A 461,373-nucleotide genomic window follows, 5' to 3' on the forward strand; every position below is an offset into this window, starting at 1 on the left:
GCGCCGCGCGGGCGGCGCTCGATCTCACTGGCGCTAAACATCCCACGTCAACCACCCTCAGAACCACGGGAAATAAATCGCCACAAAAATCAGGCAAATCCGGCACAACGGGTCAATACTGGCCATTTACCGCCTGCCTTGAATGAAGATGTTTTTAATCACTGAACTTCCAAGGCGAAACCCGCTCTTATGCCGGTAGCCATTGGTCATGGCCGCCTGCTAAGCTCGCGGCTTTACCCTGATTGCCCCTATGGCGCATGAACAAGGAAATAGCATGAAACAGCATCGTTTGGCGGCTGCGGTTGCCCTGGTAGGCCTGGTACTGGCTGGCTGCGACCAGCAGGCCAGCACTCCCGAGCTGAAAACTCCGGCACAGAAAGCCTCCTACGGTATCGGCCTGAACATGGGCAAGAGCCTGGCTCAGGAAGGCATGGAAGACCTTGATTCGAAAGCGGTCGCCCTCGGCATCGAAGACGCCGTCAGCAAGAAAGAACAGCGCATCAAGGACGAAGAGCTGGTAGAAGCCTTCACCGCGCTGCAGAAGCGTGCCGAAGAGCGTCTGGCCAAGGCCAGCGAAGAAGCGGCCTCCGCCGGCAAGAAATTCCTCGAAGAAAACGGCAAGAAGCCAGGTGTGGTCACTACCGCTTCCGGCCTGCAGTATGAAGTGGTCAAGAAGGCCGACGGCCCACAGCCCAAGCCAACTGACGTGGTCACTGTCCACTACGAAGGCAAGCTGATCGACGGCAAGGTGTTCGACAGCTCCGTCGAGCGCGGCAGCCCGATCGACCTGCCTGTCAGCGGCGTCATTCCAGGCTGGGTCGAAGGCCTGCAACTGATGCACGTCGGCGAGAAGTACAAGCTGTTCATCCCGGCTGAGCTGGCCTATGGCGCCCAGAGCCCAAGCCCGTTGATCCCGGCCAACTCGGTGCTGGTGTTCGACCTGGAGCTGCTCGGCATCAAGGACCAGAGCCAGCCACAAGGCGAGGCGCCTGAAGCGCCGGCTGAAGAGCCTGCCAAGTAATAGCCTTTGCGCTGCGAACAACGCCCCGTCCTTACGGGGCGTTTTCGTTTGTGCCCGGGCGAACCTCGTGGCGCGTGAACGGTCCGAGCAAAGGCAGTGCGACAATGTAGGAGGCGTCCGACGCAAATCGTTTGCGAATCTGAAACGACTGTGTAAAAAACGGCCGATCTGAGTGGCGCCCTTGCCTCATGGGCACCTGACGTCGGAAACTTCGCCCTGTTCACAAGGTTATCCACAATAAATGTGGATAACCCTTTCGCTGTTGGAGGCTCCATGAGCGCACCTTGGAATTTCGCCCGTTTCCTGCCCCTGGCCGAACGTTTGCTGAGTCGTGGCCGTTTGCCGGCACTGCTGTTCGCCGTGGCTCGAAAAGGCCCGCGCCTGGGACAGTTACGCGAAGACGTAAAGTTGTTGCAGGCGCTGTGCCTGGCCTGGTGGCGCGGTGAGTACCGGGCCATCAGCCCCAAGGCCCTGGTCACCGTTGTGGCGGGCTTGCTGTACTTCGTCAGCCCAATCGATGCCATTCCTGACTGGCTGCTGGGCGTGGGTTTTCTCGATGACATCGCCGTACTTGGCTGGGTACTCAAGACCGTGGCCGATGAGCTGGCGCGCTTCAAGGCCTGGCGTGACAGCCAGGCGCCCGAGCGTCTGCGGGTGGTCGAACGCTTGCCGGACACCCCGGAGGCGCTGCGTCTTGAGCGTAATACGCACTGAAAGCGACCCTGACCTGCACAGACTCCCAAGCTTGGTAATATAATTGGCATAAGGATTATGCCTACGGATTACATGCCGTAATCCTACGTGAGGGGGTTGTAATGGGTATTCAGGTTATCAGCCGGGACGGTCAGCCCGAGTACGCAGTCGTTCCTTGGGAGCAGTACCAGGCGCTGCTCAAGGCCGCCGGGCAGGCGCCCGCGGTTGCCAGCGTCGCGGCCAGCGAAGACAACGCACCTGCCGCCAGGCTGCCGGATTTCAGTGAAGTTGCCCAGTTACGTCAGGCCAAGGGCCTGGCGCCTGAGCAGTTGGCCCGTAATGTCGGCGTCAGCCCGGCGTATCTGGCCATGATCGAGTCGGGAGAGCGCCAACCGGACGCCGCGATCCGCCGCGCCCTGGCATGGCATCTGGGCGTGGCTGGCTGGAGCGAACCGTCATGAGCCAGGTCAGGATCAGCCGCCAGAATTGGGATAACCTGCTGTGCGAGCTTGACCTGGCCCGACGACAACGCCATCTGCTCACCTACCGCGCCCTGATCGAGCGCCTGCAGTTGCCCAGCCCGGCCATGCAGACGCTGACCGCCGCACTCGAATACCTGGCCGTGCTGGATGCCCGCGCCGAGCAGCCGCTGCGCAGCTCGCTGGTGATCAGCCAGGGCGCGAGCCGCCTGCCACGCACCGGGTTCTTTGAATGCGTCGAACGACTGGGACGGTTTTCCGGGCCGGTCGATGGCATGGAGGCGGCCTCCTGGCATGCTTCGGAGGTGGTGCGGGTGTTCGAGTATGCGTATCCAGAAGAGGCTTGAGGTGTTGGTGCTGGCCTCATCGCCGGCAAGCCGGCTCCCACAGGGATCGCGCAGCTTAGTTAGAAACTGAGCAAGACAGTTGCTCCTACAGGTAATGCGGTGATCTCAAGGTCATCGCAGTCACTGTGGGAGCCGGCTTGTCGTGGCGACGAACCGCGGCGATGGGGCCGTTACTGACAACGCATCGCGATGGATCTCACCACAAGGCTTGCCATCGCCATCGAGCACTGTCAGCGTCTCCAGGTGAGCCTGGCGGCGGAACGCTTCGAGCATTTGCCCAACGGTCGCACTTAGGCTCACGCTCGGGCGTTCGCTTGGGCGGGCGTGCAATGGCATCGACAGACTGTCCCGTATTCCCAGCTCCTGCGGTCTCCCCAGCAGATACCCTTGCACCAGGTCCACCCCCATCTCTGTCAGCACCGCCAGCTCTTCGGCCAATTCGATACCTTCGGCAATCACCTGCGCCTTCGACGCGCGAGCAATCTGCAGAATCGAGCCGACGAACTCGCGCTTGAGCGGGTCGCAGTGGATACCGTCGATGAAGTGGCGGTCGATCTTGACGTAGTCAGGGCGCAGCTCCGACCACAGCCGCAGGCTCGAATAGCCGGCCCCAAGGTCGTCCAGGGCAATGGAAAAACCCATGTCGCGGTAATGGTGCAACGCATTGAACAGCAACTGAAAGTCATCGGTGGGCGTTTGCTCGGTCAACTCGATCACCACCCGGCTGGGTGACAGGCCCACCTGTTCCAGCAGCTTTAGTGTGCGGCCGGACGGGTAGTGCGGTTCAAGCAGCGACTCTGGCGAGATGTTCAGGAACAACTTGCCTTCAAGGTTCTGTTCGCTGAAGCGGCGGCAGGCACTTTCCCGGCACGTCGCTTCCAGCTCGGTCAGGCGGCCGGCCTGACGGGCAATGGTGAACAGGTTCAGTGGCGAATGCAGCGGGCTGTTGGACGGGCCACGGCTCAAGGCCTCGTGACCGAAAATGCGTCCGTCTTCGGGGCAGATGATCGGCTGGAACAGACTGTGAATACTGCGATGAGCCAGGATGGCGCTCAAGGCACTGAGCTGTTCGGCGACGGTCATGACGGTTTCCTGAAAATGAAAGGGCCGGGCGTCTGCACGCCCGGCCCTTCTATTTCACGACAAGCCGATGACTGTTTAATGACAGGTCACATTAATCTGCCATCATCCAATCGCGTCCTCAGTGCTTGGCCACCGCCGAGCTCAGGCTCAGGTAGTCGAGCAGGATGCGACCGGTCTCGGACAGGTAGGCGTCATCTTCCGGCTTGGTATCTTCTTCCTCGGCCGGCAGTGCGTCTTCGTCCTCTTTCTTCAGCTCCTTGAGTGGTTCTTCACCCTTGGCCTTGCGGCGGATGTTCTCCAGTGCCAGCTGCTTGCCCTCGATGTCGTCATGGCGGGCACGGCGTGTCTGCTCGTTGAGGCTGACGGTCTTCTCGTTCATCAGCTTCTGGGTCAGAGCCAGGCGGTCACGGATGTAGGTGAACTCCGCATCCTTGGCGCTGCGCGCTTCATGCTGGGCCTTGAGCTGCGACAGGAACGGCTTGAACGGGTCGGCAGCAGGTTTGACCACCGGGCGGATGGTGTCCCACGGCATGGCTTCGGGCAGGGCGCTTTCGCCGATTTCCTTGGTGTCGATGATCGACGGGTAATCGATGTCCGGCAGTACGCCCTGATGCTGGGTGCTCTGCCCGGAAACCCGGTAGAACTTGGCCAGGGTCAGCTTCAGCTCGCCATGGTTGAGTGGCTGAATGGTCTGCACGGTGCCTTTGCCGAAGGTCTGGCCGCCGATGATCAGCGCACGGTGGTAGTCCTGCATGGCACCGGCGAAAATCTCCGAGGCCGAGGCCGACAGGCGGTTGACCAGCAGGGCCAGCGGGCCTTTGTAGAAGGCGCCAGGGTTCTCGTCTTCGAGCACGTCGACGCGTCCGTCGCTGTTGCGCACCAGCACGGTCGGGCCTTTCTCGATGAACAGGCTGGTCAGCTCGGTGGCTTCCTGCAGCGAACCACCGCCGTTGTTGCGCAGGTCGATGACCACGCCGTCGACTTTCTCTTTCTGCAGTTCGGTGAGCAGTTTCTTCACATCGCGCGTGGTGCTCTTGTACTCGGGGTCGCCTGCGCGGTAGGCCTTGAAGTCCAGGTAGAACGCCGGGATCTCGATGATGCCGAGCTTGTAGTCACGACCGTCCTGCTTGAGCTTGAGCACCGACTTCTTCGCTGCCTGCTCCTCGAGCTTGACTGCCTCGCGGGTGATCGAAACGATCTTGCTGGTCTGGTCGTTCGGCGCATTGCTGGCCGGGATGATTTCCAGGCGCACCACCGAGCCTTTCGGGCCACGGATCAGTTTGACCACTTCGTCCAGGCGCCAGCCGACCACGTCGACCATTTCCTTGTTGCCCTGGGCCACACCGATGATCTTGTCGGCCGGGGCCACCTGCTTGGTCTTGGCGGCAGGGCCTGCCGGTACCAGGCGCACGATCTTGACCTGGTCGTTGTCGCTTTGCAGCACCGCACCGATGCCTTCGAGCGACAGGCTCATGTTGATGTCGAAGTTCTCTGCGTTATCCGGCGACAGGTAGTTGGTGTGCGGGTCGTAGGACTGGGCAAAGGTGTTGATGTAGGCCTGGAAGATATCTTCGGCACGGGTCTGGTCCAGGCGCGACAGCTGGTTCTTGTAACGCTTGGTCAGGGTTTCCTGGATCTGCTTGGGATCCTTGCCGGCAATCTTCTGGCGCAGCACTTCGTCTTTCACACGCTTGCGCCACAGGTCATCGAGTTCAGCCTGGCTCTTCAGCCACGGCGCGTCCTTGCGGTCGACCAGCAAGGATTCGTTGGCGGTGAAGTCCATCTTGTCGACACCCTTGGCCAGTTCGGCCAGGGCGAAGTCCAGACGCTGCTTCACGCGGTTCAGGTAGCGCTTGTAGATGGTGAAGCCTGGGTCGAGGTTGCCGCTCTTGAGGAAATCGTCGAATTGCGTTTTCCATTTGTCGAATTCGGCGATGTCGGAAGCGGTGAAGTAGCTGCGCGCTGGGTCGAGCAGCTTGATGTAGCTGTCATAGATGATGGCCGAGCGCGCATCGTCCAGCGGAGGTTTGCTGTAATGGTGGCGCTTGAGCAGCTCCACCACGTTGAGGCTGGCAACGATTTCGTCGCGGTCCGGCTGCAGGCTGTCCCACTTGTTGGCGGCCGTTGCATTGCCGCCGAGCGTAAGGCTGCCCAGGCCAACGATGAGGGCGAGGGCGGTGCTTGGGAGGAAATGCTTCATGCTGATTCGACGTGGAGGCAATTGATCACGCATAGTAGGCCGTCTTTTCCGTTGCCGGTTCCCTAAGAACCGGACGCATACTGCAAAAAGCCTGGGACGTGCTGTTCCCAGGCTCAGTCATATGATTCAACTATGGAGGCACTGTGAAGGCATTGCAAGGCGTTGACGGACATGTGGCCTGGGTCGAGGCGGAGCGCCCGGCCTGTGACGCCGGTCAGGTACGTATTCGCGTGGCGGCTGCCGGGCTGAATCGAGCCGACCTGTTGCAGATGAAGGGCCTTTATCCACCACCGCCAGGCGCCAGCCCTTATATGGGCCTGGAATGCGCCGGGGTGATCGAGGAAGTGGGCGCCGGCGCCGACTGGCGCGTGGGTGACCGGGTCTGCGCGCTGTTGGCCAGTGGCGCGATGGCCGAGGAAGTGGTGGTGGATGCCCGCCATGTGCTGCCGGTGCCTGAGGGCCTGAGCCTGCAGGAAGCGGCTGCGATTCCGGAGGTCTACGCCACGGCCTGGCTGAATATCTTCCAGCTGGGTGGCGTCAAGGCCGGCGAGAAAGTGCTGGTGCATGCGGGGGCCAGTGGTGTGGGCTCGGCGGCCATTCAGCTGGGCAAGGCCTTCGGCAACCCTGTCTGGGTCAGTGTCGGCTCGCAGGACCGCCTGGCCTATTGCGTGGCGCTGGGCGCCGCTGGCGGCGTGGTGCGGAACGAGAACCTGGATGAGCTGGAAGGTTTCGGGCCGTTCGATGTGATTCTCGACCCGGTGGGCGCCAGTTATGGGCAGTTGAACCTCAAGCTGCTGGCCCGTGACGGCCGTTGGGTGATCATCGGTTTGATGGGCGGGCGCAAGGTCGAGCTGGATCTGGCCCTGGTGCTGGGCAAGCGCCTGCAGGTCACCGGTTCCACGCTGCGCAACCGTGACGACAGCTTCAAGGGTGAGTTGCTGCGCGAGCTGCAGCAGCAGGTGTGGCCGCTGTTTGCCGAAGGGCGGTTGTCGCCGCAACTGGTCGATACCTACCCGGTGGAGTTTGCCCAGGCGGCGTATGCCGAGCTTGAGAGCAACCAGGTGTCGGGCAAGCTGGTGATGGTGATCGATCCGAAGCTGGTGTAACCCATTACGGCCTCATCGCCGGCAAGCCGGCTCCCACAGGTGATGCAGTGATCTCAAGATTGTTGCGGTACATGTGGGAGCCGGCTTGCCGGCGATTAGGCCGGAACAATCAACATGAAACTTCAGCTCCAGCTCAAAATAGGCCAGCCATTGATCTCGGCATGTTCACGCAACACCGAATCCGGGTTGACCACATGCGGGAAGTCCACCTTCAGCAACAACGGCAGGTCGTTGCGTGAATCGGAATAGAAACTCGCCCCTTCCAGATTCTCCTGTTCCTGGTCCAGCCACTCCAGCAGCCGCGTGATCTTGCCCTCGCGGTAGGTCAGCACCCCATGGGTCTTGCCGGTATACACCCCGTTCACCGCTTCCAGCTCGATCGCCAGGTATTCGTCCACGCCGAGGCGCGCCGCAATCGGCCCGACCAGATGGGTACCCGAGGCGGAGATGATCAGAATCCGGTCACCGCGCTTGCGGTGCTCGGCGATGCAGCGGCAGGCATCGCCAAAGATGATCGGCTCGATCACGTCCTCGACCCACGGCTCGACCAGGTGTTCGACCTCTTCCAGGGTGCGCCCGGCAATCGGCTCCAGGCTGAACGCCATGTAGTCCTCCATCGCCAGGTGGCCTTTGCCATAGGCCTCCATCAGTTCATGGTCGCGGCGCAGGAAAGCCTTGCCATCGACCCAGCCCAGCCGGGCCATCTGCTCGCTCCACAACGATGCACAGTCGCCGTGGATGAGGGTTTCGTCCAGATCGAAAATTGCCAATGCCATTTCGCTTATCTCCTAGGCCACTTCGCGCAGCGCGGTGGGGTCGATCGACAACGATACCCGCTGGCCGTCGGCGTGCAGGTCTGCCGACGAGCGATTGAGCACGTCTACTACCAGCTCCACATCGCGTATCCGCACGCGGTAGCGAATCACATTGCCCAGCAGGCTGTGGCTGCGTACTTCGCCGTCGAGCTCACCATTGACGCCCAGGGTGATCGACTCCGGGCGAATCGCCAGGCGGCTGTTCACCGGGCGTTGCAGCAGGCGGCTGGCACTGTCGGCGTCCAGCAGGTTGTAGTTGCCGATGAAGCCGGCGGCGAACAGGTCTACCGGTGCGGTGTAGAGGGTTTCGGCATCGCCGCTCTGGACGATGCGCCCCTGGTTCATCAGGAAGATGCGGTCAGACATTGTCAGCGCTTCTTCCTGATCGTGGGTGACGAAAATCGTCGTCAGCCCCAGTTCCCGCTGAATGGCGCGAATCTGCTCGCGCAGGTGCTTGCGGATGCGCGCATCCAGCGCCGACAGCGGTTCGTCCAGCAGCAACAGGCGTGGCCGGGTCACCAGCGAGCGGGCCAGGGCCACACGCTGGCACTGGCCGCCGGACAGCTGGTGCGGGTAGCGCCCGGCGAAATTGCCTAGCTCGACCAGCTCCAGGGCCTCGCGTACCCGCGCCTGGCTTTCTTCGGTTCGGACCTTCTGGATGCGCAGGCCGAAGGCGACGTTCTGCTCCACGGTCATGTTGGGGAACAGCGCATAGCTCTGGAACACCATGCCGATCCCGCGTTTTTGCGGGCTCAGTGGCACCAGGTCCTGGCCATCGAGCAGGATCTTGCCGCTGTCCACCGGGGTCAGCCCGGCGATGCAGCGCAGCAGGGTGGATTTACCACAGCCGGACGGGCCGAGCAGGGTGACGAACTCGCCGCGTTCGATCTGGCAGTCGATATCGTGGAACACCGGGCTGCCGGCATAGCTTTTGTGCAGTTTCTGTACGCTGACGAAGCTCATGTCAGGTTTTGTCCTTGTTCAAGCGGTTGGCGACCCAGGTCAGCACCAGCACGAAGGCGAAGTACGAGATCACCAGTGCGCTGTTGAAGTGGCCGCTGCTGTTGCGCATGTTGTTCAGGTACACCTGCAGGGTCTCGTAGCGGGTGCCAACCAGCAGGTTGGCGAACACGAATTCGCCGAACAGGAACGAGAACGACAGCAGCAGCGCCACCATCAGGCCTTTGCGCAGGTTTGGCAGCACCACCATGAACGCCGCCTGCCAGGTACTGGCCCCCAGCAGTTGCGCGGCGTCCATCAGGTCGCGCAGGTTGATCGCCTGCAAGTTGTTGGTGATGGCGCGGTACATGAAGGGCAGGGCGATGGTCAAGTAGCAGCCGATCAGGATCCACGGCGTGCCGACCATCGCCATCGGCCCGCTGCCGTACAGTTGCAGCAGCCCCACCGAGGACACCACCGGCGGTACCGCGAACGGCAGCAGGATGAGAATGTTCATCAGCGCGTCGAGTTTGGGGAAGTGGTAATGCACCACGAACAGCAGCGGCAGAATCAGCACCACCGACAGCACCAGAGCGCCGATGCACACCAGCAGCGATTGGCCGAAGGCTGCCAGGAAGCGCGGTTCGCTCCACAGTGCCACGTACCATTTCAAGGTCAGGCCGCTGGGTAGCAGGCTGGCCGACCAACTGGTGGCCAGGGAATAGAGCAGGGTGCCAGCCAGCGGCAGCAGCAGAATGAGAAACAGCAGGTACACCACCACGCGGTGGTAGAGGCTGCCGCGGGCAGTTTCAGCGCGCATGGTAGCTCCTCTTCAGCAGCCATTGATGAACCACGGTCACCAGGGTCATCAGCCCCACCAGCACCATCGCCAGGGCGCTGGCCAGGTTCGGGTCGAGGGTGATGTCGCCTGCTACCAGGGCCGCGATGCGGATCGGCAGCACGTTGAAGTTGCCGGTGGTCAGGGCGTAGACCGTGGCGTAGGCGCCCAGGGCGTTGGCCAGCAGGATGACGAAGGTACCCAGCAGGGCCGGGGTCAGCACCGGCAGGCCAATGTGCCGCCAGTATTGCCAGTGGTTGGCGCCGAGCAGCGCAGCTGATTCGCGCCAGTCTTCGCGCAGGGCGTCGAAGGCGGGGTAGAGCAGCAGTACGCCGAGGGGGATCTGGAAGTAGGTGTACACCAGAATCAGGCCGGTCTTGGAGTAGATGCTGAAATCCTCCAGCAGCCCGACCTGTTTAAGCAGCAGGGTCAGCGCACCATTGAAGCCGAGCAGAATGATGAAGGCAAAGGCCAGTGGCACCCCGGCGAAGTTGCTGGTCATGTTGGCGAACGCGCTGACGAAGTCGCGCAGGCGTGAGTCCACCTGACGCAGCGAGTAGGCGCCGAGAGTGGCGATCAGGATGCCGAACAGGCTCGACCAGAAGCTGATCTCCAGGCTGCGCTGCAGTGCCTGCAGGTAGAACTTCGAAGCGAACACCTTGCTGAAGTTTTCCAGCCCCCAGCCCGCGTCCGATTGCACGCTGTTGAGGGCGACCCAGGCCAGCGGGGCGATCTGGAACACGATGAAGAACGCGGCGAACGGCAGCAGGCAGAGCAGGGCCAGGTAGCGGCCGCGGTGGCTGCTGCTCTTGGGTGTAGTCACTTGAGCAGCTCCCGGCACACGGTCTTGTCGTGGGGCGCGCCCAACAACTCGCAAATGGTCCCGCACAGCTCGGTCTGCAGCGGCTTGGCCGCAGGGTCGAGGCTGAAGGCTTCGCCGAACACGAACAACGGCACCTCACGTTCCTCGGCCAGCAGGCCATTGTGCGAGCGGTCGTTGTTCATGCCGTGGTCGGCGGTGACCAGCACCTGGTAACCCTCTTCGAGCCAGCGTGGCAGGTAGTCGGCCAAGAGGATATCGGCCGAGCGAGCGGCGTTGCGGTACTGGCTGCTGTCCAGGCCATGGCGGTGGCCGGTGTCGTCGATGTTCATCGGGTGCACCAGCAGGAAGTTCGGCGCATGGCGGCGGCGCAGGTATTCGGCGTCGGCCAGCAGGTGTGAGTCAGGGTAATGGTCGGCCCAGTAGAACAGGCCGTGCTGGATCGGCAGCTTCGGCGCATGGGTATGGCGGTCGCGCAGCGGGTCGAACGGCGAGCGGTTGTACAGCTCGCTCATCCAGTGGTAGGCCGCTGCAGCAGTGCCCAGGCCGGCCTCGCGGGCGTAGTGGAACACGCTGCGCTGGTTGGAAAGGCGGTTGACGTTGTTGTGCACGATGCCGCTTTCGATCGGCGGCACACCGGTGAGAATGCACTCGTACAACGGGCGCGACAGCGAGGGCAGTTCGCATTCCACGCGGTACAGCGCGGCGCGGTCGGCTTCGACGTAGGCGTGCAGATGGCCCATGGCATGGTGGGCCACCTGATGGTTGAGACCGTCGAGCAGGACCAGGATGACGTTGTGTTGCATGATTGCTCCAATCATTACCGGGTTGGCCTCATCGCCGGCAAGCCAGCTCCCACAGGGATAATGGCGACCCCTGTGGGAGTCGGCTTGCCGGCGATGAGGCCGGTTCAGGCGCTAAAGAAACCCGCCCTTTATTCCATCTCGATAATCACTTGCTCCTGCCACATCTGCGGCAGTTGCTTCGAGGTAGCTTCCCATGCCTCGGCATTCTTGATCGGTTGGGCAGCCTTGTACTGTTCATTAGGCAGCAACTTGGCCTGCACGTCCTCCGGCAGCTTCAGGTGCTCGGCACGAATCGGCCGGGCATGCCCCTTGGCCAGGTTGATCTGCCCGGCATCGCTGAAGATGTATTCACGCGCAAGCTTCGCGGCGTTCGGGTTCTTGGCGTATTTGTTGATGACCGTGGTGTAGCCGGAAATCACCGACCCGTCGGACGGAATCAGCACGTCGAAACGCTTGGGGTCGATCTGCTCGCGGTAGCTCAAACCATTGAAGTCCCATACCACGCCGACTTCCACCTCGCCCTTTTCCAGGGTCTGGATGGTCGGGTTGGCCAGCGACAGGCGCTTTTGCTGGGCCAGTTTGGTGAACAACTGCAGGCCAGGAGCCAGGTTGCTCTCATCGCCCTTGTAGGCGATGGCCGCAGCCAGCACGCCGTTGGCGGCCTGGGCGGCGGTGCCGACGTCACCGATGGCGACCTTGTACTTGCCTTTTTCCAGGTCATGCCAGGAGCTTGGCCGTTCGCCCTCCTTCACCAGGTCCTTGTTGATGATGAACGCGATGGTGCCGGTATAGGCCAGGGCCCAGTGGCCGTCCTTGTCCTTGGCCCACTCCGGTACCTGGTCCCAGGTGCTTGGCTTGTACGGCTGAGTCACGCCCTTGGCCGCAGCAATCGGGCCGAAGGCGGCACCCACGTCGCCAATGTCGGCACTGGCGTTGTCCTTCTCGGCTTCGAACTTGGCGATTTCCTGGGCCGAGCTCATGTCGGTGTCACTGTGCTTGAGGCCGTACTTGCTGGCCAGGTCTTCCCAGGTGCCTTTCCAGTTGGCCCAGGCATCGGGCATGCCCACGCTGTTGACGGTGCCTTCCTTGCGGGCGGCCTCTTCCAGGGCCTTGAGGTCCGCGGCCATGGCCGAGGTGCACAAAGCGATGGCCGAACCGAGCAGTGACGCCATGAAGAACTTTTTCATCCGAAGCTCCTTGGGTGGGTGCCTTAAGCGATCGTTGTTATGAATGAAACCTGTGCTTGGGAACTGTTGGTCTAGGTCAGCAAACCTTGAGCCAAGGTAGGCCGCTTGCGTGACAGTTTGATGTAGGGGAAGGCCTTGGTCGGGCGGAGCGGCTTCCTGGAAGTACAGCGTAGACCACATGGCGCCCCTGAATTTGCTGGCTTGGCCCGGATCTGGCAGCACACGGCCAAAGCCTTTGTCACAGGATGTTCATCAGCCCTGCCTAGGCTTGCACTATTCTCCAGATGCCCTGTTATGGGGCTGGACTAGTCCAGATAGGTAACCTTTGATGCAGTCGACGCCACCGAGAGCGGTAACAGCCATCTGCCACGCCCTGCAGGAGCAGATCGAGCACGGCCTGCTGGCGCCGGGTGGCAAGCTGCCAGCAGAACGCAAGCTCAGTGAAGTGTTCGATACCACGCGCATCACCCTGCGTGAGGCGCTGGTGCAGCTCGAGGCCCAGGGTTTGATCTACCGGGAGGAACGGCGGGGCTGGTTCGTGGCGCCGGAGCGCCTGACCTACGACCTGATCGAACGCAGCCACTTCCACGCCATGGTGCGAGACCAGGGCCGACTGCCGAGCACCGAGCTGCTGTCGGCACGCTTGCAGCCAGCCTCGGCGGCCATCTGCGCCCGTCTGCGTTTGCCTGCATTGTCCAGTGTGGTGCGTATCTGCCGTTTGCGGCGTATCGATGGGCGTGCGGTGCTGTATGCCGAGCACTACCTCAACCCGAAGTATTTTCCGGACATTCTCGAGCAGGACCTGGCGCAGTCACTGACTGAGATCTACGCCCGGGTTTATGGCATTCGTTATGGCCAGGTGTGTTTCGAGATCCTGCCGACGGCGCTGCCGGCGGACGCGGCCAGTGCCCTGAAGGTGTCGGCGGGTAGCCCGGGGTTGCATATCACCCGGGTCAACAGCGACCAGCATGGGCATCTGATCGACTGCGACCTGGAGTATTGGCGCCATGATGCGATTCGTATCCGGGCGCAGGCGGGGTAGGGGGCCGCTTCGCGCCCCATCGCAGGCTTCGCCAGCTCCCACGGAAAACTCCCCAAAAAAGTTGGACACAAATCCAACCCTTGGAGTCTGCCTACTTCGTGGGAGCTGGCGAAGCCTGCGATGGGGCGCAAAGCGCCCCTAGGAAGCAGCCCCGCCGCCGGCCGTCACCACCTGCACCGACAACCGCGGCGTCGCCAGGTCCAGCCCCGCCTCATCCAGTTGCCGCTTCAACGCTAGGTTGAACGCCCGCGACACTTCCCATTGCTTGATCGGCGCAGTCTTGAACCGCGCCCGTAGAATCGCCGAGCCCGACTCAAAGCTTTCTACCCCCTGCAACTCCAGCGGTGACCAGATGTTGCGGCGCATCAGCGGGTCGTTGCGCAGCTTCTGACCCACCTCGCGGATGAGGGTGATGGCCTGGTCGATATTCATGCTGTGGGGAATCGCCACGCGGAAAATCGCATAGCCGAACTCACGCGAGTAGTTCTTGATGCTCTTGATTTCACTGAACGGAATGGTGTGCACGATGCCGTCGATGTCGCGCAGGCGCACGGTGCGGATGGTCAGGCCTTCCACGGTGCCCAGGTGCCCGCCGACGTCCACGTAGTCGTCGATGGCCAGCGAGTCCTCGATGATGATGAACAACCCGGTGATCAGGTCGGCCACCAGCGACTGCGCACCAAAACCGATGGCCAGGCCGATCACACCGGCACCGGCCAGCAGCGGGGTGACGTTCATGCCCATGTTGGCCAGGGCCACGATCACCGCGATGATGAAAATGGCCACGAACATCACGTTGCGGATCAGCGGCATCATGGTCTGCGCACGGGCGTTGGCCAGGCCCCGGCGCGAGCGGACCAGTGCGTGGTGCACGGCGGTGTCGGCCAGAATCCACACCAGCCAGGCGGCAATCAGGGTGCCGGCCAGGCCCAGCAGGCGCAGGCTCACCTCATGGCCTTCGCCCTCGGCGAAACCGATCATCGACAGGCCCCACACGCGCAGGCCCAGTTCGATGAACGCCAGCCAGATGAACAGGTGCACTAGCGCATAGCCGAAGTTGCGCAGGCGCTCGGTGTATACCGCCTGGCGCTTGTTGGCGCGTTTCGGGTTGGCTGCGTGACGGCGCACCAGGCCGTTGAGCACCATGCAGACCACCACCAGCACAGTGCACATCAGCGACTGGCGCAAGGCGGTGCTGGTATCACCGGCCGAGACGAAGGTGGCGAACAGTGAGATGGCCACCAGGATCAGCGCTGGCAGGTACCAGAAGCTGCCGAGGATCTCGATGGTGTCGCTCAACGTGCGTCGGGTCAGGCGCCGCGACAACGGCTGGTTGCGGATCAAATGCGCGATCGGGCGGCGGAAGCGCAGAATGAACAGCCCGGTGCACACCGCAGCGACGACGTTGGCCAGGGTCGCCAGGGTATGGGCCAGGTGGCCGCCCAGGGCCGCGGTCATGCGTGGGTCACTCATCGCCTCGCCGAACGCGGCGAAGCTGCCGATCAGCCATAGCGGGCGAAACGCCTGGTGGCGCAGGATGTGCAGCGCGCGGTGGCGATGCGGGCCATCGAGCAACGAGAAGGCGATGACGCAGATGGCCGAGAAGCAAGTACCCACCACCAGTGCGTAGGCCAGGACCATGGCCAGCGACTTGCCCAGCGAAGGGGGCAGGGCGAAGCTCAGGTACACGGTGAAGACCAGCGCTACCAGCCACGGCCCCAGCTTGCGCAGGGCAAACCGCACCAGGTCCCAGGTGCGAGGATGCTGGGGCAGTTCCTCGGTCAGCCCGAAGCGCACTCGAACCCGGTGGCCGACCCAGTTGAAGGCATAGGCCAGCAAGCTCCAGACCGCGATGACGGCGGCAAAGCCGAACAGAATCGCTGGCCATTGGTGCACCGGAACCATCAGTGCGCTGAGTTCGGTCTGGGCTTGCTCGATTTCCTGGGACCAGCGGTTGAACGGGCTGGCATCGCCGCTGAATTGCTTTTCCAGGTCATGCAGCGCACCGCCGATCAGCCCGAGCACCCCCTGTTCCACGGTGGGTTGCGACTGCTTGGTGGCATCGCGCAGCTTCTTCAGGTCGGCCAGCAGCTTGGCGCGTTGCTGGTCGTTCTCAAGGTTCTTGATCACCTCGTCCAGCGACTTGCCCAGTGGTTCGCTGGCTTCAGGTTGTGCCGGTGCGCTCGAACCCAGCAAGCCGGGGAGGCCCGCAGCCTGGACCGGGGTGATGAACAGAAGCAGCAGAAGGGTCAGGCAACGCAGGAGGGCAGGCACCGGTAAATCTACCTCAGGTCAAACGATTGACCGAGTGTAGAGGTTTATGACGGCAGTTGCTCCAGGATCTTCCAGCAGGTGAGGCCGAAGATGCCCAGGGTGCCGATCCACATCATCAGCACGCCGACGTTGCGATCACGCAGGCTGAAGCCGATGGTCAGCAGCATCAGGAACAGGAAGACGGGGATGAACAGGGACAAGAAGGGGGACATGGACAGCAATCCTTGTGCTTTGGGGCATGTCTGAAGCATAGCGGGTCGAGCGGGGAAGGGCTTGATCTTGAGCAGGTCCGGCCTTATCGCCGGCAAGCCGGCTCCCACATGGGCCGCGACGATCCTGAGATCACTGCAGTACCTGTGGAAGCCGGCTTGCCGGCGATAAGGCCGGACCTGCTTGCATCAAGGCAATTCGCGGCTGCGGTAGAACGCCGTCAGCACTTTCACCAGGTGCGCCAGGTCATGGCTGCCGCACAGCTCGCGGATCGAGTGCATGGCGAAGGTCGGCAGGCCAATGTCGACCGTGCGCACGCCCAGGTGGCTGGCGGTGATCGGGCCGATGGTCGAGCCACAGCCCATGTCGCTGCGCACCACGAAGCTCTGCACCGGCACTTCCTCGGCCATGCACAGGTGGCGGAAGAACCCGGCGGTTTCGCTGTTGGTGGCGTAGCGCTGGTTGTTGTTGACCTTGATCACCGGCCCGGCATTGAGTTTCGGGCCGTGGTTGCCGTCGTGCTTGTCGGCGTAGTTGGGGTGTACGCCGTGGGCGTTGTCGGCCGAGACCATCAGCGAGCGCTGGATGGTGCGCACATAGTCGTCGCCCTCGGGCAGCAGGCGTTGCAGGGTCTGCTCGAGCATCGGGCCGTCGGCGCCGCAGGCCGAGCATGAACCGACTTCCTCATGGTCGTTGCACACCAGCACACAGGTTTCGTCACTGTCGGCGGTCAGCAGCGCCTGCAGGCCGGCGTAGCACGACAGCAGGTTGTCCAGGCGGGCACCAGCGATGAAGTCGCCGTTCAGGCCGATCAGCGCGGCGTCCTGGGTGTCGTAGAAGCTCAGTTCGTAATCCAGCACCACGTCTGCGTTGAGGTCGTGCTCACGGGCCAGCTGTTCGGTGAGCAGGGCGCGGAAGTCGATGCGCTCGTCGCCCGCCACCTGCGCCAGAATCGGCGGCAGTTCGTTCTGCGGGTTGATCGCCCAGCCTTCGTTGGCGGTACGGTTCAGGTGGATCGCCAGGTTGGGGATGATCGCGATCGGCAGCTTGAAGTCGATCATCTGGCTCTCGACCTTGCCGTCACGACGGAAGGTGACCCGGCCGGCCAGCGACAGGTCGCGGTCGAACCACGGGGCCAGCAGGGCGCCGCCGTACACTTCGACGCCCAGTTGCAGGAAACCCTGGCGTTGCAGCTCGGGCTGCGGCTTGACCCGCAGGCAGGGGCTGTCGGTATGGGCACCGACCATGCGGATACCGCCCAGCAGCGGCGATTGCTTGCCCAGCTTGATGGCGATGATCGAGGAGTCGTTGCGGGTTACGTAGTAGCGACCACCAGGCACGGTGGCCCAGCTGTCGCGCTCGTCCAGGCGCTGGTAACCGGCAGCCTCGAGGCGCTGGGCCAGGCTGGCGGTGGCGTGGAAGGGCGTCGGGGAGGCCTTGAGGAATTCGATCAGGCCGGTATTCAGTGCATCGCGCATAGCTCACTCCAGACAGCAGTGGCGCGAGTTTAGCTTATTAAGTCGACAAATTGTGTCGGCCTCTTCGCGGCTAAAGCCGCTCCCACAGGTACTGCACAGCCTTTGAGAGCTGTGGGAGCGGCTTTAGCCGCGAAGAGGCCGGCGAAGGCCCGGCAAAATCAGAACGGCGCCAGGCACTCGAACTTCAACCGCTCCCCGGAAACCGGGTGGGTAAAGCTCAGCATCGAGGCATGCAGGCACAACCGCTCATGGGCCGCCAGCGCTTCAGGGTTGGCATACAGCCGGTCCCCCAGCAGCGGATGGCCGATCGACAGCATGTGCACGCGCAACTGGTGCGAGCGCCCGGTGATCGGCGTCAGCTCGACCCGGCAGTGGTCGCCACAACGCTCGATGATGCGCCAGAAGGTCAGGGCGTGCTTGCCCTGCTCGTGGTCCACCACATGCCTTGGCTTGGTGGGCGGGTCGTAGCGCAGCGGCAGGTCGATGCTGCCGCTGTCCAGCGCCGGCTGGCCCCAGCACAGTGCGGTGTAGGCCTTTTCGGTCTCCCGGTCATGGAACTGGCGCGACAGCTCGCGATGGCTGTCGGCATCACGGGCCAGCAGGATGATGCCTGACGTTTCCCAGTCCAGGCGATGGACGATCAGCGCGTCCGGGTAGCCGTTTTCCTGCAGGCGGGTGATCAGGCAATCCTTGTTGTCCTCGGCACGGCCTGGCACCGACAGCAGCAAGGTCGGTTTGTTGATCACCAGGATGGCGGCGTCTTCGTGAAGGATCTGGATGTTCGACAGCGGCATTGCGGGTTCTCAGTGTCTTGAGGGGAAAGCATTGGGGCCGCTTTACGGCCCATCGCCAGCAAGCCAGCTCCCAAAGGTACAGCGTGGACCCTGTAGGAGCCGGCTTGCCGGCGATGGGCTGCAAAGCAGCCCCAATGATCAACCTGCTCGCCGGATCAGCGGTCAGGCAAGGTGATGTTCAGTTCCAGAATCGAGCAGCTACCCTGGTTTTCCAGCTCGATGTGCACATCATCGTTGCCGATGTTCACATACTTGCGGATCACTTCAAGCAGTTCTTTCTGCAGGGCCGGCAGGTAGTCCGGCTCGCTGCGCTGGCCGCGCTCATGCGCCACGATGATCTGTAGACGCTCTTTCGCTACCGACGCGCTGGTCTGTTTCTGTCTGCCACGAAAGAAGTCAAAAAGGTTCATGGTTTATTTGCCTCCAAACAGGCGCGCGAAGAATCCTTGCTTCTGCACATCGATGAAGCGCAACGGCTTCTCTTTACCCAGCAGGCGGTCGACGGTGTCGCTGTACGCCTGGCCGGCATCGCTCTGGTCGTCGAGGATGACCGGGATACCTTGGTTAGAAGCCTTGAGCACGGCCTGGGACTCGGGAATCACACCCTTGAGCTTGATCGCCAGGATCTCTTCGACGTCGGCGATGCTGAGCATTTCGCCCTTCTCGACGCGCTCTGGGTGGTAACGGGTGATCAGCAGGTGTTCCTTGATCGGCTCTTCGCCGTTCTCGGAGCGACGCGACTTGCTCGACAGGATGCCCAGCATGCGGTCGGAGTCACGCACCGAGGAAACCTCAGGGTTGGTGACCACGATGGCTTCGTCGGCGAAGTACATCGCCAGGTGGGCACCTTTCTCGATACCGGCCGGCGAGTCGCAGATGACGTAGTCGAAGGTATCCTTCAGCTCCATCAGCACCTTTTCCACGCCTTCCTGGGTCAGGGCATCTTTGTCGCGGGTCTGGCTGGCGGCCAGCACGAACAGGTTCTCGAGGCGCTTGTCCTTGATCAGGGCCTGCTGCAGGTTGGCTTCGCCGTTGACCACGTTGACGAAGTCGTACACCACGCGGCGCTCGCAGCCCATGATCAGGTCGAGGTTACGCAGGCCCACGTCGAAGTCGACGATGACAGTCTTGAAGCCGCGCAGAGCGAGGCCGGTACCGATGGCGGCGCTGGTGGTGGTCTTGCCCACCCCCCCCTTGCCGGAAGTAACCACGAGAATCTTGGCCAAGGTGTTTCACCCCTAAATAAACGGGACGCGGGTCCCTGCAAAATACAAAAAACGGCAACGCACAAAATGTTGCCTAAAAATGCCGGCAAGTATCCGTTAAAGACGGGTGATGTTCAACACATCGCCGGACAGGCTGACCTGCACCCCCGAGCCCCACAGCGGGTCGCGGCGCAGGTCTTCGCAAACCTTGTACTGGCCGGCGATCGAGACCATTTCGGCAGTCATCTGCTGGCAGAAGATACGCGCCTTGGTGTTGCCCTTGATACCTGCCAGGGCACGGCCGCGCATGGCGCCGTACACATGGATGTTGCCATCGGCGAGAAGTTCCGCGCCCGGGCTGACGGAGCCGGTGACCACCAGGTCGCCACCTTGGGCGTAGATCTGCTGGCCGCCACGCACGGGCGAGGTGATGATGCGGGTCGGCCGCACCTCTGGCTCGGGGGCCGGCGCCGGAGCAGGGGCCGGTTCGGGCTTCTTCACCTCGGGCTCGGGCTCCAGCGGCCGCTCCCGGGCGCCGGACGGCGGCAGCACCGGCAGATCGATGGCGATCGCCGCAGCGATGTCCTCGATGCGGTTGGCGCGAATCGCCAGGGTCCGCAGGCCATGGTGGCGACAGATGCGCATCAGCCCGGGCAGGTCGATCGCCCCTTCGTCGGCCGGCAGCTTGTCCAGCGCCAGTACCAACGGCGTGTTGCTGAAGAAATTCGGGGCCTGGGCCACTTTCGCCGCCAGCTGGCGGTCAAGGGCCTCGAGGTCGTTACGCCCCAGTTCCAGCACAGTGATGGCGAGCATGCTGCCCTTGAGCTGGAACACGGAGGCGGTGTCGGGTGTGTGGTTTGGGCTCATGGTCTGCATAGACGGCTTGTTGCGAAAAAAGTGCCCTGACTTATAACGATAAGACCGGTTGGCCGCAACCGGCGGCGAACCGATGTAGAATGCGCGGTCTTTGTCTTGCCGGAAGCTTCAATGGACCGCCCGCGTTTTCGACCCTATTTCCTTCACCCGCGATTCTGGGGCCTGTGGCTGGGCCTGGGCCTGCTGTGGCTGGTGGTGCAGCTGCCTTACCGCGCCCTGTTGTGGCTCGGCGGCGCCCTGGGTGCGCTGATGTACCGGGTGGCCGGTGAGCGCCGGCGCATCGCCGCGCGCAACCTTGAGCTGTGCTTCCCGGAGCTGTCCGACGACGAACGGCGACGTTTGCTCAAGGCCAACTTCGCCTCCACCGGCATCGCCTTCTTCGAAATGGCCATGAGCTGGTGGTGGCCCAAGGCCAGGCTGGCACGCCTGGCGCACATCGAGGGCATCGAGCACTTGCAGGCCGCCCAGCAGGCCGGCCAGGGCGCAATTCTGATGGCCGTGCACTTCACCACCCTGGAAATCGGCGCTGCGTTGCTGGGCCAGGTGCACACCATCGACGGCATGTACCGCGAGCATGGCAACCCGCTGTTCGACTTCATCCAGCGTCGTGGCCGCGAGCGGCACAACCTCGATTCGCTGGCCGTGGAGCGTGAAGACGTGCGCGGGATGCTCAAGTTGCTGCGTTCGGGCCGGGCGATCTGGTATGCACCGGACCAGGACTACGGCGCCAAGCAGAGCCTGTTCGTGCCGCTGTTCGGTATTCCGGCGGCTACCGTGACCGCCACCACCAAGTTTGCCCGCCTGGGCAAGGCGCAGGTAATTCCGTTCACCCAGAAGCGCCTGGAAGACGGCAGTGGCTATCGTCTGGTGGTGCATCCACCGCTGGCCGATTTCCCGGGTGAAAGCGAAGAGGCGGACTGCCTGCGCATCAATCAGTGGATTGAGGGCGTGTTGCGCGAATGCCCCGAGCAGTACCTGTGGGCGCACCGGCGCTTCAAGTCGCGCCCAGAGGGTGCGCCGCGGCTTTACGACAAGAAAAAACGCTGACCAAGTCGTGCCAGTTCCGGCCCCTTCGCGGGTAAACCCGCTCCCACAGTGGCGGTAGATACACCTGTGGGAGCGGGTTTACCCGCGAAGGGGCCCGTACCGACAAGCGCGATGCCAAGGAGAAATGGATGACCCCAACCACCGGCCTGATCCTCTCTGGCGGCGGTGCCCGTGCCGCCTATCAGGTCGGTGTGCTGGCCGGCATCGCCGAACTGCTGCCTCCCGGTGCCCCCAACCCGTTCCCGGTCATCGTCGGCACTTCGGCCGGCGCCATCAACGCCGTGACCCTGGCCAGCGGCGCCACACGCTTCACCGAAACGGTGCACCGCCTTACCGCGTTCTGGCAGAACTTTCGCAGCCACCTGGTGCTGCGCAGCGACTGGCCCGGTGTCATCCGTCAGGCCAGCCGTTTCGTCGCGCATAACCTGGCAGGGCTGGGCGGGCCAGTTCCGGTCGCGCTGCTGGACAACCGCCCACTGCGTCGTCTGCTGCATTCACATCTGGACCTGGATGGCATCGGCCATGCCTTGGCCAGCGAACAACTGCGCGCCGTGGCGGTCACCGCATTCGGCTACGAATCCGGGCAGGCGGTGACCTTCTACCAAGGCCGCGGCACCATCGAATCGTGGTTACGCCACCGACGCATCGGTGTGCCCACGGCCTTGACCATTGATCACCTGCTGGCCAGCGCGGCCATCCCGCTGCTGTTCGCGCCGGTGCGGCTGGGCGAGGAATACTTCGGCGACGGTGCGGTGCGCCAGTCCGCGCCCATCAGCCCGGCCTTGCACCTGGGCGCCAGCAAGGTGTTGGTGGTGGGTGTCAGTGGTAACCCCCAGCGGCCGTCGCCGCCGCTGCCAACCCAGCGGGTGTTCAGTGGCCAGCAGCCAAGCCTGGCGCAGATCGGTGGGCACATGCTCAACAGCACGTTCATCGACAGCCTGGAAGACGACATCGAGTTGCTCCAGCGCCTCAACCACCTCAGCCACCTGTTGCCTGCCCACCTGGATGCTCGGCGCCTGGGGCTGGCGCCGATCGATGTGCTGGTGGTTGCGCCCAGCCAGCCGCTGGACGAGATCGCCGCGCGGCATCGGCGTGAGCTGCCGGCGGCGTTGCGGCTGTTCCTGCGTGGTCCGGGGGCGACCCGGACCAGCGGGGCGGGGGTGTTGAGCTACCTGCTGTTCGAGGCCAGTTATTGCAGTGAACTGATCGAACTGGGGCGGCGTGATGCCTTGGCCAAGCGCCGGGAGTTGTGTCAGTTCCTGGGGATTTGAGGGTGTCATCACCGGCCTCATCGCCGGCAAGCCGGCTCCCACATGGACCGCGACGACCTCAAGATCATTGCAGTACATGTAGGAGCCGGCTTGCCGGCGATGGGGCCGGCCCTGTTCATTCCGCTATCTGCAACTTGCGCGCCTGGGTATACACATACCGCACCTTCTCGTACTCGAACGGTGAGTTGAGCTGGCCATAGCGGAAGTTGGTGGTGTAGCGCTTGTCCACCGCGCGAAGGGCGAATATTTCCGGGTGATCGGTGCTGACCTCAGCAACATTCAGGTAGTTGGCCGCCTGTTCACCGGCATAGTCCACCACAGTCCCGGTGGTGTCGCGCAGGTTCGACGGCCCCAGGATCGGCAGCATGATGTAAGGCCCGTCAGGTACGCCATAGAACCCCAGGGTCTGGCCGAAATCTTCGCTCTGGCGTGGAAGGCCCATCTTGGTCGCCGGGTCCCACAACCCGCCAACGCCGATGATCGTGTTGAACATCAGTCGGGCAGTGATCTGCGCCGAGCGCTTGGCCTTGAGTTGCAGCACGCTGTTGGCCAGGTTCGGTACATCACCCAGGTTGTTGAAGAAGTTGCTTACGCCAGTACGCACGAAGCTTGGGGTGATGTAGCGATACCCGTCGACCAGCGGCAGCAGCACCCATTGGTCGAAGCGGTAGTTGAAGTGGTAGATGCGCCGGTTGATCGACTCCAGCGGGTCATAGATGTTCAAGGCTTCCAGGGTCGAGCGTTCGAATTCGCGCTGGTCGAGCCCGGGGTTGAATTTCAGCGCGCGCAGTGGGTCGAGAAAACCGTCGGATTCTGGGGTAACAACCGGGTCAGCCTCTACAACGCTGGCCCGTGGCGCCGTCTCAGCGGCCAAGGTGTTGCCGGCAGCGAGCAGGGCGGTGACAAGCAGCAGTTTCTTAACCACGGAAAAACTCCAGCATGGCGTCGCTGTTGACGCGGTAATTGAGGTTGCCGCAGTGGCCGCCATGGGGGTAAAGGGTCAGGCGATCGCCGAACACCTTGCGCAGGAAACCGATATCGCCTGGGCCGAGGATGACGTCGTCAGCATTGTGCATCACCGCAATCTTCGAGTTGTTGCGCAGGTAGTCCTCCAGGGCATAGAGGCTGGTCTGGTCGATTAGCTGCAAGATGCTGCCGCCGTCGGTGCGTGCCCGCCACATGGGGATGACCTGTTCGGTCAGGTAGCAATCGAAGTCGCACTGCAGGGCACGCTTGAAGAATGGCGTCAGGCTGCTGCCCTCGGTGATCGGGAACTTCGGCGGAATGATCAGGCCGCGGCGGTTGATCAGGTCGGAGGTGAAGGCGATGTCGGCCGCCGAAAAGCGGAACGAGGTGCCGATCAGCATGGCCATCTGTTCGTTGGACAGGTGCTGGCGCGATTGCTGGAAGTCGTACAGCAACGCGTCGTTGAGGTCGATGTAGCCCTTCTCCTGGAAGTAGCGGGTGAGCTTTTTCAGCATCAGCTCGTAGAAGGTGGTGCTGCGGTTGATGCCTTTGACCTGGGTCTGCACCAGCTTGTCCAGGTTGTTGATGGAGGTGTACAGGTTGACCGGTGGGTTGAGCAGCAGCACGCGCTTGAAGTTGAAGCTGCGACGGGTTTCGTCGAGGTGGCTGACGAACGCTGCGTCCAGCGCACCCAGGCTGTAGCCGGTCAGGTAGAAGTCCTTCACTGGCAGGCGCGGGTGTTGCGCGCGCACCGCCTGCATCACCCGGTACATGTCCTCGGCGTCTTCCTTGCTGACCCCGGGGGTGGCGAAGCGCGAGGCGGCGCTCATGAAGTCCCAGCTGGTAGGTGAGGACAGCTGCACCACATGGAAACCGGCCTGGTAGAACAGTTTCTTCAGGTATTCGTTGATGCTGCTGGTGTAGGGGGCTCCGGTACCGGCGATGATGAAAATCAGCGGTGCCTCGCGGTCCTGGCGGGCGAGGCGGTATTTGAGTTTTTTCACCGACCAGAAATTGTCGGGCAGCGTGAATTCACGCTCGGGGCGCAGGTTCAGGCTGTAATCGGACTGAGTGATGTCATCGTCGCTGGGCAGCGTCGGGCGCTGGTCGGGCGGCGTGGTGGCGATGGTCGCCTCGAACGGGTTGGTCAAGGGATAGCCGTAGCTCGCGGCGTCAATGTCCCGCGCCGATGCGGCCACAGCCATCAGCAGGCCGCCAAGTAGGGCGGCTAGGCGCCAAAGTCGAAGCATGTAATCCCCCGGAAAGTACGCAAGCAAGGTCAGGCTAGGACCACGATTCAGTAGGCAAAGTTGCCAGGTGTCGTGGCCTTTGGTGTGCTCGTTATTTGCAAAGTAGCTGTATGGCCACGATTTTGCCTTACCTGAGGGCTTGGGCGATCATGGATCCTTTCGATTACCGCTATTGGAGAACTGGATGTCTCGTACGCTGCCTGCCATCGCACTGTTGTCGGCCCTGGCCTTGTGGCTGGCTGCAAGTTACGGCGTGCGTTATGGGCTGATGGAGGATGGCCAGTGGGTCGGGTTATGCACGGCGCCGGGTGAGTATTGGCAGTGCCAGGTTCGTGCGTTGCTGGGGTTGGGGATTCATTACCAGGTGATTGCCTGGGGCGGGCTGGGGTTGGCGTTGCTGGCGCAGGTGGTGCCGGGACGGGCAGGGTGGTGGCTCGCGGTGCTGGCGCTGCTGTTCGGGATACCGGCGCTGGTGCTGTACACCGCCAGCCTGGCGGTGTTCGCGGTAGTGCTGGCTGGGTTGCGGTTGGTTCGGCGGAGTACGGTTTGAGTTGTGTGGTGGGGCGCAAATCGAGCGCCGCCCGCGCGGCGCATCGCGAGCAAGGCTCGCTCCTACGTTTGTTTACGGCCAATAACGCCTGTGACAGGCGCGCGCGACCGCCTTGTTTGTACGACTCGATATCGCGCCATGCGCCAAAGCGTTCGCGCGCATTTCCAACAGGCATAACTGGCCCGAAACAAACGTAGGAGCGAGCCTTGCTCGCGATGCGCCGCGCGGGCGGCGCTCGATCCCCCAGGCGCTAAAAACACTAAGGCATGCACCTCTACGTCACGACACATCGTGATGCCTAATCAACCCGAGCGCACCCTCAAGCTGCGCCACAAAGCCCCGACCATCAGCACACTGACCACCGCCCAGCCCCACGCCTGCTGGTTTTCCAGCCCTTCGCGGAACAACTGCGGCGCCACCCCCGCGCCAACGATGAACGCCAGCAAGGCTGCCTCGGCCCGCGCCGCCGGCACGGGCCGCAGTAGATACACCAGCGCGGGCAAAGCCAGCGCAGCGGTGGGGAAGCTGCGATAGCGCGGGTCGAACACCATCGCCAGCATGCTCACCGCCGCCGCAAAGCCTGCTGCCAGCAGCAACCATCCCGCCCGCGCCTGCAGCCAGGCGAACAGACGCGCTCGCCAACCCTCGCCGTGCGCCAGCGCCAGCACGCCATGCATCACCACCAGCAGATTCAGCCCTGCCAGCAACCCGGCCCATGCCCACTCCCCGGCAAAGCGCGCATGGGTGCGCATCAGTTCGCCCCACAGCCCCAGGCAGCCCGCACCGAACGCCGCCAACAGCGGCAGCAGCAAGGCTGCGGCAGGGGTCGCAGGGCGCCCGGCCAGTAGCAGCAGGGTCACCATCAACACCGCGCAAGCCAGCAACCACTGCGGCCAATAGGGCAGGTTGCTCACCGGCCCTTCAAGTACGCCCTTGTCCTGCCGGTCGGCGTCATACAGCCCCCAGTACCCGCCCACTGCGCCCTCGCTGGCGCGCTTCCACGGCTGGTCGAAGGCTTCGATGAGGTTGTAATCCCAGCCGTTGGTCTCGGCCAAGGCGACGAAGCCACGGATGAAGCGCGCTTCGTTGACGCGGCTGGGCTCTGCGGTTTCCCTTTGGCGGCCTTCACTGGGCCAGCCGGTTTCGCCGATCAGGATGTTCTTTGGCGCGAAGCGCTCACCAAACACTTGGCGTACCTGCGCGACATGGGCCAGGGCATCATCGATACCGCGAGGGTCGTCCTCCCAGTAGGGCAGCAGGTGGATGGTCAGGAAGTCCACCTCCGGCGCCACCTGAGGGTGCTGCAGCCAGAACTCCCAGACATCGGCGTAAGTCACCGGCACCTTGACCTGGCGTTTGACCTTGGCGATCAACCCCGCCAGACGTTCGCCGGTGACTTCCTTGCGCAGCAGCGCCTCGTTGCCGACGATCACCGCGCTGACCACATCCGGGTTGGCGTTGGCCGCCGCGATGAGCAAGTCCACTTCCTTCTCGGTATCCACCGGGTTGGCATTGACCCAGGCCCCGAGCATCACTTTCAGGCCATGCTTGCGGGCCAGTGCGGGAATCGCCTCAAGACCGGTCATGGAGTAGGTGCGGATGCACTGAAAACGTTCGGCCAGCAGCGCCAGGTCGGCGTCCATGCGTGCCGGGCGCAGGCGAAAGGGCTGGTCGAAGGGGGACTGGTCCTTGTCGAACGGTGTGTACGAGGCGCACTGCAGCTTGTGCGTGGGGCTGGCTGCGTCGGCCAGGTGCACCGGCTTGCCAAGCCCGTACCAGAGCGCCCCGAGGCCGATCAGGGCGAGCAGGCAGGCAAGCAGGTACAAGGGCAGCATCCAGCGGGCGGCAGTGGGCATCAGGCGGTCCATCGTCAGGCACAAAAGGGTAGATAGTAGCCCGGCGCCAATCCTTTGGCATGCAAGGATCGCGCAGACCTGTGTAGGCATATGGCGCTAATGGCGAAGTGCTGTCGCATATGGTTCGGGTGGAGGTCGCAGATGGAGCAGGGGGGGCTTTGTGTCAGGAAGATGATGCAATCTCCAAGACCTGACGAGGGAATGCTTTGATGGCTACTTTTACAAAAATGCGTCGTTTCCTGGGTGTGGGCACCGCCCTGGTATTGGCCATGAGCGCTGCACAGGCAATGGCCAAAGAAGTAAGCATAGGTTACGTGGACGGTTGGGCCGATAGCGTGGCCACCACCAACGTGGCCGCAGAAGTGATCAAGCAAAAACTCGGCTATGACGTGAAGCTGCAGGCCGTGGCCACGGGCATCATGTGGCAGGGCGTGGCCACCGGCAAGCTCGACGCCATGCTGTCGGCCTGGCTGCCAGTGACCCACGGCGAATACTGGGCCAAGAACAAGGACAACGTGGTCGACTACGGCCCGAACTTCAAGGACGCCAAGATCGGCCTGATCGTCCCCGAGTACGTCAAGGCGGTCAGCATTGCCGACCTGAAAACCGACACCACCTTCAAGCAGAAGATCGTCGGCATCGACGCCGGCTCCGGTGTGATGCTCAAGACCGACCAGGCCATCAAGGACTACGACCTGACCGGCTACAAGCTGCAGGCGAGCTCCGGTGCGGCGATGACCGCGGAACTGGGCCGTGCCTACGCCAAGCAGCAGTCCATTGCCGTGACCGGCTGGGTGCCGCACTGGATGTTCGCCAAGTGGAAGCTGAAGTTCCTTGAAGACCCTAAAGGCGTGTACGGCGCTGCAGAAACCGTGAACAGCATCGGCAGCAAGGAACTTGCAACCAAGGCGCCGGAAGTGGCGGAGTTCCTGAAGAAGTTCAACTGGCAGTCCAAGGACGAGATTGGCGAGGTGATGCTGGCGATTCAGGAAGGCGCCAAGCCTGAAGCGGCGGCGAAGGATTGGGTGGCCAAGCACCCGGAGCGGGTCAAGGAGTGGACTGGCAAGTAATTTTCTGAACAGGGGCCGCTTTGCGCCCCATCGCAGGCTTCGCCAGCTCCCACGGGGAAGTGAAAGGCTTCAGACACCCGTGGGAGCTGGCGAAGCCTGCGATGGGGCGCAAAGCGGCCCCGTTTTTTGCAAATTCTGTAAAACACCGTTGCATCTAAGACTAAGGTCGTCTGGTTGGCGTCCAACGGCAGCATAAAGTGAGGGTGTGGGTTTCATCCCCTATCTGTGCTGCTAGGACAAAAACAATGAACGACAGCATTTACCTCTCGATACAAAACAGCCCCCGCTTCAAGGAGCTGGTCACCAAACGCGAACGGTTCGCCTGGGTTCTCTCGGCGATCATGCTCGGCCTCTACTGCGCATTCATCCTTCTGATCGCCTACGGTCCTCAGATTCTGGGCGCCAAGCTCAGCCCTGAGTCGTCGATCACCTGGGGCATTCCCCTGGGCGTCGGCCTGATCGTCTCGGCATTTGTCCTCACCGCCATCTACGTTCGCCGCGCCAACGGTGAGTTCGATGAGCTGAACAAGGCCATCCTGAAGGAGGCGCAACAATGATCCGCCACGCCAAAGCCTTGGCCGTACTGGCCTGCGGCGCTTTCGCACCCGCCGTGTGGGCCGCCGATGCCCTGACCGGCGAGGTGCAGAAACAGCCATTGAACGTCTCGGCGATCGCCATGTTCGTGGCCTTCGTCGCTTTCACCCTGGGCATTACCTACTGGGCTTCGAAACGCAACAAGTCGGCGGCCGACTACTACGCCGCTGGCGGCAAGATCACAGGTTTCCAGAACGGCCTGGCGATTGCCGGTGACTACATGTCGGCGGCCTCGTTCCTGGGTATTTCCGCGCTGGTGTTCACCTCTGGCTACGATGGCCTGATCTACTCGATCGGCTTCCTCGTCGGCTGGCCGATCATTCTGTTCCTGATCGCCGAGCGCCTGCGCAACCTGGGCAAGTACACCTTTGCCGACGTGGCCTCGTACCGCCTCGGGCAGAAAGAGATCCGCACCCTGTCGGCATCCGGTTCGCTGGTGGTGGTGGCGTTCTACCTGATCGCGCAGATGGTCGGCGCCGGCAAGCTGATCGAGCTGCTGTTCGGCCTGGACTACCACGTCGCGGTCATCCTGGTGGGTATCCTGATGTGCCTGTACGTGCTGTTCGGCGGCATGCTGGCCACCACCTGGGTACAGATCATCAAGGCCGTACTGCTGCTGTCGGGTGCCAGCTTCATGGCGCTGATGGTGATGAAGCACGTGGGCTTCGACTTCAACACCCTGTTCTCCGAAGCGATCAAGGTGCACAGCAAGGGCGAGGCGATCATGAGCCCGGGCGGCCTGGTCAAGGACCCGATCTCGGCGTTCTCCCTCGGCTTGGCACTGATGTTCGGTACTGCTGGCCTGCCACACATCCTGATGCGCTTCTTCACCGTCAGCGACGCCAAGGAAGCCCGCAAGAGCGTGCTGTATGCCACGGGCTTCATCGGTTACTTCTACATCCTGACCTTCATCATCGGCTTCGGCGCGATCCTGCTGGTCAGCACCAACCCTGAGTTCAAGGACGCCGCTGGCGCGCTGTTGGGCGGTAACAACATGGCGGCGGTGCATTTGGCCGATGCCGTAGGCGGCAGCATCTTCCTCGGCTTCATCTCGGCCGTGGCCTTCGCCACCATCCTGGCGGTGGTTGCCGGCCTGACCCTGGCTGGTGCCTCGGCGGTGTCCCACGACCTGTACGCCAGCGTCTGGCGCAAGGGCAAGGCCAACGACAAGGACGAGATCCGCGTGTCGAAGATCACCACCGTCGCCCTGGGCGTGCTGGCGATCGGCTTGGGGATTCTGTTCGAGAAGCAGAACATCGCCTTCATGGTCGGCCTGGCCTTCTCGATTGCCGCGAGCTGCAACTTCCCGGTGCTGCTGCTTTCGATGTACTGGAAGAAACTGACCACCCGTGGCGCCATGATCGGCGGCTGGCTGGGCCTGGTAAGTGCAGTGACGTTGATGATCCTTGGGCCCACCATCTGGGTGCAGATCCTCGGCCACGAGAAACCGATCTACCCGTACGAGTACCCGGCACTGTTCTCGATGGCGATTGCCTTCGTCGGTATCTGGTTCTTCTCGGTCACCGACAAATCCAAGGCAGCTGAAGACGAGCGCGCACTGTTCTTCCCGCAGTTCGTTCGTTCGCAGACCGGCCTGGGGGCTTCCGGCGCGGTTTCCCACTAAGCGCTGAAGGCTAACAAGAACCGCGATACGGGGAGGTCCGTATCGCGGTTTTTTCGTTCAAGGTCGGCTAGATCATGCCGAGCAACAACAGCACCAGCAGTATCACCAGCACCACGCCGATGATGCCGGATGGGCCATAGCCCCAACTGCGCGAGTGTGGAAAGACCGGTAAGCCACCAATCAAGAGCAAGATCAGGATGATGATGAGGATCGTGGTCATGGCGGAGTCCTTGGGTAGTTGAGGGTCAAGGGCCTCGGACTGCTGGCCTCTTGCTAAATCGGACTGGTGTGTAACGGTAAAGATTCCATTTGTTTGCTGCCCGCACGGGCCCTTTCGCCGGCAAGCCGGCTCCCACAGGATGAGCGACGCGCTCGTAGACTTTTTTCTGCAGGCGATGGCAGCGGTACTGACCACCCGGTCATGTCGTTCCATTCACTACCCTGATGAACCCTGCCTCCCGCTCCTGCCTTGATTAGACTCGGCTCATCACTTGTCAGAACAAGGCCTGCCACCATGCAAAACCGCATCATGATCACCGGCGCCGGTTCCGGCCTCGGTCGCGAGATCGCCCTGCGCTGGGCGCGCGAGGGCTGGCGCCTGGCGTTGGCCGATGTCAACGAGGCCGGCCTGCGCGAAACCCTCGAACTGGCGCGCGCTGCTGGCGGTGACGGCTTCGTGCAGCGCTGCGACGTGCGCGACTACAGCCAGCTCACCGCCTTGGCCCAAGCCTGTGACGAGAAGTTCGGCGGCATCGACATCATCGTCAACAATGCCGGTGTCGCCTCGGGCGGCTTCTTCGCCGAGCTGTCGCTGGAGGACTGGGACTGGCAGATCGCAGTCAACCTGATGGGCGTGGTCAAGGGGTGCAAGGCCTTCCTGCCGCTACTTGAGCGCAGCCGAGGGCGAATCATCAACATCGCTTCCATGGCCGCGTTGATGCAGGGGCCGGGCATGAGCAACTACAACGTGGCCAAGGCCGGCGTGTTGGCGCTGTCGGAGAGTCTGCTGGTGGAGTTGCGCCAGTTGGAGGTGGCGGTTCATGTGGTATGCCCGTCGTTCTTCCAGACCAATCTGCTGGACTCGTTCCGTGGCCCCAACCCAGCCATGAAGGCCCAGGTGGGCAAGCTGCTGGAAGGCTCGCCGATCAACGCTGCCGAAATTGCCGAACATATTCATCGGCAAGTTGGTGCCGGGGAGTTCCTGATCCTGCCTCACGAGGCGGGACGCCAGGCCTGGCAGCTCAAGCGCCAGGCTCCGGAACGCCTGTACGACGAGATGGCGGAGATGGCCGTGAAGATGCGCGCGAAGGCTCAAAGTCGCTGATTGCGGGGTTTGTCTGTAGGGAAATTTACCGCCACAAGTAAGACGGTTCTGATTTTTGGCCAAGCCGTTGAGTAGTCCAATGTCCCCGATGCAGTCTCCAGTTTTCCCTGTTGCTGGAGGATCGGAGCATGTTGGTCATTACGCGGGAAATCGGCGAGGTCATCACCATCGGTGACGACATTCGAATCAAGGTGGTGGAGGTACGTGATCACATGGTACGCATGGGGGTGGATGCACCGCGTGAAGTACCGGTGCACCGCAGTGAGGTCTACAAGCGCATCAAGGCCGGTGAGCAGCGCAAGCTGCACCCCGTCTGATGGTCAGTCGAGCAGTTCCCGTGGCACATCGTGGCGAGCCAGCAGCTGGCATTGCTGGCTCTCCGGGTCGAAGAGGATGAACGCCTGCCCCTTGGCCAGCGCCTGGCGTACCCGCAATACACGGGTTTCCAGCGGGGTATCGTCGCCGTTGTCGGTGCCGTCGCGGGTGACGAAGTCCTCGATCAGACGGGTCAGGGTTTCGGCTTGCAGTTGGTCGTAGGGGATCAGCATGAGCGGTGCGTTCTGGGGCTTAGGTGTGGGCAGCTTACGCGAAACCTCAGGTAAGTTGGGGGCCGGGTTGCGGCTTGTGGTGCCTGTACTGGCCTCATCGCCGCGGTTCGTCGCCACGGCAAGCCGGCTCCCACAGGTACTGCAGTGATCTCTGGTTCAGCGCGGTCCATGTGGGAGCCGGCTTGTCGTGGCGACGAACCGCGGCGATGAGGCCAGTAAGGTCAATACAAGGCAGCCGCCCGCCTTCAGCCCTTGTTGCCAATCAGGCTGTCCACCGCCGGTACCCGTGTGTCGCTTTCCATCTGTGCATCGTGCTCCAGCTGGTGGCTGAAGCGCTCTAGCGAGGCGTTGGCCGGGTGCGAGTCGCTGGCGAATACCGGCGGGCTGAGCAGGTAGCCCGATAGCAGGCGGCTGAGTGCGGCCAGGCTGTCGATGTGGGTACGTTCATAGCCATGGGTGGCATCGCAGCCGAACGCCACCAGCGCCGTTCGGATATCGTGCCCGGCGGTGACTGCCGAGTGAGCGTCGCTGAAGTAGTAACGGAACACATCGCGCCGCACGGGCAGGCATTGGTCGCCGGCCAGTTTCAACAGGTGGCGTGACAGGTGGTAGTCGTAGGGCCCGGAAGAGTCCTGCATGGCCACACTCACCGCATGCTCGCTGGAGGCCTGCCCGGGCGCGACCGGGGCGATATCGATGCCGACGAATTCGCTCACATCCCAGGGCAGGGCAGCGGCGGCGCCTGAGCCGGTTTCCTCGGTAATGGTGAACAGCGGGTGGCAGTCGATCAGCGGCTGGCGGCCACTGTCGACCACCGCCTTGAGCGCCGCCAGTAATGCCGCGACGCCGGCCTTGTCGTCCAGGTGGCGGGCACTGATGTGGCCGCTCTCGGTGAACTCCGGCAGTGGGTCGAAGGCGACGAAGTCGCCGATGGCCAGGCCCAGGGCTTCGCAGTCGGCCCGTGTGGCGCAGTAGGCGTCCAGGCGTACTTCGACGTGTTCCCAGCTCACCGGCATCTGGTCGATGGCGGTGTTGAACGCGTGCCCGCTGGCCATCAGCGGCAGCACGCTGCCGCGATAGACCCCGGTGTCGGTGAACACGCTGACTCGGCTGCCTTCGGCAAAGCGGCTTGACCAGCAACCCACCGGCGCCAGGGCCAGGCGGCCGTTATCCTGCAATTGGCGCACGCTGGCGCCGATTGTGTCCAAGTGCGCAGAGACGGCGCGGTCGGGGGAGTTCTGCCGGCCCTTGAGGGTGGCGCGAATGGTGCCGCGACGGGTCAGTTCGTAGGGGATGCCTATTTCATCCAGGCGCTCGGCCACGTAGCGCACGATGGTGTCGGTGAAGCCCGTGGGGCTGGGGATGGCGAGCATCTCCAGGAGCACGCGTTTGAGGTAGTCGAGGTCGGGTTCGGGGTGTCGTTCGGGCATGGGGCACTCCTCTGAACATTGTGTTGGCTTTACCGGCCTTTTCGCGGGTAAACCCGCTCCCACAGGGACACCACAAGCCCGAAAAACTGCGGGTTCTCTGTGGGAGCGGGTTTACCCGCGAAGAAGCCGGCACAGCCTCTGTAAATCAGCCACTCACGCCAACGGCCGACTATGCGCAAACAGCAAGTCGACAAAGCGTTCGGCAGTGGGTTGCGGTTCATGATTGGCCAGGCCAACCCGTTCGTTGGCCTCGATGATCACGTAATCGGGCTGCTCGACATCGCGCACCATCAGGTCAAGGCCCACCACCGGAATCTCCAGGGCGCGGGCAGCCCGCACCGCCGCATCGGCCAGCACCGGGTGCAGGCGCTCGGTCACGTCCTCCAGGGTGCCTCCGGTATGCAGGTTGGCGGTACGACGCACGGCCAGGCGTTGGCCAGCGGGCAGCACGCTGGTGTAATCCAGGCCAGCACTGCGCAAGGTACGCGCGGTCTCGTCGTCCATGGGAATGCGGCTTTCGCCGCCGGTTGCCGCCTGGCGACGACGGCTCTGGGCCTCGATCAACTGCTTGATGCTGTGCTTGCCATCACCGACCACCTGCGCCGGATGGCGGATGGCCGCCGCCACCACTTCATGGCCGATGACCACGATGCGCAGGTCGTGGCCGGGATGGAAGCTTTCCAGCAACACGCGGCTGTCGAAATGACGGGCTTGTTCGATGGCCTGGCGAACCTCCTCGAAGGTGGTCAGGTTGACCGCTACCCCTTGGCCTTGCTCGCCATCGACCGGCTTGACCACCACCGCACGATGCTCGTCGAGAAACGCCAGGTTGTCGTCGGCATTGCCCGCCAACTGCTGCACCGGCACTTGCAGCCCGGCACAGTGCAGTGCCTGGCGGGTAAGGCGCTTGTCCTGGCAGAGGGTCATGCTTACCGCACTGGTGAGGTCGCTTAGCGACTCGCGGCAGCGCACCCGCCGCCCACCAAGACTGAGGGTGAACAACCCGCTGGCGGCATCCTCCACCTGCACCTCGATGCCGCGCCGGTACGCTTCGTCGACGATGATCCGGGCATAGGGATTGAGCCCGGCTTCGGGGCCGGGGCCGAGGAACAGTTGCTGGTTGATGCCGTTCTTGCGCTTGACCGCAAAGGTGGGCAGGTTGCGAAACCCCAGCTTCTGGTACAGCCGCTTGGCCTGACGATTGTCGTGCAACACCGACAGGTCGAGGTAGGCCAGGCCACGGCTCATGAAGTGCTCGACCAGGTGGCGCACCAGCACTTCGCCGACACCTGGGCGGCTGCATTGTGGGTCGACGGCCAGGCACCACAGGCTGCTGCCCAGCTCTGGGTCATCGAAAGCCTTGGCATGGTTCAGGCCCATGACGCTGCCGATGACCGCGCCCGTGTCTTCGTCTTCGGCCAGCCAGTACACCGGCCCACCTTGGTGGCGCGGGGTAAGTCGCTCGGGTTGCACCGGCAGCATGCCGCGGGCCTGGTACAGGCTGTTGATGGCCTGCCAGTCGCCTTCGCTTTGGGCGCGGCGAATGCGAAAGCCGCGGAACACCCGCTGTGCCTGGCGGTAGTCGGTGAACCACAGGCGCAGGGTATCCGAGGGGTCAAGGAACAGCTGGTGTGGCGCCTGGGCCAGCAACTGCTGCGGCGCCGCCACATACAAGGCAATATCGCGCTCGCCGGGGCGCTCATCCTGTAGCGCTTCGGCCAGGCTCGCGGCGTCCGGGTAAGTGTGGCCGATCAACAGGCGGCCCCAGCCACAGTGCAGCGCCCGGGGCTGGTCGTGGGGCTCGCTGCCATCGCCGGCCAAGCGCGCCTGCAAGCGCTCGTAGGACGGCGACTGGCCACGCAGCAGGCGCTGACCGTAAGCGATTTCGTGGGCTTTCATCGGTCAGATTCCTTGTTCGCTGAGCCACAGGTTCAGGGCCGCCAGTTGCCACAGCTTGGAGCCGCGCAGCGGGGTCAGCTGGCCATGCGGGTTGCTGAGCAAACGGTCGAGCATGGCCGGGTTGAACAGCCCACGGTCCTGGCTGGGGTCGGTCAGCAGCTCGCGCACCCAGTCCAGGGTCGCGCCTTGCAGGTGTTTCAGGCCGGGGACGGGGAAGTAGCCTTTCTTGCGGTCGATCACCTCATGGGGGATGACTCGTCGTGCGGCGTGCTTGAGCACCTGCTTGCCGCCCTCCGGCAGCTTGAAGCAGGCCGGAATGCGTGCCGAAAGCTCGACCAGGCGGTAATCGAGGAACGGGGTGCGGGCCTCGAGGCCCCAGGCCATGGTCATGTTGTCGACGCGTTTGACCGGGTCGTCCACCAGCATCACCGTGCTGTCCAGGCGCAGGGCCTTGTCGACTGCATCGGGGGCGCCAGGGCGGGCGAAATGTTCACGCACGAAGTCGCCGGCAACGTCCGTTTCCAGCAGCCAGGGAGCCTGTACCGTGTCGCGGTACTCGGCGTGGCTGCGGTCGAAGAAGGCTTCGCGGTAGGCGCTGTAAGCGTCCTCGGCACCGTCGACCTGCGGGTACCAGTGGTAACCGGCAAACAGCTCGTCGGCGCCCTGGCCGCTCTGCACGCCCTTGCAATGCTTGGCCACTTCGCGCGAGAGCAGGTAGAAGGCGATGCAGTCGTGGCTGACCATCGGTTCGCTCATGGCACGGAAGGCGGCCGGCAACTGCTCGATGATTTCCTGCTCGGCAATGCGCAGCTTGTGGTGACGGGTGCCGTAGTGGCGAGCGATCAGGTCGGAGTACTGAAACTCGTCACCGCGCTCGCCGCCAGCGTCCTCGAAACCGATGGAGAACGTCGACAGGTCGTCCACGCCGACTTCACGCAGCAGGCCGACCAGCAGGCTGGAATCGACCCCGCCGGACAACAGCACACCGACATCCACCGCCGCGCGTTGGCGAATGGCCACGGCCTCGCGGGTGGCGTCGAGCACCCGGGTGGTCCAGCCTTCCAGGTCGAGCTCGCGTTCATCCAGGTTCGGCCCGTACTGCAGCTGCCACCAGGTCTGGCGCTCGACTTCGCCGTGGCGGTCGATACGCATCCAGGTGCCAGGTTCCAGTTTCTGCACATTGGCCAGCAGAGTGCGTGGCGCGGGCACTACGGCGTGGAAGTTCAGGTAATGGTTGAGGGCGACCGGGTCGATCATCGGGTCGATGTCACCGCCCTTGAGCAGCGCCGGCAGCGTCGAGGCAAAGCGCAGGCGCTCAGCGTTGCGCGACAGGTACAGCGGCTTGACGCCGAGGCGGTCACGGGCCAGGAACAAGCGTTGCTGGTCGCGCTCCCAGATGGCCAGGGCGAACATCCCGTTGAGCTTGGGCAGCAAGGCGGCGCCCCAGGCGTGGTAGCCCTTGAGCAGCACCTCGGTGTCGCCGTCGGACCAGAAGGTGTAGCCCAGGTCCTGCAGCTCCTGGCGCAGTTCGGGGAAGTTGTAGATGGCGCCGTTGAACGCCAGCGACAGCCCCAGGGTGTTGTCGACCATGGGCTGGGCCGAGCCATCGGACAGGTCCATGATTTTCAGCCGACGGTGACCGAGGGCGATCGGGCCTTGGCTATGGAAGCCCCAGGCGTCGGGGCCACGTGGCGCCAAGTGATGGGTAATGCGCTCTACCGCGGCGAGGTCGGCCGGGCGAGGGGCTTGGTTGAGGGGGGTGAAACGTAACTCTCCTGCTAATCCGCACATGTAACGTAAACCCTTTGAGTTTCGGCACTCTTGGCGTTACTGGCTTTTAGCTCGTACCACTTTCGTACCACTTTCCAGCGCTTTCAGCTTATCAAGCTCTGCCCAGTCGTTTGGCGAGTTGATCCACTTGGCATACGTGGAGAGCAGCACCTGCACGCTGTGCCCGAGTTGCGCGGCGATGAATGCCGGGTTCATGCCGGCCATCAGGCACATGGTCGCGTACGTGTGGCGAGTGTCGTACATCCTGCGGCGCCTAATCCCAAGCTTCCGCAAAGCTGCCTGCCAGTAACGTTTTTGACTCGTCTCGGACCTGATGTACATTTCCGAGCGGTCACCCGTCCCACTGGGGGCGAACACGTAATCTGAACGCGCCTCGGTGAGCGGCCTGGCTTTTTCGAGCGCATGCACTGCTCGATCGTTCAATAAAACTTTCCGGGCACGCTTCGTTTTGGTGCGGTCTTGGATCACGCCTCGGATCTGAATTCGGCACACGTGCGCTGTCTTTCCGCGCCTATCGATCTCGCTCCAGCGCAGAGCCATCACCTCTCCCGGCCGCATGCCGGTGTAGAAACAGAACTCGAAATAGGCTGCATAGATCGCCGTTATGCCGCTCGTAGTCTCGTATAGATGGGCAATGATCGAATCCGCCTCCTCCTTGGTGAAGGGGTCAACCTCGCGCTTCGGCACCTTTGCGCCTGGGATAGTCAGGGCAGGGTTTCGGACAATCAGTTCGTCAGTTACGGCCTGCTGGAAGATCGACACCAGCAGGCCGACCACGCCCTTGCGGCGGACCGGTGAAGTCCACTTGATTTCGTTCATGATCTTGCGCAGGCGCACCGACGTGATGGTATCGATCGGCAGCTCGGCCAGGTAAGGAATCCAATACACCTGCAATGCGGACCTGTAGTTCTTGCGGGTACCCTCAACGATCTGCAAACTGTTGAGCCAGTCCTGCGCGTAATCGAAGAAGATCGGCGTAGTTTGCTCCTGCACCACCACGCTGCGGGTATTGGGGAACAGCTCGGCGTACTTCTCTGCTGTCAGAGCGCCGAGCTTGTCCAGCCCCTTTACTTGAGCACGTAGACTCGCTGCTGCTGCGATCCCTTTCGCGGTCTGAGGGAGGGGGAGCGTCTCGCAGCACCGCTTCTTGTTCCAGGTGAAGCGAATTCGGATTGAGCGCCCGACAAGCTCGACTCCGGCCGGCAGGTCCACAGGCTTTCGATCCATTCGTCATATCTCCTTTTGCTGTACATGATCCTGCCGTTGATCTTCATCCACACCCAGTTGGGGATGATGCCTTTCTCACGCTTACGTTGAAGCGCCTTTGCCGTACACCCCACCAACTCGCCCATTCGCTTTTCGGTGACCTTGTCGTGCACATGGTTGTTGGCCAGATTCTCTGCTGCTGCCATCTCTATTCCTCCTGACGCGTCAGGTTCTGGTTGTCACGCTGATCTGTAGCGACAGCGGCGGCCAGCGCCGCGAGCTCGGTCACCAGCGCTTCGGTACGCCCGTAAAACTTCCCGGCATCCTCGTTCACGAAGCGCTCGAGCACGGTGGCCACGGCCTGCTGGTTGGCCAAACCTCGCAGATCAGCCTCTGGCAAAGCCGCGTCGCTCGAATGGGCATGCACATAGGCGTCTTGTCGGATCAGCAGCATGCGAACCGGGCGGATGCCCTTGTACTTGGTGGCCCAGTTGGTAGTCGGCACGCACCAAGGCAGCATGTGCAGGTACCAGGAGCTGCCGGAGGCGTTCTGCGTGCTGGACCAGTATTCCGCCTTGGTGAAGGCCTGCGTGGGCCCGCCTTCCCGTTGTATCGTCCAGTACCGGCCCCAGTCATCCAACTGCAGCAGATTTGCCCGCATAACCTGCAGTTGCTCGATGCTCGGCAGGTACCACCCACGCTGTCCGCGGATGGTCATGCCCAGCACCTTGTTCGCGATCGCGCTGCCGGCCTCGGCCATGGCCAGGGTGTTGGCATAGCCGTCGAAGCGCGATTGCGCGCCCCGGACGGTGATCCGGGCGCCAGGCTGGTCCTGCCACTGCGCCTGGCTCTCGAACTCGCGCCCGGAGTCGATGACGGCGTGCTCGGCACCGTCGAAGAACAGGCGCCCGGCGTAGAAGCCGCCGCCCAGGGGCTGGCCAATAGCGGGTAGGGCGGCAGGGTTGATTGCGCGGTGTTTGATCATGGATTCTCTCGGAAGTGGTCGGCCAGTACGCGGCGCCCGTCCAGGCCGCAAGCGGCGGACAGGTCGAGGACCTGTCCGAAGGTGGTTTCTCGCTGTTGCAGGGCATCCCACAGCAGCAGGAGAAGGCCTGTTTGGCTCATGGCTCCTGCCCCCGAAGCTTTTCCGTCTGCTGCACCTGGTCACGATCAAGGAGCCTATCGATCCGGGCGAGAAGCATGTCCCGATACTCGACGTTGGTCAGGTCGTCGTTGATGTAGGCGATCGCCTCCCGAAGCAGCACGTCGGCCTCCTGCAGCTGGGCCTCATGCTCAGTCAGCTTGGCTTGCAGATCGCCCTCGCTGGCGCCGGCGATTACTGCCAGACCACTGCCGATTGAGACATGGGCGCCGAGTTTGGTGAAGTGCATGACCTGCCCCAGGCCGCCACCTTCAGGTGCGCGCAGCACCAAAGTGATTTTTTCAGGCTGCGTCATTGGCTTGCTCCTGACCTTGGGCTTCACGCTCTTCCTGTTCCTCCACCAACAGCTGGCGCCACTCGGCTTCGGTGCGGTTCCCGTACAGTTCGTCCTGCGCCGCTACCGGCTCAACTGCTAGCTCCGGCCGTGGCAAGCCAGCTGCCTTGCGCTCGGCAATTTCCTTGCGGTCGACGGCTACGCCTTGCGGCGCCTCAATGCCCAGGCGAACCTGGCTCCCTTTGACGCCCAGCACGACTAAGGTGATGTTGTTGGCGATCTTGATGGCTTCGCCTGTCTTACGGGTGAGGATCAACATGCTCAAACTCCTTTTTCAGGCAAGCCGGTGGCCCGCCGCGGTTGTTGGCTTTCGCAAAAATTAGGGAAGGATCAGGTCAGGCTATAAGTGTTACGCAATCGCCAGTGCGCACTCGGCGCGTCGCGTGGCAACACGGGTTTCAATTTTTCGCTCGCCGCCGTTACCGCCGCGGCGAATGCGCATTGCTTGGTCGTCTCCTAGCATTCCGTGGACGGCCATCAACAGGGCCAGGGCGGTTGTTGCCGGGCTAATGATCTGGCGCTTGAATGCCTCAATAACCAGGCCGCGCATGGTCTTGGCACCAAGCTTGAGGCGAGCGTCTTCAATGCGCTTTTCTACGGTCTTGGGGCTGATGCCCATCAGGCGCGCAATTTCTTTTTGGGTCAGATCGTTTGCTGCATGGAGAGTCGCCTCAAGCTCGCGCGGAGCAAGTCCCATGCCGAGAAAACCGGTCCAGCCGCTAGCAGTGATGGTTTGTGTGGTCATGCTGGCTTGCTCCATGCAGTGAGTTGGCGAATTAAAATTACCAAAGGCAATTTATCGTGTAAATGCCTTTGGTAATATTTTTTCGATGAGGCGCAAAAAAACCGCTCGTAAGCGGTTTCAGCTTGTCTTTACGACTTGTTCACCTTGCGCTTCCTCCCCTCCAAGCTATCTGGCCGATAATTGGAAGCCCATCGGCAGCCCCGCTACTAAGCGTCTCATCGGGGTACCTCTGCTTATCCAGATTGTCAGACCTCAGCGCCCAGCCGCCAGAAATCATCTGGAAGGCCCTCCGGATGCTGGTTTTACCATCAGGGCGCCTGATCAAAAAAATCTTCCCATCTTCAAGAGCTTTCTTGGATGTGTCGATCATGACCACGTCCTCATGGGTGATATGAGGAGCCATGCTGTCGTCTACAGCGTACAAGATCCGGAGGTTTGGGTAATGTAGGCCCGCGTCCCTAAGCCAACCGCGCCGAAACAACATTCCCTCAGTAAGGCCCACGTGCTCATCATTCACCCCAGGAACAAATGAGTTGTCGTCCAAGAACTGGGGGATGAGCACATACTGCTCGTGAGGAATCGCATCCAAGACTTTGGCGCTGCGAGACCAGGTTGCTTTAAAGGACTCCGCAGTTACCTGCATGGCCGCAAAGGACTCAATCACCTCCGCAAGGCGAGGGCTGAAATCCCACACGGATACCCCAAGAATCTTGGCAAAGGCTGCGGCGACTGAGGCGTTGAGTGGGTTCACGCCGTTCAGATAATGGCTAACAGAGCTCTGGTTAATACCCAAGAGGTGCGCAAGCTTCTCCTGAGTGAGCTTCAGCTCCTTTTTTTTGCCATCGAAGATCGCCTTGAGTCTTTGGCACTCTTCCTTTCGATCGGAGGGTAGGGGCTTTTTCATCGTCCAATAATATTCCCGATAGTAATACCATTCAAATGCCATAGGTATTGCAAGTAATAAATGCCAAAGGTACTATCTCGGCAAAGTACCAGCTGGAGGTAGACCATGACCATGGTCCCCCTGAAAGATTTCGCTAAGGGTCACGGGCAGCCACATGCAGCATCCCTTCTGGGCATGACGCAAGGCGCTTTGAGTAAGGCTATCCGGATTGGGCGTACGGTCTACGTTGCGCAACAAACCGACGGTTCCTTTGCTGCCATTGAGTTGCGCTCGTTTCCCTCTCGGCAGGATCGGGAGGCTACCTGTGGTCCTACCCTGAATGAAACGATACGCCAGTTGGCTTTGTCCGTGGAGACGGGCAAACCCTCTGTTCATCCGAACAGTACCGGGGGCGCCGAGTGAGCTCGGGTGTGTGGCCACAGAAAGATTTCGCATGCGAAATCTTTCTGTGGCTGACGGGCGTTCCTTGAACCCGATTAAAAGCCCAGACCGGTAGGAATGAAAAATAGTTCGCTACAGGGCAGGTAAGACCCGGGATTTGGTGCAGTACCTATCCACTATTAGGGGTAAGAGCAGACGGCCCTCCATAGGCCCTCGAATTCTGAGTACTGTCGATTCCCTGGACTACACCACAAGCGCATCTTGCGCTTTCGAAGGAGTGTGATATGCGCGCGCAAATTTCTATTCCGCCGACCCGCCCAGGGTAGGCCTAAGCACTCCAGGACACTGGGGTTGCATATCTGAGTTTTGTGCAATGGTGGACTAAAAAACACCGGGCACAAAAAAGCCCAGCCTTAGCTGAGCCTTTAAGTCGCTACCAGTTCGCACCTGGTGGCTTGGGTACCACTTTGTCTTCAGATAGGACAAAACGATGAAAGCAGAAAATACCACCGCGCCCTGGCCGGCGCAACTGCCACCTCTCAATCAGATGGAGTTTGGCCAGCCCAACATGGGCGATCCAGATCTGTTCCGCATCAATGCGAACGTCCCTATGCTGGAAGGCCTCAAGTACGCAGCAGATGTAAGTGAAGGCCTCCGCCAGCTCACTGAGCGACTAGCTTTCTGCGTCAACTACGGCGAAGGCGTCTACCTGAATGAGCTGCGCGCACTGAGCTTGTTGGCTGATATCGCAACGACGATCACTCGTAGCGCTCAATACGCTATCCAGAGCGGTGAGGTACAGCCATGACTGCCTCCCCATCTGTTGCAGATTTGGCGGCCGAGGCCGAGTTCCAGCTCATGGCCGCCAAAGACAACCTGGTATGGCTGAGTTCTCTGGTGCGCGCCGTTCATTTGAGCCATATCCATGACCGCGGCCTTCATGCAGATGGGCTGGCGAGCCTGGCTAAGTACCTCGACGATACCGGTTTCTCTGGCGTAGACAGTGAAATTGAGCGCTTCAGGCAGATCCATAAAGACCACTCCGCGCCACAAAAGCCAACCTCCCGAAATCGTGGCGCGGGAGGTGCTGTATGAACCTGGTCAGCATCCATAACACTCAGCTACCCGTCGTCGAATACCGTGGCCAGCGCGTCGTCACTCTGGCGATGATCGATCAGGTGCATGAGCGACCTGAGGGTACGGCCCGCCGGAACTTCAACGAGCATCGGGACCGGTTTGGCCTCGGGCGCCATTTCTTCGAGGTGACTGCGGACGATATTCGTACGCAGTCGATTGCACAGGCGTTCGCTCCAAGGACTTCCAAAGGTGTCCTGATGACCGAGCGTGGCTACCTCATGCTGGTGAAGGCCTTCACCGACGATCTGGCATGGGAGGTCCAGGAGCAACTGGTGGAACAGTACTTCAGGCCCGCACCTGCTTTGTGTCCTGCGCTCCCCACCGACTACATCACCGCCCTTGAGCACCTGCTGGCCTCGAAGCGTTCGGAGCAGCTGGCGCTGGAGCAGCGTGACCAAGCGATTGCCACCAAGGCGGAGATCGGCAGCCGGCGAGAAGCCACGGCCATGGCCACCGCATCAGCCGCTGTACGCAAGGTCATGCACTTGGAGAGCGAACTTGGCAGGGGCTGTCAGCACGCCACTGTGACGGCGGTGGAGAAGGCCGCCCGCCGAAGCTTCGGTAACCAGGGCTTCCGCCCGCTCAAGAACTGGTGCGACAGCCATGGGGTATCCGCCCCAAAAGTCCAAGACCTTCGATTCGGCTGGGTTCGCTCCTGGCCGGCTGCCGCCTGGGCAGCCGTTTACCAAATTGACTTGGCCGAACTGTTCGGCGCTGCTGGAGAACAACCATGCTGAAACTGAACGCTGCGAAAGTCCGCAAGATGGTAGAGATCTGCGAGAAGCCTGGGGTTTCCGAGAAGGTGAAGTTCATCTTGATCCAGCACGTAGCTCGCAATGCCGGCCAACACCGCAAGGAGATTTGGGCCGAGCGCCGTACGTTCAGTCGTCAGGCCGGGATCTTCGAAGTCGAAATGCCCGGCGCCCCGATGCAGATCGCAGAGCTCAAACAGCGAGCTAATGACCATCGTCGGGAAGAGCTTGATCAGGTCGAGGGGCTCCTGGCCGGCATTGGAAACATGCTGCTGCATGACCGCGGCGAGGCCTTCGAAAAGATCGGCCTTGGCGCGCTGCTTGATCTGCTTGGCGTCAACCCTGTTCATCGCCATGGCTTGGATATCAGTGATTTGGATCGCGGCCTAGCAGATCTGATTTACGTCGAGCGCCTGGAAAACAGCGCAGATCGGAGCTCAGACCGTTGGGGGGAGGGCGGCCCACTGTTCGAGGCTTGCTTTGCCGCAGTATCCAATTGGCTGAGGACGGCACCCAAGGAAGACCTGCCTAATTTGTTCGGCCCGGGCTCGCCCTTCGCCGACGCCAAGCTTGTTCAGATTAACCCGTTGACGGATAGCACCGGTCCCTCATCGGAGACCCTCCAATGACAACGACCTCGAACCCAGTCCAGGCGCTCCCGCGGCGCACTGGCGCAACGATCATCAATGGGCCCTGGCCAACCTACACCCAGTTCAAGGGACTGCCAGAGCGCGAGCGCTGGACGATCTACGAACTGGCGAAGGCTGGTCGGCGGGCTATGGAAGACAATGGCTTCGAGATGTCCGAGAGCTACGACGCCTTTGTGCGTCGCGTGACAGAGGAGCTTGAGCTGTGAGCACACAACGCAAGTTCCAGGGCGTGTGGATTCCGGCCTCTTTGTGGCTGGACCACTCGCTGTCTACAAACGAGAAGGTGATGCTGGTGGAGATCGGCAGCCTCGAGGATGACGTGCGCGGCTGCTTCGCCACTAACGCCCACTTCGCTGACTTCTTCGGCCTGTCGGTATCCCGCGTGTCCGAGATCATCAGCGGGCTGGCAGAGCGAGGCTTGATAACCATCGACCAGATCAGGGTCGGCAAGCGTGTTGTCGAGCGCCGGCTTCGCCTTTCGAACCCCTTCGATAAACCGAAGACCCCTTCGGAAAACGCTGTGAACCCCTTCGGAAAAGGCGGTGAACCCCCTTCGGAAAACACGAAGGGGAGTAATACATCTATGAGTAATACAAAGAGGGTTAAAGACTTACCCGTATCAGGCAGCGAAGTGGACGCCGCATTCGAGCAATTCTGGAAGCTATATCCCAAGAAGAAGAGCCGCAAAGACGCCTTCAAGGCCTGGAGCAAAATCAACCCCGACGCAGACCTGCAGGCCGTCATGACCGCGGCCCTAGCCAAGCACTGTATATCCCCCGACTGGACCAAGCAGGGCGGACAGTTCGTCCCGAACGCCGCCACCTGGCTCAACGGCGAGCGCTGGCACGACGTTCTGCAGCCGGCTGGCGCCACTGTTCAAGGCGGAGCCTTCAACAACCTCCCGCACCACACCGATGACATGTACCAGGAGAGCCACGATGGCCGTTCGAATTTCTGATCTGTTCCACCGTCGCCCCTTCATGCGCATCTTCTCTGGCGAGTGCGCCGTGCATGGCCTGGTCGACATGAGCGAAGTCGAGCAACTGGACGGATCGATGATGGCGCGTGGCTGCAAGCGCTGCGCCTGGGAGGCCATGCACACGGCTCCACGCGATTCGGAAGCGCACATCCTGGCCAATGCCCAGCACAAGGCCGAGAAGACCATGGCTGCGCTGATCGGCGCCGGTATCACGCCGCGATTCGCCGAAGCCACCTTCGACAATTATCGCGCTGAGAGCGACCCGCAGCGCAAGGCTCTGGCCAAGTGCTGGGCGTATGCCGACCAGTTCCCGGCCAACTTTCGGGCCGGCCGGTGCCTGCTGTTGACCGGCAATGTCGGTTGCGGCAAGACGCACCTGGGCAGCGCTATCGTCCGCACGGTGGTGGCTGACCGCGGCGAGGCGCTGATCATCCCAGCCGGGGACATCGTGAGTATTGCTCGTGCATCGATGGCGCCTGGCTCCGGCTACAACGACCACGACGTGGTGGTGCACCTCGCCGGCTTGGACTTGCTGGTGATCGACGAGATCGGTTGCCAGAAGGGCAGCGAGTACGAGCTGGGGCTGCTGCACAGCATCATCGATCGCCGGTACCAGGCCGTGCGACCGACAGTGCTGATCTCGAACTTGGCCCCCGAGGGACTGCAAAGCTACATCGGCGCCCGTGCACTGGACCGCCTGCGGCAGAACGGAGGCCAGCAGGTTGGCTTCACCTGGTCCTCGATGAGGGCCGTGGCATGAGGGAGCTATTCAGTGATGAAGCCGAACATGGCGTTCTCGGCGCAGTCCTGCAGGCCGGCCTGCAGCACAACGCAGGCTTGGTCGAGGACATTCTCGGCCAGATGACCTCCGGTGACTTCTACCGCCACGACAACGCCGCCCTGTTCGAAGCGATGTCGGAGTGCCGCGACCGGAACATGCCCATTGATCCGGTGACTGTCGGGACGGTCCGGCGCACCCTGCCCAGCGGCGACTTGGTGATCGCCTATGCGGCCGAACTGGCCAGCAAGGTGCCCTCAGTGGCGAACTGGAAGGCCTACGCCAAGCACGTTAAGGAGTGGGGGGTGATCCGGCACATCATCGATATCGGTGGCCAGGCGCAGGCGATGGTGCAGGATGGCGCACCTACCGATGCCGTGATCGCGGCATCGCAACAGGCCATGGCCGACCTGCGCGACCTGGACGGTGAGACCAAGACCTTCAAGCGGCTTGACCAGTGGATGGGCGATGCTGCTGACCTGGTGGACGAAAAGCACCGCGGGGTCGCGCCCAAGTGGCCGGCCACCGGGCTCGACAAGCTGGACGAGCTGGCCCAAGGCGTCCGCCCGAAGAAGGTGACGGTGATCGCCGGCCTGCCGGGCAGCGGCAAGACTACGCTGGCCCTGCAAATCGCCCAGCACAACGCCGTCAAGGAGCGTAAGCCCTGGCTGGTGTTCTCCATCGAGATGCCGGGTGAGGAGTTGGGGCTGCGCGCCATCGCCTCCTTGGGCGGTGTTTCGCTGCAGAAGCTGGATAACCCGTCGAAGATGGCCGAAGACGATTGGGCTCGGATGGGAGCGGCCGTCGCCCAGGCCCTGGAAGCGCCCCTGTTCGTCTGCGACGACCCTGTGCAAACCCCGGCGACCATCCGTGCCACGGCGCGACAGTGCCAGCGCGAGCATGGCCTGGCCGGGATCGTGGTCGACTACCTAACCCTCGTGCGCGGCGATCGCGCCGGGCGCAGCCGCAGCGAGGAAGTGGGCAAGATCAGCAAGGCCCTGCTGCAGCTGGCCAAAGAAATGGCCATCCCGGTCATTGAGCTGGCGCAGTTGAACCGCGAATCAACCAAACGAGTCGGCAAGAAGCCCCAGTCCAGCGACCTGCGCGACTCCGGCGAGATTGAGGCTGACGCAAGCTGCATCCTCATGGTTCACCGCGACATGGACACCGAGGAGGGGCAGAACGGCCTGACCGAGATCCTGATGACCAAGTGCCGGCACGCCCGCGTGGGCAGTTGCATCGTCCAGCAGGAAGGTCAGTATGGGCGGTTCGCCAACTTCGCTGGCTCGCTGCCCAGTGACGACGAGGTCGAGGCCGGCCGCGGCAGCTACGCCCAGCGGTACAAGGGGGGCGGCCTGTGATCGAGCCAATCAAGCTGGCGCCCTGTCCGTTCTGCGAAGGGCCGCCCTGTATCACGGCCAAGGATGAAGCCGGTACCGAGATTTTCGAGGGTCACACCTTTGATCCCGCTGACGAATTCCCGACGATCTCGGCGCACGTCTGGTGCCACGACTGCGGCGCGCAGGGGCCGAACATCGACACGCTGACCCTGGGCACGTTCGAGCACCTGTATGACCTGCAGGTGGTGGATGTGATGCGGATCGCCGTGGAGAGCTGGAACAACCGCCACGCGAAGGCCCGTGCCTGCTATGACGCCGGCGACCAGAAGGGGCTGACCCTGTGGCCAAGGAAGGTGCGCGATCAACAATCCAAGATAGGAGTTGGCCATGAGTAACGTCACTGCGGCTCTGCCGCGCAAAAGTCTGACCGCCGTTGAATGCAAGTTCCTCAAGGTAGGCAATCGTGTGCTGCTGGAGCAGAACAACGGCCGCATCGCTTCAGCGGCCCTGATGGACATCGTGGCTGACTGGCACGCCGCGCGCGCCAACGTGGGTTTCGAGCAGTTCGCCAAGGGCTGGATCACCGAAGGCAACGCCAAGAACAAACACGCCGACAAGCTGCTGCGCGAGCTATTCGGCCTGGACGCTGACCCAACGCCCCGGAGGGCTGCATGAAGAAACGGACCTACGTAGACAAGGCGCTGGGCGATACCGAGTACATGCTCGAGCAGTGGGGTTGGTGGCGAATGTGCGAGATGGGCGTGCCCCGCTACGTGTCGCCGCTCTACGCACTCATGCGTGACAACATTCCCAGTGAAGGTGGCGGCCGCCAGCATGTGATCACCGACGACCTGGCGCTGGTCATTGATGGCGCCGTAGCCAGGCTGACAAAACGCAACCAGCAGATGGGAGACTTCGTGTGGGCCTACTACGGATCTAAGCATCCAGCCATGCGAGTCGGAAGGGAAGCGGGCATGTCCGAGCGAAAGGCGCGGGAGATCATCAAAGCTGGCGTTGCATGGATCGACTGCGCGCTCGAAGAAATTCGAGAGGCGGCGTAAATAGTTCTATGCGGGCGGATAAACACCTGTTTTCATAGCAGCGTGTCCAGCTTGCAACGCAACGAGACATCTAGGCCCAGTCATTTTCAGTAATGGCTGGGCTTTTTATTGCTCAACGTTTGGCGAGTGCGATATAGGTAAGGCTTCGACCACGGAAGAGGCCGCTAGATGAAAACCGATCCTACCAACGATGAATTGATCCAAGAGTTGCGTGATGACTTATCTGATCCTGTGCTGCTCCACGGTTCGTGGCACGGCAGAGGAGTCGACGATACTCTTCAGCATTTGGTGCACCTCGCGAACGAAGGTGGGGTGGAGATGGGTATTACTTTGATGGTCGGCGGGGCGCTGGTTTCAGGTTATCTGATCTCCAGCGAGACATATTTCCAGCGTGTAATCGACAGTGTTGTTGAGGTTTCAGCACCTGGCGAAAACCCCGGAGTGGATGCTGTAGCGAAGCTTTTGGCGGAAAGAACTCCTCCCAGCGGAGGACCAATCGCCTCTCAGTTCATCCATATGCGCGACGCCCGGTTCTATAACGGCAGGAACGATCCATTGCCAACCAACGGGACACTCTGGAGAGGAAAAATCGCTTCGGTTGACGGCTTCTCGATTGGGCGCCTAGGTAGCAGCTAGTGACTGGGGGCAAGAATCATTCATAAATGGCCTCGGCATGCCGGGGCTTTTTGCTTTACGGACCCCTTCGGATACCATCTTGCTGCGCAGTCAGCGCTGACGAGGAAACTATGGAAAGAAGCCCCGATTTGCTTGCATCAATACTTCACTACTGCGTTACTGCCACTTCGGAGTGGCGTTTAAGTCTTTCGGTAGCTGAGTTGTATAACGACTTGTCGGTAGACAAGCAGCAGGAGTGGCCAGCCTACGTAATCGAAGGTCATGTGTATCTGCTAGCTGATGCCGGTTACCTTGAGACGAAGGGCAATACCAGCCACATTGTTCGAGTCACCTGGAACGGTTATGAGTATCTGGACGGCATCCTCAAGAAGAAGCTCATCCGAGATAATCCTTTTTTGGCTAAATGCTAAATTTCTGCACCTTCCCCGCCTCAAGCGGGGTTTTCGTTTAAGCGGATGACGTGCCCAGGCTGCTGGGCTAAGTTGGTAGCGGCGTCGATCAAAGCCGTGCGCTCCCGGCTTGGCTCCGCGATGAGAGCCTGGGGTACGTGACCCAGCGATCTAGACCAGCAAGCCGGAAAGCACCAGCCCTCCGCATCCTATTCCAAGCCTCGGCATTTGCCGGGGCTTTTTCGTTTTCGGCTCCACCACACCCATCGCTCCGAGCTGGGAGTGCTGCTTGGGGCCGAACCTATTGCGCTCCCCAAGAGGGAGGAACCGAGATGCCAAACATGCCCGAGAAGGATCCTGGCCTGTGGGCCGCTGTGCTTGCCTGGGTGTTAGCGCACCAACCCCAGCTGTACACCGGCGGCATCGCTGCTGCCGTGGCCATGTGTCGTGTCATCTACGGCGGCGGTCGCGGCCGCAAGATCGTCCTTGAGGGCACCATCTGCGGCTTGATCGCCATCAGCTTGCTGCCAGTGCTGGAGTACTTCGCGCTGCCGCCAAACCTCTCTGTCTTCGCTGGCTGTCTGGTCGGCTTCATAGGGGTAGAGAAGCTGCGTGAGTACTCCGACCGGTTCATGAGCAAGAAGGTGGAAGGCTGATGGCCTGCAGCGGATGCGCCCGTCGGCGCGAATGGATCAACAAATGGACAAAGGTGGCTTATGAGCGAGCGCGCAGTCTCGTTGCTCGAACAGATTCTGGCCGAGCAGAAGAAGCAGACCAGCCTGCTGGAGCAGATCGCAACCCAGAACCTGGCGCTGATCGAAGCCCTGGCGGATGAAGGTGGTGTCGATCCTGATGCCTCGCCACAGACTTACCTGAGTGGTGCGCCATGCCGATGAGGCCTCAGCGCCCGTGCAGGGCATCAGGGTGCAGAACACTGCACCGCAACGGCAATGGCTACTGCGATGGTCATGCCGACCTGGCTGCCGAGCAGGCCAAGGCTTGGGCGACCCGCAAGGGATCAGGCCGTGGTGGTCGGCCATGGCGGCGCAAGCGTGAACGAATCCTCAAGCGCGACCAGTACCTTTGTCGGTGTGACGACTGTGCCCAGCATGGCCGAATCCGAGAGGCGCACGAGGTGGACCACATCGTGGCCCTGGCTCACGGCGGCACTGACGACGATGACAACCTTCGGGCGATCAACCGCGAGTGCCACAAGGCGAAGACACAGCGGGAGTCGAAAACGGTCAAAAAATGACCGAAAACGACGCAAATGAGACGAAATCTCGTTGCCGGGGAGGGGGAGGGTCAAAAGTTCAGGCCCTTCCGCTCGGACACCGCGCCCTCAGTCGTTTTTTTACACCCGCGAAATTAAAAATTCAGGAGTTGCGCGATGGGAGGCACCGCCAAGGTCGCCGGCCGTGGTCGCAAACCCAAGCCGACGGCCAAGAAAGAGCTAGCCGGCAACCCCGGAAAACGGGCCTTGAACAAGGCCGAGCCGCAGTTCGCCACCATCACCAATGTGGATCCGCCGGACTGGCTGAGCGATCGTGCGGCCACAATGTGGAAGATGCTGGTACCCGAGCTGCTACGCGAGAATGTCATCGCGCTGACTGACCTGCACAACGTTGAGGCTTTCTGCACCGCCTACAGCAACTGGCGAATGGCCCAGGAGGCTGTCGACCAGTTCGGCCCGGTGGTCGAGTCATCGCAGGGCAGCCCGATGAAGAACCCAGCGCTTACCGCTGCAAACGAAGCAATGCGTCAGATCGTGACATTCGGGTCGATGCTGGGCCTGGACCCAGCCAGCCGAACCCGAATCATCGGCGGCAACAAGCAGAAATCCACCAACGAGTTCGCAGCCCTACTGAGTTCCTGATGGCCAGAGCCAAATACACCAACGTCGACAAGGCGATGGCGTGGGCAAAGTCCGTCCTCAAAGGAAAGTTTCCCGCTTGCCGCTTCATCCACCAGGCGATAGAGCGGCACTTCGATGACGTAGCGGCCAGCCGATCGAAGGATTACCCGTACAAGTTTGATCCGGCCAAGGCCGAGAAGAAGTTGCGCCTCATGCAGCTGCTTCCCCACACCAAGGGCGAATGGGCGTTCAAGCGACAGCTGATCACCCTGGAACCCTGGCAGCTCTTCGGCCTGGCCTGCACCTTCGGCTGGGTCCGGAAGAAGGGTGGGTACCGGCGCTTCCGCGAGAGCTATTGGGAGGTGCCGCGCAAGAACGGCAAATCGGTGATCGCCGCTGGCGTCGGCATCAGCATGTTCACCGCCGACAATGAGTTCGGCGCCGAGGTCTACTCCGGAGCGACCACCGAGAAGCAAGCGTGGGAGGTATTCCGGCCTGCAAGGCTGATGGTCAGCCGGTCGCCCATGCTGATCGAGGCAGCTGGCATCGAGGTCAACGCCTCGAACTTGAACATCCCGTCGAACGGCAGCCGCTTCGAGCCGCTGATCGGCAACCCAGGTGATGGTGCATCGCCGTCCTGCGCGATCATTGACGAATACCACGAGCACGACAGCGCGGCCCAGTACGACACGATGCTCACCGGCATGGGTGCACGGCGGCAGCCGTTGATGTTCATCATCACCACCGCCGGCGCGAACATCGAGGGGCCGTGCTACGACAAGCGCCGCCAGGTCATCGAGATGCTCAACGGCACCGTGCCGGACGACGAGCTGTTCGGCTATATCTGGACGCTCGACGAGGGCGACGACTGGACCGACCCGAAGAACCTGGCCAAGGCCAACCCCTGCATGGGCGTGTCGGTCTTTCAGGAGTACCTGGAGAGCCAGCTGGCCAGGGCGATCCGCTCGGCGCGCTTCACCAACACGTTCAAGACCAAGCACTTGAACCTGTGGGTGAGTGCCAAATCCGGCTTCTTCAACATGGAAAGCTGGAAGGCCTGCGAGGACAAGACGCTCTCGCTTGAACAGTTCGAGGGTCAGGAGTGGATTGCCGGCTTCGACCTGGCGCGCAAGCTGGACATGAACTCCAGGGCCAGGCTGTTCTGGCGCGAGATCGAAGGGAAGACCCACTACTACAGCGTTGCTCCGGCGTTCTGGGTTCCCGAGGACACCGCTAACGACGTGGACAACAAGCGCATGGCCGAGCGCTTTCAGGCCTGGGTCAACACCGGCCACCTGACCACAACACCAGGCGCCGAGGTCGATTACCGAGAAATCCTCGAGGACACCAAGGAAGCCAACAAGCTGGCGCCGATCAGGGAAAGCCCGATCGACCCGCACGGCGCCACGGGCCTGAGTCATGACCTGGACGATGAAGGCTTCAATCCGATCACCATCACCCAGAACTACACCAACATGTCCGACGGCATGAAGGAGCTGGAGGCCGCAATCGAGGCGGGTAGGTTCCATCACGACGGCAATCCGATCATGACTTGGTGTATCGGCAACGTCATCGGCAAGAACCTGCCCGGCAATGATGACGTGGTGCGACCGATCAAGCAGGGCGAAGACAACAAGATCGACGGGGCAGTGGCGTTGATCATGACGGTTGGCCGGGTGCTGGCTAACGCAAACCCGGAGGAAACGCTCTCCGACCACATCACCAAGCACGGAATCAGAACTCTATGACCTCTCACAACGAGGCGCCCCGCAGTGGTGGGGTGTCCGCGCTCGCTCGTCTGCGCGAATCCTTGCCGGACGCGGTAGGCCTGGCCGGGTTTGCGCTACTTGCACGGGGCCTGTGGATCGGCATGGGCGAAGCCGTGGCACTCTCGGTGTGCGGCGTGATCCTCATGGCGCTTTCGGCCTACGCCGTCACGCGAGGAGGTAGCTGATGTTCAAGGCCCTTCTTGGAAGAAAAAACAATCCGCTAATCATCGATACGCCGGAGAAACTGGCGCAGGCGCTAGGCTCTGGCTACGAAAGTGCATCCGGTCAGCGGGTGACCACTACCAGCGCCTTGCAGCAGTTGGTGGTCTTCAATTGCGTGAGGGTGCTGGCTGAGTCGATCGGCATGCTGCCTTGCCGGCTGCTGAAGCAAGACGGCAAGGTCAGGGCGCCTGCCACCGGCCACAGGCTATATCCACTGCTCACCATGGCCCCGAACGGCTACATGACGGCCCAGGAGTTCTGGGAACTGATGGTGGCCTGCCTGTGCCTGCGCGGCAATTTCTACGCCTACAAGGTCAAGGCCCTTGGCAATGTCGTCGAGTTGCTGCCGATCAACCCCGACCGGGTTCAGCCGAAGCTCAAGGACGACTGGTCCGTCGAGTACAAGGTCACGTTCAACAGCGGCCAGGAGACCTTGAGCCAGGACGAGATCTGGCATGTACGCCTGATCACGCTCGACGGACTCGTCGGCTTGAACCCAATCGCATACGCCAGGCAGACGCTCGGACTTGGCCAGGCGATGGATGCTCATGCAGCCAAGCTGTTCACGAACGGCGCGGTCACCAGTGGCGTCCTGCGAACTGAGCAGCAGCTCACCGACGAGGCATTCGGGCGGCTGAAAACTGAATTCCAAGGCGAGCACATGGGTGTGGCAAACGCCTACAAGCCAATGATCCTGGAGATGGGACTGGACTGGAAACCGATCAGCCTGAATGCCCAGGACACCCAGTTCATCGAGTCGAAGAAACTCACCGAGGCGCAGATCTGCGGCCTGTTCCGCGTTCCGCCGCACCTGGTGGCGAACATGGACAAGATGACGCTCAACAACGTCGAGCAGTTGGGGATGAGCTTCGTCAACTACTCACTTGTGCCGTACCTGACTCGAATTGAGCACCGCATTCAGGTCGGCCTGCTCAACGAGAAAGACCGGCTCAACCACTACGCAAAATTCAATGCTGGCGGACTCATGCGCGGCGACCTGAAAGGCCGCTATGAGTCCTACGGCAAGGGCATCCAGTGGGGAATCCTCAGCCCGAATGACTGCCGCGAGCTGGAAGACCTGAACCCGCGCGAGGGCGGGGATGTGTACCTGACCCCGATGAACATGACCACCAAACCAGAGGCTGCCGGCGATGCAGACAAAACAGCGCCTTGACCTGCCGCTGACCATCAAGTCGGTCAGCGACAACGGCGAGTTCGAGGGCTACGGCTCGGTGTTTGGCGTGGAAGACAGTTACGGCGACGTAGTTGTCCGCGGCGCCTTTGCCGCAAGCCTTGCCAAGTGGAATGAGAAAGGCCGGCTGCCGGCCATGCTTTGGCAGCACAACATGAGCGAGCCGATCGGTGTGTACACCGAGATGCGCGAGGACGAGGTTGGGCTGTACGTCAAAGGGCGGCTGCTCACAGAAGCTGATCCTCTGGCGAAACGCGCTCACGGCCACATGAAGGCCGGGAGCCTGACTGGCATGTCCATCGGCTACATGCTCGACGACTACGAGTACGACAAGGAGAAGGGCATCTGGCTGCTGAAGGCGATCGATCTCTGGGAAGTCTCCCTGGTCACCTTCCCGGCCAACGATGAAGCCCGGATCACTGACGTGAAATCTCTGCTGGCCCGCGGCGAAACCCCGCCGCCCAGCAAAGTGGAGCGAGCCCTGCGCGAGGTAGGGTTCTCCGGCTCCCAAGCCAAGGCCTTCATGGCCAAGGGCTACGGCGCAGTTTCACCGCGAGAGGCGGGTGCCGACGCATCACTCAATCACTTGAAATCCCTTATTGACCGCATTGAAGGAGCCTCTCATGGCCGTTGAAGAAAAAGACATCAAAGAAGTCGCCGATGCCCTGGGCAAGAAGTTCGACGAGTTCAAGGAAAAGAACGACAAGCGCATCGAAGGTCTGGAGGCCGAGAAGGGCAAGCTGACCGGCCAGGTCGAAACGCTGAACGAGAAGCTGGGCGAGCTGGACGAGCTCAAGTCGTCGCTCGAAAAGGAACTGGCTGACCTGAAGCGCCCCAACGGCACCGGCACCAAGGCTGCAAGCGAACACAAGACTGCTTTCATGCAGTTCGTGCGCAAGGGTATCGACACCGGCCTGGGCGAGCTGCAGGCCAAGGCGCTCCAGATTGGCGCCGATGCAGACGGTGGCTACGCCGTGCCCGAGGAATTGGATCGCAGCATCATCGAACTGCTGCGCGACGCGTCGCCGATGCGCCAGGTGTGCAACCAGATCACTGTCGGTTCCCCAGACTACAAGCGCCTGGTCAGCCTGGGCGGCGCAGGTTCTGGCTGGGTCGGTGAAACCGATGCCCGCCCGGCGACCGGAACCCCGACTCTGGCGCAAATCTCGGCCTTTATGGGCGAACTCTACGCCAACCCACAAGCCACTCAGACCAGCCTCGATGACATCTTCTTCGACGCCGAAGCTTGGCTCGATGGCGAGGTCGCCCGCGAGTTCTCCGACAAGGAGGGCAATGCATTCACCTTGGGCAATGGCTCCGGCAAGCCAAAGGGTTACCTGGCCTATGAACTGGTGACCGACACTGACAAGACCCGGGCCTTCGGGAAGCTGCAGAAGATTTTGTCCGGTGCGGCCGGCAGTTTCACCGCTGACAACCTGATCGACCTGGTGCACTCGCTCAAGGCCGGCTACCGGGCCAATGGTCGCTTCATGATGAACAACCTGACCGTTGCCCGCGTGCGCAAGTTGAAGGACAGCGACGGCAACTACCTGTGGCGCCCTGGCCTGGAGCTCGGTCAGCCATCGACGCTGCTGGCCTACGGCATCACCGAGAATGAGGACATGCCGGATGTCGCCGCTGACGCTAACGCGATTTCGTTCGGCGACTTCAAGCGCGGCTACACCATCGTTGATCGCCTCGGCACCCGCGTGCTGCGCGATCCGTACACCAACAAGCCGTTCGTGGGCTTCTACACCACCAAGCGCGTCGGCGGCATGCTCACCGACTCTCAAGCGATCAAGGTCCTGACCCTGAGCGCCGCCTGATCTACCGGGCGCCTTCGGGCGCCCATGCTTAGGAGGTTTTATGCCGATTATTCTCGTGAAGAAGCCATTTCCGTTCGCCCCTGATGGTAATCAGGTGATCGAAGTTCAGGCTGGCGAGCAGGACGTGTCCGATCGCTGCGCGCTGGTGGCAGTGGATCACCTAGGGGTCGCTGAGTACCTCAGCCAAAAGGGCCCGCCGGTACCACGCGAAGATGGTCCGACCGTTGCCGAGTGGGTTGAGGCTGGCTATCTGGCGGCGAACTATCCGCCAGAGGGCTTTTCCTCGCGCAGCTCACAGGAGGAAATCGACGCGGCTATCGAGTTGCAGAAGGGCGCCGAAAACGAAACTGACCCGATGAAAATGACCGTTCCCATTCTGAAAGAATGGCTCACCGCTCACGGTATCGAATTCGCGGCAGACGCGAAAAAGCCCGCGTTGCAGGCCCTGGTGCCGAAAAATGATTGACCTCGACACCGTGAAGTCGCACCTGCGGGTTGACGGTGATGAGGAAGACGCCCTGATCCAGGCATACACCGACGCGGCATTCAGCACGTTCGAGCAGTGGACCAACCGCAAGCTGCTTGCTGAAGGTGATCCGGTGCCAGAGCCGGCTGGGAATGTGCTGGTCATCAGCAATGCGATTCGCCAGGGTGCGTTGCTACTGATCGGACACTGGTACTCGGCCCGGGAAACCGTTGTAACCGGGACGATTGCGACCGAAATGCCAATGGCTACCCAAGCTCTTTGGGGGCCTCATCGCTGGGTGAATGTATGAGGGCTGGCGACCTGAGGCACCGGATAGAGCTACAGCAAAAGGTATCTTCTCGCGATCCTGATACTGGCGAATACGGTGAGCTGGAGTGGCAGAAGTTTGCCACGGTGTGGGCTCAGGTTTCCCCATTGTCAGCGCGCGACTTGGTGGCTGCTAAGGCTGCACAGTCTGAGGCAACAGCACGCATGGTCATCCGGTATCGCCTTGGGGTGCTGCCGACCATGCGGATCATCTATCGCGGCGAGGTGTACAGCATCGAAGGCCCGCCCCTGGAAGACGACAAGTCCGGACGGGAGTACCTGACGATTCTGGTCTCGAAAGGGGTGAAGGATGGCTGACGGCGTCGAGTTCAGTATCACCGGCCTGGACAGCCTGCTCGGAAAACTGGACTCGATCAGCTATGACGTTCGCCGCAAGGGTGGTCGAGCGGCGCTGCGCAAAGCTGCCCAGATCGTAGCGCAGAAGGCCAAGGAAGGTGCCGAACGCATCGACGATAAAGCCACTGGGCGGTCGATCTCGGACAACATTGCCCTGCGCTGGAATGGACGCTTGTTCAAGCAAACAGGCGATTTGGGCTTTCGCATCGGCGTGCTACACGGTGCTGTGCTGGCGAAGAAGGGAGAGGAGGTTGATACCTCGACCAATGCCCCGACTCCGCATTGGCGCCTCATTGAGTTCGGTACCGAGCTCATGGCAGCGGCACCGTTCATGCGCCCGGCCCTGGCCAACAGCATCAGCGAGGTGACCAATACCTTCGTCACCGAATATGAGAAGGCGATTGACCGGGCCATCCGGCGCGCCGCGAAGAAGGCTGCATCCTCATGAAGGCACCGATTTTTGAAGTCTGCTCCCAGGATGCCGGTGTAACGGCGCTGCTCGGGGCCGGCGCCGATCTCCGGCTGTACTCGTTTGGCGAAGCACCGGATGGCGTGGTCAAGCCCTACGCGGTTTGGCAGCTGGTGAACGGTACCCCGGAGAACTACCTGGCCGGTCGGCCCGATGCCGACGGCTTCACCCTGCAGGTCGATGTGTACGGGGCCACCGACACCTCGTCGCGTCAGGTGCGCGAAGCCATTCGTGACGCAATCGAATTGAGGGCCTACGTCACGCGCTGGGGCGGTGAGAGCCGAGACCCAACCACAAACAATTACCGAACCAGCTTCGACGTGGACTGGATAGTCCGACGCTGATCAACCCAGCCCGCCAAGCGCGGGCTTTTCTTTGCCCGACAGGAGATCACCATGTCGATTTTGACCCAAGGCACCCAGGTATTCGCCCTGGTTCCGCCCGTATCCGGTACCGGCCCGTTGACCGTCATGGAAGTTGAGTGCGCCACTGCGTTCAACCCTGGCGGGGCGCCTGCGGATCAGATCGAGGACACCTGCCTGAGCTCGAAGGAGCGTACCTATAAAAAGGGTTTGCGCACTCCGGGCCAGGCATCCCTCACCGTGAACGCTGACCCGAACAGCGACAGCCATATCCGACTACACCAGTTGTCCGAAGCGGATGGTGATACCACGATCCGGTGGGCCGTGGGCTGGTCGGACGGACCGCTGGATGCTGACGGCACGCCAACGGCGCTGCCCACCCTCAACACCGAAGGGGATGACTTCGAGCTTCCAGCGACTCGAACCTGGTTCGTATTCCAGGGCTATGTTGCTGACTTCCCGTTCGACTTCGCCGCCAACGCCGTGGTCAGCACTGCGGTATCCATTCAACGCTCGGGCGGTTCCGCCTGGATCAAGAAAACCGCTTGAGGGCCAGCATGAAGCTCACCATTGACTCGCTGCAAAAGTCTGGTTCGTTTACCGGGCGCCCAGTTGAAAAGCCAATCACCTGGCAACAAGGTGAAGACACTTTTACCGCTACCGTTTTCGTTCGCCCTTTGGGTTACCAGGCCGCTGTGAGTGACGTACTCGCCGCAACCGGTAAGCAGGACAGCATTGCTGGTCGTATCGCCGCCGCCATTTGCGATGAAGATGGCAACCCGGTGTTCACCGCGGTGGACATTACCCATGGCCCGCTTGACCCCGTAGAGCTCGTCAAGGATCCGAAAAGCACCAAGCGGCTTGGCGCGCTCGATGGCAACCTCACGGTAGCGCTGCTGACGGTGATCCATGAGGTGAACAACCTGGGAAAGATGTCGAGCTCACCGACCTCGACGAGCTCTGGCACGAACTCGTCCTCGCCGGAGTCGGCGGCCAAACGATCGCCCAGGCGCAAGAAAACCTGAGCCTTAGCGAGTTCTACTCGTGGGCCAAGTTCATAAAGCGCCGCGGGTCTTTGCATGTCGGCATGCGAATCGAGCGTGTCGGCGGGCTCCTCGCCTCGATCATGGCCAACCAATGCCGGGACACCAAGATTCGGCCGGTGCCGTTTACGCCGGAAGACTTCACCCCACACGACCAGGCAGGGCCGGTCAGTCTGGAACAGGCAATCGAATCCTGGTCCTGACCTGACGGCCTTGCCTTGCGGTGTGGTTTCCCATGTTCGGAGAAAGAGATGGCAAGCAAGGCTCTTGGCACCTTGACGCTTAATGTCATCGCCCAGGTGGGAGGATTCGTCGCCGGCATGGACAAGGCCGAGCGGAGCTCCCTCAAATGGCGAAAGGAAGTGGAGAAGAATGCCAAGGCTGCTGGAGTAGCAATTGGCGCTGGGATAGCCGCTGGCGTTACGGCGCTCGCGGCGTTCACTGTTTCCACCGTACAGGCGGCAAGTGAAATCAGCCGCTTCGCCTCCGTGGCCGGCAGCAGCACGACGGAGTTTCAGAAGTACGCGGCAGGTGCCAAATCGGTAGGCGTAGAGAACGACAAGCTGGCGGACATCTTCAAGGATGTGAACGACAAGGTTGGTGACTTCCTCCTCAATGGTGGCGGCGAACTGCAGGACTTCTTCAAGACCATCGCCCCCAAAGTTGGGGTGACCGCCGATCAGTTCCGCAACCTGTCAGGCCCGCAGGCCCTGCAACTGTTCGCCACAAGCTTGCAGAAGGCAGGCCTGAGTCAGGCTGAGATGACCCAGCAGATGGAATCGCTGGCCAACGATGCGACCCTATTGCTACCGCTATTGCGCGACAATGGGGCAGGCTTCGCGGTGCTCGGTGATGCTGCTGAGAAGGCAGGCGCGATCATGGGTGAGAAGACCATTGTTGCGACCCAGAACCTGGCGGCAGCAGGGTGGCTGGCCGAGCAGTCAATGGCGGGCATCAAGAACCAGATGGCTGCCGCGCTCATGCCTACGCTGAGCGATTACTCCAACATTCTGTTCGACTTGAGCCAGGACACTGAGTCGATGTCGGTTCTGTCGGAGGGGCTCCGGCTGATCCTGGATGTCAGTGCCAAGACGGCATTGATGGTCGCCTATGCCTTTGAGCTGACCGGGAGATCCATTAAGGGCCTTGTCACCATCATCGGCGGCGCGTTTGATGGAGTGGACTTGTCCAAACCGTCGGAAGTGATCGGGAAAATTCAGGAGAACTCGTCACGCCTGGCTGATGGAGTGGGCAAAGACCTTGATCGGATGGATGAGCGTTATAACCGCTTGTGGGTCCGTATTGATCAGGCCGGCTCATCTGGCCAGGCCAGTGGCAAGATCAAGGAGATCGCCGGCGCCCTGGCCTTGCTGAACAAGGAAGGCGCGAAGGGAACCTTCAAGGCCCCGACTGCCGATGCCCAAGCCGCAGCAAAGGCAGCTGAAGCCGCAGCCAAAAAGCTCCAGACCCAGTTCGACACGACCGAGGAAGGTTACAAACGACAGATTGAGCTGATCAACACTGAAGTAGACAAGCGCAAAGATGCGACCGAAGTGGCCAAGCTGCAGTTCGAAATGACCGCCGGAAAGCTGAAAGGCCTGAGTGGCCAGCAGCAGACCCGCCTTTCGCAACTGGCCGAAGAACTGGACCGACTCAAACAGCTCAAGCAGGCCAATGAGGACAATGCTAAAGCCGCTTCCTATGCCGCCACGCTGGCCGCCTCAAATGCAACCGCGCGTTCCGGGTTTGCAATTGACCTGGCTGGTGCTGGTCTCGGCGACAAGGCCCGGGATCGGCTGCGGCAGAACCTGCAGATTGAGCAGGAGTACAACGACAAGCTGTCTGAACTGCAGGCGCAGCGTAACGCCGGTGACATAAGCGACTCACTTTTCCGCAAGGAAACTGGCTTGCTCAAGGCTTCTCTTGCTGAGCGCCTAGCCGACCAGCAGGGCTACTACGCGCAGCTTGACGATGCGCAATCGGACTGGCTCTCCGGCGCAAGCGATGCGCTGCACAACTACATGGACCAAGCCAAGGATATTGCCGGCCAGATGGGCAACGCCTTTACCTCGCTGTTCGATGGGTTGACCGATGCAGCGGTCGAGTGGGCCTTCGGAGCGGACCAGAAGTTCGGTGATGTGGCGGCCAGCTTCGGCAAGATGGTTGCCAAAATGGCCATGCAAGCGGCAGCGTCCAATGTGTTTTCCAGCATCCTCCCTAGCCTGGCCACGTCCGCCGCTGGGTCGTACGCGTCGTCAGCCTCTGCGGGAGGTTCCAGTGGGTTCGATTTCGGGCTGGGTAGCGCTTCATCTGGCATGACTTACACGCCAAGCGGATTCTGGGATGGTGGCTACACCGGCTCAGGCGGCAAGTTCGACCCTGCTGGCATCGTTCACGCTGGAGAGTTCGTGCTGCGCAAGGAGGTTGTGGAGCAGCCTGGCATGCGAGCCTTCCTGGAAGGCCTCAACGCGAAGGGGTATGCAGATGGCGGGTACGTCGGCCCTAGTGCGAGCTCCTACTCGAGCGACGCGATGCAGGCTATAGGCCAGGGCGGAGGTAGCTCGCCAGTGATCATTCAGCAGCAGATATCTGTCGATGGATCCGGTGGCCAGGCTGGCACGGCAACTGGCGACATGAATGCAGTGGCTCAAGCCTATGCGAAAGCTGCTCAGGATGGCGCCCGCCAAGAGATTGCTAAGCAGCTTGGTCGTGGCGGGATGATCTGGACTGCAATCAACCGCCCCGTTCGCTGACATAAAACAGAGCATCCACCATGGCAGACAACTTTACCTGGTGCCCGTATATCGAACCGACGGGCACCGGGACATTCCGCGTGCGCAGCGCGCAGTTCGGAAACGGCTACCGGCAGGTGGCCGGGGATGGCATCAACAATGAAGTGCAGAGCTGGCCTTTGACCTTTCGAGGGAAGGAGGCCTATGTGCTGGAGATCCTGGGCTTCTTACGAGCTCGGAAAGGATTCATACCATTCAACTGGACCCCACCGCTTGGGGTGCCTTCGCTCTTTACCTGCGCGACCTGGGGCGTTACGCCACACGGAGCCGGGATGTTCACCCTGACCGCGACCTTTGAGCAGCACTTTGGAGCAGCCTGATGGCCGAAAGCATTTACGAGGAGATTCAGAAGCTCACGCCCGGCCAGTACGTCGAGCTGTTTGAGCTTGACCTCACAGCCCTGGGCGGGGATGTCTACTATTTCCATGGCTATACCCAGGTGGGCCCGATCTTCTGGCAGGCGATGGAATACTCGCCTTGGCCGATCAAAGTTGAAGGTATGGGCATGACGGGGGAGGGGCAGCAGAATAGCCCGACCCTTTCCGTCGGTAACGTTTCCGGCATGATCACCGCCCTTTGCCGGATTTATGACGATCTGATTGACGCCAGGGTGGTCCGTCACCGAACACTCGGCCGATTCCTCGACGCAGCCAATTTCCCTGATGGGAATCCGGAGGCGGACCCGGATGAGCACTTCGCTGATGACGTCCTGACCATAGACCAGAAGCAGTCAGCAGACGGCGAGCTGATCTCATTTGTCCTCAAGTCGCCGCTAATCGCCTCCGACCGCAAGCTGCCAGGCCGGCAGATCGTCGCAAACTGCTGCCAGTGGCTCACCATCGGCGGGTACCGAGGCGCTTACTGCGGCTACACCGGATCGAATTACGCGACCGACAAGGACGTGTCGACCGAGGACCCCGAGCAGGATATGTGCTCGGGCACGCTCACCGGTTGCAAGCTGCGTTTTGGCGCGAACAACCCGCTGCGTTACGGCAGCTTCCCCTCCGCAGGCAATTGAAAGAAGGAACAGGTCATGACCAAGTCCACCGAAATCGTCAACATCCGAAGGGATCGCTTTGCTCTGAGCCAAGCGGACATTATTGACGCCTTGCAAAGAAAATATGGCGAAGATCCAGCCTTCCGCGAAGGTCAGCTGGAGTCTGTGAGTGGCGTCAGTTTCTTAGCTGGCCCAGAGGGTATCGAGACCGAAGCGGTTTTCGTTACTGAGCTTTGACCTGTAGGTCGGCAGACTCGGATTTTGCTTCAAGCTCTTCGACCCGCCTGGCCAGATACTCAACTGCTTTAGCGGTGCTCTCGATGGCCTCGAGAAGAGCTTGTGCCGTGTGCTCTGGCCTTCCCCCTTGTATTAAGCCTCGCGCTACGGATTGCGCGCTCCTGATCGAGCGGTTTAGGTGACTTACAACTTCTTGAGTTGTGCTGCTCATGAAAACCTCCATGTGTTTAGTGGAGGCGAAACGCTACTACCCCTTAGTGCCGTCGCGTTACTGGCCTTTCATCCAGCCTGGACATCTACCCATGAAAATCCCACAAGGTGTGATCCACGCCATGTACATGCACGCCCGCGAGAAGGCTCCAGAGGAGTGCTGCGGGCTTCTGGTACGAACTGGTCGGAAGCTGACGTACCTGCCGATGGCCAACTCTGCGGCGAATCCTCAGCAGGATTTTCGCATCCGCGCCGAGGACTGGGCTGACGCCGAGGATCAGGGGGAGATTGTCTCGGTGGTCCATAGCCACCCCGGCCAATCTGCCCGGCTCAGCGGTGCCGATCGGACGGCAATGGAAGCGACGGCTTTGCCCTGGATCATCATCGAGGTGCGAGAGGGCGAGCCTGTGGCGCACCTAGTGCATGAGCCCACCGGTTACCAGGCCCCGCTGGTGGGTCGACCGTTCCATCACGGAGTGCTCGACTGTTACACCTTGGTCCGGGACTACTACCAGCGCGAATTGGGCATCACCCTGCCTGACTTTGAGCGAGAGGACGGCTGGTGGGAGAAGGGACAGGACCTGTATGCCGACAACTTCGAGAGCGCGGGATTCTATCCGGTAGACCCGGCCGAGCTTCGCCAGGGAGACCTGATCGTCATGCAGGTGCGCTCCGAAAAGGCGAACCACGCCGGCGTGTACTTGGCTGATGGCCGACTGAGAACTGAGCCAGAACACCACCCGGTGCCCGGCGGAATCTTGCACCACCTCTACGGCCGCGACTCAAAGCGTGATGTGTTTGGTGGCTTCTGGCGCGAGGCGGCCCGGTTCTACATGAGGCATCGCGATGTGAGGTGACTGCTGGTACATTCTCCGCTTTGACAGGGAGGCCGTATATGAAGCGGACAATTCTTTTGGCGTGTGCTGTTGCCATTGCCGGTTGCTCGACTCCGACCATGCCGGAAATGCGGTCTGCTGGGCCTAGCCAGACGCTTGAGTCGCGAAAATCAGAGGATGAGTATGCGAAATGCTTGCTCTTTGCTTGGCAGGACATGCGCTTAGCTGGAGAGCTCAACAAAGCTTCTATTCAACCTGGCCGTAATGGCGGGACGACTGTTCTGGCGCGGGATGGTGGTTTTTTTGCGGACATCTCTGCGGTGCAGGGTAGGACGTCGGTTAAATATTACGAAACATCAGATACATGGATATCTAAGCGGCTCAGAGAGCCGGTTAAAAAGTGTTTGTGATTTTCAACTAAACCGCCTCTCCAGGCGGTTTTTTTATGTCTGGAGAAAAAATGTCTGACCGGATCCGTACAGTTCGATTGTCTGGAGAGCTCGGCCGAATGTTTGGTCGTGTCCATCTTCTTGCGGTCAACTCTTCAGCTGAGGCCATAAAAGCGCTTGGAATACTGTTCCCGAAATTCACCCCTTACCTGCACTCATCCAAGGAAAGAGGTCTGGCATTCGCGGTTTTCTACGGAAAGCGAAACTTAAACAAGGATGAACTCGGCCATCCTCCTGGCTCCGCCGACATCCGTATCGCTCCCGTTGTTCAGGGGAGCAAAAGCGGGGGAGGCCTGCAGACTGTACTTGGGGTTGTCCTAATTGCAGCAGCAAGCTACTTCACCGGCGGCCTTGCAGCAGGAGGAACAACTTTATTCGGTGCAGGTGCAGCGGGCACGACTTGGGGGGCAATCGGCATGGTTGGTATGTCCTTGGCGATTGGCGGCGTTGCGCAAATGATCACCGGGCAGCAAGCCAAAATTGATAGCAGCGAAGCGGCCGACAACCAACCCAGTTACAACTTCTCAGGCATCAAGAACACCATCACCCAGGGTAACCCGGTACCTCTCTGCTACGGCGAGATGACAACCGGCTCCGCCCAGCTATCCCTTGGCATCCGCGCCGAAGACCAGCAATAGAGGCCTCCATGACTGATCTGTCCATTCAGGGCTCCAAGGGCGAGTCCAAGCCGCACTCACCCGTAGAAAGCCCAGACAGCCTGATCAACATCAGCTATGCGAACATTCTGGACGGCATCAGCGAAGGCCCGATTGTTGGATTGGTGAACGGCGCCCAGTCCATCTACCTGGACAAGACCCCGCTGGCCAACAGCGACGGAAGCATGAACTTTACCGGCGTGAGCTGGGAGCAGCGCACCGGCGAGCACGACCAGGACCATATTGCAGGCTTCCCAGCGGTAGAGTCGCAAACCTCGGTCGGCGTTGAGCTAAAGGCCAGCCAGGCTTGGGTGCAGTCGTTCAGCAACCTTGAGCTTTCTGCCGTCCGCATTCAGCTCGCAGTCGGTACCCTGGTGAAGACCGAGAGCGACGGCGACATGGTCGGCTACACCGTCAACTACGAAATCGACCTGTCGACGGATGATGGCGACTATCAAACGGTCCTCAAGACCTCCTTCACGGGGAAAACGACCACTGGCTACCAGCGTTCGCACCGGATCGAATTCCCAAAGGCCACCACCGGCTGGCGCGTCAGGGTCCGCAGGACAACCCCGGACTCGTCCGATTCGCGCATTCAGGCCACGACGTCGATTGGCACGTATACGGAGATCATCGACGCGAAGCTGCAGTACCCGTACACCGCCCTCTGCGGCCTGAAGATCGACGCCAGTCAGTTCTCGGCCGTTCCCGAGCGCGCCTATCGAATCCGAGGCCGCATCGTGCAGGTGCCCAGCAACTACGACGCCGGCACCCGGACTTACACAGGCGCCTGGGATGGCACCTTCAAGCTTGCCTGGACCGACTGCCCGCCATGGATCTGGCGGGATATTGTCCTGAACGATCGCTATGGCCTGGGTCGATTCATCGACGCGAGCCAGGTGGACAAGTGGGGGCTGTATCAGATCGCGCAGCACTGCGACCTCTCTGTGTCGGACGGGAAGGGCGGGCAAGAGCCGCGCTTCACCTGCAACGTCTACCTCCAATCCCGCGCCGAAGCGCTGACCGTGCTGCAGGATCTGGCCAGCGTGTTTCGTGGCATGAGCTACTACGCCGGCAGTGAGGTCGCTTGCGCGGCCGACATGCCAGGCGACCCGGTCTACACCTACACCAATGCCAACGTCATTGATGGCAAGTTCAATCGCCCTGGATCGAGCGGCTCCACCCGCTTCAGCGTGGCCAAGGTTGCCTGGAGTGATCGGGAAAACTTCGGCAACCAGCGCGTCGAGTATGTCCAGGACCAGACCGCAATCGGACGCTACGGAATCCGGGAAACCGAGATCACTGCCTTCGGCTGTGTTTCCCAGGGGCAGGCACAGCGAGCGGGCAAGTACATCCTCCTGACCAACAGGCTGGAGACTGGCACCATCAACTTCAGTGTCGGCCTGGATGGGACTATCTGCCGACCTGGCGACATCATCCGGGTGGCCGATGAGAACTACGCCGGCTTACCGATTGGTGGCCGGATCAAGTCGGCGACCTCCACCACTGTGACGCTGGATAACGATGTCACGGCGGCTGCGGGCGATACGCTGGTGGTGATTCTGCCCAAGGGCGTGGCTGAAACGCGGATCATCCGATCCATCGTTGGCCGCCTGGTCACCGTCACGCAGGCTTTCTCCAAGGTGCCGGTCAAGGAATCGATCTACACCATAGAGACCGCCGAGCTTGTGGCGGAAACGTACCGGGTGCTGACCGTCAACGAAAACTTCGGGGATGACAAGCTGCAGTACGACATCGTTGCTGTCGAACGCAACGCCAGTAAGTTTGAAGCCATCGACAATGGCGCGCAGATCGTCACGCCGCCTACCAGCGTTTTGCCCGGCGCAATCCAGGCTCCACCTTCGAACATCGAGCTTTCAACCTTTGACACCGTGAGTCAGGGCGTCAACGTGGCCACCATGCGGATCACTTGGGATGCACCGCGTGGTGCGCAACGCTACAACGTCTGGTGGAAGCGTGACGATGGTGACTGGATCTACGCCGGGGTTACCTATACCGCCGCAATCGAGGTGAAAGGGATTTACACCGGCGTCTACACCGCTCGCGTCGCAGCCATCGGCGTGGCGGGAAGCAGCTCGATATGGGCATTTTCAGACCCCACTCAGCTCTACGGGAAAACCGGCGAACCACCGGCCCTGGCAAGTTTCAGCGCTGCCACGGAGTTGTTTGGTATTCGCCTGAATTGGGCATTTCCTGAAGGCGCCGCAGACACCTTCTACACCGAGATCCAGGAGTCCTTGGTGGTCACCGGTGATGACCCGGTACAGCTTTCGATGGTGGCCTACCCGGCAAGGACGTACCTCAAGAGTGGAATGGCGGCGGGCGTCACCAGGTTCTTCCGGGCACGCCTGGCGGACCGCACCGGAAACACCGGCCCTTGGACGGAGTGGACGTTCGGGCAGTCCGGGGCTGATGCCGGCCCAATCCTTGAGCTGATCAGCGGCCAGATCACCGAGAGCGAACTGGGCCAGGAGCTGTTGAAGGAAATCGAGAAGATCTCCGGCGACTTCCCCGGCTCCGTCAACGACCGGATCAACGAGGCGAAGCAGGAGCTGGAGGACCTGATTACCGAGCTGACCGATCCGCTCGAGTACGTGGCCACCAACGCCTATGCCAAGGACGACACCGTGCGCAGCGGGCAGCGCTTGTACATGGCCATTGCGCCGGTCCCGGCGGCGGCTGATGGCATCAATGCGCCGCCGAACCCGACCTACTGGGTAGATATCGGCAGCATTGCCTCGACGGCAAACGGGCTGGCGCAGGCTGTGGCCAAGAACACGACCGATATCACCGATCTCGACGGCAAGATCACGGTCAATGCGGCCATGCTTCAGGCCGTGCAGTCGGCCTACCGCGACGATAACGGTGAGGGTGACCTGGCCGACGCGCTGCGGGGCTGGGATACCCTGGCCAAGGTCTCGGAAGAGTCTCGGACCAGGGCAACCCAGAACGAGGCCATGGCCAGCCGGGTGACCACGGTAGAGGCGCGAGTTGACGGCAACACCGGCAGCATCCGCAGCCTGGAGCAGACGGTAGTCACGAACGAGCAGGCCACGGCCAGCAGGTTCACGGACGTGAGCACCAAGGTGGACAACAACACTGCGGGCATCTCGCAGCTGGAGGAAACTGTCACCAACAACGAGTCGTCGACGGCTTCGAGGCTGGAGGACGTCAATGCTCGGGTCGATGACGCCGAAGTAGCCATCAGTGATGAGGCGGTGGCCCGAGCGGCTGGCGATGAAGCTCTGGGCATCCGGGTTGGCTACATGGAAGCGACCTTCACCGTCCCGCAGGGCGACCGCGACGACAATGGTGAGGGCGATCTTGCCGGGGCGCTGAAGGCCTGGGAGAGCACGGCGAAGATCGCCGAAGAGTCAAAGGTGCGTGCGACGGCCATTGACGCCCAGGCGCGCAAGTCCGAGACGTTGGAGGCCTCGATTGGCCAGACCAACGCCGCTGTGCAGACCGTCAGCCAAGCCCAGGCCGCGCTCGATGGCAAGGCCAGCACGATGTGGGCGGTCAAGATGCAGCTCAATGCTCAGGGTCAGTACGTGGCTGCAGGCATCGGTCTTGGCATCGAGAACGGCCCGACCGGTTTGCAGAGCCAGTTCTTGGTGTCGGCAGACCGGTTTGGGGTGGTCAACGGCATCAATGGCGCGTTTGTTACACCCTTCACGGTCCAAGGTGGCCAGGTGTTTATGAACTCCGCGGTAATCAGGCAGGCCGATATCGTCAACTTGATCGTTACGGGTGAGCTCCGCAGCGGCAACTATGTGGCGGGTGAGCAGGGCGTCCGAATCAATTTCGTCACTGGCGATTTTGAAGTGAATGGAACTACGTCAGGGCAAGGTCGATTGACGGTCAACAACAAAGCGGTGCGCATCTACCACGCCAACGACAAGCTGGCGCTTGACCTAGGGGTGAACGTATGAGCGCTGGCCTAAAGGTCTACGACCCGAGCGGCCTGGCACTACTGGATATGACCACCTCGATCAGCCAGATGATGGGCTATGTGGACACGGGGGCGGCCAACGGGTCGCTCTCGATTCCGCTACCGCCTGCTGGAAAAACGCTGTTCTACGCCGTCACCGAGCTTTCCGCGCAGAACAAGTACCTGGGCAAGCGGCCGGGGGTGACCCTGACTGTCGGGGCATCCAGCGCGTCGCTGGCCTGGCAGTACTCCTACGCCAGTGGTTGGGGTTTCTATTCGCTCAACTGCCGCATTCACTATGGATACTACTGATGTCAGCAGGCCTGAAGGTTTACAAGGAGGACGGAAGCCTCCTGTTCGACACCGAGAAAATCACCTACGGACTACTGAAAAGCGGGTATCTCTCGTTTCTTCTCAACTGGCCTCGGCTTGAGTACCGTTCAGCCAACCTGCCCCCAAACGAGGGGAGCAGTTACGCCGAGTCATCCATTGCCGATGCCATCCACGGGTTCAGCGTCACCGGTGCGGTTGCGCCAATCGTCTTTATCAGTGGCTCTGGCATCTCTTGTGGGTCTTCGAAGTCAGGCGACACCACGACGTTCTATTTCATCGGGGCCAGCCCTTCGACGAAGTTCTACTACTTCGACACCATGCGCAACACTCTGAATGGTGCCGGGCTGAAGTGCTACGACGAATCCGGCACGCTGACCTTCAACTCACTGCAATACCCGCTGAACATCGTCGATACCATCAGCGCGCCGGCGCCGCCAACGCCGACGGTGGTCAATGGAATCGCCCAGTACACCGTGCCTTTTGCTGGCGCGACCAAGCTGGCCACACGCTTCATCAGCAGTGGTCCCTACTACTGCGTGGCGAGGATCTTCATCGCAGTTGGATCGGGTGAGTACGCGACCAGCACGACATTCTCCCGATCGCTAGGGCAAGGAATCATGGACGGTATGTCCGCCGCCGGCACGCCGTTCCCGGCCTATGGCAATCAGCAGGCGCACATGGACGGTGCTTACGGGGCCACAGGCGGGATCTACTTCATGGCGTGCGATGCCGCGCGCACCACGATGATTTACAGCACCGCTGCGCCTAACCGCTATTTCGACATTCCCACAAACCGATACCCCCAGGCTCTGGTTATCCGAACGGACAACCTGCCATTCCCCTTCAACTAATCGGAGCATCCTATGCCCTGGTACAGGACAGGCACCGTCGCGATCACGGCTGGCCAAACCACGGTGACCGGTACCGGCACCAGTTTTTCTGCAAACGCCCGGGTGGGTGATGCATTCCTCGGGCCGGATGGCCGTTGGTACGAAGTGACCAACATTGCCAGCGGCACGGTGCTCAGCATCCTCCCGGCCTATCAAGGCGCCACCGTATCTGGCGGCGCATACTCGATTACGCCGGTGCAGGGGTATGACAAGAACCTCCGAGACGCCATTAATGCAGTGGTTCAGCAGTGGGGCGCCACGCTGGCTGGTTTGGGCGCTGTCTCAACCGAGAACGTTGTGCCGGTGAACAAGGGTGGTACTGGCGGCACCACGCCGGCGCTGGCGCGCAGCGGGCTCGGCCTGAAGGCAGCTGCCATAGCCGACATACTTGGCGCTGTCTCGCAAAGCGCAGGCGTACCCACGGGGGCAATCTTTGAGCTTGTCAGCAACGCCAATGGCGATTGCCTGAAGCTCGCCGACGGCACGATGATCTGTGTGATGGAAAGCTCGACCACTTACACAGCCACCGCCGCACAAGGGTCGCTGTTTTACAACAATGGCCAGACCTTTACATACCCAGCTCCGTTTATCGCAGCCCCCAAAGTGCTTCCAGCCCCTGTGTCGGCTGGCGGTGGCGGTGTGCCCCTGGGGTTCTCCTACAGTCGAAGCGCAGTGTCCGTTGGCATCGGCGCGTACTGCGCGGTGAGCGGAACGATTTTCAGGCCTGGCTACGTAGCCATTGGGAGGTGGTACTGATGATAATTAAACTTTCCCCGGTTCGCTCTGATGCAGACCTCTCTGTGGTTAAGTCGGGCGACATACTGGAAGTCAACGCCGTGGCGCTGGACTTTTCCCGGTTGACCGATGGCGCAACCCTGCCGGCTGAGGCCATTGGGTGCGAGTTCGTGATCGGCCCGGTTGAGCGCACCAACGGAGTCCTTGTGCTGACCCTCATGCTGCCGCACGCCGCCGACGCGCCGCAGGCTGCGCGTTTCCCAGTCGATCTCTATCCGGCCGACGGCCAAGTGCAACTGCCGGCCCTGGACCTGGCCGACCGTCAGGCCGCAACCGCAGGCGTGATCGACTGGTCGCAAGTCATCACGGCCGAGGCCAAAGCCCTGGCCGCCGCTGAGCAACTGCTCGCCACGGTGGCTGCCGAGATCGCCCAGCACCGCGCTGTAGCCGATGCAGCCATTGCCCCGCTACAGGATGCCGTCGAGCTTGAGGAGGCCACCGAGGCCGAAGCTGCGCTGTTGAAGGAGTGGAAGCGCTACCGCCTGGCGCTGATCCGGCTGCCCGAGCAGGAAGGCTACCCCAACAGCATCGACTGGCCCGCACTGCCGGCCTGATCCGCCCCGAACCCACCGACCGCCGCCTGGCGGTATTTTTTTGCCTGGAGAAAACCTATGACCACACCTCGCGGTGTCCGGAACAACAACCCCGGCAACATCGACTTCAACCCGCGCAACGCCTGGCGGGGCCAGCTCGGCATGGAGGTGGGCGTGGCTAAGCCACGCTTTGCCCGCTTCGACACGCCAGAGAACGGCATCCGCGCCTTGGGCAAGCTGCTCATCAACTACCGGGGCAAGGACGGCATGCCCGGTGTGGGCGGGCAGGGCATCGACACCGTGCTCGAAACCATCAATCGCTGGGCGCCAGCCAACGAGAATGACACCAAGGCCTATGCCACGGCCGTGGCCAAGCGTCTCGGCGTGGGCATCACCGACCCGATCAACATCAAGAACCTGACCACGCTGCGCGGGATGGTGGTCAGCATCATCATCCATGAGAACGGCGGCAACCCATACGAGGCTGCGGTGATCGATGAGGGCGTGCTGAGGGCGCTGGTGTGAAGACCTTGGCTCTCAGGCTGGGGCTGCTTGCGCTGGTGCTGGCGTCCTACTGGGGCGCCTATCAGCACGGGCGATCGGTGGAGCGGGCCGAGGCCGGGCAGGCATCAGCGCAGCGAGACAGCGGCGACCGTCTTGCCGAGGTGCTGGGCGAACGCGGCGCCCGGGCGGAAGAACAACGACGCGCCACGGCGCAGGAGGAGGCGAGAGCCCATGCGAATGAAGAACACCAGGTGGCGGATGCTGGCGCTGTTGCTGCCGATGCTGCTGGCCACCGGCTGCGCGACGAAAGTGCCAAGTTCGCCGCCGCCGTCAGTTGCCCCGGCCCGGATCCCACCGCTGTCGCCAGAGGCCAGGCAGCCACCCGCGCCGCCATGGTGCTATCCGACCTGCTCACACGGGCTGATGAACGAGCGGGAGAGCTGGCGAAAGCTTATGACCGTGCCCGAATAGCTGGGGAGGAGTGTGAGCGGGAGTACGATGCTCTGACGGGGCAACAGAAAACGGGATTGTGACTCTTGACTGCCTCAGATTTTGCCCAGTCTTTTCAGTGCCTCGGCGAGCCTGTCTAGGCTTGTATCGAGGTACTCCCTGTTTTTAGCAAATTGCTCCTCCATAAGGCTGTGCAGCCTGGTCGAGTCCATTTCCCCTTCCGCAAGCGAAACGTTGAAATCTGCTGTAGTGGGCAGTTGATGCCCGTTTTCGCAGTACTGAATAGCATTGCAAACGAGCGTTGCGAGATCCAAGACCCTATGAATCGGTAGCTCTTCAGACTGTCTCGACCATTTCTCACCGGTATGGCGCCACACCTTCGCTGAGATTTCAGATTCTCCGGCACCGTTCCACTGTGCAATCCCTATAGAAAGACCCTTTGCATCCGTACCTCCGTGGTGAGGACCATCAATCAGATCATAGTTTTCCACTGTAATGAGCGGGATGTGCTTCAGGTGAGTCGGTATTTTCATGGGGCGACCTCAGCGGATGGGCAGTAGTGGTGTCAGTAAATTTACTAACTTTAGTAAATTTACTAAGCCTGCTGAGCTTTGGTCAAGTGGCGAAGATCGAGACCTGCTGCCACGCTTGCAAGTAGATTTAGGGTTTCTTCAATGGGGCGGCGTGGTGGACAAGCGGACATTTAGCGGAATGGTCGAAGCAGGCGAGCCGCTTGTCCGGCAGGCCATCGAGGCAATGAAGGAGTATCACGGGGCCCAGGACAGGGGCGCGCCGGCCGAGGAGGTGGAGCGTCTGCGCCTGTTGGCTGAGTCTCTGTTTGAGGTGGTTTCCGACTACCAGTCCAGGGTAATTGCTAGGGCGCGCGGCAAGGATCTACCGCCTCTCCACTAGGCCCGCTGATCGGCATTTGCTCTGTCGACAATCGCCGACAGGATGCTCTATCCCAGTTGGGCTGCCTCCGATAAAACTGAGCTTTAAGGTTGCGATCGAATGGGTGTGACGATGAGCAAAGAGCAGCAGATCCTTCCCCGCATTCTTAGGTATCGGTCTGCTCCCGGTTACCTGGGTATGTGCAGAGCAGAGTTCAACAAGACTGTACGTCCTTTCGTGCGGGAGTTTCCAATTGGCGCCCAGGGCGTAGGCTTCGATCGGTATGAGCTTGATGAGTGGGCAGACAATTACATAGCCGAGCAGGCCATCGACAAGACACCAGGGCGGATGCATTTGTCTGCAAGTGCTCGTAAGCGAGCTGAAGAAAAGCGAGCGGAGCAGTCAAAGACGGAGTTTCAGCAGGCGTTGGAGCTTGTGAGACGCAAGAGGTGAGTTCATGAGAACAGAGTTCCTTCTGCTAGCTCAGTACGATGGCCTGGCAGTAATTCCGCTGGACAAGGTCTGCGCTGACTACTTTCCCCACCTAAGCCCTGAAAAAATGAAGCTTAAAATTGCGCGGGGCGAGATACGGCTACCGCTCATTGCGATGGAGCGCAGTCAGAAGTCCGCTCGCGGTGTGCATTTGGCTGATCTGGCCGCATACGTTGATGCACGTCGTACAGAAGCCCAGAAAGGGATCTAATGGGGGGCGCCGCGAGACCGTTACGTTCGTGCAGCGAGCGCGTAGGGGTGATTGAGTATTCTCGCGGCGACCGGGTCAATCGTAACCCTGACTCTAATGACTATGTTGATCGACCGACGAGGTGCCCTCCACAACGGATGACATCCATTCCGAGATAGTCGATTGAAGCCAGGCAACGGAGTTCGGACCCAGCCGAACCTGTCGTGGAAACGTGCCCTCACGCATTCGCCGGTAGATGGTGTTCCTTGCCAGCCCCGTCACGGATATCACCTCATCAATGCGCATGAACCGATCGGTCGCGGCAGAAATCATACTGACCTCCAGATACCGATTAGCTATCTCACTCTGGTAAGCGTTGGAGGTGATTCCCGCTTGCGCCCAGGCTTCGATTGCTGGCCGCCGCTATGCTCCCAATCCTTGATAAATTTCCTGACGGACTCAAGCCGCCAGCAGATCCGCTGCCCTTGTTTGAAAGAAGGGGGGAGCCAGGCGGCGTGTACCTGCATGGCGCATCGTATGGCAGATTCGGAACGGCCGAGTAGCTTGGCTAGCTCGGGGATGTGGATAATTTCAGGGTCCATAGCTGGGCACCTCACTGACATCGCGGAGCAGCAAGAGTCACGGCATCCAGTTTGGTGCGAGAGCTAACAACCTGCAAGGGCCCGCGAGGGGCTTCAAAGCTATCGCTCCAGCCTGCCGGCCTGCGCAAGACCGACAGCCGGGATGTGAAGGTACGGGCGGTGGTGGCTAAGCGCAGGCAGCGGATAGGGTACGAACGGGAATTGGTTGCTGCGAGCAATGCCTGCAAGTTGTGAGCTACAAGCACAAAAAAGCCCGCAATCTGCGGGCTTCTTGCGATTAGGTGTTAGCCCAATCGGCCTTCCATTTGCGCCATATATAGGAGCGCCTGGTCGAGATCGCGCTCCTCTTGCTCTGTCCATTGGTGAGGTGGAAGGCCAGTAGGGGCGGACAAGGTTTCAATCCCTGCCGAAATTGCTTTCTGGGCATCTGAGGTTGGGGATTTCCAATCGCTCATCGCTGTGACCGCCTTCGTTTTCGTATCCATTACGAAACCTCTCTGTTGCAACGCATTAATCATGTCTTGCTTAGACCCTGGCAGGATACTGAGATTCGTACTGCCAGTGCGCAGTTGAATGTACTTGGTTTCGCCGCCAGTGAAGTGATCTTTCACCCCGGCGCTGCCCACCGCCTTCATCCCGCACCCATTGACAGCGTAGCAATCTTTAGCAAATGGAGCGCCGCTACCCGAGAAACGGGCCACATCACGATGAGACATGAACATTCCAGCGGAGAAAATCATAGCTCCGGTGGCTTTCTGAACAAAACCGATAGTCACTGACAGCTGTTTGGTGCCGTTGTTCACCATTTCTTTCGCAGGAGGACGGTTGGCCAGATCGAGGATCGGGGCTGAGAACCAGGTCTTCCATTTTTCGATCAGGTGAGCGCTACCTGCAAAAACCATCGCGAATTGCGGGCTTACCGCAAGCTTGTCAAAGCCAGTGTCATCAACATAAGCAATCAGGTGAGGCTGACCGTCGAATGCCTCGATTGACCACCGGGAGTCACTGGTGAGCAAGCCTTGATCTCTGCAAATTACGTTCGTGGTCATCCATTGGCCGCCGTTAGCTTTTTCGGGCCGCCATTATCGCTACTGGCACGAAGGAGTCAATTCGATATCACTTCTACCATGCTAAATAGTCTGTTGGTAGATGCACCAGTGTCCGAACAGGTCACTTTTTTCTTTGGACGCCTGAGCATCGCCAGGTCAAACAGCTTGTCTAAACCTCTTGGAGCGGAAAGGGCCAATGTCACGGCGCGGTTTACTGGGCAGGGCTGTGCGACGAACGGCCTGCTAGGTGTGCAGCGGAATGAGGCTTTTGAGCGCCGAGTGTGATCGTAATTCTCGTACCACTTTTTGTACCAAAAGAGGTTTTTTATGGGGGAATCAGGGGGATTTATGGCCCCTGAAAGCCTTTAAGACCCCCTTTTCCAATACTCCTGCTAATCCGCACATAGGTCCTTACCGGTTTTTCCGTTGGGGAATCAGTGCCCAGTGAAGGGCACGTGTAAGGAACTGACCGGAGGGGATTGTGAGAGTTTTATATCGATCTGTTATATGTAGGGTATATGGCGTTGGATTTTTTGGGGCATTGAAATCGAGCGCCGCCCGTGCGGCGCATCGCGAGCAAAGCTCGCTCCTACGTTTGTTTCGGGCCAGTTATGCCTATGAGATCTGCGCGCGAACGCCTGGACACATGGCTCAATATCGAGCCGTACAAACAAGGCGGTCGCGCGGGTCTGTCACAGGCGTTATTGGCCGAAAACAAACGTAGGAGCGAGCTTTGCTCGCGATGCGCCGCGCGGGCGGCGCTCGATCTCACAGACGCAAAACATTCATCGGCGAGCACTCAGCTCACCCCTCATTACTTCCCGCGAATCAATTTTCGCAACATGAACCGATTCGGATGGCAGGCCTCGGCCACCGCCCGCGGCAACGGCAATGGCTCACCACTCACCCAGGCCGCCACCAGTTCCCCACAAAGCGGCGCCGTGATCAGCCCGCGCGACCCGTGCCCGCTGTTCACATACAGCCCCTCAAGCCAGGGGCAGGGTACGTCCGGCACTTGCCGCGCATCTTTACCCAGCACCGCATAGGCTTCGTTGAACGCCTGCGGGTCGGCCACCGGCCCGACGATGGGCAGATAATCAGGACTGGTGCAGCGGAATGCTGCACGCCCCTGCAGTTGCTGCGGGTCAAGCTCGGCGGTGCCCAGGCGTTTGGCCAGGTCCTCTGAGATTTCATCCAGCAGCGCCAGGTTGCCTTGGTGCTCAGCCACGGTTGGCGCCAGGTCTTCATTGTGGAAGTCGAAGCTGGCACCCAGGGTGTGCTCATCGCCACGGGGTGGTGCCACATAGCCATTGGCACAGACGACCGTACGAAGTTCACGGCTGGTTTCGGTCGCCGGCAGTCGGGTGATCTGCCCCCTGATGCGCTTGAGCGGCAGGCCGGCGCAGGGTTCGAAACGGCGCACGTCGGCGGCGCCCGCCAACACCACCACTGGCGCGCTGGCCAGCAGCCGTTCGCCATCCCACGCCTGCCACAGACCATCGGCTTTACGCAGCTGTACCACCTCATGATGGGGCAGCAAGCGAATACCGGGGTGCTGCAATTGTGTCTGGCACAGCGCGGGCGGGTGCACCCAGCCGCCTTCCGGATAGAACAGCCCGCCCGCTGGCAGCGTCACACCGGCAATCGCCTCGGCCTCGGCGCGCTCCAGGCTGCGTAGCAGGCTGCTGTCGAAGGCCTCGGCCAGTTTCTGCTGGCGTTCGGCTTCCTTGGCATCGAACGCCAGCTGCAAGACCCCGCAGCCATCCCAATCCTGGCCGCGCTGCAAGCGCTCCAGCTGACGCCGGGTGTAGCCGAAGCCGGACAAAATCATCTGCGACAGGGCGGTGCCGTGGGCAGACAGCTTCAGGTACAGGACGCCTTGCGGGTTGCCGGAGGCTTCCTGGGCCGGGGCTTCATGACGCTCCAGTACCGTGACCTGCCAGCCGCGGGCAGCAAGGCTGGCGGCGCTGGCGCTACCGGCCAGGCCCGCGCCGATCACCAAGGCGTGGCGAGGGCCGTTGAGCAGCGGTGGCCGGGCGTACCAAGGGGCTGCCAGTGTGGTCGCGGCATGGCCGGTGAATTCACCGCTCATGACTTCCCACTTCTTGCCCAGGCCGGGCACCTTTTTCATGCTGAAGCCAGCCTCGATCAGGCCTCGGCGCACCCACCCCGTGGTGGTGAAGGTGCCCAACGTGGTGCCAGGGCCAGATAGCCTGGCCAGTTGTGCGAACAGTTCGGGCGTCCACATGTCAGGGTTTTTCGCCGGCGCGAAACCGTCGAGGAACCAGACATCGACCTTGGCATCGAGCAGCGGCAGTTGCTCCAGTACATCGCCAATCAGCAAGCTCAGCGTGACCCTGCCTTGATCGAAGGTGAACTGCTGAAAGCCCTGATGCACGGCCATGTACTGCGCCAGGAAGGGCTCGGTGCAGGCCGCGAGCTCCGGCCACAGACGCACGGCCTTGGCCATGTCTTCAGGGGCTAGTGGATATTTCTCGACACTCACGAAGTGCAGGCGTGCCTCGGCAGGGGCGTGCTGCCTGAAGTGCCGCCACGCGCAGAAGAAGTTCATGCCGGTGCCGAACCCCGTTTCACCGATCACCAGGCAGGCATTGGCTTGCAGCGCGGCGAAGCGCTGGCGCAGGCGGTTCTGCTCGATGAACACATACTCGGTCTCGACGGTGCCTTCGTCCCTTGAGAAGTACACATCGTCGTACTGTCGCGAATGAGGGCGGCCCTGGTCGTCCCAGTCGATCTGGGCGTGTTGGAGGAGGGTGGGTGCGGACATGGTGAGCTCAAATTGCAGCGGATGGCTGATTTTAGGTGGATTGGCAGTGCTAGTCTTGTCTATCCATTGCAAGGAGCCAGCGCAGCCATGTTCGAATCCGCGGAAATCGGTCACAGCATCGACAAGGAAACCTTCGAGGCCGAGGTGCCCGCGCTGCGCGAAGCCTTGCTCGAAGCCCAGTACGAGCTCAAGCAGCAGGCGCGCTTTCCGGTGATCGTGCTGATCAACGGCATCGAAGGCGCTGGCAAGGGCGAGACGGTCAAACTGCTGAACGAGTGGATGGACCCGCGCCTGATCGACGTGCTGACCTTCGACCAGCAGACCGACGAGGAACTGGCCCGGCCACCCGCCTGGCGATACTGGCGCGCCTTGCCGCCCAAGGGGCGCATGGGCGTGTTGTTCGGCAACTGGTACAGCCAGATGCTTCAGGGGCGGGTACACGGGTTGTTCAAGGACGCCGTGCTCGACCAGGCCATTACCGGTGCCGAGCGCCTGGAGCAGATGCTGTGCGATGAAGGTGCGCTGATCATCAAGTTCTGGTTCCACCTGTCCAAGAAGCAGATGAAGGCCCGGCTCAAGGCGCTCAAGGACGACCCGCTGCACAGCTGGCGCATCAGCCCGCTGGACTGGCAGCAGTCCGAGACCTACGACCGCTTCGTGCGCTTTGGCGAGCGGGTGTTGCGCCGCACCAGCCGCGATTATGCGCCGTGGCATGTGATCGAAGGCGTCGACCCGTGCTACCGCAGCCTGGCAGTGGGGCGCATCCTGCTGGACAGCCTGCAGGCCGCGCTGGCCAACAACCCCAAGGGCAAGCACCACGGCAACGTCGCGCCGTTGGGCCGCAGCATCGACCAGCGCAGCCTGATCGATGCCCTGGACATGACCCGGCGCCTGGACAAGCACGACTATCAGGAACAACTGGTCACCGAACAGGCCCGCCTGGCCGGCCTGTTGCGCGACAAGCACATGCGCCGACACGCCCTGGTAGCGGTGTTCGAAGGTAACGATGCCGCCGGCAAGGGCGGGGCGATCCGCCGCGTGGCTGCCGCGCTCGACCCACGCCAATACCGCATCGTGCCTATCGCTGCGCCCACCGAGGAGGAGCGTGCCCAGCCGTACCTGTGGCGGTTCTGGCGGCACATTCCGGCGCGGGGCAAGTTCACCATCTTCGACCGCTCCTGGTACGGCCGGGTGCTGGTGGAACGGGTCGAGGGCTTCTGCAGCCCGGCCGACTGGATGCGCGCCTATGGCGAGATAAACGACTTCGAAGAGCAGCTGGTCAATGCCGGGGTGGTGGTGGTCAAGTTCTGGCTGGCGATCGACCAGCAGACCCAGCTGGAGCGGTTCGAAGAGCGCGAGCAGATTCCATTCAAGCGCTACAAGATCACCGAGGAAGACTGGCGCAACCGTGACAAGTGGGACCTGTACCGCGAGGCGGTGGGCGATATGGTCGACCGCACCAGCAGCGAGATCGCGCCGTGGACGCTGGTCGAAGCCAACGACAAGCGCTGGGCGCGGGTGAAGGTGTTGCGCACCATCAACGAGGCGCTGGAAGCGGCGTTCGCCAAGGACAAGAAATAGCTGGAGCCGAGGTTGCCGGTACCGGCCTCTTCGCGGGTAAACCCGCTCCCACAACACCTGCACCGACTCTGAAGTCTGTGGTCTCCCTGTGGGAGCGGGTTCACCCGCGAAGAGGCCAGAACAGGCTTCACACCCGCCAAACCATGCCGCACAAGAATGACCTGATGAATTATTTTCTCGCCACGCTCCGCTGGCTCAGGCCTGTAAACCCGTAGAATTCAATTACCCCCACCACGGGCTTGATCGAGGACTTTATGCACACTACTTCCGGACGCTGGGTCTATGGCCTGTTCCTGGCTCTGATGACCGCACTGCTCTGGGGCATTTTGCCGATCAAGCTGAAACAAGTGCTGCAGGTGGTCGACCCGGTGACCGTCACCTGGTACCGCCTGCTGGTGTCCGGTGGCCTGCTGTTCGCCTGGTTGTCGGCCCAGCGTCGGTTGCCGTCGTTCGGCAAGCTTGGACGTAAGGGCAAGGGGCTGGTGGCGGTGGCCATTTGTGGCCTGCTGGGCAATTACGTGCTGTACCTGATCGGCCTCAAGCTGCTCAGCCCCGGCACCGCGCAGCTGGTGGTACAGATCGGGCCGGTACTGCTGCTGGTGGCCAGTGTGTTCGTGTTCAAGGAGCGATTCAGCCTGGGGCAGGGCATTGGCTTGCTGATTCTTTTGGCAGGGTTTGGCCTGTTCTTCAACCAGCGCCTGGAAGAACTGCTGACCTCGCTGGGCACCTACACCACTGGCGTATTGACCATTCTCCTGGCCACCAGCATCTGGGTGTTCTACGCCCTGAGCCAGAAGCAGCTGCTGACGGTGTGGCATTCGCAGCAGGTGATGATGGTGATCTACCTGGGATGCGCAGCGTTGCTTACCCCGTGGGTGCACCCGCTGGAGGCGCTGCAATTGACGCCGCTGCAAGGTTGGTTGCTGCTGGCCTGTTGCCTGAACACCTTGGTGGCCTACGGCGCCTTTGCCGAGGCGCTGGCGCATTGGGAGGCCTCGAAGGTCAGCGCCACGCTGGCGTTAACGCCGTTGGTGACCTTCGTGGCGGTCGCGGCGGCGGCCTGGGTGTGGCCTGACTATGTGCATGCCGAGGACATCAACGCCCTAGGTTATTTGGGGGCGGTGACAGTAGTGGTCGGCTCGGCGCTGGTGGCGTTGGGGCCGTCGCTGGTGGCCGGGTGGCGAGCCAGGCGGGCGCGCTTGGCTCAGGTTCATTGATCGTCTGTTCCGGCCTCTTCGCGGGTAAACCCGCTCCCACAGGATCAACGCTTTCCTGGGATTCAGCATCATACCTGTGGGAGCGGGTTTACCCGCGAAGGGGCCAGTAAAGTCACTACCTTCCTCAGCCCTTGCCACCCGGCGCCAGCATGTTCTCCGGTCTGACCCACTCATCGAACTGCTCGTTGGTCAGGTACTTCAACTCCAGCGCTGCCGCGCGCAAGGTCTTGCCCTCGCTGTAAGCCTTCTTGGCAATCTCCGCAGCCTTGTCATAGCCGATATGCGGGTTCAGCGCCGTCACCAGCATCAGCCCGCGCTCCAGGTGCGCGGCCATTTGTTCGGCATCCGGCTCGATTCCGGCCACACAATGTGCCTGGAAGTTGCGACAACCATCGGCCAGCAGTTCGATGGACTGCAGCAGGTTGTGGATGATCACCGGCTTGAACACGTTCAGCTGCAGGTGGCCCTGGCTGGCGGCAAAGCCGATGGCCGCGTCGTTGCCCAGCACCTGGCAAGCCAGCATCGACAGCGCCTCGCACTGGGTCGGGTTGACCTTGCCCGGCATGATCGAACTCCCCGGCTCGTTGGCCGGCAGGCGCACTTCGGCCAGCCCGGCGCGGGGGCCAGAGCCGAGCAGGCGCAGGTCGTTGGCGATTTTCATCAACGCCACTGCCAGGGTCTTGAGGGCGCCGGCCAGGCTGGTCAGCGGCTCGTGGCCGGCGAGGGCGGCGAACTTGTTCGGTGCGGTGACGAAGGGCAGGCCGGACAGCGCAGCCAACTCAGCGGCGATGGCTTCGGCGAACCCGTGCGGCGCGTTCAGCCCGGTGCCCACGGCCGTGCCGCCCTGGGCCAGTTCGCACACTGCCGGCAGCGTCGCGCGGATGGCGCGTTGGGCATAGTCGAGCTGGGCAACGAACGCCGACACTTCCTGGCCGAAGGTAATCGGCGTGGCGTCCATCATGTGCGTGCGGCCGGTCTTGACCAGCTTGTTATGGCGCGCCGACAGTTCGGCCAGGCCCGACGACAGTTCGGCAATCGCTGGCAGTAACTGTTCGTGCACCGCCTGGGCGGCAGCAATGTGCATGGCGGTAGGGAAGCAGTCGTTGGAGCTCTGCGAGCGATTTACATGGTCGTTGGGATGCACCGGTGCCTTGCCGCCACGGCCTTTGCCCGCCAGCTCGTTGGCGCGCCCGGCAATCACCTCGTTGACGTTCATGTTGCTTTGCGTGCCGCTGCCGGTCTGCCAGACGACGAGCGGGAACTGATCGTCGTGTTCGCCTTCAAGCACTTCATCGGCGGCCTGTTCGATCAGGCGGGCGATGTCGGCGGGCAGGTCGCCATTGCGGTCGTTGACCCGTGCCGCAGCTTTCTTGATCAGCGCCAGGGCGTGCAGCACCGCGAGCGGCATGCGTTCCTTGCCAATGGCAAAGTTGATCAGCGAGCGCTGGGTCTGCGCGCCCCAATAGGCGTCCTCCGGAACTTCGACCGGGCCCAGGCTGTCTGTCTCGATACGGCTCATGCTGCGCTCACTCCTTTGTAGTCTGAAATCGCAGTTTAGGCCCTGATTCGGCAGAGCGGTTCCATCGCTCGTCGTGCCACTTGAGCACTTCGCCACCACGGCGCAGAATGCTCTACTCTGAGGTACCCGCCTCCCTCTCTTGAAGGAAATGCAATGACCCGTCTCCGTGTCCTCTGTGCCGCCGTTGCCCTGGCCTGTGCCAGCGGCCAGGTACTCGCTGCCACCGCCAGCCACAATGCTGCCGCCGAGAAATTCCTGACCCTGGCCAACGCCGACAAGCTGGGCACTCCGGTGTACATGCAGGTCCAGCAGATGTTCGCCCAGCGCTTCGCCCAGACCAAGGCACCAGCTTCCAAGCAGTCGGTGCTGGAAAGCTACCAGGCCAAGGCCAACGCCGCCCTGGATGGCGCCATCGGCTGGAACAAGCTCAAGCCGAAGATGGTCGACCTCTACACCCAGACCTTCACCGAGCAGGAGCTCAAGGACCTGGTCAAGTTCTACGAGTCGCCGCTGGGCAAGAAAGTGCTGCGCGAGATGCCCAAGGTTACCCAGCAGTCGGCCCAGCTGACCCAGCAGAGCCTGGAGCCCGCCGTACCGGTGGTCAACAAGCTGCTTGACGACATGACCAAGGAACTCGACCCGAACGCCGGCAAGGCCGCCGCTCCGGCGAAGAAGTGAGTAATACCCGATGACCATGCAGGAACGTATCCAGCAGCAGCTGGCAGCGCTGGCGCCGCAACACCTTGAAGTGCTCAACGAAAGCCACATGCACAGCCGTGGCCAGGAGACTCACTACAAGGCGGTGATCGTCAGCGAGCAGTTCGCCGGGCTGAACAGCGTCAAGCGCCACCAGAAGGTGTACGCCACCATGGGCGAGCTGATGGGCGAGATCCATGCCCTGGCCATTCACACCTACACGGCCGAGGAATGGGCCAAGGTGGGCGTGGCGCCGGCCTCGCCAGTGTGCGCCGGCGGCGGGCACTGAATCCTTTCCGTCGTTCTGGTACAATCCGCGACATCCCAAGGGGGCCGCTGTGCGGCCCATCGCCGGCAAGCCGGCTCCCACAGGTAAAACGCATGCCTTGAGTGTTGCGTTGCACCTGTGGGAGCTGGCTTGCCGGCGATGGGCTGCACAGCAGCCCCTTTGCTTTTGTAAAACCCGGTCCGCCCCTTACGAGGGCAACCACCTGGAGATTCTGTTACATGTCCCAAGCTATCGTCGTGGCGGCGCTGTACAAGTTCGTCACCCTGGAAGACTACGTCGAGCTGCGTGAGCCGCTGCTCAAGGTCATGAACGACAACGGTGTCAAAGGCACCCTGCTGCTGGCCCACGAAGGCATCAACGGCACCGTGTCGGCCACCCGCGAAGGCATCGATGGCCTGCTGGCCTGGCTGCGCAGCGACCCGCGCCTGGTGGATGTCGACCACAAGGAATCCTACTGCGACGAGCAGCCGTTCTACCGTACCAAGGTCAAGCTCAAGAAAGAGATCGTCACCCTTGGCGTACCAGGCGTAGACCCCAACCAGGCGGTCGGCACCTATGTCGAACCCAAGGACTGGAACGCCCTGATCAACGACCCGGAAGTGCTGTTGATCGACACCCGCAACGACTATGAAGTGGCCATCGGCACCTTCAAGGGCGCCATCGACCCCAAGACCGAAACCTTCCGCGAGTTCCCCGACTACATCAAGGCCAACTTCGACCCGAGCAAGCACAAGAAGGTGGCCATGTTCTGCACCGGTGGCATCCGCTGCGAAAAAGCCTCCAGCTACATGCTCGGTGAAGGCTTCGAGGCGGTCTATCATCTTAAGGGCGGCATCCTGAAATACTTCGAGGAAGTACCTCAGGAAGAAAGCCTCTGGGACGGCGACTGCTTCGTCTTCGACAACCGTGTCACGGTGCGACATGACCTGAGCGAAGGCGAGTACGACCAGTGCCATGCCTGCCGCCATCCGATCGATGTGGAGGACCGTGCGTCCGAGCACTATTCGCCAGGCGTCAGCTGCCCGCACTGCTGGGACACCCTGAGCGAAAAGACCCGACGCAGCGCCATCGACCGGCAGAAGCAGATCGAGTTGGCCAAGGCGCGCAACCAGCCACACCCGATCGGTTACAACTACAAAGCCGAGGCTTGATCCATGTCCGCACGCCTGCTCTATGTGATGGACCCGATGTGCTCCTGGTGCTGGGGTTTCGCACCCGTGGCCGCGGCCCTGATCGCCCAGGCGCGTGAGGCTGGCGTGTCGACGCGCCTGGTGCCGGGCGGTCTGCGCACCGGCGGCAGCGCCCTGGACGCGTCCACCCGCAAGTACATCCTCGAGCATTGGCAGGCAGTGGCCGAGGCCACCGGGCAACCGTTTCGTTTCGACGGGGCGATGCCTGACGGTTTCGTCTATGACACCGAGCCGGCATGCCGCGCCCTGGTGGCCGCCCGCGAGCTGGACGCCGAGCGCGTCTGGCCGCTGCTGGCACTGATCCAGCGCTCGTTCTACGAGCAAGGTGTGGATGTCACACGGGCCCCGCAACTGGTCGAGCTGGCTGAGCAGGCTGGTTTCGACCGCGAGCGTTTTGCCCAGCACTTCGCTGGCCACGACATCCGCACTGCCACCGCGGCCGATTTCAGCTGGGTGCAAGACTTGGGCATTGCTGGCTTCCCTACCTTGCTTGCCGAGCGCAATGGGCAACTGGCCTTGTTGACCAACGGCTACCAGCCGCTGGAGCGCCTGCAACCCTTGCTTGGCCGCTGGCTACAGCAGGCCGTCTGTGCTTGATGTGCCAGGGTCACCCGACCCTGTGCCGGGGAAACCCACTTCTGTGGCCGATCGGCTGAGCTGGGCGGAAATCCGCCGCCTGGCCCTGCATCACAAGAAACAGCTGTGGTCCGCCAACCTGGTGGCGGTGCTGGCTGCCTGCTGCAGCGTGCCGATTCCGCTGTTGCTGCCATTGCTGGTGGACGAAGTGCTGCTTGGCCACGGCGATGCCGCGCTGAAGTGGATGAACCATCTGCTGCCTGCCGGTTGGCAAGTGGCGGCGGGCTACATCGGCTTGATGCTGGTGGCCACGCTGTGCCTGCGCCTGGCCGCGCTGGCCTTCAACGTCATCCAGGCCAAGCTGTTTGCCGGGCTGGCCAAGGACATTGTCTATCGCCTGCGCATCCGCCTGATCGAGCGCCTCAAGCGCATTTCCTTGAAAGAATACGAAAGCCTCGGCAGCGGCACCGTGACCACGCACCTGGTCACCGACCTGGACACCCTCGACAAGTTCGTCGGCGAAACCCTCAGCCGCTTCCTGGTCGCCATGCTCACCCTGACCGGCACCGCCGCCATCCTGATCTGGATGCACTGGCAGCTGGCCTTGCTGATTCTTTTGTTCAACCCGCTGGTGATCTATTTCACCGTACAGCTGGGCAAACGCGTCAAACACCTGAAGAAACTTGAGAACGACAGCACCTCCCGCTTTACCCAGGCGCTGGCCGAAACCCTCGACGCCATCCAGGAGATACGTGCCGGCAACCGTCAGGGCTACTTCCTCGGCCGTCTCGGCCTGCGTGCCCGGGAGGTGCGTGACTACGCCGTGGAGTCGCAGTGGAAAAGCGATGCCAGTGGCCGCGCCAGTGGCCTGCTGTTCCAGTTCGGTATCGATATCTTCCGGGCTGCGGCCATGCTCACGGTGCTGTTCTCGGACTTGTCGATCGGCCAGATGCTGGCGGTGTTCAGCTACCTGTGGTTCATGATCGGCCCGGTGGAGCAGCTGCTGAACCTGCAGTACGCCTACTATGCCGCCGGTGGTGCCCTGAGCCGGGTCAACGAGCTGCTGGCACGTGACGACGAGCCGCAGTATCCCGCGGCCTGCGACCCGTTCGCCGGGCGTGAAACGGTGGGCATCGAAGTGCGCGACCTGCGCTTCGCCTATGCCGACGAGCCAGTGCTGGATCATCTCGACCTGGCCATTGCGCCGGGCGAAAAGGTGGCCATCGTCGGTGCCAGCGGTGGGGGCAAGAGCACGCTGGTGCAGTTGTTGCTGGGCTTGTACAGCGCCCAGGCCGGCACCATTCGTTTCGGTGGCGCCAGCTTGCAGGAAATCGGCCTGGAAACACTGCGCGAGAACGTGGCGGTGGTATTGCAGCACCCCTCGCTGTTCAACGATACCGTGCGTGCCAACCTGACCATGGGCCGCGAGTGCACCGATGAAGCCTGCTGGCAAGCGCTGCGCGTGGCCCAGCTGGATACCACCATTGCCGCCTTGCCGCAGGGCCTGGACAGCGTGGTCGGCCGTTCCGGGGTTCGCCTTTCAGGCGGTCAGCGTCAGCGCCTGGCCATCGCCCGCATGGTATTGGCCGAGCCCAAGGTGGTGATTCTCGACGAGGCCACCTCGGCCCTGGATGCGGCCACCGAATACAACCTGCATCAGGCCCTGTCGCACTTCCTGCGCGGTCGCACCACGCTGATCATCGCCCACCGCCTCTCGGCGGTGAAGCAGGCCGATCGCGTGCTGGTTTTCGATGGTGGGCATGTGGCCGAGGATGGCGGGCATCAGCAACTGATCGCCGAAGGTGGGTTGTACGCCAAGTTGTACGGGCATCTGCAGCAGACCTGATAACCCTGTCCATGGGGAGTCCTTGTGCTGACTGTACCGGCCTCATCGCCGGCAAGAACAACAAAAAATTCCCATTTTCCACCCCTAAAAAACCCCGCCAAACAGATGGCAAATGGCCTACGCTGTGCTTGTCTGGGTTGATCAAAGCCTTATCTGCTCTGCGACAGGGATTACATGAAGGGAAAACGGACTCTCGAAGCGCCAAAGCTACTGGGTATCATCTGGCCCTTCATCGCTGTTGTGGTCTTCCAGGTGTTGCTGGGCAGTCTCAGCCTTTATGCGCTGTCGGCCGTGCGCGCCTATGTGGCGGGTGAAAGCCTGTGGTCCAAGGCCCAGAAAGACGCCATCTACTACCTCAACTTGTATGCCGACAACCGCGATGTGCACACCTTTGAGCGCTATCGCCAGGCAATCAAAGTCCCCCAGGGCGACCACGAACTGCGCGTGGTGCTCGACCAGCCCGAGCCAGACCTGGACGCGGCACGCCAGGCCATCCTCCAGGGCGGCAACCATCCCGAGGATGTCGACCGCATCATCTGGTTCTACCGCAACTTTCGCCAGATCAGCTACATGCAGCGGGCAATCGCGTACTGGGATATCGGCGATGCCTACCTGAGCCAGCTGGATGTGCTGGCCAGCGAGATGCGCGAGGGCTTCGCGGCGGCGGTGGTCGATCAGCGCCAGGTGAGCGATTGGAAGGCCCGCATCGTTGCCATCAATGAAGGCGTGACCCCGGCGGCCAAGGCGTTCAGCGATGCCTTGGGCGAAGGCTCGCGGATGCTGCTGCGGGTGCTGCTGGTCACCAATCTGCTGACCGCGCTGTTTCTCATCAGCATTGCCTGGCGCCGTTCCAGCAAGCTGCTGGCCCAACGGCAGGCCTTTGCCAGCGCCCTTCAGGAAGAGAAAGAGCGCGCCCAGATTACCCTGCAGGCGATTGGCGACGCGGTGATTACCACCGATGTCGACGGCTGCATCGGCTACATGAACCCCGCTGCCGAACAGCTGACCCACTGGCAGGCCGGGCAGGCCCAGGGCTTGCCGCTGTCGGCGCTGTTCAGCCTGGTGGACGAACACGCCGACCAGGACAGCGCCACCCTGGTCGAACAGGTAGTCAATGGCAGCCTCAAGGGTGGTGCCGAGCATGCCAGGCTGATCCAGCGCCTGGACGGCAGTACGGTGTCGATCAACCTGGTCGGCTCGCCCATCATCAACGAGGGGCAAGTGGCCGGTATCGTGCTGGTACTGCACGACATGACCCAAGAGCGCCAGTACATTGCCAATCTGTCCTGGCAGGCGACCCACGATGCCCTGACCGGCCTGGCCAACCGCCGCGAGTTCGAGTACCGCCTTGAGCAAGTACTCAACGACCTGGCGCGGCAGAACGGACGGCATTCGCTGATGTTCCTCGACCTCGACCAGTTCAAACTGGTCAACGATACCTGCGGCCACGCGGCTGGCGACGAGTTGCTGCGGCATATCTGCGCGGTGCTGCAAGCCTGCCTGCGTGAAGGCGACACCCTGGCCCGCCTGGGTGGCGACGAATTCGGCGTGCTGCTGGAGAACTGCCCGGCCGAGCAGGCCGAACGCATTGCCGAACACCTGCGCCAGAGCGTGCAGAGCCTGCATTTTGTCTGGAAGGGGCGCCCCTTCGTCACCACCGTGAGCATTGGCCTGGTGCACATGGCCCAGGCCCCCGGCACCCTCGAGGCATCGCTGCGGGCGGCCGACATGGCCTGCTACATGGCCAAGGAGAAGGGCCGCAACCGCGTGCAGGTGTACCACGTCGATGACAGCGAACTGTCCATGCGCTTTGGCGAGATGGCCTGGATCCAGCGCCTGCATGTGGCTCTGGAAGAAAACCGCTTCTGCCTGTATGCCCAGGAAATCGCCGCGCTCAAGACCATCGAGGGCCCTGGCCACATCGAAATTCTGCTGCGACTGCACGATGAAAGCGGACGCACCATTCTGCCTGACAGCTTCATACCGGCGGCCGAGCGCTATGGCTTGATGACGGCCCTGGACCGCTGGGTAGTGCGCAATGTATTCCAGGTCATTCGCCAATGCCTGGATGAAGGGCGGGAAGGGCCGTTGTCGATGTGCGCGATCAACTTGTCGGGTTCCAGTATCGGCGATGACAAGTTCCTGGAGTACTTGCAAAGGCTGTTTACCGAATATGCCATACCTCCACGGTTAATCTGTTTTGAAATAACCGAAACCAGTGCTATCGCCAACTTGGGTAGCGCCATTCGCTTTATCAATGAATTGAAAGGATTGGGCTGTAAGTTCTCGCTGGACGACTTCTGCGCCGGAATGTCGTCATTCGCCTATTTGAAACATTTGCCTGTAGACTTCCTGAAGATCGACGGAAGTTTTGTCAAAGATATGCTCGATGACCCGGTTAACCGTGCCATGGTCGAAGTGATCAACCACATCGGGCACGTCATGGGTAAGCGCACTATTGCCGAGTTTGTCGAAACGCCGTTGATCGAACAGGCCTTGCAGGAGATCGGCGTGGATTACGCCCAGGGCTATCTGATCGAACGTCCGCAGGTGTTCACCTGCGACAGTCTGCAACGCCAACGGATTGCCGCGAGACCCCTGTTGCACAGGGCGCCGGGAACCTTTCGCTGAATTGTCCCGAAAATCACAAGGATCAAGGAGCTGAACGTGATTGACGCATTTATTCGTATCGGGCCATTGATGGACCCGGCCAGTTACCCGCAATGGGCTCAGCAACTGATTGAAGAGTGTCGTGAAAGCAAGCGCCGGGTGGTCGAGCATGAGTTCTATGAGCGTCTGCGCGACGGCCAGCTGAAGTCATCCACCATTCGCCAGTACCTGATTGGTGGCTGGCCGGTGGTCGAACAGTTCTCCTTGTACATGGCCCACAACCTCACCAAGACCCGCTATGCCCGTCACCCCGGTGAGGACATGGCGCGGCGCTGGTTGATGCGCAATATACGGGTAGAGCTGCACCATGCCGATTACTGGGTGAACTGGTGCCAGGCCCATGGCATTCACCTGCACGAGTTGCAGGCACAGGAAGTACCGCCCGAGCTGAACGGCCTGAATGACTGGTGTTGGCGTGTGTGCACTACTGAATCGCTGGCCATTGCCATGGCGGCGACCAATTACGCTATCGAAGGGGCCACCGGGGAGTGGTCGGCGGTGGTTTGCTCGACCGACACCTATGCCCAAGGCTTCCCGGAAGAGCAGCGCAAGCGCGCCATGAAGTGGCTGAAGATGCACGCCCAGTATGACGATGCCCACCCCTGGGAGGCGCTGGAGATCATCTGCACTTTGGCCGGTGAGAACCCGACGCTGGGGCTGCGCAATGAACTGCGCAAGGCGATTTGCAAGAGCTACGACTGCATGTACCTGTTCCTGGAGCGGTGCATGCAACTGGAAGGGCGTCAGCAGGGGCGGCTGCGTCCGGCGTTGGCGGCGGGTTGAGTCTTGCGGTTTGGGGCTGCTTTGCAGCCCATCGCAGGCTTCGCCAGCTCCCACAACTGCAGGATTGACAGCTACCTGGCGATGGATGCCCCCAAGGATTGGATGCGCGTCCAACTTATTGATTCGTGTCCAACTTATTGGGGTAGTCGAGGCTTGTGGGAGCTGGCGAAGCCTGCGATGGGCTGCAAAGCAGCCCCAGATGTTACTGCGCGTTGAACGCCTGCCCGTTCACCCCAGTGCTGTCCGGCCCCATCAGGTACAGATACACCGGCATGATCTCTTCAGGCAGCGGGTTGTTCTGTGGGTTCTCGCTCGGGTAAGCCTGGGCCCGCATCGCCGTGCGCGTGGCCCCTGGGTTGACGCTGTTGGAGCGCACCGGTGCAACGCCATCGAGCTCGTCGGCCAAGGTCTGCATCAGCCCCTCGGTGGCGAACTTCGAGACCCCGTAAGCCCCCCAATAGGCCCGGCCCTTGCGCCGACGCTGCTGGACGTGAACACCACGGAGGCGTCCTCGGACAGCTTGAGCAGTGGCAGCAAGGTGCTGGTGAGCATGAACATGGCGTTGACGTTGATGTGCATCACGCGCATGAAGTTGTCACCCGACAGCTGTTCCAGCGGCGTGCGCGGGCCAATGATCGAAGCATTGTTGAGTAGCCCGTCCAAACGGCCGAACTGTTCCTCGATCATTGCCGCCAGCTCGTCGTACTGGTGGGGCAGGGCGGTTTCCAGGTTGAACGGGATCACCACTGGCTGTGGGTGACCGGCCGCTTCGATCTGGTCATAGACCTCGTTGAGGTTGGCCTCGGTCTTGCCCAGCAACAGCACGGTGGCGCCCAGGGCCGCATAAGCCTTGGCGGCGGCGGCACCGATGCCGCGGCCGGCGCCAGTGACCAGAATGATGCGGCCCTTGAGCAGATCCGGGCGGGCGGTGTAGTCGAACATTGGTCTGTCCTTCGAGTTCGTGGGGGTGACACTGGCTCCCACAGGGGCATTGATCGGCGTTCAGCAGCCGCACAGCGCGCTGTCGATCACCTTGCGCAGTTCCAGCGGGTGGTCCACCACCACGTCGGCACCCCAGTTGTTCGGGTTGTCCTCTGGATGAATATAGCCATAGCGTACCGCCGCCGTGCGGGTGCCGGCATCACGGCCCGACTCGATGTCGCGCAGGTCGTCGCCGACGAACAAAACGCTGGCCGGGTCCAGGTTCAGCGTCTTGCAGGCCAGGATCAGCGGCTCGGGGTCGGGTTTGCTGTTTTTCACGTGGTCCGGGCAAATCAGCAGAGCCGAGCGCTCGGCCAAGCCCAGGCGCTGCATGATCGGCTCGGCGAAACGCACCGGCTTGTTGGTAACCACGCCCCACAGCAGGTTGCCTTTCTCGATGTCGGCCAGCAGTTCGCCCATGCCGTCGAACAGCTTGCTGTGCACCGCGCAGTCACGCTGGTAGCGTTCCAGGAACTCCAGGCGCAGGGCCTCGAAGCCCTCGGCCTCAGGGTCCATGGCGAAGGTGGCGGCGACCATGGCGCGGGCGCCACCGGAAATCACGTCACGGATGCATTTGTCATCGATGGCCGGCAGGCCGCGCTCGGCGAGCATGGCCTGGCAGATGGCGATGAAGTCCGGCGCCGTGTCGAGCAGGGTGCCGTCCATGTCGAAGAGTACCGCTCGCAAACGCATGCTCATTCCTCGCGCAGGGTCTGGATCATGTAATTGACGTCGACGTCGCTGCTGAGCTTGTAGTGCTTGGTCAGCGGGTTGTAGGTCAGGCCGATGATGTCTTTGACTTCGAGGCCGGCGACGCGGCTCCAGGCGCCCAGTTCCGATGGGCGGATGAACTTCTTGAAGTCGTGGGTGCCGCGCGGCAGCATCTTGAGGATGTACTCAGCGCCGACGATGGCCAGCAGATAGGCCTTCGGGTTGCGGTTGATGGTGGAGAAGAACACCTGGCCGCCGGGCTTGACCATGCGGTAGCAGGCACGAATCACCGAGGACGGGTCCGGAACGTGTTCGAGCATTTCCAGGCAGGTGACCACGTCGAACTGCTCGGGCATCTCTTCGGCCAGGGCTTCGGCAGTGATCTGCCGGTATTCGACCTGCACACCGGATTCCAGCTGGTGCAGTTGAGCGACCGCCAGCGGGCTTCGCCCATGTCGATGCCGGTGACGGTGGCGCCACGCAGGGCCATCGCCTCGCTGAGGATGCCGCCGCCACAGCCCACGTCCAATACCTTCTTGCCGGCCAGGCTGACACGTTCGTCGATCCAGTTGACCCGCAGCGGGTTGATGTCGTGCAGCGGCTTGAACTCGCTTTCGCGGTCCCACCAGCGGTGCGCCAAGGCTTCAAACTTGGCGATTTCGGCGTGGTCGACGTTGCTCATGTGAACAGTCCTCTGAAACTTCGCTAAATTGCGCGGGAGTATACCCGAGCGCCCGGGGCTGAGGGTCGCTATAATCGTTCGCTTTTGACATTGAAACGACGGGGAGAGGCGATGCGCGAGCGACTTTTGGCGGCGGAGAAGGTGATCGGGATGCGCTGGCAGGACGGCACCCTGCACCTGCTCGACCAGCGTCTGCTGCCATCGCAAGAGTGCTGGCTGACCTGCGACAATGTCACACAGGTGGTCGACGCGATTCGTGACATGACCGTGCGCGGCGCCGCCGCCATCGGCATTGCCGCGGCCTTCGGCCTGGTTCTGGCGCTGCGTGAGCGCCTGGCGGCCGGCGGTGACTGGGAAATCGACCTGGAGGAGGACTTCCTCAACCTGGCCGAGGCACGGCCGACCGCTGCCAACCTGTTCTGGTCGCTCAACCGCATGCGTGAGCGCCTGATGCGCGTACGCCCCGAGGAAAACGTGCTGACGGCGCTCGAGGCCGAAGCGGTGGCCATTCTTGAGAGTGACCGCGAGGCCAACCTGACCATGGCTCAGTACGGTATCGAGCTGATCCGTCGTCATCAGGGCAACGAACAGACGCTGCTGACCTACGGCAACGCTGGCGCGCTGGCCAGTGGCGGCTTCGGTACCGCGCTTGGGGTGATTCGCGCTGGCTACCTGGAGGGCATGGTCGAGCGGGTTTATGCCGGCGAAACGCGCCCCTGGCTGCAGGGCTCGCGCCTGACTGCCTGGGAGCTGGCCAGCGAGGGTATTCCGGTGACCCTCTGCGCCGATTCGGCCTTGGCCCACCTGATGAAAAGCAAGGGCATCACCTGGGTGGTGGTCGGCGCCGACTGCATCGCCGCCAACGGTGATGTGGCCAGCAAGATCGGCACCTATCAGCTGGCGGTCAGCGCCATGCACCATGGTGTGCGCTTCATGGTGGTGGCGCCGAGCACCAGCATCGACCTGAACCTGGCCACCGGCGAGGACATTCCGCTGGAAGAGCGAGACGCCGACGAGCTGCTGGATTACGCCGGTACGCGTGTGGCGCCGGATGTGGAAGTGTTCAACCCGGTGTTCGATGTAACGCCTGCGGACCTGATCGATGTGATCGTGACCGAGAAAGGCATCGTCGAGCGGCCGGATACCGCCAAGCTGGCGCAGTTGATGTGTCGCAAGCGGTTGCATTGATTGGGGTAGGGTGATGGTGATTTAGCGCCTGGGGGATCGCGCGCCGCCCGCGCGGCGCATCGCGAGCAAGGCTCGCTCCTACGTTTGTTTCGGGCCAGTTATGCCTGTGGGATTTGCGCGCGAACGCCTTGGCGCATGGCTTGATATCGAGTCGTACACACAAGGCGGTCGCGCGCGCCTGTCACAGACGTTACTGGCCGTACACAAACGTAGGAGCGAGCCTTGCTCGCGATGCGCCGCGCGGGCGGCGCTCGATCTCGCTGACGACACACCACTCGCGCCGAACCCTGTGCCACATCTCCCCACCGTCACTGCCTTTGTGATAACATCCGGCAGTTTCCAAGACCGCCCATGACGGCGGCCTTCATTGCGCAAGTCCATGGCTCAACTCATTGATTTGTCGTATGTCGTCGCACCCTTATGCGCTGCGGCGGCGAGCTTCGTTCGGCCCTTGATGGAGGCTGCGAAGTTTCACCAGAAAAAGGAATCAGGCTTCTCATGGGCGAACTGGCCAAAGAAATCCTCCCGGTCAATATCGAAGACGAACTGAGACAGTCTTACCTCGACTACGCGATGAGCGTGATTGTCGGGCGAGCGCTGCCCGATGCGCGTGACGGCTTGAAGCCCGTGCATCGTCGCGTCCTCTTTGCGATGAGCGAGCTGGGCAACGACTGGAACAAACCGTACAAGAAATCCGCCCGTGTGGTCGGTGACGTGATCGGTAAGTACCACCCGCACGGCGACACTGCGGTCTACGACACCATCGTGCGTATGGCCCAGCCGTTCTCGCTGCGCTACCTGCTGGTCGACGGCCAGGGCAACTTCGGTTCGGTGGACGGCGACAACGCCGCAGCCATGCGATACACCGAAGTGCGCATGGCCAAGCTGGCCCACGAGCTGCTGGCCGACCTGCACAAGGAAACCGTCGACTGGGTGCCCAACTATGACGGCACCGAGCAGATCCCGGCGGTCATGCCGACCCGTATCCCCAACCTGCTGGTCAACGGTTCCAGCGGTATTGCCGTGGGCATGGCAACCAACATCCCGCCGCACAACCTGGGTGAGGTCATCGACGGCTGCCTGGCGCTGATCGACAACCCGGAAGTCACCATCGATGAGCTGATGCAGTACATCCCGGCCCTGACTTCCCCACTGCCGGCCTGATCAACGGTCGCCAGGGCATCATCGAGGCCTATCGCACCGGTCGCGGCCGCATCTACATGCGCGCCCGCTCCGAGGTCGAGGACATCGACAAAGCAGGTGGCCGCCAGCAGATCGTGGTCACCGAGCTGCCGTACCAGCTGAACAAGGCGCGCTTGATCGAGAAGATCGCCGAGCTGGTCAAAGAGAAGAAAATCGAAGGCATCACCGAGCTGCGTGACGAGTCCGACAAGGACGGTATGCGCATCGTCATCGAGCTGCGTCGCGGCGAGATGCCGGAGGTGGTGCTGAACAATCTGTATCAGCAGACCCAGCTGCAAGCCGTGTTCGGTATCAACGTGGTTGCGCTGGTCGATGGCCGTCCGCGTCTGCTCAACCTCAAGGACCTGCTCGAAGCGTTCGTCCGTCACCGCCGTGAAGTGGTGACCCGCCGTACCGTGTTCGAGCTGCGCAAGGCACGTGAGCGTGGCCACATCCTTGAAGGTCAGGCTGTTGCGCTGTCCAACATCGACCCGGTCATCGCCCTGATCAAGGCCTCGCCGACGCCGTCGGAAGCCAAGGAAGCGCTGATTTCCAAGGCCTGGGAATCCAGTGCCGTGCAGGTGATGGTCGAGCGCGCGGGTGCCGAGTCCTGCCGTCCTGAAGACCTGCCGGAGCAATACGGCCTGCGCGACGGCAAGTACTACCTGTCGCCAGAACAGGCCCAGGCCATTCTGGACCTGCGCCTGCACCGCCTGACGGGTCTGGAGCACGAGAAGCTGCTGGCCGAGTACCAGGAGATTCTCGAGCAGATCGGCGAGCTGATCCGCATCCTCAGCAGCGCCCAGCGCCTGATGGAAGTGATCCGCGAAGAGCTGGAAGCCATTCGCGCCGAGTACGGCGATGCCCGTCGTACCGAAATCCTCGATGCCCGTCACGACCTCAACTACGGCGACATGATCCCGGAAGAAGAGCGCGTGGTGACCATTTCCCACGGTGGCTACGCCAAGACCCAGCCGCTGTCGGCCTACCAGGCCCAGCGCCGCGGTGGCAAAGGCAAGTCGGCGACTGGCGTGAAGGACGAGGACTACATCGAGCACCTGTTGGTCGCCAACAGCCACGCCACCCTGCTGCTGTTCTCCAGCAAGGGCAAGGTGTACTGGCTCAAGACCTACGACATTCCCGAAGCGTCCCGTGCCGCCCGTGGCCGTCCGCTGGTCAACCTGCTGCCGCTGGAAGAAGGTGAGCGCATCACCGCCATGCTGCAGATCGACCTGGAAGCGCTGCAGCAGAATGCCGACCCGGACGAAGAGCTGGAGGATGGCGATGACGGCGTGATCGAAGGCGAAGTGATCGAGGCCGAGGAAGTCGACGAAGAAGATGGCGATACCCCGGAATGGGTCGCCGAACCTACTGGCGCCTACATCTTCATGGCCACTGCTTCCGGTACCGTCAAGAAGACCCCGCTGGTGCAGTTCTCCCGTCCGCGCTCCAACGGCCTGATCGCCCTGAAGCTCAAGGAAGGTGACACCCTGATCGCCGCGGCCATCACCGATGGTGCCAAGGAAGTCATGATGTTCTCCGACGCCGGCAAGGTGATCCGCTTCGCTGAAAGCGTGGTGCGCGAAATGGGCCGTACTGCCCGTGGTGTGCGTGGCATGAAGTTGGGCAAGGGTCAGCGAATCATCTCCATGCTGATTCCTGAGTCCGGCGCGCAGATCCTCACCGCCTCCGAGCGTGGCTTCGGCAAGCGCACCCCGCTGTCCAAGTTCCCACGTCGCGGTCGTGGCGGCCAGGGTGTTATCGCCATGGGCACCAAAGGCCGTAACGGTCTGCTGATCGGCGCCATCCAGGTTCAAGAAGGCGAAGAGATCATGCTGATCTCCGACCAGGGACCTTGGTGCGTACACGGGTTGGCGAAGTTTCCAGCCTGGGTCGGAACACCCAGGGCGTGACCCTGATCAAGCTGGCCAATGACGAGACGCTGGTGGGCCTGGAGCGTATCCAGGAGCCGTCCGAGGAAGAAGTCGATGAACTCATCGAATCTGACGAGGAGGGCGTCGAAGCCGATGCGCCGGATGCGGCAGACGATGACACTGCGGGCGCCGAAGAGGCACCGCAGGAGTAAGCAAGCGTAAAACCCGAACGGGGCGACCAAGTCGCCCCGTTTGACTGATTGAGGGCCATAGGCAAGCGCAGCGCCCTGTGGCATCGAAGAATTACGATTTTGTTCTATTTGGCAGAGCGAGAGTGGATGTGAGCAAACGAGCCTTTAACTTCTGCGCAGGCCCTGCCGCGCTTCCGGATGCTGTCCTGCAGCGCGCCCAGGCAGAAATGCTGGACTGGAATGGCAAGGGCCTGTCGGTGATGGAAATGAGCCATCGCAGCGACGACTATGTGGCCATCGCCGAGAAGGCCGAGCAGGACCTGCGTGACCTGCTGTCCGTCCCCTCGAACTACAAGGTGCTGTTCCTGCAGGGTGGTGCGAGCCAGCAGTTTGCCGAGATCCCGCTGAACCTGCTGCCGGAAAGTGGCACTGCCGACTACATCGAAACCGGCATCTGGTCGAAAAAGGCCATCGAGGAAGCCCGTCACTTCGGTAACGTCAACGTGGCCGCCAGCGCCAAGCCATACGATTACCTGGCCATTCCAGGTCAGAACGAATGGAACCTGACCAAGAGCGCGGCCTACGTCCACTATGCGTCCAACGAGACCATCGGCGGCCTGCAGTTCGACTGGGTGCCCGAGACCGGTGATGTGCCACTGGTGGTCGACATGTCCTCCGACATTCTCTCGCGCCCGATCGATGTCTCGCAGTACGGCCTGATCTACGCCGGCGCCCAGAAGAACATCGGCCCAAGCGGCCTGGTGGTGGTCATCGTCCGTGAAGACCTGCTGGGCCATGCCCGCAGCAGCTGCCCGACCATGCTCAACTACAAGGTCGCGGCTGACAACGGCTCGATGTACAACACCCCGGCCACCTATTCCTGGTACCTCTCGGCCTGGTCTTCGAGTGGCTCAAGGAGCAAGGCGGCGTCGAGGCCATCGAGCAGCGCAACCGTGCCAAGAAAGACCGCCTGTACGGCTTCATCGACGCCAGCGAGTTCTACACCAACCCGATCAGCCACAACGCCCGTTCGTGGATGAACGTGCCGTTCCGTCTGGCTGACGAGCGCCTGGACAAAGCCTTCCTGGCCGGTGCCGACGCCCGCGGCTTGCTGAACCTCAAGGGCCACCGCTCGGTGGGCGGCATGCGCGCCTCGATCTACAACGCCCTGGGCCTGGAAGCGGTTGAAGCCCTGGTCGCCTACATGGCTGAATTCGAGAAGGAGCACGGCTGATGTCCGATCAAGAGCTCAAGGCTCTGCGCGTACGCATCGACAGTCTCGACGAGAAGATCCTCGAGCTGATCAGTGAGCGCGCCCGCTGCGCCGAAGAAGTGGCGCGGGTCAAGACCGCCTCGCTGGCCGAAGGCGAAAAACCGGTGTTCTATCGCCCCGAGCGTGAGGCTGCTGTGCTCAAGCGCGTGATGGAGCGCAACAAGGGCCCGCTGGGCAACGAAGAGATGGCGCGGCTGTTCCGCGAAATCATGTCGTCCTGCCTGGCCTTGGAAGAACCGCTGAAGATTGCTTACCTGGGCCCTGAAGGTACCTTCACCCAGGCGGCGGCGATGAAGCACTTCGGCCATGCAGTGGTCAGTCGCCCGATGGCGGCTATCGACGAAGTGTTCCGTGAAGTGGCGGCCGGTGCCGTCAACTTCGGCGTGGTGCCGGTGGAGAACTCCACCGAGGGCGCGGTCAGCCACACCCTGGACAGCTTCCTCGAGCACGACATGGTGATTTGCGGTGAGGTCGAGCTGCGTATTCACCACCACCTGCTGGTGGGCGAGAACACCAAGACCGACAGCATCACCCGCATCTACTCCCATGCGCAGTCGCTGGCTCAGTGCCGCAAGTGGCTTGATGCGCACTACCCGAATGTCGAGCGCGTGGCGGTTTCAAGCAACGCCGAGGCGGCCAAACGGGTCAAGGGTGAGTGGAACTCGGCGGCCATCGCCGGCGATATGGCGGCGAACCTGTACGGCCTGACCCGTCTGGCCGAGAAGATCGAAGACCGTCCGGACAACTCCACGCGCTTCCTGATGATCGGTAATCAGGAAGTGCCGCCGACCGGCGACGACAAGACCTCGATCATCGTCTCGATGAGCAACAAGCCGGGTGCCCTGCACGAACTGCTGGTGCCGTTCCACGAGAACGGTATCGACCTGACCCGCATCGAAACCCGCCCGTCGCAGCGGCAAGTGGACCTACGTGTTCTTCATCGACTTCGTCGGCCACCACCGCGACCCGCTGATCAAGGCGGTGCTGGAGAAGATCAGTCAGGAAGCCGTGGCGCTCAAGGTGCTGGGCTCGTATCCGAAGGCGGTGCTTTGATCGAAAATGTTGGGGCCGCTGTGTGCCCCATCGCCGGCAAGCCGGCTCCCACAGGGTTCGATGTAGCCCTGAAGCTTGCACATTACCTGTGGGAGCCGGCTTGCCGGCGATGGGCTGCAAGGCAGCCCCCAGCGGTCTCACTGACTGGCATGATTTCTGAACAGGGTTCGCACTCGTGGTAAATGCAGCAAAAACCAAACCCGCGCCAATCATCGATCGCCTGGTCGTCGTAGGCCTCGGCCTGATCGGCGGCTCCTTCGCCAAGGGCCTGCGTGAAAGCGGCTTGTGCCGCGAAGTGGTCGGCGTCGACCTGGATGCCCCGTCGCGCAAGCAAGCTGTGGCACTGGGCGTGGTCGATCGTTGCGAAGAAGACCTCGCCGCCGCCTGTGTCGGTGCCGACGTCATCCAGCTGGCCGTGCCGATCCTGGCCATGGAAAAACTCCTCGCCCGTCTGGCTCAGCTTGACTTGGGCAAGGCGGTCATCACCGACGTCGGCAGTGCCAAAGGCAACGTCGTGCGCGCCGCGCGTGCCGTGTTCGGTGAGCGCCTGGCGAACTTCGTGCCGGGCCACCCGATCGCCGGCTCCGAGCAAAGCGGGGTAGAGGCCTCCAATGCCACCCTGTTCCGCCGTCACAAGGTCATCCTCACGCCATTGGCCGAAACCGACCCTGCCGCCTTGGCGTTGGTAGACCGTCTGTGGCGAGCGCTGGATGCCGACGTCGAGCACATGCCGGTGGAGCGCCACGACGAAGTGCTGGCCGCCACCAGTCACCTGCCGCACCTGCTGGCCTTCGGCCTGGTCGATTCTCTGGCCAAGCGCAATGAAAACCTGGAGATCTTCCGGTACGCTGCGGGTGGTTTCCGCGATTTCACAAGAATCGCCGGAAGCGACCCGACCATGTGGCACGACATCTTCCTCGCCAACCGCGAAGCCGTCCTGCGCACCCTGGATACTTTTCGCAGCGACCTCGACGCCTTGCGCGACGCGGTCGATGCTGGGGACGGCACCAGTTGCTGGGTGTGTTCACCCGCGCTCGGGTTGCCCGCGAGCATTTCAGTAAAATCCTGGCCCGCCGGGCCTATGTGGACGCTATGAACGCCAACGATCTGATTTTCCTGGCCCAACCTGGTGGCCGCCTGTCCGGACGGATCCGCGTTCCGGGCGACAAGTCGATTTCCCACCGTTCGATCATGCTCGGCTCGCTGGCCGAGGGCACGACCGAGGTCGAAGGCTTCCTTGAAGGCGAGGACGCGCTGGCGACCCTGCAAGCCTTCCGTGACATGGGTGTGGTCATCGAAGGCCCGAACCATGGTCGCGTGACCATTCATGGTGTCGGCCTGCACGGCCTCAAGCCGCCACCTGGCCCGCTGTATGTCGGCAACTCCGGCACCTCCATGCGCCTGCTCTCCGGTCTGCTGGCGGCGCAGCCGTTCGACACCACCATGACCGGTGATGCCTCGCTGTCCAAGCGCCCGATGAACCGCGTCGCCAATCCGCTGCGCGAGATGGGTGCCGTGGTCGAGACCGGCCCGGAAGGCCGTCCGCCGCTGACCATTCGCGGTGGCCACAAGCTCAAGGCCCTGACCTACACCCTGCCGATGGCCAGTGCCCAGGTCAAATCCTGCCTGCTGCTGGCTGGCCTGTACGCCGAAGGCACCACCACGGTCACCGAGCCTGCGCCGACCCGTGACCACACCGAGCGCATGCTGCGCGGTTTCGGTTACTCGGTTTCGTCCAATGGCCCGGTCGCCTCGCTGCAGTCCGGTGGCAAGCTCACCGCTACCCGTATCGAAGTACCGGCCGACATCTCGTCCGCAGCGTTCTTCCTGGTGGCAGCCTCGATCGCCCAAGGTTCCGAGCTGGTGCTCGAGCACGTTGGCATCAACCCGACCCGTACCGGCGTGATCGACATCCTGCGCCTGATGGGCGGCGACATCACCCTGGAGAACCAGCGCGAAGTCGGCGGTGAGCCAGTGGCCGACCTGCGCGTGCGCGGTGCCCAGCTCAAGGGCATCGATATTCCAGAAGAACTGGTACCGCTGGCCATCGACGAGTTCCCGGTACTGTTCGTTGCCGCGGCATGTGCCGAAGGCCGCACCGTGCTGCGTGGCGCCGAAGAACTGCGGGTGAAGGAATCCGACCGGATCAGGTAATGGCCGATGGCCTGATCACTCTGGGCATCAAGTGCGAACCGACCCCGGACGGCATCATCATCGACGGCGGCCAACTCGGCGGCGGCGAAGTTCATGGTCACGGTGACCACCGTATCGCCATGGCCTTCAGCGTCGCTTCGCTGCGTGCCAGTGCACCGATCCGCATCCACGATTGCGCCAACGTCGCCACGTCGTTCCCCAACTTCCTCAAGCTGTGCGCGGAAGTCGGTATTCGTGTTGCCGAAGAGGGTAAGTCGTGAGTTCGCTGGCACCTGTCATCACCATCGACGGCCAAGCGGCTCGGGTAAGGGCACGGTCGCTGGCCTTCTCGCGCGTGAGCTTGGTTGGCGGCTACTGGACTCCGGCGCCCTGTACCGTTTGCTGGCGTTTAACGCCACCAACCACGGCGTCGACCTGACCAACGAAGAGCTGCTCAAGGCCCTGGCCGCCCATCTGGATGTGCAGTTCATCGCAGCCGAGCCCGGTAAGCTACAACAGATCATTCTCGAAGGTGAGGACGTCAGCAATGTCATCCGCACCGAGACGGTCGGGGCGGGCGCATCGATGGTGGCGTCGCTGCCGGCGGTGCGTGAAGCGCTGCTGCAACGCCAGCGCGCCTTCCGTGAGGCGCCTGGGCTTATCGCCGACGGTCGCGACATGGGTACGGTGGTGTTCCCGGACGCGCCGCTCAAGGTCTTTCTCACTGCCAGCGCTGAGGAGCGTGCACGTCGCCGCTACCTGCAGTTGAAGGCCAAGAACGAAGATGTTAGTCTGTCGAGTCTGCTAGATGAGATACGTGCGCGTGATGAACGTGACACCCAGCGTGCAGTGGCCCCGCTGAAACCAGCGGCCGATGCCATTCAGCTGGACTCCACCGAGTTGTCCATCGAGCAGGTGTTGCAACGTATCAGGAGCGAGATCGCCCAGCGCGACCTGCTCTGATCGCCAGGAAGGCAGGCAGGGGCACCAGTCAACGTCCTGCCCGCTTTCCTTTTACTTAACGAAACCCACATTGTCTGGAATGTGGTTATGGGCGTTTACTTCGCCCGAATTTACAGGAATTAAAATGAGCGAAAGCTTTGCAGAACTCTTTGAAGAAAGCCTGAAAACCCTCAATCTTCAGCCGGGTGCGATCATCTCCGGTATCGTTGTCGACATCGACGGCGACTGGGTTACCGTACACGCTGGCCTGAAGTCCGAGGGCGTCATCCCGCTCGAGCAGTTCTACAACGAAGCTGGCGAGCTGACCATCAAGGTCGGTGACGAAGTTCACGTTGCGCTGGACGCGGTCGAAGACGGCTTTGGCGAAACCAAACTGTCCCGTGAAAAAGCCAAGCGCGCCGAGTGCTGGATTGTTCTGGAAGCAGCTTTCGCCGCCGAAGAAGTGGTCAAGGGCGTTATCAACGGTAAGGTTAAGGGCGGCTTCACTGTCGACGTTAACGGCATCCGTGCGTTCCTGCCGGGCTCCTGGTTGATGTCCGCCCTGTGCGCGACACCACCCACCTGGAAGGCAAAGAGCTGGAATTCAAGGTCATCAAACTGGACCAGAAGCGCAACAACGTTGTTGTTTCGCGTCGCAGCGTCCTGGAAGCCGAGAACAGCGCCGAGCGCGAAGCCCTGCTGGAAACCCTGCAGGAAGGCCAACAGGTCAAGGGTATCGTCAAGAACCTCACCGACTACGGCGCCTTCGTGGACCTGGGCGGTATCGACGGCCTGCTGCACATCACCGACATGGCTTGGAAGCGCATCAAGCACCCGTCGGAAATCGTCAACGTTGGTGACGAAGTCGACGTTCGCGTCCTGAAGTTCGACCGTGAGCGCAACCGCGTTTCGCTGGGTCTGAAGCAAATGGGCGAAGATCCGTGGGTTGCTATCACCGCTCGCTACCCAGAAGGTACTCGCGTTACCGCTCGTGTTACCAACCTGACCGACTACGGCTGCTTCGCTGAGCTGGAAGAAGGCGTTGAAGGTCTGGTACACGTTTCCGAAATGGACTGGACCAACAAGAACATCCACCCGTCGAAAGTCGTTCAGGTTGGCGACGAAGTGGAAGTCATGGTTCTGGACATCGACGAAGAGCGTCGTCGTATCTCCCTGGGCATCAAGCAGTGCAAATCGAACCCATGGGAAGACTTCTCCGGCCAGTTCAACAAAGGTGACAAGATCACCGGTACCATCAAGTCGATCACCGACTTCGGTATCTTCATTGGTCTGGAAGGCGGCATCGACGGTCTGGTTCACCTGTCCGACATCTCCTGGAACGAAACCGGCGAAGAAGCCGTACGTCGTTTCAAGAAGGGCGACGAGCTGGAAACCGTCATCCTGTCGGTCGACCCAGAGCGCGAGCGCATCTCCTGGGCATCAAGCAGCTGGAAGACGATCCGTTCTCCAACTTCGTTGCTGTCAATGACAAGGGCGCTATCGTCAAGGGCATCGTGAAAGAAGTTGACGCCAAAGGCGCCATCGTCACCCTGGCCGACGACATCGAAGCTACTCTGAAAGCTTCCGAAATCAGCCGTGACCGCGTTGAAGACGCGCGTAACGTCCTGAAGGAAGGCGAAGAGATCGAAGCCAAGATCATCAGCGTTGACCGCAAGTCCGCGTCATCAGCCTGTCCATCAAGTCGAAGGACGATGCTGAAGAGCGCGAAGCTATCCAGAGCCTGAAAAACACCGCTCCGGAAGCTGCTGCCGACACCACCATGGCTGCGCGCTGCGCGAAGCTATGGCCAAGCAGAACTAAGTTCTGTTTGATCGGTAAAAAAGGGGTGGCCTTCGGGTCACCCTTTTTTCGCTTGAGTTTTGTGGTGGGGTGTAAATCGAGCGCCGCCCGCGCGGCGCGATCGCGAGCAAGGCTCGCTCCTACGTTTGTTTACGGCCAATAACGCCTGTGACAGGCGCGCGCGACCGCCTTGTTTGCACGACGCGATATCGTGCGATGCGCCAAGGCGTTCGCGCGCAAATCCCACAGGCATAACTTGCCCGAAACAAACGTAGGAGCGAGCCTTGCTCGCGATGCGCGCCGCGCGGGCGGCGCTCGATCTACCAGGCGCTGCATCCCGGCAGCCATGCACTCATAACCACACCGCATCCCAATGTGGATAATCGCCGACCTTGGCAACCAATCCGGCCCTGATCGGATTGGCGACGATATACCTGGCTATCTTCAAGACATCATCATCACGACGCAGGGCTCGGTCGTGATATCCCGCCTGCCAGACCGGCGTGGCCTTTACCCCGGCCTTGTGCAGTGTATTGCTGGACCGGGATTTGAACCCTCGCATCAGTGCGCCTAGCGTCACATCCCTCAATTCAATCAACCAATGCACATGGTCAGGCATCACGACCCAGGCTAGCGATCGACAATGATGCTTATGTTCGGTATGGCGAAGGTTGTGAATGACCAGGCGCGCAAAACGAAAGTCTTGAAAAAGCGGGCGACGTTGGTGGGTTACGGTGGTAAGCATGTAGAGCCTGCCTGGCTCAGAGTACCTTGCCCGGCGAAGCATGCAGCCATGAGGTTTGGGCATTTTTTCTTCCTTGAACTTATAAATGCGTGCTGAGCGTAGCCACTGTCCGCAACTCCGGAACGGTTAAAGAATTGCAGCTTGTAAAATGTTGGGGGCGAGAACTTGGGTGTGCGTGGCCTGTTCTGAATGGTTGATTTTTGTGGGGCGGCGTTTATCGAGCGCCGCCGCGCGCGGCATCGCGAGCAAGGCTCGCTCCTACGTTTGTTTACGGCCAATAACGCCTGTGATAGGCGCGCGCGACCGCCTTGTGTGTACGACTCGATATTGCGCCATGCGCCAAGACGTTCGCGCGCAAATCCCAGGCAGGCATAACTGGCCCGAAACAAACGTAGGAGCGAGCCTTGCTCGCGATGCGCCGCGCGGGCGGCGCTCGATCTCAAAACCACCACACCCCTTCAGCCATGCGCATCCCCGCCAATCCAGCGCACATTCCCTCCCACGCCCAATCTTGAATTTTTTTATTAAGTCAAGAACCACCCTGTTCAAATCCCTCCGAGCGTGCTACAAACTGATTAAGCAATGATCTAGCTGCTTGATAACGAAGGGAAAAATATGACGAAGTCGGAGCTGATCGAACGTATTGTCACCCATCAAGGGCTGCTCTCGTCCAAGGACGTCGAGCTGGCAATCAAGACCATGCTTGAACAGATGTCCCAATGCCTGGCTACCGGTGATCGCATCGAGATCCGTGGTTTTGGCAGTTTTTCCTTGCACTATCGTGCCCCCGGGTAGGTCGCAATCCCAAGACCGGCCAGTCGGTGGAGCTCGAAGGCAAGTTCGTTCCGCACTTCAAACCGGGCAAGGAGCTGCGTGATCGAGTCAACGAAGAAGAGCACGAGCACCCCTGAGTGCTGAAGGAGCAGTCTGATGCGTAACCTCAAGCGCGCCTTGGCGGCGTTGTTCGTGCTGCTGTTGGCGGCTGTGGTGCTGTTCTTCGTGCTGGAGAACCAGCAGACCGTGTCCCTGGTCCTGTTCGGCTGGGCGGCGCCGGCGATGCCGGTGGCTGTGCTGGTGCTGGCTGCACTGGTGGTTGGCTTGGCCGTTGGCCCATTGCTCGGTGCCTACGGCGTATTGCGCAGCAAGCGCAAAATCCGCGCATCCGCCCGGCAAGCAGCCCTGAGTGGCAATTGAGGAAATTTCCTACCTTCATTTAAGAAGGTCTCACCTGTGCACGTGTCCTCGGTCATGAAGTAATACGCCACTTCATTTCCGGCCCAGGCGAGTGAGTAGTAGCATGGAATTTCCCGTTATTTCCCACCACGGTGGCACCCGAGGCGTTACCGGTTCCTGCCACCAGCTCCACCTTGATTCATCGATCAGTCTGCTGGTCGACTGCGGCCTGGAGCAGGGCGCCGATGCAGCGCCAGATACTGAGTCTGCGGCGCTCGGCTTCGACATTCAGGGCATCCAGGCCCTGATCATCACCCATGTTCACCTCGATCACGTAGGGCGCATCCCGGCCTTGCTTGCCGCCGGTTACCGCGGCCGATTCTGTGCAGCGAGCCGTCGGCCAAGTTGCTGCCACTGGTGCTGGAAGATGCCTACAAATTAAGCGTCAGCAGCAAACCTGCCCACGTGAGCCGCTATCTTGAGTTTCTCGAAAGCCTGATCGTGCCCGTGCCTTTCGGGCAGTGGCACGCCATCGTCGATACGCCAGAGCTCAGTTGCCATATACGCCTGCAGCGCGCCGGTCACCTGCTCGGTTCCGCCTATGTGGAGTGCGACGTCGACAGGCAAGGTGTAAATACCCGCGTGGTTTTCTCCGGTGACCTGGGCGCACCCCGCAACCCCCTGTTACGCGCAGTTCAGCCGCCTGAGCGAGCTGACGTGCTGGTGCTTGAAAGCACATATGGCGATCGCTTGCATCCCGAACGCAGTGACCGACTGCAACAGCTAGAGGCCGCAATCGATCGCGCACTGGAGGATAAAGGTACGATCCTGATCCCGGCGTTTAGCCTTGGGCGTACACAAGAGTTGTTATACGAGATCGAAGACATCCTGCATCGCAAGGCATTGCTGTCTGACGGGGGCAAGGGCGAGGGTGAAGATCCACTCGATTGGTCGCAGCTCCCCATCATCCTCGACTCACCTTTGGCGCAGCGCATCACCAAAGCCTACCGAGACCTGCATGATTACTGGAATGCCGAGGCCCGCGCACGCTTGGGTGAGGGGCGTGATCCGCTAGGGTTCAACCAGTTGATCGGCGTCGATACCCATGCCCGGCATCAGCAGGTGGTCAATTACCTCAAAAGTACAGGCCGGCCTGCGATTGTGATTGCTGGCAACGGTATGTGCTCTGGTGGGCGGATCGTGAATTACCTAAAGGCCATGCTGGGTGATCCGCGGCATGAGGTGATGTTCGTGGGGTACCAGGCCAAAGGTACGCCGGGGGCGGTGATTCAGGCTAGTGAAGGGGCTGAAGGGTTTGTGCAGATTGACCTGGATGGAGATATGTATGAGATCCGGGCGAAGGTGATTACCTTGAGTGGCTATTCGGGGCATGCGGACCAGGCTGGGTTGGTGGATTTTGCGTTGGGTTGCTCGGGACGGCGGGTGGTTTTAGTGCATGGGGAGTCGTCGGCGAAGGAGGTGCTGGCCCGTGTGTTGCGGGAGCGCTTTGCGGAGGTGTCGAAAGAGGTGTGCGTCACAATTGCGTGATGACCATTGGGCGGGTAGGGTGGTGTCTGTCGAATAGTGAGGAACTTCTGTAGGAGAGTTCCCTCTATTACTGATTAATGCTTAGTGTGAAAGGCGTCGCGGGCATGTTGGCAAAATGACGCTACGCTTGCTTTGAGGGGTCGCAGCACCGGTTTACGGGCTGAGGGGCGGCCTCCAGAGGTGAATGCAATCAGACGGACCCAAGGAAAAATAGAATAAATGCGCAATGAACGTGAGCGCCTGGTTGGTGATGAAGAGATTGATCTGTTTGAGCTAGTTGCGGGGCTGTGGAAACAGAAAGTATTGATCATTTTGACGGCCGTCATAGTGACTGGAGCGGCTGTAGCTTACGCCCTGCTGGCTACACCAATTTACGAAGCTAGTTAGGTTTGTGCAGCCTCCAACCCAAAATGACATTGCCCAGCTTAACTACGGGCGTGGAGGGAATAGCGGGCTGAATGTGATTTCCGTCAAGGATGTCTATGGGGCTTATTTGAGAAACCTTCAGTCTGAATCCCTGCGTCGTGAGTTTTTCCGGAAGGTTTACCTCCCAAGCCTCCCAGAGGAAAGGCGTAAAGGGTCACAGGACGCCCTGTACAACCAATTTCGTGACGTCTTGACTCTTGGGGTTGTGAGCAAAGACACACCTGATCGTTTATTTGTCAGCTCCAGCCAACCCGATCCCGGGCAGGCAGCGCAGTGGGTAGTGCACTATGTCGAAATGGCAGGCGAGCGCGCCAAGAAAGAGGTGATTCAGGATGCGCGAGCCGATGTTTTGGTCAAGGCCGACAACCTTGAGCAGCAGGTAAGAGCTGAGCGTGAAAGTGCTCGAAAACAGCGTGAAGACCAGATCGCTCAGTTGACGGAGGCGCTGCGTGTCGCCCGCTCGATCGGCTTGGAAAAGCCTCCAATCATTTCAAACAACCTTTCGAGTGAGCTCTCTGCTGGTATGGATGGCTCACTGACTTACATGCGTGGCTCCAAGGCTCTTGAGGCCGAGATAGAAAACCTTCGCAGCCGGACGTCCGATGATCCCTTCATTGCCAAGTTGCGCCAAAGGCAAGAGGCAATGGCATTCTATCGCGCGCTTCAGGTGGACCCGGTGTGATTCAGGTGTTCCGCCAGGATGGTGCCGTTGAGTCGCCCGACCGGCCTGTAAAGCCCAAAAACTCATTATCGTGGTGCTTGGTGCTGTTCTGGGCTTAGGGCTTGGGGTTGCCATCGCACTTGTTCGCCATCTGTGGGTATCTCGTTTGCGAAAAGGCCAAGCCGGGTGACAGAATCCTGACGCGGGTGGTAGTGGGATGCATTCAGTGTCACAATGCCACCTTCGTCCTAGGGGACAGGGAAGTTTTACTTAAGCGGAATGGGTCGTGACGTTCACGGCACTAGTGCTGGCCTTGTCTTCGGAAGCTGTTTTCACTCAACCCGACAGGCATCAGCGTGACAAGCATTCCCGCAATTACCCCGCTCCAATTCGTGATGAAATCGACGTACTTAGCGTATTGCAGACACTTTGGAAGAAAAAATCCAAATTGGCGCATTTGCGTGCCTCGCAGGAGTGTTGGCAGGCGGATACGCCTTCTCGCTGACGCCAGAGTTTCAGGTCAGCACCGTGTTGCGCCCTGCAGCGTTGAATGATCTAGACAGCTTGAATCGTTCAAAAGTTTATACGCTTACCCCAGGCCAGGCACTTACCCGAATCGGTGCATCTCTGGAGTCTTACGAAACACGATTAGGTACTTTCGTACCAATCCGGAGCTTCGGGAAGCATTTGTAACGCCTGGTCGCTCCGAAGAACAAGGTTTTGAGTACTTTAACCGCAATGCGTTGAAAGTAATTCAGCCTGACGCCAAAAAGACCGATCTGTTGACAGCATTCATTGGTCTTGATCTTCGCTATCCCGGGCATCGACGGACAGCAGGTGCTCAACGGCCTTGTTCAATACGCGATCCAAAAAGAACGCCAGTCGGTTTCCGAGGATCTCAATGTCATTGTTAGTAACCGCATAAAAGAAATCGACAACGAGTTAGCGTCTGCTCGTGCGGAATACGACATCGGTAAGATGAGCCAAATCGCAGCCTTGCAAGAGGGCGACGACATCAAGCGTGCGCAACTCAACGACGAGCTTCGTGCCCTGCGCGCTCAACTTAAATTGCGCCGCGCAGACCGCATCGCCCAGCTTGATGAAGCTATAGCCATTGCTCGCAGTCTCGGCTTGAAGCGCCCCTCCACGCCCTCGTCAATGGGCCACAGTGAGCCTGAGGGCGCTGGGCGTGATACGTACGGAGATAAACAATCAGCAAGTACCGATGTACTTCCTTGGCACCGATGCGCTGGAGGCGGAACGGCAGGCGTTGCGGGAGAAAAACCGATGATTTTGTCGAGCCGCGAATCGCTCAGATCCGCAAGGAGCTGATGTTGCTGGAGCAAAATCGAACGATGCAGTCGCTTGAACAACGAAAGAATGATGAGCTGTTCGTCAAGGGGCTGGAAGCCCTACGCGCGGAGCGCTCAAGACTGACCGCGGTAAATACGGATTTGGCAGGTTTGCGCCTGGTTAGTGTCGATCAGCAAGCTACTGAGCCGCTTAGCCCTATCTTCCCACGGAAATCATTGTTTGTTTCCTTGGTGTGATATTGGGAGGGGTAATGGGAATGGTTTACGTGCTGTTGCGCCATGCATTGAAGGCTCGTCGTCGAGTTGAACTTCGTGAGACCATGATGATGAAGAAAGTCATCGGGGCTGAGGTAATGACACCGTTGCCAAGCAGACCTCAGTGACCTTTAATGGCTGTCCGTGAATTCAGCGATGCAGCCTAGAAAGTAGTGGCAGATTGATATTCTGCTTTGCCCGGTCGAACACCAGGTTTGCATTAAAGGGGGCCGGGCGGTATGGGGAACAGGCCTCGTTGACTGATTCCCTATGGCGCCGTTGAAGCCTCGTAGCAGATCACTGGAAAGCCATGCCCCCTTTGAGCACGACAAATCGCCGCATATTTCCTGCGGATTTGGCGAAGATACCAACAGGGTGAGAGTGGCTTTCCTACCACATTGCTCAATTAGTAACTAGGTTGGATGACACATGTTCTCATTGAAAGACATCAAACTCGCAGTAATTGGCCTCGGTTACGTCGGCTTACCCTTGGCAGTGGAGTTTGGAAAAAGCGTTCGGTGGTTGGATTTGATATCAATCCAACGCGAATCGATGCCCTGCGCAATGGCCACGACTCGACGCTGGAGGTCAGTGGTGCCGAACTGCTAGAGGCCGAACATCTTCAGTACAGTGCAGCACTTGAAGATCTGCGGCAATGTAATGTCTTCATCGTGACCGTGCCTACTCCGATCGACGAGTACAAGCAGCCTGACCTGACCCCTCTGGTCAAGCTTCTTCGGAAACCATTGGCAAGGTGCTCAAGCGTGGGGACATCGTAATCTACGAGTCCACGGTCTACCCAGGGGCTACAGAGGAAGATTGCGTTCCAGTTCTGGAAAAAGTGTCAGGTCTGGTCTTCAACCAAGATTTCTATGCGGGCTACAGCCCTGAGCGAATCAACCCAGGTGACAAGGAGCACCGTGTCACCACTATCAAGAAAGTCACTTCGGGATCTACACCAGAAGTAGCGGAGCTGGTTGATTCGCTCTACCGTGAAATCATTATTGCCGGCACCCACAAGGCCAGCAGCATCAAAGTTGCGGAAGCGGCCAAGGTCATTGAAAACACCCAACGCGACCTGAACATTGCTTTGATCAATGAGCTGGCAGTGATCTTCAACAAGATGGGCATTGATACCGAGGCAGTGCTGCAAGCGGCCGGGACCAAGTGGAACTTCCTGCCTTTCCGTCCAGGCCTGGTGGGCGGTCACTGTATTGGTGTAGACCCGTACTACCTCACACACAAGGCTCAGAGCATCGGCTACCACCCTGAGATTATCCTTGCAGGCCGTCGCCTGAACGATGGCATGGGGGCGTACGTGGTGTCTCAGCTGGTCAAGACCATGGTCAAGAAGCGCATCCACGTAGACGGAGCCCGTGTTCTGATCATGGGGCTCACCTTCAAGGAAAACTGTCCTGACCTGCGCAACACCAAGGTGGTGGACATCATCAAGGAATTGCAGGATTACAACATCCAGGTAGATGTTCATGATCCATGGGTTAGTGTCGAGGAAGCACAGCATGAGTACGGGGTTACTCCAGTGCAGGAGCTGGAAGCCGGCACCTACGATGCTGTAATCCTTGCCGTTGCACACCAACAGTTCAAGGAAATGGGCGCGGCCGAGATTCGCGCGGTGGGGAAACCTGAGCATGTGCTCTACGACTTGAAGTACCTGCTGCCTGCTGAGGCCAGTGACCTTCGTCTGTGAATCGCTCAGGGGAGGGAGGCAAGATCAGCCACTCTCCCCTTAAATCTTCCTAAGGTTTACTCATGAATACCTACCAAGCATTGAATCAAGAGCTCGCCAGCCATCCGCGCACATGGCTCGTTACTGGGGTTGCCGGATTCATCGGCTCGAATTTGCTCGAAACCTTGCTCAAGCTCGGCCAGAAAGTCATCGGCCTGGACAATTTTGCCACTGGCCATCAGCGTAATCTGGAAGAAGTCAAAAGCTTGGTCTCGGCTCAGCAGTGGGCGGCTTTCACGTTCATAGAGGGCGATATTCGCAAGCTGGAAGACTGCCAGCGCGCGTGCGCTGGGGTTGATTACGTCTTGCACCAGGCGGCCCTTGGCTCTGTACCTCGCTCGATCAATGATCCCATCACCACGAACAGCACCAATATCGATGGTTTTCTCAATATGCTGGTCGCCGCCCGTGATGCTGGTGTGAAGAGCTTCACATACGCTGCGAGCAGTTCAACCTATGGCGACCACCCAGGTTTGCCAAAAGTTGAAGAGACGATTGGCAAACCGCTTTCTCCCTATGCGGTGACTAAGTACGTCAACGAACTGTATGCCGAAGTCTTTGCTCGGACCTACGGATTCAAGACGATTGGCCTGCGTTACTTCAACGTGTTCGGCAAGCGTCAGGACCTGATGGCGCCTATGCTGCAGTGATCCCCAAGTGGACGGCCGCCATGATCAACGGTGAGGATGTCTTCATCAATGGAGATGGCCAGACCAGTCGTGATTTCTGCTACATCGAAAATACTGTGCAGGCCAATCTGCTCGCAGCTACAGCGACCGACGAGCAGGCGCTCAATCAGGTCTATAACGTGGCAGTCAGTGGGCGTACGGACCTGAATCAGCTGTTTGCAGCGTTGCGTGGTACGCTCGCGGATAATGGCGTTGACTATAACAGGGAGCCGGTTTACCGCGACTTCCGCGCAGGTGACGTCAGGCATTCCCAGGCCGATATCAGCAAGGCGCGTCGACTGCTCGGCTATGAGCCCGAGTTCGACATCGAAAGCGGCATCAGCCAGGCCATGCCGTGGTATGTGAAGTTCCTTAAGTAGTAGATGCTTAGCTCAAAGTGCTGATTGCATCGCTCCTGTGCTTTGTACACTTTCAAGGTGCAAGAGGTCGACTCAACGGCATGAAGATTGTGGCCCCGGCGGAGCTAGCTTAACTGGATCGACAGTGGTCCGGAACATTGAGCGTAGCGCTCACGAGGGCATGGACAACCTTTACGGTCAGCACGTGTTGTCGCTGACCGAGGAATAGCAATGAGCGAAAAACCAGTTTACGTCACCCAGCCATTTCTACCAGCGTTGGAAGATTTTGTTCCTTACCTGGAGAAAATTTGGGATAACAAGATACTCACCAACGGCGGGCCAATGCACCAGCAGTTGGAGCAAGCGCTCTGTGAGTATCTTGGTGTTGAGCATGTCGCGTTGTTCAATAACGGGACCATTGCGCTACTGACTGCACTCCAGGCCCTGCGTGTGACAGGCGAAGTCATTACTACGCCATATTCGTTTGTGGCCACTGCGCATTCCTTGTTGTGGAACGGTATAAAGCCAGTTTTCGCTGATATTGATCCGCGCACACTGAATCTGGACCCAGAAAAAATCGAAGCAGCCATCACGCCCCAGACCACAGCTATCATGCCTGTGCACTGTTATGGCAATCCTTGTGATGTGCAGGCAATCCAGAAAATTGCCGACAACTACAATCTACGTGTGATCTACGACGCTGCGCATGCGTTTGGTGTAGAGGACGCAGGCGGCAGTATATTGCGTCATGGCGATTTGAGTGTCTTGAGCTTCCACGCTACCAAGGTATTCAACACGTTTGAAGGTGGCGCAATCATTTGCCCCGACGCCAAGACCAAGAAGCGTATTGATCAGTTGAAGAACTTTGGGTTTGTTGACGAAGTTACAGTGGTTGCACCTGGCATCAACGGAAAAATGAGCGAGATCAATGCGGCGTTTGGTTTGCTCCAATTGCAGCACATCGATACTGCTATGCACCGTCGTAGGTCCATAGACCTGCAGTATCGTCAAGGGCTAGCTGGGGTGACTGGCATAAGGTTGGTTGAAGATGCAGGGCAGCGGGTTGCAAACCACTCTTACTTTCCGCTGCTAGTAGAGTCTGACTATCCGTTGGGGCGCGATGAGCTTTATGAAAAGCTCAAGGCAAATAATATATTCTCACGCCGTTATTTCTATCCGCTAATAAGTGATTTCCCGATGTACCGCGGCATGAAGTCAGCACATAGGGAGAACCTCCCGGTTGCCGCTAAAATTTCTGAAAAAGTACTCTGTCTTCCAATTTATCCGATGCTGGAGGATTCTTCTGTGCAGGAAATTATTTCTATTATTAAGGCGGTCTGATAGTGAAGCTGGCGATTATGCAGCCTTATTTGTTTCCGTATGCGGGCTATTTTAATCTGCTTGAGCAAGTGGATCATTTCGTTTTTTATGATGATGTCAATTTCATCAAGGGTGGGTGGATTAACCGCAATCGCCTGATTTTATCAGGAGAAGTAAATTACTTCACGGTTCCATTACAAGGCGCCAGCCCTAATCTAAAAATCAATCAGATCAGAGTTCAGCCCAGAAAAGTATGGGAGCGAAAGGTTCTAGAAAGTATTCGTCAGTCGTATTCCAAGGCGCCGAACTTCCACTTTTGTTTTGATCTGATTAAAGATGTTTTTGATACTGAATCTGAACAGATAGCCGTACTTGCAAAGCGAAGTGTGATTAAAGTATCAGAGCGGCTAGGCTATTCTAATGTGTTCACCGATAGCTCAGAGAAATATGGAAATAGTTTGCTGTCAGGTGCTGAGCGTGTCATAGATATTTGTAAGCTTGAAGGTGCGTCGACCTATATAAATCTTCCTGGCGGCAAGGCACTATATGATCAACTTAGTTTTGCCAAGGCTGGTGTTGAGTTACGATTCAGTCGGCCGGCTCTAGTAAGTTATGAACAGTTCGGCAAAAATTTTGAGGCGGGGCTGTCGATCATAGATATGATGATGTTCAATAGCTTTGAAGAGTGCGTAGCACTGATTGCCCAGGAGCGATCTGAGTGAATAAGGCAATAGGTGGTTATTTTGGGCTGGAGTTGCCAGGCTTAGAACGAGTGCGCTATCAGGGAGCTATGTACTTTCAGTCCGCCCGTGCATGCTTCCATGCTTTACTGCAAAAAGGTAAGCCCAGTAAAGTTTGGTTGCCATATTTTAACTGTGACGCATTTTTGAATGTTCTGATAGCTTCTGGTATTGAATATTCGTTCTACTCTATTACTGAGGATTTTTTGGTTGAAGACGATATCCAACTGAGCGAAGGTGAGTGGTTGGTATATGTAAATTACTTTGGGATTTGCGACGCGCAATGTGATGCAATAATACGTCGATTTGGATCTGACCGAGTACTGCTCGACCATGCCCAAGCATATTTCTGCCCACCTAAAGACTGCCTAGCAACAATTTACTCACCGAGGAAATTTTTTGGTGTTCCGGATGGTGGGGTTTTGATATCAAGATTAAGTGTTGATCATTGCAGTAGCAGTGGTTCAAGTTCCTATGAGCGTACATTGCACCTGCTCAAGCGCTTTGCTGATTCCGCTGAATCAGGATACTCCGACTATCAGTCAGCAGAGCGAGCGTTAGAAGTTGTTGACTCGAGCGAAATGTCGTCGCTGTCGAAAAAGCTACTGTTCAATGCTGATGCGGATACAGTAATTGAACAGCGGAACAGAAATTTTATGGCACTACATGAGCAGTTAAAGTCGTTTAATCAATTGGACTTTGACGTGTCTTCCCTCAGAGGTCCGCTCTGTTATCCTTTTTGAACTGTGCTAATAGTACGCTCCGAAAAGAGTTAATCTCTGAAAGGATCTACAGTCCAGTGTATTGGGCCGAATGTCAGTCGCGGTGTGTGCCCGCTTCCAGAGAGTTTGTTTTGAGCAGCCTTCTTCTACCCCTCCCTTGTGATCAGAGGTACGGGCGTGAAGAGATGAATGCGATAGCAAGTGTAATAGTTAGAGGCCTAGAAATTGATTAAATTCTACGTTCGCGAACTTTGTCACAGTGATTTAGTTTCTCTCAACAAGTGGCGAAATGACCGAGAAGTAATCGACTGGTTAGGTTCGCCTTTTCGTTTTGTTTCGCAAAAGGTAGATGAAAGCTGGTTGGCAAATTACCATGCGAATCGAGGTAGCGCGGTCAGGCTGGCGATCTGTGAGGTGGCGAATGATATCTTGATTGGGGCGGTCTATCTTTTATCAATAGATTGGGTTTCAGAAGCAGTGAGCTTGCAATCTGGATCGGCGAAAAAGCTCTCAAGGGCAAGGCGCAGGATTGTTTGCTACCCAAGAGGCGTTGCGTCACGCTTTTATGGATTTGAACCTGAATAGAGTTTATTTGACAGTTTTGGAAAACAACGCCCGTGCGTTGTCATTGTACAAAAAAGTTGGGTTTAAAGTTGAGGGTACCCTACGGCAAGCTGTGTTTAAAAATGGTGAGTATTGTAATATGACTCAAATGTCAATTTTGGCCGATGACTATCGTTCTTTCGGTAAATTGGATACTTAAAGTGTCGTTGAAGAAAAACATTGTCGCCAATTATTTCAGCCAGATTTATGTGGCGCTTATTGGTGTGCTAATCTTGCCCATATATATAAAATATATGGGTGCTGAATCCTATGGGCTCATAGGATTTTTTACGATGCTTCAGGCATGGTTTGCTCTGCTCGATTTGGGATTAACTCCGACGATAGGGCGCGAGACGGCTAGATTCAGAGCTGGAAGAATGAGTGCTGTTGAGTACAGACGTTTATTTCGCGCTTTGGGGGCTATCTTCTTTGTGATGGCTATCCTGGGTGGGGAGGGCTGCTAGTAATGGCAAAAACTATAGCCAGTCAGTGGCTTAATTTTAAGTTACTAGCACAGGAAGAAGTGATTTTTTCTGTTCAAATTATGGCCGTCTGTGTGGCGCTGCGCTGGATGGGTGGATTATATCGGGGGTAATTAACGGTAATGAGCGATTGGTATGGCTCAGTCTGTTCAATGTGTTTGTCGCCTCCTCCGTTTTCTCGCTGTTTTTGCTTCGATGTATTTATATGGATATACAGCGAAGGTGTTTTTTGTCCATCAGTTGGTTGTCGCGGCTATCGAGTATCTCGGTCTTTTAATTATGGCACGACACTTACTGCCCGCGCTTGGGGATGATGCAAATAGTGTGGGCTGGTCGGTCACTCCAGTTAAGCCCTTGCTTAAATTTTCTTTAAGTATCGCGTTCACTTCCTCAGTGTGGGTACTTGTCACGCAGTCCGACAAATTGGTGCTTTCAGGGATTTTGCCACTAGCGGAATATGGTCATTTCACCTTGGCTGTGCTGGTGGCAAGCGGGATTATGGTTCTCAGCGGGCCAGTCAGCAACGCATTGCTGCCGCGAATGGCGAGACTCTATGCTGAAAACAAACCTAAAGAATTGATCGAGCTATACCGTAGAAGCACAAGATTTATAGCAATGATAATCGGTGCAGTTACGATAGTTTTGGCAATGTGCGCTAAGCCCTTATTGATAGTCTGGACTGGAGATTTAGAACTCGCGAGCACAGCCGCCCCTATCCTGACACTATATGCTTGGGGTAACGGCTTGTTGGCGTTGGCGGCCTTCCCCTACTATTTGCAGTACGCAAAAGGAAATTTAAAATATCACCTCGTTGGTAGTGTGATCACTGTCGGTGTTTTGATTCCTGCAATAGTCTTTTCCGCCTCTAACTTTGGTGGCGTTGGGGCAGGGTGGGCTTGGTTGCTGGTTAATGCGTTATTCTTCTTTGTTTGGGTGACCTATACGCATTATAGACTGGAGCCAGGACTGCAGTGGCGGTGGCTAGGGCTTGATTGTATGAAAACGTTGCTCCCTACCGTAATAGTTGTTTGGGGGTGGTAAGTTTCATGGACTTCTCCAGTGTGAGATGGGTGGCGCTATCGCAAATAGCGGGTGTCGGTATAGTTGCGCTGATTGTATCATTTGGCTTTTCAGCGAACTACCAGTCTCTTCGAGCCAGCTTGAAAAGGGGTGATATGCGCGGACCGTTGAAAGTATCTGTATGTATCGTAACGTACAATCAGGAACGATACATTGCTCAATGTTTGCAAAGTATTGTGGATCAAGAGGTTAGCTTTGATTTTGAGGTGTTGGTTAGTGATGATGCTTCATCTGACCGTACCCCAGAAATTATTTCAGAGTTCTCCAGACAATATCCGGATTTAATTAAGCCATTCCTGCACAAAAAAATCTGGGTGCTGGGGCTAATTTTGTCTTTGTGCATGATCAAGCTCAAGGTGAATATATAGCGCATATTGATGGAGATGACTATTGTTTGCCGGTAAGTTTCAGAGGCAGGCTGACTATTTAGATCAAAATGTACGCTGTAATATTGTGTGGCATAAAATGCTTGTTGAGTTCCCCGATGGGCGGATAGGTGCAGGTAGTCCGTCGTCTTCGGAAAATTATGCTAAAGGAGAGTATCTTTATGATATGGAATTCGATCGCGCTGCTATCTTGCAATATATTGCAGTAGGGGCTAATAGCTCAAAAATGTATCGGCGTGCGGTAAGGCATTATGAAGTTGCCGATTTTGAGACTTTGGACTATTTTGCTAACGTCGAGCAAGTCGGTGACGGGGTTGGCTGCTTTGCCTGTGATGAGCCGCTAGGTGTTTACCGTGCTGGTGTAGGAGTCTCGTCTGGGGAGTAAAACCCGTTTATTGCTATGTAAGACGTTTCTATTTTTCGCCAAAAAATACCCCCAATACAAAGCTAATATAAATGCAGCGGTACTGACGTATCTCATGGCCGATTTAAAGAATCGTCGAAAAACCTGGTGGGATTTCTTCAAGGTTTACATTTATACGTTTCATATGTGCTCAGTGGTAAAGTTTTGTAGGGGTGTTAAAGTTATTAGGCAGTTAAGGTATTCAAAATGACATGCTTTTCAAATATTCGCCGCGATCTTTCGCGTTTTCTAATAATGGCGGTTTGATTTGTTCGATAAAAATGTTCTTAGTTAGCCATTCATTCCATATGGTCCTGCTCTATAGGTTTGGCGTTTGGGTGTCGAAAGCCCCTTTGGTGGGAGGGGGCTGCGAATATTGATCGAGTATTTAATTCGAGTGGTTTATGCGAGCGATATTTCACTTCGATCTCGCATAGGTCCAGGTTTGGTAATTATGCATGGGCACGATATTGTAATTGGTAGCGAGGTTGTTATTGGTGAGAATTGTAAGATTTTCAATGGTGTTACTTTTGGGAATAAAGATACAGAGGTGCAAGATAATAAGCAGCCGCTGCTGGGTGATAACGTTATCGTTGGAACAGGTGCGAAAGTGCTAGGTGGGGTCAGGGTTGGAGATTTCGTGAAAATTGGCGCAAATAGTGTTGTTGTTAAGGATGTACCGGGTGGAGCGACAGTTGCAGGTGTGCCTGCCAAGGTCATTTCAATAGATAATATTAGCGATTGATTTCGTGAATGGAGTCTTGAAATGATCGTTTCGCCTTTTGGTATTCTCGTTTCGTTGTATCTGACTGCTAACTTTGTTTCGTTGGTTTTCGGAATTAATGATGGCGGGATGTTGCTTGAGGGAAGATTTTTTGAACTACCTGCTGAAGCTTTGGTGTGGTCGTTTCTCATTCAACTGCTATTTATGATTTTTTTGTGGTTGCTTTACAGGTTTTTTTTGAGATCTCCAATAGTAGACCTTAAGTTGGGCAGTGGGAGTGCTTGGTTTTTATTTATTACCCAAGTATCATTTGTGGCTTACAATCAAGTAGCCGGTGTTAACGTCGCAGGCGTCGAGTCGCACGGTGGTGCATTAGGTTACATTTTTTTTTGCTGCAGCCTGATATTTTATTTTTACTAATTGGGCTTGGTTTGAGATCAAGTTCCTGGTTTTGGTTAAATTGCTTCGTGTTTCTTGTGTCGATGTTTCTGCGTGGTTGGATGGGCGGGTTGTTTTTGGTTGTTGTCCTGATTTTGTGTAGAACTTATCCACTTCGGATTTCCTTGCGTAGATTTGGTCGCTTGCTCTTGTGTTTGATGGTTGTACTGGCATTGCTTCCTGTTGTTATCGATGCAAAATGGGCTATGCGTAGCGGAAAGAGTGTAAGTGATTTTGTATTTGGCTTGTCATCGATAGATGTTGATAGTTACTTTGCGGCAGTGCGATACATTATGAATCGTTTTCAGCATGTAGGTCACGTTGCTATTATTTTGGAGAACTCATCAGCATTGTTGTCCTCTTACCTTCAAGGGGTTTTTATACCATATTGGGCCGATGGGTTGCCGCAGATGGTTGCCTACAAGGTTTTTTCTGCTGATTATTTAAGGCTTAATTCATTTCTGGTTGAGGGTGTTTTCGGGTACCAAGATGCATATTGGAATACAAATCCAGGGCTAGCAGGCTGGGCTGTTATTTTACAAGAGCGGGCGGTTATTTTTGTTTTGTATCTGCTCTTGCTGCTTATTTTGATATATTATTTTTTGTATAAACATGCTGGGCGCCAGTATTTAATGTTGGTGGCGTGTTTTTCCTTGGTTTATCTATATCACGGGTGGATGGGGGCGTTTTTCAATTTAGGCTTATATGCTTTGGTGTTAATTGTCTCTGTTCGTGCTCGTTTTACTTTGCATCGACGAAATGTTTTAGAGGGTGACTCTGATGTGTGGATTTTCTGGGTTTCTTTTGTCCGCGAGATCTATTGATAATCCGCTTGGAGTGCTGGAGTCAATGGGGAACGCTATCTACCATCGTGGCCCTGACGATCTAGGTACTTGGATGGATGGAGTTGGCCGGGTTGGCTTCTCTCATCGACGACTTGCAATTGTTGATTTAAGTTCGGCGGGGCACCAGCCCATGCACTCGGTGCGTGGCCGTTTTACATTAGTTTTTAATGGTGAGATATATAATCACTTAGCTTTGCGCAATAAGTTGGAAAAAGAAGGCTTCGCTTTTGATTGGCGGGTCACTCCGATACAGAAACGTTGTTGGCCTGCATCGAAAGCTGGGGTCTTGATGCGACATTGAAAGCCACAGTGGGTATGTTCGCTATCGCGCTCTGGGATAATGAAAAAATTACTTACGTTAGCGCGTGATCGGCAGGGAGAAAGCCTTTATACTGGGGGTGGCAGGAAGGGAATCTAATATTTGGCTCTGAGCTGAAAGCTTTGAAATGCTACCCAGGGTTTGCTGGGGTAGTAGATAAAGAGGCCTTGTCGTTGTTGTTGAAGTACAACTACATTCCAGCGCCTTATTGTATTTATAAGAATTTTTTTAAGCTCAGTCCAGGTGCGGTGATTACATTTGGCTCTGATGGAAAGGTGGTTAATGAGTACGCCTATTGGAGTCTAAAGCAGGCAGCAGAATCAGCTGGTCGCGCTGTATTTAGTGGTAGCGATAGAGAAGCTATTGACGAATTGCAGTTGCGCTTGGAAAGCAGTATTGCCGATCAAATGCTGGCCGATGTTCCGCTTGGTGCGTTTCTCAGTGGCGGTGTAGATAGCAGTACAGTTGTAGCCTTGATGCAAAAACAAAGTGCGCGGCCGATTAAGACCTTCACCATAGGATTCACTGAGGCGGGGTTTGATGAGGCAATTCATGCTGGTGAGGTTGCAAGGCACTTAGGTACAGATCATACAGAGCTGTATGTTGGGGCTAAAGATGCGCTTTCAATTATTCCTAAGTTGGCGGGGATTTATTGTGAGCCTTTTGCGGATAGTTCGCAGATTCCAACATTTTTGGTTAGCCAGATGGCAAGCGAGCTAGTCACTGTTGCCCTTAGTGGTGATGGTGGGGATGAATTGTTTGGTGGCTATAATACATATCAGTTTGCTCTAGAGTGTGGTCTAAGTTGTCAAAAATCCCGATCGGTTTTCGAAAAATTATACCGGGCCTCGCTCAGTACTCTCCAGACGGGTCGAAACTCCAAAAACTCCTAAGTTTGAGCGGTGCGCGGACTCGGGAGCAGTTCTATGACAGTCTGATGAGTCATTGGTTGGACCCTGGTCAGCTATTAAGTAACTATGTTAAGTCGGAGTCATTACTGAATACCCCTTCTCTCTGGCCTGCGGTTGATGGGTTTGAGCACTGGATGATGGCCATGGACGCGCAAACATACATGGCTGATGATATTCTTGTGAAAGTCGATCGTGCTGCGATGGCGAATAGTCTAGAAACCCGCATTCCACTACTTGATCATCGTGTCATGGAGTTTGCATGGGCACTACCGCTAAATATGAAGATTCGCAGTGGGACTGGCAAATGGATATTGCGTGAAGTTCTTTATAGGCATGTTCCAAAAACACTCATCGAACGACCAAAAAAGGGCTTCTCAATACCATTGGGCGAATGGTTGAGGGGGCCGTTACGAGAGTGGGCTGAAGGATTACTAGGTGCGCGACTTATAGAGGAGCAAGGCTATTTCAAGCCTGAGCCAATAAGATTGATATGGAAACAGCATCTCGAAGGAAGGGGTGATAGGTCTCGGAAACTTTGGAGTATTCTGATGTTTCAGGCTTGGCTACAGGAGCAGTCGCAGTGAAGGTCCTACACATAATTTCAGGTTTGAATGTAGGAGGCGCGGAGCTTATGCTCAAACGCCTTCTAGAACATCAAAAGAATGTTCCAGGCTGCGACCATTCGGTAATTTCTCTGACCGGCAAAGGGTACCATAGGGCCGCAGCTGGAGGAGCTCGGATTAGAAGTCACGACTGTTGGAGTGAATGGGCTGCTTGGGTTACCTATGGCGCTGTACCGATTATACAAAAAGATTCAGTCAACCTCTCCTGATATTGTTCAGACGTGGATGTACCATGCTGATTTGTTGGGTGGGGTGGCTGCACGTATTGCGGGTGTTCGGAATGTGATCTGGGGTATTAGGACTACGGATCTCGAACAGGGAGGGAAGAGATCAACGCGTCTGATTCGACAGATTTGTGCAAGGTTATCTAGATCGATACCAGCTCGTATCGTCTGTGCTGCTGAAGCCTCAAAGAAAGCTCATGCTGCGGTCGGTTACGACATAGAGAAGATGATCGTAGTGCCTAACGGCTTTGAGCTTTCTCGATTGAATGTGACCGAAGATCAGCGGCGTAGTATGCGGGAGGCATGTGGGCTTACTGATTTGCAACTAGTCATTGGTAGTTTGGGGCGTTTTAATGCGGTGAAGGACCAGGCCAACTTTGTCTCTGCCACTGCTTTGCTTGCAAAGAGCAATCAATCTCTGCGATTTCTAATGGTGGGGCGTGGACTTGATCGTGATAATGATGAACTCATGAATCAAATACGCAGAACGGGTTATGAGAACCGCTACCTGTTGATGGGGAGCGTCAAGATGTTGCGGTTTGCTTGGGAGCGATGGATATTTTCTGCCTTCATTCGCGAACAGAAGGGTTTCCAAACGTACTCGGTGAGGCGATGGCGGTTGGTGTCCCATGCGTTTCAACGGATGTTGGGGATGCGCGTTTACTCCTTGATGAGACGGGTTTTCTAGTTCCTCCTAATGATGCAGTAGCATTATCGATTGGTCTACAAAATATGATCAATCTTCCAGCGAGCGAGCGCTATTCACTAGGAATTAAGGCTAGATCTAGGGTGATTGAGCGGTACTCAATGGAGAGGGCATCAGCTCGCTTTACTGCGCTGTACGATACGTTAGTGAAAGAATCTTAAGAAGCTTTTTTATTGTAAATATAATTATGACAGGATTAGCATGAAGTCAGTTTTATTGATTGTGGTTAATGATCCTGCTTTTTTTATGTCTCACCGCTTGCCTGTTGCGACCGCGGCCCAAGACGAAGGATATGAGGTTCACATCGCCACTCAATCAGGTGCGTCGGTGGCGGACATTCGCGGCAGGGGGTTTTATCACCATGAGTTACCTTTATCCCGAAGTGGAAAAAACCCATTCAGAGAGTTGAAGTCAGTTATTTCTCTGTGGCGTTTGTGTTGGCGGATTCGACCTAGCGTACTTCACTTGGTAACTATCAAGCCTGTGCTTTATGGCGGGATCGCTGCTCGTTTGGCCCCGGTGAAGGGCGTACTCGCAGCAATCTCTGGTCTTGGTTTTGTGTTTATGGCGAACGGGACTAAAGCGGCCGCTCTTCGTCGGGTTATTTCAATTCTGTATAGGCTCGCACTGGGCAAGAAGAATCTGAGGGTGGTGTTTCAGAATCCTGATGATAAAAAAGCGCTTGAAGTGATTGGTGCGGTCACCGAAGAAAAGAGTGTCATCATTCGGGGTTCTGGCGTCAACCTTAATGATTATCAAGCCTATCCTGAACCCGTCGGTGTACCTGTTGTGACACTTGCGGCGCGCTTGTTGCGGGATAAAGGCGTAATTGAGTTTGTCGAAGCCGCACGCTATTTAAAGCTACAAGGTCTAATTGCAAACTTCCAGTTGGTTGGCGATCCTGACCCTGGCAATCCAACCAGTATCGACGCAGATCAGTTGGAGGCCTGGACTCGGGAGGGTGTGGTGCAGTGTCTGGGTTATCAATCCGACATGGCTTCAGTCTTCCGTCATTCACATATTGTTGTATTGCCATCATACCGAGAGGGTCTACCAAAGGTTCTGGTCGAGGCCGCAGCCTGTGGACGAGCGGTAGTCACGACCGATGTACCAGGTTGTAGAGATGCGGTCGAACCGGGAGTTTCCGGTCTTCTGGTACCGGTGCGAAATGTGCCCTCCTGGCGGATGCCATCAGACGATTGGTCGATGAGCCTCAACTGCGAGTGGAGATGGGCAGAGCAGGCAGGGCTTTGGCAGAGCGTGCCTTCGCGATCGAAGGTATCGTCGCTCAGCATCTTGAGATTTATCGCACTTTGGAGAGCGACGTTTAATGCCTCGCAGAATACTAGTGACGGGTGCCACGGGATTCGTGGGCACTCATGTTGTACGGCGTCTGCAGCAGGAACCTGGCGTTCAGGTGATCGCAGGGGTGCGTAAATTGAATGCAGTTCTGCCTCCTCATGTAGAGGCTTTACTCATGGGCGAGTTGGCTGAGGATGACAATCAGCCATCACTCGATGGTATTCAAACGATTGTTCATTGCGCTGCCCGGGTTCATATTATGAACGACGCCTCGGCACACCCTATAAATGAATTTCGCAAAGTCAATGTTCAAGACACGCTGAAGCTCGCTCGAAGAGCAGCTGCCGCGGGCGTAAAACGGTTCGTGTTTCTCAGCTCGATCAAGGTAAATGGTGAAGGCACTGATGGTCGCGGGCCGTACACTGCGGACGAAACCCCCATGCCTGTCGATCCTTATGGGGTGTCCAAGCTTGAAGCTGAGCAAGCTCTACTAGCGTTGGCTGTAGAAACAGGGATGGAGGTGAGCATCATCCGTCCAGTACTTGTCTACGGACCAGGTGTAAAAGCAAATTTTAGAGCGATGATGCGGTGGTTGCATAAAGGTGTACCGCTACCGCTAGGAGCGATCCGCAACAAGCGCAGCCTGGTGGCGTTGGATAATCTGGTCGATCTGATAAGCGTGTGCATCAATCACCCACGTGCGGTGAATCAGGTATTTTTGGTTAGCGACGGTGTCGACCTATCCACGCCGCAACTTATGGGTAGAATGGCCGCTGCGCTCGGGCGTAACGCCATATTGATTCCTATCCCTACGCTGCTGTTAAGGGCGGGAGCGAGGATGCTCGGGCGAGCAGCAGTGGCAGATCGACTTTGTGGATCGTTACAAGTCGATATTACAAAAACCAAAGAGCTGCTTGACTGGACACCGCCGGTGGCAGTCGATCAAGCCTTGCGCCAAACGGCCAATCACTATCTGGAACATTTGAAAGCATGATCGCTTGGACCATTCTGCCTTTAGTCGTTGTTCTTAGTTGGTTAATGACAGGAGCATTGCGGCGCTATGCCTTGGCTCGCAGCATTATCGATGTGCCCAATGCTCGAAGCTCTCACACGATACCGACCCCACGAGGTGGTGGTGTTGCGATTGTCGTGGTTTTTTTGCTCGCGATTCCATTCCTTTCTGGCTTCGACCTGCTTCAGTCGGACGCTGCCTTTGCGCTCGTGGGGGCGGGGCTAGGTATCGCGTTGCTGGGCTTTCTAGATGATCATGGGCATGTCGCTGCGCGATGGCGGTTGCTAGGTCATTTTCTTAGCGCAGCTTGGGTGCTGTACTGGTTGGGTGGACTCCCGGCAGTGATGGTGTTCGGCCATGCGGTCGACGTCGGCTGGTGGGGCCATGCGTTCGCACTCTTTTATCTGGTTTGGCTGCTGAATTTGTACAATTTTATGGACGGCATCGATGGCCTAGCGAGTATCGAGGCGATCAGTGTTTGTTTAGGTGGAGCGCTGCTGTATAGCCTGCTCAACCAGCAAGCGCTTGCAGTGCTCCCAATTTCTTTGGCATGTGCCGTATTAGGTTTCCTAATCTGGAACTTCCCGCCTGCAAAAATTTTCATGGGCGATGCGGGCAGTGGTTTTCTGGGGATTACCTTGGGTGTTTTTTCGCTCCAAGCGGCCTGGATCTCGCCAAGTCTTTTCTACGGCTGGCTGATCTTGTTGGGGGTATTTATCGTCGATGCCACAGCTACCTTGTTGCGGCGTTTACTGCGTGGCGAGAAGGTCTATGAGGCCCACCGTAGCCACGCTTATCAGTATGCTTCTCGTCAGTACGCTCGTCACCTGCCGGTCACATTGGGTGTACTGTTCATCAATGTGCTTTGGTTGCTGCCATTGGCGTGCGTTGTAACCTTGGGGCTACTGGACGGCGCCTTGGGCCTGATAATCGCATACGTGCCTTTGGTGCTTTTAGCTCTAAAATATCGCGCGGGGCAAGCTGAGATCCGCTGATCTGCTTCAACCCTTGAAGATGGCGCAGATGAACAATTATCGAGTCAGTGGATGGGGAACAGGAATTGAGGGTTTATGGATAGTTTGAGAAAGCGAATGGTCGCGCTACCGCGTCGCTACAAGCGCGCTTTGCAGGTTGTCATAGATGTACTGCTCGTGTGGCTTGCGCTGTGGCTGGCATTCGTCGTCCGTCTTGGTTATGAGGAGATGAGCAATCCGCTCGTTGGCCATCTGTGGCTGTTCGCATCTGCGTCAGCGGTTGCGATTCCGATTTTTATCCGATTTGGCATGTACCGGGCCGTCATGCGCTATTTCGGTACTGATGCGTTAATCGCGATTTTCAAGGCGGTAACCCTTTCGGCCCTCATTCTTGCCCTGGTTGTTTACTGGTATAGCAACCACAAGACGGTGGTTCCGCGGTCCATCATCTTCAATTACTGGTGGCTTAGCCTAGTGATGATCGGTGGTCTGCGTTTGCTCATGCGCCAGTATTTCCTGGGTGATTGGTACGCCGCTAAACAGCATGTTCCCTTCACCAGTCGAGACAACGGGCTGCCAAGAGTGGCCATTTACGGTGCGGGCGCTGCTGGAAACCAGCTGTTGGCAGCACTTCGCATGGGTAGAGTTTTGCGGCCGGTTGCATTTATCGACGACGATGAATCGCTCGTCGATCGCGCCATCTCTGGTTTACAGGTATTCAGCGGTAAAAATATCCAGCGCATGGTCGATCTCACCGGGGCTGAGGAGATCTTGCTGGCGATTCCTTCTGCCTCCCGGGCTCGACGTAGGGAAGTGTTGGGCGCACTTGAGCTCTTCCCGCTGCACGTTCGTAGTGTTCCGAGCGTGATGGATCTAGCCAGCGGACGGGTAAAAGTCGACGACATTCAGGAGGTCGACATTGCGGACTTGCTAGGGCGCGACGCGGTCCCTGCGCAGAGTGATCTGCTTGCGCACTGCATAACCGGTCAAGTCGTTATGGTGACGGGAGCGGGGGGGTCAATAGGTTCGGAACTTTGCAGGCAGATACTGTTGCTCAAGCCCAAAACCTTGCTGCTGTTCGAGCACAGTGAGTTCAATCTTTACAGTATTCACAGTGAACTGGAGCAGAGGATCAATCGCGAGTCTCTGTCTGTGCGTTTAGTGCCGTTCCTGGGCTCTGTTCGCAATCAGAAGCACCTGCTCGATACCATGACAATGTGGCGGGTCGATACCGTCTACCATGCTGCTGCTTACAAGCACGTGCCGATGGTTGAACATAATATTGCCGAAGGCGTTCTCAATAACGTTATTGGCACGTTGAATACGGCCCAAGCCGCGTTGCAGGCTAATGTGGCAAATTTCGTTTTGATATCTACCGATAAAGCTGTTCGTCCTACCAACGTAATGGGCAGTACCAAGCGTCTGGCGGAAATGGTTCTGCAAGCGCTGAGCAAAGAGGTCGCGCCTGTATTGTTTGGGGACTCAGCAAATGTTGCCAGGGTCAATAAGACACGTTTCACTATGGTGCGCTTTGGCAATGTCCTGGGTTCCTCTGGCTCAGTAATTCCTTTGTTCCACAAACAGATAAAAGCGGGTGGGCCGCTTACTGTTACACATCCGAAGATCACCCGTTACTTCATGACGATTCCCGAGGCAGCTCAGCTGGTAATCCAGGCGGGTCCATGGGGCTGGGTGGTGACGTCTTTGTGTTGGATATGGGGAGCCCGTCAAGATCGCAGCGTTGGCCGAAAAGATGATTCATCTTTCTGGGCTTAGTGTTAGATCGGAGAAAAACCCCTATGGTGATATTTCAATTGAGTTCAGTGGGTTGCGGCCGGGCGAGAAGCTCTATGAAGAGCTTTTGATCGGAGATAATGTCGCACCAACACAGCACCCGATGATCATGACTGCGAGTGAGGATTTTGTGACTTGGGATACGCTTAAGGAGCACCTATCATCCTTGACGGCAGCAATTGTAGATGAAGACTTTGTACGCGTTCGCCAGTTATTGAGAGAGCTTGTAAGCGGCTATTCGCCGGAGGGTGAAATCGTCGATTGGGTTTACCAGCAGCGTCGGATTGACCTATAGAAAAAGCCATTGCACTCTCGATGGAAAATTTATACGCAGCTGCACGGTTTGTTGATAGATACGAAACTAGTGGGTCGAGCACGGATACTTGGATATCTAGCTCGACCAGCACCATCAGACCATCGTAGATGGGCTTGGAGTGGAGATAGGGTTTTCGACTTTGGCGGCGGGTCGCATTGTGGCTGGCAAGCTCCTCAGAGAATCGGGAGCACAGCATCGGGAATCCGGTAAGCGCTTTGAATGTGAGGTTCGTGGAGCGCCTATGGTTGCTGGGCAGCTTGTTTGGGGCTTCCTTAAAAGCGTGATATACGCTTTCAAATCTGCAGAGGTCTTTGTAAACTTTCATTTACATTGGTTTCGCCTGTCCACTATTAGGTTGGTGCATCCAACAGCTTTTCAGATTATCGAGGATGAATCATGATTTTTGTTACAGGCGGTGCGGGGTTCATTGGCTCCAATTTCGTGCTCCAATGGTGCACTAGCAGCGACGAACCCGTTCTGAATCTCGACGCGCTGACCTACGCTGGCAACCTGGCCAACCTGCAGTCGCTGGAAGGCGACCATCGCCACCATTTCATCCAAGGCAACATCTGCGATGCAACGCTTCTGGCTCAGTTATTCGCCGAGCACCGTCCTCGCGCGGTAGTTCATTTCGCCGCCGAATCTCATGTAGACCGCTCCATCACCGGCCCCGAAGCCTTCGTTGAAACCAACGTGGTGGGTACATTCCGACTCCTGGAGGCTGCTCGGAGCCACTGGAACAGCTTGGGGGGCGCAGAGAAGCAAGCGTTCCGCTTCTTGCATGTTTCCACTGACGAGGTATACGGCACTCTGAGCCCTACCGACCCGGCGTTCACCGAGACCACACCCTACGCCCCCAACAGCCCTTACTCGGCAAGCAAGGCCGCCAGCGACCACCTGGTGCGTTCCTACTTCCATACTTACGGCATGCCGGTGCTCACCACCAATTGCTCGAACAACTACGGCCCGTACCACTTCCCGGAAAAGCTGATTCCCCTGATGATCGTCAACGCCCTGGCCGGCAAGGCGTTGCCGGTCTATGGCGATGGTCAGCAGATCCGCGATTGGCTGTTCGTCGAGGACCACTGTTCGGGCATCCGCCGCGTGCTTGAAGCCGGAACCTGTGGCGAGACATACAACATTGGTGGCTGGAACGAAAAGGCCAATATTGACATCGTGCACACCCTCTGCACCCTGCTGGATGAACTGGCCCCTCCAACGACACGTAGCGTGATCAATCAGTCCACCGGCGAGCCAGTCGCGCACTATGCTCAACTGATCACTTACGTAGCGGATCGTCCAGGCCACGACCGCCGTTATGCAATCGACGCTCGTAAGATCGAGCGTGAGCTCTGCTGGAAGCCTGCCGAAACCTTCGAGTCTGGTATTCGTAAAACGGTAACCTGGTACTTGGCTAACCAGGAGTGGGTCAAGGGGTCATGGATGGCAGTTACCGTGACTGGGTCGCGCAACAATACGGGGCTGGCAAGGCTTGAAAATTCTCCTGCTGGGCAAGAACGGGCAAGTAGGCTGGGAGCTACAGCGTGCGCTTGCGCCCTGGGCGAGGTAATCGCGCTTGACCGCTGCGGTGATGCTGGCTTATGCGGTGATCTCAGTGACCTGGGGGGCTTGGCGGCGACTGTACGCTCGGTCGCTCCGGACGTGATCGTCAACGCAGCAGCCTACACAGCAGTAGACAAGGCCGAAAGTGAGCCGGCGCTGGCGGCACTGGTCAATGCCGAAGCGCCTGGCGTGCTGGCCGTGAAGCAGCAAGGCTGGGAGCCTGGCTCATCCATTACTCCACCGACTACGTATTCGATGGCAGTGGCCAGGCTAAATGGTTGGAGGATGCCCCGACCGGGCCATTGTCCGTCTACGGTCGCACCAAGCTTGACGGTGAATTGGCAATTCAAGCCAGTGGTGCTTCCGCCGTGGTGTTGCGCACCAGTTGGGTATATGCTGCGCGCGGTCATAATTTCGCCAAGACCATGCTGCGCCTAGCGGCCGAGCGCGATACGTTGAACGTGGTGGCGGACCAATTTGGCGCTCCGACCGGTGCGGACCTGATCGCCGATGTCACTGCGCATATACTGCGGCAGGTGTTCAGCAGGCAGGAAACGGGTAGTTTGGCTGGTACGTACCATCTAGCTGCCGCTGGTGAAACCACCTGGCACGCTTATGCCCAGTTCGTATTGGAGCATGCCAGCCGCAATGGCGTTGACCTCAAGGTTTCCGCAGAGCGGGTCGGCGCGATTAATACCGATGCTTATCCCGTTCCGGCGCCACGTCCGCGCAACTCCCGGCTGGCATTGGCTAAACTCGAAGAAACCTTCAACCTCAAGATGCCGCTTTGGCAACAAGGCGTGCAACGCATGCTGGACGAAATTCAGCACTAGGAATTCTTATGGCACGTAAAGGACTCATTCTGGCTGGTGGTTCGGGCACGCGTCTGCACCCTGCGACTTTGTCTGTATCGAAGCAGTTGTTGCCGGTGTACGACAAACCGATGATCTACTATCCGCTCAGCACACTGTTGCTGGCCGGAATTCGAGACATCCTGATTATTTCGACACCGCAGGACACCCCGCGTTTTGAACAACTGCTGGGTGATGGAAGCCGGTGGGGTATCAACCTCTCCTACGCGGTACAGCCAAGCCCGGATGGGCTGGCGCAGGCTTTCACGATCGGTGCTGAGTTTATTGGAAACTCTCCGTCCGCATTGGTGCTGGGTGACAATATTTTTCATGGACATGACTTCCAGTCGTTGCTCATGAATGCGCACCAGCGAGAGGAAGGGGCATCCGTATTCGCGTATCACGTCCAAGACCCAGAGCGTTATGGGGTGGCGGAGTTTGACGAGCACGGACGGGTGTTGTCGATCGAGGAAAAACCCAAGCTACCCAAGTCTAGCTATGCAGTCACAGGCCTTTATTTTTACGACAACCAAGTGGTCGAGTTGGCCCGACAGTTGAAGCCGTCTGCACGTGGTGAGCTGGAGATCACTGATCTTAACAACTTGTACCTCCAGCAGCAGCAACTGCACGTCCAGATCATGGGACGCGGTTATGCATGGCTGGATACTGGTACTCACGACAGTCTACTTGATGCTAGCCAATACATTGCCACTATGGAGCGGCGTCAGGGGCTTAAAGTCGCATGCCCGGAAGAAATCTGCTACCGCGCTGGCTGGATCAATGCTGAACAGCTTGAAAATCTTGCGCAGCCGCTGCTGAAAAACGGTTATGGGCAGTATTTGAAGAACTTGCTGAAGTGAAGGTGTTTTGATGCACGCTATTCCACTGGCCATCCCTGAAGTTGTCCTGTTTACTCCTAGAGTATTCGGCGATGAGCGTGGCTTTTTCTATGAAAGTTTCAATGCGCGTGTCTTCAACGAAGCTACTGGTCTCCAGCCAGACTTTGTTCAGGACAACCATTCAAAATCAGTGAAGGGTGTGCTGCGGGGTTTACACTATCAGTTGCCTCCTCATGCACAAGGAAAGCTGGTGCGTGTGGTGCAGGGCGAGGTGTTTGATGTGGCTGTGGACATCCGCTGTAGCTCACCTACCTTCGGGAAATGGGTGGGTACCGTATTGTCTGCGCAAAATAACCAACAGTTGTGGATTCCGCCAGGTTTCGCCCACGGCTTTGTGACACTGAGTGAGACGGCAGAGTTTCTCTACAAGACAACAGATTTTTACTCGGTTCAGAGTGAGCGCTGTATTGCTTGGGATGATCCGGATATTGCTATTGATTGGCCGATAGATTTTGTGCCCTCGCTGTCTGTCAAGGATCAAGTTGGTAAGGCGCTGGTAGACGCTGACTTATTTGAGTGAGGGGTCTTCGGGATCCCTTAGATATCGAGGCTACCCCGAGAGGCCGCTGTGCGGCTAATCACGGTGTCTCTTCGCGTTGATTATGCCAGCTCCAGCCAGTTTTATTGGCTCGCTGGCGTAACTTCATTTTTGATGACGTGTGAGAGCCAATCCTGTGGCTTGGTAAGGTAGATATCCGTCTTTTGTAGGAAGTTGTACCGCAATATATGGTGACGTTTAATTCAGTCACAATTCGCTCGGCGTATTTGCTGGTGAGATTGAGCATAAGTCGCTAGGTTGAGGGGGCAGCCAAGGAAACTGCTGCATACCCCTAACTCAAAGGAGTGATCAATCATGCGTAATACTGTCCTCAACTACCTGCTACTGCCATTGTTTGCGGGTTTGTCCTTTTCTCTGAGCGCAGCACCGGCCGATGTCAGAGCGGTAAAAGAGCCAGTGCCACTGGTGAGCCAAACGGACGCGCAGTCTGGCCTGCTGGACTTGAACAAAGCCGATGCGGTTACGTTGCAGAAAGAACTTAACGGAATCGGCAAAGCCAAGGCTGAAGCCATTGTTGCTTATCGGGAGGTCAACGGGCCGTTCACGTCGGTAGATGAGTTGCTGGAGATCAAAGGGATTGGTAACGCCTTGCTGGAGCGTAATCGGAGCAAGCTGATGGTTGAGTAAGCCGGAGGGAATACCGGATTCTTGTTAATGCTGTTCTCTCAAAGCAGGTTTTACCGGTGTCAGGGCTGCTTTGCAGCCCATCGCTGGCAAGCCGGTTACTTTCATCTCGACTGCTGCACGCATCGACGTTCCAGGTGTGGAATCGATTTTTGCCCTATTTAGAAGCTCCTGCCGTAGAGGTTCCAATTACAGCAAGTCCGCCCTAATAGAGTCGACGACTGAGCAGTACCCAGATTCCCGGCAGCCGGTAGGAGGTGCTCCGAAGCTACCCAGTCTCAACCACATCGACTCACTAAAGGACCCAACGGATCCTAGCAACGCCTAGGGTGCGCTATTGCAAGACAATGCACTGCCCGAATGACGGCATTCCCTGTAGAATTTCGCGCTATCTTGGCGGGCGCCGTAGCGCACGTCACCTATTTGGATTGGTATCAGTGAGCCAGACGGATAAAAGTCGCGACATACGTGCGTTCAGACATGACATTAACGGCCTAAGAGCTTGGGCTGTTGTCGCTGTAATTCTCTACCACTTCGGAGTTTCAGGTTTCACGGGGGGTTCGTCGGTGTCGATATATTTTTCGTGATATCTGGTTTTGATGACCTCTATCATCATTACAGGGCTCGAAGATCACAATTTTTCTCTAATAAGATTCTACCTTGCTCGAGCTAAAAGGATTCTGCCCGCGCTGTTAGCCTTGTGCGCAACTCTATTGATTTTCGGGTGGTTTTTTCTATCACAAAATGAATACAAGACCTTAGCGCATCACGTCATATCTGCGTTAACTTTCAGCTCAAATGCAACGTTCTGGGGGAATCAGGTTACTTTGATGTGTCTTCTTACGACAAATGGTTGCTGCATACGTGGTCACTTTCTGTCGAGTGGCAGTTCTACCTAATTCTACCTTTGACCTTGATGGTAGTTTGGAGGCTTAAGCCCGGCCGCCTGAGTGCACTCGTTGTGTTGCTTGCGGTGAGCATCGCTTCGTTGTTTGCGTCTATAATACTATCTTCCACCTACCCTTCCGCAGCATTCTATTTATTACCAATTCGCGCTTGGGAAATGCTGTTCGGTGGCCTGCTATTCCTGATTTCAATGCGACTTCCCAACTTTGGCGCTGCAACCAAATACCTTGCGCTTCTTGGCTTCACTCTCATCGCCTTTTCGATCGCTTTCATCTCTCCTAGCACTGTCTGGCCCGGTTGGTATGCACTTGTTCCAGTGTTAGGGACGTCCTTTGTAATTGCAGCTGCAAATCAGGCCTCTCCACTAGTTAACCTCAAGGCCCTTCAGTGGATTGGGGATCGCTCCTACTCTCTATACCTTTGGCATTGGCCAATAGCCGCTGCGCTCGTTTACCTCGAGCTTCGTCAGGATATAGGGGCCACCATCGCAGGTTTGCTAATTACTCTTATGCTTGGCCATGTCTCTTACAGAGAAATAGAGTTGAAGTCCAAAAATATTTTGGAGGTTGGCTCGGCAAAAAAAACTTACTTAATTATCGTGGCAGCTATTGCCCTCATCTTGGCCCCAAGCCAGCTAGTAAAGATTTATGACGGTGTGCCAAGCCGACCAGTCGCCATCAATAGTAGCCGAATTTTTCAGGATAGTTCTTTAAGAAATCCGAGGCTTAGAGAGTGCTTTGTGAATGCTAGCAAAAATAAAATTATAAACTCCCAATGCACATACGGGGGTAATGAGCTAGGTGCAATTGTAATCGGCGATAGCCATGCAGCATCTATCGTCCGTGCAGTGGAACGCTCACTCCCCAGCAAAAATTTGAATGTCTTGGACTGGGAGCTACATAGTTGTGCAACAATCCTTGGCCTAAAGCTTGTTGCCGACCCTAAAAATACGTGCAGCGAGTTCTTGGATCTGGCTGTAGAAAAACAAAAGTCCCTACCAGCCAACGTGCCAATTATAATTGTTAATCGTTGGTCGACCTATCTGTTCGGTCCAAATGAGCCAGATCGCCAGGCTGAAGTGTCAATTCCCACGTTTTATATTGATAAACCATACCCTCCAAAAGCACCTGAGTTACTCGCCCAGATGCGTGAGGGACTAATTTCTACAGCATGCGAATTTGCTAAAACAAGACCCGTGTACTTGGTTCGGCCGTTCCCTGAGCTTAAAATAAGCGTGCCTAAAACCATGGCGAGAAGGGCCTTCATTCCTGGCAGCAACAGACGAGTGTTCATCAGCATGGAAGAGTACATGCAAAGGAATCAGTTCGTATGGGAGGCGCAAGATGCTGCAAGCAAAAAATGCGGGGCTAGAATTTTAAACCCGCTGCCTTATCTCTGCAGCGATGGGAAGTGTTACGGAGATCACAATGGTACACCGATCTATGTCGATGACGATCACCTGAATGAGCACGGGGGAGATGCTTTGATCCCTATGTTCTCTGATGCCTTCCATTCACAGGATTCGCAACAGATGGGCACAAGTCACCATGTGAATGCGGCAGCACAATGAAGTCATTTTAATCAGAGGCCTTTCCATCCGTACGCATTACGGTGCGCATCAGGTACCACTTAGGGCGCACCAGCATCTCATGCGTGCTTGATCAACGCCTTATCTTCCTTGACCTCCCCTCAGAAAGGAGTGCTCGTCCACGGTATCCGATCCATGATTCTCTGGGACTAAAGAATCTAGAGATGCCACGGTAAGCCGTTGGTCAAGTGTTGAGTAGTTAGGGGCATGGATCGCACTTGGCGTACCCGTCAACCCTTCACCTATCCTGCGCATCCTTGGCATCCGCCTCGGCATTGCGCTCATGCACTTTCTTCAACTGCTCCTCGGTCAAAGGCAGCTTCTTCGCAGTATCTCGCAGCAACATCAACCCGCCGACAATCGAGCCGAGGGCTATGATGAGTATCAGCCAGGCATACCAGGGCATCTGTCGTTCTCCTGTAATCATCAAATGCAATCACTTGTATAAATTTTGAGCGATTGCCGTCTCCGTTGGTTCAATTATAGGAGTTGCCCTCCGTTGGGCCAATTCTGCTGCCCCATGGCCACCAAAGCCTGTGCCACATCGTTTACAATGCGCGCCGTTTTCGAATTGCCAAGAGACCCAGACCATGTCCGCCTGCCAGACGCCCCTGATCGTTGCCCTGGATTTCCCTACCCGCGAGGCCGCCCTGAAGCTGGCTGACCAACTCGACCCTGCCCTGTGCCGAGTGAAGGTTGGCAAAGAGCTGTTCACCAGCAGTGCCTCGGGCATCGTCGAGACCCTGTGCGCCAAGGGCTTCGAAGTGTTCCTCGACCTTAAATTCCACGATATCCCCAACACCACGGCCATGGCGGTGAAGGCGGCGGCTGAGATGGGCGTGTGGATGGTAAACGTGCATTGCTCCGGTGGCCTGCGCATGATGTCGGCTTGCCGTGAAGAACTGGCCAAGCGCAGCGGCCCGCAGCCACTGCTGATTGGCGTGACCGTGCTCACTAGCATGGAACGCGACGACCTGGCCGGCATCGGTCTGGATGTCGACCCGCAAGAGCAAGTACTGCGCCTGGCAGCTCTGGCCGAGAAGGCCGGCATGGATGGCCTGGTTTGCTCGGCACTTGAAGCACCGGCGCTGAAGGCGGCACACCCTTCGCTGCAACTGGTCACCCCGGGCATTCGCCCGGCGGGTAGCGCCCAGGACGACCAGCGTCGCATCCTGACCCCACGCCAGGCGCTCGATGCAGGTTCGGATTACCTGGTTATCGGGCGTCCGATCAGCCAAGCCGCAAATCCAGCCGAGGCGCTGGCTGCAGTGGTTGCAGAAATTCGCTGCTGAGCCGAGAACAAGAGCTGCAATGCAGCTCTTGCTTCAGAAAAGGGCGATTTATATAAGCTGTAGCATTTTTATAATTAAATTCGCATAGGACATGTGATGAAGAACCCTTTTTGCCAGAGGAAGCTAGATGTCAATTGATGTTTCGGTAGAGTCTCCGGTTCGGCGCCTTGGGAGTTTGATCAATAGCTACTTGCTGCCTCTTGGCTGGTTTGTCTTCCTCACAGGGATGTTCTGGGTGGGGACCGCGCGCATTTTCACAAGCTGTTCTACATCTTTCTTGCTGTTCCCACGCTTGGGGTTCTGATCGCACAGCGCAAGCTGCTCAAACCTCTGGTCTGTAGCCCGCTGTTCCTGGCTTTCCTGCTCTTCAGCGCCTATACCCTTTTGAGTATTGCCTGGTCCGACACGGAAAACTCCACCGGTAGCTTGGTCAAGCGACCGCTGTACATCGCAATGTTGTTGTTCGCTGCCGGTATTATCAGCCTGCGTTCACCTGGGCAGTTGGAGCAATGCACTCGCCTTGCTGCAATTTTTGCCGCACTGGCTGCGGGTATATCGCTGGCTTACTTCCTGTATCGCACTCCATACTTCCCGGGTCGACGCTTGCTGGGCTATGGCGCGCTGTACAACCCATTACTCACTGCACATGTGTTCGGCGCTTTTGCTGCATTCTGGCTGGCATCCTGGTTCCAGGCTCGCAGTGCTTTCAGCCCATTGCCGCTGGTTTGTCTTGCCATCCTGGGGGGCGCGCTGCTCGCAACCGGGTCCCGGACGCCTTTGATAGGCTTAGCGGCCGCCTTGGGCTGGTTACTAGTCGTGGGTGATCGCAAGCGTGGGATGCTTGCCATTTCGGTGGTTGTGCTTGCCTTGGTGAGCCTTGTGCTGATGTATCCCGAAGCTATCACGCAGCGAGGGGTATCATTCCGTCCTGCTATCTGGATGGATGCCTTGCGCCAAATCAGTGAGCATCCATGGCTGGGTCATGGTTTCGACTCGCCCATGACCGTAATTCTTCCAGGCTTAAAGCCACTCGCTGACCCTCACAACATCGAGCTGGGCGTACTGTATGCAGGCGGAATCGTAGGATTGGTGTTGTGGATGGCGCTCTATGGCCTGGCGATGTATTTCAGCTGGGTCTACCGCAAGCACCCAGCAGTTACCCTGGCGGCAACTTGGCTGATCTTCGGATTCGCCTCGGGCCTGACAGAAGGCAGTGCCTTCATGTCACGCCCTAAGGAGCACTGGTTCCTTATCTGGATTCCGATGGCGCTGGTCTATGGCCAATCGCTGATCCACTGGAAGCGCCAGCGGTCTGCTTAGGAACAGACCAGTCGCCACATACCGCGTAAGGTTTTTCTGTTCCAGTACCTGACCGGGATTTCCGAAAGGATTTCCCGGCTCAGCGCCTTGTCGCGGTTGGCGTACTTCAACACCATGGAATTGCGGAATTTCATGCAGACCCGCTCATAATCCGGGTGATCCCGGAACACGGCATAGGTTTTCAGCACGTTGTCGACCATGAAACGGCCATTCTTGAAGGTGTTGCTCGGGTGGTCGCGGTATTGCGCCAGCACCTCGCCCAGCACGTCGATGAAGTAACCGGAACGTGCAATCGCCAGTTCGATGTATACGTCCTCGAGCCGGATACTGTCGTGGAACCCTCCCACTTTGTCCAGCGCTTCGCGCCGTAGCATCAAGGTGGCTGCCATCGGCCCTGGTTTGCGGTCCAGGAACAGATCGTCGAAGTTCAGGCGGCGGAAGGGCAGGTTGCGGTTGCGCTGCTCACGAGCACCCATTACCCGGCCATTCTGGTCGATCGTTTCAATATTGGCTGAGCAAATGCCGACCTCAGGTTTGCCCTGCATGTACGCCACCTGGGTAGCGATACGGTGGGGCATCATGATGTCGTCAGAACCGAACGGGACAATCAGTGATCCCTTGGCGCGTGCGATGGCATCATTCAGTGTGCGCGCCAGGCCCTGGTTTTCTTGAAAGCGCAGGTCGAAACCATGTATTTCTTGAAGCCGTTTCAGAATAGCCGGGCTTTCGTCTTTCGATCCGTCATCAATAATCAAAAGCTCTATATTTTTATAAGTTTGGTTTAGAACACTGTTGACACTTTCTTCAATATAGCGCGCGTGGTTGTAGGACGCGATGATGACTGTCACCAGAGGTGTATCAGTAGCATCGTGACATTGGGCGTGCATAATTAAGCCTCTAACCTTGACTCTCTACTGCATTCATGGTGTGCAGCTTGCGTGTAACGTCGTCATCGATCAACCGGCAGGGTCAGCGAGTGACATTTCGAGGCTAGGTTACGCTAAGGCTCCGGGCTTGATACCGCGCTGCAGTCCCTGCACTGGCTGCGGGGCGGGGGTAATGGAGGGGTACGAAACGGAACGCGGAAAAGGAGGGGCGAGCTTCTATGGCCGGTTAGCAGGTGGCTGCCAAGGTGCAGCGTCGAGATTTCTATGGATGGGGCGGGAATTGTTCTCTTTTTTTAAGTTTGTTGTTGTGTGATGACTTCGTAACAATCTTTAACATGTTGAGCGGGCTGCTTAGCTGCGGCCCGTATGATTTTTGAGTTGACTTGCAACGTAAGGGTGGAATGGGGCACTAGCTGGCTGTAGATTTTTGATGTGTTTTGCCTCTTGTTTAATTGGCTGTTTTTTCCTTTCTTTCGCTATTATCCGAATGCTTCGTTCGACTGATTAAAGGCAACAACCTCAGCGCAGGAGGCTTAAGGGCCTGGATGGTAGCTGATAAACGTTTTGTGTATAGTTCACCCTGCACGTTTCAGGTGGAGGCAAGGTGGACGAAGTCAGCGTCAGAGGAGCGACCCAGCGGAGCTCAATCACAGGTTTTGAGGCATGTCATAACATTGCCCAAGGGCCTGTATTCATCATAGCCTCCGGCGCTTCTGCCAAGGACTTTCCGCTCCAGCGCTTTGCCAATGTTCCGATGATCACGCTCAACGGCGCGATTTCTATGTTCGATGGTAGCGGTATTAACCCCTACTTCTATGTGTGTACAGATACCAGCTTCCAATACGAGCAACCTGACTTGTATGCCAGCGCATTGCTGCTTAGCCAGCGTCTGGCAATTTGGCCAGATGAGATCGAGTTGATAGAGACGCGCACCGACGCTGCGATTTACCCGCTGAGAAAGGCCAACCGCTCAACGCTCTACGAGTCGGCATTCAATCCAGAGCACGAATTGGTCCGCAGCCGTGCATTCTGGAGCTCTCGCTCTCGTACACTGGGTTTCAGCAAGGACCTCTCAGCCGGATTCTTCGATGCCCGTACCGTTGCCTATGCGGCATTGCAAATTGCCTATCACCTGGGCTTCACGCAGGTATTCCTGGTGGGGGTAGACCTCAACCAGAATGCGGGCCGCTACTACGAAACAGAAGGGCGTGCTGTTTCGCCGTGTGGCCTGGATGATCACTTTGAAAGCCGGATCTTGCCTTCGTTGAAGCTGATGGCTGATCGTGTGATAGGGGAGCGCTTTGCTGTGTACAACCTGTCACAAACGTCGAGAATCCCGGACTCGGTGATTCCCAAGATTTCCGTCGACCAGGCCGAAGCCATTATCTTATCCGGCGTTTGACGTTTCAGTGACGTCAGTTGTTCGCACATCGAGGTTTATCGTTGTGACTGTGTATTTCTTGGGTTGGAAAGCCCGCTACGACAAAATCATGATCGAGCGCCTTGGCCAGTCCCATGCTGCGCGCATGCTTGAGGTGCCTTCCTATTCGCGCAGGGTCGTACGCCTTTCTCGCACGCTGGGTCGGCTCATCGGGCGGCCTCTGTCGCTGAACTGGTTGGGTAGGCGGGTAAGCGCGAGTAATGGTGCCACGTCCAGCGATGTGTTGATCTGCAGCGAGGCTCAACTCAAGCGTGGTCGGCATATGCACCTTGTGAGCGGTTTTCCCGGGAAGCGCATTCTGTTGGTGCGAGACCTGGTAGATGCCTCTTTTGTAGAGCAGATGCGCCCATTGTTCTCCCATATCTACAGCTATGACCCCGTGCAGTGTGAGCGCCTGGGGATGGAATACCTGGAGCAGTTCTTCCCGTTCAACGTCGAAGACGCCCGGCCAAAGCCCGATAGTGTGGATTCAGCGTCAGACACGTTGCGGTGTTTCTTCCTTGGACGTGACAAGGGGCGAGCGCAACGCTTGGAAGCCCTGGCGGCAGAACTGGTAATGTTGGGATGCAATGTCGATTTCTGCATCGTCAAGGACGATACCAGCCAGGTGGTTGGGACTTATCACGTCGACGAAGTCTTGTCTTACGAGGCCAACCTGACGAGGGCAATGGGTAGCGATGTTCTGGTTGAGATCAACCAGCCAGGCCAGACGGGGCTGACACTTCGCCCCTTGGAGGCGGCGTTTTTCGACAAGAAACTGATCACTGACAACAAGCGTGTCAGAGACACTGATTTCTACCACCCGGACCGTTTCTATGTATTGGGTGACGAAACGCGCGGGTTGCAGCAGTTTCTCGCCAGCAAGGCACCTTCGGTCGCACCTGAGACACTGCGCAAGCACAGCCCGGCCGGGTTGATGGACAGGTTGCTGGAAATCTCGGTTTGAAACGCTATACGGAAGCCTGGTTATCGGCCTCCGTGTAGCCATTGGGTCAAGGCAGGCGGTTCTCACGCACCTGGGCAACTACACCTTCAACACCAACTTCCCAAAATTCTCCCCACTAAACAGCTTCAACAACGTCTCCGGAAACGTCTCCAACCCTTCCACCACATCCTCCTTGCTCTTCACCTGCCCACTGGCCAGCCACCCGGCAATCTCCTGCGCCGCCTTGCCATACTCCTTGGCATGGTCCATCACCACGAACCCTTCCATACGCGCCCGGTTCACCAGCAGCGCCAGGTAATTGGCCGGCCCTTTCACCGCTTCCTTGTTGTTGTACTGGCTGATGGCACCGCAAATCACGATGCGTGCCTTGAAGTTGATGCGGGTCAGCACCGCATCGAGGATCTCGCCGCCTACGTTGTCGAAGTACACGTCCACGCCTTTCGGGCATTCGCGCTTCAGGCCGGCGAGCACGTCTTCGGCTTTGTAGTCGATCACGCCGTCGAAGCCCAGTTCGTCCTTCAGGTACTGGCACTTCTGTGCACCACCGGCGATGCCGACTACATGGCAGCCTTTGATCTTGGCGATCTGCCCGACGATGCTGCCCACCGCGCCTGCGGCACCGGAGATCACCACCGTGTCACCAGCCTTGGGCTGGCCAACGTCGAGCAGGGCGAAGTAGGCGGTCATGCCAGTCATGCCCAGGGCTGAGAGGTAACGGGGTAGGGGCGCGAGACGTGGGTCGATCTTGTGCAGGCCCTGGGGTTCGCCGGTGAAATAGTCCTGCACGCCAAGGGCACCGCTGACGTGATCGCCCGCTTTGTAATCGGGGTGGCGGGAAGCGACCACTTCGCCCACGCCCAGGGCGCGCATTACCTGGCCCAGGGCCACGGGTGGGATGTAAGACTTGCCTTCGTTCATCCAGCCGCGCATGGCCGGGTCCAGCGACAGGTACAGGTTGCGCACCTGAATCTGGCCTTCGGCAGGCTCGGCGGCGGGCACTGTCTCGAAGGTGAAGTCGTCGCGGCGCACGGCGCCCACCGGGCGTTTGGCAAGCAGGAAGCGGCGGTTGGTCTGGGTCATGACAGGTCCTTGTGGCAGGGTGGATAGCTCAATTTACCTTGCTGATGCAGGCGGGTCCGTAACATCACTGACAAGCATGGTAGCCCAACCGCTGCCTTGATGATGCTGCCCAGCCAAATGGCGGTCTGGCTAGACTCTGCCTCGATATCGGCTGTGGCCTTATCGCCGGAACTGACAACCCAAGGAGCGAGCAATGAGCATGACCTTTTCCGGCCAGGTAGCCCTGGTCACCGGTGGCGCGGCGGGCATCGGCCGGGCGACGGCGCTGGCCTTTGCCCGAGAGGGCCTCAAGGTGGTGGTGGCCGACCTGGACGAGGCAGGCGGCGAAGTGACGGCCATGCGAATTCGCGAAGCGGGTGGCGAAGCGCTGTTCGTGCCCTGTGACGTGACTCAGGAAGCGCAGGTGCGCCAACTGCACGAAAAGGCCATCGAGGCCTACGGGCGGCTGGATTACGCCTACAACAATGCCGGCATCGAGATCGAGCAGGGGCGCTTGGCCGAGGGCAGCGAGGCGGAGTTCGACGCCATCATGGGCGTCAACGTCAAGGGTGTGTGGCTGTGCATGAAGTACCAGCTGCCGTTGCTGTTGGCGCAAGGCGGTGGTGCGATCGTCAACACTGCGTCGGTGGCCGGCTTGGGGCGGCGCCGAAGATGAGCATCTACAGCGCGTCCAAGCATGCGGTGATTGGCCTGACCAAGTCGGCCGCCATCGAGTATGCGAAGAAGGGCATTCGGGTGAATGCCGTGTGCCCGGCGGTCATCGACACCGACATGTTCCGCCGCGCCTACGAGGCCGACCCGCGCAAGGCCGAGTTCGCCGCGGCGATGCACCCGGTGGGGCGCATCGGCAGGGTCGAGGAAATCGCCAGCGCGGTGCTTTACCTGTGCAGCGATGGGGCGGCATTCACCACCGGGCATTCATTGCTGGTGGATGGTGGTGCGTTGGCCATATGAATCGACTGATCAACGGCATCAGAGGGTGCCGTTGGTGAAAATCTCCCGCCGCTCCAGACGCCCAATATTTTCGTGCTTGGCCACGGCGTACACCCGCTCGACGGCGCTACGGTCAACAGTTGGGAAGTACTGCGCCAGCGCCTGGGCAACCAGGGCGTCATAGTCTGCTTCGGTAATGTAGCGGTAGATTTCCCGGTAGTAGAAAAAGCCGAACTGAAAGCCCAGAGTCTCGGCAAGGTGAGCCGTTGGTACGAAGAAGCTGTTCTCCAGGTCGATGGCCTGGGCTTCACCTTGTGTGGGGAGCATGACGTTGGCCGCCCACAGGTCCATGTGGGTGATGCCTTGAGCGTGCAGGGCGTGAAGCAGTTCGAAGGTCGCCAGAATGACATTGCCGACAGTCTCAGGTGCCTCCCGCACTTTACTGAGGCCATCCACATGCCCGGTCAGCAAGCGGGTGATCAGGAAGAAATCCTGGATGAGCCCAAGCTTCGAGCGGCTGTAGCCGTAGCCGATCAGCTCGGGCACGCGTGCCCGCGTCGTGCCGCTTCGCGGGTGTTGATCAACTCTTCCACTGCCCAGTCATACATGCCGTTGCGTTTGGGGTTGCCGCGTTGAACGCGCCACTTCTTCTTCAGCGAGTCGAGCTGTTCGCGCTTGGTGAATAGCGCGCTGACGTTGCAGTCCAGCGGTGCGCTGACTCGCTTGGCAGAGGGGGCTGCTCGATTAGTTGGGCGAACGCTTGGTGCGTATGCGGCGGGAGTGGCCTTTGGAAGCGCAGCGTGGTGCGGCAATGCTTGAACACATGGGGAAATTCACTCTGCCAACTGTAGGTATTGCCAACCACACTGCGTCCTTGCGATATCAAAGAGCCACTAATCAATGGATCCAATATACATTTTTTTCACATTTTTCATACAAATCATTCACTTTTTCACGCACGTGTTGTTGAGCCAAGGTTGGTTGATTGCTGATTTGGCCTGTAGCGCAGCAGTGCGCCGGCTGTCATTAAGCAACCTCCCAGCAATGCCAGCCCGAACACCACCAGTGCCAGCCGTGGCCGAGCCGGTCGCTCAGCAACCCGGTGAAGATCACCGGCAGGCTGAAGCCGAAGTAGGCCAGCAGAAAGAACCCGGCGCTGGCGCGGGTCTTTTCTGTGCCGGCCAGGTGGTTCACTGCAGCTAATCCACCCAGATAGATGAACCCGTAACACGCACTGCTGGCGGCGACTGCACCCAACAGCACTGCCGCCAACTGCCCATGGTCGGCTCCCCAGGCCAGCAAGGCGTAGCTGCACGGTAAAATCGCCAGTCCCAGCAGAGTCGCTTTGCTGCTGGCCATGCGGCGTGCCATGGGCTGGAACGCCAACCCGCAAGTGATCACGCAAAACGTCGATAACCCCGACCATTCACTCAGGCCATGCTGGCGCAAAATGCCTGGCAACAGCGCAATCACCAGGCCCGAGCAGGCCCAGGCCAGCAGAATTGCAAAGCCATAGGCAACGCTGCCTCGGGGGTAGAAGGGCAGGCGCAGCATGGCGCCGCGTTGCGCCTGGCGTGGGTCGGGCAGGCGCCACACCAGCAGCACGGCCAAGGCAGCAAGTAGCAGTTGCAAGTGGAAACTGCCGGGTGTGAGGCTGGCTTCGTGCAACAGGAACAGGCTGGTCAGCGCCGCCCCCCAGGCCAAAGCCCAGGGAGGTGCTGGCGGTGACCCAGGTGGCGGCGCGGGCGCTGTTGTCGGCGCCCATCAGTTCGCCCATGTAGGCGGTTGCCGTGGCGGTGGCCAGGCCGGTGCCAAGGCCCAGGCACAGGCGCGCCAAGGCGAGGGTTTGCAGGCCGGGGGCCAGCAGCATGAGCAAGGTCGCGATCATCGACAGCAGCAGCGCGGCAATGATCAGTGGTCGTCGCCCGATGCGGTCGGCGAGGCCGCCCAGGGCCAGCAGCACGGGAATGACGCCCAGCACGTAGGCGGAGAACGCCACGGCGGTGGCGGCGGCGCCCTGGCCGGAGAGGTCGGCGTAGGCGATGTAGAGCGGGGCTGGCAGGTTCACCGCAAGGGTGATCAGGCACAGGGCGAAGGCCAGCAGGGCGGGGCGCGGGGGCATGGTGTTCTAGGTCCTGAATATAGGGTGTTTATGCTGGCCTCATCGCCGGCAAGCCGGCTCCCACATGGACCGCGGCGATCTTGAGATCACTGTGGGAGCCGGCTTGCCGGCGATGAGGCCGGTACTGTCAACAATGCTGCTCACCCCAAACACCCACAAGACACACCCACCGCCCTTTTATGCTTAACTGTTCGCCAAAAAACAGCGAACACTTGCCCATGCACATCCCCCTGGACCGCGACAGCGCCACCCCTCTGGTGCAGCAACTCACCCAGCACCTGCAAACCTGGATTACCCAGCAGCGCCTGCGCCCAGGCGCGCGCCTGCCATCGATCCGCACCCTGGCCCGCGACCAGTCCGTCAGCGCGTCCTGCGTGATCGAGGCATACGACCGCTTGGTCGCAAGCGGCTGGCTGGAGGCACGGCACGGTACCGGCTTCTTCGTCGCCGAGCGCAAGCCGGGCCTGGCTCTGGACGATGAGCCGACTTGGGGGAGGCGGGCGATGGCAGCTGGCGTCAGTTTCGCGAAGGCCACGAAGAAATGCTGAAACTGGGATGCGGCTGGTTGCCCATCGCCTGGCGTGCGCACGAGGAGCTGGCCCAGGCCATCCGCCAGGTCAGCCGTGGCAACCCGCAGGACCTGTTCGACTATTGCCCGCCTCTGGGGCTGGCCAGTCTGCGCCAGCAACTTCACAAGCGTCTGGCGCGCCTGGACATTGCCGCCGGGCCCGAGCGCATCCTCACCACCCAAGGCGCCAGCCATGCCCTCGACCTGCTGGTGCGCACCCTGCTGCGCCCCGGCGATACGGTGCTGGTGGAGAACCCTGGCTACTACAACCTCTACAACCTGCTGCGCCAGCACCAGGTGCGCATGTTGCCGGTGCCGCGTACCGTTGAAGGCCCGTGCCTGGCCACCCTCGAGCAGATGCTGGCCGAACACCGTCCGCGTTGTCTGTTCGTCAACAGCCTGTACCACAACCCCACCGGCAGCAGCCTCACCCCCAAGGTCGCCTACCGTTTGCTGGAGCTGGCCCGCGAGCATGACCTGCGTATCGTCGAAGACGATATCTACGCCGATTTTCAGGAGGGGCCGGCCACGCGCCTGGCGACCCTCGACAGCGAACAGCGGGTCATCTACCTGGCCAGTTTCTCCAAGACCCTGAGCAGTTCGTTGCGGGTGGGCTACCTGGTGGCCGATGCGCCGCTGTTGGCGCGCCTGGCCGAGCTGAAGATGGTGACTGGCATCGGAAACTCGCGCTTTGCCGAGCAGGTGGTCGGGCAGATGCTTGCCAATGGCAGCTATCGCAAGAGCACCCAGCGCTTGCGGCTGCGCCTGGGGCAGCATATGGCCAGGCTGCTGGGGCAATTGGAGCAGTTCGGTTGGGAGGTGATGTGCGAACCCTATGGCGGCATGTTCGTCTGGGCGCGGGTGCCGGGTTTGGCCTATACCCGACTGGAGCAGCTGGCGCTGGAACACGCGGTGCTGCTCACCCCGGGCAGCGCGTTCGACTACCAGGGGCTCCCAGCGAATGGCTGCGGATCAATGTCGCATACGGGCAGGACTCCCGTGCCCAGGCCTTCTTCCAGCACGCAGGGCGACCTTCAGCACGCTGAAAACGACACATACATAGCTATTTGACACTATTCTGGCGCCAAGCCCTTGTGAGCAGGCCGGCGGCATTGCCACTCTTGGCTTTCGGGAAAACCTGACAAGGTGAGGGGGATCGGCAATGGGCGCGACCAGGCACGGTGTTCTGGCCAATCTGGGCATGGCCCGCAAAATGGGCCTTGGTTTTGCCCTGGTGCTGTTGCTGACAGTGGCAGTGGCGGCCATCGGTATCGTGGCCTTGCACAGTGTCGGCCAGCGCTTCGACGGCCTGCGCAGTCTGGCCCAGTTCAACACCGACCTGCTGCGCCTGCGCCAGCATGAGCAAGCGTTCGCGCTGCGTTCGGATATCAAGGAGGCCGAAGCCTTGCGCGCCGGCCTGAAGAACCTTACAGAACGCGCCCGCAGCCTGCCGGCACTGGCTGCCGCGCAGGACGAACTGAGTGCCTATGGCCAGGCTTTCGAGGCCTTCGTCGAAGTGGTGCAGGCCAAAGAGCTGGCGTTGGACATGGCCAGTTGGTCAGTGTCCAGCGTGGCCAACAACCTCGATGTGCTGCAGTCGGGGCTGGCCGATGACGGCACCTACACCCTGAAGCAGTCCCAGGGCCAGCAGGGCGGCGAGTTCCTTGAACAGGCGGCGCAGGTGTCGCAGGTGTCGCGCTTGATGTTGCAGGCCATGGATGAAGCCCGGGTGCGTCTGGATAAAAGCCGCAAAGGCGAGGAGGAGGTCGACCAGGGGCGTATCGCTCAGACGGTCGAGGCTGCCAGCACTGTCGAGCAACTGCGCGGCTCGGTCAGCGATGCCGGCTACCAGAGCGTGCTGGGTGAAGTGGCCGGGCATATTGGCAGTTTCTCCGAGAAGCTTAACGAATACACCGACCTGCTGACCAAGGAGCAAGGGATCAAGGCCCAGTTGCAGGCGCGTGCGGCACAGGTCACCGGCCTGGTCGACCAGGCCTATGTGGGCCAGGAGCAAGCCATGCAGGGCGAACTCTCACGCAATTCCCTGGCCATCGCCTTGGCTACGGGCTTGGCCTTGCTGGTGGGGATACTTGCGGCCTGGCTGATCACCCGCGCCGTGGTCGGCCCGCTCAAGCGCGTGATAGGCCGTGCCCAGCGTATCGCTGCAGGTGAACTGAGCCTGGAGGAGGAAGCAGGCCGACGCGACGAAGTGGGGCAACTGATGCAGGCCATGCAGCAGATGGCTGCTGGCTTGTCGGGAGTGGTCAGCGGCCTGCAGCAGGGGATCGAGCAACTGGCGGGCAGTGCCCAGGCGCTGTCGGCGGTTACCGAGCAGACCAACCGTGAAGTGGGCAGCCAAAAGGAGGAGACTGAGCAGGTGGCCACTGCCATGCAGCAGATGACCGCCACCGTGCACGATGTGGCGCGCAACGCTGAAGAAGCGGCCCAGGCGGCGCAGTCGGCTGACGACAAGGTCGGCTCCGGGCAGCAGGTGGTGCGCCAGAGCATGCAGCGTATCGAACAATTGGCGGCGGCGGCGGAAACTGCCAGTGCCGGTATCGACAGCCTCAGCGCCGAAATCCACACCATCGGCGATGTGCTGGAGGTGATCAAGAGCGTGGCCGAGCAGACCAACCTGCTGGCGCTCAACGCCGCCATCGAGGCTGCGCGGGCAGGGGAGCAGGGGCGTGGTTTTGCTGTGGTAGCCGACGAAGTCCGTGCGCTGGCTCGGCGCACCCGGCAATCCACTGAAGAAATCGAGCGCCTGGTGGCCAGCTTGCGCGGCAATGCCCAGCAATCGGTGGCGCAGATTCGTGGCAGTACCGAACTGGTGCGTCTGGCGGTGGCCGACGCGCTGCAGACCGAAAGCGCTTTGGGCAGCATTGCCGTGGCGGTGTCACTGATCCAGCAGATGAACCAGCAGATTGCCGCAGCGGCCGAGCAGCAGAGTTCGGTGGCTGAGGAAATCAGCCGTAGCGTCACGCAGATTCGTGGAAGTGCCGATCAGGCGGCGCTGGCGATGCAGGACAATGCCCGCTCCAGCATCGAGTTGGCGCAGTTGGGCAATGACCTGAAGGGGATGGTGGGGCATTTCAGGTTGTAGGTGTTTGACGGGGATTTTCGGTGGGTTTGAGATCGAGCGCCGCCCGCGCGGCGCATCGCGAGCAAGGCTCGCTCCTACGTTTGTTTCGGGCCAGTTATTCCTGCGGGAAGTGCGCGCGACCGCTTTAGCGCACGGCTCGATGTCGCGTCGTGCAAACAAGGCGGTCGCGCGCGCCTGTAACAGGCGTTATTGGCCGAAAACAAACGTAGGAGCGAGCCTTGCTCGCGATGCGCCGCGCGGGCGGCGCTCGATCTCAATCACGACAAATCCCTACCGCCGTACATCACGCGGATTCAGAATCATCAACGTAATCACCCCGGCCACAATCCCCCAGAACGCTGAACCGATCGAGAACAAGGTCAACCCCGACGCCGTCACCATGAAGGTGATCAGCGCCGCCTCACGCTCACGTGGCTCGCTCATGGCCACGCTCAACCCGTTCATGATCGAGCCGAACAGTGCCAGGGCCGCAATGGACAGCACCAGCTCCTTGGGCAGCGCCGCGAACAATGCCGCCAGTGTCGCGCCGAACACCCCGGCAATGCCGTAGAAAATCCCGCACCACACCGCCGCTGTATAGCGCTTGGCCGGGTCTTCATGGGCATGTGGCCCGGTGCAGATCGCCGCGCTGATCGCCGCCAGGTTAACTCCGTGGGAGCCAAACGGCGCCAGCAGCAGTGAGGCAAAGCCGGTGGCCGAAATCAGCGGCGAAGCCGGCACCTGGTAGCCATCGGCGCGCAACACCGCCACGCCGGGCATGTTCTGCGAGGTCATGGCCACCACGAACAGTGGGATGCCGATGCTGATGGTCGCCGCCAGCGAGAAGCTCGGCGTGGTCCACACCGGAGTGGCGACTTCCAGCTTGAAGCTGCTGAAGTCCAGCAGGCCAAGGGCGCCAGACAGTGCCGTACCCACCAGCAGTGCCGCCAGCACGCAATATCGTGGCGACAGGCGCTTGACCAGCAGATAGCTGAAGAACATCCCCAGCACCAACAGGGTGCGATGTTGGGCCGCGACGAAGATCTCGCTGCCGATCTTGAACAGAATGCCCGCCAGCAAAGCCGAGGCCAGGGACGCGGGAATGCGCTTGACCAGGCGTTCGAAGCTGCCGGTCAGGCCACAGATCAGCACCAGCACCGCGCAGGTGATATAGGCGCCAATCGCTTCGCCGTAGCTCACCCCGCCAAGGCTGGTGATCAGCAGTGCGGCGCCCGGGGTCGACCAGGCCACGGTGATGGGGGTGCGGTAACGCAGCGACAGGCCGATACTGCAGATCGCCATGCCGATCGACAGGGCCCAGATCCACGACGAGATCTGCGCGCTGGTTAGCCCGGCTGCTTGGCCGGCCTGGAACATCAGCACCAGTGAACTGGTGTAGCCGGTGAGCATGGCGATGAAGCCGGCGACCACCGCCGAAGGGGAGCTGTCTGCCAAGGGCCGCAGGCGTGCGGATGTGGCGTGGGGCATGGGTAAGTCCTTGTACTTGTGTAAGCAGTTTTTTCAGACTAACGCGAGCGCGGCGGATGTTTGCCATACAGCAGGCATTGCAATTAGCCGTACAGTCGCCAACTATTGGGCACAAATGCGTAACTGCACGGGAGGGAGGGGCGATGTACAAGGTCTATGGGGATTACCAGTCGGGCAACTGCTACAAGGTCAAACTGATGTTGAGCCTGCTAGACCGGCCTTATGAATGGCACCCGGTGGACATTCTCAAAGGTGAAACCGAAACGCCCGAGTTCCTGGCGATGAACCCCAACGGCAAGGTGCCGGTGCTCAAGCTTGAGGATGGCACGTGCTTGTGGGAGTCCAACGCCATCCTCAACTTCCTGGCCGACGGCAGCGAGTACCTGCCCACCGAGCCGCGCCTGCGTACCCAGGTGTTGCAGTGGCAGTTCTTCGAGCAGTACAGCCATGAGCCGTACATTGCCGTGGCGCGGTTCATCCAGTTCTACCTGGGGCTGCCGGATGAGCGTGGACGAGTACCGCAAACTGCACAAGGGCGGGTACAAGGCGCTCAAGGTGATGGAGCGGCAGTTGCAGATGACGCCGTACCTGGTGGGTGAGCAGTATTCGATTGCCGATGTGGCGTTGTATGCCTACACCCATGTGTGGCGCATCAGGGCGGGTTTGACCTGGCCGATTACCCAGCGGTGAAAGCGTGGCTGGCGCGGGTGGCGAGCCATCCGCGGCATGTGCCGATGGTCGAGTAAGGCCGGGCTGGCCTCTTCGCGGGTAAACCCGCTCCCACAGGTTTGGACTGCCCCCAAGGGTTGGATTTGTGTCCAACTTCTTGAGGCAGTCCAGGTTCAGGCATGTGGGAGCGGGTTTACCCGCGAAGCAGGCGACTGATCTGCATCAGGCTTACGCGAACCGCTTGTCCAGGTAGGCAATGATGTCCTTGGACTCGTACATCCAGGTCACCTTGCCTGCTTCCTCGATACGCAGGCACGGCACCTTCACCCGGCCGCCACCTTCCAGCAACGCCTCACGGTGCACCGGGTCGTTCTTCGCGTCACGCAGCGCTACCGGCACGTTCAGGCGGTGCAGGGTGCGGCGGGTCTTGACGCAGAACGGGCAGGCATGGAACTGATACAGCGCAAGGCCTTTGGCCTCCTGCTCGACACGCGTCTGGGCCGCGGCATCGCGCTTGCGCTTGGCCGGCCGGCTGATCCAGTCGCCGAACACGATAAGCTGGCCGAGGCCGACCCGCAGGGCTTTGACGATCATGGGCAACTCCTGAAATGCAAAAGCCGACCCATGGGGTCGGCTCGAGGTTACGCGCCGATCACTTGATCAGGCTGAGGAACTCGCTGCGGGTGGCGGCGTTTTCGCGGAATTCGCCCAGCATCACCGAGGTGAGCATGGTCGAGTTCTGCTTTTCGACACCGCGCATCATCATGCACATGTGCTTGGCTTCGATGACCACCGCCACACCAGCGGCGCCAGTCACCTGCTGCACGGCCTCGGCGATCTGGCGGCTGAGGTTTTCCTGAATCTGCAGGCGGCGGGCGAACATGTCGACGATACGGGCAACCTTCGACAGGCCCAGGACCTTGCCCTTGGGCAGGTAGGCTACATGGGCCTTGCCGATGAACGGCAGCATGTGGTGTTCGCACATCGAGTACAGCTCGATGTCGCGTACCAGCACCATCTCGCTGTTGTCGGAGCTGAACAGCGCGCCGTTGGTGACTTCTTCCAGCGTCTGCTCGTAACCGCGGCAAAGGTACTTCATCGCCTTTGCAGCCCGCTTGGGCGTGTCGAGCAGGCCCTCACGGGAGACGTCCTCGCCGAGTTGGCTGAGGATCTCGGTGTAGTTCTGTTCCAGGGACATGGATCTACCTGTGGGTAAAAAATCGCAAAAACGAAGGGTACGGCGGCAAACGCGGCGCTGCAAGCACGGCGTTACTCGTCGCGGCCTTCCATCATGGTTCGTTTGAGCATCACGTACACCGCTCCAGTGCCGCCGTGGCGGGCCTGGCAGGAGGTGAAACCGAGCACTTGCGGGTGCTGGCGCAACCAGGTGTTGACGTGGCTCTTGATCATCGGGCGCTTGCCATCGAGGCGCGCGGCCTTGCCGTGGGTGACGCGCACGCAGCGCACCTCCAGCTTGGTGGCTTCGGCGATGAAGGCCCACAAGGTTTCGCGGGCCTTCTCCACGCTCATGCCGTGCAGGTCGAGGCTACCCTCGAAGGCGATCTGGCCAAGCTTGAGCTTGCGGATCTGGCTTTCCTGAACGCCGTCACGGCGCCACATCAACTCGTCCTCGGCACCAACGTCGATCACGAACTGGTCGGACAAACCGTCGATGACCAGCGCCTGATCGCTGCGCACGGTCGCCGCCTGGCGCAGGCCGGCCAGCTGCTTGCGGTCGGCCTTGGGCTTGCCGACGTCGGCGCGGTCGTGCTTGATCGGCTTGACGCCGCGGATCTCGGCGTGGAACAGGGAAAAGTCGTCGTCTTGCATGATGCCTCCACGTGGGCGGCGTAGTTTACGCGACTGCGGGCTGGTGTGCAGCCTTGTGTCGCCAGCACCGGCCCCATCGCCGGCAAGCCGGCTCCCACAGGTACTGCGGTGATCTCAAGATCTGCGCGGTCCATGTGGGAGCCGGCTTGCCGGCGATGAGGCCGGTGCAGATCACTCAATCATGCTTTTTCATCAGGTGCGGCGCCAGGTTCAACTCGCGTCCCCGACGCAGGCGAATGCGGCTGCGCCGCCAGAAGCGCACGCCGAAGTACAACAGCAACAGCCCAACCACGGTCAGGATGCTGGAAAGAGGGCGGTTGGCGTTGAGCTCGGCCAGGGCAGGGTAGTTGCCCAGCAGGCCGGCAATGCCAGCCATGGCCAGCAGCACGCCAAGTGTCGCCAGCAGGGCTGAGAGGCCGGCAGCCAGGCGAGCGCCCCAGTTACGCGGTTCGCGCGTACGCAGGCGTTTGGCATCAAAACTGCCTTTGAGCTTCATTCCGAGTTCCTCTGTAGGTATCCGGAATTCGACCTGGCGGCCGCCCTTGGGTTCCGCCCGGCTGCCGGGCGGTCATTGCCAGCCAGTGATCAGATCAGGCTGGCGGTTGGAGCGACACAGGCGAAGTTGTCGGCCATCACGGCCATTTCGCACTGGTGAATCTGCGCGGCCGGAATCACGCTGTCCTTGAGCGCCAGGTCGCGGGTTGCCGAGGCGTCTTCCACCAGCGTGCAACGGTAACCATAGTCCTTGGCACGGCGCACGGTGGTGCTGACGCTGGAATGGCTCATGAAACCGCAGACGATCAGGTCCAGGTGCCCCAGCTCCTGCAGGGTTTCGTGCAGCTTGGTGTTCTTGAAGGCGTTGGGCATGCGTTTTTCGATGACGATTTCGCCCTCGCGCGGCTCCAGGCCCGGGATGAACTGGCCGGCAGGGCCCTGCGGGTCGAAGCGGCCACCAACGGTACCGAGGTGGCGGACGTGGATGATCGGACGGCCAGCCTTGCGGGCGGCGTCGAGCAACCTGGCGATGTTGGCCACGGCCTCGTCCATGCCCGACAGCATCAGAGGTCCACTGAGGTACTCTTTCTGTGCATCGATGACGATCAGGCTGGCTTGGCTCAGCTTGGCCGGCGGATAGTCGCGACCAGTGAGGCGGAACATCGTGGTTGGAACGGACATCAAGGGCTCCTTGGGTAGGGCTTTTGTATACCTATTCTCCCTTGCCTTGGCGCCAATGGGAATGGTTGACATCGCAGACAGCATGGTTACTGGCCTGTGGCGGGTAACTGGGGATGCGCAAGGAACAATTGTGGCGGTCAGGCTGTTAGACTTTTGTCATGTCTGAATAGGAGTACCCCGTGATCACATCCCGTCTGCGCACGCTGCGCGACCATATCCGCTGGGCGGTCAGCCGCTTCCACGAGCACGAGCTGTTCTTCGGCCATGGTGCCGACAATGCCTGGGACGAAGCCCGCCTGCTGGTACTGGGCGCCGTGCACCTGCCCTGGGAGGTGGCCGACAGCTACCTGGATTGCCAGCTTGAGGACGACGAGCGGGTTCGCCTGCAGCACCTGCTCAAGCGCCGTATCGAAGAACGCGTCCCCACTGCCTACCTGCTGGGCGAGGCGTGGTTCTGTGGCATGTCGTTCCTGGTCGACGAGCGTGTGCTGGTGCCGCGTTCGCCCATCGGCGAACTGATCGAAAAACGCTTCGAACCGTGGCTGGCGGCCGAGCCTGCGCGCATTCTCGACCTGTGCACTGGCTCGGGCTGCATCGGCATCGTCGCCGCCGAGGTGTTCCCCGAGGCCGAGGTGGTGCTGGCCGACCTGTCGTTCCAGGCCCTGGAAGTGGCCAACCAGAACATCGAGCGCCATGGCCTGGACGCGCGGGTGTACACCGTGCAGGGCGATGGTTTCGACGGTCTGCCGGGGCAGCGTTTCGACCTGATCCTGTCCAACCCGCCGTATGTCGATGCCGAAGATTTCGGCGACATGCCGGCCGAGTATCACCATGAGCCGGAAATGGGCCTGGCCTGTGGCAACGATGGCCTGGACCTGGTGCGCAGGATGCTGGCCGAAGCGGCCGATCACCTGACCGACAAGGGCTTGCTGATTGTCGAAGTGGGCAACAGCCAGGTGCATGTCGAGGCGTTGTACCCGGAGGTGGACTTTGCCTGGCTGGAGTTCGAGCGCGGAGGGCATGGGGTGTTCATGCTGACAGCCGAGCAGTGCCGCCAGCATCAGGAGCTGTTCAAGGCTCGGGTTTGAGTTCACTTAGGTTTTGTGTCACGGCGTAAATCGAGCGCCGCCCGCGCGGCGCATCGCGAGCAAGGCTCGCTCCTACGTTTGTTTACGGCCAATAATGCCTGTGGCAGACGCGCGCGACCGCCTTGTTTGTAAGACTCGATATCGAGCCGTGCGTCCAAAGCGTTCGCGCGCATTTCCCACAGGACTCATTGGCCCGAAACAAACGTAGGAGCGAGCTTTGCTCGCGATGCGCCGCGCGGGCGGCGCTCGGCCTCAAAGGCGCCGCATGTCTCTCGCCATACCCCAAACGCCATCCAGTCTCAACGGGTAGCAATCCAGATCAACAACCCAGCCTGAAACACCGCGAACGCCACCAGGCAGGTGATGGTAAAGCGCAAGCCGCTGTCTTCACGGCGGTACTTGGCCACCCGCTCATCCCGCTCACGCAGCTGCGCTTCCTTCTCCTGCAGTTGCTGCTCGGCATTCTGCAACATGTTGGCGGCATCGAGGATTTCGACCCGCTGCACCTTCTCGCTGTTCCAGCCCACCTTGAGCTGGCCCACCGTGGTTTCGACGGTGCGGCCCTTCATGTGCTGAGGGTCGGCATACTCCACTTCCAGACCGGTGGCGCGCAGGAACTGGTCGCGGCGCAGGCGCGAATCTTCGTTCAGCGCATCCTTGCTCGGCAGGGCAAAGCCTTCGACCCGGTAGTGCGACCACCTGCGCTGCAGCCATTGCACCGCCTGGGCAAGCATGAAGCGACCAAGGCCACGGTTGAGCGGCTCCAGCTGCAAGCCGTTGGCGTCGCCGATGGTTACCAGGCGTTCGGCATGATTCACATGCACATCCAGCTGGTTTTGCTCCTTGCGCACTTTCTGCCCTGTCAGGCGAATTTCCATCCGTAGCAGGCTGTGAGCCTTGTCGTGGCGCTCGGCATAGCCGAACTGCACGAACCGCTGCGGCCGCGCACCGCTGTTGCGGTCGGTGGGCAGGGCGCCAGGCGTAGCAGCTGGAAGTGCTCGGCGGCAAGGTCAGGCCAGGGCAGCGGGGCGCTTTCCGGGGCTTGCGGCTCTTCGGTCGCGTCTACGGCAGCGGGGGCATCGGTCATTACGGCAGTCCTCATCAGTGCAGCAAGGCTGGTCGCAATGGCGACGCCAGCATCCGGTTATCGGCCGATTCGCTCATTACGTGAGCACAATCTATGCCGATGCCTTCATGCCGACGGCAGTTGATGGATGAACGTGACCACCTGCTCGCCCAGTTCGCGGGCCAGCGGCAGTTCAGGGTTGAGGTAGCTGTCGCGTTGCTGGCTCATGGCCTTGGGGCTGATACGCAGCATGTGGTTCATGCCGTCGATCAGTACCAGTTGCGCATCTGGCTTGGCCGCCTTCAGGCGTTCGGCGTCGGCCACGTCCACCTGCACGTCGTTGCGGCCCTGGATGATCAGCGCGGGCATGGGAAGTTGGGCGAAGGCGGCGGCCGGGTTTTGCCGCAGCAGGGTAATCAGGTAGGGCTGCACGCTGGGGCGAAATACCTGGCGCAGCGGTGCGGGCACATCCAGGCTGGTCTGCCCGGCTTGCAGGCGGTCGAGCAGGGCGCTGCTGCGGGCCAGTTGCGCTGCAGGCAAGCGCTTGGCCAGTTGCTCGCGCAGCACATCGGCCAGCGGGCGACCGCTACCCGCCAGGAGATGACCGCGCTGGCGCCCGCTTGCTCGGCGGCCAGGCTGGCGATCAGTGCGCCCTCGCTGTGGCCGATCAGAATCAACGGGCCAAAACGCGGGTCGGCCCTGAGCTTGCGGCTCCAGGCCACCACATCGGCGACATAGCGTTCGACGCTGAGGTCGCGCTCGTCCGGCGTGGCCGGTTGGCTCGCCGCGACGCCACGCTTGTCGTAGCGCACGCTGGCGATGTGTTGGTTGGCCAGCAACAAGGCCAGGCGCTTGAGGTTGTCGACCCGCCCCGAGGCCGGGTTGTTGCCGTCGCGGTCGGTGGGGCCGGAGCCTGCGATGATCAGCACCACTGGCGGCGGTGTGTCCTGTTGCGGCAGCAGCAGGCTGCCATGCAGAACGCCCTGGCCTGTGTCCAGGTCGATGGGGCGTTGCAGCACGGTAGGGGCGGCGGCCTGGGCCAGGCCGGTGCACAGCAGGAGGAACAATGCGACCAGGCGCGACATCATGCGGTACTACTTGGGGAGATGCCGGTTGGACCCAACATTCAGCGGAAGGTTCGGCGGGCGGGTTGGCTGTTCTGGCCCTATCGCCGGCAAGCCGGCTCCTACAGGTACTGCAATGATCTTGAGAACGTCGCGGTCCATGTGGGAGCCGGCTTGCCGGCGATAGGGCCCTCACAGACCTGCAATCCTCTGTATACTGGCCGCTTTCGATCATTCAGGCAGACTCGCGGAGCGTCCATGTCCGGTAATACCTACGGCAAGCTGTTCACTGTCACCACCGCTGGCGAAAGCCATGGCCCGGCGTTGGTCGCCATTGTCGATGGATGCCCCCGGGCCTGGAAATTTCCTGGCCGACCTGCAGCACGACCTCGACCGGCGCAAGCCCGGTACCAGCCGCCACACCACCCAGCGCCAGGAACCCGACGAAGTCGAGATTCTTTCAGGTGTGTTCGAAGGCCGTACCACCGGCTGCTCGATCGGCTTGCTGATTCGCAACACCGACCAGAAGTCCAAGGACTATTCGGCGATCAAGGACCTGTTCCGCCCGGCCCACGCCGACTACACCTACCACCACAAGTACGGCATCCGCGACTACCGCGGCGGTGGCCGTAGCTCGGCCCGCGAAACCGCGATGCGCGTGGCCGCTGGTGCCATTGCCAAGAAGTACCTGGCCACCCAGGGTATCCGCGTGCGCGGCTACATGAGCCAGCTGGGGCCGATCGAAATTCCGTTCCAGACCTGGGACTCTGTCGAAGAAAACGCCTTCTTCAGCCCAAATCCTGGCAAGGTGCCTGAGCTGGAGGCCTACATGGACCAGCTGCGTCGTGACCAGGACTCGGTCGGCGCCAAGATCACCGTGGTTGCCGAAGGTGTCATGCCCGGCCTGGGCGAGCCGATCTTCGACCGTCTCGACGCGGAACTGGCCCATGCCCTGATGAGCATCAACGCGGTCAAGGGCGTGGAAATCGGCGCAGGCTTCGCCAGTGTTGCCCAGCGTGGCACCGAGCACCGTGACGAACTCACCCCGGAAGGCTTCCTCAGCAACAACGCTGGCGGCATCCTGGGCGGCATCTCGTCGGGCCAGCCGATCGTCGCGCACCTGGCGCTGAAGCCGACTTCGAGCATTACCACCCCCGGCCGTTCCATCGATGTGGACGGCAACCCGGTAGAGGTGGTGACCAAGGGCCGTCACGACCCGTGCGTCGGCATCCGCGCCACGCCAATCGCCGAGGCGATGATGGCCATCGTGCTGATGGATCACCTGCTGCGCCACCGTGCGCAGAATGCCGATGTGAAGGTCGGTACTCCGGTGTTGGGCCAGCTCTGATTCGGCAGTTCCGGCCCCTTCGCGGGTAAACCCGCTCCCACAGGTACGACACAGCGCTTGAATGCAGTGGTGTACCTGTGGGAGCGGGTTTACCCGCGAAAAAGCCGGCTCGGGCAATACAACAGGCCGCTCCCATGCCCCCAATCCCCTACTGGCGTCTGTCCAGCTTCTACCTGTTCTACTTCGCCCTGCTCGGTTCCACCGCCCCGTTCCTGGCGCTGTACTTCGACCACCTGGGCTTCTCCCCGGCGCGCATCGGCGAGTTGGTCGCCATTCCCATGCTGATGCGCTGCATCGCCCCGAACCTGTGGGGCTGGCTGGGTGACCGCAGTGGCCAGCGCCTGTTGATCGTGCGCCTGGGCGCACTGTCGACGCTGGCGACCTTTTCGCTGATCTTCTTCGGCAAGAGCTACGCCTGGCTGGCGCTGGTGATGGCCCTGCATGCGTTCTTCTGGCACGCGGTGCTGCCTCAGTTCGAAGTGATCACCCTGGCCCACCTGCATGGCCAGACCTCACGTTACAGCCAGGTGCGGCTGTGGGGCTCGATCGGCTTCATCCTGACGGTGGTCGGGTTGGGACGCTTGTTCGAGTGGTTGAGCCTGGACATCTACCCCGTCGCCCTGGTGACCATCATGGCCGGTATCGTCCTGGCCAGCCTGTGGGTGCCCAACGCCCAGCCGGTAGAGCAGGGCGAGCGCAGTGGTGCAGACGGCTTCCTGCGCCAGCTGATGGCGCCGGGGGTGGTTGCGTTCTACATCTGCGTGGCGCTGATGCAACTCAGCCATGGGCCTTACTACACCTTCCTGACCCTGCACCTGGAGCACCTGGGCTACAGCCGTGGTGCCATCGGCCTGCTGTGGGCGCTGGGGGTGGTCGCCGAAGTGCTGGTGTTCATGGTCATGAGCCGGGTGTTTGCGCGGTTTTCCGTGCAGCGGGTGCTGCTGGCCAGTTTCCTGCTGGCGGCGGTGCGCTGGCTGTTACTAGGCAACCTGGCGGGTGAACCGGCGGTGCTGGTGTTTGCCCAGGTACTGCATGCCGCCACCTTCGGTTGCTTCCACGCCGCCTCCATTGCCTTCGTACAGTCCAGCTTCGGCCCCGCCAGCAGGGCCAGGGGCAGGCGCTGTACGCGGCGCTTTCCGGAACCGGGGGCGCCTTGGGTGCCCTTTATTCAGGCTACAGCTGGAAACTGCTGGGGCCGACCTTCACCTTTGGTATGGCCAGCGCCGCAGCCCTTGCGGCAGCCGTTATCATTGCCCTTTGTTCGAAACCGACCAGGACACGTCACTGATGAGCATCCTCAGCGTTTTTCACCCGTCCAGCCCGGACTTGCCGAACAAGGTGCTGACCCACCACGACGACATCGCCGCCACCTTGGCCGAGCACGGCGTACGTATTGTTCATCGCCCCCACGCGCTGCGCGTGCGCCCTGGCAGCAGTCAGGAAGAAGTGTTGGCTGCTTGCCGCGAGCACCTCGACCAGTTGATGACCGCCCATGGCAGCCTGGCGTTCGCCGTGCTCAACCGAGACGGTGCGGACCTGGCACAGGCCGACCTGCGGGATGAGCATGTGCATGATGCCGATGAGGTATTCGCCGTGGTGACCGGGCGTGCCCAAATAGGCATGCGGCTGGGTGAATACGTCTATGCGGTGCTGTGCGAGAAGGGTGATGAGCTGTTGATTCCGGCAGGTGTACGGCGCTGGGTCGACCTGGGCGATAACCCGTTCTGCCTGGCATTGCGCTTGTTTGCCAATGAGCAGGGGCTGCAAGCGCGGTTCACCGGTGATGAGACGGCGCGGCAGTTCGCGGGTTTTGACGAGTTCTGAAATAGCTGTTGATTGGCCGGCTAATCGCCGGCAAGCTGCCTCCCACAAGTATTGCACGCCCCTTGTAGGAGCCGGCTTGCCGGCGATTTGGGCCCGATTAGACTCAACGATAAGTCGGCAGCGCAAACCGCTGCTGGCTTTGCAGCATCGATATCACCGGCAATTCACTGGCCTGTTCCGCCAGGTCACGACGAATGGCGCTGATCGCCCAGGAAAGCTGCTCGGCACTGTGCAACTGCGCGTAGGTCAGCACGCGACGGGTCACCTTGCCGTCGGCAGCCCGCAGGGTCAGCAGGACGCCGCCGTCCGGTCGGGACTGGGTGGTGACCTGGTAGGCCGAGAACACCGAGACGAACTTTTGCTGGATGAGGTCCATATCAACTCCTGACTGTGGATGGCAGACGTGGGTTGATCTTTGCAGTGACTGTGCCAGCCGCTTTAAATTAAAAAAACATATTAAAATCAATAAGTTAATCTTGTTTAAGTTAAAGGGGACCATGCAGGATGCAAGGTCGCGCATTTTGCACAGTGCATTTTGCACGGTCTGCCGAGCGGCTGCCGGTTAACGGTCCGGGGCGTTTGCGGCTATCCTTGGCGACTTTTCACCCGTTGCAGGCTCCCCCATGAAAAACCAGTTGCTCGAATTCATCAGCCTCATCAGCGCCGGCTGCATGCGCGAGGAAGACATCGAGCGTATCGCCGACGAGGCTGCCCAGGCCTACGCCGACCCTGCCGCCTTCCTGGCCGCCAACCCGGACATCAACTACGACGACAGCTTCCCGATTCCGCTCGGTGAGTGGGTTGTGCTCGGCAGCCTGCCGGATACCGTGGTGTTCCAGGCCGATACTTACCAGGACCTGTTCCAGCAGATCAGCGACTCGTTCGACAAGAGCGTGCCGTTCACCCTCAAGCCCAAGCAGCTGGCGCGTACCGAGCCGCTGACTGCGCTCAACCGTATTCAGGTGCAGATGGGCGCGCTGAACAAGGAAGCAGGCGGCTACGTGCTGCTCAACTTCAGCCAGCTGCTGGATGATGAGTTGCAAATGGTGATGGTGGGGCAGAACGATCTGGCGCGGGTGCTGGAGCTGGGCGAGGCGGTTGGCATCAAGGTCGAGCCGGCGCTGGAAGCCTTGAAGGTGGCAGTGCACGTTTGAAGCTGTCCGTTTTGTGCTGACCCTACTGGCCTCATCGCCGGCAAGCCGGCTCCTACAGGTACTGCGGTGATCTGGAGGTTGGCGCGGTCCACCCTGTGGGAGCCGGCTTGCCGGCGATGAGGCCGGCAGAGCCGCTGCAAGCGTTCAACCCAACGCCGTATCCAGAAACATCATCACCCCGAACCCACCCATCAACCCCAAAGTGGCCGCCGTCTGGTGCCCATTGCGGTGGGTCTCGGGAATCACCTCGTGGGATACCACGAAAATCATCGCCCCGGCCGCCAGCCCCATGCTGATGGGGTAGGCCAGGGCGAAGCCGGTGGAAATCCCCAGCCCGATCACCGCCCCCAAGGGCTCCATCAGCCCGGAACCGATCGCCACCAGCGCCGCCTTGAAGTTCGACAGCCCCGTCGCGCGCAACGCCAGGGCCACCGCCAAACCTTCCGGAATGTCCTGAATGGCGATGGCGCTGGTCAGCGGCAGGCCGATGTTCATGTCGCCATTGGCGAAGCTCACCCCAATGGCCATGCCCTCGGGCAGGTTGTGCAAGGTGATTGCCAGCACGAACAGCCACACCCGGCTGACCCGCTCGGCGTCTGGCCCGCAAGGGCCGGTGCTTTCGTGCTCGTGCGGGGTGAAACGGTCCAGGCCCAGCATCAGCAGCACGCCAAGGCCCATGCCCAGCACCACCGTAAAGGCTGCAGCAGGGCCATTGCCGGTGATTTCGCGGGCCGCATCCAGGCCCGGCAGAATCAGCGAGAACGAGCTGGCGGCCAGCATCATGCCAGCGGCAAAGCCCAGCATCACATCCTGGCTGCGTGCGCTGACATCGCGCAACACCACGGCCAGCACCGCGCCCAGAGCAGTGGCACCAAAGCCGGACAACCCGCCCAGCAGCGCCAGGTGCAGGTTGTTGGCGTGGTCGCCGTTCACCGCGTTCCACACACTGGCCGCCAACAGCAGCACAATGGCCAACAGGCTCAGACCCAGGCCAGCGCTCAGCCACGGGGTGCTCAAGGCCTGTTGCCGCCAGGCGTTCAACCATGAAGGCGCCGTGGCGCTGGGGGATTGGGCAGGGAGCATGCGAACCTCGATTCAGTGGATACCGGCAGTCTATCCAGTGACCGGCACACCCGGCCAAGGATTCCCTTCTATCAGGGCGATAGCCTGACTATGCTCACCCCGACAGTCTTTCAACGGGAGCGTTTACATGGGTTCCACATTCAACAGCCTGGTGGGCCTGATCATTCTGGCCCTGGATATCTGGGCGATTCTCAATGTGATCAAAAGTGGCAGCGAAATCGGGGCCAAGGTGCTGTGGATTCTGCTGATCGCCTTGCTGCCGGTGGTGGGGCTGATCATCTGGGCGATTGCCGGCCCAGGGCAATGTGCGGATCTGACGGCATGCCCATGGCTGCACCGGCAGCGGGGCCGGTGCAGACACAGTTGGAAATGTCCTCGTGACAAAATTTTCACATTGGTTTAAACAGAATCCGCAGCCGCACCGGCTGCGTTGCACTATGCTCAGCACCCTCTTCGCAAACCCGCAATCCTAGGACCTCCCCATTCATGGCTAACACGGACGCCTTGAAGCAACGAGGCGCGCAAGCGTCATTCGCGCCCACATTGAAATCCCACCTGGCCTATACGCTGCTCAGCGGGCTGGTGATCATGTTGATGCTCAGCCTCGTGCGCCTGGCGCTGCTGGCCTACAACAGTGACATGGTGGGTGATACCCCGACTGCGACGGTCGCCGAAGGCTTCCTCAATGGCCTGCGCTTCGACCTTCGGGTGGTGGTGTACATCAGCATTCCGTTGCTGCTGGCAATCCTCAGCCCGTGGGCCATGGCACGCCGTGGCGTGTTCCGCTTCTGGCTGACCATCGCCTCCAGCGTGGTGATGTTCCTCGGCCTGATGGAGATGGACTTCTACCGCGAGTTCCACCAGCGCCTGAACGGCCTGGTGTTCCAGTACATCCAGGAAGACCCCAAGACTGTCCTGAGCATGCTCTGGTACGGCTTCCCGGTGGTGCGCTACCTGCTGGGCTGGCTGTTCGGCACCTGGCTGCTCAGCCTGCTGTTCAAGGGCATCGATCGCCTGACCCGTGGCGGTGCTGCAACGACGCTCGCCAGCCCCCGCCGTGTGGCACCGTGGTACAACCGCCTGGCGGTGTTCATGGTCATCCTGCTGGTGGCCGTGGTCGCTGCCCGAGGCACCCTGCGCCAAGGCCCGCCCATGCGCTGGGGCGATGCCTTCACCACCGACTCCAACTTCGTCAACCAGCTGGGCCTGAACGGTACCCTGACGCTGATCGACGCCGCCAAGAGCCGTTACGGCGAAGACCGCGCCAACATCTGGAAGCCGGTGCTCGAACAGGGCCTGGCCACGCAGACTGTGCGTGAGCAGTTGCTGACCCGCACGACACGCTGGTGGATGCCGACGAGGCAGCCATTCGCCGCGACTTCGTGCCGCCGGCCGACCGTACCCTGCCGATCAAGAACGTCGTGGTGATCCTCATGGAAAGCTTCGCCGGCCACTCGGTAGGCGCGTTGGGCAGCCCGAACAACATCACCCCGTACTTCGACAAACTGGCCAAGGAGGGTCTGCTGTTCGACCGCTTCTTCTCCAACGGCACCCATACCCACCAGGGCATGTTCGCCACCATGGCCTGCTTCCCCAACCTGCCAGGCTTCGAATACCTGATGCAGACCCCGGAAGGTGGCCACAAGCTGTCCGGTCTGCCTGCGCTGCTCAGCGCCCGTGACTACGACGATGTCTACGTCTACAACGGCGACTTCGCCTGGGACAACCAGTCCGGGTTCTTCGGCAACCAGGGCATGACCACCTTCATTGGCCGTAATGACTTCGTCAACCCGGTGTTCTCCGACCCGACCTGGGGCGTGTCCGACCAGGACATGTTCAACCGTGGCGCCGAGGAACTGGCCAAGCATGACGGCAAGAAGCCGATCTATGCCCTGTTGCAGACGCTGTCCAACCACACCCCGTACGCGCTGCCGAAGAACCTCCCGGTAGAGCCGGTAACTGGCCAAGGCCGCCTGGACGAGCACTTGACCGCGATGCGTTACTCCGACTGGGCACTGGGCCAGTTCTTCGAGAAAGCGCGCAAGGAGCCGTACTTCAAGGAGACCTTGTTCGTCATCGTTGGCGACCACGGTTTCGGCAACAGCCAGCAGGTAACCGAGCTCGACCTGGGTCGCTTCAACGTACCGCTGCTGCTGATTGCCCCAGGTATTCAGGAGAAGTTTGGCGCGGTCAATCACACCGTGGGTACCCAGGTCGACATCGTGCCGACCATCATGGGCCGCCTGGGTGGCCAGACCCGCCACCAATGCTGGGGGCGCGACCTGCTCAACCTGCCTGAGGGCGACCAGGGCATTGGCATCATCAAGCCGTCGGGCAGCGAGCAGATCGTCGGCCTGGTGCAGGGTGATCGCATCCTCATCGAGTCCAAGGACATGACCCCGCGCATGTACCGCTATCAGCTGGGCCGTGAGTTCAAGGCCGAACTGATCGAAAGCCCGGACCAGCCAGACATGGTCAAGCGCCTGGAAGCCTACATCCAGACCGCGACCAAGAGCCTGCTGGACAACACCGCCGGGGTAGTGCACGGCGTACCGAAGTAACTGTTACATCGCCGGCGAGCCGCCTCCTGTTGGAGCTGGCTCGCCGGCGATGGCCTCTGCTGCAAATCCCTCCTGACTGAACAAATCCCCCGCCCACGGTCAAGCAATTACAGGTATCACACAGCCTGTGTTCTTTGATTGAGAGGGCAATTCAATGAAAGAGTGGGAAGTCATTTTTGCCGACCAGAAAGGTGAGCTGGCCTCGCTACTGCTGCTTGGCGACCAGTGCCCGAGCGAGGAGGACGCTGCACGGGCCATTCGTTCGCATCTGTTCCCGGTCATGGATGAGCTGGACCTCAACGACTTCCAGGACCGCACCCAATCACCCACAGCGCGCTGGCTCAAGGAGCAGAACGGCGTGAGCATCACCCAGATCCGTCCCGTCCCCTGAAACAGCCTGGCTGGCGCAGTGCCTTGGCAGGCACTACGCTGGTGTGAGGTGTCGGCCGTTTCAGCGGGTCGGCACCCCCTCGGTTCGCGTCTCGCATCAGCTCGATCTGCCCGGCACTGCCGGCAGGTGCGTAGTGCACGGAAAGTCTATCCATTGCTTTGCAGGAGGACGTTTCATGAGCAGCCAGAACGACGATATCAGCAGCAATGTCCTGCGCCAGATGAAAGCAGGCGGTTTCGACTTCACCCGCATCCACCCCATTGAGTTCTATGCCGTATTCCCTGACGAAGCCGGTGCGCGACGGCCGCCGGGCAGTTTCGTGGCGAGTCGCTCAATGCTCAGGTGCATGAACGGGATGATGGTGTGTGGCACCTGGAACTGAGCAAGATCATGTATGCCACCTACGGTGGTATCGGGGACTTCGAAGAGGCCTTCGAACAGGTCGTTTCACCCTATGGCGGTGAGGTGGAAGGCTGGGGTGTCAAGCAGGAGCGACCGATTGCCTGAAGCCTCAGGAGGGCTGCTTTGCAGCCCATCCCCGTGGTTTGTCGCCCCGGCAAGTCAGCTCCCCCTCTATGGATCGTCGCGGTCGATGTAGGAGCCGGCTTGCCGGTGATGGGCGCTTAAGGCTTACGCAAAGCCATATGCCTCAGATAAGCCAACAACGCATCCAGTTCCTGCTCACTCAATACACTCTCAGCGAACCCCGGCATCTGGCCTGCGGCCAGTGCCGGAGGCTTTGCGGGTCGCGTATGTACTGGCGCAGGAACGCGGGCTGGAAATACTCGGTGGGGTTGTGCGGCACGTTCAGATCCGGCCCGAACTGGGCGTCGCCAGCGCCATTGAGGCGGTGGCAGGCCAGGCAGTTCTGCTGGAACAGGGCAAAGCCCTGGCGTACCGGGTCGTTGGCCGGTATTCGAGGGTCGGGCAGCAATGCCGGGAAGCGCTGCTCCACAGGCGGCAGGCGGCGGATGGTGGCGATCTGGTATGGCCATTGTTCCGGGCGAATCCGCTCGCCTGTGGTTGGGTCCACACCAGGTAGAAGGGCCCGGCACTGGGTTTACCGTTGGCCAGCGCAGGCCAGGGAGCAGTGGGGTCCTCGACGGCCAGCCAAGCCTGGGCCGGGCCATGCTGCAGCAATGGCCCCGCTGGCATTTCAGCGGCAAAGCCATCCAGCGCTACGGCTTGCAGATGGTCGCTGTCGCTCACACCGTCCAGCAGCGCAGCCAGAGGCACGGCGCGGTAGTGCATGGGGCGCTTGTACGAGACGTCATCGTCGATGCTGATGTCGCGTGCCTGCGGGTGTTCGAGCAGGTCGCGGCTGTTCCATTGGTGCGGTGTACCGCCCAGTTCCAGATGCAGTTGGGCCGCCTGCAGTGGCAGGCTGAGCAGGAGGGCTAACAGGGCAAGGCACACGCGCATGGGACGTCTCCAACCGTCAAGGTCGGCAGATTACCTGTGCAAGCCCTGAAAAGGCCACAGCCACCGTCATCCGAACAAGCGCGTAAGGTTCGGTAAAATCAGCAGCAAAGTCGTGGCGAAGAGAATGAGCCCAGCTTGGCGAATTTTCGATTGTCTGAACATGGCTGACCGCCTTCTTGTTGTTATTCCTGAATACCCGTTGGCTTCCTTGTCGCGTTTCGGGTCGATCACAGTGGCGCGTCTGGCGCCCACTCTGTTTGCCTCTTGTCACTGCATATACAACCAAAGGTAGGGGTAACGTCATCCTTGGTAGAGAACCCTTTGTTCTAAGCCAGTAAATGACTGGCTTATATCGGTTATGAGGCCAAAGGCCAGCTTGCTGGCATCCTCTGGCTAGACCGCTGCGTAACGCTGAACACGACACCGACGAAATGTGACCGTTCGTCAGTGCAGCCTACTTGCTTGTACGTGCCTTTCACGTCAGTCTCTACAGCAGATTCCCACCCATGTCGTTCAGGACTATTCCTATGTCGTTACGCATCTGCATCCTTGAAACCGATGTCCTGCGACCGGAGCTGGTCGCGCAGTACCAGGGCTACGGAAGGATGTTCGAGCAGCTGTTCTCGCGCCAGCCGATCGCCGCCGAGTTTGACGTGTACAACGTGATGAACGGCGACTATCCCGCCGAAGACCAAAAGTTCGACGCCTACCTGGTCACCGGTAGCAAAGCCGACTCGTTCGGTGATGACCCTTGGATCCAGACTCTCAAGGCCTACCTGCTCAAGCTCTACGAGCGTGGCGAGAAGCTTCTGGGGGTGTGCTTCGGCCACCAACTGCTGGCGTTGACCCTGGGCGGCAAGGCCGAGCGTGCCGACAAGGGCTGGGGCGTGGGCATCCACCGCTATTCACTGGCGGCCCATGCGCCGTGGATGGACCCGGAAGTGTCCGAGCTGACCCTGCTGATCAGCCACCAGGACCAGGTGACTGCATTGCCCGAAGGCGCCACGGTGATCGCCTCCAGCGATTTCTGCCCGAATGCCGCCTATCACATTCGTGATCAGGTGCTGTGCTTCCAGGGGCACCCGGAGTTCGTTCACGACTATTCCCGGGCTCTGCTGGATGCGCGCAAGGATTATCTGGGGCATGAGGTGTACCAGAAGGCGGTCGCCAGCCTGGCCACGGAACACCAGGGCGACCTGGTCGGGGAGTGGATGATGCGGTTCGTCCGTCAGTCCGCGGCCTGACCTGCTGGGGCTGCGGTGCAGCCCAATCGCCGGCAAGCCGGCTCCCACAGATACAGCGGTGCTCTTTGTGGGAGCCGGCTTGCCGGCGATGAGGCCTACAACCACCCCGACCGTTTGAAACTGGCATACAGCCCCGAACACCCCAGCCCGATCAAACCCAGCACACCAAAGTAGCCATAGTGCCACCCCAACTCCGGCATGTTCTGGAAGTTCATCCCGTAGATCCCGGCAATCGCCGTGGGGAAGGCCAGGATCGCCGCCCAGGCGGCGAATTTGCGCTGCACGATGCTCTGCCGTGACGCCTCCAGCAGCATGCCGATCTCGATGGTCTGGCTGGCGATGTCGCGGATACCGGCCAAATCTTCCATCTGCCGTGTGACGTGGATCTGCACGTCGCGAAAATACGGGCGCATGTTCTTGTCGATGAACGGGAAGCTCAGGCGCTGCAGTTCTTCGCTCACTTCCACCATCGGCGCCACGTAGCGACGCAGGCGCAGGATGTCGCGGCGCAGGCTGTGCAGGCGCTGGATGTCATCTACCTGCAGCGAGCCACTGAGCACGCTCTGCTCCAGCTCCTCGATCTCGCCGTGGATGGCTTCACTGACCGGCTGGTAGTTCTCGGTCACGAAGTCGAGCAGGGCGTACAGCACGAAGTCTTCGCCATGCTCCAGCAGCAACGGCCGCGCTTCACAGCGCTGGCGCACCAGGGCGTAGGATTTCGAATGGCCATTGCGGCAGGTGATGATGTACCCGTTGCCGGCGAAGATATGGGTTTCGATGAACTCCAGCTTGCCTTCGTGGCGCACTGGCGAGTACGTGACGATGAACAAGGCATCGCCGAAGGTCTCGAGCTTGGGGCGGCTGTGCTTTTCCAGGGCGTCTTCGATGGCCAGTTCGTGCAGGTTGAACTGACATTGCAGGTTTGCCAGCTCCTCGGCGTTGGGTTCTTCCAGGCCGATCCAGACGAAATGGCCCGGCTTGCGCGCCCATTCGCTGCCTTCGTCGATGCTGATGTTGGTGACTTTTCTGCCGGCGCTGTAAACCGCCGATGCCACGACTCGCCCCATGGTTGTCCGCTTTTGTCGGTTGAACACGCCCTACAGCTTGGGCCGTGAAGGGCGCGAGAGCAACCTGTAGCTTGGGTGGAGTCAGGCGTGGGGCAATTCGCGTTCCATATGGTCGATGCACTGCTGCATCTGCGTGCGGCATTGCTCGATCAGTGCTGGCAGGTCTTGCAGGGTCATGCCGGTGGTGGCGATGGGCGGTAGCGAGCGCACGATCACCGTGCGCTGGCGCCAGCTGTTGAGGCTAAGGCGCCGGGCATAGCGGCTGACGCACACCGGGACGATCGGCACACCGGCTTCGACGGCCATGTGAAAGGCACCTTTCTTGAACGCCAGCAGCTGCGCTTCAGGATTGCGCGTGCCCTCAGGGAAAATCCAGATCGAGGTGTCGTCGTGCAGGGTGCGTGTGGTCTGCTGCATGGCCTTGCGCGCCTGGTAGGCGTTCTGGCGGTCTATGAGCACGTTGCCACCCAGCCAGAACAGCTGGCCGAACAACGGAATCCAGCCCAGGCTTTTCTTGCCGATGGCCACCGTGCGTTGCGGCACCACATGGCCGAGGATGAACAGGTCGAAGTTCGATTGGTGGTTGGCGACGATCACGCAACCGGGAGGCTGGTCCCACAGCGGCCCAACCTCGGACTTGACCTTGATGCGCATCATCCAGGTCGCCGGCAGGCTGTAAAGGCGGGCAAAGATGCGGCTGTTGTCGGGGTTGAAGGGACGGCACAGGCCAATGATCAGGCCGACTGCGCCCACCAACAGAAAGTGCAGCGCCAGCAGCAGGAGCATGCGAAGGAGTAAAGCATGGTACGACTCACACCAGACAGTCGCGGCGCAGTGTACGGCCGTGCACTGATTGGGGCAAACCTTGGGTTGCATCCCCGGCAACAAGCTGCCTGTACCGGCCTAATCGCCGGCAAGCCGGCGATAGGGCCCTAGGGCTTAGCCCATATGGCTCTGGTCAAGCAGGATCGCTTCATCCAGGGCGTCCAGCAGCCCTTTGCGCACCTTCAGCTTGGTATTCTTGTGCGCCAGCATGTTCAGTTTCTTCAGTTCGCGCGCTGCGGCGAGGGCGGTTTCCTGTAGTTGCTCGGCAGGCACCACCTTGTCGAGGAAGCCAGCATCCACCGCTGCCTGCGGGTCGAACACCTCGGCATTGTTCACCGAGCGCTGGAAGGCGGCCCGGCTCAGGCGGTCTCGTGCCAGCTCGATGCCGGCATGGTGCATGGTCATGCCGATCTGCACTTCGTTCAGGCAGATCTTGTACGCCCCCTCGACGCCGATGCGGTAGTCGGCCGACAACAACAGGAAGGCGCCTTTGGCCACGGCATTGCCCGGGCAGGCAACGATGACCGGGAAGGGGTGCGAGAGCAGGCGGCGGGCCAGGGTGGAGCCAGCGGTGACCAGGCCGACGGCTTCTTGGGGCCGGCGGTCATCACCTTGAGGTCATAGCCGCCGGAAAGAATGCCCGGCTGGCCAGTGATGATCACCACCGCACGTTCCTGTGCTGCGCGGTCCAGGGCGGCATTGAAGGCTGCGATGACATCCGGCGAGATGGCGTTGACCTTGCCGTTGTTCAGGGTCAGGGTGGCGATGCCGTCTTCGGCGTGGTAGGTAATCAGCTCGCTCATGGCAGAGTCCTTTAGGTGTCGTGGCGACGACGTTACCCAGCACCGCCAGCCAGGTAAAGCAGTAAGGCTGACCAGCCAGTCAGCGTTTGCGCGCCTTGCCTTTAAGTGCCGGGGCAGGGTGTTTGGGACGGGTAAAAGCGCAAGCGAGAATGGCAGCATTGCCCTGCCAACCCCGGTTTTTCAAAGAATTTGCTTAAGCGCATGAAAATTCTGAAAAAAATGCTTGCCAAAGGAAAAGGCTTCTACTAAATTAGCGCGCCTCGACAGGCTGAATAGCTTGAAGGGAAAACGGTGAAGTGTCCGAGTGGTCGAAGGAGCACGCCTGGAAAGTGTGTATACGAGAAATCGTATCAAGGGTTCAAATCCCTTCTTCACCGCCACATTCTACGAAGAGCCCCCGAACTGAAAAGTTCGGGGCTTTTTTGTTTTGGGCCGTTGGGTGGTCGTCGGGAGTTTTTCGGCGCCTATGAGATCGCGCGCCGCCCGCGCGGCGCATCGCGAGCAAGGCTCGCTCCTACGTTTGTTTCGGGCCAGTTATGCCTGTGAAATTTGCGCGCGAACGCCTTGGCGCATGGCTTGATATCGAGTCGTACACACAAGGCGGTCGCGCGCGCCTGTCACAGGTGTTATTGGCCGTAAACAAACGTAGGAGCGAGCCTTGCTCGCGATGCGCCGCGCGGGCGGCGCTCGATACACGCAACACCGCAACACTCAAGACAGGCACCTGCCTTCAAAAACTGACCGAAGCCGACAACCGTGCCGTACGCGGCGCTCCCTGGAACAGGTAGTTGTCCCCCAGGTAATCCCCGACATCGCGCCAGTAGCGTTTGTCGAGCACGTTATCCACCGTCAGCCGCAGCACGGTGTCATACCCTCCGATACGGGTGCGGTAACGGCTGCCGATGTCGAACACGGTGTACCCCCAACCTCGACATTACCTGCCTGGCTCGCATATTTGCTGGCGCTGCAGCGCGCCCCGCCTAACAACGCCAAGCCAGGAATCGGCAAGCTGTAGTCGGCCTGCAGTGCCGCACGTAGCCTCGGCACGTTGATCGCCTGGTGCCCTTCATAGGCTTCGGTGCCGCTGTTTTGCACCCGAGCACGAATGGCGGCGGCGCTGGCTTGAATCTGCAGGTTCGAAGTGACCCAGCCACTGGCGCCCAACTCAAGGCCAACGTTCTTCTGCTGGCCTTGCTGCACGTATGTGAAGTTGCCTCCACCATCGGGGCGGGCGTATTGGTAGGCCTGGCGAATTTGGAACAGTGCTGCACTGAGGCTCATGCGCTGGAAGTCGCGCTTGATGCCAACCTCCAGTTGGTGGGACAGCGTCGGCGCAAGTATCTCGAACCGGTTGGTGGCGAACCATGGGGCGGTGCCGCCGGCTGACAAACCCTTGGCATAGCTGGCATACAGCGTTGTGTCCGTGCGCGGCTTGTAGATCAGTGCGGCGTTGGGCAACAACTGGTACTGACGGGTGTGGCGCCCGGCAACGCCGGTTTCGTCCCAGGTCTTTTCGTCCAGGCGCACTTCGCGGGCACCGAGCACCGTCTGCCATTGCTCGTTGAAAGTGATGCGATCACTGACGAACAGCCCAAATTGGCGGCTGTCCAGGCGCCGTTCACTGTCGCCCAAAGGTTTGTTCGACGGTTCCAGAGAAGGCGCGCCCGTATAGATGTTGCCGGTGCCGAGCCACTCGTTGTAGTAAGGGCGCTGGTCAAGCGTGCGGCGTGGGCGCTGGCGCCAACGGTAAGTTCATGAGCGACGCCCAAGGCCTGGAAGTGCCCATTGAGCATGCCCTGGGCCTCGTCGGTGCGGCGGGTGTCGTCCGGGCTGCGGTAATCGTAAATGTCGTAATCGCCATTGCTGCCGAAGAAAGCCCCTTCGCTGGAGCCCCAGGCAAACGAGCTGTAGTCGTCGATCACCACTTGGCTACGCGATGCACTCAAGGTCCCGGTCCAGGCATCGCTGAAGCGGTATTCGAAACGCCCACCGAGGTTCAGTGAATCGTTCTGTACCGGTTTGGCCCAGGACTGGTAGGCCAGCCGGTCATCCGGGTCGACGCCGTGGGGCACTTCGCTGCCGCCGAGCAACTGATATCCCGGCACCGAGCGCTGCTCGCGGTGCTGGTATTCAGCATCCAGCTGCAAGGTGGCGTCCGGATTGATCTGCCAATCGAACGCCACTGACGCGAAGTCGCGTTTGCCATCGGCGTGGTCGACGTAGGAACGGATGTCTTCGTGAGCCAGGTTCACGCGCAGGCCGAATTGCCGCTCGCTGCCGAACCAGCCGCCCAGATCGGTGGCCAGGTAGCGCTCGCCTTGATCATTAGTCGAAACCGTCACGCTACGCACATCCTCGGCGCGCTTGGTGACGTAATTGATCAAGCCGCCGGGTTCAGACACACCGGCCTGCAGCCCGGACAAACCTTTAAGCAGCTCAACCTGCTGTTTGTTTTCCAGCGCGACGTTCTGTTCGCCGGCAATGGTCTGGCCATTGATGCGGTAGCTGCTGGCGGCATTGAGCTCGAAACCGCGCACGTTGAAGTTCTCGTAGTAGCCGATCGGTGCGTAGCTTTCGCCAACTGACGCATCGCTTTGCAGCACTTCGCTGAGCTTGCGCACCTGGCGGTCCTCCAGCAGTGCCTGGCTGAACACACTGACCGAGGCGGGGATGTCGAGCAGTGGAGCGGCCTGGAAACCTCCCACCGAGGCCTGGCGCGCCTGGTATCCCTCATCGCTGTAGGTGTCGGAAACCTGCAACGGGGCCAGTTCGATGCTGTCTTCGGCAGCGCTTTGCGGGCTGTGCAAGGCCAGGCCCAGGCTGAGCAGGCTCAGGGGCAGGCGCGGGTGACGCAGGGGCATGCGGGAGTTCCTTGGAGGCAATTACCGAGTTGGCCCGTTCGCGAGCAGGCCAGGCAGGCAAAAAAGGCGCCATGTTATCAGGCGCAAAGACGCGCGGCGCCCTTGTTCAAGGGGCGCCGAGAGATTAGACGGGTAGGGCCTGGCGAACTTCAGTCGTTCGAAGCGGGATGCCGGTGCCGACGCCAGCTGTCGTCGATCTTCGACCAGGTCTTGCCATCGGTGATGGCCATCAGTTTGCGGCCATCCTTGAAGGTGGCGAGGAAGGTGGCTTCCTCTTCTTTGCCGCCGAGCCAGAGCCCAGCCAGCAGGCCCACCGGGCCGGCCACCAGGGCACCGGCCACCCCCAGCCGAGCGCGGTACTCAGGCTGCGGCTGGACTCCAGGCTGGCGAGCCTGAGGTCGGTGATTCGCGTGAGAGAAATCCGCTCGCCAGGTGAGGGGCTGCGCGGGTCTTGAGTGTGAGCGCTCCATTGCGATACTCGCCTTCACCTTGCAAGAAATCGCCGGATTGCACCGTGAGTCTTGTCATTGCGTCGTCCTGTCGGGAAAGGGCCTTGACCAACGCCTACTGAGCCCCGCCTTGGCCAGCAAGTCAACGGCGGGGCGACGGAGGGTCGTGGCGTTTTGTCACGGCACCTGACCGCAGGCGTGGCTCAGGCAAACTGTAGCGCACGCTTGCGTTTGCGCTCGGCCATGGCCCAGACCAGCAGTGCCAGTGCGCCAATGCTCAGCCCGGCGACTACGATCCCCATCCAGCCCCGGTGCTGGAACAGTTGCGTTCCCAGCAGGGAACCCATGGCACCCCCGATGAAATAGCAGGTGATGTACCCGGCATTGAGCCGTGTGCGGGCTTCCGGTCGCAGGGCAATCACCGCGTTTTGATTGCTCACGTGTACCAGTTGCACCGCCAGGTCGAGCAGTAGCACGCCCAGCAGCAGAGCCAGCAAGGACTGTTCGGCAAAGCCCAGAGGCACCCACGACAGCATCAGCGCGACCAACCCCACCGTGGTACCTAGCGAACCTTTGCCGCGGTCGGCCAGGCGGCCTGCCCAGTTCGCAGACAGTGCGCCCGCTGCGCCAGCCAGGCCGAACAGGCCAATCACGGCGTCGGAATAGTGGTAGGGCTCGCGCACCAGCAGGAAGGCCAGTGGTGTCCAGAACAGTCCGAACAGGCTGAAAGCCAACAGGCCAAGCAACGAACGCAGGCGCAGCACCGGCTCCTGCACGAAGAGGCGAAATACCGAACCGATCAGCGCCGGGTACTTCAGCCCTGCATGGCTGTTGTGCTGCGGCAGGCTGCGGTAGAGGGCGATGGCCGCCACCGACATCAGTACCGCGGCCAGCACATAGATACTGCGCCATCCCCGAGTTCTGCCATGAAGCCCGCAGCCGTGCGGGCCAGGAGAATGCCCAGCAGCAAGCCACTCATCAGCGTGCCCACCGCACGGCCCCGCTGGTGTGGCGCGCTCAGTGCCGCAGCCATGGGCACCAGGATTTGCGCCACCACCGAGAACAACCCGGTCAGCACCGTGCCCAGCAGCAACCAGGGCAGGCTCGGCGCACAGGCGCTGATCGCCAGGCCCAGGGTCGAGATAGCTGTCATCACCACAATAAGGCGCCGCTGTTCGAACAAATCACCCAGTGGCGCCAGTAGCAGCAGGCCCGCGCCATAGCTGAGCTGGGCAGCGATGACGATGCTGCCGGCACTGGCGGTACTCAGGCCGAACTGTTCGGCGATGCTGTGCAGCAGCGGCTGGGCGTAATAGTTGCTGGCCACGGCCAGGCCGGTGGCGGTGGCCATCAGCAGGATCAAGGCGCGACTGAGGGTTGGGGTGTTCATGGAAATCTCGTTGCGGGCAGAGGTAAGTGGTGGCCAGTATCGGGAAGTCTTGAGGGTGACGCCAATGTGTAGTTTTGTACTTCATGGCAGTTGGCCCGAAAGGGGCTTTACCGGCCCAATCGCCGGCAAGCCGGCTCCCACAGGTCTGCGTGCACCTGTGGGAGCCGGCTTGCCGGCGATTGGGACAGCAGAGGCTTAAGCTGCAAACCCGCCGTCAACCGTCAGGCTGGCCCCGGTGATGTACCCAGCTTCAGGCCCCGCCAGGTAAGCGACGAAACTGGCAATTTCATCCACCTGCCCGTAGCGCCCGATCGCCATCAAGGGGATGAGGCTGTCCGCGAACTCGCCGCTGGCTGGGTTCATGTCGGTGTCCACCGGGCCGGGTTGCACGTTGTTCACCGTGATGCCCTGCGGCCCCAGGTCGCGGGCCATGCCTCGGGTCAGGCCGACCAGCGCGGATTTGCTCATTGCATACGGGGCGCCGCCGGCAAAGGGCATGCGTTCGGCATTGGTGCTGCCGATATTGATGATTCGCCCACCTTGACCCATGTAGCGGGCCGCGGCCTGGCTGGCGACGAATACGCTGCGCACGTTCACGGCCAGCATGCGGTCGAAATCCGCCAGGTCGAACTCGGCGACCGGCGCCACGGTCAGCACGCCGGCGTTGTTGACCAGGATGTCGAGGCGGCCGAACTGCTTCACGGTGTCATCCACGGCCAGTTGCACTGCGGCTGCATCGGCACTGTCGGCGCGCAGCGCCAGCGCCTGGCCACCCTGTTCGATAATTTCCCGGGCCAGGGCGTCGGCCGGGCCGGCGGAGCTGACGTAGGTGAAGGCGACCTTGGCGCCTTCCCGGGCCAGGCGCCGCACGATCGCGGCGCCAATGCCGCGGGAACCGCCCTGCACCAGGGCGACTTTACCTTCGAGAGTCAGTTGCTTGGACATGTTGATCTCCTGCTGGAAACCAGGCGATATGCCTTGGATGGGCGCAGTATCGGCCCTCGATTACCGGCTGATAAGATGCTAATCACTATTGTCAAAGTAAACCTTTGGTTGTTAATCATGGCGATTGAATCGTTCAGTGCAATCGAGTGCTTCATCCGCAGCGCCGAGGTGGGGAGTTTTGCCGAGGCGGCTCGCCGCCTGAGCCTGACGCCTGCCGCGGTGGGCAAGCATGTCGCCCAGTTGGAGGCGCGACTGGGCGTGCGACTGTTCCAGCGTAGTACGCGCAAACTGACCCTGACCGAGGCCGGTCAGCGTTTTCTGGGTGAGGTCAGCGACAGCTTTCGCACCATCCAGTACGCCGTGGCCAACCTGGCCAGTTCGGAGGGCCAGCCGGCCGGGCTGCTGCGGGTGAGCATGGGCACGGTGTTCGGCCGCTTGTACGTGTTGCCGTTGTTGGGAGAGTTTCTGCGCCGATACCCGGCGATCACGCCGGATTGGCACTTTGACAATCGTCAGGTCGACCTGATCGGCCAAGGGTTCGACGCCGCCATCGGCGGTGGCTTCGAGCTGCCCTTGGGGGTGGTGGCGCGCAAGCTCACCCCGGCCCATCGCGTGCTGGTGGCAGCGCCTGAGTACCTGCTGCGTCATGCACCGATCGAGGGGCCAGAGGTGTTGCAGCGGCATGACGGCATCTTGATCCGCTCGCCGCAGACGGGGCGGGTGCGGTCATGGCCGCTGACCAGTCGTGGGCAGGAGCAGCAGCCGTTACTCCTGCGCCAGGCCATGACCATGAGTGATTCGGATGCCGCCTGTGCTGTGGCGCAGCAGGGGCTGGGGATTGCCCTGGTGAGCCTGCCGTTCGCCGTGCCTTACCTGGAGGCCGGGCGCCTGCAGCGGGTGCTGCCCGATTGGTATGTGGACGACGGGCACATCTGCCTGTATTTCGCCGAGCACAAGTTGTTGCCGGGCAAGACACGGGCGTTCATCGATTTTGTCGTGGAGCAATTTGCCGAGCAGGGGCTGGCGCGGCGGTTCGATGCGTTGCAGGGCGCCAGCGTTCCGCGTTGCCCCTGAGTTCATGGAAATACCTGTGGGGGCGGGCTTGCCCGCGAATGGGCCCGCTCAGACCACACCCATCACAAAGAAAACCTGCGCACCAAGGTTTACTTCGTCATCGACCTTCTTGCCAACTAACTGCTGCCCCAGGGGCGAACGCGGCGTAATGACGGTCACCAGCTCTTCCCCTTCGCCAATCTTCAGCCCAGCCGCTTCCGGCCCGAGGAACAGCACCCGCCGTTCGCCTGCTTCATCCTCCAGCGTCACCAGGTTGCTCACCTGCACCCCGCGCGCCGGGTCGTATTCGCGCAACAGCAACTGCTGATAGGTCAGCAATGCCTGGCGGATTTCGGCAGTGCGACGCGCTTGCCCGGTAGCCAGATACGACGCCTCCAGGCCGAGGGTGTCGTACTTGTTCTCGGCAATGTTTTCTTCAGCCGTGGCAGTCTCGTAGGCGGTTTGGGCAGCGCGGCGCAACACGTCCATGTCGTGTTCGAGGGTGGCGACGATCTGTGCCAGCAGGGTGGTTTTGTCCATGATCAGTAACAGAACTCCAGCACGTTGGCCTGGCTCTTGTCGGTCGGCGCGGTGCGGTTCTGTTGCAGCCAGAACTGGCACTTGGGGCTGTTGAGGTTGCGCGGGTTGCCTTGGGCTGCTTCGGCGGCCTGTTGCATTTCCTGCTTCTGCAGGATGTCCTTGTAACGTTCGAACATCTCGCTTTGTGCATCCACCGGTTGCACGGGCGGTGCGGCGGGCCTTGCATAGGCCGGAGCGACCACCTGAGCCACTGGCTGCACCTGCTCGGCCAGTACTGCAAGGCCAGCCACAGGCTCAGGGCGATGGCCACGGCGCCAAGCCACAGGCCAAAGGCCACGCACAGGACCAACTGCAGCGGCTTCAGGGTGATTTTCAGTTCGCGTTGGCGGGCATGACGGCCTCCTGGCAGGGCGGGACGAGCTGGCATTGTCGCATGGCGCCGGGCGTTTTTTCAGCGTCGGTGCTTTTGCTGGCGACAATTTATGCGCAAAATCCGCGGTTTTTCCGTGCGACGAGGGTAGGGCACATGAAGGCCACCTGGGACATTTTCTGCACCGTCGTCGACAATTACGGCGACATCGGCGTGACCTGGCGCCTGGCCCGTCAGTTGGTGGCCGAGCATGGCTTGGCGGTGCGCCTGTGGGTGGATGACCTGCAGGCCTTCATGCGCCTTTGCCCGGGCGCCGATCCAGCGGCCGACCAGCAGTGGCAGCAGGGTGTCGACATACGCCGCTGGCCTGCCGAGTGGCAGCCGGTGGCGGTCGCGGACGTGGTGATCGGTGCGTTCGCCTGCCAGTTGCCGACGCCGTACGTCGAGGCCATGCGTGCGCGGCCTGCGCCGACCGTGTGGCTCAACCTTGAATACCTCAGTGCCGAAGACTGGGTCGAGGGTTGCCATGGCTTGCCGTCTCCGCAGCCCAATGGTTTGCGCAAGGTGTTTTTCTTCCCAGGCTTTACCGAGAAAACCGGCGGGCTGTTGCGCGAAGCCACGCTGATGGCGCGGCGCGAAGCCTTTGAACAGTCTGCTGAAGTACGCGACGAGTTCCTGCAAGGCCTTGGCGTGCAAGTACAGGCCGATGCTCGCTTGATTTCGCTGTTTGCCTACGAAAATGCGCAGTTGGGCAGTTGGCTCGATGCATTGGCTGCGGGCTGCCAGCCCCATCACATGTTGGTCCCGCAGGGCCGCATCCTCGCTGACCTGGGCACCTGGCTGGGCGAGTCGTCGCTGCAGGTGGGGGACCGCTACCAGCGTGGTAGCCTGACGGTTCAGATATTGCCGTTCGTCAGCCAGGACGACTATGACCGACTGCTGTGGTGCTGCGATTTCAATGCCGTGCGTGGCGAAGATTCATTCGTGCGGGCGCAGTGGGCTGGGCGACCCATGCTGTGGCATATCTACGTACAGGACGAGAATGCCCACTGGGAAAAGCTCGATGCATTTCTCGGCATTATCGACGCGGCCTGTCGGACGCTGCCGGCGCTGCACTGACCGCGCTGTGGCATGCCTGGAACATGGGGCGCGACATGGGTCAGGCGTGGCAGGCGGCGCAGCCACATTGGCCGGAGCTGCAGCAGCATGCCCGGAAATGGGCCTTGCGCCAGGCCGCTCAGCCGGACCTTGCCACGGCGCTAGTACACTTTTGCCGAAATTCGCTATGATACGCGGCCTCGATTTTTATAAATCCATCCAGATTCGGATATTTTGCAATGAAAACTGGTAAAGAAATCAAACCCGGTACCGTTCTGCGCATCGATAACGATCCGTGGCTGGTTCAGAAAGCTGAGTTCACCAAGTCGGGCCGTAACAGCGCGATCATGAAGACCAAGCTGAAGAACCTGCTGACCGGCTACAAGACTGAAACCGTATACGGTGCAGACGACAAGCTGGACGACGTGATCCTGGATCGCAAAGAAGCGACCCTGTCGTTCATCAACGGTGACGAATACACCTTCATGGACACCACCGACTACACCATGTACGAACTGAACGCCGAGGACATCGAAGCCGTTCTGCCGTACATCGAAGAAGGCATGGAAGACGTCTGCGAAGCCGTCTTCTTCGAAGGCCGCCTGGTATCGGTTGAACTGCCGACCACCATCAGCCGTAAAGTCGTCTACACCGAGAACGCTGCTCGTGGCGACACCTCGGGCAAGGTCATGAAGCCTGCCAAGCTGGCCAACGGTACCGAGATCCAGGTTGCCGACTTCATCGAAATCGACGAGTGGATCGATATCGATACCCGCGACAACAGCTTCAAAGGCCGTTCCAAGAAGTAAGACTTCTTGCGAGACGCAAAAAACCCGGCCTAGGCCGGGTTTTTTTATGCCTGTCACTTGGCGCTGGTCCTTGTAGAAGCGGGTTTACCCGCGAACCAGGTGCCGCCGACTCAGACAGTTACATGCAGTCTCACATCCACGTTACCGCGGGTGGCATTGGAGTAAGGGCATACCTTGTGCGCCTTTTCCACCAGCCCTTCGGCGTCAGCCTGGGCCAGGCCCGGCAGGTTGATGTGCAGGTCGATATCCAGGCCGAAACCACCTGGAATCTGGCCGATGCCCACGTTCGCGGTGATCGAGGCATCCGCCGGCAGGGCCTTTTTCTCCTGCCCAGCCACGAATTTCAGGGCGCCGATGAAGCATGCCGAGTATCCGGCTGCGAACATCTGCTCGGGGTTGGTGCCGTCACCGCCTGCGCCACCCAGCTCTTTGGGGGTGCTCAGCTTGACTTCCAGCTTGCCGTCGCTGGAGCGGGATTTACCGTCGCGACCGCCAGTGGAGGTGGCTTCTGCGATGTACAGCGGAGTGACCTTTTGCATCTTGAACCTCGCTTGAGTGCTGTGCGCCGGGGCGCTGAGTGGGTACGGGATTTAAATTAGCGCGCAATTAGTTAGTGCGCAAGATAAATCTTCCACCGTTCATCCGAACGGCCACCTCACAGCATAGTCCTCAGAGGTTCTTCTGCAGGTTGTCGCGCAATTCCAGCAGTTCAGCCTGCAGCTGCTGCAAGCGTTCCAGGCTGTGCCCGCTGGCCTTGAGAATGCATTGCGGCACGCTCCTGGCCTGTTGTTGCAGGGCGCGGCCTTTGTCGGTCAGTTGTACCAGCACGACGCGTTCGTCCTCGCGGCTGCGGGTGCGCTTGAGCAGGCCTTCGCTTTCCAGGCGTTTTAGCAGGGGGTAAGTGAGCCAGGGTCGGTGAGCAGGCGCTGGCTGATTTCGCCCACGGTCAGGCCGTCCTGCTCCCATAGCACGAGCATGGCCAGGTATTGCGGGTAGGTCAGCCCCAGCGCCTGAAGCAGCGGCTTGTAGACCTTGGTCATCAGCAACGAGGTGGAGTGCAGGGCGAAGCAGACCTGGTTGTCCAGCAGCAACTCGTCACAGGGGGCTTTGGGGTCGGCGTTCATGCAGGTCCTTGAATATGATCAATGGGAAAATCTAGCACGCTGATGATTGGCGCGCTCATTGCCAGCGCAGTTCGCTTCTCAGGGCCAGGTCCCAAGGCGGATCGGGCTGAAGCGGCTCTTGAGGAATTCGAGCAGCAAACGGCTGCGAGAGTTCGTTTCGTGTTCAAGGCGCAGCGCATAAATACCGCTGGTCTCAGGTTCGGGCAGGCCGCCTTCGCAGAAAAGCGGGATCAGCTCGCCGCGCAGCAGGTATTCGCTGATCAGCCAAGTGGGCAGGTGCGCGACACCCAGGCCTGCGAGTGCGCCGAACAGCAGGGTTTCGGCATTGTTGGCGGCCATGCGCATGCGTTGCGGGCGATACAGGCGGGTTTGCCCCGCGACTGTGAAACGCCAGGCAAATGGCGGCGCGAGCCCGTCCCAGTCCAGGCCGTCATGGCCGGGCAGCTCGCTGGGGCAAGCCGGCACGCCACGGCTGGCCAGGTAGGCGGGCTGGCGCAGGCGATGCGCACCATATAGGCCAGCGGCGTGGCGACCAGGCGGGTGTCGGCCAGGGGGCCGGCGCGCAGCACCAGGTCCACCTCGCCCAGGTGGCTGCCGTGCAGGTCGACGAAGCTGTCGATCAGCCGCAGCTGAACGTCCAGGCCCGGGTAAGCCACCAGAAAGTCGGCGATGGCTGGAGCCAGGTGGCGACGGCCAAAGGCAGCCGGAGCATCGATGCGAATCAGGCCTTCCGGGGCATTGCTCAGCGACACCGCTTCAGCCCGGGCCAGGCGCAGCTCCTCGATGATGCGCCGGGCGCGTTCGGCGAAGGCATTGCCGGCCGGTGTGGCGCGCACGGCGTGGGTGCTGCGCACGAACAGGCGGCTGCCGACGGCTGCCTCCAGGTTGTCGATGCGCCGCGCCACCGCCGAGGGCGTCAGCGGGTGGCGACGGGCGGCGGCGGAGAAGCTGCCGGTTTCCAATACATCGAGAAACAGGCTCAGTTGTTCAGTCAGTGTGTCAGGGCTCATGGTGACTCTGCTTTGCGAAAAACGCATAGCCATTGTGCGTTGTTGTGCGTTTCCCCGCCAGCCCCGACTGGGTAGCATGCGCTGATTGAAAACGCAGGCGGATGAGGCCCTGATGATCGAGTGGTTGATGTATATCGTGCTGGGCGCCGGCCTGGGCACCATGGGTGGGCTGTTCGGCATTGGCGGTGGGTTGATCGCGATCCCGGCGTTGGGTGTGTTGTTTGGTCTTGATCAGCAGTTGGCACAAGGCACTGCGCTGGTAATGGTGGTGCCGAACGTATTGCTGGCGCTGTGGCGTTACCACCAACGCAATCGCATCGAACTGCGTCATGCGCTGCCGCTGTCGCTGTGCAGCCTGCTGTTCGCCTGGCTGGGTTCGATCTGGGCGGTGGGGATCGATGCACATTCCATGCGCCTGGGCTTTGTCGGGTTTCTGGTGGCCCTGGCCATCTGGAATGTGGCGCGGATGTTCCTCAAGGTGGCGCCGCCCTCCACCGAGCTGCGCTACCCTGGCCGTGGCTGGGCGTGCTGGGCAGTTTCTCGGGCGCCATGGGTGGCTTGTTCGGGGTGGGTGGGGCAGTGGTTGCCACGCCGATTCTGACCAGCGTGTTCGGCACCACCCAGGTGGTGGCCCAAGGGTTGTCGTTGGCCCTGGCGGCACCTAGCACGGCCGTGACCTTGCTGACTTATGGCGTGCATCACAGCGTGAACTGGAGCGTGGGAATTCCGCTGGCGGTGGGTGGATTGCTCAGCATCAGCTGGGGTGTGAGGCTTGCCCATGCACTGCCAGAGAAGGTACTGCGGGCGATGTTCTGCGTGTTTTTGGTGGTGTGTGCGGTGATGTTGGGGTTTGAGCTGTAAGCGACGGCAAGTTTTGTGCTGGCTGGGCTGGCCTCATCGCCGGCAAGCCGGCTCCCACAGGGCAGCATTGAACCTGTAGGAGCCGGCTTGCCGGCGATTGCTTTTGGTTCATTTGAAACCCTCCGCGATGTAGTCGGCCATGCAGTCGGTAATCGGTGACTGGGTTTGCGGATTGCGCAGCAACATCACATTGGCCAGCGGCAGCTGCGGCAAGCCGCTTTGTTCACCCAGAACGCGGACATTGCCGCCAATCAGGCTCTGCAACTGCGCCGTCACCGCCAACCCTGCGGTGACGATGGCGAAAATCGCCGCCAGGCTGGGGCTTGTGTAGGCGATTCGATAGTCGATGCTCTGGGCCTCCAGGGCGTTGCAGGTCCAGGCGCGGCAGAAGCAATCGGTGTTGAACAGCGCCAATGGCATGGGCCGTTGCTCGTGCGGGCAGAAGCCTTCCGCGGCGGCCCAGACCAGGCGTTCCTGGCGCAGCAACTGGCCGACTTCGTTGCCCGGTTCACGGGTGACGATGGTCAGGTCCAGGTCCTGACGCAGCATCAGTTGCTTGGACGAGTCGCAGTGCACCTCCACCTGTACCAGCGGGTAGGCCTGGGCGAAGCTGGAGAGGATGGTCGGCAGAAAACGCATGGCGTAGTCGTCTGGGGTACCGATACGCACCACCCCGACCATGTGCGGCATGCGCAGGGTGTTGAACACCTCGCCATGCAGCTTGAGGATGCGCCGGGCATAGCCCAACAGCACTTGCCCCTCGGCGGTCAGGCGTACCTGGCGGCCGTCGCGCTCGAACAGCTGGCGCTGGAGAATGTCTTCTTCCAGGCGTTTCATCTGCATGCTGACCGCCGACTGGGTGCGGTTGACCACTTCGCCGGCACGGGTGAAGCCGCCTTGTTCGGCGATGGCGACGAAGGTGCGCAGCACGTCGGCGTCGAGACTCTGATACTGGGACATTGCATCAATCTCCGAGATGCATGGCATCAGAAACATTCGTTGGATTGATCTTAAGCCTGGCCTGAGACTGGAGCCATCAACACGGAGGGCTTCACGATGAAAGGTCATGTCAGCAGCATCCAGCAACCTGCCTTTTCCCTGAACCACCTGTGGCATGCGGCCGTCGAGCGTTCGGCGCGCTGGCTGCAGCTGTACCGCCAGCGTCAGGAGCTGGCTCGCCTCAGTGATGCGACCTTGCATGATTTGGGGTTGAGTCGTGCCGACATCCAGCAAGAGGCGGATCGGCACTTTTGGGATGACCCGCTACGTAAATGAGGGGGAGAGCAGAGGCGCATGTCTTTGGTTTTTTGGCGCCTTTGAGATCGAGCGCCGCCCGCGCGCGCATCGCGAGCAAGGCTCGCTCCTACGTTTGTTTCGGGCCAATTACTCCTGTGGGATTTGCGCGCGAACGCTGTAGCGCATGACTCGATATCGTGTCGTACAAACAAGGCGGTCGCGCGCGATGGCACAGACGTGACTGGCCAAAAACAAACGTAGGAGCGAGCCTTGCTCGCGATGCGCCGCGCGGGCGGCGCTCGATCTAATAGGCGTCTCAAACCTCAAGACATGCCCTGATAACAGTCAGCGCCTTACCTGTTTCAGGGTTTCGGCAATCAAGAACGCCAGCTCCAACGACTGATCGGCGTTCATGCGCGGGTCGCAGTGGGTGTGGTAGCGGTCGGACAGCGCGTCCTCGGTGATCGGCCGGGCACCGCCGATGCATTCGGTGACGTTCTGCCCGGTCATCTCGATATGAATACCGCCCGCATGGCTGCCCTCGGCCTGGTGCACCTGGAAGAACTGCTTCACTTCGTCCAGGATCTGCGCAAAGTCGCGGGTCTTGTAGCCGCTGCTGGCCTTGATGGTGTTGCCGTGCATCGGGTCGGAACTCCACAGCACCTTGCGCCCCTCGCGCTCGACGGTGCGGATCAGCCCTGGCAGGTGCTCGCCCACCTTGCCGGCGCCCATGCGCACGATCAGGTTCAGGCGGCCGGGGTCGTTGTCCGGGTTGAGGGTGTCGATCAGGCGGATCAATTCCTCGGGGTTCATGCTCGGGCCGACCTTCACCCCGATCGGGTTGTGCACGCCGCGCAGGAATTCCACATGGGCGCCGTCTAGCTGGCGGGTACGGTCGCCGATCCACAGCATGTGCGCCGAGCAATCGTAGTAGTCACCGGTCAGGCTGTCCTGACGTACGAAGGCTTCTTCATAGTTGAGCAGCAGCGCTTCGTGGGCGGTGAAGAAGCTGGTTTCGCGCAGCTGCGGGGCGCTGTCCAGGCCGCAAGCGCGCATGAACGACAAGGTTTCGTCGATGCGGTTGGCCAACTGGTGGTACTTGTCGGCCAGCGCCGAGTTGGCGATGAAGTCCAGGTTCCACTTGTGCACCTGGTGCAGGTCGGCGAAACCGCCTTGGGCAAAGGCGCGCAGCAGGTTGAGGGTGGCGGTGGCCTGGTGGTAGGCCTGCAGCAGGCGGTCCGGGTCCGGCACGCGGCTTTTTCGTCGAAGCCGATGCCATTGACGATATCGCCGCGGTAGGCGGGCAGGGTGATATCGCCGATGGTTTCATCGCCTGCAGAGCGCGGCTTGGCGAATTGCCCGGCCATACGTCCGACTTTCACCACCGGCAGCCGGCGGCGAAGGTCATGACAATGGCCATCTGCAGCAGCACCTTGAAGGTGTCGCGGATTTTCGCGGCCGAGAACTCGGCGAAGCTTTCGGCGCAGTCGCCACCCTGCAGCAGGAAGGCCCGGCCTTCGGTGACCTCGGCGAACTGTCGGCGCAGCTCGCGCGCTTCGCCTGCAAATACCAGCGGCGGGTAGCTGGCCAGGGTCTGCTCGACCTTGAGCAGGTGCGCGGCGTCGGGGTAGGTCGGTTGCTGCTGGATCGGCAGGGCACGCCAGCTGTCAGGGCTCCACGGTCGGTTCATCACAGGCTCGGTCTTGTCGGTTGTAGGCTATTGGTCATGGTAACAGTTGGCGGTGCGCTTGTTGCGTCGCAGGTGTTGACGGACAATGCGCGTTTTTGTGCGGGCAGGTGGCAGTGATGGCGACGGAGCGGGAAGAGCGGCTACTGGCCCGGGTCGAAGATGCCTTTGGCGTGATCAGCGTGTACGAGGTGGACGACTACCGTTTTCTCGAGTTCGGCGATGCCATCGAGCAAAGCTGCGTGTTCACTGCCGACCCCAGTTGGCTGGAGTACGATTACACCCGCGCCATGCTGGTCGGCGCCCTGTGCCACGCGCAGCCTGAAAGCGCGCTGTTTCTGGGGTTGGGCGCCGGTACCCTGACCCAGGCTTGCATGAAGTTTTTGCCCCTTGAGGATATCGAGGCCATCGAACTGCGTCCGGACGTGCCGCGCCTGGCCATGGAGTACCTGGGGCTGGACGATGATCCGCGCTTGTACGTGCGCATCGGCGATGCCCTTGAGTTGCTGCCGAGCGCGGAACAGGCCGACCTGATCTTCGTCGACCTGTATACCGACCACGGGCCGGGTGTCGGCCACCTGGCGTGGAATTTTCTGGAGAACTGCCAGAAGCAGCTCAACCCAGGCGGTTGGCTGGTGATCAACCAGTGGGCCAACGATGACGGCAGGCCGCTGGGTGCGGCGCTGTTGCGTGGGCTGTACCACCGGCATTACTGGGAGCTGCCGGTGAAGGAGGGCAACGTGATCCTGCTGGTGCCGGCGGACCTTGAGCAGACGCTGGATCTGGACGGGGTGCGGGCGCGGGCCGAGGCGTTGATGCCGCGTTTGGGGTACAGCCTGGAGAGCCTGATTCGAGAAGTTCGGCCTGCCACTTGATTGTTTGGGGCCGCTTCGCGCCCATCGCAGGCTTCGCCAGCTCCCACCCGTTGGGAGCAGCCCAGAACGACCTGTGGGAGCTGGCGAAGCCTGCGATGGGGCGCGAAGCGGCCCCAGGATCGAAGGCTTGAAAAAGCGATTCAGCAAACACAAGCATGATGGCCATGCACTGGCTCCCAACCCTGAAAAATTTCCTCACGGTCCCCCTTCAATTCGGGTATAGTACGCGCCGGTCTTTTAGCGGACCTCAAAATCAGGTGGTGCAAATCCTCCGAGTCCAGCTTCGGCTGCACGTCCGCTAGGCGGACCTTCCCACGTATTCATTTTCAATCGTTTTCGCAAATCCCCGCCGCCAAAGCTGCCTGGGTGACCGTTTGGTCTTTCAAGGCATGTGCAGCTTTGGAGCATGGGTCTTTGCGGATGCACCCAGAGGCAGACCCATGACCAGGAAACCGGCGGATTCGCCGCTCTCGATCTTAATCCGAACATTGTTGCTGCCGTCCTGGCTACCGGCTACGAAGAGCCGTCGGCCATTCAGCACCAATCGATCCCGATCATCCTCGCCGGTCACGACATGATCGGCCAGGCGCAGACTGGCACCGGCAAGACCGCTGCCTTCGCCCTGCCGATCCTCAACAAGATCGACGTGAGCAAGCGCGAACCGCAAGCCCTGATCCTGGCGCCAACCCGTGAGTTGGCGCTGCAAGTAGCTACCGCATTCGAAACCTACGCCAAGCAGATGCCGGGCGTTAACGTGGTGGCCGTGTACGGTGGTGCCCCAATGGGCCCACAACTGCGTGCCATCCGCAACGGCGCGCAAATCGTCGTCGCTACCCCGGGCCGCCTGTGCGACCACCTGCGTCGTGACGAGAAAGTCCTGTCCACCGTTCAGTACCTGGTACTGGACGAAGCGGACGAGATGCTCAAGCTGGGCTTCATGGATGACCTCGAAGTGATCTTCGACGCCATCCCCGAGTCGCGCCAGACCGTGCTGTTCTCCGCCACCCTGCCGTCCTCGATCCGCAGCATCGCCGAGCGTCACCTGCGCGAGCCGAAGCACGTCAAGATCCAGAGCAAGACCCAGACCGTTACCGCGATCGACCAGGCCCACCTGATGGTCCACGCCGACCAGAAGATCCCGGCTGTGCTGCGTCTGCTGGAAGTGGAAGAGTTCGACGCGCTGATCGCTTTCGTGCGCACCAAGCAAGCCACCCTGGACCTGGCCTCCGCGCTGGAAGCCAAGGGCTACAAGGCTGCCGCGCTGAACGGCGACATCGCCCAGAACCAGCGTGAGCGCGTCATCGACTCGCTCAAGGATGGCCGTCTGGACATCGTTGTCGCCACCGACGTTGCCGCTCGTGGTCTGGACGTACCGCGCATCACCCACGTATTCAACGTGGACATGCCGTACGACCCAGAGTCCTACGTGCACCGTATCGGCCGTACCGGCCGTGCCGGTCGCGATGGCCGTGCGCTGCTGCTGGTTACCCCGCGTGAGCGCCGCATGCTGCAGGTGATCGAGCGTGTAACCGGGCAGAAGGTTGCCGAAGCTCGTCTGCCGAACGCCCAGGCCGTGCTGGATGCGCGCATCAAGAAGCTGACTTCGAGCCTGGCGCCGCTGGTTGCCGAAGCAGAAGCCACCCATGGCGAACTGTTCGACCGCCTGACCGCCGACCTCGGCTGCAGCCCGCGCGCCCTGGCTTCGGCCCTGCTGCGCAAGGCCACCAATGGCCAGGCGCTGGACCTGGCAGCGGTAGAGCGCGAGCAGCCGCTGGTGCCAAGCTTCGCCCCGCGTGGTGAGCGCCCTGAGCGTGGCGAGCGTGCCGAGCGCAGTGATCGTGGCGACCGTGAGCGTCGTGCGCCGATGCCGCTGGCTGAAGGCCGCGTGCGTTGCCGTACCGCCCTGGGTGCCCGTGATGGTATCGCCGCCAAGAACCTGCTGGGCGCGATCCTCAACGAGGGTGGCCTGGCGCGTGACGCCATCGGCCGTATCCAGGTTCGTGACAGCTTCAGCCTGATCGAACTGCCGGAAGAAGGCCTGGAGCGTCTGCTGTCCAAGCTCAAGGACACCCGTGTGGCGGGCAAGCAGCTGAAGCTGCGCCGCTACCGCGAGGACTGATCCTGGCGCAATAAAAAATCCCCGGCCTAGGTCGGGGATTTTTTTGCCTGTACCGGCCTGATCGCCGCGGCTTGTCGTGGCGACGAACCGCGGCGATTAGGCCCTTCAGTCGAACCGATAAATGTCCATCCCCAGCGCCCCCAAGGTAAAGCCTTGGTGCACCACGCCGAATGCTCCACCTGCCCCCAGTGCAAAGAACAACGGCAGGAAATGCTCATCGCTGGGATGGTTGCGCACTGCAAACGGTGCCTGCTGCCGATAATCCAGCAGCGCCGATTGATCATCCTCTTGCAGCTTCTGCACCACCCAATCTCTGAACGCCAACGCCCAAGGCTCGATCACATCCGGCCCAGCATGCCAGTCCAGCTCGCCCAGGTTGTGGGTAATGCTGCCGGAGCCAATCAGCAGTATGCCTTCCTCTCGCAGGCCCGCCAGCGCCTGGCCGACCTTGATCTGTAGCGCCGGCCCCATTTGGCTGGGCAGCGAGACCTGAATCACGGGAATGCTTGCATCCGGGTACATGAGCGACAACGGCACCCAGGCGCCATGGTCGAACGGCCGCTGTGGGTCCAGGCGGGCGGGCAGGCCGGCCTTGCTCAGCAGTGCGCTGACCTTGCCTGCCAGCGCAGGCTCGCCCGGCGCAGGGTACTGCACCGCGTACAGCGCCGCAGGAAACCATAGAAGTCATGCCAGGTTTCTGGCTGCGCACTGCCGGTCACCAGCAGTTCGCGGCTCTCCCAGTGCGCCGACACCACCACGATCGCCTTTGGACGTGGCAGGGCATTGGCCAGGCCAGCCAGGGCGGGTCCGCTGGCGCCGGGTTGCAGGGCGAGCATGGGGGAGCCGTGGGAAATGTACAGGCTGGGCAGCATGGTGGTGTCACCTGGCGGTTAAGATGCTGTCATCTTCGATCAGATACAGATCGAATTCCAATATAAGATTTTAGCGTTATCTATCTAATATCCAGGAGGAAACATGGAGGCGGCATTCTGGCACCGCAAGTGGGCCGACAACCAGATCGGTTTTCATCAGGCCCAGGTCAACCCTTACTTGCAGCGGCACTGGCCTGCGCTCGGGTTGGCGCCCGGTGGTCGGGTGCTGGTGCCGTTGTGTGGCAAGAGCCTGGACCTGGCCTGGCTGGCGGGGCAGGGGCATCGTGTGCTGGGCGTGGAGCTGTCGCGGCTAGCGGTGGAGGACTTTTTCCGAGAGCAAGGCTTGGCGGCTGAAGTATCTCAGCAGGGGGCATTCGAGGTTTGGCAGGCCGGTGAAGTGCAGGTCTGGTGTGGGGATGTCTTCGCCTTGCGGGCCGAGGATGTCGCCGATTGCGTCGGGCTTTATGACCGGGCGGCGTTGATTGCCTTGCCGCCAGCCATGCGGGAACGGTACATGGCGATGTTGTCGCAGATCTTGCCGGCGGGTGGTCGCGGGCTGCTGGTGACCCTGGATTATGACCAGTCGAAACTCGACGGGCCGCCGTTTTCGGTGGTGGATAGCGAGGTTCGCCGGGGCTTTTGCGCTTGGAAAGTGGATGAGCTGGAGGCCTTCGAAGCGATCAAGGAAAGCCCTAAGTTCGTGCAGGCCGGGGTGCCAAGCCTGCTGGAGCGCGTCTATTGTGTAGCGTTCTGATTGATATGTTGTAAGTACCGGCCTCTTCGCGGGTAAACCCGCTCCCACAGGTTACCCACTGATATCAAGAACAGTGGAGTACCTGTGGGAGCGGGTTTACCCGCGAAGAGGCCGGTACAGGCCGAAAAAGAAAGGGCGACCGAAGTCGCCCTTTCTTTTTCGCGTCAGCCCATCAACCGCGGCGACGCAGCGCCTCGATGCGGTCTTCCAGCGGTGGGTGGCTCATCAGCAGGCCAGCCAGGCCGTGCTTGAGGCCGCCATTGATGCCAAAGGCGCGCATGGTGTCAGGCATGTGCACCGGCAGGCCCTGTTCCACGCGCAGGCGCTGCAATGCACCGATCATCGCGTTGGTGCCGGCCAGCTGTGCACCGGCTTCGTCGGCGCGGTATTCGCGGCGGCGCGAGAACCACATGACGATCATGCTGGCCAGAATACCCAGAATCAGTTCGGCGACGATGGTCGCCACGTAGTAGGCGATGCCTTGGCCTTCTTCGTTCTTGAAGATGACCTTGTCGACGAAGTTGCCGATGATGCGGGCGAAGAACATCACGAAGGTGTTCACCACGCCCTGCACCAGCGCCAGGGTCACCATGTCGCCATTGGCCACGTGGCCGATTTCGTGGGCCAGCACGGCGCGCACTTCATCGGGCGAGAAGCGCTCCAGCAGGCCCTGGGACACGGCGACCAGCGCGTCGTTGCGGTTCCAGCCGGTGGCGAAGGCGTTGGCCTCGTAAGCCGGGAAGATACCCACCTCGGGCATCTTGATGCCGGCCTCGCGCGGGACAGCTCCTCGACCGTTTGCAGCAGCCACTGCTCGTGGCGGGTGCGCGGCTGGGAGATGATCTGGGTGCCGGTGGTCATCTTCGCCATCCACTTGGAGATGAACAGCGAAACGAGGGAGCCGGCGAAGCCGAACACGGCACAGAACACCAGCAGGCTGCTGAGGTTGAGGTCAACCCCGTTGGCGGCCATGATCCCGTTGAAGCCAAACAGGCTCAGGGTAATGCTTGCAACCAGCACCACCGCAAGGTTGGTGGCTACAAACAACAGAATGCGCATCATGGTTGTTACGTTCTCCTGACGGATGGGTTTGTTGCGTATGCGGGGTATATAAGGGGCCTGCCGTGCCGATTCAATCGGGCGACTATTTCAAACTGTGTACGGCGGAGTATGGCAGAGGATCTTGCGGGGGCTGTGAGGTAGAGCGTTGCAGGATGTAAGAAACATCCTGTGGGGTATGGCGGGCGGATTTTGTTGAGTTTGAGATCGAGCGCCGCCCGCGCGCGGCGCATCGCAGGCTTCGCCAGCTCCCACATCTGTTTCGGGCCAGTAACGCCTGTGACAGACGCGCGCGACCGCCTTGTATGTACGACGCGATATCAAGCCATGCGCCAAGAACGGTCGCGCGCAAATCTCACAGGAATAATTGGCCCGAAACAGATGTGGGAGCTGGCGAAGCCTGCGATGCGCCGCGCGGGCGGCGCTCGATCTCACAGATACCACAAATATCCCGCCGAACCTTACTGCGAATAACCCTTCAGGAAGTTCCCGATACGGCCAATCGCCTGCTCCAGGTCATCCACACGCGGCAAGGTCACCACGCGGAAGTGGTCCGGCCATGGCCAGTTGAACGCCGTACCCTGAACGATCAGCAGCTTCTCCGACAGCAGCAAGTCGAGCACGAACTTCTCGTCGTTGTGGATCGGGCACACTTTCGGGTCGATTTTCGGGAACGCATACAGCGCACCCATCGGCTTGACGCAGCTCACGCCAGGGATCGAATTGAGCAGTTCGTAGGTGCGATTGCGCTGCTCCAGCAGGCGGCCTGGCGGCAGCACCAGGTCGTTGATGCTCTGGTAGCCGCCCAGGGCGGTCTGGATGGCGTGCTGGGCCGGCACGTTGGCGCACAGGCGCATGTTGGCCAGCATGTCGATGCCTTCGATGTAGCTCTGGGCGTGCTGCTTGGGCCCGGAGATGATCAGCCAGCCGGAGCGGAAGCCCGCCACCCGGTACGACTTGGACAGGCCGTTGAAGGTCAGGCACAGCAGGTCTGGGGCCAGCGAGGCGGTGCTGATGTGCACGGCTTCGTCGTAGAGGATCTTGTCGTAGATCTCGTCCGAGAACACCACCAGGTTGTGCTGACGCGCCAGCTCCAGCATGCCCAGCAGCAGTTCCTTGGAGTAGACGGCGCCGGTCGGGTTGTTCGGGTTGATGATCACCAGGGCCTTGGTGTTCGGGGTGATCTTGGCCTTGATGTCTTCCAGGTCCGGGAACCAGTCGGCCTGCTCGTCGCACAGGTAGTGCACCGGCTTGCCACCGGCCAGGCTCACTGCGGCAGTCCACAGCGGGTAGTCAGGTGCCGGGATCAGCACTTCGTCGCCGTTGTTGAGCAGGGCCTGCATCGACATCACGATCAACTCGGACACGCCGTTGCCGAGGTAGATGTCCTCGATGGTGACGCCTTCGATTTCCTTCTGCTGGCAGTACTGCATCACCGCCTTGCGGGCGCTGAACAGGCCTTTGGAGTCGCTGTAGCCCTGGGCGGTGGGCAGGTTGCGGATCACATCCTGAAGGATTTCGTCCGGTGCCTCGAAGCCAAACGGCGCCGGGTTGCCGATGTTCAGCTTGAGGATGCGATGGCCTTCCTCTTCCAGGCGTTTGGCGTGCTTGAGCACTGGGCCGCGAATGTCGTAGCAGACATTGGCGAGCTTGTTCGATTTGCTGAACTGCATGATGTGATCCCGGTTGAGAATACGCGCTGCCGCCGCCGCCCAGTTCGATAGGTTCGAAAGGTTTGAAAGGGCGGCAGCGAGTGCCAGACTTGGAGCCTTGCACACGAAGCCAACTAATATACGTGCCACCCGCGCCCTGGAAAAGACGGCGCAGCGTGAAATTCAGCCTGCCGAGGTCCACTTATGCAAAAGATCGACAAAACCCTTGAAGAATGGCGCGCCATGCTCGACCCGGCCCAGTACCAGGTGTGCCGCCTCAAGGGCACCGAGCGGCCGTTCAGCGGCAAGTACAACAGCGAACGACGCGACGGCATCTACCACTGCATCTGCTGCGACCTGCCGCTGTTCGACGCGCAGACCAAGTTCGACTCCGGCTGTGGCTGGCCAAGCTTCTATGCGCCGATCGAAGACAGCGCGATGATCGAAATCCGCGACACCTCCCACGGCATGATCCGCACCGAGGTCACCTGCGCCCAGTGCGATGCCCATCTGGGCCATGTGTTCCCCGACGGCCCGCCACCGACCGGCCTGCGCTACTGCATCAACTCGGTGTGCCTGGACCTCAAGCCGCGTGACTGACCGGAGCTGAACATGGCTGGATCGATACTCGACATTCCCTGCGTGACCCTGGGCGGCGAGCACAAGGTGCTGGGCGACTTCAGTGGCAAGGCGGTGCTGGTAGTCAACACCGCCAGCCAGTGCGGTTTCACCCCGCAGTACAAGGGCCTCGAGCAACTGTGGCAGGCGTACCGCGACCGTGGGCTGGTGGTGCTGGGCTTCCCATGCAACCAGTTCGGCAAGCAGGAACCGGGCGACGCACGGGAGATCGCGCAGTTCTGTGAGCGCAATTTCGGCGTGAGTTTTCCGCTGTTTCGCAAGATCGAAGTCAACGGCCCCGGCGCCCACCCGCTGTTCGTCGAACTGAAACAGCGCGCCCCGGCCTGCTGGGCACCCAGAAGATCAAGTGGAACTTCACCAAGTTCCTGCTCGACCCGGCCAGTGGCAAGGTCAAACGCTATGGCCCGACCACCAAGCCTCAGGCGCTGGAGACGGATATCGAGCGTCTGCTCAGCCGCTGATTGGCACCCAGTGCTCGATCAGCGCCAGTAGCTCCTCGCGGCGGAACGGCTTGGCCAGGTAGTCGTTCATGCCCGCGGCGCGGCAGCGCTCGCGCTCCTCGGGCATGGCATTGGCGGTCAGCGCGACGATGGGCAGCTCAGGCCAGCGGCCACTCTGGCGAATGCGCCGGCTGGCTTCGTAGCCATCCATCACCGGCATGTTGCAGTCCATGAGCACCATGTCGAAGTCATCGTCTTCCAGCATTTCCAGGGCCTCGGCGCCCTGGGTGGCGAGCTGCACCTGGCAGCCGAGCTTGGCCAGCATGCCCTTGGCCACCAACTGGTTCACCGGGTTGTCCTCCACCAGCAGAATGCGCGCCCGGCCTTCCTCGGGCATGACGCTGGGGTTGGCCAGTGGGTGTTCGGGGGCTTGGCCTTGCAGCGTACGCCGCAGCATCTGGTACAGGGCGTTGCGCGCCAGGGGACGGGCCAATTGGTGTAAAGGGGCGAAGTGGCTCGACTGTTCGCTGGGCAGGAAGTTGCCGTAGGCAGTCACCAGCAGAATCGGCGCCTGGAACGCCGGGCGCAGGTGCTGCAAGTGGTCCTGGTCGTCGGTGATCAGCAGGTCGATGGCTGTCGTCTGGATACTGCTGGCGTCGTTATGGCGTCGGTAGCCCAGCCCCCAGGCGGGCAGCAGGCGCTGCAGCAGTTCGCTCAGGCCACTGCCGGCGCGGGTGAGGGCCACCACCTGGCCGTGCAGGTGCGCAGGCGCGATGGCTTCGGTGTGCGCGGTCAGCGGCAGGTCGGCGCTGAAACGGCTGCCGAAGCCAGGCTCGGACTGGATATGCAGGTGCCCCTGCATGGCTTTGCACAGGTTGCGGGTCAGCGCCAGGCCCAGGCCAGTGCCGCCGTACTGGCGGGTAATGCCTGCCCCTGCCTGGATGAACGGCTGGAAGATGCGCGCCTGGGCCTCCTCGGGAATGCCGATGCCGGTGTCGTGGACCTCCAGGCGCACACCGCCGACGATCACGCTCAGGCGCACGTCGACGCGGCCGAAGCGGGTGAACTTCAGCGCGTTGGACAACAGATTGCTGACGATCTGCCGCACCCGGGTCGGGTCGCCAAGCACCATGCTGGGGAAATCGTCGGCGATCAGGCAGGTCAGTTCGACGCTTTGCGCGGCATTCTGCGACAGCAGGTTGGCGGTGTCCTCGATCATCGCGCCCATGTCGAACGGGATGCGCTCAAGCTCCAGCTGGCCGGCATCGAACTTGGACAGGTCGAGAATATCGTTGAGCAGCTCCACCAGCACCTTGCCCGAGTCGTGGGCAATCGACAGTTGCTGGCGTTGCTCGCCGGCCAGCGGGCTGTCCAGGGCCAGGGCGATCATGCCGAGCATGCCGTTGAGCGGGGTGCGGATCTCGTGGCTCATGTTGGCCAGGAACGCGGCGCGGGCCTGAGCCATGTCCAGGGCGCGCTGGCGGGCTAATTCCAGCTCCTGGTTGAATGGCTCAGGCGGCTGTTGCTGGCCTTGAGCTCGTTGGTGCGCGACGAGACGATGTCCTCCAGCTCGTTGAGGTATTGGGTAAGGCGGTTTTCCGCGCTGCGCCGCTGCTGGATCTCGGTGGCCATGCTGACGAACTGCTGGTTGGCGACCTTTACCAGCACGCCGATCTCGTCGCGCTCGTGGCCGTGGGGGCAGTCCACCCGGGTTTGCCGAGGCTGGCGCGGGTCGCGGCCGCTGAGTGCGCCGATAACAGTCACCAAGGGCTTGGTCAGCATGAAGTAGAACAACGCCAGCAGGATGCCGGTCAGCACCAGGCTGCGGGCGAAACCGTTGAACAGGGTGACGCCAGCGCGGTCGAGGAAGCGGCTGCCGAAGGCGTAGGTGTCTACGTCCAGGTACAGGGTGCCCAGGTACTCGTTGGGCATGCGAGTCAGGTACAGCCGCTCCTGGAACTGGCGCTGCTCGCCGAACAGGAAGTCGCTCAGGGGCCGGTAGCGGTCTTCCAGGCGTGTGCGTTGCACATCGGCCAGCACGGTTTCGTTGTTGTCGATCAGCCGCGCGCGGATGATGGCCGGCGATTGCAGCAGGCCGCGGGTGAGTTCCAGGGCCAGTTCGGCGTCGATGTTGTAGGCGATGCGCGAGGCCGGGTTATGGCTGATTTGCATCAACGCTTGCACTTCGCGGTTGATGGACGCGTCTTCGCTGGCATAATCGATGCCGATTTGTATGAGACTGAGCAATGTTCCCAGGATGAAGCCGACCAGGACTGTCAACCGGGCTTGCTTGTATGACAGGCGATTGGTGAACTTGATATCCATGAGTCCCGAGCCGGTTCCATGTCCCTTGCGCTGCGCAAGCATAGCCGATCAGCCCCGGCTGCTGGCGGGTCTGTCACACATTCAAAGTTGATTGTTGTTGGCAGCACCGGCCCTTTCGCGGGTAAACCCGCTCCCACAGGTAGTCCACTGCTCTTAATATCAGTGGGTAGCCTGTGGGAGCGGGTTTACCCGCGAAAGGGGCCGGTGCTGCCGCAAAACTCGCACTGTCTTGCTAGGAGTCGTCATGGACGCTCGCTTGAATGCTTTCCTGGAACGCGCCGAATCGGTACTGGCGCGTCTTGAACCCTGTTGCCCGCACCACGCCCGGACATCGACTGGACCACCACACTGGCCGCCCGCTGGCAGCGCGACGGCCGCACCGGCTACCTGATGCCGCTGGAAGTCAGCCTGGACATCCGCCTGAGTGACCTGATCGGCGTCGACCAGCAGCGCGACCAGCTGGGCCGCAACACGCACCAGTTCATCAACGGCCTGCCCGCCAACCACGCCTTGCTGTGGGGCTCGCGCGGCACCGGCAAATCGTCGCTGGTGCGCGCCTTGCTGGCCGAACACGCGGGCGCTGGGCTGCGCCTGATCGAAATCGAGCGCGACCACCTGGCCGACCTGCCTCGCGTCGTCGAACAGCTGCAGAAACTCCCACAGCGCTTCATCCTGTTCTGCGACGACCTGTCGTTCGAAGCCGGGGAGGGCGACTATCGGGTGCTCAAGAGCGTGCTCGACGGCTCGCTCGAGCAGGCGCCCGACAACGTGCTGCTGTACGCCACCTCGAACCGCCGCCACCTGGTGCCGGAGAAAGAGAGCGACAACGAAAACTGGAAGCGCGTCGATGGCGAGCTGCATCCCAGCGAAGCGGTGGAAGACAAGATTGCCTTGTCCGACCGTTTTGGCTTGTGGCTGTCGTTCTACCCCTTCACCCAGGACCACTTCCTCAACGTGGTCGAACACTGGATCGGCCAGCTGGCGCGTTCTGCCGGGCTTGCCTGGCAGCGCGACGAGGCGCTGGACATCCTCGCCGTGCGCTGGGCAACCGGCCGTGGCAACCGTAATGGCCGTTGTGCCTACCAGTTCGCCCGCTATTGGGTTGGGCTGCAATTGTTGGAGCAGAAATAAATGATCGACCTCAATGCCAGTGGCGCCGGCCTCGATGGCTACAACCTGCTGGCGGCGCAAGTACAGGCGCTGTTCGCCGACGAGCGTGACTTCATCGCCAATGCCGCGCAGTTTTCGGCGTTCCTCTATAACCAGGTGGACGACCTGAACTGGGCGGGGTTCTACCTCAACCGCAACGAAGAGCTGGTGCTCGGCCCGTTCCAGGGGCAGGTGGCTTGTGTGCGCATTCCGTTCAGCAAGGGCGTGTGCGGTGCTGCAGCGGCGACGCGCCAGACCCAGCGGGTGGAAGATGTGCACGCATTCCCGGGGCACATTGCCTGTGACAGTGCCTCGAATAGCGAACTGGTGATTCCACTGGTGAAGGAGGGCAGGCTGATTGGCGTGCTGGACTTGGACAGCCCGAAGCTGGCGCGCTTCAGCGAAGCGGATCAGGTGGGGTTGGAGCGGTTGGCGGCGATCTTTCTTGAGCTGACCGACTGCTGAGTATTGCCTTGTATGGCCTCATCGCCGGCAAGCCGGCTCCCACATGGACCGCGACGAGCATTACCTGTGGGAGCCGGCTTGCCGGCGATGAGGCCAGTACAGGCAGCGCAAGACAGTTGCTCCCACAGGTATTGCAGTGATCTTAAGATCAACGCGGTCCATGTGGGAGCCGGCTTGCCGGCGATGAGGCCAGTACAGAATGCATCAATCGTAAATAACCCGCTTCTTCCAGGTCTCGTCCTCATCGGTCTTGAGCCCTGGGTCAGGGCGTTCTCGTCGTTCTCGGCCGGCTCCATCTTGTCCAGCACCTGGGCATTGGCCCTGGCCAGCAGTTTCTCCAGGTAGGTCAGCTGCTCTTCATATTGCTTTGGCTCAGGCTGTTTGCGCAGGTACTGCACGCCCGTTCGAACGCCAGGCGCGCCTGGCCCGGCTGTTCCTGCTGCAGGGCCTGCTGGCCAAGGTTGTTGAAGAACTCGATATGCAGCAGTACCAGGATGTGGCGGATTTCCTTCACCCAATACTTGCCTTCGTTGGTCTGCAGGACGTTTTCCTGGGTAGCGCGGACGATTTGGGTATGCAGCGCCTCTAGCAAGAACCGCACACCTTGGCCTTTACCTCGGTCTGGATCGGGCTGGGCGGGTTGTTGACCGGAATCTGTTCGCCTTTGGCAACCAGGCCTTCGAGTTCGGCAATGCGGGCCTTCAGGTTGCCGTTGTGCTTGTCCAGTGCCAACTGACGCTGGTTGAGGTTCAGCTCAAGCCGGGTAAGCAGCAGCTTCAACGCTGGCGTCATGAACTGGCCGGGGAAGGTCTCGGTGATTTCGCCACAGCGGCGTACGCGGTCGGCCAGTTCCACCTTCAGCCGCGCGCGTTCGAGCTTGCTGTTTTCGACCACGTTGTTGAGGTAGCCGATCACGATCAGCAACGCGATGCCCGCCACGATGAGCAGAGTGATCAGAAGTGGTGTCACCGTTAACGCCTCATGAATAGGTGTGCATATTTGATTGTAGGAGCGTGCTTGCTCGCGAGAGGCCCGAACACGCAAATCTCTTTTTCTATCGGCAACCAGCCATATAACTGCATGCTGGCACATTAATGCCGAGTTGCCGTCAGAAAATCAACGTCAATCCTCAAGCGCCACCTGCAAGCACCTGCCAGACTGCCCGAAGTCATTGATTTAAATAAATTTCTACAAAGGGGTTGACGCCTTCCCGAACCATCCATAGAATGCGCGCCACTTGCAGCGTAAAGCACACAGCGAAACGCGGCAGGGAGTGAAAGCAAGCAGTAATGCTTGTAGCGTGTCCCCTTCGTCTAGTGGCCTAGGACACCGCCCTTTCACGGCGGTAACAGGGGTTCGAGTCCCCTAGGGGACGCCAATGCGGGAATAGCTCAGTTGGTAGAGCACGACCTTGCCAAGGTCGGGGTCGCGAGTTCGAGTCTCGTTTCCCGCTCCAGTTTCTCCGGCAACGCCTAACGGCGGGGCAGGAAAAGAAAATCCAGGCTGAATCGTGAGGTTCAAGTCTGGTGCACTGAAAAAGTGTTGTGTGTCCCCTTCGTCTAGTGGCCTAGGACACCGCCCTTTCACGGCGGTAACAGGGGTTCGAGTCCCCTAGGGGACGCCATTTGCGGGAATAGCTCAGTTGGTAGAGCACGACCTTGCCAAGGTCGGGGTCGCGAGTTCGAGTCTCGTTTCCCGCTCCAGTTTAAATACTGTGGCGTCTATGCGGTGCAGTGGTGGTGAAGGTCGTCAAGGCGCTTCACGCCGATTAGCGGTAAAGCTTCACAATGCGGGAATAGCTCAGTTGGTAGAGCACGACCTTGCCAAGGTCGGGGTCGCGAGTTCGAGTCTCGTTTCCCGCTCCAAATCGAAGAACGAAGAAAGGGACGAAAGTCCCTTTCTTCGTTTTTGTCGTTCTGTTTTCCAAGCCTGAGTGCGGGTACGCTCGGTACCCGCGGCAATCAGGCGTTCAGCGGTAGCTGATGGTGAAGTTCAGTGCCCCATTGGCAGGCCCTGCCGAAACCTTGGGAGCTACTTGGTAATAGCGCGCCTTGAAATCCAGGCGCGTATTGCCAATCGCCAGCCAAGTGACCGGCTCGTCTTGCTCAAGTGTCATGGGCGAACTGTCATTACGTAGTAGTTGAATGGCGATACCTTCTGCGGGCTTACTGTCGTTCAAGCTGAATAGCCCCAGGGTGGGATCAATCACGTTTGAGCCCAGCGCGCCTTCAAGACGAATGTGTGCTCGGGCAACGCTACCTGCCGGGTCATCCTCGCAGTCGCTCAGTGTGATATGGAAGTTTACAGCCGGCGAGACATCGCCAGGCTTGGTGAACACGGCCGTATCGTGGCTGCCCAGCGGGACTGGGTTGTCACTCACCGCATCGGCCTTGAGGGTGCACTGCGCTTGATTCACGCCAGCGCCCACGCTCAAATGCAATGCGCTACCCAGGTCGGTGATGGTGCCCGTTGCCATTTGTTTATTGAAACGGGTGGGGCCGGATGGTATGGGTCCGGTCTTGATCAGGTAATAGTTGGCGCTGAGGTCGTTCACTACCAGTGGCGTTGGCGAGATGTTTACCGAGTTGCGGCCTTCATAGGGTATTGCCACATCGTCTACAGGGCGAAAAGCATTGTTGGCGCCGGTGTAGGGGTGGTTCAAGCGGACATACAGACCGACGCCGGGGATGCCGGTTTCCAGCACTTTGCCAGTGACGTCCCAGCCATTGACGTCTGGCAGTGGCCCGCCGAACACGGGCACGGATGGGGGCATGAAGAAAGTCAGCGTGCCAGTACCATCGTTGTCGCAGCGGATTTCGCGGTTCAAGGGGTCTCTGGCAACTTCGCGTACGCGGGAGCCAATGACCGTGCCGACTTTGGCGTCCCTGGGTACCCAAAAATCACCCAGGTTGACGCTGTGGCTTACTGGCCCGCTGGCTCCAACCCAGGCGCAACCTACTCTGGCATAGGCCTGCGAAGGGCTGAAAAGTTGAGTGCCTAGGGTAATCCCCAATGCCAACAGGCTTGGCAGGTATCGTTTAGGTTGCATGAATTGGTTCCGTTCTCGCATGGGGCTGGTTCGATCAATCAGGCTTCAGCTGGCTGAGCAGGTCAGGGTCTGCAGGTAGTAGCCCTGTTGCTGGCGCATGGTCGTAAGGTCGATTGGCAATCGGCATTGCTCTGCAGCTCGCTCACCCCATTGCACGCTCAGTTGCTGGCTGGATGCTTCGGTAGCCACCAGCGCCTGACGCGCATGGCGAAGGGGCGAGAGTTGCTCTCGTCGCCGACGCCGGCGAATCGGTGATTGGCCACGTTACCCAGTGGTATGCGATCCAGTTTGGTCCCAAGAGCCGGGTCGATGATTTCGATCGAGCAGGTGCCGCTGGTGATCTGACCGTAAAATTGAATGGAGCCGGTATTGGCGAATGCTGCGCCGCTCAGGCCCAATGCCAGTCCAGCAGTTGCAAGTTTTTTTTTCATGTCTGTCATCCCTTTTATCTGTGTGTCAGCCTGACTTAGTTGCTCAAACTTCAGGCTGGATCGATATCGGCTGACCATGAAGGCCAGCCGAGAGGGAAGCTTAAATAGGACTGAAAAGCTCAGTATGTAAGTCAAATCAGCTGCCGAAGAAGGCAGGATCACGCGTGTGGTAGCGAATCGCTACAGGCCTCAGTTTTTTGTGGACTGGCCCGCTTGGCTGAGAAGCTGCTTTTGCTGGTGCCAGTCAAAAGTTTCGCCATTTTGCTCAGCTTCGTAGCGACGCTCTTCCAGGGCCTGGTAAAGCGCCAGCTCTTCGTCAGGCATGAAGTGCAAGCAGTCGCCGCCGAAGAACCACAGCAGGTCGCGGGGCGCCAAGTGAGCAATTTGCGGGTAGCGTTGAATGACCTGGCAGATAAGGTCCTGGCCAAGGTATTGGCTTTCCAGCGGATCTTGTGGAAGGAGGGTGAGCAGTTCGTCGAAGCGTTCAAGGAACAAGGCGTGGCTTTCCTCTGGCACCTGGTCGGCCTCACCCAGTGCAACCAGGATGGTACGCAGGTGATGGAGCAGTTGCAGGTGATAATCCAGGTGTGGGGTGGCCATGGTGTGGTCCTTTCAGTGGTTGAAACGGGGGCGAAGTATACGTGGGTTGTGGGCCGCCTGGTGCCCCGGTTTACATCTGGATCAGCGCACTCGGCCGTGCGTGGGCCGTAGGCACTCCTTGTCGAAGGCGTCCACCGCGATCACCGCCCGACGTGCTTGCTCGGCTGCCTTGAGCCGCTGGCCCTCACCAGGTTGAAGAACGCCAGCTTCGACAGCTGCCCCAATCGGGCATTGCCCTGGCGCCGGCTGGACGGCGCCGTCCTTGATTGCCTGAGACAGCGTCCTGTGCAGCGGGGCAGCATCGTCCAGCGCATCGCAGGCGCGTTGCAGTGCGGCCACCGGGTCACCTTCTGCCTCAGGCCGGAAGCAGCCAGCCAATAACTGCTCCAGGGCTGGGTCACCTTTGCGACGACCCAGCAACTCTGCAACTTCGGCATCCAGCTCGTCGCTTGGCCCGGTGTGGCGTCGGCCGAACGGGAACACCAGCACACGCAAGGCGCAGCCGACAAAGCGATTTGGGAAGTTGTCGAGCAACCGGTCCAGGGCGCTCTCTGACTGGCCAGGCTTTCTTCCATGGCCCAGCGTAACAATGGTTGCATATGTTCTGGCGAGCCCAGGTCGTGGTAGCGCTTGAGTGCGGCAGACGATAGGTACAGGTGGCTCAGCACATCGCCCAGGCGCGCACTCAGACGTTCGCGGCGTTTCAGGGCCCCACCCAGCAACATCATCGACAGGTCGGCCAGCAAGGCGAAGGCTGCCGCCTGGCGGTTCAGGGCGCGGAAGTAACCTTGGCTCAGGGCATCTCCGGGCGCCTTTTCGATTAGCCCCAGCCCTAGGCCGAGCACCAGTGTACTGGCTGCATTGCCGGCCGCGAACATGATGTGTTTCATCAACAGGTCATCGAACTCATCGAGTGCCTGCTCATGGTCCTCACGTCCGGCCAGGGCCATTTCCTTCAGTACGAACGGATGGCAGCGGATAGCACCCTGGCCGAAGATCATGAGGTTGCGCGAAAGAATGTTGGCGCCTTCGACCGTGATGAAAATCGGGGCGCCTTGCCAGTTGCGTCCCAAGTAGTTGTTCGGCCCCATGATGATGCCCTTGCCGCCATGTACGTCCATGGCGTGGCGGATACATTCGCGGCCTCGCTCGGTGAGGTGGTACTTGAGAATGGCTGACAGCACCGAAGGCTTTTCGCCCAGGTCCACAGCTTGGGCGGTCAGTAGCCGAGCGCTATCCATCAGCCAGGCGTTGCCACCAATACGTGCCAGTGACTCTTGGATACCCTCGAACGCGGCTAGCGGTACGTTGAATTGCTCGCGTATGCGTGTGTACTGGCCCGTCACCAAACTGGTGTATTTGGCAGCACCGGTTCCGACTGCCGGGAGGGAAATCGAGCGGCCGACCGAGAGGCAATTCATCAGCATCATCCAACCCTTGCCGAGCATGTCTTTGCCGCCGATCAAAAGGTTCAGCGGGATGAATACATCCTTGCCACTGTTGGGGCCGTTCATGAACGCAGCACCGAGAGGAGGTGGCGCTTTTGCCGATCTCGACACCTGGAAGGGTTGTGGGGATCAATGCCAGGCTGATGCCAAGGTTCACCTGATCGCCCAGCAGGTGGTCGGGGTCATATGCTTTGAATGCCAGCCCCAGCAGTGTGGCGACGGGCCCCAGGGTTATGTAGCGCTTCTCCCAGTTAAGGCGCAGGCCAATAACCTCTTCACCGTTCCATTGCCCTTTGCAGATGACCCCGGTATCGGGCATGGCGCCTGCGTCAGAGCCCGCCAGAGGGCCTGTGAGTGCGAAGCAGGGGATTTCTTCGCCTCGGGCCAGGCGGGGAAGGTAGTGGTTTCGCTGCTCATCTGTGCCGTAGTGCAGAAGTAGCTCTGCGGGGCCGAGCGAGTTGGGCACCATCACGGTGGAGGCCAGGTCGCCGCTGCGTGTAGCGAGCTTCATCGCGACCTGAGAATGCGCGTAGGCCGAGAACCCTTGCCGCCGTACTCCTTCGGTATGATCAGGGCAAAAAAACCTTGCGATTTGATGTGCGCCCATGCCTCGGGAGGTAAGTCCATGTCCTGGCCAATCTGCCAATCGCTGACCAAGGCACACAGCTGCTCGGTCGGCCCATCAATGAACGCCTGTTCCTCTGCTGTCAGCTTTGGCGCTGGGTAGTCGAGCAAGGTTTGCCAGTTCGGGCGGCCGCTGAACAACTCACCGTCCCACCACACAGTGCCAGCGTCTATGGCCTCGCGCTCAGTCTGCGACATGGGGGAAGCGTGCGCTGGAACCAGGCAAAAACGGCGCGAGTCAGCACCTTGCGGCGCCATTGTGGCAATGCCACCAAAGCGATTTTCACTACCAGCACCAACGCTATCAGCGTCAGCAACCAGGTTGGCACGTTACTGAATACGCCCATCAGCAACACATAAGCTGCCACCGCACCGAGTATCTGCAGAGGCGCTAGACGCCGGTGTGTGAGATAGGCTGCACCGATTACCAATACCGCCAACCACAAAAGCAACATAGTCTTTCCTCCGTGACCTTGGACTCCAGATTCATGCAGCAAGCCTAGTCGGTCTGTTGCAAAACCCTGCTCAAACCAGTGACAGAATGTGGCTGATGGAGTTCGTTTTTGCGGAGCATCGCGAGCAAGGCCTTGGCCGGGCTTTCCTGGAAACGATATTGCAAAGCGTTATCTGGAAAATGCCTTAGCGACGATCGTACTGCTTTGAAAGCACGTTGCGAGATCGTCGCTCGGCGGCTTTTGGTACGAACCTAGTTATTCAGAAGTTCAACCAAGGCATCTACATCGGTGAACGGATGGGGATGATCGTCATGGCCCAGTACCAGTCTTCTTCATCTGATTTATTTGAGTCTATGGCCAGCACAACCGTGAAGGAGTCTGGCGCGCCATCAGCCGGTATAAATACGCCTTGGCCATCGACTTTGCCGTTGCCTGCCAAGCTGTGCCAGACGATGTCGCTGAGGGCGACTTGCCTTTCCTTGCTTGTCAGATCGGTGTAGAACATCGATAGCTTCAATTTCCCCGCTTCATTGGCCGCTTTGAAGTAATGCGTTTGACTGAAATACTCCGATACCCAGGTGGCGTAAGCTTTGCCCGTTGCGGTGGAGGCTTCGAGCACATCGGCAACGGCCGGCAGACTTATCTGGCGTGTGCTGTCCTTGCGGATGGCAGGGATCAAAGTTTTGCAGCCGGGATTCGGGACAGGGGCAGGAGCGAGTTCGCCGGGGGCTGGTAATGCGGTGTGCCGTCTATGACCTTTATCGAGCCTGACGGTTGGTTCGTAATAGCCCATGTCGGGTTGACCGATTGTGGGATTACGCTCAGCTTCTGCGGGGCAGCTGTCGATGAAATAATTGTTGCCAGCGGTACTGGTTGAAAGGGGGAGGGCATCGGCATGGGGGGCACTGTCCTTTGGCAGGGTAATGTAATCGAATTCAACCATCAGCAAATACCCAGGTATCAAGAAGTCATGGACGTGCTTCCAGGTATCGGGTGGCAAGATGATACTTGGGAATATGGAAATGTCGGCCGGGATGGTGCCGTTGGACTCGAAGGCGTCGAGGTCTAGCCCTATGCTTACTTCGCCGGTCCCAGGCTGCACTAGGGGTGTGCTGAGGGCTTTATTTAATGACTGGTTGTAGCCCCGCCAGATGAAACGGTTGTAAAAAGAATCGAACTCAGGATACATCCAAATGTCAAAACTGCGGCGGCGCCAGAGTAAGTGTCCGATCAGAGTGTTTTTTTGATTGGCATAGTGTGTTTCGAATAATGCGCTATCTTCCGGCCTTCCAGACCATATTAGTCTGGGCGGCGTATCCCAGTAGTAGCGGATGTCAATGTCGGTGTTGTTTTCAATTTTCAGATAGCTACTGTCTACGTCAAGAGTGAGTGTCAGTGAATCGCCGTTGGTGCCGGTGTTGCGTATTCCAGCGATTATCGGGTGTCTAAGCCCTGTATCCTTGCGGGTTTCGAGACGTGTGTCTTTGGTCACGAGCCGGGTGATTTTTACGGTCCGGTAATACATGTCATATGTGAGATTTGTGGGACCGAGGTGAACGACGCTCCATTCCCAGCGCTTACCAACGGTCAATTCGCGTTTGCTGGTGATGATCTCGTTGTTGTGTGTGTCCAATGAGTGGTTTTCATAGTGTTTTTGCCAGGAATTATTGGTCAACTCCACAGGGCAATAAGCGGCTAAAACCATTTTCGTTGAGGTCGAGGGCGCGTCCATCATATTTGTCCTTGCTGCTGGGTGAGCTGGAACTGTATGTTTTTTTGTTGATACTTAGAACTGACAAAAATGCTAGGCCCTGGATGTTATAAAGTTGGTCTGAAGCATGGTTATCCTAGGTCGATCGCCTACAAGCTTTGCAGTACACTGCTGCCTTCCGCATACCAAAGGACGTTGCCATGCTGAAGATCTGGGGCCGCAAGAACTCGAGCAATGTGCGCAAGGCGCTGTGGATCGCTCACGAACTTGGGCTGGATTTCGAATCCATCGACGCTGGCGGCGTTCGGCGTGGTCAACGAACCGCACTACCGCGCCCGCAACCCCAATGGCCTGGTGCCGATGCTCGAAGATGGCGACCTGACGCTGTGGGAGTCCAACACCATCGTCCGTTACCTGTGCGCCGAATACGGCCAGGAGCAGGGCTGGTATCTGGAAGACCCACGCCAGCGCGCCCTGGCGGACAAATGGATGGACTGGACCACCTCTTCCTTCGCCGGCCCGTTCCGCCCGCTGTTCTGGGGCCTGCTGCGCACCCCGAAGAGCAACGCGACTGGGTGGCGATCAACGCCGCGCATAAGCAATGCGCCGAGCTGCTGGCGATTGCCGACCAGACATTGGCGCATCAGCCCTACCTTTCCGGTGACCAGATCGGCATGGGCGACATCCCACTGGGTAGCTTTATCTATGCCTGGTTCGAAATGCCCATCGAGCGCGCAACCATGCACCACCTGGAAGCCTGGTACGAGCGCCTGAAACAGCGGCCTGCCTACCAGGCGGCGGTGATGACCGCGCTGACCTGATGCGGCTTCGATAGTCACTATCAAATACACATGACTGTACTTGTGCGGCCAGGCCTTGCACCATGGCCGCACTCACTGCGCCAGTGACCTGCCCTGGCGTGTCCTGACCTTTTCACTCGGTACGTGACCCGCTATGAGTTCTGCCCTGTCCATTCGACAGTTGACCAAAACCTACGGCAACGGTTTCCAGGCCCTCAAGGGCATCGACCTGGATGTCGCCGAAGGTGACTTCTTCGCCTTGCTCGGCCCCAACGGTGCCGGCAAATCCACCACCATCGGTATTCTCTCGACCCTGGTGAACAAGACCAGCGGCACGGTGAACGTGTTCGGCCATGACCTGGACCGCGAGCCAGCGGCGCTCAAGCGCTGCCTGGGCGTGGTACCCCAGGAGTTCAACTTCAACCAGTTCGAGAAGACCTTCGACATCGTCGTCACCCAGGCCGGCTACTACGGCATCCCGCCCAAGCTGGCCAAGGAGCGCGCCGAGCAGTACCTGACCCAGCTGGGCCTGTGGGACAAGCGTGACGTGCAGTCACGCTCGCTGTCCGGCGGCATGAAGCGCCGCTTGATGATCGCCCGGGCGCTGATTCACGAGCCGCGCCTGCTGATTCTCGACGAGCCGACCGCTGGGGTGGACATCGAGCTGCGCCGTTCGATGTGGAGCTTCCTCACCGAGCTCAACCAGAAGGGCATTACCATCATTCTGACCACCCACTACCTGGAAGAAGCCGAACAGCTGTGCCGCAACATCGGCATCATCGACCACGGCACCATCGTCGAGAACACCAGCATGCGCCAGCTGCTGGGCAAGCTGCACGTCGAGACCTTCGTGCTGGACCTCAAGCAGGACCTGGCCACCGCGCCGGTATTGCAGGGTTACCCGTGCCGGTTGATCACCCCGCACACCCTGGAGGTGCAGGTGGACAAGGACATCGGCATCACCGCGCTGTTCGGCCAGCTGGCACTGCAGAACATCGAGGTGCAGAGCCTGCGCAACAAGACCAACCGACTTGAGGAGCTGTTCGTGTCCCTGGTGGAAAAGAACCTGTCGAAGGTGGCCGTATGAGTGTGGAACTGCGCACCAACTGGGTCGCCCTGAACACCATCGTCTACCGCGAAGTGCGGCGCTTCTTGCGCATCTGGCCGCAGACCCTGCTGCCGCCGGCGATCACCATGGTCCTGTACTTCGTCATCTTCGGGAACCTGATTGGCCGGCAGATCGGCGACATGGGCGGCTTCACCTACATGCAGTACATCGTGCCGGGGCTGATCATGATGTCGGTGATCACCAACTCCTACGGCAACGTGGTGTCGAGCTTCTTCGGCAGCAAGTTCCAGCGCTCTATCGAGGAGTTGATGGTGTCACCGGTGTCGCCACACACCATTCTCGTGGGGTATGTGCTGGGTGGCGTGCTGCGCGGCCTGGCGGTGGGGGTGATCGTGACCATCCTGTCGATGTTCTTCACCGACCTGCAGGTGCACCATCTGGGCGTGACCGTGGTCGTGGTGCTGCTGACCGCAACCATCTTCTCGCTGCTGGGCTTCGTCAACGCGGTATTCGCGCGCAACTTCGACGATATCTCGATCATCCCGACCTTCGTGCTGACGCCGCTGACCTACCTGGGCGGGGTGTTCTACTCGATCAACCTGCTGCCGCCGTTCTGGCAGACCGTATCGCTGGCCAACCCGGTGCTGCACATGGTCAACTCGTTCCGCTACGGCATTCTAGGGGTGTCGGATATCAGCATTGGCACGGCGATCACCTTCATGCTGGTTGCTACCGCAGTGCTCTATGTGGTGTGCGTTCGCCTGCTGGTCAGCGGCCGCGGCGCGCCTGAGCATTTCTGTAAGCCCTTCTGCTTGCGCCGGCGCCACTGCCGGCCCACCCACCAGCGCCAGTAGGCCATGGTGATGAAGTAGGCAAGGATGCCGAGCACCACGCCACACACCACCGAACCGAGCAGGAAGGGCTGCCAGAGGGTCGCTAGCTGGTCGGTGATCCATTCGAAGGTCAGGTCGTCGGGCAGCGTGCGCGGTGGTGTCTGCAGCAGCCAGGCACCGGTCATGTAGGTGACGAAGAACACCGGCGGCATGGTCAGCGGGTTGGTCAGCCAGACCAGGCTGACCGCGATGGGCAGGTTGCCGCGCACCGGAATGGCCAGGCTCGCTGCCAGCAGCATCTGCATCGGAATAGGGATGAGCGCCGCGAACAAGCCTACCCCCATGGCCCGCGCCACCGAGTGACGGTTCAGGTGCCAGAGGTTCGGGTCATGCAGCAGCTTGCCGAAAAAGCGTAAAGACTTGTGTTCCCGAATGCTGGTCGGGTCCGGCATGTAGCGTTTGAACAGTCGGCGCGGCATGTAGGCTCCCGGGGCGTTGGTGAAGGCAGTATGCCCTGATTCCATCTCAGCCTTGTTCAGAGTTTGTGACAATTGTTGAGCAAGCTTTGCTGTCGATTCGTCTATGCCTCAGAAGGTTATTACGCTTCTGGAGCTCTATCTCATGCGCACAGGGATGTTTGCGCTCGCCCTTGGGCTGTTGTGCCTGGGGTTTCTACCTGCCTTGCCGTCGGTCGGCTGGCTTCTCCTGCTTGTCTGTTGCGCCCTGGTGTGCCTGATGACGCGGTGCTGGCCGGTCGGGCTGTTTCTGCTGGGGTTTTGTTGGGCTTGTTGGTCTGCCCAGCAGGCGCTGGATAACCGGCTGGCGGCGAGGCTGGATGGACGTACGCTATGGCTGGAGGGCAGGGTGGTCGGCTTGCCGACCCGAACGGCGCAAGGGGTGCGATTCGAACTGGCGGGGCCACATTCGCGCCGAGCCGAGTTGCCGAAACTCCTGCAGCTGAGCTGGTTCGACGGGCCGCAAGTTCGTGCTGGCGAGCGCTGGCGCCTGGCCGTAACCTTGCAACGCCCGGCCGGCTTGCTCAACCCCCATGGTCCGGACCGGGAGGCAAGCCTGTTGGCTCGGCGGGTTGGCGCAACCGGCACGGTCAAGTCGGGAGAATTGCTGGCAGCTGTGTCGGGTGGTTGGCGTGATCAGCTGCGTCAGCGATTGGTGTCGGTCGATGCCCATGGTCGCGAAGCTGCGCTGGTTGCCTTGGTGTTGGGCGATGGTGCCGCGCTGGCCGGGACGACTGGCAAACCTTGCAGGCCACGGGCACGGTGCACTTGCTGGTCATTTCCGGGCAACACATCGGTTTGGTTGCTGGGCTGTTCTACGGACTGGTCGCCGGGTTGGCGCGCTGGGGCTTCTGGCCGCAACGTTTGCCTTGGCTGCCGTGGGCCTGTGGCCTGGCCATGGCGGCGGCGCTGGGGTATGGCGGGCTGGCGGGGTGGGGCGTGCCGGTGCAGCGGGCCTGCCTGATGTTGGCGGTGGTGCTGGCCTGGCGCCTGCGCTTTCGTCACATCGGTGCCGGGTTGCCGTTGTTGCTGGCGCTTAATGTGGTGCTGCTGTTCGAGCCATTGGCGGCGTTGTTGCCGGGGTTCTGGTTGTCGTTCACGGCAGTGGCCGTGCTCATCTATTGCTTCAGCGCACGGCTTGGCGGTTGGCGGCCTTGGCAGGCCTGGACGCGTGCACAGTGGGTGGTCGCCATTGGCTTGCTGCCTGTATTGCTGGCCACGGGGCTGCCGGTCAGCCTGAGTGCGCCGCTGGCCAACCTGCTGGCAGTGCCCTGGGTCAGCCTGGCGGTGTTGCCACTGGCGTTGCTCGGCACGGCGCTGCTGCCGTTGGGTGGCGTGGGTGAGCCGCCGCGCTGTGGCTGGCGGGCGGTCTGCTGGACATACTCTTCAAGCTGCTGGGCATGATGGCCGGCTGGCAATCGGCCTGGGTACCCGCCGCATTGCCGCTGTGGGCCTGGTTGTTGGTGAGCTGTGGTGCATTGTTGGTGCTGCTGCCCCGGGGTGTGCCATTGCGCGGGCTGGGCGGGGTGATGCTGCTGGCCTTGTGGGTACCCAGAGAGCAGGTGCCGCCGGGGCAGGTGGAGGTCTGGCAGCTGGACGTTGGCCAAGGCCTGGCGGTACTGCTGCGAACCCGACATCACAGCCTCTTGTACGATGCAGGGCCGGCTCGGGGTGACAGCGACCTGGGCGAGTGGGTGGTGTTGCCGACCTTGCGCAAGCTGGGCGTCAATCACCTGGACGTGATGCTGATCAGTCATGCCCATGCCGATCATGCCGGTGGCGCGCAGGCGGTTGCTCGCGGGTTGCCCATCGGGCGTCTATTGGCGGGTGAGGCACAGACCCTGCGCGGCGCGCAGCCCTGTGTCAGTGATGAACGCTGGGAGTGGGATGGCGTGCACTTTTCGCTGTGGCGCTGGCCTGGGGCGCAAGGCAGCAATGACCGCTCTTGCGTGCTGCTGGTCGAGGCGCAGGGTGAGCGGTTGCTGCTTGCGGGCGATATGGAGGCGGGGGCCGAGCGTGCCTGGTTGGCGGCCAGCGAACAAACCGATATCGACTGGCTGCAGTCGCCGCACCACGGTAGCCGTACCTCGTCCACCGAGGCGTTCGTGCGGGCTACCCAACCACGTGGCGCGTTAATTTCGCGGGGGCGGAACAATGGCTTCGGGCATCCGCACCCGCAGGTGATCGAGCGCTACCGTCGGCATGGGGTGGCGATTCATGATACGGCGGTGGAGGGGGCGTTGCGGTTGCGTCTAGGTAGCTGGGGTGAGGTAGAGGGAATGCGCTCGCAGCGGCGCTTCTGGCGAGAGGCAGCGGCTGAGTCTGGTGGTGGCTGAGCGGGCCAATCGCCGGCAAGCCGGCTCCCACAGGTTTAACGCTGAACCTGTGGGAGCCGGCTTGCCGGCGATGAGGCAGTCACCACAATTCCCTGACCTTCGGCAGATGAGCCACCTGCGCTCCTATGGTAGAGTGGCGGCCTTTTTCCGAAGGGGCGTTTACTGTGTGGGAATTGGTCAAGTCCGGTGGTTGGATGATGCTGCCGATCATTCTGAGCTCCATCGCCGCCATGGCTATCGTCGTCGAGCGCCTGTGGACCCTGCGCGCCAGCCGTGTCACCCCGCCGCACCTGCTGGGCCAGGTGTGGATGTGGATCAAGGACAAGCAGCTCACCAGTGACAAACTCAAGGCCCTGCGCGCTGACTCGCCGCTGGGTGAAATCCTCGCCGCAGGCCTGGCCAACTCTCCGCCATGGCCGTGAAATCATGAAAGAGTGCATCGAGGAAGCCGCTTCGCGCGTCATCCACGAGCTGGAGCGCTACATCAGCACCCTCGGCACCATCGCCGCCATGGCGCCGCTGCTCGGCCTGCTGGGCACCGTGCTGGGTATGATCGACATCTTCAGCGCCTTCATGGGTTCGCAGATGACCGCCAACGCCGCCGTGCTGGCCGGTGGTATCTCCAAGGCCCTGGTCACCACCGCCGCCGGCCTGATGGTCGGTATCCCGGCCGTGTTCTTCCACCGGTTCCTGCTGCGCCGCATCGATGAGCTGGTGGTGGGCATGGAGCAGGAGGCGATCAAGCTGGTGGAAGTGATCCAGGGCGACCGCGAAGTGGAAGTGGCTGGAGGCAAGGCGTGAAGTTCCGGCGCAACCGCCAGCGGGAGAACGTCGACATCAACCTCGCGTCGCTGATCGACGTGGTGTTCGTGTTGCTGCTGTTCTTCGTGGTCACCACCACCTTCACCCGCGAAACCCAGCTGCGGGTCGAGCTGCCCGAGGCCGCCAGTGCCGAACAGCCGCCAGCCGACCAGGACAAACTGGTGGAAATCACCATCAGCGCCGATGGCGTTTATTCGGTGAACAACCACCTGCTGCCCAAGAGCGACCTGGCTACCCTGACCGAGGCCATCGAGCGCGAGTCCGGTGGTGACACCACGCTGCCGCTGGCCATCAGCGCCGACGGCAAGACCCGCACCAGGCCGTGGTCACTGCAATGGATGCCGCCGGCAAGCTCGGTTTCAGCCACCTGCGCATGACCACCGTCGAGGCCGCCCAGGGGACCCCTTGATGGCCTTTGCCGACCGCCTGCTCGCCGCGTGGTACGCCGGGCACCCGGCCCTGGCCCTGCTGCGCCCGCTTGAAGCCTTGTACCGGCGGGTGGTGGTGCGCAAGCGTGCGCGTTTTCTGAATGGTGAAAGCCCCAGCTACCGCGCACCCGTGCCAGTGATCGTGGTGGGCAATATCACCGTGGGTGGCACCGGCAAGACGCCGATGATCCTGTGGTTGATCGAGCACTGCCGCCAGCGTGGGCTCAAGGTTGGCGTGGTCAGCCGTGGTTACGGTGCCAAGCCGCCCCAGTTGCCTTGGCGTGTCAGGGCCGAGCACAGTGCCGAACAGGCAGGTGATGAGCCTTTGCTGATCGTCCAGCGCACCGGCGTGCCGCTGATGATCGACCCCGACCGTTCCCGCGCTGTCAAGGCATTGCTGGCCAGCGAACCGCTGGACCTGATTCTGTGCGACGACGGCATGCAGCACTATCGCCTGGCGCGTGACCTGGAGCTGGTGCTGATCGACGCCGCCCGTGGCCTGGGCAATGGCCGCTGCCTGCCCGCCGGGCCGCTGCGCGAGCCGGCCGAGCGTCTGCTGGCAGCCGATGCAGTGCTGTTCAACGGTGCCAGCGCCGACCGCGACAAAGGTTTTGCCTTCAGCCTGCAGCCTTCTGCACTGGTCAACCTGCGTAGCGGCGAGCGCCGTGGGCTGGAGCATTTCCCTGCCGGCCAGGCCCTGCATGCCGTGGCGGGCATCGGCAACCCCCAACGTTTCTTCAACACCCTGCTGGGGCTAAACTGGCAGCCGGTGCCGCATCCCTTCGCCGACCACGCGCAGTTCAGCGCTGAAAGCCTGGCCTTCAGCCCGCCGTTGCCGTTGGTCATGACCGAAAAAGATGCGGTCAAATGCCGGGCCTTCGCAGCCGACGACTGGTGGTACCTCACCGTCGAGGCGCAGCCCTCGCCAGCGTTCATCGGCTGGTTCGATGGCCAACTGCAGCGCTTGCTGCCCAAGCCCTGAGCCCTTATTCAATTTCCGGCCATCTGGCCTCAAGGACGCTTCCCATGGACACCAAACTGCTCGACATCCTGGCCTGCCCGATCACCAAGGCCCGCTCAAGCTCAGCGCCGACAAGACCGAGCTGATCAGCAAGGGCGCCGGCCTGGCCTACCCGATCCGCGATGGCATCCCGGTGATGCTGGAAAGCGAAGCGCGCACCCTGACCGACGACGAGCGTCTGGACAAATGAGCCTGAACTTCACCGTGGTGATTCCTGCCCGCCTGCGCTCCACGCGCCTGCCGGGCAAGCCCTTGCTGCTGATTGCCGGCAAGCCGATGATCCAGCATGTCTGGGAACAGGCGCGCAAGAGCGGTGCCAGCCGTGTGGTGATCGCCACCGATGACGCCAGCATCGTCGACGCCTGCCAGGCGTTCGGCGCTGAAGTGCTGATGACCCGTGCCGACCATGAGTCCGGCACCGACCGCCTGGCCGAAGTGGCTGCCCACCTGGGCCTGCCTGCCGATGCCATCGTGGTCAACGTGCAGGGCGACGAGCCGCTGATTCCGCCGGTGATCATCGACCAGGTGGCCGCCAACCTGGCGGCTCACCCGGAAGCAGGTATCGCCACCCTGGCTGAAGCGATCCATGAGCCGCAGGCGGTGTTCAACCCCAACGCGGTCAAGGTCGTCAGCGACAAGAACGGCCTGGCCCTGACGTTCAGCCGTGCGCCGCTGCCCTGGGCCCGTGATGCCTTCGCCAAGGACCGCGATCAACTGCCGGAGGGCGTACCGTACCGCCGCCATATCGGCATGTACGCCTACCGCGTGGGCTTCCTCCAGGACTTCGTCAGCTGGGGCCCGTGCTGGCTCGAACAGACTGAGGCGCTGGAGCAGCTGCGCGCCCTGTGGCATGGCGTGCGTATTCACGTTGAGGATGCGATCGAAGCGCCAGCGGTGGGTGTCGATACCCCTGAAGACCTGGAGCGCGTCCGGCGCTTGCTGGAGGCCTGATGCGCGTCCTGTTCGTCTGCCTGGGCAACATTTGCCGCTCGCCGACCGCCGAAGGGGTGCTGCGCCATCAGCTGCAGGCTGCCGGCTTGGCCGACCAGGTGCAGGTGGCATCGGCCGGCACCGCTGAATGGCATGTCGGCAAGGCCCCTGACAGCCGCACCTGCAAGGCCGCCCTGGCGCGTGGTTACGACCTGTCGCGCCAGCGTGCCCAGCAGGTCAAACCGGCGCACTTCGCCGAGTACGACCTGATTCTGGCCATGGATGAAAGCAACCTGAGCCACCTGCGCGCCATGCGCCGCATACGGCAAAAGGCGAGCTTGACCTGTTCCTGCGTCGCTACGACGGCGAGTTGGACGAAGTGCCGGACCCTTATTACGGCGGTGCTGACGGGTTCGAGCGTGTGCTGGACCTGATCGAAGCGGCATGCCGCGGGCTGGTCGTGGAAATCAAGGGGCGGTTATGACGGCGAACTGGCAAGAGCAGGTATCGCTCAAGGCCTTCAACACCTTCGGCATCGACGTGAAGGCCCGGTATTTTGCCCAGGCGCACAGCGATGCTGAAGTGCATGCAGCATTGGCCGAAGCGCAGCAGCGTGACGTGCCGGTGTTCGTGCTGGGCGGCGGCAGTAATCTGCTGCTGACCCGTGATATCGACGCACTGGTGCTGCACATGGCCAGCCGTGGCCAGCGAGTGTTGCTGGATGATGGCAATCGTGTGGTGGTCGAAGCTGAAGCCGGCGAGCCTTGGCACCCGTTCGTGCAGTGGACATTGGCGGAGGGCTTCTGTGGTCTTGAGAACCTCAGCCTCATTCCCGGTACCGTGGGCGCGGCGCCGATGCAGAACGTGGGTGCCTATGGCGTCGAGATCAAGGATGTATTCGCCGGGTTGACCGCGCTGGACCGGGAAACCGGCGAGGTGCGGGATTTCGCCTTGGAAGAATGCGCCTTTGGCTACCGCGACAGCGTATTCAAGCGCAACCCGGGCCGCTGGTTGATCTTGCGCGTACGCTTTGCCTTGAGTCGCTCGTTGCAGGCTCACCTGGATTACGGCCCGGTGCGCCAGCGCTTGTCCGAGCAGGGTATCGAACAGCCGACGGCGCAGGCGATCAGCGATGCCATCTGCAGCATTCGCCGCGAGAAGCTGCCAGACCCGGCCGAGCTGGGTAATGCCGGGAGCTTCTTCAAGAACCCGGTGGTGCCGGCGGTGGTGGCTGAGCGTATTCGCGCGCGGTATCCGAATGTCGTGGCTTATCCCCAGGCGGATGGCCAGGTCAAGCTCGCGGCAGGCTGGTTGATCGAGCAGGCGGGCTGGAAAGGCTACCGTGATGGAGATGCCGGGGTGCATCGGTTGCAGGCGCTGGTGCTGGTCAACTATGGCCAGGCGAGCGGGGCGCAACTGCATGAACTGGCGCGCCGGATTCAGGCGGATATCCACGAGCGGTTCGGGGTTGAGCTGGAGATGGAGCCCAACCTTTACTGAGGGCTTCCAGGCTTGAGTTTTGAGGTGGTGCGCAAATCGCGCGCCCCGCGCGCGCATCGCGAGCAAGGCTCGCTCCTACGTTTGTTTACGGCCAATAACGCCTGTGACGGGCGCGCGCGACCGCCTTGTTTGTTCGACTCGATATCGCGCCTTGCGCCAAAGCGTTCGCGCGCATTTCCCACAGGTATAACTGGCCCGAAACAAACGTAGGAGCGAGCCTTGCTCGCGATGCGCCGCGCGGGCGGCGCGCGATTCCATAGGCGCTGCACATCTCCCGACAGTCAGCCAAGAAAAAGCCCCGCCAGTTCGCACTGGCGGGGCTTTTTCATTCACGCGATGGCATCAACCGTGGTGCGGTTTCTGCTCGTCAGCGGTTTCCAGCGCTGGCTCTTCAGCCGACACTGCCGCTTCCTGCGCAGCCTTGGCCGCAGCTTCGGCTTCGAGGCGGCGGCGACGCACTTCACGTGGGTCGTTAGGTGCACGGCCGTTTGGCAGCATCACGGTAGCCGCAGTGGCTTCGACCGCAGCTGGCTCGCTAGCCTCAGTTGCTGGCGCTGCCGCCACTTCGGGCTGGGCTTCAACGGCTGGGGCCTCGACCACTGGCTCGACAACCGGGGCCGCTTCAACAACCACTGGAGCCTGCTCGGCTTCAACGGCTGGTGCTTCAACGACCGGCGCTTGAGCAGCCACTTCGACAGGTGCTTCGACTACCGCCGCAGGTGCTTCTTCCACGGCAGGCTGTGGTGCGACTTCCACCACTGGCTCGACGCTGGCTTCGACCGGGGCGGCTGGCTCGCTGACCGGCTGCTCGACCACAGGGGCGATCGACACTTCTTCCGCCTGGGCGCTGACTTCAACCTGCTCGACAACCTGGGCGGCTTCGACGGTTTCAGTGGCTACGACTTCAGCGGTAGCGCGTTCGGCTTGCTGGTTGGCCTCGGCTTCGGCAGTGGCGCTGATGTTGCTGGTAGCGACTGTAGCGGTGACGGCCAGGCCGGCAGCCAGTTCGGCACCCAGCTCAGTGGCCTGGTGCTGTTGTGGCTGCTCTTCGCTGCCTTCTTCTTCGCCGTCGATCAGCTCACCGTTGGCATTGCGCTGACGCTCGCGACGGTTGCTGCGACGACGCTGACCGCGCGAACGGCGGCGTGGGCGCTCGCCATCTGCACCTTCCAGCTCGTCCTGCAGTTGCTCTTCGTTCGGCAGTTGCTCTTCGGCAAGCTCCGCAGTCTGCTCGGTGGCCTCTTCGGCTGCGCGTGGCTGGCGTTCTTCACGCGGTGGGCGCGGGGCGCGCTCTTCGCGAGGAGCACGCTCTTCGCGTGGGGCACGTTCTTCGCGTGGGGCACGTTCTTCGCGTGGTGCGCGCTCTTCACGAGGAGCGCGCTCTTCGCGTGGGGCACGTTCTTCACGAGGAGCACGTTCTTCGCGTGGTGCGCGTTCTTCGCGAGGTGCACGTTCTTCACGCGGGGCGCGCTCTTCGCGAGGTGCACGCTCTTCACGTGCAGCCGAAGCGGTAGGGGTGGCATCCAGCGGTTCGCGCAGCTCGCGTACACGCTCTTCACGGTTGGCGCGGCGATCTTCGCGTGGCTGGCGTGGTTGGCGCTCTTCGCGTGGGGCGCGTTCTTCGCGTGTGCACGTTCCTCACGTGGCTGGCGCTCTTCACGCGGGCGCGCTCGGCACGCTCTTCGCGCGGCTTGCGCTCGTCTTCACGACGGCCGTTACGGTTGCGGCTCTGCTGGCGACCGTTGCGACGCTCCTCGTTGCGTTGAGGGCGCTCGGCAGCTGGCTTCTCGGCGGTGACAGCCGGGGCGGCGACAGGCTCGTCCTTGCCGGCGAACAGGCTGACCAGCGACTTCACCAGGCCTTTGAACAGGCTTGGCTCCGGTGCGCTTGGCGCCGGGGCAGGGGCAGGCGCTGCGACAGGCTGCTCTTCAGTGCTCGGTACCGGTGCGTTGGCGCGGGCCGGGGCGGTCTTGACCGCGGCTTCCTGGCGAACCAGGGTGCGGGTGGCGGTCGGCTGCGGCGCTTCTTCGGTTTCGGAGGCGGCGATTTCGTAGCTGGACTGGGTGCTCAGCACGTCCGGGTTGTCGTCGCGCAGGCGCTGGACTTCGAAGTGCGGCGTTTCCAGATGATCGTTCGGCAGAATGATGATGCGCGCACGGGTACGCAGTTCGATCTTGGTGATCGAGTTGCGTTTCTCGTTGAGCAGGAAGGCGGCGACCGGGATCGGCACCTGGGCGCGAACCTCGGCGGTACGGTCCTTCAGGGCTTCTTCTTCGATCAGGCGCAGAATCGCCAGCGACAGCGACTCGACGTCACGGATGATGCCAGTGCCGGAGCAGCGCGGGCAGACGATGCCGCTGCTTTCGCCCAGCGATGGACGCAGGCGCTGACGGGACATTTCCAGCAGGCCGAAGCGCGAGATGCGGCCAACCTGAACGCGGGCGCGGTCGGCTTCGAGGCACTCACGCACGCGCTCTTCGACGGCGCGCTGGTTCTTGGCCGGGGTCATGTCGATGAAGTCGATGACGATCAGGCCGCCGATGTCACGCAGACGCAGTTGGCGGGCGATTTCCTCAGCCGCTTCCAGGTTGGTCTGCAGGGCGGTTTCCTCGATGTCGCTGCCTTTGGTGGCGCGCGCCGAGTTGATGTCGATGGAGACCAGGGCTTCGGTCGGGTCGATCACGATCGAACCGCCGGACGGCAGGTCGACGACGCGCTGGAAGGCGGTCTCGATCTGGCTTTCGATCTGGAAGCGGTTGAACAGCGGAACGCTGTCTTCGTACAGCTTGACCTTGCTGGCGTACTGCGGCATCACCTGGCGGATGAAGGTCAGGGCTTCTTCCTGGGCGTCGATGCTGTCGATCAGCACTTCGCCGATGTCCTGGCGCAGGTAGTCGCGGATGGCGCGGATGATGACGTTGCTTTCCTGGTAGATCAGGAAAGGCGCGACGCGGTCCTGGGACGCTTCCTTGATGGCGGTCCACAGCTGCAGCAGGTAGTCGAGGTCCCACTGCATTTCTTCGCTGCTGCGGCCAAGGCCTGCAGTGCGAACGATCAGGCCCATGTCGCCGGGAACGGTAAGGCCGTTCAGGGCTTCGCGCAGTTCGTTGCGCTCTTCGCCTTCGATGCGACGGGAGATGCCGCCAGCGCGTGGGTTGTTGGGCATCAGCACCAGGTAACGGCCAGCCAGGCTGATGAAGGTGGTCAGGGCGGCGCCTTTGTTGCCGCGCTCTTCCTTCTCGACCTGGACGATGACTTCCTGGCCTTCGCTCAGGACTTCCTTGATGTTGACGCGGCCTTCAGGGGCTTTCTTGAAGTATTCGCGGGAGATTTCTTTCAGCGGCAGGAAGCCGTGACGTTCGGAGCCGAAGTCGACGAAGGCGGCTTCGAGGCTGGGCTCGATTCGGGTGATCTTGCCTTTGTAGATGTTGGCCTTTTTCTGCTCGCGAGCCCCGGACTCGATGTCCAGGTCGTAGAGACGTTGGCCGTCCACCAGGGCTACACGCAACTCTTCGGGTTGAGTCGCGTTAATCAGCATTCTTTTCATGTTGTACCGTCGGTTTCCGGGCTGCCGGAAACGGCGTTCGGCACACACGACTTCTCAATGGTCGGTGCCAAGGTGCGCAAAGGGTGGCGGGGCCACCCCGTGTCTGGCGACGTTCGGCACCAGCCGGTTGCCCAGCCTGCCGTTGTCGCGACGACGCGTCCTGTTTGCTGCGGTGTCATGAAGCCTGTGGTATCCGAATCAACCAAGCAGGCCTCGTGCACTCAGTCAGGAGGAGGAATCAACCTTCAGCCGTGGACGCCCGGGGGCATCTGTTCAGGACCTTATCCGCTCGCCGGCCATTCAGTGGGCCGGTGGCCGGACGCGGTGCTACACGGTCCGAGGGCTGTGCATCTCCACCCTGCACGTATCCCTGATAATTCGGGTGCTGCCGCGCGCTGAATCCGCAACGGGTTGCATTTTTCGCCAGCGCATCTACTGGGCTGGCGCCATTCATGTCCGAGGCAGGTATTTCCGAAGCATTCGCCAAACGTTGCGTGGAAGCGACGGGCGGGCAGAGGTGCAGCGAAAAGAATCGGGTAAGTAGGTGAAACACCGCACTTGTCGTTTTTTTCGGTCTTTCTACACAGCGCTGGTGGCGATTCCAGGCAATTCGGTAAACTGGCGAAAACCCCGTCGGACGGCCTCGCGTCCTCGAGAATTGCGTTGGTCAGGGCCGGCGAAGAGCCTGGTGCCGCTGGCCTGCCGCTTTTGGCGGCGTTCGCGACTATAGCAGTAATGATTAAGTGCTTCAATTCCATAAAAAATTGTTATGATCCCGCCATGACGACCAATACCCCTCCGACTTCCGGCGTTCAGCTGATCGAAGTCGCGCCGGAGCTTGCCGGCCAACGCATCGACAATTTCCTCATCACAGCCCTCAAGGGCGTGCCCAAGACGCTTGTCTACCGCATCCTGCGCAAGGGTGAAGTGCGGGTGAACAAGGGCCGGGTCAAGCCTGAGTACAAGATACAGGCCGGTGACATCGTACGGGTGCCGCCTGTCCGTCTGCCCGAGCGCGACGAGCCGGCGCCGGTGGCCCAGGGCCTGTTGCAGCGCCTTGAGGCGGCCATCGTCTACGAAGACAAGGCGCTGATCGTGATGAACAAGCCCGCCGGCATCGCCGTGCATGGCGGCAGCGGCCTGAGTTTCGGTGTGATCGAGGCGCTGCGTCAGCTGCGCCCGGACGCCAAGGAACTTGAGCTGGTGCACCGCCTGGACCGCGACACCTCTGGCCTGCTGATGATTGCCAAGAAGCGCAGCATGTTGCGCCACCTGCACGCCGCATTGCGCGGCGACGGCGTGGACAAGCGCTACATGGCCTTGGTGCGTGGGCATTGGCCGACCTCGAAGAAACAGGTGAATGCGCCGCTGCAGAAGAAACAACCTGCGCTCTGGTGAGCGCATGGTCGAAGTGGACGAAGAGGGCAAGGAGGCGCTGACCCTGTTCCGCGTTCTGCGCCGCTTCGGTGAGTTCGCCACCATCGTCGAGGCGCGTCCGATCACCGGGCGCACCCATCAGATTCGAGTGCACACCTTGCATGCTGGCCACATGATTGCCGGTGACAGCAAGTACGGTGACGAAGACTTCTCCCGTGAGATTCGCGAGCTGGGTGGCAAGCGTCTGTTCCTGCATGCCTATGCCCTGACCGTGCCGCTGCCGGATGGCGGAGAGCTCAAGCTCGAAGCGCCGGTGGACGAAATGTGGGCGAAAACCATTGAACGCTTGAGTGCGACCTGACCTATGCGACGTAGCTATGAGCTGTTGATCTTCGATTGGGATGGCACTCTGGCCGACTCCATTGGCCGTATCGTCCACTCCATGAACGCCGCTGCCGAGCGCGCCGGCGAGTCGTCGAGCAGTGACGAGGCTGTGAAGGGATCATCGGCCTGGCGCTCGATGAGGCGATCTCCACGCTCTATCCGCATCTGGATCGCGTGCAGGTCGAACGCTTCCGTCAGCATTACGCCGATATCTATGTGGCGCTCGACCAGCAGCCATCACCGCTGTTCGAGGGGGTGCTGGAGTCGCTGGAGGCATTTCGTGCCGAAGGCTACCGCCTGGCGGTGGACGGGTAAGGCTCGTCGCGGTCTGGACAGGGTGCTCAAGGCCAATGGTTGGGAGCATTTCTTCGATATTACCCGCGCAGCCGACGAGTCGCGTGGCAAGCCGCACCCGCTGATGCTCGAGCAGATTCTCGGCCACTGCGGTGTTGATGCCGGGCGTGCGCTGATGGTGGGGGATTCGGCATTCGACCTGCAAATGGCCAGTAATGCCGGCATGCATTCGGTTGCGGTGAGCTATGGCGCCATGTCGCTGCAGGCGCTGGCCGAGTTTGGCCCGCAAGTGTGCATCGATCATTTTTCTCAGTTGCGCGAGTGGCTGGCTGGTTCCGCGCAGTTTCAATTCCAAGGTAGGTGAGCATGGCTGACGAATGGAAGGCGCCCGAGCCTGAGAGTGACGGCGAAGAGCGCAAGAGCTGGAAGCTGTTGGAGAAAACCCTGCTGGCAGGTGTCCAGGAGCAGCGTCGAGCGCGGCGCTGGGGATTTTCTTCAAGCTGCTGACCTTCCTTTATCTGTTCGGCATCCTGTTCCTGTTCACGCCGATGATGGATATGGAAAAGGCGGCTTCCCGTAGCGCCAGTCATACCGCGCTGGTTGACGTGCGCGGGGTGATTGCCGACCAGGAGGCGGCCAGTGCCGACAACATCGTCAAGAGTCTGCGTGAGGCGTTCAAGGACGCCAAGACCAAGGCGGTGGTGATGCGCATCAACAGCCCGGGTGGCAGCCCGGTGCAGGCGGGTTATGTGTATGACGAGATTCGCCGTTTGCGCGGTGAGTATCCGGGCATCAAGCTTTATGCGGTGATTACCGATCTTGGGGCTTCAGGTGCCTACTACATTGCCAGCGCGGCTGACGAGATCTATGCCGACAAGGCCAGCTTGGTGGGCTCTATCGGTGTAACGGCGGCGGGCTACGGCTTCGTTGGCTCGATGGAGAAGCTGGGGGTCGAGCGTCGTACCTACACGGCGGGTGAGCACAAGGCCTTCCTGGACCCGTTCTCGCCGAGAAGCCTGAGGAAAGGGCGTTCTGGCAGGGTGTGCTGAATACCACGCATCAGCAGTTCATCGCGATGGTCAAGCAAGGTCGCGGCGATCGTTTGAAAGACAAGGAACACCCGGAGTTGTTCAGTGGCCTGATCTGGTCGGGCGAGCAGGCCAAGGCGCTGGGGCTGGTGGATGGATTGGGCAGTGCCAGCTATGTGGCGCGAGAGATTGTAGGCGAGAAAGAGCTGGTGGATTTCACCGTGCAGGATTCGCCTTTCGACCGTTTCTCCAAGCGCATTGGTGCCAGTGTGGCTGAGCACCTGGCGATGTGGATGGGGTTCAGGGGCCTCAGTTGCGTTGAGTCATCGTCGTGCGTTTTGCGTTGGTATTGAGGTCGAGCGCCGCCCGCGCGGCGCATCGCGAGCAAGGCTCGCTCCTACGTTTGTTTACGGCCAATAACGCCTGTGGCGGGCGCGCGCGACCGCCTTGTTTGCACGACGCGATATCAAACCATGCTCCAAAGCGTTCGCGCGCATATCTCACAGGAATAACTGGCCCGAAACAAACGTAGGAGCGAGCCTTGCTCGCGATGCGCCGCGCGGGCGGCGCTCGATCTCGCAGCCGCTAAAGATGCCAAGCCGGGTTAAGGAATCACCACACCCTCTGCGGTCAACATATCCACCAGTCGGATCAACGGCAGCCCAATCAGGCTGGTCGCATCGCACCCATGGGTGCTCTTGAACAGGCTCACGCCCAACCCCTCCGCCTTGAAGCTGCCCGCGCAGTCGAGCGGCTGTTCCGCTTCCACGTAGCGCTCCACGCGCTCCCGATCCAGTTCTCGCATCGTCACCGTAAACGGCACGCAATCGACCTGGTATTGCCCTGTGGCGCTGTTCAGTAGCGCCAGGCCGGTCAGGAAGGTTACTTGCTGTCCGCTGGCCTCCAGCAGTTGTGTGCATGCCCGTTCAAAGGTGTGGGGCTTGCCGAGGATCTGCTCGCCGAGCACTGCCACTTGATCGGAACCGATAATCAGATGGTTCGGGTGGCTGCTCGCCAGTGCCTGTGCTTTCTGTCGAGCAAGGCGGCGAACCAGCTCGGTGGCGGGCTCGTCATCCAGCCTGCGCTCGTCTATGTCGGGGCTTGCCCAGGTGAAGGGCAGGCGCAGGCGCTCAAGCAGTTCGCGCCGATAGGGAGAGCTGGAAGCCAGTAACAAGGGCAGCATGATAGACTCTGGTCGTTTGAACCGAATTCTAACATGCGAGATGCCGCCGAATTTCCTTTGACAGGGGCGGGGGCATCCCAGAATGCTGCGCCTATGTTGAATGACCCGATTCCACCTCACGTTGACCCGCGCAAATTAGCCGATCGTGGCGTAACCATTACCGGTTCGCTGCAACTCGCTGATTTGGAAAGACTCTGCGACCCGCTTTCCGACGATGTCGGTACGGTGCAGGCGAAGTTCGATTTTGAACGAGATGAACAGCACGTTGTGGTTATCCACAGCGAACTGGATGTCGAAGTCAAAATGGTTTGCCGCGTTGTCTTGAGCTGGTCACCCTGCCGATCCATAGCGAATGTACATACGCTGTGGTGAAGGAGGGTGCGAATACCCAGTCGTTGCCGAAAGGCTATGACGTGCTGGAACTGGGCGAAGATCCTTTGGATCTGCAGGCACTGGTCGAGGAGGAGCTTTTGCTTGCCTTGCCAATCGTGCCTGCTCATCATCCGGAAGAATGCCAGCAGCCGGCGGGCGCAGACGAGCCCGAATCGAGCAAGGACGAGGTATCGCGGTCCAACCCGTTCAGTGTTTTGGCGCAGTTAAAGCGTGACCCAAACGTTTAGGAGTTAATCAATTATGGCTGTTCAGCAGAACAAAAAATCCCGCTCTGCCCGTGACATGCGCCGTTCCCACGACGCCCTGTCGGAAAACGCGCTGTCGGTAGAGAAAACCACCGGTGAAGTACACCTGCGTCACCACGTATCGCCAGAAGGCGTATACCGTGGTCGCAAAGTGATCGACAAGGGCGCTGACGAGTAATCCTTGTCCGCTCAGATCATCGCGATCGACGCAATGGGCGGGGACTTCGGTCCCCGCAGCATTGTCCAGGCAAGCATTGCCTGCCTTTCGGCTACCCCCTCGCTACACCTGACCCTCGTCGGTCAACCCTCCCTCCTTGAAGAGCTTGTCAGCGGCCTGTCGGCTGCGGATCGCGCGCGCCTGCAAATCGTTGCGGCCAGTGAGGTGATCGGCATGGACGAGCGGCCTTCCCAGGCGTTAAGGGGCAAGCCGGATTCGTCGATGCGCATCGCCCTCGAATTGGTGCGAGACGGCAAGGCCCAGGCCTGCGTGAGCGCTGGCAACACCGGGGCGCTGATGGCGTTGTCGCGCTTCGTGCTCAAGACTTTGCCCGGCATCGATCGGCCAGCCATGGTAGCGGCTATTCCTACCCAGACGGGCTATTGCCAGTTGCTCGACCTTGGGGCCAATGTCGACTGCAGTGCCGAGAACCTCTACCAGTTCGCCGTGATGGGTTCGGTGGCGGCTCAAGCCTTGGGCATTCATCGCCCTCGCGTGGCGCTGCTCAATATCGGCACCGAAGACATCAAGGGCAACCAGCAGGTCAAGCTGGCAGCCACGTTGCTGCAGAACGCCCGGGGCCTGAACTATGTCGGTTTCGTCGAGGGTGACGGCCTGTACCGTGGTGAGGCGGATGTCGTGGTGTGCGACGGTTTTGTCGGCAATATCCTGCTCAAGTCCAGCGAAGGCCTGGCGACCATGATCGGTGCACGCATCGAGAAGCTGTTCAAGGGTGGCGTGTTGTCTCGTGCTGCCGGGGCGATGGCCATGCCGTTGCTCAAGCGCTTGCAGGCCGACCTGGCGCCGGCGCGGCATAATGGGGCAAGCTTCCTGGGGTTGCAGGGCATTGTCATCAAGAGCCATGGTTCTGCCGGTGTGCAGGGGTTCCAGAGCGCGATTCAGCGTGCGCTGATCGAAATTCAGGAAAACCTCCCGCAGCGGCTGCATGGTCGGCTTGAAGATCTGTTGCCTTAGGCATTTCGCCGATGAAGTGCTTAAATGTGACCGCTTGGTCCGCGTCTCCATCCAAGTTTTCAGATTCCGCGTCTGGCCCAAGGCCTGGCGCACCCTATCCGACGACAAGATCATAAGGGCTTGTTCAATGTCTGCATCCCTCGCATTCGTCTTTCCCGGTCAAGGTTCCCAGTCGCTGGGCATGCTTGCCGAGCTCGGCGCCGAGAAGCCGGTGATCATCGAGACCTTCAAAAGGCCTCGGAGGCTCTGGGTTACGACCTGTGGAAACTGGTCCAGGAAGGCCCGGAAGAACAACTCAACCAGACTGACAAAACCCAGCCGGCCATCCTTACCGCCTCCATCGCCCTGTGGCGTCTGTGGCTGGAAGAGGGCGGTGCACGTCCGGCCTTCGTCTCCGGCCATAGCCTGGGCGAGTACAGCGCGCTGGTCGCCGCTGGCAGCCTGAGCCTCAAGGACGCCGTGCGTCTGGTCGAGCGCCGTGGTCAGCTGATGCAGGAGGCTGTACCGGCCGGTCACGGCGCCATGGCCGCGATTCTGGGGCTGGATGACGCCGTAGTGGTGGAAATCTGCGCCGAAGCCGCAGAAGACCAGGTGGTCAGCGCGGTGAACTTCAACTCGCCAGGTCAGGTGGTCATCGCCGGTAACAAGGCGGCGGTGGACCGTGCCATCGAGCTGTGCAAGGCCAAAGGTGCCAAGCGCGCACTGCCTCTGGCGGTCAGCGTGCCATCGCACTGCGCCCTGATGAAGCCGGCTGCCGAGCGTTTCGCCGAGTCGGTCAGCGCCATCGAATGGAAGGCCCCGCAGATTCCGGTCGTGCAGAACGTTACTGCCGCCGTCGCTGCCGACCTCGATGCGCTCAAGCATGACCTGCTGGCGCAGCTGTACCAGCCTGTGCGTTGGGTCGAGTGCGTGCAGACCCTGGCGGCGAATGGCGCCGTCAACCTGGTCGAGTGCGGCCCAGGCAAGGTCCTGGCAGGCCTGAACAAGCGTTGCGCCGATGGCGTGACCACTTACAACCTCAATACCCCTGACGCCGTCGCCGCCACCCGTGCGGCGCTGGCCTGAATTTGGAGAAGCTTGCATGAGCCTGCAAGGTAAAGTCGCACTGGTCACCGGCGCCAGCCGTGGTATCGGCCAGGCCATCGCCCTCGAGCTGGGCCGCCAGGGCGCTATCGTGATCGGTACCGCCACTTCGGCCTCCGGTGCCGAGCGCATCGCCGAAACCCTCAAGGAACACGGCATTGCCGGTACCGGCATGGAACTGAACGTGACCAGCGCCGAGTCCGTGGATGCGGTGCTGAGCGCCATTGGCCAGCAGTTCGGCGCACCGGCCATTCTGGTCAACAACGCCGGCATTACCCGCGACAACCTCATGCTGCGCATGAAGGATGACGAATGGTTCGATGTGATCGACACCAACCTCAACAGCCTCTACCGTCTGTCCAAGGGCGTGCTGCGTGGCATGACCAAGGCGCGCTGGGGTCGTATCATCAGCATCGGTTCGGTCGTCGGTGCAATGGGTAACGCCGGTCAGGCCAACTACGCTGCCGCCAAGGCGGGTCTGGAAGGCTTCAGCCGCGCCCTGGCCCGTGAAGTGGGTTCGCGTGGCATCACCGTCAACTCGGTGACCCCAGGCTTCATCGACACTGACATGACTCGCGAGCTGCCTGAAGCGCAGCGCGAGGCCCTGCAGAAGGAAATTCCGCTGGGTCGTCTGGGTCAGGCCGAGGAAATCGCCAAGGTGGTTTCCTTCCTGGCATCCGACGGCGCAGCCTATGTCACCGGTGCTACCGTGCCGGTGAATGGCGGGATGTACATGTAAACTGCAACTCAATGTGACGGATTGCGTAAAAAAAGAGTCATACTCCCAGCCTAAAATCCGTTATAAAGCTGCAACCAGATTCCAGGCAGAGGGTTGGGCGAGTCATACGAAGGTGTGTTCCGCTTGAAAAGCGAACGTCTTTCTATAAACTTGTTCACCGGCCAGCTGCCTGACATATGTCCATTAGGAGTGAAAACTAGTATGAGCACCATCGAAGAACGCGTCAAGAAAATCGTCGCCGAGCAACTGGGCGTCAAGGAAGAAGAAGTGACTGTCGAGAAGTCCTTCGTCGATGACCTGGGTGCCGATTCGCTTGACACCGTTGAGCTGGTGATGGCTCTGGAAGAGGAATTCGAGACCGAAATCCCTGACGAAGAAGCCGAGAAGATCACTACCGTTCAAGCTGCTATCGACTACGTCAAAAACCACCAGGCTTAAGACGTTGTAGTCGACGCTTCTTGTCGAGAAGAACCGCACTGCCTTTGCCGGCGTGCGGTTTTTTCTTTGCGAGGGCCACGCGTCGTTCCACGGGCATCGAGAGCTTGTTGCCATTTCATTCCGTTGCCTTGAATGCAATGGCAAGAAACTCTGTTATTAGAAAAGGAGAGTACTGTGTCGCGTAGACGCGTCGTGGTCACTGGTATGGGTATGCTGTCGCCACTGGGTACCGATGTACCGAGCACCTGGCAGGGCATTCTGGCTGGCCGCAGTGGCATTGGTCCGATCGAACACACGGACCTGTCTGCCTACTCCACCCGTTTTGGCGGCTCGGTGAAGGGCTTTGAGGTCGAGCAGTACCTGTCGGCCAAAGAGGCTCGCAAACTTGACCTGTTCATCCAGTACGGCCTGGCGGCCGGTTTCCAGGCGGTGCGTAACGCCGGTCTGGAAGTGACCGATGCCAACCGCGAACGCATCGGCGTGGCCATGGGTTCGGGGATCGGTGGTCTGACCAACATCGAAGAAACCAGCCGCACCTTGCACGAGCAAGGCCGCGCCGTATTTCGCCGTTCTTCGTGCCGGGTTCGATCATCAACATGATCTCTGGTTTCCTGTCGATCCACCTGGGTCTGCAAGGGCCGAACTACGCCATTGCCACGGCCTGTACCACCGGTACCCACTGCATCGGCATGGCTGCGCGCAACATTGCCTACGGCGAAGCCGATGTAATGATTGCCGGCGGCGCCGAAATGGCGGCCTGCGGCCTGGGTATGGGCGGCTTTGGTGCCTCCCGCGCACTGTCGACGCGCAATGACGAGCCGACCCGTGCTAGCCGTCCGTGGGACAAAGGCCGCGATGGCTTCGTGCTGTCCGACGGTGCCGGTGCCCTGGTGCTCGAAGAGCTGGAACACGCCAAGGCCCGTGGCGCCACGATCTACGCCGAGCTGGTTGGTTTTGGCATGAGCGGTGATGCCTACCACATGACCTCGCCACCTGATTCCGGTGAAGGTGCTGCCCGCTGCATGGCCAATGCCCTGCGCGATGCCGGTATCCAGCCTGAAGACGTCAGCTACATCAACGCACACGGCACTTCGACCCCAGCGGGCGACGTCGCCGAGGTGGCGGCGATCAAGCGCGTGTTCGGCGAGCATGCCTACAAGCTGGCGGTGAGCTCGACCAAGTCGATGACCGGTCACCTGCTGGGCGCTGCTGGCGCGGTGGAGGCGATCTTCAGCGTACTGGCCATCAACAGCCAGATGGCGCCGCCGACCATCAACCTGGATGAGCCGGACGAAGGCTGCGACCTCGACTTCGTGCCCCACGAGGCGCGCAGCATGAATATCGACGTGGTACTGTCCAACTCCTTCGGCTTTGGCGGCACCAACGGTTCGCTGGTGTTCCGCCGGTTCGCCGGTTGATGCACAGCTGGATCGACGGCCAGCCCGCAACTGCGGTCAACCTGCAGAATCGCGGCCTGGCCTACGGTGATGGCCTGTTCGAGACCATTGCTGTGCGCGGTGGCCGGCCCAGCTTGCTGGAGGGCCACCTGGCCCGCCTGGCGCTGGGTTGCCAGCGTCTGCGGATCGACGCCGACCTGGCGCTGATCCGCGATGAAATCCTGCGTTATGCCAGCCAGCTCGGCGACGGCGTCGCCAAGCTCATCCTCACCCGTGGCGACAGCCAGCGTGGCTATGCCCCGGTTGCCGGTGCCGCGCCCCGGCGCATCCTCCAGGGAAGCCCGCTGCCCAGCTACCCTGAACAGCATGCCGAACTTGGCGTGCGGCTGTTCGAGTGCCAGACCCGGCTGGGGAACAACCGCTGCTGGCTGGCCTCAAACACCTCAATCGCCTGGAGCAGGTGCTGGCCCGCGCCGAATGGCAAGACAGCGAGCATGCCGAAGGCCTGATGCGCGATGGGCAGGGCAGGGTGGTCGAAGGGGTATACAGCAATCTGTTCCTGGTGCGTGATGGCACGCTGCTTACGGCTGACCTGAGCCGCTGCGGCGTAGCCGGCGTGATGCGTGGTGCTCTGCTCGAGCAGGCCCAGGCGTTGGCCATCCCGGTGCAGGTGCGTGACCTGGCGTTCGACGAGCTGCAGCAGGCGGACGAAGTGTTTGTCTGCAACAGTGTCTATGGTGTCTGGCCAGTGTGCGGTATTCCCGCGTTGAACCTTAACTGGTCGCCGGGGCCACTCACCCGTAAACTGCAGGCCGTTGCCCGTACGTTACTGGAAACTTGAATTCGTGAGACGCAAATTCCTGCTGCTGCTGGAAATGGGGTTGATCCTGGCCGGCCTGGCACTGGGCTGGTCGGCCTGGAAGGTCAACTCGGTGCTGGAGCAGCCGCTGCAAGTGGCGAAGAGCGCTTGCTCGATGTGCCCAATGGCACCACCCCGAATCGCATGTTCTACCGCATGCAGAACGAGGGCTTGCTTGACGATGCCCTGTGGCTGCGTCTGTACTGGCGCTTCAACATGGCCGGTACGCCGCTGCACACCGGCGAGTATCGCCTGACCCTGGCATGACGGTTGGTGAGTTGTTCGATGCCTGGCGCCGCGCTGATGTGGTGCAGTACAACCTGACCCTGGTCGAGGGTTGGACCTTCCGCCAGGTGCGTTCGGCTGTGGCCAAGCATGAGAAGATCAAGCACACCCTGGACGGGCTGTCTGACTCGGAAGTGATGGACAAGCTTGGCCACACCGGCGTGTTCCCCGAAGGCCGTTTCTTCCCTGACACCTACCGCTTCGTGCGGGGCATGAGTGACGTTGAGCTGTTGCAGCAGGCTTATATGCGTCTGGAAGAAGTGCTGGCCAAAGAGTGGGCAGAGCGCACCACCGACCTGCCTTACCGTGACCCTTACCAGGCGCTGATCATGGCCTCGCTGGTGGAGAAGGAAACCGGCATTCCCCAGGAACGCGGGCAGATTGCCGGGGTGTTCGTGCGCCGTATGCGCCTGGGCATGATGCTGCAAACCGACCCCACGGTGATCTACGGCATGGGCGAGCGTTACAACGGCAAGATCACCCGTGCCGATCTGCGCGAGCCGACGCCCTACAACACCTACACCATGACCGGCCTGCCGCCGACGCCGATCGCCATGGTCGGGCGCGAAGCGATCCATGCCGCGCTCAACCCGTCCGATGGCTCCAGCCTGTATTTCGTGGCTCGCGGCGACGGCAGCCATGTGTTCTCCGACGATCTGGACGACCACAACTCGGCCGTGCGCGAGTTCCAGCTCAAACGCCGTGCCGACTACCGCTCCAGCCCAGCACCGCAAGGCCAGCCTGAGGCGAGCGAGACGGCGCCAGCAGCGGAAGATCAGCCCGAGTCCGACGCAGGCCAGTCGCCCGAGCAGGCGCCGTCTGCCGAAAGCGAACCGGCCCCGGCCGATGTGCCAACGCCCGACGAACAACATTAAGGACTGCCTGTGAGCGGCTTGTTTATTACCCTTGAAGGCCCCGAAGGCGCGGGCAAGAGCACCAATCGCGACTACCTGGCAGCGCGTCTGCGCGAGCAAGGGCTGGACGTGGTACTGACCCGTGAGCCTGGCGGTACGCCGCTGGCCGAGCGAGTGCGTGAATTGCTGTTGGCGCCCAGCGATGAAGTGATGGCCGCCGACACCGAGCTGCTGCTGGTGTTCGCCGCACGTGCCCAGCATCTGGCCGAAGTGATTCGTCCTGCCCTGGCCCGCGGTGCGGTGGTTCTGTGCGACCGCTTTACGGATGCCACCTACGCCTATCAGGGCGGCGGTCGAGGTTTGTCCGTCGAGCGTATCGCTCAGCTGGAACAGTTCGTCCAGGGTGACCTGCGCCCCGATCTTACCCTGGTGTTCGACCTGCCGGTGGAAGTCGGGTTGGCCCGGCTGCCGCACGCGGTCGCTTGGACCGCTTCGAGCAGGAAGGCCAGGCCTTCTTCGAGGCCGTACGCCAGGCCTACCTGCAGCGTGCCCAGCGCGAGCCGCAGCGCTACAACCTGCTGGACGCCGCGCAATCGCTGGAGGCCGTGCAGCGCGCCATCGATGCGTTGCTGCCAGGCATTCTGGAGCGTTGCCGTGGCTGAGGCCTACCCTGGCAGCAGGCGATCTGGCAACAGTTGGCCGGTCGCAGCCAGCACGCCCACGCTTACCTGCTGCACGGGCCGCAAGGTATCGGCAAGCGGGCACTGGCCGAGCGCCTGATGGCTCGCCTGCTGTGTCAGCAGCCTCAAGGGTTGGATGCCTGTGATCAGTGCAAGTCCTGCTTGTTGCTCAAAGCCGGTAGACCCAGACAATTTCGTGCTGGAGCCGGAAGAGGCCGACAAGCCGATCAAGGTCGACCAGGTGCGCGAGCTGGTAGCTTTTGTGGTGCAGACCGCACAACTGGGTGGGCGCAAGGTGGTGCTGATCGAGCCGGTCGAGGCGATGAACATCAATGCCTCCAACGCCCTGCTCAAAAGCCTCGAAGAGCCTTCGGGCGACACCGTACTGCTGCTGGTCAGCCACCAGCCAAGCCGATTGTTGCCTACTATCAAGAGCCGTTGCCAGCAAGTGGCCTGCCCGCAACCGAGCCTGGCCCAGAGCCAGGCGTGGTTGGCTTCGGCACTGGCGGAAAGCGATGAGGCCGAGCGTGACGAGTTGTTGACCCTGGCTGCCGGCTCGCCCTTGATGGCGGTCAGCCTGCAGGCCCAAGGCGTGCGCGAGCAGCGTGCGCTGGTCACCGACGGGGTGAAGAAGCTGCTCAAGCAACAGCAGTCACCCAGTCAGCTGGCCGAGGCCTGGAGCAGTGTGCCGCTGCTGCTGCTGTTCGACTGGTTCTGCGATTGGTCGCATCTGGTTCTGCGCTACCAATTGACTCAGGACGAGGAGGGGTTAGGCTTGGCCGATATGCGCAAGGTGCTTCAGTACCTGGCCCAGAAAAGTCGGCAGGCCAAGGTCCTCGAGGTCCAGGCGTGGATCCTCGAGCAGCGCCAGAAGGTGCTGGGCAAAGCCAATCTGAATCGCGTCCTGTTGCTGGAAGCCTTGCTGGCCCATTGGCAGCAACTGCCGGTTTCCCGCTGACTTTCCACGTTTCCCATGTGTGCCTTTATCCCATGCTTGTAGATTCCCATTGCCACCTCGACCGTCTTGACCTCAGTGCCCATCAGGGCTCCTCGATGCCGCGCTGCAGGCGGCCCGCGAGCGTGGGGTCGGGCATTTTCTGTGCATTGGTGTCAGTGCCGAGAATGCCGGGGCGGTCAAGGCCCTGAGCGAGCAGTATGCCGATGTCGACTGCTCGGTAGGGGTCATCCGCTTGATCTGGCACCGGGCGAAACCCTGCGCTGGAGTGGTTAATCCGTGAGCTGGCCCACCCCCACGTGGTGGCCATTGGCGAAACGGGGCTGGATTACCACTACGAGCCGCAAGCCGCTGAATTGCAGCAGGCGTCGTTCCGCCTGCACCTGGAAGCCTCGCGCCAGACCGGCAAGCCGGTGATCGTGCACACCCGTGCGGCACGCGCCGACACCTTGGCGCTGCTGCGCGAAGCCAGCCTGCCGCAGGCTGGAGTGCTGCATTGCTTCACTGAAGACTGGGACATGGCCAAGGCGGCGCTGGATCTGGGCTACTACATCTCGTTGTCCGGAATCGTGACCTTCCGTAATGCCGATGCCCTGCGCGAAGTGGCCCGACAGGTGCCGGTCGACCGTTTGCTGGTAGAGACCGATTCGCCGTACCTGGCGCCGATCCCGCACCGGGGCAAGCCCAACTTGCCGCAATACGTGCGCGAGGTGGCCGAGTATGTGGCGTCGCTGCGTGGCGTAAGCTTCGAGCAGTTGGCTGAACAGACCACCGCCAACTTCAAGCGCTTGTTCCCGTTGGCTCGGGTCGCCTGAGCCGTCCGATCCGGTCCCCTGGGGGAAGGTCGGCAAACAGGCAAAAAAACCCGGGTTCTGGGGGAATCCGGGTTAAGACCATTAGGAGTAAAACAAAGGTACGCGGTCCCTGAGCACCTTTATCGGCGCGCCACTTGGGGGGGATGCGCCGCGCCAACACTTCAAGTATTGGTCAGGTTTGGCGCAGTGCCAGTGTCTGTTGGTCGTTTTTTAAACAGATTTGGAATACGCCGGGAGCCATTCCTTCCTCAACGCATGGCCAGGCGCCGGACTTGCTGGACAGTCTCGTCGATCAAGCGTTCATCGGTATAGAAATGGGGTGAAAAACGCACGCCGCTGCCGCGCAGAGCGCAGATCGTCCGTTCGGCGCTTAGTGCCTGATAAATATCGGCACTGTCACGCCCCTGCAGGCTGAACGTGATAATACCGGCCCGTCGCTCCGGGGACTCTGGGGTGTGCAGGCGAACGCCAGGTATGGCGGCGAGGCCCTTGTACAGTTGATCGGCCCGTTGCTGTAGCAGTCGGGCGACAGTGTTCATGCCGATTTCTTCCAGTAGCGAGAGGCTTGCTTCCAGTGCACAGGCGCCGAGCATATTGGGGCTGCCGCATTCGAAGCGGCGCGCGCACTCCGCGCGGGCTGCCACTGGCGGCGCTCGAAGTCGCCCAGGTGTTCCAGCATGTGCCATCCGTAAGCATTGAGCCTTAGTTGCGGGCGCAGCGCGGCGCGGCAGTAGAACACGCCGAGCCCTTCCGGGCCGAGCATCCACTTGTGGCCGTCGGCCATGGCGAAATCGCATTGGTACGCTTGCACGTCGAAGGGCAGGGCGCCGATCTGCTGGATGGCGTCGATGCAGAACAGCACCTGGCGCTCCTGGCAGCCTTCGCCAAGGCGCGCCAGATCCAGCCGCAGGCCGCTGCCGAACTGGACGGCGCTGATGGCCAGCAGGCGCGTGTGCCGGCCACAGGCTGCGAGCAGCGCGGCCTCCGGGTCGGCGCCGGCAAGGCTCACCTGGATCACTTCGACCCCTTGATCGGCCAAGGCCTCCCATACCACGCGGTTGGAAGGAAATTCCTCGTCACTGATCACCACCTGGTCACCGGGCTGCCAGTCGAGGCCGAAGGCAACCAGCGACAGCGCTTCCGGGAGGTGTTTTTGACAAGGGCAATGTCGCCGCGGGAAGGGGCGTTGAGCAGGCGCGCCAGGCGTTCGCGCAGGCGTCTCTCGGTGGCCAGCCATGCCGGGTAGTCGCTGGCGCCCTGTGTCACATTTTCTTGAGCGAAGCGAGCCACGGCCTGGCTGGCGCGGCGGGGCCAGGGCGCGATCGCCGCATGGTTCAGGTAGCGCAAGCCCGGTGTCTGGTCAAACTCATCGTGAAACATAGACATGGTTGGAAGATCCGTGCAATTTGCCGCCAGTTAGGCATAATAAACCGCTTCGATTGTCATCCAGTCCTTCCTATGCAGAAAGAACCTCGTAAGGTCCGTGAGTTTCGCCGTCGCGAACAGGAAATCCTCGATACGGCGCTCAAGCTGTTTCTCGAACAGGGTGAAGACAGCGTCACCGTCGAGATGATCGCCGACGCCGTGGGCATCGGTAAAGGCACGATCTACAAGCACTTCAAGTCCAAGGCGGAGATCTATCTGCGCCTGATGCTCGACTACGAGCGCGATTTGAACGGGCTGTTGCATTCGTCTGACGTGGACCGTGACAAGGAAGCACTGTCACGTGCCTACTTCGAATTCCGCATGCGCGACCCGCAGCGCTACCGGCTGTTCGACCGCCTGGAAGAAAAGGTGGTGAAGGGCAACCAGGTGCCGGAAATGGTCGAGGAACTGCACAAGATCCGCGCCTCCAACTTCGACCGCCTGACCCAGCTGATCAAGGGCCGTATCAGCGAAGGCAAGCTTGAAGATGTGCCGCCCTATTTCCACTATTGCGCAGCCTGGGCGCTGGTGCACGGTGCCGTGGCACTGTACCACTCGCCGTTCTGGAGCAATGTGCTGGAGGATCAGGAAGGCTTCTTCCAGTTCCTGATGGACATTGGCGTGCGCATGGGCAACAAGCGTAAGCGCGACCGGAAGCCGCGAACTAAAGCCTTCCACCCGCAGGTACTGCGCCGAACTCAGTAGCTGTGGGGGCGGGCTTGCCCGCGAAGGGACGCACAGCGTCCGCATTCCATCGCGCCCGGCATGAAACAAGGGGCTTGCAAAAACCTGATTTATGAGTCAGGTTTTGCCAGCCCCGATTCATCCATGCCGGAGTTTTTCATGATCGTCGATCGTCAAGGCAGGCGTTTTCGCAACCTGCGTGTCAGCCTGACGGCTGCCTGCAATTATGCCTGCACGTATTGCGTACCCGACGGCAAACGCCTGGTGGCGGCACAGGACGAACTTTCGGCTGAGGCGCTGGCGCGGGTGTGGCCTACCTGATCGAGGCCGCGGGTATCGAGCGTCTACGTATCACTGGCGGTGAGCCATTGGTCAGCCCGCGCCTGGATGCCTTCCTGGCGGCGGTCGGCAAGCTTGATCTGGATGACATCACACTGACCACCAATGGCCAGTTGCTGGCGCGTAAGTTGCCGCAGTTGCAGGCAGCCGGCATTCGTCGCCTGAACGTTTCCCTCGACACTCTCGACCCTCAGGCGTTCCGCCGCATTGCCCGGGGTGGCGACCTTGCTACCGTGTTGGCCGGTATGGAGCAGGCCAGCGCCTGGGCATGCAGATCAAGGTCAACATGGTGCCGATGCGTGGGCAGAACCTGGACCAGGTCTTGCCTTTGCTCGACTATTGCCTGGCGCGTGGCTACGAGTTGCGTTTCATCGAATTGATGCGCATGGGCCACCTGGCCCGTGACCCCAATGCCTTCTTGCAGCATTTCGTAGGCCTGGAGCAGTTGCTCGGCCTGATTGGCCGCGAGCACATCCATCGCCGGTTGACGCGCCGCTGGACGCCACCGCGCTGCGCTACCAGATCCCAGGCAAAGGCCATTTCGGGGTCATCGCCAACGAAAGCGTGCCGTTCTGCCGGAGCTGTTCGCGTCTACGTCTGTCGTCCACCGGCTGGCTTCACGGATGCTTGTCGTCGAGCAACCGTCACTTTATCGGCGACTTGCTGGAGCAGCCCGTCACCAGGCGCTGCCTGCCTTGCAGCGGTTGCTGGTCAAGGCCCTGGCAGACAAGCAGGAGCTGGCGTTTTCCGGGGGCGTCACGGTGATGAAGGTGATCGGCGGCTGACTCTGGCGCAAAAGCTGCATCCGCCGACTATTCGCCGGTTTTTCGTCGCCGGCCTCTGGAGGAAAGATGCGTAGCCTGGTCTTGCTGCTGGCGCTGATGGCGCTGGGCGGCTGCATGAATGTCAGCGATATGGGCGAGGGTGTCCGTTACCACATGAGCGATGCAGGGTTGCTGGACCACAGTGATACCCGCCGCTCGCTGTCGATTCGGCTGCAACCCGACTCGTTCATCTTCATCGGCCAGGGGGCGTTCATGCCACCGGGCAAGGGGCCACTGCCGCGGCAGAACGTGGTGGCGGAACAAGCGTTCAAAAGCTTCGTCGAATACTTCCCTCTGGTGCGTCGTGCCCAGGGGCCGCTGGGCCTGGAAGACGCCATTGCCCAAGCGCGCTCGGTGGGGCCGACTATGTCCTGTACACCCGTTTCGCACGTACCGATGATCGTATCGGCAATGGCGACGAGTGGTATGACGAGCAGGCCGTCGACCGCCTTGGATGGGACACTGGCGTGGTGCAGATGATGCTGATCGAAACCAACAGTCGCTACCTGATCGACACCGTGCGTATCAAGAGCCGTGGCGGTTTGTTGACGTTCCACGACAACACACCGGAAGATTTGCTAGCCGCGCCGATGCGCGAGTACGCTCGTAGCCTTCTGGGTATGAGTGAGTGAGGGCAGGGTGATGACGGATTCCGGCAAGGCCAACGATCTTCTGGCGCAGATTCCCAAAGAAAAGGGGTTGCCGCCGGTACATCTGTGGAACCCGGATTTCTGTGGCGATATCGACATGCGTATCGCCCGTGACGGCACCTGGTACTACCTGGGTACGCCCATTGGGCGCAAGCCGATGGTGCGGTTGTTTTCCACGATCATTCGTCGCGATGGCGATGATTACTTCCTGATCACCCCGGTGGAGAAAGTCGGCATTCGTGTCGATGACGCGCCGTTCGTGGCCGTGACGCTGGATGTGCAGGGCAGTGGCGAGCAGCAGGTGTTGCGTTTCACCAGCAATGTCGACGACCAGGTCGAGGCCGGGCCGGAGCATCCGTTGCGGGTGGAAATCGACCCGATCACTCAGGAACCGGCACCTTACGTGCGGATGCGCGGCAATCTCGAAGCGCTGATTCATCGCAATGTGTTCTACCAGTTGGTGGAGCTGGCGGTGCCGCGTGTGATCGATGGTGAAGAGTGGCTCGGGTCTGGAGCCAGGAGTGTTTTATCCGATTGGCGCCAATGGCTGAGGTGTCGTGTAGCCGTCATCGCTGGCAAGTCGTCTCCAGCAGGAGCCTGATCGGCCTCCTGCTTTTCCTCTGAATTGGCCGTTTCCCCTCTGAGTTCTTGGGCCTAACCTGCTGGCAGATACCCACCAGGAGATGCCCATGAAACCTGTCCATCTTTCCGTTGCCTTGTTCATCACCGCTGGTCTGCTCGCAGGCCAACTCTCTGCCTGGGCTCACGGCGACGTCGCCGATCAGGTCCAGGTCCTGCAGGAAAAACAACCCTCGAATGCCCCCGGCAAGAAAGCCGTCATGCTCACCGTCAACTACGCCCCCGGGGAGGCGTCGCCCGCACATCAGCATCCGGGCGCGGTCATGGCCTACGTGCTGGAAGGGGCGGTGGTGTCGAAGCTTAACGATGAGCAAGAAAAGACCTATAAGGCCGGCGAGTACTGGTACGAGGCGCCAGGAACCGTGCACCGTGTTTCACGCAACGCCAGCCGGACGCAGCCTGCCAGGTTGCTGGTGTGGAGCCTGGTGGACGAGGGCCGGCCAGTGACCGAGCCTTATCCTGCTGCGGGTTCGGCGCGTTGAGCCTGCCCCAGGCTGTCAGTTACCGCGCGCACCAAGTCATCGTCCAGCACTCGGCAGGGCGCGATCTGAACGTTTTGCGTATAGAACGGCGGCAAGCGTTGCGCCAGTTCCGCAACGTCCTTGTGCTTGCAGCCCGTTGGCAGTGATACGTATTGCAGCCCGGAGGGGAAAGATGGCGCGGTGTGGCGTTCCACGGTAGAGCCATAGGCGCCCAGCGTCATGACGGCTTCGCTGCCGGCTGGGTCCGGAAAGTTGAGCAGGATGATCGTGCAATGGCGAGGGTGTGTCAGGTGCTCCTGCGCTTCACGACGGACCAGCGGGTTGGCATGGTTCATCAAGTCCCAGCGCAAGGCTGCATAGCTTCGCGTGAGTTCCATGAAGGCGGTGCGAATGGGTGAGTGCTGCTCGGCACCACTCAGGCATGCCAGCAGGTTCCCGAATGGATCGAGCAGTGCCGCGGCGTTGGCGATGCTTGCCTGGCTCGCTGTCTCGAGCAGCGGCTGGGCCAGTTCAGCTCGGGGATGCGCGGATTGTCACTTCTGATACGCAAGCTCCACGGACTCATGCTGGCCAATGCCTGGCGTACCTCGCTCTGCGCGGGCAGGGTGAGTGGGTCCTTCAGGGCAGAGGGTGGCAAACCTGTGTTGCTGCTTTCGTCATGTACTTGGTTCACGCTGGCTGCAAAAAGCGAGCTGGTCAGGCTCGATGTGGCGGCGTCGACTTGCTCGCCTGCGTAAATCGGGCCATCCGGGGCCCCGGCATACTCCCGATCAAAGGGTGTTCCGACTGCGTAGTAGCCCCATGTGGTTTGTGCGATGCGTCGAAGGGCGGGTGGCAGGCCAGGGAATTCGAAGCGCTCGTCATGGTTGATGCCGGCAAAGGTGTCGTGTGCGCTGACTGCAACGTTGAAGCCGGCCGTCAGCAGGGCACCGGCGCACATGGCGCACGGGTCAAGCGTAGTCACCACCGTCAGTTCGGCTGGCGCTGGCAGGGCGAGGCGCTGCTGATTTTCAAAATACCAGTCGATCAGGCGCCGTTCGGCGTGGGCCGTGGGGTCGTGGAGCCTGAATCCAGGCTGCGATTTGCTGCTGGTCGACGGTTGCATTACGCGATTGTGCAGGGCGACCAGTACCTTGCCGGTGGCGTTCTCTATGAGGCATCCGCCAACCGCAAAGGTTTCAAGTCGACTGGCCAGGAGGCCTGCTCGGCGGCCAGTTTTACCGCTTGCTGGGCTGTGCCGGTAACATTTTTGGCGCTCATGGAAGCTCCGAATCGTTAGTTGGATTCAAACGATACAGTAGCGTCGCGCCGAGGTGAGTAGGGGAAGGCAACAAGCAATGGGCAAGAAAAAACCTCCAGCGCTTGCGCGACTGGAGGTTTTTCAGTGTTTGCTCCGCGACCTGGACTCGAACCAGGGACCCAATGATTAACAGTCATTTTTGCTCTACCGACTGAGCTATCGCGGAATCTGCGCGTATCTTACTGTTTGCCAAGGGGAAGTCAAGCCACCCCTTGGCAAATCAAGCAGTTACAGCACTTCGACGATGGCCTTGGTGACCACGTGGATGTTGCTTTGGTTCAGCGCGGCAACGGCGATACGGCCGGTGTCCAGGGCGTAGATGCCGAACTCGTTCTTCAGGCGCGCCACTTGCTCAACGGTCAGGCCCGAGTACGAGAACATGCCAGCCTGACGGCCAACGAAGCTGAAATCACGCTTGGCGCCATATTGAGCCAGCAGTTCTACCATCTGGTGGCGCATGCCATGGATGCGCTCGCGCATCTCGGCCAGCTCCGTTTCCCACATCTGACGCAGCTCGTCGCTGTTGAGCACGGTGGCGACGATGGTGGCGCCGTGAGTTGGCGGGTTGGAGTAGGTGGTGCGGATCACGCGCTTGACCTGGGACAGCACGCGGGTGCTTTCGTCCTTCGAGCCGGTGACGATCGACAGGGCGCCAACACGCTCGCCGTACAGCGAGAACGACTTGGAGAACGAGCTGGAGACGAAGAACTCCAGGCCCGATTCGGCGAACAGGCGCACAGCGAAGGCGTCTTCGGCGATGCCAGCACCAAAGCCCTGGTAGGCCATGTCGAGGAACGGCACGTGGCCCTTGGCCTTGACCACTTCCAGGACGTTTTTCCAGTCATCCAGGGTCAGGTCGACGCCGGTCGGGTTGTGGCAGCAGGCGTGCAGGACAACGACCGAGCCGGATGGCAGGTTGTTCAGGTCCTCGAGCATGCCGGCGCGGTTGACGTCGTTGCTTGGCGCGTCGTAGTAGCGGTAGTTCTGGACCGGGAAGCCTGCGCTTTCGAACAGCGCACGGTGGTTTTCCCAGCTCGGATCGCTGATGGCGACCACGGCGTTCGGCGACAGGCGCTTGAGGAAGTCGGCGCCGATCTTCAGAGCGCCGGTACCGCCGACGGCCTGCACGGTGACCACGCGGCCGGCGGCCAGCAGTGGCGACTCGGCGCCGAAGATCAGTTTCTGCACGGCCTGGTCGTAGGTAGCGATGCCGTCGATCGGCAGGTAGCCGCGGGAGGCGTGCTGGGCGGCACGCTGGGTCTCGGCTTCGATCACAGCGCGCAGCAGCGGAATGCGGCCTTCCTCATTGCAGTAAACGCCCACGCCCAGGTTGACCTTGTCGGTACGTGGGTCGGCGTTGAATGCTTCGTTGAGGCCCAGAATAGGGTCGCGGGGTGCCAGCTCGACAGCGGAAAACAGGCTCATTGTTACCTTGGCTCTGAATGGAGAGTGATAGGGCGTACACGCTCCAGCCGAATGCACTGAAGCGGTGCACAAACGGGGAGTCAGTATAGTGATACCCGCCGGTCACTGCGACAGTCTGGCGCAGCTTTTCAGACGATTTGGGCAAATATTTTTCGACCATTGGTCGAATTGCCAGGTCCACAGTAATGGCTGCTCACACCTCGGCCATGAAACCGACGCCACGCAGCCGTATTTGGGTATAGACTACTGGCTAAATTTACAGTTGCTGCGTTGCGAGAGGCCCATCATGTCCGAGTTCCAGCTCGTTACCCGTTTTCAGCCGGCCGGCGACCAGCCCGAGGCCATTCGTCAGATGGTCGAAGGCATCGAGGCGGGCTGTCGCACCAGACGCTGCTTGGGGTGACCGGTTCGGGCAAGACCTTCAGTATCGCCAACGTCATCCAGCAAGTGCAGCGTCCGACACTGGTGCTGGCGCCGAACAAGACCCTGGCTGCGCAGTTGTACGGTGAGTTCAAGGCTTTTTCCCGAACAACGCGGTGGAGTATTTCGTTTCCTACTACGACTACTACCAGCCTGAAGCCTATGTGCCGTCTTCGGACACCTTCATCGAGAAGGACGCCTCGATCAACGACCATATCGAGCAGATGCGCCTGTCGGCGACCAAGGCGCTGCTCGAGCGGCGCGACGCGATCATCGTCACCACCGTGTCGTGCATCTATGGCCTGGGCAGCCCCGAGACCTACCTGAAAATGGTCCTGCACGTGGACCGTGGCGACAAGCTCGACCAGCGGGCGCTGCTGCGGCGCCTGGCCGATTTGCAGTACACCCGCAATGAAATGGACTTCGCCCGCGCCACCTTCCGGGTGCGCGGTGATGTGATCGACATTTTCCCGGCGGAATCGGACCTGGAAGCCATTCGTATCGAGCTGTTCGATGACGAGGTGGAGAACATCGCCGCGTTCGACCCGCTCACGGGCGAGGTCTTTCGCAAGCTCCCGCGCTTTACCTTCTACCCCAAGAGCCACTATGTCACCCCGCGTGAAACCCTGCTTGAGGCGGTGGAGGGCATCAAGGTGGAACTCAAGGACCGGCTCGAGTACCTGCAAAAGGCCAACAAGCTGGTGGAAGCCCAGCGTCTGGAGCAGCGCACCCGCTTCGATCTGGAGATGATTCTCGAATTGGGTTACTGCAACGGTATCGAAAACTACTCGCGCTACCTCTCCGGTCGTCCGGCCGGGGCGCCGCCACCCACGCTCTACGACTACCTGCCGCCAGATTCCTTGCTGGTGATCGACGAGTCCCACGTCAGCGTGCCCCAGGTCGGCGCCATGTACAAAGGCGACCGCTCACGCAAGGAAACCCTGGTCGAGTATGGTTTCCGGTTGCCTTCGGCGCTGGATAACCGGCCGATGCGCTTCGATGAGTGGGAGTCGGTGAGCCCACAGACCATCTTCGTCTCGGCCACCCCAGGCCCTTACGAGGCCGAACATGCTGGGCGTGTGGTCGAGCAGGTGGTGCGCCCCACTGGCCTGGTCGACCCGCAAGTAGAGGTGCGTCCGGCGCTGACCCAGGTCGACGACCTGCTGTCGGAGATCCGCAAGCGCGTCGACGGTGGCGAGCGGGTGTTGGCGACCACCTTGACCAAGCGCATGGCTGAAGACCTGACCGATTACCTGGCGGACCACGATGTACGGGTGCGTTACCTGCACTCGGACATCGACACCGTGGAGCGGGTGGAGATTATTCGCGACTTGCGGTTGGGTACGTTCGATGTGCTGGTGGGCATCAACTTGCTGCGTGAGGGGTTGGACATGCCGGAGGTATCGTTGGTGGCGATACTCGATGCCGACAAGGAAGGTTTCCTGCGGTCCGAGCGGTCGCTGATCCAGACGATCGGGCGTGCGGCCCGTAACCTCAATGGTCGGGCGATTCTTTACGCTGACCAGGTTACCGGTTCCATGCAGCGGGCTATCGACGAGACCGAGCGTCGACGCGAGAAGCAGATCGCGTTTAACCAGGCCCATGGCATCGTGCCCAAAGGGGTGGTCAAGGACATTACCGACATCATGGAAGGCGCTACCGTGCCTGGGGCGCGTAGCAAGAAGCGCAAGGGGATGGCCAAGGCGGCGGAGGAGAGTGCGCGGTACGAGGCGGAATTGCGTACACCTGCTGAGATCACCAAGCGGATCAAGGTGCTGGAAGAGAAGATGATGCAGTTTGCGAGGGATCTGGAGTTCGAGGCGGCAGCGCAGTTGAGGGATGAAATTGCTCAGCTTCGAGAGCGGTTGATCGCCAGCTGACGAACACCAGCCTCACGACCAGCACGGCTTTTGCTCTTGCTTTTGCTCTGCTTCTGCTTCTAGCGCGCGATAGTTCAGACACCGCCAATTGCGACTTCAGGAGGCCGAGTGTAGGTCTTGCGGAGGGAGGTGACGGGCATGGATGCCCGTCAAGCGCTGCGGCCCAGGATGGGCCGTACAGCGCGGTCCTCCCGGGAGCAAGACCGGAGCGAGGGAACCCCGGAGCGGAGCGTAGGGGCCGGATGTAGGAGCGAGCGGTTTTTGCCTACTTTTGCCCAAGAGCAAAAGTAGGTCGCCGTAAAGGCGAAAAGGTGAATTAGCGCCTCCATGGCGAATGGATATGTTCACTGTATATATGCCGCACTTCGCTCTTGGCTTTTGAAGCGAAGTTGGTTTTAAAGTGTGTGAGCATATCCATTTGCCAAGGCGACGCTTAATCACCTTTCCGCTCTTACAGCGGGTCACTTTTTGGCAAACGCCCCAAAAAGTAACCAAAAAAGTCTCGCTCCTACATCCGGCCCCTACGCTGCGCTCCGGGGTTCCCTCGCTCCGGTCTTGCTCCCGGGAGGACCGCGCTGTACGGCCCATCCTGGGCCGCAGCGCTTGACGGGCATCCATGCCCGTCACCTCCCTCCGCAAGACCTCCGCTCGGCCTCCTGAAGTCGCAATTGGCGGTGTCTGAACTACCGCGCACTAAGAGCAAAAGCAAAAGCAAAAGCAAGAAACTTGATTGGTTTTTGGCACTTCAACGGTTAAATATAAACCTCAGTGTGCCTCACCAGCCTTCAATCCCACCGGCAACTTCTTCGTCAATAATACCGCCACCATACTCACCGCCAACCCAATCCCGACAAAATGAAACGCATCGTTATAGGCCATGATCAACGCCTGTTGATGGGCAATCTCACTCAATTTGCCAAGCGCCGCGTTATCACTCCCAAACCGCTCCGCCAACTGCGCCAACCGCTCCGCCACCTGCGGGTTGCTCGGCACCAGCGCCTCACGCAAATAGTCGAAATACACCTTGCTCCGCGCATCCAGCAAGGTCGCCAGCAAGGCGATGCCAATCGCCCCCCAAGGTTGCGCAGAATGTTGAACAGGCTCGAAGCCGACCCCGCATCCTGAGGCAGGATATAAGCCGTGGCGATCAGCGAGATAGTGACCATGATCATCGGCTGCCCAAGCGCCCGAACCACCTGGATATGGTTGAACTGCGGCCCGGCAAAGTCCGGGTTGAGCACCCCGAGCCAAAGCTGGCAACGCCAAACAGGCAGAATCCCAAGGCACACAACACCTTGGGCGACACCACCTTCATCAACTGCGGCACCAACGGAATCAGGAACAACTGCGGAATACCCATCCACATGATCACTTCACCGATCTGCAGGGCGTTGTAGCCCTGAATCTGCGCCAGGTACAGCGGTAACAGGTATATCGAGCCATACAACCCCACGCCCATCCCTAGGCTGGCAATGCTCGACAGGCCGAAAATTGCGATTGCCCAGAATCCGCAGGTTGATCAGCGGGTGCGTCTTGGAGAACTGCAAGATGACGAACGTGATCAGGCTGATCAACGCTACTGCGCCCAAGCCGACGATCAGGCTCGACTCCAGCCAGTCCTTGCGGTGCCCTTCCTCAAGGAACACTTGCAGGCATCCCAGTCCCAACCCCAAGGTGACGATGCCGGCATAGTCGTGTGCTCTTCAGTAGCTCCCAATGCGCGTCCTTCTTTTCCAGGCCGTACAGCAAGCCGGCAATCATCAATATGCCCGGCGGGATGTTGATGTAGAAGATGTACTCCCAGCCCCAGTTTTCCGTCAGCCAGCCTCCCAGCGTAGGGCCAATGGACGGGGCGAAGGTGGCGGTCATGGCAAACATCGCCATGCCCTTGGCACGGTGGTGTTCAGGCAGCTTGATCAGCGTCAGGGTGAAGGCCAGGGGAATCAAAGCGCCCCCGGTGAACCCTTGCATCGCACGAAAGACAATCATGCTCTCCAGGTTCCAGGCCATCGAACAGAGCAGCGACGACAACAGAAACCCCGTCGACACCCAGGCCGCCAACCTGCGCGCCGAGAGCAACTGCACCAGCCAGGCCGTGAGCGGAATCATGATGATCTCGGCCACCAGGTAGGAGGTGGAGATCCATGAGCCTTTCCTCCAGCGTCGCCGAAAGCGCGCCCTGGATGTCCTTGAGCGAGGAGTTGGTGATCTGGATGTCCAGCACTGCCATGAAAGCGCCGAGCATCACGCTCATCACGGCAATCCAGTCGCGCCGGCTCGGCTCTGCGGTCGGCCTGAGCAGTTGGTCACCGGCCATCGTGGTTGTCGTGTTCTGGCTGCAGGTCGATGGTTGCCGTGACCGACATGCCCGGACGAATGCGGCCGTGCAGCGGATTGTCGGCGAGGAAGGTCAGCTTGACCGGAATGCGCTGCACCACCTTGGTGAAGTTGCCGGTCGCATTGTCCGGCGGCAATAGGCTGAACTGCGCGCCAGAGGCTGCGAAAAGGCTGTCGACTCTGCCCTCGATTGGCGTGTCCGGGTAACTGTCGAACAACAGTTCCACGCGTTGGCCGGGCTGCATGTGGCCAATCTGGGTCTCCTTGAAGTTGGCTTGCACCCAGATGTTTTCGTCCGGCACGATCGACAGCAAGTAGGCGCCGGCCTGTACCACCTGGCCGTTGCGCGCACTGCGCTGGCCGATGGTGCCGCTGATCGGCGCGCGGACCTCGCAGCGGGTCAGGTTGAGTTCAGCCTGGGCCAGGTCGGCACGGGCGTTGGCAATCTGTGCGTCAAGGCGTTTGAGCTCGGCGGTGAGGGCGTTGACCTGCTGGCGCTGGCTTTGCAGGTCGGCCCGGGCCTTGTCGACCTGCGAGCTGGCCACATGGTTTTCCGCCGACAACGTCGTGACCGCTCTTCGGAGACGAACCCGGGTTTGCGCAGTGCCTCGGCGCGGCTCAGGTCCACGCGGGAGCGGTCGAGCGTAGCCTGGTTGGCGGCAACCTGGGCCTGGCCGGCTGCAATCAGGCTGGCTTGCTGGGTCAGTCGGCTTTCGGCCTGGGCACGTTCGGCCTCGCGGGTGGCCAGTGCGGCGCGAGCGCGCTCGACGGCCAGTTCAAAGTCTGCGGTCTCCAGGCGAACCAGCAGTTCTCCTTGATTGACGTGCTGGTTGTCCTCAACGCGCACCTCGTCAATACGTGCGCCCAACTGACTGGAAATACGGGTGATCTCGCCCTGAACGTAGGCGTTGTCGGTGCTTTCGTAGAAGCGGCCCTTGAAATACCAATGGGCCAGGAAGGCGAGGGCGATGAACGCGACAAGGGTGAAGAAGACCAGCAGACGGCGTTTGAGTTGGGCGGGCATGAGTACTATGGTTCCAGAAATGTAAACAAATTTAACAGCGACAAACGGCGCATCCACAAGTGGCGATCGCGCCATAGCTGGAGCCGGGTGCCCGCTCCCTGCTAACATCCCGCCTTTGTTTCATCTTTCGTCCGAGACTCTCCATGACCACCGTTCGCACGCGTATCGCGCCATCGCCCACTGGCGACCCCCATGTCGGCACCGCCTACATCGCCCTGTTCAACTACTGCTTTGCCAAGCAGCACGGCGGTGAGTTCATCCTGCGTATCGAAGACACCGACCAATTGCGCTCGACCCGCGAGTCGGAGCAGCAGATCTTCGACGCCCTGCGCTGGCTCGGCATCGAATGGAACGAAGGTCCGGATGTCGGTGGCCCCCACGGCCCTTACCGGCAGAGCGAGCGTGGCGAGATCTACGCCAAGTACGCCAAGCAGCTGGTCGACGCCGGTCACGCCTTCTATTGCTTCTGCACCGCCGAAGAGCTGGAGCAGATGCGTGCCGAGCAGATGGCCCGTGGCGAAACCCCGCGCTACGACGGCCGCGCCCTGAACATGAGCGCCGAGGAAGTCCAGCGCCGCCTGGCTGCTGGCGAACAGCACGTGATCCGCATGAAGGTGCCGAGCGAAGGCATCTGCGTGGTTCCGGACATGCTGCGTGGCGATGTCGAGATTCCTTGGGACCGCATGGACATGCAGGTGCTGATGAAGAACGACGGCCTGCCGACCTACTTCCTGGCCAACGTGGTCGATGACCACCTGATGGGCATCACCCACGTACTGCGTGGCGAAGAGTGGCTGCCCTCGGCGCCCAAGCTGATCAAGCTGTACGAATACTTCGGTTGGGAGCAGCCCAAGCTTTGCTACATGCCGCTGCTGCGCAACCCCGACAAGAGCAAGCTGTCCAAGCGCAAGAACCCAACCTCGGTGACCTTCTACGAGCGTATGGGCTTCATGCCCGAAGCAATGCTCAACTACCTCGGCCGCATGGGCTGGTCGATGCCGGACGAGCGCGAGAAGTTCTCCTGGCCGAGATGGTCGAGCACTTCGACCTGTCGCGCATCTCGTTGGGCGGCCCGATTTTCGACATCGAGAAGCTGTCCTGGCTCAACGGCCAGTGGCTGCGTGAGCTGCCGGTGGAAGAATTCGCCGCTCGCTTGCAGAAATGGGCATTCAACAGCGACTACATGATGAAGATCGCTCCGCACGTGCAAGGCCGGGTTGAAACCTTCAGCCAAGTCGCGCCGCTGGGTGGTTTCTTCTTCGAGGGCGCGCTGAAGCTCGATGCCAAGCTGTTCGAAAGCAAGAAACTGTCGGCCGACCAGGTTCGCCAGGTGATGCAGTTGATCCTGTGGAAGCTCGAAAGCCTGCGTCAGTGGGAAAAAGACCGTATCACTGGCTGTATCCAGGCCGTGGTCGAGGCGCTGGAACTCAAGCTGCGTGACGCCATGCCGCTGATGTTCGCCGCCATCACCGGCCAGGCCAGCTCGGTCTCGGTGCTGGACGCCATGGAAATCCTCGGCCCTGACCTGACCCGCTATCGCTTGCGTCAGGCCCTGGACCTGCTCGGTGGCGTATCGAAGAAAGAAAACAAAGAGTGGGAAAAGCTGCTGGCCAACATCGCCTGACAGCTTCCCCTTGGTTGCAAGTGATCCTGTGGGAGCGGGTTCACCCGCGAATACGCTGGTACATTCACCTCGGCATTCGCGGGTAAACCCGCTCCCACAGGGGGCAGCGATTCGGTTTTGCCAGGGCAGGGCGGTAAGTGATTGTTATCTCGAAAAAAACTTTTGAATTTTTTCAAAAATTTGTTTGACAGCTTTGCAATCCGATCTTAATATGCGCCCCGTCCACAGCGATGAACGAAAACGAAACGCCAGGCACCCAGCCGGTGATTCGGTTCAGAGCGACATTGTGGGGCTATAGCTCAGCTGGGAGAGCGCCTGCATGGCATGCAGGAGGTCAGCGGTTCGATCCCGCTTAGCTCCACCAAATTCCGCTTAACGGTCAAGACCGGTAAGCAAGACCGGGTCCAGCAACCGGGTCTTGAAGGTAAGAAGGTTCGTCCCCTTCGTCTAGTGGCCTGGACACCGCCCTTTCACGGCGGTAACAGGGGTTCGAGTCCCCTAGGGGACGCCAGTTTTGCACAAGCGATGTTTCAGGATGTCGCTGGGCCGAGAGGCTAGAAATCCGGGGCTATAGCTCAGCTGGGAGAGCGCCTGCATGGCATGCAGGAGGTCAGCGGTTCGATCCCGCTTAGCTCCACCAATTTTGCCGCGGTTCGTGAAAACGGATCGGCACGAAGGTTACGTCCCCTTCGTCTAGTGGCCTGGACACCGCCCTTTCACGGCGGTAACAGGGGTTCGAGTCCCCTAGGGGACGCCACTTTTTCCCGTGTATTGCGGGGCTTAAAGAGGCTCATCTTAATGTTGATGAGCCTTTTGTTTTCGGGGCTATAGCTCAGCTGGGAGAGCGCCTGCATGGCATGCAGGAGGTCAGCGGTTCGATCCCGCTTAGCTCCACCAATTCTGCCAGGGTTCGCTGAAGCGGATCTTCGCGAAGGTTACGTCCCCTTCGTCTAGTGGCCTAGGACACCGCCCTTTCACGGCGGTAACAGGGGTTCGAGTCCCCTAGGGGACGCCATTTTTACCCGCGTTTTGCGGGACTTTAAAGGCTCATTCGCTTATTGAATGGGCCTTTTGTTTTTCTCCCTTCCGCACTTTTTTGCACGCCGATGGATGGTGTGGGTTTTCGCTTGCCAAAAAATATGATGAGCATCATATTATGATCATCATATTCGAGGTGCCCATGAGCGATAAGAAGAGCAAGACCCGCGAACGCATCCTTGAGGCGGCCCGCACGGCCTTGATTCAGCACGGGCCGGCCGAACCCAGTGTCAGTCAGGTGATGGGCGCTGCCGGGCTTACGGTGGGCGGCTTCTATGCCCACTTCGACAGCAAGGACGAACTCATGCTGGAAGCCTTCAGCCAATTGCTCAGCGAGCGGCGGGCACTGCTTGCCCAGGTCGACCCGAGCCTGGATGGGGCAGGGCGGCGGGCGTTGGCTGCGGCGTTTTACCTCTCGCGCAAGCATCGCGACGCCGAGGTGCATGCGTGCCGTTACCCAATTCTCTGGGCGAGATGCAGCGGCTTCCCGATGCCTTTCGCGACGTGCTGGCCGAGCATATCGAGCTGATGACCGCGCAAATGGTCGACAGCCCCGAAGACATCGACAAGGCCTTGGCTGACCTTGCCTTGATGGTGGGTGGCCTGGCTTTGGCCCGAGCCCTGGGCAGCGACGCGCTGTCCGATCGCATTCTGCGTGCCGCCAAGTCGGCGGTGATCTGAAACCACTCATTCCTGGAGCAAGGCAATGACTACCCTGAGCTGGATTCGTGGCGTCAATGGCACTCTGGGGCACCTGGCCCCCGAACACATCGCCGGCAAGATGCGCCGAGCCTTCATGACTCCGCGTAACCTGCCGCCCAAACCATGGGAGCTACCTCTGCTGGCCAAGGCCGAGCGCATCACCTTGCGTTTTGGTTTGTCGGCCTTGCGCTGGGGCAAGGGGCCGACCGTGCTGCTGATGCATGGGTGGGAAGGCCGGCCGACGCAGTTTGCCGCGCTTATCGAAACGCTGGTACAGGCCGGGCACACCGTGGTTTCGCTGGAAGGGCCGGCCCATGGGCGCTCGCCCGGTCAGCAGGCGCACGTGGCGCTGTTCGCGCGTGCGTTGCTGGAAGCCGCTGCCGAGCTGCCGCCTTTGCGTGCCGTCATCGGCCATTCCATGGGCGGTGCCAGTGTGATGCTGGCGTTGCAGATGGGGTTGCGGGCCGAGGCGGCGGTCAGTATCGCCGCTCCTGCGCAGTTGCTGGGCGTGCTGCGCGGCTTTGCCCGGCGTCTGGGCATGCCAGCACGGGCCAGGGCCGCTTTCATTCGCCAGGTTGAACAGGACGTCGGCATGCAGATCAACCGCCTTGATGTCAGTGGCTATCAGCTGGAGCTGCCGGGGTTGGTGGTGCACGCCGCCGATGATGCGCTGGTGCCTGCCAGCGAGGCCGAGGCCATCCACAAGGCGTGGTTCGACAGCCGTCTGCTGCGGCTGGAGGAGGGCGGCCACCAGCGCGTGCTGGCCGACCCGCGCCTGAGCGAAGCGGTGCTTGAATTGCTTGAGCGTACCAACGCGCCCGCGCGGCAAAGCGCCTGAACATCCGATACACTCTGCCCGTTCACTGACTTTGGGAGCGGGCATGAGCTGGGACCTGGCAACGCCATTCATTATCGACCTGCGTGTCGGCAGCGAGGACATCGACGGCCTCGGCCATGCCAACAATGCGGTCTACGTCACTTGGCTGGAGCGCTGCGCCTGGCGCCACTCTCAGCGCCTGGGGCTGGACCTGTCCGAGTACCGGCGCCTGGACCGGGCCATGGCGGTGGTTCGCCATGAAATCGACTACTTGGCCGCCGCTTACGAAGATGATGAGCTGCAGCTGGCTACCTGGATCGTCGACTGGGATCAGCGCCTGCGCATGACCCGTCGCTTTCAGCTCAAGCGCCCGAGTGATGGCGTCACCCTGCTGCGAGCCCAGACCACCTTCGCCTGCATCGAGCTGTCCAGCGGCAAGCCCAAGCGCATGCCGGCGGAGTTTCTCGACGGTTACGGCCCGGCGCTGATCGGTGCCTGACGCGGCGGCGTTTTTGCTAGACTGCCGCCTTTTTCCGCCGAGACCCAGAAATGCAAATTGCCCTGGCCCCCATGGAGGGGCTGGTCGACAACATCCTGCGCGACGTCCTGACCCGAGTGGGTGGCATCGATTGGTGCGTCACCGAGTTCATTCGCGTCTGCGACCGCCTGTTGCCAGCTTCCTCCTTCGACAAACTGGCCCCGGAGCTGCGCCATGGCGCCCGCACTGCGGCCGGGGTGCCGATGCGTGTGCAATTGCTCGGGTCCGACCCTGTATGCCTGGCTGAGAATGCCGCGCTGGCCTGCGAGCTGGGGGCGCCGGTGATCGACCTGAACTTCGGTTGCCCGGCCAAGACGGTCAACAAGTCGCGGGGTGGCGCTGTGCTGCTGAAGGAGCCGGAACTGCTGCATGCGATCGTTCGTGAGGTGCGGCGGGCGGTGCCGGCGCATATCCCGGTAACGTCCAAGATGCGCCTGGGTTTCGACACCCCCGATGGCGCACTGGATTGCGCCACCGCCCTGGCGGAAGGCGGTTCGGCACATCTGGTGGTGCATGCCCGGACCAAGGTAGAGGCTATAAGCCGCCGGCTCATTGGGAATGGGTGGCCAAGGTGCAGGATGTGGTCGAGGTGCCGGTGTTCGCCAATGGCGAAATCTGGACCGTGGACGACTGGCGTCGTTGCCGGGAGGTGAGCGGCGCCGAGGACATCATGCTTGGGCGTGGCTTGGTGTCGCGGCCGGACCTGGCGTTGCAGATTGCTGCCGCGCGTGATGGGCGCGACTACCAGCCGATGTCCTGGGATGCACTGCTGCCGTTGCTGCGCGAGTTCTGGCGCCAGGCCCAGGCCAAGCTGTCGCCGCGTTATGCGCCGGGGCGCATGAAGCAGTGGCTGGCGATGTTGACCCGCAGCTACCCGGAGGCGGTGGTGTTGTTTGCCGAGCTGCGGCGTGAGGATGATTGCCAGCGGATCAGCAGGTTGCTTGGGGTCGAGGTGCAGGCTTTCGAGGAATGTGTTGCCTGAACCGGCCTTTTCGCGGGTAAACCCGCTCCCACAGGATTGCTGCAATTCCTGGACTGCCCCCAAAAAGTTGGATTTGTGTCCAACTTCTTGGGGGCAGTCCAGCTTTCAAGGGCAATGCCTATCCTGTGGGAGCGGGTTTACCCGCGAAGAGGCCATTAGATCCAACGCCGAATTCAGATTTTTTATGTTGTCCCCTTGAAAGCTTTTCAGCTGGCCATATCTCTTGAGTACGCGATGCCGAAGTCGGGTCGCGTAATGACTTACTTGCTGAATCTCAGGAGTTTATGACCATGACTAGCGCTTTCTCTCTCGCACCACTGTTCCGCCATTCCGTTGGCTTCGACCGTTTCAACGACCTGTTCGAGTCTGCGGCACGTAATGAGGCGGGTAGCAGCTACCCTCCCTACAACGTGGAAAAACATGGCGATGACCACTATCGCATCGTGGTTGCCGCAGCCGGTTTTCCAGGAGCAGGACCTCGACCTGCAAGTCGAAAAAGGCGTCCTGACCGTCATCGGTGGCAAACGCGAAAACAGCGCCTCTGAAGTGACTTACCTGCATCAGGGTATCGCTCAGCGCGCCTTCAAGCTGTCGTTCCGCCTGGCTGACCATATCGAGGTCAAGTCCGCGGGCCTGGCCAACGGCCTGCTCAGCATCGACCTGCTGCGCATCGTGCCGGAAGAAGCCAAGGCCAAGCGCATTCCGATCAATGGCGACAAGCCAGCGCTGAACTGAGTTCCAGGCAATGAAAAGAGGGCACCTGCAAAGGTGCCCTTTTTATTTCAGTAATCCGCAGGCGCTTCGAGCAGCATTTGCCGGAACTCCGGCAATGGCAGCGGCCGGCTGTGCAGGTAGCCCTGGTACAGATGGCAGCCCAGCAGCTCCAGAAACTCCAGTTGCTCGGTCAGTTCAACGCCCTCAGCGATCACCGCCAGGTCCAGGCTGCGGGCCATGGCGACGATGGCGCGGACGATCTCGGCATCGTTGGGGTCGTCGGCGCGTCGCGGACAAAGGTCTGGTCGATCTTCAGTGCATCCACCGGCAAGCGCTTGAGGTACGTCAGCGAGGAATAGCCCGTGCCGAAGTCGTCCATGGCAAAGCTCACGCCATAACGCTTGAGTTCACGCATCTTGCTGATGGTGTCCTCCAGGTTCTGGATGACGATGCCTTCGGTGATTTCCAGCTTGAGCATGTGTCGCGGCAGGCGGTAGTCGTCCAGGCTGCGCAACACTCGCTCGACGAAGTCGTTCTGGCGGAACTGCCGAGGGCTGATGTTCACGCACAGGCTGAAGTCGTCGGCGTCGATCAGCCCGTCCTCGAGCATATGCGCACAGGCGTCGCAGGCTTCGTCGAGTATCCAGCTGCCAACTTCCAGAATCAGGCCGCTTTCTTCCAGAACCTGGATGAACTGCGTCGGTGCCTGCTGGCCCAGTTGCGGGTGGTGCCAGCGCAGCAGCACTTCGGCCCCGACAATGCGGTTGTCGCGGGCATCCACTTGGGGCTGGAAGTGCAGGGCCAGTTCACCACGTGCCAGCGCCAGGCGCAGGTCACTTTCCATGCGCAGGCGCTCGCTGGCGGCTTTCTGCATGGTGGTGTGAAACAGTTGCGTGGTGTTGCGCCCGGAGTCCTTGGCACGGTAGAGGGCGATGTCGGCGCGCTTGAGCAGGTCGGCCGGGGTGGCGCCGTGGTCGGGGATCAGCGCCACGCCGATGCTTGGGGTGACCTGCAGGCGCTGGCCGTCCAGTGACATCGGCTCGGCCAGCAGTTCGCGCAGGGTGTCGGCCAGTTCACGGACCTTGAGTTCTACCGCCTCGCGGCTGCCTTCCAGGCCGCTGAGCAGCACCACGAACTCATCGCCACCCAGGCGTGCCACGGTGTCTTCCAGGCGCACGCTGGCCTCCAGGCGCGCCGTGATGATCTTGAGCACGGTGTCGCCCACAGGGTGGCCGAGCGAGTCATTGATGTGCTTGAAGTGGTCAAGGTCCAGGAACAGCAGGGCACCACGCAGATTATGGCGCTTGAGCAGGGCAATCTGCTGGCTCAGGCGGTCCATCAGCAAGGCGCGGTTGGGCAGGTTGGTCAACGGGTCGTGATAAGCCAGGTGGCGAATCTGCGCCTGGGCATTCTTCAGCAAGCTCACGTCGCGAGCGGTCAGCAGCAGGCATTCGACCTCATTGAGGCTGATCGGCTCGACCGACACTTCCACCGTCAGGATATCGCCGCGTTTGTTGCGCCCGAGCATCTCCCGGTGGTGCACCCGACCACGCTCGCGAAGTTCGCCGAGCAAGGCGCTGCGCTGCTTGTCGTCGGCCCAGATGCCAAGCTCGTGGACACTGCGGCCGATGACTTCGTCCGCGCTGTAGCCGGTCAAACGGCAGAACCCGTCGTTCACCTCCAGGTAACGGCCGCTATGGCGTTCGGTGATGGTGATGGCGTCGGGGCTGGAGTGGAACGCCTTGGCGAACTTCTCTTCGCTGGATTTGAGCGCCGCCTCGGCCGTTGCTGCTGGGTGATGTCGCGCAACGTGGTGACACTGCAGGGCTGCCCGTCAACGGTGATCAGGCAGCTGGAGATCACGCAGGTCAGCGCTGAGCCGTTGCGGTGGTTGACCACCACGGCCACATTGTTCAGCGCCCGCTCGCGGATGACCCGTTCGATGCGCTGGGCGCGCTCGGTGGTTTCGGCCCACAGGCCGATCTGCTCGGCAGTGCGGCCGATTATCTGGTCGGCATCCCAGCCGAAGGTCTGCGCAAAGGCCGGTTGACCTCGATGAACTGGCCAGTGTCCTGGCGCGTCACGAAAATCGGATCGGGGCTGACCTGGAACAGGCTGGCGAACTTTTCTTCCGAAGCGCTCAGGCGTTGTTCGCGCTCCACCTGGTCGGTGATGTCCAGCAAGGTGCCAGCCATGCGCAGCGGGTTGCCCTGTTCGTCGCGGTAAAGCCGCGCGCGGCTTTCGATGTAGCGCGAAGTGCCGTTTTCCAGCTGCACCCGGTAGGTGATCTGGTAGTTGCCCGCCGGGCCTTCGCGCAGGCTGCGATAAGCCTGGCGCATGCTGTTGCGCTCTTGCTCCGGCATCGCCTTCGAAAAACGAATCGAACGATTCGTGGAAGGGCACCGGGTCCAGGCCGTGCAGTTGTGCGCGGCGCGGGCCGAGCCGTAGAGCATGCCGCTGGGAATGTGCCAGTCCCAGGTGCCCAGCTGGGCTGAGTCCAGGGCCAGATCCAGGCGTTCCTGGCTGTCCTTGAGGCCTGCTCGGCGCGTTTGCGTTCGGTGGTGTCGACGAATGTGCTGATCAGGTAGGTCACACCTTCCAGCTCGATGCCCTGAGTGCACAGAATGCCGTCGTGGATCTTGCCGCTGCTGGCGCGGAACTGCACTTCGATGATCAGTGGGCCGCCATTGCCGCGGGTAGCGTCCATCACCTGGTGACGTTGCTCGGGGTTGACCCACAAGCCCAGCTCGAAACTGGTCTTGCCGATCACCTGGCTGCCGGGCCAGCCGAACATGTCTTCGAAGTGCTGGTTGACCTCGAAGATCATGCCGTCATGGCGGCGCGTCAGCAGAATCGCGTTCGGGCTCAGATGAAACAGGGTGGCAAAGCGCTTTTCCGAGTTGATCAATGCGGTTTCACGGTCGCGCTGGCGAGTGATTTCGCGGATTACCCCGATCATCTGCGGGCGGCCGTGGCGGTCGTGGGTCAGGCTGCCGTTGATTTCCAACCAATGCAGGCTGCCGTCCGGCCAGCGAATACGGTGACGCATGGCCTGTTCCACCGGCTCGCCGTTGACCACCGCTTGAAAGGCCTGGCGGGTGCGGGCCCGGTCTTCCTCAGGCAGCAGGTCGAGGTAGTCGATGTCGATGGGCAGCGGGCGTTGCGGGTCGAAGCCGAACAGCGCCTGGGTGCCGCGCGACCAGCTGACCCGGCCGCTCTCGATATCCCACAGCCAAGCGCCCAAGTGGGCGCCGTTGAGCGCGGCAAGCAATTGCGGAGCATTTTGCCAGGCCTGTTCCGACTCCTGAGGGTCGGCCGCAGAAATACGCGGCAGGCGCGGAAAGCGATTTGCTGATTTGGGCATCGGTACCAGACCTTTGGCGTATGACGCGTCCTTGGAGTTGGAAATGCCGAGCTGACGACCGGTCAGGCGGACCCTGCGTGGCTGTCGAGAAGAGCCATGAAGGCCCTGGCCGCGTTCGATAGCGTTCGCTCCGTGTGCAAAATGTAGCCAGCTGGCGCGACAGCTGTATGCCGGGCAAGGCGATGGGTGCGACCTGTTCATCCAGCATAGTACGGGGCAGCACACTCCATGCCAGGCCGATGGAAACCATCATCTTGATGGTTTCCAGGTAGTTGGTGCTCATGGCGATGTTCGGCGTCAGGCCCTGGCTTTCGAACAGGCGCTGGACGATGTGGTGGGTGAAGGTGTTGCCGCCAGGGAAAACTGCCGGGTGGCGGGCGACATCGGCCAGGCTGACCGCCATGTCGCGGGCCAGCGGGTGCTCCGGCGCCGCCACGAAGTCCAGGGCATCGTCCCACACCGGTACCGCCTTGATCAGGTGGTGGGGCTCCGGTGCCAAGGTGATGACAGCAATTTCGGCACGACCGTGGAGGATTTCATCGTAGGCCGCTTCCGAATCAAGGAACTGAATATCCAGCGCTACTGCCGGGTACTGGCGGGTGAAGGCCCGTAGCAACGGGGGCAGGCGGTGCAGGCCTATGTGGTGGCTGGTGGCGAGGGTCAGACGACCGCTCACCTCGCCGGTCAGATTGGTCAGCGCGCGTCGGGTATCATCCAGTACGTTGAGGATCTGATACGCGCGTGGCAGCAAGGCCCGCCCAGCTTCGGTCAGGGTCACTTCACGGCCTAGCCGGTCGAACAGGCGCACGTCCAGTTGCTGTTCGAGCCCGGCAATGCGTTTGCTGATGGCTGGTTGAGTCAGGTGCAGGCGTTCGCCGGCCCCAGAAAAGCTGCCGGTCTCGGCAATGGCGATAAAAGCGCTGAGGTTGGCCAGGTCCATCCTTCGAATTCCTGATGGCTATGCAAAGCATGAAAATTATGAATTTGAGTTATTCAATCTATCGCCATAGCATCGTCCGTACAAGCCAAGGGGTCTTTGGCATAGAAAGACGCTGATGAGGAACAGTCTGATGGCTGGCAAAACGCTCTACGACAAACTCTGGGAAGCCCATGAGGTCAAGCGCCGTGATGACGGCTCGTCCTTGATCTACATCGACCGCCACATCATTCACGAAGTGACTTCGCCCCAGGCCTTCGAGGGCCTGCGCCTGGCGAATCGCAAACCGTGGCGGATCGACGCCAACATCGCCACCCCGGACCACAACGTGCCGACCACGCCAGAGCGCAAGGGCGGCATCGAAGCCATCGTCGACCAGGTGTCGCGCCTTCAGGTGCAGACCCTCGACGAGAACTGTGACGAATATGGCATCGTGGAATTCAAGATGAATGACGAGCGCCAAGGCATCGTCCACGTCATCAGCCCGGAGCAGGGCGCCACGTTGCCAGGCATGACCGTGGTCTGCGGCGACTCGCACACCTCGACCCACGGCGCGTTCGGCGCCCTGGCCCATGGCATCGGTACGTCCGAGGTCGAGCACGTGCTCGCCACCCAGTGCCTGGTTGCCAAGAAAATGAAGAACATGCTGGTGCGCGTCGAAGGCCAGTTGCCTGCCGGCGTCACCGCCAAGGACATCGTCCTCGCGGTCATCGGCAAGATCGGCACCGCCGGCGGCAATGGTCACGCCATGGAATTCGCGGGCAGCGCCATCCGTGAGCTGTCCATGGAAGGCCGCATGACCATCTGCAACATGTCCATCGAAGCCGGTGCCCGTGTCGGCCTGGTGGCGGTCGACGACACCACCATCGCTTACGTCGAGGGCCGTCCGTACGCGCCTAAGGGCGAGAACTGGAAGCAGGCTGCCCAGGTCTGGAAAAGCCTGGTGTCGGATGCCGACGCGGTATTCGATACCGTGGTCGAGCTGGACGCCACCCAGATCAAGCCGCAAGTCAGCTGGGGCACTTCGCCCGAGATGGTGCTGGCCGTTGACCAGCGCGTTCCGGACCCGGCCGCCGAGCCCGACCTGATCAAGCGTGGCTCCATCGAGCGCGCCCTCAAGTACATGGGCCTCGCCGCCAACCAGGCGATCACCGACATCAAGCTTGACCGCGTATTCATTGGCTCGTGCACCAACTCGCGCATCGAAGACCGCGCCGCTGCTGAAATCGCCAAGGGTCGCAAGGTCGCCGCCAACGTCAAACAGGCGTTGGTCGTGCCGGGTTCCGGCCTGGTCAAGGCTCAGGCCGAGCGTGAAGGTCTGGACAAGATCTTCCTCGAGGCTGGTTTCGAGTGGCGTGAACCTGGCTGCTCGATGTGCCTGGCGATGAACCCTGACCGCCTGGAAAGCGGCGAGCACTGCGCGTCCACTTCCAACCGTAACTTCGAAGGGCGTCAGGGCGCCGGTGGTCGTACCCACCTGGTCAGCCCGGCCATGGCCGCCGCCGCTGCGGTAACCGGCCACTTCATCGATGTCCGCGAGTTGATCCAAGGGAGCGCAGCATGAAAGCCTTTACCCAGCACACCGGTCTTGTTGCGCCGTTGGACCGTGCCAACGTCGACACCGACCAGATCATCCCCAAGCAGTTCTTGAAGTCGATCAAGCGTACCGGCTTTGGCCCTAACCTGTTCGACGAGTGGCGTTACCTGGATGTGGGGCAGCCCTACCAGGACAACAGCAAGCGTCCGGTGAACGAAGAGTTCGTGCTCAACCACGCACGCTACCAGGGTGCCAGTGTACTGCTGGCGCGCGAGAACTTCGGTTGCGGTTCGAGCCGCGAGCACGCCCCGTGGGCGCTTGACGAGTACGGCTTCCGCAGCATCATTGCGCCGAGCTTCGCCGACATCTTCTTCAACAACAGCTTCAAGAACGGCCTGTTGCCGATCATCCTCAGTGATGAAGAAGTCGATGAGCTGTTCAAGCAGGTCGAGGCAAACCCGGGCTACCAGTTGACCGTCGACTTGCAGGCTCAGGCTGTCACCCGTCCTGACGGCAAGGTGCTGCATTTCGAGATCGATGCGTTCCGCAAGCACTGCCTGCTCAATGGTCTGGACGACATTGGCCTGACCTTGCAGGACAGCGATTCGATCAAGGCGTTTGAACAGAAGCACCGTGCCGGGCAGCCCTGGTTGTTCCGGGATGCCTGAAATTTGTAGGTGACAGTGCTGGCCTCTTCGCGGGTAAACCCGCTCCCACAGGTACGACGGTCCCTGAGGATGTGTGATCCCTGTGGGAGCGGGTTTACCCGCGAAGAGGCCGGCACAGGCAACAAGAAACCAAAAGGATTTCAACCATGACCAGCACCACCCACACCGACGTGGTCCAACGCCAGTTTGGCGAACAGGCCAGCGCCTACCTCAGCAGCGCCGTGCACGCCCAAGGCAGTGAGTTCGCCCTGTTGCAGGCCGAGCTGGCGGGGCAGGGCGCAGCCCGAGTGCTGGACCTGGGCTGTGGTGCCGGTCATGTGAGCTTCCATATCGCGCCGTTGGTGGCCGAAGTGGTCGCCTACGACCTGTCGCAATCGATGCTCGATGTCGTGGCCAACGCCGCTGCCGAGCGTGGCCTGGGCAACATCGTCACCGAACGAGGGGCAGCCGAACGCCTGCCGTTCGCCGACGCATCCTTCGACTTCGTCTTCAGCCGCTATTCGGCGCATCACTGGAGCGACCTGGGTCTGGCCCTGCGCGAAGTGCGGCGAGTGCTGAAACCGGGTGGCGTGGCGGCGTTCATCGATGTCATGTCGCCGGGCAGCCCATTGCTCGACACCTACCTGCAGAGTGTCGAAGTGCTGCGCGACACCAGTCACGTACGCGACTACTCGGCCGCCGAATGGCAGCAGCAAGTCGCTCAAGCGGGCCTGCATGTGCGCAGCCACACGCGCCAGCGTTTGCGCCTGGAGTTCAGCTCCTGGGTCGAGCGCATGCGCACCCCGAGCCGCTGCGCGTGGCCATCCGCCAATTGCAGTACGCCATGGGCGAAGAAGTACGGCAGTATTACCAGATCGAAGCAGACGGCTCGTTCAGCACCGATGTTCTGGTGATGTGGGCCGAGCGCTAGGTTTTTTACGGCGTGGCTGATCGGGCCGCGCCGCTTGAATGGATAGAGGAAAGCATGAGCAAGCAGATTCTGATTCTCCCAGGTGATGGTATTGGTCCGGAAATCATGGCCGAAGCGGTCAAGGTGCTGGAGCTGGCCAACGACAAGTTCCAGCTGGGCTTCAGCCTGGAGCATGACGTGATCGGTGGCGCCGCCATCGACAAGCACGGCGTGCCGCTGGCCGACGAAACCCTGGAGCGTGCGCGCAAGGCCGATGCCGTGCTGCTGGGCGCCGTGGGCGGCCCGAAATGGGACAAGATCGAACGCGACATCCGTCCTGAGCGCGGCCTGCTGAAAATCCGTTCGCAACTGGGCCTGTTCGCCAACCTGCGTCCAGCCATCCTCTACCGCAACTGGCCGATGCTTCCTCGCTCAAGCCGGAGATCGTCGCGGGCCTGGACATCCTCATCGTCCGCGAGCTCACCGGTGGCATCTACTTCGGTGCCCCGCGTGGCCAGCGCGAGCTTGAAGGCGGTGAGCGTCAGGCTTACGACACCCTGCCTTACAGCGAAAGCGAAGTGCGCCGCATTGCCCGTGTCGGCTTCGATGGCCCGCGTGCGCGGCAAGAAGCTGTGCTCGGTGGACAAGGCCAACGTACTGGCTTCCAGCCAATTGTGGCGCGAAGTGGTCGAGGACGTGGCCAAGGACTACCCGGACGTCGAACTGAGCCACATGTACGTCGATAACGCTGCCATGCAGCTGGTGCGTGCGCCCAAGCAGTTCGACGTGATGGTTACCGACAACATGTTCGGCGACATCCTGTCGGATGAAGCTTCCATGCTGACCGGTTCCATCGGCATGCTGCCTTCGGCGTCGCTGGATGCCAACAACAAAGGCATGTACGAGCCGTGCCACGGTTCGGCGCCGGACATCGCAGGCCTTGGTGTTGCCAACCCGCTGGCGACCATCCTGTCGGTCTCGATGATGCTGCGTTACAGCTTCAATCAGCAGGCTGCCGCCGACGCCATCGAGAAGGCGGTGAGCCTGGTGCTGGACCAGGGGCTGCGCACCGGTGACATCTGGTCGGCCGGTTGCAACAAAGTTGGTACGCAGGAAATGGGCGACGCAGTAGTCGCAGCGCTGCGGAATCTGTAATCTCTCTGGCCCGCCACCGTTTTTGGTCGGTGGCGGCCCACTTTTAGCAAAGGTGTAGTTGCGATGAAACGTGTAGGTCTGATCGGTTGGCGCGGTATGGTCGGTTCCGTGCTCATGCAGCGGATGCTGGAGGAGCAGGATTTCGACCTGATTGAGCCGGTGTTCTTCACCACCTCCAATGTCGGTGGCCAAGGTCCGAATGTGGGCAAGGAAACTGCTCCGCTCAAGGACGCTTATTCGATTGAAGAACTCAAGACCCTCGACGTCATCCTGACCTGCCAGGGCGGCGACTACACCAATGAGGTCTTCCCCAAGCTGCGTGAAGCCGGCTGGCAGGGCTACTGGATCGACGCCGCATCGTCCCTGCGCATGCAGGATGACGCCGTGATCATCCTCGACCCGGTCAACCGCAAGGTCATCGACCAGCAGCTCGATGCCGGCACCAAGAACTACATCGGCGGCAACTGCACCGTCAGCCTGATGCTGATGGGCCTGGGTGGCCTGTTCGAGGCTGGCCTGGTCGAGTGGATGAGCGCCATGACCTACCAGGCAGCGTCCGGTGCTGGCGCGCAGAACATGCGCGAGCTGATCAAGCAGATGGGCGGTATTCACGCAGCGGTCGCCGATGACCTGGCCAACCCGGCCAGTGCCATCCTCGACATCGACCGCAAGGTTGCCGAAACCATGCGCGGCGAAGCGTTCCCGACCGAAAACTTCGGCGTGCCTCTGGCTGGCAGCCTGATTCCATGGATCGACAAGGAACTGCCGAACGGGCAGAGCCGTGAAGAGTGGAAGGCCCAGGCCGAGACCAACAAGATCCTCGGCCGTTTCAAGAGCCCGATCCCGGTCGATGGCATCTGCGTGCGTATCGGTGCCATGCGCTGCCATAGCCAGGCGCTGACCATCAAACTGAACAAGGACGTGCCGCTGGCCGACATCGAAGGCTTGATCAGCCAGCACAACCCTTGGGTAAAACTGGTGCCTAACCAGCGCGAGATCAGCATGCAGGAGCTGAGCCCGACCAAGGTTACCGGTACCTGAACATCCCGGTGGGTCGTCTGCGCAAGCTGAACATGGGTTCGCAATACCTGGGCGCGTTCACCGTTGGCGACCAGCTGCTGTGGGGCGCCGCCGAACCGCTGCGCCGTATGCTGCGGATTCTGCTGGAGCGTTGATCGCTCTGGCTTGACCGAAAAAACCCGCGCTGGAGACAGTGCGGGTTTTTTTATGCCCGAGCCGGCCGGTGCAACTGTCTTGTGCTGCCTGTATCGGCCTAATCGCCGCGGTTCGTCGCCACGACAAGCCGGCGCCCACAGGTAGCGGTGACCTTGTGGCCGGCGCGGTCCATGTGGGAGCCGGCTTGCCGGCGATAAGGCCGCTACAGTCAACCCTGTTCCTCCCTTTACAATCCAAGTAAAGTGCCGCCCCCGCCGTTTCAGCATAAGGATCCCCTCCATGACCCAACCCCTGGATATCGCCATCGTCGGCGCCACCGGTAGCGTCGGTGAAACCCTCGTACAGATCCTCGAAGAGCTGGATTTCCCGGTCGCGACCTTGCACCTGCTGGCCAGCATGGAGTCGGCGGGCAGCAGCGTCATGTTCGCTGGCAAGAAAATCAAAGTCCGTGAAGTGGATAGCTTCGATTTCGCCCAGGTAAAGCTGGCCTTCTTCGCCGCCAGCCCCGCCGTCAGCCGCAGCTTCGCCGACAAGGCTCAACTGGCGGGTTGCACCGTCATCGACTTGTCCGGTGGCCTGGACGATGCGCTGGCGTTGGTGCCTGAAGCCAATGCCGAGCAGATCGCCAACCTGGCGTTGCCCGCACGTATTTCCAGCCCCAGCACATCGGCTGTCGCCCTGGCGGTGGCGTTGGCGCCACTCAAGGGCCTGCTGGACATGGAGCGGGTGCAGGTCATGGCCTCGCTGGCGGTGTCTGCCCAGGGCCGTGAGGCGGTCAACGAATTGGCTCGGCAGACCGCTGAGTTGCTCAACGCCCGTCCGCTGGAGCCGCGCTTCTTCGACCGCCAGGTAGCATTCAACCTGCTGGCCCGGGTCGGTGCCGCCGACGAGCAGGGGCACACGGCCCTGGAGCGTCGCCTGGTTGGCGAGCTACGGGTGCTGCTGGGGCTGCCTGAGCTGAAGATTTCCGTGAGCTGCGTTCAAGTCCGGTGTTTTTTGGCGATAGCTTCAGTGTGGCAGTGCAGAGCCGCCGCCCGGTGGACCTGGAGGCCGTCAACCAGGCACTGGAAGCCGCCGACAGTGTCGAACTGGTCGAGGCGGATGATTATCCGACCCCAGTTGGTGACGCAGTAGGTCAAGACGTGGTCTATGTTGGTCGTGTACGCCATGGAGTTGACGAACAGGAGCAGCTCAACCTGTGGCTGACCACCGACAACGTGCGCAAGGGCGCTGCACTCAACGCCGTGCAGGTGGCGCAATTGTTGATAAAACACATGGCGTAAAAGATACTGGCGAGCACTTTTGTCCTACACCTATGCAGGTTTTGGGACGATTCATACAAGGGAAGAGGTCATGCTTCGAATTCGCAAACTGGTTCTGGCCATGGCGGCAGCGTCGGCGCTGTCGTCTGGCATGGCGAATGCGCTGGGTTTGGGCGAGTTGACCCTCAAGTCTGCTCAAAACCAGCCGCTGGACGCCGAGATCGAGCTGCTCGATGTGCGCGACCTCACCGCAGCCGAAGTGGCGCCAAGCCTGGCGCCGCCGGAAGAGTTCAGCAAGGCCGGGGTTGAATTCCCCGGCTACCTCGAAGACCTGACCTTCACCCCGGTGATCAACCCCAACGGCAAGAGCGTGCTGCGGGTTACCTCCAGCCAGCCGTTGCCAGGCACGGTGGTGAAGTTCCTGGTTCAGGTGATGTGGCCTCAAGGCCGTCTGCTGCGCGATTACAGCGTTCTGCTCGACCAGGCCAAGGCCCAGGGTGAGCAACCGGCAGCCGCCAATGTCGCCCCAGCGGTCAGCAGCGCGAGCAATTACACCACCAAGCGTCGTGACACCTTGTGGCAGATCGCCGCACGCCACGCTCAGGGCGGCTCGGTACAGCAGACCATGCTGGCGATCCAGGCGCTCAACCCGGACGCGTTCATCGGCAATAACATCAACCAGCTGAAGGTCGGCCAGGTATTGCGTCTGCCTGACCAGCAGCAGATTCAGAGCATTCCTCAGGGCGAGGCCGTTCGCGACGTGGCCGAGCAGTACGCGGCCTGGCGTGAAGGTCGGCGCCTGGGGCCGCGTGCCCGGCAGCTGGACGCCACGCGGCGCGGTGCCGCCGATGCCACACCTGCGCGCATTGCCCAAGGCGACAATTTGCGCCTGGTCAGCCCGGGCGGCCAGGCGGGTACTGGCAGTGCCAAGGCCATCAGCGACAAGTTGGCCGTGGCCCAGGAGAGCCTGGACACCAGCCGCCGCGACAACGAAGAACTGAAAAGCCGCATGTCCGACCTGCAGAGCCAGTTGGGCAAGCTCGAGCGTCTGATTCAGTTGAAGAATGACCAGCTGGCCCGCCTCGAAGCGCAGAATGTCGCCGAAGCCGCTGCCCCTGCCGCAACCCAGGCGGGCGAGCCTGCACCTGCACAGCCGGCAACTTCGCCTCAGCCAGCCCCGAGCGAGCCAGTGGTGTCGCCGGCACCTGCTGCGGTCGACACCGCGCCTGAGTCAGCGCCTGAAGCGGCGCCCGTTCAGGCTGGGCAGCAGGGTGTGCTGGACGAAGTGCTCGGCAACCCGATTCTGCTGGGGCTGATCGCAGGTTCCGCTTTCCTGGTGCTGCTCCTGCTCCTGTTGCTTCTGGCGCGCAAGCGCAAGGCGCAGCAGGAAGCTGAAAAGCACCTGCGCATGGCTCGCGCACTGGCAGAGGAGGGCGAGCGCAGCCGGACCTCGACCTGCCTTCGAGCAGTTTCGACGAGCTGGAAGTTTCGGCACCCAGCGTGACGCTGGCGCCAGCGGTGGTGGCCGCTTCTGCCGCCGCAGCCACTGCTGCGGAAAAGCCGGTTGCAGCCGCGCCGGCCGCCGTTGTGGTCGCCGAGCCGGAGCAGAACCCGCACGCCGAACTGCTGGCAGAGGTCGACCGGAGCATCGCGCTGGGTCGTCTCAATCGCGCGGCTGACCTGCTGGAGGCGGCGATTGCCGCCGAGCCTGCACAAGACGATTTGCGTCTGAAGCTGATGGAAGTCTACGCCCGCCAGGGTGACCACAGTGCCTTCGTCGAGCAGGAGCGCAAGCTGGAGGCTACCGAGGCCAACACTGCTCAGGTCGGTGGGCTCAAGGAGCGCTACCCGGCAATGCTGGGTGTGGCTGCCGGTCTGGGTGCCGCTGCCCTGGCTGCCGAACTCGACGAGCAGTACGTGCAGGACCTGCTGCAGGACTCGCCAGAGGCTGCCACTGTTGTCGAAGCAGAGTCCGAGTCGGTTGCCGATGTCGAAGCATCTCCTGTGCTGTCTGAGCCAGAGCCAGAGCCAGAGCCAGAGCTGCAAGTGGCGCCTGAAGTCGAGGCCGTCACCGAAGAGCCTGCCCAGGCCATCTCTGACCTGGACGGCGCCTTCGACCTGAGTTTGGGTGATGACCTGCCGCTGGACGATCCGCTCGAACCGCCGATGCTCGACGAGGCGTCCTTGCTCGATTCGGCTGCTGAAATCGAGCCTGAGAGCACTCCGGAAGCGGTGCAGGAAGCTGTGCAAGAAGTTGCCTCGCAGCCTGCCGAGACCGATGCCGATGACGATTTTGAAGCGTTGTTGGCCCAGGCTCAGGCACCGGCCGAGCCGCAGAGTGTCGATGATTTGGCCGATTTCGACCTGGATGTCGGCGAGCCTGCGGCTGCTGCCGTCGAGGAAGCGCCTGTCGATGTCGCGGCAGAGCTCGCCGCCTTCGACGCCATGCCGGAGTTCGACCCGATCTCTGAGCTGGAGCTTCCGGAGGACTTCGACCTGTCGCTGTCGCTGGATGATGATTCGCCTGCCGCCAAGAACTTTGCTTCAGAGCTCAGTGACGTCAATGCCGAGCTGGACAAGCTGTCGCAGAACCTTGAGTCGCCCTCGCTGGAGCCGCATTTCACAGCCGAAGATGCAGCTGCCGAGCCCGCGCCGCTGGATGACCTGGATTTCGACTTCTTCTCCGGCAGTGATGAAGTGGCTACCAAGCTTGACCTGGCACGCGCCTATATCGACATGGGCGACCATCAGGGCGCGCGCGACATCCTCGATGAGGTGGTCAAGGACGGTGACGATACCCAGCGTCAGGAAGCCGAGGAGATGTTGTCTCGACTGGTGTGACCTGTGTGGTAACAACGGTCGTGTAGTGTCTGTGCTGGCCTCATCGCCGGCAAGCTCAGCAACTTGCTCCGAACCCGCAACGGCAGCCCAACTCGGCTGCCGTTGTCGTTATAATCCCCGCCATTCGTACTACCCACAGGTTTCAGGTTCTTGGACATCATCGATACCGCCGCCGAGTCGGCCGCCGCCGAAGGCTTCACCCGCATTGCCCTGGGTGTGGAATACAAGGGCTCGCGCTACCGTGGCTGGCAGCGCCAGGCCAGCGGCGTGCCCAGTGTCCAGCAGGCACTGGAGCAGGCGCTGTCGAAAGTGGCCGATGAGCCGATTGCGGTGGTTTGCGCTGGGCGTACCGATGCAGGCGTGCACGGTTGCGGCAGATCGTCCACTTCGATACCCGCGCCGTGCGCGATGAGCGCGCGTGGACCCTGGGCACCAATTTCAACCTGCCCCATGACATCAGTGTGGTCTGGTCGCGGCCGATGCCGGCGGACTTCCATGCCCGTTTCAAGGCCACCGCGCGGCGTTACCGTTATGTCATCTACAACGACCCGATCCGACCTGCGCACCTGGCAGAGGAGGTGACCTGGAACCACCGCCCACTGGACGTCACGCGCATGGCCGAAGCAGCGCAGTTCCTGCTCGGCACCCACGATTTCAGCGCCTTCCGCGCCAGCCAATGCCAGGCCAAGTCGCCCATCAAGCATATCCATCACCTGCGTGTAACCCGCCACGGGCAGATGATCGTGCTCGATGTGCGCGCCACGGCATTCCTGCACCACATGGTGCGCAACATCGCTGGAGTGCTGATGACCATCGGCGCCGGCGAGCGGCCAGTGACTTGGGCGCGTGAAGTGCTCGAGGGGCGAAATCGTCGGGAGGGTGGTGTCGGCGCACCCTTATGGCCTGTATCTGGTGCAGGTGGAGTACCCGGATGAGTTCCAGTTGCCGCAACGTTACATTGGCCCACACTTTTTGACCGGCTACGAGGCGTTGTCGGACTGACGGGTGAAAAGTCATTTGCTACCATCTGGCCTTTCACCGATCACTCAGGGTTTGCAGTCCATGAGCAACGTTCGCAGCAAGATTTGCGGTATTACCCGCATTGAAGATGCACTGGCCGCAGCAGAGGCGGGGGCCGATGCCATTGGCTTCGTCTTCTATGCCAAGAGCCCGCGTGCCGTGGATGTGCGCCAGGCGCGGGCCATCATTGCCGAGCTGCCGCCGTTCGTGACCACGGTTGGCCTGTTCGTCAATGCCTCGCGTTGTGAACTCAACGAGATTCTCGAGGTGGTACCGCTGGACCTGCTACAGTTTCACGGCGACGAAACGCCCGCCGACTGCGAGGGCTTCCATCGCCCCTGGATCAAGGCCCTGCGGGTGCGTCCGGGGATGATATCGAGGCGGCGTGCCAGCTTTACGCAGGGGCGCGGGCATCTTGCTGGACACCTACGTGGCCGGCGTCCCTGGCGGGACCGGCGAGGCCTTCGACTGGTCGCTGGTGCCGGCCCGGCTCAGCAAGCCGATCATCCTGGCAGGCGGCCTGTCGGCGGAAAACGTCGGCCAGGCCATCGCCCAGGTGCGGCCTTATGCGGTAGATGTCAGTGGTGGGGTAGAGCAGGCCAAGGGCATCAAGGATGCCGCGAAAATCGAAGCCTTCATGCGTGCGGTCAAACAGGCATGATGGTGGATGTGACGGCAGGCCGTGCGCCATCGTCCATAGCTATCGCAGCCCTGCGGGGCGACCGCCGGAACACCCGCGGTTGAACGACAAATTGAAGTCGGAGCGGTACGCAGCCAAGCCTGCGGCCGGTCTGTCATCGTTTCATAGAAGAATGTGAGCTCAAGGTAAGGCATGGCCGGCCTGGCCGGTCATTGCCCGCCAATACTGGAGAAAGAAAGCATGAGCAACTGGTTAGTCGACAAACTGATCCCTTCGATCATGCGTTCCGAGGTGAAGAAGAGCTCGGTGCCTGAAGGCCTGTGGCACAAGTGCCCGGCTTGCGAGGCCGTGCTGTATCGTCCGGAGCTGGAAAAGACCCTGGATGTCTGCCCCAAGTGCAACCACCACATGCGCATCGGCGCACGTGCCCGTATCGACATCTTCCTCGACCCGGAAGGCCGTGCCGAGCTGGGCGCCGACCTTGAGCCGGTCGACCGCCTGAAGTTCCGTGACGGCAAGAAGTACAAGGACCGCCTGGCCGGTGCCCAGAAGCAGACCGGCGAGAAGGACGCTCTGATTTCCATGAGCGGCACCCTGATGGGCATGCCGATCGTGGTCAGCGCCTTCGAGTTCTCGTTCATGGGTGGTTCCATGGGTGCCATCGTGGGCGAGCGTTTCGTACGTGCGGCCAACTATGCCCTGGAAAACCGCTGCCCGATGGTTTGCTTCTCGGCTTCCGGCGGTGCACGTATGCAGGAAGCGCTGATCTCGCTGATGCAAATGGCCAAGACCTCGGCCGTGCTGGCGCGTCTGCGTGAAGAAGGTATTCCGTTCATTTCCGTACTGACCGACCCAGTGTACGGCGGTGTTTCCGCTAGTCTGGCCATGCTCGGCGACGTCATTGTCGGTGAGCCGAAGGCGCTGATCGGCTTTGCCGGCCCACGTGTGATCGAACAGACCGTGCGTGAAAAGCTGCCAGAAGGTTTCCAGCGCAGCGAGTTCCTGCTGGAGCATGGCGCCATCGACCTGATCATCTCGCGTGGCGAACTGCGTCCTCGCCTGGCACGTCTGCTGGCACAGATGACTGGTCAGGAAACGCCCGTGCAGGCGCGTGAGGCGGCTGCGGTCGCGTGATGACAGAGCGTAACCTGGGCGAGTGGCTCGCCTACCTCGAGCAGTTGCACCCTTCGGCCATCGACATGGGGCTGGAGCGTTCGCAGAAGGTGCTTGCCCGGCTGGCGCTGGGTAAGCTCGCGCCACGCGTGGTGACCGTGACCGGCACCAACGGCAAGGGCTCTACGTGCGCCTTCGTGGCGTCGATGCTGCGTGCCCAGGGGCTCAAGGTTGGCGTGTATAGCTCGCCACACCTGCTGCGTTACAACGAACGGGTGCTGATCGACGGCCAGGAGGCCAGCGATGAGCACCTGTGCGAAGCCTTCGCCGCCGTCGAGGCGGCGCGGGGCGAGATTTCCCTGACCTATTTCGAAATGGGCACCCTGGCCGCGTTCTGGTTGTTCCAGCGCTCGGCACTGGATGCTGTTGTGCTCGAAGTGGGGCTTGGTGGCCGTCTGGACACCGTGAACGTGGTGGATGCCGATTTGGCGCTGGTGACCAGCATCGGCGTCGACCATGTTGAATATCTGGGCGACACCCGTGAGAAGGTAGCCTTCGAGAAAGCCGGTATTTTCCGCGCTGGCAAGCCTGCGCTGTGCGGCGATCTGAACCCGCCACAGCCGCTGCTGGACAAGGCCGCTGAGCTTGCGGCACCGCTGTTCTTGCGAGGTCGTGACTTCGACCTGGCCACCGTCGACGGTGCCTGGCATTGGCGCGGCACCGCGGCTGACGGGGCTCAGGTGGAGCTGCGCGACCTGCCGCTGCTCGACTTGCCGATGGAAAACGCAACCCTGGCCCTGCAGGCCTACCTGTTGATGGGGTTGCCTTGGGATGCCGGGCAAGTTCGCCAGGCATTGCTCGATACCCGCATCACTGGGCGGCTGGATCGCCGCGCGCTGAGCTGGCAGGGCAAGCGCATCGAGTTGCTGCTCGACGTTGGGCACAACCCACACGCCGCCGAGTACCTGGCGCAGCGCCTGTCGGCTCGTCCACCGAAAGGGCGGCGCCTGGCGGTGTTCGGCCTGCTTGCCGACAAGAATCTGGTGGGCGTTGTCGCACCGTTGCAGGGGTTGGTCGATGACTGGGCGGTGACCCCGTTGGCGACCCCGCGTAGCCGTCCGGCTGCCGAATTGGCCGTTGCCTTGACGAACCTCGGTGCCGCAGTGAAGTCTTACGCCAGCGTTGCCGAAGCCTTGGAAGGGCAGTGCGCCCAAGCTGCGGCGGATGACCAGATTCTGCTGTTCGGTTCGTTTTTCTGTGTCGCCGAAGCCCTGGAATGGCTGGAGCGGCAGGCCCTGGAGGCTTGATTAGATGGCTGTGCTGGATAAAGGGATGAAACAGCGTATGGTCGGTGCGCTGGTGTTGGTGGCGTTGGCAGTGATTTTCCTACCGATGCTGTTCACCCGCGAGGATGAAATGCGCCAGGTGCAGGTCGAGGCTCCGCAGGCTCCGGCCATGCCGACTTTGCCCGAAGTGCAGGTGGAACCGGTTGCCGTACCGGAGCCGCAACCTGTGCCTGAAGAGCCTCAGCCAGCGCCTGTGGTGGTCAACGAGTCCACTGCGCCGGTTACCACGCCCAGCCAGCCGATCACGCCATCGCCGCAGACCCAGGCAAAGGTTCAGCCCAAGCCACAGACACCCGTGCCGACGCCGGCCCCAGCTCCAGCTCCGGCCCCGGCCGTCAAGGCTGAAGCCCGGCCGGTGGCTCCACCTGCGCCGGCGGCAACCGCCTCGGCGCCTTCGAAGATCGATGTCAACGGCCTGCCGGTGAGCTGGTCGATCCAGTTGGCCAGTCTGTCCAACCGCGCCGGGGCCGAGAGCTTGCAGAATACGCTGCGCAGCCAAGGCTACAACGCCTACATCCGTTCGGCCGGTGGCATGAACCGGGTATATGTCGGGCCGTTGATCGAGCGCGCCGAGGCTGAGCGGGTGCGCGATGCGATCAACCGCAAGCAGAACTTGAAAGGTTTTGTAGTGCGTTTCCAGCCGGAGCGCGGCTGAGGCTTGAGTCGGTTCTCGGCGGTGTCGCTCTCACTGGGTTTTCTTGACTTCTGAGTCCATGAAAAGCCTGTGGGGAGCAGGCTCGCGCCGCCGATGAGGCTCTGTCAATCGAGCTGACATTCTGCTTACCCACAGCCCGCCGCTCTGGTAAAATGCGCCGCCTCAAACGTCTGCAGGCAGCACCGTGGCATTTACCTGGGTTGATTGGGCGATCATTGCGATCATCGCCATTTCCTCACTGATCAGTCTCAAGCGTGGCTTCGTCAAGGAAGCCTTGTCTCTGCTCATCTGGATCATTGCCGGGGCAGTCGCCTGGATGTTCGGTGGGTCGCTCTCGGTGTATCTTGAGAGCTATATTCAGACCCCCTCGATGCGCACGATTGCGGGCTGCGCCATTCTGTTCGTCGCCACCTTGCTGGTGGGGGCCATGATCAACTTCCTCATTGGCGAGCTGATCCGCGTGACCGGGCTGTCCGGCACCGATCGTTTCCTCGGCATGGCGTTCGGCGCCGCGCGCGGGCCTTGCTGGTGGTGGTGGCCATCGGGCTGCTCAGCCTGGGGCCGGTTCAACAAGATAGCTGGTGGCAGGAATCACGCCTGATACCACAGTTTCTATTGGTCGCTGACTGGTCGAAAAACCTGATTCTGGGTTTCACCGGTCAGTGGATGTCCAGTGGTGTGATCAGCGCACCGGCTGATCTTCCGTTCAAGGAACAGTTGCTCGGGCCCATCAAGCCTTGAGCGCTATTCACTCAAGTTTCATCAAAGTAGGGGTTGCGTCGCATGTGTGGCATCGTCGGTATCGTCGGTAAGTCGAACGTCAATCAGGCGCTGTATGACGCGCTAACGGTCCTCCAGCACCGCGGCCAGGACGCTGCCGGTATCGTGACCAGCCATGACGGCCGGTTGTTCCTGCGCAAGGATAATGGCCTGGTGCGCGATGTCTTCCAGCAGCGCCACATGCAGCGCCTGGTCGGTCACATGGGTATCGGCCACGTGCGTTACCCGACTGCGGGCAGCTCGACTTCGGCCGAAGCCCAGCCGTTCTACGTCAACTCGCCGTACGGCATTACCCTGGCGCACAACGGCAACCTGACCAACGTCGAGCAGTTGGCCAAGGAGATCTACGAATCCGACCTGCGCCACGTCAACACCAACTCCGACTCGGAAGTGCTGCTGAACGTCTTCGCCCATGAACTGGCGGTGCGTGGCAAGCTGCAACCGACCGAAGAGGACGTGTTCGCCGCGGTTTCCCACGTGCACAGCCGTTGCGTGGGTGGTTACGCGGTGGTGGCGATGATCACCGGCTACGGCATCGTCGGCTTCCGTGACCCGAACGGCATTCGCCCGGTGGTCTTCGGTCAGCGTCACACCGATGAAGGCGTGGAGTACATGATCGCCTCGGAAAGCGTTGCCCTGGACGTGCTCGGTTTCACCTGATCCGCGACCTGGCTCCGGGCGAAGCGGTCTACATCACCGAGGAAGGCCAGCTGTACACCAAGCAGTGCGCCGATGCGCCGAAGCTGCAGCCGTGCATCTTCGAGCACGTCTACCTGGCACGTCCTGACTCGATCATGGACGGTGTCTCGGTGTACAAGGCACGCCTGCGCATGGGCGAGAAGCTGGCCGAGAAGATCCAGCGCGAGCGTCCAGACCACGACATCGACGTGGTCATCCCGATTCCGGACACCAGCCGTACTGCGGCCCTGGAATTGGCCAACCACCTGGGCGTCAAGTTCCGCGAAGGTTTCGTCAAGAACCGTTACATCGGCCGTACCTTCATCATGCCCGGCCAGGCCGCGCGCAAGAAATCGGTACGCCAGAAGCTCAACGCCATCGAGCTGGAATTCCGCGGCAAGAACGTGATGCTGGTCGACGACTCGATCGTGCGCGGCACCACCTGCAAGCAGATCATCCAGATGGCTCGCGAAGCCGGCGCCAAGAACGTCTACTTCTGCTCCGCAGCCCCTGCGGTGCGTTACCCCAACGTCTACGGCATCGACATGCCGAGCGCTCACGAACTGATCGCCCACAACCGTACCACCGAACAGGTGGCCGAGTTGATCGGCGCCGACTGGCTGGTCTACCAGGACCTGCCTGACCTGATCGAATCGGTCGGTGGCGGCAAGATCAAGATCGAGCACTTCGATTGCGCGGTGTTCAATGGTGAATACGTCACCGGCGACATCGACGAAGCCTATCTGGACCGTATCGAACAGGCCCGTAACGATCTGGCCAAGGTCAAGAACCAGGCAGTCAGCGCAATCATCGACCTCTACAACAACTGATTTGGGAGCGACGGCATGACGGATCAATGGGATGCCGGACGACTGGACAGTGACCTCGAGGGTGTCGGTTTCGACACCCTGGCGGTACGTGCCGGTCAGAGTCGTACACCGGAGGCCGAGCACAGCGAAGCGCTGTTCCTGACTTCCAGCTATGTCTTCCGCACGGCTGCCGATGCAGCCGCGCGCTTTGCTGGTGAAACCCCAGGCAACGTCTACTCGCGTTACACCAACCCGACCGTGCGGGCGTTCGAAGAGCGCCTGGCGGCCATGGAAGGTGCCGAACAGGCCGTGGCGACTTCCACCGGCATGTCGGCGCTGCTGGCTGTGGTCATGTCGCTGTGCAGCGCTGGCGACCACGTGCTGGTCTCGCAGAGCGTGTTTGGTTCGACCATCAGCCTGTTCGAGAAGTACTTCAAGCGTTTTGGCGTGCAGGTGGACTACGTACCGCTGGCCGACCTGGGTGGTTGGGAGAAGGCCGTCAAGGCCAACACCAAGCTGCTGGTCGTCGAGTCGCCGTCCAACCCACTTGCCGAGCTGGTTGATATCAGTGCCCTGGCCGAAATTGCCCACGCCCATGGCGCATTGCTGGTGGTGGACAACTGCTTCAGCACGCCAGCGCTGCAGCAACCGCTCAAGCTGGGTGCCGACATCGTCTTCCACTCCGCGACCAAGTTCATCGACGGCCAAGGCCGTTGCATGGGTGGCGTGGTTGCCGGCCGTGCCGAGCACATGAAGGAAGTAGTGGGTTTCCTGCGTACTGCGGGGCCGACCCTCAGCCCGTTCAATGCCTGGATCTTCACCAAAGGCCTGGAAACCCTCAAGTTGCGCATGCGCGCTCACTGTGAGAGTGCTCAGCAACTGGCCGAATGGCTGGAGCAGCAGGAAGGCGTTGAGAAGGTGCACTATGCTGGCCTTCCCAGCCACCCGCAGCACGAGCTGGCCAAGCGCCAGATGAGTGGCTTCGGCGCGGTGGTCAGTTTCGAGGTCAAGGGCGGCAAGGAAGGGGCCTGGCGCGTTATCGACGCTACCCGGATGATCTCCATCACCACCAACCTGGGCGACAGCAAGACCACCATCGCCCACCCGGCCACCACCTCCCACGGTCGTCTGACGCCGCAGGAGCGTGAAGCGGCGGGCATTCGCGACAGCCTGATCCGTGTTGCCGTCGGCCTTGAAGACGTGGCCGACCTGCAAGCTGACCTGGCGCGTGGTCTGGCTGCACTGTGATCGACTGGAAAGGCGGTGGGCCGGGCCATAACGGCCGGGTAGCCCTGGTGACCGGGGCTGCTCGCGGCATCGGCCTGGGCATTGCCGCCTGGCTGATCTGCGAAGGTTGGCAAGTGGTGTTGACCGACCTGGACCGCAAACGTGGGGCCAAGGTGGCCAAGGCCTTGGGTGAAAACGCTTGGTTCATCACCATGGATGTGGCCGACGAGGCCCAGGTGAGCGCCGGGGTATCCGAGGTGCTGGGGCAGTTTGGGCGCCTGGATGCACTGGTGTGCAACGCGGCTATTGCCAACCCGCACAACCAGACCCTGGAAAGCCTGAGCCTGGCTCAGTGGAACAAGGTGCTGGCGGTCAACCTCAATGGCCCCATGCTGCTGGCCAAGCACTGTGCGCCGTACCTGCGTGCGCACGCAGGAGCCATCGTCAACCTGACGTCGACCCGTGCGCGGCAATCGGAGCCGGACACCGAGGCTTATGCCGCCAGTAAAGGTGGCCTGCTGGCGCTGACCCATGCCCTGGCCATGAGCTTGGGGCCGGAGATTCGTGTCAATGCGGTGAGCCCCGGCTGGATCGATGCGCGAGACCCTTCGCAGCGCCGTGCCGAGCCATTGACCGAGGCGGACCATGCCCAGCATCCAGCGGGTAGGGTAGGGACCGTGGAAGACGTCGCGGCGATGGTGGCATGGCTGCTGTCGCGTCAGGCAGGGTTCGTCACCGGCCAGGAGTTCGTGGTCGATGGCGGCATGACCCGCAAGATGATCTACACCTGAGCAGACAGCTACAAGAGAAGGGGACCGCAAGGTCCCTTTCTTGTTTCTGTCTTCCTTGACTCTGTCATTGGCTGTGTCGACCTCATCGCTGCGGTTCGTCGCCACGACAAGCCGGCTCACACAGGATGAAGCATGGCTTAAGGCTGACACCTTCGGTGTGGGAGCCGGCTTGCCGGCGATAAGGCCGAAGCAGGCAGCCAAAACTCCATGGATGGGCAAACCCCTTTTTTGCCCTTTTTGAAAAAAAATTCAATGGGGGTATTGACTTAGGTTCGTTACCTGCGTAAATTTCGCGGCCTCAGCGAAGCAAACGCAACACGCAACGCGAAGCGGTAAAACGCCAAGCGGTAAAGAGTAGCGATACTCAGCGATGCGAAGTGACACAGAGAAGGGTGATTAGCTCAGCCGGGAGAGCATCTGCCTTACAAGCAGAGGGTCGGCGGTTCGATCCCGTCATCACCCACCACTTCCTGAGAGTTCCTGGTGCAGGACGCTTCGAAAGAAGCTGAACGCCAGAGAGGAACAAGGCCTGATAAGCCACTATGCGCAGCGGTAGTTCAGTCGGTTAGAATACCGGCCTGTCACGCCGGGGGTCGCGGGTTCGAGTCCCGTCCGCTGCGCCACTTTTTCAACAGATGGGTGCCTGGCACCGGTCTGAAGCTAAAGGCAAATATGCCTGAGGCTGATCCCAGTTTCAATCAGGCGAAAGCCTGAACGATACGCAGCGGTAGTTCAGTCGGTTAGAATACCGGCCTGTCACGCCGGGGGTCGCGGGTTCGAGTCCCGTCCGCTGCGCCATCTTCGTTTCGAGGCCCTTGAACTCCTCGAAGCAACAAAGGAAGCGATAAACGTGTCGCTTTTTTTGTGCCTGCTACCAAGTGCCGAGCACGAGGAAGAGTAGGTCAAGTTTCACCGGGCGCAAGCCCAAGCGATACGCAGCGGTAGTTCAGTCGGTTAGAATACCGGCCTGTCACGCCGGGGTCGCGGGTTCGAGTCCGTCCGCTGCGCCATCTTCGCCTCGAGGTCCTTGAACACCTCGAAGCAACATGAAAAGCGACCTTAGGGTCGCTTTTTTTGTTTCTACTGGCCTCGGTAGGTTCGGCAAGCGCGCCGCAAATTCTCAGGCCGAATTTACAAGAAGCTGACACACTCTTCACCGATCAGCGGTTTCAGTCACTGCCAGTGTGTTGCACAATAGACACCTTCTCGACTTACCCGGAATTCGCAATGACCAGATCATCCGTCTTTGGTGCGCTCGGGCTGGCCCTTGTGCTGGCGGGCGTGTCCGGTTGCTCCTCGAAAAAAGCCGCTATCTACGAACACGAGAACTTCGATGACTCGGGACCTTCTCGCGCAGCTTCCCGGTGAGCGATGCCGGCTCCTGCGAGGCCGCGCGGCGTGCCTTGCTCAGCCAGGGCTACATCATCACCAGTAGCGGCGCCAATCAGGTGACCGGCAACAAGAGTTTCCAGCAGAACAGCGAAAACCACCTGCAGATCAGCTTCAACATCACCTGTGCGCCCGATGTGAGCGATGATCAGCGTTCGACCATGTTCGCCAACGCCCTGCAGGACCGGTACAGCCTGAAGAAGTCCAATACCTCGGCCAGCCTTGGCGTAGGTGTGCTCGGCTCGGTTTCCATGCCGATCGGTTCCAGCGACGACTCGATGGTCAAGGTCGCCAGTGAGACGGTGACTGCTACGCAGTTTTATGATCGCTACTTCGCGTTGGTCGAGAGTTACCTGCCAAAACCGAAGAAGGTGCAAAACCCCAGAAAGCGAAGGTTGAGGCGCCCAAGGCAGAGAAGCCGGCAGCTGACCTCGGCTTGCCGGAGCAGGCGTCGGCCGCCCCGGTGGCTGCGCCGGCCCCGCCGCAGCCCTGCAGGCGCCCGTTGCAGCGCCGTTGGCTGCCGAAGCATCAGCGCCTGCCAGCGTCGCACCTGCCAGTGAAGTGCAAGCGGCCCCGGTGGTCGATGACAGCCAAGGCTCGCAGCCTGTCGCGCCACCCGCTGAACCTGCGCCGATTCAGGCACAGACTCAGGACGCTACCAGCACCACGGAAACGGCCACCACCACGACCACATCCACTGTTACAGATGAGCAGCGCTAACTTCCTGAACACCTGCTACGTTTACCACTCATAAGCTTGTCATCATTCCTTCACCTTGCCTGCTTAGGTTGAAGACATGACCAACGAAAATGAACGAGTGAAGAGGACGCAGGGCAATGGATGATTATCAGGAAGAGCTGCTTGAATTCCAGGCTTACGAGCTGGATACCCCAGAGCCGGCCGACGACGCTACCGAGCTCTGACCCTCACGGCGCTGGCTGCGCCGGAACGCCCCGGTGTGAGGCCGGTCCAACGCTTGAATGCGCGCTGGAAGGCTTCTGCCGATGCAAACCCCAACAAATAGGCGATTTCGCCGAAGGCCAATTCCGTATCGCGGATATAGGTCTCGGCCAGGTCGCGTCTCGTGTCATTTAGCAGACTGCGAAACCCTGTACCTTCCTCCGCCAGTTTGCGGCGCAGGGTCCAGCTGGGCAGCTGCAGGTGCAGTGCTACTTCTTCCAGGTCGGGTTCACGGCCACCGTTGAGCAAGGGCCCCAACAAGTGAGTGATGCGTTCGCCGAGGCTGCGTATCCGCGTGCGCTGGAGCAGCTGTGCTTCGCACAGTTGCAGCAGGTGTTGCCAGGTGCTCGGGCAATGGTGCGGGTTGGCCAGGCTCAGCGTCGCCTTGCTCAGGCGCAGTTGGTTGCTGCCTGCTCCAAACTGCACGGCAGTGCTGCACAGGGGCTGATAATGAGCGGCGTAGTCGGGGGCTTCGAACTCGACTTCCAGGCGTTCGGCTTGCAGGGGGCGCCAGCCAGCCCGCCAACTGGGCCAGCCAGCCGGACAGCAGTGAATCCACCACGAAGCGGTTGTAAGCGTTGTATGGGCTGATGGAATAGAAGCGCAGCCAGGCGCCTTGCTCATCCTCCAGGAAGCTGGAATGGCCCCGATAGTTTGCGGCATACAGCGGTTCGAAGCGTAGCAGGGTGCGGGCAGCCTCACCCAGGTTAGGCGCCTGTGCGGCCGTTACACCCGCCAAACCGGCCTGGGCCAGGTGGCTCAGGCGGCCCATGTGCAGGCCTAATGCCGGTTCACCGGTAAGTTCAATGGCCGCATGGCCCAGGTGCATGTAGCGAGGAATCGACAAGCGCGCATTGGCTTCTGATAGGCGCGGGGCATCCAGGCCGTAACGGCGCAGCAGGGCGCTGGATCATGGTCGAGTTCGCGCAGTGCCTCTGCCAAGGGTTGGACGAAGCCTACCGACAGGTCGCCCAGACGTACTCGGGGCGTGCCATGCCTTCACAACCAAAGGTTCAGCAAGCGGGCGCCCTGGCTGGGCGGGCCGGCCAGCAGCTCGCCGGCCTGATGGGCAAAGCCCTGACCGTCGCTGCCTTGTTCCCAGAACTGACCGCGCATGAACACGCTCATGCTGCTCACACTTGCGTCAGTGGCTTGGCTCAGGCGCTGCCAGGCTGTTTGCTCGCTGACTTCACCGCGCTGCAAGGCCAGTTCAACGGTGGCGTCCTGATGGCGATTACCACGCCATGGCGTTTGCCAGCTGCCTTTACCACTCAGGAACACTGGATTGGCGATGAGCTGCACCGATTGTCGTGCCAGTTGCTGGTGGTTCGACGGGTACCAACTGTCGCTGCCCACCAGGACGCCGAGGCGCCCGGCCGGGGTCTGCAACACTTGCAATGGTTGCTGACGGCCATCGTGAATGTAGCGGCGCGACTCGCTGTCGGGGAATTGCTGGCGCTGGGGCTGGCCCAGAGGCGAACCGTTGCTGGCGAACACCACGCTGCTGTTGAACAGCGGGCCACTCCCGGCATGCAGCACGCCATCCTTTATGTAAGGGGCGGGCAGAACGATGGATCCGGCCACCAGGGTGACCCCGAACTCCTGGGCCAGGCCGCCGAACAGCAACTGGTAGTCGCTGGCCATCTGCTGCGCTTTCATGCGCAGATGGGCATCGGCGCGGCGGTCATCGCCGCTTGCGTTGAACATTGCCAGGCCGTACCGCAGCGGATTGCTGAGCTCCAGCCACTGCAAGGCCTCCTGGCTGTGGGTGACTTGGTACAACTCGTTCTTTTCGCCCCGTGCCCACAACCAGGTTCCGATGTGCTCGGGTAGCACCACCACCGTGCGTGGGCCAACCAGGCCTTGGGCGCGCGCCTGCTCCAGATAGGCCGAGAGCTTGCGGTGCAGGCGTTGCAGGTTCTGGTAATCGCTGGGGTAGAGCAGGGCTCCACGCCCAGCAGGTTGCCGTGCTCGCCCGGCGCACCGTGGTTGAGCGCCAGTTCGATGCGCAGATCCGAGAGGTAATGGCCTTCAGGGCGTTGCTGGGTCCAGAAGCCGTAGCCGCAAAGAGCGGCGATCATTACCAGCGCCAGGGCGCTTGCCAGAGTTTTCGCATGAAGCCTTACTGTCGGTTGAGGGGCGAAATGGTCATGCAGCAAAGCAGAGCATTCGGTGCGGCAGCGTGCAGCTGTCAGAAAGGGTAAATGATCGGCGGGTTTCAGGGTAGGGCTGGTGATCAATGCCCGGGTCGATGCCCGGCCTGCCGACGCGATTTGTCGGCAGACCGGAGCATGGAAAGCGACAGGCTCAGGTCGTCTCGACCTTGGCGCTGGACGCGGCCCGACGCAGGCTCCAGAAGCCCCACGTGAGGCCGACCACGGCTGCAATGACGGAGCCGGACAACACACCGAGTTTGGCAGCACCCAGGGCAGCAGGGTCGGCGTAGGCGAGGTTGGCGATGAAGATCGACATGGTGAAGCCGATGCCGGCCAGCAAGCCGATCAAGGTGATGCCCGCCCAGGTCACACCGGCTGGCAGCGAACACCAGCCCAGCCGGACCATCAGCCAACTGACACTGACGATGCCCAGCGGTTTGCCAAGCACCAGTGCGACCGCAACGGCAGTCATCACCCAGTAAGGCCCGGGAGCGGAGAGGTCGACACCGGAAAGGCTGACGCCAGCATTGGCCAGGGCGAACAGCGGCATGATGGCGTAGGCCACCCAGGGGTGCAGATGGCCCTGCATGCGCACCACTGGTGGGACCAGTTCGCGTTGTGCCAGGCGCAGGCGCTTGAGTGGGTCCATCAGTTGATGGTGGTCTTGTTCCGGAGTCTGGGCGCGGCCCAGCATTCGCCGGTGAATTGCGAGATCGCATCCAATGGGCGCTCACGCATGGGCATGGCGGCAACGGGGGTCATCAGGCCGAGCGCTACGCCCGCCAGGGTCGGGTGGGCACCGGTCATGAGGATGCCAAGCCAAGTGATGAAACCAGGGATGACATAGGCATACGCCGAACCGACCCCGATCTTCTGCAGCCCTACCACCATCAGCAGGCCCACCGCGGCCACGGCGAGGCCGCTGTAGTCGAGGCCGCCGGAGTAGAAGAAGGCAATGATCAGCACGGCGATGATGTCGTCGATGATCGCCAGTGCCAGCAGGAAGACGCGCACATTGGCGGGAATCGACTTGCCCAGCAGCGCCAGGACACCGACTGCGAAGGCGATGTCGGTGGCGGTGGGCACGGCCCAGCCTTGCTGCTCTGCCGGGGCATGGTTGAAGCCCAGGTAGATCAGTGCCGGCACCGCCACCCCACCGATGGCCGCGGCCATGGGGAGTGTGGCCTGGCGCAGGCTGGCCAGGGCGCCTTCATGGATTTCGCGGCGAATCTCCATGCCGACGACCAGGAAGAAGATGGTCATCAGGCCGTCGTTGATCCAGAAATGCAGCGACTGCGAGACCACCAGCGAGCCGATGCCGAAGGAAATGGGGGTGTGCCAGAGCGCATCGTAACTGGCGGCTGCGGGGGAGTTTGCCCAGATCAGTGCGGCGACGGCCGCGATCAGCAGGACGACACCACTGACGGCTTCGATATGCAGGAAGCGTTCGAAATTAGCGAAGGCTCGGGCAGCCAGTCGCTGGGCACGGGTTAACTTGGTTTTTGCATAGGCGCAAGATCTCCCGCAAGGCGGCCCGACCTGCGTGTCTTTTTAACCTGCGTCACTGCTTTATGCAGCTAGCACCCGGAGCGCATTGTACAGCAGCGTCGGCTTGAATTGAATGACCTGACACATCGTGTGGCAAAGCGCCTGTGCATTTTGATCAGTAAGTTGTAATTTCTGATCATTGAGCCCATTCAAACGGCTGTTTAATGTCGCTGCAGATAAACGACGGGTCCCGCCAGCGTGCGAGGTGCCTGCATTCCGTGATCACGCCACATGGGGAACCGTTCCATGGCTGCCGACCGCTATCCACACTTGCTGGCCCCGCTCGATCTGGGCTTTACCACCTTGCGTAACCGCACCTTGATGGGCTCGATGCACACGGGGCTGGAAGAGCGCCCTGGCGGTTTCGAGCGTATGGCGGCCTACTTTGCCGAGCAGGCGCGCGGCGGCGTCGGCCTGATGGTGACCGGTGGCATCGCGCCCAATGATGAAGGGGCGTCTATTCCGGTGCTGCCAAGCTGAGCACCGAGGAAGAAGCCGACAAGCACCGTATCGTCACCGAGGCCGTGCACGCTGCTGGCGGCAAGATCTGCCTGCAGATCCTCCATGCCGGGCGCTACGCCTATAGCCCACGCCAGGTGGCGCCCAGCGCCATTCAGGCGCCGATCAACCCGTTCAAGCCCAAGGAGCTGGACGAGGCGGGTATCGAGAAGCAGATCGCTGACTTCGTCAATTGCGCCGTGCTGGCCCAGCGTGCCGGTTACGACGGCGTCGAGGTCATGGGGTCGGAAGGTTACTTCATCAACCAGTTCCTGGCCGCGCACACCAACCACCGTACAGACCGTTGGGGTGGCAGCTACGAAAACCGCATGCGCCTGGCGGTCGAGATCGTCCGCCGCGTGCGCGAGGCGGTGGGGCCGAATTTCATCATCATCTTCCGCCTGTCGATGCTTGACCTGATCGAAGGTGGCAGCACCTGGGATGAAATCGAACTGCTGGCCAAGGCCATTGAGCGTGCGGGCGCGACGCTGATCAACACCGGCATCGGTTGGCATGAAGCGCGCATCCCGACCATTGCCACCAAAGTGCCGCGCGCGGCCTTCACCAAGGTCACCGCCAAGCTGCGTGGCGTGGTGCAGATTCCGCTGATCACCACCAACCGTATCAACACCCCGGAAGTGGCCGAGGCCGTGCTGGCCGAGGGCGATGCCGACATGGTCTCGATGGCCCGGCCGTTCCTTGCCGACCCGGACTTCGTCAACAAGGCCGCCGAAGGTCGAGCCGATGAAATCAACACCTGCATCGGTTGCAATCAGGCGTGCCTCGACCACACGTTCGGCGGCAAGCTGACCAGCTGTCTGGTCAACCCTCGTGCCTGTCACGAGACCGAGCTGAATTACCTGCCGGTCACTCAGGTCAAGCGTATCGCTGTGGTCGGCGCCGGCCCTGCTGGCCTGGCCGCCGCCACGGTTGCCGCCGAACGTGGTCATGAGGTGACACTGTTCGACGCGGCCGCAGAGGTGGGTGGCCAGTTCAACGTCGCCAAACGGGTGCCGGGCAAGGAGGAGTTCTTCGAAACGCTTCGTTACTTCCGTAACAAGGTGAAGAGCACCGGCGTAGAGCTGCGTTTGAACACCCGTGTTGACGTCAAGGCACTGGTGGAGGGTGGCTTCGATGAGGTCATCCTGGCGACCGGTATCCTGCCGCGTACCCCGGCTATTCCGGGCGTCGAGCATGGCAAGGTTCTCAGCTACCTGGACGTGTTGCTCGAGCGCAAGCCGGTCGGTAAGCGCGTGGCGGTGATCGGCGCCGGAGGTATCGGCTTCGATGTCTCTGAATACCTGGTGCATCAGGGCGTGGCCAGCAGCCAGGATCGTGATGCGTTCTGGAAGGAGTGGGGCATCGACACGCACCTCGAAGCGCGAGGTGGCGTCGCTGGAGTCACGGCCGAGCCGCATGCGCCGGCGCGCCAGGTGTATTTGCTGCAGCGCAAGAAATCCAAGGTGGGCGACGGCCTTGGCAAGACCACCGGCTGGATCCACCGCACGGGGTTGAAGAACAAGCAGGTGCAGATGCTCAACAGTGTCGAGTACCTGAAGATCGACGATGACGGCTTGCACATTCGTATCGGCGAAGGCGAGCCGCAGGTGCTGCCGGTGGACAACGTGGTGATTTGCGCCGGGCAAGATCCGCTGCGTGAGTTGCATGAAGGGCTGGTAGCGGCGGGGCAGTCGGTTCATCTGATTGGTGGTGCCGACGTGGCTGCCGAACTGGATGCCAAGCGGGCGATCAACCAAGGGTCGCGCTTGGCGGCGGAGCTCTGACGCACTGCACCTCAGTCGCCAGCAAACCGGCTCCTACAGGTTCACCACCGTACCTGTAGGCGCTGGCTTGCCGGCGATTGGGGTGCACAGCGGCCCCTATCGTTCACTGTTAGACTGGCGCCTCGAACCAGGCCGATACTCATGTCCAACAGCTTCCTCCAACTCCCCCAAGCCCCTCTGCAACCCATGCACCTGCCGTGGCTCGAAAGCGCGAATGTCGAAGCCGCCATCCTGCGCCTGGACCTGATCGACCCGCTGATCAGTGGCAACAAATGGTTCAAGCTTCGCCACCCCCTGCAGTACGCCTATGAAGCAGGCGCCCTGGCCTGATCAGCCTCGGTGGCAACCACTCCAACCACCTCCACGCCCTGGCCGCTGCCGGCAAACGCTTCGGTTTCGCCACGGCGGGCCTGCTGCGCGGCCACGCCCAGGACACGCCCACCGTTCGCGACTTGCAGGCGCTGGGCATGGAGCTGCACTGGCTTGGCTACGGTGGCTACCGAGCCCGCCATGAGCCCGGGTTCTGGGCGCCTTGGCAGGCCCGCTACCCAGGCTGGCACTGCATACCCGAGGGCGGTGGCGGGTTGGCGGGTGCCCAAGGTTGTGCATTGATCGTCGAGCAGGCCCAGGCGCAACTGGCCGCCTTGGGTTGGCCGGACTATCACGCCTGGTGGCTGGCCGCAGGTACCGGTACCACGCTGGCGGGCCTGGTCACGGCTGAGGCAGGCGCGCGCATCGTTCATGGTGCCTTGGCGGTGCCGTGGGATCATGGTGTGCCGCAGGCGGTAACGGAGCTGGTCGGCACTGGCGGATACCAGTTGCACGAGGCCTGCCGTGGCGGCTTTGCCAAGTTCGATGATGAACTGTTGGCATTCATCGAAACGTGCGAGCAGCACAATGGCGTGCCGCTCGAGGCGCTTTACACGGGCAAGGCACTGCTAGCCCTGAAGGGGCAGGTCGAGGCCGGGCTGTTCGCGCCCGGCACTCGCCTGATCTTCCTGCATACCGGTGGCCTGCAGGGTAAGCGCGGTTACTTGTAGGGCAGCATGCGCAGCAGTGTGTTGTCGCGCTGTACGTAGTGGTGATACAGCCCGGCCAGTGCATGCAGGCCGATCAGCCAGTAGCCCCAGCTGCCCACGCGCTCATGCCAACCCTTGATGAACTTGGCTTGGTCCGGGTCTGCGCCGATCAGGTGCGGCAGTTCCAATCCGTAGAACGGCACCGGTTTGTCGGCGGCGCTCAGAATCAGCCAGCCGGCCAGCGGCAAGCCGATCATCAGCAGGTACAGGGCCAGGTGCATCAGGTGCGCAAGGCCGGTTTGCCAGGCCGGTGGCTTGGGCACGATGGGCGGGGTCGGGCGGCTCACGCGTACGGCCAGGCGCAACCAGACCAGCACGAACACGGTCAGGCCCAGCATGAAGTGCAGGTCCTTCATCAGGTTGCGTTCGGCACTGTCCTTGGGGAACAGGCCACGCAACTCGATACAGGCGTAAACGACGGCCAGCAACACCAGCATCAGCCAGTGCAGGGCGATGGAAAGGCGCGCGTAATGGGTCGCGGGGGTGGATGAAACCATGGTTGGTCCTCGTCATCAGGTCGATGGTGGCGCTCTTGGTGGCGCTCATTGCTAACTGTAATAGCTGGCGGAAATAATTATTTGCGCTGGGTCGTTGAAATTTCGTTATCTGCAACAGCCCTGCTGTCATTTCGGCAGATGCGGCCAGCAGTCAGCCACCAGAAACACCCGCTCAGCCTCCTGCCAGGAACCGTCAGCTTGTGGTTCCAGCCTCACCAGCAATTGCGCCGGTGCCAGCGCATCCAGTTTCGCCAGCCAACTCTGGAATGTCCCCGGTGGCCAGCCATCAGCATCCTCGACCCGCGCTGGCGCCAGCCAGGCATGCCGCGGCAGGGGTTGCCAGCGTTCATCCCTTTGACCTGCCCAGCTACTGCGGCGGATCCATCGCCCCCGCAGGTGCTGTGAATTAGCCCCATCAGGCGGTTCAGTCTTCCCGGCCCATGGATAGAACAGATAACCACCCAGCCAAAGGTGCGCCTGCACCTGCTCGATCCCAAGTGTCGACAGTGCCTCCTGGCTGCGCGAGTCAGCCGACATTGGCAGCTGATGGTCCGCCAGGTGCGCAAGCTTGGTACCCAGTCGGTCATGGCAGCCAGGCCCTAGCCACTGCTGAGGATCAAGCCCAGGGCCATCTGCCGGCCCCAGATACAGCTTGATCGCCAGTTCCAGGTGGTGCGTGCCCTGCGGGTCACGCAAGACGATGTCCAGTTCACCGAGGGTCTTGCCGCCCGACCGGATCGCAAGGTTCGATGCCAACAGTTCGACGCCCGGCGCGTGGTGCAGGGCAAACTGCCAGAGACTTTCGTAGTACAAGCCCAGGCGCTGACTGGTCAGTTTTTCCAGCCATGCATGCAGGGGCCGGTCATCGGCATCCAGCGCCCGCAACCATCGCTCCAGGCGCGGTGTGTCGTGCGCCCACGCACTGCCTGCCAGCGGATGGCGCTGGGGGCAGGGAGGGGCACTGAGCAGCGGCGGCGACAGCAGCACCCAGGCCAAGTCGCGCACCACAGGGCGGCGTAGTTGGCGGGGCAGGTCGCCCAGGTCGGCGAAAGGCATCATCCTGCGAGCATAGCCGGTTTGCCGCTGCCCGGTCGTTTCGCCCATAATCCTGGCATAGTCACCCGCCGCAGAGCCTCGCAGGAGCCCCATGGAGCAATTTCGCAATATCGGTATCATCGGACGCCTTGGCAGCTCGCAGGTGCTCGACACCATTCGCCGACTGAAAAAATTCCTCCTCGATCGCCACCTGCATGTGATCCTCGAGGACACCATCGCCGAAGTCCTGCCTGGTCACGGCCTGCAGACCTCCACGCGCAAACTGCTGGGCGAGGTCTGTGACCTGGTCATCGTGGTGGGGGCGACGGCAGCCTGCTGGGCGCCGCCCGCGCCTTGGCCCGCCACAATATTCCGGTGCTGGGTATCAACCGCGGCAACCTGGGCTTCCTTACCGATATCCGCCCGGACGAGCTGGAGGTGAAGGTCGCCGAAGTGCTCGATGGCCACTACCTGGTGGAAAACCGCTTCCTGTTGCAGGCCGAGGTGCGCCGCCACAACGAGGCCATCGGCCAGGGCGATGCGCTCAACGATGTCGTGCTGCACCCTGGCAAGTCGACGCGGATGATCGAGTTCGAGATCTACATCGACGGCCAGTTCGTCTGCAGCCAGAAGGCCGACGGCCTGATCGTCGCCACGCCCACCGGCTCCACGGCCTATGCGCTGTCCGCCGGTGGCCGATCATGCACCCCAAGCTCGACGCCATCGTCATCGTGCCGATGTACCCGCACACCCTGTCGGGGCGGCCGATCGTGGTGGATGGCAACAGCGAACTGAAAATCGTCGTGTCCAAGGACCTGCAGATCTACCCGCAGGTTTCCTGTGATGGCCAGAACCACTTCACCTGCGCCCCCGGCGACACCATCACCGTAAGCAAGAAACCGCAGAAACTGCGCCTGATCCATCCGCTGGACCATAACTACTACGAGGTCTGCGCACCAAGCTCGGCTGGGGCAGCCGCCTGGGAGGTAGGGACGACTGATGCTCGATCCGGCGCGAAGTTTCGACATCATTGGCGACGTGCACGGCTGTGCACTGACCCTCGAACGGCTGCTCGACGCCCTCGGCTACAAGCGGGTTGGCGGTGTCTGGCGTCACCCTCGGCGCCAGGCGCTGTTCCTGGGCGATATCGTCGACCGCGGGCCGCGCATTCGCGAGGCGCTGCACATCGTCCACGACATGGTCGAAGCCGGCCAGGCGTTCTGCATCATGGGCAACCACGAGTACAACGCCCTGGGCTGGGTAACCCCGGCGCTGCCCGGCACTGGCAAGGCCTATGTGCGCGAACATACACCGCGTCATGCCCGCCTGATCGACGAGACCCTGACCCAGTTCGCTCACCATCCGGGCGATTGGCACGACTTCCTGCAGTGGTTCTATGACATGCCACTGTTCGTCGATGCCGGGCGGTTCCGCCTGGTGCACGCCTGCTGGGACCCGCGTCTGATCGAACCCTTGCGCCAGCAATACCCGCAAGGGCGCATCGACGAGCATTTCATCCAGGCGTCGGCAGTGTCCGGCAGTTTCGCCGCCAACGTGTGCAATCGCCTGCTGCGCGGCACCGACATGCGCCTGCCGGACGGCCTGACGCTGACCGGTGGCGATGGCCTGACCCGAGCCTTCTTCCGTACCAAGTTCTGGGAGGAAGACCCGCAGACTTACGGCGACATCGTGTTCCAACCCGATGCCTTGCCCGAGGAAGTGGCCCGGACACCGCTCAGCCACACCGAGAAAAACGCCTTGCTGCGCTATGCCGAGGACGAGCCGATGCTGTTCGTCGGCCATTACTGGCGCAGTGGCCGCCCGGCGCCGATCCGCGGCAACCTGGCCTGCCTGGACTACAGCGCCGTGCTGTACGGCAAGCTGGTGGCCTACCGGCTGGATGATGAAACCCGCATCGACCCGCACAAGTTCGTCTGGGTGGACGTCGACCGACCGCAGGCCAACCAATGAACGTCGTCGAAGTGATACGCCTGCCGCTGACGGTCGACCTCAGCGGCTTCATCCAGCTGCTGCAACGCTTGCAGGTGCCGCACCGGGTGATCGTGGAGGGCGAGGCTCAGGTACTCTGGGCGCCGGAAAGCATGGCTGCCAACGTCCTGCAGCTTTACCAGCGATTCCCGGACGGCAACGCCGAAATACAGGCTGCTGATGACCCTGTGGGAGCGGGTTTACCCGCGAATGTTCCAGCTTCGCCCTCGCTGGCCGAACAAGCCCGCGCCTGCAAGGTCACCGCTTTCATCCTGTTCCTCTGCCTGGTGGTCGCCGGCCTCACTGGCCTGGGCGACAACTTCACCACCATCGGCTGGTTCACCTTTCTGGATTTCCGCGTCCAGGGCGATTACCTGTACTTCACCCCCTTGGCGCAAAGCCTGGACGATGGGCAATGGTGGCGCCTGGTCTCGCCCATGCTGCTGCACTTTTGGGGTGCTGCACCTGGCGATGAACGGCCTGTGGTACTGGGAGCTGGGCAAGCGCATCGAGCTGCGTCAGGGCCGTGGATGCTGTTGTCACTGACTCTGCTGTTCAGCCTGGTGTCCAACGTGGCCCAGCACTTCGCCAGTGGACCGAGCCTGTTCGGCGGGCTGTCCGGCGTGCTGTACGGGTTGCTTGGGCATGTCTGGCTGTACCAGTGGCTGGCACCGAACCCACTATTCAGCCTGCCCAAGGGCGTGCTGGTAATGATGCTTATCTGGCTGGTGGTATGCCTGACCGGCGTGGTCGGCCAGCTCGGCTTCGGCCAGATCGCCAATGCCGCCCACGTCGGCGGGTTGCTCATCGGATGCTTGACGGGCCTCTTGGGTGGGGCCTGGCCCGGCGTAAACTGTCGGCTTGATTTAGGCTTTGTACGAAAAATGCCTGCGCGACGATCATGCTGCGTTGAAAACAGGCTCGGAATGCTCATTTACAACCCGTAAACTCCGCTTCCTCGCCTGTTTTCGCCTTGCCTGATCGCCGCTCGGCTATTTTCGTACAACCCCAGGAGACGCTATGTCCACTTTCGCGCAAATGATCGAAAACATTACCCCTGAAATCTACGAAAGCCTGAAAACGGCCGTGGAAATCGGCAAATGGTCCGATGGCCGCAAGCTCACTTCCGAGCAGAAAGAGCTATCGCTGCAGGCCGTGATCGCCTGGGAGATGAAGAACCTGCCCGAAGACCAGCGCACCGGTTACATGGGCCCGCAGGAATGCTCGTCGAAATCCGCGCCGATTCCTAACATTCTGTTCAAGTCGGACTCGGTACATTGATCGAACTCGCTCGTGGCTCTTTGAGCAAGATGGCGGTGCGCCTTGAAGCACCGGTCGTGCAGTACAGCTTCCGCCTGGATGACACCCAGGTGCCGGTGAACCCGCTGATCGGCCAGTCGATCCGCCTGGAATACCTCGGCGCCATCCATTGCACCCACTGCGGCAAACGCACCAAGACCAGTTTCAGCCAGGGTTATGCTACCCCTGCATGACCAAGCTGGCCCAGTGCGATGTGTGCATCATGGCTCCGGAAAAATGCCACTACGACGCCGGCACCTGCCGCGAACCGTCCTGGGGCGAGCAGTTCTGCATGACCGACCATGTGGTGTACCTGGCCAACTCGTCGGGCATCAAGGTCGGCATCACTCGCGCTACCCAACTGCCCACCCGCTGGCTAGACCAGGGCGCCAGCCAGGCGCTGCCGATCATGCGCGTGGCCACCCGTCAACAATCGGGCCTGGTCGAAGACGTGCTGCGCAGCCAGGTGCCTGACCGCACCAACTGGCGCACCTTGCTCAAGGGCGATGCCGAGGTGCTCGACCTTCCGGCTATCCGCGAGCAGATTTTCGACGCCTGCGCCGACGGCATCCGCGGCTTGCAGGAGCGTTTCGGCCTGCAGGCCATCCAGCCGCTGCCGGATGCCGAAGTGGTCGAGATGCGTTACCCGGTCGAGGCTTACCCGAAAAAGATCGTCAGCTTCAACCTCGACAAGAACCCGGTGGTGGAAGGCACGCTGCTGGGCATCAAGGGCCAGTACCTGATTTTCGACACCGGCGTGATCAACATTCGCAAGTACACGGCCTACCAACTGGCCGTGCTTCAGTAAAGGATCGTCACCATGCGTACCGAACAACCGCAAGTGATCTACCTCAAGGATTATCAGGCCCCTGAGTACCTGATCGACGAGACGCACCTGACCTTCGAGCTGTTCGAGGACCACACCCTGGTCCATGCGCAACTGGTCATGCGCCGCAACCCCGAGCGTGGTGCCGGCCTGCCGCCGCTGGTGCTCGATGGCCAGCAACTGCAACTGCTGCGGGCGTCGCTGGACGATGTCGAACTGAATGCCGGCGACTACCAGCTCGACGCCGACAGCCTGACTGTGCAGCCGAAAGCCGAGCACTTCACCCTCGACACCAGCGTGAAGATCCACCCCGAGAGCAACACCGCCCTCGAAGGCCTGTACAAGTCCGGCAAGATGTTCTGCACCCAGTGCGAGGCCGAGGGTTTCCGCAAGATCACCTACTACCTCGACCGCCCGGACGTGATGAGCACCTTCACCACCACGGTCATCGCCGAGCAGCATCGCTACCCGGTGCTGCTGTCCAACGGCAACCCCGTCGGCGATGGCCCGGCGGAGGACGGCCGGCACTGGGCAACCTGGGAAGACCCGTTCAAGAAACCGGCCTACCTGTTCGCCCTGGTGGCCGGTGACCTTTGGTGTGTCGAGAACAGCTTCACGCGCCAGTCCGGCCGTGAAGTGACCCTGCGTATCTACGTCGAGGAAGAGAACCTCGACAAGTGCGACCACGCCATGGTCAGCCTGAAGAAGTCCATGCGCTGGGACGAAGAGGTCTACGGCCGTGAATACGACCTGGACATCTTCATGATCGTCGCGGTCAACGACTTCAACATGGGCGCCATGGAAAACAAGGGCCTGAACATCTTCAACTCCAGTTGCGTGCTTGCCCGTGCCGAAACCGCCACCGACGCCGCCCACCAGCGCGTTGAAGGCGTGGTCGCCCACGAGTACTTCCACAACTGGTCGGGCAACCGCGTGACCTGCCGCGACTGGTTCCAGCTGTCGCTCAAGGAAGGCTTCACGGTATTCCGCGACGCCGAGTTCAGTGCCGACATGAACTCGCGCACGGTCAAGCGCATCGAGGACGTCGCCTACCTGCGCACCCACCAGTTCGCCGAAGACGCCGGCCCCATGGCCCACCCGGTGCGCCCGGACAGCTTCATCGAGATCTCCAACTTCTACACCCTGACCGTTTACGAGAAGGGCGCCGAAGTGGTGCGCATGGTTCGCACCCTGCTGGGCACCGAAGGCTTCCGCAAGGGCAGCGACCTGTACTTCGAACGCCACGATGGCCAGGCGGTGACCACCGACGATTTCATCAAGGCCATGGAAGACGCCAACGGCGTCGACCTGACCCAGTTCAAGCGTTGGTACACCCAGGCCGGTACCCCACGTCTGGAGGTCAGCGAAGCCTTTGACGCCGCGGCCCAGACTTACAGCCTGACCTTCCGCCAGAGCTGCCCGGCGACGCCTGACAAGGTCGAGAAGCAGCCGTTCGTGATTCCGGTGGAACTGGGCCTGCTCAACGCCGAGGGCAACGACTTGCCACTGCGCCTGGCGGGCGAGTCTGCAGCTGCGGGCACTACCCGCGTGCTGTCGGTGACCGAGGCCGAGCAGACCTTCACCTTCGAAGGCATTCCGGCCAAGCCGCTGCCCTCGCTGCTGCGCGGTTTCAGCGCACCGGTGAAGCTGAGTTTCCCGTACGACCGCGACCAGCTGATGTTCCTCATGCAGCATGACAGCGATGGCTTCAACCGCTGGGAAGCGGGCCAGCAGTTGTCGGTGCAAGTGCTGCAGGAGCTGATTGGCCAGCATCAGCGCGGTGAAGCGCTCAAGCTCGACCAGCGTCTGATCACCGCCTTGGGCACCGTGCTGAGCAACGAATCGCTCGACCCCGCCATGGTCGCCGAGATGCTGTCGCTGCCGGGTGAGGCCTACCTCACCGAGATCAGCCAGGTAGCTGATGTGGACGCGATCCATGCGGCCCGCGAGTTCGCCCGCCAGCAGATCGCCCAGCAGCTGTTCGATGCTCTGTGGGCCCGCTACCAGGCCAACCGTGAGACATCGCGCAACACTGCCTATGTGGCCGAGGCCGAGCACTTTGCCCGCCGCAGCCTGCAGAACATCGCGTTGTCCTACCTGATGCTCAGCGGCAAGCAGCAAGTGCTGGACGCGACACTGGAACAGTTCGAGCACTGCGACAACATGACCGAGCGCCTGACGGCCTTGGCCGTGCTGGTCAACTCGTCGTTCGAAGCTGAGCGGGCCAAGGCTCTGGAGGCCTTTGCCGAGCACTTCAAGGACAACCCTTTGGTCATGGACCAGTGGTTCAGCGTGCAGGCGGCCAGCGCGTTGCCGGGTGGCCTGGCACGGGTCAAGGCGCTGATGCAGCACCCGGCCTTCACCTTGAAGAACCCGAACAAGGTACGTGCGCTGATCGGTGCTTTCGCCGGGCAGAACCTGGTCAACTTCCATGCGGCCGACGGCTCCGGGTATCGCTTCCTGGCGGACCTGGTGATCGAGCTGAATGCGTTGAACCCGCAGATTGCCTCGCGCCAGTTGGCGCCGCTGACTCGCTGGCGCAAGTATGACGATGCGCGTCAGGCCCTGATGAAAGGGGAGCTGGAGCGGATTCTGGCTTCGGGTGCGCTGTCCAGCGATGTGTATGAAGTGGTGAGCAAGAGCCTGGCTTGAGTCAGGTGTAAATGGGGGCTGCTGTGCAGCCCATCGCAGGCTTCGCCAGCTCCCACTGTGAACCGCATCAGGGCCGTGGGAGCTGGCGAAGCCTGCGATGGGCCGCACAGCGGCCCCAATTTTTTGCGGTTAACAAAACATAACGCGCCGCACGTTGTAATTGCGCGATTCCCCCGCTAGGATGACCTCAAGCTATTGCAGGGCTCTACCACAGGCTTTTCGCAGTACCTGCAAGGCATTGACCCAACAAGAAGAACACAACAGGGGACGGTCATGAGGGAGCGGGTAATGACACAGGCCAGGCGTGGTGCCTGGCCGCTGGCGGCTGGCGCGATGCTGGCGCTGGCACTGGGAATGTGGGCGGACAGCGCGCAAGCGGCCGCCGCCGAGGAATACTCCACCGAGTCGGCCAAGGCCAGCCAAAGCCTGTTGATCGACGCAACCCATGCTGGCAAACGGCTGGTGGTGGTGGGTGACCGCGGCCATATCCTGTTCTCCGATGACCAGGGCAAGACCTGGACCCAAGCCCGGGTGCCCACCCGGCAGTTGCTCACCGCCGTGTTCTTCCTCGACGACAAACGCGGCTGGGCGGTCGGCCACGATGCCCAGATCCTCGCCAGCACCGACGGTGGTGCCACCTGGAGCAAGCAGTTCGAAGACCTGTCCCGCGAGGCGCCGTTGCTCGATGTCAGTTTCCTCGACGCCCAGCACGGCTTCGCCGTTGGCGCCTATGGGGCGTTGCTGGAAACCACTGACGGTGGCCAGCACTGGCAGGATGTGGCCGAGCGCCTGGACAACCCCGACCAGCTGCACCTCAATGGCATTGCCCAGATCAAGGACGCCGGCCTGTTCATCGTCGGTGAACAGGGCAGCATGTTCCGCTCAAGCGACAACGGCCAGACCTGGTCCAAGGTCGAAGCCCCTACGAGGGTTCGCTGTTCGGCGTGATCGGCACCGCCCAGCCCCGAACGCTGCTGGCCTACGGGCTGCGCGGCAACCTGTTCCGTTCCACCGATTTTGGCGACAGCTGGCAGCCGATCGAACTCAAGGCCGAACGCGGCGCACTCGAATTCGGCCTGGCAAGCGCTACGCTACTCGATGATGGCACCCTGGTATTGGTCGGCAACGGTGGCAGCGTGCTGCGTAGCCACGACGATGGCCAGACCTTCAGCGTCTACAACCGCGCCGACCGCATCGCCCTGGCGGGCGTCAGTGGCCTGGCCGATGGTGGCTTGCTGTTGGTGGGGCAGGGAGGTGTGCATTTGGCCACCGCCGAAGGTGCTAAGGAGGTGCGCCCATGACCAGTCGCGAGAGCATCAGCATGCACCCTCACCATCAGGAAAAACCACGCTGCTGGAGCGGGTGATTTTCAACAATCGCCCAGCGGTCATTGCGCTGTGCCTGTTGGTGAGCATTTTCCTGTTCTGGCAGGCCACGCAGATCCGCCCCTCCACCAGCTTCGAGAAGATGATCCCGCTGCAGCATCCCTTCATCGAGCAGATGATGGAGCACCGCAACGACCTGGCGAACCTCGGCAACACCGTGCGTATCTCGGTGGAGGCGGTCAATGGCGACATCTTCGACAAGGACTACATGGAGACCCTGCGTCAGATCCATGACGAAGTGTTTTACATTCCTGGGGTCGACCGCGCCGGGCTCAAGTCGCTGTGGAGCCCCAGCGTGCGCTGGACCGAAGTCACCGAAGAAGGTTTCTCCGGTGGTGAAGTGATCCCCAACACCTACAACGGCTCGGCCGAGAGCCTCGACGCGCTACGCGACAACGTGCTCAAGTCGGGCCAGGTGGGGCGCCTGGTGGGCAACAATTTCAAGTCCAGCATCGTCGATGTGCCGTTGCTGGAGAGCTACCCGGACCCACAGGACCAGGGCAAGCTGATCAAGCTCGACTACCAGCAGTTCTCCCATCAGCTGGAAGAGAAGATTCGCGACAAGTTCCAGGCCCAGAACCCCAATGTGAAGATTCACATCGTCGGGTTCGCCAAGAAGGTCGGTGACCTGATCGACGGGCTGGTGATGGTGGCGATGTTCTTCGGTGTGGCGCTGGTCATCACCTGGGTGCTGCTGTACTGGTTCACCTGGTGCATCCGCAGCACCATCGCCGTGCTCATCACCACCCTGGTGGCGGTGGTGTGGCAGCTGGGGCTGATGCATGCAGTCGGCTTTGGTCTGGACCCGTACTCGATGCTGGTGCCGTTCCTGATCTTCGCCATCGGCATTTCCCACGGCGTGCAGAAGATCAACGGTATCGCGTTGCAGTCCAGCGACGCCGACAACGCCTTGACCGCTGCGCGGCGTACGTTCCGCCAGCTGTTCCTGCCGGGCATGATCGCCATCCTGGCCGACGCGGTGGGTTTCATCACCTTGTTGATCATCGACATCGGCGTGATCCGCGAGCTGGCCATCGGTGCCTCCATCGGTGTGGCGGTGATCGTGTTTACCAACCTGATCCTGCTACCCGTGGCGATTTCCTACGTGGGTATCAGCAAGAAGGCCATCGAGCGCAGCAAGAAGGACGCTACCCGCGAGCACCCGTTCTGGCGCCTGCTGTCCAATTTCGCCAGTTCCAAGGTGGCACCGGTGTCCATCGCCCTGGCCCTGGTGATGTTCGCTGGCGGCCTCTGGTACAGCCAGAACCTGAAGATCGGCGACCTCGACCAAGGCGCGCCGGAATTGCGCCCGGACTCGCGCTACAACCAGGACAACAACTTCATCATCAGCAACTATTCCACCAGCTCCGATGTGCTGGTGATCATGGTCAAGACGCCGTCGGAGAGCTGTTCGATCCACTCCACCATGGCGCCGATCGACGAGCTGATGTGGACCATGGAGAACACCCCCGGCGTGCAGTCGGCGATATCCCTGGTGACGGTGTCCAAGCAGGTGATCAAGGGCATGAACGAGGGCAGCCTGAAATGGGAAACCCTGTCGCGCAACCCGGACATCCTCAACAACTCCATCGCCCGCGCCGATGGCCTGTACAACACCGACTGTTCGCTGGCGCCGGTGCTGGTGTTCCTCAACGACCACAAGGCCGAAACCCTGGAGCGGGTGACCGCTGCCGCCAAGGCCTTTGCCGACAGCCACGACAAAGAAGGCCTGCAGTTCCTGCTGGCGGCCGGTAACGCCGGTATCGAAGCGGCCACCAACGAGGTCATCAAGTCGGCCGAGCTGACCATCCTGATCCTGGTGTACATCTGCGTGGCGGTGATGTGCATGATCACCTTCCGCTCCTTTGCCGCGACCCTGTGCATCGTACTGCCGCTGGTGCTGACCTCGGTGCTGGGCAATGCGTTGATGGCGTTCATGGGCATCGGGGTGAAGGTGGCCACCTTGCCAGTGGTGGCCTTGGGGGTTGGCATTGGCGTGGACTACGGCATTTACATCTACAGCCGCCTGGAAAGCTTCCTGCGGGCGGGCATGCCGCTGCAAGAGGCCTACTACCAGACCCTGCGCTCCACCGGCAAGGCAGTGCTGTTCACCGGCCTGTGCCTGGCCATCGGTGTCTGCACCTGGATCTTCTCGGCAATCAAGTTCCAGGCCGACATGGGGCTGATGCTGACCTTCATGCTGCTGTGGAACATGTTCGGCGCCCTGTGGTTGCTGCCGGCGCTGGCGCGGTTCCTGATCAAGCCGCAGAAGCTGGCGGGCAAGGAGGGTGGGTCGATCTTCGCCCATTGAGACCGTGTGGCCCTTATCGCCGGCAAGCCGGCTCCTGCACCCTTGTAGGAGCCGGCTTGCCGGCGATAAGGCTATAATGCCGGCACATTTTCAATTGGTACCCCCATGTCTTCCCTTGCCACCGCCCTCCAGTCCTGCGACATGCTTCTGATCGACGGCCTGCACGCCTTCGATTTCACTTTCGACGCCACTGGCCTCACCGTCGAGTGCATGGACGGCCGGCAAATGCGCCGCTGGGCCTTCACCACCGAACAGGTCGCCGCCGCTGTGGGCGCTGGTGATGAGTGGCAGCTCAACGATGCCCAGGGCGAGCATCGTCTAGTCTGTATGAGTGCCTTTCGTGCCCCGGATGAAGACGAAGATGAACCGGACCTGGACGAGCCTGCTGGTCGCTAGTTTCATGAGCCTTCTGATCGACGCCCACGCCGAGACTTTGTTGGTGGGCAGTTATACCGACGGCGCAAGCCAAGGCATCTACCGTTACCACTTCGACAGTAAAAGTGGCCACATCGACCCCACGCCCTTGCAAGTGGTCAACAGCGTAAGCCCTTCATGGCTGGTGCTGTCGGCCGACCACCGACAGCTGTTCGCGGTCAACGAAACTGCAAAAGGCCACGCCAGCAGCTTCAGTGTCAGCAGCAAGGGTGTAATCAAGCCGCTCAACCAGGTGGCGACAAAGGGTGACGAGCCCACCCACGCCAGCCTCAGTCACGACCAGCGCTACCTGTTCGTTGCCAACTACGCCGTCGCGCCCAACCCGGGCGGCAGCCTGGTGGTGGTTCCCGTGGCCAAGGACGGCACGCTCAAGCCGGTGGTGCAACAGGCCCGGCATAAGCCCAGTGGCGTGAACCCCGGGCGCCAGTCTGGTGCCCATGTGCATTCACTGGTGCTGTCGCCAGATGGCCGGCACCTGTACGCCTGCGACCTGGGCGCCGACAAGGTGTTCATCTACCGCTACGATGGCGCAAGCCCGGAGCATCCTTTGAGCCCGGCGATCCCCGCCTCGGTGGCGTTGCCGCCGGGCAGCGGTCCGCGTCATTTGCTGTTCGACGCCAAGGGCCGTCACGCTTACCTGACGCTGGAGATGAGCGCCGAGGTGGTGATGTTCGATGTGCAGGACGGTGCGCTGATCGAGCGCCAGCGCTTGCCGCTGACCGAGCGTCAGGAGGCCGAGGCGAAGGCGGCGGGTGGCTTGCACCTGTCGGCGGACGGGCGCTTCCTGTATGTGAGCAATCGAGGGACGGCCAATGAGATCGTGGCATTCAGCGTGGGCAAGGACGATGGCCAGTTGAGCTTCTTGCAGCGGCGTTCGGTGGAGGGTGACCACCCCCGTGAGTTCGCCCTCGACCCGAGCGACAACTTCCTGCTGGTGGCCAACCAGAAGAGCAACCAGATCGTGGTGATGCGCCGTGACCCGCGCAGCGGCAAGATCGGCGAGACCTTGCAGACATTGCCCCAGGACGCGCCTTCGGACCTTAAGTTTGTCGAGTAACTATCAATCGGCGTGATAATCGGTACTGGCGCAATGAATTTCTGCGGGCGGCCTCAGCGGCGTAAGTTTGACCCAAGGCCCAGACGGGCCAACGTCAAACCACCGCAGTCGAGGTCAGCCCAGATGAACTTCAATCTCTTCCCGGTCATCGCCGCATCCGCCATTTCCGCCTCTGTCGTGCTGCCGGCACACGCCCATGCCGACAACAGCAGCAAGGCAGCCGCCACCCACAGCTACACCGATCAGTACCTGCGCCAGAGTGCGCATTTTCATGCGGCGCTGAGTGGTAAGCACACTCATTGATGCAAATTGCACACGGCCTCTGTGGGAGCGGGTTTACCCGCGAACAAGGGCGAAGCCCTTGCCATGCACCGCGGTATTTTTTCGCGGGTAAACCCGCTCCCACAGGTACCGCGCTGCTCTTCAGGTGTTACTTGGCCATAACGGACTTGAACAGCTCCGACGCCAGCCACCTCTCCAGCCAGCTCCGCACTCGCGGATAAGCCGCCTCGGCGAACCACTGCGGTTCGACCCCGGCAAACTGGCGCATCAGGGGTAGCAATGCGGCGTCGGCCAGGCTCGGATGCTCGGCTAGCAGGTAGGGGCGTGCGTCCAGCAATTGTTCGAGTTCCGCCAGCCAAGGTTCGGCTTGCTGGCGGTAGTGCTCCCGCGAATGCTCCGGGTAACGCTCGGCGTACTTGTACAGGTTCACCTGCGCCTTGAACTCACGGTCGTTGCGCTCGATCAGCGCCTCGGCCTGCATGGCTGCGGCAGGGTCGCCCTGCAACCGCCAATCCTGCGGGTCGTTCTGCTGCACTGCCCAGCGCATGATGTCCAGGCTTTCCTCCAGTACGCCGTTCCCGGTATCGAGCACCGGCACCGTGCCCTTGGGCGACAAAGCCAGCAGTTCGGCCGGCTTGTTCTTCATCGCCACTTCGCACACCTGCACGTCGCATCCGGCATAGCGCAGGGCCAGGCGCGCACGCATGGCCCAAGGACAGCGGCGGAACGAGTAGAGAATCACCCACACACCTCCACATCGCTCAGGCCGTTGCCCTGGCGACGTACCTGGATCTGCACCGGAATGCGCTCGTGCATTTCCTGCACGTGGGAGATCACCGCCACCTTGCGACCCTGGGCCTGAAGGCCATCGAGGGCGTCCATGGCCAGCTGCAGCGACTCGGGGTCGAGACTGCCGAAGCCTTCATCGATGAACAGCGATTCGATACGCAGTGTGCTCGAGGCCATCGACGCCAGGCCCAAGGCCAGGGCCAGCGACACCAGGAAGGTTTCGCCACCGGACAGCGAGTGCACCGAGCGCAGCTCGTCTCCCATCTCGGTGTCCATCACCAGCAGCCCCAGGGCGCTGCCGCCGCGTTTGAGGCGATAACGCCGCGCCAGTTGGCGCAGTTGCGTGTTGGCGTGGTGCAGCAGCAGATCGAGGTTGTAGCCCTGGGCGATCTTGCGGAACACATCGCCCGACGCCGAACCGATCAGCGCATTGAGGCGGGCCCAGCGCTGCCATTGCTGGTAGGCCTGTTCGATTTCGCCAGCCAGTGCCTGGTGTGCCTGCTGGCGGCGTTGATCGTCGGCCTGCTGGGCACGCAGTTCGGCGCACTGCTGTTCAAAGCTGGCCAGCTGTTCGCGCAGTTGGGCCAGGGCCTGGTCCAGGTCCTCGGCCGACGCGTCGACCGTAGCCTGGGCCGAGTGCTGCTGCAGGCGCTGTTCGCGTTCCTGAAGCACCACTCGGCCCTGTTCGATGGCCTTTTCCGCCCCTTGCAGCTGCTGGCGCAGCTCGGTTACCTGGGTGTCATCCACCGCCAACAGGCGGTCGAGACCGGCATCGTCCAGCTCGGGGTGCTCGGCGCGCCACTGAGCGATCTCGCCTTGCAACTGCTGATGCTCCTGTTCGAGCGCTTGCCGGCGAGCCTCGTTGGCCTTCAGTTCGCCTGCCAGCTGCAAGGCTTGCGTGCGTGCATCCTGCAGGTGCTGGGCGGTCTGGGCTTCGAGTGTACGGGCCTGTTCCAGTTGCTGTTCCAGATGCTGCTGCCAGGCTTCGGCGCGTGGGTGCTCGCCGAGCAACTCGGTCAGTGTGGCGCGTGCCTTGTCCATCTGTTCGGCCAAACCGTCGAGCTGCTGTTGCAGTTCATGTTGGCGTTGCACGCGGGCCAGTTGCTGGTCGCGCAGCCGTTCCAGCTGTTGCAGGCGTTGCTGTTGTTCTTGCTGCTCGTCCTTTTGTTGCTCCAGCTGCTGCAGGCGCTGGGCGATCTGCTGGTCGAGGCTGAGGAAGGCATGCGCCGGTTCGTCGCGCAGGGCCTGCAAGATGTCAGCCGGCAATAGCGCGGCGAAGTCCGCCAGCGCTTGCTCCAGGCGCTGTTGGTCTGCGTCCAGCGCCTGGTGCTGTTGGTCCAGGCGCTGTTGTGCCTGCTGTTGGGCTTCGCTGGCGGCTTGCAGTTGCTGATTGAGGCGGGCGGCCTCTTTCTGCACCGCTAGCAGGGTGGCCTGACGCTGCTCGTCCCGGCTGATTTCCTGTTCCATACGGCGCAGTTGGCCGTCCAGCCAGGCACTGCGGGCCGCTTCGTCGTGAGCACTGAGCGCTGGCCACAAGGCATGGGCGGCCAGCTGACCGGCCAAAGGCTGCAGCTGTTCGCTCAACTGCCCTTGCTGATGCTGGTATTCCTTGATCTGGCCGTTGACCACGCCAACTTGGGTGCGCAGTTCGATCAGGCGGGTATTGAGCTGTTCGACCAGCGCCACTGCCGAGGCTTCTTCAGCCTGGTCGTGTCGGCCCAGGCTCTGCAGCAGCGCCTCGGGTTGATGGAACGGATGCTCGGCACTGCCGCACACAGGGCAGGGTTCGCCATCACGCAGTTGGCCACGCAGCTCTTCGACGCTGGTGTTGCGGGCCAGGCGCTGGCGTTCGAGCAACTGGCGGGTCAGGGTCAGGGCCTGTTCGGCGCTTTCCAGCTCGGCCTTGGCCGCGGTGCCTTCGCTGATCAGTTGCTGGCGCTGCTGCAGGGCTTGTTGCTGGCGCTCACGCAGCGAGGAAACACCTTGCTGCAATTCCTGCTCGCGGGCATGCAGGCGCGACAGTTCTTCCACGGCGCGTTGCTGCTTGCGGTTTTCCTGCAACATGCTGCCAAGCAGGTCGAGCTGCTCGGCCAGCGCCTGAGGTTCTGCGCCGGCTTCGCGGAACAGCACCTCGAAGGCGTCGCGCTGTGCTTGCAGCTGGGCATTGGCCTGGCTGGCCTGGGCCTGCAGGCCGGGCAGTTCTTCGCGGCCTTGGTTGAGGCGGTTGCCGATCAGCAGCAGTTGTTGCAACTGCGGGCGATAGGCCTGCCAGGCATTGGTCAGCGTTTGCAGCGAGGCGCTCGCGGCCAGGGCCGTATCGATCTGTGCCAGTTGCTGCTGGCTGCGTTGTTGCTGCTCATCGAGCTGCTGCATCTGTTGCTGCAACTCGCTGGCGGCCAGGTCGGCCTGCTGACGTGTTTCGCCTACTTTGCCCAGCTCCTGCTCCAGGCGGGCGAGGGTGTCCTGCTCGGCGAAGGCCTTGCGCAGGCGCGGGGCGTTTTCGCTCTGGTTAACCTGAGCTTGGCTCAGCGCCTGGCGCGAAGCTTCCAGCGCCTGTTCGAGTTCAGCGCAGCGGGTGTGCAGGTCGGTTTGCTGGCGCTGCTGCTCGCTGATCGCAGCTGCCAACGGCGCCAGTGCCGCCACCAGCGTCTGCTGGCGATGGAACTGGTGACGCTGCGGCGCCAGGCGCTCCAGGCGCTGCAAGTCGATGCGCTGCTCGGTCAGTTGCTCCCAGGCCAGTTCTGCGTTTTTCAGCGATTGCGCAGCCTCGTTGTGTTGCGCCTGCAACTGCTGTTGTTCCACAAGCCAAGTGCGTTGCTGCTCCAGTTGGCGCTCGCGGGCCTGGTCGGCCTTGAACTGTTGCTGGGCCTGTTCCAGGCGTTGGTCGAGCTCGGCGCGGGCTTCGTTGGCCATGGGCAGCAAATGGCTGGCACGGTCTTTCAGTGCGCTGTGCGCTTCGCTGGTTTCGGGCCTTGCTGAAGGCACGCTGGCCAAGGCGGGTGTAGATGGCCGTATTGGTGAGCTTTTCCAGCAGCTCGCTGCGTTCTTTGTCGTCTGCCTTGAGGAAGGCGCCAAACTCGCTCTGGGCCAACATCACCGCGCGGGTGAACTGCTCGAAGTTCAGGCCCAGGCGTGCTTCGATCAGTTGCTTGTATTCGTTCTTGCCGCTGCCCAGCAGTTGTTCGCTGTCCAGGTCGTACAGGCTCTGACGGCTTAGCTGCAGCTTGCCGTTGGCCTTGTCGCGGGCGCGGTTGGCCTCCCAGCGGGCGCGGTAACGGTGGCCGTCGATGCCGACGAAGTCGACTTCGGCGAAGCCGCTACCGGTGCCCCGACGCAACAGGTTGCGCGGGTCGGAGGTGGGGATTTCGCCGTCGGCGTCCGGCACCTTAGCTTCGCGGCCGATATCGTCGAGCCGTGGCACGCTGCCGAACAAGGCCAGGCACAAGGCGTCGAGCAGGGTGCTCTTGCCGGCGCCGGTAGGGCCGGTAATGGCGAACAGGCCGGCGCTGGCCAGTGGTTCGGCGGTGAAGTCGATGTCGATCGGGCCGGCCAGGGATGCCAGGTTCTTCAGGCGGATGGCAAGAATTTTCATGGCTGTTCCTCTTCGAGCTGGACGTCCTGCAGCAACAGGGCGAAGTCGGACAGCGCCTGCTCATCGACCGGGTTGCCGTAAGCCTGTTCCCAGGCGCGGCTGAACAGGTCCTGTGGCGTCATCTGTGCCAGTTCGATGAACGCCTGGTCATCGTCCTGCTGTTCGCCGCGGCCTGCATATTCGGCGCTGATGCGCACCAGGCGCACGGCCTTGCCCTGCAGCGCCTGTTCGAGTTGCTGGCGCAGGTCGGGTTGCGGCTCGTCCAGGCGCACACGTACCTCCAGCCAGGGCTGGCGGTTGGGGTCTTCGAGCAGGTCGATTACCGGCAAGTCGGCGAGCTGTTCCAGCACTTCCCCAGCGGTGCCGGGCCCAGGCGCTGCAGGGCCACGGCGCGTGGCACCGGGCGCGCTTCGACGCTGACCAGCTCGGTACCGTCCAGCTCCACTTCCAGCACCTGGTGCGGGTAGTTGATTTCGGCGAACGACAACGGGATCGGCGAGCCGCTGTAGCGGATACGGTTTTCGCGGTTGACCTTCTGCGGCTTGTGCAGGTGGCCCAGGGCGACATAGCTGATGGCCTTGTCGAACAACTTGGCTGGCAGCGCTTCGGCGTTGCCGATGATCAGGCTACGCTCGGAGTCTTCCGACACTGAGCCACCGGCCATGTGCGCGTGGCTGATGGCAATCAGCGCCTGGTCCTTCTTGCGCTTGTGCTGCGCGGCGGCGATCAATTGCTGGTGCACCTGGGTGATGCCCTGCAGGTAGTCGTCGCCCAACTGCGGGCCGGTGACTTCGGCCGGGCGCAGGAAGGGCAGGGCCAGGCACCAGGCGCAGACCTTGCCGCGGGCGTTGGTGAGCGGAATCAGCAGGCGCTCGGCATCCAGCTGGCCCTCGTCGAGCCAGGCACGCGGCCCAGCGCATGGGTGCGCAAACGGCGCATCAGCGCGGCGGGCAGTTCGATGCGCGAGCCGGAGTCGTGGTTGCCAGCGATCATCACGATGTCCAGCTTCGGCTGCTGCTCGTGGGCCTGGACGATGAAGTCGTAGAGACGTTCTTGGGCTTTGACCGGTGGGTTGACCGTGTCGAAGATGTCGCCGGCAATCAGCAGCGCGTCGGGCTGGCGCAGGCGCAGTTGGCCAAGCAGCCAGTCGAGGAAGCAGGCATGTTCGAAGTCGCGTTCCTGGCCGTGCAGGCTTTGGCCCAGGTGCCAGTCGGAGGTGTGAAACAGACGCATGAAGGACCTGTGGTGTCGAGTCAGGCAAGCGCGGGGCTTGGCTTGAATGATGGGCTTCGCGGGGTGCGTATGGTAACTGATTGGGGCCGCGGTGCGGCCATCGCCGGCAAGCCGGCTCCTGCTATTTGGGATACAGCGGTGGCAAACTCCCGGTTTCACCAGTAGGCAGCAACACCTGCTCGGCCGGTGGAATGGTGCCAATCGCCCGCCACAACTCATCGCCATGCCAGTACTGGCCGCTTTCGCTGTACAGCGCACCGTTCAGGCCATCCAGTGCATCGGACAACGGAACGAAGCGGGCGGCCATGTCGGCCAGGGTTTCCGGTTGCTGGCGCGCCCAGGCATCGAGCGCCTGGCGCGTGGCCTGAGGGTCGTTGGCCTGGCAGGCGCGCTTGATGTCGTCGAGCAAGGTGCGTGGGCTTGGGCCGTTCTGCGCCGCGCGCAATACCGCCGGCTGGGAACGTGCCCGCCACCAGAGGGCGAAGCCCAGCACGGTGGTGAGGGCGAACACCAGGGTGGCCAGCTGCCAGGGCCACAGCAGCGAGCTGCCGCTGCGGCTGTCGCCGACCGGTGTTTCGGCGCTCAGCGCCGGGTTGTCCTGCACGTCCAACGTACGGGCTGGCAGGCTGGAGTGCTCAAGATGGTCTTCGCGGGTGTTCCACCAGGTGACCTCCAGCGCCGGCAGTGCCAACTGGCCGCTGTGGATCGGCACCAGTGCCTCGCGCTCTTCGCGGTTGGCGGTCATGCCGCGCTCATTGATTTCGTTGCGCAGCAACGGCTGGTCGGGGTAGCGGCGCAGGCCAGTGATTTCAGTGGCTGGCAGGGGTGGAAGCTGGGTGCTGGAGAGGCCCTCGGCGCGCAGGGTGATGTTGCGGGTCAGCGAGTCGCCGATCTGCACCTTCTGTTGCGCAGGGTCAGGGTTCAGTGCTCTTCCAGGGTCAGGTTGCGGGCGGGCAGCCACGGCGTGTCGGCTGGCCAGGCGGCAGGAATCGGGCGCACTGCCAGGCGCAGCGGCAGCGAGCTGACCTGCAGCTGGCGGCCTACCCGTGTGTTGCCAGCCGGTTGCTGGGCGTTGTCGGCGGCGGTGGCGGTGAAGGTCAGCGGTGGAATGTCCAGAGAGCCGCTCTGCTGCGCGTACAGTGCGTAACGGGTTTCGATCACGCCATGGCGAATGCCGTTGATGTCCTTCTCGTAGGTGCGCGATTCACCCAACTGCTCGACCTTGGCGTTCTCCAGTTGCAATGGACTCAGGCTGCTGTCGTCGTACAGCGACACCGAGTGGTAGATGCGCACGGTCAGCACGGCCTGTGCCTGGACATACACCTCGTTGCTGTCGAGGCTGGCTTCGATGAACACCTGAGCTGCGCTGTCCGGCCGGCTGGCGTCGGCCTGCACCACCTGCAGCTCGATGGCCTGGCTGCGCGACTGGCCCAGTTGCAGTTCGGGAATGACCAGGCTGCCACTGCGCCGTGGCAGCAGGGTGATGATCCAGCGAGTGCTGGCGCGGGTTTCGCCGTCGAGGGTGTGCAGGCTGTTCAGCTGGCGCGTGCCGCGCACTTCGAAGTCGCCTTCCAGTGCACGCAAGTCGGGTTTACCGAACTGGGTGACGTCCTGGCTTTCCAGGGTCAGTTCCAGGGTTTCGCCAGCTTCCAGGCGAGTGCGGTCGACGCTGGCTTGCAGGCTGAGTTGGGCCTGGGCCACCAGGGCCCACAGCAGACAGATAACAAAGACGCCGAAGCGACTCATCGTGGATTTTCCTGATGCAGTTGCTGTTCATACCAGAATTTGCGCCGCAGCAGCTCCGCCGGGTTGTCGGGGATCTCTCGCAGCCATTGTTCCAGAGCCTGGCGTTGCTCTGCATCGAGGCTGGTCGACACCGGGCGTTGCGGCGGCTGGGTGACGCTGTCGTCATCACCACCCTGAGTACTAGCGGTTGATTGACCGTTCTGACTGCTTTCGCCGGGTGCTTCGGCAGCTTGTTCGTTGTTGCCGGGTGTGCCCTGGGCTGGATTGCTGGCCGAGCTGCTGTTGCCCTCGGTTTCGCTGCCAGGCGTGCCTTGGGCATCGTTTTTGGCCGGTGGTTCCTCGGCCTCTGCTTCGCGTTGCTGCAACATTTGCTGGACCAGGGCCTGGTTTTCCAGCGCTGCTTGCAGGTCGGGCTGGCGCTCCAGGGCTTGCTCATAGGCATCCAGGGCGGCTTAGTTCGCCGCTGTGGGCCAGGGCATTGCCTCGATTGTAGTGGGCCGCGGCACTGTTGCTCTGTGCGAATGCCTGGGCGGCGCCTGCGAAGTCACCGGCCTGGTAAAGCGCCATGCCTCGCCATTGTGGGTCCTGGAAGTGGCGTGCAGCCTCCGCCGGACGCTTTTGCTCAAGCAGACGCTGGCCTTGCTGGTCGGGGCGCAGCCACAGGTCGTTGAATTCGAAGGCCTGGCTGGGCTGCGGCAGGGCCAGCAGCAGCGGCAGGCAGAACAGCCAGCCGCGCCGACCGGCGCAGGCCGCCAACAGCAGCAACGGCAGCAGCAGCCAGTAACCTTGGTCGGCCCAGCTGTCCAGCTGCACGCTCTGGCCATCGTTGCGCAAGGCGCGGGGGTTGTCGAACAGGCCCAGGCCACGCAGGTCGAGATCGTCGATGCGGGCGTGGCGATAGCGCCCGCCGGTACTGCTGATGAAGGCCTTGAGGCTGGCGCTGTCCAGGCGCGGCAGAAGGATGCCGCCCTGATCGTCCTTGAGGAATTCGCCGTTGGCTTGGCGCACCGGTGCGCCTTCACTGCTGCCGATGCCCAGCATCAGCAGACTCGGCCCTGGCGGCCCAGGGCATGGACGATGCCCTGGCGTTCCGGTTCGCTCAGCGCCGAGCCGATCAGCAGCAGACGCCCCTGGCCCAGGCCGCTCTGGGCCAGCAGCGACAGACCTTTCTGTACGGCCAGGTCAGCGCGCTGGCCGGCTTGCGGCATGATCGACGGGTCGATGGCTTCAAGCAGGTTGCGCGTGGTGCCCAGGTCATCGGACAGCGGCACTAGCGTGTGTGCGCTGCCGGCGTAGACGACGAGGGCGGTCTGGCTGTCGCGGCGGTGTTCGAGCAAGTCGAGGACTTTGCGCCGGGCCTGCTCCAGGCGGTTGGGCGGGCTGTCTTCGGCGAGCATCTGCGGGGTGAGTTCCAGCAGGATCACCAGCGGGTCGGCCGGGCGTTGGCGGGTTTCTTCCACGCGCTGCCAACTGGGCCCAAGCAAGGCCAGGACCACCAGCAGCCAGGCCAGCCCCAGGGCCACCCACGGCAGTTTGCTGGTACTGCCACTGCCACCGCCGAGCAGCACCGGGTGGAAGGCGGGCGGCAGGATCATCTGCCAGCGCCCGGCGCGCTTGCGCCGGTGCCACAGTTTGAACAACAGCCAGCCGAGTACCGGCAGCACCAGCAGCCAGAGCGGGCGAAGCCATTGAGGCCAGAGATCGATCATCGCCGCCTCCTCAGGCGCAGGCGCTTCAGGCGCTGGCGCCATTCCGGGTGAGGCTGCAGAAAGCTTGGTTTGCGCAGCACGCGTTGTAGCAGGTTGTCCGGCCATTGCACGGCCACCACCAGCAGCACGCTCAGCAACAATGCAAGGGCCAGCGGCCAGGCGTACAAATCTTTGGCTGTGCGGGCCTGGGTCGGTTGCTGGGCCACCGGCTCCAGTTGGTCGAGGGTATCGCCGATGGCGTCCAGTTCGGCACCGTCGTGGGCGCGGAAGTAGGTGCCATGGGTAATGTCGGCAATCTCCTTGAGCGAGGCTTCGTCCAGGTCCAGGCTCGGGTTGAGGCCCAGCAGGCCAGGGTGCCGCTGGCCTCGGGGTTGGCACCGATACCGATGGTGTAGATGCGCACGCCTTCCTGTGCGGCCAGGCGCGCGGCGGTCAGCGGGTGGATCTGCCCGCCATTGTTGGCGCCGTCGGTGATCAGCACCAGCACCCGGCTCTGCGCCGGACGCTCACGCAAGCGCTTGACCGCCAGGCCAATGGCGTCGCCGATGGCCGTGTTCTTGCCGGCGATGCCGATCTGCGCCTCATCAAGGAAGGTGCGTACTGTGCGCCGGTCGAAGGTGAGTGGTGCCTGCAGATACGCCTGGCTGCCGAACAGAATCAGGCCGACCCGGTCCCCTTCGCGGTCCTGCAGGAAGTCGCCGAGCAGCGCCTTGACCAGGTCCAGGCGGCTGATGTCCTCGTCCTTCCACTGCATGTCGGGGAAGTCCATTGAGCCAGAAACATCCACGGCCACCAGCAAGTCCCGGCCGCTGGCGGACACCGGCACCGGTTCGCCCAGCCACTGCGGGCGGGCGGCGGCGCACAGCAGCAAAAGCCAGATCAGCACGTAGGGCGCCTGTTGCCGCCAGGTCGGCAGATTCAGGCGTGCCCGGCGCCCGGCCAGCCCTTCCAGTTCGTCGAGAAAGCCCACTTTGAGCACCGGCTCGCCGCTGTCGGCGGCAGGCAGCAGCAGGCGCGCCAGCCACGGCAGTGGCAGCAGCGCGAAGACCCACGGCCAAGCCAGCTCAAACATGCTTGCGGATCCAGGTTTCGACCGCCTGGCTGAGCCCGGCGATGGCTTTGTCGTCGAGTTTGCACTCGGGTTTGTAGGCGCCTTCGACCAGTATCATCCAACAGGTCAGGCCGGCGGCCGGGCAGCGGTTGTCGAGGAAGGCCAGCCACTGACGACCGTTGAGGGTATGGCTGTTGGCACCGGGGTAGTGGTTGCGGCACAGGCGCTTGAGCAGGGCGTTGATCTGCTGCAGCCAGGCACCGGCTGGGGCGCCGTCATAAGGGCGTGGCAGGCGTGCCAGTTCGGCCAGGGCCTCTACGCGCACCGGGTCAAGCGGTTGCTCGGCGCGCACGATCGGGCGCTTGCCAGGGCGCCAGCGGCGCAGGCGCCAAAGGCCCCAAGCCAGCAGCGGCAGCATGGCAAGCAACAGCCACCATCCCGGTGCGGGCGGCCAAAGGCCGATGGCCTTCGGCGCGATCAGCGGTTGCAACTGGTCCAGCGGGTTCATTGCCGGCTCCCGGGGCGCTGGGCGTTCAGGTATTCGCGCAGTTGCTCGATCATTTCACTTTGGGTGCTCAGCGGCATCATCAGCACGCGCAGTTTCTGCGTCATCAGCTCCCAGCGCTCGATACGGGCTTCGGCCTGTTGCCGGTAGGCCTGGCGCAGGTTGGCGTCCAGTGTGTCGAGTTCCAGCTGTGCGCTGCGTTGGGCGAAGCGCAGCAACCCTGCGGCGGGCAGGGCATGGTCGAGCGGGTCGGACACCGGCAGCAGCAGCAGGTCGCAGTGGCGCGAAAGCATGGCCAGGTGTTGTTCGGCCTGGTCGGTCAACGAGCGTTCGTCGCAGATGACGATAGCCAGGCTGCCGGGGCGCAATACCTCGCGCGCCCGGCGCAGTGCCAGGCCGAGGTTGTCGGCCTGGGGCACGGCTTCGGTGTGCAGGCCCTGGTTGACCTTGGCCAGGCGGTTGAGCAGCTGCAGCAGGCTTTGCTTGCTGCGGCGGGGTTTGACTTCGTGGTGTTCGTTGTCACCGAACACCAGCCCGCCGATGCGGTCGTTGTGGCCGAGCGCGGCCCAGCCGAACAGGGCCGCGGCCTGGGCGGCCAGCACCGATTTGAACATCAGCCCCGAGCCGAAGAACAGCCGCTGGCTTTGTTCGACGAGGATGAAGATGGGCCGTTCGCGTTCCTCGTGGAACAGCTTGGTGTGAGGTTCCTGGGTGCGCGCGGTAACGCGCCAGTCGATGTTGCGCACATCGTCGCCGGCCTGGTAGACGCGCACCTGGTCGAAGTCCACGCCGCGTCCGCGCAGTTTGGAGTGGTGCAGGCCCACCAGCGGCTGCGCTGGCCGGGCCGCGAGAACAGTTGGATCTCGCGTACACGGTGGCGCATGTCGATCAGCTCGGCCAGGCCGATGCGGATGCCGGGGTCGGCCAGCGGGGTGGTGGGCATGGGGTCAGGCTACGGCGACGACGTCGAGGATGCGCTGGACCACTCGGTCCTGGTCGATCCCCGCCGCTTCGGCCTCGAAGGACAGGATGATGCGGTGGCGCAGCACATCGAACAGTACCGCCTGGATGTCTTCCGGGCTGACGAAGTCGCGCCCGGCCAGCCAGGCGTGGGCCCGGGCACAGCGGTCCAGGGCGATCGAGCCGCGGGGCTGGCGCCGTAGGCGATCCAGTCGGCCAGCTCGGCGTCGAACTTGGCTGGGGTGCGGGTGGCCATGACCAGCTGTACCAGGTATTCCTCCACGGCGTCGGCCATGTACAGGCCGAGAATTTCCTTGCGTGCGGCGAAGATTGCCTGCTGGCTGACCCGGCGCTCGGGTTTGGCTTCGCCGCCGAGGGCTTCGCCACGTGCCTGGGCGAGAATGCGGCGTTCGACGGCGGCGTCGGGGAAGCCGATTTTCACGTGCATCAGGAAGCGGTCGAGCTGGGCTTCGGGCAGTGGATAGGTGCCTTCCTGCTCGATGGGGTTCTGGGTGGCCATGACCAGGAACAGCGGGGACAGTTCGTAGGTGCTGCGGCCGACACCGACCTGGCGTTCGGCCATGGCTTCGAGCAGTGCGGACTGGACCTTGGCGGGGCGCGGTTGATTTCGTCGGCCAGGACCAGGTTATGGAAAATCGGGCCTTGCTGGAACACGAAGCTGCCGGTTTCCGGGCGATAGATTTCGGTACCGGTGATGTCGGCGGGCAGCAGGTCTGGGGTGAACTGGATGCGGTGGAACTGGGCTTCGATGCCTTCGGCGAGTTCTTTGATGGCCTTGGTCTTGGCCAGGCCGGGGCGCCTTCGACCAGCATGTGGCCGTCGGCCAGGAGCACGATCAACAGACGTTCGACCAGTTTCTCCTGGCCAGGATCTGGGAGGAAAGAAAGGTGCGCAGCGCGATCAGCGCTTCACGGTGTTCCATCGGCGACGGTTCCTGGGATTGGGCCTGGGCGCGCTGGGAGCGGGTGCCTGGGGCAGGGGGGGATACTTTAATCTATCCGGGGGTGTGGCGACCAATGGCGGTGGGTAAAATTCTCGAAAAGTCAGCCCCACTCCAAACCTGCTCCTGCTCCTGCTCCTGCTCCTGCTCCTGCTCCTGTTCCTGCCCTTGCCCTGTTTTTGCTTTTGCTTCTAGCGCGCGGTAGTTCAGACGCAGCAGATTGCGACTTCAGGAGGCCGAGCGCAGGGCTTGCGGAGGGAGGTGACGGGCATGGATGCCCGTCAAGCGCTGCGGCCCAGGATGGGCCGTACAGCGCGGTCCTCCCGGGAGCAAGACCGAGCGAGGGGACCCCGGAGCGCAGCGTAGGGGCCGGATGTAGGAGCGGCGGTTTTTGCCCACTTTTGCCCAAGAGCAAAAGTGGGTCGCCGTAAAGGCGAAAAGGTGAATAAGCGCCTCCATGGCAAATGGATATCCACGCTGTATAAATGCCTACACTTAATTTTGTTTTTTGTTTTTTGTTTTTTGTTTTTTGTTTTTGTTTTTTGTTGTTTGAAGTTGGTTTTTAAATTTGTAAGCATATCCATTTGCCAAGGCGACGCTTAATCACCTTTCCGCTTTTACAGCGGGTCCCTTTTTTTCGTGGAAAAAAGGAACCAAAAACCGTCGGCTCCTACATCCGGCCCCTACGCTACGCTCCGGGGTTCCCTCGCTCCGGTCTTGCTCCCGGAAGGACCGCGCTGTACGGCCCATCCTGGGCCGCAGCGCTTGACGGGCATCCATGCCCGTCACCTTCCTCCGCAAGACCTCCACTCGGCCTCCTGAAGTCGCAATCTGCTGCGTCTGAACTACCGCGTACAAAAATCAAACAGCAAACAGCAAACAGCAAAAGACGAAATTAAGTTTTAGATGAGAAATGGAAGTTTCGGACTGCTGATGTTGAATGTGCTGGTAGGCAGTAAGGATGATTTGCTGCTTGCTGAACTCGCCAAATTAATCGGAGTTCAGCAAGATGGATAAAATCTATAAGCAAGATACCGTACCCGAAACCACGACATCGTACGTCCTGCGGATAGGCATCTTCTTCGACGGCACCGGCAACAATGCAGGAAACGCCATCCCCACCCACTCCCACCTGCAAGAAAACACAGGCACCGACAGCAGCTATGCCAACGCCAAAACCAACATCGCCCTGCTACACGCGCTATACCCAACCGGCCAGCCGCAAACCACCGCACAAAAGCACTTCCTGAAAATGTACATCGAAGGCATAGGCACTACCCAAGCCAGCGCGGACTCGGCCTTCGGACAGGCCACCGGCCGCGGCCAGACAGGTGTCGAAGCCCGCGTCCAGCAAGCCCTGTCGATGATCGAGCAACAACTGAACAGCTGGCTGCAAACCCACCCGCAACCCGAGCATATCGAGTTCGACCTGTTCGGTTTCAGCCGAGGCGCCGCTGCCGCTCGACACCTGCTCAATAGGCTGCACGACGACACACCCATCTGCTTCCTATGCCCACACCTTAAGACCCGCATCAATTTCATCGGCCTGTTCGACACCGTCGCCGCAATCATCGCCCCCCTGCACAACAGTCTCAGCCAAGGAAAAGCCCGCTTTGGCAAGCTGCGTTTGGGGTTGGCGCCAGGCAAGGCGCGCAAGGTGGTGCAGTTGGTGGCCAGCGACGAGCACCGACACAACTTCCCGCTGGTGCGCACAGACCACGACATCCTCCTGCCCGGCGTACATTCGAACATCGGCGGCGGCTACCTGGAGTCCCTCAGGGAACACGTCCTGTTGTGCAAGCCCAACTCCAGCCGGGTGGCGCTGGCCACGCCAGTCGAACAGACCCGGGCTTACGCAATCACCCGCACTTTGCTGGAGCAGGCCTATACAGAACTGCCATCCCCGAGGCCCCAGTTGCTGACTTGGGAAGAACCCATAGCCGGAAGCCGAAGCCGGCGCGACGACCCGGAAAAACAGGTATATGCCGCCGTTCAGTGGAGCCGTGAGGTGAAGGGGCATTTGTCACGCATCTACCTCAGCATCATGCGTGAACTGGCCGTGCGCGGCGGGGTGCCATTCGCCAGACTCGGCGATGACCCGGCCCATGGGCTGCCGGACGATCTGCAGGCCATCAGCCGCAAATTGCACGACTTCGCCCTGGGCCGCAGGGCTGAGCCGGGGCTGACGCAGGAGGAACACACGCAGCTGCGGGCAAACTACATCCACACCTCGGCAAACTGGAATGCACTCAAGGGCCTGTGCAACAGCTCACTGGATCAGCTGTACATCAACCGGCCCGCCGAAGCAGGCCGGGTCATGCATGCCAACCCAGTGCAGTGATGGGGAGGCAGTTCGCCCTGTGCAGCAGGTTTCAGCGGGCCTTGAGGATCTTCTCGGCGATCATCTGGCCAATCGGGATAGCCGAGGTGGCGGCCGGCGAAGGAGCATTGCAGACGTGCACCATGCGCGGGGTTTCGGCGAACAGGAAGTCGTGAACCAGCGTGCCGTCGCGCATCACCGCCTGGGCGCGGATACCGGCTTCATAGGGCAGCAGGTCTTCGACTTCTAGGGAAGGGCAGTACTTGCGGCACTGCTCCAGGTAGCCACGTTTGAACAGCGAGTTTTTCATCTCGGTGGTGCCGGAACCGAGGTTGTTCCAGATCGTCTTCCAGAAGCCGGGGAAGCGTGCGTACTCGGCGACATCACGCCAGTTCACCGAGAACTTGCGGTAGTTCTCCCGGCCAAAACCCAGCACCGCATTGGGGCCTACCGTGACGCTGCCGTCGATCATCCGCGTCAGGTGCACGCCGAGGAACGGCAGCTCCGGGTCGGGGATCGGGTAGATCAGGTGGTTGACGATCTGGTTCTTGCTTGCCGGCAGGCGGTAGTACTCGCCGCGGAAGGGGATGATCTGATGGTCGATCTTCACGCCAGCCAGGCGGGCGAGGCGGTCGGACTGCAGGCCGGCGCAGGCGACCAGCTGGCGGGCCTGCCAGGTTTGCTGGTCATCGCGGACTTCGACATGGTCACCGTGCTCGCGAATTGCACGCACGGTGGTCGACAAGCGCACTTCACCGCCGGCCTTTTCGATGACCTTGGCCATGGCGTTGCACACGTGCTTGTAGTCGACGATGCCGGTGGCATCGAGGAACAGCGCGCCCAACCCGGCGATGTTGGGTTCGCGGCGCTTGAGTTCGGCGGCATCCAGACGCTCGACTTTCAACCCGTTCAGTTGCGAGCGCTCGTACAGCGCTTGCATGCGTTGCATCTCCAGCGGGTTTGAAGCCACCAGCAGCTTGCCGCAGACATCGAAGGCAATGCCGTGCTCGGTGCAGAAGTCCTTGGTTGCCTGGGCGCCGCGCTTGCACAGCTCGGCCTTGAGGCTGCCGGGTGCGTAGTAGATGCCCGCATGGATCACGCCACTGTTGTGGCCGGTCTGGTGGCGGCCGAGGCTGGCTTCCTTTTCCAGAATCAGCAACGAGGCCCCCGGACGCTGTTCGAGCAGGGACATGGCGGTGGCGAGGCCGACGATGCCGCCGCCGATGATGCAATAGTCGTAGATCATGCTTGGGTACCTTGGAATGCTTGTCGTTTGATCTGCTTATCAGGTTGTCAGACTAAGTAAGGCGTGAAAAACGTCGCGCCACTGTGCGATGAAAACTCCGGGGTCAGTCTAGCGCGGGCAGGTCGATTTTCAGGCGCTTGGCCGAGGCGCGCAGGTGTACTTCGGCACAGGCTGCGGCGGCGTGGTGGTCGCCGCTGGCAATGGCCTGGTACAGAGCCTGGTGTTCGCGGATGGCGTCAGCCGAACCACCGACCGAGTGGGCGGCGGAATTTTCCCACGCAGCACGTCGCGCGCTGGCCAGCTGGCCGCCGAGGAAATCATGGAAGGCTATGAAATAGTCGTTCTTGCTGGCTTCGGCAATGGCGCGGTGAAAGGCCACGTCGGCCACGGAGGCGCTGCTGAAGTCGCTGCGCTGCTCAAGCATCTCCTGCAGGGCCTTGGCCATGTGGGCCAGGTCCTGTTCGTCGCGGCGTCGCGCGGCGATGGCCGCGGCTTGGGTTTCAATCCACAGGCGCATTTCGAACATCTGCACGAGGTCGGGTTTGCGTCCGTTGCTGCCGGGGAAGCGGAACACCGTGCCATTAGGCGTTTGCGAGATGTACGAGCCGAGCCCGCGTCGGGCAATCAGCACACCATCGGCCTTGAGCTGCGCCACCGCTTCGCGCACCACCGAGCGGCTGACATTCAGCTGTTCGGCCAGTTGCTGTTCGGTGGGCAGGCGCGATTCGGCGGCCAGTCGGCCGGAGTCGATTTCTGCACGGATGGCGCTGACGACCCGTTCGACCAGGGTGTCGGGGCGCTGAAGCTCGAGCATGGAAGCGGTTGCCTAATAGTCAGGTTGTCAGACAATGCCTTTGAAAGGGCTGGCCTGTCAATTTTTCCGTGGGTTAGGGCCCTATCGCCGGCAAGCCGGCTCCTACAGTGACCTTGAGATTTGTGGGAGCGGGTTTACCCGCGAAAGGGCCAGAACAGACGAACTCAGAGTTCGCTGATGAAGGTACCGGTACCCTCGAGGATATTGCCCAAGGTCAGCGCCACTTCTTCCAGGTCAGTTCCCTGCGAAGTCAGCACGATCTCCAGTGACTCATCGCCCTTCAACGCATCCCGATCACCGGCCGCCACCTCGATCAGCAGGCGCTGGGCGCTCAAGGTCACCTTCAACCCGTCCAGTGTCGACGGTTCGTCGTCCAGGGTCAGGTCGACCGTGTCTTCGTCCGGGTAACGGGTCAGCAGGAACATCTGCCCCTTGTCGCTGTGGCAGCACAGGGTCGCCATGTTGTCTTCTTCTTCATCGCAGGGCGTGGCGAAGAGCAGGGCGGTTTTGATTTGCATGGGCGGCTCGGATCAAAAGAATTGAGGGGGAATTCTGACAGCCTTGTACGCATCCATAAACGTAAAGTTACCCCCCCTTGACCGAAATTGTCGCAGCGCTGCAAGCGGCAATGACTCATCAGTCGTTAAGCTTCGGCGAGCCCTGAACTTTACCGTCCGCCTTGCCAGGGGTTGGCTATCGTTGATCCCTACATGGCGCACGTAGCGACGCTTCAATTATTACAAAGCCCAAGCGGAGTACCACAGATGGCGTTCTTCACCGCAGCCAGCAAAGCCGACTTCCAGCATCAACTGCAAGCGGCCCTGGCGCAGCACATCAGCGAACAGTCCCTGCCACAAGTGGCGCTGTTCGCCGAGCAGTTCTTCGGCATCATCTCTCTGGACGAACTCACCCAGCGCAGGCTGTCCGACCTGGCCGGCTGCACGCTGTCTGCCTGGCGCATCATCGAGCGCTTCGACCCCGAACAACCGCAGGTGCGGGTATACAACCCCGATTACGAGCGCAACGGCTGGCAGTCGACCCACACGGTGGTCGAGGTGCTGCACCACGACTTGCCGTTCCTGGTCGATTCGGTGCGCACCGAGTTGAACCGCCGCGGCTACAGCATCCACACCCTGCAGACCACGGTGCTCAGCGTTCGCCGTGGCGCCAAGGGCGAACTGCTCGAACTGCTGCCCAAGGGCACCCAGGGCGAGGGCGTGCGCCACGAATCGCTGATGTACCTGGAGATCGACCGTTGCGCCAATGCCGCCGAGCTGACGGTGCTGGCCCGTGAAATCGAGCAGGTGCTGGCCGAAGTGCGGGTAGCGGTCGCTGACTTCGAGCCGATGAAGGCCAAGTTGCGTGAAGTCGTAGGCCTGGTGGAGCAGACACCGTTCGCCCCGGTGCAGCATGAAAAGGCCGAGGTCAAGGCATTCCTCGAGTGGTTGCTGGACAACCATTTCACCTTCCTCGGCTATGAAGAGTTCACGGTCCAGGACGACGGCGCTGGCGGCCAGATGGCCTATGACGAACAGTCGTTCCTCGGCCTGCCACGGCGCCTGCGCGTGGGCCTGACCGCCGAAGAGCTGCGTATCGAAGACTACGCCGTGGCCTACCTCAACGAGCCGCTGCTGCTGTCCTTCGCCAAGGCCGCGCTGCCCAGCCGCGTGCACCGCCCGGCTTACCCGGACTACGTGTCGATTCGTCAGCTCGATGCCGACGGCAAGGTCATCAAGGAACACCGCTTCATGGGCCTGTACACCTCGTCGGTGTACGGCGAAAGCGTGCATGCCATTCCCTACATCCGCGTCAAGGTCAACGAAGTCGAGCGCCGCTCGGGCTTCGATCCGAAGGCGCACCTGGGCAAAGAGCTGGCCCAGGTGCTGGAGGTGCTGCCGCGCGACGACCTGTTCCAGACCCCGATCGACGAGCTGTTCAGCACCGTGATGGCGATCGTGCAGATTCAGGAGCGCAACAAGATCCGCGTGTTCCTGCGCAAGGACCCGTACGGCCGCTTCTGCTACTGCCTGGCCTACGTGCCGCGGGAAATCTATTCCACCGAAGTGCGTCAGAAGATCCAGCAGGTGCTGATGGAGCGCCTGAAGGCCAGCGACTGCGAGTTCTGGACCTTCTTCTCCGAGTCGGTGCTGGCGCGTGTGCAACTGATTCTGCGGGTCGATCCGAAGAACCGCATCGACATCGACCCGCAACAGCTGGAAAACGAAGTGATCCAGGCGTGCCGCTCGTGGCACGACGACTATTCGGCGCTGGTGGTCGAGAACTTCGGCGAGGCCCAGGGCACCAATATTCTGGCCGACTTCCCCAAAGGCTTCCCGGCCGGCTACCGCGAACGCTTCCCTGCGCATTCGGCGGTGGTCGACCTGCAGCACGTGCTGGCACTGTCCGAAAACAGGCCGTTGGCCATGAGTTTCTACCAGCCGCTGACCCGTCTGGGCGAGCGCCTGCTGCACTGCAAGCTTTACCACGCCGATACGCCGCTGGCGCTGTCCGACGTGCTGCCGATCCTGGAAAACCTCGGCCTGCGCGTGCTGGGTGAGTTCCCATACCGACTGCGCCACGCCAGCGGCCGCGAATACTGGATTCACGATTTCGCCTTCACCTACAGCGAAGGCCTGAGCCTGGATATCCAGCAGCTCAACGATATCTTGCAGGACGCGTTCGTCCACATCGTCAAAGGCGATGCCGAGAACGACGCCTTCAACCGCCTGGTACTGACTGCCGGCCTGCCATGGCGCGATGTGGCACTGCTGCGCGCCTATGCCCGTTACCTCAAGCAGATTCGCCTGGGCTTCGACCTGGGTTACATCGCCAGCACCCTGAACAACCATACCGACATCGCCCGTGAGCTGACCCGGTTGTTCAAGACCCGTTTCTACCTGGCGCGCAAGCTCACCCAGGACGACCTGGACGACAAGCAGCAGCGCCTGGAACAGGCGATTCTCAGCGCCCTGGACGATGTTCAGGTGCTCAACGAGGACCGCATCCTGCGCCGCTACCTGGACCTGATCAAGGCCACGCTGCGGACCAACTTCTATCAACCGGACGCCAACGGGCAAAACAAGTCGTACTTCAGCTTCAAGTTCAACCCCAAGCTGATTCCTGAACTGCCTAAACCCGTGCCGAAGTTCGAGATCTTCGTCTATTCGCCACGGGTCGAGGGTGTGCACCTGCGCTTTGGCAACGTCGCCCGTGGCGGCCTGCGCTGGTCGGACCGCGAGGAAGACTTCCGCACCGAAGTGCTGGGCCTGGTGAAAGCCCAGCAGGTGAAGAACTCGGTGATCGTGCCGGTCGGTGCCAAGGGTGGCTTCCTGCCGCGCCGCTTGCCATTGGGCGGCACCCGTGACGAGATCGCCGCCGAGGGTGTGGCCTGCTACCGCATCTTCATCTCCGGCCTGCTGGACATTACCGACAACCTCAAAGAAGGCGGCGTGGTGCCACCGGCCAACGTGGTGCGTCACGACGATGACGACCCGTACCTGGTGGTGGCGGCGGACAAAGGCACCGCGACCTTCTCCGACATCGCCAACGGCATCGCCATCGACTATGGCTTCTGGCTGGGCGATGCCTTTGCCTCTGGCGGTTCGGCCGGCTACGACCACAAGAAAATGGGCATCACCGCCCGTGGCGCCTGGGTCGGCGTGCAGCGCCACTTCCGCGAGCGCGGCATCAACGTGCAAGAAGACCCGATCACCGTGATCGGCATCGGCGACATGGCCGGTGATGTGTTCGGCAACGGCTTGCTGATGTCCGACAAACTGCAACTGGTGGCGGCGTTCAACCACCTGCATATCTTCATCGACCCGAACCCGGACCCGGCCACCAGCTTCGCCGAGCGCCAGCGCCTGTTCGACCTGCCGCGTTCGGCCTGGAGCGACTACGACACCAGCATCATGTCCGAAGGCGGCGGTATCTTCCCGCGCAGCGCCAAGAGCATCGCCATCAGCCCGCAGATGAAAGAGCGCTTCGCCATCGAGGCCGACCGCCTGACCCCGACCGAGCTGCTGCACGCGTTGCTGCAGGCGCCGGTGGACTTGCTGTGGAACGGCGGTATCGGCACCTATGTGAAGGCCAGCACTGAAAGCCACGCCGATGTCGGCGACAAGGCCAACGACGCGCTGCGGGTCAACGGCAACGAACTGCGCTGCAAGGTGGTGGGTGAGGGCGGCAACCTCGGCATGACCCAGCTTGGCCGGGTCGAGTTTGGCCTGCATGGCGGCGCCACCAACACCGACTTCATCGACAACGCCGGTGGCGTGGACTGCTCCGACCACGAGGTCAACATCAAGATCCTGCTCAACGAAGTGGTGCAGGGTGGCGACATGACCGAGAAGCAGCGCAACCAGCTGCTCGGCAGCATGACCGATGAAGTGGCCGGCCTGGTGCTGGGCAACAACTACAAGCAGACCCAGGCTTTGTCCCTGGCAGCCCGCCGCGCCCGCGAGCGGATTGCTGAATACAAGCGCCTGATGGCCGACCTCGAAGGCCGTGGCAAGCTGGACCGCGCCATCGAGTTCCTGCCGTCTGAGGAACAGCTGGCCGAGCGCCTGGCCGCTGGCCAGGGCCTGACCCGCGCCGAGCTGTCGGTGCTGATCTCGTACAGCAAGATCGACCTCAAGGAGCAACTGCTCAAGTCGCTGGTGCCGGACGACGACTACCTGACCCGCGACATGGAAACCGCGTTCCCGCCGTCGCTGGTCAGCAAGTTCGCCGAAGCCATGCGCCGCCATCGCCTGAAGCGTGAGATCGTCAGCACCCAGATCGCCAACGACCTGGTCAACAACATGGGCATCACCTTCGTGCAGCGCCTGAAGGAGTCGACCGGCATGAGCCCGGCCAACGTGGCCGGCGCCTATGTGATCGTGCGCGATATCTTCCACCTGCCGCACTGGTTCCGTCAGATCGAAGCCCTGGACTATCAGGTGCCGGCCGAGGTCCAACTGACCCTGATGGATGAGCTGATGCGCCTGGGCCGTCGCGCCACCCGATGGTTCCTGCGCAGCCGGCGCAACGAGCAGGATGCCGGGCGAGACACCGCGCACTTCGGGCCGAAGATCGCGCAGCTGGGGCTCAAGCTCGACGAACTGCTCGAAGGGCCGACCCGTGAGCGCTGGATGGTTCGCTACCAGAGCTTCGTCGACGCCGGCGTGCCGGAACTGTTGGCGCGCATGGTGGCTGGCACCAGCCACCTGTATACGCTGTTGCCGATCATCGAGGCGGCCGACGTCACCGGGCATGACCCAGCGCAGGTGGCCAAGGCGTTCTTTGCCGTGGGCAGCGCGTTCGACCTGACCTGGTACCTGCAGGAGGTCAGCAACCTGACGGTCGAGAACAACTGGCAGGCCCTGGCCCGCGAGTCGTTCCGCGACGACATCGACCTGCAGCAGCGGGCGATCACCATCTCTGTACTGCAGATGGCCGATGCTCCGCAGGACATGGACGCCCGCGTGGCCCTGTGGGCCGAGCAGCACCGGGTGATGGTCGAGCGCTGGCGCGCCATGCTGGACGACCTGCGCAACGCACCGGGTACTGACTATGCGATGTATGCGGTGGCCAACCGTGAGCTGGTCGACCTGGCGATGAGTGGGCAGGCGGCGGTGGTGCCGTCCTGATCCCAGCGCTGAAATGAAAAAGCCCCGGCAGTGATGCTGGGGCTTTTTTGTTGGGTTTGCCTTCGGTTCTATGGTGTTGCGCAGATCGAGCGCCGCCCGCGCGGCGCATCGCGAGCAAGGCTCGCTCCTACGTTTGTTTCGGGCCAATTATGCCTGTGGGATCTGCGCGCGACGCTTTGGCGCATGGCTTGATATCGCGTCGTACAAACAAGGCGGTCGCGCGCGCCTGTCACAGGCGTTATTGGCCTTAAACAAACGTAGGAGCGAGCCTTGCTCGCGATGCGCCGCGCGGGCGGCGCTCGGTCTCACAGGCGGCAAAAGACCCAAGACGAACCCCGCCTTACTTGAACCTGCGCTCCACGCCTTTCTCCACCAAGATCTTCGCCGAAATCTCCTCCACCGAAAAATGCGTGGAGTTGATGTTGGGAATGTTCTCCCGGCGGAACAGGTTCTCCACCTCACGCACCTCGAACTCGCACTGGGCAAAGCTCGAATAGCGGCTGTTGGGCTTGCGCTCGTGGCGGATGGCGGTCAGGCGGTCGGGGTCGATGGTCAGGCCAAACAGCTTTTGCTGATGCTTCTTCAACACCGCCGGCAGCTGCAGGCGCTCCATGTCGTCTTCGGTCAACGGGTAGTTCGCGGCGCGGATACCGAACTGCATGGCCATGTACAGGCAGGTAGGCGTCTTGCCGCAACGCGACACGCCCACCAGAATCAGGTCGGCCTTGTCGTAGTAATGGGTGCGCGCGCCGTCATCGTTGTCCAGGGCGAAGTTGACCGCCTCGATGCGTTCCATGTAGTTGGAATTGCCGCCAATCGAGTGGGATTTACCGACTGAATACGACGAATGGGCAGTCAATTCCTGCTCAAGTGGGGATAAAAACGTCGAAAAGATGTCGATCATGAAGCCGTTCGACGTGGCCAGGATCTCGCGGATGTCCTGGTTGACGATGGTGTCGAAGATGATCGGGCGCATGCCGTCGCGCTCAGCCGCGGCGTTGATTTGCGCAACCATGGTCCGTGCTTTGTCCGGCGTATCGATGTACGGACGAGTGAATTTGTTGAACGGAATGCTATCGAATTGAGCGAGCAGGCTCTGGCCCAGAGTCTCGGCAGTGATGCCGGTGCCATCGGAGATGAAGAACGCGGTTCTTTTCATTTGCATTCTGGGCCTTAAGCTGATGACGTTTCTTGGATATGATAAGTTCGGTTTGCCGAATGCGGCTGTCGGCATTCTCACTTATTTTCCAGGTACAGGCCACAAGCGTCCGGCCAAGTCAAAACAGGCAGGCGGGCGCCCTTGAGCTTTTCCAATACAGTTAGTGGAGAGATCACCTTGGTAGAGTACGTAGTTTCCCTCGATAAGCTCGGCGTCCATGATGTGGAGCATGTGGGGGGCAAGAACGCATCCCTGGGCGAGATGATCAGTAACCTCGCAGGTGCCGGCGTTTCGGTGCCGGGCGGCTTTGCCACTACGGCTCAGGCGTACCGCGATTTTCTCGAGCAGAGTGGCCTGAACGACCGCATCCACGCCGCGCTTGACGCGCTGGACGTGGACGATGTCAACGCCTTGGCCAAGACCGGCGCCCAGATCCGTCAGTGGGTCATGGAAGCCGAATTCCCGGAGCGTCTGAATTCGGAAATCCGAACCGCCTTCGCCGAAATGTCCAAGGGCAACGACAACATGGCCGTGGCCGTGCGTTCCTCGGCCACCGCCGAGGACTTGCCGGACGCCTCGTTCGCCGGCCAGCAGGAAACCTTCCTCAACATCCGTGGCGTCGACAACGTGATCCGCGCGGCCAAGGAAGTGTTCGCCTCGCTGTTCAACGACCGCGCCATCGCCTACCGCGTACACCAGGGCTTCGACCACAAGCTGGTGGCCCTGTCCGCTGGCGTGCAGCGCATGGTCCGCTCCGAAACCGGTACCGCCGGCGTGATGTTCACCCTCGACACCGAGTCGGGCTTCCGCGACGTGGTGTTCATCACCGGCGCCTACGGCCTGGGTGAAACCGTGGTGCAGGGTGCGGTCAACCCGGACGAATTCTACGTACACAAACAGACCCTGCAGGCAGGCCGCCCGGCCATCCTGCGCCGCAACCTGGGCAGCAAGGCCATCAAGATGGTCTATGGCGAAGAAGCCAAGGCCGGCCGTTCGGTCAAGACCGTCGAGGTCGACCGTGCCGAGCGTGCACGCTTCTGCCTGAGCGACGATGAAGTCAACGAGCTGGCCAAGCAGGCCATGATCATCGAGCAGCACTACCAGCGCCCGATGGACATCGAGTGGGCCAAAGATGGCGACGACGGCAAGCTGTACATCGTTCAGGCCCGCCCTGAGACGGTGAAGAGCCGTGCCAGCGCCAACGTCATGGAACGCTACCTGCTCAAAGAGAAGGGCACGGTGCTGGTCGAAGGCCGTGCCATCGGTCAGCGCATCGGCGCTGGCAAGGTCCGCGTCATCAACGACGTGTCCGAAATGGACAAGGTCCAGCCAGGCGATGTGCTGGTTTCCGACATGACCGACCCGGACTGGGAACCGGTCATGAAGCGCGCCAGCGCCATCGTCACCAACCGCGGTGGCCGTACCTGCCACGCGGCGATCATCGCTCGTGAACTGGGTATTCCGGCTGTCGTCGGTTGCGGCAACGCTACCCAGATTCTGAAGGACGGCCAGGGCGTCACCGTCTCCTGCGCCGAGGGCGATACCGGCTTCATCTTCGAAGGCGAGCTGGGCTTCGACGTCAAGCAGAACTCGGTCGATGCCATGCCGGAGCTGCCGTTCAAGATCATGATGAACGTCGGTAACCCGGACCGTGCCTTCGACTTCGCCCAGCTGCCCAACGCCGGTGTCGGCCTGGCGCGTCTGGAGTTCATCATCAACCGCATGATCGGCGTGCACCCCAAGGCGCTGCTGAACTACGCTGGCCTGCCGCCAGAGCTGAAAGAGAGCGTCGACAAGCGTATCGCCGGTTACAACGACCCGGTCGGCTTCTATGTCGAGAAACTGGTCGAGGGCATCAGCACCCTGGCGGCCGCCTTCTACCCGAAAAAGGTCATCGTGCGCCTGTCGGACTTCAAGTCCAACGAGTACGCCAACTTGATCGGCGGCAAGCTGTACGAGCCGGAAGAAGAGAACCCGATGCTGGGCTTCCGCGGCGCCTCGCGCTACATCAGCGAGTCGTTCCGTGACTGCTTCGAGCTCGAGTGCCGTGCGCTCAAACGCGTGCGCAACGAGATGGGCCTGACCAACGTCGAGATCATGGTGCCGTTCGTGCGTACCTTGGGCGAAGCCAGCCAGGTCGTCGACCTGCTTGCCGCCAACGGCCTGGCCCGTGGCGACAACGGCCTGCGCGTGATCATGATGTGCGAGCTGCCGTCCAACGCCATTCTGGCCGAAGAGTTCCTCGAGTACTTCGACGGCTTCTCGATCGGCTCCAACGACCTGACTCAGCTGACCTTGGGCCTGGACCGCGACTCGGGCATCATCGCCCACCTGTTCGACGAGCGTAACCCTGCCGTCAAGAAGCTGCTGGCCAACGCCATTGCTGCGTGCAACAAGGCCGGCAAGTACATCGGCATCTGCGGCCAAGGCCCATCGGACCACCCGGACCTGGCCAAGTGGCTGATGGAGCAGGGCATCGAAAGCGTGTCGTTGAACCCGGACTCGGTACTCGAGACCTGGTTCTTCCTGGCTGAAGGTCAGGGCGCGGCCTGATGCGGTAAAACGCGGGGGTGCGTCTGGCGCGCCCCCGCCTGGTTTCATCCAGGGCGAGTTCCAGTAATGGTTCCCGCCCTTTTTTGTGCACCACGCAACCTTATGCATAGCAGCAGCACTTTATTTCCCGTGGCTTTGCTCAGTGCCGAGCGCCGCGGCGACCTCAGCGAAGACGTGTACCGGATCAAGGCTGGCAACAGCCCGGACCCGAGCGTCGAGCTGGCTTTGACCCGCCTGGGGATGGCCGATCAGACCCGCGCCCAAGGCGTGCCGGTCATTCTTCTGCACGGCAGTTTCTCTAACCGTCGCTTCTGGTATTCGCCCAAAGGCATTGGGTTGGGCGCCTACCTGGCACGGGCAGGGTTCGATGTATGGATTCCGGAAATGCGTGGCCATGGTCTTTCGCCGCGCAATCGTCAGTGGCGGCATAACCGCGTAGCCGACTACGCCTGCCACGATCTGCCGGTGATTGCCGCGTTTATCCAGGAAAAGACCGGGCAGGCACCGCACTGGGTCGGCCATTCGCTGGGGGGTACCACCTTGGCAGCGGCCCTGGGTGGTGGTTATCTGGAGCCGGAGCGGGTGGCCAGTGCCGCGTTCTTCGGTACTCAGGTCAGCCGCGTCTACTGGCCCTTGAAAGTGCCGCCGGTGGCCTGGGGCGCGCGTCTGGTGCTCAAGCGCTTCGCGCAGATTTCCGGTACGCGCCTCAAGCGTGGGCCTGAGGATGAGCCGATTGGCCTGGCCCTGGAAAGCATGCGTTGGCACGGTCTGTTCGGCCGTTTTGGCGGCAAGCAGGGCGACTGGTGGGCTGGCTTGGCAGATGTCGATGTGCCGGTGCTGGCGGTGGCGGGCGCGGCGGACTTCCAGGACCCGGTGTGGGCCTGCCGCAAGCTTTTCGAGCAATTGGGCGGCGAACGCAAGCAGTTCCTCAGGCTGGGCCGCGAGGAAGGTTTCGATGCGTTCGGGCATGTCGACATGCTGGTGAGCAAGGCGGCGCAAGCTCAGGTATGGCCGTTGGTGGAGCGCTGGTTGCGTGACCCGCTGTTGCCGGTGCATGAAACGACGGTGGTGCGCGAGCCTGTTGCAGTCAACTGAACTTCAGTTGACTGCTCGGTCGCGGATGACTGCAACCCGCTCTGCGGTGTAGCCTTGCCTGACATACCGCTTTCGTTGTGACCTTGCCTGACATACCGCTTTCGTTGTGACTGACAGGAGCTTCCCATGCAGCATTACGTAACGCCCGACCTGTGCGACGCCTACCCGGACCTGGTCCAGGTGCTGGAGCCGATGTTCAGCAACTTCGGTGGCCGCGATTCCTTCGGCGGCCAGATCGTCACCATCAAGTGCTTCGAAGACAACTCGCTGGTCAAGGAGCAAGTCGAGCTCGATGGCAAGGGCAAGGTCCTGGTGGTCGACGGTGGTGGCTCGCTGCGCCGCGCCTTGTTGGGTGACATGCTGGCCGAGAAGGCTGCCAAGAACGGCTGGGAAGGCCTGGTGATCTACGGCTGTGTGCGCGATGTGGACGTGCTCATCCAGACCGATGTCGGTGTGCAGGCCTTGGCCAGCCACCCGATGAAGACCGACAAGCGTGGTATCGGCGACCTCAACGTGGTCGTGACCTTCGCTGGGGTGACCTTCCGCCCGGGCGAGTACGTGTACGCCGACAACAATGGCGTGATTGTCTCGCCAAGCCCGCTGAAGATGCCGGAGTGACATGCGCCGCGCGCGCTGATGGAGTGTTGATGTTCGAGGAAGACAACGCGCAGTGGGGGCTGGTGCATGCCCTGGTGCTCGATGGCAAAGGCGGCGCGCGCTCGATCGCCCGGACCGAGTTGGACGGTTTGCAGTTGCAGCCACAGGAGAGCCTCTGGCTGCACTGGGACCGAAGCCATCCGCAGACACGTACCTGGCTGCTGCAAGACAGTGGCTTGAGTGAGTTCGCTTGCGACCTGTTGCTGGAAGAAAACACCCGCCCGCGGTTGTTGCCGCTGGCTGGCGAGCAGTTGCTGCTGTTCCTGCGCGGGGTCAACCTCAACCCCGGCGCGGAACCCGAAGACATGGTTTCCGTACGCATTTTCGCCGAAGCGCAGCGAGTGATTTCCCTGCGCCTGCGGCCGTTGCGCGCCAGTGATGAAATCTTGCAGCACCTGGACGAGGGCAGGGGGCCGAAATCGGCGTCGGAGCTGTTGCTGCTGATGGGTGAGTTGCTGACCGAGAAGGTTCAGGGACTGGTCAGCGACCTTTCGGAGCTGGTCGACGACGAAGAAGAAAAGGTAGAAGTCGACGAACGGTATACCCCTGAGCAGGGTAGCCTACAGCAGATTCGCCGTCGCGCCGCCGGCCTGCGCCGTTTTCTCGCACCACAGCGGGACATTTACGCCCAGTTGTCGCGCAGCAAGTGGAGCTGGTTCGCCGATGCTGACGCCGATTACTGGAACGAGCTGAACAACAGCCTGATCCGCTACCTCGAAGAGCTCGAGCTGACTCGCGAACGTGCGGCGCTGGTGCTCGAAAGCGAGGACCGGCGGCGCAGCGAGCGGATGAATCGGACCATGTACCGGTTCGGCATCATCACCTGCATCTTCCTGCCCATGAGCTTTATCACCGGGTTACTCGGCATCAACGTCGGTGGCATTCCGGGGGCGGAAAACCCCTATGGGTTCCTGTTTGCCTGCATCGTCGTTTTGGGGCTGGCGGTGGGGCAGTGGTGGCTGTTTCGGCGGTTGCGGTGGGTTTAGTCGTGCGCGGGCCTCATTTTGAAACACCCGCATCAGCGGCCAGTGTGACCCATCGCCCGGCGGCCTCGTCTCTGACTGACACTGCGCGAGGTGCCTATGCACGATCCGTTTGAAGAATCCCTGCGTGACCTGCTCAAGGCGTCGCCGTCCGGCCAGGACCGTGACGACGCTGCGTGCCTGGGTCGCGTCCTGAAAACCGCCAACCGTCAGGTGGGCGCAGGTGATCTGTTCAGCCTCCTGGGCCGCTGGAGCCAGGCGCTGATGATTGCCGTGAACAATGGCTCGGCGCATGTCGCGCCTGTTCGTAGAAACTCTACCCGCAACGCTGCCGGTGGCAGCAAAGCAGATAAGGCCGATTGAATATGGAACTCGATCTCTGGACCCAGAGCCTGGTCACCGCAATGACCGCCCTTTGGACCAAGGTAGCGAACTTCATCCCTAACCTGTTCGGTGCCCTGGTCGTCGTGCTGCTTGGTTTTGTCGTGGCCAAGCTGCTCGATACGCTGTTGTCCAAACTGCTGGCCAAGTTCGGCCTGGACCGTCTGATGGCCGGCACCGGGCTGACCAAGATGCTCAGCCGCACCGGCATCCAGGTGCCGATCTCGACCCTGATCGGCAAGATCGTCTACTGGTTCGTGCTGTTGATTTTCCTGGTTTCCGCCGCCGAATCCCTTGGGCTTGAGCGGGTTTCGGCCACCCTGGACATGCTCGCGCTGTACCTGCCCAAAGTGTTCGGCGCGGCCTTGGTGCTGCTGGCGGGCGTACTGCTGGCGCAGGTGGCCAATGGCCTGGTGCGCGGTGCCGCCGAAGGTATCGGCCTTGAATATTCGGCAGGGCTTGGGCGCATTACCCAGGGCCTGGTGATCATCATCAGCATCTCGGTGGCCATCAGCCAGCTGGAGGTGAAAACCGACCTGCTCAACCATGTGATCGTCATTGGCTTGATTACCGTTGGTCTGGCAATTGCATTGGCGATGGGGCTCGGTAGCCGCGAAATCGCCGGGCAAATTCTGGCCGGCATCTACGTGCGCGAACTTTACCAGGTCGGCCAGCAAGTGCGAATTGGAGAGGTCGAAGGGCAGATCGAAGAAATCGGTACGGTCAAGACGACGGTGCTGACTGATGATGGCGAACTAGTGTCAATGTCTAACCGTGAACTACTTGAACAGCGTGTCAATAGCCGCTAACCGCACAAAAGCTGTTAATGTATGCCGCCGCGAAAATCGGCCCACGGGGCTGAGCGGCGACATTGACCTGACTGTCGGCCAGATCCGTTTTGAATAAAGTCCATTCGCCGCCCATGCGTTACGACCCCCGCGAGCTCACGGATGAGGAGTTGGTGGCGCGTTCGCATGAGGAGCTGTATCACGTAACTCGCGCCTATGAGGAACTCATGCGGCGCTACCAGCGGACCCTGTTCAACGTCTGTGCACGTTACTTGGGGAACGATCGGGATGCCGACGATGTCTGTCAGGAGGTGATGCTGAAGGTGCTGTACGGTTTGAAGAACTTCGAGGGCAAGTCCAAGTTCAAGACCTGGCTCTACAGCATTACCTACAACGAGTGCATCACCCAGTACCGCAAGGAGCGCCGCAAGCGCCGGTTGATGGATGCCCTGAGTCTGGACCCTGTTGAAGAGGCGTCCGAAGACAAGGCTCCAAAACCGGAAGAAAAGGGCGGGCTGGACAAGTGGCTAGTGCATGTGAACCCGATCGATCGGGAGATTCTGGTGCTGCGATTTGTCGCAGAACTGGAGTTCCAGGAGATCGCCGATATCATGCATATGGGCTTGAGCGCAACAAAAATGCGTTACAAGCGCGCGCTAGACAAGCTTCGGGAGAAATTTGCCGGTCTGAGTGAAACTTAGCCGGATACAAATGTCTCTAACGAATCGGCAAGTTCTGCTAGACTTGCCGTCGAGTTGTCCCCCGGATGTTGGTGGGACTGCTTAACTATCATCAGATGGGGATTTAACGGATGAAATTGAAAAACACCTTGGGCTTGGCCATTGGCTCGCTCGTAGCCGCTACTTCGTTCGGCGTTCTGGCTCAAGGCCAAGGCGCTGTCGAAATCGAAGGTAACGTTACCAAGCAGTACTACGACAGCGAGCGTAACTTCAAGAACGACGGCACCAATCCTGGTGTTCGTCTCGGTTACTTCCTGACCGACGATGTCTCCCTGGACCTGGGCTACAACGAGACTCACAACGCTCGTGGTGAAGTCTTCAACAAGGACATCAAAGGTTCCAAGACCAAGCTCGACGCTACCTACCACTTCGGTACCGTAGGCGATGCTCTGCGTCCGTACGTCTCCGCCGGTTTCGCTCACGAGAGCCTGGGTCAGGCCACTCGCAGCGGCCGTGACCACTCCACCTTCGCCAACGTTGGCGCTGGCGCCAAGTGGTACATCACCGACATGTTCTTCGCCCGCGCTGGCGTCGAAGCCATGTACAACATCGACAACGGCAACACCGAGTGGGGTCCGACCGTTGGTCTGGGTCTGAACTTCGGTGGCAGCGGTGGCAAAGTTGAAGCTGCTCCTGCTCCAGTTGCTGAAGTCTGCTCCGACAGCGACAACGACGGCGTTTGCGACAACGTCGACAAGTGCCCTGACACCCCGGCCAACGTTACCGTTGACGCCGACGGCTGCCCGGCTGTTGCCGAAGTCGTTCGCGTTGAGCTGGACGTCAAGTTCGACTTCGACAAGTCGGTCGTCAAGCCAAACAGCTACGGCGACATCAAGAACCTGGCTGACTTCATGAAGCAGTACCCACAGACCACCACCGTGGTTGAAGGTCACACTGACTCCGTCGGCCCAGACGCTTACAACCAGAAGCTGTCCGAGCGTCGTGCCAATGCTGTCAAGCAGGTTCTGACCCAGCAGTACGGCGTAGAATCCAGCCGTGTTGACTCGGTTGGCTACGGCGAAACCCGTCCGGTTGCCGACAACGCCACCGAAGAAGGCCGTGCTGTCAACCGTCGCGTTGAAGCTCAGGTAGAAGCCCAGGCCAAGTAATTGGTTTGACGCTTCACGAAAAACCCGGCCTCGGCCGGGTTTTTCTTTGCCTGGAATTCACTGGCCTCTGCGCATTACCCAGCCATCGCCCTAAGCGGCTGCACCTCCTGCTCCCCAACCACCTCACCAATCACCAGAATCGCCGGGCTGCGCAACCCAAACGCCTGAGCGTCCTCCACCATCCCCAGCACATTGCTGCGGCACTCGCGCTGCGTCGGCAGCGAGGCATTCTCGATCATCGCCACTGGCGTTCCCGGCGCCATCCCGCCGTCCAGCAAGCCTCTGTGTATCTGCTCCAGCCGCGCCACGCCCATGTACACCACCAAGGTCGTTCCACCCTGCGCCAAGGCAGGCCAGTTCAACTCGCTGTCGTCCTGGGTATGCGCGGTCACCAGCGTCACCCCACGGCTCACGCCACGCGAGGTAAGGGATATGCCGCACTGCGTGGCTCCGGCCAGCCCCGCAGTAATACCGTTTACCACCTCCACCTCGATGCCATGGCCTTGCAGCCACAGCGCCTCTTCACCCCCTCTGCCGAATATGCACGGGTCGCCACCTTTGAGCCGGACCACGCAACGCCCTTGGCGAGCATGACGCAGCATCAGGCGCTGGATGAACGCCTGGGGCGTGGAGCGACAGCCCCCGCGCTTGCCGACGGCGATGACTCGTGCCTGCGGGCAATGCTCCAGTACCGCAGGGTTGACCAGGTCGTCGATCATCACAACTTCAGCCTGGTGCAATGCGCGCACGGCTTTGAGCGTGAGCAGTTCGGGGTCACCAGGGCCAGCACCGACCAGCCAGACTTTCGCATTCATCAGGAGGTTCCTCATCGGTAAGGGGTGTTCAGCCCTTGAGCAGGGCGAACAGCAAAATCAGGTTCAGTAGCAATGACAGCAATGCCAGCGTGCGCCAGACCTTTAGCGGTTCGCGCTCCAGCAGCGGGCGACTGCGAGTTGGCAGGTCTTGGCGGTCGCCGCGCTCAAGCAGCAGTAGCCACTGTTCGGCGGTTTCGAAGCGTTGGGCCGGGTCTGCAGCGACAGCCTGTTGCAGGTTGTGCTGCAGCCATTCCGGCAAGTCGGGGCGGTAGCGCGACGCATTGATCGGCGTGCTGAAACGTGGGCGTTGGAAAGCCTCCACCTCGCCGTAGGGGTAATGCCCGGTGAGCAACTGATACAGCGTCACACCGGCGGCGTAGAGGTCCTGTTGCGGGCTGGGCGGTTGGCCATCGAATGCTTCCGGCGCGATGAACGAGGGCGTGCCTGGCAGATCATGACCGGGTGTCTCGGACAGGCCTGGGCAGTAGGCCAAGCCAAAGTCCAGCAGGCGCAACTGGCCGTCCTCTCCCAGCAACAGGTTCTCTGGTTTGATGTCACGGTGCAGCAGGTTGCGCCGGTGCAGCGCGCCGACCGCCTGCAGCAATTGACGCGCCACTTCCAGCCACTGCGGCAATGGCAGCGGGCCTTGCGTTGCCAGTACGTTGGCCAGGCTTTGGCCGCTGTGCTCGCGCATGACGTAGTACAAATGCTGGCGTTGGCTGGCTGCATGCAGTTCGGGGAAGTGGCGTCCAGCGACCCGGCGCAGGAACCATTCCTCCATCAGTAGTCCCTGTGCAGCCCCCGGTTCCTGCTCGCGCTGCGCAGGCAAGGTCTTGAGCAGCCAAGGCTGGCCCAGGCTATCGCGCACCCGATATAGCAGGGACTGGCGGCTGTGCGACAGCAAGGTTTCAACGTTCCAGCCATCGATTGACTGGCCTTCGCGCAGGGCGCCGGGCACTGGCCATTGTTGCAGTTGCGCCAGGGTGTCGCCCAGGTTGCTTGCACCCAGTTGGTCGACCCGCACCAGCAAGGCGCTGGCATTGTCCTGGCTACCGTTGTGGTGCGCGCTGGCGACCAGGGTGTCGGCGGCCAGCTGCAGGTCGGGTTGCTCGCGCAACACCGTCTGTATGTGCTGGTCGCCCAGGCTGGCCCAGACACCATCGCTCAGGAGCACGAAGCACTCGCCGGGTTGCAGCTCGCCGTCCAGGTAATCGACCAGCAGGTGCTGATCCAGGCCCAGCGCGCGTTTTAGCACATGCTGCATGCCGGGTTGGTCCCAGACGTGGTCCTCGGTCAGGCATTGCAGGCGGTCACCGTGCCAGCGGTAGGCCCGGCAATCACCGACATGGGCCAGGGTGAAGCGGCGGCCACGCAGCACCAGGGCACTCAAGGTGGTCAGCAAGGGCTGGCCGCTGCCTTGGGCGCGCAACCAGCGGTTCTGTGCCAGCAGCAGGCGGTCCAAAGCTTGGGCCACACCCCAAGTGGCTGGCGTGGCGTAGTAGTCCAGGGCTAGCGCCTGCAAACTGGCCCGTGCTGCCAGGCCACCGTCGGCACATTGGCTGACACCGTCTGCCAGGGCAAACAGAAAGCCTTTGCTGGCAGCCAGCTCCGGGGCCGGTGTCACCAGGCGCAGGGCGTCCTGGTTTTCCTCGCGCGGCCCGGTGGCGCTGGCTTGGGCGAAGCTCAGTTGCAGGCTCATCAATGGTGCCTCAGACCCGCGCCGCAGTTATCGCAGCCGAGCCCCAGGTGGTACGCCAGCGGCGTTTGACCCCGTGCAGGCCGAACCAGGCCAGCACGCCAAGGCTGGCGAACAGCCACAGGCCAAGCTGGTAATCGCCAGTGTGCTGCTTGATGGTGCCCAACCCGGCGGCAAGCAAGAAGCCACCGATGCCACCGGCCATGCCGATCAGCCCGGTCATTACGCCGATCTCCTGGCGGAAGCGTTGCGGCACGAGTTGGAACACCGCGCCGTTGCCGGCTCCCAGGCCAAGCATGGCGCTGACGAACAGCGCCAGGGCGGCGGCTGAGCTGGGCAGGTTGAAGCCGACGGCGGCGATGCAGATGGCCGCCACGCTGTACATCGCCAGCAGTGTACGGATGCCACCGAAACGGTCGGCGAAGGCGCCACCCAGCGGACGCAACAGGCTGCCGGCGAACACGCAGGCGGCGGTGTAGTAGCCAGCGGTGACCGGGCTCAGGCCGTACTGGTCGCTGAAGTAACCGGGCAGGGTGCTGGCCAGGCCGATGAAGCCGCCGAAGGTCACGCTGTAGAAGAACATGAACCACCAGCTGTCGCGGTCACCCAGGGCCTTGAAGTAATCCGCCATGGCTTTGGGCTTGGGCCGTTCTGGTGCATTACGCGCCAGCAGGGCGAACAGCACCAGGGTCAGCGCCAGCGGAATCAGGGCGAAACCAAACACGTTGTTCCAGCCAAAACCTGCAGCCAGTGCCGGCGCCAGCAGGGCGGCGAACACGGTGCCGGAGTTGCCGGCACCGGCGATGCCCATGGCTTTGCCCTGGTGCTGTGGTGGGTACCATTGCGAGGCCAACGGCAGCGAGACGGCGAACGAAGCGCCGGCAAAGCCCAGGAACACGCCCAGCAGCAGGGCTTGTTCGTAGCTGTGTACACCCAGGAACCAGGCGCCGGCCAGGGCGGCAATGACCACTACCTGGCCGATCAGGCCAGCAGTCTTGGGGGACAGGCGGTCGACCAGCATGCCCATGGCAAAGCGCAGAACCGCACCCGCCAGAATCGGGGTAGCCACCATCAGGCCCCGTTGCTGGGCGCTCAACTGCAGGTCGGCGGCAATTTGCACCGCCAGCGGGCCCAGCAGGTACCAGACCATGAAGCTCAGGTCGAAGTACAGGAAGGCGGCGAACAGCGTGGGCACGTGCCCGGATTTCCAGAAGCTGGTACTCATTTGAACACCTCACTCGGCAAAGCAACGGAAACGAAAAAGACGCCGCTACCCGGTCCACTGGTGTGGAAGGGGAGGCGACGTCTTTGTCGGGATATGTGGGCAACCGCCGTTGGCTACCGGTAGGAAATACTCAGCAAAAGATGGGCCAGCTTTACATCTGCGTTAATCGTTCGGTTTGTGGGGCAGCTGTCTTGTCGCCTGTACCGGCCTCATCGCCGGCAAGCCGGCTCCTACAAGTACTGCGGTGATCTTGAGGTCGCCGCGGTCCTTGTGGGAGCCGGCTTTGCCGGAGATCGTTAGCTAGCCGAGCATCTCGTGCATGGCGATGATCTGCTCGGCCACCTGGATCAGCTTCTGCTGGCGGCTCATGGCCTGGCGGCGCATCAGCGTGTAGGCCTGTTCCTCGTTGCAGTCCTTCATCTTCATCAGCAGGCCTTTGGCCTGTTCGATGCGTTTGCGCTCGGCCAGTTGCTGGTCACGCGCCAGCAGCTGGGCCTTGAGCGCCTGGTCGCTTTCAAAACGGGCCATGGCCACGTCCAGAATCGGCTGCAGTCGCGCGGCATGGATGCCCTCGACGATGTAGGCGCTGACTCCTGCCTTGATCGCCTGGCGCATCACGCCGGGGTCATGTTCGTCGGTGAACAGCACGATGGGCCGTGGCTGGTCGCGGCTGACCAGTACCACTTGCTCCATCACATCGCGGTCGGGCGAGTCGGTGTCGATCAGCACCACGTCCGGGTGCACCGTTTCGACGCAAGCGGGCAGGTCGATGGTCAGCCCTGGGGCTTCGATAACCTCAAAGCCGGCTTCGCTGAGTGCGGCCTTGAGGCGGCCGACTTTTTTCTGTGTGTCATCGATCAGCAGGATGCGCAGCATGTTCGTCACCCTCACAGACCGATGCGGGCGCTGGGCGCATCACCCAGGGCGTGCAGGTGGAAGCTGCGGGCGTAGGCGTGGGGGTCGCTGCCGTCCCAGCGGGTGCCGTCGATCAGCAGGCTGCTGCGCATGTCGGGTATGGCGCAGGGTACGCCCACGGCATTTGCGGCTTCTCGATACAAGTCTAGTTGTTGCACCTGGCGGGCTACGGCAAGGTAGTCGGGGTCTTCTCGTAGCAGGCCCCAGCGGCGGAACTGGGTCATGAACCACATGCCGTCGGACAAATAAGGCAGGTTGGCCCGGCCCTCGTCGAACAGGCGCAGCGCGTGGCGGTCCTGCCAGTGGTTGCCCAGGCCGTCCTGGTAGTCGCCAAGCAGGCGCGGCTCGACGCATTCCAGTGGCGTGTCCAGGTAGGCGCTGCCGCTGAGCAGTTGCGCCGTGCCTCGGCGGTTCTCCGGGCTTTGCTCGATAAAGCGACTGGCGGCCAGTATTGCCTTGACCAGTGCGCGGGCGCTGTTGGGGTACTGCTCGGCGAAGGCGCGGGCACAGCCCAGGACTTTTTCCGGATGGTCCGGCCAGATCGACTGGCTGGTTGCCAAGGTAAAGCCCTGGCCTTTGGCCACGGCGTCGGCCGACCATGGTTCGCCGACACAGAAACCGTCGATTCGACCCGCCTGGATATGCGCGGCCATCTGTGCGGGCGGCACCACCACGCTGTTGACGTCTTCGAGTGGGTGAATGCCCTGGCTCGCCAGCCAGTAATACAGCCACATGGCATGGGTGCCGGTGGGGAAGGTCTGGGCAAAGGTCAGGCGTGCGCCATGCTGGTGCACCAGGCGCGCCAGTGCTTCAGGGTTGGTCACGCCCTTGCGTTGCAGGGAGGGCGACAGGTTGATGGCCTGGGCGTTCTGGTTCAAACCCATGAGCACTGCCATGGGGCTGGTCGGTACGCCGCCGATCCCCAGGTGTACCGCGTAGATCAGGCCGTACAGGCAATGCGCGGCATCCAGCTCGCCGCTGACCAGTTTGTCGCGAAGACCCGCCCAGGAGCCTTGGCGATGGAGGTTCAGGGTCAGTCCGTATTGCTGAGCGAAGCCCTGGGTAGCGGCGACCACCACCGAGGCGCAGTCGGTCAGGGCCATGAAACCGATATCGAGGCTGGGCTTTTCCGGCGCATCACTGCCGTTCACCCACGCCAGAGGCATTGCCGGGGGTACTGTGTTCACAAGGTTCCTCGCCCGTACTGAATAGGCTGTACGGGCTTTCGAAGCAACGCATGTGCCAAGGCCCTGTCATGCCGGGCGCGCGCTGGCTATAATCGCCCCCTCACTCACCGCGAGTCTTGCCCGCCCATGTATACCCTGGCCCGCCAGCTGCTGTTCAAGCTTTCCCCGGAAACCTCCCACGACCTGTCACTGGACCTGATCGGCGCCGGTGGCCGTCTCGGTCTCAACGGCCTGCTGTGCAAGCAGCCAGCGGCGTTGCCGGTGACCGTCATGGGCTTGAACTTTGCCAACCCGGTAGGCCTGGCCGCCGGCCTGGACAAGAACGGTGCGGCCATCGACGGCTTCGCCCAGCTGGGCTTCGGCTTCGTCGAAATCGGCACCGTGACCCCGCGTCCGCAGCCGGGCAACCCGAGGCCGCGTCTGTTCCGTCTGCCGGAAGCGACGGCAATCATCAACCGCATGGGCTTCAACAACCTGGGCGTCGATCACTTGCTCGAACGTGTTCGTGCTTCGCGCTACCAGGGCGTGCTGGGTATCAACATCGGCAAGAACTTCGATACCCCGGTGGAGCGTGCGGTCGATGACTACCTGATCTGCCTTGAAAAGGTTTATCGCGAAGCCAGCTACATCACAGTCAATGTCAGCTCGCCGAACACCCCCGGCCTGCGCAGCCTGCAGTTCGGCGACTCGCTCAAGCAGTTGCTCGACACCCTGGCTGAGCGTCGCGAGCAATTGGCGGTCGAGCATGGCAGGCGCGTACCGCTGGCCATCAAGATCGCGCCGGACATGAGCGACGAGGAAACCGCCCAGGTGGCGGCTGCCTTGATCGAATCGGGCATGGACGCGGTGATCGCCACCAACACCACCCTGAGCCGTGAAGGCGTCGAAGGGCTGCCTTATGGCGGGGAGGCTGGCGGCCTGTCGGGCGCTCCGGTGCTGGAAAAGAGCACGCACACCGTGAAGGTGCTGGCGGGGGAGCTGGCCGGCAAGCTGCCTATCATTGCCGCGGGCGGTATTACCGAAGGCCGTCACGCCGCAGAGAAGATCGCTGCTGGCGCCAGCCTGGTGCAGATCTACTCAGGCTTCATCTACAAAGGCCCAGCGCTGATTCGTGAAGCCGTGGATGCCATCGCCGCCATGCCGCGTGCATAAAACGAAGGCATAAAAAAGGGCCCCTTGAAAGGGGCCCCTGGGCCTTAGCCCGCCGCCCGGATAGGGCGCGCATGGTAAATCGAATTCAGTGTCCTCTTTCAGCCAACGGCGTGATTTTCGTTGAGTCTATGGATGCCAGCGGTGCCAGTCATTCCGTCCCAGTTATCACCGCGACCTTCACGCCAGCCGTTGATCCAGGCTTGGCGAACTGAAGGAAGATTAAAGGGGCAAAGCTCGCGGGATTTGCCGGTGACCCCATATTGGTAACCACGTGAATATGCTCTTTCCAACGGATCACGCTTACATCTCTTCATAAGGTGTAGACCTCACTTGTTGACTGTAATGTCCCGTCGGCCTCTCCGAGGCCGGGCAGAGTCTTTCTGCCGGTGTGCGCTCGCTGCCGGCGTCGCGAGCTGAAGGTGCCGCTTCGTTGCGATGCGGCCTGAGACCAGTTCTAACGAATGCGAGTCACCGTGTGAATGATCGATTTGTCATAAGGACGTAACCTTTCTGAGGGTGAGGGGATAAGTAAATAAATGCGACTCAACCTTGTTTGGGGTTAAGGCCGCTATGATCGGCGTTTGCCGATCATTGACGTCATTTCGCCAGCGCTGCTGTGTGATGACAGAAATATCTAGTAATGCGACGAAGGGTCACATTTGCCCCCAAGGCGCTGGCATTTTTTGTACTGCTTGATGATCTAAGCTGTCCTCGTTGCTGACGAGGGGCCGATCGGTCAGGCGGCCCGGCCTGTTTCCGGCTCATGTAGAGCAGGGAAGGCCACCCGGACATCTGCTGGAAAGGTGTTCGGGCAAACATCGGCGGGGCGATGCGTCGCAACGTCACTTATCTAGCCCAAGGCTCTGGAATACACATGTCGGACCGTTTCGAACTTTATCTCACCTGCCCCAAAGGCCTGGAAGGCCTGCTCGCCGAAGAGGCCAAAGGCCTGGGCCTTGAGGAGGTGCGCGAGCACACCTCGGCCATTCGCGGCGCCGCCGACATGGAAACCGCCTACCGCCTGTGCATCTGGTCGCGCCTGGCCAACCGGGTGCTGCTGGTGCTCAAGCGCTTCGGCATGAAGAATGCCGATGACCTCTACGACGGCGTGCACGCGGTGGATTGGGCTGATCACCTCGCTGCCGACGGCACCTTGGCGGTTGAGTTCAGTGGCCATGGTTCGGGTATCGACAACACCCACTTCGGTGCGCTCAAGGTCAAGGACGCCATCGTCGACAAGTTGCGAAACCGTGAAGGTCTGCGCCCTTCGGTGGAAAAGGTCGACCCTGATGTGCGCGTGCACCTGCGTCTGGACCGTGGTGAAGCGATCCTGTCGCTCGATCTGTCCGGCCACAGCCTGCACCAGCGCGGCTACCGCCTGCAGCAAGGCGCTGCGCCGCTGAAGGAAAACCTGGCAGCGGCGGTGCTGATTCGTGCCGGCTGGCCGCGCATTGCCGCTGAGGGCGGCGCCCTGACCGACCCGATGTGCGGTGTGGGTACCTTCCTGGTGGAAGCGGCGATGATCGCTGCCGACATCGCCCCCAACCTCAAGCGCGAACGCTGGGGCTTCAGCAACTGGCTCGGCCATGTCCCGGCGTTGTGGCGCAAGGTGCAGGAGCAGGCACAGGCCCGTGCCGAGGCCGGGTTGGCCAAGCCGCCTCTGTGGATTCGCGGCTACGAGGCCGATCCTCGGCTGATTCAGCCGGGTCGTAACAACGTCGAGCGTGCCGGCCTGGGCGACTGGGTGAAGATCTATCAGGGTGAAGTCACCAGCTTCGAGCCGCGCCCCGACCAGAATCAGAAGGGCCTGGTCATCAGCAACCCACCGTATGGCGAGCGTCTGGGCGACGAAGCCAGCCTGCTGTACCTCTACCAGAACCTCGGTGAGCGTCTGCGCCAGGCCTGCATGGGCTGGGAAGCGGCGGTGTTCACCGGTGCGCCCGAACTGGGCAAGCGCATGGGCATCCGCAGCCACAAGCAGTATGCGTTCTGGAACGGCGCGTTGCCGTGCAAGCTGCTGCTGTTCAAGGTGCAGCCTGATCAGTTCGTCACCGGCGAGCGCCGCGAAGCGCAGGCTGACGACGCCGATGCCGGCCGCCAGGCTCCGATGGCCAGCGAGCCTGCACGCCTCTCGGAAGGTGCGCAGATGTTCGCCAATCGTCTGCAAAAAAACCTGAAACAGCTGGGCAAGTGGGCGCGTCGTGAGCAGGTGAGCTGCTATCGCCTGTACGATGCCGACATGCCTGAGTACGCCCTGGCGGTAGACCTGTATCAGGACTGGGTGCACGTTCAGGAGTATGCGGCACCTCGCTCGGTCGACCCGGAAAAAGCCCAGTCGCGGCTGCTCGATGCCTTGGCGGCGATCCCGCAGGCTCTGGGTATCGACCCTCAGCGCGTTGTGCTCAAGCGCCGTGAACGGCAAAGCGGCACGCGCCAGTACGAGCGCCAGGCCACCGAGGGTCGCTTCCAGGAAGTCAGCGAAGGTGGCGTCAAGCTGCTGGTCAATCTCACCGACTACCTGGACACCGGCCTGTTCCTCGACCACCGCCCGATGCGCATGCGCATCCAGCGCGAGGCGGCTGGCAAGCGCTTCCTCAACCTGTTCTGCTATACCGCTACAGCGACCGTGCATGCGGCCAAGGGCGGTGCGCGTAGCACCACCAGCGTCGACCTGTCGAAAACCTACCTCGACTGGGCGCGTCGCAACCTGTCGCTCAATGGTTTCTCCGAGCGCAACCGTCTGGAGCAGGGCGATGTGATGGCGTGGCTGGAGGGCAACCGCGACAGCTACGACTTGGTCTTCATCGACCCGCCGACCTTCTCCAACTCCAAGCGGATGGAAGGGGTGTTCGACGTGCAGCGTGACCACGTGCAGTTGCTCGACCTGGCCATGGCGCGTCTTGCGCCTGGTGGCGTGCTGTATTTCTCCAACAACTTCCGCAAGTTCCAGCTGGATGAACACCTGGCCACGCGCTATGTGGTGGAGGAGATCACTGCCCAGACTCTGGACCCGGATTTCGCCCGTAACAGCCGCATTCACCGCGCCTGGCGCCTGCAATTGCGCTGATGCGACAAGGGACGTTGCGCGGCTGATGGCCAATAGCTATAAATGAACGCAGGGCTGGAAAATTCGCAGGACGCTGACGTGACGAGATTGCTTTATGTCCAAGTGTGGCGTGCGTGCGAGGTTCCTCGCCCTGTGCAGGGAAGTAGTGCCTGCCTGGGCCTTGGCATTGGTGGCGTTGGTGGCGGGTGGTCTATTGTCGGCCGCCTTGGCTTTGGCCGCGCAGACGTTTTACAAACAGCAACTGCGCCAGCGTTTCGAGTTGCTGGCCAGTGAGCGTTACAGCCGTATTGCCGAACGTTTCGAAGACCAGCAGCAGCGCCTGGACGGCCTGCGGCGTTTCTTCAGCTTTTCCAACGAAGTCACCCCCGTTGAATTCGATGGCTATGCGCGGCCGTTGCTGCTGCGGACCCAAGCTTACTCCTGGGCCCCTCGAGTGGAAGCGGCGCAGCGCGGTGAGTTCGAACGCCGTGCCCGGGCCTGGCTAGGCCAGGATTACCAGATTCGCGAACTGGATGCCCAAGGCAATTGGCATCCAGCGCCTTCGCGCGACCATTACTTTCCGGTGCTCTATACCCAGGCTGCCAGTCTGCAGGGCCAACCATACGGGCTGGACCTGCGTAGCCAGCCTGACCGCGAAGCGACGCTTGCGCGTGCAGTGGTGCCGGGCAGCATGGCGGTATCGCCGCCGCTGAACATGATCAATGTCGCGGCGGACTACACCCGGGGGGTGTTGATGGTGGCGCCGGTGTTCTCCGATGCTGCGGCCAACGGCCCGCCGGTGGGCTACGTCATGGCGCTGCTGAGCATGCGGCAGTTGATCACCGAAGGCCTGCCGGCTGTGGCCAACGACAATCTGGTGGTGCGTATCGTCGACCCCACCGGGGCCGGTGGTCAGGAAGTGCTGTTCGACTCGCAGAACCCGGTGGCACCACTGCAGTTGGCCAGCAGCCAGTTGTTGCATCTGGCCGACCACCACTACCAGATCGATATCCGGCCCAGCCAGGCCTTCCTCAACGCCAACCGCTCTTCGGCGGCGCTTGGGGTCGGCCTGTTGGGTGGGTTGCTGAGTGTATTGCTCAGTGCCTTGCTCTACAGCTTGTTCAGCCAGCGGCAGCGGGCACTTGCCCTGGTCGAGCAGCGCACCGCTGAATTGCGGGTGAGCGAGCAGACGCTGCGTGGCACCCACAACCAACTGCGCAGCGTATTGGATGCGGCGACCCAGGTGGCGATCATCGCCACCAGTCTCAAGGGTGTCATCACTACGTTCAACGCTGGCGCCGAACGGATGCTGGGGTATTCGGCCAGCGAGGCGGTCGGACATCTGAGGCTGGAGGATCTGGTCCTGCCCCAGGAACTGCAGCAACGCGCCCATGCGCTGAGTGTGCGTTATGGGCGGGATATCGACGGCGGCCAGGCCATGTTCGCCGAAACGGTACAGGAGGCAGGCGGGGAGCCAGGGGAGTGGACCCTGCGCCGCAAGGATGGCAGCCAGTTGCTGGCCAACATGCTGGTCACCGCAGTGCTTGACGAGCAGGGGCTGTGGGTCGGCTATCTGGCGATCTGCATCGATGTCACCGAGCGGCGTCGTGTGCATGAGGCGTTGGCACTGCGCGACAGGCTGCTGGAAAAGCTCAGTGCCGAAGTGCCGGGCGGGATCTACCAGTACCGGCTGGATGCCGATGGCCGCTCATGCTTCCCGTATTCCAGCCAGGGACTCTACGACATCTATGAAGTGGATCTTCAGTTGCTGCGTGAAGATGCATCGAAAGTGTTCGAACGTATTCACCCCGATGACCTGGAGCGAGTGCGTCGGTCGGTGCTCTATTCGGCCGAGCACCTCACGCCCTGGCGCGAGGAGTATCGTGTCTGCCTGCCGCGTGCGGGGCTGCGCTGGGTGCGGGGCGAGGCGACGCCTGAAGTGGGTGATCAGGGCTGCACGCTTTGGCACGGATACCTCACCGACATTTCCGACCTCAAACGTGTGGAAGAGGAGCTAAGAACCCTGTCGGTGACTGATGCCCTCACCGGTATTCACAACCGCCGCTACTTCCAGGAAAGGCTCAAGGTGGAGCTTGAGCGTGCCCAGCGTGATGATCAGGACATGGCAGTGATCATGCTCGACATTGACCATTTCAAACGGATCAACGACCAGTTCGGCCACGCAGTGGGTGACCATGTGTTGCGCAGTCTGTGCCAGCGCATCGGCAACCGCTTGCGGCGCACTGACGTATTTTGCCGTTTGGGTGGCGAGGAGTTCATGGTGCTGTGCCCGGGAAGCAATGCCGACCAGGCTTACCGGTTGGCGCTTGAGCTGTGGCAGGGGGTGCGCAATGTGCCGGTCGAAGGCGTCGGCAGGGTGACGGCGAGTTTCGGAGTGGCCGGCTGGCGTCCGGGCGAGGCGGCAGATGCGTTGTTGCTGCGGGCGGATGCCGGTGTTTATGCGGCCAAGCAGGCGGGGCGGGATCGGGTCGAGACCGAGCTGGTTTGAGCTGCTGGTGCGCGGTGCCATGTACCGTGTTGTCTGCATCGCCGGCAAGCCGGCTCCCACAGAGATTGCGCAATTCTTGAGGTCTGCGCTGTGCGTGTGGGAGCCGGCTTGCCGTGGCGACGAACCGCGGCGATGAGGCCGGTGAAGGCGACACAAGACAGGTGCTCCTGCAAGGCCCGCACGGCGCATGCAGGAGCGGCGCTGGTCAGGGCGCGGTAGACGCCGTGCTGTTAGCAAGCTTGGGCTGGCGATACAGGTCAAGCAATACCTGATCCAGCACCTGCGAAGCGCCCCATGGTTTCGGATCGTTGAGGATCGCCGCCACCGCCCAGGTGTTTCCGTTGCTGTCGCGGCTGAAGCCGGCGATAGCGCGTACGGTGTTCAGCGTACCGGTCTTGATATGGGCCTCGCCGGTCATGGCGGTGCGCTTCAGGCGCTTGCGCATGGTGCCGTCCATGCCCACCAGCGGCATGGAGCTGATGAACTCGGCGGAGTAGGGGCTTTTCCAGGCCGCCTGGAGCAAGGCCGCCATCTCACGGGTGCTCACCCGTTCCGCGCGGGACAGGCCCGAGCCGTTCTCCATGACCAGGTGCGGCGCAGTGATGCCTTTTTTCGCCAGCCACTGACGCACCACGCGTTGGGCCGCGCGGGCATCGTCGCCATCGGCATCGGTGCGGAACTGCGCACCAATGCTCAGGAACAGCTGCTGGGCCATGGTGTTGTTGCTGTACTTGTTGATGTCGCGGATGACTTCCACCAGATCGGGGGAGAAGGCCCGGGCCAGCAGGCGCGCACTCTTGGGTACGTTCTCGATGCGGTCGCGACCCTGGATGCTGCCGCCCAGTTCATTCCAGATCGCCCGCACGGCTCCGGCCGCGTAGGTCGGGTGATCCAGCAGGGAAAGGTAGGTTTGCGAGTTGCAGCCGTCGCCGAGCTGGCCGCTGACCACCACGCTCATGCCGTCAGGCTGGGGCACCGGGTTGTAGCGCACATCGCCGCTGCACTGTTTGGATGCCACCGCTTTGACCTGGTTGTCGATACGGATGCTGGCGATCGGCGGCTCGACGGCGATTGTCACCTTGCCGCCATCGTTGCGGGCGACGAAGCGCAGGGCTTTGAGGTTGACCAGCAGCGAATCGGGTTTGACCAGGAAAGGCTTGTTGACGTCGCCGCCGTCATCGTTGAACTGGGGCAGGTTGGGCTGCACGAAATGGCTACGGTCCAGCACCAGGTCGCCGGTGATGGTACGTACGCCGTTGGCACGCAGGTCACGCATCAGCAGCCACAGCTTTTCCATGTTCAGCTTCGGGTCGCCGCCGCCTTTGAGGTACAGGTTGCCGTTGAGCACGCCATTGCTCAGGGTGCCATCGGTGAAGAATTCGGTTTTCCACTGGAAGGTCGGCCCAAGCAGCTCAAGGGCGGCGTAGGTGGTGACCAGTTTCATGGTCGAGGCCGGATTCACCGAAACATCGGCATTGAATACGGTGGGGTTGCCAGGCCCGTCCAGTGGCAGCATGACCAGCGACAGCGCCGAGTCTTGCAGTTTGTTGGCTTTGAGGGCCTGCTGGACCTTGGGGGGCAGTGTGGTGTTGACGGCTGCGGCCTGGCTGGGCAGAGCCAGTGGCAGAAGCAGGCCGGCGAGGACAAGGGGACGGAGCGATTTGATCATGTGCGATAAGTACCCTGCGGACGAGGGGAATAATAGCGGGGCTGTACAAGGTGATGGCCCCAGACGACATACAAGTGCGCATTATGCCCCAAGCGCGACCTACATGGGCTACGGTTCAACGGAAAAGCGCCGCTGGCGCGTGGAAACTGTTAAAGTGCCGCGCGTTATTACTCAAGAGGATTGTTTCATGGCTACCAACCGTTCCCGTCGTCTGCGCAAGAAGCTGTGCGTGGATGAATTCCAGGAGCTGGGTTTCGAACTGAACCTGGATTTCAAGGAAGACCTGTCCGACGAAGCCATCGATGCCTTCCTCGACGCTTTCCTGGCAGAAGCCATGGACGCCAACGGCCTGGACTATGTCGGCGGCGATGACTTCGGCCTGGTCTGCCTGGCCAAGCGTGGCTCGGTCAGCGAAGAACAGCGCGCTACCGTCGAAGCCTGGCTCAAAGGCCGCAGCGAACTGACCAAGATCGAAGTCAGCCCGCTGCTGGATGCCTGGTATCCGGACAAGCCGATCAACTCGGCTTCCTGAACCGCATCTGAGGGGCCGTCCAGCTGACGGCCCGCTCATTGAGCCCTGGTAGGCACCTGCAGTTGCCGGGCCAGGGCTTTCTCCACTCGGCGCATATGCCGAGCCAATGCTTGTCGCCGAATCTTCAATAACGCGGTTGGCAAGGCGGTTTCCTCAAGAGCCTCACAGGCCTCCATCAAATCCTGCGCTTCGAGCATGCGAGCTGCGCTGAGGATCTTGTGTGCCTGCTCGGAAATCTCTATCGCGTCCTTCTCGGCGTCCATGTACATCAGTAGCGCCAAGTCTTCCCGCAAGCTCTCAAGCAAGGTGGTGAGAAAGCGATCGCGTGCGCTTGCGTCATCGCCAACGATCGCGGTCAGGCCATCGAGGCTGAAGTGCTGGCGCTCGCCTGTTCGCGTCGGCTGGTGAGGCATGATGTCGGCCAGGTACTGGCTCAGGGTGCGCAGACTGATCGGCTTGAGCAGGCAGTCATCCATACCTGCACTCAGGCACTTTTCCCTGACCTCAGGCTGCGCGTTGGCGGTGTAGCCCAGAATCACGCAACGCGCTCGCCCGCTTCGTTGTTCCTCGGCACGTACCGCTGCGGCCAGCTGGTAGCCGTTCATGTGCGGCATGTTGCAATCGAGGACCAGCACGTCGAAGTTGCCTTCGCGCCATTTCTTCAGCCCCTCGGGGCCATTGTTGGCGCTCGACTGACTGAGCCCCAGGTAACCGAGTTGCTGTTCCATCAACAGCAGGTTCGCCGGGTGGTCGTCGATGACCAGAATGTTCAGTCTTGGGTCCGGGGTCTCCACCATCTCGTTGGCCAGTACCATATCCGACGATGAGCCGACGCGCTGCAACGGCATGCTCAGGCGGACTTGGGTACCTACGCCCTCCAGGCTCTTGATGGTCAGTTGGCCACCCATCATTTCGCAAAGATCTCGACAGATGGCCAGCCCAAGCCCGGTGCCGGCTCGTGCGCCCTGGCTATGCGGGTTGGCCTGGACAAAGGGGCTGAACAGACGGTCCAGGTCATCGGCCTGTATGCCGATACCGCTGTCGCGCACTTCAAGTTCCAGCGTGGTCAGCCCCGAAGCGTCTTCATCAAGCACATCCACACTGATGCGGACCTGGCCGTGCTCCGTGAACTTGATGGCGTTGCTGGTCAGGTTGGACAGCACCTGCTTGAAGCGCAGGGGGTCGAGCAACGCGTGGCAGCGTGCCCCGGCGGCGATCAGAACGTCCAGCGACAGGTTTTTCTGGCGGGCCTGGCCATCGAACACGCGCCCCACCGATTCGACCAAGGCAGCCAGGTCCACTGGCTCCGGTGCCAGCGACAGATGACCGGATTCGATGCGAACGATGTCCAGGATGTCGCCGATCAGGCCCAGCAGGTCCTTGGCGGAAAGGTAAGCGACTTCCAGTGCCGTGCGGTCCATCTGCCCTTGGTTCGCGCGCCTGACGGCCAGTTCCAGCATGCCGATGACCGCGTTCATCGGTGTACGGATTTCATGGCTGATGGTGGCCAGGAAGGTGCTTTTGGCGCGGTTGGCATCATCGGCCTGCTGTTTGGCCTGACGTAACTCCTGTACCAGCTCACGCCGCTCGCTGATGTCGATCCAGCCGCCGATGATGCCCTGGACTTCGCCCAAGGAGTCTCGATAGGGCAGTATCCAGTGATAGATGGTCATTTCCTGGCCCTTTATCCGCAATGGGCGGTCAATGATCAGTGGAATGCCCACGGTCATTACCCGCTGGTGGTCGGCCTGGATCTGTCGTGTGTGTTCCCCATCCCCGTACAGGCTGTCTTCCAGGCGCTTGCCAATGACGTCATCGGCACTGGCCTGGACGGCCTCCAGGTAGCTGTCGTTGCAGCTTTGCAGGCAGCCTTCGCGATCACGCACGTACATCGGATGGGGTGTGCCGTTGATCAGCGCGCGCATGAACGCCAGTTGATCGTTCAGGGCGCGCTCGACGAGTTGGCGCTGTTTGATCTGCCGTCGCAGGTGGGCATTCCATACCAGCGCCAGCAACAGTAGCAGGCCGGTCCCCAGCAGAATCTGCACGGCGAGGCGCAGGAAGCCTTGCCAGGTGTTATCTTCGTGGACACTGAAGCCGCGCCAACGGTTGTTGATAACACCCAGTTCTTCCGGCGAGATGCTCATCAACGCTTTATCGAGAATCGAGGCCAGTTCGCTCGACGCTTTTGGAATGGCCATGGCGAAACTCGCAGGTTCGCTGTCAATGGAGCTGCGAATGATCAGGTCACTGTTGGCGGTCACGGCGTGATTGGCGTCGAGCAGGGTGGTGATGACTGCGTCGACGGCGCCACTGCGAAGCAGGGCCATGGAATAGAAGGCACTTTCGGTTTCAATCCAGCCCACCAGCGGATAACGTCGCGAAAGCAAGCTGTCCATGGCGCTGTAGCGGGTTATAGCAATGCGATGCCCCTGGAGTTGCTCCAGGGTTTCCAGTGGTTTTTCATGGGCGCGGGTGACCAATACATAGGCGCTTTCCAGATACGGGCGGCTGAGTCGCAAGGAGGTGTCATCGACACCGTCGGTGGCGATCGTGGCAATCATGTCCGCCCGGCCATCCTTGAGTCGGTTGATCATGTCAGCGATACCGCTGGCGCGTTGCACCTCGAAACGCAGGCCGGTACGCAGACGAACCAGTTCCAGAAGGTCGGCTGTGATCCCCCGAAATCGGTCAGATCCATCGAAGAACGAGACGGGGGCCGCTGTTTCGTCGATGGCCACTCGGACAACCGGATGGCCCTGTTGCCAGTGTTCCTCGGCGGGTGTCAGTTGCAGCTCGCGATCAGTCAGCAATGTGTCGCTACCGGCGCTCCAGCGCTTGAAGATACTGGTGCGCACGACGCTGGGCTGGATATCGAGGGTGGCGTTCACCAGCTCCCTGAGGGTCGTGTCGTCCTGGCGTATGGCGAACCCGAAGCCCACCGCTTCGTGCTGGCTGAAGTTGGCCATGCGCAAACGTGGCAGATGGCCTCGGTTGAGTTGGTAATGGGTGGAGATCGTGTCGCCAATGAACACGTCGGCTTGGCCGAACGCCACGGCATACAGGGCCTGGGACGATGAGCCGAATGCCAGCAGCTCAGCCTCGGGGTAGGTCGTATGCACTTTCTTTTCGGGCTGGTAATGATAAAGCATGCCCAGGCGCAGGCCATCCAGGCCCCGGTCCAGCGCACGGTTTTCATTCTCGCGGGTCACCAGCACAGGCTGGTCGATGGCATAGGGGCGTGACAGTACCAAGCCGTCTGTTGCCGCTTCGTAGCTGTTGGCGCTTCCAAGCAGGTCGATCTCGCCTCGTTTCAATGCCTGGACCGCTGCCTGTCGATGGGGGTAGCGCAGGACTCTTATCGGCAAATTCAGGGCATTGCCGATAAGGTTCGCGTATTCAGCGGTGAGGCCCTGGTAGTCGCGGCCACCGCTGGTGATGTCGAAAGGCGGGTAGTCCGGTGCCGAAGTACCCAGCACCAGTTCGCGACGGTTCTTTAGCCAGAGCTGCTGCTCAGGGGTCAGCTGCGGCTGAGTCGCAGTCGTGCCCGAGCGGGGCAGCAACGCATAGGCGGTGGCTTGATGGTGCGTCGCTTGCGCGGCACTCATCATGGTCAAGGCAAGGAGCATGCAGACTATGTAGCGAGCCATGCCTGGCCTCAGACCAATGCATTGCGTTTGGCCATGTCTATCAGGTCGACCAGCGTGTCGACCTTGAGTTTTTGCATAAGGCGTTTTTTATAGGTGCTGACGGTCTTGTTGCTCAAAAACATGCCTTGGGCAATTTCCTTGTTGCTTCTGCCTTGTGCAAATAGTTGCAATACCATGAGTTCTCGGTCGTTAACTTGTCGGAAAAGTTTCAAGTCGGAGCCCGAAGCTTCCGGGATATTGTTCATTGCCTGACTGGGGAAATAGTTGTAGCCGGCAAGTACAGCTTTGATGGCGCTCAGCAGTTCGCTCAGTTCTTCCTGTTTGCACACGTAACCGGCCGCACCCGAATGCATGCAGCGCACCGCAAACAGTGCCGGCGACTGCGCGGTGAGCACCAGCACTTTCAGCGGCAAAGCCATGCTCTGGAGACGTGACAGCATTTCCAGGCCATCGAGCATGGGAATACTGATGTCGAGAATCACCAGGTCGGGAAGGGCGTCGCGAATTTTCTGCATGGCATCGACGCCATTGTCCGATTCGCCGACGATCTTGTAGTTCTGGTTTTCCAGCAGCATGCGTACAGCCAGGCGGATAACGGGGTGGTCATCGACAATGAATACGGATTGCATGTTCAACTTCCCTGCGGGCTAGTGGCGGAGGCAGGTGCACCTTAACTCAGTTGGAAGTCAACGGGCATGCAAGGAGTGACTGTTAGTGGTATATGGGAAATCGCTTACAGGAAAAAACAAATAAGGCTACGAAAAATCAACGTGATGTTCACTGTTTAGTGGATTTAGTAACTTTATATTTGCAAAATTCAGTAAGTGTTTAGCGATAATCGGCGGCATGTAGGAATTTTCTTTCGAAAAAGGGTGGTGCGGTACTCCTGCGCACCACCCTGCCGTGACTCACACCGGGCTGGACCGGCCGGTCATTTCCCGTGCCATTTCGCTGGCATAGCTGTCGGTCATGCCTGCGATGAAGTCGATCATGCGCAGGAAGGCGCTGTGCAGCGATCCATGCGGGTCGGGCGCATTGTTGCCGATCAGATCGAGTACCCGACGGCTCTTGAATGAAGGTGTACGGCCGCCGTGCTGCTCCAGGGCAGCGGCGCAGAAGGTGTTGAGCAGGATTTCCAGTGTGGTGTAGGCGCCAATTTCGTGCAGCGTCTTGCGTTTGTCCTGGAAGATCTTGTTGCGCGCCATGTCCTTGGCCTGCAGCACACAGCGTTTGGCCGGGCCGTGCATGTGCTCCACCAAGTCGCCTGGAAGTTTCCCGGCGAGCAACGCTTGCTGCTGGTCGACGAAGGCGCGGGCTGCTGCATTGGTCAGGTGCTCGATGGCCTTGCCGCGCAGGATTGCCAGCTTGCGTCGTCGTGAATCGGAGGGGCCGAGCTGGCGGTAGGTTTCTGGCAGGTCGTCACCCACCAGGTCAAGCAGCAGGGCTTCAACCTCCGCGTACTGCAGCAATTCCATTTCCAGGCCGTCTTCCAGGTCGATCAGCGCGTAACAGATGTCGTCGGCGGCCTCCATCAGGTAGACCAGCGGGTGACGCGCCCAACGTTGGTGCTCAAGCTGCGGCAGGCCGAGTTTGCGGGCGATCTGCTCAAGAAGCGGCAGCTCGCTCTGGTAGCAGCCGAACTTGTGCTTCTTGTAACCCAGGGCATCTGCGTGACGGGCGCTCCAGGGGTACTTGAGGTAGGTGCCCAGGGTGGCATAGGTGAGCCGGGTACCGCCGTCGAACTGGTGGTACTCCAGCTGCGTGAGGACGCGAAAACCTTGGGCATTGCCCTCGAAATTCAGGAAGTCGGCCCTTTCATCGTCACTCATGTCGTCCAGCCAGCCGCGATCTGCGGCCTGCTGGAACCAGTGGCGAATGGCGTCTTCGCCCGAGTGACCGAACGGTGGGTTGCCGATGTCGTGGGCCAGGCAAGCGGACTGCACGATCATGCCCAGGTCGCTGGGGGCGCACCAGTCCGGCAAGCTGTCGCGCAGGGTTTCACCTACCCGCATGCCCAGCGAGCGGCCAACGCAGCTGACTTCAAGTGAGTGCGTCAGGCGCGTGTGGATATGGTCATTGCTTGAAACGGGATGCACCTGGGTCTTACGTCCCAGGCGGCGAAAGGCGCCCGAGAAGATGATCCGGTCGTGGTCCTTGTGGAAGGGGCTGCGCCCCAGTTCTTCGGGGCTGTAGAGGGCTTTGCCCAGGCGTTCACGGGTCAGCAGGGTGTGCCAGTCCAAGGCTCGATCTCCTGTCGGTCGATGGCCATAGCTTCCCGTGTCGCAGCTGGCGGCGCAAGCGCCAGCCGCATGCTGAAACCCTCAAGGGCGCCGATTGTTCTGCATGAACAGGCGAACCAGTGGCAGCAGGCTGCCCCCCAGTCGCACCAGGCGGGCCAGATTACCGCTGCGCACGCCCTTGCCGGTCAGGAAGCCTAGCGCCACCACGGCACCTAGCCCCCACAGGGGTGCGTGCTTGAGGCCCAGGCCATCCTGCAACGAACCGCCCAGGCCGCGTACGCGTTTGAGTGGTTCGAGCAGTTGCGCCGATTCATGGCGAATCTCCTGGCGGTGCATTTCCAGGCGCAGCCGTAGCAGTGCCTTGCGCAGCTCCCTTGGGTTTCGGGTGTTTGGCAATTCAGGCAGGCTCATGGCAACAGGCGCTCCCGGTCCTTGGCCAGCTCTTCAAGCGTTGCGTTGAAGGGCGACGATTCGTCGAACACCGCTGCCTTGAGTCGCAGCCCGCAATACAGTGCGGCCACGCTGTAGAACACGCACAGGCCGATGATGCCTGCCAGGCGGTAGCTGTCCCACAGCAGCACCAGCAGCAGCCCGGACAAGGCTGTCAGCAAGAGCAGGGCGAAGACCAGCGCCAAGCCTGCGAACAACAGCAGGCTCAGGGTGCGGGCCTTCTGTTCCTGCAGTTCGATGCCGAACAGTTCGATATGGCTATGCAGCAGGCCGAGCAGGGCCGCGCTCAGGCGCTTGCCTGACACGCTGGCGCCGTTGGCGTCGTTCTCCATGGGGGCTCCTTAGCGCCGATTGGCCAGCAGGCCGATCAGCAGGCCAACGCCCGCAGCGATACCAATCGCCTGCCAGGGCTTTTCCTGCACATATTGCTCGGCGGCACCCAGGGCAGCCTGGCCACGTTCGCGTACCGAATCCTGGGTCAGTTGCAGGGTTTCGCGGGCCTGGGTCAGGCGTTCGTGGATCTGTTCGCGCAGTTCGTCGGCCTGGTCGCCCGCCAGGTTGGCGGTGTCGGCGAGCAGCTTTTCGGTGTCTCGCACCAGAGCCTGGAAGTCAGCCATCAATATCTCTTGTGCAGTCTTTGCCGATTTGCTGGCCATGGGTCTCTCCCTTGAGTGTTGGTGAAAATTTCGAGTAACGGGACGCGGCAAAGGTTCACTGCCGACGCTGGTATGGGCCTTGCTTTATGGTTTGCCACGTCGTGGGGCGATGCTCGCGAGCCTTGCGCCGATTCAGGGCGACACCCCGGCGGATACCGACAAACCTTAACCCAATCCTCGACAAACCCAAGAAAAAACCACGCAGGCTCCACCCGGGTCACTGAAACAGGGCAGGGGGCTGGCACCGATTAGGTGCACGGATGCAGGTTCTTGAACTGTCCTGGTGCTTTTTTTCAGCAGGTCTGCCTACTTCATGGAAAACATGCACAGCGCGATGGACTCTCTGGTCCATGGCTCCAATACGCTTTTCATTCTCATGGGGGCCATTCTAGTACTGGCCATGCACGCTGGCTTCGCTTTTCTGGAAGTGGGGACCGTGCGGCACAAGAATCAGGTCAACGCGTTGTCGAAGATTCTCAGCGACTTTGCCATTTCGGCGCTGGTGTATTTCTTCGTCGGTTACTGGATCGCCTATGGCGTGAGCTTCCTGCACCCGGCGGCGCAGTTGGCTGCCGACCATGGCTACGCCTTGGTCAAGTGTTTCTTCCTGCTGACCTTCGCAGCAGCCATTCCGGCGATCATATCCGGGGGGATCGCCGAGCGTGCGCGTTTCGCCCCGCAGTTGTGTGCAACCGCGTTGATCGTCGCGTTCGTCTACCCCTTCTTCGAGGGCATGGTATGGAACGGCAACTTCGGTGCGCAGGACTGGCTGAGCGCCACTTTCGGTGCACCGTTCCATGACTTTGCAGGGTCGGTGGTGGTGCATGCCATGGGGGGCTGGCTGGCGCTGGCGGCAGTTATGCTGCTGGGCGCGCGGCGCGGGCGTTACCGAGATGGCCGTCTGGTGGCGTTCGCACCGTCGAGCATTCCGTTTCTGGCGCTGGGCTCCTGGATTCTGATCATCGGCTGGTTCGGGTTCAACGTCATGAGTGCTCAGACCTTGCAGGGGGTGAGCGGCCTGGTGGCGATCAACTCGCTGATGGCCATGGTGGGGGGGACGCTGGCGGCTCTGGTGGCCGGGCGCAACGACCCAGGCTTCCTGCACAACGGGCCATTGGCAGGCCTGGTGGCCATTTGTGCCGGCTCGGACCTGATGCATCCGATCGGTGCGCTGGCCACCGGTTTGGTGGCGGGGGTGTTGTTTGTCTGGAGCTTCACTGCCGCGCAGAACCGCTGGAAGATCGACGATGTGCTGGGTGTCTGGCCCTTGCACGGTCTGTGCGGGGTTTGGGGCGGCATCGCCTGTGGCATCTTTGGCCAAGTCGCTTTGGGTGGGATGGGCGGTGTCAGCCTGGTCAGTCAGCTGCTGGGCAGCCTGGCAGGGGTGCTGGTGGCCTTGCTGGGTGGCTTTGCGGTGTACGGGGCGATCCGCTCGTTGCATGGCCTGCGTTTGAGCCACGAGCAAGAGTTCCAGGGGGCAGACCTTTCGCTGCACCGTATCGGTGCCACCAGCCAGGATTGAGCTGAGTCAGATGCGCAAGGGGCAGGACCGACCTAGAATGGAGGCTTTCCCATTCACGAACCGGACCTGCCCATGCTGCCTGAATGCCAACTGTTCGGCACCCTTGGTTGCCATCTGTGTGAAGTGGCCGAGGCCGTGCTGATGCCTTTCGTCGAGCACGGCCTGTTGGTGGAGCTGGTCGATATCGCCGACAGCGAAGACTTGTTCGAGCGTTATGGCCTGATCATTCCCGTGCTGCGCCGTTGCGACACCGGTGCTGAACTGCACTGGCCGTTCGATGCCGAGCAGGTGGTGACCTTCCTTGGCTGATTGACCTTGGGAAACCGCTCCAGCGGCCTTTGTCCGGGCCGTGAGCGGACACTTGCGTGGCGGCTGCATATGTAGCTACCCATTGCACACGAGTACCAGGCGCATTCATGTCTATCAGCAACCCTTGCACCCTGGCGCAGTTGATCGCTTCGCAAGCGGCCAGCCGAGAGGGCTGGGCAGCACATCCGATACGGGCCCAGACCGCAGTGCGCCTCACTCTGAATTGACGGGGTGGTAAAGGTATTCGTATGCTGTATATAAATACAGTATCAGGGTGAACCCATGCTCAATGTCGAGCAACTCAAGTACAGCGTCAACCGCATGTCGCCAGACCGGGTGTGCGACGCCGTGGTGGAATTGCGCCTTGAAGGCCTGGTGACGGACGACCGTACACCGTTTGGCAAAGTACATTTCAACACCTGCTTTGCCGAGATCGAGGCCTTGTTCCAGCGTGCCGGTTACCATCGGGCACTGGATGTCGTGGGTTATCAGGGGCTGGTCTACGCGCTTTACGACCCTGCCCGCTGGGAGGCGGTGCAGGTGCTGCGCTGGCTGAAGGAGCGCAGCGAAGCGTTGGGGCAGGCTGGTTGAGGCGCTGGGCTTGAGGGATAATGCGCGGCCTTGCCTTGATTGTATTGAGCCTTGCCATGACCACACCGTTCGACCCCGCTCGCCAGCAGGCCAGCACCGTCTGCCTGCCGCCTGGGGCCTGGGCGACGGTGCTGGACTGCCTGTGCGACCATTTCAGTGCCATCAGCCGCGACCAGTGGCTAGACCGCTTTGCCCGTGGTCGTGTGCTGGGTGCCGATGGCCAGCCGATTGCGGCCGACCTGCCTTACCGGCGGGGTATGCGGTTGCACTATTTTCGCGAAGTGCCCAACGAACGGCCGATCCCGGTGCAGGAAACCATTTTGCATGTGGATGAGCATCTGGTGGTGGCTGACAAACCGCATTTCCTGCCGGTGACGCCAACCGGGGAATATGTCGAGCAGACCTTGCTGCGCCGCCTGATCCGGCGGCTGGACAACCCTCATCTGGTGCCGTTGCACCGGATTGACCGGCACACCGCTGGGCTTGTGCTGTTCTCCGCCAACCCTCAGACCCGTAGCGCTTACCAGCGGTTGTTCCCCGAGCGCAGAATCGACAAGCGTTACCAGGCAATTGCTGCAGCGATGCCTCAGCATGCATTCCCCCTGATGCACCGTAGCCGCCTGGTGCATGGCGAGCCCTTCTTCCGCATGCATGAAGTCGAGGGCGAGAACAACAGCGAAACCCTGGCCGAGGTCTTGGAAAAGCAGGGCGATCTGTGGCGATACGGGCTGTCGCCGGTCACCGGCAAGACCCATCAGTTGCGTGTGCACATGGCGGCCCTGGGTGCCGGTATCTGCAATGACCCGTTCTACCCGGAGTTGCTCAAGGAAGAAGACGATTACCAGCGGCCGTTGAAGCTGCTGGCGCACAGTTTGCGATTCGCGGATCCGTTGACGGGGGAAGAGCGGTATTTCGAGAGTGGTTTGACGCTGGACTGGTGATGCGCTGTCAGTATTTCTGCGCGGTCCTTGTAGGAGCAACTGTCTTGCTCAATTTCTAACTGAGCTGCGCGATCCCTGTGGGAGCCGGCTTGCCGGCGATCACCGGCGCAGCCGGTGCCTTGCACCGCGTTGCCTGCATCGCCGGCAAGCCGGCTCCCACATGGACCGCGTCGACAGTACTTGTGGGGGCGGCCTGCCGGCAAGTGCCGTGCAACCTGGGTGCTAAGCCTTACCGATTGAAACGCTCCACCAGGGAGTACTGGCTGCCAGCGGTGGAGGTCAACTCTTCGCTGAGCAGCGCCGAGTGCTGGGCCTGCTCGGCAGTCTGGTCTGCCAGCTCGGCGATGGTGCTGATGTTGCGGCTGATCTCGTCGGCCACGGCGGTCTGTTCTTCGGTGGCTGCAGCGATCTGGGTGGCCATGTCGGTGATGTTGGCTACCGCTTCGCTGATGCCAACCAGAGCCTGATCGGCCTGCATGACCCGATCGACACCCTCCTGGGCCTGGCGGTGGCCGGTCTCCATGGTCAGTACGGCATTGCTGGCGGTTTGTTGCAGCTTGGCGATCAGGGTATGGATTTGCCCGGTCGACTCGGCGGTGCGCTGGGCCAGTTGGCGGACTTCGTCGGCGACCACCGCAAAACCTCGGCCCATTTCGCCAGCGCGGGCGGCTTCGATGGCTGCGTTCAGTGCCAGCAGGTTGGTCTGGTCGGCGATGCCCTTGATCACATCCACCACACCGCCGATCTCGTCACTGTCCTTGGCCAGTTGCGTCACGGTCTGACCGGTTTCACCAACGGCTGTCGAGAGTCGCTCGATGGCCTCGCGGGTTTCGCCGGCAATCTGGCGGCCCTGGCTGGTCAGGCGATTGGCTTCCTGGGTGGCGTCGGCGGTGCGCTGGACGTGGTTGGCCACTTCCTGGGTGGTGCTGGCCATCTGGTTGACGGCAGCGGCCACCTGTTCGGTCTCCACCCGCTGACGTTCCAGCCCCGAAGAACTCTTGTGGGCCAGAGCATCGGACTGACGTGCCTGCTCGCTGAGGTGTTCGGCACTGTCCTGCAGGCGCGTCAGACAAGTTTTCATCCGCGCATCCTGGCTGAGCATGGCCATTTCCAGCCGTGCCTGTACGCCGCGGCTGTCGGTATACATTTGCGCGATCAACGGGTCGGAGGTGGTCTGTTCGGCCAGGCGCAGCAGGCGTTTGAGGCCGCGCTGCTGCCAAGTCAGGCCGAGCAGGCCCAGTGGCACCGACAGGCCGGCGGCCAGGGCGAAGCCCCAGGAGTGGCCGAGCCAGTTGCCGATGAGGAAGCCGACCTGGCTGACCAGGATGAAGGGCAGCCAGTCCTGCACGATCGGCAGCCATGTATCGCGGCGCGGGATAGCGGTTTTACCCTGGTTGATGCGTTGGTACAGGGCTTCGGCGCGGCGGATCTGTTCGGCGGTCGGTTTGACCCGGACCGATTCGAAGCCGATGACCTGGTTGTTTTCGAAAATCGGTGTGACGTAGGCATTGACCCAATAATGGTCGCCCGACTTGCAGCGGTTCTTGACGATGCCCATCCAGGGCAGGCCTTGCTTGAGGGTCTGCCACATGTGGGAGAACACCGCTGCCGGAACATCAGGATGGCGCACCAGATTGTGTGGGGCGCCAGTCAGCTCCTCGCGGGAGAACCCGCTGATGTCGATGAAGGCATCGTTGCAGTAGGTGATCACACCTTTGGCATTGGTGGTGGAGATCAACCGCTGTTGGGCAGGGAAAGTCCGTTCTCTCTGGGTAATCGGCTGGTTGTTACGCATGGGCTGAGTAATCCGCAAGGCTTTCGACACATATCGGCAAGCCACTGGTTTTATTGAATGATTATTTAATGGGGTTGATTTGGGGCAATGAGTGGTGGCTGCCGCTGGATTAGGAGATCTTTGGTTTTCAAGTAAGTTGACAGCATTACTCGGTAATTTGTGACTGTTTCGTGACGCTTAGGGTCAATCATGACCGATTGGCCATCAAAGAGCTATCGCTTGCTTTGCTCTCGCTCTCGCTCTCGCTCTCGCTCTCGCTCTCGCTTCTGCTTTTAGCGCGCGATATTTCAGGCGCCGTCAATTGCGACTTCAGGAGGCCGAGCGCAGGGCTTGCGGAGGGAGGTGACGGGCATGGATGCCCGTCAAGCGCTGCGGCCCAGGATGGGCCGTACAGCGCGGTCCTCCCGGGAGCAAGACCGGAGCGAGGGGACCCCGGAGCGTAGCGTAGGGGCCGGATGTAGGAGCGGCGGTTTTTGCCCACTTTTGCCCAAGAGCAAAAGTGGGTCGCCGTAAAGGCGAAAAGGTGAATAAGCGCCTCCATGGCAAATGGATGTTCACGCTGTATAGATGCCTGCGCTTAATTCTTTTTTTTGTTTTGAAGTTGGTTTTTAGATTTGCAACATATCCATTTGCCAAGGCGACGCTTAATCACCTTTCCGCTCTTACAGCGGGTCACTTTTTGGCAAACGCCCCAAAAAGTAACCAAAAAAGTCTGGCTCCTACATCCGGCCCCTGCGCTTCGCTCCGGGGTTCCCTCGCTCCGGTCTTGCTCCCGGGAGGACCGCGCTGTACGGCCCATCCTGGGCCGCAGCGCTTGACGGCCATCCATGGCCGTCACCTCCCTCCGCAAGCCCTGCGCTCGGCCTCCTGAAGTCGCAATTGGCGGTGTCTGAACTACCGCGTATTAGAAGCAAGAACAAAAGCAACAGCAACAGCAACAGCAACAGCAACAGCAACAGCAACAGCAAGTTGCGCGCTCTTTTAACTTGCAATCAACTGCCTCAGTACATAATGCAGAATGCCGCCTGACTTGAAATACTCTACTTCATTCAAGGTATCTATCCGGCACAACACTTCAATCTGCTCCTGATGCCCATCCTCACGGCTAATTCGCAGTGACAAACTCATCCCCGGTCGAATGGACGCACTCTCCAGACCCAATACGTCGATCGTCTCCCGGCCCGTAAGCCCCAACTGCTTGCGATCGTTCCCAGGCTTGAACTGCAACGGCAACACCCCCATCCCCACCAGGTTGGAACGGTGGATACGCTCGAAACTCTCCGCCAGCACCGCCTTGACCCCCAGCAAGTTGGTGCCCTTGGCCGCCCAGTCACGACTCGAACCGGTGCCGTATTCCTGGCCGGCAATCACCACCAACGGCGTGCCTTCAGCCTGGTACCGCATGGCCGCGTCATAGATCGACAGTTTCTCGCCACTGGGCACATGCACCGTGTTACCACCTTCCTCGCCACCCAGCATCTCGTTACGGATGCGGATATTGGCGAAGGTGCCGCGCATCATCACCTCATGATTCCCCCGACGTGAACCATACGAGTTGAAGTCCCGTGGTTCCACGCCCTTGCCGCGCAGGTAACGCCCGGCCGGGCTCTCGGCCTTGATGTTGCCGGCAGGGGAGATGTGGTCGGTGGTCACCGAGTCGCCGAGCAGCGCCAGAATTCGCGCACCCTGGATATCCTCTATGCGCGGCAATGGCCCGGCGATGTCGTCGAAGAATGGCGGGTGCTGGATGTATGTGGAGTCGTCCTGCCAAACGTAAGTGGCTGCCTGGGGTACCTCGATCGCCCGCCACTGCGCATCACCGGCAAAGACCTCGGCGTACTCCTTGTGGAACATGGCGGTGTCGACCTTGGCCACGGCAGCTGCAATTTCCTGCTGACTCGGCCAGATGTCGCGCAGATACACCGGCTGGCCGTCCGTGCCGATACCCAGGGCATCGTGGGTAGGGTCCAGGCGCACACTGCCGGCCAAGGCATAGGCGACCACCAACGGCGGTGACGCCAGCCAGTTGGTTTTCACCAGCGGGTGCACGCGGCCTTCGAAGTTGCGGTTGCCGGAAAGTACTGAGGCCACCGTGAGGTCGGCGCTGGAAATGGCCTTTTCAATGGCCTCGTCCAACGGCCCTGAGTTGCCGATGCACGTGGTGCAGCCGTAACCGACCAGGTCAAAGCCCAGCTGGTCGAGGTAGGTCGTCAGCCCGGCAGCCTTGAAGTAGTCGGTGACCACCTTGGAGCCAGGCGCCAGAGAACTCTTCACCCAGGGTTTGCGTTGCAGACCTTTTTCCACGGCCTTTTTGGCCACCAGGCCGGCAGCCATCATCACGCTGGGGTTGGAGGTGTTGGTACAGGAGGTGATCGCGGCAATCACCACCGCACCGTCGCGCAGGCTATGGGTTTGCCCATTGTGGTGGTAGTCGACTTCGCCAGCCTGGTCGGCATTGCCTACCGCAACTCCGCCGCCACCTTCGCTTTCCAGGCGGCCAACCTCCTTGGCCAGTGGTTTGGGCTGCAGTTCGATGAATTGGTCGAAGGCCTGCTTCACCTGGCCGAGGGCAACGCGGTCTTGTGGGCGCTTCGGTCCGGCCAGGCTGGCTTCGACGTCGTTCATGTCCAGTGCCAGGCTGTCGCTGAACAACGGTTCCTGACCTGGCTGGCGCCACAGCCCTTGCGCCTTGCAGTACTGTTCGACCAATTCCACCGCTTCGCTGGGGCGGCCAGACAAACGCAGGTAGTCGAGGGTCACATCGTCGACCGGGAAGAAGCCACAGGTAGCCCCATATTCCGGGGCCATGTTGGCCAGGGTCGCACGGTCGGCCAGGGGCAGGTCCGCCAAGCCATCGCCGTAAAATTCGACGAACTTGCCCACCACGCCTTTCTTGCGCAGCATCTGGGTCACGGTGAGCACCAGGTCTGTGGCGGTGATGCCTTCACGTAACTTGCCGGTCAGTTTGAAACCGATCACTTCCGGAATCAGCATCGACACCGGTTGGCCCAGCATGGCGGCTTCCGCCTCGATCCCGCCGACACCCCAGCCGAGCACGCCAAGGCCGTTGATCATGGTGGTGTGCGAGTCAGTACCCACCAAGGTGTCGGGGAAGGCATAGAGGCGGCCGTCTTCTTCGCGGGTCCATACCGTGCGGCCGAGGTACTCCAGGTTGACCTGGTGGCAGATACCGGTCCCAGGCGGCACCACCCGGAAGTTGTCGAAGGCACTCTGGCCCCAGCGCAAGAAGGCATAGCGTTCGCCGTTGCGCTGCATCTCGATGTCGACGTTCTGGGTGAACGCCTGGGGTGAGGCATAGCGGTCGACCATGACCGAGTGGTCGATCACCAGGTCCACGGGGGACAACGGGTTGATCCGCTGCGGGTCGCCCCCAGCCTTGGCCACGGCCGCCCGCATGGCTGCGAGGTCGACCACTGCCGGTACGCCAGTGAAGTCCTGCATCAGCACCCTGGCCGGGCGGTACTGAATCTCACGATCCGAACGCCGCTCCTTGAGCCATTGGGCGAGGGCGCGCAGGTCATCGCCGGTGACGGTCTTGCCGTCCTCCCAGCGCAGCAGGTTCTCTAGCAGCACCTTCAGCGACATGGGCAGGCGCTGCAGGTCGCCCAGCTGACGCGACGCTTCGGCCAGGCTGTAGTAGTGATAGGTGTGGTTGCTCACCTTCAGGGTCTTCAGGGTTTTCAGGCTATCGAGCGAGGGCATTGCCAACTCCTTCTGCGCCGGTGCCCGGCAATGGCAGGACGTTTGCCGGTGTCACCGCTCTGTATCGGCCCGCACGGCACGGACCTGGCTGAATGGTCAGGTTAGACCTGTTTGTCGTGCATGACCCATTTCTGGACCGGCGGGGCATGTCGCAGGTTCCGAACTTCCTTTATCATCGCCGGCCTGCCGGCGCCTGTGGCGCGCCAGCCGTAGTGGAGTGAGAAATGAGTACCCTGTTCATGCATTGCCGGCCCGGTTTCGAGGGCGAGGTCTGCGCCGAAATCAGCGAACATGCCGCCCGCCTGGGGGTTGCCGGTTATGCCAAAGGCAAGCCGCAGAGTGCCTGCGCCGAATTCGTCTGTGCTGAAGCGGAAGGTGCCGAACGGTTGATGGGGGAATTGCGCTTCGCTCAGCTGATTTTCCCGCGCCAGTGGGCCCGTGGTGAGTTCGTCGAATTGCCGGAAAGCGACCGCATAAGCGTGCTGCTCGAACACCTCAGCAGCTATCCGGTGTTCGGCAGCCTGTGGCTGGAAGTGCTCGACAGCAACGAAGGCAAAGAGCTGTCGACCTTTTGCCGCAAGTTCGAAGTGCCGCTGCGCAAGGCGCTGGAGAAAGCCGGCCGTCTGGTCGAGGACGCCAACCGCCCGCGCCTGTTGCTGACCTTCATCAGTGGTCGGCGGGTCTTTGTCGGCGAGGCTTCGGCAAGCAATAGCGCGCTATGGCCCATGGGTATTCCGCGGCTTAAATTCCCCCGCGAGGCGCCAAGCCGTTCAACCTTGAAGCTTGAAGAAGCCTGGCACCAGTTCATCCCGCGTGAGCATTGGGAACAGCGCCTGGGTGACGACATGACCGGTGTCGACCTGGGCGCCTCGCCTGGTGGTTGGACCTACCAGCTGGTGCGCCGTGGCATGCTGGTCACGGCCATCGACAACGGTCCCATGGCCGAGAGCCTGATGGAAACCGGCTTGGTCACCCACCTGATGGCCGATGGTTTCACCTGGCAGCCCAAGCAGACGGTGGACTGGATGGTCTGCGATATCGTCGAGAAACCAGCACGCACCACGGCCTTGATCGAGACCTGGCTGGGGGAAGCGCTGTGCCGCGAGGCGGTGGTCAACCTGAAACTGCCGATGAAGCAGCGCTATGCCGAAGTGCGCCGCCTGCTGGACCGTATGGAAGCCACCTTCAAGGCGCGCAAGGTCAAGGTGTCGATTGCCTGCAAGCAGCTGTATCACGACCGTGAGGAAGTGACCTGCCATCTGCGTCGACTGGACTTGAAACCACGCTGAGGTGTCGGGGCCGATATCCGGCCCCTTGGACCAAACACCCGGCATGCGCGACAATAGCGATCATTTGCGGAGTCCCCCATGACTGAATTCACCCCCGACGCCATCCTCGACGCCACCGGCCTCAATTGCCCGGAGCCGGTGATGATGCTGCACCAACACGTGCGAGACCTGGCCGCTGGCGGCTTGCTCAAGGTGATCGCCACCGACCCCTCGACCCGTCGCGACATCCCCAAGTTCTGCAACTTCCTGGGCCATGAGCTGCTGCAGCAGCAGGAAGAGGCCGGTACCTTCCTGTACTGGATCCGCAAGAAGACCGACTGAGACGCTCTGGATCAAGCCAGTCGTAGCGCCTACACTGCGTTCCCCTGACAGGAGAGCGCCATGCTGATAGTTGCCGACGAGAATATCCCGCTGCTCGATGCCTTCTTCGAAGGCTTCGGCGAGATCCGCCGTTACCCCGGCAGAAGCCTCGACGCCGCCAGCGTCAGGGACGCAGATGTGCTGCTGGTGCGTTCGGTGACCAAGGTCGACCGGCAACTGCTAGAAGGCAGCCGCGTGCGTTTCGTGGGCACCTGCACCATCGGCACCGACCACCTGGACCTGGACTACTTTGCCGAGGCCGGCATTCAGTGGAGCAGCGCACCTGGCTGTAATGCCCGAGGCGTGGTGGATTACGTGCTGGGTAGCCTGTTGACACTGGCCGACCTGGACGGCGTGGCGCTGCCTCAGCGCGTTTATGGTGTGGTGGGCGCAGGCGAGGTGGGTGGCCGGCTGGTGCGGGTGCTGCACGGCCTGGGCTGGAAGGTGCTGGTCTGTGACCCGCTGCGCCAGGCGGCCGAAGGGGGCGACTATGTCAGCCTCGACACGGTCCTTGAGCAGTGCGATGTGATCAGCCTGCATACCCCGCTGCAGCGCGGTGGCGACCACCCGACCTGGCACTTGCTGGGCGAGGCGCAATTGGCGCGCTTGCGTGCGGGGACCTGGCTGATCAATGCCAGCCGCGGGCCGGTGGTGGACAACAACGCCCTGCGCGAGCTGCTGCTGGATCGCGAAGACGTGCACGCCGTGCTTGATGTGTGGGAGGGCGAACCCCAGGTCGACCTGCAGTTGGCCGACCTGTGCACCTTGGCCACGCCGCACATCGCAGGCTACAGCCTGGACGGTCGCCAGCGCGGCACTGCGCAGATCTACCAGGCGCTGTGCCGTTTCCTCGGCCAGGCCGAGCAGGTGCATCTGGCGGACTTGCTGCCTAAACCGGCGCTGGCCCAGATCGAGTTGGACGCCAGCGCCGATCTGGCCTGGTCCCTGGCGACCTTGTGCCGGGCCGTGTACGACCCGCGTCGTGACGATGCCGACTTCCGCCGCAGCCTGAGCGACGACCCGGTGCAACAGCGGGCCGCCTTCGATGTGTTGCGCAAGCACTATCCGGCGCGGCGCGAGATCGAAGGGTTGGCGGTGCGTCTGCGGGGCGAGGCGCCGCAGTTGGCGCAGATGGTCAGTGCCCTGGGCTGCGCGGCCTTGTAGGAAATACTGACTTGTGTTGTCTGTACTGGCCTCATCGTCGCGGTTCGTCGCCACGACAAGCCGCGACGATGAGGCCGCTGAAGGCACCCGAAGGTCAAAGTCAGCGCCCAATAAAAACCCGGCCAAAGGGCCGGGTTGTCAGAAATCTGTTGCTCAGCCCTTGCGCACTTTCTCGACCCGACTGTCTTCCAGGTCCTTGCACGCCTTTTGGATCATTTGCTCGGTAATCGGCACTTCGCGGCCTTGGGCGTCGATGATCGAGCCACAGACCTTGGACGGAGGTTGCTGTTGTGGCTTTTGGCTATCGCTGCTTTGCTGCAGACTCATTTCCTGTCTCCTCATCAGGTTCAAGCTCAGGGTAACCCTGTGCCGTGACCGGGCTGTGACAGCTCTGGTTCTGGTGTCACGACAACGACAGTCCAACAGAAAGCGCCGCAAAGCTCCAGCGACCTGTTAGAACGAAAGGCTATAGCCACCTTTGTGGGCACCAGTTGGGACTGCCTTGTGAAAGGTTGGTCCGTGCCCGGGGGCAACCGTTCCCCCTGGTCGGATGAATGGTAGGCTGAGGGCTTCCGTGTCCTTTGGTCTTCACCATGCCTGAATCGGTTTCCCCCCGTCAGCGACGTGCCTTGCGCCTGGCCTGGCAATTCATTCGTCCCTACCGTCGCCAGGCACTGCTGGCTCTGCTCGCATTGGTGGTCACTGCAGGCATCACCTTGTCCATGGGCCAGGGTATCCGTCTGCTGGTGGATCAGGGTTTCATGACGCGCTCCGCGCACCAGCTCAACCAGACCATCGGCCTGTTCCTGCTGCTGGTGCTAGCGCTGGCAGTGGGTACTTTCAGCCGTTTCTATCTGGTGTCGTGGATCGGCGAGCGCTGCGTGGCCGATATCCGTCGGGCCGTGTTCGATCATCTGGTGGGCCTGCATCCCGGCTTTTTCGAGGACAACCGCAGTTCCGAGATCCAGTCGCGGCTGACTGCCGACACAACCTTGCTGCAGTCGGTCATTGGTTCATCGCTGTCGATGTTCCTGCGCAATGCCTTGATGGTGGTGGGCGGTGTGGTGCTGCTATTCGTCACCAACCCCAAGCTCACCAGCATCGTGGTCGTCGCCTTGCCCTTGGTGCTGGCGCCAATATTGCTGTTTGGCCGGCGGGTGCGCAGCCTGTCGCGCCAGAGCCAGGACCGGGTGGCGGATGTGGGCAGCTATGTGGCCGAGACCCTGGGGCAGATCAAGACGGTCCAGGCCTACAACCATCAGGCGCGCGACCGTGAGTTGTTCGCCGGTACCGTCGAGGCGGCGTTCAGCGTGGCACGGCGGCGAATAGCCCAGCGTGCCTGGTTGATCACCTTGGTTATCGTGCTGGTACTGGGGGCCGTGGGGGTGATGCTATGGGTAGGCGGCATGGATGTGATCGCCGGGCGCATCTCGGGCGGTGAACTGGCAGCCTTCGTGTTTTACAGCCTGATCGTAGGCAGCGCTTTCGGCACCCTCAGTGAAGTGATCGGCGAGTTGCAGCGCGCGGCGGGGGCGGCCGAGCGCATCGATGAGTTGCTGGCGGCACGCAGCGCGATACTGCCGCCCCCGGTATCGACCCATCTGGCTTGTCAGCGGGTGAGCGGGCGGATCGAGCTGCAGCAGGTCGGCTTTGCCTACCCGTCGCGGCCATCGGTGGCGGCCATCGACAACCTGAGCCTGGTGGTCGAGCCGGGGCAGACCGTGGCGCTGGTGGGGCCTTCTGGTGCGGGCAAGTCGACGTTATTCGACCTGCTGCTGCGTTTCTACGACCCCCAGCAGGGGCGCATCCTGCTCGATGGGCAGCCAATCACCGAGCTGGACCCAGCCGACGTGCGCCGCCAGTTCGCACTGGTGGCGCAGAACCCATCGCTGTTTCGTGGCAGTGTGGAAGCCAACATCCGTTACGGGCGGCCCGAAGCCACTCAGCAAGAGGTCGAAGCAGCCGCACGCGGGGCCCATGCCGACGAGTTCATCCGGCAGTTGCCACAGGGCTACCAGACGTTGCTGGGGGAGGGCGGGACCGGCCTTTCGGGAGGGCAGCGGCAACGCCTGGCCATCGCCCGTGCGCTGCTGGTCGATGCCCCCATCCTGTTGCTCGACGAAGCCACCAGCGCCCTCGACGCGCAGAGCGAGCACCTGATTCAGCAGGCGCTGCCGAGCCTGATGGCCGGCCGTACCACCTTGGTGATTGCACACCGGTTGGCGACGGTGCAGCACGCAGACCGTATCGCCGTCATTGACAAGGGTCGACTGGTGGCGGTGGGTACCCATGCGCAACTGATCGAACAGAGCCCGCTGTATGCCAGGCTGGCCTCGTTGCAGTTCAACACGCAATAGTCGGCAGTGTGTTTGTAACATTTCTGTAGCAATTGCCTGAGACTATCTAGCTCAGCTATTGCGTACGTGCTCGACCTGGCTGCTATCGAACGATGGCAGCTTTTTTTTGGTCTGCGAACGAGGACAGGGATGTCTTGGTCTGCGCTGCTGGCGCATGCCGTTTCCTTCCTCCTGGTTCCCGAGATCCGCGATGTTGCGTAAATCCCTCAAAGTACAAATTCTCACCCTGCTTGGCGGCAGCCTGGCGGCGATATTGTTGATCGCCCTGGTGTGCTTCCAGTTTCTGTCTTCCAGCGTGCGCGGCTATGCCGAGTTGGTGGACGGGCCGTTGCGGGCGTCGCAATTGATCGATGAAGCCAACCTGCAGTTCAAGATCCAGGTGCAGGAGTGGAAGAACGTATTGCTGCGTGGTCGTCAGCCGGCTGATCTGGACAAATACTGGCAGCAGTTTCAGGCGCGTGAACAGCAAGTCCAGCAGTTGCTCGGGCAGTTGATCGACACCAGCGATGCCAAGCTCAAGACGCCGTTGCAGCAGTTGCGCGAAAGCCATCGGCAATTGGGTGTGGCTTACGAGCAAGGGCGTCAGGCATTCCTGGCGGCCGGCGGTGACCCTGTGGCGGGTGATAAGGCAGTGAAGGGCGTTGACCGTGCTGCCAGCGAGCAGATGAGCGTGCTGGTCGAGCAGTTGCGCGCCGATGCCCGTGAGCGTGCGTCGCACATCAGTGCCGCTGCCGAACGCACGGTATGGCTGGGAGTGCTGGTGATGCTGGTGTCGGCGGCGCTGGTTGGCCTGCTTAGCCTGTGGTTGGTCAATCGCAGCTTGATCAACCCGATTGGCCAGTTGATCGAATATGTCGCACAACTGAGCCAGGGCCGCTTTGCTTCGCGAGTGGACAGCCGCCGTGAGGACGAACTCGGTCGCTTGGCGCGAGCAGCCAATACCCTGCGTGATTTTCTTGCCGATACCGTTGGCCGGCTCAAGGACAACGCCCAGGAGCTGGAAGGAGCCAGTGGCCAGCTGCGCAGCATTGCCGGTGACATGGCCCGCGGCACACACGACCAGTTCCAGCGCACCGACCAGGTGGCCACGGCCATGCACGAGATGTCCGCCACCGCCCAGGAGGTGGCACGCCACGCTGCCGAGGCGGCGCGCGCGGCGGATGAAGCCGACCACAGTGCCCAGGCGGGTGAGCAGGTGATGCAGCAGACCATCGACATCATCGCTGTGGTCAACCGTGAAATCGCCGGCACCGCTGCGGTGATTCGCGAACTGGAAAACGACAGCACGCGCATCGGCAAAGTGCTCGAGGTGATTCGTGGTATTGCCGAGCAAACCAACCTGCTGGCCCTTAACGCCGCGATTGAGGCGGCCCGTGCAGGTGAGGCCGGGCGTGGTTTCGCGGTGGTCGCTGACGAGGTGCGCAGTTTGGCCCAGCGTACGGCGGCTTCCATCGCGGAAATCCATCAGATCATCGAGGCGGTGCAGTCTGGTGCGGTGGATGCGGTGAAGGCCATCGAAAGCGGCCAGCAACGCAGTGAGGAAGGTGCCGAGCAGGTCCAGCAGGCGGGGCAGATGCTGCAGCGCATCACCTTGTCGGTGGAAGCGATTCGCGACATGAACCGGCAGATTGCCACGGCGGCGGAAGAACAGACCAGCGTGGCCGAGGACATCTCCCGCAACCTGATCGAGATCACCCGCATCGCCACGGCCAACCAGGAAGCCGTGCAGCATACCGAGCAGGCGGGGCAGCGCCTGCATGGCTTGTCGGGGCAGTTGGGTGAGGTCACCTCTCGTCTGACAGCTTGAGGCCCAATCGCTGCGGTTCTTCGCCACGACAATCTGGGGCCCACAGGCACGGCAGTGATTGGAAGGTCAGCGCGGTCCATGTGGGGCAGCTGTCTTGTGGTGCTTGTACTGGCCTCATCGCCGGCAAGCCGGCTCCAACAGGGATCGCGCCAGCTTTCAGAAATTGAGCAAGACAGTTGCTGCTACAGGTACTGCGGTGATCTTGAGGTTGGCGCGGTCGGTGTGGGAGCCGGCTTGCCGGCGATTGAGGCGCGAAGCGGCTCCTTGGGGGGAAATCCGCCATCCAGGCAGGCACAAACCGTTTCCCTGTGGCGGATTGTCGCCATGCGACCCATCGCCTCACCCCGTGTTCCGTGGCCTGGTGCCAGTTGGCACGCTCCCTGCTCAGTGCGGCGCGCGTGTACACAACAACTGGATCACATCAATGAAGAAAATCCTGCTGACGTTCCTCTGCCTGAGCGTCATCGGTTGCTCCAAACCCGAAGAGCCGCAAAAGTCCGTCGATGTCCTGCTGATCGGCGGCGGCATCATGAGTGCCAGCCTGGGTACCTACCTCACCGAGCTTGAGCCGAACTGGAAAGTCGATGTCTACGAGCGCATGGACCAGGTTGCCGAAGAAAGCTCCAATGCCTGGAACAACGCTGGCACCGGCCATTCGGCCTTCTGCGAGCTGAATTACACCAGCGAAGGTAAAGACGGCAGCATCGATATCAGCAAGGCCGTCGGTGTCAACGAGCAGTTCGAAATCTCCAAGCAGTTCTGGGCCTATCAGGTCGAGCAGGGCGTGCTGAGCAACCCTAAGTCCTTCATCAACAACGTGCCGCATATGAGCTTCGTGTGGGGTGACGAGAACGTCGCCTTCCTGCACAAGCGTGTTGCCGCGCTGCAGCGCAGCTCGCTGTTCCGAGGCATGGAAATTTCCGAGGACCACGAGCAGATTCGCAAGTGGGTACCGCTGGTGATGGAAGGCCGAGACCCAGGGCAGAAAGTGGCCGCCACGCGCATGGCCATTGGCACCGACGTGAACTTTGGCGAGATCACCCGTCAGCTGTTCGCCTCGATGACCCGCAACCCCAACGTCAAGCTGCACCTTAGCCATGAAGTGCGTGACATCGTGCGCAACGACGACGGCACCTGGAATGTGCTGGTGGCCGACCTTGCCAAGGGCGGCGAGCAGACCCGGGTGAACGCAGAATTCGTGTTCATCGGTGCTGGTGGTGGCGCGCTGAAGCTGCTGCAGAAATCAGGCATTCCAGAGGCGCAGGGCTATGCCGGCTTCCCGGTGGGTGGCCAGTTCCTGATGACCGACAACCCGGACATCGTCGCCCGTCACAAGGCCAAACTGTATGGCAAGGCCTCGGTCGGCGCGCCGCCGATGTCGGTACCGCACCTGGACACCCGGATGATCGACGGCAAGCAAGTGCTGCTGTTCGGCCCGTTCGCAACCTTCTCCACCAAGTACCTCAAGCACGGCTCGCTGCTGGACATGTTCGCGTCGTTGACCAGCCACAACGTGCTGCCGATGGTGCATGCCGGCATCGACAACATCGACCTGAGCACGTACCTGATGGGGCAACTGATGCTCAGCTTCGATGACCGCATGAATGCCCTGCGCGAGTACTTCCCCAATGCCAGGAACGAAGACTGGCAGCTGCTGCAGGCTGGCCAGCGCGTTCAGGTGATCAAGAAGGACCCGGTGCACGGTGGTGTCCTGCAATTCGGCACTGAAGTCGTGGCGGCCCAGGACGGCAGCATCGCCGCACTGCTTGGCGCTTCTCCAGGGGCATCGACCGCTGCGCCGATCATGCTGACCGTGCTGGAAAAGACCTTCAAGGACCGCATCCAGACGCCGCAATGGCAGGCCAAACTCAAGGAGATCGTGCCGACCTACGGGCAGAAGCTGAACAACGACCTTGAATTGACCAACAAGACCCGCGAGTGGAGCAGTGCACGTTTGCAGTTGCTGTACGTGCCGGTGCAAGCAGAACAGGCTGTGGCCGAGCTGCAGTGATCGAATGCTGTGCCGGCCTGTCGATAGGGCCGGTACAGCTTGCCGACATTTCCTGGGCGCAACAAAAAGCCCGCGCAAGGCGGGCTTTTTTGAGGATTTGGTCGGAGAGACAGGATTCGAACCTGCGGCCTTCTCGTCCCGAACGAGACGCGCTACCTGGCTGCGCTACACTCCGATGAACAAAATCCTACTGTATCGTCTTTTTGAACGCAAGCCCTTGTTGTACAAAGGCCGTTTGCAAAAAGACGCACTCGATCAGAGCTCTTTTACGGTACGAATCTGGTCCTTGTTCAGGCGCGTGCGCTTGCCGTCGAGTTGCTCGAATTCGTAGAACCCGGAGTCTTCGTCATAGGTCGGCGTATCCACGGCCTGGATTTCACGGCCGTCGTTCAGCGTGATGACGGTTGGCGATGCGCAGCCAGCGAGGGCGCCCAGCCCCAGGGCGAGCAGAAAGGCGGGAAGGGTCCGTTGAATCATCGTGTTTCTCCAGTGCGATGGTGCTAGATGACATTAAGACGCAGTGCGTCCACGCAAGTTCCTCGTACAGTGCAGCATAGCGGCAAAGCCTGGACATTGACCGGGAACAACGGCGGCATTGGCCAGGGCTGGCTGTGATATAACTGCGGCCATCACTTGCTACTGCGACGAGCGCTCATGAAAGCCAAAGCAGATACCCCCTTCGTACCGCTGAACATTGCCGTGCTCACGGTCAGCGATACCCGTACCTTCGAGACCGACACCTCTGGCCAACTGTTCGTCGATCGTCTGACCGAGGCGGGCCACCAGCTGGCGGCGCGGGTATTGCTCAAGGACGACCTGTACAAGATTCGCGCCCAGGTTGCGACCTGGATCGCCGACGAGACCGTACAGGTCGTGCTGATCACCGGCGGCACCGGCTTCACTGGCCGAGACAGCACGCCGGAAGCCGTGGCGTGCCTGCTGGACAAGCAGGTGGAGGGGTTCGGCGAGTTGTTCCGGCAAATTTCCGTTGCCGATATCGGCACCTCCACCGTGCAATCCCGCGCACTGGCAGGCCTGGCCAACGGCACCCTGGTGTGCTGCCTGCCGGGGTCGACCAACGCTGTACGTACCGGCTGGGACGGGATACTTGCCGAGCAGCTCGATGCCCGCCATCGTCCCTGCAACTTCGTGCCACACCTGAAGCAGGCAGCGGCCTGTGACAGCCGTGGTTGAGGCGGCGCAGGCACGGCCGCTGATGCCGGTCGAAGAAGCGCTGGAGCGCCTGCTGGCACTGGCCGAGGCAGCGCCGATCAATGAGCGCGAAGTGGTTTCGTTGGCCGAGGCGCAAGGTCGTGTCCTGGCGACCGACCTGGTGGCATCGCTTGACCTGCCGCCCTGGCCCAACAGCGCCATGGACGGCTACGCCTTGAGCCTGGCCGATTGGCAGGGCGAGCCCCTGCCGGTCAGTCAGCGCATCTTTGCAGGCCACGCGCCGCAGCCTTTGCAACCTGGCACCTGTGCACGGATATTCACCGGCGCACCGCTGCCGGTTGGCGCCGATTGCGTCGAGATGCAGGAAAACGCCGAGGTGCTGGACGATGGTCGGGTGCGTTTCCTCGAACCGTTGGAACTCGATCAGAATGTGCGCCCGCAAGGGCAGGAAACCCGCAAGGGCGAACAGGTGATGGCTGCCGGTACGCGTCTTGGGCCGATTCAGCTAGGCTTGGCAGCGACCCTTGGATACGCCACGTTGGATGTGGTGAGAAAGGTACGGGTGGCGGTGCTGTCTACCGGTGACGAACTGGTCGAGCCAGGCCTGCCGCTGGGGCCTGGGCAGATCTACAACAGCAACCGCCGCCTGTTGGTGAGCTGGTTGCAGCGCCTGGGTTGTGAGGTCCGCGATGCGGGCATCCTGCCTGACGACCTGGCCCGCACGCGCGAATGCCTGGCGGGCCTCGGTGATGTCGACCTGATCCTTTCCACGGGCGGTGTTTCCGTCGGTGAGGCCGACTACCTCGGAGCGGCCCTGCGCGAAGCAGGTGAACTGGCGTTGTGGAAGCTGGCGATCAAGCCGGGCAAGCCTCTGACGTTTGGGCATTTCCGTGGCGTGCCGGTGATCGGCTTGCCGGGCAACCCAGCGTCGACCCTGGTCACCTTCGGGCTGTTGACACGTCCCTACCTGTTGCGTCGCCAGGGGGTGGCCGAGGTCACGCCATTGCGTTTCGACATGCCTGCAGGTTTCGAGTGGACCAAGGCCGGTACCCGTCGCGAGTACCTGCGTGCGCGTATCGAGCAAGGCCAGGTGCGCATCTACAAGAACCAGAGTTCCGGTGTACTGCGCAGCGCTGCGTGGGCCGAGGGCTTGGTGGAGGTGCGCGAAGGCAGCACGCCGAAGCCAGGTGACAGCGTGCCGTTCATTCCCTTCAGTGAGCTACTTGACTGAACGCCCGAGCCAGGCACCTCCCGGTTGCCTGGCGTCGACCGGCGCGGCCTGAGTCAAGCGCATGTGCACATTCTCCAACTGCTGGGCGCAGACGCTCCAGTCATGGCGTTGCCGGGCAAACTGGCGGCCGGCCTCGCTGAGCTGGCACATGCGCCAAGGCTGGTTGAGCAACTGCGTGATCAACAGCGCCAGGTGGCCGCCGTCGTCGCTGCCCAGGTAATGCTCCCCGTTGTTGACGGCCAGGCCTGAGACACCTTTGGCGGTGGTAATGACCGGCAAGCCTGCGGCCATGGCCTCGAGAATCTTCACCTTTGAACCGCCGGCATAACGTAGGGGCGCGAAGAACAGTGCAGAACGTTGCTGCAGTTCGCGCAGGTCGGGGCGGTAGCCGAGCCACTCGATGCGTGGGTCATTCCAGTGCAGCTTCCAGCTGGCTGGCATGGCATGTCCGGCAATCGCCAGGCGCACCGCAGGGTTGCTCATCCAGACCTGCGGCAGAATCTCCTCCAGCGCCCATTCAATGGCTTCAAGGTTGGCGCCGTACTCGAAGTTGCCTACGAACAACAGACGCTGGCTGTGAAAGGCCGGGCGAACATTCTGGAAATAGTCGCAGTCGACGCCGTTGACCACCACGTTCACCGGTCGCCCACTGATCTGGCCGATCAGTTCGGCGTCATGGGCGCTGACCGCCACCACCTCGGTGGGTTGGCGCAGCACCCGTTGTTCCCAGCGCCGGTAGCGCCAGCGGTCGAATGCGTTGAGCGGTCGAAGCCAGAGGGGCAACTGGTCGTGACAGGCGGCGCCCATCACTGATTCGAGGGTGTGCTCGCTGAGCATGTACGGCAAGCCGCGCGCCTGCAGGGCTTTTTCGAAGGGCTGGAAACTGTAGCTGTGTTCGATCTGGATCACATCCCAGGGTTCGTCCAGCAACTGCTCGAAACGGTGTCGAAGGCAGGGAGCCAGGCCGTTGATGATGGCCCGCATGGGGTAGTCGATGATAGGGGAGGCCAGCAGGTTCAATGGGCTGTGCAGCGGGCGCCTGGGCAGTACGATCAGGCGCTCGACCAGTGGCTCCAGGGCATCGCGGGCGGCGTCACTGAGCGGAATCTTCGACTGCACCAGCAAGGTGATCCGGTGGCCATGCTGCGCGAGGGCGCGCAGCAGGTGGTATTGCCGGGTCTTGCTGCCACTGGTGGTAGGCCAGGGCAGGTAGGGCAGTGTCCAAAGTATGCGCATGACCCGGAATCCTCGCTAAAGGCCGCGGATAACAAAACGCGCCCTCTGACAGTCAGCCAACTGCGGCTGTCGGGGCGCGTCCATAGATATCAGTAAAGCGTACGATGTCATCTTCGCCCAGGTATTCGCCGCTCTGTACCTCGATCATCACCAGGTCGATGACGCCGGGGTTGGTCAGGCGGTGGGTGCGGCCTGGTTTGATGAAGGTGGACTCGTTGGTGTCGAGCAGAAACTCCTCTTCGCCATTGGTCACGCAGGCCATGCCGCTGACCACGATCCAGTGCTCGCTGCGGTGATGGTGCATCTGCAGTGACAGGGACTCGCCTGGGCGCACCATGATCCGCTTGATCTTGAACCGTGGGCCTTCCTCCAGCACGGTGTACATCCCCCATGGCCGGGTGACGGTACGGTGCAGGCGGTATGTCTCGTGGCCTTGGTGCTTGAGCTGCTGGGCGATGACCTTGACTTCCTGGCTGCGCGCGGCATCGGCGATCAGCAGGGCGTCGGGGGTGTCGATGACGATCAGGTTGTCCAGGCCTACCGCGCCAACCAGGCGCTTGGGCGAATCAATGTAGCAGTTGCGCACATCGTGCAGCACCGCTTCGCCGTTGCAGTGGTTGCCGGCGTCGTCGGTCTGGCGCAGCTCGCGCACCGCTTCCCAGCTGCCGATGTCGCTCCAGCCCAGCTCGCACGGCACTACGGCGACCTTGGCGGAGCGCTCCATCAGGGCGTAGTCGATGGAGATATCTTCGGCGAGGGCGAAGCTGTCCGGGTCCAGTTCTACCTGCAGTGCATTGTCGCCTTGCTTGACGGCGCTGCACTGCAAGCAGGCGGCGACGCTTTCCAGCACCTCGGGGGCATGCGCCTGCAGCTCGCTGAGCGCTGTGCCGGCGCGCAGGCAGAACATGCCCGCGTTCCACAGGTGTCGACCGCCGTCGAGGTAGGCCTGGGCAGTGAGGGCGTCGGGCTTTTCAACGAAGCGTGCCACTTGGTGGGCATGTTCACTCAGTACCCCCCCACGCTCGATGTAGCCGAACCCGGTTTCGGCACGGTCAGGCAGCAGGCCAAAGGTGGTCAGCCAGCCGTCTTCAGCCAGTTGGCGTGCCTGGGCAACCGCCTGGGTGAAGGCTTCGAAGTCTTGAATCAGGTGATCGGCGGGCAGTACCAGCAGGAGGCTGTCCTCGCCATAGTGCCGGGCGCAGTGCAGTGCGGCGGCTGCGATGGCCGGAGCGGTGTTGCGCCCGGACGGCTCCAGAATGAAGTCCAGAGGCAGATTGCCGGGATTGACCTGGCGGTACTCATCCTGAGTGCGGAAAAACACTTCCCGGTTGGTCACGGTCAGCAGCCGTTCGACCCCAGGCAGGGCGCTGGCGCGAGCGAAGGTTTTCTGCAGAAGGCTCTCGCCATCGGGTAAACGCATGAAAGGCTTGGGCATGGCTTCCCGGGAAACCGGCCACAGGCGAGTACCGGCACCGCCAGCAATGATACAAGGGATCAGAACGCTCATTTCACAACCTCGACTCAGGGCGCCGTCAGTGGCGTCGTTGAAGGGGGAACGATGCGACCTGTCAGGGTTATGGCGGTAAAAGTCAAAAAACCGACTTTTCTCGGCATCATCATCCATGAAGGCCAAATATTTGTCGATCATGCGCCTGATGGGAGAAGCTTTCAATGATAAATGTGTGAACTTGGTTATTTTTCGTACTGCCGTTGGCTGCAAGGCGGCACGCAGAAGCGTGCGCCAGGCTGTGCAGCATTTTGTGTTTGGCGATGGTCGACATCTGGACGAGACGGTCCTCACGGAGAAAAACGATGCAAGAGCGCAAGGCGGTGTTGATCCTGCATGGCAAGCAGGCGATGAATGACGAAGTGCGCGAGGCCGTACGCCAGATGCGTGAGCGAGGCTGGACACTGGATGTGCGGGTGACCTGGGAGGCCGGCGATGCCCAGCGCTTCGTCAATGAGGCGCTGGCAGCGGGTTACACCCATGTGGTTGCAGGTGGCGGCGATGGCACGTTGCGTGATGTGGCTGAAGCTGTAGGGCTGGCGGCCACGAACGCCAGTCTTGCGCTGTTGCCGCTGGGCACCGCCAATGATTTCGCCAAAGCAGCAGGTGTGCCGCTTGAGCCTTCGGCGGCGCTGGCGCTGCTTGAGCGGCCTGCGCGTTCGATCGATCTGGGGCAGGTGGGCGAGCAGCTGTTTCTCAATATGGCCACCGGAGGTTTTGGCAGCCAGGTCACGGCCAATACCTCGGAGGACCTGAAAAAGGTGCTGGGTGCGGCGGCCTACCTGTTTACCGGGCTGTCGCGCTTCAGCGAGCTGCAGGCAGCCAAGGTGTCGCTGCAGGGGCCGGGTTTCGAGTGGCAGGGGGAGCTGCTGGCGCTGGGAATCGGCAATGGCCGTCAGGCGGGAGGCGGCCAGGTGTTGTGCCCGGAAGCGTGGGCCGACGACGGGCTGTTGGACATCGCCATTCTGCCCGCTCCCCAGGAAATGTTGGGGGCGCTGCGCGACCTGTTCGCCGGGGAAGGTCTGTTCGTGCGGGCCAGGTTACCGTGGGTGGAAATCAAATGTTCGCAGGGCCTGGACATCAACCTCGACGGCGAACCGCTGCAAGCCGACAGCCTGCGTTTCGAGGCAAGGCCGGCGGCTCTGCGCCTGCACTTGCCGGAGGATTCGCCGTTGCTCAGTCGTCCAGGCTGATGATTTTTTCGCGCACGGCAAACAGCACCAGGCCGGCCACGTCGTAGATCTGCAGGCGCTTCATGATCTGCGAGCGGTGGGTTTCCACGGTCTTGATCGACAGGCCAAGGCCGGCGGCGATCTCGCGCGTCGACTTGCCCCGCACGATCAAGCGCAGGATCTCCAGTTGCCGGGCTGTAAGGTTGTGGCGGTCGCTGACGGGGTGTTTGCCGTGCTGCGCATGCATGAGCGCCTGGTTGATCACGGTGTGGGCGATGGCCGGGCTAAGGTAGCGTTCGCCATTACGCAGTGCTGCAAGGGCCTGTTCCAGCTCGGTGGCGGTGGTGTCCTTGAGCAGGTAGCCGTGGGCGCCGCTTTCCAGAGCACGCATGATCAGCTCGGGGTCAGTGTGCATGGACAGGATGAGCACCTTGCTGGTGTTGCCGCTGGCACGCAGTTGGGTGAGCGCATCCAGGCCGCTGGTGGAACGCATGGAGATGTCCAGCAGGATGATGTCCGGTGCCAGTGCATGAACTTGTTCGAGCAGCTGATTGCCGTCATCGGCTTCACCGACCACGCTATAGCCTGGAATGTCGGAAACCAGGGCACGGACCCCGGCGCGGATCAGCGAGTGGTCATCCACCAGCAGTAATCTACAGGTCATTGGAAGCGGGGGTCCTGGCACGTTCATGGGTGCGGGGCGGCCATGGGAACACGACGTCGATTCGGGTGCCCAGGCCAAGCTGACTGGTGATGTGCAGGCTGCCTTTGAGGGCCACCACCCGTTCCTGCATGCCGGCCATGCCGCGCTGGCCTGCCTCGGCCGGGTTGCTCGTGGGAGTGAAGCCGCGGCCGTCGTCCTGAATGGTCAGGGCGAGGCCCTCGGGGCTGCGCTGCAGTTTGATGGTCAGGTTGCGAGCCTGGGCGTGGCGCAGCATGTTGGTGACGGCTTCCTGGGTGATGCGAAAGACAGCCATGGAGACTTCTTCGGTAATGCCCCCCAGGCGTTGGTGGCATTCCAGGCTCCAGTGCACCTCGCTGCTCTCCAGTGTACGTACCAGATGCGCACGCAGGCTGGCTTCCAGGCCCAGGCTGGCCAGTTGCCGGGGGTTGAGAATGGCAGATACATCGCGCACGTTGCTCAAGGTGTCCTCGAGGGTGCTGCGCAGTGTGCCGCAGTGGGCCTGCAGGTCAGCTGGCAACCGCCGTTGCAGCCAGTCCAGTTGCAGCTTGGCGGCCGTCAGCAATTGGCCGATGTCATCATGCAATTCGCGGCTCAGGTGTTGGCGCTCGCTCTCCTGGACCTTCAGCATGCGGTCGGCCAGCTCCGCCGGTTGCAGGTTGATCGACCTGGCCCCGCGGCTCAGGTGCCAAAAGACGCCCAGCAAGGCGGCCAGTTGCAATACCAGCAGGCTGGCTGGCATGGGCTGGCTGGCCATGAACAGCGCCAGGTTGGCGGCCATCGATGCCACGCACAGCACAGCCGTCGTCCAGCGCAGCAGGGCAGTGCGAGAACAGCAACGCAGAGGAATCTTCAAGCGTGGGAGCATAAATAGGGAAGCCACTGAAGTATTGCTGATGGAGGCCTTGCACAGGTATTACCAGAGGCTTTGGCGTGGTGCTTTCAATCAATCGCTCAGCGCACGTCGAAAGGATCTGCATGCGTGCCGAGAACGTTTGGTTTTGCGCATCTTAACACTTCGGGCTGCTTTGGTCGCGGCCAGGCAGTGCATCGAATCCTCAGGGTTTCCGGGGGGATCCGGAGGTTTTTTCATGTGCCGGTCAGGGCAGAGTGCCATTATTCAGCCAAGTTGTGCGCCTTTTCAGTGCAAGTAGCTTGAATAAGGCTCAAGTGTAACCGCCAAACTTGGCCAAACTTCCCTAGTTCGACCATGGTGGGCCTTGAACAATACGCTTAGTTGCTCTTTCGGCGGAGTGAGTCCGTGCCGCTCTAATGGTGCGGTGAGGGCTTTGATGGCGCCTCTGAATGAGGGTGGATGCACGAACTTTCGCGTTCGTTGCAGGAGGCACACGTTTGCGGTGCCGGTTGGTTCAGGAGGCCGGCAAGCTCACCCAGTAGCGTGATCTGTTCGCAGGTGTCCAGGCTCAGGCGCCCGGTGCGCGGGTCGACCAGCTCCAGTTGCCAGGCCAGCAGGGTCAGGCAGGCATCCAGCGCAGGGAGGGCTTCACCCTTCAAGTGTTGTTCACGGCAGGCAGGCGCGAGCAACCGCTGTAACGCTTCGGTGTAACGTGAAACCTCGATCAGGCCCAGGCCGTTGGCGCGACGGGCAAGGGTGTCAAGCGTGTTGTTCAGGCAATGGCAGGCATCTGGATCGTTGTCGATCAGCTCCAGGTGCTGCAGGCATTCCTGGGACTGGGTTAACAAGATCTGCGCATCCAGCAGAAATTCCTGCAGGGCGATGCTGTTCGAGGAGGCGTTGTCCATCATGTCACTCCGGCGGGTTGGGCTGGAGCGGGGGTTGGCCACGCCAAGACGATTGCTAGCAAAAGCCTGACTCCATTCATGCAATGAGAATGGCGTCACATTAATGGCTAAAGGATATTGCGAACATCAGGTTGCACCCGATTGCTGCTAGGGGTTTCCCTGATGCTGGGGTAGGGGTGGCGACAGGTGCTGCGGTTGCGATGTCCGCAGTAAAGCATGATGGTAAAGTGATATCAATTGCTGGCAAGGCTTTTTCCTGCAGGGGTTAAGCCGCGCAAAAAAATGCCGATACAGGTTGGATCAATTTACTTTTCCCGACACGCGCCTGGGGGTTTTCCAATGGCTGGCATTCTCGACACGGTAGACCAACGCACGCAATTGGTGGGTGAAAACCGCCTGGAAATTCTGATGTTTCGCCTGGCAGGCCGCCAACTGTTCGCGATCAACGTGTTCAAGGTGCAGGAAGTGCTGCAGTTGCCCAAGCTGACCCTGATGCCGCAGCGCCATGCGTTCGTCTGTGGTGTAGTCAACCTGCGCGGGCAGACCCTGCCGGTGATCGACTTGTCCCAGGCGATTGGCATGCGCCCGCTGCAGCCGGGGCCGGACAGCACCATTATCGTCACCGAGTACAACCGCTCGGTGCAAGCCTTCCTGGTGGGCGGTGTCGATCGCATCGTCAACATGAACTGGGAAGCCATCATGCCGCCACCTTCCAGTGCTGGCCGCCAGCATTACCTGACCGCCATCACCAAGGTGGATGACAAGCTGGTGGAAGTGATCGACGTGGAGAAGGTCCTGGCCGAGATCGTGCCTTACAACGCCAGGGTTTCTGGCGACAAACTCGCCGATCCGGTGCTGGCCCGTGCTCGCGGACGGGAAGTGCTGCTGGTGGATGACTCCAGCGTGGCGCTGGCGCAGCTGCGTGACACCTTGTCTCAACTTGGCGTGAAACTGCATGTGGCCAGCGATGGCCTCAAGGCGCTGCGCATGCTCAAGGGTTGGGCCGACGCCGGTGAAGATGTGTGCGAGAAACTGCTGATGGTGTTCACCGATGCCGAGATGCCGGAAATGGACGGTTACCGGCTGACCACCGAAATTCGCAGCGATGCGCGCCTGCGCAAGCTCTACGTGGTGTTGCACACGTCGCTTTCGGGAAGTTTCAACGAGTCCATGGTCAAGAAGGTCGGTTGCGACAACTTCCTCTCCAAATTCCAGCCCGACCGCCTGGTCGATGTGGTGAAGCAGCGCCTGATGCTGGATACCGCCAACGCCTGATGCCTGCGCTGACCGAGCGTCGGGTATAAGCTAGGCGTTTTCGGAGTGTGCGAGGCAAGCAGGGATGTTTTTGAGTGAGTTGTATCGATACCCGGTGAAGTCGGGGCGGGCGCAACGTCTGCAGGCTTCGCCGGTGGGTCACCTGGGTGTGCTGGGTGATCGTCGCTGGATGGTGGTCGAAGAAGAAAACGGCCGCTTTCTCACCCAGCGCGCATGGCCACAACTGAGCCAGTTGACGGCTATCCATGGTGACGCGGGGTTGTTGCTGGAGGCCCCAGGGCAGGCGCCGTTGCAGGTGTTGGTGCCTGAGGCTGATGATGACCTGCGTGGCGTGACGATCTGGCGCGATACCTTGCGAGTTCCCGATGCTGGCGATGAAGCAGCTGCCTGGCTTTCGCAGATGCTCGGTAAGCCTGTGCGGCTTGTGTACTGCCCGCCGCAACGCGCCCGCTACCTGCCCAGCGGCTATGGCTTGAACAGCGACCGGGCGGCGTTTCCGGACGGCTTTCCATTTTTGCTGATTGGCCAAGGGTCGCTGGATGAGCTCAACCGGCGCATTGGCCGGCCCATGGAAATGCTCAGGTTCCGACCGAATCTGGTGGTGCAGGGCAGTGAGCCGTTCGCTGAGGATGGCTGGAAGCGGATTCGCATCGGCGAACTGGAGTTTCGTCTGCTCAAACCCAGTGTGCGGTGCATCTTCACCACACTCGATCCCGTGACTGGGGAGCGCAGCGCTGACCGTGAGCCGCTGACCACGCTCAAGACGTTCCGAGAGAAAGAGGGGGATGTGCTGTTCGGGCAGAACCTGGCGGTGGATGGCCAGGGCGTGCTCGAAGTGGGGATGAGTGTGGAGGTGTTGGAGTAGCGGGTGTGTTTACCGGCCTCATCGCCGGCAAGCCGGCTCCTACAGGGGTTTTGTAGGAGCCGGCTTGCCGGCGATGAGGCCTGCACTCAGTTACATATCGTCAAAATACCGCTCATGCCAATCCACCAGTGGCTGTGGCGAATTGAGCTTCTGCCCGTAGATCACCGAATACGACAACACGTTCTGCACGTACTGGCGCGTTTCGTCGAACGGGATCGACTCAACCCACACATCGAAGCTCAGGTGCTTGGCGCCCTTGAGCCATTGCCGAACTCGCCCGGGGCCGGCGTTGTAGGCCGCCGAGGCCAGCACCCGGTTACCGTTGAATTGGCTGTGCACCTGACTCAGGTAGGCCGCGCCCAGCTGGATGTTCTTGTCAGGGTTGAACACCTGCGCTGGTGAGGCCAGCGGAATGCTGAACTTGCGTGCCGTCTCCTTGGCGGTGGCCGGCATCAGCTGCATCAGGCCGCTGGCCCCGACGCTGGAACGGGCATCTTCCATGAAGGCGCTTTCCTGGCGGGTAATGGCGAATACCCAGCTCGAATGCAGCCCGCGCACTTTGGCTTCGCGTACCAGGGTGTCGCGGTGGGCCATGGGGAAGCGGATGTCCAGGTCATCCCAGTACTGCGCCTGGCTGATGGTGCGAATGGCCGGGAAATACCAGCGCAAGTCGTAGGCCAGGCGCGCCTGGGCAACCATCTCGTCACGGGTGAAGTGACGGCTGACGTGGTACCACTCGCGGCGCCCTTCGACGATCTGGCCGCGGGCGTGGAATTCCAGGGCACGCTGGATGCCCGGCGTGTTACGCACCTTGTTGACCAGTTGCGGGCTGAGCACCAGCGGCCTGTTGTTCAACTGATAAGGGGTTTGGGCCCGGTCAGCGGCGAGGAAGCCATAAAAGTCGCGTTCGCGTGCCACGGTCTTGTACAGCAGCGGAATTTGCGGGTTGTTCGGCTGGGCCAGCTCCAGGGTACGGGCTTGCCAGTACTTCCAGCGGCTGCTGCTGGCCAGGTCCTGTGGCAGGCGCTTGGTCAGCTGGTAGGCGTCTTCCCAACGGCCCAGGCGCAACAGCAGGCGCAAACGCCATTCGCTGACGGTGTTGTCGCGCAGTTCCGGGTCGTAGCGGGTCATCAGGTCAAGGGCGCGTGGGTCGTAACGACGAGCCAAGGTCAGGCCGATTTCCCGGGCGATCGCGACTTTCTCGTCGCGGGAGAAGTGCATGCGCTGGGCGTAATCGTCGAGCAGCGCCATGGCGCGCTCCGGGTCCTGCCTGGCCAAACGACGCAGGCCGAGGCTGACCACGTCGGACATGGCCTCGTTGACCGGGGTGAAGCGTGATGGCTGGTTCAACAGCTCGGGCTTTTGCGCGACGTCGACCAGCAGGCGACCCTGTGGGGCAAGGGTGGTCAGGGTCTTGACCAGGTTGTTGGCCAGGCCGTAGTTGCGTGCCTGGGCGGCCAGCTTGGTGCGGTTCCAGCGTTTGGCCTCGGTCAGCTGGCCTTCGGCGGCCCACATGCCGAACAGGGTGTCACAGGCTGCCGGTTGCGACTTGCCGACATTCCACAGCTTTTCGGCGCTGGCAAAACCCTCGGCTCTGAGGCCATGGCTCAGCTGGTACTGACCGTTCAGGCAGTCCAGTTCGGTGAAGTTGAGCTTGGGGTCGTAATACTTGGCAAAGGTATTCCACTCGCCGCGCTCGGCCAGCCAGCGCAGCCAGCGCAGTTTCATCCAGTTGGCCTGGGGCAGATCACCGTGTTTGGCCAGGAAGCCTTCGATTTCTTCGTTGCTTGCGCTTTTCAGGCGTGCGGTGAGTTCGTCGTAGGCCAGGTAGGGCGTCAACGGGTAATCGCGCAGGGCCTGGGCATAGCGCAGGTAAGGGCCTTTGTCGCCCTTGGCCAAGGCGCGCTTGGCCTCGTCATAGTACTGGCGTTGCTGGGAGAGGTCGGCGGCCTGCGCCACGCTGGCGGCGGCTGCGGTGAGCAGCAGGCAGGATGCAATCTGTAACAGGCGGCTGCGCATGATACGTCCGGGCAGTTGAACCATGGGAAAGTGACGGCAATGCCAGCACTGTTGGAAGCTATTGCCTTAGCTTAGCCGTTTGCCCATGGCCGGTGAAAGGACTGTGCTTGTATCAAGCCGTTAACTTCGACCAAATGTCGCCAAGCGTTGGCGGTGCGGTCAACTTAATGCCGGAAATGGCCAAGTCAGGTAGAATGCGCGCCCGATTTCTGGAGACGAACATGACCCTGCTCAAATTCAGCGATGTGTCCCTCGCATTCGGCGCCATGCCGCTGCTGGACAAAGTGTCCTGGCAGATCGCCCGTGGCGAGCGGGTGTGCATCATCGGCCGCAACGGCACCGGCAAGTCGAGCATGCTGCGCCTGGTCAAGGGCGAGCAGAAGGGCGACGACGGCGAGATCTGGCGCGCCCCTGGCCTGAAGATCGGCGAGCTGCCGCAGGAATTGCCGGTGGCCGACGAACGCAGCGTGTTCGACGTGGTGGCCGAAGGCCTTGATGGCGTGGGCGCGCTGCTTGCCGAGTATCACCACCTTAGCCAGAACATCCAGGGCGATGAAGACCTGGAAAAAATCATGCACGTCCAGCACGAACTGGAAGCCCGTGATGGCTGGCGCCTGCAGCAGGTGGTGGAAAGCACTCTGAGCCGTCTGCAATTGCCGGCCGAAAAGACCCTGGCCGAGCTGTCCGGTGGCTGGCGTCGGCGCGTGCTGCTTGCCCAGGCGCTGGTTTCCGAGCCTGACCTGCTGCTGCTGGACGAACCGACCAACCACCTGGACATCGGTGCCATCGCCTGGCTCGAAGAAGCCCTGAGCGGCTTCAATGGCGCCGTGCTGTTCATCACCCACGACCGGTCCTTCCTGCAGAACCTGGCCACCCGCATCCTTGAACTGGACCGTGGCGGCCTGATCGACTGGAACGGCGACTACGCCAGCTTCCTGGTGCACAAAGAAGCGGCGTTGGCCGCCGAAGAAACCGCCAACGCGCTGTTCGACAAGCGCCTGGCCCAGGAAGAGGTATGGATTCGCCAGGGCATCAAGGCCCGTCGAACCCGCAACGAAGGCCGAGTGCGCGCGCTCAAGGCATTGCGCGTGGAACGCAGCGAGCGCCGTGAGCGTCAGGGCAAGGCCAACATCCAGATCGAGTCGGCGGAGAAGTCCGGCAAGCAGGTCATGGTGCTGGAGAATGTCAGCTTCGCGCACCCTGAGGGGCCGATGCTGGTCAAGGATTTCTCCATGGTCCTGCAGCGCGAGGACCGGATTGGCCTGCTGGGTGCCAACGGTACCGGCAAGACCACATTGCTCAAGCTGATGCTCGGTGACCTGGAGCCGACCTCCGGCAAGATCGAGCGGGGCACCAAGCTTGAAGTGGCCTATTTCGACCAGATGCGTCACCAGCTCGACCTGGAAAAGACCGTGATCGACAACCTGGCCGAAGGCCGGGACTTCATCGATATCGACGGGCAGAGCCGCCATGTCCTGAGCTACCTGGGCGATTTCCTGTTCAGCCCGCAGCGCGCGCGTACCCCGGTCAAGGCGTTGTCCGGCGGCGAGCGTGCCCGTCTGTTGCTGGCCAAGCTGTTCAGCAAGCCTGCCAACCTGCTGGTGCTCGACGAGCCGACCAACGACCTGGACGTTGAAACCCTCGAGCTGCTGGAAGAAGTCCTGTCCAACTACAAGGGCACGGTGCTGATGGTCAGCCACGACCGGGCCTTCCTCGACAACGTGGTGACCAGCACCCTGGTGTTCGAAGGGCAGGGCAAGGTGCGCGAATACGTGGGTGGCTACGAGGACTGGATTCGCCAGGGCGGTTCGCCGAAGTTGCTGGGCGTGACCGAAAGCAAGGGCGGCAAGTCGGAGCTCAACAGCGCGGTGGTGGAAAAGCCCATTGCAGAGGCGGCGCCTGTGGCTGCTGCACCGGTGGCGGATGCTTCGAAGAAGAAGCTCAGCTACAAGCTGCAGCGCGAGCTGGAGATGTTGCCAGGGCAGATCGATGAGCTGGAGCAGCGCATGGCCGAGGCCCAGGAAGAAGTGAATGCGGCAGGGTTCTATCAGCGCCCGATCGCTGAGACCTCGGCGGTGCTGGCGAAGATCGAGAAGCTGCAGGGCGAGCTGGACGCGCTGGTAGAGCGGTGGGCTGAGCTGGAAGGCTGAGTTACCGCTCTAGGCCCCATCGCCGGCAAGCCGGCTCCCACAGGGATTGCACAAAGCCCGAGATCTGTGCAGTTCCTGTGGGAGCCGGCTTGCCGGCGATAGTGCCCAGACAGGCTAAATCATTCCTTCTTCTGCAGCCTCACCGCCAGCACATCGCACGGCGCACCGTGCAGCACGTCGTTGGCAGTGGAGCCCAGCAGCAGGGCCAAGCCGTGGCGGCCATGGCTGCCCACCACGATCAGGTCGCACTTCTGGTCCTTGGCCAGCTGGTGGATTTCCTGGCGTGGCTGGCCGTAGGTCAGGTGCGAGTCGCCGCGGTTGATATCCGGGTATTTGTTGAACAGGCGATCCATGCGCTCCTTGGCCTGGTCGAACTGCTGCTGTTGCAGTTGCGACAGGTCCATCGGTACGTCGCCGCCAAAGGCCATGGCCATCGGTTCGACGATATGCACCAGCGAGACCTTGGCGCCGCTAGGTTCGGCGAGCTTCATGGCACGCTTGATCACCGGGTCGCATTCTTCGGTCAGGTCGACGGCAACCAGAAGATGTTCGTAGGACATGAGCAGCACTCCTGACAATCGCGATAGTAGAAGTATGGTCGCTTTACGGCAGGTCTTCCGTGAAACATGAGTAACCCGCTCATTTGCAACGCTTTATGGGAACTACAGATATGACGGTATGGCTGGTGGTGTCAATCCTTGCGCTGATTCTCAGTCCGCTTTCCTGGCTGCGTGTTTCCCGCAAGCAGGGTGAGCAGATGAGCCTGCGCCTGGAGGCGCGGCGCATGGGGCTGGCCATGCAGCTGGCGCCGCAACAGTGGCCGCACTGGCTGGAGAAGGAACCGCCCAGCCCTTGCCCGCAATACCACAGGGCCCGACGCAAAGGGCATGAGGACAGTTGGTGCTATTGGCAGGTCAGCCCGGGTGTGTGGTGGAACCAGTGGCGTGAAGTGTGCGAGGAACCGCACTTGAGTGAGGTGTTCGCGCGCCTGCCAGAGACCGTTTACAAGGTCGAGGCCGACAAGCGCATGATCGCGCTGTACTGGAGCGAGCGTGGCGATAAATCTGTGTTGCAGGATATTGCTCACGCCTTTGAAACCCTCGCTTGATCGCGCGACAACGACAAAGCGGCAACATGGCAGCGCCCCAGGTGGGGTAGGTGCCAGGTTGCCGCTTTGTCGTTTCTGCGCTGCAGAAAAGGCCAGGCAGGCCGGGAATTTCGTGGAGCCAGTCGCAGTGTAGTCGGCCGTGGGGGAGATGCCAGCCATTGTTGGCAGATTTTATCGCGGCTCGAATTCGACTGAACTGGCCTCGCCGCTGCTAAGCCGGCGCCTGCAGAAATGGTCAATCGCTGACATGAATGATCAGCGATCACTGTCATCACTTATCGAACCCTGCCGTTGCAAAGTGACCGGAAAGTCGCGTTTTGATGGTGCTCGTGAGCATTTGACAACGCCGATCTTTTCGGAGAATGTGTGCATACCCAAATCAAACGGGCGTATGAATTGAGCGTTTGTATGTCACATCGCTCGTCCATAATCCCGACTAGCGCGCTGACGGGTGTGCCTGGGGCAAGGGCAGCATGGCCAGCTCTGCCACCAGCGTTCGGCGTGTACAGTTCAGCTTCCATATCGTGGAGATCAGTTGATGATTTACGAAGGTAAAGCCATCACGGTTAAGGCTCTTGAAAGCGGCATCGTCGAACTGAAGTTCGACCTCAAGGGTGAGTCCGTCAACAAGTTCAATCGCCTGACCCTGGACGAGCTGCGCCAGGCCGTCGATGCCATCAAGGCCGACGCCTCGGTGAAAGGCGTGATCGTCAGCAGTGGCAAGGACGTGTTCATCGTCGGCGCCGACATCACCGAGTTCGTCGATAACTTCAAACTGCCCGAGGCCGAGCTGGTTGCCGGCAACCTGGAAGCCAACCGCATCTTCAATGCCTTCGAAGACCTCGAAGTGCCGACTGTCGCGGCCATCAACGGTATCGCCCTGGGTGGCGGCCTGGAAATGTGCCTGGCAGCCGACTACCGGGTCATGTCCTCCAACGCCAAGATCGGCCTGCCGGAAGTCAAGCTGGGTATCTACCCGGGCTTCGGCGGCACCGTGCGTCTGCCGCGCCTGATCGGTTCCGACAACGCCATCGAGTGGATTGCCTCCGGTAAGGAAAACCGTGCCGAGGACGCGCTGAAAGTGGGTGCGGTCGATGCCGTGGTCGCCCCTGAACTGCTGCAGGCCGGTGCCCTGGACCTGATCAAGCGCGCCATCAGCGGTGAGCTGGATTACAAGGCCAAGCGCCAGCCCAAGCTGGAGAAGCTCAAGCTCAACGCCATCGAGCAGATGATGGCCTTCGAGACCGCCAAAGGCTTCGTCGCAGGCCAGGCTGGCCCTAACTATCCGGCTCCAGTCGAAGCCATCAAGACCATCCAGAAGGCCGCGAACTTCGGCCGTGACAAAGCGCTGGAAGTCGAAGCCGCAGGTTTCGCCAAGCTGGCCCGGACCTCGGTCGCGGAAAGCCTGATCGGCCTGTTCCTGAACGATCAGGAGCTCAAGCGCAAGGCCAAGGCCCATGATGAGATCGCCCACGACGTGAAGCAGGCTGCCGTACTCGGCGCTGGCATCATGGGTGGCGGCATCGCCTACCAGTCGGCGGTCAAGGGCACCCCGATCCTGATGAAGGACATTCGCGAAGAAGCCATCCAGCTGGGCTTGAACGAAGCCTCCAAGCTGCTTGGCAAGCGCGTCGAGAAAGGCCGTTTGACCCCGGCGAAAATGGCTGAGGCGCTCAATGCCATTCGTCCGACCCTGTCCTACGGCGACTTCGGCAATGTCGACATCGTCGTCGAGGCCGTGGTCGAGAACCCGAAGGTCAAGCAGGCCGTGCTGGCCGAAGTTGAAGGCCAGGTGAAGGACGATGCGATCCTCGCCTCGAACACCTCGACCATCTCCATCAACTTGCTGGCCAAGGCCCTCAAGCGTCCGGAGAACTTCGTCGGCATGCACTTCTTCAACCCGGTGCACATGATGCCGCTGGTGGAAGTCATTCGTGGCGAGAAGTCCAGTGAAGTCGCGGTCGCCACTACCGTGGCCTATGCCAAGAAGATGGGCAAGAACCCGATCGTGGTCAACGACTGCCCGGGCTTTTTGGTCAACCGTGTGTTGTTCCCGTACTTCGGTGGCTTCGCCAAGCTGGTCAGCGCCGGTGTCGACTTCGTGCGCATCGACAAGGTGATGGAGAAGTTCGGCTGGCCCATGGGCCCGGCGTACCTGATGGACGTCGTCGGTATCGACACTGGCCACCACGGCCGTGATGTCATGGCCGAAGGTTTCCCGGACCGCATGAAAGATGATCGTCGTTCGGCCGTGGATGCCCTGTACGAGGCCAACCGCCTGGGCCAGAAGAATGGCAAGGGCTTCTACGCCTACGAGACCGACAAGCGCGGCAAGCCGAAGAAAGTGGTCGACGCCAGCGTGCTCGAGGTGCTTAAGCCGATCGTCTTCGAGCAGCGTGAAGTCACCGATGAAGACATCATCAACTGGATGATGGTCCCGCTGTGCCTCGAGACCGTGCGCTGCCTGGAGGACGGTATCGTCGAAACCGCCGCCGAAGCCGACATGGGCCTGGTCTACGGCATTGGTTTCCCTCCCTTCCGGGGTGGTGCGCTGCGTTACATCGATTCGATCGGGGTGGCCGAGTTCGTTGCCCTGGCTGACCAGTATGCCGACCTTGGGCCGCTGTACCACCCGACCGCGAAGCTGCGCGAGATGGCCAAGAATGGCCAGCGCTTCTTCAACTGAGCGGCCACAGCGCCTGAGAGCAAGAGTAGAGCGAGAGTATTGATATGAGCCTCAATCCAAGAGACGTGGTGATTGTCGACTTCGGTCGCACCCCGATGGGCCGCTCCAAGGGTGGCATGCACCGCAACACCCGCGCCGAAGACATGTCCGCGCACCTGATCAGCAAACTGCTGGAGCGCAACGACAAGGTTGACCCGAAAGAGGTCGAGGACGTGATCTGGGGCTGCGTCAACCAGACCCTGGAGCAGGGCTGGAACATCGCCCGCATGGCGTCGTTGATGACCCAGATTCCGCACACCTCCGCCGCCCAGACCGTCAGCCGCCTGTGTGGCTCGTCGATGAGCGCGCTGCACACCGCTGCCCAGGCGATCATGACCGGCAACGGCGACGTGTTCGTGGTCGGTGGTGTCGAGCACATGGGGCACGTCAGCATGATGCATGGCGTGGACCCAAACCCACACATGTCGCTGCATGCCGCCAAAGCTTCGGGCATGATGGGCCTGACCGCTGAAATGCTGGGCAAGATGCACGGCATCAGCCGTGAGCAACAGGATCTGTTCGGCCTGCGTTCGCACCAGCTCGCCCACAAGGCGACGGTCGAAGGCAAGTTCAAGGACGAGATCATCCCGATGCAGGGCTACGACGAGAACGGCTTCCTGAAGGTCTTCGATTTCGACGAGACCATTCGCCCGGAAACCACCCTTGAAGGCCTGGCATCGCTCAAGCCTGCGTTCAACCCGAAAGGGGGCACCGTCACTGCCGGTACTTCGTCGCAGATCACCGACGGTGCCTCGTGCATGATCGTCATGTCCGGTCAGCGCGCCATGGACCTCGGTATTCAGCCCTTGGCGGTCATCCGCTCCATGGCTGTGGCCGGTGTCGACCCGGCGATCATGGGCTACGGCCCGGTGCCGTCGACCCAGAAAGCGCTCAAGCGCGCGGGCCTGACCATGGCCGATATCGACTTCATCGAGCTCAACGAAGCCTTCGCCGCACAGGCCCTGCCGGTGCTGAAAGATCTTAAAGTACTCGACAAGATGGATGAGAAGGTTAACCTGCACGGCGGCGCCATTGCCTTGGGCCACCCGTTCGGTTGCTCCGGGGCACGGATTTCCGGCACCCTGCTCAACGTCATGAAGCAAAATGGCGGTGCCCTGGGTGTCGCCACCATGTGCGTCGGCTTGGGTCAAGGCATCACCACTGTCTTCGAACGCGTCTGATCGCGTTGCAAGTCAGCAGCCGGGGCCCTGTGCCCCGGTTTTTGTTTTTTACAGAATTTGTTTCAAGAGGGTGAGCGACATGCAGATACAACCAGGCGTGTACCGTCATTACAAAGGGCCTGAGTACCGTGTCTTCGCCGCTGCTCGGCACTCCGAGACCGAAGAATGGGTGGTGTTCTACCAGGCACTTTATGGCGAGTTCGGGCTGTGGGTGCGGCCGCTTTCGATGTTCCTCGAGTCGGTAGAGGTTGACGGCGAGCAGGTGCCACGCTTTGCTTTGGTCAAGGCCGAAGAGGGGCTGTCCGAGCACTTGGCCAAGCCAGTCGAGTGATCGACCGCGCTTGACCTCACTCTTTTGCCACTATATATAGCGGTGCCGCGTCTGGCACCTGACGCGTTTTTCATCTTCAGATTCAGGAATACTCCGATCCATGGGCAAATCGCTGGTCATTGTGGAATCCCCGGCCAAGGCCAAGACCATCAACAAGTACCTGGGCAACCAGTACGTGGTGAAGTCGAGTATCGGCCATATCCGAGACCTCCCCACCAGCGGTTCGGCCAGCGCCAGCAAAGAGCCGGCCGCCAAGCGCGGCAAGACCGCGGGTGAGGCACCGGCGCTGTCGCCGAAGGAAAAGGCCCGTCGCCAGCTGGTGGCGCGCATGGGGGTTGACCCCGATCACGGCTGGAAGGCCAAGTACGAGATCCTGCCTGGCAAGGAAAAGGTGATCGACGAGCTGCGCCGCCTGGCCAAGGATGCTGACACCATCTATCTCGCAACCGACTTGGATCGCGAAGGGGAAGCCATTGCCTGGCACCTGCGCGAAGCCATTGGTGGGGACGACAGCCGCTACAAGCGCGTGGTGTTCAACGAAATCACCAAGAAGGCCATCCAGGATGCCTTCTCCCAGCCGGGCGAGCTGGATATCGACCGCGTCAATGCTCAGCAAGCGCGTCGCTTCCTCGATCGCGTGGTCGGTTACATGGTTTCGCCACTGCTGTGGGCCAAGATTGCCCGCGGCCTGTCTGCCGGGCGTGTGCAGTCGGTGGCGGTGAAACTGGTAGTCGAGCGTGAGCGCGAAATCCGCGCGTTCATCCCTGAAGAATACTGGGAAGTCCACGCCGACCTCGGTACCGCCAAGAACGCCAAGGTGCGTTTCGAAGTGGCCCGCGAGAACGGCGAGGCCTTCAAGCCGCTGAACGAAGCCCAGGCCATGGCTGCGCTGGAGAAGCTCAAGGCTTCCAGCTACAGCGTGGTCAAGCGCGAAGACCGCCCGACCAGCAGCAAGCCGTCGGCACCGTTCATTACCTCCACCCTGCAGCAGGCGGCGAGCAATCGCCTGGGCTTCGGGGTGAAGAAGACCATGATGATGGCCCAGCGTCTGTACGAAGCTGGCTACATCACCTATATGCGTACCGACTCGACCAACCTGTCGGCCGATGCTCTGGACATGGCGCGCAGCTACATCGAGCGTGAGTTCGGCAAGCAGTACCTGCCGGATGCCCCGGTGGTGTATGGCAGCAAGGAAGGCGCCCAGGAGGCGCACGAAGCGATTCGTCCTTCCGACGTCAACACCCATCCGACCAAGCTCAGCGGTATGGAGCGTGATGCCGAGCGCCTGTACGAGCTGATCTGGCGCCAGTTCCTGGCTTGCCAGATGCCGCCAGCGCAATACCTGTCCACCAGCGTGACGGTGGCGGCTGGCGACTTCGAGCTGCGCGCCAAGGGCCGTATCCTGAAGTTCGACGGTTACACCCGCGTGCTGCCACAGCAGAGCAAGCCGGGCGAAGACGATGTGCTGCCGGAAATGGCGCAGGGCGAGGCGTTGAAGCTGATCCAGCTCGACCCGAGCCAGCACTTCACCAAGCCACCGGCACGCTTCACCGAAGCCAGCCTGGTCAAGGAAATGGAAAAGCGCGGTATCGGTCGCCCGTCGACCTACGCGGCGATCATTTCGACTATCCAGGACCGCGGTTATGTGACGCTGCACAACCGCCGCTTCTATTCCGAGAAGATGGGCGACATCGTCACCGAGCGCCTGTCCGAGAGCTTCTCCAACCTCATGGACTACGGCTTCACCGCCGGCATGGAAGAGAACCTCGATGACGTGGCCCAGGGTGAGCGTGACTGGAAGAACGTGCTTGACGAGTTCTACGGTGACTTCAGCAAGAAGCTGCTGACGGCTGAATCCGCGGAAAGCGGCATGCGTGCCAACCAGCCGACCATGACCAACATTCCGTGCAAGGAATGTGGCCGGCCAATGATGATCCGTACCGCTTCCACGGGTGTGTTCCTCGGCTGCTCCGGCTACAGCCTGCCACCGAAAGAGCGCTGCAAGGCCACCGTCAACCTGGTGCCAGGTGACGAGATTGCCGCTGACGACGAGGGTGAATCGGAGTCCCGCGTGCTGCGCGGCAAGCACCGTTGCCCGATCTGCGCCACGGCGATGGACGCTTACCTGCTGGACGAGAAGCACAAGCTGCATATCTGCGGTAACAACCCGGACTGCGCTGGCTACGAGATCGAAGAGGGTAGCTACCGCATCAAGGGCTACGAAGGGCCGAGCCTGGAGTGCGACAAGTGCGGCAGCGAGATGCAGCTCAAGACAGGCCGTTTCGGCAAGTTCTTCGGTTGCACCAATGCGTCGTGCAAGAACACCCGCAAGCTGCTCAAGAGCGGCGAGGCGGCGCCACCGAAGATGGACAAGGTGGACATGCCCGAGCTCAAGTGCGAGAAGGTCGACGATACCTACGTGTTGCGTGATGGCGCCTCGGGGCTGTTCCTGGCGGCAAGCCAGTTCCCCAAGAACCGCGAAACTCGCGCTCCTTTGGTGCTGGAAATCGTTCCGCACAAGCATGAGATCGACCCTAAGTACCACTTCCTGTGCGACGCGCCGCAGAAGGACCCGGAAGGCCGTCCGGCGGTGATCCGCTACAGCCGCAAGACCAAGGAGCAATACGTACAGTCCGAGGTCGATGGCAAGCCGACGGGGTGGAAGGCGTTCTACGACGGGAATGCCTGGAAGGTCGAAGACAAGCGCTGACCGTTCAGTGCTGCAATTGGGGCCGCTTTGCGGCCCATCGCCGGCAAGCCGGCTCCCACAGATTCCGCCCAGGCCTCAAGCGTGGTGCAATCCTGTAGGAGCCGGCTTGCCGGCGATGGGGCGCGCAGCGGCCCCATTTCGTTGATGACAATGAAAGCGCGATCCCTGAAACTGCAGCTATTCGCCTTGCAGCCTTAGGGAGGTCACTCAAGATGGCCCAGGAACTCTACACCCGTACCAACCAGAAACTGTTCTTCGCCGGACTTGCCCTGGAATCCATGGCCAAGGCCGAACAGAGCCAGGCCATGAATGCCCAGGGTCTGGTCCAGTCCGAGCGCGAGTCGGCGCTGTTTCATCTGTACGGCGCGCTGTTGGGGTTGTGCCATGAAATCGGTGGTTTCTACCGCTTGCCCGTGGTTACCACAGTGGAGCAGGCGCTCGCCGACGATGCATTGAACAAACTGGCCATCCCTGAAGTGGCCGAGATGCTTGAGCTGGTTAGGCAGCGGGAAACCTGGCTGGCGCAACTGCTCAGTGCTTATGCCGATTTGTTCCGACCGCCGGTCGCCAAGAAAGCGCCCAAGACCGATGTCACTCAGCCCCTGATCCAGGCCGTCAATCTCGACGAGCCTGAGCATCCTGCGTTGTCGAGGGAGGAGCTGGAAAGCTGGCGAAACAACCTCAAGGGTTTGGTGAGACGTTTCCGTGACGCGTTGAGTGAGTGCTGATCACCACTTCGGCTGGTACAATAATCGCCTTTCGTGGAGAGCAGCCCTATATGTCAACGTCCTTTCTAGAAATTGTCGAGTTGCCTGATGGCCGGATCGAACTGCGTCGTGCCGAGGACGAAGGCTCTCTGGTAACCCTGGATTTCTCGGAGGACGCCAAGGCGTTCCTGCAGGGCCAGCACGTTGAGGTGGCCAAGGCCATGCTGAGCGTAGGCGTGCAGATGGCGGGTCGCCTCATGGATGGCGACCTCGAGCGCGACGAAGGACCGCGCGTACTGCACTAAGCAGCGAGAGTGTTGCGAATAACAGGCAAAGCCTGAACATCAGCCGAGGCGGATGTTCAGGCTTTGTGCGTTTCCGACGTTGGCTGCGCGTACCAGTTGCTGGCGTGCGTTGGCGTTGACGTTACCCAGCCAGCTGACCACGGTATGGCTGCGGCCAAGGCGCAGGGCTTCGCAGGCCAGTTGCAGCGGGCTCTGGTTGCCGCGAGGGTGCAGCAACAGAATGCGTTCGCGGTTAAGGCCAGCATCTCGTAACCAAGCTTGCGTCAGGCTTGAGGGTGGGGCGATCAGGGTCAGCCAGCGGGCATCGTCCTCTTCGCTCAGTTCGCGTAGCACGGGCGCCAGCAGGCTTTGGCAGTGCCCAGGTGCTCCGCGCAGCGACAGTTCGCTAAACAGCTCGGGTTGGCTGTGCTTGCGCGCCGGCTCTTGTGCCTTCAAGCCCGGCAATACCGGCTGGGCGAGGAAGGCCTCGAACAGCGGAAGCTGAACTTGCTGGGGTGCATGGGTGGACTGCTGCATGACGCCTCCTGGATCAGCGGCGAATGACGCCGACGCTCAAGCCCTCGATAACCAGTTCCTGATCTTTCAGGTCGACTTCGATGGGGGCGAATTCGGGGTTCTCGGCAATAAGCCAGACTTTGCTGCCTTCACGCTTGAAGCGTTTGACCGTTACCTCGTCACCGATGCGGGCGACGACGATCTGGCCGTTTCGGGCTTCGCGGCAGGTGTGCACGGCGAGCAGGTCGCCGTCAAAGATGCCGACGTCCTTCATGCTCATGCCGTGTACGCGCAACAGATAGTCGGCGCGCGGATGGAAGAAGGTGGGGTTGATGTTGCAGGATTGCTCGATGTGCTGTTCGGCGAGGATTGGTGCGCCGGCCGCGACCCGCCCAATGATTGGCAGGCCATTCTCTTCGGCCTTGGCCTCGAAGCCGGGGACGCGGATGCCGCGAGAGGCACCTGGGGTCATTTCGATCGCGCCTTTGCGGGCGAGGGCCTTGAGATGTTCCTCGGCGGCGTTGGGCGACTTGAAGCCCAGCTCTTGAGCGATCTCCGCGCGCGTTGGCGGGAAGCCGTTGTCTTCGAGGCAGCGTTTGATGAAGGCCAGGATTTCGGCTTGGCGTGGCGTCAGTTTCAACATGGCGAGCGCTCTGTCTTTTTATACAGTGACTGGGATTATATACAGTGTCGGGCGCGCTGCAAACTGCAAGGCGCAAGAAAAAGCGGATTTGCGCCACGGCCAACTGCAACTTGGCGCTTGCAGCTTGGCGCCCAGCGCTTTCTAATGTGCGACCGCACGGTCAGCGAGCCTTGACATAAACAGGGCTGAAACGTATGTTTCAAACACCTGTTTGTCTGGCGGAGTAGTCATGGCCCAATCGGAAACCGTTGAACGCATTCTCGATGCAGCTGAGCAGCTGTTCGCGGAAAGGGGGTTCGCCGAAACCTCGCTGCGGCTGATCACCAGCAAGGCCGGCGTCAACCTGGCTGCGGTCAACTACCACTTCGGTTCCAAGAAAGCCCTGATTCAGGCGGTGTTCTCGCGCTTCCTGGGCCCGTTCTGCGCCAGCCTCGAGCGTGAACTGGAACGTCGCCAGGCACGCCCCGAACAGAAGCCCTCGCTCGAAGAGTTGCTTGAAATGCTGGTAGAGCAGGCGCTGGTCGTGCAGCCGCGCAGCAACAACGACCTGTCGATTTTCATGCGCCTTTTAGGCCTGGCCTTCAGCCAGAGCCAGGGCCACTTGCGTCGTTACCTGGAAGACATGTACGGCAAAGTGTTCCGCCGCTACATGCTGCTGGTCAATGAAGCCGCTCCACGCATTCCGCCGCTGGAATTGTTCTGGCGCGTGCACTTCATGTTGGGTGCCGCAGCGTTCAGCATGTCCGGTATCAAGGCATTGCGCGCCATCGCCGAGACCGATTTCGGCATCAACACCTCGATCGAGCAGGTCATGCGCTTGATGGTGCCGTTCCTGGCGGCCGGCATGCGTGCCGACAGCGGCGTCACCGACGAGGCGATGGCCAGCGCGCAACTGCGCCCGCGCAGCAAGAGCACTACCGCCAAGGCCTGAACACTGGGCGGGGCAGGGCGCTTCGGCTAAGCTAGCGCCCATGCCTGACCTCGACTTCCTGCACATTTCCCTGGCTGACCAGCGCCTCTACGGCTTCACCCGTGGGCAGTTGCGGCTTCGCCTCGACGTTTCCACGGCGCGCAACGGCGCAGGAGAGCGCAATGGCTCAGGCTGCACGCCGCGTGGCCTGCATCAGGTGCGTGCGAAGATAGGTGCCAACCTGCCTGTCAATGCGGTGTTGAGCGGGCGACGCTGGACCGGCGAGGTCTGGACGCCGCTGCTGCACGGGCAGTTTCCGGGGCGCGACTGGATCCTGACCCGCATTCTGTGGCTCAGTGGTTGCGAGCCTGGCGTCAACCGCCTGGGCGCCGTCGACACGTTCCGTCGTTACATCTACCTGCACGGCACGCCGGATATCGAACCATTGCGCGTGCCGTTGTCACATGGCTGCATACGCCTGCACAACACAGATTTGCTTGGCCTGTTCGACCGAGTGCCGGCCCATTGCCCGGTACGTATCGAAGAGGCTGCCTGCCCCCAGTGGGCTTCTCTCAGTCTTCAATGAAGGATTCCCTATGACCGTCAGCCTGCAAGGCTCTCTGATGGTGGATATCGCCGGTAAATGGCTGACCGCCGAGGACCGACACCTCCTGCGTCAACCCGAAGTGGCCGGCTTGATCATCTTTGCCCGCAACATCGACAGCCCTCGTCAGGTGCGTGAATTGTGTGCGTCCATCCGTGCCATTCGTCCTGATCTGATCCTGGCGGTCGATCAGGAGGGTGGCCGCGTTCAGCGGCTGCGTCAGGGTTTCGTTCGCCTGCCGGCCATGCGCGCGATTGCCGACAATGTCAATGCCGAGTACCTGGCCGAGCAGTGCGGCTGGCTGATGGCCACCGAAGTGCTGGCGGTCGGCCTGGACCTGAGCTTCGCTCCGGTACTCGACCTGGATCACCAGCGCAGTGCGGTAGTGGGCAGTCGCGCCTTCGAGGGTGATCCGCAACGTGCCACGCAACTGGCCGGCGCGTTCATCCGCGGCATGAATGCAGCAGGCATGGCTGCATGCGGCAAGCACTTCCCGGGGCACGGCTGGGCCGAGGCTGACTCCCACGTGGCCATCCCCACCGACGAGCGCAGCCTCGAGCAGCTGCGCGCGGCGGACCTGGTGCCCTTCACACGCCTGAGCGGCCAGCTTGCCGCAGTGATGCCGGCCCATGTGATCTACCCGCAGGTCGACAACCAGCCAGCCGGGTTCTCGCGGCGCTGGTTGCAGGACATCCTGCGCGGCGAGCTGGGCTTCGAAGGGGTGATCTTCAGTGATGACCTGTCCATGGCCGGTGCCCATGTGGTGGGGGATGCCGCGAACCGCATCGAGGCAGCGTTGAGCGCAGGTTGCGACATGGGCCTGGTGTGCAACGACCGTGCGGCGGCGGAGCTTGCATTGAGCGCGGCGCAGCGCCTGAAGGTGAAGCCGTCGCCACGGATTGCGCGGATGCGCGGGCAAGGTTTTGCGCGGACCGATTACCGCCAGCAGCCTCGCTGGCTGGAGGCCCTTGGGGCGTTGAAAGAGGCGCAGTTGATCGATTGAGGCCGCTGGCCTTATCGCCGGCAAGCCGGCTCCCACATGGACCGCGCAGATCTTGAAATCACTGCCGTACCTGTGGGAGCTGGCTTGTCGTGGCGACGAACCGCAGCGATGAGGCCGGCACAGGCAGCGCAAGACAGTCGCTCCCACAATGACCGCGACGACATTCAGATCATTGTGGGAGCCGGCTTGCCGGCGATAAGGCCGGTACAGGCAACGTCTATCGTCCGCGCTTGCCCGGCAACGGCGCGAACAACGCCTCGATCTCGTCATCCCCCAATCGCCACTGGCCGGCCTGGCCGCCGTCGAGCAAGCCTGCCGCCAGTGCCGCTTTCTCCTGCTGCAATTGCTGGATCTTCTCCTCAACGGTGCCCCGGGTAATCAGCTTGAACACGAACACCGGTTTATCCTGGCCGATGCGGTAGGCGCGGTCGGTGGCCTGGTTCTCGCTGGCGGGGTTCCACCACGGGTCGTAGTGAATGACCGTGTCCGCCGCAGTCAGGTTGAGCCCGGTGCCGCCGGCCTTGAGGCTGATCAGGAACACTTCGCTTTCACCCTCCTGGAACTGTTTTACCGGAGCGCGGCGATCGCGGGTGTCGCCCGTGAGCAGGCTGTAGCGGATGTCGCGTTTGGCAAGTTCCTGCTCGATCAGTGCCAGCATCGAGGTGAACTGCGAGAACAGCAGTACGCGGCGGCCTTCACTCAGCAGCTCTTCGAGCATCTCCATGAGGGCGCCGAGTTTGCCTTTGTCGGCCTGATTGGTCTTGGTTTCCACACCTTTGACCAGGCGCAGGTCACAGCACACCTGGCGCAGCTTGAGCAGGGCATCGAGGATCACGATCTGGCTGCGAGCCGCGCCGCTGCGAGCGATTTCTTCACGCACCTTCTTGTCCATCGCCACCCGCACGGCTTCATAGGTGTCCCGTTGAGCGTCGCTGAGTTCGACCCAGTGGACCATCTCGGTTTTGGCGGGCAGCTCTGTGGCCACCTGCTCCTTGGTCCGGCGCAGCAGGAACGGGCGAATGCGGTTGACCAGATGCGCCATTCGCTCGCTGTCGCCTTGACGCTCGATCGGCGTGCGGTAGTCCTGGTTGAAGCGCTTGAGGTCACCCAGCCAGCCGGGCATCAGGAAGTGGAACAGCGACCACAGTTCGCCCAGGTTGTTTTCCATGGGCGTTCCAGTCAGGCACAGGCGCTGGCTGGCCTGCAGCTCGCACACGGCCTGGGCAGCCTTGCTGGTGCTGCTCTTGATGTTCTGTGCCTCATCGAGCACCAGAACGGCCCAGGGTTGCGCTCGCAAGTGTTCCAGGTCGCGTGGCGCCAGGGCGTAGGTGGTCAGCACCAGATCGTATTCGTGCAGCGAGGCAAAATGCTTGTTGCGGCCCGGGCCTTGAAGGGCCAGCACCCGCAGGCTCGGGGCAAAACGCTGGGCTTCGTCGAGCCAGTTGGGCACCAGGCTGGTCGGCATGACCGCCAGGGCAGGCGAGCCAAGGCGCCCGGACTGTTTTTCAAGCAGTAGGTGGGCCAGGGTCTGCAGGGTTTTGCCCAGGCCCATGTCGTCGCCGAGGATGCCGCCGGTGCCTATCTCGCGCAGGGCCTGCATCCAGTTCAGGCCCTGTTGCTGATAAGGGCGCAAGGTGGCGTCGAGCCCTGCGGGTGCCTCCACCTGCAGGTCACGGGCATCGCGCAGGCGTCGACCGAGGTCGCGTACCTGTTCGCCACCTTCCCACTGCAGGGGCAGATGGGCGATGTCATTCAGGCGCGCGGCGTCGGCACGGTCCAGGCGCAGTGCTGGGCCGGCGGAGTCTTCGTGCAGGTACAGCTCACCCAGAGTGCCCATCACGGCTTTGATTCGGCCATAGGGCAGGGCGACGCGCAGCGCGGGGCTGTCAAGGCGGCCCCGGTTGAGGTCGATCAGCAGGTGCTCGTCGTCGCTGCGCCGGGCCAGTTCGGCGGGGCGCAGCAGTTCAGGGTTGCTGCGCAGCAGTTGCAGCACGATGGGCAGCAGGCTGTGGCGTTGGCCATCGACCACGATACCCAGTTCCAGGTCGAACCATTCGTGGCCCGGGGCTTCGTCGATGGTGGCGTACCAGTCGTCCACCTCTTGCAGGTTGAAGGCGAAATCGCGGTGGATGTCGATTTCCCAGCCCGCTTCGCGCAGGCGCTGCAGGCCGTTGCGGGCGAAACGCAGCCAGGCTTCGTCGTCGGCCAGTTGGAGCATTTCCCCTGCGCTGTCTGGCAGGGCTTTACTCTGCCGGGTGGCGGCCTTGAAGCCGAGGTCGCGCAGGGTTTTGCGCAGGGCCTGTTCAGCCTGGGGCTGGCGGCGAATGCGCTGGCTGGTGGCGTCCACCAGGCGGGTCAGTGGTTTGTCGTCACTGCCGCTGGTGCGCAGGCCGTCATAGTCGAACGACAGGGCGGCGCGGTGTTGCATCTGGCGCTGCATGCGGCCGGTCTTGGGCATGTAGGCGCTGAACTCGAGACTGCCGAGGGTCAGCCGTCCACGGGGTGGAATGTTGTCGATTTGTTCGCTGCGCACTGCGGTTGGCGTTGGCACCTGGCGGTTCAGGGCATTCAAACGGTGGCTCAAGGGGACGACCAGGTGTTCGGGAACGGTAGGGGCGCGGGCGAGTTGGCTGGCAATGAACGGGTCGAGTTCATGTTCAAGCGTGCCGGTACGATGCGTTAGTCGGTCCACGTAATGAAGTGGCTCGATGGGAATTGCCTGGAGTTGCAGTTGCTCATCGTGGTACCAGGCGCCCCGGTAACTGCCATTTTCCAATCGGACCCAGCGAAAGTCGGCGTGCAACGTGGGGCCTGCAAGCAGCGGCGACTGATCTTGCTCGTACAGCAGCCGTCCGGTCGCCAATGCGTAACCAAACAGCTCCGCGCCTTGTTTGCCCTCCAGCTCGACCACCGGCATCACGGCTTTGGTGCGGGCATCTATCAGGCGCAGCAAGCGGGCGTCGTCTTCGGTCACGTAGCGTGGCGTGTAGTAGATCAGCTCAGGTAGCGATGTGATACGGGCAAGCTTCAGCGTGCCGTCAGGCTGGCGCGTGCCTTTGAGCACTTCCAGTCGGCAGTGTTCGCGGTCCATGTGGACCCGATAGTAGATTGCCGGCCCTTTACGTGCAGGCTCGGGAGCGGTCGCCGGTTTGGCTGGCGTTTCAAGCGCCTGCACCCACAGGTTGAGATCGGGCGGTAGCGAGAGTGCGGCCTGTTCGCGAGTGACCGGCGCGTCCAGCTCGCTGGCACCGTTCTGAACCAGCAGCAGCGCTGCGACGCAGTGCTTGCAGTTGATGCTTACCGGGCAACTGCAGTTTCCCAGAATGCGCAGCTCTCCGGCATTCGCGAACAGCTTGATTGTCTGGCTGTAGGTCTGCCCCTTCGAGCCTCTGCAGGTCGACTCGATGGACATGCCATGCGCCGACAGGATGCGAGTTCGCTCCTGTGCCGCATAATCACGACCGCGGGCAAGCGAGCCGGCGTCGAATCGGTCGACCCAGTGTGGATAGGCCCTTAGCAGCTCTTCTGCATCACCCGCGCTCACATCACTGCTCCATCATCTCCGGGTCCATCACCGGCATCTTCGGTGTGCCCGGTGGCGTCACCTTCAACAGCACAGCCAGGTGCCCGCCATCGAGGAAGGTCAGCTGGCCGCCTTTCATGTTGCTGTTGCTCTGCTTGAACTGTTCGCTTTGCAGCACGTTGCCGTTGCCGTCCAGCTGGTTGACCCAGAAGTTGGCCTCGACGGTGATGAAGCGGCCCTCGGTGATGCTCAGGTTGCCTTCGATGGGGAAGTGGCCGAACTGCTCTTTGCCGGCGCCCAGAGCGATACGGCTGGGCTCGCTACCCACCTGCTGTTGCCAGGCCTTGTGCAGCAGCACGGTGTAGTTCGGCGTGGCTTCAAGCCGGGTCACTTCGTCGTCCAGGGCTTCCTTGCGCTCGTTGTCCTTCTCCAGACGCGGGGCGCCGGCGCTCCAGTCTTCCGGGGCGAACGGGCTGGTGAAGGCAGGCACGTTGTTCTGCCGCACGAGGATCATTTCCACCTGATACAGGCCTTCGGCGAAGGCAGCCGGCGCGAACAGCGTCAGCAGCAAGGTCAGGCAACGGATGGCACGCATGGGTATTCCTTAAGCAGACTGTGGGGTCAGGCGCTCGAACAGCGCCTCCAGGGTGTTGAAGCGTTCGTCGGGGCGTTCCATCGGCACCAGGAAGCGGAACTGGGTCGCACCTTCGAACTTGTAGCGTTTGGGCTGGCCCTGGATCAGCTTGATCAGGGTCAGCGGGTCGACCGGGGTCTCGGCCTCGAACTCGAGCTTGCCGCCGTTGGGGCCGGCATCGACCTTCTTGATGCCCAGCTTTTCGGCATGCAGCTTGAGCTGCGTCAGGCGCATGAGGTTCTTGGTCGGCTCCGGCAACAGGCCGAAGCGGTCGATCATCTCCACCTGCAAATCCTTCAGGCCTTCTTCGTCAGCGGCCGAGGAGATTCGCTTGTAAAGGATCAGGCGGGCATGCACGTCGGGCAGGTAGTCTTCGGGGATCAGCGCCGGCAAGCGCAGGTTGATCTCCGGTCCGCCGCCCAGTGGTTGCTCGAGGTTCGGCTGGGTGCCCTTGCGAATGGCTTTGACCGCCCGTTCGAGCATTTCCATGTAGAGGGTGAAGCCCACCGCCTGGATCTGCCCGCTCTGGCCCTCGCCCAGCAACTCGCCGGCACCGCGGATTTCCAGGTCGTTGGTGGCGAGGACGAAGCCAGCGCCCAGGTCCTGGGTGTTGGCGATGGCTTCCAGGCGCTTCTCGGCGTCGGCGCTGATCTGCTGGCGCGGCGGCGTGAGCAGGTAGGCGTAGGCCTGGTGGTGGCTGCGCCCGACACGGCCACGCAGTTGGTGAAGCTGGGCCAGGCCGAACTTGTCGGCGCGCTCGATGACAATGGTGTTGGCGCTAGGCACGTCGATGCCGGTCTCGATGATGGTCGAGGCGATGAGCACGTTGAAGCGCTTGTGGTAGAAGTCGCTCATCACCTGTTCGAGTTCGCGTTCGCGCATCTGTCCGTGGCCGATACCGATCCGTGCCTCCGGTACCAGCTCGGCCAGGTCGGCGGCGCATTTCTCGATGGTTTTCACATCGTTGTGCAGGTAGTAAACCTGGCCACCGCGCAGCAGCTCGCGCAGCAGTGCTTCCTTGACCGTGCTCTTGTTCTGCTCCATGACGAAGGTGCGCACCGACAGTCGGCGGGCTGGTGGGGTGGCGATGATCGACAGGTCGCGCATGCCGGACACCGCCATGTTCAGCGTGCGCGGAATCGGCGTTGCGGTCAGGGTAAGGATATCGACCTCGCTGCGCAGGGCCTTGAGCTGCTCTTTCTGACGCACGCCGAAACGGTGCTCTTCGTCGATGATGGCCAGGCCCAGGTCCTTGAAGCGCACATCGTCCTGCAGCAGCTTGTGGGTGCCGATCAGGATGTCGATCTTGCCCTCGGCCAGGTCAGCCGCCGCTGCGGACACTTCCTTGGCCGACTTGAAGCGGCTCATCACTTCCACGGTCACCGGCCAGTCGGCGAAGCGGTCGCGGAAACTGTTGTAGTGCTGCTGGGCGAGCAGGGTGGTCGGTACCAGTACCGCCACCTGGCGACCGCTGTGCACGGCGATGAAGGCAGCGCGCATGGCCACTTCGGTCTTGCCGAAGCCAACGTCGCCGCAGACCAGACGGTCCATGGGTTTGGCGGCCAGCATGTCGACGCGCACGGCTTCGATGGCAGCCTGTTGGTCGGGGGTTTCCTCGAACGGGAAGCCGGCGCTGAAGGTTGCGTAGTCGGCAGCCGGGTCAGCGAAGGCATAGCCTTTGCGGGCGGCGCGGCGGGCGTAGATGTCGAGCAGCTCGGCGGCCACGTCGCGCACCTGTTCGGCGGCTTTGCGCTTGGCTTTTTGCCAGGCCTCGGAGCCAAGCCGGTGCAGCGGCGCCAGGGCGTCATCGCTGCCGGTGTAGCGGGCGATCAGGTGCAGGTTGGCTACCGGCACGTAGAGTTTGGCGCCCTCGGCGTATTCCAGGGTGAGGAATTCGGCGGCCTGGCCGTCGATTTCCAGGGTCGCCAGGCCCAGGTAGCGGCCCACGCCATGGTCGATATGCACCACCGGCGCGCCTTCGCGCAGCTCGGTAAGGTTCTTGATGACAGCATCGTTGGCTGCTTCGCCGCGTTTCTCCCGGCGGCGGCGCTGCATGACCCGCTGGCCGAACAGCGGGCTCTCGGCGACCAGGGCAATGGCCGGGTCGTCCAGCAGCAGTCCGTCGTCCAGCGGGGCAATGGTGATGGCCAGGCGTTCGCTGCCGGTGACGAAATCGGCCCAGCTCTCAACCGTCTGCGGGCGCAATTTCAAGCGTTCGAGCAGTTCCAGCAGCACTTCGCGGCGGCCTGCCGATTCGGCGGTGAACAGCACGCGGCCAGGGAACTGGTCGAGGAAGTTGGCCAGTTCGGCCAGCGGCTGGTTGGCCTTGGCCTCGATGGCCAGGTTGGGCAGGGCGCGGGCGGGGAAGCGCTCACGGCCGGCGCCCGGCTCCACCTCTTCAGTGCTTGCCACCACACGCGGCCACTGCTTGAGCCGGGCGAAGCAGTCTTCGACCGGCAGGAACAGTTCTGCCGGCGGCAGCAGCGGGCGGGTCAGGTCGCCGCGGCGCTCTTCATAGCGGCCACGGACATCGTTCCAGAAATGCTCGGCGGCCTGCTCGACGCCGGGCAGGGAGAACACTTGCGTGTCGTCCGGCAGGTAGTCGAACAGGGTGGAGGTTTCTTCGAAGAACAGTGGCAGGTAGTACTCGATACCGGCGGGGATGATGCCGCTGGTGAGGTCCTGGAAGATTGCGCTGCGACGGAAGTCGACGTCGAAGCGCTCGCGGAAGCGAGCCTTGAAGCGGGTCACTTCTTCCTTCTGCATCGGGAACTCGCGGGCCGGCAGCAGGCGGATCGAATCTACCTTGTCGATGGAGCGCTGGTTTTCCGGGTCGAAGGTACGCAGGGTCTCGATTTCGTCATCGAACAGATCGATGCGGTAGGGCAGCTTGCTGCCCATCGGGAACAGGTCGATCAAGGCGCCGCGCACGGCGAACTCGCCGTGCTCGTAGACGGTATCGACACAGCGGTAGCCGCTGGCTTCCAGGCGCGTGCGCATCTGCTCCACGTCCACCTTCTGGCCCACATCCAGCACCAGGCTGCTGCCGAGCAGGAAGCGGGTTGGCGCCAAGCGGTGCAGGGCGGTGGTGATCGGTACCACCAGGATGCCGTGGTGCAGCTCCGGCAACTGATAGAGGCTGGCGATACGCTGGGAAATGATGTCCTGGTGTGGCGAGAACAGGTCGTACGGCAGGGTTTCCCAGTCGGGGAAGGGCAGTACCGGCAGGTCCGGAGCGAAGAAGCGCAGTTCTTGCTCCAGACGGTCGGCGGCCTGGCTGTCGGCCGTCAGCAGCAGGGTGAAGCGGCCAGCGTTGCTGGCGGCCTCGGCGATGGCAAGGCTGAGGGCGGCACCGGGCAGGTTGCCCCAGGTTTGTTTGCCGGCCGTGGCCGACATTTGCGGTAGGCGCAGAACTGACACGGGAGATTGCACTCCAAGCGTTGCGGCAAAGAGATCGATTGTACCGGTGCCGGTGCGCGCTGTCAGGCTCGAAAGGGCATGAACACTCGCTCTGGCGCTGGCGACAAGCGCTCATTGCCCGATACGCGTTGGGGCGTCATAATGTAGCCCCTTTTTTCTGTCCCTACATGTGGAAGGTTCCCGTGACTCAGAAGCCCGACCAGTGTCTTGGTGAGTGGATCGATCGTGAAGCTCTGGCTGAAGCGATGATCCCGCTTATCGGTCAGCTCTACCGCAATAACAACGTGGTGAGCTCGATCTATGGCCGCAGCCTGATCAACCGTTCGGTTATCTCGATCCTCAAAGCCCACCGCTTTGCGCGTCACCGTCAAGCCGACGAAACCGAACTGTCCGTCCACGAGACATTCCCCCTGCTCAAAGCCATGAGCGAGCTGAAACTGGGCGCCGCTTCGGTCGACCTGGGCAAGCTGGCCAACAAGTTCAAGCAGGAAGGCAACGGCCGCAGCGCCGAGCAGTTCGTGCGTGAAGAACTGGCCGACGTGGTTGGCCAGCAGAACGCTTCGGCGCGCAAAGGCACCGACGTCGTGCTGTACGGTTTCGGCCGCATCGGCCGCCTGCTGGCGCGCATCCTGATCGAAAAAACCGGTGGTGGCGACGGCCTGCGCCTGCGTGCCATCGTCGTGCGCAAAGGCGCCGAGAACGATCTGGTCAAGCGTGCCAGCCTGCTGCGTCGTGACTCGGTACACGGCCCGTTCGATGGCACCATCACCATCGATGAAGCCAACAACACCATCACCGCCAACGGCAACCTGATCCAGGTTATCTACGCCAAGAGCCCAAGCGAAGTCGACTATACCCAGTACGGCATCGAAAACGCCCTGATCGTTGACAACACCGGTGTATGGCGTGACGCCGACGGCCTGGGCCAGCACCTGGCCTGCCCGGGCGCTGCCCGCGTGATCCTCACCGCACCTGGCAAGGGCGCGCTGAAGAACATCGTGCACGGCATCAACCATGGCGACATCGCTGCCGATGACAAGATCATCTCCGCTGCGTCCTGCACCACCAACGCCATCGTGCCGGTGCTCAAGGCCATCAACGACCAGTACGGCATCGTCAACGGCCACGTCGAAACCGTTCACTCGTTCACCAACGACCAGAACCTGATCGACAACTTCCACAAGGGCAGCCGCCGTGGCCGCGCCGCGCCGCTGAACATGGTCATCACCGAGACCGGTGCCGCCACTGCCGCCGCCAAGGCGCTGCCAGTGCTCAAGGGCAAGCTGACCGGCAACGCCATTCGCGTGCCGACGCCGAACGTCTCGATGGCCATCCTGAACCTGAACCTGGAAAAGGCCACCAGCCGCGACGAAATCAACGAGTACCTGCGCCAGACCGCCATGCACTCGGAACTGCACAAGCAGATCGACTACGTCAGCTCGCAGGAAGTGGTTTCGACCGACTTCGTTGGCTCGCGCCACGCCGGTGTGGTCGACGCTGAAGCAACCATCGCCAACGATAACCGCGTTGTCCTGTACGTCTGGTACGACAACGAGTTCGGTTACAGCTGCCAGGTGGTTCGCGTGATGGAAGAGATGGCCGGTGTGAACCCGCCAGCGTTTCCACACTGATTCGCTTGTAAGGCAATGAAAAAACGGGAACCTTCGGGTTCCCGTTTTTTTTGGCCTGCATTAATTGTGTCTGCATCGGCCTATTCGCGGGTAAACCCGCTCCCACAGGTATCCCCTCTGTCCTTGGGGCAATGGAATATCCTGTGGGAGCGGCTTTAGCCGCGAAGAGGTCAGTTCAGGCGATCGAGATCCCACCTTGCGCACAGCCCTTTTGTTCACCTTGATGCTGCTAACCGCCTGCAACCAGGGCCCAACCCTGGAACGCCTGGGCGGCCCGACCATGGGCAGCAGCTACAGCATCCAGTACGTCCGCGAACCTGGCGGCCCGGCACCTGCCCAGGTACAGGCAGCCGTCGAATCCATTCTGCAGGACATCGACCAGCACTACTCGACCTACCGTGGTGATTCCACCGTCAGCCGCTTCAATCAGCTCCCGGCCAACCAGTGCCTGGCACTGCCACCTGACATGCTGGAACTGGTCGCTCTCGGGCAACACCTGGCCGAGCAGAGTGCCGGCGCCTTCGACCTCACCGTCGAGCCACTGCTCGACCTCTGGGGCTTTGGCCCCCAAGCCCGTGCAGAACAGGTCCCGGACCCGCAGGCTCTGGCCCAGGCCCGTCAGCGTGTGGGCTATCGCCACCTGCGCATCGACGGCCAGGCGCTGTGCAAGGACGCGCCGGTACAATTGGACTTCAACAGCATCGCCGCCGGCCATGCGGTCGACCTGATCGCCGAACGCCTGCGCGCCATGGGTGTCGCCAACTTCATCGCCGAAGCTACGGGTGAACTCAAGGCGGTAGGCCACAAGCCCGATGGCAGTGCTTGGCGCATCGCCCTCGAACTGCCCCGTGAAGATCGCCAGATTGCCCGCCAGGTCATTCCCGTGAATGGCCTTGCCGTATCAACCTCGGGTGACTATCGCCACTATTTCGAGCAGAATGGCCGCCGCTATTCGCACACCTTCGATGCCCGCCTCGGGCGCCCGGTCGAACATGACTTGGCTGCGGTCACTGTGCTCGATGCCTCGGCATTGCAAGCGGACGGTTATTCGACCCTGCTGCTGATCCTTGGGCCTGAGCGTGGCTGGGAATTCGCCGTGGCGCACGAGCTGGCCGCAGTATTGGTGACTCGGGCAGAGGGTGGCTTCGTCTCCCGAGCTACGCCTGCATTCGAGCGGGCGGTGAAAGGCGAGTGAAAGCACAAGGACGGATGATCGGCGCCACGGAGTTGGTGAACGACATGTAGTGCAGGCAAAAATGGCCTACGACGCGACCAAGGGTTAATGTGCGCGGCGTTCACGCTTGATTAGACTGCACCCGAATTTTCTCATGACGCCCCTGGCGGCATGATCGAGCCCCGCGAGCCACCGTGACCCGCGGGCCAGTTCTGAAGGAGTACGCATGGCTGTCTACAACTACGACGTAGTGGTGCTGGGTTCCGGCCCGGCCGGAGAAGGCGCGGCAATGAACGCCGCCAAAGCAGGGCGCAAGGTGGCAATGGTCGACAGTCGTCGTCAGGTCGGCGGCAACTGCACCCACCTGGGCACCATCCCGTCCAAGGCACTGCGTCACTCGGTGCGGCAGATCATGCAGTTCAACACCAACCCGATGTTCCGCGCCATCGGCGAGCCGCGTTGGTTCTCGTTCCCGGACGTGCTCAAGAGCGCCGAGAAGGTGATTTCCAAGCAGGTCGCCTCGCGTACCGGCTACTACGCCCGCAACCGCGTCGATGTGTTCTTCGGTACCGGCAGCTTCGCTGACGAGCAGACAGTCGAAGTGGTGTGCCCTAACGGCGTGGTCGAAAAACTGGTGGCCAAGCACATCATCATCGCCACCGGTTCGCGCCCATACCGCCCGGCCGACATCGACTTCCACCACCCACGCGTTTACGACAGCGACACCATCCTCAGCCTGAGCCACACCCCGCGCAAGCTGATTGTCTATGGTGCTGGCGTAATTGGTTGCGAATACGCCTCGATCTTCAGCGGCCTGGGCGTGCTGGTAGAGCTGGTCGACAACCGTGGCCAGCTGCTGAGCTTCCTGGACTCGGAAATTTCCCAGGCGCTGAGCTACCACTTCAGCAACAACAACATCACTGTGCGCCACAACGAGGAGTACGAGCGGGTCGAGGGCCTGGACAACGGTGTGATCCTGCACCTGAAGTCGGGCAAGAAGATCAAGGCCGACGCTCTGCTGTGGTGTAACGGCCGTACCGGCAACACCGACAAGCTGGGCCTGGAAAACATCGGCATCAAGGTCAACAGCCGTGGCCAGATCGAGGTCGACGAGGCCTACCGCACCACCGTGCCGAACATCTATGGTGCTGGCGACGTGATCGGCTGGCCAAGCCTGGCCAGCGCCGCTCACGACCAGGGCCGTTCGGCTGCCGGCAGCATCGTCGACAATGGCAGCTGGCGCTTCGTCGATGACGTGCCGACCGGTATCTACACCATTCCGGAGATCAGCTCGATCGGCAAGAACGAGCAGGAACTGACCCAGGCCAAGGTGCCGTACGAAGTGGGCAAGGCGTTCTTCAAGAGCATGGCCCGTGCCCAGATCGCCGGTGAGCCGCAGGGCATGCTGAAGATCCTGTTCCACCGCGAAACCCTGGAAATCCTTGGCGTGCACTGCTTCGGCTACCAGGCTTCGGAGATCGTTCACATCGGCCAGGCGATCATGAACCAGCCGGGCGAGCAGAACAATCTGAAGTACTTCGTCAACACCACCTTCAACTACCCGACCATGGCCGAAGCCTATCGGGTAGCTGCCTACGACGGCCTGAACCGGCTTTTTTAAGCGGCTCCGGCCGGTGGCCTGAGCCGGTCGGGGAGACCGATTTCAGCCCTACCCGAGGGTGGTCTTGGCCAAACCGGGAAAGTCTGTAATCAGGCTGTCCACGCCAAAATCAGCGAGCCGGCGCATCAGTGCCGGTTCGTTGACCGTCCACACCGACACATGCAAACCCTGGCCCTGTGCTTTGAGCAGGCGCTCGGGGGTGCACAGCGTCCAATTCAAAGCCAATAGCTCGCAGTCGTAGTTCTGCGCGACTTTCAGCGGGTCGAGCCAGGCGTATTCGGCGACCAGACCGCGTCTCACGTCCGGCACCAGTTCCAGTGCCGCGCCCAGTACTTCCCGTGAGCTCGAGGTGATGGTCACCTTGTCCAGCAGGCCGTACTGCTGGGCCAGCTCGCGTATCGCCAGCACAGTGGTGGCTGCGCGGGTGCGCGAGGCGCTCTTGACCTCCAGCTGCCAGTGCTCGAACGGGCACTTCTCGAACAGTTCTTCCAGTTTCGGGATAGGGCAGGGCTGCACATGCCCCGGACCACCTTTGCGGGCATCGATCTTGATCAGGTCGGCGGCCGGTTGCTCGACCACTTTGCCGCGTCGGCCGGTGGTGCGCTTGAGGGTGGGGTCGTGGATGACCATCAGCTCATTGTCGGCCGACAGGTGCAGGTCCAGTTCGCAGCGGGTGACGCCGTGGGACAGGCACTGGCGGAAGCTGGTCAGGGTGTTCTCGGGTGCTTCGCCCTTGGCGCCGCGGTGGCCGTAGATCAGGGTCACGTTCGTTCCTTCAATTGAAAAAAGTGTCGGGCTCAGGAGGTGGGGGTGTTCTGTTCCAGCTGCTGGCGCCGGTGCTGCTGCTGGCGTTGCAGGATATAGCGGGCCAGCAACTGGCGCTGGGCGTCGGTCATGTCGGTGAATTCGGTGCCGACCTCGTAATCGCCACCTGGGCGTGGATCGCAATGGGTGACCCGGCCGCGCAGCAGCAGGCCATGGGCGCGTGGCATGAGCACCATCTTTACCTTCACCCGAGTGCCAGGGGCGATGTGCTGGGCCTGAGCGAACTCGATACCGCCTTCGGAGATGACCACCTCCTGCGGCTTGCCGATTTCACCGATGAGGGTCTGGGCAACCACTGCGCTGAGCAGGTCGAGGCGTTTGTTCTGGGCGCGCAGGAAGGCGGCCAGGGTGCGGTCCTTGTCGCTCAGCTGGCGCAGCAGGTGCTGGGACTCGAAGTCGGACAGGTGCAGTTCACTGAGCAGGTTGAACAGCGGGGAATCATCTTGCAACAGTTCTGTCTCAAGGGCTTCGGCCACGCTCAAGGGACTGATTTCCAGTGCGATCCGGTCTTCGATGCGGTAGTATTCGCGGCGATCTTCTTCGTCTAATGTCGTCATGGCGAACCCATGGTAGCGGCGGTGGTCCGAGTGTAAAGCCGCCGTAGGCGCCTCGCCACAAGGACGTTCCCTTTCATCCGAACAAGCCCCGACATGTTCAGACCTCTTTTTGCATTCATCGGTACGCGTTATACCCGTGCCAAGCGCCGCAATCACTTTGTCTCGTTCATTTCCCTGACCTCGATGATCGGCCTCGCCCTGGGCGTGGTGGTGATGATCGTGGTGCTCTCGGTCATGAACGGCTTCGACCACGAGATGCGTACCCGCGTGCTGGGCATGATTCCCCATGCCACGCTCGAAAGCGGCCAGCCCATCAACGACTGGTCGGCCCTCGCCCAACAAGTAAAGCAGAATCCGCAGGTGGTGGCGGTTGCGCCCTACACCCAGATGCAGGGCCTGCTGACCCACGACGGCAAGGTGCAGAAAGTGCTGCTCAATGGCATCGACCCTGGGCGTGAGCGTGAGGTGTCGATCATCGACAACTTCATCCAGCAGGGCCGCCTCGACCAATTGGCGCCGGGCGAGTGGGGCATCATGATCGGCGACAAGGCCGCCGCCAAGCTGGGTGTGGCCATCGGTGACAAACTCACTTTCGTCGCCCCCGAAGTCAGCGTGACCCCGGCCGGAATGTTCCCACGCATGAAGCGCTTCACCGTGGTGGGTACCTTCCACGTCGGCGCCGGCGAGATCGACGGCTACCTGGGCCTGACCAACATCGCCGACCTGTCGCGCCTGCACCGCTGGAAGCCAGACCAGGTGCAGGGCCTGCGCCTGAAATTCGACGATCTGTTCCAGGCGCCTCGGGTGGCCTGGAGCATCGCCCAGCGCCTGGGTGACCAGGAGTACTACAGCCGCGACTGGACCCGTACCCACGGTAACCTGTACCAGGCCATCCGCATGGAAAAAGCCATGATCGGCCTGCTGTTGCTGCTGATCGTGGCCGTGGCGGCGTTCAACATCATTTCCACCCTGGTGATGGTGGTCAACGACAAGCGCGGTGACATCGCCATCCTGCGCACCCTCGGCGCCACGCCGGGGCAGATCATGGCCATCTTCATGGTCCAGGGCACGGTGATCGGGGTGATCGGCACCTTGATCGGCGCTGTGGTCGGGATTGTCGCCGCGCTCAATGTCAGCGCGGTGATCGCCGGCATCGAGAAGCTGATCGGGCACAAGTTCCTCAACGCCGATGTGTATTTCATCGATTACCTGCCGTCGCAGATCCAGGCCAATGACGTGTACATGGTCTGCGGTGCGGCGTTGGTCCTGAGTTTCTTCGCCACCCTGTACCCGGCCTGGCGTGCGGCCCGCACCCAGCCTGCAGAGGCGCTACGTTATGAGTGAGTCGCGCATGAGTGATAAAGCCGTTCTGAGTTGCCGCAACCTGGGCAAGTCCTACGAGGAAGGCCCGGAGTCGGTGCAGGTGCTGTCCGGGTTGAACCTCGAGCTGCATGCCGGCGAGCGTGTGGCCATCGTCGGCAGTTCCGGCTCGGGCAAGAGTACCTTGCTCAATCTGCTGGGCGGCCTAGACCGGCCAACTCAGGGCAGCGTCTGGCTGGCCGGTGAAGAGTTGTCGGCACTGGGCGAGCGCGCCCGTGGCCTGCTGCGCAACCGTGAGTTGGGCTTCGTCTATCAGTTCCACCACCTGCTGCCCGAGTTCACCGCCATGGAGAACGTGTGCATGCCGCTGCTGATCGGCCGCACCGCCATCCCTGAGGCCCGCGAGCGCGCCGAGGCGCTGCTCAAGCGCGTCGGCCTGAGCCACCGCCTGCACCACAAGCCGGCCGAGTTGTCCGGTGGCGAGCGTCAGCGCGTGGCGATTGCCCGTGCCTTGGTCAACCGCCCAGGCCTGGTGATGCTCGATGAGCCGACCGGCAACCTCGACCATCACACCGCTCAGGGTATTCAGGAGCTGATGCAGGAATTGTCCAGCGCATCGAAGACCGCGTTCCTGGTGGTGACCCACGACCTGAATCTGGCGCGCCAGATGGACCGCGTGCTGAAGCTCGACGATGGCCACCTGGTGGCGATCTGACCAGCTTGCTCGGGGCGGCCTGAGTCGCCCCGCCACTTTTTCATTGGGTGTTTTCGTACATGTTCAGACCCTTGCCCTTGTTCATCGGTGCTCGCTACACCCGTGCCAAGCGCCGCAACCACTTCATCTCGTTCATCTCAATGACCTCGATGATCGGCCTGTCCCTGGGCGTGCTGGCGATGATCGTGGTGTTGTCGGTGATGAACGGCTTCCAGCGCGAGATGAGCTCGCGCATTCTCGGCCTGGTGCCCCATGCCGCCATCCTCGGCGTGCAGCCGCTGGACGACTGGCGCAAGGCGGCCGACGCCGCCATGAGCAACCCGGCGGTGATGGCGGCTGCACCGATCACTGAAATGGAAGGCATGCTGTCGTACAAAGGCGCCATGCAGCCGATTCAGGTCAGCGGTGTCGACCCGGCCGAGGAGGGCAAGGTGTCCATCGTCGGCCAGCACATCGTCCAGGGCCGTTTGCAGGCCCTGCAGCCGGGCGAGTATGGCGTGGTCATTGGTGAGCTCACTGCGCGTCGGTTCCGCCTCAATACCGGCGACAAACTGACCCTGATCGTGCCGGAAATCAGCAAGGAACCCGGCGGCATCACCCCGCGCATGCAGCGTCTGACCGTGGTCGGTATCTTCAAGGTTGGCGCCGAGCTGGATGGTTCGCAGGCCTACATGCATGTGGCCGATGCTGGTGAAATGCAGCACTGGGCTGCGGGCCAGGTCCAGGGCGTACGCCTGAAACTGCATGACTTGTACGCTGCGCCCCAGGTATCCAAGGCCATTGCCGCCAGCCTGGGCGATGCCTATCGCGCCGATGACTGGTCGCACACCCAGGGCAGCCTGTTCAGTGCCATGAAGATGGAAAAGACCATGATCGGCCTGTTGCTGCTGATGATCATCGCGGTGGCGGCATTCAACATCATCGCGACGTTGGTGATGGTGGTGAACGACAAGGGGCCGGATATCGCCATTCTGCGCACCCTGGGCGCTACGCCAGCGCAGATCATGGGCACCTTCATGGTGCAGGGTAGCCTGATCGGTATTGTCGGTACGTTGATCGGTGGTGTGCTCGGGGTGATTGCCGCGTTCAACGTCAGCCAGATCGTCGGTTGGCTGGAACGGGTGAGCGGGCAGCACATCTTCACCTCGGATGTGTATTTCGTCAGCAGCCTGCCTTCCGAGCTGCAGTGGGGGGATGTGGCAATCATCTGTGCGGCGGGGTTGGTGATGAGCTTCCTGGCGACCATCTACCCGGCGTATCGGGCATCGCAGGTGCAGCCGGCGATTGGCCTGGCTGTTTGAAACGAATTCGAGGCCTCATCGCAGGCTTCGCCTGCTCCCACATGGATATGTCACCGATCTTGATATCGCTGCAATACCTGTAGGAGCTGGCGAAGCCTGCGATGGGCCGCCAAGCGGCCCCATTCACGGCCGATCGGGCAACTCGATCACGAACCGCGTCCACCCATCCTCACACTCCGCCCGAATGCTCCCGCCATGGGCCTGCACAATCGACCGGGTAATCGCCAGCCCCAACCCGGCATGCTCACTACTGCCTTCGCGCCGCGCCGGGTCCACCCGGTAAAACCGGTCGAACAGCCGCGGCAGTGCGGCCGGCTCGATTGCCTGCCCCGTATTGGCCACGGCGATCCGCAACCCTGGCTCCAGTGTCACCCGAATCTGCCCGCCAGCCGGCGTAAAGCGCAAAGCGTTGTCCAGCAAGTTGGACAGCGCCCGACGCAACATATGGCGGTCACCCTGCAGCATGGCCTCGCCCTCGCGCAGCATCTGCACCTCGCCGTCCTCGGCCAGCGGTGCGTAGTACTCCAGCAGCGCATCCACCTCTTCATGCAAGGCCAGCGGCACGTGGCCGGGCACCAGCAGGCCATGGTCGGCCTTGGCCAGGAACAACATGTCGTTGACCATCTGCGCCATCCATTGCAGCTCCTCCAGATTGCCATGCAGGGCTTCGCGATAGTCTTCGAGGCTGCGCGGGCGGGTGAGGGTGACCTGGGTGTGGGTCAGCAGGTTGGACAGCGGCGTGCGCAGTTCATGGGCAATGTCGGCAGAAAACGCCGACAGCCGCTGGAAGGCATCGTCCAGGCGTTGCAGCATGGCGTTCACTGTGCCGGCCAGCTCTGCCAGTTCTTCCGGCATCTGCTCCGCTGGCAAGCGGGTGGTCAGCGAGCGTGCCGACACACTGGCGGCGACCTGGCCCATTTTCCGTAACGGCTGCAGCCCACGGCGTGCGGCCCAGGCGCCGAGCAATGCAGTGGCCAGTGCCGACAACCCTACCGTCAGCCAGATCAGGCGTTGCATGCCCTGCAGAAAATGCTGGTGGTGGGTGATGCCCAGAAACAACGTCAGTCGTGCGGAGTGCGGGTCGCTCTCGACCAAAGGTCCCGACAGGCTGCGGTAATCCATGCCGTTGTCATGCAGGGTCGCCAGCCCGGCAGGCGAGGGCGCTTCGGGCAGGGTCGAATGGCTGTCGAACCACAGCGTGCCATCCCGGCCCTGAATGCGCAGGGCAAGGTCCGACTGGTGGCTGAGTTCGTTGCGCAAGGCCGGCAAGCGTGTTTGCAGGTCGGTCGTGCTGGTGACGCCAGCCAGCTGGGTGCGAAACAGCGACAGACGCGATTCGAGCAACTGTTGGTCCAATTCGACGAAGTGTTGCCGACTGGCATGGCTGAACAGCAAACCCGCGCCCAGGGAAACCGCTGCGGTACAGGCGGCGAAAAGCAGTGCCAGACGGCTGCTCAGGGACAGCCGGCGCATCAGTCCTGGCGCTCTTCGAGGACATAGCCCATGCCGCGTACGGTATGGATCAGCTTGTTGGCATGCGGGTCGTCGATCTTCAGCCGCAGGCGGCGGATGGCCACTTCGATGACATTGGTATCGCTGTCGAAATTCATGTCCCAGACCTGGGAGGCAATCAGCGACTTGGGCAACACCTCGCCCTGGCGACGCAGCAACAATTCCAGCAGGGCAAACTCCTTGGCGGTCAGGTCGATGCGCTGGCCGGCACGGTCTGCGCGGCGGCGAATCAAGTCCAGGCGCAGGTCGGCCAGGCTCAGGCTGGTGTCCTGGCTATGGTTGGCGCCACGGCGCAGCAGGCTGCGCACCCGGGCCAGCAGTTCGGAGAAGGCGAAGGGCTTGACCAGGTAGTCGTCGGCGCCCAGTTCCAGGCCCTGGACCCGGTCCTCGATGGCGTCGCGAGCGGTGAGGAACAGCACTGGCGTGTCCAGGCCGGCTTGCCTTACAGCCTGCAAGATTTGCCAGCCGTCGCGTCCCGGCAACATCACATCGAGTATCAGCAGGTCATGGTCGCCGGTCAGTGCCAGGTATTGGCCAGTCTCGCCATCGGCGGCCAGCTCGGTGGTGAAGCCTGCTTCAGTCAGGCCCTGACACAGGTACTGACCGGTGCGGGCCTGGTCTTCGACGATCAGCAGTTTCATGCATAGTCCGTGGTGGCAGAAGGGGTACGTGGAAATGATACGTGACGATGTGCTCGCTCGCCCAAGCTGACAAAGTTGTAATCTTCCCGTCAGGTAACCGCCAGTCGCACATTTTAAAGTGTTCGCATCACGCTGCATTTTTCGGAGTCTTCATGAAACACCTGTTCATCGCCGCCGCCCTCGCTCTGGTCAGCTTGCCCAGTTTTGCCGGTCAGGCGAAAGATTTTGCCTTCGGCGAGCCGGCCCCGGCAGCCAAGGCCACTCGTACTGTCGAGGTGGTGCTCAAGGATATTTCCTTCGAACCGAAAAGCCTGCAGGTCAAGGCCGGCGAAACGGTTCGCTTCGTCCTGGTCAATGAGGGCAAGCTGCCCCACGAATTCAACCTGGGTGACAAGGCGATGCATGTCGAGCACCAGAAGGAAATGATTGCCATGCAGGGCAAGCTGTTCACGGCCGGCATGAACCACGAAGGCATGGACCATGGCCAGATGGGCCACGGTGCCCACGGCGCTGGCAACACCGTGCTGGTGCAGCCTGGCCAGCGTGCCGAGTTGACCTGGACCTTCCACCAATCGGCGCCCATCGAGTTCGCCTGCAATGTGCCTGGGCATTACCAGGCCGGCATGGTCGGCTCGTTGACCATCGAGTGACAAGAGCCCCAAGGCGGGGTGTAAAAACGGTAGACTAAGGGCAATTTCGAACCTTCAGGTCAGTTTCCATGCATCCCGCCGCCGAACATTCCCCGCTGGGCAAGTCCAGCGAATACATCGCCACCTACACGCCTACGCTGCTGTTCCCGATCCCACGTACGGCCAAGTGGGCCGAGCTGGGCGTAACCGCCCAGACCCTGCCGTGGCAAGGTGTGGATTACTGGAACTGTTTCGAGCTGTCCTGGCTGCTGCCGTCGGGCAAGCCGGTGGTGGCGATCGGCGAGTTCGCCATTCCGGCCGATTCGCCGAACATCATCGAGTCCAAGTCGTTCAAGTTGTACCTCAACTCGTTGAACCAGACGGTGTTCGAGTCGGCTGCCCAGTTGCAGGCATGTCTGGTGAAGGATCTGTCCGCTGCAGCCGGCAAACCGGTGGGCGTGCAGGTGCGCACTTTGGCCGAAGTCGAAGTGCAAGGCGTAGTTGCGCTGCCTGGGCAATGCATCGATGTGCTGGACGTCACCATCCACAATTACGAGCAACCTCGGCCTGAGCTGTTGCATTGCGACCCTGAGCGGGTGGTGGAAGAGACGGTGCACAGTCACTTGCTCAAATCCAACTGCCCGGTGACCGGCCAGCCGGACTGGGGCAGCGTGGTGGTCGAGTACAAGGGCAAGGCGCTGGACCATGCCAGCCTGCTGACCTACCTGATCAGCTTCCGTCAGCATGCTGACTTCCATGAGCAGTGCGTGGAGCGGATCTACCTTGATTTGAAGAATTTGCTCGAGCCTGAGCATTTGACGGTCTATGCGCGCTATGTGCGTCGGGGTGGGCTGGATATCAACCCGTATCGCAGTACTGGGGCCATCAGCCCGCAGAACCTGCGGCTGGTGCGTCAGTGAGTCAGGGGCCGCTTCGCGCCCCATCGCAGGCTTCGCCAGCTCCCACGGTTGCAATGATATCCGTGGGAGCTGGCGAAGCCTGCGATGGGGCGCGAAGCGGCCCTGGCTATATCAAATACCCATGCTGTGCAGGGAGTTGGCAATACTGCGCAGGGTAGCGGTCAGATCCGGGTGATCGGCCTCGAAACGCTCGATCGCCAGGTTCACCCCGTCCACCAGGTTATTGTCCGGCGTTGCCTCCTCAAGCTTCAACTGCGCCTCGATCTGCCGCGCCTCTTCATGCAGGGCGGCCAGCTCTTCATCCGAAAGCGGCACATTTCGATCCAGTTGCTCGCGCAGGCTGTTCAGTCGCTCTTGCAATTCGCGGGCAGGCATTGGCAGTTCTCCATCAATGGCTTGGCAAGGCATGGACCTCGGCGATGGTGCAAAGGTTCTTGCCTGTCTTCAAGCGTAATCCACTCGCCAGCGCTTTGCATGACCCGCATCAACAGTGCTGTATCAGGGTTTTTCGCCTTTGCGCCGACGCTGGGCGATGTCCGCCAGGCAGTTTTCCAGCGCCTCCAGGTGGTCGATCACCGAGTGCACGCCAAGGCTGTACAGCGCCAGGGTCGCTTTGCCGCGGGCCAGTTCCTGTTCATGCGGGTTCATGGCCTGCCAATCGCTGGAGCCAAGGTCGCAGGACGGGCTGCACGCTGCCAGGCCTACGGTCCACAAGCCTGCGTTAAGGCCTGATTGCAGCAGACGTGGTTCACCGCTGACCAGTACGCAGCCTTCCAGTCGGGCACTTTCCAGCGACATCAAGGCCTGCCAGCAGGCATTCGGTGCTGGCCAGCGTGCGCCATTGGCCGAGTGCCCGGGCAGCCAAGCGGGCAGGATACTGGCCAGGCGCTTGCTCTGGGCGGAGCTCTGCTCATCGAGCCAGATACAGGGTACTTGTCGCTTGCGCAAGCCGGCCAGGGTTTCTAGTGCGCCGGGGGCGGGCAGGGGGCCGCCGTCATGTGCCTGGACCAAACAACTGCGCAGGCCAAAGAGCACAGCGGTGAAGGCAGGTGCATCGTGCATGGCAACATCCCTGAAATAGTCCGCAGGCTAGGGGGCAAATGTTACGACCCAATGACGAGCAACAGCTGTTCACAAAATATTGAGCAAAAATGTGTAAAGCTGTTTCTCAGCCCGCAAGCCTTTATACTGGCGCCTTATTTGCAGTGCACAGAGCGTGCCTGCGGCCGAGAAAATCGATGGAGAGACATCTATGCGTAGGATCGGTGCCGGTGTGATCGAGCGAGTCACCCAGGCTTGTGTCTGCGCCAGCTTGCTGCTGGCGCCCGTGGCAGCCACCCAGGCAGCCACCGAGGAGGACCCTTGGGAGGCGGTCAACCGTCCGATCTTCAGGTTCAACGACACCGTCGACACGTATGCCCTCAAGCCATTGGCCAAAGGGTACCAGGCCGTCACGCCGCAGTTCCTCGAGGATGGCATCCACAACGTCTTCCAGAACCTGGGTGATGTGACCAACCTGGTCAACGATGTGCTGCAGCTCAAACCCCGTGCTGCCGGCATCGACACTGCCCGCCTGATCGTCAACACCACCTTCGGTCTTGGTGGTTTCTTCGATGTAGGCACCAAGATGGGGCTGCAGCGTAATGACGAAGACTTCGGCCAGACCCTGGGCTACTGGGGCGTGAGCAGCGGCCCTTACGTGGTGATTCCGCTGCTGGGGCCAAGCACCGTGCGTGACGGCCTGTCCAAGTACCCGGACAGCTACACCAAGCCGTACCGCTACATCGACCATGTGCCGACCCGCAACTCGATCTTTGCCCTGGACGTGATCGACACCCGCGCCAATCTGCTGTCTGCGGAAAAGCTGATTCAGGGTGACAAGTACATCTTCATTCGCAACGCCTACCTGCAGAACCGCGAGTTCAAGGTCAAGGATGGCGAAGTCGAAGACGATTTCTGATTCATGTCGGTGTGAAAAAGGCGACCCCAGGGTCGCCTTTTTCGTAACGATTCAATGCATGGCCAGGATACGCAGGCCAAATTTCTGCTGACCGCTGGGCTGGTCGGCGATCCACACCACTTCGGTGCTGGCGTGCAACCCCTTGAGCGCCGGGTGATCGGAGTCGATGCGTACCTCAAGTCGCTCGCCGACCTGAAAGTGCTGCGGGGCCTGTACCTGCATGCCGCCGCTGGACAGGTCCAGGCACACCGCTGCGATGACCTGGCCGGCATGCAGCAGGCTGACCTCGGTATCGATGCGCATGCGGATGAAATCACGTTTTTCGCTGTGGCTGGTGGGCGTCTGAGGCATGCTGCGTCCTTCCCATCGGGTTGCACGGGTCGGCTTTCTTATAACTCCCGGTGATTTGCCCTGTAAAGTGCGGGGGAGTCGACCTACCTGTGCTTGAAACGCCTGGCGGATGGGAGTACCGTCTGCGCCTTACGAGGTACGTCTGCTAGTTGCCGGGTAAGTTTTCTTGTCCTACAACTCAAAGAGAGTGTTACCACAGAGTTTCCCTGTAGTCGGCTGTCAGCCTTGATGACACCGCTTCACCAACCCAAACCGGCGCCGTTCGCCCACATGCAGAAAACCAGTGCAACGCTGCTGATCATCGATGACGACGACGTGGTCCGTGCGAGCCTCGCCGCCTATCTGGAAGACAGTGGCTTCAGCGTCCTCCAGGCCAGTAATGGCCAGCAGGGACTTCAGGTCTTCGAAGAACACCAGCCCGACCTCGTGATCTGCGATCTGCGCATGCCGCAGATGGGCGGCCTCGAACTGATCCGTCAGGTCAGCGAGCGTGCGCCGCAGTTGCCAGTCATCGTGGTGTCCGGGGCCGGGGTGATGAGCGATGCCGTCGAGGCCCTGCGCCTGGGCGCGGCTGACTACCTGATCAAGCCGCTGGAAGACCTTGCGGTACTCGAACATTCGGTACGCAGGGCGCTCGATCGCTCGCGGCTGGTGCTGGAAAACCAGCGCTACCGCGAAAAGCTGGAGGCGGCCAACCGCGAGCTCGAGGCCAGCCTGCACCTGTTGCAGGAAGACCAGACCGCCGGTCGCCAAGTGCAGATGAACATGCTGCCGGAAAGCCCATGGGAAGCCGGCGAGTTCGTGTTCGAACACCAGATCATTCCGTCGCTGTACCTGTCTGGCGATTTTGCCGACTACTTCCGCGTGGATGACCGACGTATTGCCTTCTATCTGGCCGATGTTTCGGGCCATGGCGCGTCCTCGGCGTTCGTCACCGTGTTGCTCAAGTTCATGACCACACGGTTGTTGTTCGAGCTCAAACGCAACAGGAACCGCGAGTTCAAGCCTTCGGAAGTGCTCAGCCATATCAACCGCGGGTTGATCAACTGCAAGCTGGGCAAGCATGTGACAATGGTAGGCGGGGTGATCGACGAGGAAACCGGCCTGCTGACCTACGCCGTAGGTGGCCATTTGCCGCTGCCGGTGCTGTATACCCCGGGTCAGGCCCGTTACCTGGAAGGCCGTGGCTTGCCGGTGGGCCTGTTCGACGAGGCCACCTATCAGGACCTGGTGCTTGAGCTGCCGCCGCAGTTCAGTCTGAGCTTGATGTCCGATGGCATTCTGGACCTTTTGCCGGGGAGCACGCTCAAAGATAAAGAAGCTGCCTTGCCGGAAATCGTCAAGGCAGCGGGTGGTAGCCTGGATGGGCTGCGCCAACGATTTGGATTGGCTACGCTTGGGGAGATGCCGGATGATATCGCCCTATTGGTGTTGAGCAGGAACCTTCAATGAGTACCGGTAGAATCCAGTTCGCCGAGCAAAGCGGTACCTTTGTACTGAAATTTGTGGGTGAAGTGCGCCTGACCCTGTGTTCGGCGCTGGATGCGACGATCGAGAAGATCTTCACCGCGCTGAACTTCTCGGCCATCGTCATCGACTTGACCGAGACCGAAAGCATCGACAGCACCACCTTGGGCCTGCTGGCCAAGCTGTCGATCCTGTCGCGGCAGAAGGTTGGCCTGTTGCCGACCGTGGTCACCACGAACCCGGACATCTCGCGTCTGCTGCAGTCGATGGGCTTCGATCAGGTGTTCAACATCGTCGATCGTCCGGTGCCGTGCCCGGAATGCCTGACCGACTTGCCGTCCCAGGACCAGAATGAAGACGTGGTGCGTTCCAAGGTGCTGGAGGCGCACAAGATTCTGATGGGGTTGAATGACTCCAACCGTGAAGCCTTCCATGACCTGGTGAGCGCGCTCGAGCGGACCTGACGCCAGATCCGCGTTGCTGCCTTCGCGGGTAAACCCGCTCCCACAGGTGCAGTGCTGCCTCTTGTGGGAGCGGGTTTACCCGCGAAGGGGTCAGCAAAACCATCTTCAAACTTCACACCCGCCGCGCAAACTCCGTCGCCGTGCCACCCTCGGCATTCAACTGAAACACCCGCACTGGCCGACCCTCGTCATCGAAGAACACCTGCCCCAGCCCCGCGCTGTTCCACAGTCGCTCGCCCGCATCGGCATGGCTGGGCGTTTGTGGCACGACCTCCATCTCCCGGCGCTTGGTGAACCAATTGAGCGGCGAGCGCGGTGAGTACAGCCAGCGGTTGAGCCGGTCGAGCACCGCCAATAAACGCTCGGGAAACTCGTTCTTGATGCCGCTGCTGGTGATCTGCCACAGATGTGGGCTGCGCTGGCGATGGCGAATCAGTACTTCATAGACGAACGAATAGTGCACATCACCCGACAGAATCACGTAATGCCCGGGTGTGCGCGAATGGCGGAAGATGTTGAGAATCACCTGTGCGGCGCCCCGGTGTGCCATCCAGTTTTCGGCATCTACCAGTAGCGGGTAACCCAGCCAGCTGAACACCTTCTGCACCGTTTCGATCAGCTTGACCCCGAAAATTGGTGCCGGTGACACGATAATGGCTGATGGGTGGTCCAGCAGCGCGTGCTGCAGCTCACACAGCGCTTCCCAATCCAATAGACCCGAGGGCTTGGCCAAGTTGCTTTCGCTTCGCCAGCGACGGGTACGGGTGTCCAGCACCAGCAGGGGCGGGTTGCTGGGCAGGTTGAACTGCCAGCCCTGAAAACGCAGCAGCTCGCCGATTAGTTCATCCTGCACCTGGCTGCCCGGCGTGGCCTGCGCCAGCGCGCCAGCTTGCCCGACCAGGGCGTTGCAGCCATCCGGGTCATTGCCCCAGGCCTGGCACAAAAGGTAGCCCAGCAGGGCGTTGCCGATGATCCGTCGCGAGAAGGGGTGGCCATAGGCGGTTTCTTCCCATTGCGCCGAGAGGTTCCAGTCGTCGGTGATGTCATGGTCATCGAAGATCATCAGGCAGGGCAGATGGGCCATGACCCGCGCCACCTGGCCCAGGTTGGCCGCGAAGGCTTCGATTGGCGGCAGCTCATGGCGATAGCGTGCCTGGCGCTGCGGGTTCAAACCCGAGGGCATGGTCATGTCGACCAGCTGCCAGGGGGTGGGTGACCACACCAGCAAGTACATCGCCATTACCTCGGCGAAGGTCACCAGGTGGTTGTCGGCGTTGCTGGACGAAAAGATCGGCTTGCGTTTGCCGCCGAAGAAGCGCTCGCGCAAGGTTTCGTTGCGCTCCTGCTCCGGGAGCAGGTCGGCCCGGTGGTAATAACAGGCCGGGTGACGGTACAGCGCGGCGCTGTCGGCGACCAGGGCACCGTCCAGCGCCTCGTCCAGCAGCCCCAGGCGCTCGATCAGCCCATGGATGGCCTTGAGCATTGGGCCGGCAACGTCATCGGCATAGACCTGATCGCCGGTCATCAACAATAGTGCAGGGCGCTGTTCGGGGCGCTGGCATTGCTGGAGCAGCCGGTCGGCGCACAACAGGCCATCGGTGGCCGCATGATGCGGTTTACGGCACGAGCCGTGGAGTAACTGGTCGAGGCGTTCGCGCAGCACGAAGCTTGGGCGCTGGCGGCCAGGGTAGAGCAGGTGTGCAGCCCAGTCGGCAATACCCAGGCCGTTGAGGCGTACGTCGTATTCGAGTTCGACGTTGTAGGGTAGCGGCTGCGCGAAGTGGATATCCAGCAGGTGCAGGAACGCATGCTGGCCGACCGGGATGACCTGACAATCGACGCTGGCGTCGATGCCAGGGCAATCCAGCATGAACTCGGGTTGCAACGGTTGCGTACAGGCAAGCCAGATGGCCAGGCGCTGAGACTCCAGGCGACGCAGAACCGGGCCAGCGAGAACGAGCGGCAAAGGTGAGGAGGGGGTCATCGACAGCTCTGGTGGCTAATAGGCCCTATCGCTGGCACGCCAGCTACCGGAGGGCATGAAGCAAAACGGGCGGAAAATGCTGAACACTTCCCGCCCGTCAGGCAAACCCGATATGTATCAGGCTTTTTCAGCCATCAGTTTTTCCAGTTTTTCCTGGTCGCGGGCGAACTGGCGAATACCCTCGGCCAGCTTCTCGGTGCCCATGGCATCTTCGTTCATCGCCCAGCGGAACTGGCTTTCGTTCAGTTGCTGCTTGGCCTCACCGGCATTGCCCGGCTTCAGTACCCGAGGCAACTGGCCTTGATCGTCGCTCAGCTGCTGCAGAAGCTCCGGGCTGATGGTCAGGCGGTCGCAGCCAGCCAGCTGTTCGATCTGGCCGATGTTACGGAAGCTGGCGCCCATGACCACGGTGTTGTAGCCATTGGCCTTGTAGTAGTTGTAGATACGCGTGACCGACTGCACGCCGGGGTCTTCGGCGCCCACGTATTCCTGGCCGGTGCTCTTCTTGTACCAGTCGTAGATACGGCCCACGAACGGCGAGATCAGGAACACCCCGGCATCGGCACAGGCCTGGGCCTGGGCGAAGGAGAACAGCAGGGTCAGGTTGGTCTGGATGCCTTCTTTTTCCAGCTTCTCGGCGGCGCGGATGCCTTCCCAGGTGGAGGCCAGCTTGATCAGCACGCGGTCTTTGCCGATGCCGGCGGCATCGTACAGCTCGATCAACTGGCGAGCTTTGTTGAGCAGCGCCGGCTCATCGAACGACAGGCGTGCATCCACCTCGGTGGAGATGCGCCCAGGAATGACCTTGAGAATGCCCGCGCCCACGGCCACGGCGAACTTGTCGCAGGCCAGGTCCACGTTGCCCTTGGTATCGGCCTTCACCTGCTTGAGCAGGTCGGCGTAGCCAGGAATGGCGGCTGCCTTGAGCAGCAGCGACGGGTTGGTGGTGGCATCGACCGGCTTGAGGCGGGTGATGGCATCCAGGTCCCCGGTGTCGGCGACCACGGTGGTGAACTGCTTGAGTTGTTCCAGCTTGGAGGTCATGGGCGTGCTCTGTCCTGTGCAATGACTCGACATTACCCGAGCCCTTGCGGCCACTCAAGGCCCGTCGAAGCGACTCGGTCACCCATCCGGCAAACACCGCGAATCCCCTGCAGGAGCGGGCTTGCCCGCGATGGGCGGCGCAGCAGCCCCAGGGTCTACCGGCAAACACGCCGATCCCACCCAAAGGCCCTGCGAAAGGTGAAGCTTCGAGTCTCAACCCGCCCAGAGGTTCAACGCCCCTGCAGCAGCTCCGCCGCCTGGTCGAACACCACCAACGGCTCCGGCGCCTTGTGAATGTCCGCCGACAGCAGCTGCCGGAACCGGCGCGCCCCAGGGAACCCTTGGCCAAGCCCGAGAATATGCCGGGTGATGTGATGCATTGCGCCACCGCTTTGCATGTGCGCGACGATGTATGGCCGCAGCTTCTCCAGCGCTTCACTGCGGCTGACCACCGGCGCATCACTGCCGAACAGCTGTTGGTCCACTTCGGCCAGCAGGTACGGGTTGTGATAGGCCTCACGCCCCAGCATCACGCCATCGAAGGTCTCAAGGTGCGCCTGGCACTCGTCCAACGTCTTGATGCCACCGTTGAGCACGATTTCCAGGTCTGGAAAGTCCGCTTTCAGCTGCGCCGCCACGTCATAGCGCAGCGGCGGAATTTCGCGGTTTTCCTTGGGCGACAGCCCTTCGAGGATGGCGATGCGCGCATGCACGGTGAAGCTGCGGCAGCCGGCCTCGCGCACCTGGCCGACGAAGTCGCACAGCTCGGCATAGCTGTCGCGGCCATTGATGCCGATGCGGTGCTTGACCGTGACCGGGGTCGACACCGCGTCACGCATGGCCTTGACGCAATCGGCCACCAACGCTGGGTGAGCCATCAGGCAGGCACCGATCATGTTGTTCTGCACCCGGTCGCTCGGGCAGCCGACGTTGAGGTTGACCTCGTCGTAGCCGGCTTCCTCTGCCAGCTTGGCGCAGGCGGCCAGGTCGGCCGGCACGCTGCCGCCCAGCTGCAGGGCCAGCGGGTGCTCGGAGACATCGTGGCGCAGGAAACGGTGGGCGTCGTTGTGCAGCAGGGCACCGGTGGTGACCATTTCGGTGTAGAGCAGGGTTTGCTTGGACAACAGGCGCAGGAAGAACCGGCAGTGGCGGTCGGTCCAGTCCATCATCGGTGCAACGCTGAAGCGGCGGGATGGGTCAGGACGCTGGGTTACTGGGCTTGCTACGGATTCTTGAGGCATTGAGGGCACGTATTGGCTACCGGACTCGGCGATGCCGAGCGGGTGGATGTGTGGAATCGGCATAGTCTACCAACTCGGCGGGCTTCTCGTCTGACCCAGTGATGGTTGGCGGTTCCTACAGGTAATTCGCGTCATCTGATGTAGGACGTTTCCTATTAATTGGGGATCCGCCTCCAAAGGATTGAGGGGGAGATGATGAGTGCGTAACCTCAATTTTGTTCAGACAGGTTTTCACATTGGCGTGGAAGGATGAACGACACTCACTTTCAGAACAATTAATCAGCTGTGACATGGCTTGCGCCAGCGCAGGCACCCGGACTGCAGCCCGTAGCTCTTCTGCAGTGATTTTTCGATCGCCAGCGCGGTCGATGATATCGAGCAAACGCGCCTTGATCGGGCCTTCGTCACCGGCATTTGCCATGGGGCTGTAGCGCTGCAGCTGTTTATCCGTCAGGCGCTTGAGGGGCCGCAGGAGTTTGTCAAATTCTGACTTGCCCCGATGGGTTAGTCCCTCCCTGAACCGGTGATACTTTCCGCAGCTAGTTTTACCAGGGAGTAATATCGTTGATGGAATCGACGAAGATCTTTGCACCACAGAACCGCCGACTGATCAAACTCACCACCCCCATCCGAGATGACCAGGCGTTGTTGCTGGAACATTTCAGCGGCAATGAAGGGTTATCCAGGCTGTTCAGCTTCGAGCTGTCGTTGATCAGCCAGGATGCCAGGCTCGAACTCAAATCATTGATCGGCCAACCTGCCTGTCTGGACATTGAGCTTGCCGACGGCGGTGTACGCCATATCCATGGTCTCATCACCCGGTTCAACCTGCTGGGCAGCGACGGTGGCTTGGCGCGTTACAGCGCGACACTGAGCCCCTGGCTGTGGATGCTGAAGCGACGCTTTGATTCGCGGATCTTCCAAGAGCAGACCATTGAGGCGGTCATCCGCACGGTTTTCGAGCATTACGGCGGGCTGGGCACATTCGAGTTCCGCCTGCTGAAGCCTCTCAAATCCCACAGCTACATCACCCAGTATCGCGAAACCGACCTGGATTTCGTGTTGCGCTTGCTGGAGCAGGACGGCCTGTTCTTCTACTTCGATCACGACAAGGACGGGCACAGCCTGATCATCACGGATGACTCCCATGCCCTGCAAGCGTTGCCCGAACAACCGCAAATCCGCTACCACAGCGCCTTTGTCACCGAGACCAGTGACTCGATCACCCAATGGCGCAGCCACCGGGTATTGCAATCGGGCAAGATGGCCATCCAGACGTTCGACTACAAGCAGCCAAGAAATCGGCTGCCCATCCACATGGGCAGCCTCAATGAACAGGGCGATGTCGCGCCCTACGAAGTGTACGATTTTCTCGGTGCCTACAGCCATCGCCTGCCTGACGGGGGCGAGGCGCTGGTCCGTCGCCGTCTGGAGGTCATTGAAGCCCAGGCCAAGACCTTCACCGGCACCAGCAACTGCCGGGCCATGCGTGCGGGCTACACCTTCGAACTGACCCAGCACTTCGACCATGACGACGGCGCGGCAGAAGCTCGCCAGTTCCTGCTGGTGTCGGTCGAGCACCGGGGGCGTAACAACTATTTCTCCGATGAGCCCGCAGACTACGACAACCAGTTTGTCTGTATTCGCCAAAGCATTCCTTACCGCCACCCGATCACCGTGCCGCGTCCTACCCTCAACGGCCCGCTCAGTGCGATCGTGGTCGGGCCGGAGGGCGAAGAAGTCTTCACTGACGAGCTGGCGCGGATCCAGGTCCGGTTCCACTGGCAGCGCGGCGACAGCCTGCCGCAGGGCACCACCTGGGTGCGGGTCGCGATGCCCAGCGCTGGCAGTGGCTTCGGCCATCAGTTCTTGCCACGTATCGGCCAGGAAGTGCTGGTCACCTTCCTGGCAGGCGATATCGACCGCCCCGTGGTCACCTCGGTGCTGTACAACGCCGAGCAGACACCGCCGCGCTTCAGCAAAGCCTCAGGCCTGCCAGGCAACCGCACGCTTTCCGGCATCCAGACCCAGGAGCACAAGGGCCGCGGTTTCAACGAGCTGTTGTTCGACGACACACCGGGCGCCTTGCGTGCCCGTGTTGGTACCACGCACCAGGCCACAGCGCTCAACCTGGGCAAACTCACCGAACCACGTACTGACGGCCAAGCCAAGGCCCGTGGCAACGGTGCCGAATTGCGCACCGACGCCGCGATTGCCCTGCGCGCCGCCCAGGGCATGTTGCTGACCACCTATGCCCGCCGGGACGCCACGGGAGCGCAGTTGGACCGCGAAGAACTGCTGAAGCTGCTGGCCGAGTGCGGGGAACTGTTCAAAAGCCTTGGGCAAACCGCAGCAGCACGAGGCGGGGCAGCGGTGGACAGCGAGGGAATCGACGCCTTGAGCCAGGCGCTGAAACAGTGGCCAGCACCCGACAGCGACAGCCCGGGCGAGCCACTCTTGGCCGTTGCGGCTGAGGCGGGTATCACCAGTGCCACACCGCGCTCGCAAATCCACTATGCCGGTGCGAACCACGACACCACCGCCCAGGACCACCTGCAGTTGACCAGCGGCGCCGCCATGCGCCTGCAAGCCGGCAAGGGCATCAGTGCCTTCGCCCAGGATGAGGGCCTCAGTGCCATCGCCAACCGCGGCAAAGTGCTGGTCCAGGCCCAGGAAGACGACATCACCGCCAACGCACAAAAGAACCTGCACCTGTCGGCCGCCGAAGGTGAGGTGGTCATCACCGCGCCAACCATCCGCCTGGTGGCCGATGATGGCAGCTATATCAAGATCGGCGGCGGTGTCGAAATCGGCAGCCAGGGCAGGGTGGTCGTCCATGCCAGCGAGCATGACTGGGTCGGCCCCAACACTGACAGCGCCCAGCTGCCGGCATTCACCCGCGACCCGGCCGCGCAACGCCTGGCCTTCCACTACCCGGGGCACGCCGAGGACAGCGTGCGAATGGCCGTTGACCACGCCTACCAGATCAAACTCGAAGACGGTAGCAGCATACAAGGCCTGACCGACGCCAGTGGCCTCACCGAACACGTCGAGCGCGAAGCGATGCACCAGGCACAAGTGGCTGCCTTGCGCAGCACCGGCAGCAAAGGAGGCAGCCAATGAGTGGCGATCAATATGCCGTGGCTGAAAGCGTCACCCGGCTGGTACCCAACTTCAGAACCGAACGCAAAATGGAGGTGCCCGCCGACCTGCCAGGGGTGGTGATCTTCTTGCACGGTGTGAATGACCCGGGGGCTGCTTACGAGTCGGTGGAGACGGGGTTGTGCCAAGGGGTGAATGAGCGATTGGATCGGCCTGATCTGAAAGCGGGGCGGTATGGGGCTGCCTACAATGCAGCGAAAAAACGCCCAGTTGAAGAACGCAGTCAGAATGACAAAGCCACGCTCGACGATCCAGACACGTACCTCTATCGGCGAGACACGGCCGACCCGAAAACACGCAGCCTGATGATCCCGTTTTACTGGGGCTATCGTGCTGAGCCTGGCGAGATCAAGCGCGATAAAAACGACGACCCGACCAAACTGCGCGGCCAATACCAGGACGTGTTCGAAAACCGCCTGGACCGGCACTTCGCCAAAGGCGGCGGGTTCTTCGCCAATGCCACCAACAACCTGCTGGAGATGTACAGCCAAGGCTTTGCCAAGTTTATCCGGCAAATAGTGCAAGGCACGCTATCCAACACTCAGTTCATGGGAAAAGGGCCGCACCGGCGTTACTTTGTGTTGGCGGCAACGCGCCTGGCCATGTTGGTCAGCGAGATCCGCCGTGTATCGCCCGATGAAACCATCACCATCATGGGCCACAGTCAAGGCACCTTGATTACCCTGCTTGCGCAAGCCATGTTGATCGACAAGGGCCAACGCTGTGCCGACACCGTCATCATGGTGGACACCCCTTACAGTGTGCTGCCGAAAGCCACCCCCAAAGGCCATGACACACTCGCCACGTTGATCAACATCACCACCGCAGTCACCCAGGCACCCCACGCCCAGCCGCCGCTGTCCGCACTCAGGGACAGCAAAACCTACGGAGGCCGCACGGGGCCCAAGTGGTCACCCACACAGGGCTCGCGCCAGGACAAGGTCGGCAACGTGACCGTTTTCCCCGAGCGGGACAACCGCGGCAAGGTTTACCTGTACTTTTGCCCGGACGACACCACTGTGGCCCTGGATGACGTTCATGGCATCGGTACCTATGGGGTACCCAATACCTTGCCAGACGGCAAACCGGCGATGGCGGCGTTGCAGTCCTTGCGGTTTTACCAGCGCCTGTGGACCAAGCGTCATCGCGACGGTGAGCCGATACTGGTCGGCGACGCCATACAGCAAACGGTGCTGCGTGCCAAAGGGGAACCCCGCTACCCTGGCGGGTGGTCAGCCGCCGCCGTGGCCTCGCGAGCGCCAATAGCCAAAGGTGAGGAACTCCTCATCAATGCCGAACCTTTATGCCCACCCCATGCTCCACAGATGTTTGGCGGCGAGGTCGCGTTAGGCATGGACAGCCCCGATGACGTGAGTATCCGCTCCGCGCTGGGCAATCCGCTGGCCGAATTCAAATGGTTCAAAGTGCGTACCAGCCCTTTTCTGGTAGACCTGGAAAAAGAACGTGCCCGGTGGAATGCCGACAAAGAGCCCGGTGACCAAACTGCAGGCATGCGCCATCAACTGAAGCATGGTAATCCAATGGCGGATATTCAGGATTACTACGTCATCTTGCGCGAAGAGACGCCTAATGAAATCCAGAAGCGGATGCCCGATGACCCGAAAGAAAGGGAGCCTAACAGCTACCACTCGGCCGTACTGCGCAGCCCGGAGAACCAACGTTGGGTGACGGCAATGGACATTGCTATTGGCCAGGCGCACAGCCTTGATGATCCGGCTATGCGGGAAGTGTTGGTAGCGATTGCGGATTGGAAGTTGGATAAAACGATATATATGAAGATCACTAAATTACCGGGTTGGGCGAAACTGAGTGAGGAGGCTCAAGCATTGGTTACTGCCAGTTTTCGATATTATGACAAGGGTCTGTTCCCACCTTCGGGTCTCGTATCGCTAACGCCTCCTTCCCTGGTAGCCAACGCACCTGAACAAGGAGTTGGCCGATGAAAGACTATCCATCCTCTCCCCGGACCCGGCCCAACCTCAAACCTTATCAGCTGATCGCCGGGGTACTGCTTGTCCTCTGGATCGGCTTCATCTGGATTGTCCAACTCAAAGCACAGGAAACTGACATGGTACTTCGCGACATGAAACCCGTCCTAGCCTGGGGCGTTGCTGCGATTGTTGGCCCGCTACTGATGATCTTCGGCATTCATTGGTGGGGCAACGCCATGGCCAATGAAAAAGCAGAAATGGTCGCCTATGAAAACCAGGTAAACGCCAGAAACGCCGAACGGCAGGCCGCCCAGGTTCGGACCTACGCCTTGGAAATTCGTGGAGTCGGACTTGGAATATACACAGATGGCCAGTCCGAAATCTGGCAGTTTATCAAGAAGAAAAATGACAACTTCGCTTCGGTCTACCCGCAGGACGCGAAAGACTACGACCCGTCATTAGACACTAGGGAAATCTCCGCAGGCATCAAAGTCCGTATCGCATTCAAGAACTCGGCAGGTGAGGCAGTAGCGTACTGGCCAATCCCGGTGTTTGCGCTAGGGCCGCCCGCCCCTTACGACAGCGCCTCAAGCGCAGCGAACCTGATCAATTCAGGCCGTAATGCTGCGACCTTGGGCGTTACCCAGTTTCTGTGGCAAGACAATGAAAGCACGACGCATGCTCAAGGCATGATCGAGCGACTATTCACGTTTTTTGACGATAACCCGAAGGTGCCACAAGCCTTGATCGCAAGCGAAGACGGTGACGTGACGCGAAACCTCTATCGCAAACCTGGCACACCGGGATTGCAGAATGGCCACGTGGTTCCGACGATCTACGAAAGCATGACTGGCCTGCTGGTCACGCGCTCGGACCGAGTGGATCGCTACATTCGCCCATTTGTCACCCATGACGCCGAAGACAATCAGAACAAGAACTCTGACCTGGGCAAGCTGTGGGCGTTTTACTGGGACCGGGACAGGGCGTTTATAGATTGGTATGAAGCTGCCGAGCACGCTAAAGGCGTTAAATCCCCGCTAGCCCCGGGAACCATGTCCAGCGCCTACTGGCAATCGCAACTGCCCACCTTCTGGAAAACCATCAGTAACCGCGGCCCAGGCCATTTCGAACCGTCCCCCTGGCTGCCCGTGCGTTGGGCCGAGCATCAGCTGAAGGAGTTTGACGCAGCGCCAGTACTGGGCTACCTGCACCGTCCAATCAAGGTTTCCATGCAGGACGAACACGGCAAACGCCTCAAACCCGCATTGCAGGCCAAGGCCTTGCAAGCGGGTTGGCTCAAGGCCCTCGACACGCTACCCGCAGGGCAAAAACCGGTGCGCGTGTTCTACGACACCACTGACAACGCTGAAGCGGAAATCGCCCTGACCAATGCCTTGCACAGCCTCAATACCGATGGCCAAGGCCTGGACGTGGGCAATGTCGACGAGGGCTACGACATCGGTCGACGTCTGGGCAATACCGGCGTCAGCGGCGCACTGGTGGAAATCAACCTGGCCACCATCGCCAGCTACCACGACGGCGGTGCCAGTGCTGTGGTGTACGCCGGCAGCGACGGCAGCCTCAGCGTGCAGATGATCAGCCCGCCAGATGAGGCGCGCAAAGCGAAAAACCAGCAGAACCGTGGCGCTGACCCCTTCGAGTATGGTCTCCCAACCGGGGGCGCACCCGAAGCATGAGCCATCCCATCTGCCTGGGCGACCCCACCAGCAGCGGGGGCAGCGTGCTGTCATGCCAACTGGCTGGCACCCACACCGTCAACGGCAAAACTCCAGCGGTGCTGGGTGACAAAGCCAGTTGCCCGCTTCACAAAGGGGTTTTTGCCTTTGTCGAAGGGCACCCGAGTCGTCGCCTGAATGGTAAGCCTGTGGTGCTGCAAGGTCATCGGCTGGCATGCGGGTGTCATGGTGTGGCCAGCCATGCGTTGAGTGTGAAGGTGATGTAGTCACGAGCTTCAGCCCCCAATCTCAAACCTAATCAGCGGATCGCCGGGGTGCAGCTTGTGTTCTGGCTCAGCTTCATCTGGATTGTCCAACTCAAAGCACAGGAATCCGGCATGGTACTTCGCGACATGAAACCCGTCATGGCCTGGGGCATTGCCGCTATTGTCGGCCCGCTGCTGGTGATCTTTGGCACACACTGGTGGGGCAATGCCCTTGCAAGTGAGAAGGCAGAGCTTGCCAGTTATAGAAACCAGATAGAGGCCAGAAACGCAGAACAACAGGCGACCCGAGCCCGCACCTACGCCTTGGAAATTCGCGGAGTTGGACTTGGCATTTACACTGACGGCCAGTCCGAAATCTGGCAGTTTATCAAGAAGAAGAATGACAACTTCGCCTCGATCTACCCGCAGGACGCGAAAGATTACGATCCGTCACTAGACACTAGGCGAATCTCAGCAGACATCAAAGTCCGTATCGCATTCAAGAACTCGGCAGGTGAGGCAGTAGCGTACTGGCCAATCCCGGTATTTGCGCTGGGACCGCCCGCCCCCTACGACAGCGCCTACAGTGCAGCAGGCCTGATCAATTCAGGCCGTAATGCCGCGACCTTGGGCGTTACCCAGTTTTTGTGGCAAGACAATGAAAGCACGACGCATGCTCAAGGCATGATCGAGCGACTGTTCACGTTTTTTGACGATAACCCGAAGGTGCCACAAGCCTTGATCGCAAGCGAAGACGGTGACGTGACGCGAAACGGCTATCGCAAACCCGGCACACCGGGATTGCAAAATGGCCACGTGGTTCCGACGATCTACGAAAGCATGACTGGCCTGCTGGTCACGCGCTCAGACCGAGTGGACCGCTACATTCGTCCCTTCGTCACCCGTGACGCCGAGGACAATCAGGACAAAAAAACTGACTTGGGCAAGTTGTGGGCGTTTTATTGGGACCGGAGCAAGGCCTTTGGAGATTGGTATGTAGCCGCCGAGCATGCCAAAGGCAATAAAGTGCTATTACCGCCCAGCACCATGTCCACCTCCTACTGGCAATCGCAACTACCTAACTTGTGGAAAACCATCGACAACCGCGGCCCAGGCCATTTCGAACCGTCCCCCTGGCTGCCCGTGCGTTGGGCCGAACACCAGCTGAAAGAGTTCGACGCAGCGCCAGTGCTGGGCTACCTGCACCGTCCGATCAAGGTCCCGATGAAGGACGAACACGGCAAACGCCTCAAACCCGCATTGCAGGCCAAGGCCTTGCAAGCGGGTTGGCTCAAGGCCCTCGACACGCTACCCGCTGGGCAAAAACCGGTGCGAGTGTTCTACGACACCACTAACAACGCTGAAGCAGAAATCGCCCTGACCAACGCCTTGCACAGCCTCAATACCGACGGCCAAGGCCTGGACGTCGGCAATGTCGACGAGGGCTATGACATCGGTCGACGCTTGGGCAATACCGGCGTCAGCAGCGCGCTGGTGGAAATCAACCTGGCCACCATCGCCAGCTACCACGACGGCGGTGCCAGTGCCGTGGTGTACGCCGGCAGCGACGGCAGCCTCAGCGTGCAGATGATCAGCCCGCCAGATGAGGCGCGCAAAGCGAAGAACCAGCAGAACCGTGGCGCCGACCCCTTCAAGTAGGGCCTGCCAAGTGCCGGACGCCCCAAGGCATGAGCCACTTGAGGGATTGGGGCATGTGTGTGTCACCAGGCTCGGCGGATATGAGGGGCCTTTCGTCCGTGGCGGTGATCGCTGGTGCTTCCTACAAGATTTGAATCAGATTTTCCCTCTTACCTGTAGTCCATTTCTGATTCATCCTTTTCCGGCCTTTGCGCCATTGCGATGGAAACCTGAGCCCCCTAGTCTCGCTGGGTCGTTGCAAATTCAACGACCGGGTCTGCAAGCCCGAAGCTTGGTTTGGTCTCAGTTTGCTGTTGGCTTCGTTCAATGGTGGCTGCGTGCGGGTGGTTTTCGGACCAGCCGGGCTATTGACCTCCAAGCCTGGTCTTGCAGGCCTGCACGTAGCCGCCTCCCTATCATCTGCAAGTGATGTGGCGACGGTCTGACTCATTTTGTTGGAGGTTGTCATGCTCAAAATAGTCCCCGATCCACCCCATGCTTCCGATGTGGCCCACTATCTCGAAGACACCCTGATCCAAGCCACGGAATACGTGCTCTGTGCCCTGGCTGTGGCTCACCATTCCGTATCCACACTCCCCAAGTCTCCCTGCTCGCTCATGACCCTCGAGGTAATGCACGAAATGGAGGCTGTGCGCGCGTTGCTGGAGTCTGCAGTTGCGCAGGTGCAGATGAAGGAGCGGCCGCAGATGCATACGTTGCACTAGGGCGGTTGGATCATCTCAATGGCGGGGTATCCCGTATTTGTGAACAGTCGGCTGGGTGAGTAGGGCGCAGTGGATGTGCAGGCTTTCGGGCTGCATGCGAGAGCTGCGCTCTCGATCGCAGGCTTCGCCAGCTCCCACAGGGATCTTGTGAATGCTTGCTGTTCTGCCACCTCCGTCAAGACTCGTAATGGAGGATTGCAAATGAACAGGGAATTACCAGAAAACATCGGAAAGTTGGGGCTCACCGTAGGCTCGGCGTCTTGTCTGGATGGCGTAGTAGAGGGGAAACGTCTGTTTCGTGTAGAGGCCGGCAACTGCTGCGATCACGCCATCGAGCAAGCATCGGTATTGATGGATTGCTCCCGGCGGGCGTCGTTCATCGGGGTCATGGATAACGAACCCGAACTGGTCTGGGCGTCGCACTTTCTCTGCGAGATGGCCAAAGCGCTCATGGACGATGCCCACATGGGCCTGCGCAAACACAGCTGAAGCGGCTTGCTGTTGCCTGGGCAACATCGAATCAGCAGCTTGCCCGCTGACCTACAGGCTGATTTCTCGATGACATGCTCTATGTCGTTGATATAAAAGCCTTTTCTTCAATGGCACGGTTGCTGCTCTGCTCCTTGGACCCTCTTCAAGAATTACCAAGGAGCCTCCCATGAGCCAGCAACCGATCAAGTTCGCCTACTGGGTCCCCAACGTCAGCGGTGGCCTGGTGGTCAGTACCATCGAGCAGCGCACCAGCTGGGACATCGACTACAACCGCAAGCTGGCGCAAATCGCTGAACGCTCGGGTTTCGACTACGCGCTGTCGCAAATCCGCTTCACCGCAGGCTATGGCGCCGACAATCAGCATGAGTCGGTCACCATCAGCCACGCCCTGCTGGCCGCCACCGAGAAGCTCAAGGTCATCGCCGCGATCCTGCCCGGGCCGTGGAACCCGGCGCTGGCGGCCAAGCAACTGGCCAGCATCGACCAGTTCACCAATGGCCGCATCGCCATCAACGTGGTCTCCGGCTGGTTCAAGGGCGAATTCCACGCCATCGGCGAGCCGTGGCTGGACCATGACGAGCGTTATCGCCGTTCCGAGGAGTTCATTCGCGCTCTGAAGGGCATCTGGACCGAAGACAACTTCACCTTCAACGGCGATTTCTATCGCTTTCGCAACTACAACCTCAAACCCAAACCGTTGCAGCAACCGCACCCGGAAATCTTCCAGGGTGGCAGCTCGCGGGCTGCACGGGACATGGCCGCGCGGGTGTCGGACTGGTACTTCACAAACGGCAACACAGTCGAGGGCATCAAGGCCCAGGTCGACGACATCCGGGCCAAGGCCGCTGCCAACGGGCACTCGGTGAAGGTTGGCGTGAATGCCTTCATCATTGCTCGCGACACCGAAGAGGAAGCCCGCGCGGTGCTGCAGGAGATCATCGACAAGGCCAACCCGGAAGCGGTCAACGCATTCGGCCATGAGGTCAAGCATGCCGGTGCCGCCAGCCCGGAAGGCGAGGGCAACTGGGCCAAGTCCAGCTTCGAGGACCTGGTGCAGTACAACGATGGCTTCAAGACCAACCTGATCGGCACCCCACGTCAGATTGCCGAGCGGATCGTGGCGCTGAAAGCGGTAGGGGTCGACTTGATCCTGTCCGGGTTCCTGCATTTCCAGGAGGAAGTGGCGTACTTCGGCGAGCATGTGCTGCCACTGGTGCGCGAACTGGAGGCGCAGGCTGCCAAGAGTGCTGTTGCAGTTGCTGACACAGAAGCCGAAGTCGCGATTGCATGAAGGCTGCCACGGGCATGCCATGACGTTGTTCCCGCCAAAACATCGGCCGTCGCCCACGCGGCGTGCCGATGCGCAAGACACATCCAGAAAAATCACGAAAGCGGCAGTTACAGTGCCGCCCGCCGTCTACCGCGCGATTCGCCCATAGTGCTCAAGTGTTCCGGATTCGAACGTTGCCGGGTCGAGATGCCGTTTGTCGTCTCGGCGTGGGAGAGGGTAGATTCGATCCGGGTTTTGTACGATGATTTTCGTATCGACAGGGAAGCGCTATGGAAATTGGCTTCAGGAAGGCCAGGCAAGCGGTAATCGCGGCACTTGAATCGGGAAGTTACCTCAACGTCTCCCGTGGTGATATCGAGGTGAAGAACCTGCTGGCCACGGGGGCGGTTTCAGCTGGCGAGGTTGCCGAAATTGTTCGCGCGTGCAACGGCACCCACCACAGCAGCAGCGCGCATCATGCGCTCGACTCCCTCGAGGTCCACCTGCTCAAGCGGCACGGTTGGTACATCAAGTTCTTTTTCTTGGAGCCAGACACCTGGTTCATCAGCGTTCACCAGTGAGTACCCAGATCATGAAGATCCTTTTCGAAGGCGATACCGGCAAGGCGCTTTGCGAACACTGCAAGGCCGTGGTGCCGACGCACTATGTTCGCCGGGATGTGCCGTTCAGCGATGGCCAGGGCATGGCCAGGGACATCCTGGTGGGCGTGTGCGACCACTGCGACACGGTGGTTGCCATTCCCCCGCAGTCCACGCCCGCCATTGGCGAGGCGCGCAAGCAGCAGCTCAAGTCGATCGAGGCGCGGTTGCCGGCGGTTTACCTGGATGTTCTGGATGCAGCCATGCATGCGGTCAGTAGCGAGGCGGGCGCCAATCTGCGCAAGTTGTTCCTTGCCCACTATTTCCAGTTGCTGGTGCAGAGCAGCCAGAGCGAGCAGTTGAAACCGGCGCACGAGGCCTTCATCCGGGCACTGGATGAAGAACGAACGCGTCGTGGGCTGCTGCCGTCCAGTTCTACCCGGCGCTTGTCGATGAAGGTCAACCCGCACATGGCGCAAGACTTTCTGGCGCTGCAGCAGCAAACGCATTTGAATCAAACCGAGCTGCTCAAGTCGGTCATCGCACGGATCCAGCTCGATGTGCTGCAGACCAGGGACAGGGACGTGATCGATGCCCTGCAACGCCTCGCCCGGTTGGCTGTGTAGCGGACACACGCATGGCGCTGAGGCCTGAACACACCGCCAATCCTTACGTCGGTTTCAGAATGCGCCTGGTCGCTCCCACGCACCCCTTTGGCCCTACAAGTGCCATGCTTGTTGGATGTCCATGAATCCAGTGCGCGCAGACGCACGGCCATGGGCAAGGAGGCTGCCGACAACCACGCAACCGTGACGTGGCCGGTGCGCCGCAGCAGAACACGCCGGGCACTTGCCACTACAACAAAAGGCGGGCCCGTGATGCAGAGGTCCGCTGTATGCCTGATGAATTGTTTGACCTGCCCTCGATCCACAGCATCCTGGCGCGCGAGAAGGATAACCCTGGCGCGCTGTTACCGATTCTTCACGCCATCCAGGACAGCATCGGCCATGTGCCCGATGACGCCGTCCCGGACATCGCCCATGCCCTGAACCTCAGTTTGGCCGAGGTGCGCGGGGTCATCAGCTTCTACCACGACTTCCGTACCTCGCCACCTGCCCGGCACACCCTGCGCCTGTGCCGCGCCGAGTCGTGCCAGAGCCGTGGCGCTGAAGCCTTGGCCGCGCAACTGCGCGAGCAACTGGCGCTGGACGATCACGGCACCAGTGCTGACGGTGCCATCAGCCTGCGCCCGGTTTATTGCCTGGGCGCCTGCGCCTGTTCACCCGCCCTGGAGCTGGACGGCCGGCTGCACGCGCGTCTGACCCCGGAGCGGCTGCGGGCATTGGTGGACGGTTGCCTGGAGGTAAAAGCATGCTGAAGCTGTTCATCCCCTGCGACTCGGTCGCCTGCGCGGTAGGTGCCGACCAGGTCGCCGATGCCTTGGTGCACGAAGCCGAGCGTCGCCAATTGCCGCTGCAGATCCAGCGCACCAGTTCACGTGGCCTCTACTGGCTCGAGCCGCTGGTGGAGTGTGAGCACCCGCAAGGGCGCCAGGGCTTCGGCCCGGTCACCCCGGAAGACGTGCCTGCGCTGCTCGATGCCTTGGCCGGCGAGCCAGGTGGCCACTCGCTGGCCCTGGGCCCGGTCGAGGACATCCCCTACCTGAAAAGCCAGCAACGCCTGCTGTTCGCTCGCGCTGGCATCACCCGGCCGCTGTCGCTGGATGACTACCGCGCCCACGGTGGCTTCGAGGGCCTGAACAAGGCCGTGACGATGGGCGGTGCCGAGGTGGTCGCCAGTGTGCTCGATTCCGGCTTGCGCGGACGTGGCGGCGCGGCGTTTCCGGCGGGTATCAAGTGGCGCACCGTGCGGGAGGCCGGGGCAGGGCAGAAGTATGTGGTATGCAACGCCGATGAAGGCGACTCCGGTACCTTTGCCGACCGTATGTTGATGGAGGGCGACCCGTTCCTGCTGATCGAAGGCATGGTCATCGCCGGCCTGGCGGTGGGCGCCAGCAAGGGTTACATCTATGTGCGCTCGGAGTATCCGGACGCCATCGCCGTGCTTGACCAGGCTTTGCTCATCGCCCGTGCTGCGGGTTACCTGGGCAACGACATCGCCGGTAGCGGCCAGGCTTTCGATCTTGAGGTCCGAGTGGGGGCGGGGGCCTATATCTGCGGAGAGGAAACCGCCTTGCTCGAGTCCATCGAGGGCAAGCGCGGGATTGTCCGCGCCAAGCCACCGTTGCCTGCCCTGCAAGGTTTGTTTGGCTTGCCGACCCTGGTGCACAACGTGCTTACGCTGGCCTCGGTGCCGACCATTCTGGCCAAGGGGGCGGCGTTCTATCGCGACTTCGGCATGGGCCGTTCGCTGGGTACCATGCCGTTCCAGTTGGCGGGCAATATTCGTCATGGTGGATTGGTGGAGCGTGCCTTTGGCCTGACCCTGCGCGAACTGGTCGAAGGCTACGGCGGTGGTACCGCCAGCGGCCGACCGCTCAAGGCTGCTCAGGTGGGTGGGCCGCTTGGCGCCTGGGTGCCCCCCAGCCACTTCGACACACCGCTGGACTACGAAGCCTTCGCCGCCATGGGCGCGATGCTCGGCCACGGTGGTGTGGTGGTCGCTGACGACACCCTGAACATGGCCAGCATGGCGCGTTTCGCGCTGCAGTTCTGTGCCGAGGAGTCCTGCGGCAAATGCACCCCGTGCCGAATCGGTTCCACCCGTGGCATGGAGGTGGTGGACCGGCTGATCGCCACCAGCGATTTCACCGAACGCCATGAGCAGGCCCTGCTGCTGCGCGACCTGTGCGACACGATGCAGTACGGCTCGCTGTGCGCCATGGGCGGGATGACTGCCTACCCAGTGGCCAGCGCACTCAAATACTTCCCCGCCGACTTCGGGTTGACCACCACGGAGGCCGCCCAATGATCAATTTCTTCGACCCTCAGACCGACCTTGGAACCCCAGCGCGGGAAAGCGATGTGCAGGTCAGCCTGACCATCGACGGCCGTGCGATCAGCGTGTCCGAAGGCACTTCCGTGATGCGTGCCGCTGCGTTGCTGGGCACCAGCATTCCCAAGCTCTGTGCCACCGACAGCCTGGAAGCCTTCGGCTCGTGCCGGCTGTGCATGGTGGAAATCGAAGGCATGCGCGGCTACCCGGCGTCCTGCACCACACCGGTCAGTGAAGGCATGGTGGTGCATACCCAGACGTCTCGTCTGGCAGGCCTGCGCCGCAATGTGATGGAGCTGTATATCTCCGACCACCCGCTCGATTGCCTGACCTGTTCGGCCAATGGCAACTGCGAACTGCAAACCGTCGCAGGGCAGGTTGGCCTGCGCGAGGTGCGCTACGGCTACGACGGTGCCAACCACCTGGCCGAGCAGAAAGATGTCTCCAACCCTTACTTCGATTACGAGCCCAGCAAATGCATCGTCTGCAGCCGTTGCGTGCGGGCGTGCGAGGACATTCAGGGCACCTTTGCGCTCACCATTATCGGGCGCGGTTTCGAGTCGCGGGTAGCGCCAGCGGGGGGCGACGACTTCCTCAGCTCCGAGTGCGTGTCCTGCGGCGCCTGTGTGCAGGCCTGCCCCACCGCCACCCTCAGCGAGAAGAGCGTGGTCCAGCTCGGCCAGCCTGAGCGGGCAGTCATCACCACCTGCGCATACTGCGGCGTGGGTTGCTCGTTCCGCGCGGAAATGAAGGGCGACCAGCTGGTGCGCATGGTTCCGGACAAGAACGGCGGCGCCAACCACGGCCATGCCTGCGTCAAAGGCCGATTCGCCTGGGGCTACGCCACTCACCCCGACCGCATCACCAAGCCGATGATCCGCAAGCGCCTGGAAGACCCCTGGCAGGAAGTGAGCTGGGACGAGGCAGTCACCTATGCTGCCAGCGAGTTCCGCCGTATCCAGTTGAAGTACGGGCGTGACTCCATTGGCGGTATCACCTCCAGCCGCTGCACCAACGAAGAAGCCTATCTGGTGCAAAAACTGGTGCGTACCGCGTTCGGCAACAACAACGTCGACACCTGCGCACGGGTCTGTCATTCCCCGACTGGCTACGGGCTCAAGCAAACCCTCGGCGAATCGGCGGGCACCCAGAGTTTCGACTCGGTGATGCAGGCCGATGTGGTGCTGGTAATCGGTGCCAACCCCACCGACGCCCACCCGGTGTTCGGCTCGCAGCTCAAGCGTCGCCTGCGCCAGGGCGCGCGTCTGATCGTCATCGACCCTCGGCGCATCGACCTGGTCGATTCGCCCCACGCCCGCGCCGACCTGCACCTGCAACTGCGGCCCGGCACCAACGTGGCCATGCTCAATGCCCTGGCCCACGTGATTGTCACCGAAGGGCTGTTGGCTCAGCGCTTCATCGACGCCCGCTGCGAGACCGTGGACTTTGCCCATTGGCGCGATTTCGTCAGCCTGCCAGACAACGCCCCCGAGGTGCTCGGCCCGGTATGCGGCGTACCTGCCGAGCAGATCCGCGCAGCGGCCCGGCTCTATGCAACCGGCGGCAACGCCGCGATCTACTATGGCCTTGGTGTCACGGAGCACAGCCAGGGCAGTACGGCGGTGATGGGCATCGCCAACCTGGCCATGGCCACCGGCAACATCGGCCGCGAAGGGGTGGGGGTGAACCCGCTGCGCGGGCAGAACAACGTGCAGGGCTCTTGTGACATGGGCTCCTTCCCCCACGAGCTGCCGGGCTACCGGCATATCTCCAACGAGAGCGTGCGCGCCGAGTTCGAGCAGGCCTGGGGCGTGACCCTGCAGCCCGACCCAGGGCTGCGCATTCCCAACATGTTCGAGGCCGCGCTGGACGGCAGCTTCAAGGCGCTGTACTGCCAGGGTGAAGACATCGCCCAGAGCGACCCCAACACCCAGCACGTCACTGCGGCCCTGCAAGCCATGGAGTGTGTGGTGGTGCAGGACATCTTCCTCAACGAAACGGCCAAGTTCGCCCATGTGTTTCTGCCGGGCAGTTCGTTCCTCGAGAAAGATGGCACGTTCACCAACGCCGAGCGGCGCATCTCGCGGGTACGCAAGGTGATGGAGCCACTGGCCGGCAAGGGCGACTGGGAGGCGACCGTGGCCTTGGCCAATGCCCTGGGCTACCCCATGAACTACCGCCACCCGTCCGAGATCATGGACGAGATCGCCCGTCTTACGCCGAGCTTCCACCGCGTCAGCTACGCCGAGATCGACCGCCATGGCAGCCTGCAGTGGCCCTGCAACGACGCCGCGCCCGATGGCACGCCAACCATGCACATCGACCAGTTCGTGCGGGGCAAGGGGCGCTTCATGCTCACCGGTTATGTGCCCACCGACGAGAAGGTCAACAACCGCTACCCGCTGCTGTTGACCACCGGGCGCATCCTCAGCCAGTACAACGTCGGCGCCCAGACCCGGCGCACCGCTAACGTGGCCTGGCATGATGCCGACCGCCTGGAGATCCACCCGACCGATGCCGAAAGCCGGGGCATCGGCGACGGAGACTGGGTTGGCATCGGCAGCCGTGCGGGGCAGACGGTGTTGCGTGCCAAGGTCAGTGCGCGGGTGGCGCCGGGGGTGGTCTACACCACCTTCCACTTCCCCGAGTCTGGCGCCAACGTGATCACCACCGACAACTCCGACTGGGCCACCAACTGCCCGGAGTACAAGGTCACTGCAGTGGAGGTGGTGAAGGTGTTCCAGCCGTCGCAATGGCAGAAGCGTTATCAGGACTTCAGCGATGAACAGCGTCGTCTGCTCAAGGAGCGCCGCGCAGCGGAAAAAACGGAGAAAGCCGAGGTGCGCCGATGAGCAGTGAAAACCTGGTGAAGATGGCCAACCAGATTGCCCACTACTTCGACAGCGAGCCTGACCACGCCTTGGCGGTGAAAGGGGTGAAGCAGCATTTGCAGAGCTTCTGGACGCCGGCCATGCGACGGCAGCTGAGTGAGTGGAGCCAGGCCCATGCGGGGGAGGGGCTCGACCCGAAAGTGCAGGAAGCCCTGGTTTAAAGGGGCTGTTCGGGCCTCATCGCCACGACGAACTGCGGCGATGAGGCCGGTGCAAACATGAAATGTCCGTCATGTTTTTCAGGCGATTCACGGGGTAATGCTACGCTCGCGAAAACACCCCCTTGGATTCATCACGGAAGCCCACCATGGACATGAACTGGCACCAGGCCTTGCAGGAGAGCCTGAGCTGGCTTGCAATCGCCTCGTTCATCACCCTTGCCTGTTTCACCGCTGCTGCCGCGCTGGCTGTGCGCTACACCCGTTGGGGCAGCCAATTCTGGCAGCTTGCCGGGCCATACTTCAGTTTCAAGCGCAGTTGGCGGCCCTTGCTGGGTTTTGCGCTGTTGCTGGTGCTGACCCTGTTCGCGGTGCGCCTGAACGTGCTGTTCTCGTTCTGGTACAACGGCTTCTACAGCGCGTTGCAAGGCCTCGACCAAACAGCTTTCTGGTACTTGCTTGGGGTGTTCGCGGTACTGGCCACCATCCATGTGCTGCGCTCGCTGTTCACCTACTACGTGACCCAGGCCTTCAACATCCACTGGCGCGTTTGGCTGACCGAGCGCCTGACCCGCGACTGGATGCACGGCGATGCCTATTACCGTGGGCAGTTCCTAGCCGAGCCGGTGGACAACCCCGACCAGCGTATCGAGCTGGACGTCAACTCATTCGTCACCAATTCAGTGTCCCTGGCCCTGGGAGCGGTCAGCGCGCTGGTCTCGCTGGTTGCCTTCACGGGCATCCTCTGGGGGCTGTCGGCGCCGCTGTCGGTGGCGGGGTATGAGATTCCCCGGGCGATGGTGTTTGCCGTGTACGTGTATGTGATCATCGCCACCTGGATCGCCTTCCGCCTCGGGCGTCCGTTGATTCGCCTGAACTTCCTCAACGAAAAGCTCACGGCGAACTTCCGTTATGCACTGATGCGCCTGCGCGAGAACGCCGAGAACATCGCCTTCTACCAGGGCGCTCAGGTGGAGCGGGGTACGTTGCTCGGGCGCTTCACCGCGCTGATCGGCAACGTCTGGGCACTGGTGTTCCGAACCTTGAAGTTCAGCGGCTTCAACCTGGGCATCAGCCAGGTCGCTGTGGTGTTTCCGTTCATCCTGCAGGCGCCACGCTTTTTCAGCGGTGCAATCAAGCTTGGCGATGTGATGCAGACCTCGCAGGCGTTTGGCCAGGTGCAGGATTCGCTGTCGTTCTTCCGTGAGTCCTACGACACCTTTGCCCAATACCGCGCCACCCTCGACCGTCTGACCGGTTTTCTCGACGCCAACCAGCAGGCCAGCACGCTGCCGCAGGTTACTACTCAGGACCAGGCGCATGCGTTGGACATCAACCGTTTGCAGGTGCTGCGCCCTGACGGCCACCCGCTGATCGCCAACTTGGATTTGCACCTGCGTGCCGGCCAGGCACTGCTGATCAAGGGGCCGTCGGGCAGCGGCAAGACCACGCTGCTGCGCGCGCTGGCGGGGCTTTGGCCATATGCCGAGGGTGTGGTTCGTCGGCCTTTGGGGAACCAGGCGCTGTTCCTGTCACAGCGCCCGTACCTGCCGCTTGGCGACCTGCGTACCGCCATCGCCTACCCGGCAAGCGCCGGGGCTGGGGACGACACGCGCATGCAACAGGCACTGCGTCAGGTCAACCTGGCCCACCTGGCCGAGCGGCTGGATGTCAGCTGCGATTGGTCGCATATCCTGTCGGTGGGCGAGCAGCAGCGATTGGCGTTTGCCCGGGTGCTGTTCAACCAGCCGCAGGTGGTGTTTCTCGATGAGTCCACCTCGGCCATGGACGAGGGGCTTGAGCATTCCCTGTATTCGCTGCTGCGCAACGAGATGCCCGAGACCTTGCTGGTCAGCGTCGGCCACCGCAGCACGCTGGCTAGTTTCCATTCCCACCGCCTGGAAGTGGATGGCCATGGCGGTTGGTCGTTGATCGAACAGGAGCTGCTGCCTGTCAGTTAGGCCTTGCCCCTGTGGGCGTCAGGGTCGGTTACGGCGATCCACTCGAACGCGTGCGGTGGCAGGCACTGCACCTGTTCCGCCACCCGCTGCGAACTGATCCACGCCCGCGCATGCTCCGGCGCCAGCACCAAGGGCAGGGCGGTATCGTCACCCGGATCATGCTCATGGGTGATGATCACAAATCCATCGTCCTCCTCTGGCTCCAACCCCGCACGGACCTGCGCCAGCGCCGCTACGAAAATGGGCGCCTGGCTTTTCAGGCGAACGAAGTAGCGTTGTTTACCCTGAGGTGCGTGCGCATCGGCCAGCCACGCATACCAGCCGTCCGCCATCACCAGCGCCCGGGTCTGCGGCCGCAAGGCGTGCAAGGGCGGGCTGGCGGTGATGTTCTGCAGCGGCGCGCTGATCGATGCAGTCTGGCGCTTGCCGGCCCATCTCGGTGTCCACCCCCACTGGCGTGGGCTCATGCGCAGGCCATTGCCGCTGTCGTGCAGGATCGGCACCCGATTGCCCGGCACGATGCCGGGGTGGCCAATCCGTTCGTTGCCGGCGCTGTCGAGCAGGTGCTGTTCGGCGCCCAGCACGCGCAGGTAGTCGGCAAGGCCTTGGTATTGGGCGAAGCACTCGCACATGTTCGGTACTCCCACAGGGCGGGCAGGTGAAGGGAGAGCTGAAGGCTTCGAAGTCTGCGACACGTTACATCCTCGACAATGAAGCGTTGATGATCTGTGCAGGGTTTTCAATCTGAACGCGTATGCCCCGCAATCTGGGGCAACAGGGCCAACCCCGCGAGGGTGGTGCCGGCGAATGCGGCGCCAACCAGGAAGGTGGCCCGAAAGCCTGCGCCGTCCCAGAGCAGGCCGGCGATCACGCTGGCGACCAGCAGTGCGGCACCGGTCAGCAGGTGAAACACACCAAAGGCCGTGCCGCGCAAGCTTGCCGGGGCGCTATCGGCAATCAAGGCACTGAAGATGCCCTGGGTAAAGCCCAGGTGCAGCCCCCAGGCCATTACCCCCAGCGCCAGCCCGACCCAGCCCGGCATCAGGGCCAGCAGCAGGTCGGCCGCCACCAGCAGCGCCAGCCCCAGCATCAACACGACTCGACGGCCCATGCGGTCCGACAGTACGCCAGCGGGGTAGGCCGAAAGCGAATAGGCCAGGGCCATCAGCACCAGCACCGCTGGGGCCCATTGGGCGGCCAGGCCCATGTCCTGGGCGCGCAGCAACAGGAAGGCTTCGCTGAAACGGGCCAGGGTGAACACCATGGCCAGGGTGGTCAGCCGCCAGTAGCTTGAACCCAGCCGAACCAGTTGGCGCAGTGCAAGCGGTGAGCGGACCGGCCGTGCCTTGGGTGCTGCCTCTGGCTCGCGCACGAAAACCACGAGGATGAACACCGCGACGAACGCTGGCACCACCGCCACCCAGAACACCGTCTGGAAATGACTGGCCGTCAGCCACATCAACAAAATCGCCAGCAACGGCCCGAGGAAGGCGCCGACGGTGTCCAGCGCCTGTCGCAAACCAAATGCCGCACCGCGCAACGCTGGTGGGGTCACATCCGCCACCAGCGCATCCCTGGGCGCCCCGCGAATGCCCTTGCCGATCCGGTCGACGAAACGCGCCCCGGTCAACCACTCAAGCCCAGTGGCCAGGGGAAACACCGGCTTGGTCAGTGCCGCGAGGCCGTAGCCCAGCACAGTGAGCAGCTTGCGTTTGCCCAAGCGGTCGCTCAAGGCACCGGAGAACACCTTGGTGATCGACGCGGTCGCCTCGGCGATGCCTTCGATGAAACCGACCGCAACCACCGAGGTGCCGAGCACGGTCACCATGTATAGCGGCAGCAGGGCGTGGATCATCTCCGAAGAGATGTCCATGAACATCGACACAAAGCCCAGGGCCCAGACGCTGCGGGGGATCTTGGGCAGTGTCAGGGCAGGTCGTGGGGTAGCGGATTTCTCGGCGGCGCGCATGTTTGGCCTCGGCTTCCTACCTACGAAACTGTAGGAGCCATTGGGCGGGTTGCAACGTTGGCTGTTCGCCGAGCATTACGTGCTGAGCAGGTAGCCTTATCGCCCCTGTAGCACCTCGCGAAAAACGTCTGGACGCGAAGCGGCGATGTGCAGCAGTGAACGGGCAGCGCCGGAAGGCATGCGGCGACCTTGCTCCCACTCCTGAAGCGTACGTACCGAGACCCCTAACAATTGCGCGAATTTGAGCTGCGATAGCCCGGTCCTGTTCCGCGCCTCGGCGGCCTCGGTTGCTTCCACCTGGCGTACAGCGCCGTAACGACCTGCCTTCACATCCCGAATGGATTCCAGCAATTCTTCGCCAATATTGCGAGCGGCATCGCGCTGCATCAATTCTTCATCAGTCAGGGGCATGGTTGAGCTCCTTCGCAATTTTGCGCAGCAAATGCGCGGGTATGTTGTCGGTGGCGCTTTTGCAGTACATGAGCAAGGCAACCAGAGCGCCGTTGGCGAGTTGTGCCGTGTAAATTACGCGAACTGCACCACGTTTTCCTTTGCCATCCTGGCTCCAGCGAACCTTGCGACACCCACCTGAACCGGGAATAACGGCACCAGCATCAGGGTCGTTAGCGAGAAAAGACATGAATGCCCCGTGCTCTTCCTCGGTCCAGTAATCAGGCCATTGTCGCGAAAACAGTGGTGCTTCAATAATCGTCAGCATACCTCATCCCTACGTCTTTGACGTAGATATCTTGCTCGGCACTACAGGCACCGCAAAGCCTTGGGGTGTTTCCAGTGGTTACCGCTTCATCACTTCTTCCTGGAACGGGCTGCTTAGCAAAGTTCCGTTACAAACATGTAAACTTCGTAAATAAGATTTAAACACATTTGAGAATCATTATATTCACCGTCCCTGTTGGCCCTGAACAATGTTCAGCAGGTCGATGGGCGAGGGCCCGTCGGCGTGCAAGCCGGGTCGTGCCCTAATCGCTCATGAATCGCAGGAGATGTGTCGATGCAATCCAGAACCTCACCTAACAGCCTGGCCCTGGCGTTCGTCGCGCTGGCGTCGCCGGCCATGGTGGCGACTGCGGCCGAGGCCGAACAGCAACTCGCCAGTGAGGTGCTGGAAGTGCCGGTGGCCGACAACGCGCTGGTGATTCAGGACACCTTGGTGACCGCCGAGCGTGAAGCGCGCCAGGCACTGGGTTCGTCGATCATCACCGCAGAAGACATCAAGCGTCACCCGCCGGCCAATGACCTGTCCGACCTCATTCGCCGCGAGCCGGGCGTCAACCTGACCGGCAACAGCGCCAGCGGCGCACGGGGCAACAACCGTCAGATCGACCTGCGCGGCATGGGGCCGGAAAACACCCTGATCCTCATCGACGGCAAACCGTCCAGCGCGCGCAATGCCGTGCGCTATGGCTGGAACGGCGACCGCGACACCCGCGGCGAAACCAACTGGGTGCCTGCCGAGGCTGTCGAGCGCATCGAGATTCTTCGTGGCCCAGCCGCCGCACGCTACGGTTCCGGCGCCATGGGTGGGGTGGTGAACATCATCACCAAGCGCCCCACCGAAGAACTCAAAGGCAATGTCACCCTGTACACCCAACTGCCCGAGGACAGTGCCGAGGGCGCCACCCAACGTACCAACTTCAACCTAAGTGGCGGGCTCACCGACAACCTCGGTTTTCGTTTGTACGGCGGCCTGGCCAAGACCGATGCCGACGACCTGGACATCAACGCCAGCCACGCCAACAGCGCGCTGGTCGCTGGCCGCGAAGGCGTGCGCAACAAGGACATCAACGGCCTGCTGAGCTGGAAGCTCAATGATGAGCACCGCCTTGAAGCCAGCGCCGGCTACAGCCGTCAGGGCAACATCTACGCTGGCGACACCATGAACAGCAACGGTGGTGGCGACCTCGAGCTGATCTCCAGCCTGTACGGCCACGAAACCAACGTGATGCAGCGCAACACCTACGACCTGACTCACCTGGGCGATTTCACCTGGGGTACCAGCAAGACCACCCTGGCCTACGAGTACGTGCGCAACTGGCGCCTCAACGAGGGCCTGGCCGGTGGCCCGGAAGGGGCAATCAACGATTCCGGCGCGGCCATGTCGCGCCTGCGCAACACCCGTCTGAGCAGCGAAGTGAACCTGCCGTTCGCCATGGGCAGCACCGAGCACGTGCTGACCCTGGGTGGCGAATACCTCTACGAGTCGCTCAACGACCAGGGTTCGTTCCGTCCGCAGAGCTTCGACCCGAGCGGCTCGGGTAGCAACGTCATCAGCGGTTTCGACCGCAGCGACTCGAAGATGACCGCCAAAAGCTACGCGCTGTTTGTCGAGGACAATATCGTCATCGGTGACACCACCGTGACCCCGGGCCTGCGTTTCGACCACCACGAGACCTTCGGCGACAACTTCAGCCCAAGCCTGAACCTGTCGCACAAGCTGACCGAGGCTCTGTCGGTGAAAGGCGGTATCGCCCGTGCCTACAAAACGCCGAACCTGTACCAGTCCAACCCGAACTACCTGCTGTACAGCCGTGGTAACGGTTGCAGCGTGCAGCAGACCAACTCCGGTGGCTGCTACCTGCAGGGCAACGCCGACCTCAAGCCGGAAATCAGCGTCAACAAGGAAATCGGCCTGCTGTACGACCGTGGCACCTGGCGTACCAGCGCGACCTACTTCCGTAACGACTACCAGAACAAGATCATCGGTGACACCGATGTGCTCTACACCATCAACAGCGGCCGTCGCGTGACCCAGTGGGAAAACGCTGGCAAGGCGCGAGTGGAAGGCATCGAGGGCAACCTGTTTGTCGAACTGACCCCGACCGTGGACTGGAACACCAACCTGACCTGGATGCTCGACAACGACAACCGCGAAACCGGCGAACCGCTGTCGGTGATCCCCGAGTACACGGTCAACACCACGCTGGACTGGCGCGCCACCGACAAGCTGTCGTTCCAGGTTGCCGGTACCTACTACGGCAAGCAGAAGTCGCCGACCTACAACTACCGCACCCAGGAAGACTACGACCAGGAGGCGCAACAGGACGTCGAGGCTTATGGGCTGGTGGATGTCAGTGCCGGGTACAAGTTCAACGCCAACTATGACGTGCGGGTAGGGGTGAACAACGTGTTCGACAAGCAGATTCTGCGTGGCGGCAATGCCAGCAGTTCGGGTGCCAACACCTATAACCAGCCAGGGCGTGCGGTGTTTGCCTCGTTGAATATTTCGTTCTGATCGCAGGGGGCCGCTGTGCGGCCCAATCGCCGGCAAGCCGGCTCCCACATGGACCGCGCTGCTCTCAGGATCACCGCAGTACCTGTAGGAGCCGGCTTGCCGGCGATGAGGCCGTTACTGGCAATACAAGACCAGTTGCTGCCACATGGAACGCGCAGCTCTCAAGATCACTGCAGTACCTGTAGGAGCCGGCTTGCCGGCGATGAGGCCGGTACAGGCAACACAAGACCAGTTGCTCCCACAGGGGCCTCGCAATTCCTCTGGTAGCCGGCTTGTCGTGGCGACGAACCGCGGCAATTGGGCTCAGCGGCCCCAGACGTCCATTGAACAACACCAAGGACCACCCGATGATCAGAGCCCCCGCCTGGCTGCAGATCCTCTCCCGTAGCTGCGCCGCATTGCTCGGTGGCTACGCCTTCAGCTATTCGGCCACGGCCTGCCTTGCCCGTGTGCTGCCCATGTCACCCGCCGATGCGGTGATCGTCTCGACCCTGCTGGCCTTCATCTTCTACACCCTCGCCATTCTCTGGGCATTCGCCAGCCGTGATGCGCTACGTGCCTGGGCGCCGCTTGCCCTGGCTGCTCCGTTGGCCTTGATCGGTTTCTGGCCCCAGGCACTGGAGTGGCTGGCATGAAAAACACCTTCACCCAATCCATGGCCTGGCTGCACACCTGGGCCGGGCTGATCTTCGGTTGGCTGTTGTTCGCCATTTTCGTCACCGGCACGCTGGCGGTGTTCGACAAGGAACTCAACCACTGGATGCAGCCTGAGATCCCGACCAGCAACGTGTCCCAGGCCGATGCCGCCCGGCGAGCCGTCGCCTATTTGCAGGCGCATGAACCCACGGCAAGCAACTGGGGCATCAGCTTGCCCACCGAGCGGGCGCCGGGGCTGCGCGTGTCCACAGGTGAGCGCCGCCATGGCGGTGGCGTGCAACTGGACCCGGCCACCGGCGAAGCCATCGAAGTGCGCGACAGTGTGGGCGGCAACTTCTTCTTCCGCTTCCACTTCACCCTCGACCTGCCGCGCAACTGGGGCATCTTCGTGGTCGGCGCCCTGGCGCTGGTGATGCTTGCCGCGCTGGTAACCGGCATTGTCATCCACAAGAAGATCTTCAAGGAATTCTTCACTTTCAGGCCGAACAAGGGCCAGCGCTCCTGGCTGGACTTCCACAATGCCAGCGCGGTGCTGTTGTTGCCGTTCCATCTGATGATCACCTACACCGGGCTGGTGATCTTCATGCTGATCTACATTCCTGCGGGCGTCGATGCACTGTTCGACGGCGACAACCGTGCCTACTTCCAGGCCCAGGGCAACGCACGGCTCGAACAACCGCGAGGGTTGGCCAAGCAGCCGGGCGAGCTGGTGGATGTGGCGCCATTGCTGGCCCAGGCCGAGGCCCGTCTGGGGTCGATCGGTGGGCTGAATATTCGCAACCCCAACACGGCCGGCGCACGCATCGAGATCCGCCCGGAACTGGGCAACCGCATCGCGCTTACCAAGGGCCAGGCGATGGTGTTCGATGGCGTCAGCGGCCAGCTGTTGAGCGATATACCTGAACTGCGACCTGCGCCGTTGACCCAGCGGGTGATGATTGGCCTGCATTTCGCCCAGTTCGGCGGCTACCCGATGCGCTGGCTGTATTTCGTCTGCGGGCTGGTGAGCTGCGCGATGATCGCCAGCGGCCTGGTGCTGTTCTGCGTCAAGCGCGGGCGCAAATACGCCAACCTCAGCGCCGAAGTCGGCGCACGACGTTGGTTTCGGGTTGCCGAGGTGTGCAATATCGGCTTCATCACGGGCCTGCTGCTGGCCTGTGTTGGCTTGTTGTGGGCCAGCCGCTTGCTGCCGGTCGAGCTGGCGCAACGGGAGCAGTGGGAGGTGCGGGCGTTCTTCGGTGTGTGGTTGCTGGCGCTGCTGCATGCCGGTGTTCGACCGGCCAAGCGGGCCTGGGTCGAGCAGTTGGGACTGGCCGCGCTGATGTGCGCAGGTTTGGCCGTGCTGGGCGAGGTCAACGATGCGCTGCGCCTGGGCGTGGTTGCCACTGCGCTGTTGCTGGGCGTGCTTCTGGGCGTGGCTGCGTGGCGGGTTCACCATAAACAGCCGGCACCACAGAAGGCCAGGGCAGGGCGCTTCGAGGAGGTGGAAGCATGATCATGCTGGTCGCAGGTGGCGTGCTGTTCGCTTACGCCGGAATGCTTGGGCTGTGCCAGGGCCTGGAGCGTCATTACAAGCAAGTCTGGCAGCGTTCCTGTCCACGGCCACTTCGTCTGACCCTGCGTGGCGCGGGGTGGATGGCCTTGCTGGTGAGCCTGTGGCTCTGCGCCCAGGCCTGGGGTTGGGCGATGGGGCCGGTGGCATGGTTCGGTGCCATGTCGCTGGCCGGGATGGCGCTGGTGATGCTGCTGCCATACTGGCCGCGGTTGGCAGTCGGGCTGGTTGCCTTGGTGCCGGTCTGGGGGCTGTTGCAGTTGTTCGGCTGAACCGGCGATGGGGCTGTAAGGCAGCCCCTGATGTTCGCAGTCTTAACCTGCTGCGACCTCGGCAAATGCGTCGCGAAAGCGCTGCATGTCGTGTTCATCGCCCACGCTTACGCGCACCCAGTTCGGCCAGCTGGGCCACACCCGGCCCACCAGCACGCCCCGCTTGGCCAGGCGTTCGACCACCGGCTGTGCGGGGCCACGCAGGTCGATCATGAAGCAGTTGGCCTGCGAGGCAGTGCAGCGCCAGCCACGTGCGTTCAGCCAGGCGATGGTCTGGTCACGCAGTCGGGCGTTGTGGGCCTTGCGCATCGGCACCAGGTGGCTGTCCTTGGCATGAGCTTTGAGGTGCTGCGAAAATCGAGCGCCGCCCGCGCGGCGCTCGATCTCACCGGCGCTGCCCCTCTCACGCCAAGCCTCCAGCAGCCCCGACGCCATCCCCAAGTGCAAAAAAAAATGCGATTGTGCTAAACCATTCGGCCTATTCGACCGTGACGAGAATCCAGGTGAAAGCCGTACGCCTCACACTCATCTGCCATGCCCTGACCCCGGCCCAGCGAGCGGGGCGTTTGCATCGGCCGCAGGATGGCATTCTGGCGCAGGACGATCAGCCTCTGGCCAGCATGCCGGATGTGCGCGTGCTCACGGCGCCGGAACCCCGGGCGAGGGAGACGGCGGCATGGTTGTCGGCCCAGGCCACGGTTGAGCCAGGCCTGGCCGACTGCGACCTGGGGCGCTGGCACGGCATGACGCTGAAACAGTTGCAGACCGAACAACCCGAGGCGCTGGCGCAGTGGTTGGAGGACCCTCACAGCGCGCCCCATGGGGGCGAGTCCTTCGCCGATGTGTGCCAGCGGGTAGGGGGCTGGCTCATGGCGTTCGAGGGGCAGGGGGAGTGGTTGGCGGTGACGCACCCCATGGTGATCCGGGCGGTGATGGTTCACCTGTTGGAGTGCCCGTTGAAGGCGTACCAGCGCATCGATGTGTTGCCGCTGTCGCGTCTGGAACTGAGTTACACCGGGCAATGGCGCCTGCGTCTGGCGTGACGCAGGCGCATCAGGGTCAGAAGGCCAGCTTGTAGCCGATCAGCAGCAGCATGGCAGCCAGGCAAGGCCGCAGCACGCGGTCGGAGATGCGGCCGGTGAGGTGGCTGCCCAGGTAGATGCCTGGCAGCGAGCCGAGCAGCAGGTAGCCCAGCAACGACCAGTCCATGTTGCCCATGCTCGCGTGGCCAAGGCCGGCCACCAGGGTCAGCGGCACGGCGTGGGCGATTTCGGTACCGACCAGGCGGCGGGTGACCAGGAACGGGTAGAGCAGGAACAGCGCCACGGTCCCCAGGGCACCTGCGCCGATGGAGGTGAGCGTGACCATGACGCCCAGCACCACACCGGTGATCACGGTGAGAATGTTCAGGGTGCGGTCGCTGAGGTGGTAATGGTCACCGGCATGGCGACTGGCAAAGGCCTGCAGGCGCGACTTGAACATGATGGCCAGCGCGGTGAGGATCAACACCACGGCCAGGCCCTGTTTGATCACGGCGTTGAGTGCCGAGGTGTCGGTGTGCAGGGTGCTGAGGAACCACAGGGTCAGTGCGGCGGCAGGTACGCTGCCGAGGCTGAGCAGGCCGGCGATCTTCCAGTCGATGTTCTTGTTGCGGCCATGCACCCAGACGCCACTGGCCTTGGTGATGGCGGCATAGAGCAGGTCGGTGCCTACGGCAGTGGCCGGGTTGATGCCGAACCAGAGCAGAATGGGCGTCATCAGCGAGCCGCCGCCGACGCCGGTCATGCCGACGATGAAACCCACAACCAGTCCGGCAATGGTAAAACCAAAAGATCCTACATCCATACGCTACTCGACTGCCCAGCTTTGCCCGTGATCGGATGCTGCCCAGCATATAGATTTTTTTATAGCCAAATAGACTTGTTCGTTATTAGGTTATAACTGCAGACCGCTACTGGCGCTGCGGCTCACCGATCCGTCATCACCACCATCACTTGCGCATCCCCACCATCTTCGCTCTCCGACAGGTAGATGTGCCCCACCTGGCTGTCGAAATACGCCGTTTCCTGCGGCCCGATGCTCACTGCTTCGCCAGTTTCGAATTCGATGCGCACGCGGCCCTTCAACACCAACGCGAACTCTTGCCCCGGATGGCGAATGAAGTCG

345 protein-coding genes, 18 tRNA genes and 103 pseudogenes (1 of these 466 only partly in view) are annotated in these 461,373 nt (G+C 61.3%); 306 read left to right on the plus strand and 160 right to left on the minus strand.

Translation table 11 applies throughout. The annotated features are described in order from the left end of the window. The first annotated feature begins 274 nt into the window (after positions 1-274). The 4 genes from PspTeo4_RS00005 to PspTeo4_RS00020 all read left to right on the plus strand — a co-directional run bounded on the left by PspTeo4_RS00005 (position 275) and on the right by PspTeo4_RS00020 (position 2,540). Positions 275-1,021 carry an FKBP-type peptidyl-prolyl cis-trans isomerase gene (locus tag PspTeo4_RS00005; protein WP_322361789.1) on the plus strand — a complete coding sequence of 249 codons (747 nt, stop codon included), beginning with the start codon at positions 275-277 and terminating at the stop codon, positions 1,019-1,021. A gap of 273 nt (positions 1,022-1,294) precedes the next feature. After that, positions 1,295-1,735, plus strand: a complete 441-nt coding sequence (locus PspTeo4_RS00010) for a YkvA family protein (protein WP_322361790.1) — start codon at positions 1,295-1,297, stop codon at positions 1,733-1,735. Positions 1,736-1,836: 101 nt separating this feature from the next. After that, positions 1,837-2,175, plus strand: coding sequence for a helix-turn-helix transcriptional regulator (locus PspTeo4_RS00015; RefSeq protein WP_322361791.1), 339 nt, complete (start codon positions 1,837-1,839; stop codon positions 2,173-2,175). After that, positions 2,172-2,540, plus strand: a complete 369-nt coding sequence (locus tag PspTeo4_RS00020) for a hypothetical protein (RefSeq protein ID WP_322361792.1) — start codon at positions 2,172-2,174, stop codon at positions 2,538-2,540. The genes PspTeo4_RS00015 and PspTeo4_RS00020 overlap by 4 nt, the downstream gene beginning before the upstream one ends. 120 nt (positions 2,541-2,660) lie before the next feature. Here the strand turns inward: PspTeo4_RS00020 and PspTeo4_RS00025 are convergent, their stop codons facing one another. Further along, on the minus strand, positions 2,661-3,623 hold the full coding sequence (locus tag PspTeo4_RS00025; RefSeq protein ID WP_322361793.1) for an EAL domain-containing protein: 963 nt from the start codon (positions 3,621-3,623) through the stop codon (positions 2,661-2,663). Between the two features lie 118 nt (positions 3,624-3,741). Continuing rightward, on the minus strand, positions 3,742-5,823 hold the full coding sequence (locus PspTeo4_RS00030) for a carboxy terminal-processing peptidase (protein WP_322361794.1): 2,082 nt from the start codon (positions 5,821-5,823) through the stop codon (positions 3,742-3,744). A 143-nt stretch (positions 5,824-5,966) separates the two neighbouring features. Between PspTeo4_RS00030 and PspTeo4_RS00035 the strand changes: the two genes are divergently transcribed. Continuing rightward, positions 5,967-6,929, plus strand: a complete 963-nt coding sequence (locus PspTeo4_RS00035; protein ID WP_322361795.1) for an NAD(P)H-quinone oxidoreductase — start codon at positions 5,967-5,969, stop codon at positions 6,927-6,929. Positions 6,930-7,051: 122 nt separating this feature from the next. On the opposite strand, the gene PspTeo4_RS00040 is transcribed toward PspTeo4_RS00035, so the two are convergent. The 6 genes from PspTeo4_RS00040 to PspTeo4_RS00065 form a co-directional block, all read right to left on the minus strand. Further along, positions 7,052-7,705: an HAD family hydrolase gene (locus PspTeo4_RS00040; protein WP_322361796.1), complete on the minus strand. Its 654-nt coding sequence runs from the start codon at positions 7,703-7,705 to the stop codon at positions 7,052-7,054. A 12-nt stretch (positions 7,706-7,717) separates the two neighbouring features. Further along, positions 7,718-8,707 carry an ABC transporter ATP-binding protein gene (locus tag PspTeo4_RS00045; RefSeq protein ID WP_322361797.1) on the minus strand — a complete coding sequence of 330 codons (990 nt, stop codon included), beginning with the start codon at positions 8,705-8,707 and terminating at the stop codon, positions 7,718-7,720. A gap of 1 nt (position 8,708) precedes the next feature. Beyond that, the gene (locus PspTeo4_RS00050; protein WP_322361798.1) at positions 8,709-9,503 is read right to left on the minus strand and encodes an ABC transporter permease; all 795 of its coding nucleotides are present in this window, start codon (positions 9,501-9,503) and stop codon (positions 8,709-8,711) included. Further along, positions 9,493-10,344 carry an ABC transporter permease subunit gene (locus tag PspTeo4_RS00055; RefSeq protein WP_322361799.1) on the minus strand — a complete coding sequence of 284 codons (852 nt, stop codon included), beginning with the start codon at positions 10,342-10,344 and terminating at the stop codon, positions 9,493-9,495. The genes PspTeo4_RS00050 and PspTeo4_RS00055 overlap by 11 nt, the downstream gene beginning before the upstream one ends. Beyond that, positions 10,341-11,147, minus strand: coding sequence for an alkaline phosphatase family protein (locus tag PspTeo4_RS00060; RefSeq protein ID WP_322361800.1), 807 nt, complete (start codon positions 11,145-11,147; stop codon positions 10,341-10,343). The genes PspTeo4_RS00055 and PspTeo4_RS00060 overlap by 4 nt, the downstream gene beginning before the upstream one ends. 128 nt (positions 11,148-11,275) lie before the next feature. Beyond that, on the minus strand, positions 11,276-12,334 hold the full coding sequence (locus PspTeo4_RS00065; RefSeq protein WP_322361801.1) for an ABC transporter substrate-binding protein: 1,059 nt from the start codon (positions 12,332-12,334) through the stop codon (positions 11,276-11,278). 328 nt (positions 12,335-12,662) lie between these two features. On the opposite strand from PspTeo4_RS00065, the gene phnR reads away from it, so the two are divergent. Then, positions 12,663-13,376: a phosphonate utilization transcriptional regulator PhnR gene (gene phnR / locus PspTeo4_RS00070; RefSeq protein ID WP_322361802.1), complete on the plus strand. Its 714-nt coding sequence runs from the start codon at positions 12,663-12,665 to the stop codon at positions 13,374-13,376. 138 nt (positions 13,377-13,514) lie between these two features. Here phnR and PspTeo4_RS00075 read toward each other — a convergent pair whose 3' ends face one another. From PspTeo4_RS00075 to minC, 7 genes are all read right to left on the minus strand, one after another. Next, a complete protein-coding gene (locus PspTeo4_RS00075) occupies positions 13,515-15,650 on the minus strand; it encodes a mechanosensitive ion channel family protein (RefSeq protein WP_322361803.1) in 2,136 nt (711 codons plus the stop codon). A 44-nt stretch (positions 15,651-15,694) separates the two neighbouring features. Then, positions 15,695-15,862, minus strand: a complete 168-nt coding sequence (locus PspTeo4_RS00080; protein ID WP_322361804.1) for a hypothetical protein — start codon at positions 15,860-15,862, stop codon at positions 15,695-15,697. Positions 15,863-16,048: 186 nt separating this feature from the next. Continuing rightward, complete coding sequence (locus PspTeo4_RS00085) at positions 16,049-17,338, minus strand: M18 family aminopeptidase (RefSeq protein WP_322361805.1); 1,290 nt, start codon at positions 17,336-17,338, stop codon at positions 16,049-16,051. 158 nt (positions 17,339-17,496) lie between these two features. Next, complete coding sequence (locus tag PspTeo4_RS00090) at positions 17,497-18,132, minus strand: RluA family pseudouridine synthase (protein WP_322361806.1); 636 nt, start codon at positions 18,130-18,132, stop codon at positions 17,497-17,499. 155 nt (positions 18,133-18,287) lie between these two features. Next, the gene (gene minE, locus PspTeo4_RS00095; RefSeq protein ID WP_003252572.1) at positions 18,288-18,542 is read right to left on the minus strand and encodes a cell division topological specificity factor MinE; all 255 of its coding nucleotides are present in this window, start codon (positions 18,540-18,542) and stop codon (positions 18,288-18,290) included. A gap of 3 nt (positions 18,543-18,545) precedes the next feature. Continuing rightward, positions 18,546-19,358 carry a septum site-determining protein MinD gene (gene minD, locus PspTeo4_RS00100; protein WP_322361807.1) on the minus strand — a complete coding sequence of 271 codons (813 nt, stop codon included), beginning with the start codon at positions 19,356-19,358 and terminating at the stop codon, positions 18,546-18,548. A gap of 96 nt (positions 19,359-19,454) precedes the next feature. Beyond that, complete coding sequence (minC, locus tag PspTeo4_RS00105; RefSeq protein WP_322361808.1) at positions 19,455-20,213, minus strand: septum site-determining protein MinC; 759 nt, start codon at positions 20,211-20,213, stop codon at positions 19,455-19,457. Positions 20,214-20,324: 111 nt separating this feature from the next. On the opposite strand from minC, the gene PspTeo4_RS00110 reads away from it, so the two are divergent. Beyond that, complete coding sequence (locus PspTeo4_RS00110; RefSeq protein WP_322361809.1) at positions 20,325-21,260, plus strand: lipid A biosynthesis lauroyl acyltransferase; 936 nt, start codon at positions 20,325-20,327, stop codon at positions 21,258-21,260. Between the two features lie 128 nt (positions 21,261-21,388). Beyond that, on the plus strand, positions 21,389-22,531 hold the full coding sequence (locus tag PspTeo4_RS00115) for a patatin-like phospholipase family protein (protein WP_322361810.1): 1,143 nt from the start codon (positions 21,389-21,391) through the stop codon (positions 22,529-22,531). A gap of 115 nt (positions 22,532-22,646) precedes the next feature. Here the strand turns inward: PspTeo4_RS00115 and PspTeo4_RS00120 are convergent, their stop codons facing one another. Together PspTeo4_RS00120 and PspTeo4_RS00125 are read right to left on the minus strand one after the other, a co-directional pair. Further along, positions 22,647-23,456: a VacJ family lipoprotein gene (locus PspTeo4_RS00120; protein WP_322361811.1), complete on the minus strand. Its 810-nt coding sequence runs from the start codon at positions 23,454-23,456 to the stop codon at positions 22,647-22,649. After that, positions 23,449-24,747, minus strand: coding sequence for a serine/threonine protein kinase (locus tag PspTeo4_RS00125; protein WP_322361812.1), 1,299 nt, complete (start codon positions 24,745-24,747; stop codon positions 23,449-23,451). Before PspTeo4_RS00125 ends, PspTeo4_RS00120 begins: the two co-directional genes overlap by 8 nt. 184 nt (positions 24,748-24,931) lie before the next feature. Here PspTeo4_RS00125 and PspTeo4_RS00130 point away from each other — a divergent pair, with 184 nt between their 5' ends. Then, entirely contained in the window at positions 24,932-25,297 is a 366-nt protein-coding gene (locus tag PspTeo4_RS00130) for a hypothetical protein (protein ID WP_322361813.1), read from the plus strand. Positions 25,298-25,599: 302 nt separating this feature from the next. Here PspTeo4_RS00130 and PspTeo4_RS00135 read toward each other — a convergent pair whose 3' ends face one another. Beyond that, positions 25,600-27,165 (minus strand): beta (1-6) glucans synthase, encoded by a 1,566-nt coding sequence (locus PspTeo4_RS00135; RefSeq protein ID WP_322361814.1) that lies wholly within the window; start codon positions 27,163-27,165, stop codon positions 25,600-25,602. A gap of 197 nt (positions 27,166-27,362) precedes the next feature. Here PspTeo4_RS00135 and PspTeo4_RS00140 point away from each other — a divergent pair, with 197 nt between their 5' ends. The 3 genes from PspTeo4_RS00140 (at position 27,363) to PspTeo4_RS00150 (ending at position 30,441) form a co-directional block, all read left to right on the plus strand. Beyond that, the gene (locus PspTeo4_RS00140; protein ID WP_322361815.1) at positions 27,363-28,223 is read left to right on the plus strand and encodes a glycine betaine ABC transporter substrate-binding protein; all 861 of its coding nucleotides are present in this window, start codon (positions 27,363-27,365) and stop codon (positions 28,221-28,223) included. A gap of 245 nt (positions 28,224-28,468) precedes the next feature. Further along, a complete protein-coding gene (locus PspTeo4_RS00145; protein ID WP_023379239.1) occupies positions 28,469-28,780 on the plus strand; it encodes a DUF485 domain-containing protein in 312 nt (103 codons plus the stop codon). Continuing rightward, complete coding sequence (locus tag PspTeo4_RS00150) at positions 28,777-30,441, plus strand: cation acetate symporter (protein ID WP_322361816.1); 1,665 nt, start codon at positions 28,777-28,779, stop codon at positions 30,439-30,441. Before PspTeo4_RS00145 ends, PspTeo4_RS00150 begins: the two co-directional genes overlap by 4 nt. A gap of 67 nt (positions 30,442-30,508) precedes the next feature. Here PspTeo4_RS00150 and PspTeo4_RS00155 read toward each other — a convergent pair whose 3' ends face one another. Next, positions 30,509-30,661, minus strand: a complete 153-nt coding sequence (locus tag PspTeo4_RS00155; protein WP_003252624.1) for a DUF3309 family protein — start codon at positions 30,659-30,661, stop codon at positions 30,509-30,511. Positions 30,662-30,955: 294 nt separating this feature from the next. Here PspTeo4_RS00155 and PspTeo4_RS00160 point away from each other — a divergent pair, with 294 nt between their 5' ends. Both PspTeo4_RS00160 and csrA read left to right on the plus strand, forming a co-directional pair. Then, positions 30,956-31,765: an SDR family oxidoreductase gene (locus PspTeo4_RS00160; protein WP_322361817.1), complete on the plus strand. Its 810-nt coding sequence runs from the start codon at positions 30,956-30,958 to the stop codon at positions 31,763-31,765. Between the two features lie 128 nt (positions 31,766-31,893). Beyond that, positions 31,894-32,082: a carbon storage regulator CsrA gene (csrA, locus tag PspTeo4_RS00165; RefSeq protein WP_322361818.1), complete on the plus strand. Its 189-nt coding sequence runs from the start codon at positions 31,894-31,896 to the stop codon at positions 32,080-32,082. 3 nt (positions 32,083-32,085) lie between these two features. On the opposite strand, the gene PspTeo4_RS00170 is transcribed toward csrA, so the two are convergent. From PspTeo4_RS00170 to PspTeo4_RS00220, 11 genes are all read right to left on the minus strand, one after another. After that, complete coding sequence (locus PspTeo4_RS00170) at positions 32,086-32,313, minus strand: YheU family protein (protein ID WP_051099660.1); 228 nt, start codon at positions 32,311-32,313, stop codon at positions 32,086-32,088. A 245-nt stretch (positions 32,314-32,558) separates the two neighbouring features. Further along, positions 32,559-33,743, minus strand: coding sequence for an osmoprotectant NAGGN system M42 family peptidase (locus PspTeo4_RS00175; RefSeq protein WP_322361819.1), 1,185 nt, complete (start codon positions 33,741-33,743; stop codon positions 32,559-32,561). Between the two features lie 153 nt (positions 33,744-33,896). Next, on the minus strand, positions 33,897-35,642 hold the full coding sequence (ngg, locus tag PspTeo4_RS00180; RefSeq protein ID WP_322361820.1) for an N-acetylglutaminylglutamine synthetase: 1,746 nt from the start codon (positions 35,640-35,642) through the stop codon (positions 33,897-33,899). A 3-nt stretch (positions 35,643-35,645) separates the two neighbouring features. Beyond that, on the minus strand, positions 35,646-37,433 hold the full coding sequence (locus PspTeo4_RS00185; RefSeq protein WP_322361821.1) for an N-acetylglutaminylglutamine amidotransferase: 1,788 nt from the start codon (positions 37,431-37,433) through the stop codon (positions 35,646-35,648). 36 nt (positions 37,434-37,469) lie between these two features. Then, positions 37,470-38,660 carry a tyrosine-type recombinase/integrase gene (locus tag PspTeo4_RS00190; protein ID WP_322361822.1) on the minus strand — a complete coding sequence of 397 codons (1,191 nt, stop codon included), beginning with the start codon at positions 38,658-38,660 and terminating at the stop codon, positions 37,470-37,472. Between the two features lie 187 nt (positions 38,661-38,847). Next, the gene (locus PspTeo4_RS00195) at positions 38,848-39,624 is read right to left on the minus strand and encodes a hypothetical protein (RefSeq protein ID WP_322361823.1); all 777 of its coding nucleotides are present in this window, start codon (positions 39,622-39,624) and stop codon (positions 38,848-38,850) included. Continuing rightward, positions 39,621-39,764 (minus strand): hypothetical protein, encoded by a 144-nt coding sequence (locus PspTeo4_RS00200; RefSeq protein WP_322361824.1) that lies wholly within the window; start codon positions 39,762-39,764, stop codon positions 39,621-39,623. Before PspTeo4_RS00200 ends, PspTeo4_RS00195 begins: the two co-directional genes overlap by 4 nt. Then, positions 39,761-40,096 carry a hypothetical protein gene (locus PspTeo4_RS00205; RefSeq protein WP_322361825.1) on the minus strand — a complete coding sequence of 112 codons (336 nt, stop codon included), beginning with the start codon at positions 40,094-40,096 and terminating at the stop codon, positions 39,761-39,763. The genes PspTeo4_RS00200 and PspTeo4_RS00205 overlap by 4 nt, the downstream gene beginning before the upstream one ends. Next, complete coding sequence (locus tag PspTeo4_RS29715; RefSeq protein ID WP_416196889.1) at positions 40,083-40,394, minus strand: carbon storage regulator; 312 nt, start codon at positions 40,392-40,394, stop codon at positions 40,083-40,085. The genes PspTeo4_RS00205 and PspTeo4_RS29715 overlap by 14 nt, the downstream gene beginning before the upstream one ends. Before the next feature lie 90 nt (positions 40,395-40,484). Further along, positions 40,485-40,880, minus strand: a complete 396-nt coding sequence (locus PspTeo4_RS00215) for a response regulator transcription factor (protein WP_322361826.1) — start codon at positions 40,878-40,880, stop codon at positions 40,485-40,487. A gap of 139 nt (positions 40,881-41,019) precedes the next feature. Further along, entirely contained in the window at positions 41,020-41,784 is a 765-nt protein-coding gene (locus PspTeo4_RS00220) for a LexA family transcriptional regulator (RefSeq protein ID WP_322361827.1), read from the minus strand. Positions 41,785-41,895: 111 nt separating this feature from the next. On the opposite strand from PspTeo4_RS00220, the gene PspTeo4_RS00225 reads away from it, so the two are divergent. The 45 genes from PspTeo4_RS00225 to PspTeo4_RS00445 all read left to right on the plus strand — a co-directional run bounded on the left by PspTeo4_RS00225 (position 41,896) and on the right by PspTeo4_RS00445 (position 73,492). After that, complete coding sequence (locus PspTeo4_RS00225; protein ID WP_322364774.1) at positions 41,896-42,186, plus strand: Cro/CI family transcriptional regulator; 291 nt, start codon at positions 41,896-41,898, stop codon at positions 42,184-42,186. A 469-nt stretch (positions 42,187-42,655) separates the two neighbouring features. Further along, entirely contained in the window at positions 42,656-42,973 is a 318-nt protein-coding gene (locus tag PspTeo4_RS00230; protein WP_322361829.1) for a hypothetical protein, read from the plus strand. Further along, positions 42,970-43,260 (plus strand): hypothetical protein, encoded by a 291-nt coding sequence (locus PspTeo4_RS00235; RefSeq protein ID WP_322361831.1) that lies wholly within the window; start codon positions 42,970-42,972, stop codon positions 43,258-43,260. The genes PspTeo4_RS00230 and PspTeo4_RS00235 overlap by 4 nt, the downstream gene beginning before the upstream one ends. Then, positions 43,257-44,039 carry an ORF6N domain-containing protein gene (locus tag PspTeo4_RS00240; RefSeq protein WP_322361832.1) on the plus strand — a complete coding sequence of 261 codons (783 nt, stop codon included), beginning with the start codon at positions 43,257-43,259 and terminating at the stop codon, positions 44,037-44,039. The genes PspTeo4_RS00235 and PspTeo4_RS00240 overlap by 4 nt, the downstream gene beginning before the upstream one ends. After that, positions 44,033-44,683, plus strand: coding sequence for a hypothetical protein (locus tag PspTeo4_RS00245; RefSeq protein ID WP_322361833.1), 651 nt, complete (start codon positions 44,033-44,035; stop codon positions 44,681-44,683). The genes PspTeo4_RS00240 and PspTeo4_RS00245 overlap by 7 nt, the downstream gene beginning before the upstream one ends. Continuing rightward, entirely contained in the window at positions 44,680-44,910 is a 231-nt protein-coding gene (locus tag PspTeo4_RS00250) for a hypothetical protein (protein WP_322361834.1), read from the plus strand. The genes PspTeo4_RS00245 and PspTeo4_RS00250 overlap by 4 nt, the downstream gene beginning before the upstream one ends. Further along, positions 44,907-45,662 carry a helix-turn-helix domain-containing protein gene (locus PspTeo4_RS00255; RefSeq protein ID WP_322361835.1) on the plus strand — a complete coding sequence of 252 codons (756 nt, stop codon included), beginning with the start codon at positions 44,907-44,909 and terminating at the stop codon, positions 45,660-45,662. Before PspTeo4_RS00250 ends, PspTeo4_RS00255 begins: the two co-directional genes overlap by 4 nt. Continuing rightward, positions 45,643-46,443, plus strand: coding sequence for an ATP-binding protein (locus tag PspTeo4_RS00260; protein WP_322361836.1), 801 nt, complete (start codon positions 45,643-45,645; stop codon positions 46,441-46,443). The genes PspTeo4_RS00255 and PspTeo4_RS00260 overlap by 20 nt, the downstream gene beginning before the upstream one ends. Continuing rightward, a complete protein-coding gene (locus PspTeo4_RS00265; protein ID WP_322361837.1) occupies positions 46,440-47,822 on the plus strand; it encodes a replicative DNA helicase in 1,383 nt (460 codons plus the stop codon). Before PspTeo4_RS00260 ends, PspTeo4_RS00265 begins: the two co-directional genes overlap by 4 nt. Next, positions 47,819-48,196 (plus strand): Lar family restriction alleviation protein, encoded by a 378-nt coding sequence (locus PspTeo4_RS00270; RefSeq protein WP_322361838.1) that lies wholly within the window; start codon positions 47,819-47,821, stop codon positions 48,194-48,196. Before PspTeo4_RS00265 ends, PspTeo4_RS00270 begins: the two co-directional genes overlap by 4 nt. Next, entirely contained in the window at positions 48,189-48,476 is a 288-nt protein-coding gene (locus tag PspTeo4_RS00275) for a hypothetical protein (RefSeq protein ID WP_322361839.1), read from the plus strand. Before PspTeo4_RS00270 ends, PspTeo4_RS00275 begins: the two co-directional genes overlap by 8 nt. Next, on the plus strand, positions 48,473-48,862 hold the full coding sequence (locus tag PspTeo4_RS00280) for an antiterminator Q family protein (protein ID WP_322361840.1): 390 nt from the start codon (positions 48,473-48,475) through the stop codon (positions 48,860-48,862). Before PspTeo4_RS00275 ends, PspTeo4_RS00280 begins: the two co-directional genes overlap by 4 nt. Positions 48,863-49,030: 168 nt before the next feature. After that, positions 49,031-49,498, plus strand: coding sequence for a gas vesicle accessory protein GvpU (gvpU, locus tag PspTeo4_RS00285; protein ID WP_322361841.1), 468 nt, complete (start codon positions 49,031-49,033; stop codon positions 49,496-49,498). A gap of 110 nt (positions 49,499-49,608) precedes the next feature. Next, positions 49,609-49,908 (plus strand): hypothetical protein, encoded by a 300-nt coding sequence (locus PspTeo4_RS00290; RefSeq protein WP_322361842.1) that lies wholly within the window; start codon positions 49,609-49,611, stop codon positions 49,906-49,908. Positions 49,909-50,219: 311 nt separating this feature from the next. Beyond that, a complete protein-coding gene (locus PspTeo4_RS00295) occupies positions 50,220-50,543 on the plus strand; it encodes a phage holin, lambda family (RefSeq protein ID WP_322361843.1) in 324 nt (107 codons plus the stop codon). 60 nt (positions 50,544-50,603) lie between these two features. Then, positions 50,604-50,783 (plus strand): hypothetical protein, encoded by a 180-nt coding sequence (locus PspTeo4_RS00300; protein WP_322361844.1) that lies wholly within the window; start codon positions 50,604-50,606, stop codon positions 50,781-50,783. Beyond that, positions 50,774-51,142 (plus strand): HNH endonuclease, encoded by a 369-nt coding sequence (locus PspTeo4_RS00305; RefSeq protein ID WP_322361845.1) that lies wholly within the window; start codon positions 50,774-50,776, stop codon positions 51,140-51,142. The genes PspTeo4_RS00300 and PspTeo4_RS00305 overlap by 10 nt, the downstream gene beginning before the upstream one ends. Positions 51,143-51,277: 135 nt before the next feature. Next, positions 51,278-51,763 (plus strand): phage terminase small subunit P27 family, encoded by a 486-nt coding sequence (locus PspTeo4_RS00310; protein WP_322361847.1) that lies wholly within the window; start codon positions 51,278-51,280, stop codon positions 51,761-51,763. After that, positions 51,763-53,490, plus strand: a complete 1,728-nt coding sequence (locus PspTeo4_RS00315) for a terminase large subunit (protein ID WP_322361848.1) — start codon at positions 51,763-51,765, stop codon at positions 53,488-53,490. Before PspTeo4_RS00310 ends, PspTeo4_RS00315 begins: the two co-directional genes overlap by 1 nt. Continuing rightward, positions 53,487-53,696 (plus strand): hypothetical protein, encoded by a 210-nt coding sequence (locus tag PspTeo4_RS00320; RefSeq protein ID WP_322361849.1) that lies wholly within the window; start codon positions 53,487-53,489, stop codon positions 53,694-53,696. Before PspTeo4_RS00315 ends, PspTeo4_RS00320 begins: the two co-directional genes overlap by 4 nt. Beyond that, positions 53,696-54,907, plus strand: a complete 1,212-nt coding sequence (locus PspTeo4_RS00325) for a phage portal protein (RefSeq protein WP_322361850.1) — start codon at positions 53,696-53,698, stop codon at positions 54,905-54,907. The genes PspTeo4_RS00320 and PspTeo4_RS00325 overlap by 1 nt, the downstream gene beginning before the upstream one ends. Next, a complete protein-coding gene (locus PspTeo4_RS00330; protein WP_322361851.1) occupies positions 54,885-55,559 on the plus strand; it encodes an HK97 family phage prohead protease in 675 nt (224 codons plus the stop codon). Before PspTeo4_RS00325 ends, PspTeo4_RS00330 begins: the two co-directional genes overlap by 23 nt. Then, on the plus strand, positions 55,549-56,751 hold the full coding sequence (locus PspTeo4_RS00335; protein WP_322361852.1) for a phage major capsid protein: 1,203 nt from the start codon (positions 55,549-55,551) through the stop codon (positions 56,749-56,751). The genes PspTeo4_RS00330 and PspTeo4_RS00335 overlap by 11 nt, the downstream gene beginning before the upstream one ends. 40 nt (positions 56,752-56,791) lie before the next feature. Beyond that, positions 56,792-57,217, plus strand: coding sequence for a HeH/LEM domain-containing protein (locus tag PspTeo4_RS00340; protein WP_322361853.1), 426 nt, complete (start codon positions 56,792-56,794; stop codon positions 57,215-57,217). After that, the gene (locus tag PspTeo4_RS00345; RefSeq protein WP_322361854.1) at positions 57,210-57,527 is read left to right on the plus strand and encodes a head-tail connector protein; all 318 of its coding nucleotides are present in this window, start codon (positions 57,210-57,212) and stop codon (positions 57,525-57,527) included. Before PspTeo4_RS00340 ends, PspTeo4_RS00345 begins: the two co-directional genes overlap by 8 nt. After that, positions 57,524-57,862, plus strand: coding sequence for a phage head closure protein (locus PspTeo4_RS00350; RefSeq protein WP_322361855.1), 339 nt, complete (start codon positions 57,524-57,526; stop codon positions 57,860-57,862). The genes PspTeo4_RS00345 and PspTeo4_RS00350 overlap by 4 nt, the downstream gene beginning before the upstream one ends. Continuing rightward, positions 57,855-58,349: an HK97-gp10 family putative phage morphogenesis protein gene (locus PspTeo4_RS00355; protein ID WP_322361856.1), complete on the plus strand. Its 495-nt coding sequence runs from the start codon at positions 57,855-57,857 to the stop codon at positions 58,347-58,349. The genes PspTeo4_RS00350 and PspTeo4_RS00355 overlap by 8 nt, the downstream gene beginning before the upstream one ends. Then, positions 58,346-58,714 (plus strand): DUF3168 domain-containing protein, encoded by a 369-nt coding sequence (locus tag PspTeo4_RS00360; protein ID WP_322361857.1) that lies wholly within the window; start codon positions 58,346-58,348, stop codon positions 58,712-58,714. The genes PspTeo4_RS00355 and PspTeo4_RS00360 overlap by 4 nt, the downstream gene beginning before the upstream one ends. Before the next feature lie 51 nt (positions 58,715-58,765). Continuing rightward, positions 58,766-59,281: a phage tail tube protein gene (locus PspTeo4_RS00365; protein ID WP_322361858.1), complete on the plus strand. Its 516-nt coding sequence runs from the start codon at positions 58,766-58,768 to the stop codon at positions 59,279-59,281. Between the two features lie 8 nt (positions 59,282-59,289). Next, positions 59,290-59,757: a phage tail assembly chaperone family protein, TAC gene (locus tag PspTeo4_RS00370; protein WP_322361859.1), complete on the plus strand. Its 468-nt coding sequence runs from the start codon at positions 59,290-59,292 to the stop codon at positions 59,755-59,757. Positions 59,758-59,819: 62 nt separating this feature from the next. After that, the gene (locus tag PspTeo4_RS00375; protein ID WP_023381828.1) at positions 59,820-59,978 is read left to right on the plus strand and encodes a hypothetical protein; all 159 of its coding nucleotides are present in this window, start codon (positions 59,820-59,822) and stop codon (positions 59,976-59,978) included. A gap of 48 nt (positions 59,979-60,026) precedes the next feature. Then, positions 60,027-62,528 (plus strand): phage tail tape measure protein, encoded by a 2,502-nt coding sequence (locus tag PspTeo4_RS00380; RefSeq protein ID WP_322361860.1) that lies wholly within the window; start codon positions 60,027-60,029, stop codon positions 62,526-62,528. Positions 62,529-62,548: 20 nt separating this feature from the next. Further along, positions 62,549-62,887 (plus strand): phage tail protein, encoded by a 339-nt coding sequence (locus PspTeo4_RS00385; protein WP_023381826.1) that lies wholly within the window; start codon positions 62,549-62,551, stop codon positions 62,885-62,887. Then, positions 62,887-63,585 carry a phage minor tail protein L gene (locus PspTeo4_RS00390; RefSeq protein WP_322361861.1) on the plus strand — a complete coding sequence of 233 codons (699 nt, stop codon included), beginning with the start codon at positions 62,887-62,889 and terminating at the stop codon, positions 63,583-63,585. Before PspTeo4_RS00385 ends, PspTeo4_RS00390 begins: the two co-directional genes overlap by 1 nt. A 15-nt stretch (positions 63,586-63,600) precedes the next feature. Further along, positions 63,601-63,801, plus strand: coding sequence for a hypothetical protein (locus tag PspTeo4_RS00395; protein WP_322361862.1), 201 nt, complete (start codon positions 63,601-63,603; stop codon positions 63,799-63,801). A 302-nt stretch (positions 63,802-64,103) separates the two neighbouring features. Beyond that, entirely contained in the window at positions 64,104-64,868 is a 765-nt protein-coding gene (locus PspTeo4_RS00400) for a C40 family peptidase (protein ID WP_322361863.1), read from the plus strand. Between the two features lie 38 nt (positions 64,869-64,906). Then, complete coding sequence (locus tag PspTeo4_RS00405; RefSeq protein ID WP_322361864.1) at positions 64,907-65,257, plus strand: hypothetical protein; 351 nt, start codon at positions 64,907-64,909, stop codon at positions 65,255-65,257. 50 nt (positions 65,258-65,307) lie between these two features. After that, entirely contained in the window at positions 65,308-65,934 is a 627-nt protein-coding gene (locus PspTeo4_RS00410) for a tail assembly protein (protein WP_322361865.1), read from the plus strand. A gap of 8 nt (positions 65,935-65,942) precedes the next feature. Next, complete coding sequence (locus PspTeo4_RS00415) at positions 65,943-69,905, plus strand: phage tail protein (protein ID WP_322361866.1); 3,963 nt, start codon at positions 65,943-65,945, stop codon at positions 69,903-69,905. After that, positions 69,902-70,216, plus strand: a complete 315-nt coding sequence (locus tag PspTeo4_RS00420; RefSeq protein WP_322361867.1) for a hypothetical protein — start codon at positions 69,902-69,904, stop codon at positions 70,214-70,216. The genes PspTeo4_RS00415 and PspTeo4_RS00420 overlap by 4 nt, the downstream gene beginning before the upstream one ends. Further along, positions 70,216-71,088, plus strand: a complete 873-nt coding sequence (locus PspTeo4_RS00425) for a hypothetical protein (protein ID WP_322361868.1) — start codon at positions 70,216-70,218, stop codon at positions 71,086-71,088. Before PspTeo4_RS00420 ends, PspTeo4_RS00425 begins: the two co-directional genes overlap by 1 nt. Positions 71,089-71,100: 12 nt before the next feature. Further along, positions 71,101-71,883, plus strand: coding sequence for a phage tail protein (locus PspTeo4_RS00430; RefSeq protein WP_322361869.1), 783 nt, complete (start codon positions 71,101-71,103; stop codon positions 71,881-71,883). Further along, entirely contained in the window at positions 71,883-72,476 is a 594-nt protein-coding gene (locus PspTeo4_RS00435) for a tail fiber assembly protein (RefSeq protein WP_322361870.1), read from the plus strand. Before PspTeo4_RS00430 ends, PspTeo4_RS00435 begins: the two co-directional genes overlap by 1 nt. Before the next feature lie 57 nt (positions 72,477-72,533). Then, the gene (locus PspTeo4_RS00440) at positions 72,534-72,980 is read left to right on the plus strand and encodes a structural protein P5 (protein WP_322361871.1); all 447 of its coding nucleotides are present in this window, start codon (positions 72,534-72,536) and stop codon (positions 72,978-72,980) included. Beyond that, positions 72,977-73,492 carry a DUF2514 domain-containing protein gene (locus PspTeo4_RS00445; RefSeq protein ID WP_322361872.1) on the plus strand — a complete coding sequence of 172 codons (516 nt, stop codon included), beginning with the start codon at positions 72,977-72,979 and terminating at the stop codon, positions 73,490-73,492. The genes PspTeo4_RS00440 and PspTeo4_RS00445 overlap by 4 nt, the downstream gene beginning before the upstream one ends. A 12-nt stretch (positions 73,493-73,504) precedes the next feature. Here the strand turns inward: PspTeo4_RS00445 and PspTeo4_RS00450 are convergent, their stop codons facing one another. Then, positions 73,505-73,942: a DUF6530 family protein gene (locus PspTeo4_RS00450; RefSeq protein ID WP_322361873.1), complete on the minus strand. Its 438-nt coding sequence runs from the start codon at positions 73,940-73,942 to the stop codon at positions 73,505-73,507. 154 nt (positions 73,943-74,096) lie between these two features. Here PspTeo4_RS00450 and PspTeo4_RS00455 point away from each other — a divergent pair, with 154 nt between their 5' ends. The 3 genes from PspTeo4_RS00455 to PspTeo4_RS00465 all read left to right on the plus strand — a co-directional run bounded on the left by PspTeo4_RS00455 (position 74,097) and on the right by PspTeo4_RS00465 (position 75,003). Then, positions 74,097-74,321 (plus strand): hypothetical protein, encoded by a 225-nt coding sequence (locus PspTeo4_RS00455; protein WP_322364775.1) that lies wholly within the window; start codon positions 74,097-74,099, stop codon positions 74,319-74,321. 111 nt (positions 74,322-74,432) lie between these two features. Further along, the gene (locus PspTeo4_RS00460; protein WP_322361875.1) at positions 74,433-74,753 is read left to right on the plus strand and encodes a hypothetical protein; all 321 of its coding nucleotides are present in this window, start codon (positions 74,433-74,435) and stop codon (positions 74,751-74,753) included. 4 nt (positions 74,754-74,757) lie between these two features. Continuing rightward, positions 74,758-75,003 carry a pyocin activator PrtN family protein gene (locus PspTeo4_RS00465; RefSeq protein ID WP_322361876.1) on the plus strand — a complete coding sequence of 82 codons (246 nt, stop codon included), beginning with the start codon at positions 74,758-74,760 and terminating at the stop codon, positions 75,001-75,003. Between the two features lie 93 nt (positions 75,004-75,096). Here PspTeo4_RS00465 and PspTeo4_RS00470 read toward each other — a convergent pair whose 3' ends face one another. The 3 genes from PspTeo4_RS00470 to mnmC all read right to left on the minus strand — a co-directional run bounded on the left by PspTeo4_RS00470 (position 75,097) and on the right by mnmC (position 79,421). Then, complete coding sequence (locus tag PspTeo4_RS00470) at positions 75,097-75,315, minus strand: AlpA family transcriptional regulator (protein WP_322361877.1); 219 nt, start codon at positions 75,313-75,315, stop codon at positions 75,097-75,099. 553 nt (positions 75,316-75,868) lie between these two features. Beyond that, positions 75,869-76,633, minus strand: a complete 765-nt coding sequence (locus tag PspTeo4_RS00475; RefSeq protein WP_322361878.1) for a hypothetical protein — start codon at positions 76,631-76,633, stop codon at positions 75,869-75,871. An 814-nt stretch (positions 76,634-77,447) separates the two neighbouring features. Continuing rightward, on the minus strand, positions 77,448-79,421 hold the full coding sequence (mnmC, locus tag PspTeo4_RS00480; RefSeq protein WP_322361879.1) for a bifunctional tRNA (5-methylaminomethyl-2-thiouridine)(34)-methyltransferase MnmD/FAD-dependent 5-carboxymethylaminomethyl-2-thiouridine(34) oxidoreductase MnmC: 1,974 nt from the start codon (positions 79,419-79,421) through the stop codon (positions 77,448-77,450). A gap of 87 nt (positions 79,422-79,508) precedes the next feature. Between mnmC and pap the strand changes: the two genes are divergently transcribed. Continuing rightward, positions 79,509-81,002, plus strand: coding sequence for a polyphosphate:AMP phosphotransferase (gene pap, locus PspTeo4_RS00485; RefSeq protein ID WP_322361880.1), 1,494 nt, complete (start codon positions 79,509-79,511; stop codon positions 81,000-81,002). A 254-nt stretch (positions 81,003-81,256) separates the two neighbouring features. Further along, positions 81,257-82,219: a DMT family transporter gene (locus PspTeo4_RS00490; protein ID WP_322361881.1), complete on the plus strand. Its 963-nt coding sequence runs from the start codon at positions 81,257-81,259 to the stop codon at positions 82,217-82,219. A 124-nt stretch (positions 82,220-82,343) separates the two neighbouring features. On the opposite strand, the gene PspTeo4_RS00495 is transcribed toward PspTeo4_RS00490, so the two are convergent. After that, positions 82,344-83,738 carry a class II fumarate hydratase gene (locus PspTeo4_RS00495; RefSeq protein ID WP_322361882.1) on the minus strand — a complete coding sequence of 465 codons (1,395 nt, stop codon included), beginning with the start codon at positions 83,736-83,738 and terminating at the stop codon, positions 82,344-82,346. A gap of 153 nt (positions 83,739-83,891) precedes the next feature. Here PspTeo4_RS00495 and PspTeo4_RS00500 point away from each other — a divergent pair, with 153 nt between their 5' ends. From PspTeo4_RS00500 to PspTeo4_RS00530, 7 genes are all read left to right on the plus strand, one after another. Continuing rightward, complete coding sequence (locus tag PspTeo4_RS00500; protein WP_322361883.1) at positions 83,892-84,416, plus strand: DUF2059 domain-containing protein; 525 nt, start codon at positions 83,892-83,894, stop codon at positions 84,414-84,416. A gap of 10 nt (positions 84,417-84,426) precedes the next feature. Next, on the plus strand, positions 84,427-84,723 hold the full coding sequence (locus PspTeo4_RS00505; RefSeq protein ID WP_322361884.1) for a BolA family protein: 297 nt from the start codon (positions 84,427-84,429) through the stop codon (positions 84,721-84,723). A 218-nt stretch (positions 84,724-84,941) separates the two neighbouring features. After that, positions 84,942-85,874, plus strand: coding sequence for a rhodanese-related sulfurtransferase (locus PspTeo4_RS00510; protein ID WP_322361885.1), 933 nt, complete (start codon positions 84,942-84,944; stop codon positions 85,872-85,874). Positions 85,875-85,877: 3 nt separating this feature from the next. Then, positions 85,878-86,510: a DsbA family protein gene (locus PspTeo4_RS00515; protein WP_322361886.1), complete on the plus strand. Its 633-nt coding sequence runs from the start codon at positions 85,878-85,880 to the stop codon at positions 86,508-86,510. Then, positions 86,503-88,335 (plus strand): ABC transporter ATP-binding protein, encoded by a 1,833-nt coding sequence (locus PspTeo4_RS00520; RefSeq protein WP_322361887.1) that lies wholly within the window; start codon positions 86,503-86,505, stop codon positions 88,333-88,335. The genes PspTeo4_RS00515 and PspTeo4_RS00520 overlap by 8 nt, the downstream gene beginning before the upstream one ends. 174 nt (positions 88,336-88,509) lie before the next feature. Continuing rightward, positions 88,510-90,966 carry an EAL domain-containing protein gene (locus PspTeo4_RS00525; protein WP_322361888.1) on the plus strand — a complete coding sequence of 819 codons (2,457 nt, stop codon included), beginning with the start codon at positions 88,510-88,512 and terminating at the stop codon, positions 90,964-90,966. A 36-nt stretch (positions 90,967-91,002) separates the two neighbouring features. Continuing rightward, complete coding sequence (locus tag PspTeo4_RS00530) at positions 91,003-91,788, plus strand: TenA family transcriptional regulator (protein ID WP_322361889.1); 786 nt, start codon at positions 91,003-91,005, stop codon at positions 91,786-91,788. 202 nt (positions 91,789-91,990) lie between these two features. On the opposite strand, the pseudogene PspTeo4_RS00535 reads toward PspTeo4_RS00530, so the two are convergent. From PspTeo4_RS00535 to ubiG, 3 genes and pseudogenes are all read right to left on the minus strand, one after another. Next, positions 91,991-92,730 (minus strand): annotated as a pseudogene (locus PspTeo4_RS00535) (YciK family oxidoreductase). Positions 92,731-92,790: 60 nt separating this feature from the next. Then, the gene (gene mupP / locus PspTeo4_RS00540) at positions 92,791-93,462 is read right to left on the minus strand and encodes an N-acetylmuramic acid 6-phosphate phosphatase MupP (RefSeq protein WP_322361890.1); all 672 of its coding nucleotides are present in this window, start codon (positions 93,460-93,462) and stop codon (positions 92,791-92,793) included. 2 nt (positions 93,463-93,464) lie between these two features. Continuing rightward, positions 93,465-94,162: pseudogene (ubiG, locus tag PspTeo4_RS00545) on the minus strand (bifunctional 2-polyprenyl-6-hydroxyphenol methylase/3-demethylubiquinol 3-O-methyltransferase UbiG). 111 nt (positions 94,163-94,273) lie between these two features. Between ubiG and mtnA the strand changes: the two are divergent. The 7 genes and pseudogenes from mtnA to rpsA all read left to right on the plus strand — a co-directional run bounded on the left by mtnA (position 94,274) and on the right by rpsA (position 105,819). Beyond that, positions 94,274-95,350 (plus strand): S-methyl-5-thioribose-1-phosphate isomerase, encoded by a 1,077-nt coding sequence (gene mtnA / locus PspTeo4_RS00550; protein WP_322361891.1) that lies wholly within the window; start codon positions 94,274-94,276, stop codon positions 95,348-95,350. A gap of 498 nt (positions 95,351-95,848) precedes the next feature. Further along, a pseudogene (gyrA, locus tag PspTeo4_RS00555) lies at positions 95,849-98,618 on the plus strand (DNA gyrase subunit A). Positions 98,619-98,746: 128 nt separating this feature from the next. Then, positions 98,747-99,831, plus strand: a pseudogene (gene serC / locus PspTeo4_RS00560) (3-phosphoserine/phosphohydroxythreonine transaminase). Further along, positions 99,831-100,923: pseudogene (gene pheA / locus PspTeo4_RS00565) on the plus strand (prephenate dehydratase). The pseudogenes serC and pheA overlap by 1 nt, the downstream one beginning before the upstream one ends. Positions 100,924-101,131: 208 nt before the next feature. Then, positions 101,132-103,337, plus strand: a pseudogene (locus PspTeo4_RS00570) (bifunctional prephenate dehydrogenase/3-phosphoshikimate 1-carboxyvinyltransferase). Beyond that, positions 103,334-104,019 (plus strand): annotated as a pseudogene (gene cmk / locus PspTeo4_RS00575) ((d)CMP kinase). The pseudogenes PspTeo4_RS00570 and cmk overlap by 4 nt, the downstream one beginning before the upstream one ends. 124 nt (positions 104,020-104,143) lie before the next feature. After that, a pseudogene (gene rpsA / locus PspTeo4_RS00580) lies at positions 104,144-105,819 on the plus strand (30S ribosomal protein S1). Positions 105,820-106,150: 331 nt separating this feature from the next. Here rpsA and PspTeo4_RS00585 read toward each other — a convergent pair. Both PspTeo4_RS00585 and PspTeo4_RS00590 read right to left on the minus strand, forming a co-directional pair. After that, positions 106,151-106,606, minus strand: a complete 456-nt coding sequence (locus PspTeo4_RS00585; RefSeq protein ID WP_322361892.1) for an REP-associated tyrosine transposase — start codon at positions 106,604-106,606, stop codon at positions 106,151-106,153. A gap of 63 nt (positions 106,607-106,669) precedes the next feature. Beyond that, a complete protein-coding gene (locus PspTeo4_RS00590; RefSeq protein ID WP_322361893.1) occupies positions 106,670-106,792 on the minus strand; it encodes a hypothetical protein in 123 nt (40 codons plus the stop codon). A gap of 366 nt (positions 106,793-107,158) precedes the next feature. On the opposite strand from PspTeo4_RS00590, the pseudogene ihfB reads away from it, so the two are divergent. From ihfB to PspTeo4_RS00780, 39 genes and pseudogenes are all read left to right on the plus strand, one after another. Further along, positions 107,159-107,454, plus strand: a pseudogene (ihfB, locus tag PspTeo4_RS00595) (integration host factor subunit beta). A 19-nt stretch (positions 107,455-107,473) separates the two neighbouring features. Continuing rightward, on the plus strand, positions 107,474-107,737 hold the full coding sequence (locus tag PspTeo4_RS00600; protein ID WP_322361894.1) for a lipopolysaccharide assembly protein LapA domain-containing protein: 264 nt from the start codon (positions 107,474-107,476) through the stop codon (positions 107,735-107,737). A gap of 103 nt (positions 107,738-107,840) precedes the next feature. After that, positions 107,841-109,264, plus strand: a pseudogene (locus PspTeo4_RS00605) (MBL fold metallo-hydrolase RNA specificity domain-containing protein). A gap of 219 nt (positions 109,265-109,483) precedes the next feature. After that, on the plus strand, positions 109,484-109,651 hold the full coding sequence (locus tag PspTeo4_RS00610) for a Wzz/FepE/Etk N-terminal domain-containing protein (RefSeq protein ID WP_322361895.1): 168 nt from the start codon (positions 109,484-109,486) through the stop codon (positions 109,649-109,651). 4 nt (positions 109,652-109,655) lie between these two features. Beyond that, complete coding sequence (locus tag PspTeo4_RS00615; protein ID WP_322361896.1) at positions 109,656-110,372, plus strand: hypothetical protein; 717 nt, start codon at positions 109,656-109,658, stop codon at positions 110,370-110,372. Between the two features lie 265 nt (positions 110,373-110,637). After that, complete coding sequence (locus PspTeo4_RS00620; protein ID WP_322361897.1) at positions 110,638-110,856, plus strand: hypothetical protein; 219 nt, start codon at positions 110,638-110,640, stop codon at positions 110,854-110,856. A 296-nt stretch (positions 110,857-111,152) separates the two neighbouring features. Further along, positions 111,153-111,683 (plus strand): hypothetical protein, encoded by a 531-nt coding sequence (locus tag PspTeo4_RS00625; RefSeq protein ID WP_322361898.1) that lies wholly within the window; start codon positions 111,153-111,155, stop codon positions 111,681-111,683. Further along, positions 111,683-111,901: a hypothetical protein gene (locus PspTeo4_RS00630; protein WP_322361899.1), complete on the plus strand. Its 219-nt coding sequence runs from the start codon at positions 111,683-111,685 to the stop codon at positions 111,899-111,901. The genes PspTeo4_RS00625 and PspTeo4_RS00630 overlap by 1 nt, the downstream gene beginning before the upstream one ends. 447 nt (positions 111,902-112,348) lie before the next feature. Next, positions 112,349-113,627, plus strand: a pseudogene (gene tviB, locus PspTeo4_RS00635) (Vi polysaccharide biosynthesis UDP-N-acetylglucosamine C-6 dehydrogenase TviB). A gap of 62 nt (positions 113,628-113,689) precedes the next feature. Beyond that, positions 113,690-114,316 carry an NAD-dependent epimerase/dehydratase family protein gene (locus PspTeo4_RS00640; protein WP_322361900.1) on the plus strand — a complete coding sequence of 209 codons (627 nt, stop codon included), beginning with the start codon at positions 113,690-113,692 and terminating at the stop codon, positions 114,314-114,316. Then, entirely contained in the window at positions 114,241-114,714 is a 474-nt protein-coding gene (locus tag PspTeo4_RS00645; RefSeq protein ID WP_322364776.1) for an NAD-dependent epimerase/dehydratase family protein, read from the plus strand. Before PspTeo4_RS00640 ends, PspTeo4_RS00645 begins: the two co-directional genes overlap by 76 nt. Before the next feature lie 210 nt (positions 114,715-114,924). Beyond that, a complete protein-coding gene (locus PspTeo4_RS00650; RefSeq protein WP_322361901.1) occupies positions 114,925-116,034 on the plus strand; it encodes a DegT/DnrJ/EryC1/StrS family aminotransferase in 1,110 nt (369 codons plus the stop codon). 2 nt (positions 116,035-116,036) lie between these two features. Then, positions 116,037-116,735 (plus strand): WbqC family protein, encoded by a 699-nt coding sequence (locus tag PspTeo4_RS00655; protein WP_322361902.1) that lies wholly within the window; start codon positions 116,037-116,039, stop codon positions 116,733-116,735. Further along, positions 116,732-117,496: a hypothetical protein gene (locus PspTeo4_RS00660; protein WP_322361903.1), complete on the plus strand. Its 765-nt coding sequence runs from the start codon at positions 116,732-116,734 to the stop codon at positions 117,494-117,496. Before PspTeo4_RS00655 ends, PspTeo4_RS00660 begins: the two co-directional genes overlap by 4 nt. A 204-nt stretch (positions 117,497-117,700) precedes the next feature. Further along, positions 117,701-118,060 carry a hypothetical protein gene (locus PspTeo4_RS00665; protein WP_322361904.1) on the plus strand — a complete coding sequence of 120 codons (360 nt, stop codon included), beginning with the start codon at positions 117,701-117,703 and terminating at the stop codon, positions 118,058-118,060. Then, entirely contained in the window at positions 118,026-118,238 is a 213-nt protein-coding gene (locus tag PspTeo4_RS29720) for a GNAT family N-acetyltransferase (RefSeq protein WP_416196935.1), read from the plus strand. The genes PspTeo4_RS00665 and PspTeo4_RS29720 overlap by 35 nt, the downstream gene beginning before the upstream one ends. 1 nt (position 118,239) lies before the next feature. Further along, on the plus strand, positions 118,240-118,542 hold the full coding sequence (locus PspTeo4_RS00670; protein ID WP_322361905.1) for a hypothetical protein: 303 nt from the start codon (positions 118,240-118,242) through the stop codon (positions 118,540-118,542). Positions 118,543-118,695: 153 nt separating this feature from the next. Then, positions 118,696-119,601 carry a lipopolysaccharide biosynthesis protein gene (locus PspTeo4_RS00675; RefSeq protein WP_322361906.1) on the plus strand — a complete coding sequence of 302 codons (906 nt, stop codon included), beginning with the start codon at positions 118,696-118,698 and terminating at the stop codon, positions 119,599-119,601. 5 nt (positions 119,602-119,606) lie between these two features. Continuing rightward, complete coding sequence (locus PspTeo4_RS00680; RefSeq protein ID WP_322361908.1) at positions 119,607-120,008, plus strand: glycosyltransferase family 2 protein; 402 nt, start codon at positions 119,607-119,609, stop codon at positions 120,006-120,008. A 22-nt stretch (positions 120,009-120,030) separates the two neighbouring features. Beyond that, entirely contained in the window at positions 120,031-120,411 is a 381-nt protein-coding gene (locus PspTeo4_RS00685; protein WP_322361909.1) for a hypothetical protein, read from the plus strand. Between the two features lie 472 nt (positions 120,412-120,883). Continuing rightward, the gene (locus tag PspTeo4_RS00690; protein ID WP_322361910.1) at positions 120,884-121,174 is read left to right on the plus strand and encodes a hypothetical protein; all 291 of its coding nucleotides are present in this window, start codon (positions 120,884-120,886) and stop codon (positions 121,172-121,174) included. 21 nt (positions 121,175-121,195) lie between these two features. Then, the gene (locus PspTeo4_RS00695) at positions 121,196-121,573 is read left to right on the plus strand and encodes a hypothetical protein (RefSeq protein WP_322361911.1); all 378 of its coding nucleotides are present in this window, start codon (positions 121,196-121,198) and stop codon (positions 121,571-121,573) included. An 11-nt stretch (positions 121,574-121,584) separates the two neighbouring features. Then, a complete protein-coding gene (wzy, locus tag PspTeo4_RS00700; protein WP_322364777.1) occupies positions 121,585-122,415 on the plus strand; it encodes an oligosaccharide repeat unit polymerase in 831 nt (276 codons plus the stop codon). 73 nt (positions 122,416-122,488) lie between these two features. Continuing rightward, positions 122,489-122,737, plus strand: coding sequence for a hypothetical protein (locus PspTeo4_RS00705; RefSeq protein ID WP_322361912.1), 249 nt, complete (start codon positions 122,489-122,491; stop codon positions 122,735-122,737). After that, a complete protein-coding gene (locus PspTeo4_RS00710) occupies positions 122,698-122,805 on the plus strand; it encodes a hypothetical protein (RefSeq protein ID WP_322361913.1) in 108 nt (35 codons plus the stop codon). Before PspTeo4_RS00705 ends, PspTeo4_RS00710 begins: the two co-directional genes overlap by 40 nt. A gap of 72 nt (positions 122,806-122,877) precedes the next feature. Further along, complete coding sequence (locus PspTeo4_RS00715; protein WP_322361914.1) at positions 122,878-123,648, plus strand: asparagine synthase C-terminal domain-containing protein; 771 nt, start codon at positions 122,878-122,880, stop codon at positions 123,646-123,648. Further along, a complete protein-coding gene (locus PspTeo4_RS00720; protein ID WP_416196890.1) occupies positions 123,549-124,250 on the plus strand; it encodes an asparagine synthetase B family protein in 702 nt (233 codons plus the stop codon). The genes PspTeo4_RS00715 and PspTeo4_RS00720 overlap by 100 nt, the downstream gene beginning before the upstream one ends. 177 nt (positions 124,251-124,427) lie before the next feature. After that, positions 124,428-124,715: pseudogene (locus PspTeo4_RS00725) on the plus strand (glycosyl transferase); the annotation flags it as partial. Positions 124,716-125,065: 350 nt separating this feature from the next. Further along, entirely contained in the window at positions 125,066-125,380 is a 315-nt protein-coding gene (locus tag PspTeo4_RS00730) for a glycosyltransferase (RefSeq protein ID WP_322361916.1), read from the plus strand. 40 nt (positions 125,381-125,420) lie between these two features. Then, positions 125,421-126,656 carry a glycosyltransferase family 4 protein gene (locus PspTeo4_RS00735; protein WP_322361917.1) on the plus strand — a complete coding sequence of 412 codons (1,236 nt, stop codon included), beginning with the start codon at positions 125,421-125,423 and terminating at the stop codon, positions 126,654-126,656. After that, a complete protein-coding gene (locus tag PspTeo4_RS00740) occupies positions 126,550-127,515 on the plus strand; it encodes an SDR family oxidoreductase (RefSeq protein WP_322361918.1) in 966 nt (321 codons plus the stop codon). Before PspTeo4_RS00735 ends, PspTeo4_RS00740 begins: the two co-directional genes overlap by 107 nt. Further along, positions 127,512-128,528, plus strand: a complete 1,017-nt coding sequence (locus PspTeo4_RS00745; protein ID WP_322361919.1) for a glycosyltransferase family 4 protein — start codon at positions 127,512-127,514, stop codon at positions 128,526-128,528. The genes PspTeo4_RS00740 and PspTeo4_RS00745 overlap by 4 nt, the downstream gene beginning before the upstream one ends. A 75-nt stretch (positions 128,529-128,603) precedes the next feature. Continuing rightward, positions 128,604-130,596, plus strand: a pseudogene (locus PspTeo4_RS00750) (polysaccharide biosynthesis protein). Positions 130,597-131,013: 417 nt separating this feature from the next. After that, positions 131,014-132,113, plus strand: a pseudogene (gene rfbB, locus PspTeo4_RS00755) (dTDP-glucose 4,6-dehydratase). Then, positions 132,110-133,013: pseudogene (rfbD, locus tag PspTeo4_RS00760) on the plus strand (dTDP-4-dehydrorhamnose reductase). The pseudogenes rfbB and rfbD overlap by 4 nt, the downstream one beginning before the upstream one ends. 8 nt (positions 133,014-133,021) lie before the next feature. Next, a complete protein-coding gene (gene rfbA, locus PspTeo4_RS00765; protein ID WP_322361920.1) occupies positions 133,022-133,891 on the plus strand; it encodes a glucose-1-phosphate thymidylyltransferase RfbA in 870 nt (289 codons plus the stop codon). A gap of 10 nt (positions 133,892-133,901) precedes the next feature. Then, a complete protein-coding gene (gene rfbC / locus PspTeo4_RS00770) occupies positions 133,902-134,450 on the plus strand; it encodes a dTDP-4-dehydrorhamnose 3,5-epimerase (protein ID WP_322361922.1) in 549 nt (182 codons plus the stop codon). Positions 134,451-134,783: 333 nt separating this feature from the next. After that, positions 134,784-135,116: a ComEA family DNA-binding protein gene (locus tag PspTeo4_RS00775; RefSeq protein ID WP_322361923.1), complete on the plus strand. Its 333-nt coding sequence runs from the start codon at positions 134,784-134,786 to the stop codon at positions 135,114-135,116. An 829-nt stretch (positions 135,117-135,945) separates the two neighbouring features. Continuing rightward, complete coding sequence (locus PspTeo4_RS00780; protein ID WP_322361924.1) at positions 135,946-137,589, plus strand: acyltransferase family protein; 1,644 nt, start codon at positions 135,946-135,948, stop codon at positions 137,587-137,589. A gap of 256 nt (positions 137,590-137,845) precedes the next feature. Here the strand turns inward: PspTeo4_RS00780 and PspTeo4_RS00785 are convergent, their stop codons facing one another. Continuing rightward, the gene (locus PspTeo4_RS00785; RefSeq protein WP_182942558.1) at positions 137,846-138,013 is read right to left on the minus strand and encodes a DUF2897 family protein; all 168 of its coding nucleotides are present in this window, start codon (positions 138,011-138,013) and stop codon (positions 137,846-137,848) included. Between the two features lie 184 nt (positions 138,014-138,197). Between PspTeo4_RS00785 and pyrF the strand changes: the two genes are divergently transcribed. Together pyrF and PspTeo4_RS00795 are read left to right on the plus strand one after the other, a co-directional pair. After that, positions 138,198-138,899 (plus strand): orotidine-5'-phosphate decarboxylase, encoded by a 702-nt coding sequence (pyrF, locus tag PspTeo4_RS00790; protein WP_322361925.1) that lies wholly within the window; start codon positions 138,198-138,200, stop codon positions 138,897-138,899. A gap of 127 nt (positions 138,900-139,026) precedes the next feature. Next, a pseudogene (locus tag PspTeo4_RS00795) lies at positions 139,027-140,219 on the plus strand (O-antigen ligase family protein). On the opposite strand, the gene PspTeo4_RS00800 reads toward PspTeo4_RS00795, so the two are convergent. After that, entirely contained in the window at positions 140,216-141,106 is an 891-nt protein-coding gene (locus PspTeo4_RS00800) for a glycosyltransferase family 2 protein (protein ID WP_322361926.1), read from the minus strand. The pseudogene PspTeo4_RS00795 and the gene PspTeo4_RS00800 sit on opposite strands and share 4 nt — an antisense overlap. Positions 141,107-141,710: 604 nt before the next feature. Here PspTeo4_RS00800 and PspTeo4_RS00805 point away from each other — a divergent pair. After that, on the plus strand, positions 141,711-142,508 hold the full coding sequence (locus PspTeo4_RS00805; protein WP_322361927.1) for a lipopolysaccharide biosynthesis protein: 798 nt from the start codon (positions 141,711-141,713) through the stop codon (positions 142,506-142,508). Between the two features lie 88 nt (positions 142,509-142,596). Beyond that, positions 142,597-143,493, plus strand: a complete 897-nt coding sequence (locus PspTeo4_RS00810; RefSeq protein WP_322361928.1) for a hypothetical protein — start codon at positions 142,597-142,599, stop codon at positions 143,491-143,493. 78 nt (positions 143,494-143,571) lie between these two features. On the opposite strand, the gene PspTeo4_RS00815 is transcribed toward PspTeo4_RS00810, so the two are convergent. Then, the gene (locus PspTeo4_RS00815; protein WP_322361929.1) at positions 143,572-144,573 is read right to left on the minus strand and encodes an NADP-dependent oxidoreductase; all 1,002 of its coding nucleotides are present in this window, start codon (positions 144,571-144,573) and stop codon (positions 143,572-143,574) included. A gap of 193 nt (positions 144,574-144,766) precedes the next feature. On the opposite strand from PspTeo4_RS00815, the pseudogene PspTeo4_RS00820 reads away from it, so the two are divergent. Beyond that, positions 144,767-145,527 (plus strand): annotated as a pseudogene (locus PspTeo4_RS00820) (SDR family oxidoreductase). An 18-nt stretch (positions 145,528-145,545) separates the two neighbouring features. Here PspTeo4_RS00820 and PspTeo4_RS00825 read toward each other — a convergent pair. The 3 genes and pseudogenes from PspTeo4_RS00825 to PspTeo4_RS00835 form a co-directional block, all read right to left on the minus strand. Continuing rightward, entirely contained in the window at positions 145,546-146,052 is a 507-nt protein-coding gene (locus tag PspTeo4_RS00825; RefSeq protein ID WP_322361930.1) for a lipopolysaccharide kinase InaA family protein, read from the minus strand. Further along, on the minus strand, positions 146,040-146,318 hold the full coding sequence (locus PspTeo4_RS00830) for a hypothetical protein (protein WP_322361931.1): 279 nt from the start codon (positions 146,316-146,318) through the stop codon (positions 146,040-146,042). Before PspTeo4_RS00830 ends, PspTeo4_RS00825 begins: the two co-directional genes overlap by 13 nt. Positions 146,319-146,458: 140 nt before the next feature. Continuing rightward, a pseudogene (locus PspTeo4_RS00835) lies at positions 146,459-147,628 on the minus strand (MFS transporter). 218 nt (positions 147,629-147,846) lie between these two features. On the opposite strand from PspTeo4_RS00835, the pseudogene PspTeo4_RS00840 reads away from it, so the two are divergent. The 3 genes and pseudogenes from PspTeo4_RS00840 to PspTeo4_RS29730 all read left to right on the plus strand — a co-directional run bounded on the left by PspTeo4_RS00840 (position 147,847) and on the right by PspTeo4_RS29730 (position 151,299). Next, positions 147,847-149,242, plus strand: a pseudogene (locus PspTeo4_RS00840) (PLP-dependent aminotransferase family protein). Between the two features lie 971 nt (positions 149,243-150,213). Further along, a pseudogene (locus PspTeo4_RS29725) lies at positions 150,214-150,438 on the plus strand (HAMP domain-containing protein); the annotation flags it as partial. Next, positions 150,436-151,299, plus strand: a complete 864-nt coding sequence (locus PspTeo4_RS29730) for a methyl-accepting chemotaxis protein (RefSeq protein WP_416196936.1) — start codon at positions 150,436-150,438, stop codon at positions 151,297-151,299. The pseudogene PspTeo4_RS29725 and the gene PspTeo4_RS29730, both read left to right, overlap by 3 nt. A gap of 270 nt (positions 151,300-151,569) precedes the next feature. Here PspTeo4_RS29730 and PspTeo4_RS00850 read toward each other — a convergent pair whose 3' ends face one another. Further along, positions 151,570-152,766, minus strand: a complete 1,197-nt coding sequence (locus tag PspTeo4_RS00850) for a benzoate/H(+) symporter BenE family transporter (protein ID WP_322361933.1) — start codon at positions 152,764-152,766, stop codon at positions 151,570-151,572. 143 nt (positions 152,767-152,909) lie between these two features. Between PspTeo4_RS00850 and PspTeo4_RS00855 the strand changes: the two are divergent. After that, a pseudogene (locus PspTeo4_RS00855) lies at positions 152,910-153,512 on the plus strand (glutathione S-transferase family protein). A 151-nt stretch (positions 153,513-153,663) separates the two neighbouring features. On the opposite strand, the gene PspTeo4_RS00860 reads toward PspTeo4_RS00855, so the two are convergent. The 5 genes from PspTeo4_RS00860 to PspTeo4_RS00880 all read right to left on the minus strand — a co-directional run bounded on the left by PspTeo4_RS00860 (position 153,664) and on the right by PspTeo4_RS00880 (position 156,441). Then, positions 153,664-154,029, minus strand: a complete 366-nt coding sequence (locus PspTeo4_RS00860; RefSeq protein WP_322361934.1) for a glutaredoxin — start codon at positions 154,027-154,029, stop codon at positions 153,664-153,666. Between the two features lie 58 nt (positions 154,030-154,087). Further along, on the minus strand, positions 154,088-154,633 hold the full coding sequence (gene folE, locus PspTeo4_RS00865) for a GTP cyclohydrolase I FolE (protein WP_277460040.1): 546 nt from the start codon (positions 154,631-154,633) through the stop codon (positions 154,088-154,090). A gap of 71 nt (positions 154,634-154,704) precedes the next feature. Beyond that, positions 154,705-155,265, minus strand: a complete 561-nt coding sequence (locus PspTeo4_RS00870) for a Smr/MutS family protein (RefSeq protein ID WP_322361935.1) — start codon at positions 155,263-155,265, stop codon at positions 154,705-154,707. 175 nt (positions 155,266-155,440) lie between these two features. Next, the gene (locus PspTeo4_RS00875; protein ID WP_322361936.1) at positions 155,441-155,761 is read right to left on the minus strand and encodes a hypothetical protein; all 321 of its coding nucleotides are present in this window, start codon (positions 155,759-155,761) and stop codon (positions 155,441-155,443) included. Between the two features lie 89 nt (positions 155,762-155,850). Further along, positions 155,851-156,441, minus strand: coding sequence for a cysteine hydrolase family protein (locus tag PspTeo4_RS00880; protein ID WP_322361937.1), 591 nt, complete (start codon positions 156,439-156,441; stop codon positions 155,851-155,853). Positions 156,442-156,620: 179 nt separating this feature from the next. Between PspTeo4_RS00880 and prmB the strand changes: the two genes are divergently transcribed. After that, complete coding sequence (gene prmB / locus PspTeo4_RS00885; RefSeq protein WP_322361938.1) at positions 156,621-157,529, plus strand: 50S ribosomal protein L3 N(5)-glutamine methyltransferase; 909 nt, start codon at positions 156,621-156,623, stop codon at positions 157,527-157,529. A 299-nt stretch (positions 157,530-157,828) separates the two neighbouring features. On the opposite strand, the pseudogene PspTeo4_RS00890 reads toward prmB, so the two are convergent. The 3 genes and pseudogenes from PspTeo4_RS00890 to PspTeo4_RS00895 form a co-directional block, all read right to left on the minus strand. Then, a pseudogene (locus tag PspTeo4_RS00890) lies at positions 157,829-158,616 on the minus strand (hypothetical protein). Between the two features lie 105 nt (positions 158,617-158,721). Beyond that, positions 158,722-159,027, minus strand: a complete 306-nt coding sequence (locus PspTeo4_RS29735; protein ID WP_416196891.1) for an alpha/beta fold hydrolase — start codon at positions 159,025-159,027, stop codon at positions 158,722-158,724. Then, the gene (locus PspTeo4_RS00895; protein ID WP_416196892.1) at positions 159,012-159,683 is read right to left on the minus strand and encodes an alpha/beta hydrolase; all 672 of its coding nucleotides are present in this window, start codon (positions 159,681-159,683) and stop codon (positions 159,012-159,014) included. Before PspTeo4_RS00895 ends, PspTeo4_RS29735 begins: the two co-directional genes overlap by 16 nt. Before the next feature lie 234 nt (positions 159,684-159,917). On the opposite strand from PspTeo4_RS00895, the pseudogene aroC reads away from it, so the two are divergent. From aroC to PspTeo4_RS00910, 3 genes and pseudogenes are all read left to right on the plus strand, one after another. Then, a pseudogene (gene aroC, locus PspTeo4_RS00900) lies at positions 159,918-161,007 on the plus strand (chorismate synthase). Positions 161,008-161,141: 134 nt separating this feature from the next. Continuing rightward, positions 161,142-162,295 (plus strand): annotated as a pseudogene (locus tag PspTeo4_RS00905) (MFS transporter). Further along, complete coding sequence (locus PspTeo4_RS00910) at positions 162,295-162,831, plus strand: oxidase (RefSeq protein ID WP_322361939.1); 537 nt, start codon at positions 162,295-162,297, stop codon at positions 162,829-162,831. Before PspTeo4_RS00905 ends, PspTeo4_RS00910 begins: the two are co-directional and overlap by 1 nt. A gap of 103 nt (positions 162,832-162,934) precedes the next feature. Here the strand turns inward: PspTeo4_RS00910 and PspTeo4_RS00915 are convergent, their stop codons facing one another. Continuing rightward, positions 162,935-163,207, minus strand: coding sequence for a DUF3509 domain-containing protein (locus PspTeo4_RS00915; RefSeq protein ID WP_322361940.1), 273 nt, complete (start codon positions 163,205-163,207; stop codon positions 162,935-162,937). A gap of 247 nt (positions 163,208-163,454) precedes the next feature. Between PspTeo4_RS00915 and PspTeo4_RS00920 the strand changes: the two genes are divergently transcribed. Beyond that, the gene (locus PspTeo4_RS00920; RefSeq protein ID WP_322361941.1) at positions 163,455-163,985 is read left to right on the plus strand and encodes a hypothetical protein; all 531 of its coding nucleotides are present in this window, start codon (positions 163,455-163,457) and stop codon (positions 163,983-163,985) included. Positions 163,986-164,129: 144 nt separating this feature from the next. On the opposite strand, the gene PspTeo4_RS00925 is transcribed toward PspTeo4_RS00920, so the two are convergent. Next, complete coding sequence (locus PspTeo4_RS00925; protein WP_322361942.1) at positions 164,130-165,068, minus strand: ZIP family metal transporter; 939 nt, start codon at positions 165,066-165,068, stop codon at positions 164,130-164,132. Between the two features lie 127 nt (positions 165,069-165,195). On the opposite strand from PspTeo4_RS00925, the pseudogene PspTeo4_RS00930 reads away from it, so the two are divergent. The 4 genes and pseudogenes from PspTeo4_RS00930 to PspTeo4_RS00945 all read left to right on the plus strand — a co-directional run bounded on the left by PspTeo4_RS00930 (position 165,196) and on the right by PspTeo4_RS00945 (position 168,527). Then, positions 165,196-165,385, plus strand: a pseudogene (locus PspTeo4_RS00930) (PLDc N-terminal domain-containing protein). A 169-nt stretch (positions 165,386-165,554) separates the two neighbouring features. After that, positions 165,555-167,629 (plus strand): annotated as a pseudogene (locus tag PspTeo4_RS00935) (LTA synthase family protein). Between the two features lie 154 nt (positions 167,630-167,783). Further along, complete coding sequence (locus tag PspTeo4_RS00940) at positions 167,784-168,020, plus strand: hypothetical protein (RefSeq protein WP_322361943.1); 237 nt, start codon at positions 167,784-167,786, stop codon at positions 168,018-168,020. A 175-nt stretch (positions 168,021-168,195) separates the two neighbouring features. Further along, positions 168,196-168,527: pseudogene (locus tag PspTeo4_RS00945) on the plus strand (ribonuclease E inhibitor RraB). 116 nt (positions 168,528-168,643) lie between these two features. On the opposite strand, the pseudogene PspTeo4_RS00950 reads toward PspTeo4_RS00945, so the two are convergent. Next, positions 168,644-169,442, minus strand: a pseudogene (locus tag PspTeo4_RS00950) (c-type cytochrome). A gap of 527 nt (positions 169,443-169,969) precedes the next feature. On the opposite strand from PspTeo4_RS00950, the gene PspTeo4_RS00955 reads away from it, so the two are divergent. Then, entirely contained in the window at positions 169,970-170,686 is a 717-nt protein-coding gene (locus PspTeo4_RS00955; protein ID WP_322361944.1) for an amidotransferase, read from the plus strand. 95 nt (positions 170,687-170,781) lie between these two features. Here the strand turns inward: PspTeo4_RS00955 and PspTeo4_RS00960 are convergent, their stop codons facing one another. The 3 genes and pseudogenes from PspTeo4_RS00960 to PspTeo4_RS00970 all read right to left on the minus strand — a co-directional run bounded on the left by PspTeo4_RS00960 (position 170,782) and on the right by PspTeo4_RS00970 (position 173,381). Then, a complete protein-coding gene (locus PspTeo4_RS00960; protein WP_322361945.1) occupies positions 170,782-171,753 on the minus strand; it encodes a magnesium and cobalt transport protein CorA in 972 nt (323 codons plus the stop codon). Positions 171,754-171,834: 81 nt separating this feature from the next. Beyond that, complete coding sequence (locus tag PspTeo4_RS00965) at positions 171,835-172,539, minus strand: lysophospholipid acyltransferase family protein (RefSeq protein WP_322361946.1); 705 nt, start codon at positions 172,537-172,539, stop codon at positions 171,835-171,837. 153 nt (positions 172,540-172,692) lie between these two features. After that, positions 172,693-173,381, minus strand: a pseudogene (locus PspTeo4_RS00970) (crotonase/enoyl-CoA hydratase family protein). Between the two features lie 290 nt (positions 173,382-173,671). Here PspTeo4_RS00970 and PspTeo4_RS00975 point away from each other — a divergent pair. Then, a tRNA-Ser gene (locus PspTeo4_RS00975) sits at positions 173,672-173,761 on the plus strand. A 350-nt stretch (positions 173,762-174,111) separates the two neighbouring features. Here the strand turns inward: PspTeo4_RS00975 and PspTeo4_RS00980 are convergent. From PspTeo4_RS00980 to PspTeo4_RS00995, 4 genes and pseudogenes are all read right to left on the minus strand, one after another. Continuing rightward, positions 174,112-176,242, minus strand: a pseudogene (locus PspTeo4_RS00980) (TonB-dependent siderophore receptor). A gap of 149 nt (positions 176,243-176,391) precedes the next feature. Further along, positions 176,392-176,770 (minus strand): annotated as a pseudogene (locus PspTeo4_RS00985) (hypothetical protein). Between the two features lie 124 nt (positions 176,771-176,894). Next, positions 176,895-178,081, minus strand: a pseudogene (locus tag PspTeo4_RS00990) (MFS transporter). 195 nt (positions 178,082-178,276) lie between these two features. Further along, entirely contained in the window at positions 178,277-179,026 is a 750-nt protein-coding gene (locus tag PspTeo4_RS00995; protein WP_322361947.1) for a 3-oxoacyl-ACP reductase family protein, read from the minus strand. Positions 179,027-179,143: 117 nt separating this feature from the next. Between PspTeo4_RS00995 and PspTeo4_RS01000 the strand changes: the two genes are divergently transcribed. Next, positions 179,144-180,100 carry a LysR family transcriptional regulator gene (locus PspTeo4_RS01000; protein WP_322361948.1) on the plus strand — a complete coding sequence of 319 codons (957 nt, stop codon included), beginning with the start codon at positions 179,144-179,146 and terminating at the stop codon, positions 180,098-180,100. A gap of 48 nt (positions 180,101-180,148) precedes the next feature. Here the strand turns inward: PspTeo4_RS01000 and PspTeo4_RS01005 are convergent, their stop codons facing one another. Both PspTeo4_RS01005 and PspTeo4_RS01010 read right to left on the minus strand, forming a co-directional pair. Then, positions 180,149-180,619: a GreA/GreB family elongation factor gene (locus PspTeo4_RS01005; protein WP_322361949.1), complete on the minus strand. Its 471-nt coding sequence runs from the start codon at positions 180,617-180,619 to the stop codon at positions 180,149-180,151. Between the two features lie 2 nt (positions 180,620-180,621). Further along, positions 180,622-181,046 (minus strand): annotated as a pseudogene (locus tag PspTeo4_RS01010) (hypothetical protein). A gap of 99 nt (positions 181,047-181,145) precedes the next feature. Between PspTeo4_RS01010 and earP the strand changes: the two are divergent. Beyond that, positions 181,146-182,278: pseudogene (earP, locus tag PspTeo4_RS01015) on the plus strand (elongation factor P maturation arginine rhamnosyltransferase EarP). Between the two features lie 48 nt (positions 182,279-182,326). Next, complete coding sequence (efp, locus tag PspTeo4_RS01020) at positions 182,327-182,896, plus strand: elongation factor P (protein ID WP_322361950.1); 570 nt, start codon at positions 182,327-182,329, stop codon at positions 182,894-182,896. Positions 182,897-183,006: 110 nt separating this feature from the next. Here efp and PspTeo4_RS01025 read toward each other — a convergent pair whose 3' ends face one another. The 3 genes and pseudogenes from PspTeo4_RS01025 to PspTeo4_RS01035 all read right to left on the minus strand — a co-directional run bounded on the left by PspTeo4_RS01025 (position 183,007) and on the right by PspTeo4_RS01035 (position 185,030). Continuing rightward, positions 183,007-183,435: an organic hydroperoxide resistance protein gene (locus PspTeo4_RS01025; RefSeq protein WP_027596038.1), complete on the minus strand. Its 429-nt coding sequence runs from the start codon at positions 183,433-183,435 to the stop codon at positions 183,007-183,009. A 130-nt stretch (positions 183,436-183,565) separates the two neighbouring features. Continuing rightward, a pseudogene (locus PspTeo4_RS01030) lies at positions 183,566-184,020 on the minus strand (MarR family winged helix-turn-helix transcriptional regulator). 55 nt (positions 184,021-184,075) lie between these two features. Then, positions 184,076-185,030: pseudogene (locus PspTeo4_RS01035) on the minus strand (LysR family transcriptional regulator). A gap of 112 nt (positions 185,031-185,142) precedes the next feature. On the opposite strand from PspTeo4_RS01035, the pseudogene PspTeo4_RS01040 reads away from it, so the two are divergent. After that, positions 185,143-185,891 (plus strand): annotated as a pseudogene (locus PspTeo4_RS01040) (sulfite exporter TauE/SafE family protein). A 108-nt stretch (positions 185,892-185,999) separates the two neighbouring features. Here PspTeo4_RS01040 and PspTeo4_RS01045 read toward each other — a convergent pair. Further along, positions 186,000-186,851, minus strand: a complete 852-nt coding sequence (locus PspTeo4_RS01045) for a LysR substrate-binding domain-containing protein (RefSeq protein WP_322361951.1) — start codon at positions 186,849-186,851, stop codon at positions 186,000-186,002. A gap of 96 nt (positions 186,852-186,947) precedes the next feature. Between PspTeo4_RS01045 and PspTeo4_RS01050 the strand changes: the two genes are divergently transcribed. Continuing rightward, positions 186,948-187,166, plus strand: a complete 219-nt coding sequence (locus tag PspTeo4_RS01050) for a DUF1127 domain-containing protein (protein WP_322361952.1) — start codon at positions 186,948-186,950, stop codon at positions 187,164-187,166. Between the two features lie 306 nt (positions 187,167-187,472). On the opposite strand, the pseudogene PspTeo4_RS01055 reads toward PspTeo4_RS01050, so the two are convergent. After that, a pseudogene (locus PspTeo4_RS01055) lies at positions 187,473-188,817 on the minus strand (class II 3-deoxy-7-phosphoheptulonate synthase). Between the two features lie 116 nt (positions 188,818-188,933). Here PspTeo4_RS01055 and PspTeo4_RS01060 point away from each other — a divergent pair. Then, complete coding sequence (locus PspTeo4_RS01060) at positions 188,934-189,689, plus strand: spermidine synthase (RefSeq protein WP_322361953.1); 756 nt, start codon at positions 188,934-188,936, stop codon at positions 189,687-189,689. 406 nt (positions 189,690-190,095) lie between these two features. Beyond that, positions 190,096-191,808: a DEAD/DEAH box helicase gene (locus PspTeo4_RS01065; protein ID WP_322361954.1), complete on the plus strand. Its 1,713-nt coding sequence runs from the start codon at positions 190,096-190,098 to the stop codon at positions 191,806-191,808. Positions 191,809-191,913: 105 nt separating this feature from the next. On the opposite strand, the pseudogene PspTeo4_RS01070 reads toward PspTeo4_RS01065, so the two are convergent. Continuing rightward, a pseudogene (locus tag PspTeo4_RS01070) lies at positions 191,914-192,680 on the minus strand (DODA-type extradiol aromatic ring-opening family dioxygenase). A 103-nt stretch (positions 192,681-192,783) separates the two neighbouring features. Here PspTeo4_RS01070 and PspTeo4_RS01075 point away from each other — a divergent pair. Further along, complete coding sequence (locus PspTeo4_RS01075) at positions 192,784-193,434, plus strand: thiopurine S-methyltransferase (RefSeq protein WP_322361955.1); 651 nt, start codon at positions 192,784-192,786, stop codon at positions 193,432-193,434. Positions 193,435-193,606: 172 nt separating this feature from the next. On the opposite strand, the pseudogene htpX reads toward PspTeo4_RS01075, so the two are convergent. Together htpX and PspTeo4_RS01085 are read right to left on the minus strand one after the other, a co-directional pair. Then, positions 193,607-194,496: pseudogene (gene htpX / locus PspTeo4_RS01080) on the minus strand (protease HtpX). Positions 194,497-194,954: 458 nt separating this feature from the next. Next, positions 194,955-196,166 (minus strand): pyridoxal phosphate-dependent aminotransferase, encoded by a 1,212-nt coding sequence (locus PspTeo4_RS01085; protein WP_322361956.1) that lies wholly within the window; start codon positions 196,164-196,166, stop codon positions 194,955-194,957. Between the two features lie 183 nt (positions 196,167-196,349). Between PspTeo4_RS01085 and msrB the strand changes: the two genes are divergently transcribed. Both msrB and PspTeo4_RS01095 read left to right on the plus strand, forming a co-directional pair. Further along, the gene (gene msrB / locus PspTeo4_RS01090) at positions 196,350-196,745 is read left to right on the plus strand and encodes a peptide-methionine (R)-S-oxide reductase MsrB (protein WP_322361957.1); all 396 of its coding nucleotides are present in this window, start codon (positions 196,350-196,352) and stop codon (positions 196,743-196,745) included. Between the two features lie 12 nt (positions 196,746-196,757). Continuing rightward, positions 196,758-197,245 (plus strand): annotated as a pseudogene (locus PspTeo4_RS01095) (glutathione peroxidase). On the opposite strand, the pseudogene PspTeo4_RS01100 reads toward PspTeo4_RS01095, so the two are convergent. Beyond that, positions 197,235-199,591, minus strand: a pseudogene (locus PspTeo4_RS01100) (response regulator). The pseudogenes PspTeo4_RS01095 and PspTeo4_RS01100 sit on opposite strands and share 11 nt — an antisense overlap. Positions 199,592-199,793: 202 nt before the next feature. Here PspTeo4_RS01100 and PspTeo4_RS01105 point away from each other — a divergent pair. Together PspTeo4_RS01105 and PspTeo4_RS01110 are read left to right on the plus strand one after the other, a co-directional pair. After that, a pseudogene (locus PspTeo4_RS01105) lies at positions 199,794-200,680 on the plus strand (ATP-binding protein). After that, entirely contained in the window at positions 200,681-201,163 is a 483-nt protein-coding gene (locus PspTeo4_RS01110) for a GAF domain-containing protein (protein WP_085627184.1), read from the plus strand. 204 nt (positions 201,164-201,367) lie between these two features. Here the strand turns inward: PspTeo4_RS01110 and PspTeo4_RS01115 are convergent. Continuing rightward, positions 201,368-202,132, minus strand: a pseudogene (locus PspTeo4_RS01115) (hypothetical protein). 333 nt (positions 202,133-202,465) lie between these two features. Here PspTeo4_RS01115 and PspTeo4_RS01120 point away from each other — a divergent pair. The 5 genes from PspTeo4_RS01120 (at position 202,466) to PspTeo4_RS01140 (ending at position 203,028) form a co-directional block, all read left to right on the plus strand. Then, positions 202,466-202,541, plus strand: a tRNA-Glu gene (locus PspTeo4_RS01120). A gap of 2 nt (positions 202,542-202,543) precedes the next feature. Then, positions 202,544-202,619 (plus strand) — tRNA-Gly (locus tag PspTeo4_RS01125). Between the two features lie 92 nt (positions 202,620-202,711). Continuing rightward, positions 202,712-202,787 (plus strand) — tRNA-Glu (locus PspTeo4_RS01130). 3 nt (positions 202,788-202,790) lie between these two features. Continuing rightward, positions 202,791-202,866 (plus strand) — tRNA-Gly (locus tag PspTeo4_RS01135). Between the two features lie 86 nt (positions 202,867-202,952). Then, positions 202,953-203,028 (plus strand) — tRNA-Gly (locus PspTeo4_RS01140). 104 nt (positions 203,029-203,132) lie between these two features. On the opposite strand, the gene PspTeo4_RS01145 is transcribed toward PspTeo4_RS01140, so the two are convergent. The 6 genes and pseudogenes from PspTeo4_RS01145 to PspTeo4_RS01170 form a co-directional block, all read right to left on the minus strand. Then, positions 203,133-204,212 (minus strand): fimbrial protein, encoded by a 1,080-nt coding sequence (locus PspTeo4_RS01145; protein WP_322361958.1) that lies wholly within the window; start codon positions 204,210-204,212, stop codon positions 203,133-203,135. Between the two features lie 45 nt (positions 204,213-204,257). Then, complete coding sequence (locus tag PspTeo4_RS01150; RefSeq protein ID WP_322361959.1) at positions 204,258-204,401, minus strand: hypothetical protein; 144 nt, start codon at positions 204,399-204,401, stop codon at positions 204,258-204,260. Then, positions 204,371-204,643: a hypothetical protein gene (locus PspTeo4_RS01155; protein WP_322361960.1), complete on the minus strand. Its 273-nt coding sequence runs from the start codon at positions 204,641-204,643 to the stop codon at positions 204,371-204,373. Before PspTeo4_RS01155 ends, PspTeo4_RS01150 begins: the two co-directional genes overlap by 31 nt. Positions 204,644-204,832: 189 nt before the next feature. Beyond that, positions 204,833-205,243 carry a PA2817 family protein gene (locus tag PspTeo4_RS01160; protein ID WP_322361961.1) on the minus strand — a complete coding sequence of 137 codons (411 nt, stop codon included), beginning with the start codon at positions 205,241-205,243 and terminating at the stop codon, positions 204,833-204,835. An 81-nt stretch (positions 205,244-205,324) separates the two neighbouring features. Continuing rightward, positions 205,325-207,770 (minus strand): annotated as a pseudogene (locus tag PspTeo4_RS01165) (acyl-CoA dehydrogenase). 280 nt (positions 207,771-208,050) lie between these two features. Further along, a complete protein-coding gene (locus tag PspTeo4_RS01170; protein WP_322361962.1) occupies positions 208,051-209,502 on the minus strand; it encodes a hypothetical protein in 1,452 nt (483 codons plus the stop codon). A gap of 179 nt (positions 209,503-209,681) precedes the next feature. On the opposite strand from PspTeo4_RS01170, the pseudogene PspTeo4_RS01175 reads away from it, so the two are divergent. The 3 genes and pseudogenes from PspTeo4_RS01175 to PspTeo4_RS01185 all read left to right on the plus strand — a co-directional run. After that, positions 209,682-210,302, plus strand: a pseudogene (locus tag PspTeo4_RS01175) (glutathione S-transferase). Positions 210,303-210,435: 133 nt separating this feature from the next. After that, positions 210,436-211,368, plus strand: coding sequence for an ABC transporter ATP-binding protein (locus tag PspTeo4_RS01180; RefSeq protein WP_322361963.1), 933 nt, complete (start codon positions 210,436-210,438; stop codon positions 211,366-211,368). Continuing rightward, a pseudogene (locus tag PspTeo4_RS01185) lies at positions 211,365-212,132 on the plus strand (ABC transporter permease); the annotation flags it as partial. The gene PspTeo4_RS01180 and the pseudogene PspTeo4_RS01185, both read left to right, overlap by 4 nt. Here PspTeo4_RS01185 and PspTeo4_RS01190 read toward each other — a convergent pair. Next, a complete protein-coding gene (locus PspTeo4_RS01190; RefSeq protein ID WP_322361964.1) occupies positions 212,093-212,662 on the minus strand; it encodes a DUF2062 domain-containing protein in 570 nt (189 codons plus the stop codon). The pseudogene PspTeo4_RS01185 and the gene PspTeo4_RS01190 overlap by 40 nt on opposite strands. A gap of 142 nt (positions 212,663-212,804) precedes the next feature. Between PspTeo4_RS01190 and PspTeo4_RS01195 the strand changes: the two are divergent. The 8 genes and pseudogenes from PspTeo4_RS01195 to murB all read left to right on the plus strand — a co-directional run bounded on the left by PspTeo4_RS01195 (position 212,805) and on the right by murB (position 219,735). Then, positions 212,805-215,034 (plus strand): annotated as a pseudogene (locus tag PspTeo4_RS01195) (DNA internalization-related competence protein ComEC/Rec2). 164 nt (positions 215,035-215,198) lie between these two features. Beyond that, positions 215,199-215,835 (plus strand): annotated as a pseudogene (locus tag PspTeo4_RS01200) (MotA/TolQ/ExbB proton channel family protein). Then, a pseudogene (locus tag PspTeo4_RS01205) lies at positions 215,832-216,265 on the plus strand (ExbD/TolR family protein). Before PspTeo4_RS01200 ends, PspTeo4_RS01205 begins: the two co-directional pseudogenes overlap by 4 nt. Then, complete coding sequence (gene lpxK / locus PspTeo4_RS01210) at positions 216,265-217,266, plus strand: tetraacyldisaccharide 4'-kinase (RefSeq protein WP_322361965.1); 1,002 nt, start codon at positions 216,265-216,267, stop codon at positions 217,264-217,266. Before PspTeo4_RS01205 ends, lpxK begins: the two are co-directional and overlap by 1 nt. Positions 217,267-217,310: 44 nt before the next feature. Further along, a pseudogene (locus PspTeo4_RS01215) lies at positions 217,311-217,495 on the plus strand (Trm112 family protein). Next, the gene (gene kdsB / locus PspTeo4_RS01220; protein ID WP_322361966.1) at positions 217,492-218,256 is read left to right on the plus strand and encodes a 3-deoxy-manno-octulosonate cytidylyltransferase; all 765 of its coding nucleotides are present in this window, start codon (positions 217,492-217,494) and stop codon (positions 218,254-218,256) included. The pseudogene PspTeo4_RS01215 and the gene kdsB overlap by 4 nt, the downstream one beginning before the upstream one ends. Continuing rightward, positions 218,256-218,719 (plus strand): annotated as a pseudogene (locus tag PspTeo4_RS01225) (low molecular weight protein-tyrosine-phosphatase). The gene kdsB and the pseudogene PspTeo4_RS01225 overlap by 1 nt, the downstream one beginning before the upstream one ends. Further along, positions 218,716-219,735, plus strand: a complete 1,020-nt coding sequence (gene murB, locus PspTeo4_RS01230) for a UDP-N-acetylmuramate dehydrogenase (RefSeq protein WP_322361967.1) — start codon at positions 218,716-218,718, stop codon at positions 219,733-219,735. The pseudogene PspTeo4_RS01225 and the gene murB overlap by 4 nt, the downstream one beginning before the upstream one ends. A 342-nt stretch (positions 219,736-220,077) precedes the next feature. Here the strand turns inward: murB and rne are convergent. Next, positions 220,078-223,282 (minus strand): annotated as a pseudogene (gene rne / locus PspTeo4_RS01245) (ribonuclease E). Between the two features lie 780 nt (positions 223,283-224,062). On the opposite strand from rne, the pseudogene rluC reads away from it, so the two are divergent. The 3 pseudogenes from rluC (at position 224,063) to PspTeo4_RS01260 (ending at position 226,718) form a co-directional block, all read left to right on the plus strand. Continuing rightward, positions 224,063-225,020 (plus strand): annotated as a pseudogene (gene rluC / locus PspTeo4_RS01250) (23S rRNA pseudouridine(955/2504/2580) synthase RluC). Between the two features lie 3 nt (positions 225,021-225,023). Then, positions 225,024-225,701: pseudogene (locus PspTeo4_RS01255) on the plus strand (HAD family hydrolase). Positions 225,702-225,703: 2 nt separating this feature from the next. Beyond that, positions 225,704-226,718 (plus strand): annotated as a pseudogene (locus PspTeo4_RS01260) (S49 family peptidase). Between the two features lie 251 nt (positions 226,719-226,969). Here PspTeo4_RS01260 and PspTeo4_RS01265 read toward each other — a convergent pair. After that, positions 226,970-227,548, minus strand: a complete 579-nt coding sequence (locus PspTeo4_RS01265; RefSeq protein WP_322361969.1) for a nucleoside triphosphate pyrophosphatase — start codon at positions 227,546-227,548, stop codon at positions 226,970-226,972. A 93-nt stretch (positions 227,549-227,641) separates the two neighbouring features. Between PspTeo4_RS01265 and PspTeo4_RS01270 the strand changes: the two are divergent. The 12 genes and pseudogenes from PspTeo4_RS01270 to PspTeo4_RS01325 all read left to right on the plus strand — a co-directional run bounded on the left by PspTeo4_RS01270 (position 227,642) and on the right by PspTeo4_RS01325 (position 237,483). Continuing rightward, a pseudogene (locus PspTeo4_RS01270) lies at positions 227,642-228,168 on the plus strand (YceD family protein). Positions 228,169-228,181: 13 nt separating this feature from the next. Further along, positions 228,182-228,364 carry a 50S ribosomal protein L32 gene (rpmF, locus tag PspTeo4_RS01275; protein WP_010223221.1) on the plus strand — a complete coding sequence of 61 codons (183 nt, stop codon included), beginning with the start codon at positions 228,182-228,184 and terminating at the stop codon, positions 228,362-228,364. A gap of 3 nt (positions 228,365-228,367) precedes the next feature. After that, positions 228,368-229,378 (plus strand): phosphate acyltransferase PlsX, encoded by a 1,011-nt coding sequence (gene plsX / locus PspTeo4_RS01280; RefSeq protein WP_322361970.1) that lies wholly within the window; start codon positions 228,368-228,370, stop codon positions 229,376-229,378. A 127-nt stretch (positions 229,379-229,505) separates the two neighbouring features. Then, a pseudogene (gene fabD, locus PspTeo4_RS01285) lies at positions 229,506-230,443 on the plus strand (ACP S-malonyltransferase). A gap of 16 nt (positions 230,444-230,459) precedes the next feature. Next, positions 230,460-231,200: a 3-oxoacyl-ACP reductase FabG gene (gene fabG, locus PspTeo4_RS01290; RefSeq protein ID WP_322361971.1), complete on the plus strand. Its 741-nt coding sequence runs from the start codon at positions 230,460-230,462 to the stop codon at positions 231,198-231,200. Between the two features lie 201 nt (positions 231,201-231,401). Beyond that, positions 231,402-231,638: an acyl carrier protein gene (gene acpP / locus PspTeo4_RS01295; RefSeq protein ID WP_060513099.1), complete on the plus strand. Its 237-nt coding sequence runs from the start codon at positions 231,402-231,404 to the stop codon at positions 231,636-231,638. A gap of 174 nt (positions 231,639-231,812) precedes the next feature. Continuing rightward, a pseudogene (fabF, locus tag PspTeo4_RS01300) lies at positions 231,813-233,056 on the plus strand (beta-ketoacyl-ACP synthase II). Continuing rightward, a pseudogene (pabC, locus tag PspTeo4_RS01305) lies at positions 233,056-233,876 on the plus strand (aminodeoxychorismate lyase). The pseudogenes fabF and pabC overlap by 1 nt, the downstream one beginning before the upstream one ends. A gap of 4 nt (positions 233,877-233,880) precedes the next feature. Continuing rightward, positions 233,881-235,054 (plus strand): annotated as a pseudogene (gene mltG / locus PspTeo4_RS01310) (endolytic transglycosylase MltG). A 9-nt stretch (positions 235,055-235,063) separates the two neighbouring features. Then, a pseudogene (tmk, locus tag PspTeo4_RS01315) lies at positions 235,064-235,695 on the plus strand (dTMP kinase). Positions 235,696-235,716: 21 nt separating this feature from the next. Continuing rightward, positions 235,717-236,671, plus strand: a pseudogene (locus tag PspTeo4_RS01320) (DNA polymerase III subunit delta'). Positions 236,672-236,703: 32 nt separating this feature from the next. Then, a pseudogene (locus PspTeo4_RS01325) lies at positions 236,704-237,483 on the plus strand (TatD family hydrolase). Positions 237,484-237,731: 248 nt separating this feature from the next. Here the strand turns inward: PspTeo4_RS01325 and PspTeo4_RS01330 are convergent. Further along, positions 237,732-238,869 (minus strand): annotated as a pseudogene (locus PspTeo4_RS01330) (aminotransferase class V-fold PLP-dependent enzyme). Positions 238,870-238,941: 72 nt separating this feature from the next. Here PspTeo4_RS01330 and PspTeo4_RS01335 point away from each other — a divergent pair. The 5 genes and pseudogenes from PspTeo4_RS01335 (at position 238,942) to PspTeo4_RS01355 (ending at position 242,526) form a co-directional block, all read left to right on the plus strand. After that, positions 238,942-239,613, plus strand: coding sequence for a TetR/AcrR family transcriptional regulator (locus PspTeo4_RS01335; RefSeq protein ID WP_322361972.1), 672 nt, complete (start codon positions 238,942-238,944; stop codon positions 239,611-239,613). Positions 239,614-239,751: 138 nt separating this feature from the next. After that, positions 239,752-240,716, plus strand: a pseudogene (locus PspTeo4_RS01340) (GTP 3',8-cyclase MoaA). Positions 240,717-240,782: 66 nt separating this feature from the next. After that, positions 240,783-241,387 (plus strand): annotated as a pseudogene (locus PspTeo4_RS01345) (DUF4823 domain-containing protein). Positions 241,388-241,397: 10 nt separating this feature from the next. After that, positions 241,398-241,957: pseudogene (locus tag PspTeo4_RS01350) on the plus strand (DUF1285 domain-containing protein); the annotation flags it as partial. A gap of 137 nt (positions 241,958-242,094) precedes the next feature. Beyond that, positions 242,095-242,526, plus strand: coding sequence for a cupin domain-containing protein (locus tag PspTeo4_RS01355; protein WP_322361973.1), 432 nt, complete (start codon positions 242,095-242,097; stop codon positions 242,524-242,526). On the opposite strand, the gene PspTeo4_RS01360 is transcribed toward PspTeo4_RS01355, so the two are convergent. The 4 genes from PspTeo4_RS01360 to PspTeo4_RS01375 all read right to left on the minus strand — a co-directional run bounded on the left by PspTeo4_RS01360 (position 242,499) and on the right by PspTeo4_RS01375 (position 245,251). After that, positions 242,499-242,903: a hypothetical protein gene (locus PspTeo4_RS01360; RefSeq protein WP_322361974.1), complete on the minus strand. Its 405-nt coding sequence runs from the start codon at positions 242,901-242,903 to the stop codon at positions 242,499-242,501. The two genes, PspTeo4_RS01355 and PspTeo4_RS01360, sit on opposite strands and share 28 nt — an antisense overlap. A 38-nt stretch (positions 242,904-242,941) precedes the next feature. Then, the gene (locus tag PspTeo4_RS01365; RefSeq protein ID WP_322364778.1) at positions 242,942-243,811 is read right to left on the minus strand and encodes a nucleoside deaminase; all 870 of its coding nucleotides are present in this window, start codon (positions 243,809-243,811) and stop codon (positions 242,942-242,944) included. A 106-nt stretch (positions 243,812-243,917) separates the two neighbouring features. Continuing rightward, positions 243,918-243,992: transfer RNA gene (locus PspTeo4_RS01370), tRNA-Asn, on the minus strand. A gap of 62 nt (positions 243,993-244,054) precedes the next feature. Next, positions 244,055-245,251, minus strand: a complete 1,197-nt coding sequence (locus tag PspTeo4_RS01375; RefSeq protein ID WP_322361975.1) for an amino acid aminotransferase — start codon at positions 245,249-245,251, stop codon at positions 244,055-244,057. 286 nt (positions 245,252-245,537) lie between these two features. Here PspTeo4_RS01375 and uvrB point away from each other — a divergent pair. Then, positions 245,538-247,551: pseudogene (uvrB, locus tag PspTeo4_RS01380) on the plus strand (excinuclease ABC subunit UvrB). A gap of 765 nt (positions 247,552-248,316) precedes the next feature. On the opposite strand, the pseudogene PspTeo4_RS01385 reads toward uvrB, so the two are convergent. Further along, positions 248,317-249,808: pseudogene (locus tag PspTeo4_RS01385) on the minus strand (MDR family MFS transporter). A 49-nt stretch (positions 249,809-249,857) separates the two neighbouring features. Further along, a pseudogene (locus PspTeo4_RS01390) lies at positions 249,858-250,912 on the minus strand (HlyD family secretion protein). Positions 250,913-251,055: 143 nt separating this feature from the next. On the opposite strand from PspTeo4_RS01390, the pseudogene gltX reads away from it, so the two are divergent. The 12 genes and pseudogenes from gltX to PspTeo4_RS01450 all read left to right on the plus strand — a co-directional run bounded on the left by gltX (position 251,056) and on the right by PspTeo4_RS01450 (position 257,348). Further along, positions 251,056-252,536 (plus strand): annotated as a pseudogene (gltX, locus tag PspTeo4_RS01395) (glutamate--tRNA ligase). A 288-nt stretch (positions 252,537-252,824) separates the two neighbouring features. Next, positions 252,825-252,900: transfer RNA gene (locus PspTeo4_RS01400), tRNA-Ala, on the plus strand. Between the two features lie 72 nt (positions 252,901-252,972). Then, positions 252,973-253,047, plus strand: a tRNA-Glu gene (locus PspTeo4_RS01405). 53 nt (positions 253,048-253,100) lie between these two features. Beyond that, positions 253,101-253,176, plus strand: a tRNA-Ala gene (locus PspTeo4_RS01410). A 42-nt stretch (positions 253,177-253,218) separates the two neighbouring features. Then, a tRNA-Glu gene (locus PspTeo4_RS01415) sits at positions 253,219-253,293 on the plus strand. Between the two features lie 64 nt (positions 253,294-253,357). Next, positions 253,358-253,433 (plus strand) — tRNA-Ala (locus tag PspTeo4_RS01420). Between the two features lie 42 nt (positions 253,434-253,475). Continuing rightward, positions 253,476-253,551: transfer RNA gene (locus PspTeo4_RS01425), tRNA-Glu, on the plus strand. A gap of 165 nt (positions 253,552-253,716) precedes the next feature. After that, positions 253,717-254,255: pseudogene (locus PspTeo4_RS01430) on the plus strand (TetR/AcrR family transcriptional regulator). Positions 254,256-254,280: 25 nt separating this feature from the next. Further along, positions 254,281-255,114: an alpha/beta fold hydrolase gene (locus PspTeo4_RS01435; RefSeq protein ID WP_322361977.1), complete on the plus strand. Its 834-nt coding sequence runs from the start codon at positions 254,281-254,283 to the stop codon at positions 255,112-255,114. A 43-nt stretch (positions 255,115-255,157) separates the two neighbouring features. Beyond that, the gene (locus PspTeo4_RS01440; protein ID WP_322361978.1) at positions 255,158-255,592 is read left to right on the plus strand and encodes a thioesterase family protein; all 435 of its coding nucleotides are present in this window, start codon (positions 255,158-255,160) and stop codon (positions 255,590-255,592) included. Between the two features lie 50 nt (positions 255,593-255,642). Then, positions 255,643-256,613, plus strand: a pseudogene (locus PspTeo4_RS01445) (tRNA dihydrouridine synthase). A 290-nt stretch (positions 256,614-256,903) separates the two neighbouring features. After that, a pseudogene (locus tag PspTeo4_RS01450) lies at positions 256,904-257,348 on the plus strand (Hsp20 family protein). Positions 257,349-257,395: 47 nt separating this feature from the next. On the opposite strand, the pseudogene PspTeo4_RS01455 reads toward PspTeo4_RS01450, so the two are convergent. Next, positions 257,396-260,691, minus strand: a pseudogene (locus tag PspTeo4_RS01455) (PAS domain S-box protein). Positions 260,692-260,753: 62 nt separating this feature from the next. Then, a pseudogene (locus PspTeo4_RS01460) lies at positions 260,754-261,631 on the minus strand (LysR family transcriptional regulator). A gap of 130 nt (positions 261,632-261,761) precedes the next feature. On the opposite strand from PspTeo4_RS01460, the gene leuC reads away from it, so the two are divergent. The 21 genes and pseudogenes from leuC (at position 261,762) to PspTeo4_RS01565 (ending at position 282,324) form a co-directional block, all read left to right on the plus strand. Next, entirely contained in the window at positions 261,762-263,192 is a 1,431-nt protein-coding gene (gene leuC, locus PspTeo4_RS01465) for a 3-isopropylmalate dehydratase large subunit (RefSeq protein WP_322361979.1), read from the plus strand. Continuing rightward, complete coding sequence (gene leuD / locus PspTeo4_RS01470; RefSeq protein ID WP_322361980.1) at positions 263,189-263,833, plus strand: 3-isopropylmalate dehydratase small subunit; 645 nt, start codon at positions 263,189-263,191, stop codon at positions 263,831-263,833. Before leuC ends, leuD begins: the two co-directional genes overlap by 4 nt. 146 nt (positions 263,834-263,979) lie before the next feature. Further along, positions 263,980-264,743 (plus strand): annotated as a pseudogene (locus PspTeo4_RS01475) (class I SAM-dependent methyltransferase). A gap of 54 nt (positions 264,744-264,797) precedes the next feature. Then, positions 264,798-265,877 (plus strand): annotated as a pseudogene (gene leuB, locus PspTeo4_RS01480) (3-isopropylmalate dehydrogenase). Positions 265,878-265,940: 63 nt separating this feature from the next. Further along, positions 265,941-267,052 (plus strand): annotated as a pseudogene (gene asd / locus PspTeo4_RS01485) (aspartate-semialdehyde dehydrogenase). Positions 267,053-267,332: 280 nt separating this feature from the next. After that, positions 267,333-268,336 (plus strand): annotated as a pseudogene (locus PspTeo4_RS01490) (aspartate-semialdehyde dehydrogenase). 70 nt (positions 268,337-268,406) lie between these two features. Next, positions 268,407-271,156, plus strand: a pseudogene (locus PspTeo4_RS01495) (FimV/HubP family polar landmark protein). Positions 271,157-271,306: 150 nt separating this feature from the next. Continuing rightward, positions 271,307-272,158 (plus strand): annotated as a pseudogene (gene truA / locus PspTeo4_RS01500) (tRNA pseudouridine(38-40) synthase TruA). A 60-nt stretch (positions 272,159-272,218) separates the two neighbouring features. Then, a pseudogene (locus PspTeo4_RS01505) lies at positions 272,219-272,837 on the plus strand (phosphoribosylanthranilate isomerase). A gap of 219 nt (positions 272,838-273,056) precedes the next feature. Then, complete coding sequence (gene accD / locus PspTeo4_RS01510) at positions 273,057-273,950, plus strand: acetyl-CoA carboxylase, carboxyltransferase subunit beta (RefSeq protein WP_322361981.1); 894 nt, start codon at positions 273,057-273,059, stop codon at positions 273,948-273,950. After that, positions 273,950-275,236: a bifunctional tetrahydrofolate synthase/dihydrofolate synthase gene (gene folC / locus PspTeo4_RS01515; protein ID WP_322361982.1), complete on the plus strand. Its 1,287-nt coding sequence runs from the start codon at positions 273,950-273,952 to the stop codon at positions 275,234-275,236. Before accD ends, folC begins: the two co-directional genes overlap by 1 nt. A 4-nt stretch (positions 275,237-275,240) precedes the next feature. Then, on the plus strand, positions 275,241-275,930 hold the full coding sequence (locus PspTeo4_RS01520) for an SPOR domain-containing protein (protein ID WP_322361983.1): 690 nt from the start codon (positions 275,241-275,243) through the stop codon (positions 275,928-275,930). A 184-nt stretch (positions 275,931-276,114) separates the two neighbouring features. Next, a pseudogene (locus tag PspTeo4_RS01525) lies at positions 276,115-276,671 on the plus strand (CvpA family protein). Positions 276,672-276,713: 42 nt separating this feature from the next. Beyond that, positions 276,714-278,218: pseudogene (purF, locus tag PspTeo4_RS01530) on the plus strand (amidophosphoribosyltransferase). 15 nt (positions 278,219-278,233) lie between these two features. Then, positions 278,234-279,445, plus strand: a complete 1,212-nt coding sequence (locus PspTeo4_RS01535) for an O-succinylhomoserine sulfhydrylase (RefSeq protein ID WP_322361984.1) — start codon at positions 278,234-278,236, stop codon at positions 279,443-279,445. Next, positions 279,442-280,215: an SDR family oxidoreductase gene (locus PspTeo4_RS01540; RefSeq protein WP_322361985.1), complete on the plus strand. Its 774-nt coding sequence runs from the start codon at positions 279,442-279,444 to the stop codon at positions 280,213-280,215. Before PspTeo4_RS01535 ends, PspTeo4_RS01540 begins: the two co-directional genes overlap by 4 nt. Before the next feature lie 390 nt (positions 280,216-280,605). After that, positions 280,606-280,681: transfer RNA gene (locus tag PspTeo4_RS01545), tRNA-Val, on the plus strand. Between the two features lie 80 nt (positions 280,682-280,761). After that, positions 280,762-280,838, plus strand: a tRNA-Asp gene (locus PspTeo4_RS01550). A gap of 98 nt (positions 280,839-280,936) precedes the next feature. Next, a tRNA-Asp gene (locus PspTeo4_RS01555) sits at positions 280,937-281,013 on the plus strand. A 137-nt stretch (positions 281,014-281,150) separates the two neighbouring features. Further along, positions 281,151-281,225: transfer RNA gene (locus PspTeo4_RS01560), tRNA-Asp, on the plus strand. Positions 281,226-281,442: 217 nt separating this feature from the next. Beyond that, positions 281,443-282,324 (plus strand): annotated as a pseudogene (locus tag PspTeo4_RS01565) (DUF2242 domain-containing protein). A gap of 154 nt (positions 282,325-282,478) precedes the next feature. Here the strand turns inward: PspTeo4_RS01565 and PspTeo4_RS01570 are convergent. From PspTeo4_RS01570 to nhaA, 3 pseudogenes are all read right to left on the minus strand, one after another. Next, positions 282,479-283,539: pseudogene (locus PspTeo4_RS01570) on the minus strand (AraC family transcriptional regulator). Positions 283,540-283,563: 24 nt separating this feature from the next. After that, positions 283,564-284,645 (minus strand): annotated as a pseudogene (locus PspTeo4_RS01575) (nitrilase-related carbon-nitrogen hydrolase). Positions 284,646-284,871: 226 nt separating this feature from the next. After that, positions 284,872-286,196 (minus strand): annotated as a pseudogene (nhaA, locus tag PspTeo4_RS01580) (Na+/H+ antiporter NhaA). 318 nt (positions 286,197-286,514) lie between these two features. Between nhaA and PspTeo4_RS01585 the strand changes: the two are divergent. Together PspTeo4_RS01585 and PspTeo4_RS01590 are read left to right on the plus strand one after the other, a co-directional pair. Then, a pseudogene (locus PspTeo4_RS01585) lies at positions 286,515-288,550 on the plus strand (FAD-dependent oxidoreductase). Positions 288,551-288,691: 141 nt separating this feature from the next. Then, positions 288,692-289,590, plus strand: a pseudogene (locus tag PspTeo4_RS01590) (1-aminocyclopropane-1-carboxylate deaminase/D-cysteine desulfhydrase). Here PspTeo4_RS01590 and cybB read toward each other — a convergent pair. Both cybB and PspTeo4_RS01600 read right to left on the minus strand, forming a co-directional pair. After that, entirely contained in the window at positions 289,581-290,126 is a 546-nt protein-coding gene (gene cybB / locus PspTeo4_RS01595; protein ID WP_322361986.1) for a cytochrome b561, read from the minus strand. The pseudogene PspTeo4_RS01590 and the gene cybB overlap by 10 nt on opposite strands. Positions 290,127-290,252: 126 nt before the next feature. After that, the gene (locus PspTeo4_RS01600) at positions 290,253-291,230 is read right to left on the minus strand and encodes a DUF1853 family protein (RefSeq protein WP_322361987.1); all 978 of its coding nucleotides are present in this window, start codon (positions 291,228-291,230) and stop codon (positions 290,253-290,255) included. A gap of 43 nt (positions 291,231-291,273) precedes the next feature. On the opposite strand from PspTeo4_RS01600, the pseudogene PspTeo4_RS01605 reads away from it, so the two are divergent. The 12 genes and pseudogenes from PspTeo4_RS01605 (at position 291,274) to PspTeo4_RS01660 (ending at position 303,418) form a co-directional block, all read left to right on the plus strand. Beyond that, a pseudogene (locus PspTeo4_RS01605) lies at positions 291,274-292,161 on the plus strand (NAD(+) kinase). Further along, on the plus strand, positions 292,161-293,132 hold the full coding sequence (locus PspTeo4_RS01610) for a metallophosphoesterase (RefSeq protein ID WP_322361989.1): 972 nt from the start codon (positions 292,161-292,163) through the stop codon (positions 293,130-293,132). Before PspTeo4_RS01605 ends, PspTeo4_RS01610 begins: the two are co-directional and overlap by 1 nt. Continuing rightward, positions 293,129-294,097 carry a rhomboid family intramembrane serine protease gene (locus PspTeo4_RS01615; protein ID WP_322361990.1) on the plus strand — a complete coding sequence of 323 codons (969 nt, stop codon included), beginning with the start codon at positions 293,129-293,131 and terminating at the stop codon, positions 294,095-294,097. Before PspTeo4_RS01610 ends, PspTeo4_RS01615 begins: the two co-directional genes overlap by 4 nt. A gap of 73 nt (positions 294,098-294,170) precedes the next feature. Further along, positions 294,171-294,431, plus strand: a complete 261-nt coding sequence (locus PspTeo4_RS01620) for a YeaC family protein (protein ID WP_322361991.1) — start codon at positions 294,171-294,173, stop codon at positions 294,429-294,431. After that, positions 294,428-294,643 carry a DUF2797 domain-containing protein gene (locus PspTeo4_RS01625; protein ID WP_322361992.1) on the plus strand — a complete coding sequence of 72 codons (216 nt, stop codon included), beginning with the start codon at positions 294,428-294,430 and terminating at the stop codon, positions 294,641-294,643. The genes PspTeo4_RS01620 and PspTeo4_RS01625 overlap by 4 nt, the downstream gene beginning before the upstream one ends. Further along, positions 294,580-295,257, plus strand: coding sequence for a DUF2797 domain-containing protein (locus PspTeo4_RS01630; protein ID WP_322361994.1), 678 nt, complete (start codon positions 294,580-294,582; stop codon positions 295,255-295,257). The genes PspTeo4_RS01625 and PspTeo4_RS01630 overlap by 64 nt, the downstream gene beginning before the upstream one ends. Positions 295,258-295,269: 12 nt before the next feature. After that, positions 295,270-297,927, plus strand: a complete 2,658-nt coding sequence (gene pepN, locus PspTeo4_RS01635) for an aminopeptidase N (protein ID WP_322361995.1) — start codon at positions 295,270-295,272, stop codon at positions 297,925-297,927. A 273-nt stretch (positions 297,928-298,200) separates the two neighbouring features. Next, positions 298,201-299,228 (plus strand): annotated as a pseudogene (locus tag PspTeo4_RS01640) (WD40/YVTN/BNR-like repeat-containing protein). Then, positions 299,206-301,623 (plus strand): efflux RND transporter permease subunit, encoded by a 2,418-nt coding sequence (locus PspTeo4_RS01645; RefSeq protein ID WP_416196937.1) that lies wholly within the window; start codon positions 299,206-299,208, stop codon positions 301,621-301,623. Before PspTeo4_RS01640 ends, PspTeo4_RS01645 begins: the two are co-directional and overlap by 23 nt. 105 nt (positions 301,624-301,728) lie before the next feature. Beyond that, the gene (locus tag PspTeo4_RS01650) at positions 301,729-302,019 is read left to right on the plus strand and encodes a DUF5629 family protein (RefSeq protein ID WP_322361996.1); all 291 of its coding nucleotides are present in this window, start codon (positions 301,729-301,731) and stop codon (positions 302,017-302,019) included. Then, entirely contained in the window at positions 301,973-303,115 is a 1,143-nt protein-coding gene (locus PspTeo4_RS01655; RefSeq protein ID WP_322361997.1) for a lactonase family protein, read from the plus strand. The genes PspTeo4_RS01650 and PspTeo4_RS01655 overlap by 47 nt, the downstream gene beginning before the upstream one ends. A 123-nt stretch (positions 303,116-303,238) precedes the next feature. Beyond that, positions 303,239-303,418 carry a hypothetical protein gene (locus PspTeo4_RS01660; RefSeq protein ID WP_322361998.1) on the plus strand — a complete coding sequence of 60 codons (180 nt, stop codon included), beginning with the start codon at positions 303,239-303,241 and terminating at the stop codon, positions 303,416-303,418. A gap of 127 nt (positions 303,419-303,545) precedes the next feature. Here the strand turns inward: PspTeo4_RS01660 and PspTeo4_RS01665 are convergent, their stop codons facing one another. The 9 genes and pseudogenes from PspTeo4_RS01665 to PspTeo4_RS01705 all read right to left on the minus strand — a co-directional run bounded on the left by PspTeo4_RS01665 (position 303,546) and on the right by PspTeo4_RS01705 (position 315,925). Beyond that, positions 303,546-304,139, minus strand: a complete 594-nt coding sequence (locus PspTeo4_RS01665; protein ID WP_322361999.1) for a glutathione S-transferase — start codon at positions 304,137-304,139, stop codon at positions 303,546-303,548. Beyond that, positions 304,136-307,778: pseudogene (locus PspTeo4_RS01670) on the minus strand (AAA family ATPase). The gene PspTeo4_RS01665 and the pseudogene PspTeo4_RS01670 overlap by 4 nt, the downstream one beginning before the upstream one ends. Beyond that, positions 307,775-309,011, minus strand: a pseudogene (locus tag PspTeo4_RS01675) (exonuclease SbcCD subunit D C-terminal domain-containing protein). The pseudogenes PspTeo4_RS01670 and PspTeo4_RS01675 overlap by 4 nt, the downstream one beginning before the upstream one ends. Before the next feature lie 121 nt (positions 309,012-309,132). Then, positions 309,133-310,757: pseudogene (locus PspTeo4_RS01680) on the minus strand (BatD family protein). Beyond that, positions 310,754-312,466: pseudogene (locus PspTeo4_RS01685) on the minus strand (tetratricopeptide repeat protein). Before PspTeo4_RS01685 ends, PspTeo4_RS01680 begins: the two co-directional pseudogenes overlap by 4 nt. Beyond that, a pseudogene (locus PspTeo4_RS01690) lies at positions 312,463-313,538 on the minus strand (vWA domain-containing protein). The pseudogenes PspTeo4_RS01685 and PspTeo4_RS01690 overlap by 4 nt, the downstream one beginning before the upstream one ends. Next, complete coding sequence (locus PspTeo4_RS01695; protein WP_322362000.1) at positions 313,531-314,025, minus strand: DUF4381 domain-containing protein; 495 nt, start codon at positions 314,023-314,025, stop codon at positions 313,531-313,533. Before PspTeo4_RS01695 ends, PspTeo4_RS01690 begins: the two are co-directional and overlap by 8 nt. After that, positions 314,022-314,965 (minus strand): annotated as a pseudogene (locus tag PspTeo4_RS01700) (DUF58 domain-containing protein). The gene PspTeo4_RS01695 and the pseudogene PspTeo4_RS01700 overlap by 4 nt, the downstream one beginning before the upstream one ends. A gap of 4 nt (positions 314,966-314,969) precedes the next feature. Further along, positions 314,970-315,925 (minus strand): annotated as a pseudogene (locus PspTeo4_RS01705) (AAA family ATPase). A 1,027-nt stretch (positions 315,926-316,952) separates the two neighbouring features. Here PspTeo4_RS01705 and PspTeo4_RS01710 point away from each other — a divergent pair. Continuing rightward, positions 316,953-318,284 (plus strand): DUF2235 domain-containing protein, encoded by a 1,332-nt coding sequence (locus PspTeo4_RS01710; protein WP_322362001.1) that lies wholly within the window; start codon positions 316,953-316,955, stop codon positions 318,282-318,284. Positions 318,285-318,315: 31 nt separating this feature from the next. Here PspTeo4_RS01710 and lhgO read toward each other — a convergent pair whose 3' ends face one another. The 3 genes from lhgO to PspTeo4_RS01725 form a co-directional block, all read right to left on the minus strand. Beyond that, the gene (lhgO, locus tag PspTeo4_RS01715) at positions 318,316-319,509 is read right to left on the minus strand and encodes an L-2-hydroxyglutarate oxidase (protein ID WP_322362002.1); all 1,194 of its coding nucleotides are present in this window, start codon (positions 319,507-319,509) and stop codon (positions 318,316-318,318) included. Between the two features lie 103 nt (positions 319,510-319,612). Beyond that, positions 319,613-320,323 carry a FadR/GntR family transcriptional regulator gene (locus PspTeo4_RS01720; protein WP_322362003.1) on the minus strand — a complete coding sequence of 237 codons (711 nt, stop codon included), beginning with the start codon at positions 320,321-320,323 and terminating at the stop codon, positions 319,613-319,615. 164 nt (positions 320,324-320,487) lie between these two features. After that, entirely contained in the window at positions 320,488-320,841 is a 354-nt protein-coding gene (locus tag PspTeo4_RS01725; protein ID WP_322362005.1) for a hypothetical protein, read from the minus strand. Positions 320,842-321,087: 246 nt separating this feature from the next. Between PspTeo4_RS01725 and PspTeo4_RS01730 the strand changes: the two genes are divergently transcribed. Then, on the plus strand, positions 321,088-325,953 hold the full coding sequence (locus PspTeo4_RS01730) for an NAD-glutamate dehydrogenase (RefSeq protein WP_322362006.1): 4,866 nt from the start codon (positions 321,088-321,090) through the stop codon (positions 325,951-325,953). Positions 325,954-326,293: 340 nt separating this feature from the next. On the opposite strand, the gene PspTeo4_RS01735 is transcribed toward PspTeo4_RS01730, so the two are convergent. Continuing rightward, positions 326,294-327,118, minus strand: coding sequence for a pyruvate, water dikinase regulatory protein (locus tag PspTeo4_RS01735; RefSeq protein ID WP_322362007.1), 825 nt, complete (start codon positions 327,116-327,118; stop codon positions 326,294-326,296). A 171-nt stretch (positions 327,119-327,289) separates the two neighbouring features. On the opposite strand from PspTeo4_RS01735, the gene ppsA reads away from it, so the two are divergent. The 8 genes from ppsA to PspTeo4_RS01775 all read left to right on the plus strand — a co-directional run bounded on the left by ppsA (position 327,290) and on the right by PspTeo4_RS01775 (position 335,418). Then, positions 327,290-329,665, plus strand: coding sequence for a phosphoenolpyruvate synthase (gene ppsA / locus PspTeo4_RS01740; protein WP_322362008.1), 2,376 nt, complete (start codon positions 327,290-327,292; stop codon positions 329,663-329,665). Positions 329,666-329,767: 102 nt separating this feature from the next. Further along, positions 329,768-330,760 (plus strand): alpha/beta fold hydrolase, encoded by a 993-nt coding sequence (locus PspTeo4_RS01745; RefSeq protein WP_416196893.1) that lies wholly within the window; start codon positions 329,768-329,770, stop codon positions 330,758-330,760. Positions 330,761-330,886: 126 nt separating this feature from the next. Then, a complete protein-coding gene (gene rraA / locus PspTeo4_RS01750) occupies positions 330,887-331,378 on the plus strand; it encodes a ribonuclease E activity regulator RraA (protein WP_322362010.1) in 492 nt (163 codons plus the stop codon). Between the two features lie 29 nt (positions 331,379-331,407). Next, positions 331,408-332,403, plus strand: a complete 996-nt coding sequence (locus PspTeo4_RS01755) for a zinc transporter ZntB (RefSeq protein ID WP_322362011.1) — start codon at positions 331,408-331,410, stop codon at positions 332,401-332,403. 96 nt (positions 332,404-332,499) lie between these two features. Next, positions 332,500-332,763 (plus strand): CrfX protein, encoded by a 264-nt coding sequence (locus PspTeo4_RS01760; RefSeq protein ID WP_322362012.1) that lies wholly within the window; start codon positions 332,500-332,502, stop codon positions 332,761-332,763. Positions 332,764-332,765: 2 nt separating this feature from the next. Continuing rightward, the gene (locus PspTeo4_RS01765; RefSeq protein WP_322362013.1) at positions 332,766-333,590 is read left to right on the plus strand and encodes a mechanosensitive ion channel family protein; all 825 of its coding nucleotides are present in this window, start codon (positions 332,766-332,768) and stop codon (positions 333,588-333,590) included. Between the two features lie 113 nt (positions 333,591-333,703). Continuing rightward, a complete protein-coding gene (sigX, locus tag PspTeo4_RS01770; RefSeq protein WP_023379523.1) occupies positions 333,704-334,270 on the plus strand; it encodes an RNA polymerase sigma factor SigX in 567 nt (188 codons plus the stop codon). A gap of 110 nt (positions 334,271-334,380) precedes the next feature. Beyond that, positions 334,381-335,418, plus strand: coding sequence for an OmpA family protein (locus tag PspTeo4_RS01775; RefSeq protein ID WP_322362014.1), 1,038 nt, complete (start codon positions 334,381-334,383; stop codon positions 335,416-335,418). A 74-nt stretch (positions 335,419-335,492) separates the two neighbouring features. Here PspTeo4_RS01775 and cobA read toward each other — a convergent pair whose 3' ends face one another. From cobA to PspTeo4_RS01800, 5 genes are all read right to left on the minus strand, one after another. Continuing rightward, the gene (gene cobA, locus PspTeo4_RS01780) at positions 335,493-336,233 is read right to left on the minus strand and encodes a uroporphyrinogen-III C-methyltransferase (protein ID WP_322362015.1); all 741 of its coding nucleotides are present in this window, start codon (positions 336,231-336,233) and stop codon (positions 335,493-335,495) included. Between the two features lie 28 nt (positions 336,234-336,261). After that, positions 336,262-337,932 carry a bifunctional protein-serine/threonine kinase/phosphatase gene (locus PspTeo4_RS01785; RefSeq protein ID WP_322362016.1) on the minus strand — a complete coding sequence of 557 codons (1,671 nt, stop codon included), beginning with the start codon at positions 337,930-337,932 and terminating at the stop codon, positions 336,262-336,264. Positions 337,933-337,942: 10 nt separating this feature from the next. Further along, positions 337,943-339,154 carry a nitrate/nitrite transporter gene (locus tag PspTeo4_RS01790; protein ID WP_322362017.1) on the minus strand — a complete coding sequence of 404 codons (1,212 nt, stop codon included), beginning with the start codon at positions 339,152-339,154 and terminating at the stop codon, positions 337,943-337,945. Between the two features lie 300 nt (positions 339,155-339,454). Continuing rightward, a complete protein-coding gene (locus PspTeo4_RS01795; RefSeq protein ID WP_023379528.1) occupies positions 339,455-340,030 on the minus strand; it encodes an ANTAR domain-containing response regulator in 576 nt (191 codons plus the stop codon). 11 nt (positions 340,031-340,041) lie between these two features. Beyond that, positions 340,042-341,256 carry a CmpA/NrtA family ABC transporter substrate-binding protein gene (locus PspTeo4_RS01800; RefSeq protein WP_322362018.1) on the minus strand — a complete coding sequence of 405 codons (1,215 nt, stop codon included), beginning with the start codon at positions 341,254-341,256 and terminating at the stop codon, positions 340,042-340,044. A 126-nt stretch (positions 341,257-341,382) separates the two neighbouring features. On the opposite strand from PspTeo4_RS01800, the gene PspTeo4_RS01805 reads away from it, so the two are divergent. Further along, entirely contained in the window at positions 341,383-342,408 is a 1,026-nt protein-coding gene (locus PspTeo4_RS01805; protein WP_322362019.1) for a quinone-dependent dihydroorotate dehydrogenase, read from the plus strand. A gap of 98 nt (positions 342,409-342,506) precedes the next feature. On the opposite strand, the gene rmf is transcribed toward PspTeo4_RS01805, so the two are convergent. Continuing rightward, a complete protein-coding gene (gene rmf / locus PspTeo4_RS01810; protein WP_322362020.1) occupies positions 342,507-342,722 on the minus strand; it encodes a ribosome modulation factor in 216 nt (71 codons plus the stop codon). A 560-nt stretch (positions 342,723-343,282) separates the two neighbouring features. Between rmf and rlmKL the strand changes: the two genes are divergently transcribed. Together rlmKL and PspTeo4_RS01820 are read left to right on the plus strand one after the other, a co-directional pair. Beyond that, on the plus strand, positions 343,283-345,475 hold the full coding sequence (gene rlmKL, locus PspTeo4_RS01815) for a bifunctional 23S rRNA (guanine(2069)-N(7))-methyltransferase RlmK/23S rRNA (guanine(2445)-N(2))-methyltransferase RlmL (RefSeq protein WP_322362021.1): 2,193 nt from the start codon (positions 343,283-343,285) through the stop codon (positions 345,473-345,475). A gap of 94 nt (positions 345,476-345,569) precedes the next feature. Continuing rightward, complete coding sequence (locus tag PspTeo4_RS01820) at positions 345,570-347,963, plus strand: diguanylate cyclase (RefSeq protein ID WP_322362022.1); 2,394 nt, start codon at positions 345,570-345,572, stop codon at positions 347,961-347,963. A gap of 205 nt (positions 347,964-348,168) precedes the next feature. Here PspTeo4_RS01820 and dacB read toward each other — a convergent pair whose 3' ends face one another. Beyond that, entirely contained in the window at positions 348,169-349,632 is a 1,464-nt protein-coding gene (gene dacB, locus PspTeo4_RS01825) for a D-alanyl-D-alanine carboxypeptidase/D-alanyl-D-alanine-endopeptidase (protein WP_322362023.1), read from the minus strand. Between the two features lie 187 nt (positions 349,633-349,819). On the opposite strand from dacB, the gene PspTeo4_RS01830 reads away from it, so the two are divergent. Continuing rightward, entirely contained in the window at positions 349,820-350,164 is a 345-nt protein-coding gene (locus tag PspTeo4_RS01830) for a YggL family protein (protein WP_054892459.1), read from the plus strand. Between the two features lie 35 nt (positions 350,165-350,199). Here the strand turns inward: PspTeo4_RS01830 and PspTeo4_RS01835 are convergent, their stop codons facing one another. From PspTeo4_RS01835 to PspTeo4_RS01860, 6 genes are all read right to left on the minus strand, one after another. Further along, positions 350,200-353,814: an ATP-binding protein gene (locus PspTeo4_RS01835; RefSeq protein WP_322362024.1), complete on the minus strand. Its 3,615-nt coding sequence runs from the start codon at positions 353,812-353,814 to the stop codon at positions 350,200-350,202. Positions 353,815-353,822: 8 nt separating this feature from the next. Continuing rightward, positions 353,823-354,443, minus strand: coding sequence for a response regulator transcription factor (locus tag PspTeo4_RS01840; protein WP_322362025.1), 621 nt, complete (start codon positions 354,441-354,443; stop codon positions 353,823-353,825). Between the two features lie 279 nt (positions 354,444-354,722). Further along, the gene (locus PspTeo4_RS01845; protein WP_322362026.1) at positions 354,723-356,054 is read right to left on the minus strand and encodes a deoxyguanosinetriphosphate triphosphohydrolase; all 1,332 of its coding nucleotides are present in this window, start codon (positions 356,052-356,054) and stop codon (positions 354,723-354,725) included. Between the two features lie 81 nt (positions 356,055-356,135). Then, a complete protein-coding gene (locus tag PspTeo4_RS01850) occupies positions 356,136-356,465 on the minus strand; it encodes a hypothetical protein (RefSeq protein WP_322362027.1) in 330 nt (109 codons plus the stop codon). Continuing rightward, positions 356,462-356,836: a phage holin family protein gene (locus tag PspTeo4_RS01855; protein ID WP_322362028.1), complete on the minus strand. Its 375-nt coding sequence runs from the start codon at positions 356,834-356,836 to the stop codon at positions 356,462-356,464. Before PspTeo4_RS01855 ends, PspTeo4_RS01850 begins: the two co-directional genes overlap by 4 nt. Before the next feature lie 9 nt (positions 356,837-356,845). Further along, positions 356,846-357,160 carry a YqjD family protein gene (locus tag PspTeo4_RS01860; protein WP_322362029.1) on the minus strand — a complete coding sequence of 105 codons (315 nt, stop codon included), beginning with the start codon at positions 357,158-357,160 and terminating at the stop codon, positions 356,846-356,848. Positions 357,161-357,473: 313 nt separating this feature from the next. Here PspTeo4_RS01860 and PspTeo4_RS01865 point away from each other — a divergent pair, with 313 nt between their 5' ends. From PspTeo4_RS01865 to PspTeo4_RS01880, 4 genes are all read left to right on the plus strand, one after another. Further along, positions 357,474-358,682, plus strand: coding sequence for an ammonium transporter (locus PspTeo4_RS01865; protein ID WP_322362030.1), 1,209 nt, complete (start codon positions 357,474-357,476; stop codon positions 358,680-358,682). Between the two features lie 72 nt (positions 358,683-358,754). Continuing rightward, the gene (locus PspTeo4_RS01870; RefSeq protein ID WP_322362031.1) at positions 358,755-358,991 is read left to right on the plus strand and encodes a glutaredoxin family protein; all 237 of its coding nucleotides are present in this window, start codon (positions 358,755-358,757) and stop codon (positions 358,989-358,991) included. A 282-nt stretch (positions 358,992-359,273) separates the two neighbouring features. Further along, the gene (locus PspTeo4_RS01875; RefSeq protein WP_322362032.1) at positions 359,274-359,582 is read left to right on the plus strand and encodes a transcriptional regulator; all 309 of its coding nucleotides are present in this window, start codon (positions 359,274-359,276) and stop codon (positions 359,580-359,582) included. 56 nt (positions 359,583-359,638) lie between these two features. Next, complete coding sequence (locus tag PspTeo4_RS01880; RefSeq protein ID WP_322362033.1) at positions 359,639-360,523, plus strand: pseudouridine synthase; 885 nt, start codon at positions 359,639-359,641, stop codon at positions 360,521-360,523. 229 nt (positions 360,524-360,752) lie between these two features. Here PspTeo4_RS01880 and PspTeo4_RS01885 read toward each other — a convergent pair whose 3' ends face one another. Together PspTeo4_RS01885 and acnA are read right to left on the minus strand one after the other, a co-directional pair. After that, the gene (locus PspTeo4_RS01885) at positions 360,753-362,318 is read right to left on the minus strand and encodes a PAS domain-containing methyl-accepting chemotaxis protein (RefSeq protein WP_322362034.1); all 1,566 of its coding nucleotides are present in this window, start codon (positions 362,316-362,318) and stop codon (positions 360,753-360,755) included. 981 nt (positions 362,319-363,299) lie between these two features. Continuing rightward, on the minus strand, positions 363,300-366,041 hold the full coding sequence (gene acnA, locus PspTeo4_RS01890; protein WP_322362035.1) for an aconitate hydratase AcnA: 2,742 nt from the start codon (positions 366,039-366,041) through the stop codon (positions 363,300-363,302). Positions 366,042-366,265: 224 nt separating this feature from the next. On the opposite strand from acnA, the gene rlmM reads away from it, so the two are divergent. The 3 genes from rlmM (at position 366,266) to pdxB (ending at position 368,854) form a co-directional block, all read left to right on the plus strand. Further along, on the plus strand, positions 366,266-367,330 hold the full coding sequence (gene rlmM / locus PspTeo4_RS01895; RefSeq protein ID WP_322362036.1) for a 23S rRNA (cytidine(2498)-2'-O)-methyltransferase RlmM: 1,065 nt from the start codon (positions 366,266-366,268) through the stop codon (positions 367,328-367,330). A gap of 78 nt (positions 367,331-367,408) precedes the next feature. Beyond that, positions 367,409-367,651: a sulfurtransferase TusA gene (gene tusA, locus PspTeo4_RS01900; RefSeq protein WP_023379551.1), complete on the plus strand. Its 243-nt coding sequence runs from the start codon at positions 367,409-367,411 to the stop codon at positions 367,649-367,651. A gap of 60 nt (positions 367,652-367,711) precedes the next feature. After that, positions 367,712-368,854, plus strand: coding sequence for a 4-phosphoerythronate dehydrogenase PdxB (gene pdxB, locus PspTeo4_RS01905; RefSeq protein WP_322362037.1), 1,143 nt, complete (start codon positions 367,712-367,714; stop codon positions 368,852-368,854). A 153-nt stretch (positions 368,855-369,007) separates the two neighbouring features. On the opposite strand, the gene PspTeo4_RS01910 is transcribed toward pdxB, so the two are convergent. Next, positions 369,008-369,181 (minus strand): PA1571 family protein, encoded by a 174-nt coding sequence (locus tag PspTeo4_RS01910; protein ID WP_322362038.1) that lies wholly within the window; start codon positions 369,179-369,181, stop codon positions 369,008-369,010. 266 nt (positions 369,182-369,447) lie between these two features. On the opposite strand from PspTeo4_RS01910, the gene PspTeo4_RS01915 reads away from it, so the two are divergent. From PspTeo4_RS01915 to mqo, 4 genes and pseudogenes are all read left to right on the plus strand, one after another. Further along, a complete protein-coding gene (locus tag PspTeo4_RS01915; protein WP_322362040.1) occupies positions 369,448-371,211 on the plus strand; it encodes an ABC transporter transmembrane domain-containing protein in 1,764 nt (587 codons plus the stop codon). A 763-nt stretch (positions 371,212-371,974) separates the two neighbouring features. After that, positions 371,975-372,085 (plus strand): annotated as a pseudogene (locus tag PspTeo4_RS29740) (hypothetical protein); the annotation flags it as partial. Between the two features lie 228 nt (positions 372,086-372,313). Further along, on the plus strand, positions 372,314-373,018 hold the full coding sequence (locus tag PspTeo4_RS29745) for a methyl-accepting chemotaxis protein (protein ID WP_416196938.1): 705 nt from the start codon (positions 372,314-372,316) through the stop codon (positions 373,016-373,018). A 424-nt stretch (positions 373,019-373,442) separates the two neighbouring features. Next, positions 373,443-375,029: a malate dehydrogenase (quinone) gene (mqo, locus tag PspTeo4_RS01925; protein WP_322362042.1), complete on the plus strand. Its 1,587-nt coding sequence runs from the start codon at positions 373,443-373,445 to the stop codon at positions 375,027-375,029. A gap of 98 nt (positions 375,030-375,127) precedes the next feature. On the opposite strand, the gene PspTeo4_RS01930 is transcribed toward mqo, so the two are convergent. Both PspTeo4_RS01930 and PspTeo4_RS01935 read right to left on the minus strand, forming a co-directional pair. Then, a tRNA-Pro gene (locus PspTeo4_RS01930) sits at positions 375,128-375,204 on the minus strand. 80 nt (positions 375,205-375,284) lie between these two features. Then, positions 375,285-375,506, minus strand: coding sequence for a YgdI/YgdR family lipoprotein (locus PspTeo4_RS01935; RefSeq protein ID WP_322362043.1), 222 nt, complete (start codon positions 375,504-375,506; stop codon positions 375,285-375,287). A gap of 177 nt (positions 375,507-375,683) precedes the next feature. Between PspTeo4_RS01935 and moaB the strand changes: the two genes are divergently transcribed. Next, positions 375,684-376,223, plus strand: coding sequence for a molybdenum cofactor biosynthesis protein B (gene moaB / locus PspTeo4_RS01940; RefSeq protein WP_322362044.1), 540 nt, complete (start codon positions 375,684-375,686; stop codon positions 376,221-376,223). 22 nt (positions 376,224-376,245) lie between these two features. Then, the gene (gene glp, locus PspTeo4_RS01945; protein WP_322364780.1) at positions 376,246-377,433 is read left to right on the plus strand and encodes a gephyrin-like molybdotransferase Glp; all 1,188 of its coding nucleotides are present in this window, start codon (positions 376,246-376,248) and stop codon (positions 377,431-377,433) included. Here glp and PspTeo4_RS01950 read toward each other — a convergent pair. Both PspTeo4_RS01950 and PspTeo4_RS01955 read right to left on the minus strand, forming a co-directional pair. Continuing rightward, on the minus strand, positions 377,422-378,669 hold the full coding sequence (locus PspTeo4_RS01950) for a glycosyltransferase family 4 protein (protein WP_322362045.1): 1,248 nt from the start codon (positions 378,667-378,669) through the stop codon (positions 377,422-377,424). The two genes, glp and PspTeo4_RS01950, sit on opposite strands and share 12 nt — an antisense overlap. A 52-nt stretch (positions 378,670-378,721) precedes the next feature. After that, entirely contained in the window at positions 378,722-380,176 is a 1,455-nt protein-coding gene (locus tag PspTeo4_RS01955) for a mannose-1-phosphate guanylyltransferase/mannose-6-phosphate isomerase (RefSeq protein WP_322362046.1), read from the minus strand. A 115-nt stretch (positions 380,177-380,291) separates the two neighbouring features. Here PspTeo4_RS01955 and PspTeo4_RS01960 point away from each other — a divergent pair, with 115 nt between their 5' ends. Beyond that, positions 380,292-380,534, plus strand: a complete 243-nt coding sequence (locus PspTeo4_RS01960; RefSeq protein WP_322362047.1) for a hypothetical protein — start codon at positions 380,292-380,294, stop codon at positions 380,532-380,534. Then, positions 380,482-381,369 (plus strand): lipid kinase YegS, encoded by an 888-nt coding sequence (gene yegS / locus PspTeo4_RS01965; RefSeq protein ID WP_322362048.1) that lies wholly within the window; start codon positions 380,482-380,484, stop codon positions 381,367-381,369. The genes PspTeo4_RS01960 and yegS overlap by 53 nt, the downstream gene beginning before the upstream one ends. On the opposite strand, the gene PspTeo4_RS01970 is transcribed toward yegS, so the two are convergent. The 3 genes from PspTeo4_RS01970 to PspTeo4_RS01980 form a co-directional block, all read right to left on the minus strand. Beyond that, positions 381,353-382,012, minus strand: a complete 660-nt coding sequence (locus PspTeo4_RS01970) for a response regulator transcription factor (RefSeq protein WP_322362049.1) — start codon at positions 382,010-382,012, stop codon at positions 381,353-381,355. The genes yegS and PspTeo4_RS01970 overlap by 17 nt on opposite strands. Continuing rightward, positions 382,002-382,898, minus strand: coding sequence for a sensor histidine kinase (locus PspTeo4_RS01975; RefSeq protein ID WP_322364781.1), 897 nt, complete (start codon positions 382,896-382,898; stop codon positions 382,002-382,004). Before PspTeo4_RS01975 ends, PspTeo4_RS01970 begins: the two co-directional genes overlap by 11 nt. A 401-nt stretch (positions 382,899-383,299) precedes the next feature. Next, positions 383,300-383,794 carry a histidine kinase gene (locus PspTeo4_RS01980; protein ID WP_416196894.1) on the minus strand — a complete coding sequence of 165 codons (495 nt, stop codon included), beginning with the start codon at positions 383,792-383,794 and terminating at the stop codon, positions 383,300-383,302. Between the two features lie 339 nt (positions 383,795-384,133). Here PspTeo4_RS01980 and PspTeo4_RS01985 point away from each other — a divergent pair, with 339 nt between their 5' ends. Together PspTeo4_RS01985 and PspTeo4_RS01990 are read left to right on the plus strand one after the other, a co-directional pair. Beyond that, positions 384,134-385,069, plus strand: a complete 936-nt coding sequence (locus tag PspTeo4_RS01985; RefSeq protein ID WP_322362051.1) for a chemotaxis protein CheV — start codon at positions 384,134-384,136, stop codon at positions 385,067-385,069. A gap of 64 nt (positions 385,070-385,133) precedes the next feature. Next, the gene (locus tag PspTeo4_RS01990) at positions 385,134-385,934 is read left to right on the plus strand and encodes an MOSC domain-containing protein (RefSeq protein WP_322362052.1); all 801 of its coding nucleotides are present in this window, start codon (positions 385,134-385,136) and stop codon (positions 385,932-385,934) included. Between the two features lie 90 nt (positions 385,935-386,024). On the opposite strand, the gene PspTeo4_RS01995 is transcribed toward PspTeo4_RS01990, so the two are convergent. Then, positions 386,025-387,953 carry a transglycosylase SLT domain-containing protein gene (locus tag PspTeo4_RS01995; RefSeq protein WP_322362053.1) on the minus strand — a complete coding sequence of 643 codons (1,929 nt, stop codon included), beginning with the start codon at positions 387,951-387,953 and terminating at the stop codon, positions 386,025-386,027. A gap of 221 nt (positions 387,954-388,174) precedes the next feature. On the opposite strand from PspTeo4_RS01995, the gene PspTeo4_RS02000 reads away from it, so the two are divergent. Further along, complete coding sequence (locus PspTeo4_RS02000) at positions 388,175-390,103, plus strand: ATP-binding cassette domain-containing protein (RefSeq protein WP_322362054.1); 1,929 nt, start codon at positions 388,175-388,177, stop codon at positions 390,101-390,103. A gap of 119 nt (positions 390,104-390,222) precedes the next feature. Here PspTeo4_RS02000 and PspTeo4_RS02005 read toward each other — a convergent pair whose 3' ends face one another. Beyond that, entirely contained in the window at positions 390,223-390,663 is a 441-nt protein-coding gene (locus PspTeo4_RS02005; RefSeq protein WP_322362055.1) for a universal stress protein, read from the minus strand. 110 nt (positions 390,664-390,773) lie between these two features. Here PspTeo4_RS02005 and PspTeo4_RS02010 point away from each other — a divergent pair, with 110 nt between their 5' ends. The 7 genes from PspTeo4_RS02010 (at position 390,774) to PspTeo4_RS02040 (ending at position 399,170) form a co-directional block, all read left to right on the plus strand. Next, positions 390,774-391,211: a hypothetical protein gene (locus PspTeo4_RS02010; protein ID WP_322362056.1), complete on the plus strand. Its 438-nt coding sequence runs from the start codon at positions 390,774-390,776 to the stop codon at positions 391,209-391,211. A gap of 538 nt (positions 391,212-391,749) precedes the next feature. After that, positions 391,750-393,897 carry a fatty acid oxidation complex subunit alpha FadB gene (gene fadB / locus PspTeo4_RS02015; RefSeq protein ID WP_322362057.1) on the plus strand — a complete coding sequence of 716 codons (2,148 nt, stop codon included), beginning with the start codon at positions 391,750-391,752 and terminating at the stop codon, positions 393,895-393,897. 44 nt (positions 393,898-393,941) lie between these two features. Next, positions 393,942-395,117 (plus strand): acetyl-CoA C-acyltransferase FadA, encoded by a 1,176-nt coding sequence (gene fadA / locus PspTeo4_RS02020; protein WP_322362058.1) that lies wholly within the window; start codon positions 393,942-393,944, stop codon positions 395,115-395,117. 79 nt (positions 395,118-395,196) lie between these two features. Continuing rightward, on the plus strand, positions 395,197-395,448 hold the full coding sequence (locus PspTeo4_RS02025; RefSeq protein ID WP_322362059.1) for a DUF1653 domain-containing protein: 252 nt from the start codon (positions 395,197-395,199) through the stop codon (positions 395,446-395,448). Positions 395,449-395,548: 100 nt separating this feature from the next. Beyond that, positions 395,549-398,158, plus strand: coding sequence for a type I DNA topoisomerase (topA, locus tag PspTeo4_RS02030; protein ID WP_322362060.1), 2,610 nt, complete (start codon positions 395,549-395,551; stop codon positions 398,156-398,158). A gap of 212 nt (positions 398,159-398,370) precedes the next feature. Continuing rightward, positions 398,371-398,886: a DUF6586 family protein gene (locus PspTeo4_RS02035; RefSeq protein ID WP_322362061.1), complete on the plus strand. Its 516-nt coding sequence runs from the start codon at positions 398,371-398,373 to the stop codon at positions 398,884-398,886. A gap of 50 nt (positions 398,887-398,936) precedes the next feature. Beyond that, a complete protein-coding gene (locus tag PspTeo4_RS02040) occupies positions 398,937-399,170 on the plus strand; it encodes a hypothetical protein (RefSeq protein WP_322362062.1) in 234 nt (77 codons plus the stop codon). A gap of 39 nt (positions 399,171-399,209) precedes the next feature. Here PspTeo4_RS02040 and sulA read toward each other — a convergent pair whose 3' ends face one another. Both sulA and lexA read right to left on the minus strand, forming a co-directional pair. After that, complete coding sequence (gene sulA, locus PspTeo4_RS02045; protein ID WP_322362063.1) at positions 399,210-399,686, minus strand: SOS-induced cell division inhibitor SulA; 477 nt, start codon at positions 399,684-399,686, stop codon at positions 399,210-399,212. 13 nt (positions 399,687-399,699) lie between these two features. Continuing rightward, positions 399,700-400,308: a transcriptional repressor LexA gene (gene lexA, locus PspTeo4_RS02050; RefSeq protein ID WP_322362064.1), complete on the minus strand. Its 609-nt coding sequence runs from the start codon at positions 400,306-400,308 to the stop codon at positions 399,700-399,702. 229 nt (positions 400,309-400,537) lie between these two features. Here lexA and PspTeo4_RS02055 point away from each other — a divergent pair, with 229 nt between their 5' ends. From PspTeo4_RS02055 to nagZ, 3 genes are read left to right on the plus strand one after another with little or no spacing between them, the layout of a single operon-like run. After that, complete coding sequence (locus PspTeo4_RS02055) at positions 400,538-401,239, plus strand: TetR/AcrR family transcriptional regulator (RefSeq protein WP_322362065.1); 702 nt, start codon at positions 400,538-400,540, stop codon at positions 401,237-401,239. A gap of 40 nt (positions 401,240-401,279) precedes the next feature. Continuing rightward, positions 401,280-401,804, plus strand: a complete 525-nt coding sequence (locus PspTeo4_RS02060; RefSeq protein ID WP_322362066.1) for a L,D-transpeptidase — start codon at positions 401,280-401,282, stop codon at positions 401,802-401,804. Between the two features lie 22 nt (positions 401,805-401,826). Further along, positions 401,827-402,825 carry a beta-N-acetylhexosaminidase gene (gene nagZ, locus PspTeo4_RS02065; protein ID WP_322364782.1) on the plus strand — a complete coding sequence of 333 codons (999 nt, stop codon included), beginning with the start codon at positions 401,827-401,829 and terminating at the stop codon, positions 402,823-402,825. A gap of 217 nt (positions 402,826-403,042) precedes the next feature. On the opposite strand, the gene PspTeo4_RS02070 is transcribed toward nagZ, so the two are convergent. Genes PspTeo4_RS02070 through mfd form a run of 3 tightly spaced genes read right to left on the minus strand, consistent with a single transcriptional unit; the run spans position 403,043 to position 410,402 of the window. Continuing rightward, on the minus strand, positions 403,043-406,369 hold the full coding sequence (locus tag PspTeo4_RS02070; RefSeq protein WP_322362067.1) for a DEAD/DEAH box helicase: 3,327 nt from the start codon (positions 406,367-406,369) through the stop codon (positions 403,043-403,045). Position 406,370: 1 nt separating this feature from the next. Further along, on the minus strand, positions 406,371-406,943 hold the full coding sequence (locus tag PspTeo4_RS02075; RefSeq protein WP_322362068.1) for a peptidoglycan binding protein CsiV: 573 nt from the start codon (positions 406,941-406,943) through the stop codon (positions 406,371-406,373). Positions 406,944-406,952: 9 nt separating this feature from the next. Beyond that, positions 406,953-410,402 carry a transcription-repair coupling factor gene (gene mfd / locus PspTeo4_RS02080; protein WP_322362069.1) on the minus strand — a complete coding sequence of 1,150 codons (3,450 nt, stop codon included), beginning with the start codon at positions 410,400-410,402 and terminating at the stop codon, positions 406,953-406,955. 167 nt (positions 410,403-410,569) lie between these two features. Here mfd and PspTeo4_RS02085 point away from each other — a divergent pair, with 167 nt between their 5' ends. The 3 genes from PspTeo4_RS02085 to sthA all read left to right on the plus strand — a co-directional run bounded on the left by PspTeo4_RS02085 (position 410,570) and on the right by sthA (position 414,828). Beyond that, positions 410,570-412,033 (plus strand): glyceraldehyde-3-phosphate dehydrogenase, encoded by a 1,464-nt coding sequence (locus PspTeo4_RS02085; RefSeq protein WP_322362070.1) that lies wholly within the window; start codon positions 410,570-410,572, stop codon positions 412,031-412,033. Positions 412,034-412,229: 196 nt separating this feature from the next. Further along, the gene (locus PspTeo4_RS02090; RefSeq protein ID WP_322362071.1) at positions 412,230-413,228 is read left to right on the plus strand and encodes an FAD:protein FMN transferase; all 999 of its coding nucleotides are present in this window, start codon (positions 412,230-412,232) and stop codon (positions 413,226-413,228) included. Positions 413,229-413,433: 205 nt separating this feature from the next. Beyond that, positions 413,434-414,828, plus strand: a complete 1,395-nt coding sequence (gene sthA, locus PspTeo4_RS02095) for a Si-specific NAD(P)(+) transhydrogenase (protein WP_322362072.1) — start codon at positions 413,434-413,436, stop codon at positions 414,826-414,828. Positions 414,829-414,876: 48 nt separating this feature from the next. On the opposite strand, the gene PspTeo4_RS02100 is transcribed toward sthA, so the two are convergent. Together PspTeo4_RS02100 and PspTeo4_RS02105 are read right to left on the minus strand one after the other, a co-directional pair. After that, complete coding sequence (locus PspTeo4_RS02100; RefSeq protein WP_322362073.1) at positions 414,877-415,593, minus strand: glycerophosphodiester phosphodiesterase; 717 nt, start codon at positions 415,591-415,593, stop codon at positions 414,877-414,879. A gap of 32 nt (positions 415,594-415,625) precedes the next feature. Then, positions 415,626-416,210, minus strand: a complete 585-nt coding sequence (locus tag PspTeo4_RS02105) for a PilZ domain-containing protein (RefSeq protein WP_322362074.1) — start codon at positions 416,208-416,210, stop codon at positions 415,626-415,628. A 93-nt stretch (positions 416,211-416,303) separates the two neighbouring features. On the opposite strand from PspTeo4_RS02105, the gene PspTeo4_RS02110 reads away from it, so the two are divergent. The 3 genes from PspTeo4_RS02110 to PspTeo4_RS02120 are packed head-to-tail and all read left to right on the plus strand — an operon-like array spanning position 416,304 to position 419,546. Then, positions 416,304-417,554: a lipoprotein-releasing ABC transporter permease subunit gene (locus tag PspTeo4_RS02110; protein ID WP_322362075.1), complete on the plus strand. Its 1,251-nt coding sequence runs from the start codon at positions 416,304-416,306 to the stop codon at positions 417,552-417,554. Between the two features lie 7 nt (positions 417,555-417,561). Continuing rightward, positions 417,562-418,245 carry a lipoprotein-releasing ABC transporter ATP-binding protein LolD gene (lolD, locus tag PspTeo4_RS02115; protein WP_322362076.1) on the plus strand — a complete coding sequence of 228 codons (684 nt, stop codon included), beginning with the start codon at positions 417,562-417,564 and terminating at the stop codon, positions 418,243-418,245. Positions 418,246-418,304: 59 nt separating this feature from the next. Continuing rightward, on the plus strand, positions 418,305-419,546 hold the full coding sequence (locus PspTeo4_RS02120; protein ID WP_322362077.1) for a lipoprotein-releasing ABC transporter permease subunit: 1,242 nt from the start codon (positions 418,305-418,307) through the stop codon (positions 419,544-419,546). A gap of 123 nt (positions 419,547-419,669) precedes the next feature. On the opposite strand, the gene PspTeo4_RS02125 is transcribed toward PspTeo4_RS02120, so the two are convergent. Continuing rightward, on the minus strand, positions 419,670-421,022 hold the full coding sequence (locus PspTeo4_RS02125) for a heavy metal sensor histidine kinase (protein WP_322364783.1): 1,353 nt from the start codon (positions 421,020-421,022) through the stop codon (positions 419,670-419,672). Further along, on the minus strand, positions 421,019-421,699 hold the full coding sequence (locus PspTeo4_RS02130) for a heavy metal response regulator transcription factor (RefSeq protein ID WP_322362078.1): 681 nt from the start codon (positions 421,697-421,699) through the stop codon (positions 421,019-421,021). The genes PspTeo4_RS02125 and PspTeo4_RS02130 overlap by 4 nt, the downstream gene beginning before the upstream one ends. Before the next feature lie 152 nt (positions 421,700-421,851). Between PspTeo4_RS02130 and PspTeo4_RS02135 the strand changes: the two genes are divergently transcribed. Next, positions 421,852-422,349: a cupredoxin family protein gene (locus PspTeo4_RS02135; protein ID WP_322362079.1), complete on the plus strand. Its 498-nt coding sequence runs from the start codon at positions 421,852-421,854 to the stop codon at positions 422,347-422,349. A gap of 68 nt (positions 422,350-422,417) precedes the next feature. After that, positions 422,418-423,248 (plus strand): NADPH-dependent 7-cyano-7-deazaguanine reductase QueF, encoded by an 831-nt coding sequence (queF, locus tag PspTeo4_RS02140; RefSeq protein ID WP_322362080.1) that lies wholly within the window; start codon positions 422,418-422,420, stop codon positions 423,246-423,248. A 111-nt stretch (positions 423,249-423,359) separates the two neighbouring features. Here the strand turns inward: queF and PspTeo4_RS02145 are convergent, their stop codons facing one another. Together PspTeo4_RS02145 and PspTeo4_RS02150 are read right to left on the minus strand one after the other, a co-directional pair. After that, complete coding sequence (locus tag PspTeo4_RS02145) at positions 423,360-423,623, minus strand: DUF4404 family protein (RefSeq protein ID WP_004376395.1); 264 nt, start codon at positions 423,621-423,623, stop codon at positions 423,360-423,362. Positions 423,624-423,746: 123 nt separating this feature from the next. Beyond that, positions 423,747-424,310, minus strand: coding sequence for a phosphonoacetaldehyde phosphonohydrolase-related protein (locus PspTeo4_RS02150; RefSeq protein ID WP_322362081.1), 564 nt, complete (start codon positions 424,308-424,310; stop codon positions 423,747-423,749). A 190-nt stretch (positions 424,311-424,500) separates the two neighbouring features. Between PspTeo4_RS02150 and PspTeo4_RS02155 the strand changes: the two genes are divergently transcribed. Beyond that, positions 424,501-425,208 carry a VacJ family lipoprotein gene (locus PspTeo4_RS02155; RefSeq protein WP_322362082.1) on the plus strand — a complete coding sequence of 236 codons (708 nt, stop codon included), beginning with the start codon at positions 424,501-424,503 and terminating at the stop codon, positions 425,206-425,208. 51 nt (positions 425,209-425,259) lie between these two features. Here PspTeo4_RS02155 and PspTeo4_RS02160 read toward each other — a convergent pair whose 3' ends face one another. After that, complete coding sequence (locus tag PspTeo4_RS02160; protein ID WP_322362083.1) at positions 425,260-425,559, minus strand: PilZ domain-containing protein; 300 nt, start codon at positions 425,557-425,559, stop codon at positions 425,260-425,262. A gap of 270 nt (positions 425,560-425,829) precedes the next feature. Between PspTeo4_RS02160 and rssB the strand changes: the two genes are divergently transcribed. Together rssB and rssC are read left to right on the plus strand one after the other, a co-directional pair. Next, positions 425,830-427,011, plus strand: coding sequence for a two-component system response regulator RssB (gene rssB / locus PspTeo4_RS02165; RefSeq protein WP_322364784.1), 1,182 nt, complete (start codon positions 425,830-425,832; stop codon positions 427,009-427,011). Beyond that, positions 427,008-427,490 carry an anti-sigma factor antagonist RssC gene (rssC, locus tag PspTeo4_RS02170; RefSeq protein ID WP_008099230.1) on the plus strand — a complete coding sequence of 161 codons (483 nt, stop codon included), beginning with the start codon at positions 427,008-427,010 and terminating at the stop codon, positions 427,488-427,490. The genes rssB and rssC overlap by 4 nt, the downstream gene beginning before the upstream one ends. Positions 427,491-427,602: 112 nt before the next feature. Here the strand turns inward: rssC and PspTeo4_RS02175 are convergent, their stop codons facing one another. From PspTeo4_RS02175 to dusA, 3 genes are all read right to left on the minus strand, one after another. Next, a complete protein-coding gene (locus tag PspTeo4_RS02175) occupies positions 427,603-429,474 on the minus strand; it encodes an alkaline phosphatase D family protein (RefSeq protein WP_322362084.1) in 1,872 nt (623 codons plus the stop codon). A 117-nt stretch (positions 429,475-429,591) separates the two neighbouring features. Continuing rightward, positions 429,592-430,518, minus strand: coding sequence for a transaldolase (gene tal / locus PspTeo4_RS02180; protein ID WP_322362085.1), 927 nt, complete (start codon positions 430,516-430,518; stop codon positions 429,592-429,594). Between the two features lie 230 nt (positions 430,519-430,748). Then, positions 430,749-431,759: a tRNA dihydrouridine(20/20a) synthase DusA gene (gene dusA, locus PspTeo4_RS02185; RefSeq protein ID WP_322362086.1), complete on the minus strand. Its 1,011-nt coding sequence runs from the start codon at positions 431,757-431,759 to the stop codon at positions 430,749-430,751. A 567-nt stretch (positions 431,760-432,326) separates the two neighbouring features. On the opposite strand from dusA, the gene PspTeo4_RS02190 reads away from it, so the two are divergent. The 15 genes from PspTeo4_RS02190 (at position 432,327) to PspTeo4_RS02260 (ending at position 451,504) form a co-directional block, all read left to right on the plus strand. Next, entirely contained in the window at positions 432,327-434,882 is a 2,556-nt protein-coding gene (locus PspTeo4_RS02190; RefSeq protein WP_322362087.1) for a type VI secretion system Vgr family protein, read from the plus strand. Next, entirely contained in the window at positions 434,879-436,885 is a 2,007-nt protein-coding gene (locus tag PspTeo4_RS02195; RefSeq protein ID WP_322362088.1) for an effector protein Tle3 domain-containing protein, read from the plus strand. Before PspTeo4_RS02190 ends, PspTeo4_RS02195 begins: the two co-directional genes overlap by 4 nt. After that, on the plus strand, positions 436,882-438,570 hold the full coding sequence (locus PspTeo4_RS02200; RefSeq protein WP_322362089.1) for a type VI lipase adapter Tla3 domain-containing protein: 1,689 nt from the start codon (positions 436,882-436,884) through the stop codon (positions 438,568-438,570). The genes PspTeo4_RS02195 and PspTeo4_RS02200 overlap by 4 nt, the downstream gene beginning before the upstream one ends. Continuing rightward, entirely contained in the window at positions 438,567-438,836 is a 270-nt protein-coding gene (locus PspTeo4_RS02205; RefSeq protein WP_322362090.1) for a PAAR domain-containing protein, read from the plus strand. The genes PspTeo4_RS02200 and PspTeo4_RS02205 overlap by 4 nt, the downstream gene beginning before the upstream one ends. Before the next feature lie 111 nt (positions 438,837-438,947). Beyond that, positions 438,948-440,474, plus strand: coding sequence for a type VI lipase adapter Tla3 domain-containing protein (locus PspTeo4_RS02210; protein WP_322362091.1), 1,527 nt, complete (start codon positions 438,948-438,950; stop codon positions 440,472-440,474). A 446-nt stretch (positions 440,475-440,920) separates the two neighbouring features. After that, positions 440,921-441,178 (plus strand): hypothetical protein, encoded by a 258-nt coding sequence (locus PspTeo4_RS02215; RefSeq protein WP_322362092.1) that lies wholly within the window; start codon positions 440,921-440,923, stop codon positions 441,176-441,178. A 201-nt stretch (positions 441,179-441,379) separates the two neighbouring features. Further along, positions 441,380-441,667: a DUF3077 domain-containing protein gene (locus tag PspTeo4_RS02220; protein ID WP_322362093.1), complete on the plus strand. Its 288-nt coding sequence runs from the start codon at positions 441,380-441,382 to the stop codon at positions 441,665-441,667. A 169-nt stretch (positions 441,668-441,836) separates the two neighbouring features. Next, positions 441,837-442,961 carry a dimethylsulfone monooxygenase SfnG gene (sfnG, locus tag PspTeo4_RS02225; protein ID WP_322362094.1) on the plus strand — a complete coding sequence of 375 codons (1,125 nt, stop codon included), beginning with the start codon at positions 441,837-441,839 and terminating at the stop codon, positions 442,959-442,961. 269 nt (positions 442,962-443,230) lie between these two features. Continuing rightward, positions 443,231-443,521, plus strand: coding sequence for a hypothetical protein (locus PspTeo4_RS02230; protein ID WP_322362095.1), 291 nt, complete (start codon positions 443,231-443,233; stop codon positions 443,519-443,521). Between the two features lie 11 nt (positions 443,522-443,532). Continuing rightward, positions 443,533-444,165 (plus strand): hypothetical protein, encoded by a 633-nt coding sequence (locus PspTeo4_RS02235; RefSeq protein WP_322362096.1) that lies wholly within the window; start codon positions 443,533-443,535, stop codon positions 444,163-444,165. Between the two features lie 269 nt (positions 444,166-444,434). Then, positions 444,435-444,917 (plus strand): formate dehydrogenase subunit gamma, encoded by a 483-nt coding sequence (locus tag PspTeo4_RS02240; RefSeq protein WP_322362097.1) that lies wholly within the window; start codon positions 444,435-444,437, stop codon positions 444,915-444,917. Next, a complete protein-coding gene (locus PspTeo4_RS02245) occupies positions 444,911-446,470 on the plus strand; it encodes an NADH-quinone oxidoreductase subunit NuoF (protein ID WP_322362098.1) in 1,560 nt (519 codons plus the stop codon). Before PspTeo4_RS02240 ends, PspTeo4_RS02245 begins: the two co-directional genes overlap by 7 nt. Further along, positions 446,467-449,346, plus strand: a complete 2,880-nt coding sequence (gene fdhF, locus PspTeo4_RS02250; RefSeq protein WP_322362099.1) for a formate dehydrogenase subunit alpha — start codon at positions 446,467-446,469, stop codon at positions 449,344-449,346. The genes PspTeo4_RS02245 and fdhF overlap by 4 nt, the downstream gene beginning before the upstream one ends. Continuing rightward, entirely contained in the window at positions 449,343-449,546 is a 204-nt protein-coding gene (locus PspTeo4_RS02255) for a formate dehydrogenase subunit delta (RefSeq protein ID WP_322362100.1), read from the plus strand. The genes fdhF and PspTeo4_RS02255 overlap by 4 nt, the downstream gene beginning before the upstream one ends. Positions 449,547-449,692: 146 nt before the next feature. Further along, the gene (locus PspTeo4_RS02260) at positions 449,693-451,504 is read left to right on the plus strand and encodes an ABC transporter ATP-binding protein/permease (protein WP_322362102.1); all 1,812 of its coding nucleotides are present in this window, start codon (positions 449,693-449,695) and stop codon (positions 451,502-451,504) included. Here PspTeo4_RS02260 and PspTeo4_RS02265 read toward each other — a convergent pair. The 4 genes from PspTeo4_RS02265 to PspTeo4_RS02280 all read right to left on the minus strand — a co-directional run bounded on the left by PspTeo4_RS02265 (position 451,501) and on the right by PspTeo4_RS02280 (position 454,191). Next, entirely contained in the window at positions 451,501-452,136 is a 636-nt protein-coding gene (locus PspTeo4_RS02265) for an SOS response-associated peptidase family protein (RefSeq protein WP_322362103.1), read from the minus strand. The genes PspTeo4_RS02260 and PspTeo4_RS02265 overlap by 4 nt on opposite strands. A gap of 107 nt (positions 452,137-452,243) precedes the next feature. Then, a complete protein-coding gene (locus tag PspTeo4_RS02270; RefSeq protein WP_416196895.1) occupies positions 452,244-453,473 on the minus strand; it encodes an MFS transporter in 1,230 nt (409 codons plus the stop codon). A 96-nt stretch (positions 453,474-453,569) separates the two neighbouring features. After that, positions 453,570-453,884, minus strand: coding sequence for a helix-turn-helix domain-containing protein (locus PspTeo4_RS02275; protein WP_322362104.1), 315 nt, complete (start codon positions 453,882-453,884; stop codon positions 453,570-453,572). Then, a complete protein-coding gene (locus PspTeo4_RS02280) occupies positions 453,871-454,191 on the minus strand; it encodes a transcriptional regulator (protein WP_322362105.1) in 321 nt (106 codons plus the stop codon). The genes PspTeo4_RS02275 and PspTeo4_RS02280 overlap by 14 nt, the downstream gene beginning before the upstream one ends. A 294-nt stretch (positions 454,192-454,485) precedes the next feature. Between PspTeo4_RS02280 and PspTeo4_RS02285 the strand changes: the two genes are divergently transcribed. The 4 genes from PspTeo4_RS02285 (at position 454,486) to PspTeo4_RS02300 (ending at position 459,207) form a co-directional block, all read left to right on the plus strand. Further along, on the plus strand, positions 454,486-456,726 hold the full coding sequence (locus PspTeo4_RS02285; RefSeq protein ID WP_322362106.1) for a TonB-dependent siderophore receptor: 2,241 nt from the start codon (positions 454,486-454,488) through the stop codon (positions 456,724-456,726). A gap of 347 nt (positions 456,727-457,073) precedes the next feature. Then, a complete protein-coding gene (locus PspTeo4_RS02290) occupies positions 457,074-457,361 on the plus strand; it encodes an iron transporter (protein WP_322362107.1) in 288 nt (95 codons plus the stop codon). After that, positions 457,358-458,878, plus strand: coding sequence for a PepSY-associated TM helix domain-containing protein (locus tag PspTeo4_RS02295; RefSeq protein ID WP_322362108.1), 1,521 nt, complete (start codon positions 457,358-457,360; stop codon positions 458,876-458,878). The genes PspTeo4_RS02290 and PspTeo4_RS02295 overlap by 4 nt, the downstream gene beginning before the upstream one ends. After that, a complete protein-coding gene (locus PspTeo4_RS02300; RefSeq protein ID WP_322362109.1) occupies positions 458,875-459,207 on the plus strand; it encodes a DUF3325 domain-containing protein in 333 nt (110 codons plus the stop codon). The genes PspTeo4_RS02295 and PspTeo4_RS02300 overlap by 4 nt, the downstream gene beginning before the upstream one ends. 42 nt (positions 459,208-459,249) lie before the next feature. Here the strand turns inward: PspTeo4_RS02300 and PspTeo4_RS02305 are convergent. After that, positions 459,250-459,534, minus strand: a pseudogene (locus PspTeo4_RS02305) (aminotransferase class I/II-fold pyridoxal phosphate-dependent enzyme); the annotation flags it as partial. 176 nt (positions 459,535-459,710) lie between these two features. Here PspTeo4_RS02305 and PspTeo4_RS02310 point away from each other — a divergent pair. Next, positions 459,711-460,250, plus strand: a complete 540-nt coding sequence (locus PspTeo4_RS02310) for a histidine phosphatase family protein (RefSeq protein ID WP_322362110.1) — start codon at positions 459,711-459,713, stop codon at positions 460,248-460,250. Between the two features lie 16 nt (positions 460,251-460,266). On the opposite strand, the gene PspTeo4_RS02315 is transcribed toward PspTeo4_RS02310, so the two are convergent. Together PspTeo4_RS02315 and PspTeo4_RS02320 are read right to left on the minus strand one after the other, a co-directional pair. Continuing rightward, positions 460,267-461,052, minus strand: coding sequence for a sulfite exporter TauE/SafE family protein (locus PspTeo4_RS02315; protein WP_322362111.1), 786 nt, complete (start codon positions 461,050-461,052; stop codon positions 460,267-460,269). A 122-nt stretch (positions 461,053-461,174) separates the two neighbouring features. Beyond that, a protein-coding gene (locus tag PspTeo4_RS02320; protein ID WP_322362112.1) for an XRE family transcriptional regulator crosses the window boundary here: on the minus strand, positions 461,175-461,373 show its 3' portion. 425 nt of this gene lie beyond the right edge of the window; 199 of the gene's 624 nt are visible here — the last part of the coding sequence; its start codon lies off the right edge, out of view; the stop codon is at positions 461,175-461,177.

Origin of the sequence: Pseudomonas sp. Teo4, assembly GCF_034387475.1 — a bacterium.
GTDB lineage: Bacteria > Pseudomonadota > Gammaproteobacteria > Pseudomonadales > Pseudomonadaceae > Aquipseudomonas.

Bases quoted from the DNA above. Each gene is read 5' to 3' on its own strand.
- PspTeo4_RS02210 (WP_322362091.1), top strand. From the start codon at position 438,948: ATGGTACTTCGCGACATGAAACCCGTCATGGCCTGGGGCATTGCCGCT.
- PspTeo4_RS00370 (WP_322361859.1), top strand. From the start codon at position 59,290: ATGAAGCTCACCATTGACTCGCTGCAAAAGTCTGGTTCGTTTACCGGG.
- sfnG (WP_322362094.1), top strand. From the start codon at position 441,837: ATGAGCCAGCAACCGATCAAGTTCGCCTACTGGGTCCCCAACGTCAGC.
- PspTeo4_RS01835 (WP_322362024.1), bottom strand. From the start codon at position 353,814: ATGGCTCGCTACATAGTCTGCATGCTCCTTGCCTTGACCATGATGAGT.
- sthA (WP_322362072.1), top strand. From the start codon at position 413,434: ATGGCTGTCTACAACTACGACGTAGTGGTGCTGGGTTCCGGCCCGGCC.
- PspTeo4_RS00960 (WP_322361945.1), bottom strand. From the start codon at position 171,753: ATGGGGCGAGTCGTGGCATCGGCGGTTTACAGCGCCGGCAGAAAAGTC.
- PspTeo4_RS00920 (WP_322361941.1), top strand. From the start codon at position 163,455: ATGAAAAACCAGTTGCTCGAATTCATCAGCCTCATCAGCGCCGGCTGC.
- PspTeo4_RS00050 (WP_322361798.1), bottom strand. From the start codon at position 9,503: ATGCGCGCTGAAACTGCCCGCGGCAGCCTCTACCACCGCGTGGTGGTG.
- glp (WP_322364780.1), top strand. From the start codon at position 376,246: ATGCCGGTCGAAGAAGCGCTGGAGCGCCTGCTGGCACTGGCCGAGGCA.
- PspTeo4_RS02160 (WP_322362083.1), bottom strand. From the start codon at position 425,559: ATGCCTCAGACGCCCACCAGCCACAGCGAAAAACGTGATTTCATCCGC.
- kdsB (WP_322361966.1), top strand. From the start codon at position 217,492: ATGAGCCTGAACTTCACCGTGGTGATTCCTGCCCGCCTGCGCTCCACG.
- rfbC (WP_322361922.1), top strand. From the start codon at position 133,902: ATGCACGCTATTCCACTGGCCATCCCTGAAGTTGTCCTGTTTACTCCT.
- PspTeo4_RS02035 (WP_322362061.1), top strand. From the start codon at position 398,371: ATGGCCCAGGAACTCTACACCCGTACCAACCAGAAACTGTTCTTCGCC.
- PspTeo4_RS01160 (WP_322361961.1), bottom strand. From the start codon at position 205,243: ATGGCCACCCCACACCTGGATTATCACCTGCAACTGCTCCATCACCTG.
- PspTeo4_RS02240 (WP_322362097.1), top strand. From the start codon at position 444,435: ATGCCTGATGAATTGTTTGACCTGCCCTCGATCCACAGCATCCTGGCG.
- PspTeo4_RS02200 (WP_322362089.1), top strand. From the start codon at position 436,882: ATGAAAGACTATCCATCCTCTCCCCGGACCCGGCCCAACCTCAAACCT.
- PspTeo4_RS00690 (WP_322361910.1), top strand. From the start codon at position 120,884: ATGCATGGGCACGATATTGTAATTGGTAGCGAGGTTGTTATTGGTGAG.
- PspTeo4_RS02135 (WP_322362079.1), top strand. From the start codon at position 421,852: ATGAAACACCTGTTCATCGCCGCCGCCCTCGCTCTGGTCAGCTTGCCC.
- PspTeo4_RS00385 (WP_023381826.1), top strand. From the start codon at position 62,549: ATGGCAGACAACTTTACCTGGTGCCCGTATATCGAACCGACGGGCACC.
- PspTeo4_RS00320 (WP_322361849.1), top strand. From the start codon at position 53,487: ATGACCTCTCACAACGAGGCGCCCCGCAGTGGTGGGGTGTCCGCGCTC.
- acpP (WP_060513099.1), top strand. From the start codon at position 231,402: ATGAGCACCATCGAAGAACGCGTCAAGAAAATCGTCGCCGAGCAACTG.
- PspTeo4_RS00265 (WP_322361837.1), top strand. From the start codon at position 46,440: ATGAGGGAGCTATTCAGTGATGAAGCCGAACATGGCGTTCTCGGCGCA.
- PspTeo4_RS02055 (WP_322362065.1), top strand. From the start codon at position 400,538: ATGGCCCAATCGGAAACCGTTGAACGCATTCTCGATGCAGCTGAGCAG.
- PspTeo4_RS00110 (WP_322361809.1), top strand. From the start codon at position 20,325: ATGGACCGCCCGCGTTTTCGACCCTATTTCCTTCACCCGCGATTCTGG.
- lhgO (WP_322362002.1), bottom strand. From the start codon at position 319,509: ATGATCTACGACTATTGCATCATCGGCGGCGGCATCGTCGGCCTCGCC.
- PspTeo4_RS00195 (WP_322361823.1), bottom strand. From the start codon at position 39,624: ATGATCAAACACCGCGCAATCAACCCTGCCGCCCTACCCGCTATTGGC.
- PspTeo4_RS02130 (WP_322362078.1), bottom strand. From the start codon at position 421,699: ATGAAACTGCTGATCGTCGAAGACCAGGCCCGCACCGGTCAGTACCTG.
- rssB (WP_322364784.1), top strand. From the start codon at position 425,830: ATGCAGAAAACCAGTGCAACGCTGCTGATCATCGATGACGACGACGTG.
- PspTeo4_RS01960 (WP_322362047.1), top strand. From the start codon at position 380,292: ATGAAGGCCAAATATTTGTCGATCATGCGCCTGATGGGAGAAGCTTTC.
- PspTeo4_RS00080 (WP_322361804.1), bottom strand. From the start codon at position 15,862: ATGTCCCCCTTCTTGTCCCTGTTCATCCCCGTCTTCCTGTTCCTGATG.
- PspTeo4_RS00335 (WP_322361852.1), top strand. From the start codon at position 55,549: ATGGCCGTTGAAGAAAAAGACATCAAAGAAGTCGCCGATGCCCTGGGC.
- PspTeo4_RS01820 (WP_322362022.1), top strand. From the start codon at position 345,570: ATGTCCAAGTGTGGCGTGCGTGCGAGGTTCCTCGCCCTGTGCAGGGAA.
- PspTeo4_RS01265 (WP_322361969.1), bottom strand. From the start codon at position 227,548: ATGCTGCCCTTGTTACTGGCTTCCAGCTCTCCCTATCGGCGCGAACTG.
- topA (WP_322362060.1), top strand. From the start codon at position 395,549: ATGGGCAAATCGCTGGTCATTGTGGAATCCCCGGCCAAGGCCAAGACC.
- PspTeo4_RS01745 (WP_416196893.1), top strand. From the start codon at position 329,768: ATGCATAGCAGCAGCACTTTATTTCCCGTGGCTTTGCTCAGTGCCGAG.
- PspTeo4_RS00125 (WP_322361812.1), bottom strand. From the start codon at position 24,747: ATGCTTCGACTTTGGCGCCTAGCCGCCCTACTTGGCGGCCTGCTGATG.
- PspTeo4_RS01875 (WP_322362032.1), top strand. From the start codon at position 359,274: ATGCTCAATGTCGAGCAACTCAAGTACAGCGTCAACCGCATGTCGCCA.
- PspTeo4_RS00015 (WP_322361791.1), top strand. From the start codon at position 1,837: ATGGGTATTCAGGTTATCAGCCGGGACGGTCAGCCCGAGTACGCAGTC.
- PspTeo4_RS01615 (WP_322361990.1), top strand. From the start codon at position 293,129: ATGAACGTCGTCGAAGTGATACGCCTGCCGCTGACGGTCGACCTCAGC.
- PspTeo4_RS00065 (WP_322361801.1), bottom strand. From the start codon at position 12,334: ATGAAAAAGTTCTTCATGGCGTCACTGCTCGGTTCGGCCATCGCTTTG.
- PspTeo4_RS01950 (WP_322362045.1), bottom strand. From the start codon at position 378,669: ATGCGCATACTTTGGACACTGCCCTACCTGCCCTGGCCTACCACCAGT.
- PspTeo4_RS01990 (WP_322362052.1), top strand. From the start codon at position 385,134: ATGTTTTTGAGTGAGTTGTATCGATACCCGGTGAAGTCGGGGCGGGCG.
- PspTeo4_RS00500 (WP_322361883.1), top strand. From the start codon at position 83,892: ATGACCCGTCTCCGTGTCCTCTGTGCCGCCGTTGCCCTGGCCTGTGCC.
- rmf (WP_322362020.1), bottom strand. From the start codon at position 342,722: ATGAAGAGATGTAAGCGTGATCCGTTGGAAAGAGCATATTCACGTGGT.
- PspTeo4_RS00850 (WP_322361933.1), bottom strand. From the start codon at position 152,766: ATGCCCCACGCCACATCCGCACGCCTGCGGCCCTTGGCAGACAGCTCC.
- acnA (WP_322362035.1), bottom strand. From the start codon at position 366,041: ATGCCCTCGCTCGATAGCCTGAAAACCCTGAAGACCCTGAAGGTGAGC.
- PspTeo4_RS00260 (WP_322361836.1), top strand. From the start codon at position 45,643: ATGGCCGTTCGAATTTCTGATCTGTTCCACCGTCGCCCCTTCATGCGC.
- PspTeo4_RS00145 (WP_023379239.1), top strand. From the start codon at position 28,469: ATGAACGACAGCATTTACCTCTCGATACAAAACAGCCCCCGCTTCAAG.
- PspTeo4_RS01735 (WP_322362007.1), bottom strand. From the start codon at position 327,118: ATGCAAATGAAAAGAACCGCGTTCTTCATCTCCGATGGCACCGGCATC.
- PspTeo4_RS01620 (WP_322361991.1), top strand. From the start codon at position 294,171: ATGTCCACTTTCGCGCAAATGATCGAAAACATTACCCCTGAAATCTAC.
- PspTeo4_RS01795 (WP_023379528.1), bottom strand. From the start codon at position 340,030: ATGCTGCGCATCCTGCTGATCGATGACACACAGAAAAAAGTCGGCCGC.
- PspTeo4_RS00325 (WP_322361850.1), top strand. From the start codon at position 53,696: ATGTTCAAGGCCCTTCTTGGAAGAAAAAACAATCCGCTAATCATCGAT.
- PspTeo4_RS02175 (WP_322362084.1), bottom strand. From the start codon at position 429,474: ATGACCCCCTCCTCACCTTTGCCGCTCGTTCTCGCTGGCCCGGTTCTG.
- PspTeo4_RS01655 (WP_322361997.1), top strand. From the start codon at position 301,973: ATGAAGACGAAGATGAACCGGACCTGGACGAGCCTGCTGGTCGCTAGT.
- PspTeo4_RS01355 (WP_322361973.1), top strand. From the start codon at position 242,095: ATGAAACCTGTCCATCTTTCCGTTGCCTTGTTCATCACCGCTGGTCTG.
- PspTeo4_RS01085 (WP_322361956.1), bottom strand. From the start codon at position 196,166: ATGCAGTTCAGCAAATCGAACAAGCTCGCCAATGTCTGCTACGACATT.
- lpxK (WP_322361965.1), top strand. From the start codon at position 216,265: ATGGCCTTTGCCGACCGCCTGCTCGCCGCGTGGTACGCCGGGCACCCG.
- PspTeo4_RS02280 (WP_322362105.1), bottom strand. From the start codon at position 454,191: ATGCTGACGATTATTGAAGCACCACTGTTTTCGCGACAATGGCCTGAT.
- sigX (WP_023379523.1), top strand. From the start codon at position 333,704: ATGCGTTACGACCCCCGCGAGCTCACGGATGAGGAGTTGGTGGCGCGT.
- PspTeo4_RS00005 (WP_322361789.1), top strand. From the start codon at position 275: ATGAAACAGCATCGTTTGGCGGCTGCGGTTGCCCTGGTAGGCCTGGTA.
- PspTeo4_RS00740 (WP_322361918.1), top strand. From the start codon at position 126,550: ATGCCTCGCAGAATACTAGTGACGGGTGCCACGGGATTCGTGGGCACT.
- PspTeo4_RS02300 (WP_322362109.1), top strand. From the start codon at position 458,875: ATGATCATGCTGGTCGCAGGTGGCGTGCTGTTCGCTTACGCCGGAATG.
- PspTeo4_RS00040 (WP_322361796.1), bottom strand. From the start codon at position 7,705: ATGGCATTGGCAATTTTCGATCTGGACGAAACCCTCATCCACGGCGAC.
- PspTeo4_RS00355 (WP_322361856.1), top strand. From the start codon at position 57,855: ATGGCTGACGGCGTCGAGTTCAGTATCACCGGCCTGGACAGCCTGCTC.
- tusA (WP_023379551.1), top strand. From the start codon at position 367,409: ATGACTGAATTCACCCCCGACGCCATCCTCGACGCCACCGGCCTCAAT.
- accD (WP_322361981.1), top strand. From the start codon at position 273,057: ATGAGCAACTGGTTAGTCGACAAACTGATCCCTTCGATCATGCGTTCC.
- PspTeo4_RS00895 (WP_416196892.1), bottom strand. From the start codon at position 159,683: ATGATGTCGCGCCTGGTCGCATTGTTCCTCCTGCTGTGCACCGGCCTG.
- PspTeo4_RS00630 (WP_322361899.1), top strand. From the start codon at position 111,683: ATGTTGCTGGAGCAAAATCGAACGATGCAGTCGCTTGAACAACGAAAG.
- folE (WP_277460040.1), bottom strand. From the start codon at position 154,633: ATGTCCCTGGAACAGAACTACACCGAGATCCTCAGCCAACTCGGCGAG.
- PspTeo4_RS01710 (WP_322362001.1), top strand. From the start codon at position 316,953: ATGGATAAAATCTATAAGCAAGATACCGTACCCGAAACCACGACATCG.
- PspTeo4_RS02155 (WP_322362082.1), top strand. From the start codon at position 424,501: ATGCGTAGGATCGGTGCCGGTGTGATCGAGCGAGTCACCCAGGCTTGT.
- PspTeo4_RS00860 (WP_322361934.1), bottom strand. From the start codon at position 154,029: ATGATCGTCAAAGCCCTGCGGGTCGGCCTCGGCCAGCTTATCGTGTTC.
- mqo (WP_322362042.1), top strand. From the start codon at position 373,443: ATGAAGAAAATCCTGCTGACGTTCCTCTGCCTGAGCGTCATCGGTTGC.
- PspTeo4_RS02005 (WP_322362055.1), bottom strand. From the start codon at position 390,663: ATGTCCTACGAACATCTTCTGGTTGCCGTCGACCTGACCGAAGAATGC.
- PspTeo4_RS00130 (WP_322361813.1), top strand. From the start codon at position 24,932: ATGTCTCGTACGCTGCCTGCCATCGCACTGTTGTCGGCCCTGGCCTTG.
- PspTeo4_RS00600 (WP_322361894.1), top strand. From the start codon at position 107,474: ATGCGTAACCTCAAGCGCGCCTTGGCGGCGTTGTTCGTGCTGCTGTTG.
- PspTeo4_RS00225 (WP_322364774.1), top strand. From the start codon at position 41,896: ATGGTCCCCCTGAAAGATTTCGCTAAGGGTCACGGGCAGCCACATGCA.
- PspTeo4_RS01725 (WP_322362005.1), bottom strand. From the start codon at position 320,841: ATGCAAATCAAAACCGCCCTGCTCTTCGCCACGCCCTGCGATGAAGAA.
- PspTeo4_RS00085 (WP_322361805.1), bottom strand. From the start codon at position 17,338: ATGCGCGATGCACTGAATACCGGCCTGATCGAATTCCTCAAGGCCTCC.
- sulA (WP_322362063.1), bottom strand. From the start codon at position 399,686: ATGCAGCAGTCCACCCATGCACCCCAGCAAGTTCAGCTTCCGCTGTTC.
- mtnA (WP_322361891.1), top strand. From the start codon at position 94,274: ATGCGCGAGCGACTTTTGGCGGCGGAGAAGGTGATCGGGATGCGCTGG.
- PspTeo4_RS01650 (WP_322361996.1), top strand. From the start codon at position 301,729: ATGTCTTCCCTTGCCACCGCCCTCCAGTCCTGCGACATGCTTCTGATC.
- PspTeo4_RS00400 (WP_322361863.1), top strand. From the start codon at position 64,104: ATGAAAATCCCACAAGGTGTGATCCACGCCATGTACATGCACGCCCGC.
- pyrF (WP_322361925.1), top strand. From the start codon at position 138,198: ATGTCCGCCTGCCAGACGCCCCTGATCGTTGCCCTGGATTTCCCTACC.
- PspTeo4_RS01045 (WP_322361951.1), bottom strand. From the start codon at position 186,851: ATGTCCCAGTATCAGAGTCTCGACGCCGACGTGCTGCGCACCTTCGTC.
- PspTeo4_RS00815 (WP_322361929.1), bottom strand. From the start codon at position 144,573: ATGACCCAGACCAACCGCCGCTTCCTGCTTGCCAAACGCCCGGTGGGC.
- PspTeo4_RS29745 (WP_416196938.1), top strand. From the start codon at position 372,314: ATGTCCGCCACCGCCCAGGAGGTGGCACGCCACGCTGCCGAGGCGGCG.
- PspTeo4_RS00465 (WP_322361876.1), top strand. From the start codon at position 74,758: ATGAGAACAGAGTTCCTTCTGCTAGCTCAGTACGATGGCCTGGCAGTA.
- PspTeo4_RS00490 (WP_322361881.1), top strand. From the start codon at position 81,257: ATGCACACTACTTCCGGACGCTGGGTCTATGGCCTGTTCCTGGCTCTG.
- PspTeo4_RS02025 (WP_322362059.1), top strand. From the start codon at position 395,197: ATGCAGATACAACCAGGCGTGTACCGTCATTACAAAGGGCCTGAGTAC.
- minE (WP_003252572.1), bottom strand. From the start codon at position 18,542: ATGAACCTTTTTGACTTCTTTCGTGGCAGACAGAAACAGACCAGCGCG.
- PspTeo4_RS01910 (WP_322362038.1), bottom strand. From the start codon at position 369,181: ATGAGTCTGCAGCAAAGCAGCGATAGCCAAAAGCCACAACAGCAACCT.
- msrB (WP_322361957.1), top strand. From the start codon at position 196,350: ATGCAAAAGATCGACAAAACCCTTGAAGAATGGCGCGCCATGCTCGAC.
- mupP (WP_322361890.1), bottom strand. From the start codon at position 93,462: ATGCGTTTGCGAGCGGTACTCTTCGACATGGACGGCACCCTGCTCGAC.
- PspTeo4_RS00475 (WP_322361878.1), bottom strand. From the start codon at position 76,633: ATGACCACGAACGTAATTTGCAGAGATCAAGGCTTGCTCACCAGTGAC.
- PspTeo4_RS00525 (WP_322361888.1), top strand. From the start codon at position 88,510: ATGAAGGGAAAACGGACTCTCGAAGCGCCAAAGCTACTGGGTATCATC.
- cybB (WP_322361986.1), bottom strand. From the start codon at position 290,126: ATGGTTTCATCCACCCCCGCGACCCATTACGCGCGCCTTTCCATCGCC.
- PspTeo4_RS00460 (WP_322361875.1), top strand. From the start codon at position 74,433: ATGAGCAAAGAGCAGCAGATCCTTCCCCGCATTCTTAGGTATCGGTCT.
- PspTeo4_RS29715 (WP_416196889.1), bottom strand. From the start codon at position 40,394: ATGTTGATCCTCACCCGTAAGACAGGCGAAGCCATCAAGATCGCCAAC.
- PspTeo4_RS01935 (WP_322362043.1), bottom strand. From the start codon at position 375,506: ATGATTCAACGGACCCTTCCCGCCTTTCTGCTCGCCCTGGGGCTGGGC.
- PspTeo4_RS00405 (WP_322361864.1), top strand. From the start codon at position 64,907: ATGAAGCGGACAATTCTTTTGGCGTGTGCTGTTGCCATTGCCGGTTGC.
- PspTeo4_RS01760 (WP_322362012.1), top strand. From the start codon at position 332,500: ATGCACGATCCGTTTGAAGAATCCCTGCGTGACCTGCTCAAGGCGTCG.
- mnmC (WP_322361879.1), bottom strand. From the start codon at position 79,421: ATGTCCGCACCCACCCTCCTCCAACACGCCCAGATCGACTGGGACGAC.
- PspTeo4_RS02110 (WP_322362075.1), top strand. From the start codon at position 416,304: ATGTTCAGACCTCTTTTTGCATTCATCGGTACGCGTTATACCCGTGCC.
- PspTeo4_RS02270 (WP_416196895.1), bottom strand. From the start codon at position 453,473: ATGCGCGCCGCCGAGAAATCCGCTACCCCACGACCTGCCCTGACACTG.
- PspTeo4_RS00025 (WP_322361793.1), bottom strand. From the start codon at position 3,623: ATGACCGTCGCCGAACAGCTCAGTGCCTTGAGCGCCATCCTGGCTCAT.
- fadB (WP_322362057.1), top strand. From the start codon at position 391,750: ATGATTTACGAAGGTAAAGCCATCACGGTTAAGGCTCTTGAAAGCGGC.
- pepN (WP_322361995.1), top strand. From the start codon at position 295,270: ATGCGTACCGAACAACCGCAAGTGATCTACCTCAAGGATTATCAGGCC.
- PspTeo4_RS01155 (WP_322361960.1), bottom strand. From the start codon at position 204,643: ATGAAAAAAAAACTTGCAACTGCTGGACTGGCATTGGGCCTGAGCGGC.
- PspTeo4_RS01000 (WP_322361948.1), top strand. From the start codon at position 179,144: ATGGCGATTGAATCGTTCAGTGCAATCGAGTGCTTCATCCGCAGCGCC.
- PspTeo4_RS00585 (WP_322361892.1), bottom strand. From the start codon at position 106,606: ATGCCCAAACCTCATGGCTGCATGCTTCGCCGGGCAAGGTACTCTGAG.
- PspTeo4_RS00735 (WP_322361917.1), top strand. From the start codon at position 125,421: ATGAAGTCAGTTTTATTGATTGTGGTTAATGATCCTGCTTTTTTTATG.
- PspTeo4_RS00680 (WP_322361908.1), top strand. From the start codon at position 119,607: ATGGACTTCTCCAGTGTGAGATGGGTGGCGCTATCGCAAATAGCGGGT.
- PspTeo4_RS00650 (WP_322361901.1), top strand. From the start codon at position 114,925: ATGAGCGAAAAACCAGTTTACGTCACCCAGCCATTTCTACCAGCGTTG.
- PspTeo4_RS00810 (WP_322361928.1), top strand. From the start codon at position 142,597: ATGATCGAGCGCCTTGGCCAGTCCCATGCTGCGCGCATGCTTGAGGTG.
- PspTeo4_RS01850 (WP_322362027.1), bottom strand. From the start codon at position 356,465: ATGAGCCTGCCTGAATTGCCAAACACCCGAAACCCAAGGGAGCTGCGC.
- fdhF (WP_322362099.1), top strand. From the start codon at position 446,467: ATGATCAATTTCTTCGACCCTCAGACCGACCTTGGAACCCCAGCGCGG.
- PspTeo4_RS00010 (WP_322361790.1), top strand. From the start codon at position 1,295: ATGAGCGCACCTTGGAATTTCGCCCGTTTCCTGCCCCTGGCCGAACGT.
- PspTeo4_RS01840 (WP_322362025.1), bottom strand. From the start codon at position 354,443: ATGCAATCCGTATTCATTGTCGATGACCACCCCGTTATCCGCCTGGCT.
- efp (WP_322361950.1), top strand. From the start codon at position 182,327: ATGAAAACTGGTAAAGAAATCAAACCCGGTACCGTTCTGCGCATCGAT.
- PspTeo4_RS01180 (WP_322361963.1), top strand. From the start codon at position 210,436: ATGAGTTCTGCCCTGTCCATTCGACAGTTGACCAAAACCTACGGCAAC.
- PspTeo4_RS02220 (WP_322362093.1), top strand. From the start codon at position 441,380: ATGAACAGGGAATTACCAGAAAACATCGGAAAGTTGGGGCTCACCGTA.
- PspTeo4_RS00730 (WP_322361916.1), top strand. From the start codon at position 125,066: ATGGATATTTTCTGCCTTCATTCGCGAACAGAAGGGTTTCCAAACGTA.
- PspTeo4_RS02040 (WP_322362062.1), top strand. From the start codon at position 398,937: ATGTCAACGTCCTTTCTAGAAATTGTCGAGTTGCCTGATGGCCGGATC.
- PspTeo4_RS01520 (WP_322361983.1), top strand. From the start codon at position 275,241: ATGGCTGTGCTGGATAAAGGGATGAAACAGCGTATGGTCGGTGCGCTG.
- PspTeo4_RS02145 (WP_004376395.1), bottom strand. From the start codon at position 423,623: ATGCCTGCCCGCGAATTGCAAGAGCGACTGAACAGCCTGCGCGAGCAA.
- PspTeo4_RS00280 (WP_322361840.1), top strand. From the start codon at position 48,473: ATGAAGAAACGGACCTACGTAGACAAGGCGCTGGGCGATACCGAGTAC.
- PspTeo4_RS00880 (WP_322361937.1), bottom strand. From the start codon at position 156,441: ATGTCCGTTCCAACCACGATGTTCCGCCTCACTGGTCGCGACTATCCG.
- PspTeo4_RS01075 (WP_322361955.1), top strand. From the start codon at position 192,784: ATGGAGGCGGCATTCTGGCACCGCAAGTGGGCCGACAACCAGATCGGT.
- PspTeo4_RS01970 (WP_322362049.1), bottom strand. From the start codon at position 382,012: ATGACCTGTAGATTACTGCTGGTGGATGACCACTCGCTGATCCGCGCC.
- PspTeo4_RS00390 (WP_322361861.1), top strand. From the start codon at position 62,887: ATGGCCGAAAGCATTTACGAGGAGATTCAGAAGCTCACGCCCGGCCAG.
- PspTeo4_RS00610 (WP_322361895.1), top strand. From the start codon at position 109,484: ATGCGCAATGAACGTGAGCGCCTGGTTGGTGATGAAGAGATTGATCTG.
- PspTeo4_RS02120 (WP_322362077.1), top strand. From the start codon at position 418,305: ATGTTCAGACCCTTGCCCTTGTTCATCGGTGCTCGCTACACCCGTGCC.
- PspTeo4_RS01985 (WP_322362051.1), top strand. From the start codon at position 384,134: ATGGCTGGCATTCTCGACACGGTAGACCAACGCACGCAATTGGTGGGT.
- PspTeo4_RS00415 (WP_322361866.1), top strand. From the start codon at position 65,943: ATGACTGATCTGTCCATTCAGGGCTCCAAGGGCGAGTCCAAGCCGCAC.
- PspTeo4_RS01765 (WP_322362013.1), top strand. From the start codon at position 332,766: ATGGAACTCGATCTCTGGACCCAGAGCCTGGTCACCGCAATGACCGCC.
- PspTeo4_RS01375 (WP_322361975.1), bottom strand. From the start codon at position 245,251: ATGAGCCTGTTTTCCGCTGTCGAGCTGGCACCCCGCGACCCTATTCTG.
- leuC (WP_322361979.1), top strand. From the start codon at position 261,762: ATGGCTGGCAAAACGCTCTACGACAAACTCTGGGAAGCCCATGAGGTC.
- PspTeo4_RS00775 (WP_322361923.1), top strand. From the start codon at position 134,784: ATGCGTAATACTGTCCTCAACTACCTGCTACTGCCATTGTTTGCGGGT.
- PspTeo4_RS00965 (WP_322361946.1), bottom strand. From the start codon at position 172,539: ATGCTCCTGCTGCTGGCGCTGCACTTTCTGTTGGTGGGCGCAGTCGGC.
- csrA (WP_322361818.1), top strand. From the start codon at position 31,894: ATGTTGGTCATTACGCGGGAAATCGGCGAGGTCATCACCATCGGTGAC.
- PspTeo4_RS00330 (WP_322361851.1), top strand. From the start codon at position 54,885: ATGCAGACAAAACAGCGCCTTGACCTGCCGCTGACCATCAAGTCGGTC.
- PspTeo4_RS00340 (WP_322361853.1), top strand. From the start codon at position 56,792: ATGCCGATTATTCTCGTGAAGAAGCCATTTCCGTTCGCCCCTGATGGT.
- fabG (WP_322361971.1), top strand. From the start codon at position 230,460: ATGAGCCTGCAAGGTAAAGTCGCACTGGTCACCGGCGCCAGCCGTGGT.
- gvpU (WP_322361841.1), top strand. From the start codon at position 49,031: ATGAAAACCGATCCTACCAACGATGAATTGATCCAAGAGTTGCGTGAT.
- PspTeo4_RS00915 (WP_322361940.1), bottom strand. From the start codon at position 163,207: ATGGACCTCATCCAGCAAAAGTTCGTCTCGGTGTTCTCGGCCTACCAG.
- PspTeo4_RS01025 (WP_027596038.1), bottom strand. From the start codon at position 183,435: ATGCAAAAGGTCACTCCGCTGTACATCGCAGAAGCCACCTCCACTGGC.
- PspTeo4_RS00030 (WP_322361794.1), bottom strand. From the start codon at position 5,823: ATGAAGCATTTCCTCCCAAGCACCGCCCTCGCCCTCATCGTTGGCCTG.
- pdxB (WP_322362037.1), top strand. From the start codon at position 367,712: ATGCTGATAGTTGCCGACGAGAATATCCCGCTGCTCGATGCCTTCTTC.
- rfbA (WP_322361920.1), top strand. From the start codon at position 133,022: ATGGCACGTAAAGGACTCATTCTGGCTGGTGGTTCGGGCACGCGTCTG.
- PspTeo4_RS02265 (WP_322362103.1), bottom strand. From the start codon at position 452,136: ATGTGCGAGTGCTTCGCCCAATACCAAGGCCTTGCCGACTACCTGCGC.
- PspTeo4_RS01755 (WP_322362011.1), top strand. From the start codon at position 331,408: ATGTTCGAGGAAGACAACGCGCAGTGGGGGCTGGTGCATGCCCTGGTG.
- PspTeo4_RS00640 (WP_322361900.1), top strand. From the start codon at position 113,690: ATGAATACCTACCAAGCATTGAATCAAGAGCTCGCCAGCCATCCGCGC.
- rssC (WP_008099230.1), top strand. From the start codon at position 427,008: ATGAGTACCGGTAGAATCCAGTTCGCCGAGCAAAGCGGTACCTTTGTA.
- PspTeo4_RS01050 (WP_322361952.1), top strand. From the start codon at position 186,948: ATGAAAGGTCATGTCAGCAGCATCCAGCAACCTGCCTTTTCCCTGAAC.
- PspTeo4_RS00310 (WP_322361847.1), top strand. From the start codon at position 51,278: ATGGGAGGCACCGCCAAGGTCGCCGGCCGTGGTCGCAAACCCAAGCCG.
- PspTeo4_RS00470 (WP_322361877.1), bottom strand. From the start codon at position 75,315: ATGATTTCTGCCGCGACCGATCGGTTCATGCGCATTGATGAGGTGATA.
- rraA (WP_322362010.1), top strand. From the start codon at position 330,887: ATGCAGCATTACGTAACGCCCGACCTGTGCGACGCCTACCCGGACCTG.
- PspTeo4_RS00175 (WP_322361819.1), bottom strand. From the start codon at position 33,743: ATGCCCGAACGACACCCCGAACCCGACCTCGACTACCTCAAACGCGTG.
- PspTeo4_RS01600 (WP_322361987.1), bottom strand. From the start codon at position 291,230: ATGGGCGAAACGACCGGGCAGCGGCAAACCGGCTATGCTCGCAGGATG.
- PspTeo4_RS01885 (WP_322362034.1), bottom strand. From the start codon at position 362,318: ATGCGTAACAACCAGCCGATTACCCAGAGAGAACGGACTTTCCCTGCC.
- PspTeo4_RS00800 (WP_322361926.1), bottom strand. From the start codon at position 141,106: ATGCACGCCCAATGTCACGATGCTACTGATACACCTCTGGTGACAGTC.
- PspTeo4_RS02290 (WP_322362107.1), top strand. From the start codon at position 457,074: ATGATCAGAGCCCCCGCCTGGCTGCAGATCCTCTCCCGTAGCTGCGCC.
- tal (WP_322362085.1), bottom strand. From the start codon at position 430,518: ATGACCTCCAAGCTGGAACAACTCAAGCAGTTCACCACCGTGGTCGCC.
- rpmF (WP_010223221.1), top strand. From the start codon at position 228,182: ATGGCTGTTCAGCAGAACAAAAAATCCCGCTCTGCCCGTGACATGCGC.
- PspTeo4_RS00435 (WP_322361870.1), top strand. From the start codon at position 71,883: ATGATAATTAAACTTTCCCCGGTTCGCTCTGATGCAGACCTCTCTGTG.
- PspTeo4_RS01870 (WP_322362031.1), top strand. From the start codon at position 358,755: ATGCTGCCTGAATGCCAACTGTTCGGCACCCTTGGTTGCCATCTGTGT.
- PspTeo4_RS00250 (WP_322361834.1), top strand. From the start codon at position 44,680: ATGACAACGACCTCGAACCCAGTCCAGGCGCTCCCGCGGCGCACTGGC.
- PspTeo4_RS00505 (WP_322361884.1), top strand. From the start codon at position 84,427: ATGACCATGCAGGAACGTATCCAGCAGCAGCTGGCAGCGCTGGCGCCG.
- murB (WP_322361967.1), top strand. From the start codon at position 218,716: ATGACGGCGAACTGGCAAGAGCAGGTATCGCTCAAGGCCTTCAACACC.
- minC (WP_322361808.1), bottom strand. From the start codon at position 20,213: ATGCAGACCATGAGCCCAAACCACACACCCGACACCGCCTCCGTGTTC.
- phnR (WP_322361802.1), top strand. From the start codon at position 12,663: ATGCAGTCGACGCCACCGAGAGCGGTAACAGCCATCTGCCACGCCCTG.
- PspTeo4_RS00020 (WP_322361792.1), top strand. From the start codon at position 2,172: ATGAGCCAGGTCAGGATCAGCCGCCAGAATTGGGATAACCTGCTGTGC.
- ngg (WP_322361820.1), bottom strand. From the start codon at position 35,642: ATGAAAGCCCACGAAATCGCTTACGGTCAGCGCCTGCTGCGTGGCCAG.
- moaB (WP_322362044.1), top strand. From the start codon at position 375,684: ATGAAAGCCAAAGCAGATACCCCCTTCGTACCGCTGAACATTGCCGTG.
- PspTeo4_RS02315 (WP_322362111.1), bottom strand. From the start codon at position 461,052: ATGGATGTAGGATCTTTTGGTTTTACCATTGCCGGACTGGTTGTGGGT.
- PspTeo4_RS01110 (WP_085627184.1), top strand. From the start codon at position 200,681: ATGATCGACCTCAATGCCAGTGGCGCCGGCCTCGATGGCTACAACCTG.
- PspTeo4_RS00090 (WP_322361806.1), bottom strand. From the start codon at position 18,132: ATGCCGCTGTCGAACATCCAGATCCTTCACGAAGACGCCGCCATCCTG.
- PspTeo4_RS02195 (WP_322362088.1), top strand. From the start codon at position 434,879: ATGAGTGGCGATCAATATGCCGTGGCTGAAAGCGTCACCCGGCTGGTA.
- PspTeo4_RS00940 (WP_322361943.1), top strand. From the start codon at position 167,784: ATGAAAGAGTGGGAAGTCATTTTTGCCGACCAGAAAGGTGAGCTGGCC.
- PspTeo4_RS00955 (WP_322361944.1), top strand. From the start codon at position 169,970: ATGTCGTTACGCATCTGCATCCTTGAAACCGATGTCCTGCGACCGGAG.
- PspTeo4_RS01995 (WP_322362053.1), bottom strand. From the start codon at position 387,953: ATGCGCAGCCGCCTGTTACAGATTGCATCCTGCCTGCTGCTCACCGCA.
- PspTeo4_RS29730 (WP_416196936.1), top strand. From the start codon at position 150,436: ATGGCTGCTGGCTTGTCGGGAGTGGTCAGCGGCCTGCAGCAGGGGATC.
- lolD (WP_322362076.1), top strand. From the start codon at position 417,562: ATGAGTGATAAAGCCGTTCTGAGTTGCCGCAACCTGGGCAAGTCCTAC.
- PspTeo4_RS01775 (WP_322362014.1), top strand. From the start codon at position 334,381: ATGAAATTGAAAAACACCTTGGGCTTGGCCATTGGCTCGCTCGTAGCC.
- PspTeo4_RS02010 (WP_322362056.1), top strand. From the start codon at position 390,774: ATGACGGTATGGCTGGTGGTGTCAATCCTTGCGCTGATTCTCAGTCCG.
- PspTeo4_RS00190 (WP_322361822.1), bottom strand. From the start codon at position 38,660: ATGGATCGAAAGCCTGTGGACCTGCCGGCCGGAGTCGAGCTTGTCGGG.
- PspTeo4_RS01955 (WP_322362046.1), bottom strand. From the start codon at position 380,176: ATGAGCGTTCTGATCCCTTGTATCATTGCTGGCGGTGCCGGTACTCGC.
- PspTeo4_RS01915 (WP_322362040.1), top strand. From the start codon at position 369,448: ATGCCTGAATCGGTTTCCCCCCGTCAGCGACGTGCCTTGCGCCTGGCC.
- PspTeo4_RS01060 (WP_322361953.1), top strand. From the start codon at position 188,934: ATGGCGACGGAGCGGGAAGAGCGGCTACTGGCCCGGGTCGAAGATGCC.
- yegS (WP_322362048.1), top strand. From the start codon at position 380,482: ATGCAAGAGCGCAAGGCGGTGTTGATCCTGCATGGCAAGCAGGCGATG.
- PspTeo4_RS01660 (WP_322361998.1), top strand. From the start codon at position 303,239: ATGAACTTCAATCTCTTCCCGGTCATCGCCGCATCCGCCATTTCCGCC.
- PspTeo4_RS00785 (WP_182942558.1), bottom strand. From the start codon at position 138,013: ATGCCCTGGTATGCCTGGCTGATACTCATCATAGCCCTCGGCTCGATT.
- PspTeo4_RS01360 (WP_322361974.1), bottom strand. From the start codon at position 242,903: ATGGAACTCACGCGAAGCTATGCAGCCTTGCGCTGGGACTTGATGAAC.
- PspTeo4_RS00235 (WP_322361831.1), top strand. From the start codon at position 42,970: ATGACTGCCTCCCCATCTGTTGCAGATTTGGCGGCCGAGGCCGAGTTC.
- PspTeo4_RS02085 (WP_322362070.1), top strand. From the start codon at position 410,570: ATGTGGAAGGTTCCCGTGACTCAGAAGCCCGACCAGTGTCTTGGTGAG.
- PspTeo4_RS01865 (WP_322362030.1), top strand. From the start codon at position 357,474: ATGGAAAACATGCACAGCGCGATGGACTCTCTGGTCCATGGCTCCAAT.
- PspTeo4_RS00410 (WP_322361865.1), top strand. From the start codon at position 65,308: ATGTCTGACCGGATCCGTACAGTTCGATTGTCTGGAGAGCTCGGCCGA.
- PspTeo4_RS00135 (WP_322361814.1), bottom strand. From the start codon at position 27,165: ATGGACCGCCTGATGCCCACTGCCGCCCGCTGGATGCTGCCCTTGTAC.
- PspTeo4_RS00675 (WP_322361906.1), top strand. From the start codon at position 118,696: ATGGCTCAGTCTGTTCAATGTGTTTGTCGCCTCCTCCGTTTTCTCGCT.
- leuD (WP_322361980.1), top strand. From the start codon at position 263,189: ATGAAAGCCTTTACCCAGCACACCGGTCTTGTTGCGCCGTTGGACCGT.
- PspTeo4_RS01535 (WP_322361984.1), top strand. From the start codon at position 278,234: ATGACGGATCAATGGGATGCCGGACGACTGGACAGTGACCTCGAGGGT.
- PspTeo4_RS01805 (WP_322362019.1), top strand. From the start codon at position 341,383: ATGTATACCCTGGCCCGCCAGCTGCTGTTCAAGCTTTCCCCGGAAACC.
- PspTeo4_RS00910 (WP_322361939.1), top strand. From the start codon at position 162,295: ATGAGCATCCTCAGCGTTTTTCACCCGTCCAGCCCGGACTTGCCGAAC.
- PspTeo4_RS01065 (WP_322361954.1), top strand. From the start codon at position 190,096: ATGGGTCTTTGCGGATGCACCCAGAGGCAGACCCATGACCAGGAAACC.
- PspTeo4_RS00995 (WP_322361947.1), bottom strand. From the start codon at position 179,026: ATGTCCAAGCAACTGACTCTCGAAGGTAAAGTCGCCCTGGTGCAGGGC.
- PspTeo4_RS00315 (WP_322361848.1), top strand. From the start codon at position 51,763: ATGGCCAGAGCCAAATACACCAACGTCGACAAGGCGATGGCGTGGGCA.
- PspTeo4_RS00200 (WP_322361824.1), bottom strand. From the start codon at position 39,764: ATGAGCCAAACAGGCCTTCTCCTGCTGCTGTGGGATGCCCTGCAACAG.
- PspTeo4_RS02060 (WP_322362066.1), top strand. From the start codon at position 401,280: ATGCCTGACCTCGACTTCCTGCACATTTCCCTGGCTGACCAGCGCCTC.
- PspTeo4_RS00240 (WP_322361832.1), top strand. From the start codon at position 43,257: ATGAACCTGGTCAGCATCCATAACACTCAGCTACCCGTCGTCGAATAC.
- PspTeo4_RS00375 (WP_023381828.1), top strand. From the start codon at position 59,820: ATGCGAATCGAGCGTGTCGGCGGGCTCCTCGCCTCGATCATGGCCAAC.
- PspTeo4_RS00395 (WP_322361862.1), top strand. From the start codon at position 63,601: ATGACCAAGTCCACCGAAATCGTCAACATCCGAAGGGATCGCTTTGCT.
- PspTeo4_RS00705 (WP_322361912.1), top strand. From the start codon at position 122,489: ATGGATGGAGTTGGCCGGGTTGGCTTCTCTCATCGACGACTTGCAATT.
- PspTeo4_RS01435 (WP_322361977.1), top strand. From the start codon at position 254,281: ATGACTACCCTGAGCTGGATTCGTGGCGTCAATGGCACTCTGGGGCAC.
- dusA (WP_322362086.1), bottom strand. From the start codon at position 431,759: ATGCCTCAAGAATCCGTAGCAAGCCCAGTAACCCAGCGTCCTGACCCA.
- PspTeo4_RS02260 (WP_322362102.1), top strand. From the start codon at position 449,693: ATGGACATGAACTGGCACCAGGCCTTGCAGGAGAGCCTGAGCTGGCTT.
- PspTeo4_RS00875 (WP_322361936.1), bottom strand. From the start codon at position 155,761: ATGAAGCTCAAAGGCAGTTTTGATGCCAAACGCCTGCGTACGCGCGAA.
- PspTeo4_RS02105 (WP_322362074.1), bottom strand. From the start codon at position 416,210: ATGACGACATTAGACGAAGAAGATCGCCGCGAATACTACCGCATCGAA.
- PspTeo4_RS00155 (WP_003252624.1), bottom strand. From the start codon at position 30,661: ATGACCACGATCCTCATCATCATCCTGATCTTGCTCTTGATTGGTGGC.
- dacB (WP_322362023.1), bottom strand. From the start codon at position 349,632: ATGATCAAATCGCTCCGTCCCCTTGTCCTCGCCGGCCTGCTTCTGCCA.
- PspTeo4_RS00745 (WP_322361919.1), top strand. From the start codon at position 127,512: ATGATCGCTTGGACCATTCTGCCTTTAGTCGTTGTTCTTAGTTGGTTA.
- PspTeo4_RS01880 (WP_322362033.1), top strand. From the start codon at position 359,639: ATGACCACACCGTTCGACCCCGCTCGCCAGCAGGCCAGCACCGTCTGC.
- PspTeo4_RS00695 (WP_322361911.1), top strand. From the start codon at position 121,196: ATGATCGTTTCGCCTTTTGGTATTCTCGTTTCGTTGTATCTGACTGCT.
- PspTeo4_RS02150 (WP_322362081.1), bottom strand. From the start codon at position 424,310: ATGCACGATGCACCTGCCTTCACCGCTGTGCTCTTTGGCCTGCGCAGT.
- PspTeo4_RS01005 (WP_322361949.1), bottom strand. From the start codon at position 180,619: ATGGACAAAACCACCCTGCTGGCACAGATCGTCGCCACCCTCGAACAC.
- pap (WP_322361880.1), top strand. From the start codon at position 79,509: ATGTTCGAATCCGCGGAAATCGGTCACAGCATCGACAAGGAAACCTTC.
- PspTeo4_RS02215 (WP_322362092.1), top strand. From the start codon at position 440,921: ATGCTCAAAATAGTCCCCGATCCACCCCATGCTTCCGATGTGGCCCAC.
- PspTeo4_RS02275 (WP_322362104.1), bottom strand. From the start codon at position 453,884: ATGCCCCTGACTGATGAAGAATTGATGCAGCGCGATGCCGCTCGCAAT.
- PspTeo4_RS00510 (WP_322361885.1), top strand. From the start codon at position 84,942: ATGTCCCAAGCTATCGTCGTGGCGGCGCTGTACAAGTTCGTCACCCTG.
- PspTeo4_RS00275 (WP_322361839.1), top strand. From the start codon at position 48,189: ATGAGTAACGTCACTGCGGCTCTGCCGCGCAAAAGTCTGACCGCCGTT.
- PspTeo4_RS02295 (WP_322362108.1), top strand. From the start codon at position 457,358: ATGAAAAACACCTTCACCCAATCCATGGCCTGGCTGCACACCTGGGCC.
- PspTeo4_RS01830 (WP_054892459.1), top strand. From the start codon at position 349,820: ATGGCTACCAACCGTTCCCGTCGTCTGCGCAAGAAGCTGTGCGTGGAT.
- PspTeo4_RS01610 (WP_322361989.1), top strand. From the start codon at position 292,161: ATGCTCGATCCGGCGCGAAGTTTCGACATCATTGGCGACGTGCACGGC.
- lexA (WP_322362064.1), bottom strand. From the start codon at position 400,308: ATGTTGAAACTGACGCCACGCCAAGCCGAAATCCTGGCCTTCATCAAA.
- PspTeo4_RS00345 (WP_322361854.1), top strand. From the start codon at position 57,210: ATGATTGACCTCGACACCGTGAAGTCGCACCTGCGGGTTGACGGTGAT.
- PspTeo4_RS02230 (WP_322362095.1), top strand. From the start codon at position 443,231: ATGGAAATTGGCTTCAGGAAGGCCAGGCAAGCGGTAATCGCGGCACTT.
- PspTeo4_RS01730 (WP_322362006.1), top strand. From the start codon at position 321,088: ATGGCGTTCTTCACCGCAGCCAGCAAAGCCGACTTCCAGCATCAACTG.
- PspTeo4_RS00870 (WP_322361935.1), bottom strand. From the start codon at position 155,265: ATGCAAGACGACGACTTTTCCCTGTTCCACGCCGAGATCCGCGGCGTC.
- PspTeo4_RS01855 (WP_322362028.1), bottom strand. From the start codon at position 356,836: ATGGAGAACGACGCCAACGGCGCCAGCGTGTCAGGCAAGCGCCTGAGC.
- PspTeo4_RS00425 (WP_322361868.1), top strand. From the start codon at position 70,216: ATGTCAGCAGGCCTGAAGGTTTACAAGGAGGACGGAAGCCTCCTGTTC.
- PspTeo4_RS00360 (WP_322361857.1), top strand. From the start codon at position 58,346: ATGAAGGCACCGATTTTTGAAGTCTGCTCCCAGGATGCCGGTGTAACG.
- PspTeo4_RS01975 (WP_322364781.1), bottom strand. From the start codon at position 382,898: ATGCTCCCACGCTTGAAGATTCCTCTGCGTTGCTGTTCTCGCACTGCC.
- PspTeo4_RS00440 (WP_322361871.1), top strand. From the start codon at position 72,534: ATGACCACACCTCGCGGTGTCCGGAACAACAACCCCGGCAACATCGAC.
- PspTeo4_RS01170 (WP_322361962.1), bottom strand. From the start codon at position 209,502: ATGGACGCGCCCTCGACCTCAACGAAAATGGTTTTAGCCGCTTATTGC.
- PspTeo4_RS00205 (WP_322361825.1), bottom strand. From the start codon at position 40,096: ATGACGCAGCCTGAAAAAATCACTTTGGTGCTGCGCGCACCTGAAGGT.
- fadA (WP_322362058.1), top strand. From the start codon at position 393,942: ATGAGCCTCAATCCAAGAGACGTGGTGATTGTCGACTTCGGTCGCACC.
- PspTeo4_RS01335 (WP_322361972.1), top strand. From the start codon at position 238,942: ATGCAGAAAGAACCTCGTAAGGTCCGTGAGTTTCGCCGTCGCGAACAG.
- PspTeo4_RS01190 (WP_322361964.1), bottom strand. From the start codon at position 212,662: ATGCCGCGCCGACTGTTCAAACGCTACATGCCGGACCCGACCAGCATT.
- PspTeo4_RS00115 (WP_322361810.1), top strand. From the start codon at position 21,389: ATGACCCCAACCACCGGCCTGATCCTCTCTGGCGGCGGTGCCCGTGCC.
- PspTeo4_RS00230 (WP_322361829.1), top strand. From the start codon at position 42,656: ATGAAAGCAGAAAATACCACCGCGCCCTGGCCGGCGCAACTGCCACCT.
- PspTeo4_RS02245 (WP_322362098.1), top strand. From the start codon at position 444,911: ATGCTGAAGCTGTTCATCCCCTGCGACTCGGTCGCCTGCGCGGTAGGT.
- PspTeo4_RS01720 (WP_322362003.1), bottom strand. From the start codon at position 320,323: ATGCTCGAGCTTCAGCGCCCCGACACCCTGGTCGAACGGGTCGTCAGC.
- PspTeo4_RS01695 (WP_322362000.1), bottom strand. From the start codon at position 314,025: ATGAACCCGCTGGACCAGTTGCAACCGCTGATCGCGCCGAAGGCCATC.
- queF (WP_322362080.1), top strand. From the start codon at position 422,418: ATGCATCCCGCCGCCGAACATTCCCCGCTGGGCAAGTCCAGCGAATAC.
- PspTeo4_RS00300 (WP_322361844.1), top strand. From the start codon at position 50,604: ATGAGCGAGCGCGCAGTCTCGTTGCTCGAACAGATTCTGGCCGAGCAG.
- PspTeo4_RS01860 (WP_322362029.1), bottom strand. From the start codon at position 357,160: ATGGCCAGCAAATCGGCAAAGACTGCACAAGAGATATTGATGGCTGAC.
- PspTeo4_RS00220 (WP_322361827.1), bottom strand. From the start codon at position 41,784: ATGAAAAAGCCCCTACCCTCCGATCGAAAGGAAGAGTGCCAAAGACTC.
- PspTeo4_RS00215 (WP_322361826.1), bottom strand. From the start codon at position 40,880: ATGACCACACAAACCATCACTGCTAGCGGCTGGACCGGTTTTCTCGGC.
- PspTeo4_RS00430 (WP_322361869.1), top strand. From the start codon at position 71,101: ATGCCCTGGTACAGGACAGGCACCGTCGCGATCACGGCTGGCCAAACC.
- PspTeo4_RS02190 (WP_322362087.1), top strand. From the start codon at position 432,327: ATGGAATCGACGAAGATCTTTGCACCACAGAACCGCCGACTGATCAAA.
- PspTeo4_RS00060 (WP_322361800.1), bottom strand. From the start codon at position 11,147: ATGCAACACAACGTCATCCTGGTCCTGCTCGACGGTCTCAACCATCAG.
- PspTeo4_RS00495 (WP_322361882.1), bottom strand. From the start codon at position 83,738: ATGAGCCGTATCGAGACAGACAGCCTGGGCCCGGTCGAAGTTCCGGAG.
- PspTeo4_RS01440 (WP_322361978.1), top strand. From the start codon at position 255,158: ATGAGCTGGGACCTGGCAACGCCATTCATTATCGACCTGCGTGTCGGC.
- PspTeo4_RS02075 (WP_322362068.1), bottom strand. From the start codon at position 406,943: ATGCGTGCCATCCGTTGCCTGACCTTGCTGCTGACGCTGTTCGCGCCG.
- PspTeo4_RS00925 (WP_322361942.1), bottom strand. From the start codon at position 165,068: ATGCTCCCTGCCCAATCCCCCAGCGCCACGGCGCCTTCATGGTTGAAC.
- PspTeo4_RS02235 (WP_322362096.1), top strand. From the start codon at position 443,533: ATGAAGATCCTTTTCGAAGGCGATACCGGCAAGGCGCTTTGCGAACAC.
- PspTeo4_RS00515 (WP_322361886.1), top strand. From the start codon at position 85,878: ATGTCCGCACGCCTGCTCTATGTGATGGACCCGATGTGCTCCTGGTGC.
- PspTeo4_RS02205 (WP_322362090.1), top strand. From the start codon at position 438,567: ATGAGCCATCCCATCTGCCTGGGCGACCCCACCAGCAGCGGGGGCAGC.
- PspTeo4_RS00245 (WP_322361833.1), top strand. From the start codon at position 44,033: ATGCTGAAACTGAACGCTGCGAAAGTCCGCAAGATGGTAGAGATCTGC.
- PspTeo4_RS00305 (WP_322361845.1), top strand. From the start codon at position 50,774: ATGCCGATGAGGCCTCAGCGCCCGTGCAGGGCATCAGGGTGCAGAACA.
- PspTeo4_RS00170 (WP_051099660.1), bottom strand. From the start codon at position 32,313: ATGCTGATCCCCTACGACCAACTGCAAGCCGAAACCCTGACCCGTCTG.
- PspTeo4_RS01980 (WP_416196894.1), bottom strand. From the start codon at position 383,794: ATGGACAACGCCTCCTCGAACAGCATCGCCCTGCAGGAATTTCTGCTG.
- PspTeo4_RS01145 (WP_322361958.1), bottom strand. From the start codon at position 204,212: ATGCAACCTAAACGATACCTGCCAAGCCTGTTGGCATTGGGGATTACC.
- PspTeo4_RS00045 (WP_322361797.1), bottom strand. From the start codon at position 8,707: ATGAGCTTCGTCAGCGTACAGAAACTGCACAAAAGCTATGCCGGCAGC.
- PspTeo4_RS00185 (WP_322361821.1), bottom strand. From the start codon at position 37,433: ATGTGCGGATTAGCAGGAGAGTTACGTTTCACCCCCCTCAACCAAGCC.
- PspTeo4_RS00295 (WP_322361843.1), top strand. From the start codon at position 50,220: ATGCCAAACATGCCCGAGAAGGATCCTGGCCTGTGGGCCGCTGTGCTT.
- PspTeo4_RS00150 (WP_322361816.1), top strand. From the start codon at position 28,777: ATGATCCGCCACGCCAAAGCCTTGGCCGTACTGGCCTGCGGCGCTTTC.
- PspTeo4_RS00350 (WP_322361855.1), top strand. From the start codon at position 57,524: ATGAGGGCTGGCGACCTGAGGCACCGGATAGAGCTACAGCAAAAGGTA.
- folC (WP_322361982.1), top strand. From the start codon at position 273,950: ATGACAGAGCGTAACCTGGGCGAGTGGCTCGCCTACCTCGAGCAGTTG.
- PspTeo4_RS00420 (WP_322361867.1), top strand. From the start codon at position 69,902: ATGAGCGCTGGCCTAAAGGTCTACGACCCGAGCGGCCTGGCACTACTG.
- PspTeo4_RS00160 (WP_322361817.1), top strand. From the start codon at position 30,956: ATGCAAAACCGCATCATGATCACCGGCGCCGGTTCCGGCCTCGGTCGC.
- PspTeo4_RS01790 (WP_322362017.1), bottom strand. From the start codon at position 339,154: ATGAGTACCAGCTTCTGGAAATCCGGGCACGTGCCCACGCTGTTCGCC.
- PspTeo4_RS00290 (WP_322361842.1), top strand. From the start codon at position 49,609: ATGGAAAGAAGCCCCGATTTGCTTGCATCAATACTTCACTACTGCGTT.
- PspTeo4_RS01785 (WP_322362016.1), bottom strand. From the start codon at position 337,932: ATGAGCCTGCAACTGAGCTTCGCCCAAGCCAGCGCCACCGGGCCGCGC.
- PspTeo4_RS00380 (WP_322361860.1), top strand. From the start codon at position 60,027: ATGGCAAGCAAGGCTCTTGGCACCTTGACGCTTAATGTCATCGCCCAG.
- PspTeo4_RS00140 (WP_322361815.1), top strand. From the start codon at position 27,363: ATGGCTACTTTTACAAAAATGCGTCGTTTCCTGGGTGTGGGCACCGCC.
- PspTeo4_RS02255 (WP_322362100.1), top strand. From the start codon at position 449,343: ATGAGCAGTGAAAACCTGGTGAAGATGGCCAACCAGATTGCCCACTAC.
- rlmM (WP_322362036.1), top strand. From the start codon at position 366,266: ATGAGTACCCTGTTCATGCATTGCCGGCCCGGTTTCGAGGGCGAGGTC.
- PspTeo4_RS02285 (WP_322362106.1), top strand. From the start codon at position 454,486: ATGCAATCCAGAACCTCACCTAACAGCCTGGCCCTGGCGTTCGTCGCG.
- PspTeo4_RS02000 (WP_322362054.1), top strand. From the start codon at position 388,175: ATGACCCTGCTCAAATTCAGCGATGTGTCCCTCGCATTCGGCGCCATG.
- cobA (WP_322362015.1), bottom strand. From the start codon at position 336,233: ATGAATGCGAAAGTCTGGCTGGTCGGTGCTGGCCCTGGTGACCCCGAA.
- rlmKL (WP_322362021.1), top strand. From the start codon at position 343,283: ATGTCGGACCGTTTCGAACTTTATCTCACCTGCCCCAAAGGCCTGGAA.
- PspTeo4_RS00450 (WP_322361873.1), bottom strand. From the start codon at position 73,942: ATGAAAATACCGACTCACCTGAAGCACATCCCGCTCATTACAGTGGAA.
- PspTeo4_RS00365 (WP_322361858.1), top strand. From the start codon at position 58,766: ATGTCGATTTTGACCCAAGGCACCCAGGTATTCGCCCTGGTTCCGCCC.